The sequence below is a fragment of the Peterkaempfera bronchialis genome (genome assembly GCF_003258605.2).
In the GTDB taxonomy this organism is placed as follows: domain Bacteria; phylum Actinomycetota; class Actinomycetes; order Streptomycetales; family Streptomycetaceae; genus Peterkaempfera; species Peterkaempfera bronchialis.
Window position 1 is genome coordinate 3,239,198 of the sequence record NZ_CP031264.1, and the last position, 461,373, is coordinate 3,700,570.

The following is a 461,373-nucleotide window of genomic DNA, read 5'->3' on the forward strand; positions in this document are numbered from 1 at the left end:
GAGCCGGTCGTACTGCCGCAGGGTCTGCGGGTGCAGCCCGGAGAGCTGGGCGGCGACCGAGATGACATAGACCGGGGTGTCCTCGGTGAGCCCAAAGGGGATCTTGGCCGCAGGGCCGCCCGGTCCGCCGGTGCCCGCGCTGCGGGACGGGCGGGGGCCGCCGGGGAGGCCGTCGCCCACGCCCGGGCCGATGCCGCCGGTGCCTCTCGGGTCCATCAGGTCACGCTCCCTCCGCCGCCTTGAAGAGCGCGGCACGCGGGTCGTCCGAGGCGGTGGCCTCGCGGTACTGCTCAAGCGCCGCCAGGGCCTCGGCGTCCAACTGGTGCGGCACCACGACCTCCACGGTGACCAGCAGGTCGCCGCGGGTGCCGTCCTTGCGGGTGGCGCCCTTGCCACGGGCCCGCAGGGTCCGCCCGTTGGCGGTCCCGGCGGGAAGCTTCAGCTTGACGGGCGGGCCGCCGAGCGTCGGTACCTCGATGGTGCCGCCCAGCGCCGCTTCGGGGAAGGTGACCGGCACGGTCACCGTCAGATTGTCGCCCTTGCGCCCGAAGACCGGGTGGGGGTGGACATTGACGGTGATGTAGAGGTCACCGGGCTGGCCGCCGCGCTCGCCCTGGGCGCCCTTGCCCTTGAGCCGGATCCGCTGCCCGTCCTGCACCCCGGCGGGGATGCGGACCTGCATGGTCCGGGCCGAGGTGGCCCGACCGCTGCCGTGGCAGACCTCGCAGGGGTCGTCCACGATCAGCCCGCGCCCCTTGCAGTCGCGGCACGGGTCGGAGAGCGCGAACGCGCCCTGGCCCCGGCTGACATGGCCGGACCCGACACAGGTCGGGCAGACCCTGGGCGTGGTCCCGGCCCGGGCGCCGGTGCCGGAGCACGGCTTGCAGGGCGCCTGGCTGGTCATCCGGATCGGCACGGTGACACCGTCGACGGCCTCGTCGAAGTCCAGGGTGACCTCGGACTCCACATCGGCGCCACGGCGCGGCGCCTGCCGGCCGCCACGGTTGAAGAGGCCCCCGAAGACATCGCCGATCCCGCCGCCGAAGCCACCGGAGCCGGAGCCCGAACCACCGCCCTGCGGACCGTTGAAGAGGTCGCCCAGGTCAAAGCCGAAACCGGCCCCGCCCGCCCCGCCGGCGCCGCCGCGGAACCCGCCGGCGAAGAGGCTGCGCGCCTCGTCGTACTCCTTGCGCCGTGCCGGGTCGGACAGCACGTCATTGGCTTCGGAGATCTCCTTGAAGCGCTCCTCGGCCTTGGCGTCGCCCTTGTTGGCGTCGGGGTGGAACTCCCGCGCCAGCTTTCGGTACGCCTTCTTGATCTCTGCCGTGGAGGCGTCCTTGGGCACGCCGAGGACCTTGTAGTAGTCCTTCTCCACGTAGTCCTTGGTGCTCAACGGAAACTCCTCCTCCCGGCGGTGCTCTCAGTCGTCACGTCGCTGCGGAACCGCACACCGGGCGTCCCGGTGTACGGCTCCGCAGCGCACGCATCGTCAGCTCTCCTCGGCACCGTCGCCCTTGGCGTCCTCCGCGTCGGGGGCGGCGGTGGACTGCGTACCCGGCTGCGGCTCCGCCACGGCCACCATCGCCGGGCGGATGATCCGCTCGCCGATGCGGTACCCCGGCTGGAGGATCTGCACACAGGTCGTCTCGGTGACGTCCGACGAGTAGCTGTGCATCAGCGCCTCGTGCACGGTCGGGTCGAAGGACTCACCCTCCTTGCCGAACTGCTGCAACCCCAGCTTGGCGACCACGGTCTCCAGCGACTCGGCGACCTGCTTGAAGCCGCCCACCAGCTCGCCGTGCTCGCGGGCCCGGCCGATGTCGTCCAGTACCGGGATCAGGCTCTCCAGGACATTGGAGACGGCGATCTCGCGCACCGTCATCCGGTCCCGCTCGACCCGCTTGCGGTAGTTCTGGTACTCGGCCTGCAACCGCTGGAGGTCGGCGGTCCGCTCGGTCAGCTGCCGGCGGGCCGAGGCCAGCTCGGCGGCCGTACCGCTGCCCTTGCCCTGCTCTGCTCCGGCGTCGGCCTCTGCGGCGGGGGCCTCCGGCGCCGCCTTCTCAGCGGCGCCGGCTGCCTTGGCTGCCTCGGAGGCGTCGCCGGGCTCCGATCCGAAGCCCTGCGTGTCCTCCGTGGTCACGCCGCACCCCCCTCACGCCTCTCGTCGTCGACGATCTCGGCGTCCACCACATCGTCCTCGGCCCTGGCCTCGCCGGCCCCGGCGGCGCCCGCCGCACCGGCCGCGGCGTCCGCACCGGCGTTGGCGTAGAGCGCCTGGCCGAGCTTCTGCGCGGTGGTGGAGACCTTCTCGGTGGCCTCGCGGATCGCTGCGGTGTCCTCGCCCTTCAGCGTCTCCTTGAGGTCGGTGACGGCGCTCTCGACCTCGGACTTGACGTCGGCCGGCACCTTATCCTCGTTGTCCTTGAGGAACTTCTCGGTGGTGTAGACCAGCTGCTCGGCCTGGTTGCGGACCTCGGCGGCCTCGCGGCGCTTGTGGTCCTCGTCCGCGTACTGCTCGGCCTCGCGCATCATGCGCTCGATGTCGTCCTTGGGCAGCGCGGAGCCGCCGGTGACGGTCATCTTCTGCTCCTTGCCGGTGCCGAGGTCCTTCGCCGCCACGTGCATGATGCCGTTGGCGTCGATGTCGAAGGTGACCTCGATCTGCGGGACGCCACGGGGCGCCGGGGGCAGGCCGGTCAGCTCGAACATGCCGAGCTTCTTGTTGTACGCCGCGATCTCGCGCTCGCCCTGGTAGACCTGGATCTGCACCGACGGCTGGTTGTCCTCGGCCGTGGTGAAGATCTCGGACCGCTTGGTCGGGATCGTGGTGTTGCGCTCGATCAGCTTGGTCATGATGCCGCCCTTGGTCTCGATGCCCAGGGACAGCGGGGTGACGTCCAGCAGCAGGACGTCCTTGACCTCGCCCTTGAGGACACCGGCCTGGAGCGCGGCGCCGACGGCGACGACCTCGTCCGGGTTGACGCCCTTGTTGGGGTCCTGGCCGCCGGTCAGCTGGCGGACCAGGTCGGCGACGGCCGGCATCCGGGTGGAGCCGCCGACCAGCACCACGTGGTCGATCTCGCCGAGCTGGATGCCGGCGTCCTTGATCACGTTGTGGAACGGGGTCTTGCAGCGCTCGATCAGGTCGGCGGTCAGCTGCTGGAACTGGGCCCGGGTGAGCTTCTCGTCCAGGTGCAGCGGGCCCTCGGCGGAGGCCGTGATGTAGGGCAGGTTGATCGAGGTCTCGGTGGACGAGGAGAGCTCGATCTTGGCCTTCTCGGCCGCCTCGCGCAGGCGCTGGAGCGCCATCTTGTCCTTGGAGAGGTCCACGCCGTGGCCGGCCTGGAACGCCTTCACCAGGTGGTCGACGACGCGCTGGTCCCAGTCGTCGCCGCCGAGCTGGTTGTCACCGTTGGTGGCCTTGACCTCGACCACGCCGTCGCCGATCTCCAGCAGCGACACGTCGAAGGTGCCACCGCCGAGGTCGAAGACCAGGATGGTCTGGTCGTCCTTCTCCAGGCCGTAGGCGAGGGCGGCGGCGGTCGGCTCGTTGACGATGCGCAGGACGTTGAGGCCCGCGATCTCACCGGCCTCCTTGGTGGCCTGCCGCTCGGAGTCGTTGAAGTACGCCGGGACGGTGATGACGGCGTCGGTGACCTTCTCGCCCAGGTACGCCTCGGCATCCCGCTTGAGCTTCTGCAGGATGAAGGCGCTGATCTGCTGGGGGTTGAAGTCCTTGCCGTCGATGTTCACCTTCCAGCCGGTGCCCATGTGACGCTTGACCGACCGAATGGTGCGGTCCACGTTGGTGACCGCCTGGCGCTTGGCGACCTCGCCGACCAGCACCTCGCCGTTCTTGGCGAAGGCGACGACGGACGGCGTGGTCCGGGCGCCCTCGGCGTTGGTGATGACGGTGGGCTCACCGCCTTCGAGGACGCTGACGACGGAGTTCGTCGTACCGAGGTCGATGCCGACCGCGCGAGCCATCGCTTAATACCTCCACCGGAAGTTGAGCTGAACAGACTCAAGCGTGCCTCACCCGTCGACAGGTGTCAACAGACGTGAGCCGGTCCGGCTCAACTTTTCTGCCGGAGGGGGGAGCGAGTGGCGCGATTGCGGCACGCGAGTGAGTGTTGCCTTAGTGACAGCGGCCATAGCCACTGGATCTTCTGAACGAGTCGCGGCGCACAGTAGTGTCCGACCCAACCCCGTCCTCTAAGTTACTCATGGGTACACTCCGAGGGCGGGGAGCCCTCTTTTCCCGTACACGCCCGCACCACCCACCCCCACCGCCGGAGGAGACGGAGCAGCCGATGCAGCTCGCAGCGATCGTCATCTCGCTGGTCACCAGCGTGATCGGCATCGCGCTCGCCGCCCGCGCGGCCGCGTACATCTACAAGGTCGTCACGGTCGGACAGCCCGACGACACCCGTACCGGCAACCCGGCGCAGCGCACCAAGACCGTGGTCAAGGAGTTCCTCGGCCACACCCGGATGAACCGGTGGGGCGTCGTCGGCGTCGCGCACTGGTTTGTGGCCGTCGGCTTCTTCTCCCTGGTGCTCACCCTGGTGAACGCCTTCGGACAGCTCTTCGACGCCGCATGGGTCCTGCCCGTGATCGGCCACTGGGCACCGTTCGAGGTCTTCACCGAGCTGATCGGCACCCTCACCACCCTCGGCATCCTGGTGCTGATGGCGATCCGGCTGCTGAGCCTGCCCTCCCGGGCCGGCCGCAAGTCCCGCTTCGCTGGCTCCATCGCCTGGCAGGCCTTCTACGTCGAGTACACCATCCTCGGCATCGGCCTCTGCATCATGGTCCTGCGCGGTCTGGAGGGCGCGCTCGCCGGGGTGGGCTCCTACCAGGCGTCCTATCTGATCAGCTACCCGCTGGTGCGGGCCTTCGGCGGCCTCTCCCACGGCACGCTGGCCAACCTGGTCTACCTGGTCGCCATGCTGAAGATCTGCATCTCCTTCGCATGGGCGATCACCATCGGCGTCAACCCCTCGATGGGGGTGGCCTGGCACCGCTTCCTGGCGTTCTTCAACATCTACTTCAAGCGCGAGGAGGACGGCGACGTCGCCCTCGGCGAGCTGCGCCCGATGACCAGCGGCGGCAAGCCGATCGACTTCGAGGACCCCGCCGACGACGCGATCTTCGGCGTCTCCCAGGTGGAGCACTTCTCCTGGAAGGGCATCCTCGACTTCTCCACCTGCACCGAGTGCGGGCGCTGCCAGTCGCAGTGCCCCGCCTGGAACACCGGCAAGCCGCTCTCCCCCAAGCTGCTGATCATGAACCTGCGGGAGCACGCCTACGCCAAGGCCCCCTATCTGCTGGCCGGTGGCGGCAAGGACATGGAGGGCGTGGAGCAGGCCACCGCCGAGCAGCTGGCCAACGTCCCCGCCGCCGCCCTCGCCGAGGCCGAGCGCCCGCTGGTCGGCACCGCCGAGGACGGCCCGGGCGGTCTCGGCGGCGTCATCGACCCGGATGTGCTGTGGTCCTGCACCACCTGCGGCGCCTGTGTGGAGCAGTGCCCGGTGGACATCGAGCACATCGACCACATCGTCGACATGCGCCGCTACCAGGTGATGATCGAGTCCTCGTTCCCGACCGAGGCCGGGACGATGCTGAAGAACCTGGAGAACAAGGGCAACCCCTGGGGCATGGCCACCAAGGCCCGCCTGGCCTGGGTGAAGGAGCTGAAGAAGGAGACCGGCATCGAGGTCCCCGTCATCGGCGAGGACATCGACCCGGCCGAGGTCGAGTACCTGTACTGGGTGGGCTGCGCCGGTGCCCTGGAGGACCGCGCCAAGAAGACCACCAAGGCGTTCGCGGAGCTGCTGCACACCGCCGGCGTATCGTTCGCGATCCTCGGCAAGGAGGAGTCCTGCACCGGTGACTCCGCCCGCCGCCTGGGCAACGAGTTCCTCTTCCAGATGCTCGGCGCGCAGAACGTCGAGACCCTGAACACCGCGCTGGAGGACGCCCCGACCAAGCGGATCGTGGCCACCTGCCCACACTGCTTCAACACCATCGCCAATGAGTACCCGCAGCTGGGCGGCCACTTCGAGGTCATCCACCACACCCAGCTGCTCCAGCACCTCATCGACGAGGGCAGGCTCGTCCCGGTCAACCCGGTCGAGGGCCTGATCACCTACCACGACCCCTGCTACCTGGGCCGCCACAACAAGGTCTACACACCGCCCCGCGAGATCATCGGCAAGGTGCCCGGCCTGCGCAACGAGGAGATGCACCGCCACAAGGAGCGGGGCTTCTGCTGCGGCGCCGGCGGGGCGCGGATGTGGATGGAGGAGCGCATCGGCAAGCGGATCAACACCGAGCGCGTGGACGAGGCGCTCTCCCTCGACCCGGACATCGTCTCCACCGCCTGCCCGTTCTGCCTGGTGATGCTCTCCGACTCGGTCAACGGCAGGAAGAACGAGGGCGCGGCCAAGGAGCACCTGCGGGTGGTCGACGTCGCCCAGCTGCTGCTGGACTCGGTGAAGGCGCTGCCCGAGCCGGAGCCCGCTCCGGAGCCCGAGCCGACGCCGACGCCGACCCCGGCCCCGGCCCCGGCGCTGGTGGGCGCGGACGGCACCAAGCCCGCGCCTCCGACCGCCAAGCCCGCCGACGCGCCTCCGACCGCCAAGCCTGACGCCGAGGCCGCCAAGCCCGCCGAGCCCGCCGCCAAGGCAGCCGAGAAGCCCGCCGAGGACTCCCCCGAGTCCTGACAGCCACCCCGTACCCGCAAGGAGACGGCCGGTCCCGGGAATCCCCCGGCACCGGCCGTCTCCTTTCTGTTCCTCCGCCGCTCCTTCTGTTCCCCGCTGCTCCTCCGCCGACATGTGTCACAAATGCGCTGCAATGGCCGGTCCCGCCCCGCTCCCCCGTAGGCTCCACCGCGTCACCGGGTACCGTCGATGCGTGGCTGGCAACGGATACGACAACGGTCGCGGCGGCACCCCCCAGCACGGCTGGGGCCCCGCCCCGCAGCAGTACGGGGGCGCACCGGCCGCCCCGCCCGCAGGCGCCTTCGGCAGCTACCGGGGCGCACAGCCGCCCGGGCAGGACCCGCGCGGCGGCCACCCCGGCCCGTACACCGGCCACCCGACCGGCGAGCCCGAGTACTTCGGCGACCCCCGGCAGGGCCCCGCCCCCGCCGACCCGTACGGCCCGGACGCCGCGCACCTCCCGTACGACGACCACCCCGGCCACACCCGCGCCTTCACCGTCCCCGCCCCCTACGGCGAGCCTGGCGAGGACCATGTCACCGTCTACCGGGCCGGCGGCCAGGTCGGCCCGCACGCCGCCGGGCCTCGGCTGCACTGGCGGGAACTGCTCACCGGGATGTACCTCAACCCCTCGCGCACCTTCGACCGGATGCGCGACCACCAGGTGTGGCTGCCCGCCCTCACCGTCTCGCTGGTCTACGGCCTGCTCGCGGTCCTGGGCTTCGGCGACACCCGTAGCGAGATCCTGGGCTCCACCTTCGGCGTGGCGCTCACGGCGCTCGTCGCCGCCGCCATCGGCTTCACCCTGGCCGGTGCCACCCTCGGCGCTGTCACCCACGCCCTCGCCCGCCAACTGGGCGGCGACGGCCAGTGGCAGCCCACCGTGGGCCTCTCCGTGCTGGTCGCCTGGACCACCGACGCGCCCCGGCTGCTCTTCGCCCTCTTCCTGCCCGCCGACGGCGCCTTCGTCCAGGTGCTGGGCTGGGCCAGCTGGCTGCTCTGCGCCGGACTGATGACCACCATGGTCCGCCGCGTCCACGACCTGCCCTGGGGCAAGGCCGCCGGCGCCGCCGCCCTCCAGTTGATCGCCCTGCTGATCCTGATCAAGCTGCCCACCCTGAGCTGACCCGCTCCGCGACCGGACGGCCGATGCGGGAGGATGGACGGCGGCCCACCAGGCCCGCACCCCCTCAGCAACACCTCCACCACCCCTCCGGAGAACCCGCATGCCCCTCCCCACCGCCTCCACCCAGGTCAGCTTCCCGGCCGGCTCGGTGCAGGGCCGCTCGGCGGTCGTCGCCGTCCACGACCTGGGCGACGGCCGGTACGGCATCGCCACCGAGGCCACGCCGTTCCACCCGCTCGACCACACCTGGCCCGACCAGCCCGCCGACACCGGCACGCTCACCGTGGCCGGCGCCGAGCTGCCCGTGGTGGACTGCCTGACCGGCGCCGTGGGACCGGATGCGGACGCCCTCGCGGTGGGCGCCGACATCCCGGTACGGCGCGGCGAGGACGGCTGGGCCTGGCTGGTGCTGCATGTGGTGGAGTCGCAGCCGCTGCCGGACGGCGGCACCCTGGGCGACCTGCTCGGGGCGGAGGCCGAGCTGCGCGTCGACGCGGAACGCCGCGCCGCGCTCTCCGCCGCCCACACCGGCTGCCATCTGCTGGCCCTGGCCCTCAACGCCGCCCTGGCACCCCGCTGGCGCAAGGACCCCGGCCGCAGCGACGCCTTCGGCCACCCGGACTTCGACAGCCTCGCGATGTCCTCCTCGCGGATGGACACCGCCGCCAGCACCGACGTCTACCGCCTCGGCAAGTCACTGCGGAAGAAGGGCTTCACCGCCGACGCCACCGACGGGCTCCCCGCCCTCGCCGAGGCGCTGCCCGCCCTCACCCAGTCGGTCAATGAGCAGCTCGCCGCCTGGATCGAGGCCGACGCCGCCGTACGCATCGAGGTCCCCGGCCCGGAACTCACCGCCCGCCGCCGCTGGGCCTGCGACCTGCCCGCCGGTACCGCCGCCATCTTCTGCGGCGGCACCCATCTGCACCACCTCGGCGAACTCGCCGCCCTCAGCACCGAACTGCGGCTCTCCGAGGACGGCAGCGAGCTGACGGCGGTCACCACGCCGAAGCGGCGCTGACGCCCGGCGCCTTCACAGAGATCACGACTTCACAACCGAATCCTGCATATCCGTACACAGGTCTTACACAGAGCGTGTGCGAGTCGGTAGCGTGCCGGAATTCCCAGACCCGGCACCACGTGCAAGGACGTGTTTCCATGACCACTCCGACGCCGCCGGCCGCATCGGCCGACGACACCCCCCGCAACCGCCGCCGCCGGGGCAGGAAGCCCCTCGTCGCGGTCGCCACCGTGGTGGTGGCGACCGCGGCGTGGTTCGGCGTCCGCTACGCCCTCGCCGACGAACCCGTCCACGCGGCGGTCGGCGACTGCGTCCATATCACCGGAGGCCAAGCCGATCCCGAGGTGTCCCTGGTGCCGTGCGCCGAATCCACCGCCGACTACACCGTGGTCCGGGTCGTGAAGAACACGGTCGAGACCGGCGCCTGCAACAACCTCTCGGACACCGCCCTCGTCCAGCGGCGGGGCAGCGACACCTCTGTGCTCTGCCTCAACGAGCACGCCAGGAAGTGACCCGCCGGGCGGCGGCCGACCCCCGTCCGGCCGCCCGCCCCGCCGGACTCAGAGCGGCGTGCGGTGGAAGTTCAGGTACGAGCGCGACGGCGTCGGCCCCCGCTGCCCCTGGTACCGCGACCCATAGCGCTCCGACCCGTACGCGTGCTCGGCCGGCGAGGTCAGCCGGAACATGCACAGCTGGCCGATCTTCATCCCCGGGTAGAGCTTGATCGGCAGCGTCGCCACATTGGACAGCTCCAGCGTGACGTGCCCGCTGAACCCCGGGTCGATGAACCCTGCCGTCGAGTGCGTCAGCAGCCCCAGCCGCCCCAGGCTCGACTTCCCCTCCAGCCGGGAGGCGATGTCGTCCGGCAGCGTGACCACCTCGTACGTGGACGCCAGCACAAACTCACCCGGATGCAGGATGAACGCGTCATCCCCCTCCGGCTCGACCAGCCGGGTCAGGTCCGGCTGCTCCACGGAGGGGTCGATGTGCGGGTAGCGGTGGTTCTCGAAGACCCGGAAGAAGCGGTCCAGCCGGACGTCGATGCTGGACGGCTGGACCATCGCCGGGTCGTACGGGTCGATGACCACGCGGCCCTTGTCGATCTCGGCCCTGATGTCCTTGTCTGAGAGCAGCACGCATCGAGGTTACGTGCAGCAGCGGGCCCCGGCCCAATCCGGCCGGGACCCGCCCGCGACTCCTCAGTCCTTCACCCCGGCCTCAGGCCAGGAACTCCGGCGCCTCCAACCGCATCGCCCGCGCCAACTGGCTGCCCGACAACGCCCCCACATCGGCCGGCACCGAACTGCGCAACCGCCCGCACTGCGGACACCGGATCAACCGCCCCGGGCCCAACCGCCCGGGACCGAGGTTCTGCATCGGGAACGTACTGGTGCTGAACAGGTGCCCTTCGGCACAACGGACGACGGTGCGCTGCTCCATCGATCCCCTTCCCCATCGGACGAGCCCACTGCGGACCCCTCGGCCCGCCGTGCCTCACAGCAGCGTCACATTAGGGGACGTATCGGACACACAACACAGAGACGCGCCGCCCACAGCAGCCCCAGGGATTCGCGGCCCCCACAGTACGCCCGCACCCCCCACCCCCGCACCGCCCCGACAACCGTGCACTTACCACCGGTGATGGGGTACAGTGACGGAGCAATGAGCCACCACCTGATGGCGGCTCAGGCGGGTGTAGTTTAATGGTAGAACATGAGCTTCCCAAGCTCAGAGCGCGAGTTCGATTCTCGTCACCCGCTCCAGAAGAAAAGGCCCAGGCCAGGGAATGAATCCCCAGCCCGGGCCTTTCTGTTTTCCGGATCGTTTCGTGTGGCAGCGACCGAACGAATTTCCCTCTGCGTCGCTAGGAGGGGGCGGAGGCGCTGGATCCGCTGCCATACCGGCTGCCTCCTCCGCTGCGGCCAGCAACCAGCGCCGGACGGACACAGCTTGGCGCTATCGTGGCACCAGCAGTCGTCCGACAGGGAGAGCCGTGCGATGACCGCCGCCCACGACTACAGCGACCTCTACGAGATCATCGAGCACCTCGAGCCCGAACAGGTCGAGGAGCTGCGGCGCCATGCACTTCGCCTGGTGAAGACACCCCCTGCCAGCCGGTTCCAGATCTTGAAGTCCTTCGATGGTCCAGCCACCGACCTGGGAGCGCGAGCCAAGGAGATCATCCGCGACGAGTTCGGCGGGGACGATGCTGATCGTTGACACAGGCCCGCTGGTCGCCCTCCTCAACCGCAACGACCCCGACCATCAGCGCTGCGCCGAGCTGCTGGAGTCGCACGACGGCGAACTGTTGATCACCCCGTACGTCCTCACCGAGGCATGCTACCTCGTGGCCAAGTACGTCGGCCCCGACGCCGAGATCAACCTCGTTGAGGCCGTGGCAGGCGGCGATCTGGCACAGGTCGAGATGGACCAGGAGGATCTGGCCCGGATGTCCGAGCTGATGCGTCAGTATCGAGGTTTTCCGCTGGGCATCACCGATGCATCCGTGATCGCACTGGCCGAACAGTGCAAGGCAACCAGCGTCGCCACTCTCGACCACCGCCACTTCCGGGCCGTCACGCCACGGCATGTCCCTGCGCTGACACTGCTGCCGTAGTGAGCGGATGGGCTCCGTGCCTGCACGGGCGGTCGCTCACGGGCATCGGCGGTGCATCGGAGGCGCCGAAGCCTGCGGATCGTACGGAGCACAGGCGCAGGTCACCTACCAAGACATCGAGGAACGGCCTCGGGCTTCCCAAGCTCAGAGCGCGAGCTCGATTCTCGTCACCCGCTCCACAGAAAAAGGCCCAGGCCCGGGAATGAATCCCCAGCCCGGGCCTTTCGCAATTCAGCCGTAAGGCCCGTTGCGTGCCCGGCGCCGACCAGGCCAGCGGAGCGCCCTTCGCGCCAACGAAGACCACGCCGCGAGCTGGAGAACCTTCGTCTCCTGCGGCGAGGGCACCCGAACCTTGATCTCCTCCTCGAAGTGGTCCAGACGATGCCCCATCTCCTTCAGCCGGGCGTAGATCCCGACCGGTCCGGGTTCAGCTGAGCGATCCGCGTGTCCCGGGCGATGTCCAGCGGCAGCCCGAGGCCCGCCGACCGCGCCCCGAAGGCGGGATGGACTTGCGACTCCGCCCCAAACCCCGGCCCTCCCTCGGAGGGGATCGCCCAGACACACGGGTGCACCACCATCGCGGTGAACGGTGGGAAAACGCGGGCCAGGCCCCTCCCCGGCCGACCACCCAAAGGCGCACCCGGGTTCTCCGGGGCCGGCAAAGCTGCCCGACCGAGGAGGGACCCGCGCAGGTCGGTTGCCTGAGCCGCGACCATCTGGACAGCCTGACGCGGACTACCTGGCCAATTGCGTCGGGGCTGTCCAAGGTTTGGTGACACACCTGTACAAGACGCACTCCGTTCTTCCCGTGCCCGCTGCGTGCCCGCTCCGGCGGGACGCAGCGGGGACTCACGGGGAACAGCGGCGCCGACCGTACTCCGGCCCAGGTCAGGGACTGCGCTGGTCAGCAGCCGCGCGCAGACGGCACCTTCCAAACTGGTGCTGCCCAGCAGCGGCGTTTGCGGGGGGGTCGTCGGCCGATGCGGCTGGCGGCGTCGATAGTTCAGCGGACGCCGGCCGATATCCTGCCCGCAACCCTCTCGGCTGCGACCGGCATCGTGTTTCTGCTCCTCGGAGGGCGGGGCAGGCGGGTGGGCTCCCCCCATGCCTATGTCGGCAGGCAACTGAGTGCCTAACTGTGTGACAACGACCCCAGACACCGAGGGACATCCACGGACTTCGACGGACCGTCCACGCAGGTAATCGTGGCTCTACTCCCAGGCCAACTCTTTGCCCAGGTTGCTTCGGGATGAAGAGGTTGCGTGCCATATGCCTGCCGCAGAGGGTTCTCTAGCAGGATCCAGTGCTTCTCAGCTATCGGTTTCCTTACTCGGAAACCTCCACGTCGGTCACTTTGGCGCTGACCTTGGTTGTGGAGCTGGCGGTCGACAGGGTCGACGGCCGGTATGTCAGGTGCGTGCTGTTTGTCAGCTCCATCGTCTCGATGATCGGTCCACTCCCGTCGCCGTGGATTTCGTAGGTGATGGAGACGGTCTTCTCCGGGTCCAGCGACAGCAGACCCAGGTAGCTCAGGTTGGGCTCTACCGTGATGCTGCATCCAGCCGACCCGAAGCACTGCCTGTGTGTGGTCTTCAGACGCAGGGAGAAATCGTCGCTACCCGGCGTCTCGTTGTAGGTCTCCTGGGGTGTCTCCTCAGGCGTCTCCTCGGGCGTCTCCTCGGCCACCTCTTCGGTCGCGGGGGATGTGGAGGCGGCTGCTCGCGACTTGGCCTCCGTCACGGGCTGGTCCGGTCCGGAAACCAGTGCAGCGGTCACTGCGGCAGTGGCGCCGATGACGGCCACGAGGCCGACAGCTGCCACAATCGCAGTCCGCTTACGTGTGGATCTGGGTGGCCACGGTGGCACCGGGGGTGCAGGGGGTACCGGTGCGGGGTTCGCGCCCGTCGTCTCATCCATTGGCATTCTCCTCGATTCCGAAGGTGCGGTCCGATTCCGGCAGTCAACCGGAATCTGGCCCTCCCTCAGGCAGGCTTGCTCTAGTTGTGACCTACGTACAGGCTGTCTGCCTTGCCCCAGTAGCAGCCGCCGCTCCGCGTACTTGCGGATCCGGTTGCGCCAGCCACACAGGACCGGGAGCGCTCGCTGCATCCCTCATCGAACTTCCGCGTCGATCGGCAGGCCAGTGGCCAGCGAGGCGCCCTGCGAGCACTGCCCGTAGTTCCAGGCGTGGGTCATGGCCTTGGTCCGGCTGCGCCGCTCCTTGCGCTTCAGGACGTCGCGGCAGTCGTTGGAGGTGATCGTCCCTGGCCCGTGCGAGGCCGCCAGAGGTCGACCAACGGCGACCGACAGTGACAGACACGCCACTGCCGCCAGCCAGCGACGAGACTTCAAGTCAGACACCCTTGATCACGTGGGTTTCCGTCCAGGACTACGCCAGCCACCCGGCTACCCCCAGCAGTGGCGGCCGGACCGGATGCGCACCAGCCAGGGTGGGGAACTGCGGTCATCAGCGGGTACGGCGGGAGGGCGAGCAGATGGTCGCCGGAGACTGTTGTTGCTGGCCAGTGAGCTGCTCGGCACGCCCCGGCGAAAGGGCTTCGGCGGACAGGTCGATGACGGTGAACTCGCGCAGGTGCATGACCAGTTGGCTGGCGCGCAGCCAGGGCAAGCGGGGGTCGCCGAAGCGCAGGAGGGCGATGTCGACGGGTTCGGGCACGGTGGGGCCGGGCCGGTGGAGGAGGCCGCGCACGCCCCACAGGGTGAAGGTGCTGACGCGCACAGCGGTGTATGCGCGGCGCAGGTGCGGGCATGCCTCGGTCGAACGCCGCGCGCACGGCATGCACACTGGGGGATGAGCCGTACGTTCGTCCCCGCGCCACAGACTGGGGTCGTCCGAGTCCGCGTCGATCAGCCACAGCACCCCCTCGGCGTTACAGTCCGCAGGTCCGGCGCAGATCTGGCACAGCAGCCCACCCATCGCCATCCGGTGCCGCAGTGCGTGCACCTTCCCGAACTCCGGCTGCCCCTTGCCCGGCTCCGAACGCGTCCGGGTCCAGAGCACCCCGTGCTCGTCGCGGTCGTACAACCGCTCATCGGCGTACCCGATCCCCCGTCCCCTGCGCCGCCACACCATCGGCATCGGCGCTTCCCGCTCCCCACTCCACCGGGTGATGTACAGCACCGCCCCACTTCGGCCGGCCAACCCTTTACCGAGCCGTCCCGCACGCTTGGTTGGGCGCGGCAATACCTCACGGCGTCTCATCGATACGTAGGGGGTTGCCGCCTCGGTACGGATGCCGCAGTCCCGCGTCACATCAGGCATGGCCGTGCTCGTCTCTTCCCTGCCGGACGGGTCGTCCGCCCGGGCGTGTCACGAGACGCTAGGAGCGCAACCGCACCGCGGTGTTCACAGCGGTGAACCGCGGGCGCAGCCCCCACCGGAAAACGGGTCGGCGGCCACCTGAGCGCGATGGCGGGAGTCTCAGCTCTGGACACCCATCCGATGGGCCAGTGCCCGCAGTTCGCGGGCGGTGCGGGAGGGCAGTGGGCGGTCCACGAGGGCGGAGACCGTCTCACGGACCATCGGGTTGGCGTGGATGCGTTGGGGTGCGGTCCGCTCGGCGGCCAACAGCTCGGTGACCGCGTCGGGACCCCGCCCTCGCAGGTGGGCCAGCGAGCGTCCGAGGTCGGCGTGGAAGGCGGCTGCCCGCCCGGGAGCATCGAGGACCGGCGGGCGCACACCGCCGGAGGCGGCAACGGCGTGCCCGTAGCGGCCGAGGTCGGTGTTCAGGCTCACATAGTGGATGCCGACATTCGTCGGCCCGAAATTCAGGTGCCATGCCTTCGTTTCGCCGGTGCGGTCGGCCAGGGTCGCCGCCTCGGCCAGGTGCTCGTTGACCTCGCGGGTGCGATGGGCCCCGGAGCGGCGGACATCCTGGGTGAGGCAGGCCGCCCGGATCAGGTGCAGCTCGCCCAGGAGCGCGTACGCCACGGGGTCCCCGAGGTGGCGTTCGACCTCGTCGGCGGCCTGTTCCGCGCGGGCCAGGGCGAGGTCGGGGCTGCCGGCGGACATCAGCACATGGGCGTGGAAGAAGCCAGAGAGGGCGGTACGCAGCGGATTGTCCAGTTCAGCGGTCGCCTCGGCGGCGCGCGTGACGGCGATGAACGCCAGGTCCGGATAGCCGAGGTACTTCAGCAGCATCGTGCACGCCGGGTGGTAGGCGTCGGCGAGCAGTCGCAGCAACTCCGGCCGCCCGGACGGAGGAGCATGCTCGACCGCAACGTGCAACTCGCCCAGCAGAGTGGGCAGCTTGCGCGCGAGGGTGCCGTAATCGCAGCCGTGGTAGAGCCGATTGGCCTCCGCGACGCGGGCGTTGAGCGCCATGGCCGGGCCCGACGGCGGCGCCTGGTCCGGCGGCTGGCCCAGGTGCATGCCCATCAGCGCCAGCCGGATCGCCGGAACGGCCTCGTGCGCGGACTCGGTGGCGGAATCGTTCGGGGCGAATGGGCGTCCGGTCAGCTCTGTCGGGGCGATCCGGAGCGCGTCAGCCAAAGCGGTGATGTGTCCCGTACGGTCCAAGTGCCGCTGGCCGTTCTCGACCATCGACAGGAAGCCGATCGACAGCCCGGACAGGCCGGCCAATGTGCGCAGCGACATCCCGCGTTGGCGCCGGGCCGACCGCAGCCGTTGCCCGGTGTGGTGGGGCAGGTCTTCACTCATCGCGATGTCATCCGTTGTCCCTGGACCGCTCGGCCTCAGCGTAAGCGCCCGGTGACGATGCGTCGACGCATCCTCGGCATCAGCAGCGGATCACGGGATCCCGGCCCTCTGAGCGGTCTCCCTGAGCCGTCCGGCGATCTCGGTATCCGTGATCCGGGCGGGCAGCGCTGCCAGCAACTCCCGGGCGAAGGGGTCGAGCAGGAACCGCAACGGTGCGGTCGCCTCGGCCTGCTCCAGATGTCCGGCGGCTTCATCCGTACGACCGGTGCGGGCGGCCGTCGCAGCGAGACGGACGAGCAGCGCTGTACGGGCAGCAGGCGTCAGCCGCTGCGGTTCGGCGGCCGTGGCGCAATCGGCCGCCGCGCCGAAGTCGCCGGCTTCCACTGCCACGGCTACACGAGCGGCAGCCACCATGGCGTGCTCATCGCCGTTGCGAGCCCGCTCAGCCACGGCATCCAGGAGAGAGGCGGCCCGCCCGGGGCGGCCAGCCATCGCATGAGCGAATGCCTTCAGCAACGGCAGTGGGGCTTCCTCGGCCTGTTTCGCGCGGACCAAGGCGTCTTCCGGCAGGCCCAGTTCAAGCAGTAGGCGCACCTCCTCTGCCCGTACCGCTCCGGTCTCGGCCCCTCCGGCACGCGCCGCCCGGTGAAGCAGCAGCCAGGCCAGGTCGCGGTAGCCGAGCCGCCGCAGCAGGCCGGCCGCCATGGCATGCCCGCGCGAGTGAAGGTCAGCTGCCTGGTCCTCGATCAGCGTGGGTACGACCAGGGCGAGACCGTGCTCGTCACCGGCGGCTTCGGCTGCCTCAGCCAGCGTGACGAACTCCTCCAGCTCGCGCCGTGGCCCGGTGGCGTTGTCCGGGCCCGGCTGGTCGGCAGCCAGTGCCCGTCTCACTCGATGGGCGACCGCCCGTAGGTCCGCGTGCGCGGCATTCAGCGGCGAATACGGCTGACCGGTCAACTCACCGACATCCAGCCGGAGGGCGGACGCCAACGCGGCCAGGGGCCGGCGCCGGTCGACCCACTCCCGACCCGTCTCGACGGCCGACACCCACGAGGTCTCCAGCCCGGCTCGTTCGGACAACGCCCGCTGGCTCAGCCCCCGGCGTACCCGCCAAGTCGCCAGCGCCCTCCCGATCGGTCCGGCAGCCGGGGGATCGTACTCCCGTTGCCGTTCACCTCTCACCAAGCCTGCTCGCCTCCCCTCGGCGCCGTCCCCGCGATGACCTCCGGACACAGAGAGCCGTCCTCGCTCGCCGTGGTTTCAGCGCGCGCCTCCCCTTCCCGCGACACAGTAATCACCCCTGACCGCCCGGGCGAACCGCCTCTGACCTCGTCGCTTCCCGTCTGCCCGGCTGTCGCGCCCACTCGCTCCAGCGAGCGTCACACATCGGAAGCCGACGACTGGTTCTCCGGCTCCGGTGACCACTGATGAAGGGTTCACCACCGTGAACGCTCCACCGCGACGGGACGCCTACGTTCTGTCCGCTCACCGCACTGCCTGGACAGGCGAGCCGAGTCGTGAATCCTCTGATCAGTCCGGCAGTAGCCGCCGAGGTCGTTCGCCATCCGCCCCGGGCTGCCCCCCAGGCTCGAAGAACGCGGCCCTGCCGCTCCCGGACGTAGCGGCCTCTCTACCTGGCGGACAGGCAAGCGGGCCAGCCGGCCGGGACCGACATCGGCGCCGCCGGACTGAGGCAGACAGCACCAGTCTCCTGGGGACTGGCAGTCCGGCACATGCTTGTGGATCGCCGGCCGTGCTCCGGTGATGGGCTTCCCGCTAGCCTGATGGCATGTCGCAGGCGGGCAGGTTCCGATGGCGCACTCGGCTGCGTGCGCACCTCCCCTGGTATCTGCTTGATCGAGGCGTAGCCGCCAAGGGCGCCACTGACTGTGGTGCCCACGAGTGGTACAACCACGATGAAATCGTCGCCCGCTGCTACCACTGCGAGGCAGGCGAAGTTCCCTACGACAGCGTCCGGCTCGGGTAGAACGGCCATAGACCCGACTCGTCCGCCCAGCGCCGCCGCACCAGATGCGCACCGGAACAGGCGGTCGACCACGGGTGGCCATGCGGTGGTGACCAAGCTGCTCTCCGTCTGACACGCCAGTGGCAGCCTCGCGGGTTGGCTCGGCTGCGGAGGAGTACGCAAGCGCTGCGCTACACGCCGACCCAGGCGGCGAAGCTCGACAGCGTGTCCGTACGCCGAGGCTCGGCCCGGACCAGTGCCGAGACCGTCTCCCGCACCGATGGGTGATAGCGCGCCTGCTGTGGTGCGACCCGCTGGGCCTTCCTGAGCTCCTCCAGGGACTCGGCCGGCCGGTTCATCCACTGGTAGGCGCGGGCCATGTCGATGTGGTGGTGGCCGATCCTGCTGGGCAGCCATCCGGTGGGGAAGCGCAGTCCCTCGGCCGCCTCCACCGCTTTTCCGTACTCGCCCGCCTCCACCTGGGTCATCACGCGATGTACCTGGACGTTGGTCGGCCCGAAGCCAAACCAGAACGTCTCCCAGCTGCCCTCGCCGATCGCCTTGGCCAGCCGCTCGGCCTCGTCCAGGTGGGCCTGCATCGCGTCGCGGTCGCCGGTGCGGGCCGCGATCACCGAGGCGCCCAGGTGGAGTTGGCCGCGGGCCACCAGCGCCCCCGGGGTGACCGCGTCGCTGCCGCCGAGATGCCGGACGCCCTTGTCGTTGAGCCTCCGGCAGGCCGCGTAGTCGCCGTTGCGCAGGTAGGCGGTGATCCTCAGGTACTCCCGCGCCGCCCGCAGCCCGGGCTCACGGTCCCCCGCCCGCTGCGCCGCCCAGTCCATCCGGGCCAGCGCCTGCGCGGACAGGCCCGTCATGCCCTGCGAGATGCCAAAGGAGTGCCCCAGCCGGTAGCCCTCCGCAAGCAGCCCCCACGCCTCGACCTGCTCCGAGCCCGTGCAGAGATGAGCGGCGGCGTGCAGTTCGGCCAAGAGCGCCGGCAGCCCCGAAGCCACGACCCGGTACTGGGCAGCCTGCGCCTTGCGGTTCGCCTCCCGGACAGCAGCCCGCAGCGCCGGCAGCGGCCGAGGCCGAACAGACTCGTCCGGTGGCAGGTCGTACAGGTCCAGCGCAGCCTCGATGGGCTCCGCCAGGTCGTGCAGCTGATCGCGCTCCATGGCGCCCAGGTAGGGCTGCCCCGTCAACGCGGGAGCATCCACCCCCAGCGCCCGCGCACACGCCGCGATGAAGGCCGGCGACGCCGGTTTCGCACCCGACTCCACCTTGGTCAGCAGGCTGGCGGACACATGCGCCCGATCAGCAAGGGCGCGCTGGCTCAAGTGGTGGGTCCGCCGCAGAGCCGCAATCCGTGCGCCCGTGCCAATGTCCGTCTCCTTGGACATCCCTGGCTCCGTTCCGCTGCCGTCCTGTCAGGACGGTACCCACGATCGACGACCGAAAAGACCCGAACCCGGCGGTGATCCCCCGAGAGCGGGCGCTTGCCACCGCATCGGCCCGGCGCCCCTTCGCAGGGGGGCCGGGCCGTTGGAGGCCGGTCCGTTGGGCGGCGGGGCTCAGCGCGGCGGCAGGATCGCGTACGCAGCGGCCGGGGTGGACTCCGTGCCGTCGGCGTATACGGCGGTCACCCGGTAGAAGTGGGTGGTGCCGGTGACGGCGAGGGGGTCGGTCCAGGCGGTTGCGTCCTCCGGCAGGGCCTCGGCGGTGATGCGCTCGTACTGGGCGGCGTCGGGGTTCCAGCGGTGGACGTGGTAGCCCGTCGCCCCCGCGACCGCGTTCCACCCGAGGTTCACGCCGTCGCCGAACTCCGCGGCGGTGGCGGTGAGGCGGAGTGGGGAGCCTGGAGGAGTCGGGACCGTGGGCGTCAGGTCGAGCTCGGTGACGTCGACGTAGGGCATCAGGTGCCGCGGGTTCAGGTACAGGGTGTACAGGGAGTTGTTCGAGGTGTCGACGGCGTCCACGGTATAGGTGTAGGTCTCCCCGTCCGGGAGTCCTACGTCCACGAAGCGGGTGGTGTTCGCGTCGACACTGCCGACGCTGCAGCCGCACTCAGGCTCCGGCTCCCGGTGGACGACGTATGCCGCGACGTCCGACGCAGGGCTCGGCTGCCACTCCAGCACCACCCCGTACGGCGTGGGCGTGACTGTCAGTCCGGAGACCGGGAGCGGCGGCGTTCTGTCGTGGTACATGACCCTGGCCGAGGACGGTGACGGCGCGGACTCCCGGCCGAGCGGGTCGACGGTCGTGACGACGTAGCTGTAGTCCGTGCCCACGACCGGGGTGAAGTCGGTGCACGAGTACTGGCGGAGGTCGTCCGGCAGGTGCTCGACGCGTCTCGCCTCGCAGCTGACAGGCGTCGTCGCGGGATCCTGCCTGTTGTCGGCGTACTCCTCGCGGTAGAGGCGGAACTCGTCCGGCGCGTTCGGGGCCACGCTCCAGGTAAGGGTGATTCCTCCGTTGTCCTCCGGGTTGACCTTGATGTCCCGCATATACGGCATGGCCAGCGCACGTTCGTGGGAGAACACCTCCGAGACGGAGGTGTTCCCGGCCGGATCGGTGGCGCTGACCTTGTAGTAGGAGGTCTCGCCGAACGGCGCCGTGCTGTCCGCCCAGCCGTTGCCGGCGAAGGCGGACAGCAGCATGAACGGCCCCGTGGGCGAGGCTGCACGGAAGACCGAGTACCTGGCCCCGCCTTCGCTCTCGTCCCAGCCCAGCGAGACACCCTGCAGGGGGTTGTCGGACAGCACCCTGGGGCGCGGGGTGGGGGGAGGGGTCTTGTCCACGGTGGCGACCAGCCGGGCGGCGCTGCCCGCCGACTCGTTGCCGGCCTTGTCGACGGCCCTGATCTGGTAGTAGCAGGACTGCCCGGTGGGGGCCAGGTACGTACTGAACGAGGTTCCGGTGAGCTTGGGTGCACCGGTGATCTCGTACCAGGTACTCGAATCCGGCACCCGCCGGTAGACGCGGTAGCCGGCGAGATCCAGCTCCGCGTTCTTCGCCCAGGTGAGCTTCGCGGTGGCGGTGGACGCGCTGTACGAGGCCGCCAGGCCGGACGGCGCGAGCGGCTTGGTCCTGTCCACGGAGGCCGAAGTCCGCGGCGCGTACGTGAACTTCACGTTCGCGCTGCCCTTGAAGGCCGCGTAGTCGACGCGGATGGTGTGCCGGCCCTTGGGGATCGTCAGGTTGAGCTTCCTGGTCTGGGTGGTGGAGACGTCTTTCCAGAGGTTGATCCTGCGGGTGCCGTCAAGGTAGACCCGGACGCCGTCGCGTGCGGCGACCGTGAAGGTGAAGGGTCCCCCGGAGCCGAAGTCGCGGGTAAGGGTCCAGCGGACACCGAAGTAGTCCTTCGGCAGGCCGGCGGGGGCGCCGGTGCCGTAGTTCTCGTTGATCGCGGTGTCGCAGACGGTGCGCTTCGGGGTGCCTGAGAACTTGGTGTTGGCGTAGTAGGTCGCCTTCCACACCCCGACGGCGCAGGTGGTGGCCGCATGGGCGGTGGAGGCGGGCAGTGCGAGGCCGGCGGACGCCGTGGTGAGCGCGAGCGCGGCGGCTCGGCCGCGTATAGACATGGTCAAAGATCCCTCCCGGATGAGAAAAATCCTGGCAGGAAGTAAACGCGTCTGCCAAGCGGTGCCGGGTGTCTGTGATCATGCCGTGCCCCGTCGCAGCCACCAGCCCGGGGCCCCGCGTCCGCACCGGCCTGCCCATCCACCGGCCGACGTCCGGCACGATCCGCCGCCTCGCCCCCTGTGGGAAGGGATTTACGGGACGGCCGAATCGGACGCCGCACCGGCCACGCTCCTGCCCCGAAGATCGAATACCGGGAATGACGAGAACCCGGTTTTGTCTTGAATGTAACTTTGTGCTGTGCATGACGGTGTGGAAGAGTCCATCCACGCCAGCCGACCAGGGGGAACCGCATTCAAGGGGGCACTGTGGCCGGGCGCTCGTTCCGCGAACACCGTGGGCCGCCGCTCCACCGCCCCGCCCCGCACATGGCACGTCGGCATTCCGTTCACCCCCCTGGCCTGGATCCGGCCTCGGCCACCTGACCGGAGGCGCATCGCCACGCGGTTGCCGCTCCAGCCCGGAGGACTCTCTACGCGCGTCACCTGCGCGGATATCGATCGGGATCAGCTCTCTCGGAACGATCAGACCGGTGCCACAGAATTCGGAGACCTGCTGTGCTCAGTCAGCTCTATTCCGCGTCACCCGAAATCGCCCCCGCAACGGGCACGGAAGGCCCACGCTATTGCGTGCTGGGACCGGTGACGATGGTCCGGGACGGCCGGCCGTGCACCCCCAGCGCCCTCAAGCAGCGGGCTCTGCTGGCCCTGCTCCTGCTGTCCGCCAACGTTCCCGTCCCGGCCCACCGGCTGATCGAGGGCCTGTGGGGGTCGCGCCCCCCGCAGGCCGCCGCCGCGACCCTCCAGGTGTACGTCTCCTGCCTGCGCCGGGCCCTGGACCCCGCGCACGGCGCCGCCAACCGCGACCCACGGCACCACCCGCTGCTGCGCACCGAGGCCACCGGCTACCGGATGCGGGTGGCGCCGGGCGAACTGGACCTCGACCGGTTCCGCACCCTCACCGCGACCGGCCGCCGCCACTTGGCCGAAGGACGATGTCAGCAGGCCGGAGAGGCCCTCGGCGAGGCGCTGGCGCTGTGGCGCGGGCGCCCCTTTGCCGACCTGGAGCATTCCGGCCTGCTCGGCTCCTATGGAGTACGTCTGGAGGAGGAACGCCTCTCGGCGCTCGGCGACCACATGGATGTCGTCCTGTGCCGGGGCAGGAGCCATGAAGTCGTCGATGTCATCGGCGAACTCCGCGAGTTATGCGCCGCCCACCCACTGCGGGAGTCGTTCCACGAGACGCTGATCCGGGCGCTGTGCCGAGTCGGCCGCCGCGCCGAGGCGCTCACCGCCTACACCCGGGTGCGCGGCATGCTGATCGCGGAGCTCGGCATCGAACCCGGCCCCGGGCTCAAGGCGGCCCAACTCGTCGCCCTGGAAGCGCGTGAGCCCTACGGGATCGGACATCTCCGATGTCGGTGACGGACCGGTGGCGCGGCGGGGTCACCACACCACCGTCACCTGGTTCCGTTCCCCCCGCCGCCCCGGTGCCGGCCGCCCCGGTGGCGGCCGTTCCGACGGCGCTGTCCTGGCCGTCCGGCGCCGCCAGCCGCCAGCCGAACCGCCGCCGGTAGTAGACCAGGGGGTCGCGGTCCTCCGTGTCCCCCACGCAGCGCATGACCTCGCCGACCACCACGGCATGGTCGCCATGGTGGAAAACCGCTGTGGACACACACCGCAGATACGATCGCACCTCCGTCAGCCTCGGTACCGGACCGTCCCAACTCCACGGCGTACCAGCGAACTTGTCCGCACCCCGGCGGGCGAAGAGCTCGGCCGCCGGGGTGTCCGCGCCGCTCAGCAGGTGGATGCCGAAGGCCGCGCCGACCGCCAGTGCCGGGCAGGCACGGGCGGACTCGGCGACGGCCACCAGCACGGAGGGCGGCGCCACGCTGTAGGAGCAGACCGAGGAGACCAGCAGCCCGCACGGCGCACCGTCAGCCTGCCGGGCGGTGAGGACAGCCACTCCCGACGCGAGCCGGGCCATGCTCTCGGTGAAGGCCGCGGTCAGCGCCGCGTCCGCTCCGGGCGGCACCGCCTACACCCCGGCTCGCTCGGCCCGCAGGCACGAGGCGTGGTGGACGGCGGCGTCCTCGTCGTCGGTCTCCGCGAGCACTGCCGCGAAGTCGCTCGCGGCCTCGGCGAAACGGCCCGCCGCCTCGTGGACCAGACCCCGGTTGTACCGGATGGCCGTCGAGCCGCCGAGTGCGATCGCCCGGTCGAAGTCGGCCACCGCCGTCTCCAGATCGCCCGCGCCAAAGGCTATTTCGGCCTTGACCGCCCAGGCTTCCGCGAGGTCCGGGTCGCTTTCCAGGGCCGCACCGAGCGCGTCGAGCGCGGGTCCGGCCTCGCCCTGCTCGGCCAGCAGCCGACCCTTGAGGGAGAGCAGCGGGGCATTGCCGGGGTCCAGTTCGAGGCCCGCCGCCACATCGCGCAGCGCCGACTGCGGATCGCCGAGTTCGGCGTGCACCCCCGCCCGGTTCAGCAGCGCGTCCACATTGCCGGGGTCGAGGACCAGCGTGCGGTCGAACTCGGCGAGCGCGCCTTCGATGTCGCCGAGCTCCAGCCGGGCGTCACCGCAGTTGTAGTGCGCCTCGGGGAAGGGCGGTTCCAGGGTCAGCGCGTGCTCGTAATCCGCCAGCGCCTCCTCGGTTCGGCCCATGCGGCGCAGGATGTTGCCCCGGTTGAAGTAGTGGTCGGAGAAGTCGTCGTCGATGTCCATGACGACCGCGTAGTCCGCCAGCGCGTCCTCCAGCCGGCCGCTCATCGCGTTGACCTGGGCACGGTTGTAGCGCAGACCCACCCGGTGCCAGCTGCGCTCGCCGAGCCCGAGTTCCTTGTCCAGCCGCTCGATGCCCTCGTCGAGCAGCCGGAGTGCCTCGTCCATGCCGCCGGTGCGGGTGGCGACGAGGGCGAGCCCATTGCGGTTGAAGACGGAGAAGAACGTACGCTCCTGCGGGTCCTCCAGCACCGAGGCGATGGCAATCGCCTGGTTGATCCAGGCCCTGGCCTGGTCCGGGTCCCGCTTCTCCGGGGCGAAGTGGCGGGCGTAGAGCATGCCGGTCTCATAGGCGAGTTTCATATGCACGGCCGGGTCGATGCTGGTCCGCCGGGCGGCGTCCTGGAGTACCGCGGATTCGTCCGCCCGGCCGGCCGCCGCGAGCGACACCGCGGTGTCCCGGGTGAACTCCCACCAGAAATCGGGCTGCTGCTCCGCGTCGACGAGGAGCAGCCCGCGTCGGCCGTACTCCACGGCGGTCCCGTACAGGCCCAGGTACTTGCAGCGGGTCTGCGCCCAGCGCAGCGCCTCGACGCCGGCCGTGTTGCGGGTACTGCCGCGTTCCAGGTGGTAGGGCAGGGAGCCCAGCCGCAGGGAGGGCTCGGACTCGGCGGCCGTGGCCAGAGCGGCGGCGCGTGCGTCGTGCAGCGCGGCACGGCGTGCCGGGTCCAGGGCCTCGTAGGCGGCGACCGTCGCCGGGTCGTCGGTGACGCCGTCGGACTCGACGTAGGCGAGGGCGAGCTCGTCTGCGGCGGCCTGGGGCTCGGCGGGCCGGTCCTCGGCGGGCGCCGGCGGGAGGTCGGGCGCCGTGATCCGCTGGGTATGCGCAAGCAGGGCCTGGGGCAGGGACTCGGAGGTCGGGCCCGGCCGCTCGGGCGGGGTGTCGGGTCCGGTGGTGACCACGACGGTCAGCAGCCGCGCGGGCATCCGCCGCAGCAGGACGGCCAGGAACTCCTGGTCGGTGGCGTCGGCGTGTTCGACGTCGTTCACGACCAGGGTGCGCGGGGTGTCGCCGAGGCCGCCGAGGTAGCTTTCGAGGAAGTCGACCAGGCCGTGGGAGACGCGCAGCGAGTGCAGTCGCGCGGGGTACCGGCTGACCGCGACCGGCCCCTTGGCGCTCGCCTCCAGGGGGCGGAGGATCGCCGGGACCAGGCCGGCCAGTTCGGGGGTCGTCTCCTGGAGTTCGATGCGGTGCCGCTGCGCGAGGTCCGGGTTCCGCCGCAGCGCCTCCGGGCCGATCAGGCGCAGGAGGGTGCCGACGGCCGTGTAGGGCCCGCGCAGGTGGTGGTGCGCGCTGACTGCCGCGAGCAGCGGTGGCAGCGCAAGACCGGCGCGCAGCTGGTCGCGGTCGGCCCGCAGCGGCGCCTGTATCCAGTAGTGGCTGCTCATGAGTCTGCCTTTCGAGCGAGGGAGTGCCTGTGCCTCGGGTGCCACGGGTGCCACGGGTGCCTCGGGACTCGGGACTCGGGACCCGTTAGGTGGTGACGTGCGTGAACTGGGCGCGGCGGCGCGCGCGGTCCCTGAGGGCGATCCACAGCGGAAGCAGCGTCTGCGTGAGCAGCAGGATCAGGAAGGCCACCGAGTCCAGCAGCCGCAGGCTGCTCGCCTCGCCCGAGGTGAAGCGGGCCACCGAGCTCAGGAACATGTGGACGAAGACAGGCAGCAGGGCGAAGAGCGTGGTGCTGAGGCTGATCGTGTAGCCGACCAGCACCAGCCAGGAGTACCAGCGGGCCGCCTTGAGGTCCACGGGGTGCGCCGTGCTGAGGTCGACGACCCTGTCGCGCCGGCCCAGGAGCCGGTTGGCATGGTTGCGCAGGGTCCGCAGAGCGACGCTGTGCAGGTCGACGCTGCCGAGCACGGTGGTGATCAGTACGTAGATGTCGGTGCGCAGGTAGAAGAAGAACTGCCAGAGCAGCCGGGTGAAGGTGGCGAAGGCGACGCCCAGGCAGACCCGTCCGGCCAGCGACGGGTGGTTGCCCGCCCCGCCGAGGAGGTCGGCAAGGACCACCAGCGCGCAGAGCACCAGGACGTCGGCCAGCATGCCGGCGAGAATCGGCAGGTACCGCTTACGCCGGGGGACCGCCACCAGCCCGTCGAGCGCGGTCTCGACCACCAGGAAATAGAAGCGGTAGGACATCGACACCCGTGAGCGGATGCCGAGTCGGCGGCCGGCCAGCGCATGGAAGATCTCGTGCAGGGCGATCAGCGGAGTGACCGCGACCAGCAGGGTCAGGTTGACCAAGGAGTAGTAGGAGCTGAAGACCAGGTCGTGGGAGCGCGGCAGCAGGCTGGGTGAACGCACCGTCAGCACCACCGCCGTCAGCATCAGCGCCGCGTAGCAGAACCACGCGTACGGCGAGAACATCGCCCGGCCCAGCCGCTGCCACCGCAGCGGGGCCGTCTCGGTCGGCGCCTCGTCCTCGGTCCTGGTGAAGCCCAGTTCCTCCAGCGCCGCCAGGACGTCCTCGACGTCGGCGCTCTCGCCGTAGGTGTCACGGTAGCGGCGGGCGGCCTCGTCGGCGGTCGCGCCGGCTTCGAGCCAGCGGACGAGCTGAGCACCGTCCGGCGGGAAGATCGCATACGAGTCGATGTCCGCCCGGCCGATCGTCACCCCGTCGCCGTCTTCGAGATAGACCAGCGGGTGGAAGAGGATCGGCTTCCCCGTGCTCTGGCTGGCGGTCTGTTCCGGCACCGCTCGACCTCCCTTCTCCGTGACCGTCCGCTGGACCGGTCTGCCACTGCCCACCCGCAGGGCCGGGGTGCCGCCGTCCGGCAGCGTTGTGCAGGACGGCGGCGTGCCCTCAGGCCTGGATCACGCGGTCGGGTACGTGTGGCAGCCCGCAGTCGTGAGACGGACGGGACCGGCCTTGCGGATCACGATCTTCTTCATCGCTGACCTCCTTGAGTGGGGATTCGGAACGTGCTCCATCACCTTCGGCGGCCCCTCCAGAACCTCACCAAAGTCCCGCCAAACCGCGCCCGTCCGCGTTCTCAGCGACCACAGGGGGGGCGCCGAGGCTATGGCGTGCTGCCCGGCGAAGTGGCTTCGGTCGGCAGGTCGATGACGGTGAACTCGCGCAGGCGCAAGACCAGTTGGCCGACGCACGCCCAGGGCAGGCAGGCGACGTCGACTGGTTCGGGTGCGGAGAGGCCGGGCTCGTAACGGGCACCGCGTACATCCCCCATGGCGCGGAGCCGCTGACACTAGCCGACCTACGCACTGCCCGGCCCGGCTCGTTGATCGTGATCAGCGGCAACTTCTTCAAGGGCACCGGTAGTCCTCTGACAGGCCCTGTTGCTCGCCCACTACGGTGTGCTCGCCCCGGGTGCCGGACATGCGCTGGTGGCCTCGACCGAACAGGGCTCGGGACAGCGGGACCTGCTGCACGACGACGCGCGCACCGTGCGTTTCGGCACAGGCGTCCAGCAGCTCGGAGTGGGTCTGAAGGTCGTGTATCCAAGATTGGTCGGGCGGCACACCGTAGCGGCCGCCGACCCCGAACTCGGCCCCGCCCTTGGCCGGCAACCTGCTCGCTGACCCCCGGCGGCGTGGTCGGGGGCTTCGGCGAAATCGCCTCAGTGCCCGTCCGACTCGCAGATGACTCTTGCCGACTTCGCCGGAACCAGACGGACCTGGTCGGCCCGAAGTTTCAGCGGTACTTCGGCGGCGCGGTCCCAGAGGACTGCCATATCGTCGGCGACGCCGAAGGAGAGATAAGGCCTGGCGGGCTGAAGATGGGGGCCCTCACCGGAAAGTTTGGCCAGGGGGACGACAGGCTCGACACAGGTCCACTGGGGCTGGACACCGAAATACGGGGATGGGGTGTCACCGCGCTTCGCGGCTGCGGTCGTGCGGTCGACTGCGGTCTGGGCCGAGTGTAGGGCGAGGACAGCCGCGCCGCCGAGGAGGAGAATCAGAAGGAAGACGTAGAGGAGGACGTTGAAACCGTCGCCGGGGGCGGCGTAGGAGTGGTGGCGGTGGCGGGCGTAGCCCCACCAAGCCGGGACGGCCATGACGATGCTCAACAGCATCAACAGCTTGAGAGCAGCGGCCAATTGCCAGATGGCGGGGACGTCAAGGTCGTCAGGGGACAGGTCGAAGCCATCCGCGTACAAGGCGTGCAGGACAGAGCCCGCGCTGAGGAGTGAGGAGACGACCAGCGTCACGACGAGTGGGACGGCCCAGGCCACCCACTCACCCCAGTTCCATTGCCGCACCAGAAGCCGCAGACCACCCAGGACAGCAACCAGCGCGGCCGAGACAAGGACCTGCATACGGGTCCAGCCTTGCCCGCCGACATCGTGCGGCAAGCCGATGGCCAGGGCGGCGAAGGACACCGTGGCGACGGCGGCGATCCCCGCACCCTTCAAGCGGTTGTTCCGGTGGAGTCTGGTGCCGGACCACAGGGTGGCACTCAGGCTGAGCAGGACGACCACAGACCAGAACCACCAGGCGAACCCGTGGCGCCCGGATGCGAACACCAGCGAGGCTGCGGTCACCAGGGCCCAGAGCACCGCCCAGAAGAGCCGCCGCTCGCCCTCCTCCTCCGGCCAAGAGTGGGCCGCGTCGCGCCAGCGGCCATCGAGCGGGCGCACGGCGACCGGTGCCGTACGGACGTAGCCCGCGGTGGCGTCGATACGTGCCAGGCGCAGCGCCTGCGTCGGACTGCCGATCACCTTCACGCCTGTGTCGTACCGCCCCAATCGGACGGCGTAAGAATCGAGGAGGCGGCGCCAACGCGAGGCCGGCCACAGAGTGCGGTGGGTGGTGCTGAAGACCCGCCAGTGCGTGGGGAACTCTCGGTCGCGCAGGATCGGGTCGGCGCGGCGGACGTATGCCTCAAGCCGGGCCTTGCGCATCGCCTTGTGCACGCGATGCGAGGCGCCGCGATCACAGTTGCGCGCCGCACCGAAAAGTCGTACCTCCACCTCGTAGACCCGCGAAGCAGGATCTGGATCCAGTACGCCTCTCGTCGGACCCGTACCGCACGCATGATGGCTGCGGATCAACCACCTGTGCGTGTCGAAGCGCCGCTCAGCCTCCTCCCAGTCGTGCGGTCCGCCGCGGACCTCGACGAGCACCAGCACCCGCTGGTCGTACCGCTCCTGCGCCATGCGTACCTCCCCTGCCTCCCCCGCCTCCCCGCGTATGCGTCCACCACCGGGAACAGATGCGGGTTCGTGCAGGCTACTTCCGTGGGACGAACGCGGGCCCTGGCTGCGGACAGGCGGGCCACCCTTGCACTGTAAGACGAATCGTCTTACAGTTGCTTCATGGCTGACACCATCACGATCCGTAGCGATTCGGAGACCGAGCACGCTCTAGCGGTCCTGACCAACGACGGCAGTTCACGTTCGGCCGCCATCCGCCAGGCCGTACTGGAGACCGCGATGCGCAGGGAACGCGCTGCGGCCATGCGGCGTGCCGTCCTGCGGATGCCGCTCGGTGAACCGGACGGCATCGACATCGGCGCCGAGATCTCCCGTGATCGCGGGGAAGAGCGCTGATGATCTACCTGGACTCGGCTGCCGTCGTCAAACTTGTACACGCCGAGCCCGAGTCGCAGGCGCTGCGCGCCTGGCTGGACGAACGGGCGGACACCGGCTGGACGAGTTCGGCACTGGTCGAGATCGAGTCGTTCCGAGCCCTGGCCCGCCACGCACCGGAAGCCGTCGCACGGCTCCATCCGGTCCTCGACCTGATCGACCTGGTGGACCTGGATGCCAGTGTCCGGATCCTGGCCCAAACCGTGAGACCGGCAGCGGTCCGAAGCCTGGACGCCATCCACCTCGGGACGGCCCTGCGCATCCGTTCGCGGCTCACCTCGTTCGTCACCTACGACAAGCGCCTGGCCGACGCCGCTCAAGCCGCAGGGCTGACCGTCGACATGCCGGTGTGACACTCGCCGCCCATCCGGCCGCGAGCCGCCGCGCAGGCAGGTCGGCCAAGCCTCAGGGGCCTGCCGCCTCGTCGGGTGACTCGGCGTGGCCGAGGGCCAGCACGCTGCGGAGTTCGTCGCGGCCCGCCACCCCGGTCTTGCGGTAGACCCGGTACAGGTGGTTGTCGACGGTACGCACGGTGATGCCGAGCTGCCCCGCGATCTCCCGGCTGCTCGCCCCGGCGGCGGCAAGGCGGGCAATGTCGCGTTCGCGGTCGGTCAGCCCGGGCGTCCAGCAGGCGAGGACCGCAGGTGTCATGACGCCCTCGCACTCCCGGGTGAGCTGGTGGCAGCGGTCGGCGGCACGCTGGGCCGGCGCCGTACTCCCCCGCCGCGACCACAGCCGCGCCGCGTGCGCGGCGGCCTCGGCGGCGTGCAGGCGCATGCCGGCGGTCTCGAATGCGGTGCAGACCCGCTCTGCGGCGTCGGCGTCGCGGGCGGCGACCGCAGCGGCGTGTTCGGCATAGATCCTGATGTGCGGGGCGTCGGTGACGGTGACGAGTTCCGCGAGCCGGTCGGCGACGGGCGGGCACTGGCCGAGGCGTACGGGAAGGTGCAGCAGCTCCGCCTCCCAGAGCAGGGTCCGCTGGTGCCGGGCGTCCTCGGCCACCCGCAGCGCGAGCCGCGCGGCGTCGCGGAGGCGCCCCTGAGCGGCCAGAATCCACGGCTGGGCCAGTTGGAAGGTAACGATGTGGAAGCACCGGTAGGACTCCACGCGGGCCAGATGCGCCCGGTCGAGCAACATCCGCGCCTTGGCCGCGTCGCCGGTCTGGGCCTCCACGACGGCCCACTCGCCGAGCAGCAGCGCCTGCTGGCCCCAGGTGGCGTCGTCCCGCAGTGTGGAGACCGCCTCCCGCATGTGCCGCTGGGCCGACCGCAGCCATCCCCGGCGGGCGGCGATCCTGCCGAGGTAGAACTGCCAGCCCCCCTGGCTGCCCACCCACGCCCGCTCCCGCGCCTGCCGGTACTGGGCGGCGGCGGTGGCGGCGGCCTCGTCCAGCCGCCCCGCGAACGACTGGATGGTGGCCAGCCAGCTCATCAGGGCGGCGCCCAGCAGCGGCATATCGTCCTCGTCCGGCGGACCCGGCAGACCTGGCGGACCCGGCGGACCCGGCGGACCCGGCAGCACCGATTCGAGGATCGCCAGGGCGGCCTCCGTCCGCCCGTGGCAGAAGTGCTCCACGCACTCGGCGTAGCGCAGCCGCACCGTCGTCCGGGGGTCCGCCGGCACCTGCCGCCGCGCGAGGGCGGCGGCCTGCGCATACGCGGGCCAGTCGGCCTGCACCGCGAGCAGGACGGCCCGCACAGCCGCCAGCTCCGCCCGGGCGGCCTGGTCGGGCATGGCCTGTTCGGTACGGCGCAGCAGGTCCACGGCGTCGGCGGGTTGGTCGAGGGTCAGGTACAGGTTGGCTGCCCGCAGTTGCACCGAGCGCAGCTGATCGCGCTCGGGCAGGACGGTCCCGGGCAGGCCGCTGTGCACCTGCTCGGCCTCGATGCCCTGCCCGGTGTGACCGAGCGCGACGGCCAGCGCGCGCCGGGCCGCCGGGCCGCCGCCGGCCTCGCACGCCGCCTGGGCCAGCCGCGCGGCGAGGGTGAAGTCCAGCGTGGCGATGGCACGCTCGGCGGCGGAGAGCAGAAAGCGCGGATCGGTGCGGTCACCGGATTCCAGCCGCCAGTCGGCAACCCGCGCCAAGTCGTCGCGTCGGCGCAGTCCGGTGCGTTCGACCGCTTCGGCCAGGTCGCGGCAGTGGCGCCGCCGCCGGTGGGGTGGCATCGCCCGGCGCAGCACCTCCCCGTAGAGGGGGTGGGCCAGCCGGACCTGTGCGCGCCGGCCGTCCTGCTCGCCGACGACGAGGTCGCGGTGGTCGAGTTCGTCCAGGACGACGGGGCCGGTGAGCCGTTCCAGGACCAGGGCACCGAGCGGTTCCCCCAGCGCGAGCAGTTCGGCGGCACGCCGCACCGCCGGGGAGAGCCGCCCGATGCGCTGCTCCACCAGGTCGGCCAGGTGCGTACTGAGCCGGAACGCCCCCTGCCAGCGCCAGACCTCCGCGACGACCGCCAGCGCCCCGGAGGCGAGGCCCGCTTCGACCAGTTGCTGCAACCAGAGCACATTGCCGTCGCTGCCCTGCCACAGCCGGTGCGCGGTCGAGGTCTCCACCTGGCCGCGCAGCGCCCGTTCCAGCAGTCGGCCCACGGAGTCCGGGGCCAGCGGCGGCAGGTCGACCCTGGCTGCGTAGCCTCCGCGCAGCAGGGCCTCGACCGCGTCCGGCAACGGCACGCCGGAGCGCGCGGTGAGGACGATCCGGGCACCGCCGCGTACGGCCATGTGCAGCAGCAGTGCGGCTGAGCCGTCGTCGAGCAGGTGCGCGTCGTCCACGAAGAGGACCTGTTGCGCATCGCCCTGTGCGCCGCCGCCGGTGAGGAGCGCGTCGCCGAGGACGCGCAGCAGATTGGGGCGGCCCCCGGTGGTGGGCAGCGTCGCGGGCAGCAGGTGGGCGAGTGCGCCGAAGGGGATCCGGGCGGCGCTCTCGGTGGCCGACGCCGTCAGCACCCGTCCCCCGGAGGCGGGTGGGGTGGACAGCAGTTCGCGGGCCAGCCGGGTCTTGCCGACCCCGGCGGGGCCGGAGATCAGCAGGGCGGGCCGGGCCGGGTCCACCAGCAGCGCCGCCAGCTCGGCCAAGGTTCCATCCCGGCCGGTGAACGGCCAGGAGCCGGGCGGCGGACCCGCCTCGCCTCCGCACCCCGCCGGTGGCGCGGCACTCCCTTCCTGCTCATGCATGGGCAGCCATCCCCCCAGATCAGCCACGCCCCCGGACCCCAGACCGGTGCCTGAGTATCGCAGTACTCACGACATGGCGCCATCACGCGGATACCTTTCTCACGGATTCCGTATGCGGCGCTTTTGGGAGGAGGCGCTAATTCCTCTTGCTGAATGCCGGAATCACCGCGATAACCGTTGACTCTTGCGCTGTTCCCCAGGCGCCGTGGCCGGTTTCGCCGGGCCGCGCGGACCGGTCCAACCAAGGAGGGCGTATGCGAGGCGGAAGAAGCATTGCGGAGAGGGCCGGTTCCCGGCCACTGCGGCGCGCGGCGGCCGTACTGATCGCCGCGGTGGCGCTGCTCACCGGGTTACTGGTGGCGGGCCCGTCGGCCTCGGCAGCCGACCTGCCGTACGGGCCGTACACATGCGCGGCGGGCTATGTGTGGCGGGAGGCGTACACGGGCGACCAAATCTGTGTGACGTCGGCGATCCGCACCCAGACCGCGACGGAGAACACGCTGGGCCCGTCGCGCAGGGAGCCCAACGGCGGTGCGTACGGCCCGGACACCTGCAAGCAGGGCTACGTCTGGCGCGCGACGCGGCCCTCGGACCACGTCTGCGTGCCCCCGGCCAGCCGCGACCAGGCCTACAGCGACAACGCCAGCGCCCCCTACCGCCTGGTCGACCCGGGGGCGACGCCGCGCGGCGGAGTGTCCGTCACCACCTCGTACATCTACTCGACCGGCGGCTACCTGTACGCCACCGGCAGCGGGCTGACGCCCAACGGCACGGTGCGGTTCTACGCGGTGCGGATCAACACGACCGGCCCGCTCTCGCTGAATTCACTCACGGCCGACGCCAGTGGCCGCCTGACGGACTGGCAGCCCGTCGCGTTCCTCGCGTGCCGCACCGGGCTGACCGAACCCGCCATCATCGTGGTCCTGGACCAGGGGACGGGCCTGGTCACCACCGCCGGCACCACGGATGCCTTCCGGCACTGCGGCTGAGCGGGTACACCCGGCGCGCGCCGGGGCCGGGCACGGCACCGTCGGGGGCGTGCCCGGCCCCGGCCCGGTTCCGGCGCGCGCCGCCCGTTGCCGACCGCCGGGCGGTCCCGCGACCGGCCATGCCCGGGCAAGCGCCGGGCTGCGACGTCCGAGGTGACGCGGCGTAGCTCTGCCGGGCCCGCCCACCAGCACGCGGCCTGTTGCCTGCCGCGACGGGCACAGGGCCAAAGAACCCCAGCGCGAGACCACCCCCGCAAGCCGGCAAGCACCTTTGAGTGTCTTGCGCAGGAAGCGCGCGGTGGGACCATCCCCGCAGGCGCGGGGAGCACGGCGCCGAGTACGGCGTAGCCGTCGCGGCGGAGGGGACCATCCCCGCAGGCGTGGGGAGCACTCGGCGGGGGCGAGCCGCAGCGGGAAGGTGGTGGGGCCATCCCCGCAGGCGCGGGGAGCACAGATCGACCCGCAGGACCGGGTAGCGAGTCTCGGGGCCATCCCCGCAGGCGCGGGGAGCACCAGGACCGGGCCCCGCGCGTGGACCACTGGTGGGGGCCATCCCCGCAGGCGCGGGGAGCACACTGATTGACCTGCGGGTTTGAGGCCCTTGGGCGCTCATTTCGATGACTTCTAAAGAAACCGTCATAAGACGTGAACTACCGTTAATGTGCATAAATCGGTCAAGTCTTAGACGGCAATTATGCGAACCCACACCCACAAACCCATCGAGGGTCCAGCAGACACGGGACGACACTGAGCGCGCAGGCCCGCCAGCCAGCGCCCAAGTATGTTGCGCCCATGCCAGCCATCGACGTTCTCATCCGCTACACCGACCCCTGCTTCCGGTGCCTCCTCGCTGCAAGACTCGCCAGGGAACTCCACGGGTACACCCTCGTCGATCTCGCCGCCGGACCCGCCAGCAGCGGGGTCTTCCGGTGAAGGGGCCACCCTTCTTCTCCCGTCCCGTTGTTGCTCAGGGTCCCGCAGGAGCGCCGGGGGCACAGCGCAGGGTGCCCCGCCCCCCGTCGGGCGTGATGGCGTTGCGCTGCCTCTGCCGCGCCTGGGGTGCGGGGGAGGCAGCGCGGTCGGAGTGCACTACCGGCTGCCGAAACGCCGGCGCTTGGAGGCGTTGCTCCAGCCGCGGGGAGGGGCGGAAGAGGCGGCGGGGGGCTTGTCGTGGGGGCGGCGGATGAGGGTGAGGCCTTCGTGGTCGACGGGGTGCCACTTGTGGTCGTGGGTCTCGAAGGCGTAGCCCTGTTCGGTGTTGGTGGTGTAGGTGAGGAGGGCGCGGCCCTGGTCGGCGTACTGCTTGACCTCGGACCAGAGGGCGTCGCGGATGCGGGCGGACGGGCTGCCGATGAAGACGCCCGGGGAGATCTCCAGGAGCCAGCGGGTGAGGAAGCCGCGCAGGCCGACGGGGCAGTGGGTGAGGACGATGACGGTCACCAGATGACCTCGTCCGCGTAGTTGCGGCCCGAGGCGACTTCCATGCCTCGGTCGGACTGGAGCATCACGCGATCCGGGTACTCGGTCGCGCCGTCCTCGGTGGGCGCCTCCGGGAGCAGCAAGGACTTGATGTCGGCCACGCAGCGGTCCAGGAGCTTTGTACCGTTGATCACGTCACGCAGCGCGCGGCGGGTACGGGGGCCGATGTCCTCGTCGCCTTCGGCGGCGACGTCGAAGGCGAGCGGGATGCCGATGTCGGTCTTGTAGAAGTCGGCCACGTCCATGGCGAAGGACAGTTCGTGGCCCGAGTGGACGAAACCGAGTCCCGGCGTGCAGCCGAGGGCGGCGATCACGGCCTGCGCGATGCCGTACATGCACTGGCCGGCGGCGGTGATGGCCTGGTTGGGCGGGTCGCCGGCGGTGAAGTCGCCGGGGGTGAACTTCCGTCCGTGCCAGGGGACTCCCGTGCGGGCGGCCTGGGCGCGGTAGCAGTCCCTGACGTGGGTGCCTTCGTGGCCGAGGAGTTGCTGCCGGGTGAGTCCGGAGGGGTCCTCGTCGGGGAAGCGGAGGCGGTACATGGCGCGGGCGACGTCGAGTCGGCTGTTGCGGTTCGCCCACTTCACGGCCTGCGCTTCGACCAGGGCGGAGGAGCGGCTGAGGGAGCGGCCTCCGGCGTAGTAGCGCACCCCGTGTTCGCCGACCCAGACGACCCCCGCGCCGCACTCGCCGAGCACGCTCATCGCCTGGTGGGTGATGCGGGTGCCGGGGCCGAGCAGCAGGGTGCCGATGGTGGCGGAGGGGATGTGCGTGGTGCCCTCCGCGTCTTCGGCGGTGATGGCGTTGGCATCCCGGTGGACGGTGCACCGCTCCAGGTAGACGAAGGAGAGGCGGTCTCCGACGCGGGTGAGCTGGCGCGGCGAGGACGCGGGGCGCCGGCCGACGGTGGTCATGGACCCACCGCCACCGGCGCTACCGCCACCGGCGCAAGGGTCATCAGACCGCAGCCGTATGCCTTCCCCTTGCCTAGCCCGGCGGTGAGCGTACGACGGAGCGCGTCGGGGTCGGTGACCCGCAGTCGTCCGTCGTAGGTGACCCGGGTCAGCTTCACGCCCAGGCGCTTGCCGCTGGAGCTGTCGGTCTTGCGGAAGGCCAGCTCGCGTTGGGAGTGCACAAGGAGCTCGTATCCCGCGCTTTCCAGGTCGCCGGGCTGGGCTGCGGGCCGGTCGAGGACGGCGAAGCCGCCGTGTTCCTGGCGTGCGAGCAGCCAGTCCGCCTGGTGGCGGGGGGTGATGTGCGCCGTGCGCTTGGTGGATTCGTCCGGGGTGCGGCGGATGCTGTGAACGGGGTTGGCACTCAGCCGGAACGCCCATGTCTCGCCGACCGCGAGCTTGGCGAGGAAGGGTCCATAGGGCGCGGTCTGCCAGCGGCCCGTTTCAGGCCAACCGGCCTGCTCGACGAGGTGGGTGAGGTCGGGCCGCTCCGGGCTGACGATAAACAGCAGCACCTCGCCGTCTGCGGTGTTGTCGATGCGCCACAGCACCCGCGGGCCCTGGCCGGAGTGGGCGACCCGTTCCGCGAATGCCGCCATGACCGCAGCGTGCAGTGCCTGCGGTGAGGTGAGCAGGCGGCGCGCTCCCATTCGCGCGGTGTTGATCCGGAAGCGGGTCAGGTACATCAGTCGCCTTCCTGCACATGCATGGTCGTCCTCCACATCAGGCGTCACCCAGCGCAAGCATCGGGTCATGGTCCTGGACCGGTGGGCGGGGACGCTTCTCGGCGAGGGGGTTGGGCACGGTGACGCGGTGCGAGTGGACGCTGCGCAGTCCGTACCGGCGGTGCCCGGAGTCGAAGCTCAGCGGCTGGTCGCGCAGGGTGTCGCCGGGACCCTCGCCGGCCGGGAGTTCCTTGACCACTTCCAGTTCGACGCGTCTCTCCTTGCGCCGGCGAAGTTGCACCCGGTCGGACGCCTGCCACGGCTCCGTCCGCAGTGCGCCCAGAAGGTCCGTCTCCCGGTGTGTGTTCAGGTCGACCGGGCGCGAGGGCGGGCAGCAGCGCCGACCCAGGAACGGCAGGTAGTGCGGGGTCCGCACGGCCGCGTGCAGGTCGGCGATCAGGGCCTCGTCGCCCTCCACGGCGGCCACGAACACGGCGTCGGCGAGGTAGAAGCGTTCCGAGACGGGCATGGCCTTGCCCGTGTCACCGTGGTGTGCGGTCTGGAAGTCCCGTAGGCGCGTGCCGGGCTGGTCGATGCGGACGCCGAATGCCAGCGCGGCGAGGTCGGAGACATCTGCGACGCGGTCCCGGCCCTGGGCGGCGGCGAGCAGACCGAGCACGCCGCTCTTGGTCGGTACCCGTTCCGTCGTGCGCCGGGCGAAGCGGCCCGCCGAACCCCAGGACTGCAAAGGGCCGGCGAGGCGCAGGGTCAGCACGCTCATGCCTTGCCGTTCAGCCTTTCGGTCACCGCGTCGCCGACGGAGTCGAGCAGTCCGCTCAGGGTCACCTCGGTGCCGAGCGCTCCGAGTCGTTCGGTGGCGGCGCCGACGCGTAGCACCCAGGCGGGATCCGCGGTGACCTCGTAGGCCCTCTCGATGTCGGAGACGTGGGCGACCAGTTGCTCGCTGGCTCCGTACAGATGACCGCCGACATCCTGCTTGGGCAGAACGGGCTCCTCGAACGCGGCGACAAAGCTGATCGGCCGGGCGGAGCGCAGAGTGACCACCACCGCCTCGGGGAGGGTGTGGTTGCCGAAGGTATTGACCTTGCCGGTCGGCATGGAGGAGATGAAGCCGTGCAGGAAGGCGCGGACCGCTCTGCGCACCGGTTCGGTCTTCGGCTCGTCCTCGCGCAGCCCGACGCCGAGGTTGTCGCGCAGCCGGTCGACATCGAGTGCCGCGTACCGGTAGAGGGTGGCGGAGTTGAAGTCGACGGTGCCGATCATGCCGGCGCCGGTCTCCTCCTCCTTTTCATTGCGGTCGTCCACGGCGGTGTAGTAGTCGGACTCGTTCTCGACCTGGTGGACGCTGATGGCGTGGGCGACCTGGGCGGCGGCGTCGACATTGATGTCGGCGGAGTCGGCGACCATCCGGCCGAAGAGAGCGACGTCCACGGAGTGCCGACTGTCGGCGATCTCCTTGGCACGCGCCTTGTTCTCCTTGTCCTTCAGGAACGCCTTGATGTCCTCGGCTCCGTCGATCGCGAGGGCGGCGAGTCCGTCGAGCTGGCGTGCGCTGAGGAACATCAGGTAGGAGGACTCCGGCGGCGGTTCCGGCTCGCCCTTCTTCTTGGCGCTCTCCGCCTTGCGCTTGGGCACCTCGATCTTCGATCCGGTGGCCGCCGCGATGGTCTCGGCCGCCAGCGCGAGGGCCTCGTCGCCGCTCAACGACGGTTCCTGCGCCGTGATCCGCTCGGCCAGCACCTCAGCGACCCGCCTGGTCCGGACGCCGAGGTCGGCCGGGTCAAGCAGATCCTGGAACGCTCGCCGGGTCGCCCGCTTCCACGCCTGGCTGGAGACCCGGGCACGCCGGACTCCGCCGTACACCGCGGTCTTCGGGCTGCCGGTGTCGTCGCGGTTCAGGTTGCTGGGCGGCACGGTCTGGAGGACGTGCACATCGATGATGGTGCGGCTCACGGGGTGTCGTCCTCCGGGGTCGTGCCGTCGGTGTCATCGGGTCGGTCTGTGGCGTCCGGAGTGGCGGTGTCGGCCGTCCGGTGCGCGAACTGGTAGGAGCGGCCCCAGGAGCGGCGGATGCGCTGCGGACCGCCGGGCTGCTGCCAGCCGTACAACTGGTCGGCGAGCAGCCCGTAGTCGAGCGGGATGTCGTCGCGGCGCAGCAGCAGCACGAGATCCCTCAGCCGTCCGGCCAGGACAGCGGGCGTGGTGGCCGTTCCGGCACGCACAAAACGCTTGCGGGTCGGCTCATCGATCTCCGTCCCCGGATGCAACCGGCGTACGGCGGTGCCGAGTTCGAGTCCGTGGCGGCGGTGCATGCGGGCCGTGTGGTGGGCCTGCTGGTGCAGTGCCCAGAGGGTGACGGCGGCGTGGGCCGCCTCGTCCGCCCAGCGCAGCGCCTCCTCGGTCAGCGCGCCGCTCTCGTGCGCCGCGTAGAGCGGTTCGGTGCCGGTGAGGCCCCACAGGTCGGGGGTCGCACCCGCAGACCGGCCGACTCCGCGCCGCAGGCGCGCGAGGGTGGCGACGGCGTCGCTGCGGTCGTCGAGGTAGCCGCGCTGGAGACGGCTGATGTGCTTGTCGACGGTGCTTCCGATCAGGCTGAGCGGCGCCCGGCGGACGGCGGGGACGGGAGCGGGGGCAGCGGGGACGGGAGGGCTGGTCGTCATGCCTCCACCTCCACGGGTGTGGTCAGGAGCTTGTTCAGGCGGAGGCGGAAGCGCCGGTCGGCGGCGGCGTCGTTCAGCCACTCGGAGCCGCCACGGCCCGAGACCACCCGGCCCTCCCAGGCGGAGAGCCCTGCATCGTTCAGCAAGGAGGTCCCGAGATCACCGATGAGGGTCCGCAGCCGACGCTTCCACCGATCGCGCTGGAGGACGGGGTCGGTCCCGGGTACGAGGTCGCACAGCCAGCGCCGGAATGGCGTGTCCAAGGCGGCGAACCCGAGGTCGCGGGCGGCGCTTTTGCGGGGCTCCTCCTCGGCCCCCGCCGCCCGGGCGAGGTCGGCGGCGAGGTCTCCGAGCACATTGACCGCGGACTCGCCGTCGCCGAGCGCGTCGATGGCAGCCTGCCCGTAGCGCGGGTCTCCCTCATGGAGCAGCACCACGGGCATCAGCACGCCATCGTCGATCACCTCGTCGATCACCGACTGCTGCGTCCCGTACCGGGCGCCGATGGTCCGGGCCCGGATGAGGTGGTGCGACGGGAGCGCGCCCTCGACGATCAGTCGGGCCAGCCATTCGAGCACCCGGGGGCGCAGGTAGTCCCGGCCCTCCTGGCGCTGTTCAGCGCCCTGGTCGCGTCCGGCGAGCAGACCGCGCAGACCGCGCCAGGCCGACTGCGCGGGATCGTGTTCACGGGGAAGGTAGGCCAGCTGGAGACCGTGCTTCTTCTCCTGGGCCGGGCTGCGACGCCAGCCGGTCATCGGCTCCTGGAGGTGCAGGTTGAGGGGTGCGAGCGGGTCGCCGTACGCGAGGACGACACCGTGCACCCCTTCCGCGTCGTGGTGCAGTCGCACGCGCCGGGACTGCCAGGTGTACAGGTCCCTCAGCCCGTATGGGCGCTTGTCCAGGTCGGTGGCCTTGGCCGGGCCGTGGGGCCGTGCGGCGCGCCAGGCCGGCCGGTCGTCGCGGCCTCGAAGGTCCAGCGTGGTGGTGTCGCGGGCGACAAGGTTGAGCAGCAGGGTCTCGTGCAGGGTGTCCGCCTCGACCATCACGCCGCCGAGGTTCCCCGCCCAGCCGACGCCCTGTGGGTAGCCCTTGCCGGACTTCACCCGGGGATCGCCCACCGCACCGGACTTGATGCCCGACGGGTCATACGCCTGCGCGTGCACCAGCCAGCGGGCCGCCTCGGCGAACGACAGGCGGTCCACGCCGGGCATCCGCATCGTGAAGAACGGTTCGCCGTTGGGCACGTCGGCCACCAGCCGGTTGAGCGAGGCGACCTCGTCCTTCGCGGTGCGCAGGTCGGCGACCTGGAAGAAGGGAGTGGTCGGATGCAGCAGGTCGAACTTCTCCCGGTGCTCCCGCAGGTAGTCCGCCACCGGAGCGAACGGCGTGTCGCTCTCCCATAGCTCCGCCCAGGCGTCGATGTCCTCAGGGCCGTCGACAGCGTCGTACAGGACGGCCAGCAGGAGCCTCAGCAGAGCGAACTCCTGAGTCGGCAGATCACCGACCAGCCGACGAATGGTCCGGGCCTGGTCGAATACCTCAAGCAGCGACAGACTGCGCTCGGTGCCGTCAGAGAGTTGCGCCGGAAGCCAGGGGCGGTCGACCAGATTGAACGACGGCGGGCCGACGACGCGCGGCAGCGCCGTCCTTGCTGCGGGCATCCCGGTGTCCTCTGCGGAGTCGTCGCGGGCCACGAGCAGTCCCTCCTCGGGGTCGTACCGCAGATGCCAATCGGCGAGCCGGGTCCTACAGTCCTCGTCCAGCACGAGGATCAACTCCCCTGCCAGCCAGTGGCTCTCCTTCTCCTGCCAGGCGGGGAACCAGTTCCGCTCCAGTTCGCCGATCGCCTTCTCCAGAGGCTCCGGAAACGAGAAGTGGTAGGGCAGCCGCAGGCCGCTCGCGGCGGCGGCACGAGCGGCGCGCGGCGACGGCGCGGCGTCCGTGGGCAGGTCCAGCCCGCCTTGCCCGTCGCCGAGCCACGGCAGGGTGATCAGGCCACCGTCCGAGCGGCGCATCACCACCAGGACTTCCAGGCTTTCGCGGCTGTCGCGCACCTGGGCCCTGCCGGTCCGGCTGTCGTCGGCGTCACCCACGCCGGCGTCGATCCACCCGATCAACGGCCTGCCCGGCTTGAGGACATCGCCCAGCCGGAAGACGGCCGCCCGGCTTCGCTGTCCCTCGCGGTGCTTCTCGTCCTCGGCCAGCGCGGACTCGGTGGCCGTACCCCACTCCTTGGGGCATGGGTCTTCCGCGCCGTAAGCCTTGCCCACCAGTCCGCTGATGTCCTCGGGGAGGCGTACGGGCGTCCCCTGTCCCTGGTCGAAGTGGGGAGCCAGGACGGCGAGGGACCGTAGTAGCGGATACGCGCGGTAGATGGTCCGGGAGCCTCGGACCGGCGACGGTACGGGGCGGGCCTGCCAGTCGACCCCGGTGACCAGACACCGGGCGCTCCGCAGCCGGCGTGGGCGGTCGGCGCGCGGGTGGCGATGCAGTCGGCCCATGCGCTGGAGCAGCAGGTCCACCGGGCAGAGGTCGGTCACCAGCAGATCGAAGTCCACGTCGAGCGACTGCTCCACCACCTGGCTCGCCACCACGATGTGCGCCTGCCGCGGGCGAGCCGGAGAGGTACCGTCCTGGTCCGGTGGGCCGAAACGCGCCAGCAGGTCGGCGTCCTTCCGCGCTCGGTCCACGTCGACGAACCGGGCGTGGGCAACGGTCACCTGCTCGGCGCCGAACCGTGCTCGCAGGCAGGCGGCCGTCTCCATCACCCGGTCGACGGTGTTGCGCACGACCAGCGCACAGCCGCCCTCCGCCAGTTCCGCACCCAGGCGATCGGCGAGCAGGTCGTAGTCGTCGCCCAGCCGCTCCAACGCCACGTCGGCCCTGCGCCCGGAGGCGGCCGGCCTCGCCGCCAGCACGGCCGGTTGCCCGCTGCCAGGCGACACGGCCGTCAGCAGCGGATAGCCTTCGGCGGCCTCGATGTCCGCGACGACAGCCGCGCCTACGCTGGTGCCCGTGTACGCCTCGACCAGTTCGCGGCGCCGGGACGCGGGCAATGTCGCGGACAGCACCACCACGGGCACCCGGTAGGCCCCCAGCCATGACAGCACCTGATCCAGGTAACTGTTCATATAGGTGTCGTACGCGTGCACCTCGTCGATGACGACGACCTTGCCCGCCATGGCCAGGTGGCGCAGAGCGAGATGGCGGCTCTTGAGCCCGACCATCAGCAACTGGTCGATCGTCCCGACCGCGAACGACGCGAGCAGGCCCTTCTTCCGGCCCCGCAGCCATTGGTGGGCGATCAGGTCGGCGGGCGCGGCAGTGGTACCGACTTCGCGACCGTCCGCCTTGCAGCCGCTCCGGCGCGGGTCATCCTCCTGTCCGAACTGGTCCACGGCTGCGATCCGTTGGCGGCTTTTGCGCATCAGCAGTGCATAGTCCTTCTGCAACGCCGCCTTGGCGTGCGCCAGCAGGACCGATCGGTCACCCGCCGCGAGGGTGTCGGACGGCAGACGGTCCAGCCAGGCCAGGAGGCGCGGAAACATCGCATTGCTCGTGGCCATCGTCGGCAACGCGAAATAGCAGCCACCCGCACCGCTCCGAGCCGCGAAGATCTCCGCCACGGCCAGGGCCGCCTCGGTCTTCCCCTCGCCCATCGGCGCCTCGATGACCATCAGGCCGGGTTCCGGCATCTCCCTCGCCAGCCGGACCGCGTCCTCCTGGACCGGCCGCACCCGCGCACCCGGCGGGAGGTCGAAGCGCGAGGCGATCAACTCGGCTGCGGGCAGGGTCGGTTCGGCGGCAGTCCAGGGCGGCGGCAGGCGAAGCCCCGCCCATGCCGCCTTGACCCGCTCCTCGTCACTGCGCGGGTGAGCCTCCGGAAAGTAGGGGAAGAGATCGGGGTTGCTGGCGATCCAGTCCGAAACGATCACCAGCGCTGTCAGCAGCACCTGGACCGGTTGCGGCAGTTTCACCTTCCGCCAGTCCCCGAGCCGTCCCGCCACGTCGTAGGTCTCGGCGCAGGCGTCGAGCAGTTCCGTCTGCACCTGGTGCCACGTGGTCTCCGCCGCCCCCGGCGTCCGCAGCAATTCCGGGTGCACCATGAGGTCGTGGATCTGCGAGTGGTCGGGCGGCACGCCGTGATGCCCACCCGCGACGATGCCGAACTGGCCTACCGCACGCCCCGTCCAGCCATGCCGCTTGACCAGCCACTCCTGAAGGAGCAGCTGCCCCGCCAGCCCGTGGGGGGCCATCTTGCGGTCCTCGCCATACTGCCTCTGCGTACGCATGCGGAGCCCGGCCGCGATCATTGCGTCCGCCAACGAGTCCACCTGGCATGCAAATGCCGGTGTCGCTTTCCCGATGTCGTGCGTTCCCGCCAACCACACCGCCAGCCGCCGCGCGTCGTCCGCCCCGCCCGGAAGCACCTCGGCGACCATCTCCTTCACATTCCGAGGCAACCACCGATCCCACAGCAACCCCGCCACAGCCGCACTGTCGGCCAGATGCCGCCACAACGGCAACCACGTCTCCGTGGCGCGGTCATGCTTCGCCCAGACGGTCCGCGCAGCGCGGCTCAACCGCGCCCATCGGCCGTTGGTCTGGGGAGGTGTTTCCTCGTGCATGACGGCATTGAACACTCTGGGTCTGACAACGATGAGCGCTCCTGGCCCGAGCGATCGATTTTGACCATAATCGTTCTTCGCGTGATAGGTGACGCCCAATCACGAATTCAAATGACCAATACTGTCAGGCGCAATATGCCTCCGGCCGCCACGCGCGGCAGCCCGCCCTGGAGGCGGCATCGGGCCTGCCTCTGCCGGGTCACGAGCGGCAGGTTCCCTGCCGGAGTTCCCGACGTGGCATCCCTGCGGGTTCGAAAGCACTCGGAGACGCCCTTGGGGGGTGACGATCCAAACAGGCCCCATCCCCGCAGGCGCGGGGAGCACACCGTGATGTCGTTTCGGGTCTGCTGATCGTCGGGGCCATCCCCGCAGGCGCGGGGAGCACTTCGGGCAGCAGGCGGTCGAGACCACGAAGCAGGGGCCATCCCCGCAGGCGCGGGGAGCACAATCGGTTCTGGCAGTCGACGTAGACCTCAGCGGGGCCATCCCCGCAGGCGCGGGGAGCACCATCACGTCATGTGGACGAAGGGTCCCTGGGAGGGGCCATCCCCGCAGGCGCGGGGAGCACCCGCAAGGCAGACCTCCTGCCGATCCACCCTGGGGGCCATCCCCGCAGGCGCGGGGAGCACCCGTACACCAGGCCCCGCCTGGAGGCCTGGCCGGGGCCATCCCCGCAGGCGCGGGGAGCACTGCCTACACGGGATCGATCCAGGATGCGTGAGGGGGCCATCCCCGCAGGCGCGGGGAGCACCCCCAGCGCGGCCGCCTCAAGCAGGACTGCGAGGGGCCATCCCCGCAGGCGCGGGGAGCACCCACATCCCAGCCGTCGCGGGTCTGCGACAGGGGGGCCATCCCCGCAGGCGCGGGGAGCACTACGAGACCGGCAGCGTCGCCGGCCTGCACACGGGGCCATCCCCGCAGGCGCGGGGAGCACACGGCGGCGGCGTCGCCCACGACCGTGTCGAGGGGGCCATCCCCGCAGGCGCGGGGAGCACGTCGTCGCCGAGTCGACGCCGACCGGGGAGGCGGGGCCATCCCCGCAGGCGCGGGGAGCACACTAATTGACCTGCGCGTTTGGAGACCGAAGGTGCTGGTTTCGATGACTTCTGCAGATACGGACGTACGACGTGAATGCATCATTTCTGGAGCAATCCACTCGCATCTTCATCGAGATCCATGCGTCAACCATACGGTCGTACACCGAAATGCCAGCGGGATGCCCAGAAGCCGCCGCCGCACAGCATCACAGCGCACGTGCGCCCCGCACTGGGCTGGTTGAGGAAGCTGGCCGGGCACCGGCGCCGCGAACTCGCCGCCGTCCTGGCGCATCCGCCGCGACAGCGACCCGAGGCGTTGGTCAGCGGTCGCCGTCGTCCGGTCGGCGGGGGCGGATCATGGCAGTGCCAGGTTTTTGCCGTCCCCGGCAGCCGGGTTGACCATCAAGGTGACCTGCTGCTCGGGGCGCCTGGTGACCATTGCGTCGTGGATGCACCGGGCCGCGCCGGTGCCGCGCCATGGCGTGCGGACACCGATCTCCTTAAGGGCGAACGCGGGAGAAGAGACGCGCCCGGCCGGCACGGGCCTGGCCATCCGCGCCCACCAGCGGTCCTCCGGCCCGGCGGTATTGCCGTAGGCGTACCCCACCGGCGCACCCCCGTCGTACCCGACCACCACCCCAGGGTGGCCGTCGTGTGGTGACGCTCCGAGTGTCGTGGACGTACTGGTGCCAGGCCCGCGCGGGCGCGCTGCCGCCGCCCAAGCTGTCCAATGTCGTGCCGGCGGCCCGGGGGTGGGCCGACAGGCCGGCAGGAATGCCCATGGCCGTGGCGACCGCAGGTTCGAGATCACCCTGCCCCAGCTGTCCGCGTGCAAGGAGCGCACTGTCCCGGTGGCCGCACCCTGCCGGAGGTGGGTCAGCGGTACCGGACGGCGACGCCATGGTGGTGGGAGCAGGTGCCGCGGTGGTGTGCGCTGTACGAGAGGGTGCCGTCGTTGCACAGAGCGGTCGCGCCGCCGTGGCTGTCGACGGACCCTGACTCGCCACCGACCGCTGAGGAGGATCCGCCCGACGAGGAAGGCTGGTCTACGGGGACGCCTGCTCCGGTGAGCCGGTCGGTGCCGCGTGCCTGGACGGTGGTACCCCGGTTCAGCTCCCGAGCTCCGAAAAAGGTCCCAGCCCAAGAGTCGTTGCCTTGGCAAGGCTGAATCCGGCCAAGGGGAAATATCACTCGTTCAGGGTAATAAGTCAGTTCGGGCCGGTGGGGGCTGTGGGTGGCCGCGAAGAATTCGAGGCGTGACCCGATCTCCCGGTGCGGCGCTGCCTACCTATCCCGTGCTGCTGGGCGGTGTGCCCGAGCCCGGTGAGGGCTGGGTGCACTGGCCCAGGAGCAGCGCGATGCTGGACGAGACGTACGACGTGCTTGCGCTCAAGGCACGCCTCGACCACTGCCGGGCCGAGCCGGAGGATCACGCCGATCCGCGGTTGGTCGGGCGGGTGGCCCGGTCCACGGGGGCGCAGGCGATTGCGGCGCTGTCGTTGGCCCGCGAGGCGCAGCCTGCCTGGGCGCGGGTGCCGCTGGAGCGGCGGCTGGACTTCGTCCGCGCGTTCCACCGCCTGCTGCGGGACCGGGCGGAGGAGTTCATCGCGGTCCTGGTGTCCGAGGGGCATCCCGTACGGGTGGCCGGCTGGGCGCTGTCGGCGGCGCTGAACCTGACGCATCCGGAGACGGTGGACCATGCGCGGGCGGCCATGGTGTGGGAGGGCAGGCAGGCGGGTCGGCGGGTGCGGCTGGTGCGCAAGCCGGACGGCGTGGTGTGCCTCGACCCGGCGCGCAACGCCCCCGTGCTCACCGCCCTGGCCGGGGTCCCGACCCTGGCGGCGGGGAACGCGCTGATCGTCAACGCCCCGCCGTCGGTTCCGCTGAGCGTCGCGTACCTCTTCCATGAGTTGGTCGCCCCGCTGCTGGCGGAGTACGGGGCCCCGCCCGGCATGCTCAGCGTGCTCTGCGCGCCGGCGCGGCCGGTGCTGCGGACCTGGCTGGCCTCGCCCGACTGCGACGACATCTTCTTCTTCGGCGGCTCCAACCAGGGCGCCGAGCTCACCCGGTCCTGCCTGGAGCACGGCAAGAAGCCCATCATGGAACTGGCCGGGAACGACGCCCTGGTGGTGTGGCGGGACGCGGATCTGCCGCAGGCGGCCGACGCGGCGCTGGAGCGGTACCAGGGGTCGGGGCAGCTCTGCCTCGCGCCGAAGTTCGCGCTGGTCCACCCGGCGGTGGCCGAGGAGTTCACCGAGCTGGTGCGCAGCCGGGTGGCGGCGCTGCGGGTGGGGCCGCCCGAGGACCCCGAGGTCGTACTCACCCCCGTGGTCAAGCGCTCCCAGTGCAAGGACGTGCTGGACGATGCCGTGGCCAGGGGCGCCGAGCTGCTCTGCGGGGGCGAGTTGGTCGACGTACGGGGCAGGCCGTCGCTCCGGGGGCCGTTCATCAGACCGGTGCTGCTGCGCGTACGGGGGCTGCGGGAGGCGGCGGCGATGCGGGCGGTCGCCGAGGAGACGTTCTTCCCGCTGATGTGCGTGATCGTGCCTGAGAGCGCACCGGCCGCTGAGTCGGCACCGGCTGCTGAGTCGGCGGCGGCCGACCGTCACCTGCTGGAGTCCGTGATCTCCTTCGTCAATGCGAACCGGTACGGACTGCGCAACTCCCTGTGGGCGCACGACCCGTACGTCATCGACCGGTTCACCGACGAGGTGACCAACGGCGGCGTGCTGAAGGTCAACGACAGCCACATCGGCACCCTGCCCGTCCTCCCCATCATCGGCGGTACGGGGCTCTCCGGCGGGGTGTTCGGCGAGGCCAACATCCCCTTCCTGCGCACCACCCGGCTCCAGGGGATCAGCATCGGCAGCGGCGAGGCGGCGCACTTCGACCACCTCGCCGCTGCCGGGTTCCACCACGACCAGAGCAGTGCTCGCACATGAGAGAGGCATGGCCCATGACCACGCTTTCCGGCACCCCCCTGCTGCACCACAAGATCGATGTCTGCTTCGGGCACTTCGACACCGACGACAACGGCTCGATCGACCGCGAGGACCTGCTCACCCTCGGCTCCCAGCTGCTGACCAGGTTCGGCGAGCCCGCCACCTCCCCCAAGGGCACCGCGCTGATGGACGGGATGGCGCGCTTCTGGGATGCCCTCTCGGCCGTCGCCGACCTGGACGGGGACGGGAAGCTCTCGCCCGAGGAGTACCGCGCGAGCATGACCGGCGCGTTCATCACCTCCGCCGAGGGCTTCGACGCATCGTTCCGGCCCCTGGCCGAGGCGGTCTGCGCGCTGCTCGACACCGACGGGGACGGTGAGGTGGACGAGCAGGAGTTCCAGGCATGGCAGGAGGTGTTCCGTACCGAGCCCGCGGACCGGGCCGCCGCGTTCCGGAGGCTGGACACCAACGGCAACGGCAAGCTCAGCGTCGATGAGCTCCTCGCCGCCATCCGCCAGTACTACATCAGCCCGGAGGCCGACGCGGCGGGCAACTGGCTCTACGGCCCCCTGGCCTGAGGCACGGAGCCACGGAACACGGAACCGGCGGCGTGCTGCGTCGCCGGTTCGCCGGTTCGCCGGTTCGCCGGTTCGCCGTGTCGGTGCGGACGGTTGAGGTGGTGTCGGCATCGGCGGGGCGCGCGCGGCGGTGACCTGACATCATCGGGGTGGTTCGGTGCTGGGCAGAGCATGCCGCAGACGATGGAGGAGCCCCATGCCGCTGACCTCGGAGCCACTGCGGAAGCTGGGGTTTCTGACGATCGGGCTGTTCGACCAGGTCGATCCCCGGCGGGGGCACGAGTCGACGCTGGAGATCATCGCACTGGGCGAGCGGCTGGGCTTCGACAGTGCGTGGGTGCGGCACCGTCATATGCAGTACGGCATCTCCTCCCCCATCGCCGTGCTGGCGGCGGCCTCACAGCGCACCAGCCGTATCGAGCTGGGCACGGCGGTCATTCCGCTGGGCTGGGAGAATCCGCTGCGGCTGGCCGAGGACCTGGCGACGGTCGACATCCTGTCCGGGGGCCGGCTGAACCCCGGGGTCAGCGTCGGCCCGCCGACCCACTACGACCAGGTCAAAGACGCGCTCTACCCCGACACCGCCGACCTGGAGGACTTCGGCTATGCACGGGTGGAGCGGCTGCTGCACTTCGTACGCGGCGAACCCGCCAGCGACTTCAGCGGGATCGAGGGCTTCGAGGTCTACTCCGACCGCGTCCAGCCGCACGCTCCCGGCCTGGGCCGCCGCATGTGGTACGGCGGCGCGAGCCTGCGGTCGGCGCGGTGGGCCGGTGAGCACGGGATGAACCTGCTGACCAGCAGCGTCGTCAAGGCGGAGGAGTCCGAGGACTTCGCCGAGATCCAGCTCTCGCACATCCGGACGTTCCGTGCCCACCACCCCGACGGCGCCCGCGCCCGCGTGTCGCAGGGACTCGTCGTCATTCCGACCGACACCGCTTCGCCGGAGCAGCGCGCCAAGTACGAGGAGTACGCCCGGAAGCGGACACCCCGGACCGCCACGCCGCAGGGGCCCGCCCGCATGATGTTCGCGCCCGATCTCGTCGGGCCCGCCGCCGAGATCGCCGAACGGCTCTACGCGGACGCCGCCTTCCGGGAGGTCGACGAGGTCGCGTTCGCGCTGCCCTTCACCTTCGACCACGAGGACTACGTCCAGATCCTCACCGACATCAGCACCGAACTCGGCCCGGCCCTCGGCTGGCAGCCTGCTCGCTGACTCCCGGCGGCGTGGTGGCGGGGACGGACGAGAGTGGGGTCCGCCGCCACCACGCCGCCCAGGCGGCCTTCGGCTAGTTGGAGAAGTACAGGTACTTCCAGGGGCCGTACGTCGTCGAGTTCAGGGAGTCGCCGGACGACCCCTTGACGTACACCGACCGCATCCGCGCCCTGATCCCGGATACTCCCGGCGCCTCCAGGCGTATGGCCGACTTTCCGTTGCCGGCGAGCAGGAAGTACTCCGAGCCGGCGGAGTACCACTTTCCGCCCGAGTAGACCTGCAGGTCGAAGCGCTGCTCACGGCCCTTGTAGTAGGTCATGGTCGTCGTGAGCACCGGGTCGGTCTTCTTGTGGAACCAGTAGTACGACGTGGAACCGATCTTGCCCGTCTTGTAGTGCTTGGTGACGGCGGTGGAGATCCTGACCTTCGCGTACGCCGTGGACTTCACCGTCTTGGGCGCGGTGCGGGCGTCCCCCTTGAAGACCGCGGCGACGACCGTGTTCCGCGTCATGTCGACCGTCACGGAGATGTTGCCCTTGGAGTTGACCTTCGCGGTCTTCAGCAGCTTGTTGGGCTTGTCGCCGCCGTAGGGGTCCGCCCATATCTCGACCGTGCGGTTCTTGTACGTCGTGCCCAGGTGCGCGGTGAAGGAGACGTGCTTGCCGTAGTCGTAGACCTTGCGGTTGTTGTTCAGGGTCAGCGTCGGCGCCGTACGGGAGACCGCCACCTTGTCGGACGCACTGACGGCCGTGTGCTGGGTGTCGCCCGCGTAGGCGACCTTGTAGGTGACCGTGCCACCGGCCGGCGGGGTGTCGGTGAAGGTGTACGAACCGTCCGCCTTCACGGTGACGGCGGGCAGCGCCTTGCCGTTGGGGCTCTCCAGGTCGGTACGGGTGACCTTCAGCTTGACGCCGTTCGGCAGCGGTACCGTCGCCGACAGCTTCCCGGTCACGGTGAGCCGCTTGCCGCGTGTCGCGGTCGACGGGGCGTTCACCGTCAGGCTCGGGACGTTCAGCGTCGGGCCGGTGAGTGCCTTGAGGGTGTAGCCGCTGCCCGTCCCCGCCAGTGCGAAGATCCGTGAGGAGTCCGGAGCCCACGTCAGTGCGGCCGTGCCCGACGCGCCCATTGCATAGGTGCGGACCGGCTTGGTGGCACCCGGACGGTAGACCGCCACATTGGTGCCTGAGACCTGGGCGACCAGTCCGCTCGGGGAGATGTCGGCCTGCTGCCCGGAGGGGTAGGCGCCGGCGGCGGTGAAGTCCCCGTCCGCGTAGGCGTCCCGCTGTGTGCCGTTGACCAGCACCTGCGAGGTGCCGGGCACGAGGTCGATGTCCCGGATGCCGCTGTTCAGCGTGTAGTCGCCGTGGTGCCAGGCGGTCAACTGCGGCGTCGTGCCGGAGACGTCGACGACAGCCATCGAGTCCGAGGAGAGGCCGCTCTGGGCGACAGCCAGCAGGCCGGGCTCGGACGGGTCGGTGTCGAGGAGTGCCGGGCCCCAGAGCCCGGGAGACGACTCCGGGAACAGCCCGAGCGTCACCACGTCGGCACCGCTCGCCGGGTCCGCCTCCGGGTCGACCGAGCCCAGGTCACCGTCCCACTGGTCGCCGTACGTGAACCAGACCTTGCCACCCGCGAAGGCGACGTGGCGCGGGCCCGTGTCGGTGGCGACGCGGTAGCGGGCCTTCACATGGAGGGTTGCCGCGTCGAGCGCCACGATCTCGTGACTGCCCTCCGCAGCCGCGTACAGGGTGGCGCCGTCGTCGGACAGCGCCAGACCGGCGACCCTGCTGATGCCGCTCACCGAGCCGACGAGGGCGCCGGTGTAGTCGGCTGCCAGGATCTTCCCAGCCGAGTGGTCGCCGACGAAGACCCTGTGCAGGGCGCCGTCCGCGACGATGCCGCCCGGCGAGGCGACTGCGGCGGAGGCGGCCGAGGCGGATCCGGCTGCGGTGACGGTCAGCGCCGCCGAGCTGAAGAGGACCGCGAGCGCTGTCGCGGTCGAGATGCTGCGCGTGCGCACAGTGTTGATACCCCCACAAGGAAACCCGGCGGAGCACCGGGAGTTGAGAGCACCGCACAACGCCCGGACACTGACCGCCGACATGCGGTGACGCACGGGGCGCGGATGCTTTCGGGCAGCGTAAGGCATGGCCGTGACAATGAGGAGGGGGGTTTCCGGCACCGGGACCGACAGGGTCACGTCCATCCCCGCAGGCGCGGGGAGCACTCGCGGTACTGGTCGCTGATGAAGCCTGGGACGTGTACCTCACGACCGGACGCCCAACCAGGCGGCCCCGCTGGGGTTGACATTCGAAGTCGTGGGAGCGTTCCCGTCCTACGCCGACGCGGCCTGGCAGCACTCGGCCCCGTCACCCTGGAACTGGGTGGCGGGGGCTTGGGGCGCTCAGCCCTTGATCTCTTCCATAAGCATTCTGAGAGTCAATGAATGCTTTTCTGGTGGCAGTTTTTCGAGGGCAGCCTGCGCATATGCGATTCCTCCGGGACCGTCTCCCGCCCGGGCCATCATCAGACCTCTATGCATCTCCAAATGAGTAGCAAATCGCGGCAATGCATCTGGCAGTTCCGCAAAGGCTGATTCCTGCGCTTCTTGCGCTTTCCTCTCGTCTCCCAGTCGAGCAAAGAGAAGGCTGCGAAAGACGTTCATGCGCCAATTTGGCACCGCGTAGTCAGAGGTTTGTTGGTGGGATCCAACGAGATCGAAGATCCTGCGACCTTCTTCGGCTAGTTCGAGGGCTTTCCCTCGATCCCCTCCGATCGCGGCCACATGCGCACGCCCCATGACGGCGTTGAGTAGGCCGAGGCTCGGCGCCTTTGAAATCTCCTGCGCCTGCTTGGCTAGCAGGTTAGCAACAGGGAGGGATGCACCTTCATAGCCAAGCGCGATGGCGGCCCTACCTCGCACCCAAACACGAGACTCTTCGTCTCCTGAACGGTCGGCAGCCTCAACGGCCATCCGGTACCAAACCAGCGCCTTAGACCCGTCGGAGCCCGGGAACGTCTTCGCATACAGGGTCATAAGCCTCGCTGCGACAGCCCACAGTCTAGGTTCTTCTAGCTGCTGCTGGATGACCACCAGTTCACCGGCAAGGCTTCGCTGAATATCAGCCGCCCCCATGGACATGTAATCGGCACCGTAGGATGTCAGCTTTTCTTCCCATGCATCCGGGGCGGGGCCAAGGCGCCCTAGACGTGCAGCGAATCCGGCCTCAATTAGGTCCGAGGCCACGATGGGGGCTATGGCCAAGGCTGCAACATCCGTAAAGAAGGTCCGACGTTTCAATTCGTTCTCCAGGAGTGCAAGGGGTACCTCCAGAACTGCGGCGAGATGCCGAAGCCAGAAAGATCCTGGCCGAACCCGGTCGCATTCCCAACGAGAAACGTACTCCCGCGTCATGGCATACCCCGGGGCTGACTTCGACAGCTCGGAAGCTAACCGAGACTGGGACCAACTATGCGCCGTGCGAAGCTCCTTGATCAACCGTCCGAGTGTCATGACTACATGATGCCCCTAGACATGCCACTGGTGAGGGGGCTCTCCCCCAAGTGATCCTTGGAGGGTCCGCCCCCAACAGTGGAGACCTCACCATGGCGACCACCACCGACGTCCCGTACTTCGATGACTTGCGCCCGGACAAGGAGCAAGACGACCAGGAGCATGCCACTGCCCCGGCCGACACCACATCTCACCCGGTCCCGGAGGTAGGCGCCCTGGTGCTCGACACCGGAGCCGGCAAGGTAGGCGAGTACCAGGGCGCCGCGAATGGTGGTTGGCTGCTGCGTCCGCCGGGCGGTGGTAGCTGGTGGCACGCCGACCCGGCCAAGGTGGAGCCCGCCGGAGTGAGTGAGCAACTGCGGGCCAGGGCTGCCGAGGCCAACGCCCAAAGCCGCAGGCACGGGGGGCTGGTGACCCGCGCCCAGGTGACCGAGCAGCCGTGGCTCATGGTGAAGGGCAAGACGGCCCGACGGGGCGGGGCATGTCGACGCTGACCGCCTACCGCACCGAAGTCACCGGGGAGGGGCAGCCGTATGGCGGGTACGACCGGATGGTCAGTGTCGTCCTTGGCCGGCACGCCGCAGCAAACCGCCGCTTGGCGCTGCGCTGACTGCGCGGCCAGGCCCTCCGCATCGCGGACGGGCTGGACCCCGACCCCGGCGGGACCGTCGGCGCCTGCGTGACCCGGATGCCGGACGGACTCCCCGACGTACCGCAGCAGTTACGGGACTGGCGTGCCGACGACGACCGCCAGGCCGCCGCACTGGCCCAGCTTGCCCGGGGCGACCCGGTCAAGATCTACGCCGCCGACCACACCGGGCGCTACTGCCTCGCCGCATGGCCCGTGGCTCTCCGGATCTCCCTTTCCGACCTACTGACCGTCCGCGCGACGGTGTAGCACCACTGGCCCCCGCCCTGGCTACCAACAGCCCCGCTACCCCCAAGCGGACTGGGAGCGAACGTGACTGTTCAGACTGACTACACCTCCGGCACGAAGCTGGACGATCTGCGAAGTGCGCTCGACGAGCTGAAGCGGCGCGGACTCTGGGAGACTCTGCCGGAGCACGACCAGGCCGCCGTCAACTGGGCCATGGCATCCGGGCGCTGTATCGGCGGAGTCGCGCCCCCTGTGCTCACCGCCGGGCAAGCACAGCGCATGAGCTGCGAAATCCCCACCCTGTGTGCCGAGGTGGCGCACTTCGCCTCGCGGTGCGACCCGACCCGCGCCGGTCTTTGGCCTGAGGCGTCCCCCGAACGGTCCCGCCACGCTGCCGAAGCCGTGGAACTGCTGCGCCGGTACAGCGGTCTTCCCCTCGTGTGGCGGGCCGAGGTGCTGCGTCAGGTCGAGCCCTCGCGGGAGCGGGTGCACTCCTGGTTCGGGCCCGCCCCCCTGCTACCGGTGCGGGTGGCAGTCCCGTTCACGGTGGCACTTGGCGACGCGGCAGAGCGGGCCGAGCGGGGCGCGGAACCGCCGGGGCCTGACCCTCACGACGGGCAGGAGGTAAGGGCCGCCGCCGTGAACGTCCGCCGGCTCGCCGACCTTCCCGCTGGATGGCAGATCGAGGCTGTGCGCAGAGTTGCTGCCGGGGTCAGGCCCCTGTTGGCGGTCTCCGACGCAGCGATGGTGATCAATATCGTGCAGGCGTACGGCGTACGACTCGCGTGGAAACGCATAGCCGGAGCCCTCACACTTCCGCTCCGGCAGGGTGGGGAAGCGAATCCTCACTGGACGGCCGGGGCGGCCCACCACCGAACCAAGAGAAGGGTCGAAATGTCACAGTGCCCGGCCAGCAGAGACGCGGAGCCCAACAAGCCGCCCCCGCCCCCGCCGACACCCATCCGGCCCCACCCGTGCGGCAGAACCACGTTGTGTGGGCTCGCCTCCTGCACGTGCTACTAGGCACCCCGAACCTCTGCGCTGGCCAGTTGGACCGGTCCGCGAAGGTCGGATCGGAAAGGGCCGTCGGCCAGGCAGGCTGACTGGTACCGCCCAAGCGGCATCCCTACGAACCGCGCGACGGTGCCAGCCCTGGACACCCACCCCGGCCAGCACATCGCCCGGGTGGGAGCAGGTGCACGACGGCGCGGAGAACGCATCTCCGAACAAATGCGATCTGAAAGGAGTACAAACATGTCCATCTACGACATGCCTGCCGAGGGAGCCGAGGTCACCGTCATGTGCGGTGGCAACCTCGGTGGCGAGAACGAGTCCTGCGCGGCCATCGCGTCCATCCCCGGCACGGGCGAGGCGTTCATCCTGCGGGACACCAAGCCCGAGGGGGCCGGACGCGAGTTGAGGTTCACGGCCTCCGAGATGGACGCCCTGGCCCTCGGATGGACGGCCCGGCGCGGTCTGACCGCCTGATCATCCCGGCGGCGCTCTAATCTGTGCGCCACCTGGATATGCAAGGCGGGCCGCCCCAGGTCTAGTGGGGCGGCCCGCCCCCACTGTATAAGAAGGACCGGATGGGCTGGCAAGGGCACTGGCACGGATACGGGTGGGTCGGATCTGGCGAGGAGTACCGCAAAGAGTTCCTGCGACGGCCCGGCCCTCCGGGCGATCCGAGCACCGCAGCATTCATGACCTCGCGCTTGCCGCCGATGATGACGGGCCATTGGCTATTGAAGCGGGCGCAAACGGCATCCGACCAAACCTGGGGGGACGTTGATGAGGCAATTGCCTGGCTTCGGGCACGGTACGAGGATAACCCGCCTTACCTTCGCGAATCCGGCGGACGCGCCGGCCTCCCATTGGTGGCCAAAATTGAGTATGCGCGTGTGACATTGCCTCTTGGCGTAGATGTCGTATGGGGGTACTGGACCCATTCACAGTCCATGGCGCATTACGCTGTCATCTGCTGCCCAAGCCGACACCATGACATCCCATGCCCAATGCCACCGTCCTGATTCCAAGGAGATTGCGCATGTCACTGCGGTTACTCCTGCCTAAAAATAAGTCCGCGTTGCTCGACTCTTGGCCGCGTGAGCCGCGCGTCTACCACCGAGGTGTCACCGAACTGGATCGTGCGGTGCCGCTCTCGCTGATGGATGAGTACGTTAGCTTCGACCTGCTGTCCCCGCAGTACGTAGCTGCTGTCAAGGACGGACAGGCTGTGCACCCCGGACGATTCTCGCGAGACGGGAAGATGATTCCGGGCAAGCTTCAGGGGCTGGCGGGCCAGGGCTACACCCTCAACCTCCGTGAAATCCAGCGCACCATTCCCTATCTTGCGGGAGTGTCCCGGGATATCCAGAGCGAAACCGGCTGCGCAAACTACGCTGCGGCGATCATCACTCCACCGGGAAAACAGGGCCTCCGGCACCATTGGGACCAATGGACCGGGGTAATCACTCAGCTTGCAGGACGCAAGCGCTGGCCGCTATGGAGGCCAGTGGTTGAGTACCCGATGGGTGCTTACATGTCCTCGCCGGAAGTGTGGACGCCAGAGCTAACAGAGAGATTTGCCACGACGCCGCCGGATGTCGAATTCGAGCTGTCTCCCGGAGATACTTTGGTTGTGCCCCGAGGCTGGGTTCACAACCCGTACTCGGTAAGCGACGACCGGAGCTACCACCTAACTTTTGCGCTTCACGAGCGAACGCGCCTTTGGGTGGCAGAGAAGCTTATCGGTCTAGCCATCAAGGATGCGCACTTCCGAGCTGAAGTTCCCCCGTCAGCATTCGCACGAGAGACGGAAGCCGAGATCCGAAAGGTACGGTCTCTTGTAATTTGCTTCCTGCGCCAAGCCGATACCGCCACCGCCGCAGAATTGATCAGGAAAGCGGCGGAGACCGAAAATGCCTAACGCCCCCTACTTCGAAGTCACCGCATTACCGGCGGAGAGATGCCCCCGCCGGGGCAGACCCATTAGGCTGCGCCCGAGCCCCGGCCACCACCTCACACGGATTGCCTTCCAAGGCGGCCGGGGCTTACGCACGTCACGGCGCCGACGACTCCCCAGGCTGCTGCGGAGGCTCGCCGGCGGACCGATCCGCGACGTACGTCCCGCGCTGCGGCACTGTGTAGACGTAGCCACTCCGAGGCCCACTCGTAGGGGAAGACGCCGGGACCATCCCCGCAGGCGCGGGGAGCACTCCTTGCGCTGCCCCAGCCGGGGCGGGGTGAACGGGCCATCCCCGCAGGCGCGGGGAGAACACACGGCCCGAAGGGGTGGAGGTGGGGGGATGGGACCATCCCCGCGGGCGCGGGGAGCACCAGGCGGAACTGCCCGAGGAGTTGGAGATCACGGGACCATCCCCGCAGGCGCGGGGAGCACAGCTCCTGGCGGAGCGAGGTGGGGAGAGCGTCGGGACCATCCCCGCAGGCGCGGGGAGCACGTGTGGCGACAGGGGGTGGCAGGCGGTGTGGTGGGACCATCCCCGCAGGCGCGGGGAGCACTAGTCGCTGTAGCAGTCCCCTGGCGCGGGCGCGGGACCATCCCCGCAGGCGCGGGGAGCACCCGACGCAGCCGTGAAGAAATCCAGTGCCGGCGGGACCATCCCCGCAGGCGCGGGGAGCACCCCAGGGCCGTGTTCAGCGCCGAGCGCGTCAGGGGACCATCCCCGCAGGCGCGGGGAGCACGTGCCGACGGCCGGGGGCTGCTGCGCCGTCGCAGGACCATCCCCGCAGGCGCGGGGAGCACACCTGCAAGAACGGCCTGATCGCATCGTGATCGGGACCATCCCCGCAGGCGCGGGGAGCACTCGGTGGTGCGGCGGGGCAGCAGCGGCCAGACGGGACCATCCCCGCAGGCGCGGGGAGCACCCTGTACGAGGGAACCGTCGAGGTCTGATCCGGGGACCATCCCCGCAGGCGCGGGGAGCACGCACCGACGTACCCGTACCGCTCGGTGATGTAGGGACCATCCCCGCAGGCGCGGGGAGCACTTCAGGCGCCGGGCCATCACCGCGCCGTCCGAGGGACCATCCCCGCAGGCGCGGGGAGCACAGAATGCTGTGGCCACCACGCGCGGTCTGTCACGGACCATCCCCGCAGGCGCGGGGAGCACAGTGTCTTCGCGGCCGGGCAGCTCGCCCGCCAGGGACCATCCCCGCAGGCGCGGGGAGCACGCCCGCGAAGGGCCGGACGGGGGCTTTCGCGCGGGACCATCCCCGCAGGCGCGGGGAGCACCGGTACTCCGTGCGAGGCCGTACTGCTGGACCAGGGACCATCCCCGCAGGCGCGGGGAGCACCGTTGCCGGTGGGCTTCAACGGCCCGGTCGTCGGGACCATCCCCGCAGGCGCGGGGAGCACTCGACGGCGGGCTGGGGGGTGTAGCAGACGGCGGGACCATCCCCGCAGGCGCGGGGAGCACACTAATTGACCTGCAGGTTTGCAGGCCGGAGGTGCTGATTTCAATCACTTCTACAGATACCGGCATGAGACGCGAACAGGGCATTACGGGAGGAATCCGCTCACATCTTCTTCGAGATCCATGCGCCAACCATACGGCCGCACAGCCGAGGCCCAGAAGCCCTGTAACAGCGGCCCGAAGCGGCGAAGAACGCCAGGGTCGGGGCTTCGACCCACCCGGCGGACAGGGTCTGGCCGTGCGCGTTCGCCGACGGCCCTCCGGCCCGACAAGTTGCCGTAGGCGTACCCCACGGCTCGCCGTCGTCGTATCCGAGCACCACCTCGAATCCCAGCTCGCCACCATGCCGGTCCACCCGGTCCGCGAAGGTGGCCACCGCATGGTTCAGCAGGCGCAGCAGCGGAGTCCGCACGTCGGCGTACCGGTCGATCAAGGACTGCCGTACCGACGACAGGCTGCGTAAGTGGCGCCAGGTCCAGGGCGACCGTCACGTGGTGCCGTGGACGTTTTTGCGAGAAAGAAGTCTTTGCGATGGCGTCCGGGATGGGCCGAGGGCTCGGACAGGCCCACCGCCCGGACGGTCAGCGGGGTTCGTCGATGACGGGGTTCTCCAGCGTTCCGATCTTCTCGATCTCGATGCGAACGGTGTCGCCCGCCTTGAGGTATTTGCCGGGCCGGTGCCAGGCGATGCCGCTCGGAGTGCCGGTGGACAGTACGTCGCCGACCTCCAGAGTGAACGCGCTGGAGAGGTAGGCAACCTGCTCGTACACGTTGAACAGCATGTCCGCCGTATGTCCGTCCTGGCGCAACTCGCCACTGACGTACGTACGCAGACGCAGATCGAGCGGGTCGCCGATCTCGTCCGGGGTGACGATCCACGGACCGATCGCGCCGTGGGTGTCGAAGGACTTGCTCACCACCATGCCCGGCTCAAGCGCCTGCCAGTCGCGCACGCTTACGTCGTTGACGATGGTGAACCCCGCGACGACGTCCAGCACCGCGCGCTTCTCGTTCGGGACGTTCTTGCAGCGCTTACCGATCACCACGGCGAGTTCGCCCTCGTAGTCGACCTCATCCGGGGCAATCGCCGGGATCCAGATCGGGTCGCCGGGCCCGATGATGCTGGTCTGCTGCTTGTTGAACCATGCCTGGCGGCTCGGCCGCTCCATGTGGGTCTCTTCAAGATGCGCGGCGTAGTTGTAACCGATGGCCAGAAACTTGGGCGGCCTGGGCACCGGCGAGCACAGCTTTACCTCCGATAGCGGCAGCCTCGCTGCTGAGCCAGACGAGGCCCACACCTTCCTCGGATCGCGCTCCAGCAGTTCGATCACCGTCGCCCTCGACGGATCGGCTGCCGTCAGGTCCACTACTTCGTCGCCATCGATGAAACCGACGTGCTGCCCGGTACCGGTATCGAACGTCGCGAGTTTCATCGGTCACCTTTCGTAGCACCAGCCGGTCGACCAGCCGCTACCGCTCAGAGATATACCGCTGCCGATTACGACACGGATCTCAACCCCCGGCAACTCGGAGGCGGCCGGACTCCGCACTCGCCGGGGCTACGGTCAGCCGCCCACCAAGCGGGCGACATCCGTGTTCAATCCCGTCGAACGTCATGGCGCAGCGCCCCTGTCGCAGACACTGCACCCGTGCCTGCCGAAAACCTCATCCGCCCTGGTGGGGCCGGTGTTAGGGACATGAGGGGTCTGGGCTCGGGCGTTCGGAATAGGCCTCTCGCGCGGCTGGTGACTGCCCCGGCACGGGGATCCGGTCGTGCTGCTGCGACAGACTCACCTGACCGTGACGAACGCGTTCGCCCCTGCTGCTGTGCCTGCTGCCGATGACGACCGGGGCAGGGATGCGGAGAGATCCTTGCAGATACCGAGATAAGGCGTGAATAGGCTATTCCGGAAGCAATCTGCTCACATCTCCCTGAAGATCCATACGCCAACCTTACGGCCGCACACCCGGGAGCCCGGAATTCCTGCACAGCGGCGCACGTGCACCCATGACGAACCGGCTGGGGAAGCCGCTCGGCCCGCGCCGGATCGGTGCCAGAAGGCGGCGGGGGGGGCGGGACTTCGACCCACCCGGCGGACAGGGGCTGGCCGTGCGCGTTCACCGGCGGCCCTCCGGCCCGGCGGTGTTGCCGTAGGCGTACCCGAGCACCGCCTCGAATCCCGGCTCGCCACCATGCCGGTCCACCCGATCCGCGAGGGTGGCCACCGCGCCATACCTGCGCCAGCAATGGTCGCGCCTACGTACGGCTCGCCCTTCCGCCACGGGACCCGACCGGAGCACCCCGTAGGTCTGGTCCGACAATCCGCTGGGAGAGGCTGAACACGGAGCGCAGCCCCGCCACGAGGTTCACCTGATCCATTAGCGTGCGTACTCCAGCATGCTTGCCCTGTGGCTGCTACGACGCGTATCACCGTCACCCTGCCCACCGAACAGGTGGCAGAGATCAAGAAGCTGACAGACAACGTCTCCGGCTACGTGGCCGAGGCGGTCGCCCGCCAGATCAGACACCAACTGCTCGGCGATGACCTCCGGCGCCGACGACATGGCCAAGCTCTGCGGCAACGGCGTACGGCTGATCAGCCTCTGACCACTCCCGCGAGCAACCGCCCCCTTCGCGTACGCCTCAGACGGTGGCGCCCTCCCGGGCGGACACGGGGAGCACAGGTGCGGGGCTGCGGTAGGGGTCGAGTTGAGGGGACCATCCCCCGCAGGCACGGGGAGCACATGGTCGCCTGGGCGACCGCCGTAACGGTGGTGGGACCATCCCCGCAGGCGCGGGGAGCACTCCCGGACCAGCGGTCCGCTACCGCCCGTGTTTGGACCGTCCCCGCAGGCGCGGGGAGCACACACCAGTGTGAATCAGGAGCCATCAGCACCAGGGGCCATCCCCGCAGGCGCGGGGAGCAGCGGTGGCTCCTCGTACTCGTCCCTCGCATCGAAGGGGTCATCCCCGCAGGCGCGGGGAGCGGCGCTACATGGCGCTGCTCGAAGGGTTCCCACAGGGGTCATCCCCGCAGGCGCGGGGAGCGGTCTGTGTCGAGGGCGATGCTGGTGGGCGTGTTGGGGTCATCCCCGCAGGCGCGGGGAGCGGTGGTGATCTCGCCGTCTCCGATTTTCGTGCGGGGGGTCATCCCCGCAGGCGCGGGGAGCGGCAGTTCTCGTGTCAACATGATTGGCCCATTGAGGGGTCATCCCCGCAGGCGCGGGGAGCGGCCCGCCTTCAGGGCACGGGCGGTGTAATCCGTGGGGTCATCCCCGCAGGCGCGGGGAGCGGTCGGGCCAGCAGACGAAGCGGCCCACCATCACCGGGGTCATCCCCGCAGGCGCGGGGAGCGGGGATACGTGCCCGCGAGCCGGTCCCGGGCTTCGGGGTCATCCCCGCAGGCGCGGGGAGCGGGCCACCCAGCGGAGGAAACCATTGATGTGCCGGGGGTCATCCCCGCAGGCGCGGGGAGCGGGTGAGCGGGTGCCCGCAGCCGCCGCACGTCTCGGGGTCATCCCCGCAGGCGCGGGGAGCGGCCTGGACTCGACCAGACCAGCCGCGAGCTGCTGGGGTCATCCCCGCAGGCGCGGGGAGCGGGGAGCCGACTAGGCGCCAGGGGGCCTTCACCGGGGGTCATCCCCGCAGGCGCGGGGAGCGGTCGTCCCACGCCCGGGGGAGCGGTCTGAACGTGGGGTCATCCCCGCAGGCGCGGGGAGCAGCCTTTCGGCAACTTGAAGTACGGCTTCGTGCTGGGGTCATCCCCGCAGGCGCGGGGAGCAGATCCGGGCCCACCCCGTGTACGAGCACCAGTCGGGGTCATCCCCGCAGGCGCGGGGAGCAGCAGCTGAACGCCGCGAACGGCACCAGCGCCGAGGGGTCATCCCCGCAGGCGCGGGGAGCAGATGTCCATCCACTGGCTGTTGTTCGCCGAGTAGGGGTCATCCCCGCAGGCGCGGGGAGCAGGGGGAGTGCTCCCGCAGGGCAAGGCGCAGGGCGGGGTCATCCCCGCAGGCGCGGGGAGCAGGCAGCCGCACCGCCGCCCGGCGGCGGTCTCCAGGGGTCATCCCCGCAGGCGCGGGGAGCAGCCCCGGCGCCGCGACAGGAAGGCCGGCCACGAGGGGTCATCCCCGCAGGCGCGGGGAGCAGGCTTGGTGACCTGCGGGTTTATGAGCTGGAGGGGCGGGTTTTGATTACTTCTGCGGAAACCGGCATATAGGGCGGGAAGGGCATTTCGGCATCCCCCTGTGTTCCGTGCACGGGCCGTCAGGCGGCGGCGCACAGTGACGGCAGCCTAGCCGAGGGCGGAGCACTCGACGGCGCCGCCGATTCGTATCCCCCAGGATGGCGAACGGCTCTGTGGGTGCGCCACTGTCACGCCATGAGAAGCCGTGGTCGTGGTGTGGCCTATCGCTGGGCGCAGGTGTTTCACGTGGAACGGGGCGGCCGGTTCGTCGGGGAGCGCGCCTCCGCGACTCCCCCGCGGTTGTGGTGGCGTGCTCCCCGGCGGACCGGCTCTGGTTGCACACAGGGACGTTAGCCGGGGTGGCGCGGTGGGGCGAGGTTCTGGGCGCACAGTGCGGGGGCGTCCGGGTTTCTCGTTGCACAGCGGGTTCAGAGGGCGCCCGATGCGCTCATCGCCAGCCATAGCTCGTACTTGGCGCTCGGCGCGTGCAGCAGTGAGCGGCCGAGTCTCTCCTCTGCCCTGAGCAGCCGCTTGCGTGCGCCGGGAAGGGAGATGCCGAGGTCGGCCGCCGTCTCGGGGAGCCGGGCGTCGGCGCGGAGCCAGGCGCGCACCGTGTCGGTGGCGGATCCGAGTGGGCTGAGTTGGACATGTGCCCAGGTCTGGGCGGCGGGGGCGGCGAGCAGGGTGGGCAGGTCGGCGGGGCGGCCGGTGGGGCGCGGGTAGCCGGTGTGCAGCCGCAGTGCCAGCCAGGCGGCCGACTGGGCGGCCAGGCTCGCGGGCAGGTCCAAGGCCAGGAGCGCCTTGATCAGCCGCAGGCGGGCGGCGAGCGTGTTGCGGTGGATCTTCAGGTGGCGGCTCGCCCCCGTGCCGAAGGCCAGCCAGGAGCCGAGGGTTGCGAGCAGTTCCTCCGCCCCGGGGTCGGTCCGGCGCGCGGGCTGGTACGAGAGGCATGGCCCGAGCAACTCCCCGGCCCAGTAGGCTCCTTCGGGTCCCAGCAGTGGGGCGAGGCCGATGTTGCGGCTGAACCGTGCCCAGCGGTCCGGTACGCCACGCGCCACCGCCAGCGCGTGGAAGGCCTGCTCATAGCCGAGCGGGGTCTCCCGCAGCGCCACCTCGTCGCTGGCGCCGACCCGGCACTCCGGTACCTGCTCGACGATGGCCTGCTCCCATGGGCGGGTACCGGCCGGGGCGAGCGCGATGAGGTGGTTGAACCGCACCGGGCACGGGACGATCCATGCCTGGCCGCCCATGGACCGGGCCAGCCGCTCCGCTATCGCGGGCCGCCGCCGCTTCGGGCACTCCACGATGTACACCCGCACCGGGCTGGGCAGCCGGGCGCCCATCGCCCCCGCGATCCGGTGGGCCACGGCCACGCCGCCGCCCATCAGCAGATGCAGCACCGCCTCGCGGCTGCGCGCCTCCGTCAACTCCGTCCGGCGCCGCAGCCGTTCCGCCTCTTCCGACTGCCGGCACAGCCCGAGGATGCGTGCGGCGTCGGCGAGCAGTGTGCCGTGCCGGTGGCTCTCGCAGCCGTCGAGCACCAGATAGGGCTCCCTCCCGAGCGCCACCAGGTGCACGATCCGCGCCCCGGGACCGCCGACCACGCCCGAGGGCATCCCGCGCCGGTACGACTCCCGTACTGCGGCCAGTGCTTCGTCCGACGGCCGGTGCGGTGAGGATGCGAGCACCGAGCCGTCCCCCGCCACCAGCGCCACCGCCCCACCGGTGCGCCGCCCCAACCACTCCAGGACGGCTTGGACCGCTCCGCGCCTGCCCGCCAACCGCACGAGCGCCAGAGCGTCCTCGGCCCGTGTCGGGCCGGGTGGGGACTCCTTGGTCATCCGACGGATCCCCCCACCAGTGCACCTCTCATGGATGGAACCGTAGCCGCCCTCAAAGACAGTGAGCTGACGTCCGGTCGGGCGGTGGGCGTGCTCCGTAATCAGGGGCCTTGTGTGGTACCCCTGTGCGATCATCACGTCATCCCACCCACGCCAGCAACGGCCCGCCGCCATGGGGGCTTGGCGCACACATGTCACCCGACCGGTCCGAGGGAACGGAATGCCTCACCATCCCTGTACGGCTGCGAGAAGCGCGTCGTACACCGCACTGATACTCATACTCTCGGTCCTGCTCTCGTTGCTGCTGCCGACAGGCGCGGCACGGGCGGCGTCGGCCGCGACCACAGCCGCAGCCACCACCGCCGACACCTGCGCTGCGCTGCCCCTCGCCCCCTTCGGCGACCCGGGCTCCGCAGTCGGCAGGCCGACCATCCCCGCCGGGGAGTCCGCCTGCTTCACCTTCACCGCCGACGCACCCGGCCTGCACCGCGTACTGCTGAACGACCAGCACAACGGGACCTACGCCCAGGTTCTCGACGGTGAGAGCCAGCTCTCCTGCTACGACACCGAGTGGGGCCTCCAGGGCTGGTGCAGGCTGCCCCGCGCGGGCGTCTTCACCCTCAAGGTCGTGAACCGCGGGTGGGAGTCGGAGGACGCCGCCGTCGCGGTCTTCCCGCTCGCCGCCACCGCCGGCTGCGAGCCGGAGATCGGCACCTCCTGGGACGGCGCCCGGGTGTCCGGTTCCGCGTCCGGCCCGGTGGCGATCGACTGCCATCCCTTCACGGGCAAGGCCGGTGAGCGGATCACCGTCGCCATCGCCACCGCCAGGTACGGCGATGCGGAGTCCTGGATCACCGATGGGACCGGCGCCCGGATCTGCCCGCGCTTCAAGGAGGACGACAACGACGGCTGTGTGCTGCCCGGCACCGGCCCCTTCCGGGTGCTCACCCGGGTCAGCTGGATCGAGGGCGGCTTCCCCGGCGCGTACACCCTGACGGTCCGCCGGCTGTCCGACCCGGTCGGCTGCGCGAGCGTCCCGGTGAACGGGTACGGCTCCGCGCCCACCACGGTGGACCCGGCCACCGGCTGCAAGACCTTCACCATCCCGGCCGCCGGACACTACGACGTGTACGAGGTGCAGTCCGGCTCGCGCTCGCCGCTCGCCGTGTACGACCGGGCCGGGACGACGGTCTGCCGGACATGGGCGTCCTGCGCGCTGCCCGCCGCCGGTGACTACACCGTGTTCACCGACCACGCGACCCTCATCCTCGACCGCGCCGCCACCACCGGCTGCGAGCCGGTCCAACTCGGCACCTACCAGGGTTCCTTCGCGGCGGCGGGCGAGATCGACTGCCTGACCCTGCCGCTCCCCGCCGGTGCCCGGATGGCCGCGCTGACCGCCTTGAGCGGCTCCGCACCGCGCCCCGCCGTCACGGTCGTGGATGCCGAGGGCGCCGGGCAGTGCGACGGTGGCGACCTCTCCTCGGGCACCTGCGCGCTCACCGGCAAGGCTCCGTTCCGCGCGCTGGTCTCCACCGAGGACCAGAACCCGGCGACCGGCAGCTACCGGATCGCCCTGCACCGCACGGACGGGGCGGGCAACTGCCCGTCGATCCCGGCGGGCGACTTCACCAGCGCGACCGCGTCGGCCCGGTTCAGCACCGGCGGCGGCGTCTTCTCGCACTGCCTGAGCATCCCGGCCGACGCCCACAGCGCGGTGGAGAACCTCCAGCTCCAGACCGTCGCCGGCACCTCGGCCGCCAGCATCTCGGTCCTGGACCCGGGCGGCGAGCAGGTCTGCCGCATCGTGGCCTCGCTCTCCACCTGGACCACCTGCGACCTCGCCCCGGGTGTCACGCACACCGTGCTGGTCACCGGACGCGACACCCCCGCCACCTACACCCTGACCCGCCGCGACGTCACCGCGACCGCGAAGGGCTGCACCGCGAACCCGGCGACCCCGGTGGGCGGCCCCTCCACGGGCGGCACTCCGGGCGCACCGGGCACGCTGCTCTGCCGCCAGGTGACCACCGGCAGTGCCAAGGACGTCCTGCACCTCGCCGTCCGCGACCCGCTCGACACCGCGTACACCCTGGTCTACGGCGCCGACGGCAACGTCCCCTGCGGCTACCGCAGCGGGCCCTGTGCGGCCACCGGATCCACCCGGTACCAGGTCCTCATCACGGTGCCGGCGAACCAGAAGGCCTCGGCCACGTACCGCTTCGACGCGCTGCGCATCGGCACGGCGGCGGGCCCGGCGCCCGAGTGCGTCAAGGTCCCGAACGTCAGCTACGGGTACGGACCGATCACCGGGACCCTGAACGAGCAGCACACCGCCGTCTGCGCGGCGCTGCCCACCGCGTACAACGACCGCTTCGACATGGTGATCAGCGGCACTGCGGGGGGCGGCGAGACCACCGTGCCCGCGCTGTACGGCAGCAGCCTGGCCAACGGCTGCATGCTCTCCATCCCCACCGGCTACCAGTGCGCGATCCGCGAGCCGCGCACCACGGAGGTCACCCCGAGCATCCTGGTCCTCAGCCTGCCCGAAGGGGCCTCGGAGAGCTCCTTCAGCGCGGAGCTCGTCTGCTGGTCCGTCCGCTGCGGCACCGAGGCGGTCACCGTCACCTCGGTGAGCCCGACCGGCGGCACGACGGGCGGCAAGGCCACCGTCAAGGTGACGGGAACCGCGCTGCACCAGGACGACCGGGTGGAGATCGGCGGGTTCGGCAGGACGGTGGAGTCGACCACCACCTCGGTCTCGGCCGACCGGAAGACCCTGACGGCCGTCCTGGACCTGACCGGGGTTCCGGTGGGCAACTGGTACCTCAGCGTCGTCACCCACAACGCGTGGGAGTACAGGTTCGGCAGCTTCACCGTCACCGCCGCCGCGCTGGAGAACACCGCCGCTCCGCAGATCACCGGCACCGCCAAGGTGGGCGCCAAGGTCACTGCCTCCACGGGCAGTTGGACTCCGGCGGCGACGTCGTACTCGTACCAGTGGAAGGCCGACGGCGCAGCGGTCAAGGGCGCCACCGCCGCCGGCTACACCGTGCCGGCCTCGCTGCTCGGCAAGAAGCTCACCGTCACCGTCACCGCCCACCGCGCCGACAGCCCGAACGCGGCGGCCACCTCGGCGGCCGTCACCGTCGCCAAGGGCGCGGCTCCCAAGGCCGGCACCGCCCCGAGGATCAGCGGCACCGCGAAGGTGGGCGCCAAGGTCACCGCCGTCAGCGGCAGTTGGTCTCCGGCGGCGACGTCGTACTCCTACCAGTGGAAGGCCGACGGCAAGGCGGTCAAGGGCGCCACCGCCGCCGGCTACACCATCCCCGCCGCGCTGCTCGGCAAGAAGCTCACCGTCACCGTCACCGCCCACCGCACCGGCCACGCCGACGGCACCGCGACCACCGGCGCGGTCAAGGTCGCCAAGGGCAGCGCCCCGAAGGCCGTCAAGCAGCCCGCCATCTCGGGTACGGCCAAGGTGGGCCGCACCCTCAAGGCCGCCCACGGCAGTTGGACGCCCAGCCCCTCGTCGTACACCTACCAGTGGTACGCGAACGGCAAGGCCATCACGGGGGCGACCAAGTCCTCGCTGGTCCTCAAGGCCGCCCAGCGCGGCAAGCGGATCACCGTGAAGGTGACCGCCCGGCGGACCGGTCACGCCAACGGCGCGGCCACCAGCAAGGCGACCTCGGCGGTCGCCCGCTGAGCAGAGGTCGCTGACAGCCGTTCGAGTGCGGCCCCGCCGGAGGTCCGGCGGGGCCGCACTCGTCTCGTCTCGGGTCGGGTCGGGTCAGGTGCGGGCGGGCGGGATGTTGTAGTTGAGGCGGAAGAGGTTGCCGGGGTCCCAGGCCGCCTTGAGTGCGGCCAGCCGCCGGTAGTCGGCCGGGTGGTAGGCGGTGCGGACGGTGTCGGGGGTGGCGTCGTCGATGCCGAAGAAGTTGACGAAGGCCCCGCCGGTGCTCCAGGGGCGCAGCTTGTCGTGCAGCCCGCCGTGGGCGTAGCGGATCTCCTCCAGGCGGTCCGGTTCCAGGATGTGGGTGGAGAAGAGCATGTAGGCGGCGTCGCGCCCGCCGACGGCGTTGGGGACGGCGGGTGGACGGGAGTAGGCGCCGCCCTGGTGGCGGATCTCCAGGATGATCGGGGCGTCGGCCTGGGGTCCGGCCAGGTCGAGGAGGGTGTCGACGGCGGCCGGGTCGAGTGCGCGCAGGGCGGTGTTGCGGTCGTAGGCGGCCACCGGGAGGGGCGGTTCATGGTGGATGGTGCCGACCTCCCGGTACGGCAGCAGGCGCACGGTGTCCATCAGCAGGGGGCCCAGCTCGCGCAGCGGTCGTACCCAGCGCCGGCCCTGCTCTTCCGGGCCGCTCCAGGCGATCCGGAGGTGGGCCACATACCGGCCGCGCAGCGGCTCGGGAAGCACGGGCAGGTCGGGGTAGCGGATCAGCTGGAGGGACGAGGACATCTCCTCCGGGACGGTACGGGTCCACTCGGCGTAGCCGTGCAGGACGTCGTCGGCGGCCTCGCCGGGGAAGTACAGCCCGCCGCCGAGCAGGGTGGCCACCGGGACCAGGTCGATCTCCATGGAGACGGCCACGCCGAAGTTGTCCTTGCCGCCGCGCAGGGCCCAGAAGAGGTCGGGTTCCCGGTCGGCGGTGGCTTGGCGGAGCTGCCCGTCGGCGGTGACCACGTCGAGTCGGCGGACGTGGTCGGCGGCGAAGCCGTAGCGGCGGCCGAGCAGGCCGATGCCGCCACCGAGGGTGTAGCCGACCGCGCCGACGTCGGGGTTGGAGCCGCTGAGCGGGGCGAGGCCGTAGGGGGCGGTCTCGGCGAGAACCTCGTGCCAGCGCACCCCGGCGGCGATTCTGGCCGTGCGGGCCTCGGGGTCGACCTGGACGCCCTTCATCCGGCGGGTGCTGATGACCAGCTGGCCGTGGGTGTCTGCCGAGATGCCGTGCCCGGTCGCCTGGACGGCGACGGCCAGGCCGGCGGCGGAGGCGTACCGGATGGCGGCGGCCACGTCCGCCGGGCCGGTGGCACCGACCACCAGGGCGGGGCGGTGGTGGTCGGCGAGTGCGAGGTTGTAGCCCGTCCGCTCGGCGTCATAGCCGTCGTCGTCGGGCCGGAAGACCGGCCCCGATATCCCGATCATGTCGAGGAGGCTAGCTGCGCGGGGGCTGGGCGGTCTGCCTGGTTGTGCACGCTCTGTCAGGTCGGCGGGGGGCCGGGGCAGGGCAGGGCGAGGCAGGGTGGGCGCAGGGTAAGGCGAGGCCAGGCGGGGCCTTGGCGGTCTGCCTGGTTGCCGCGCTCTGTCAGGTCGGCAGGGGCCGGGGCGAGGCCGGGCGGGCGCAGGGCGGCGCAGGGCGCGGCGCGGGCGCAGGGCGGCGCCGGGCCTGGGCGGTCTGCCTGGTGGCCCGCGCTCTGTGAGGGCGGTGGGGGTCAGCGGTTGGTGGTGGAGGGGCGGGTCAGGACTTCGAGGCGGTGGCCGTTGGGGTCGTCGAAGTAGACGCCGTGCCCGCCGTGCCAGTCGTTGACCTGGCTGGGCCGGCGGTGGAACGGGTCGGCCCAGTACGGCAGTTCCTGCTGCCGGATCCGTCCGAGGATCTCGTCGAACTCGCTCTCCTCGACCAGGAAGGCGTAGTGCTGCGAGGCGATCGGCTCCGACACCTCCAGGACGTCGAGGGTGACGCCGTTGCTCAACGGGACGGCCAGGAAGGGCTCGGAGGGCACCGGCTCGGACAGGCCCAGGATGCCGGTCAGAAAGTCGGCGGACTCCTGGCGGTTTCGCGCCGACAGGATGGTGTGGTTCAGCTGGACGGCCATGACGCTCTTCCTCTCGATGGGTTCCGCGTTCTGGTCGGCATGGTTGACTGCGCTGCGTGACCGGCCGTAGAACTTTCAGCCGCGTGCAGTCAAGCCTGATGTACACTACACGATGTAGTGTAGTCCAAGGAGGAGACCATGGCCGCCCCCGCCGCCCCCACAGCCACCGCCGGCCCCGCCCCGCTGCGCCGCGGCATGCCGGAGAAGCGCCAGGCCATCGTCCGTGCGGCGCGCACGGTCTTCGGCCGTGAGGGGTTCACCAGGTCCAGCGTCGATGTGATCGCCGCCGAGGCCGGAGTCTCCAAGCGCACCATCTACAACCACTTCGCCGACAAGGAGCAGCTCTTCCAGTGGGTGATCCTGGAGGGGGCCACCGAGGTCGCCACCACCCACGCGGCCATCGCGGACCGCCACTTCCGCAAGACCGTCGATCTCCAGGACGACCTGACGGACTTCGCCCTCGAACGGGTCGCCGGGCTCACCGCCTTCGCGGACCACTGGGCGCTGGTGCGGACGATCGAGGCGGAGGCGCCGCGCATCCGGCCCGCCGTACTGGACGCCTGGCAGGAGGCGGGGCCCCGCGAGACCCACCGCGAACTGACCAGGCGGATGCGCGACTTCGCCGACCGTGGGCTGCTGGGGATCGAGGACGCCGAGCTGGCCGCCGACCACTTCAACCTGCTGACCTTCATCAGCGTCACCCAGCCGTCCTTCTACGGGGCGATCCCGCTGGAGGAGGCCCGCATCACCGAGATCATCACCGGCGGCGTCCGGGCCTTCCTGCGCCTCTACCGCCCGACCGCCGGCTGACCGCCGGCCGATCGCAAGCCCAGGGGGGAGGTCCCATGGCGCTGACCATGGTCGACATCGGGCCCGACCAGCCGGAGATGGTCCGGGACGTGGCTCCGCTGATCCGTGCGCTGCGGCCCGCGCTCGGCCCGGACGCCTTCGCCGAGTTCGCCGCCGAGGCCCACCGGCAGGGCCTGGTCTTCACCGCCGTGTACGACGGGGACGGGCGCTGCCTGGCGGTGGCCGGGCACCGGGTGCTGGCGACCAGCCGTGGCCGGCTGCTCTTCGTCGACGACCTGGTCACCGCTCCGGAGGCGCGTTCAGGCGGCGTCGGCGCACGGCTCTTCGCCGAGCTGGAGCAGCGGGCCCGCCGGGCGGGCTGCGTACGGATCGAGCTGGACTCCGGGACCGCCAACCATGGCGCGCACCGCTTCTACCACCTGCGCCGGATGGCCGTCACCGCCTTCCACTTCGGCCTGGACATCTAGCACCCGCCGCCGTCGGACCGGGTCGGCGGCGGACTTGACGGACCACTTCCGCGACCTTTGACCGCCCCTGCCGCCGCTGGCCAGGATTTCGGCCATGGGCGAAAACACACTCGACGGAACGCCGCTTTTCCAGGTCCGCGCCGAGGTCCGGATTTCCGCCTCGCCGACGGCGGTCTACGACGTTGTCAGCGATCTCACTCGCAGTGGTGAGTGGAGCCCGGAATGCCTCGGCGGCGCCTGGGTCTCCGGGGAGCCCGGGGCGGTCGGCGCGGTCTTCCGAGGCAGGAATCTGCGCGGCGAGGACGTGGTCTCCTGGGCCCCCGTCGTGCGCGGCACCTGGTACACCCACTCCGAGGTGGTCGCGGCCGAGCCCGGCCGTACCTTCCGCTGGGCGATGCACGACAGCTCCGGGCGGCGGCAGGAGAGCGTCTGGGCCTTCGACATCGAGGCCGACGGCGAGGGCAGTGTGCTGGTGCACCACTTCCGTATGGACGGCCCCACCGAGGGAATTCGCGGAATCACCGCCGACATGGACGACGCGGCGAAGGCGCGGTTCTTCACGGAATGGGGCGCCAAGGTGGAGCAGGACCTCGGAGCAACTCTCGAACGCATCAAGATCGTCATCGAAAAGAATTGATCACTTCCTGCGGATGAGAAGGCGGAAAGGTGATTCTTCAGCGCATTGCCAACCGGGGTATCCGGCTCGGCACGCTCTTCGAGCGGGCGGCGGCCAAGCACGGCGCCAATGTCCTGATCCTCGACCACGACCTCGACATCGCCCCGGAGCTGGGACGGCGGGCGACCGTCGCGGAGATCGCGGACCTGATCGACGACTTCGCCTCCCGGCTCTGGGCGGCCAAGGTCCGCCCCGGTCAGCGGGTGGTGGTCTACAAGTCGGACGGGTTCGACATCACGCTGCTGGCCTGCGCGGCGGCACGGATCGGCGCCGTTCCGGTGCTGCTCTCCCCCCAGCTGGACGGCGAGACGGTGGCCGAACTGGTCCGCCGCACCGACGAACCGTTCCTGATCACCGACCAGCGGAAGCTGGAGACGGTGCTGCCGCCCGCCGTCTTCGAGCTGGCCGACCGGGTGCTGCTCACCTCGGGCAGCCACCCGGGCGCCACCGAGCTGCGCACCCTGGCCGGCACACCCCGGGTCGCCCCGGTCACCATGCCGCCGGACCACCCGACCCTGATCACCCACACCTCCGGCACCACCGGCACACCCAAGCTGGCCGTGCACACCGGCCGCACCCTGCAAGCCCGCTACCGCCCGCAGGCGACGGTGGTCGCCCCGCTGATCCGCAGGCGCGAGACCATCGCGATGCATGTCTCCTTCGTCCACTCCCGGCTGATCACCGCGCTGGCCATCTCGCTCTTCCGGGGGTTCCCGATCCTCGTCCTGGCCGACGCGGACCCCGAGCATGTCGCCGACCTCTTCGCCCGGCTGCGCCCCGGCATCCTGGAGGCCCACCCCAACTCCTTCAAGGAGTGGGAAGAGCTGGCCCAGGACCCGCGCCGACCGCTGGCCAACGTCAAGCTGTTCAGCAGCACCTTCGACGCCATCCACCCGCGCACCGTGCAGACCATGCTGAACGCCTCGCGCCGCAGGGCGCCGGTCTTCGGGCAGCTGTACGGACAGAGCGAGGTCGGGCCCGCCGTGGTCCGGACCTTCTCCCGGCGGCGCGGGCCGGACGCCGACGGACGCTGCGTCGGCATGCCCTTCCCGGGCTTCACCGACGTCCGGGTGGTCAGCCGGAACGGCAAGGAGCCGTCCGAGGCCGACCCGGGCTTCATCGAGGTGCGCAGCGACGGCCGGATCGCCACCTACCTGGGTGAGCAGGCCCGGTACGACAAGCAGGTGGACGACGGCTGGTGGCGGATGGGCGACGTCGGCTACCGCACCAAGTGGGGCTGTGTGCACCTGCTGGACCGCGAGGTCGACCTGATCGAGGGGTTCGGCTCGACGCTCGCCGCCGAGGACACCCTCTTCGCCAAGCTGGACGACCTCGCCGAGGTGGTCATCATCCCGGGCCCGGACGGCAGGGCGGTGCCGGTCGTCTGCACCAAGGACGACAAGCCGCTCGACCGGGCGGCCTGGAACGCCGCCGCGGCGAGCCTGCCGCCGATGGCCGAGCCCGTCCAGTGGCGGCTGGCCGACCTGCCGCAGACCGCCACCACCAAGATCAAGCGGCTTGAGCTGGCCGGCCTGCTGGCGGCCGACGCCCAGGCCGCGTGACCACCCGGGGGAGCAGCAGGATGTCCAAGGCAGTCATCGTCGGGGGCGGTATCGGCGGCCTGGCCGCCGCCCTCGCCCTCTCCAGGCAGGGCCACCGGGCAGTCGTCCTGGAACGTGCCCCCGAGTTCGCCGAAATCGGGGCCGGCATCCAGATCGCCCCGAACGGCATCCATGCGCTGGACCGGCTCGGCCTCGGCCGGGCGGTCCGTGCATCGGCGGTCCACATGGCCGAGTTGAGGTTCATGGACGGGGTGACCGGCGACCATGTGGTGAGTCTGCCGCTCACCGAGGAGTACCAGCGGCGGTTCGGCAACCCGTATGTCGTGGTGCACCGCGCCGAGCTGCACACCCTGCTGCTCGAAGCCTGCCTGGCGAGCGACGCCGTCGAGCTGCGCGGCAGCAGCGCGGTGGTCGGCTATGAGCAGGACGGCCGGACCGCGACGGTGCTGCTGGAGAGCGGCGAGCGGATCACCGGTGACGGCGTGATCGGCGCCGACGGGATCCACTCCGCGATCCGGCAGCAGCTGGTCGGCGACGGCCCGCCGCGGATCTCCGGGATCACCGTCTACCGCGCGGTCATCCCGATGGAGCAGGTGCCCGAGGAACTGCGCTGGAGCACCTCGGTGACCTGGTGGGCCGGTCCGCACTGCCACTTCGTGCACTATCCGATCGCCGGCGGCAAGTACCTCAACCTGGCGGCCAGCAGCGACAACGGGGCCACCGAGGCGACTGCGGGCGTGCCGGTCTCCGAGGAGTTCGTACGCCGGGAGTTCGGCGCCCTCGGCCCGTCCGCCCACCGGCTGCTGGAGCTGGGCGAGGGCTGGAAGTCCTGGGTGCTGGTCGACCGCGATCCGGTGGACGACTGGACCGACGGCCGGGTCACCCTGCTGGGCGACGCGGCGCACCCGATGCTGCACTACGCGGCGCAGGGCGCCTGCCAGGCCCTGGAGGACGCGGTACTGCTGGGCGAGCTGCTCGACTGCTCGGCGGACGAGTTCCCCCAGCGGTTCGAGAAGTACAACGCCGAGCGCCGCCTTCGCACCGCCCGCGTGCAGCTCGCCGCCCGGGAGAGCATCCGGCTCTGGCACCCGGCCGGCCAGGACGCGGTGGCCCGCAACGCGCTGCTCTCCTCGCTCTCGGCCCGCGAACTCCACGACCAGGTGGCGTGGATGCACGGGGTCCGGGAGTTCGGGCAGCAGCAGGAGGCGGACCGTCAGCACCACATCCGGAGCACTGTCGAGAAGGGGAAGCGCATATGACCGGCCGTCCGCTCCAGGTCTGCATCATCGGTGCGGGCCCCCGGGGGCTGTCCATCCTGGAGCGCCTCTGCGCCAACGCGCGGCGGATGGCGAAGCGGGACCCGGTGACCGTGCATGTGGTCGACCCGTCGGCGCCGGGCGCCGGCCGGGTCTGGCGCACCGGCCAGTCCCGCCATCTGCTGATGAACACCGTGGCGTCGCAGATCACCGTCTACACGGATGAGAGCGTCCAGGTCGAGGGCCCGATCGAGCCCGGCCCGACGCTGTACGAGTGGGCCAAGTCGCTGGTCGGCTCGGAGCAGGCCGGCGACCACGACGACGAGACCGTCGCGGAGGCCCGGGACCTCGGCCCCAACACCTACCCGACCCGCGCCTTCTACGGCCACTACCTGCACGACAGCTTCCTGCGGGTGGTGGCGGGAGCGCCCCGCCATGTCACGGTCGAGGTGCACCGCTCACGGGCGGTCGCGATGGCCGACACCCATGGCATCCCCGGCGGCCCGCAGGGCATCCGGCTGGAGGACGGCACCCGGCTGAACCGGCTGGACGCCATCGTGATGGCGCAGGGCCACGTCCCCGGCCGGCTGACGCCGCGCGAGGCGAAGACGGCCAGCCTGGCCCGCATCCACCACCTCAGCTATGTCACCCCGGCCAACCCGGCCGACCTGCACATCGGGGCGATGCCCGGCCAGAATGTGCTGCTGCGCGGGCTGGGGCTGAACTTCTTCGACCACATGGCGCTCTTCACGCTGGGCCGGGGCGGCACCTTCGTCCGCGAGGGCGGGCGCCTGGTGTACCAGCCCTCGGACCAGGAGCCGCGCCTCTTCGCCACCTCGCGGCGCGGCATCCCGTACCACGCACGCGGCGAGAACGAGAAGGGCGCCTATGGGCGCCACCACCCCAGGCTGCTCACCCCCGAGCTGATCTCCGGGCTGCGCAGGCGGTCCGAGAGCGGCGGCCAGGTGCGGTTCGCCACCGACCTGTGGCCGCTGATCGCCCGGGAGGTGGAGAGCGTCTACTACGGCACGCTGCTCGACTCCCGGGGCCGTGGCGGCGAGCGCGAGGAGTTCACCGCCCGCTATCTGACGGCCGAGCATCCCGAGGCGGTGCTGGACGGGTACGCCGTCCCCGAGGCGGACCGCTGGGACTGGGAGCGGCTCTCCCGCCCGTACGCCGGGCTGGAGTTCGCCGACCGCGCGGCCTTCCGGTCCTGGCTGCTGGACTACCTGGCCCGCGATGTCGCGGAGGCGAAGGCCGGCAATGTCAGCGGCCCGCTCAAGGCCGCCCTGGATGTGCTGCGCGACCTGCGCAACGAGATCCGGCAGGTGGTGGACCACGGCGGGCTGGACGGCGACTCCCACCGGGACGACCTGGAGGGCTGGTACACACCGCTCAACGCCTTCCTCTCCATCGGCCCGCCGGTCGAGCGCATCGAGCAGATGATCGCCCTGATCGAGGCCGGGGTGCTGGAACTGGTCGGACCCGAGACCGACATCCGCATCGACACCGTCTCCCCGGCCTTCGTGGCGCACTCGAAGGTCGTGCCGGGGGCGCCGATCCGGGCGAGCATGCTGGTCGAGGCCCGGCTGCCCGAGCCCGATCTGCGGCGCACCTCCGACCCCCTGCTGCGGCATCTGCTGGAGACCGAGCAGTGCACCACGTACCGCATCTCCACCACCTCCGGGGCGGGCTATGAGACCGGCGGGCTGGCCGTCACCGAGCGCCCGTACCGGCTGCTGGACGCGCGCGGGCGGGCGCACCCGCGCCGCTTCGCCTACGGCGTCCCCACCGAGTCGGTGCACTGGGTGACCGCCGCCGGCATCCGCCCGGGCGTGGACTCGGTGACCCTCGGCGACTCCGACGCCATCGTCCGCGCCGTGCTGTCGCTGCCTCCGGTCGCCGAGGTGCCGGCCGAGGTGCGTCCGCTGCCGGCCGAGACCGACCTGCGGGGCGTGGTGGTGTGACCGGGCAGCCGCTCCCGGAGGCCGACTCCGGTCTGCTCTCGCCGGTGCGGGCCGGTACCCCCGTCGAGGAGGCGGTCGGCGACCGGGCCTGGCTCCAGGCGATGCTGGACGCCGAGGCGGCGCTCACCCGGGCCCAGTCCAGGCTGGGCACGGTACCCGGCCGGGCCGCCGAGGTCATCACCTCGGCGGCCCGGGCCGACCGCTTCGACCTGCGGGGCCTGGCCCTGGCCGCGCGGGAGACGGCCAACCCGGTGGTGGGCCTGGTCCAGGCGCTCACCCGCGCCGTGGCGGCCGACGACCCGGCCGCGGCGGAGTACGTCCACCGGGGTTCGACCAGCCAGGACATCTTCGACACCGGCGCGATGCTGGTGTCGGCCAGGGCCCTGCGCCTCGTCCGGGCCGATCTGGCCCGGACGGCGCAGGCCCTGGCCGTACTGGCCGAGGAGCACCGGGACACCGTCATGGCGGGCCGCACCCTGGCCCTCCAGGCCGTCCCCACCACCTTCGGGCTGAAGGCGGCCGGCTGGCGGCAGCTGGTGCTGGACGCCGACCGGCGGCTGGCGGCACTGGTCGAGGGCGGCCTGCCGGTCGCCCTCGGCGGCGCCGCCGGGACCCTCGCCGGGTACCTGGAGTACGCCCGGCTGGACGGCGGGGACCCGAAGCCGGACCCGGGCGCCTATGTCGACCGGCTCGTCGCCGCCTTCGCCGAGGAGACCGGACTGGCCCGGCCCGTCCTGCCATGGCATGCGCTGCGCACCCCCGTCGCGGACCTCGCGGCGGCGCTGGCCCTCACCGCCGGGGCGCTGGGCAAGATCGCGGTGGATGTGCAGTCGCTGACCAGGACGGAGGTCGGCGAGGTCGCCGAACCGACCGCCGCCGGGCGGGGCAGCTCCTCCGCCATGCCGCACAAGCGCAACCCGGTGCTGGCGACGCTGCTGCGGAGCGCGGCGCTCCAGGTGCCGGTGCTGGCCGCCGGGCTGACGCAGTGCATGCTCGCCGAGGACGAGCGGTCGGCCGGGGCCTGGCACGCCGAGTGGCTGCTGCTGCGGGAGTGCCTGCGGCTGGTCGGCGGCGCCGCGCACACCGCCGTGGAGCTGGCCGAAGGGCTTCAGGTCCGGCCGGACCGGATGCGGGCCAACCTCGAACTCACCGGCAGCCAGGTGGTCTCGGAGCGGATCGCGGCCGTGCTCGCGCCCCGGCTGGGGAAGGCGGCGGCCAAGGAGCTGCTGAGCGGCGCGTCCGGCGAGGCGGAGCGCGGCGGGCGGCCGCTGGCCGAGGTCCTCGCCGACGAACCCGCACTGACCGGGCACCTCTCCGCTGCGGAGGCGGCCGAGCTGTGCGACCCGGCCGCCTACACCGGCGCCGCGGGGGCACTGGTGGACCGGGCGCTGCACGGCTGACCCGTACGACGGTTGCAAGGACGCCTGGCGGCGACCACCGCCGGGCGTCCTTGCCGTGTTCCGGGCCCGGCTCGGGGGCTTCCCGGCTCGCAGCGGCCACAGCTCGGGACTCCGTGAGGCCGGCGAAGCTGCGGCGGTGAGCGGCCCGGTAAAGCCGGGCGGCTGGGGAGGCAGGGGCCAGGAGCCTGGGAACCGGGCGGCTGGGGAGGCCGCGCAGCCACCAGGCGCGAGGCCAGGAACCCGGGCAGCCGAGCGGCTGGAGAGACCGGGTCAAGAGCCTGGGAACCGGGCGGCTGGGGACCCGGGCAAGCCACGAGGCAGCGGGCCAAGAGTTCGGGCAGCCGGGCGGCTCGGGGGCCCGGGAGACAGGTGGCTGGAGGCGGCCAAGAACCCCGGGGGGCCGGCGGCGCGGGAGGCAGAGAGCCAAGACCCGGGAAGCCCCTGCCGGGAAGCCGGGCAAGCCAGGAACCGGGGAGCCCTGGAGCCGGGCCACCCGCGCGAGGCAGCGGGTCAAGGCCCCTGGCAGACGGGCAGCGCAGGGGCCCGGGGCGGGTGGCTGGGGGCCGGGCCACTCCCGAGACGGGCGGCCAAAGGCCCGGGGAGACCGCCTTGGGGAACCCGGCGGCGCGGGAGGCAGAGAGCCAAGACCGGGAGGCCTCCGTCGGGAAGCCGGGCAAGCCAGGGACCGGGGAGCCCCGGAGCCGGGCCACCCGGGAGGCGGGCGGCCAATGACCCGGGGCCCTCGGTGGGGAGCCCGGCGGCGCGGGGGGCGGAGAGCAAAGCCCGGGAAGCCGGGGAGCGCGGGGCCCGGGGACGGGTAGCTGGAGCCGGGCCACTCCCGAGGCGGGTGGCCAGAAGCCCGGGGAGGCCGGCGGCGCGGGAGGTAAGGGGGCGAAGGGCTGGGGGTGGGCAGGTGGAGGCCCCGGCGGGGGAGCGCCGGGGGCCTTGGGGGCGGGGTCAGTCGCGGATGACGGTCTTGGTCCGCATCAGGAACTCGCCGAGGTAGCCGTCGTGGGGGACGCCCGGGCGGATCCAGTAGGTGGGGTGGTCGCCCCGGTAGACATTGCTGATGGTGGGCTCGTCCAGCAGGCGGTCGACCAGCGCGTCGTCCTCGGTGAGTACGGTGAGCACCAGGCTGTTCCGCAGCGGGGCGGTCCCGGCGTCGGGGCTCCAGGGGCCCACCCAGACGCAGGGGAAGGGCAGTTCGATGGCGGCCTGGTCCGCGTCGGCCCGGTCCAGCTGGTGCACTGCGGGCCGCAGCACCGCACTGCCGTCGCCCAGTTCCTCGACCACGCCGTCCCCGCCGAGCCAGGCCCGGGTGCCGGCCGCGCGGTTCAGCAGGAACCGCTCGATCGCGCGGGCCGACTCGGTCGGCTGCACCGCGAGCACGGCCTTCTCGTCCTCGGGCGGCAGGCTGGGGATCGCCGCCAGCCGCTCGGCGATGGCCTCGGCCAGCGGGCCCGGGTCGCCGTCGACCAGCACGGTGGTGGCGTTGATGCAGGCGACGCCGCCCTGGTGGCTGATCGAGTCGACGATGGTGTCCAGGTGGTCGCGCCAGTCGGTGTCACCGGTGATCAGGATCTTGGAGCGGCCGGGGCCCTGCGGCAGCACGGTGGAGCCGGCGTACTTGCGGACCACCTCGTCGCCGCCGTAGACCAGCCCGAGGTCGGCGCCGCGCAGGATCTCGTCGGCGGCCTCGTGGTCGGTCGGCAGCAGCACCACCTGGTCCGCGCCGAACCCGGCCGCCCGCAGGGCGGTGATCAGGCGGTGCGGGGTGAACGGTTCACGGCGCGAGGGGCGGACCGCGACCCGGTACCCGAGGGCCAGGGCCTCCAGCCAGAGCGAGTGCGGGCCGGGGTGGTTGCCCGCCGCGTGGACGGCGAAGACGCTGCCCCGGCGGGTCCAGACCGCGCTGCCGTGCAGGGTCGCCCGGTCCCGCCAGTCGCTGACGGCCCCGGCCGGCTGCGCCTGGTAGGCGGCGAAGCCGGACTTCTCGGCCGAGTCCACGATCGCGCGGGTGGCGTCCCGGACGACGGAGATCGGCACGCCGGAGACCCGGGCGACGGTGTGCTCGTACTCCTCGAAGGTGAGTCCGCCGATGGTCTCCTCGGTGAAGATCCGGGCGGCTCGGGCCAGTGCCGCGATCCGCTCGGCGGCGGCCATGCCCGGGGCCCGGTGCAGGGCTGCCATCGCGCGGGTCACAAAGAGCTTGGGCACCAGGCCGAGTTCGGCCACCGGTGCCCCGGTGACATCGGTGACGGTGAGCCGTCTGCGGGCCCGGAAGGTGCCGTTGGGGCCGAGTGCGTCCAGGGCGATCAGCTCGCCGGCCATCAGTAGACCCCTTCGATCACGGTCTCGTTGTCGAATGTCTGGACCGGGGCGATGTCGGCGACCGAGTCGCCGAGCTGTCCGGGCAGCGGGGCGATCCGGGTCGCGTAGTCGCGCTCCAGGTTGTTCGGCATCAGCAGGCTCTTGCTGACGTGGTGCATCACCACCTGGCCGCGCTCACCGAAGGCCACCGTCGCGCCGGTCGCGGGGTCGATGACGCCGAAGCTCATATAGGGCGAGTACGGGTCGTAGACGCAGGGGTCGTCGTCGGTGAGGCCGTGCCGCTCGCTGGCGTTGCCGAGGATCATGGTGGAGCCGTAGCCGCTGTAGAGCACGGCGTCCGGGAAGACCTCGGTGCGGTAGAGGTGGCGGGTGTCCGGGTCCATCTGGGTGCCGACCCAGTTGATCGCCCGGACCTTCTCGTTGACCAGCTTGGCCAGGTCGTCGCGGCGGGCGATCCGCTCCAGCACCGGCGGGGTGCACATCAGCACGCCGATGTCCTGGGTCTCCAGCAGATATCCGACCTGGTCGACGATGTGCTCGGCGTATGCGCCGGCCTCGGCGCCCTTGCCGTCGGCGATGAGCTTCTTCACCCAGCGCGGGTCGAGGTCGACGGTGAAGGAGAGGCCGCCCCGGTAGGCGGTCTGCTGCTTGATCACATCGCCGACCATGTGCGGCCCGTTCGGGGCCACGATCAGCCAGTTGGCACCCTGCGGCACGCCGTGGCCGTCCAGTTGGGCGCTGGACCAGCCGAGCAGCTTGTCCAGCCAGTCGCGCAGCAGCACGATCCGCTTGGGTGCGCCGGTGGTGCCGCCGCTCTCGTAGACGCCGACCACTCCGGGGCGGGGGCCGTAGCCGCGCGGGATCAGGTCCTCGGCCCGCACCGAGCGCAGTTCGCTCGCGACATTGGGGAAGCGGGTGAGGTCGTCGTGGGTGCGGATGTCGGTGAGCGGGTCGAAGCCGAGGCTCGGGGCGCGCTCCAGCCAGAACGGGGAGCCGGTCTCGGGCGAGAAGTGCCACCTCATGGCGGCGCGGAGGAACTCTTCGGGGTCGGGCTGGACGTCGAAGGGCAGGTCCAGGACCGGGTCGGCGGCAGACGGCACAACGTTCCTTCCGGTGGGACCGCGTGGCACGGTCGGGTGGTCTAACGGTCGGTACCTGACGGGTTGTCGATCACATAGCGCCAGCGCCCGTCGGCTCCCCGGCGGGCCACATCGGTCGCCGACCCCGTGATGCGGACCGGTCCGTGCGGGCCGTCGCCCTCGATGAGGTAGTCGCCGATGAGCAGGGCGAGGTCGCCGCTCACATAGCTGTGGCGCAGGGTCAGCCGGATCGGCACGCCGAGCCGGAGGAATTCGGCGTTGGCCAGGCGGCGGTCGTCGCCGGTGACGGCCTCGCCGGGCCGGGTGACGAAGACGGCGTCCGGTTCGAAGAGCCGGTCCACGGCGGCGGGGTCACCGGAGTTGAACGCCTCGGCGAAGACCAGGGGCAGCCGGGCGGGGTCGGTGGGGGCGGTGGTCATGGCGGCCGGCCGCTCAGCCGGTCTGGACGCCGGCCGTGGCACCGGCCGCCGTGGGCTCGCTCGGCAGCCGGTCGAGGCTGAAGCCGAAGTGGGTCTTGTACGCGGCCAGCACGGCGGAGTCGTCGGCGAACTCCTCGGAGCCGCGCTCCCGACCGGCCACGGTGGAGAGCCGGTTGCCCTTCAGCGTGATCCGGCCGTCCTCGGTCCGCAGCGAGCAGAAGACGTCCTGGAGGAAGGGGGATTCGGGCGAGGTCCGGTACCACCAGAGGGTCGGCCCGAAGTCCTCCAGCCGGACGGGGCGGTCGTCCAGGCGGTACAGCGGCCTGCCGTCGAGCAGGACGTCGATGGAGCCGTCCTCGGCGTCCAGCAGCTGGTACTCGCCGTCCGGGTCCTGCTGGACCTCGCGGGAGTCCAGCCGCAGCGGGTGGCGGCTGTTGCGGCCGAAGCCGACGTCGACCAGCCAGTCCCGGCCGTCCAGGGTGACCCTGAGCGCCAGGTGGCAGAGGGCCGCGCCGAGTTGGCCACCCGGTCGGTGGACCCGTCCGGGGAGGATCGCGGTCCGGAAGCCGAGCGCCTCCAGCAGGAACGAGAAGGCGGGGTTGACCTCGTAGCAGCCGCCGCCTCGGTGCTGCCGGACGATCTTGTCCAGCACCCGCTCGTCCATGTGGACCGGCTCCCCGAGGTGGTAGCCGAGGTTCTCGAACGGAACGGAGAGCACATGGCGCTCCTGGAGCTGCCGCAGCGCGTCCAGGTCGGCCCGTTCGGGCCGCTGTGCGCCGATCCGGCTCAGATATGCGTCCACCAGGGTGTCGTCCAGCACCACGGTCTCCTTGTCGGTAGGGCTGTCGGTCGGGCTGTCGGTCGGACTGCCGGTCGGGCTGTCGGTCGGGCTGTCGGTCGGACTGCCGGTCGGGCTGTCGGTCGGAAGAGGGGAATCGGCAGGATCGGTCACCAGCGCAGCAGCGCCAGCCCCATCGCCATGCCGCCGCCGAATCCGGCGAGCAGGACGAGGTCGCCGGGGTGGAGTTCGCCCGACCGGGCGGCCCGGTCGAGGGTGACGGCCACCGAGGCGGAGCCCGTGTTGCCGAATTCCTCGAATGTGGTGCAGGTGCGCTCGAAGGGGATTTCCAGGAGGCGGGCCAGGTCCTCCAGCATCCGCCCGTTGGCCTGGTGCGGCACAAAGCGGTCGATGTCGGCCGGGGTGACCCCGGTGTCGGCCAGGAAGTCCCGCACGGCGGGCGGCACCTGCTCGCTGACGAAGTCGCGGACCCCTCGGCCGTTCATCCGGAAGTGGTGCAGCCCCTCGTCGATGGTCTCCGCCGTGGCGGGCAGCCGGCTGCCGCCGGCCGGGACCTCGATCAGTTCGCGGTCCGCGCCGAAGCTGGCCAGCCGCCCGGCGATCAGCCCCCGGTCCGGGGCGGGGGCCGGGCCGAGCACCACGGCGCCGGCCCCGTCCCCGAACAGGATGGCGGTCTTGCGGTCGGCCGGGTTGAGGATGCGGGAGTACACATCGGCGCCGATGACCAAGGCGTAGCTGGAGTCCGAGTCGCGCAGGATCCGCTCGGCGGTGGTCAGTGCGAAGACGAAGCCGCTGCACACCGCGTTGACGTCGAAGGCGGCGGTCCCCGGCAGGGTGCCGAGCTCGTCGGCGACCACACAGGCCGTCGGGGGCTGCGGGGAGTCCGGGGTGGAGGTCGCGACCACCACCAGCGCCAGGTCCGAGGCGCGGATACCGGCGCTCTCCAGGGCCGCGCGGCCCGCGATGACCGCCAGGTCGCTGGTGGCCTCGTCCGGCTTCGCCCGCCGGCGGTTCTGAATTCCGGTCTTCGCGTGAATCCATTCACCGGAGACCCCGGCCGGCTCGCCGACCTCGGAATTGGTCACCACGTGAGCCGGAAGGTACGAGCCGGTTCCCACGATACCGATCACGGAATGCGACCGGCCTTTCCCGGGAATTCCCGTCGTGATCATCCTTTTCCCCTCGCTCTCCTCGGCTTCTTCCACTGATTCATCGTGCCCCGGTGGGAATCGGCGGGGCAAAGCCCCCGGGCCGACCTTGTCAGGTAGTCCGAGCCGCGCCCTTATCGGCGCCGCGCCCTCAGTGCGGCGCGAGATTCCCCAGATAGCCCCGGACATTGCGCCGGGTCTCCCCGACGCTGTCGCCGCCGAACTTCTCGGCCACCGCGTCCGCGAGCACCAGCGCGACCATCGCCTCGGCGACGATCCCGGCGGCCGGCACCGCGCACACATCGGAGCGCTGGTGGTGCGCCCGGGCGGCCTCACCGGTCGCCACATCCACCGTCCGCAGGGCCCTGGGCACGGTCGCGATCGGCTTCATCGCGGCCCGTACCCGCAGTGGCTCGCCGGTGGAGAGACCGCCCTCCGTGCCGCCGGAGCGGCCGGAGGCGCGTCTGATGCCCCCGGGGGACGGCAGGATCTCGTCGTGCGCCGACGAGCCGGGTGTCCGGGCCAGCGCGAAGCCGTCGCCGACCTCCACGCCCTTGATCGCCTGAATGCCCATCAGCGCCGCCGCCAGCCGGGCGTCCAGGCGGCGGTCCCAGTGCACATGGGAGCCCAGGCCGGGCGGCAGCCCATAGGCCAGCACCTCGACCACGCCGCCCAGGGTGTCGCCGTCCGACCGGGCCCGGTCGATCTCCTGGACCATCGCCCGGGAGGCGTCCGGGTCCAGGCAGCGCACCGGGTCACCGTCCAGCCGCGTCTCGTCGGCGGGTACCGCCAGGACCCCCTCCGGGGCCCTGGCGGTACCGAGTTCGACGACATGCGAGACGACTTCGATCCGCGCCGTCTCCCGCAGGTAGGAGCGGGCCACCGCGCCCAGGGCGACCCGGGCGGCGGTCTCCCGCGCACTGGCCCGCTCCAGTACCGGGCGGGCCTCGTCGAAGCCGTACTTCTGCATCCCGGCCAGGTCCGCATGGCCCGGGCGGGGCCTGGTGAGCGGGGCGCTCCGGCCGAGGCCGGACAGCGCCTCGGGATCGACCGGGTCGGCCGACATGACCTGCTCCCACTTGGGCCACTCGGTGTTCCCCACCGTGATCGCCACCGGTGAGCCGAGGGTCAGGCCGTGCCGGACGCCGCCCAGCAGGTCCACCTGGTCCTGCTCGAAGGCCATCCGGGCGCCCCGGCCGTAGCCGAGCCGGCGCCGGGCCAGCGCCTCGGCCACCATCGCGGTGGTCACCGGCACCCCGGCCGGCAGCCCCTCCAGCGTCGCGACCAGGGCCGGGCCGTGCGACTCCCCTGCGGTCAGCCAGCGCAGCCTGCTCACGTCCGCTCCACCAGGTCCCGGTCGGCCGACAGCGCCGAGCCGAGCCGGGCCAGCGAGGGGAAGCGGTGGATGCCCTCGGTGGTGGCCTCGACCTCGAAGGAGAGCCGTTCGGTGGGCGGGAAGCCGATCAGCTCGGCGGCCCGGGTGGGCAGCGGCCGGCCGGCCGCCTCGGCGGACTCCCACAGCTGCACCGCGCCCCAGCGGTTGCGCTCCCGGTCGGCGATCCAGACCTTCAGCAGCAGGCCGTGGAACCCGGCCCAGCCGTCGACCGCCTCGTCCCGCAGGAACTCCCGCAGCGAGTCGACGGTCTGCGCCGATCCGTCCAGGTCCCACCAGGCGATGACGGCCCTCATCGGGCCGCCACCGCCCCCGCGTCGGTCCGGGCAGCCAGCACCCCTTCGGCCAGCGCCTCTTCGGCCAGCACCCCTTCGGCCAGCACCCCGGCGATCAGGTCGCCGACGATGCGCACCCCGTCCTGGGTGAGCACCGACTCGGCGTGGAACTGCATCGTGGCGAAGTGCGGGCCGCGCAGCGCGTGCACCTCACCGGTCCCGGCGTCCCGGCTGACCTCCACCGGGCCCACCCCCGGGCACTCGAACCCGTCCGCCAGGCTGCGCGCGGCAAAGGTGTTGTAGAAGCCGACCCGCTCCCGTGCGCCGAAGAGGTCCACCTCCCGCTGCACGCCCTGGTTGGGCACCTCCCGGCGGACCAGCTCCAGGCCGAGCGCCAGGCTGAGCACCTGGTGGCTCAGGCAGACCGCCAGGAACGGCCGCCGCTCCTCCAGCAGCCGCCGCAGCGCGGACCGCAGATGGGCGATCTTGGGGTGCCCGGTCTCCCTCGGGTCGCCCGGGCCCGGCCCCATCACCACCAGGTCATAGCCGTCGAAGCGGTACGGCTCGTCGAAGCGGCGCACCGTCACCTCCAGCCCGAGCGACCTGAGCTGGTGGCCGATCATCGAGGTGAAGGTGTCCTCCGCGTCCACCACCAGCACCCGGCGGCCCAGCAGCCCCGGCCGGCTGTGGTCGCGCTCCGCGTCCTGCGCCAGCCAGAAGTCGGCGATGGAGCTGTTGCGCTGCTCCAGGGCGTCCCGGACGCTCGGGTGCGAGCCGAACTGCGGCTGGCCGTCGGCCTCCAGCGCGGCGATCAGCCCGGCCGCCTTGGCCCGGGTCTCGGCCACCTCGGAGGCCGGGTCGGAGTGGCGTACCAGGGTGGCGCCGACGCCGATCCGGACCCGTCCGGCGGCGTTGATGTCCGCCGTGCGGATCAGGATGGCCGAGTCCAGCGAGCGGCCACCCGACCGGTCCCGGCCGATCAGGGCCGCGACGCCGCTGTAGTAGCCGCGTCCCTCGGGCTCGTACCGGGCGATCACCCGGGCCGCGCTCTCCAGCGGGCTTCCGGTGACGGTCGGCGCGAACATCGTCTCGCGCAGGATCTCGCGCGGGTCGTGGCTGGTGCGGCCCTCGATGAAGTACTCGGTGTGCGCGAGCCTGGCCATCTCCCTGAGGTACGGGCCGACCACCCGGCCGCCCGTCTCGCAGATCCGGGCCATCATCTTGAGTTCCTCGTCCACGACCATGTACAGCTCGTCGGCCTCCTTGCGGTCGGCGAGGAAGTCCATCACCTCCGGCAGGCTCGGACCCGAGGCCGGGTAGCGGTAGGTGCCGCTGATCGGGTTCATCACGGCGGTGCCGCCGTGCACGCTGATGTGCCGCTCCGGGGTGGCGCCGACGAAGGTGCGGTCGCCGGTGTGCACCACGAACGTCCAGTACGCGCCCGACTCCCGCTCCAGCAGCCGCCGGAACAGGGCCAGCGCACCGGCCGGCGTGTAGTCGGTGATGTCGGCGACAAAGGAGCGCTTGATGACGAAGTTGGCCCCGGCGCCCTCGCCGATCTCGTCGGCGATCACCCTGCGCACCGTCTCGGCATAGGCGGCGTCGTCCACGTCGAAGTGGCGGCCGGAGAGCTCGATCGGCACATCGGGGATCCGGGCCGACACCTCGGCGAGCGGCATCACGGCCTGTTCGGTGACGGTCAGCGCGATCAGCGGTTCGCCGTCGTCGGCGCAGCTGAAGCCGCGCTCGGCGATCTGCCGGTACGGCATCAGCACCAGCATCTCGTGGCCGGGGCCGCCGTCCGGCCGACCGGGGTGGTCCTCGGGCAGCGGGATCGCGGCCAGCGTCCCCGGTGTGGAGACCTCGCCGATCAGCACGTCCAGCAGGCCCGCGCCGGTGGCCTCCGGGCGGTGCAGCAGGGCGAAGGCCGGCGGCTGCTCGGCGAGTATCCGGTCCAGCGGGTCCTTGGTGGTCACGCCGCCACCCCCTTGGCGGTCAGCACCACGGCGCAGCGCTGCGCCGCGTACTCCAGGGCCATCCGGTGGTACTGCTCGGAGAAGTCGGCGACGGCGTCGGCGACCAGGAAGGTCTGGATGTCGTTGGTGAACGCCTCGACCGCCGTCATCAGCACGCCGACGTGGGCGTACACGCCGCAGAGGACCAGCTGGTCCCGGCCGGTCCGGCGCATCCGGTCCAGCAGGTCGGTGCGGAAGAAGGCGCTGTAGCGCCACTTGGTGAGCAGCCAGTCGTCCGGGCCGGGGGCCAGCGGGTCGACGATCCGCCGGTCGTCCGGGTCGACCCGCATGCCGGGGCCCCAGAAGTCCATCAGCAGGCCGCGTTCCTCGGCGGACATGCCGCCGGGCTGCGCGGTGTACGCGACGGGGACGCCCTGGGCCACGGCCCACTCGCGCAGCAGTACGGCGTTGCGGACCAGTTCGCCGCCGTCGCCCTCGTCGCCGCCGAGCGGCTTGAGGAAGTAGCGCTGCATGTCGTGGACGAGCAGCACCGCGCGGGCCGGGTCGACCGTCCAGGGGGCGATGCTGTCGGGCAGCTCGCCGGCGGTGGGCATCGGGTAGGGGGCGATGGTGGGTATGCCTGCCATGGGGCGTCTCTCCTGGTTCTCCTGGCTGTTGTGGATCTCCTGGCTGTTCCGGTTCGACTGGCTGTTCCGGTTCGACTGGCTGTTCTGGTTCGGCCGGCTGCTAGGCACCGAGTCCGGCACCTCCGTCCACGGTGAGGTCGTGCAGGGTGATGTGACCGGCCTCCTCCGAGAGCAGGAAGACGACGGCGTTGGCGATGTCCGAGGGCTCGGCCAGCTTGCCGAGCGGGATGCCGACCCGGTACGCCGACGGGCGGCCCTCGATGGTGCCCCGGCGTCCGCTGTCGTCCTGCCACATGGAGCTGAGCATCCGGGTGTCGGTCGAGCCGGGGGCCACCAGGTTGCAGCGGATGCCGTACCGCGCGACCTCCAGGCCCAGGCTCTTGGTGAAGAGCGTCGCGGCGGCCTTTGACGCGGCGTACGCGGCCATGTCGGTGCGGGGGGTGACGGCGGCGTTGGACGCCACGGTGACGATCGCGCCGCCGCCGCGGGTCACCATCCGGTTGACCACCGCCCGGGAGACGTGGAAGACGCCGTCGACATTGACCGCGAAGGTCGCCCGCCAGTCCTCGTCGGTGAAGTCGCGCACCTCGCCGAGGCGGAGCACCCCGGCCGCGTTGACCAGGTAGTCCAGCGGGCCGAGGCGCTGTTCCGCCGCCTCGACCGCCGCCTCCACGGAGTCGCTGTCGGTCACATCGGCGGGAACGGCCTCGGCGCGGATGCCGTCCGCGACCAGCTTGCCGACGACCTCGGCGAGCCGGTCGGCGTCCCGGTCCACCGCCGCCACCAGGACTCCGCGTTCGCCCAGCGCCCGGACGACGGCGGCGCCGATGCCGCCGGCCGCCCCGGTGACCAGGGCCACCTTGTTCTCCATATGTCGGACCTCCCTACATGCCGGTTCCGGTCGCGAACCGGCGGCAGTTGGTGGGGGATGTCAACGACCACCGGTCAGCCGCGCCAGGCCGAGACCACGGAGATGGCCTGGCCCGGGTTGAGCCTCGGGTCGCAGAAACTCGTGTATGTGTCGCCGACCCGCGCGAGGCCCGACGCGTCGGGTGCGCACTCGGTGACGTCGTCCGGGGTGGTCTCCAGGTGGAGGCCGCCGGCCGTGCCGCCCGCGGTCCGCACGGCGTGCTGGAAGTCCTCGACCTCCCGGACGACGGTCTCCACCAGGCGGGTCTTGAGGCCGTCGGGGGCGGTCACGGTGTTGCCGTGCATCGGGTCGGTGAGCCAGATGACCGGGTGGCCGGAGGCGCGGACCCTGCGGACCAGCGCGGGCAGCCGGTCGGCCGCGAACGCGGCGCCCATCCGGGCGATCAGGGTGAGGCGGCCCGGCTCGCGGTCGGGGTCGAGCAGTTCGCAGAGCCGCAGCAGCTCGTCCGGCGCCATGGAGGGGCCGACCTTGCAGGCGATCGGGTTGGCGACCTGGGAGAGCAGCGCCACATGGGCGCCGTCGAGCTGCCGGGTCCGCTCGCCGATCCAGGGCAGGTGGGTGGAGGCGAGCAGCAGTCCGCCCTCCTCGTCGCGGCGCAGCATGGGGATCTCGTAGTCGAGCAGCAGGGCCTCATGGCTGGTCCACACCGGTGGGCAGATCCCGGACCGGCGGCTCGGGTCGAGCCAGCCGAGGTGGCCCATGGCCTGCCGGGCGGCGTCGTAGCCGGCCAGCAGGCGGCGCGGGTCGGGGATGCGGCGGGCCGGGTCCGGCTCCGGGCTGTTGACCATGTGCCCACGGAAGACCGGGAGTTCGACGCCGCCGCAGTGCTCGGTGGGGTTGGATCTGGGTTTGCCGAACTGGCCGGCCATCCGGCCGATCCGGACCACCGGCCGGCGAGTGACGATCTTCATCACGCCCGCGAGTGCGTCCAGCAGCCCGGCCTTGCGGGCGACATGGCCGCCGCCGCACTCGGCGGGGTCCTCGGCGCAGTCGCCGGCCTGCACCACATGTGCCTCGCCGTCGGCGACCTGGGCCAGCAGTGAGCGCAGTCTGCGGACGTCATGGGCGGCCACGAGTGCCGGGCGGACGGCCAGTTCGTCCTTGACGGCCTGGAGTTCGGTCCGGTCCGGCCAGTCGGGCTGTTGCAGGGCGGGGCGGGCATCGTTCAGTTCCGCGTCCAACTGCTGGAGTTCGGCGGGGAACCGGATGTTGAGCAGGGCGTTGTCCACTATGTCTCCATGGGGTGAATACGCGGTGCGGGGCCCGACCTGCGGTCCGCTCAGCCGGCCTTCAGGGCCCGGGCGAGCGCTGCGACCCGGACGACCCGGCGGGCCTGGTACTCCACGGCGGCCAGGTTCTCCTCGTGCACCCGGCCCGGCTGGTTCCGGGAGACCGCGCTGGTGCCGTACGGGTTGCCGTTCTCGGGTCGGAAGAGCACCGGGTCGGTCGAACCGTTGGCGATGATGAGCGAGCCCCAGTGGCAGAAGGCGTTGTGCAGCGCCAGGATCGTGGTCTCGTGGCCGCCGTGCGGTGCGGAGCCCGAGGTGAAGGCGGAGACCGCCTTGTCGGCCAGACCGCCGGAGATGGAGAGCGGGGCGGTGGTGTCGATGAACCGGGAGACCGCGGCGGCCGGCAGGCCGAACCGGACCGGGGAGCCGATCAGGATGCCGTCCGCCCAGTCCAGGTCGTCCAGGGACGCCTCGGGGAGGTCCCGGGTGCCGGCCCGGTGGGCGGCTGCGGCGTCCTCGGTGCCGGGGACGTGGGTCTCCTCGGCGGGGTCGGCGATCCGGCGCAACCGCACCTCGGCCCCGGCCTTCTCGGCGGCGGTCGCCGCGGCCTCGGCCAGCCTGTGCACATTCCCGGTCGACGAGTAATAGATGACGGCTATGTTGGTCATGGCCATGAACTCCTACGGGTGGCTGCTCGTTCAGCAGATCCTGTGGCGTTCGCGGCGAGGCGGCCAACGGCCCGCGCGGCACTTCGTCAGGTGACCGTCATGTCCTCGGGAACTCCATCAGGTATGCACACCGCTATGCCAGGGAGGACCGGAACCGGCCCGACCTGGGATCGACCTGACATGGATGCCGCCTGCCTGCGCTCCGTGCACAAATTGCTCCTTATCCTCGTGCTCCGAGCGCCATATCCCGGCTGCTGCATAGGTGAGGAGCAGTGATCCCGCTGTGAAGGATGTGAAGGAAACGTCGATCGGACCGGCCACCCCGGGAGACCTGCGGCCCCTGGTCGCGGAGGGTGTCTCCCCCTGGCTGGACGGCATCCACCGAGACCTGATCACCTCCGGGAGCCTGGCGCGGCTGATCGAGGAGACCGGGCTGCGCGGCGCGACCTCCAACCCCGCCGTGCTGGCCGGCTGGCTCCGCCATGACTCCGCCTACCTGGACCAGCTGACCAGGCTGGCCGCCCACGAGGTGTCGGTGGAAGGCGCGGTGTGGGCGGCCTCCGTCCACGATCTGCGGCTGGCCTGCGACGCGCTGCACCCGGTCTTCGAGGAGACCCACGGCTATGACGGCCTGGTCTCCATGGACATGGACCCGAGGATGGCGCACGACCCGGCGGCCACCACCGCCGAGGCGGTCGAGCTGGCCCGCGCGGTGGACCGGCCCAACATGCTGGTGAAGATCCCGGCGACGGCGGAGGGCCTGGTAGCGATCCGGGACTGCATCGGGCTCGGCATCGGCGTGCACGCCACCGGGGTCTTCTCCGTCCAGCGCTACGGGCAGGTCGCGGACGCCTACTTCGCGGGGCTGGAACGCGCCCTGGCGGCCGGCCGGCAGCTCTCCGCGATCCCCTCGGTGGCCTCCCTCCCGGTGGACCGCGCCGACGACGAGATCGACAGCAGGCTGGGAGCGGTGGGCAGCGAGGACGCCCTGGCGCTGCGCGGGCAGGCCGCCCTGGCCACCGCCCGGCTGATGTACCGGGTGTACGAGGAGCGGCTGGGCAGCGCCCGCTGGCGGGCCCTGCGGGCCTCCGGTGCCCGTCCGCAGCGGCTGATGTGGACGGACTCCACCCTGGAGAGCCCGCCGCTGGCGCGGACCCGCTATGTCGAGGTGCTGATCTCTTGGGGCACCGTGCACGCGATGACGCAGCCCATCGTGGAGGAGGCGGCCCGGTACCTCCGGCTGCGCGGCGACACGCTGATGGGGCAGCACGAGGCGGCCCAGGGTGTGCTCGACAAGCTGGGCCGCCTCGGCATCTCGTACGACGCCGTGGTGCGCAAGCTGGAGTCCACCAGCGTGACGAGCCTGGTGGACTCCTGGCTGCGGCTGCTGGAGGCGGTCGGCGCGCAGTTGCGCGCCGCAGCCGTCAACCCGTCGCCAGCACGGCCTCGTCCTGGTGGCCCGGCGACACCCGGTACACCGGCCCATGCGGAGTCCGCCGACTCCTGACCGGGAACCCGGCGCCGGTGGCCGGGAACTCATCGCCGGCGGCCGGGAACTCGCCGCCGGTCAGCGCCGCCAGCGGTGCGGCCTTGACGACCGTCTCCTGGTACTCCGCCTCCGCGTCCGAGAGCGCGATGACCGCCCCGCCGACCCCGTAGCGGACCCGCCCCGGGGTCACCACGGCCGTGCGGATCACCACGCTGAGATCGGCCGCCCCGGTGAGTGAGAAGTAGCCGATGGCACCGGAGTAGACCCCGCGCGGGCCGCCTTCGAGGCGGTCCAGGATCTGCATGGTGCGGCGCTTGGGCGCCCCGGTCATCGAGCCGGGCGGGAAGGCCGCCCGGACGCAGTCGACCGGGGACCGGTCGTCCCGCAGGGTGGCCCGAACGGTGCTCACCAGCTGGTGGGCCTGGGCGTAGGTCTCGACCCGGAAGATCTCCTCGGCGTCGACCGACCCCACCCTGGCGCACCGTCCGAGGTCATTGCGGACCAGGTCGACGATCATCAGGTTCTCGGCCCGGTCCTTCTCGCTGGCCGCCAGGTCGGCGGCCAGCTCCCGGTCCTGCTGCGGGGTGTCCCCGCGCGGCCGGGTCCCCTTGATCGGCCGTGACTCGGCCCGGCCGTCCCGGTCGATCCGCAGGAACCGCTCCGGGGAGGTGCTGAGCACCGAGGTCCGGCCGAACTGGAGCAGGGCGGCGAACGGCGCCGGGCTGATCCTGCGCAGATACCGGTAGCCCTCCCAGGGGTCGAGCCGTCCGCGCAGCTCCAGCATGTTGGTGAGGCAGATCTCGTAGGTCTCCCCGGCGGCGATCTCCTGCCGGCACTCGGCTATCAGGTCCAGATAGGCCGCGTGGTCGTGGCGGAGGGAGACCGGGCCGAGCGGTGGCGGTGGCGCGGCGAGTCCGAGGCTGCTGCCGACCGCGTCGGCGAGCTGCCCGGCGGCCGTCTCCAGCCAGGTCCGGGCGTCGCTCTCGTCGCCCTCCTCGGCGAGCGCGAGCAGATGGCTGGTGCCGGTGGCGTGGTCGAGCACCAGAGCGCGCCCGCTGAAGACCATGACCGCGTCGGGCTGGTCGGAGCGGTGCGCCCGGTCACCGCCGCACTCCGCCTTGAGCTCGTAGCCGAGGTAGCCGACCCAGCCGAGCGCGAAGTCGAAGGGCAGGTCGGGCACCTCGGCGGCGGTCTCCGCCAGGTCGCGGTCCAGCCAGTCCAGGAACGCCCCCTGCACCACCTCGGTGGAGGCCGCGTCGCGGACCACCACGGTGCCGCTCCAGGCGTCCGCCGTGGCCACCCGGCCCAGCGGCCCCGAGGCGTCACCCATGATCGAGAACCGGCCCTGGGACTCGTCCGGGCGGCTGCTGTCCAGCCAGTAGGCGTGCGGGCCGCCCCGGAAGAGCCGGTCATAGGCGACCTCGTCCTCCCACCGGGTGGCCAGCGTCCGGGTGAGCACCCGCAGCCGGCGCCGGGGCAGGAAGCGGCGGTCCGGCTCGGGCAGCGGGCGGCGCGCTCCGCGCGGGGCCCTCCCGACCGTACGGGCGTGCTCCTGGGAGAGGTCGCGGAAGTTCTCCAGCAGCCGGTGCCCGTAGCTGCCGCCGATCGACTCGGGGTGGAACTGCACGCCCCAGAGCGGGCGTTCCCGGTGGCGCAGGCCCATCACGATGCCGTCCCTGGTCCAGGCGGTGCCCTCCAGCTCCGGCGACAGCCGGTCGACGGCCAGCGAGTGGTACCGGACCACCTCGAACGGCGACGGCAGGCCCGCGAAGAGGTCGCCGCCGGAGTGGAGCACGGCGGAGACCCGGCCGTGGTACGGCTCCGGGGCTCGGGAGACCCGGCCGCCGTGCAGCGCCGCGATCCCCTGGTGGCCCAGGCACACCCCCAGCGTCGGCACCTCGCCGTGTTGCAGGATCTCCCGGCAGAGGCCGAAGTCGGCGCTCCGCCCGGGGTCCCCGGGCCCGGGTGAGAGGACCACATTGTCGAAGGCGTCGAGGTGGCGGTGGTCCCAGGACGGATCGTCGTTCACGACGACCTCGGGCTCCTCGCCATTCACCTCGGCCAGGTAGTGGAACAGGTTGTAGGTGAACGAGTCGTAGTTGTCGACCAGCAGCGTACGCACCGTCTTCCCACCCTCCTCAGCGCTGCCGACGGCCCTGCTCGGGCACCGTCTCGGTCTCGGTCCGTATCCCCGGGACGTGCGGCCGCTGCGGCCGCTGCGCCACCTCGATCAGCATGTGCTGCACCTCGTGCTCGCCCTCCTGGACCGGCAGCACCCGCAGCATCCGCAGCGCCCGGCCGCACTCGCCGGCGATCCGCAGCAGGCTGACCAGGTCGCCCCGGCTGGAGAAGTGCAGCAGCACCGACCCGTTCGGGGCCAGCCGGCCCGGCGCCTCGGCCAGGAAGCGCCGGTGCGCCTGGTAGCCGGCGTCCACATAGGCCCGCTCGTGGATGTCCTGGTAGTCGTAGCCCTCGGGCGCCATCACATAGTTGGAGCTCCAGAAGACGGTGTCGAACCGCTCCTCGGGGTCGAGCCCCGCGAACAGGTCGCCCTGCACCGTACGGACCCGGTCGGCCACACCGTGCCGCGCCGCGTTGAGGGCCGCGTTCTCCGCCGCCGTCCGGCTGATGTCCGAGGCGACCACCCGCTCGCAGCCGGCCAGCGCGGCGGCCACGGCGATGATGCCGGTGCCGCAGCCGATCTCCAGGACCGAGCCCCGCGCCGAGGGCGAGGGCCCGGCCAGCCCGAGCAGGTCCAGGGCGACCGCTGTCGACGGGGAGTCCGACGGAGCGAACACTCCCGGCAGCAGATCCCACTCGCGCTCCAGCATCGTGAACGTCGACGCCCCCGCCCGGCGCATCCGCGAGAGGCGGCTCCGCTCAAGCGAGCGCCTGTAGTCCATGACGTCCAGCATCATTTGGTCTCCCCACAGCTCACCGGCTGTTCGCCGCCCGCCGTCTGCTTGCGGTGCACAACCCTCACCAAAGCGCGGGCGTAGCGGAAGGTGATGCGGCAACACACCGGGTGACGAGCAGGGGTGGCCAGGACACCGGTGGGCTCAGCACCACCCCTTGACCGAGGCTTGACGAACGTATCCCTCGGCGCATAGCGTCCGATGACAGGGCGTCACTCAGTGCTGCGGCTCCGGGGGGAGACATGATGACGCGCGGGCCGGCGGACACGGTTGCATTCAACGTCCTGGAACTCCTGGCCAGCGAGGCGCCGGTCGCCCAGTTCGAGGAACTGGTGGAGGGGGCCCGTCGGCGCTGCACCTCCAGCGAGGACCTGGAGACGCTGCAACGGCTCAAGCAGCTCGGCCTGAGCATCCGCACCCAGTCCAAGCGCCGCAAGCAGCGCGAGGCCGGCCTCTCCGCACTGGTGGACACCGCCCGTGACCTGGCCATGCCGTACGACCTGGACACCCTGCTCAAGGTCATCACCCGGCGGGCCCGGCTGCTGCTCGGCGTCGACATGTCCTACATCAGCTTCCCCGACGACGAGCACGGCTATATCTACATCCGCACCTCCGACGGGCACACCTCGACGCTCAGCGTGGGGCTCCGGCTGCCCGACGGCTCGGGCCTCGGCAGCAGTGTGCTGGCCAGCCCCGCCCCCTTCTGGACCGCCGACTACCTGGTGGACGAGCGGATCCCGCACAGCCCGGTGATCGACGAAGTGGTCCGGGCGGAGGGGCTGCACGCCATCATGGGCGTACCGCTCAGCCACCGCACCCGGCCGTTCGGCGTGCTCTATGTCGCCGACCGGAACGTCCGCCACTTCACCACCGACGAGATCGCCCTGATGAGCTCGCTCGGCGACCTCGCCGGAGTCGCCATCGAGAAGGCCCGGCTGCTCGACCAGTCCACCGCGACCGTCTCCGCCCTGGAGCTCCAGAGCTCCAGAACCGAGGCCGGCCTCCAGGAAGTACGCGAACTCAGCGACATCCACCATCTGCTGATCTCCCTTGCGCTCAGCGGCGGCGACCCGCACGCGCTGGGCCGCGAGGCCAGCCGGCAGCTCGACGCCGGGGTGCGGGTGTACGCCTTCGACGGCACCCTGCTCGCCACCGCCGGCGAACTGCCCCGGCCGGACGAGGACACGGTGGTCTCGGCCACCATGGACGCCCATGCGGCGCACAGCCCGATCCGGCTGCCCGGCGGCCTGTGGGCGGCCCCCATCTCGGCGGGCACCGCCAACCTCGGCACCCTGCTGCTCCGCCCCGCCCTCCCCCAGTCGGACCGCGGCGAGCAGATCTCCCGGCTGGTCGCCCAGGCGATGGCGGTCCCGCTGCTGCTGGAGAGCAACCGCGCCGCCACGGCCGTCGGCCATGTCCGCGACGAGCTGCTGGACGAGTTACTGAGCAACCAGCAGCGACCCCCGCAGCAGCTGGCATTACGGGCACGCCGGCTCGGCATCGACCTGAGCACCCCGCATGTCCTGGTGATCGCCAGACCCGAGGGTGAGGCCCGGGGCAAGGTCGCCACCTGGGCGTCCCTGTACGCCCACCGGATGGGCGGCCTCAAGCGGGTGGACAACGGCCGGGCCGTGCTGCTGCTCCCCGGCACCGACCCCGGAGCGGCCGCCCGCGCGGTCTCCGAGGAGCTCACCTCCCTGCTCGGCCACCCGGTGACGGTCAGCGCCGCAGGACCGGCCTCGGACCCGACCTCGGTCTTCCACAGCTACCACGAGGCACTGCGCTACCTGGACGCGATGACCTCGCTCGGCGCCGTCGGCCGCTCCGCCTCGGCCCGCGAACTGGGCTTCATCGGCGTCCTGCTGGCCGACAACCACGATGTCGAGGGGTTCATCGACTCCACCATCGGCCCGGTGCTCGACTACGACCAGCAGCGGCTCACCGAACTCGCCCGCACCCTGGACGCCTACTTCGAGACCGGCAACAGCCCCACCTATGCCTCGCAGAAGCTGCATGTGCACCCCAACACGGTGGCCCGCCGACTGGAGCGGATCAGCGAACTGCTGGGCCCCGAGTGGCAGAAGCCCGAGCGGGCCTTCGAGATCCAACTGGCGCTGAAGCTCTCCCGGATCCGCCGGATCCTGCTGGACCGCACCCCGCGCTCGGCCGAGGACGGAACGGCCGACCACGGCGGCTGAGCGGTCAGGACGCGCGGCCCAGCCGCCCGTCCACCCCGCCCCCGCTCAGCGCGGCCACCGCGTGCGCGGCCGAGGCCAGCGTGATGTGGCGGTGCCACCCGCTGAACGACCGCCCGGCGAAGTCCCGGATACCCACCCGGTCGGCGATCCGGGCGCAGTCCAGGTCGACGCGGTCGATCAGCCGCCCCAACCGGAGCAGCGCCGCCGGCTGGACGTCCACCAGATCGGTCAGCCACAGCTCGGTGGTGCGCTGCCGACCCGGCACGCTCACGCCCAGCAGCAGCCACTCCCCGCCGCGCACCCCCGCGACCGCCCTGGCCGACTGCGCCGGCACCCGGACCCGGACCGCCGCCACCAGGCTGGTGCGCACCCCGCCGCCGGTGTGGGCGGACCACACCACCGGACGCCGCAGATCCCGGGCGGCCGCCATCAGCTGGTACGCCGGGGCCGGCTCGGCCATCCGGCCGTGCGCCACCGGTCCGGCCAGGGCGAGCGGCAGCGACCCGCTGATCCTGGCCAGCAGCGGCACCCGCCCCGCCCGCAGCCTGCGGATGGTGCGCAGGGCGTCGGTGTCGCGCGCGTCCAGCACCACCGGCCGGTTCGGCAGGCCCCAGCGGGCCGGCAGGCCGAGGACCACCTCGACCGCGCAGTCTCCCAGGGTCTCCGCGTCGGCCTCGTCCGGGATCAGCGCCTGGCTGCGCCGCGGTTCGTCGTCGAGCCAGGTCTCCGGGAGGTGCAGCCGCCAGTTGACCGGGCAGCTCAGCTCCTCCGAGGCGGCCCACACCCCCACCGCCTGCTGGGCGTTGAGCACCTGCCCGAGTGCCGGGATGAAGCGGCGGTCCACCCCGACGGAGTGGTCCCCGGCCTTGGGGATCACCATCGGGCGGACCACCCATGCCTGCGGCGGGGCGATCCGGGCGAGGTGCTGGGCGAGGGCCTGCCGGACCGGATTCCAGTCCCAGGTGGAGCTGGTGATGAAGTGGTGCAGGCTCTGCTCCGCCGCCTGCCCGCCGACCACCGTGGCGATGTTCCGTATCGACTTGCGGCCCTGCGCCTCCAGCAGGCCGCGCACATACTGCGCGCCCTTGTGCCGTTGGTCGCTGCGGGGCAGCGACGCGAAGAGCACGGAGCAGAACTCCGGGAGCAGGACGTCGTGGGAGGCGTGGTCGAAGGCCGGTGTGCGACTCTCTTCCAGGGCATCCCCGGTGTGCAGGGCCAGGCCGCTCATGGAAACCCCTCAGCTGGACGGATGGCTGGTGCTCGCCGTCTCTCAAGCTAGGTATCCGGGCCCGTCCCGCTAAGGTGCACAGCTCACCTGCCTGACCCCGGCGATGGTGGCCGCACCACCATCGCGACCCCGGGGCGGGCCGGGATCGCGCCGGTCGGCGCGGTCCGCGGTGGTCCGCACACCATGAGGCTCCCGTGGGTGGGCGGCGGACCGAGGTCCGCCGCCCACCCACGGGAGCCCGTCCGCCAGGACCCGCCGGTCAGGGGGTGAAGGCCGCCGCGTGGTCCGCCACCCACTCGGCGAAGGTGCGGGCCGGGCGTCCGGTGATCCGCTCCACGGTGTCGGAGAGATGGGTCGGGATGCCGTCGGAGTGGGCCCAGTAGCCGACCACCGCGTCCATCACCCAGACCGGCACGATCGGTGCCAGCGCCTCCCTGGCCTCGGCCTCGGTCAGCTCCTCGAACTCCAGCGGTCGGCCGATCACCTCGGAGATGATCTCCAGCTGGCGGCGCTGCGTCACCGACTCGGGCCCGCTGAGGAAGTACGCCCGGTTCTCGTGGCCGGGCCCGGTGAGCGCGGCGACCGCGACGGCGGCGATGTCCTTCTCGTGGATCACGTCGCTGTGCGACTCGGGGTAGGGGAAGCGCACCCTGCCCTCGGCCCGGATGGACTCCGGCCAGCCCCACATCAGGATGTTGGTGGCGAAGTTGTGCGGTCGCAGGAAGGTGTAGGGGATCCCGGAGGCGACGATCGCTTCCTCGACGGCCTGGTGCATCTCGGTGATCGGCTTCTGCTCGGGGAAGGCGTCCACCACGGTCTGCGAGGAGAGCAGCACGATCTGGCGGACGCCGGCGGCCCGGGCCGCGTCCAGGAAGTCCGCGATGCCCTGCGGCACGGCGTAGAGGAAGACCTTGGCGACGCCGTCCAGTGCGGCCTTCAGCGTCTCCGGCTGGAGCAGGTCCGTCCGCACCACCTCCACCGAGTCGGGCAGCGAGAGCTTCTCGGGGTTGCGGGCACCGGCCCGGACCGCTGCCCCGGCGTCGAGGAGCTGCTCGACCACGGAGGCGCCGACCTGACCGCCCGCGCCGATGACCAGGACCTTGTCCAGGACCTTGTCCAGGGGCTTGTTCACGGGCTTGTTCACGGGGATCTCCTTGGGTGGCGTTCTGCTGGTGGGGTGCTGGGCGGGGTTCTGCGTGAGGTGTGCCGGGGTTCAGCCGAGTCGGCTGCGGCGGCGCGGCTTGGAGAAGCGCCGCGTGATCGGTGCCTCGACCAGGGCGTACAACGCCCAGGAGAGCAGCACGCTGACGGCGGCCGCGCCGATCAGCAGACCGATGGTGGCGGGAACGGAGAACATCCTGGCGCCCAACAGCTCGCGGAGGTAGGCCAGCACGATGAAGTGCAGCAAGTAGAAGGCGAAGGAGATCTCGCCGAGCCAGGTCATCGCCCGGTTGCGGAAGAGGGTGAACCGGTTCTCGTTGTCCGCGAGGGCGGCGGCGGCGATCAGCAGCACGACCGGGACGATGGTGGCGGCACGCTGGCCGTAGAGGTACGGCACATAGCGGGTGAGGGCGTAGCCGGCGACCAGCAGCAGGCTCGACCAGACCATGCCGATGTTGCGCCAGCGGCCGTTCCGCACCGCGAGGGCGGCCAGGATGCCGAGGGCGAAGTCCATCATGCGGACCGGCGGCAGCACATAGGCGAACCAGTACTGCACCACCGAGCTGGCGTCACCGCCGGGGATGCCGGGGGTGTCGGGCAGCAGTGCGTAGGCGGCGAGCGGGGTGGCGACGATGCCGGCGACCACTCCGCCGATCCAGTACTTCAGGTGCTGCGGGCGGATGCGCCGGCAGGCGCCGTACAGCAGCGGGAAGGCCAGGTAGAAGACGGCCTCCGCACCGAGCGACCAGCTCGGCGGGTCCACGCTGAAGTAGGTGTTGAAGTCGGGTATCCACGACTGGACCATCAGCAGGTTGGCGAGCGCGGTGCGCATCGGGGTGTAGGCGCCAGCGAAGACCACCATCGCCAGGACCCAGGCGATCACGTAGTTCGGGTAGATCTTGACGAATCTCCGCCGCCAGAAGTGCGTCGCGGTGTCGCCCTTTCTCGCCGACCAGGCGAGGACGAAGCCGCTGAGGACGAAGAAGAAGGTGACCCCGAGCCCGCCCGCCTGGCCGGCGAGCCTGGTGAAGCCCGTCTCGGCGCCGTCGTCGGCGAGCAGCCGCAGCGAGGGGATCGGCAGGGCGGCGTGGTAGAGGAACACCGCCAGTGCGGCCGGGAACCGCAGGCCGGTCAGCGAGGGCAGCCGATGGGTGAAGGAACGCTTCGGCGGCGCTGTGTCGGCGGTGCCGACCGGGTCGGCGAGAAGTTGGTCAGTGGCCACGGGAAACCGTCCTTGCGGGTGGGGTGCCTGAGGTGTCCGGGTTTGGTGGGTGCTGTCCCGGCGATGAGTAAACTACACGGTGCAGTCGACTAACTGCACTGGCCGGTGTAGCATCTATGTCAGGTCGGCCCACGCCGAAAGCCCTTCGGGCCCAGGGGAGTTGACGAACGATGAGCCGACCGGGCCGCGAGCCCCGCTTCCTCCAGGAGGATCTGTGGTCATGCGCGCAGCCTTCATCGAGCAGCTGGGTCCACCGCAGAACATCCGCTACGGCCAGGTGCCCTCACCGGCTCCGGGTCCGACCGACGTCCTGGTGGACGTCACCGCGGTCTCGGTCAACCCGGTGGACACCTTCGTCCGCTCGGGCGTATTCCGGACCCCGGTCCCCTTCCCCTTTGTGATCGGCCGCGATCTGGTCGGCCGGGTCGCGGCGGCCGGCCCCGGCGCCCCGGGCTTCTCCGTCGGCGACCGGGTCTGGTGCAACAGCCTCGGCCACGGCGGCCGGCAGGGCGCCGCAGCCGAACGGGCCGTGGTCCCGGCGGACCGGCTGTACCACCTGCCGCCGGGGGTGGACGAGGCCGAGGCGGTCGCTGTGGTGCACCCCGCCGCCACCGCCTATCTCGCCCTGGTCACCCACGGCCGGGTGCGCGCCGGCGACAACGTCCTGGTCGGCGGCGCCGCCGGCAACGTCGGCAGTGCGCTGGTGGTGCTGGCCGCCCAGGCCGGGGCACGCGTGATCGCCACGGCGAGCGCCCAGGACGCCGAGTACTGCCGCTCCCTGGGGGCGGCGGAGGTCGTCGACTACCGCGACCCCGAGCCGGACCGGCGGATCAGAGACCTCTGCCCCGACGGCGTCGATGTCCACCTCGACACCTCAGGGCGGAACGACCTCGGCACCGCCGTGGCCCTCCTCGCCCCGCGCGGCCGCATCGTGCTGCTGGCCGGGGCCAGGTCACGCCCGGTGCTGCCCGCCGGGCAGCTCTATATGAAGGACGGCTCGATCACCGGGTTCGCCATCTCGCACGCCACCGCCGCCGAACTCGCCGAGGCCGCCACCACCGTCAACCGGCTGCTGGCCGCGAAGCTGCTCCGCCCGCGGTCCCTGCGGCAGCTCCCGCTCGGCGCTGCGGCGGAGACCCACCACCGCCTGGAACAGGGCGAGTTGAACGGCAAACGGATCGTCCTGCGCACCGACCTGTGACACCCGTCCGCCCCTCACCATCGAAAGGCATCCCATGTCTCCGTCAGCCGCAGGCGCCGACCAGGCGTCCCGGCAGCGCCGCTCGGGCCTGACCCTGGCCCTGCTGGCGTTCGCCCAACTGATCGTCTCCATCGACTACAACATCGTCTATGTGGCGCTCCCCGAGATCGGCAGCGGCCTCGGCTTCTCCGCGCAGAACCTCCAGTGGGTGGTCAGCGCCTACGCGGTCGCATTCGGCGGCTTCCTGCTCTTCGGCGGCCGGGCCTCCGACCTCTTCGGCCGCCGCCGGATGTTCGTCCTGGGCCTGCTGCTGTACGCGGCCTCCTCGCTGATCGGCGGCCTGGCCACCGCCTCCGGCCTGCTGATCGCGGCGCGCGCCCTCCAGGGCCTCGGCGGCGCCTTCCTCTTCCCCGCCACCCTGGCGCTGGTCGTCACCAGCTTCGCGGAGGGCCGCGAACGCAACCGGGCGCTCTCCGTCTGGGCGGCCGCCGGCGCCAGCGGCATGGTCATCGGCTCGCTGCTCGGCGGCGTGCTGACCCAGGCATTCGGCTGGGAAGCGGTCTTCTTCGTCAATGTCCCGCTGGCCGGCGGCGCCGCGATCCTCGCCTTCTCGCTGATCGCCCCGGACGGCCCTCGCGGCCAGGGCCGCGCCTTCGACCTGCCGGGCGCGCTGACCGCCACCCTGGGCGCGACCCTGGTGGTCTTCACCCTGGTCCAGGCCCCGGCCTCCGGCTGGACCTCGCCGCTCATCCTCACCAGCGCCGTCGCCGGCCTCGCCCTGGTGGCCGCCTTCCTGGTGATCGAGTCCCGCAGCAGCGACCCGCTGATGCCGCTCCGGCTCTTCCGGAACCGCAATCTGGGCACCGGCGTGGTCACCACCTTCCTCTTCATGGCGACCTTCGGCACCCTGCTCTACTTCCTGACCGTCTACTTCCAGAATGTGCACGGCTACAGCGCCCTGGGCACCGGCGTGGCCTTCCTGATCCCGATGGCCTGCGGCTTCCTCGGCTCCATGCTCGGCGGTCGGCTGGCCACCCGGTTCGGCATCCGCTCCACCCTGATCGGCAGCTTCGTCCTGGGCGCGGCCGGCACCGCCGCCATGGCGCTCTCCATGTCGCCCGAGGGCTCGTACGCCGCGCTGCTCCCCGGCCTGATCGTGCTCAGCGTCTGCCAGGGCGTCATCTTCACCACCATGTTCGCCGCCGCCTCCACCGGCGTCGCCCCCTACGACCAGGGCATCGCCTCCGGCATCGTCTCCACCGGCCAGCAGGTCGGCAGCGCGGTCGGCCTGGCCGTCCTGGTCGCCATCGCCAACGCCGGCACCAGCGGCCGCACCGGCGAGGCGCTGCGGATCGCCACCACCCACGGGCTGCGCACCGCCGTCCTGGTCGCCACCGCGGGCATCGTGCTGCTGATCCTGGTGGCGCTCAACTTCGCGCGCACCCCGAAGCAGGCCGAGGCCGCCGCCGCCGAAGAGCCCGTCCTCGCCGCGCACTCCTGACCTCTTATCAGCACAACTCTGGTGGTCGGTAGACGACTTGACAGGTTATCGGCCGCTACGGGCCGTACCGTCCGGCCGCTGGGTTCAATGAAGAACGACACCAGATCGCACCGGCACATCCCCATGAAGGAGCACATCCACATGCCTACCGTCTCTGCTGGCAACGCCCGCGTGCACTACCGCGAGGACGGCTCCGGCCCGGGCCTGGTCTTTGTGCATGGCACCGGCTTCGGTTCCGAGGGCACCTGGGGCCACCTGGTCGAGCACTTCACCGACCGCCGTACCGTGATCCTTCCGGACTTCGCGGGCTGCGGCGAGACCCAGGACGACGGCGGTGAGCTGACCGCCGAGCTGCTCGCCGAGCAGATCGCCGGTGTGATCGAGGAGGCCGGCAACGGGCCGGTCGACCTGGTCGGCTTCTCGCTCGGCTCCGTGGTCGCGGCCACCGTCGCGGCCACCCGCCCCGACCTGGTCCGCCGACTGGTGCTGACGGCCGGCTGGTCCCACCCGCACGACGAGTACCTGCGCAACCACATGACCACCTGGCGCGGCACCAAGGGCGACGCGGACGCCTTCGGCCGCTTCGGCACGCTCACCGCCTTCAGCCGGACCTTCCTCAACACCCTGGGCAGCGAGCAGGTCGAGGGCATCATCAAGGGCAACCAGCCCACCGAGGGCGCCCTCCGCCACATCGACCTCAATCTGCGCGTCGACATCCGCGAGCTGCTGCCGAAGATCCAGGCCCCGACCCTGGTGATCGGGTGCACCCAGGACGCCACCATCCCGGTCGAGCTCGTCCGCGAGCTGCACGCCGGGATCGAGGGCAGCAGCTACGCCGAGCTCGACAGCGGCCATGTGGTCGTCTTCGAGAAGCCCGCCGAATTCGTCCAGCTGGTCCAGGAGTTCATCCACCAGGACTGAGCCGCCGCCTGCGCTGGCACCCGCCGCCCCCATCCGGGAGAACCCCCGTCTCCCGCGTGGGGGCGGCTGCCTTCGCCCGCCCGGTCACGGCACGGCGGGGCCTGCTTCGGCGCCGTCCGCGGGGGTGGCTTCGGGGTCGGCTTCGGAGGTGGCTTCGGGGTCGGCTTCAGAAGTGGCGAGGAGGGAGGTCAGCAGGGCCCCGAGGTTGCGGGTGAACTCGTCGTGCCGGGTGGCGGCGTCGGGGATATGCGGCACGCAGCGGGCGAGGGCGGGGAGCCGTACCGGGTCGGCGGAGGCGAAGGCCCGCTGGCGCTGGTTGGGCTCGCGGGGCGGCGCCAGGGGGTGCTGGTCGAACAGTTCGCCCAGCACCAGTTGCCAGCAGGTACGGAAGGCGGCCAGGGCCGACCGGGGGGCCAGTCCGGCGGCCAGGAAGTCGGCAAGGCAGGCGTCGTTGAAGGCGAGCGCCCGCTCGGCGACCATCTCGCCCCGGATCAGGATGTGCAGCACCCAGACGTGGTCGGCCATATAGGCGTGGGCGTCCAGGAGGCGCCGGAGCAGCCGCGCGCGGGGGGTGCCGCCGGGCACCTCCACGGGCAGTCCGGCGGCGATCTGCTCCAGGATCGCCAGCAGCAGGGCATCGCGGTCGGTGACATGGCGGTAGAGCGAGGTCGGCGCGGTGCCGAGTTCGGCGGCGACGGCGCGCATGGTGAGGGCGTCCAGGCCGTCCCGTTCGATCACCCGCCGCCCGGCGGCGACGACGCCGCCGGTGGTGAGGCCGGGCCGGGGGCGGCCGCGCAGGCGGCCTCGGCCGGGCTCGACGGGTCCCGTGCGCTCGAACATGACCCCATGGTCTCAGAACCCCCTTGCCGAGCCCCCTCTCCGCGCGGTTAAGTTAGGCATACCTAACGCGAACTATGTACGCATCGGGAGGCCGCCTTGAACAACGCCGCACACCCCGCCCCGGGCCGGACCGCCGCCGCCGCGCCCGTACCGGCCGAGCAGCCGCCCCCGCGCCGGGGGGTGATCCTGGCCACCGCCTCCCTCTGCCAGCTGCTGGTGGTGCTCGACGCCGCCGTGGTGAATGTCGCCCTGCCGTCGATCAGCCAGGCCCTGGACTTCTCCTCCAGCGCCCTGCCCTGGGTGATCAACGCCTACATCCTGGTCTTCGGCGGCCTGCTGCTGCTCGGCGGCCGGATCGCCGACCTGGTGGGCCACCGCCGCGCGATGGTCGCCGGTCTGGTGCTGTTCGCCGTCGCCTCGGTGCTCGGCGGCTTCGCCCAGGACCCAGGGCAGCTGATCGCGGCCCGCGCCGGGCAGGGCCTGGCGGCGGCGGTGCTCGCCCCGATCAGCCTGACGGTCATCATGGTGACCTTCCCCGAAGGACCCGCCCGGGCCAGGGCGGTCGGCATCTGGGCCATGGTGGCCGCCTCCGGCAGCGCCCTCGGCGTCCTGCTCGGCGGGCTGCTGACCGAACTGCTCGACTGGCGCTGGGTGCTCTTCGTCAACGTCCCGATCATCGCGGTGGTGCTCCCCCTGGCACTGCGCTCGGTCCGCGACCACCGGGTGGAGCGCACCGGGCGGCTGGACGTCACCGGCGCGGTGCTCGGCACGGCGGCGATGAGCGTCCTGGTGTACGGGACGGTGGAGACCGGCAACCACCCGTGGGGTTCGGCCCGCACCCTGGCCACCCTGGGGATCGCGGTGCTGCTGGGCATCGCGTTCCTGGTCCGGGAGCGGCGCTGCGCCCAGCCCATTGTGCGGCTGGGCCTCTTCCGGGCCCGCCCGGTGTGGATCTCCAATGTGATCGCGCTGCTCATCGGCGCCGCGATGGTGGTCGGCTTCTACTTCGCGTCGCTCTTCCTCCAGCAGGTGCTGCACTACGGCCCGCTCGCGGCCGGCGCCGCGTTCCTGCCGTTCTGCGCGGGGACCGTGGTCGGCAGCCTGGGGAGCGCCCGGCTCGCCGCCCGGCTGGGCAACCGGGCGGTGCTCACCACCGGACTGCTGCTGGGCGCCGTCGGCATGGCCCTGTTCGGACAGCTCGGCGTGGACTCGACCTTCGTCGGCGGGTTCCTGGCCCCGTGTGTGATCGCCAGCGTCGGCATCGGCCTCTGCATGGTGGCCAACACCTCGATGGGCACCACCGGGGCGCACCACCATGAGGCCGGGCTGGTCAGCGGGCTGCTGAACGCGAGCCGGCAGTGCGGCGGCAGCATCGGCCTGGCTGCCCTCTCCACCGTCGCCGTCGCCGCCACCCGCCACTCCGGCAGCCTCGACACCCTCCAGGCGCTCACCGACGGCTATGACCGGGCGTTCCTGGTCACCGCTGCGCTGCTGCTGCTGGCCGCGGTCGTCGCCGCGCTGTCGATCCCGGGCGGCCGACCCGCCCCGGCCGGGGCCCCCGCCGTGGAGAGCTGACGGGCGGGCGGGGCGGCGGGCGGGGACGGCAGGCGGGGCGGCGCGCAGGGTCGGCGGCGAGGCAGGATGGGCCGCATGCGGATCGAGTTGGCGAGCGAGGCCGGCACGGCGGGGCGGCCCAACGAGGACTTCGTGCTGGTCGCGCCGGAGGCGTTTGTGGTGCTGGACGGGGTGACGCCCGGGCCGCGCGACCCGGGCTGCCGCCACGGGGTGGTCTGGTACGTACGGCAGTTGGGGGCCCGGCTGCTGGACGAGGTGACCGCCCCGCCCGGCCGCCCGCTCGCCGACTGCCTGGCGGCGGCGATCGACGGCACGGCCAAGGCCCACGGCGGCGGCTGCGACCTGACCGCCCCGGCGACGCCGCAGGCCACGGTCGCGGTCGGCCGGGTGGCGGGCGGGCGCTTCGAGTACCTGGTGCTGGCCGACTGCACGGTGGTGCTGGACGGGCCGGACTTCCCGCGCGGGCCGGTGGCGATCACCGACGACCGGGTGGAGCGGGCGGCTCAGGACCTGCGGCGGGCGGCCTCGGCGCTGCCGGAGGGGTCGGCGGAGCGGGCTGCGGCCCGGGAGCGGTACGCCGCCGCCGTCGAAGGGCTGCGCAACCGGCCGGGCGGCTTCTGGACGGCCGCCGCCGACCCTGCGGTGGCGGCCGAGGCGGTGACCGGTTCCGCTGCGGTGGCGGGGCTGCGCGCGGTGGCGGCGATGAGCGACGGCGCCGGCCGCTATGTGGATCTGCTGGGGCTGGGCGACTGGTCCGACGCGATGCGGCTGCTGGCGGCGGACGGCCCGGCGGAACTGCTCGGCCGGGTGCGGGCGGCCGAGGCGGCCGACCCGGAGCGCCGCCGCTGGCGGCGCGGCAAGGTGTCGGACGACGCCACGGTCGTCTGGGCGGAGTTCGGGTCCAGCCGGGCCGGCGCCCGGCGGGCGGAGGGCAGCGGACCGGACGCGATCGGGTGAGCGTGTGCCACACCCCTGTCGGTGAGGGCGCGGGGGCGGCCACACTGGCCGGGTGCACGTGGAATTGGCGGGGGAACCGCAGCAACCGGGGCGGCAGAGTGAGGACTTCGCGGCGGCGACGCCCGAGGCGCTGGTGCTGCTCGACGGGTCGAGCTCACCGGCGGGTCTGGAGTCCGGCTGCCGGCACGGTACGGCGTGGTACGTCCGGCGGTTGGGGGTGCATCTGCTGGCCAGGCTGACCGACCGGGCGGACCGTACGGCCGCGCAGTGCCTGGCCGACGCCATCGCCGAGACGGCGGCCCTGCACGGCGCCCGCTGCGACCTGTCCCATCCCAACACCCCGGCGGCCATGGTGGTGGCGGCCCGGCAGCGCGGCGCCGCCCTGGAGTACGCGGTGCTGGGCGACTCGCTGCTGGTGCTCGACCGGGAGGACGGCGAGCCCCGGGTGGTGGGCGACAACCAGCCCTTCCCGGCGGGCGAGGCGCTGCGGCGGCAGGTGTGGGCGACGGCGCCCGGCTCGCCGGAGCGGGCGGCGCTGCACATGCAGTACGCGCTGGCGGTGCGGGCGGTCCGCAACAGCGGGCGCGGCCCATGGGTCGCCGCCGCCCTGCCCCGGGCGGCCGAGCACGCCGAGACGGGCACCGTCCCCCTCACCGGACTGCGCGGCGTGGCCGCCCTGTCCGACGGAGCGAGCCGCTATGTCCAGCGCTACGGGCTGGGCACCTGGGCAGAGGCGATGGCCCTGCTGGCAGACTCCGGCCCAGCCGAACTGCTCGCCCGGGTCCGCGCCGTGGAGTCCTCCGACCCCCAATGCCAACGCTGGCCCCGCGGCAAGCCCCACGACGACGCCACAGCCCTCTACGCCCGCCCCACCTGACCCGAGGGGAGCACCAGGCATGCGCCGGCAGCTCGGCGACTACCTCGCCGGCACCTACCCCTACCTCGGCTGAGCAGCCGACGCCGCGGAGAGCGGGAACCGGGCCCTGCCCCAGAGGTCAGGGGCAGGGCCCGGACCGCCGGCGCACCCGGTCGGCGCTCAGGACGTGGGGATGGTGCCGAGGCGGCCGGCCTGGAAGTCCTCCATGGCCTGCTGGAGTTCGTGGTGGCTGTTCATCACGAACGGGCCGTACCAGGCGACCGGCTCCCGGATCGGTTCGCCGCCGAGCAGGACCACCTCGAAGTTGGCGCTGCGCGAGTCCTGGACCTCGTCCGCACGGATGGTGAGCGAGTCGCCGTCCCCGAAGAGGACGGCCTGTCCCATCCGGAACGGGCGCCGCTCGGCGCCGGCCGAGCCGCTGCCCGCCAGGCCGTAGGCCAGGGCGTTGAAGTCGGACCGCCAGGGCAGGGTGATCTGGGCGCCGGGGTTCACCGACACATGGATCATGGTGATCGGCGTGTGGGTGACGCCGGGGCCCTGGTGGCCGCCGACCTCGCCGGCGATCAGCCGGACGAGCGCGCCGCCGTCCTCCGAGCCGAGCAGCTTCACGCTCCACGCCCTCGTCGGCAGCAGCTGACGGGAAGCGGCCGGTCCGCGTCGGCACACAGGCGGCCGAGCCGCAGGTGAACGCGGGCAACCTGCTGGCCGAGTACATCGCCAGCTGCCCCGCGCCGGTGCCCGCCAAGGTGAAGGGCCACCTCGCCAAGGTCATCAAGGAACTGCTCGACACGGGCACGCACCCCGGCCACGTCCGGGCCGGGCTGGCCCTGTGGGGCGAGAAGGCGCTGAGCCCCAGTCTGCTGCCGAGCATGGTCCACCAGGCGATCAATGCCCGGCCCGCCCACACCGCACGCGCCGGGCACACCGCCGCCCGCTCGCCCCACCAGCCGTTCACCAACCCGGCCGACGCCCGCGCCTACTACGAGGGGGACCTGTGACCAGCCTGCCCGGCGCCCGCCGTGCCGCCGACCGTGACCCCCAGCCCGCCTCGGGAGCCCTCCTGCGGTGCCAGCAGGTCCTGGCCAAGCGGGGCATTGACCCCGACCAGCCGCTCGCGGACACCGAGCCGCTGCCCACCGCGCTGGAGATCGCCGATCGCCGCATCCCGCCCCGCTACCGCCTCGCCGAAGCCGACCATCCCGACGTCGCCACCTGGGTCCAGCAGGTCACCCGGGCCTGCCGACCCGGCCCCGGCGGCACCCCCGGCATCGCCCAGGGCCCCTCGCTCCTGATCGCCGGACCCACCGGCTCCGGCAAGACCCACCAGGCGTACGGCGCGATCCGCAGCCTGCTCGAGGCCGGTGTACGGCTGCGGTGGGCGAAGATCACCGCCACCGAGCTGTACGCCGCCCAGCGACCCCGCCAAGGTGTCGACACCGAGCGGGAGATGCGCGAGCTGATGACCTGCCCGCTGCTGTTCCTCGACGACCTCGGCGCCGCCAAGGCGTCCGAGTGGACGGAGGAGCTGACCCTGCGGCTGGTCAACCACCGCTACGAGTACATGCTCCCGACGCTCTTCACCACCAACCTGCCCCTCGGCGAGATCAAGTCCGCCCTCGGCGACCGAACCGCCTCCCGCCTCGCGGAGATGTGCGAGCGCGCCATCCTCACGGGCGCCGACCGCCGCCGGAGAACCGCCGCCTGACCGGCCACCAGGACCGCCCCTGACACCGCTGCCCGCGCACCCTCACCGTCGCGCGAGTCCAGCCGGGGAGCGTCCTCCGCACACCTTCACCCGCCGTCGCCTCGCCGCTTCGCCCTGCCTGCGCGCGGCCAGGCCACCCCTGGAGCACCACACGTGACCACCATCGCGATACCCCCTGCCCACACGCCTCCCGTCCGGGCCACGATCTACGACCGGCTCGCTGTCGCTCTGCTCGGCGTCCTCGGCTTCGTCCTGTCCTACGACGCCCTGCGACAGATGGCCGCCGCGACCCACGTCCGAGGACCGCTGACCTACCTGTTCCCGATCACCATCGACGGCTTCATCGCCTACGGCGTGCGCGCCCTGCTCGTGCTGCGCGCCGCCCGCTGGCCCGCCCGCGCCTACGTTTGGACCCTTTTCGCCGGGGCCACCGCCACCAGCGTCTGGGCGAACGCCCTGCACGCCATTCGCCTCAACCAGCTTCCTGCTGGCGGAAGCGGGCTCAGGCTCAGCAACACCGTCGTCGGCGTCCTGTCCACCCTCGCCCCGCTCGCCCTCGCCGGCGCCGTCCACCTCTACATCCTCGTCGCCCGCCACGGTGGGCAGAGCGCGTCACCGAGTCCTGCGCCTTCCGCCGATGCGGTGGCATCCGACCACGACGCCGACCCCCGGCCGGAACAGGCGGAGGACCGCAGCGACGACAACGCGCTGTTAACGCTATTGTCCGCCGCTGGCCTTCTGCCCGACGAGTGGAGCGGCGCACTCCCCGGTCCCCAGTCGGCAGAAGCTGCTGACCAGCCCATCGGCACCGGGGACGCCCCGGCCGACGAGCCGACCGAACCCGCCGAGCCGTCCGACGAAACCCGTGCCGGGAACCCCGGCGCCACCGCGCAGGACAAGCCGATCGGCCGCCCGCCGGGGGCGCCCATGGAGAGGCTGGTGGAGGTCGGCCTCCAGGCCGCCATCGCCCATGGCCGACTCACCCGCGCGATCGTCGAGCAGGCCGTTCGGGAGGCTGGCCTCCCGCTCGGCAGTACCCGCTTCACGGAGCTGATGAAACAGCTCCGCCTCGCGTGGGACGGCGAGCAGGGTCGTCAGGACCCTGAGGCCGACTGACCGCCCGCGTGTCCGGCCGACCTGCACAGGTCGGCCGGACACCGCCTTCTGCCGACTCGCAGCCGCAGTCGGCAGAAGTCCACTACCCACCGGTCCCCGCACCCGGCAGAACTCGCCCGCGCCGGGGACTGCCGTTCCGCGCGCTGGTCCACGTCCGGAAGGTTCTGCTCGACGCGCCGCCCATCCCGCGAAGTCCAGCGCGACCAAACCGGCACCCGCCCGGAAACTACCCACCCCCAGCACCACCATGACCCCGCACCGCACGCCACCACCGGGGAGCCCACCCGTGAACACCACCCGCCAGACCCTCAACGACCAGCCCGGAGGTCCCGTAAGCTTCATGGACCGCAACGGAGTTGACCACACCTCCACCCGAAGCGGAGCAAGCGAGTGCGTACGAGGCCCCTACGGGGCCACGCACGCGGACGTCCCCGCCCAGGAGGGCGTGGACGAGCCGGTGCTGCCGAGGGCGGCAGCACCGGAGCTTCACCGCGAGGGCGTGGCGAAGGAGGAGAAGCCCGCCAGCTCGCCGTCCGATCCCATCGCCGACGTGTTGCCGCTCACCGTCGTCGTCAGTCCTTCCGCGACCGCCGCCAGCCGCAAGCAGCGCACCGTGAAGCGTCGCCGCCGCGATCCCGAGAATCCCCTGACGACGGAGGTCGGTTTCCGCTGCACTGAAGAGACGAAGACGCGCATCGAGCAGCTGGCCGCCGCAGCCGAACTGAACGTTGCCGCTTACCTGGAGCGCAAAGCGCTGGCCGAGGACTTCGTCGGCATCACCACCCGTGACGAGCGTCTGGAGCGGGCCATCACGGCACTCGACGCGGCACGCGGCCAGCTGGCGCCGGTCGGCAACAACGCCAACCAGATCGCCTACCGGCTCAACGTAGGCGCCGGCATCGAGCCGGGCCCGGCGGGGGCCGTCCTCGACAGGGCCCTGGCCCTGGTCGCCGAGGTCCGGGCAGCCGTCGCGGAGGTCGACGCGTCGGCCATGCACCTGGCGAAGGCGAAGCGCCGATGATCAGCAAGCCCATACGCGGGTCCAAGACGCACGGCGCGCTCAAGTACCTCTGCGGTCCCGGCAAGGCCAACGAGCACACCGACCCGCACATCGTCGCGTCCTGGGGCGGCTTCGCCCCCGACCCCAGCCGCGACCCACGCGACCCAGATGCCACCCTGGTTCAGCTCCGCGACGCGCTCGACCTGCACGTCGTCCGCTACGGCAAGCCGGTCACCCAGCACGTCTACCACCGGCCCGTTCGCGCGGACCCGACCGACCGCATCCTCAGCGACGAGAAGTGGGGCACCATCGCCCGCCGGATTGTGGCCGCCGCCGGCATCGCACCGGACGGCGACCCGAACGGCTGCCGCTGGATCGCCGTGCGCCACGCCGACAACCACATCCACATCCACATCCTCGCGACCGTCGTCCGGGCGGACCTCACGCAGGCCCGCCTGCGCGGCGACCAGTACCGCGTCGAGACCGAACTCACCAAGATCGAGAGTCAGTACGGGCTGCGCGACCTCTCCGAGACCCGCACCCGCGAGTACCGGGATGCGATCCCCAGGCGCGCCAAGGGCAAGGAGCTGTACAAGGCCCAGCGCCTCGGCCAGGAGGGCACCGACCGCGACCGCCTGCGCACCGCCGTACGCCAGGCCCTGGCCGGGCCGCGGACGAGGAGGAGTTCACCGCCCGACTCACCGCGAAGGGCGTGCTCCTCGCCGTGCGCCGCGCGCCCTCCGGCGACGTGACCGGCTACAAGTTCGCCCTCCCCACCGGCGACGAGAGCGGACCGATCTGGTTCTCCGGCAGCAAGCTCGCCTCCGACCTCACCCAGCCGAAAATCCAGGCACGCTTCGCCCTCGGCGTCGACGAACCCGCCTTCCCCACGCCCGACCCCCGAACCTGGCCCGCTGACAGCCGCCACCGGGCCAGCACCACCATCGAACGCGCCTACCTGGCCTTCGACGACGACCAGGACGCCGCCCGCGCGGAGGCTGTGATCCGGGGCGGCCTCGAAGTGCTCGACACGCTCGCCGCCACCAGCACGACCCTCAGCAGGAAGGAACTCCACCAGGCCGCACGGGCACTGGAATACACCCGCACCGCCCACACCCGCGCCGCCGGTGCCGACCTGCGCGCGATGCGCTCCGCCGCCAGCGAACTCCTCCACGCCGGGCCCTCCACCGGCCGGGGCAAGGACGGCACGGCCGCCGCCACAATGCTGACCAGCCTCGTTCTGCTCGCCATCGTGATCGCCAAGTGGCACGCCTCCCAAGGCCACCGTCACCAGGCCGACGCCGCCCGCACGGCGGCCGACCACCTTCGCGCCGCCTACACCCGGCACGCGGCCAAGCCGATCGCCCACCTCACCTCGAAGGCCGACTCCTCCCGAAGCCCGACCACGACCGGCAGGCCGACGCCGTCCGCCGCACGCTGCCCGCCGACCAGGCCACCCGGCTCCTCGCCGAGGAGAACTGGGCAGCCCTCGCCGCCACCCTCGCCCAGGCCGAGGCCGCCGGCCACGACCCGACCACCCTGCTCAACAATGCTGCCGGGCGCCGCGAACTCGCCACCGCCGACTCACCCGCCGCCGTCCTCACCTGGCGGATCCGCCGCGACGCCAACCTCCCTACCCCCGCACCGGCCGCAACCCCCGACGAACTGCGCACCAGGGCAGCCCGCGCCCGCACGACCAGCCGCACCACCGGCGCACCGGCTACCCCGGTCATCACACCGCCGACGCCGGTCGCCCCCGACCAGGTGCGCCGGACGCGCTGACCAACCTGGTGGGCGGGTGCGGAGCGTCCGCCCCCCGGCCCCCACCTACCAATCCCGCCCAGCACGGACGTCACCCGTCAACCGCCGCCGAAGGCAGGACCCAGCCAACGAAGCAGACCGCCGAGAGGAAATCCGGCGTGGCCGGAGCGCCACAACTACCCTGCAGCAAGGTGACGGTGTCGATTCGATGTCCGTCTCGCGGGGAGGGATCCATTCCGGCAGCGCACGTCGTATGGTCCCTTGCTGCCCCGCTGCCACCCCGAAGGGACCGCATGACCGACTACGACCACGACTTCTACAACCCCGCCCCCGAACCCGCGCGTGCCGTCATCCGCGCTGTCCCATACCCCGCCGAGCTCAACCCGCGCGGCATCACCATCACCTGCACCGGCTGCGGCGCCCGCCGCGACTGGCTCCTCCTCGCCGACCACGACCAGATCTTCGTCCGGTGCCGCTGCGCCCACGAATGGCGCGAGCCCGATCTCACCCGGGCCGACTTCGACCGGCACTACGTCGAACCCGAGCACGAATGGGACGACTTCGACACCGCCATGAGAGCCCTCGCCTTCGACGGCCTCCTCGCCGGAACGACCTGGAACCTGGACTGAGGTCCACGCCGCACCCGCCGCTGTTCACCTCCGACGCCTGTCGCGTCATGCCCGGACGACCGAGGACAGCAGGGCACACAGGCGGCGCTTCGACTACCGACGGAGGTCGACCCGGATGACGGCGCGCCGACCGTTGGTGCGCCACGGCGTCCCGGCGCCGTCGAGCTGAGCGACGACGCCACGAGGTGGGCGCCCGGGGCATCGACGGCGATCGAACGCGCCCACCCTCCGAGGTTCACGAACCGGCTGAGATGCCGAACCGTGCGCGAGTCCCAAAGGTGCACGGAGCCGTCGCCGCCGCTGACCACAATGACCGCCACAGAACCCCCACAGGAGCCCGCCTACGCGGCGGGCTCCCGCACCAGTAGCAAATGCTGCGCTGGTGAGAGCGATCAGGCCGCAGCAGTGAGTTCCCGCGCCCGTTCGGCGAAGTCGACCACGAGACGGTGACCGCCGAACGGCTCCATGCGGCGCTGGAGGTCCTGGACAGCTTCGATGGCGCGGGAGGACTGCACCTGCTTGGTGAGCGAGAGAGTCCGCACACCGGCAGCGTGCGCGGCTTCAAGGTCATTGCGCTGCAGGTGCGAGACGGCCAGTGCGGCCTGGGACATCGCGCCGCGCCGCGCACGCTTCTGCTGCCGGGCGTGGTCGATGGAGAGGCGGGCGTGCTCGGCCGCGTGGTCGGGCTGGTCGAGGTCACGGAAGGTGTTGGCGTGCTCGCCGTGGAGGTAGGCGGCGTCGATGAACTTCGCCCACTCGGGCTCCTGGTCCGGCTGGACCCGCTCGAAGGCGTCCTCGGAGCGGATGATCGCCTGAGCGGCGCCGACCTTGTCGCCGAGCTTGGCCAGGGCCCGAGCCTCCAGCGCCCAGAGATCGGCCAGGCATGCGGGCGAGGAGACCCCGGAGAGTCCGGCTCGACCGGCCTGGGCGAGTCGGCGGCCCTCGTCAGGGTGGCCGAGGAGGGTGGCCTGGTCGGCCATGCCAGCCAGCACGTGGCCGCCGAGCGCGGGGTTGTGCGATTCCTCGGCGAGGCGGAGGGATTGGATCAGGTAACGCTGGGCGGTGCCATGTTCGCCGTTATCGTAGGCCATCCATCCGAGAAGGTAGGTCTGCTCGGCGGCGGCCTCGCACAGTGCCCGCCGAACCTGCTCGGTGTAGGTCCGACGGAGCAGGGGGTAGACGTGGGCGTTCATGTACTGGGCGAGCGCCAGTCGGCCTGAGCCGCCGCCCTGGAAGATGTCCATCTGCTGGAAGGCGCCGAACATGTTCCGGACAGCCGTCACGTCTTCCAGCCGTACCTGCGGTCCAGGAGTCGGGGATTGATCCAGCGTGCTCAACAGCCAGTCACGCGAGGGCCCGACGCCGGCGACAGCGGCGAACGGGGCCATGGCCAGGAACTTGCGACGGTCCACGTCAGCTCTCCCCAGCTTGGTGACGGCTTCCACGGTAGCCGCGTACGAGGAGTTGTACACCAGTGAGCGATCGGCGGACGGGGCGTCGGCGAGGCCGAGATCGTAGGTGGTGACCCGGTAGCCGAGTTCGGCGGAGAACACGTCGGCCAGGATGTCCGGCACCGGCTGGCGTGGGATCTCGCCTCCCAGCCAGCGACGGACGCTCGTCGTGTCCGGCGCGATGTGGGCCTGGCCCCACTCCTTCGCCTTCGCACGAACTCGCCTGCTCAACTCGCCTCGGCTGATGCCGGACTGCTCCAGCAACTGCTCGAGTTTGGTGTTCACCGGTTTCATCGCCGTGGCCCCCAGCACGATCGGTAGCGGAAGTGACACCCTTCGACACCCCCACCGACATTACTCCCGATTACTCAACAGCGGTTACCTGGTTGCCCGAAGTGATCTGCACCGCTTGAGGAGTACTCAGCCATGAGGACCGAGAGCACAGCAACTGATGTAACGTCACTCGGTCCTCCGGATGGCTGCCTCAACGCCGGGGAGCCGAGCGACCCGCCCGAAGTCGCGAGGCCGACCGAGACGAGGTGGTACTGCATGGGCCTCCCCCTCATCCGACCCGAGCACATGGAACCGGTACGCGAGATCGTCCGCGCGCACCTGCGGCTATGGCGCAAAGCCGAGTTGAGCTTCATCGCCGAGCCCGGCGTCACGGAGTTGCTGACCAACGTCTACAAACATACCCGCGGTGACTGCGAGCTCCTCCTGTCGGAGACGGACACCGGCGTCTTCGTCGGGGTCAGCGACTGCGACGTGACCCTTCCGGTGATCCGAGAGCCGGCCGACGACGAAGTCGGCGGACGAGGGCTGTTCCTGCTCGCGGCCATGGCGGATGAGTTCGGCACCAAGCCGTGCAGAACAGGCAAGCAGGTCTGGTTCCGGCTCGGCCCCGAGGCATCAAGGCCCTACGAGGAGGAGAGCGCCGCATGACGTCGGCACCCACCCTGCCTGTCGCGCAGCCTGGAGGCCTCGGCATGACCCGCCCAGGCGTGCTCTACCGGTGTACCTCGTACTTCGACGTGCATGGCACCGAGCTGGCCCAGCTCTTCGACTGGGAGGTACTACCGAACGCGGAGGCCGCGTACAAGCACCTGCGGCGAGCCGCTGCCGGCGTCAGCCAAGCACTGAGTCGAAGCACGGATGCAGAGCTACGGAGGTGGCTGGGCGACCACACCGTCCTTCCCTCTGTGATCAAGGCGATCGACGACGGCGGTGGCTACGAACTGGAGCTGTACGGCACCGGAGTCCGCATGGCGCTCGCGGTTCATCGTGTCACCCTCCTGCCCCTGCTGAGTCGACGTCACCTCATCTGCCCGGCACTCATTCTGCGTGGTCGACGGCTCTGGGTCGACAGCCGCGACAGCGCTGGCTAACCCGACGACCCCGCGTGTAGCGCCCCGCCGTAGAGCTTGGTCCTGACGCCCGCGCGCACTCGACGCTGCCTTCAAGGCTCCGCCGCTGGGTCAGCGACGTGCCTGTGCGCGTCCGAAACACCCCTAATAACCCACAATCAGCCGATTCGAATGGAGACCCCGTGCCCGAGTCCGTGGTGAAGCCCAGCCTGCCGGACCCGCCGTCCGGCCACCGATACCTCGACTTCTTGGGCGGCCCCAGCCGTCTCGTCCACGAGGACACCTGCCGGGGCTGCTTCATGAACCTCGCGGAACGAGAGCTACCCGACATCCTCGCCCCCGTGTACGACGACGGCGTCATCACCGTCAGGCAGGACGCGGAGTGGGCGGTGCCGGGCTTCATGGTCGTCGGTGTCCGTCCGCACATCGGCGCTCTCGACGAGATGGAGCTGCCGCTGGTGGAACGGCTCGGGTGGGTCACGCACTTCGTCCGGCGAGCCATGCGTGAGCGGCTGGGCCTGGCGGCGGTGCAGATGTACCAGGAGGAGAAGCTCGACCGCCCGCACTTCCACGTGTGGATGCTCCCGCTATGGCCGGACACCATGGCCGCTCACGGCATCAACCCGCGGATCTACGAGTCCAACATCGCGCGCTACCTCACCCTGTTCGCCCACGACTCCCACGAGACGGAGATCCGCCGCTGCGCGGAGGAGGTGCGCAGCTTCCTCACCGAGGTGCCCGAGCTCGGCGCTTACACCCGTGCCTGAAGCCGAGCGAACCTCGCCGATGGCCGAATGACCGGCCGTTCCGGGCTACGCCCCTCGTTCCGAACTGCCGCAGGCGGCCCGCTGCAACGGCGGGCCGCCGTATCGAGAGGAGCTTGAACGGATGCGCATCGCACATGTGGCCCCCTTATGGGAGAGCGTCCCTCCCCGTGGCTACGGGGCCGTCGAGTCGCTGGTCGCGGACCTCACCGCGGCCCAGGTCCTCGACGGGCACGACGTCACCGTCTTCGCCTCTGGCGACTCCAAGGTGGCCGGCAACCTCCACAGCATCGGTACGACGGCTCTGCACGCGGACCCGAGCGTCCGCGAGCCCGAGGTCTACCGCATGCTCCAGCTCCAGGAGGTCCGCGACCGCGCCTCCGAGTTCGACGTCATCCACTCGCACGTCCACTCCAACACCGGGTGTCTGGCGATCCCGACGCTCCAGGGACTGCGCACCCCGGTGGTCCACACCGTGCACTGCTTCTTCAACGAGGACAACGCGCCGCTCTTCCGCCGGTTCGCCGCCGAGCGCTATGTGGCGATCAGCGGCGACCAACGCTCCCACCTGCCGGAACTCAACTACCTCGGCACGGTCCACCACGGCATCGACGTGGAAGCCTTCCCCTTCGGCACCGAAGCGGCCGACTCGTGGCCGTACCTGGTGTTCCTCGGCCGGATCCGACCCGAGAAGGGCGTCCACGTCGCCATCGAGGCGGCGCGCCGTGCGGGACTGCGACTGAAGATCGCCGGCCGGATCAAGCCCGGCGACCGGGCGTACTTCGAGCAGCAGGTCCAGCCGCATGTGGATGGCGACCAGGTGTCCTTCCTGGGTGAGCTCGACTTCCGGCGGAAGACCGCACTCCTTGCCGGCGCCGCAGCCACACTGATGACCTCGCTCATCCCGGAGCCGTTCGGTCTTGTGCCGATCGAGTCGATGGCCTGCGGCACGCCTGTGATCTCCCTGCGCACCGGAGCCGCCCCCGAACTCATCCGGGACGGCCTCACCGGCTTCCTCGCCGAGAACGCCCAGGAGATAGCCGACTCGATCCGCCGCCTGCCGACGATCGACCGCGCCAGCTGTCGCGCGCACGTGGCCTCGGAGTTCTCGATCCGCCGGATGGCGGACGGCTACCAAGCCGCCTACCGGATGGCCATGCAGGGCTGATCCGCTCGGCGTCGCACTGCTCAACTCCCGACCCCGCTACCGCCAGTGAGGCATCATGCGCAGTGTCATCCTCAGCGCGGGCAAGAGCTGCTTCGTGGCCTGCCCCGGCTGCTACAACTACTTCGGCCGCACGATCGCCGAGACGCCCCAAGTGCTCAGGTTCGCGGCCGGCTTACGCGACCGGTTCGGCATCGAGAAGATCACCGTCGGAGGCGGCGACCCGCTCACCCGTCCGGACATCGTCACGTTGCTCACGAGCCTCCACGACCTGGGCCTCCGCATCCACCTGGACACCGTCGGCACCGCCTTCCTCGGCACGGCCCGGATCCGTTTCATGGGCACGGGTGCCGTCGACCAGGTCGCGGCCGACGAGGTGGCCGCTGTAAGCGACCTGATCGGCATCCCGCTCGACGGCAGCACCGACGCCGTGCAGCAACAGTTCCGCCGACACGCGACCGTCGCCTCCCAGCTGGCGGTCTTATCCCTCCTGGACAAGGTCGGAGCCCGGATCTGCGTCAACACCGTCGTCCACTCCGGCAACACCGGTGACATCGCGCCGCTTGCCGGGCTGCTCGGCGGATTCGTCGGCATCGTGGAGTGGCAGCTCTTCCAGTTCATGCCGATCGGGCCCTTGGGGCATCGGAACCGCGAGCGCTACCTCATCAGCGAAGGCGACTTCCAGCACGCCGTTGCCGTTGCCCGGGACAACGCGCCCGGACATGTCAGGATCGCCGCCAAGAGCGCTGGTGGCCGCAAGCATCGCTACCTACTGATCGACTCGGCTGGCCTCGTGTGGACACCGGAGCAGTCGCAGGCCGCCGTCTGGCACAGCGAGGACGCCAACGACCGCCGGCACCTGATCGGCAACGTCAGCGACGCCGACATTCTCGACCGCCTGGCCGTGCTGAAGAACGCTGACGAGGAGGTACCGGCATGACGGTCGCCGACCTGCTCGTCGTCGTCGCCCATCCCGACGACGAGACCCTGCACTGCGGCGGACTGCTTCACCGGACCGCCCTTCGCCGCGGTACGACGGTCACCGTCACCCTGACCCGCGGAGGCGCGGGCAGGACCCTCGGCATGTGCACCGAAGAGGACCTGCCCACCGTTCGCGAGCAGGAGCTGCGTCGCGCCGCCGAGGCGCTCGGGGTCACGTGCGCCGAGGTCCACGACCTGCCCGACGGCGGCCTCAGCGACCACGAGGCGACCGGGACAACCCTCGTCCTGGAGGCACTCCGCCGCTGGAAGCCCCATCGAGTGGTGGTCTTCCCGCCCAACGGGATGAATGGTCATCCCGACCACCGCGCCGCACACCGGATCGCCCTCGCCGCGCTCGACCGCTACGAGGCCAGCCCGGATGTGCTCCTGGTGACCAGCACGATCCGGTACACCGAACCGGCAAGACCCGGCTTCCTGGACCCCCGCCAGGTCGAGGCGATGCGACTGTCGGCCACCCTGCGGATGCAGGTGGGCGATGCTCTGGAAGCAAAGCTGCGCGCCATGGGCCACTACGAGACCCAGGCGCGCAGCGTCGCGAAGATCCTTCGCTGCTACCCGGAGACACTTCTCACCGAGGCGTTCCACCGGGTGTCCGGCTGACGAGCCGACGGCTCACACAGCGGCAGTCAGCAGCTTACGAACGTGCTCCACCGCCTCGGCCACCGGCACGGACTGGGTCTCTCCGGTGGCCCGGGTGGTGGCCTCGACCGTGCCGTCGGCCAGACCGCGGGCGCCGACCGTGATCCGGTAGGGGATGCCGATCAGCTCGACGTCGCGGAACTTAACCCCCGGCCGCTCGTCGCGGTCGTCCAGAAGCACGTCGACCCGCTCGCTCTGCAGCTGCCGGTACAGGCCCTCGGCGGCCTCGGTCACCTTCTCGTCGCTGGTGCCGAGCATGACGACGGCCACCTCGAAGGGGGCGACCGAGACGGGCCAGACGATGCCCTTGTCGTCGTGGTGCGTCTCCACGATGGAGGCGAGGGCGCGCTCCACGCCGATCCCGTAGCTGCCCATGATCGGGACGACGCGCTCGCCGTCCCGGCCGAGCACGGTCACGCCCAGGGTTTCGGTGTACTTGCGGCCGAGCTTGAAGATGTGGCCCACCTCGATCGTGACCACCACCTCCAGCGGTGTACCGCACTGGGGGCAGGGCTCGCCGGCGGTCACCTCTCGCAGGTCCGCCCACCGCTCCACCGCGATGTCCCGCTCGATGGACACTCCGCGCAGGTGGACGCCGTCGGTGTTGGCTCCGGTGGTCATGTCGGTTCGGCCGCGCAGGGCCTCGTCCGCGAGGATGGGCAGCTCGGCGATGCCGACCGCGCCGAGGCTGCCGGGGGAGGCGCCGAGCGCCGCCTGGATCTCCTCCGCGGTCGCGGGCCGCACCGCCTTGGCGGCGAGGGTGTCGATGAGCTTCTGCTCAACCAGGTTGTGGTCACCGCGGACCAGGATCAGGGTGAGCTGGTCGTCGACCACGTAGACCAGCGTCTTGATCTGCCGCTCGGCCGGTACGTCGTGCTGGAGGGACAGCTCCTCGATGGTGCGCGCGTTCGGGGTGTCGAGCCGCTCCGGGGCGTCCAGGCCAGGGCCGTCCACCACGGCGGGCAGGGCGGAGGTGGCCTTCTCGGTGTTCGCCGCGTAGTCGCAGCCGGGGCAGCGGACCACCAGGTCCTCGCCGGCGTTCGAGGGGCTCATGAACTCCACCGACGCGCTGCCGCCCATGCTGCCGCTGGACGCCTGCACCGGGATCGCGGGCAGCCCCAGACGGGCGAAGATCCGCTCGTAGGCGGCCTTGTGCAGGCCGAAGGAGCGGTCGAGGCCACCGGCCTCAATGTCGAAGCTGTACGAGTCCTTCATCGTGAACTCGCGCACCCGCAGCAGGCCGCTCTTCGGGCGGGCCTCGTCGCGGAACTTGGTCTGGAACTGGTACCACATCTGCGGCAGGTCCCGGTACGACTTCAGCTCCTGCGACAGGACGGTGAAGATCTCCTCGTGCGTCATGCCGAGCGCCAGGTCCGCGCCCTTGCGGTCCTTGAGCCGGAACATCTCCTCGCCCATCACCTCCCAGCGGCCACTGCGCTGCCAGATTTCGGCCGGGTGCAGGGCGGGCAGGATGAACTCCTGGGCGCCGATCGCGGTCATCTCCTCGCGGATGATGTCCACGATCTTGGCGCGGACGCGCACGGCCAGCGGCAGCAGGGAGTAGTGGCCGGCCATGAGCTGCCGGACGAACCCTCCTCTCACCAGCAGGCGGTGGCTCACCGCATCCGCGTCCGCCGGGTCCTCCCGGAGAGTGGGCACGTACAGCTGGGACCAACGCATGGGACCGGAGACCGTCCTCTCGGTGAAACTGCGGAGTGTCGCGGCGGCGCTCACGCCGACATCACGACGGGGAACGCATTCTAGTGGCGGAGCCCCGCCCGAATCGCTCCGTTTTGAGAAGACCAGGTCAGAGGCCACATGCAGAGGGGCGTCCCTGATGACACGGACGGAGGCAGATGGCCGACACACCGGATGAGACGCCCTGCAGCGATCAATCCGTCGACGCCATCCGCCGCTACTACGACACCCTCGGCGAAGGAGAGCACGACCGGCTCACCAAAGACGTCGCAGGTCGGGTGTCCTTCGAGATCCACCGCCGGTTCCTGGACCGCTATCTGAAGCAGAAGCAGCGCATCCTGGAGATCGGCGCCGGCCCAGGTCGCTTCACAACGGTGCTCGCCGAACACGGCGCCCGCGTGGTAGTCACCGACATCTCCCCGGTCCAACTCCGCCTGAACGAAGCCCACGTCACCGCCGCCGGATACGAGCACGCCGTCGAAGCGCGCCATACCCTCGACGTCCGCGACACCAGCCGCTTCCCGGACGCCGCATTCGACTTGGTCCTCGCCTACGGAGGACCGCTCTCGTACGCCTTCGACCAAGAGCGCAAAGCCCTCACCGGCCTCCTCCGCATCGTGAAGCCCGACGGCGTCATGGTCGCCTCGGTGATGTCCCTGTGGGGAAGCTGGCGAGCCCGCTTCCCCGACGCCACCCAACTCGCGATCCGCCACGGCACCGACGTCACAGACGCCGTCATCCGCACCGGCGACCTACGCCATGTACCCGGCATGGCCCACGTCTGCCGCATGTTCACGTGGGAGCAGCTCACCGCCCTCGTCACCGAATGCGGCGGCGAGATCCTCGCGGGATCGGCGAGCAACTGGGCGAGCCTCGAAGACCCAGACGTCCTGGCGGGTACCGAGGAGTCGCCGCAGCTCTGGGAGCGATTCCTCGCCTACGAGACCGCTGCCTGCGCCAGCCTCGGCGCCCGCGACGGTGGCACCCACATCCTGTTCGCAGCCAGCCAGCGCGCTCCGATGTGACTGCCCTGGTCACCCCCGACCCGTCCAGCTGTGACAAGCGCTCTGACCGCACCGCTCAGTACCGGCAGTCGCAACTCCGTGGGTGCCGCCGCCGTACCTCGGCTTCCCCAATATCCTTGCTCCGACATCCGACGGGCCCGGAGAGGATCACTGAGCGACCATGCCGAAAGAGGCCATGGAGCCCAAACCGTTCCTCGCGGGCGTCCAGGAGTTCGCCACGCTCTACGGCGTGAAGCCGGACATGCCTGCGAAGTGGGTCCACCGCGGCGTCCTCGACTACTCCCAGGCAATCATCGTCTCCGGCTCTCCGTACTGGCCGCTGGGCTTCGTATGTCGATTCGGACAGACGACGCCCCGTCCGAAGTCCCTCGACCCGACAGCGCTGGCGCGGCTGAAGGAGACTCAGTCCCCCGGGCGGATGACCTTCGAGGCATCCGAGGTTCCGCCGCTGGCCGGACATGGGGAGATCATGGCGCTGTTCGGGCTGACCAAGCAACCAATCGTCACCATGGCAGCCCAACGGGGTCGGCTGCCCATCCCGGACTACAGCCTTTCTGGTTCGCCCCTGTGGTTGCTCGAGAGGGTCGTTGAAGCGGCGCCTCGTCTCCGTGAGGGCGCCCGCCAGATCGACTGGACGATCGATGAGGAGGTCCTTGCCGCGCTGCGCGGGCGCTGCTGGGAGGGCTCGGTGATCAAACCTCGAGGGGTTCGAGCGTCACGTGGGGTGAAGCAACCTCACCCCTGACGCTCTCGATCCGACCGTAATCCCCGCGGTGAGCCAATGCGGCAGCTCGACAACGGGTGAGAACGGATCCGGCCACCACCAGCCTGGTGACACTTGCTTCGCTGCGCGAGGTTGTGACGCCGCGCCACTCGTGCAAGTCAACCCTTGCGTTGGGGAAGGTGCTTGCCAACGCTTCACTTGAGAGTAGAATCTCAACAGCCGAGTGAGAGTAGAAAATCACTAGCGGGGACTGATGCGGTGTTGCCTGCCCCCGCCCGCCCCTGTCGCCCAATCGCTTGGACTGCCCGTTCATGGATCCAAAGACCCCAGCCCAACTCAGGCTTCGCTCTCCCCTCCCGCCAGAGCTCGCGCATCTGGAGCGGGACCCGCGCGGCTATCCCGTCACCTACGTCACAATGCTGACGCCTAGTGGCGCACCGGACTTCACGCAGGTCGACGGCGAGCGCCGGCTGGAGTGCATCCGCGACAACCTCTGCGGCTTGTGTGGAAACCCGCTCTCCTATTGGCGGGCGGTCATTGGCGGCCCCAAGGTTATGAGGGAACGGCGCACGCTCGACCCGCCGATGCACCTGGAGTGCGCGCGGTTCGCAGCAACTAGCCCTGCAGGCGGGTGCCCCTTCCTCCTGCACCTTGGGACTGCCCGATACGCCAGAAGTACAGATCCAACCGAATCGCCCCGTCCGAAGCGCATGTACCTCGCGACTACGCGCTCGCACGCCCTGGTTCGAGCTGGTTCGGATGTCCTCGCCTTCTGTGCGCCGTACAAGAGCGCCTGGGAGATCCGGCATGGTCACCTCGAACCCCGTTCACCCGACCGGATTTGAACGGCCGTGCGCCAAGCACGACCGCGGTGGGCGGTCAGCTCTGACCGCACCGGAACGACAACCCCGCTTCCACCCGACTCAGTCGGGCCCTCCACCATCTGTGGCTGCCAGTCCTCCTCGCTCTTCCAGCCCTGACGCAGGGCGAAAGGGCTAGAAGAGCGAGGAGGTTAGCAGCTGTCGGTCCGACTCCACCCGGCAGATGACGGCCAGAGACCGAGGCGACCAAAAGTGGCTTCCACAAGGACGGTTGGGGATGTTACTCGTTGGCGCCGTCTTCTTCATTGCCGGATGATTCCCCAAACTCCAGCTCCGGCTGGACCGCCCGGCGCGGCTGGTTGGTCCGCCAAGCCTCGAACTCCTCGTCGGTCACCCCGAACCAGTTACGGAGCGCCTTCTTGAGGGCGTTAGTAGCCGCCTTCTCGGCCTGCTCGGCGCGCTCGGTCCGATTGAGCGTCGGCTGGCTGAGCTCCAGGGCCTTGCCCTGCTGCTTGATGCACAGGTCCAGGTAGAGGCGTCGAGCCTGGCCCAGCCCCGCGTCGAAGGCCTCCCGGTCGGTCAGCCACGGGGAAAGGTGCTGCCACACCGAGGGGACGGTGAGGGCCTGCATCCAGAAGTACCGGAAATACACCGCGTTGGGGGTGTCCATGTTGGTGATCTGGTTGAGCGGGTTGCTGCTGTCCTTGCTGAAGGCGAACCTGCGATCGCGGGCTCGGCCGCGGTCAATCTGGAAGAACTCGTTCCATGCCTTGGCCAGGGCTTCCGCGAAGGCGGGGAGGTCCTTGAGGTCCGCGCCACCGGGCTGGTTTTTGCGCATCTCCCAGAGGGATCCGAGGCTCATGACCATACCGAGCTGGCACGCGTGCGTGTTGAAGACGCCGTAGGCGAGCTTGCAGCGCCTTACCACCTCGGGCCGGGTGGATCCGAGGTACTCGTGGGCGCGGTACTTGTCGAACTCGCTCTCCTGTTCCCTCAGGGCTTCCCAGGCCCGGATCACGTCCGACTTCGGCGGCTTCGGTCCGTCCTCGGAACGGTTGGTCTGGTAGCTGTCGTAGCTGTCGCGGAGGGTCCAGTAGATCCCGACACCGCCGAACAAGGCGTCGTGGGCGAGCGAGGCGTGCGTGCTCGTGGTGTGCCAGCTCTCCTTGAAGCTCGTGAGGCTGGCCGCATGCGCCGCGTAGGGTGCGGTCCGGGACAGGAGGGTCAGGATCGCTTGTCCCCAGGTGTCCATGAACCTGTTGGTCAGTGCCTCTGAGCGGCCGAGCGGGAACTTGGCGTCCCCGATCTCGTCCAGCGTGTAGGGGTATCCGGCGTCGTCGACGTAGTCCGGCAGGAGGCTGACGAGGTCCAGCTGGGCGCGCATGAAGCGGTCGCGCTCCTCCGTCTTCTCCCTGCCTCCGAACGGTTGGGCGAGGTTGGTCAGGTACTTGGGCGGGCCGAAGATGCAGCGGTTGACCGCCATCTTGAGCAGGTGGATGTTCGTCATCACCGACCATCGTGCGGGCCGACTGGTGTTGACCTCGGGGTTGTCGTACTCCACGGCGTAGAGCGGCAGGTAGTCGTCGCTACGACCGCGCAGTGCGCTCAGCATGCTGCGGGTGAGGACATTGGACAGCTCGCCGTCGGAGAGCAGGATGATCCGCGACTCGCTCGGCGGACGGGCCTCCTTGTTGACATCGACGAACAGCTTGCGTGCCGCCTCGTGCGGCCGCGCAGACTCGCCGGTCTCGTCCGGGAACCAGCAGACGGTCACCGGAACCTCGATCTTCGCCAGGTCTACCTCGGAGACCTGGTGCTCGCTGAGCAGGTGCTCGACCTGGTGCTCGTAGAAGGGCCGGAACTGTGCGCCGCTGCCGTGCCAAGTGCGGGAGAGGGTGCGCTCGATGGCCAACAGCGCCATCGCCCGGTGCTGACCGTCGAGGACGACGAGGCTCGACTCCGACTCGTTCCACCAGAGCTTCCCCAGGTTCGCCCCGTGCAGCTCGCCGTCGGAGTCCAGGAGGCGGTGAACCCGGAAGGCGTTGCCGGCCCGTTCTTCCTGCCAGGGCGCTTCATCGTGGTCCACAGGGCGAGGCGCATCCAGTGCTGGGAAGGCTGTCGGCCGCTTCTTCTGGAACGGCAGGAGCACAGCGACGATCGGGGGGAAGAAGGCCGGGCCGGTGGATTTCTGCTTGAGCAGGTACGGGATCAGGTTGATCGCCACCCGGTGGTCGTCCAGGTCGCGTTGCAGGAGCTGGTTGAAGTCCAGGTCGCCGGCATCCATGACCTCGCGGACCGGTGCCAGGCTCCTCGTGAGCTGCCGCTCCGGCGCGTCCGCGTCACCGCCGAGCCGGGCCTTGGTCATGATGTAGTCGACCCGGCCAGCGGGGGTGTCGAAGCTCCCCCACGTGCCCTGCACGTAGTCCCGGAATGTGATCTTGGAACCCGATCCAAACATCCTTGCGTTGCCTCTCTGAGTACGGTCGTGCCGCCTGGCGGCGAGGGTTGCTGCATGGGTGGTCGCGCACCGGTCGGCCCGGGGGCCTGGAGAGCATCACAAGGGGCTCGTGGGGCCGCGGTCGGCGGCGCACGTGGCGGTGCGGTGGTTGCCGTGGCAGTGCACTTCGTCAAGTGCACTGCCACGGTGGCTCACTGGTCCTTGAACTCCTCCCGCAGCAGGGCCTCGGTGTACATGCCCCAGTAGGTGCGGAGGTCGTCGAAGCGCTCGGGGTCCTCGTACATGCCCTCAGCCCTCGCGTAGCCCATGAACAGCAGGTCGATGGCGGCTTCCGCGCGGCGGGCCAGATCGGAGATCTCCTCCGGTTCCATGCCTTGCGCGCCCTCGTCGGCGACCTTCTTGAGGGGCGCGTACACCTTGTCGAAGAAGGCGTGACGGTGATTGAGCTTGACCACGGACTTCCCGTTGAGGTGGTGGATCACCAGGAACTCCTTGCCCGGCCACTGGGCGTCCAGGAGCGTGATGGGCCTGGACTTGATCTGCTCGCGCAGCTTCTCGATCTTCGCGGCGTCGGCGTTGGCGTCCAGACCCATGTCGGCAGCGGCCTGCTGGACCACCTTCTCCTCGAGCTCCGGGGTCGCTCCGCGGCCGGCGAGACCGCTGGGGAGGGCCGGGACGACCTTGGAGGCGGTGTCCATGCTGGAGCTGTGCTCACCGTTCGCGAAGCGCTGCTGGGTCTCGGTCTCCTTCCAGAGCGAGCGGACCTGCCGGAGCGCCTGCTTCACGGGCGGCTTGAGCCATTCACGGACCTGGTGCCGCAGCTTGTCCACGGGCTCCGCGCCGCGCTTGACGTTGCGGACCTGGAAGTACTCGTCCAGCTCGGCGGGGAAGCTCACCTCAACGGCGACGTAGCGAAGGACCTTGTCACCGCGTCCGCCTTCCAGCAGGCGCGGGATGATGTCGTAGTAGATCTCGCGGCCGTTGCGAAGGATGCTGATCTTGGCGGTGTTGTCGGCGTTGATGTGGAAGTCGCTGATGTCCTGGCCCCTGAAGTCCACCTCACCGCCGGCGCCCTGCCAGGGGCGGAACTCCTTGGGCACGATGGCGACGGAGACGTGGACCTTGTGGCCGTCCACCTCCAGATCGGTCTCCTCGATGAGTTCGCCGCGCGGGTCCAGCGGCTTGTAGCGGGAGATGATCCTGGGGTTGTCCCGCAGGAAGAGCGGGTCGTGGAGCGTCGTGACCTTCCCGTCCAGCTCGAACACCCGGCCGGTGTCGATGTAGGTCCGGTAGGCGCGGGCGATGAACTTCCGGAGCTCGGAGATCTTCTGGTCGAGGGAGGTGCCGTAGGTGCCTCCGCTGGCGAGCCGGTCGATCTTCCCGAACACCACGACGGTGCCGGAGGCGAAGGGGCGGTCGTCACGCCCGACCATGAGCTTGGCGGCGTCGGACGGCCATTCCTCGGTCTCGGTGGTGGTGATGAAGTGCTGTTTGCCGTCCCGGATCTCCTCGAGGTCGATGTAGCTGTGGTAGATCTTCGGGTTGCCGGTCCGCTTGCTGTAGATGTCGATGCGCTCGCCCAGGCTGAGGCCTGCGAGCTTGAGGCCGACACCGAAACGTCCCAGTCCCTGCCGCTGCCCGTAGCGGGTGCTGTAACCCATCGAGAGCACGTGGTGCATCTGAGTGGGGTCGATGCCGATGCCGTTGTCGGCAATGAGGATGCTGTCGATCGTCTTCTTGCCGCGGCCGAACACCGGCATGACGCGCATCAAGGTGGCCTCAGCCTCGATGGAGTTGTCCAGAGGCTCACCGATGGCGGCGGTCAGGTCGAAGCCGGCGTCGCGCATGGAGTCCAGTGCGCGGTCCACCTGGATGAGCTCGGCGCGGTGGTCGTCCGGGGAGAGGAACAGTGGCGTGGTCGTCATCGTGGGTCCTTAGCTCGCGTCGGTGGCCAGGTGTTCAGGGCGTCCCGAGGACTGGAGGTGGAGGCGGGTCTGCCGAGGCAGGCAGAACGCGCAGGGGGTGGGGTGGAAGTCGGGCCGGTCAGGGTGGATGCGGTTGGACACCTCGGGTGCCAAGAGGTGGAAGAGGGCGCACTCAACGTCGTAGGCGCTGACTGCGGTGGGGTGCACGTCGTAGGTGAAGTAGTCGCCGTGCCTGTCGGTGCAGTGGCGAAGGAGTCGGCGGCGTACATCGGTGTCGCTCCGGCCGACATAAGTGGGGCTGCCGCCTGCGGTGTACAACACGTAAGTGCCGATCAGACGGGGTGGTATGAGGGCGCGTACGAGCCAAGGACGCAGCCGTAGGGGCCTGGGTGTCACGCAGTTTCCCCCGCAACCTGCCAGAGAGCCCTGGCGTGGCGGCGCGCCCGGCTGATCCGCTCACGCATGCGGGGCAGCGCCACGCCGTGACGGCGGGCCATGGACGCGGCATCGTGTCCACGGGCGAGCTCGTCGAGAAGAATGCGCTCGCCATCGGCGAGGTTAGGCTCCGACCAGAGCCACGCGAGGATCTCCACGACCGGGTAGCGGGCGTCGGTGTGACCACCATCCATGCGTTCCGGGTCGAGCGGGACGCTGGGGGCGATGGCCCGGCGGCGCTCCAACGCTTCGTAGGCGTGCCCCATGGCGGACCTCATGCGGTACTGCGCGGGGCTGGTGTCCTCCGTCGGGTTGCGCAGGAGTTCGTCCAGGGCACGGTCGATGCGGTCGAGCTGGTAGGTGTCGCGACTGGCTAAGGCCTGCTTCTGCAGAGCCTTGACCGCCCCGGCGACGGGGTGGCTGATCATCGTTCGCTCCGGTGTCTGGTGGTGGGCCCCATGCGGTGGCACACGTCCGAAAGGTGAAGCGGGGTTATGAAGTTGTCGCTGCAGCGTACTGGATGGGAGTGACGGGCGAGGGCGCTTCACTGAACTTCGGGAGATCCGTCGGCCTGTTGCGTCCTCACACAACACAGGTCGGGTGGGGAGCAACATTGTTGCGCGGGACACGGAAGGTTTTTGACGGCTAGTTGGGGAGTTGACTCGCCCGGATGCTAGCTGTGGCCAACATCAGGTGGCGTCCAAAGTCGAGACGGAGCTGCGTACGGGAGCCATGACGGTCTAACAACTGCTGATTGTTGCGAGAGGCGGGGGTGGGGTCGGGCGCAACGACGCTAGCCACCAGGCCTTTCACCTCCACAGAAGCGGTCGAACTGCCCTACTGAGGCCGGTCGATCGATCATGATGGTGCACGGGCGCTTACCGCATGTTGAAGATCCAGCCCCAGGAGGGAGCGACCATCGCATGACCGACGACTTCTCGCTCACTGATATGCGCCCGCGCAGCTGGCTCGACGCGTTCCCATGGTTGAAAGGCGCTGCAGAACCCGGTGTCGACGCATGGTGGAACGAGGCCATCGACGATGCCGACGCGGTCATGCGTCGGCGTCGGCTGGCGCAGGTATCCGAGCTGGCGATGGCACGTCTCACCCGTTGGACGATCGAGCAGATCTTCCCTGGGCTGACCCCCGACGTCGACCTGTACCAGCTGCAGCTGCCGGCCCGTGCGGTCAACGCGCTTGTCCAGCACCACTGCTCTCGGGCCGGCGATCTGTCGGGTATCACGCTCGACGGAATACTCGGCTGGCGGCAGGTCGGCGTCGGCACGGTCGACGCTATCCTGCAAGGGCTGGCAGACGCATCAACCACAGTCGCAACGCCTACAGTGATGACGGGCTATCAGGCCAACCGCTCTGCGCCGCAGCCGCAGATTGAGCAGGTCCGGCTGCCGAGATGGACGTCGACGTCGATGGACGACCTCTCCCAGATCGCGACCTGGTACGCCACTATCGGCCTCCCCAGTCAGCCCTTGCTCGGTACGCCGCTGGCCCCCGGAGTTCCCGATGAGGTTCTCAAAGCCCGTCAGCGACTCGAAGCGCTCAGGGCCGAAGACATCCTGGTCACCGACGAACGCGCCCTGGACGTGGCAGGGCTCTTCGACGAAGCCCTTCGACTCCTCGACCATCGCGCCGCTCAGATCTTGTCTGCCCGCCTCTTCGCCGACAATCCGATCACCCTGGACGAGATTGGCAAGAACCTCGGCGTGACTCGGGAGCGGGTGCGCCAGATCGAAGGCAAGGCGCGCGGCGCGGTGATCGGCTTCCTGAGCGACGGCGGCCCGCTCGAGCTCGTTGCCGAGACCGTCCGCAGTCTGATCCGCACCATCCGACCGCTCGACGACCTGGTCACCCTCATCCCTGCGCTAGGCAAGACAGTCGACGCGGTTGGTCAGCCCGCCTGGCGCGTCTTGGACCGCCTCGATGACGCGTACGAGATCGCTGACGGGTGGTGCGTTGCGCCCACCATGACGGCCGCGAGAACGATCACACAGACGTTCTTGCAGGAGCGAGCTGACAAGTATGGCGTCGTCCGCCTCGACAGCCTCGACCTGATCGAGACCAGCCAGCCGGAGCGCCTGCCGGAGCTAACGGCGTCTTGGTTGACGCACTGCGGCTACATCATCGATGGCGATTTCGTCTTCACCCAGACTCAGTCGGTCGGCGACTACGGTGCGGCGGTCCTATCCGTCGCCGGGGCACCGCTCAGCGCCCAAGAGATCGTAGATCGTTTCATCGTCGAGCGCAGCGCTGGATCGCTCCGCAACGCCATGAGCCAGGACGATCGCTTTGAGCGAGTCGACCGTGACCGCTGGGCGCTGTCGGAGTGGGGCATGGACGCCTACGCCGGAGTTCGCTCGCTCATCCGGGAACAGGTGGCGCGCGGCGGAGGACATGTCAGCCTGAATGACCTCATCGAGCACATCACGGGCGAGTACAGCGTCACGGCCAGCAGTGTGGTCGCCTACGCCAGCTCGCCGCCGTTCGAGAACCGGGACGGCGTCGTCCGCCTGGCGGGCGCTGATCGGGAGATCCGAAAGTCGCCGGAGCGGACCCGGCGTCTGTTCCGCCACGAGGGTGCCTGGGCGTACCGCGTGCGCATTACCAAGGACCACCTCCGCGGGAGTGGCTTCATCGCGCCGATGGCGATCGTCAGCATCGTTGGGCTTCAATTCGGCCAGACCCGCCAGCTGCAGTCGCCGCTCGGCTCGCAGGCCGTCAGCTGGACCGGCACCCAGCCGTCGTTCGGAACGATCCGCCGATTCCTTATGGACAGCGATATCGCCGCTGACACTGACGCCTTCGTGATCATCCGAGATGACGGGAGCTTCGCTTTCGAGCCTGCCCGCGAGCTGACTGGCGACGCCCTCACAGACGCGCTGAGCTTGATTGGTGCGCCTAGCACGCTCGGCATCGCCGAGGTCCGGGACGCACTGACCAAGGCGATCGGGCTCCCGCAGGGTTCCCCGGTGACCAGCGTCATCGGCGGCTACAGGGAGCGCGGCGACAGCGACATCGCCGACCTGCTTGTCAGCGTCCGTGACATCCTGGAGACGGGCCACCACGTCGAGCGCATCGCGCCGACCGTGGACGTCGACGAGATTTTGGATCTGCTGTGACCTCGCCTACATCCAGTCTTCGCTCGCTTGCCCTGAGTGATCGCTACCGCAGCGACCAGGAAGACGTCGTCGCGAACTTCTACGTGCCGGCATTCTCTGTAGCGACGGCTTACAGTCGGGCCGTTGGCTACTTCACCTCGACAAGCCTTGCCTTGTTCGCCCGCGGCATCGAGGCTTTCGCCGAGCGCGGCGGCACCATGCGGCTGGTTGCCTCCCCTCATCTCAACGAGGACGACATCATCGACATCGAGCGCGGCTACGACGTCCGCGCGGTGATCGAGCGAGCGACACTGCGCGAGCTCGATGTCGAGCAGCGCGAGACGGTCCTGGACGGCCTTGGCCTCCTCGGGCGCCTGATCGCGGAGGGTCGTCTGGACATCAAGCTGGCCTTCGTCGAGCAGGAAGGACGCATCGGCATCTACCACGAGAAGATCGGGGTCTTCCGTGACGCCGTTGGTGACATGGTCGGCTTCACCGGGAGCAGTAACGAGACATACGGCGGCCTGATGGCGAACTTCGAGTCAGTCGAGGTGTACCGGGGCTGGGTGGCAGGCGACGGTGCCCGGGCACTGCGTCTCGAGGCGGACTTCCAGGCTCTGTGGTCCAACCAGACGCCGCATCTCAGCGTCGAGCGTTTCCCAGATGTCGCTCGCAATCGCCTCATCGAGCTGGGGGCCAACCGACCGCAGGCTTCCCTGCCCGGGCGCGACAATGCGCTCACACCCCCGCCGATCGTCACGACGGGACGAGCACAGCTGACCATCCCCGAGCGGCTGACCGTCCGCCCCTACCAGCGGGAGGCGATCGAGTCGTGGCTGACGCACCGGGGTCGCGGGATCCTGAAGATGGCAACCGGCACTGGTAAGACTAAGACGGCCATGATCGCCGCGACTCAACTGGCCAACGTCCTGCGCCAGCGTGAGGAGCCGCTGATCGTCCTGGTCCTGGCACCGCTGCAGCACCTCGTTGACCAGTGGCTCACTGAGGTTGAATCGTTCGGCGTCCGTCCGGTTGCTGTCTACGAATCCAGTCAGAAGTGGCTGCCGATCGTCGAGGACCAGCTCAACGAAGCCCGTATGGGCCAGCGCTCCGTCGTAGCGATCGTCGCGACGAACTCGTCGTTCGCCGGCGATAAGTTTCAATCGGTGCTCTCTCGGATCTCCCAGCCGCTCTTGATTATTGCCGACGAGGCTCACAACCTTGGCTCTTCGACCTATCGCTCGGCACTACCGCCCAACGCGACCTACCGCCTGGCGCTGTCGGCGACTCCGGAGCGTTGGTTCGACGACGAGGGCACCGACGCGTTGATCGATTACTTCGGTCCGGTCGTCTTCGAGTTGGGGCTTGGCGCGGCTATCGAGCTGGGCGCACTCTGCCGTTATCTCTACGTGCCGCTCCTGGTCGAGCTGAATGACGATGAGACCAACTTGTATGTTGATCTGACCAGCCAAATTGCCAAGCGGCTCTCGGCTGGCGATAGCCTCGAGGACGCGGATCCCGACTCCCCGATGGGCTTCCTCCTGCGGCAGCGGGCGGGCGTCCTCGGGCATGCCGAGGGCAAACTCGCGCAGCTACGGTCAGACGTCAGGGTCCGCGCCGACTCGTGGTTCCAGCTCGTCTACTGCGCCGAGGGACGGCGCCCGACCGAGCCGGGCGACCCGCCGGGAGCGAACCAGCTTCAGGACGTGATGAACCTGGTCGGCAACCAGTTGCAGCTGTCAGCGCACTCCTATGTTTCGGAGACACCGCGTGCGGAGCGCAAGGTTTTGCTCCGGCGCTTCGGTACCGGTGACGATCTACGAGTGCTCGTCGCTATGCGCTGCCTCGACGAGGGGGTCGATATCCCGGATGCCCGCGTCGGCTACCTGCTGGCCAGCAGCAGCAATCCGCGGCAGTTCATTCAGCGCCGTGGGCGCCTGCTACGCCGGGCGGACGGCAAGGAACAGGCTGAGATCCTCGACTACCTGGCGGTTCCGCAAGCGGGCACGCCGATCAACTTCGATGTCGAGCGAGCTCTGCTGAAACGTGAGCTCGAAAGGGCCAATGAGTTTGGCAAGTTGTCGAAGAACTACGAGATGACGCTCGAGGTGCTGCGACCGCTCAAGGAGCGCTACCAGCTGATGGACATGTAGGCGGAGGGCATGGCACAGACCAGGGCGAGGAAGGACATGAAGTGACCAGTGAGGGTCGCACAGAGAAGCACGTGCTCGAGGAGCTCAGTGACGAGGAACGGGCGCTGCTCAAGCGCGTTCTCCAGATCGAGCGGGCGAAGCTACACCTGCGCGCGTACGATCCGACGGATGATCTGATCGCCGCGGTGAAGGAGATCATCCCGTGAGGCTGCAGTCAATCACGCTGACCAACTTTCGCCAGTTCCAAGGCGTCCAGACTTTCGATCTCAGCTCGGATTCAATCAAGCCGGTCTCCCTGTTGTTCGGGGCGAATGGCGCCGGCAAGACGACCTTCCTGAACGCCTTTACCTGGGCGCTATACGGAACGATGTCCGACGACGTCGAGTATCAGGAACGCATGGTGACAGACAGCGTGTGGCGGGCCCTTGCGATCGGGGACCCTGTAGAGGTCGCCGTCGAGGTGCGGTTCGACCACGAGGGACAGACCTACCGCGTGCTTCGCCGCGCGAGCCTCCGCAAGGAATCAGACCAGCAGTCGGCACCCTCACCTGAAGTCCAGCTCTGGACGACTGCGGCTGACGGCTCGTCGGAGATCGTGGGCGCCCCGCAGGAGAAGATCTACAGCATCCTGCCGCAGGGCGTCAGTCGGTTCTTCTTCTTCAACGGTGAGCGCATTGAGAAGCTGGTCAAGAAGGGTGCCTACGCGGAGGTTCAGCAGGACATCAAGGTGCTACTGGACCTCGAGCAGGTCGAGCGTGCGCTAGTGCACCTGCCCAAGGTCGACCGACGCCTGACCCAGGACCTCAAGAAGCACGGCGGCGACAAGGCCAGTGAGATCCAGACCGCCATAGACGTGCTCCGTGAGCGTGAGACGACCGCCCGGGACGAACTGAAGGTACTCGAAGGAGACCTTGCGGTCCTGGCCGAGGAGCGGGATAGCGTCACCGATTTGCTGCGTCAGCACGCTGCCGCAGCCCCAATCCAGGCACAGCGCGATGCCGTCACCAAGGAACTCGGCGAGGCTCGGGCCGCGCGCGACACGGCGATGGCCGAACGGGCAAGCTTGGTTGCGACGCGCGGCTTCCTGGCATTCACGGAGGCGCTCGGCGAGAAGACCCAGGCGATGGCCGACGGCCTCTACCAGAAGGGCGCCTTGCCGGCGCCGCTCAAGCGGGAGTTCGTCGACCAGCTCCTTAACGAGGGCGCCTGTATCTGCGGTACGCCACTGGTCGAGCACACTGCTCCGTGGGATCACGTTAAGGACTGGCGCCAACGGGCCGGACTGCAGGCGGTCGAGACGGCCTGGCAGCAGCTCAGCGGGCAGATCGCTCCGCTCTCCTCCGCACGCGATGATCTTCGCGACGGTCTCGCGCAGATCATGAAACGCATTGGCACCGAGCGCGATCGGGTCGCCAGCCTCGAGGAAAGCAAGTCCGAACTCGATGGCAAGCTGCGCGACAGCCGCCTGGAGGATGTCCAAGCGCTTGAGGCGAAACGCATGGACCTCGACAGCCGCATCGGCGTCAAACAGCAGCTGATCGGATCGGTCAAGAGCGAGCTCGAGCGCATCGCAAGAGATATCGCGCAGAAGACAAAGGAGCGTAGCCGTGCCGAGGTCACCGACGAGCTCGCGGCAAAGGCCCGGGCACGCTCCGACCTGGTGCAATCGGTACGGCGTGCACTCGAGGAGATCCTGGCGATCCGCGAGGAAGACATGCGCCAGCGCTTGGACACCGAGTTGAAGAGCGTGTTTCGGAGCATCACACACCAAAATCATGTCCCCACCCTGAGCAAGGGCTTCGAACTGACGCTTCACAAGGATGTCAACGGTGTTGAACTACCGGTCCCGAAGTCGACCGGTGAGAACCAGATCCTGAGCCTCAGCTTCGTGGCCGCGGTATCGAAGCTTGCCCGCGAGATCCGAAAGGAGCGCCGGGCAGAGGGCCACTCCGCGAAGGACGCCGGTGCATACCCCATCGTGATGGACGCTGCGTTCGGCTCGCTAGATCAGGACTATCAGCAGGCTGTGTCGCGTGCGCTCGCTCAGATGGCCCCGCAGCTAGTGGTCCTGGTAAGCAAGAGCCAGGGGCTCGGGAAGGTCGTAACTGAGCTCATGCCCTACGTCAGCCACCTTGGCGTCATCGAGGCACATACCACCGAGCAGGGGAAAGAACCCGAGGACATCGAGCTCGAAGGTATGTCGTACCCCTATATCCGGGTAGCTCCAACCGACCACTCTGACCTGAAGGTGATCAAGTGACGACCGCGCTGGCCGATGTCCGCGTCCGCCGTCCGCAGCAACATGAGGCCCTCATGATCGAGCTGCAGAACGACGCAGGCTTCGCCACCTTCCGCGACATCCTGCTCTTCGCGGCTTCAGTCGGGTTCCGCTACGGCCGCCGAGCTCCGTTCACCGCGGTCTCCGGTGATCCCATTCGCTATGAGACGCTGACCGCGCCGGCCTTCAGCGAGGCCCTGATTAACATGATCGCAGCCAACGTGGTGGCAGGTGATCCAGAGATCATGGATGGGGCGCGCATCGAGGAGCGGATCAAGATTTTCGAGGACCACGCCAACGGCGGACTCGAGTACATCCAGGAACAACTCAACGTGCGACATCAGCCAGCTGCACTCGTCGTCATCGACCTGGTAGCCGAAACCCTCAGCGAAAGTGGTGGGGCCAAACCGGTGTCTGTCGACGAGTTGCTGAACGGCATCACATGGGGATAGTCGCCGTCTGAACGGAGCCGAGGCCCAGGGCATCGTCTCTCGCAGCAACCGCGGGCCGACGTGCCAAGGGCTTGCCTCCGTAAGGTGGTAAGCCGGCCCTTGGCACGTGATGGCCTACTCCGCGGTGAGGGCGACGAGATCCTGGATAGAGCGCAGGTCTTGGCGTCCGGCGAGGAGGCCGATGCCGCGGTGCAGGTGGATTAGCAGCGTCTTGCTCACGGCGGCGTCGGTGGGCTCCTCCCCGTCGGCTGCGCACCGCTGCTTGAGTAGGGACAGGTAGATGTCCCCGTGCGGCCCGGCGAACGTCTTCCACGCGATCTCCACGTTGGAGTCCGTGATGATGTCCCGGACGAGCGGGGGGGAGGGGTCACGCAGGGAAAGCGCTAGCGCCCACCGGCACAGCTCGTTCCACTGGGTCAGCCCTGTGTGGCGCTTGAGCCAGGCCAGTTGGTCCTTGGCGGCCTGGGAGAGCCGGATGGTGATCTCAGACGGCATGCAGGGCTCCCTCGGTCCACCAGTAGCCCTCCGCGACGCGGGTGGTGAAGGTGGTGTCGTCGTGCACGAGAACGTAACTGTGAGCGATGGAGGGCTTGAGCCGCCGCAGGAGGTGCTCGTCGATCTCCTCATCCGTGGACAACAGGAGAACCTGCCGCCCAGCATTCGGGAAGTACCGGTCCACGAGGTGCTCGCGGTGCCGACTATCCAGACGCCCCAATGGGGTGTCGATGACGGTGGGCAGGCGGTTGCCAGCTACCTTCGCCAGTCCCCACAGCAGGGAGATCGCAAGGAGCTGCCGTTCACCCGCGCTGAGTCGGGCGGGATCGATGGGCTCCTCGTCACGGTTGGTCAGCGCGAGCGTGAACTTGTCGGTGTCGATCCTCAGGTCCTTGACCAGCCCGCTCTTGCGCATCAAGGTCTGGAAGCTCCGCAGGACCGCTACTTCCAGGCTGCTGATGTGCTTCCTCAACAGGGCCGAGCCGAACTTCTCCAGGGTGGCTCGGGCCTTCTCGGCGTAGGTGACGACGCGCTGGAGCTCTTCCTCGCGGATGAACGTCCGGGCCCGCTTGTCCCGTGCACGTTGGAGATCCGCTTCAAGACGCTCGTGGCGACCCCGGGCCTCCTCCACTAGTTCTGTGGCGTGCTCGACGGCAGCGCGGGCGACGATCACATTTTCCGCAGCCTTCTGGCGGGCGTCGATGAGGGCCTTGATCTGCTGCTCGTCAGGAACCGCCGCCAGCTGACGATCGGCCTGCTCCAGCTCGTGCACCGTCTTTTGGGCGGCTGCCAGGAGTTCACATGCACGCGTCTCGTCTGCTCGCAGCACCTCATCCAGCGCGGACAGCTTCTGTGCGAGGCTACGGGGTAGGTCGAGGTCAACCGTCAGCTCAGCGGCTGATGCGCGCTTCTTCCTATCAGCGGTCAGTTTCTTCTTCAGCGCGGTGCGCACCGCGCCGGGCACGCTGTCGGGCAGTTGGTCGATCAACCATGCATCGCGAGATTCGAGAGTTCCCACGACTTGCCGCGCCTCGTGCGCCTGGTGCTCGCGCACCGACTGCTCGCTCAGTGTGGTGAGCTGATCTCGTACCAGCAGCAGCGGTAGCGCCCCTTCTGCGAGGCCGCGCAGAGCCTTCTGCGTGCCAGCCAGACGGTCCACAGTGTCCTTCTTGGTGGCTTCCAGCCCGAGTCGCTCTTCGAAGAGCCGTCCGCCGGCGCGTTCGAAGTCCCGCTCTATCTTCTCGAGACTTGCCTTCGCGCTGTCATGGAGCGAGGTGACCTGCGCCAGGTCCTGACTCCGGTCCGACATCTCCTGGGCAGCGACCTGTGACCTGGCCTTCAGGTCCTGGATCTGATCGAGGACCCCCTGGTCCTCCTGAGACAGCCGCTGCCGGCGCTGGAGGGCGAGCAGATCGGTCCGCAGCTGCTCGACAGCCCTCACGCCCAGGAGGGACTGGACGGCCGCTTCAATGACGTCCGCGGCCCGCTCGGGGTCGGCGAGCTGCTCGACCTTCTCGCCGTCGAAGAAGAAGAGCGAAGCGACCTCGAGGGGCAGGATCTCCTCGACGTGCTCGGCCCAGTTCTCGCTGATCGTGGCGTCGTACCCACCGTCGACGGTGACGGCGAGGTTCTCCCGCGCGTTCTTGCCGCTGACGGCCCAGGTCCGCGCTACTTCGTACGTGCGGAGGCGTCCTTCCACGGTGATCGAGAACTCCAGCCGCAGCTCAGCACCGCGGGCGGGGTCAGCCGAGCGGTTGATGCTCTCGCGCAGGTACGTGTCGTACGAGCGGTTGCCGCGTCCACTGCACCGGGCGCGAGGTCCGTACAGGACGAGCTGGATCGCATCGAGCAGGGTGGTCTTCCCGCAGCCGTTCAGGCCACCGATCAACACGATCGGACGCTTGGGCTTGACCCTGAGGTCCAGGTGCTGTCGGCCCTGGTAGGCGCCGAAGTCGTGGAGGGTGAGCTTATGCAGGTGCATCTGTGATGGTCTCTTCGTTCAGCGCCAGCTGGGTCGGGTCACTCTCGCGCAGTTCCTTCAGCCTCTTCGCGAACTGCAGCGCGTCGTCCGCGTCCTCGTAGTAGCCCTTCTTGATGGCCTTCTCCAGGGACTCGAACAGGCCGGCCCGTCGGGTCATGGTCCGGTACTGTCGCTCGATCGCGAGGAGCTCGCGGGTCATCGAGAAGTGGATCGGGTCGTCTTCGCAGGCTTCCTTGAGCAGTCCGATCTCCTCCGCCCCCAGGACGAGCTGCTCGTCCAGCGGCAGCCCCGGGAACTTCTCGCCGGTCGCCTCCTCGTAGATGCCAGGCAGCGAGTCCTCGACCTCGTGCTTCTCGAACACCCAGAGCCGGCGGATCTCGTGCAGCTCGGCCATCGAGATCAGTTCGATGCCGCGGACGTGCTCCGGAGCTTTCTTGCGGACCTGCGTCTGGGCGCCGAGGAGCTTGCGCAGCCAGTCCTCGCGCGCGGACTGCTTGTAGGGCCCGGGAATGGTCCGGTCGCCGTCACCGAGCAGCTGGACGTTGCCGTTCATCCGACGGAAGTCCCGCGTCTGGCTCTCGTTGTTGACGTCGTCGAGCTCGTTGCGGAGCTTAAGCAGGGGCCGCATCCACTGCTTCTCGTCGTCGTTGCGGATCATGGCGGTCATCGACTTGTCCTGCTCCACCAGCGTGCACGTCCAGCATCCGAACCGGCTGTCTCCGCACGAGGGTGTGCTGTCGTCGACGACCAGCGGGCACTCGGAGTCATCCGACGCGCCCTGGTACATCGTCAGCAGCTCCTTGTTCTTGTGCCCCCACGGATTGGGGTACTGCATCAAGAACGCCCAGACCTCCTCGGTCGACCACGCCTCGATCGGGCTGTAGACCAGGGAGTTGGGGAGGTTGCCGTTCGGGGAGAGACGGTCTCGGACCCGCCGCTTCTCGTGCCGAGCCATCGCCCGAGCCCGCGCCTGGCTCTCCGTCTTGCGGATGCCCAGTACGAGGATGGCCTCCCCGTGCCGGCGCACGACGCGACGGATGAAACTGTTCGAAGGCTTGATCTTCAGCCGCTCCGTGCACCACCTGAACTTCGGCCGGGGCGCCGGGTAACCCTTGCCGATCAGGCTGACCCAGAAGGTGTCCTTGATCTCCGGCGTGAGCTTGTGCGACTCGATGGGGAGCTGCTGTTCCTGCGCCGCCGTGCGCATGGTGTCCAGCGACTGACCGACCCATGCCGCGACGACGGGGTTCTCGACCAGGGTGTCCGTGCTGATCACGTGAACCGGCTTGGCACGCTGATCAGCCGGCAGGCCCTTCAGCGCGAGCCACACCAGTTGGAGGACGGCGGTGGAGTCCTTGCCGCCGCTGTACCCGATCACCCAGGGGACGTCGTCGGCGACGTAGAGCTCGCGGATCTCGTCCGTCAGTTCAGCGACGACCTCCGCCAGGGGCCTGTCCTGGAACGCCGCCGCCTTCGGGGTGGTCATGAATCTCCTCGCAGGTAGGCGTCTTCGACACGCTGTTCCTCGGCGCTCAGGTCGAGCTTCAGGTGCTGACGCAGATAGTTCACGGTCAATGTCAGGTTTTGGTGGCTCTTGGACACCCGCCCGGCCACGAGTGCCCGCCCCTCCCAGTCGGTGTTGGCGCGCGACCAGTCCACCGAGGACAGGCGTTTGAGCGCTGGGGTCCAGGTCCGTGGTGTCAGCGACTTGCGCAACAGGGAGTTGCCCACCCGTCCGAGCGCATGCAGTGCGATGCCGTGGCTGTGCAGATAGTCGCGACGGACGTCCGACGCCGTTAGTTCCCGGTGCCGCACCAACTTCCACTCCGGGATCACCCCGTCCACCGCGGCCCAGTACGCCTCAGCCAACTCTCGGGACTGGTCCTTGGTGATCTCCAGGCCCTGCAGCAGCGACTGGGTGGCGTAGTACACCGAGCTCAAGGTGAAGAGCTTGCGCGAGCGCTGGGACAGCGTGCTCGACTCCATCTCCACGTGTCCCTTGAACACCGGCGCCCGCATCGCCAGTAGTCGCGCGGTGGTCGCCAGGTCGTCGCGGTGGTCGTACAGCACCCCGATCGAACGCGGTGGGCGTACTGCGTGCCGGTTCAGGTCAGCGAACATCTGCTGACAGCGAGCGAGGCCTGCGTCGTGGAAGAACACCACGGCGATGGTCTCCTCGCCGAGTTCGGGGTTCTCCTTCAGCGCTTGCTCGATCGCGGCACGCCGGTGCTGGCCGTCGTTGATCAGGAACCGGGCGGCCATCGAGATCCGGATCTGTCCGGCGCGCATACCGACGCCGCTGTCCGCGATGCCCTCGAAGCGGATGTCCCCGTCGACGGAGGCGGTCAACGCACTGAAGACGTAGTCCGTGGGGTTGTCGACGATGTAGCGGGTCAGAGCCGGCAAGCGCCCCTTGTTCAAGATCCGTTGAGCGCGCACCTCGGGCGCGAGCTCGTCCTCGTCGAAGAGGAAGATCTTCGGGATGAGCCGCAGCGGACACATGGACACGTAGAACTCGCGCCCCGCCTGGATGCCGCGGATGGCCGGGAAAACGTACTCGAAACCGGCAGACGTGGCCGGCTCGGCAGACTGAGAAGCGACAGAAGATCCCACCCGCTCACGCTATCGTACGTCAGGTAAATGACGTACACGACGTGCGAAATAACGCTCGAAGGTGGTTTGGTTCGATGGTGACGTACCTCGACGCGGCGGCGACGACGCCCGTGGACCAGCGAGTGGCCGATGTCGTCCTGCACTGGATGACCGCGGAGTTCGGCAACGCAGGCAGCCGTCACGAGTACGGCACACGGGCCAAGCGCGCAGTCGAACGGGCGCGTGAGTACCTGGCGGGCACGGTGGGAGCCGAACCAGATGAACTGATCTTCACCAGCGGTGCCACGGAGAGCAACAACATCGCCCTGCTGGGGCTCGCGCCCCACGGCGAGCGGACCGGGCGGCGACACATCATCACCTCCGCCATCGAGCACAAGGCGGTCCTGGAGCCGCTGGAACACCTGGCCGGACGCGGGTTCGAGGTGGACTTCATCAAGCCTGGCCCCTCTGGCAGGGTCGAGGTGGAGGCGGTCATGGAGCGGCTGCGTCCGGACACCCTCCTCGTGTCACTGATGCACGTGAATAACGAGACCGGGGTGATCCAGCCCGTTGCCGACCTCGCGCGCGAACTGCGGACCACGGCGACGTACCTGCATGTCGACGCGGCCCAGGGATACGGCAAGATCCCGGACGATCTGGTTGCCCCGATCGACATGATCAGCATCAGTGGACACAAGATCGGCGCCCCTAAGGGCGTGGGAGCTCTCGTCACCCGCCGACGGGAGGACCTCGACGACGAGCGGCCCCCTCTCGAGCCGATCATGTTCGGCGGTGGGCAGGAGCGGAAGCTGCGTCCTGGCACCCTGCCCGTTCCCCTGATCATGGGTCTGGCGGAGGCTTCACGGATCTTCGAGGACGAGCGAGCACAGTGGCAGGCCGGGGCGGAGGAGGTGCGCTCTCGGCTTCTCGAGGGACTGGCCGGTGTGCGTTTTCACGTCAACGGTGCCCAGGAGCACGTCGTTCCGCACATCCTCAACCTCTCCTTCGAGGAGGTCGACTCCGAGGCGTTCCTCGTCACGCTCAAGGACCTGGTTGCGGTCGCGACCGGGTCCGCTTGCACGAGCGCCTCGTACACCCCCAGCCACGTGCTCACCGCCATGGGTCTGCCCGACAACGTGGCCTCCAACGGACTGCGGTTCTCGTGGTTCCCCGCGCAGGTCGACGGCCTGGACGTCGCCGAGCTCGCCCGCGGCGTCGAGAAGCTGCGCCGCCGGGGCTGAGCGTCACGGTCGGGCCCGGACGAGCCGGTGCCCGCGCAGCACCCATCCGCATCGTGTGAGTTCCTTCTCCCAGCCGTTCTCGGTCCCGATCAGGTGTGGGTGCGCGTACAAGCCAGCCCGGGCCTCGGAGTCGGTCAGGCGCCGGTACTTGGCCGCGTCCGGGTCGTCGGGGTGGAGGAACTCGTGCTTGCGGTGCAGTAGCGGTCGGTTGTCGCGCTCACCATATGAGTGGTGGGAGGTCTCGAAGGTCCCCAGATCCACCTGGTAGGACGTCAGCAGGCGTGGATGCGGATCGCTGTCGAAGTCGGGGTAGTCCAGCCAACTGACAGCGCGGCCCCTGTGGCAGAGCTTGGCAACCGTCCAGGCCTGCGGCCTGCCAGCGGCGATCGATGCGCAGTGCTCGTACAGCCGCAGCACCGTGGGCATCTGCTCCACTGCTCGCCGATGGACGTAAAGCGCAGTCGGGGTCAGCTTCCCGACTGCGGAGGCGTTCATTGCTCCGCGGACGTAGGTGTCGTCCCGCAGCTTGAGCAGCAGCCGGTCAGCTCGCCGGCACGCCTCTTTGTACGACGAGAAGAACGCTCGGATGTCCAGTTGTACGGTCAGGGGCAGGCTGGTGAAAGGGCCTCGACCGTTGAAGAGTTCGACTGCCAGGAACAGCAGGGTGTTGAGGGTGGTGCGCTTGGAACCGTCCTCCACCCTGGCGGGGTCGGCTGACTCCCGGACGAGCCGGTGGACCTCGGAGGCGCGCAGGTGCCCCAACTGCTGGGCCATCGGCAGGGGCATCTCCTCCAGCCGCGGTGCACGCCCGCGCCGTTCGACGTGGTCGACCAGCGAGGCGATCGCGGAGGTCGTGTCGTCCGAGGACAGCCACTGGTCGTCGGTGATGATCCGCCGTGCGAGGTAGTTCAGCCGCGCAGTGTCGTCCTTGAAGGCGTAGATGATCCCCGGCGAGGCCGAGACGGCCCTGACGCCCGTGACCTCCTCCACGTAGCTCCGCAACTCGCCGGCACCGTACAGGTGCTGGAAGGTCTGGCGCCAAGTCAGAAGCCCGTCACCGAACTCCTCGCCGGTTACCTTCGCTCGTTCCCAGGTCAGGCGTGCCGAGACGATCAGCACGGTGCACGCCAGCTCCCAGGCCTGCTGAAGGGTCCACTTGCGCTCGTCGGGGTCTTCGATGACATTCAAGACGTAGGTCAGGAGTACGACCGGGGAGGGTTCGAGGTGGCCGTCGGGCTGGTAGAACGGATCCCAACCGACGGCCTCGCACCCCATGCGTCGGAGCGCCTGCACGTCCTCTCCACGCCCGCACCCGTAGTCGAGCACCGTCAGGCCTGGCAAGACCTGCTTGTCCAAGACCGCTTGGCGAGCTGGAACCGACAGGCCGCCTCCGCGGCTGATTGCAGTCAGCCGGCGGTCACTTCCCCAGCGCTCTCGGACCACTAAGCCACGACCTCACACGGTTGGTCGACGAAGAACCGAACCCACGCAGCAAGCCCGGAGGAGAGAGCGCCTCCCCAGAGGTTCTCGGTACGTCGTGGCCTAGCTGAGTGGCCGAAATCAGCGGTCTGCCAGGGCGGTTCCACCCCACGATAGCCTGCGGTGGGGCGGTGCTGGCTTCGTTAGCCTGTCAAGACGCTCGTTGGAGTGGAACTACGTCGAGCACCAGCTCCACGGCCACATCGCGCTGATCACTGATGCGGAGAAGCGGACGGTGCGCCAACCGCGACGTGGACCAGCGCTGGCGGCGTCAATAGCATCCGCCAACCTCCGTCCGCCCGGACTTCGACGTAGCCGTCCGCCACCGCCGGGGCCGACGTACGGTGCGGCCTGTGAAGTCCTCACTGGCTCCAACCGAGATCCAGGCCGAACTGCTGCGCTGGGTCGCCGCCAACCCCGGTGGCGAGATCGAGTCGCGCAAGTCGAACACCTTGTGGGCTCTCGAGCAGCGGAAGCTCGTCGAGCGGAAGTTCTCCATCACGAAGCAGGGCTACCAAGTCCAAACCGCAGCCGTCACCGAGCAGGGCAAGTACTACCTGAAGCACGGACGGCACCCGGAGGAGGTCGAACGCGAGGCCCAGCGCAACGCCCGTGACCCGGAAACGGCGAAGGATGCCCCGGTCGACGGGGCTGAGCTGATTCGCCCAGCTCGAGGCCGCCGGCGGGAACATCACCGTCCCGGACCCAGGCGTCGCGGCCCGAGGCCGGTGGACCAGAGTATTCTACCACGCGGTAAACAACGACCTCCTGCCACCAGGGCACAAGCTGAGGCTCACCGGTCGCGAGAAGGGGGACCTCAAGCTGCGGCTCCTCGACCCCGCGAAGGAGCCTCCACCGCCCCCGCCGGTGCCAGTCGTCGAGGTGCCTACCGATCTCGCGCATGCACACCCCCTGATCACAGCTACGCGCAAGGCCCTGGGCCGACGCCAGACGGGGACGGCCGACACTCGTGGACAGCAGGGGGTCGTGCCGATCCGTGTCTCCATGCCGCTCGTGGACCGGGCCTTGCGGATCATGCAAGGCCTCCTCGCCGAGGCCGAGCTGCGGGGCTACACAGTGGAGGCCCGCGCGGTTGAGGCACTCCGGAGACGGGACGAGCCAAGGACCGCGGTCGTGATCATCATGCAGGGGCACGCGTTTCCTCTGGAGATCTGCGAACGCACCACCAAGCAACCGCATGAGCCGACGGCCAGAGAGCTGCGCGACGCCGAGCGCGAGCCGGCGTGGATGCGCAAGCGCATCCCGAAGTACGACCATGTGCCCGACGGACGGCTCATGATCGACGCTCCTGGTCATGACCAGACCTACGGATACCGCCAGTACGACTGCTCGGACGGGACGCGCTGGACCATCGAATCGCGCCTGGGCTACCTCCTCGCAGCCATCGAGGAGCGGGCTGAACGGGCCGAAGAGAAGCGGATCCAGGCCGAGCAGGCAGAGCAGCTACGGAAACAGCGCTGGCTCGAAGCCGTTGACGAAGCTCACCAGAGGCTGATCCGCGACCACAGGATCAAGGCGCTCGAACAGCAACTGGAAACCCGGCGGACGGCCAACGAGATCCGCGCCCTCTGCGCCTCGGTACGCGAGAGCGTCACCGATACCCCCAGCGACGCGACCATCGAGTGGCTTCGCTGGGCGGAGGCGCACGCCGACTCCATCGACCCGGTGATCGCTGGCGTGGCCCTTCCGCCCGACCCGCCACCCAGCCGACAGAATCTTGCGCCCTACCTCGGCTCACAGAACGCCCACGCCTATCCCTGGCCGTTCCCGAACCACTGATCCGTCCACGCACCGGTTGACGCCAACCCTGACCCCAACCGTCCCGAACGATGGCGCCCGACGGCGGCCTTCCACGGACGGCAGAATCGCCCAAACCAGGGCATCTCACCGCCCCGGCTTGGCCTGAAAAGCGGAAGGTCCCCGGTTCGACGTCAACCCTAGCGACGGCTGAGGCCGCCCGACAGGACCAGGGACTCCGGCGGGTCCCGATGAGGAGGAGGCTCGAGCCGGCCCTCGTCCACTGGGTGTCGCCGTCGGCGATGGTGCCACCGCCGCCGTGCGAGTCCTGGTGGATGAAGGTGCCGTCGATGATGTAAGTGACCGTCTCGAAGCCGCGGTGCGGATGCCAAGTGGGCCCTTGGGCTATATCAGGGCTGTCGCCACAGCAAGCTGCGCGGCGAGGATCCTGAGCTTCGGGAGGTAGCCCTCGATGTCGTCGATCACCTGACGGAGGTCGGCGGCGCTGAGGTCCGTCCAATCGTCGAGATGCATTCCGCAGGTGGGTACACCGTCGTAGGTCGCCAGGAACGCACTGAGATAGGCCCTGTCTCGGCCAGTGTTGCGGGAGCCGCCGACGGCGAGGGTGATCTCCGCACCCTCGCAGTCGTGGTGCGGTGCGGCACCCTTCAGACACCAGGAATGAGTACCACAGTCGTCGATGCGCAGGCGGTCGGTGTCGGTCTGCGCGGCGCTGGCCGCAGCTAGGCGGTCGACCTCCTCGTCGATGCGGTTGGCCTGGTCACGCAACTGTGCGCCAAAGCTACGGGCCTCGTCCTGATTCATCTCCAGGTCGGCGTGGTGGCCCCATGCCTCAATGATCGGTGCGCAGCCCTCCTCGGCGAGCCACGTGCGGCGGACCGTGAGGATCGGAGTCTCGGCAGGACCGTAGACAGTGTGCTCGGGGCCGTGGTGGTCGAACTGATTGCACAGAGGCACCTGGGTGCTCCGGGCGAAGTGATCTGTGACGCAGCCGGGCAGCTTGGTACACGACTGCGTGGCTGTCGGCGCTGGCGTCGGGTTGGATGCCACACGCGACGAGGCTGCGGGCTGCAGGGGAAAGTAGCTGGGGGAGGCATTGTCCGGCATGACACTCCGTAGGTCGTGGGAATCGACGTACCCGTGACCTTTCCAGTGACCGTGGGATGTCTGGAGCTAAGTTGAGAAACCGTGCTGACGCACGTCGCCGAACGGATACGTTGGTCGGGCTGTGAGCTCGCACCGGCTGTGAATTCGAGGAACCATCCCCGGAGTCGCCCGCCAGTTCGTCTCGGCGTGAGTCGGCAGGAATGACCGCGACGTGGTTGCCTCAGCTCGTTATGGTGGGGTACGACGGCAGCATGCTTCGTTGGTCACCACTCAATGAGCGTCAGCTCTCGCTTCTGACCCGCATCGGCGGGGACGGGAGCCCGGTCACCTCGGACGAGTCTGAACTCGCCCATAGCGCCCGAGCTCTGAAGGAGCGCGGGCTCATCAGCATGCCGAAGGCTGTGGGGGTGAAATGGCGAGCTGAGATCAACGATGCTGGCCGCTTCTACCTGGAGCATGGGTACCACCCGGACCGCCCGACCCCGAAGCCAAAGACCGTGGTCCGGTCCCCTGCCGACCCGGCACCACAGAGCCGGCCCGCAGAGACTGGCCAGCTGGGCGACAAGGCCGGCACTCGAGCGCCAGCGGTTCGGCAGCAGCCGAAGGAGTCCAGGGCCGTGAGCGGTCCGGCGTTGATCGAGCAGGTTCGGCAGGCGGGGCGCTTCCTGACGATTCCTGATCCGGCGCCGGAGGAGCGGGCGAGGCTGCGGCGGGCGTTTGACGCGGCTCGTAAGTGTGCGCCGGAGGGATACCAGCTGAAGTACAGCGGGAGGGAGAAGGGCGACTTCTACCTTGGCCTGCTGCGGGACAACGGGTTGGACGAGACCGAGTGGAACCGGATCCGCCTTCAGCGCAGCCGGGTCATCACCGATGTGGACGCCGTACTCGCAGCGCTGGAGGCGGACCCCAGCGCCTTCGAGGTCTCCGATGACGTGCTGCCCCGGGTGTTGTCGATCACCCGTCTGATCGCTGACGAGGCGGTGCTGCGGCGTGGTGACGTGGCGGTGTCCAAGAAGCGGAAGCAGCCGCGTCCTTTGCTCTCCGTCCACGGCAGGACCTGGGAGTTGAGCTTCAAGGAGCGGCAGAAGCAGGTCAAGTTCGTTCCCCAAGCCCAGGGGCGGCGCAAGACGTACGACTGGCAGCGGGTGACTCCCGCCTATCGGTCGGAGCCGTCCGGCGAACTGGAGCTTCAGGTCATCGAGCAGCACTCCGGCTACGGCTACGGCAGTGGCTGGAAGAAGGACTATGCCGACACGGCGAAGCGGTCGTTGGAGGAGCAGATCGGCACGCTCTTTCGGGCGCTGAAGGCGCATGCTGAGGAGCAGGAGCGCCTCCAGCTGGAGCGCCAGGCCGAGCAGCGCCGCCTGCGGGAGGAGCGGGAGAGGGCGGAGGCCGAGCGGCAGCGCCTGGCTGCTGAGGAGAAGGCACGTCGGCAGCGGGACTGGGAGGGGGCGGTCTCCGAGGCGAGCCTCAAGGCCGTCGAAGCCTCGCGCCTGGAGCGGTTCGGGTCAGCTCTGGACCGCTGGCGGGGCGCCCGGGAGATCAGGGAGTTCTGCGCGGCGCTGGACGAGGCCGCGAGCCGGGCCGACGATGCGAAGGAGGCCCAGCGGTTCCGGGAGTGGTCCGCGTGGGGCAGGGCCGAGGCTGATCGAATCGACCCGACGGCTCTTGGCAGTGGGCTCGGCAATGAAGCCTTCGAAACCGTGCCCACGGCTGACGCGCTCCGGCCCTTCCTCAACGGGTGGAGTCCTCACCGGCCGGAGAAGGAGGCACCACCGGCCGAGCCTGCTCAGCCACGTCAGCAGGCCGATCCGTGGCGCGATATCAGCGCCTCACCTCGGGACCAAGGCTGGAGACACGGACCCCAAGGTCGCGCTCAATGGTGGAGGCGATGACGCCGTGTCCGCGGTCGCGCAGGGCTTTCAGGGCCCGCTCGACGATGGCGCCGAGCCGCTCTACCTCGGCGCGCAGTGCGAGCAGCTCGTCGAAGCGCTCCACCTGCTCCTGACCGCACCATTCGCGGACCGTCCGAAGGAGGTCGTCCTCCGCCTGTAGCTTCCGGTCGTCGCGGCGGTGCCACGACTGCCATGACGGATGCGCGCGCTCCTGGTCGAGGACCTCCTGCCGCCGCTCGACCTCGGGGAGGATCTCCTCGGCCAGGACCGCCGCGGCCCGCCGCGCGATCCGTTCGGTGACCGGCCAACCGGCCAGGAACAACCCGGCCCGGTTCTGGTGAACCATCGGGTCGGCGCGCAGTTCGGCGGCATCGAGGCCGAGCCGGTCGGCGGTGGCATCGGGAGCGGTGAGCTCCAGTACGCCGGCATCGGCCACACTGGTGCGCAGTCGCAGCTGGCTCTTGGGACGGACGAAGCCCAGGACCATCCGGGCCGTCTCGAACTCCGCGGTCTTCCGCACCTGCCGGGACGCCTCGGCCAGCGCCAGTTCAGCAACGTCGTCGGTCTGGAAGACCGCGACGTCGTCCCACAGTGCAACCAGGGACGCCGGAGCGACCCAGTCCTGAAGGCCGGCGTCCTCGCCTTCGAGGAACCGGACGTGCACCTGGGAGGAACGGCGCGGGCCACCCACCCTGACGATCTCCACCCGGCGGAGCGCACTGCCGAGCAACTTGGGCTGGGCTCGGTACGCCCAGTTCTCGCCGATCTCCATCCTGCTATTGAGCCAGGTCAGGCTGGAGCCTCGCTACCACTTCCCGACAGTTCGCCGTAGCAGGGGGCGCGTTGCAGCGGGAAGCGGCGGACCGGGTACCGGGTCCGCCGCTCGCCGACGCGGTGGCTCAGTTGGCGCCTGCTGGGATGGTTCCCAGGCGGCCGGCCTGGAAGTCCTCCATGGCCTGCTGGAGTTCGCGGTGGCTGTTCATCACGAACGGGCCGTAGTGGGCTACCGGCTCGCGGATCGGCTGGCCGCCGAGGAGGACCACCTCGAAGTTGGCGCTGCGGGAGTCCTGCTTCTCGTCCGCCCGGATGGTGAGGGAGTCGCCCTCGCCGAAGACCACGGCCTGCCCCATGTGGAACGGGTGCCGCTCCGGGCCGGCCGAGCCGCTGCCGGCGAGGCCGTAGGCCAGGCCGTTGAAGTCGGTCCGCCAGGGCAGCGTGACCTCGGCGCTGGGGTTCACGGACACGTGGATCATCGTGATCGGCGTGTGGGTGGCGCCCGGGCCCTGGTGGCCCGCGATGTCACCGGCGATGAGCCGGATGAGGGCGCCGCCGTCCGCCGAGCCGAGCAGTTTCACGCTGCCGCCGCGGATGTCCTGGTACTTCGGCGCGATCATCTTGTCCGCGGCGGGCAGGTTCACCCACAGCTGGAGGCCGTGGAACAGGCCGCCGGACATGACCAGGGACTCCGGCGGGGTCTCGATGTGCAGCAGGCCGGAGCCGGCGGTCATCCACTGGGTGTCGCCGTCGGTGATCACGCCGCCGCCGCCGTGCGAGTCCTGGTGTATGAACGTGCCGTCGATGATGTAGGTGACCGTCTCGAAGCCGCGGTGCGGATGCCAAGGGGTCCCTTTCGGCTCGCCAGCCGCATAGTCGACCTCGCCCATCTGGTCCATCATGATGAACGGGTCGAGGAACTTCTGGTTGATCTTGGCGAAGGCGCGGCGGACCGGGAAGCCCTCGCCTTCGAAGCCGCTGAGGGCGGTCGACACGGCGAGCACGGGGCGCGGCTGGGAGCCCTCGGCGGGGGCTGCGACGCGCGGCAGAACGAGCGGGTTTTCGACGGTGACGGCGGGCATGTCGACCTCCTCGGTCGGGTCCTTCTCAGATGTGCGGTCCTGCTTTCGCAGGTCAGGCCCTATGGGTTGACTGGTCCCCCAACTGGGCTAATCCTTGGGCTCGCCGGGGGCGTACTCCACCTCACCCATCTGGTCCATCATGATGAAGGGGTCCAGGTGGCGGGTGTGGATCCCGGCGAAGGCGCGGCGCACCGGGAAGCCCTCGCCCTCGTAGCCCTCGGGCGCGGTGGCGACCTGGCGGACCTTGCGGGGGCGGGCGGTGGTGGGGTCGGGGGTCTCGATCCTGGGCAGGACGAGCGGGTTCTCGACGGTGACGGCGGGCATGGCGGCCTCCTCGGGGTCCGTGGCCTGATGCCACTGTAGTTCAACGGTCAACTACAAGCGAGTTGAAAGTTGGACTATTCCCCGAGGGATACCGGATCGGTGGGAGTCGCCCCCGGTCAGCCGTACATGCGGCGCATGGTGAAGTCGACCATCTGCTCCACCGCCTTGGCGTCGAACACCATCCGGTGCTCGCCCTCCATGTCCAGCGCGAAGCCATAGCCGGTGGGCAGCAGGTCCAGCACCTCGGCACCGGTCACCGTGAAGTACTTGGACTCCTTGCCGGCGTAGCGGCGCAGCTCCTTGAGCGAGCTGAACATCGGGATCACCGGGGTCGGGGTGTTGTGCAACGCCAGGAAGCCGGGCCGCTCGCCGCGCGGGCAGTACACCTTGGAGGTGATGAAGATGGCCTGGAAGTCCTCCACCGTGAGCCCGCCGCTGGTGAAGGCGCGGACGGCGTCCGCGAGCGAGGGCGGCGAGGGCTCGGGGTAGAGCGGCGGCTGCTGGGGAGGCTGCTCGCCGTACCCGGCGTGCGGCGGCTGGGGGCCGGGCATGCCGCCCATCCCGGGCTGCGGCCCCGCCTGCTGGTAGGAGCCTCCCGGGTAGCCGGGGCCGGCCCCGGTCGCGGTCTGGTCGTAGCCGTACACGGGGACAGGCTATCGGCCCGGCGGGGCCCGGTGGGGCGCCTGTTCGGCAAAGCGGCGGCGGCGCCGTGCGGCACGGGGGCAGAGTGGGACGTGACGTCCCTCATGGACCCCGAGGGTTGAATATGTTACCGCCGGGTAGCATCATGGGACTACTGACGGGTAGGGGGACGCCTCCGCACGGGCGCGCTGAAGACCCCCGGCACCGACCTACGCGATGACCGGAGAAGGCCATGGGTCACTACAAGTCCAACCTCCGCGATGTGGAGTTCAACCTCTTCGAGGTGCTCGGCCGCGACCGCGTCTACGGCAGCGCGCCGTTCGCCGACATGGACGTCGAGACCGCCAAGAGCATCCTGGACGAGATCGCCCGCCTGGCCGAGAACGACCTCGCCGCCTCCTTCGCCGACGCGGACCGCAACCCGCCGGTCTTCGACCCGGAGACCGGCACCGCGCCGGTCCCGGAGACCTTCCGGAAGAGCTACCAGACCTTCATGGACGCCGAGTGGTGGCGCCTGGGCATCCCGGAGGAGCTCGGCGGCTCCCCGACGCCGCGCTCGCTGCTCTGGGCCTATGCCGAGCTGGTGCTGGGCTCCAACCCCGCCATCTGGATGTACTCCTCCGGCCCGGCCTTCGCCGGCGTGGTCTTCGACGAGGGCACCGAGGAGCAGAAGAAGGTCGCCCGGCACATGGTCGAGCGCCAGTGGGGCGCCACCATGGTCCTCACCGAGCCCGACGCCGGCTCCGATGTGGGCGCCGGCCGCACCAAGGCGGTGAAGCAGCAGGACGGCTCCTGGCACATCGAGGGCGTCAAGCGCTTCATCACCTCGGGCGAGCACGACATGTCGGAGAACATCGTCCACCTGGTGCTGGCCCGCCCCGAGGGCGGCAAGCCGGGCACCAAGGGCCTCGGCCTGTATGTCGTGCCCAAGTACGACTTCGACCTGGAGACCGGCGAGCTGGGCGAGCGCAACGGCGTCTACGCCACCAATGTCGAGCACAAGATGGGCCTCAAGGCGTCCAACACCTGCGAGCTGACCTTCGGCGCCCCCCGGAACGGCAAGGCGCACCCGGCCAGGGGCTGGCTGCTCGGCGAGACCGTCGACGGCATCCGCCAGATGTTCAAGATCATCGAGTTTGCCCGGATGATGGTCGGCACCAAGGCCATCGCCACCCTCTCCACCGGCTACCTCAATGCGCTGGAGTACGCCAAGGAGCGCGTGCAGGGCCCGGACCTGGCCGACTTCCTGGACAAGACCGCGCCCCGGGTCACCATCACCCACCACCCCGACGTCCGCCGCTCGCTGCTGACCCAGAAGGCCTACGCCGAGGGCATGCGCGCACTGGTCCTCTTCACCGCCTCCGTGCAGGACGACATCGAGGCCGCCCGACTGCGCGGCGAGACCGCCGAGGCGGCCGAGCGCCTCAACGACCTGCTGCTGCCGATCGTCAAGGGCTACGGCTCGGAGAAGTCCTACGAGCAGCTGGCCCAGTCGCTCCAGATCTTCGGCGGCTCCGGGTACCTCCAGGAGTACCCGGTGGAGCAGTACATCCGGGACGCCAAGATCGACACCCTCTACGAGGGCACCACCGCCATCCAGGGCCAGGACTTCTTCTTCCGGAAGATCGTCAAGGACGGCGGCCAGGCGCTCACCGCGCTCTCCGAGCAGATCCAGAAGTTCCTGGCCGCCGGCGAGGGCGGCGAGGAGCTGGCCGTCGAGCGCGAGGCGCTGGCCAAGGCGTCCGGCGACCTGGAGGCGATCGTCGGCAAGATGCTGGCCGACCTCTCCTCGGTCGAGCAGGACGTCAGGAACATCTACAAGGTCGGCCAGAACACCACCCGCCTGCTGCTCGCCTCCGGCGATGTGGTGATCGGCTGGCTGCTGCTCCGGCAGGCCGCCGTGGCGCTGGCCAAGCTGCCCACCGCCACGCGGCAGGACGTCGCCTTCTACCAGGGCAAGGTCGCCGCGGCCCGCTTCTACGCCCGCACCGTGCTGCCCACGGTCGCCCCGCAGCGCCTGATCGCCGAGAACATCGACAACTCGATCATGGATCTGCCGGAGGACGCCTTCTAGCGGCTCCCGTCGGGGCAGTGCATGGCGGCCGTCGGTGACGGCCGCCATGCGCTGTGGGTGCCGGGCTACCAGCCGACGGCGACCAGCAGGTACTGCGGGTCGCCGTGCGAGATGAACGAGGACTGCCCGGCGTAGTCGTCGTACGGGAAGCCGTACGCCAGCTTGTTGATGGCGTGGTCGTGCCAGAACTTGGCGTAGTAGTTGGCCGGGGCGGACGTGTAGTACCGGGTGGGGTCCGACCACTGCGACTGCGGCAGCGTGGCGACATGCCGGTTGAGCGCCGCGCAGGTCCCCGGGCTCTCGGAGAGGGTGCCCGCGCAGCCGAAGACGTCCGAGGTGGGAGCGTTGACCCCGACCGAGTTGGCGTAGGCGGTGAAGTAGTTGGCGTTCACACCGCCGGTCCGGAAGCTCGGGTCGCTGCCGGGCGCGATGATCCGGTACGGGGCCTGGGTCTGCGCCAGCACCTTGAACTGGTCCGGCACCTCGTTGGCGAACTTCTGGAAGGTGGCCGACCGGTCCTCGGCGAAGGTCTGCTGGTCCTCGCCCACCGAGACGTCGTACCCGTCCTTGGCGTGCAGCCGCATCGCCAGCTTCAGGCCGAAGGCGTCCACCCGCGTGGTGTTGCCGTTGAAGACATTGGGGCCGACGGTGAACTCGATGAAGTCGTAGTACTGGCTGTTCGGGGAGCCGAGGTAGAAGTACATCCGTCCGGCGGAGTTGACCGGCATGTCGAAGTACGGCTGCTCGGCGATCGAGTGGGCCTGCCCGTTGTAGCTCCAGTAGACCTGGCTGTCGGGGTACTTGCCGTTCGTCCGGTTGAGGATCTTGAGCATCACGACGTTCTTCGCGGCCGGGATGCTGCCGGTGTCACCCCAGAACGAGCCCGGGTCCGAGGGCCCCGAGGAGGTCGGGGTGGGAGAGGGGCTGCCGGTGCCCGACCCGGTCGTGCGCACCTGGAACTCCCAGAGCGAGTAGCCGAAGGCGGTGGCCCTGGCCGTGCCGTACATCCGCACATAGCGGCCGGTACCGCTGACATTGAGGGTCTGGGTGCCGCCGCTGCCGGTGGTGGTGGAGTAGACGGTGGTCCAACCCCCCAGCGGGAGGTCCGACACCTGGATCTGGAACGCGGTCGCATACGCCGCCTCCCAGGCCAGCCCGACCTGGCAGATCTGCTGCGAGGTGCCCAGGTCCACCTGGAGCCACTGCGGATCGCTGAAGGCACTGGACCAGCGGGTGCCGGGGTCACCGTCGACCGCCGCCGACGCGGGGCTCGCGGCGTTCTCGGTGGAGGACGCGGTGACCGGGCGGTTCAGCGCCGCATTGGCGGTGCCGCAACCGCCGCCGCCGGTGAAGGAGCCGTAGACCTGGAACTCCCAGAGCGAGTAGCCGTAGCCGGTGGCCCTGGCGGTGCCGTACATCCGCACATAGCGGCCGGTACCGCTGACATTGAGGGTCTGGGTGCCGCCGGTACCGGTGGTGGTGGAGTAGACGGTGGTCCAACCCCCCGCGCCGGTGTCCGACACCTGGATCTGGAACGCGGTCGCATACGCCGCCTCCCAGACCAGTCCGACCTGGCTGATCGAGGCGCCGGCGCCGAGGTCCACCTGGAGCCACTGCGGATCACTGGCCGCACTGGACCAGCGGGTGCCGGGGTTACCGTCGACGGCGGCGCTCGCCGGGGTCCCGGCGTTCTCGGTGGACGAGGCGGTGGCGGGCCTGCCCTGGGAGAGCAGGGTGCCGGCCGCCCGGGCCGGCGACTGCGTCACCACGAGCACCAGGCCCGCCAGCAGCGCGGTCACCAGCGCGATGACATGGAACGAGTGGCGCCTGACGCGCCCTGGCCATCGGTGCACCAGCAAGGAAGCATTGCCTGACATGGCGTCTCCTGAACCGGTTGGGGGATCCGGATGGGGCCCGGAATCTCCTGCGAGAGAGCGCTCTCTTTGACATGTTGTCTACAACCTGCTCCCCTCGGCGTCAATAAGTCGCCCAGGAATCGCCGCCCGGACGACCGGGTGGACCTCGGTCCGCCGGACCCGTCCGCACGGAGGCGGCCCCTATGCTCGGAAGCGGGAAGCCGTGGCCGAAGCCCGTCGCGTGCCGCCCCGCGAACCCTCGAACCCTCGCCTCAGGAGCACCATGTCGACCGCCGGAACGGTCTTCTTCGACCGCAGCCACACCGACGACCTGATCACCTACCTGTCCGCCAGCCCCTCGCCGTACCACGCGGTGGCCTCCGCCGCCGAGCGGCTGGAGAAGGCCGGTTTCCGGCAGGTGGCGGAGACGGAGGCGTGGGACGGCCGGTCCGGCGGCCGGTTCGTGGTGCGCGGCGGCGCGCTCATCGCCTGGTACGTACCCGAGGGCGCGGGCCCGGAGACCCCCTTCCGGGTGGTCGGCGCCCACACCGACTCCCCCAACCTGCGGGTCAAACCGGCCCCCGACACGGGCGCCGAGGGGTGGCGCCAGATCGCCGTGGAGATCTACGGCGGGGTGCCGCTCAACACCTGGCTCGACCGCGACCTCGGGCTCTCCGGCCGGCTGGCGCTGCGCGACGGCTCCACCGTGCTGGTCCGGCTGGACGAGGCGCTGCTGCGGGTGCCGCAGCTCGCCATCCACCTGGACCGCCAGGTCAACGACGGCATGAAGCTGGACCGGCAGCGCCACCTCACCCCGGTCTGGGGCATCGGCCCGGTCGACGAGGGGTCCCTGATCGAGTACGTGGCCGACCGTGCCGAGGTCGCCGCCGCCGAGGTCACCGGGTGGGACCTGATGGTGCACGATGTGCAGCCGCCCTCCTACCTGGGCCGGGACCGGGAGCTGCTGGCCGCGCCCCGGCTGGACAACCTGCTCTCGGTGCACGCGGGCACCGCCGCGCTGGCGGCGGTGGCCTCGGCCGGGGGCGGCGGCTCAGCCATCCCGGTACTGGCCGCCTTCGACCACGAGGAGACCGGCAGCGAGTCGGACACCGGTGCGCAGGGGCCGCTGCTGGGCAACGTCCTGGAGCGGTCGGTGTTCGCCCGGGGCGGCTCCATGGAGGACCGGGCCCGGGCCCTGGCCGGCACCGTCTGCCTCTCCGCCGACATGGGCCACGCCGTACACCCCAACTACGGCGAGCGGCACGAGCCGGGCCACCACCCGATGCCCAACGGCGGCCCGATCCTCAAGGTCAACGTCAACCAGCGGTACTCCACCGACGGCGTCGGCCGGGCGGTCTTCGCCGCCGCCTGCGAGCGGGCGGGCGTGCCCTGGCAGACCTTTGTCTCCAACAACGCCATGCCCTGCGGCACCACCATCGGCCCGATCACCGCCGCCCGTCTGGGCATCACCACCGTGGACTGCGGCGTCGCCGCGCTCTCCATGCACTCCTCGCGCGAACTGTGCGGCGCCGACGACCCGTTCCTGCTGGCGTCCGCGCTGAAGGGGTTCCTGGAGGGCTGACCGGGCGTCTGCCGACGGGCGGGGTGCGGGCGTTGGCCCGCACCCCGCCCATCGCGTCTCGCGCCGTCGCGTGTCGCGCCGTCGTGTCGCGCCGTCATGTCGCGCCGTCGCGTCCCGGGCCCGGGGCGGCATGGAGCCCCCGCCGCCGGGTAGCCGCCCACCAACGGCCCGCTACCACAGGGCAGCCCCGGCCGCCGCCCGGCCGACACGCCCGGCGGCGCCACTCAACCCCCTTGGGAGGAACCCCTCATGGGCCTCGGTGGATGCGTGATCCTGATCGCCCTCGGCGCCATCCTCACCTTTGCGACCGACTGGCATGTCAACGGTGTCAACCTCGACATCGTCGGCGTGATCCTGATCGTGGTCGGCCTGCTCGGCCTGATCACCTTCAGCAGCGTCCTGCGGCGCCCCCGGCGGGGCTTCGGCCCGGGGATCGGGGCCGACGAGGTCGTCGAGGAGCGCCACCACTACTACGACGACCCCCGGCTCTGAGCCTCGGCTCGTGCTCTCGGCCGCCCGGTCCGGTACACAACCTCACTGGCCGGGCGCGGCGCCCCGAGCCGGAGCGTCAGGGCGCCGCCCGGTCCGCCGCCGCCCGGTCCGCTGCCGCCCGGTCCGCCGCCGCCCGCCCAGGTCGCACGCAGGCACGCCGGTGGTCGGCCGGGACGGCCGCGACCTTCAGGCGTCCGCCGCCGGGTCGTCCATACCCGCGAGGACCAGCGGCAGGCGGGCGGCACCGCCCGGGACCAGCCGGACCGGGACGCCCCAGTCCTGCTGGTGCACATGGCAGGCGGGGTACTCGACGGCCGGGTCGTCATCGCAGGAGGCGGCCATGGCGGAGACATGCAGAACGCCCTCGGTCGGGCCGTCGGCCGCCAGCACGACCTCCCGGGAGAGCGCGCTGTCCGCGCCCTCACCGGAGGCGAGCAGCTCCGGCGGAGTGGCGCTGACCAGCAGCCGGGTGGAGGGGCCGTAGCGCTCGTCCAGCTTCTGGCCCGCCGGGGCGGAGAAGACCACATCGATCCGGAAGGGGCCGGGTGCCACCTCGGTGGCGGGGCGCTGGGTGCGGTGCGCGGTGCCCTCCACCCGGACCGCCTCCTCGGGGAGGCGCAGCCGGGTGAGCCGGTGCCGGGCGGACTCCACCACCACGATGTCGTCGCCGACGAGCACCGCGCCGGAGGGTTCGCGCAGGTCGGTGGCGAGGGTGGTGACCTCTCCGGCGGCGACCTCCCCGGTCGGCGGGGCGTAGCGGCGCAGTGCGTGGTTGTAGGTGTCGCTGACCGCGACCGAGCCGTCGGGGAGGACGGTGACGCCCAGCGGGTGCTGGAGCAGTGCCTGGTCGGCGGGGCCGTCGCGGTGGCCGAAGTCGAAGAGGCCGGTGCCGACGGCGGTGTGCACGGTGAGGTCGGCGGCGTCGATCCAGCGCAGCGCGGAGGTCTCGGAGTCGGCCACCCAGAGTCGGCTGCCGTCGGCGGCGGCGGCGAGCCCGGAGGGCTGGGCGAACCACGCCTCGGCGGCGGGGCCGTCGACCAGGCCCTCGTTGGTGGTGCCGGCGGCGACCTCGACGGTGCCGGTGGCCGGGTCGTACGCCCAGAGCTGGTGCACTCCGGCCATGGCGATCCAGACGCGGTCGGCGAACCAGGCGACGTCCCACGGGGAGGAGAGGTCGACCTCGCGGGCCGGGCCGGAGACGGCGGAGCCCTGCCACCACTGGCGGCCGGTGCCGGCCAGGGTGGTCACCTCGCCGTCGGCGAGGCGGACGCCGCGCAGCGCGTGGTTGACGGTGTCGGCGACGACCAGGTCGCAGCCGAGTGCGGCGGCGGTGTCCGGCGGGAGCAGCGCCAGACCCTGCGGTTCGCTGAACCGGGCCTGGTCGGCGGGGCCGTCCAGCAGGCCGCGTCGGCCGTCGCCGATGCGGCGCCGTACGGTCTCGCCGTCGTCGGCCAGCTCCACCAGGGAGTGGTGTCCGGAGTCGGCGACCAGGTAGCCGCCGTCCGGCAGCCGTACGGCCTTGCCGGGGAAGGCGAGCGCACCGGCCTCGGGCTCCGGCGGCACATAGGGGCTGTCGCCCCGGTGCAGGGTGCCCTTGGCGGCGTGTTCGGCCTCCAACTCCTCGACCAGCTTCTCGATGGCGTGGGCGTGTCCCTCGCCGGCGTGCTGGGCGACGACATAGCCCTCCGGGTCGATCACCACCAGGGTGGGCCAGGCGCGCACCGCGTACTGCTTCCAGGTGGCCAGTTCGGGGTCGTCCAGCACGGGGTGGTGCACCTCGTAGCGGGCGACGGCGTCGACCACGGCCTGGTGGTCGGCCTCGTGGACGAACTTGGGCGAGTGCACGCCGACGATCACCACGGTGTCGCGGTGGCGCTCCTCCAGTTCCCGCAGTTCATCGAGGACATGCAGGCAGTTGATGCAGCAGAACGTCCAGAAGTCCGCGATGACGATCTTGCCGCGGAGGTCCGCGAGGGTGAGGTCCTTGCCGCCGGTGTTCAGCCAGCCGCCTGCGCCGACCAGCTCGGGGGCGCGTACACGTGCACGAGAAGCCATACCCCCATCAAACCCCACCGGCCCCGTCCGCATTCCGGGACGGGGGCGGTGGAGGTGCGGCAACGTCCGTACCGGGGTGGGGCGAGTGGTCCGGGGGCTCAGGCCCGGCATCGGTACCCTGGAGCGCATGTCTACTGCCCCGGTTCGCGTTCGTTTCGCCCCGTCCCCGACCGGCATGTTCCATGTCGGTGGTGCACGGTCCGCTCTCTACAACTGGGCGGTGGCGCGACAGTCCGGTGGCACGTTCGTCCTGCGCATCGAGGACACCGACGCGGCCCGGAACAAGCCTGAGTGGACCGACGGCATCATCAGCGCGCTTGCGGCGATCGGTATCCACGGCGAGGACCCGGCCTTCGAGGGACCGTACTTCCAGTCGCACAACGCCGACCGGCACCGGGAAGCGGCGCAGCAGCTCTTCGCGGCCGGCCGGGCGTACTACTGCGACTGCACCCGGGAGCAGCTGAAGGAGCGCACCGGGTCGGAGCAGCTCGGGTACGACGGGTTCTGCCGGGACCGGGGGCTGGCCTTCGAGGAGGGGCGGGCGCTGCGGTTCCGGACGCCGGACGAGGGCGAGACCGTCGTGGTCGACCTCATTCGCGGGGAGCCGGCGTTCCCGAACAGCGCGATCGAGGACTTTGTGATCGCCCGGGGGGACGGGTCGCCGGTCTTTCTGATCGCCAACGTGGTGGATGACCTGGATGAGGGCATCACGCAGGTCATCCGTGGTGAGGAGCACCTGTCGAACACGCCGAAGCAGCAGTTGCTGTGGGAGGCGCTCGGAGCCAAGCCGCCCGTGTGGGCGCATCTGCCGGTGATTGTGAATGACAAGCGGCAGAAGCTGTCCAAGCGCCGCGACAAGGTGGCGCTGGAGGACTACCTCGCCGAGGGCTTCCTGCCCGAGGCGATGGTGAACTACCTGATGCTCCTGGGCTGGGGCCCGGGCGACGACCGGGAGATCATGCCGTACGAGGAACTGGAGCGGCTCTTCCGGATCGAGGACGTCAACACGGCTCCCGCCTTCTTCGACGTGAAGAAGCTGACGGCGTTCAACGGCGAGTACATCCGCGCGCTCTCGCCGGAGCAGTTCGCCGCCGCCTGCGCGCCGTGGCTCGTCGCCCCGTATGCGCCGTGGGCCCCGGAGGCGTTCGACAAGGACGTCTTCGAGGTGGCGGCCCCGCTGGCCCAGACCCGACTGGCGCTGCTGCCGGAGATCACCGGCTACGTGGACTTCCTGTTCCTCTACGAGCCGGTCGAGGACGAGGCGTCGTGGAACAAGGCGATGAAGGCAGGCGCCGCCGACATCCTCTCCAACGCCCGTGCTGAGCTGGCCGCCGTCGCGGACTGGAAGGCGGACGACCTGAAGGCCGTGCTTCTCGCCATCGGTGAGAAGCACGGGCTGAAGCTGGGCAAGGCCCAGGCGCCCATCCGGGTCGCGGTCACCGGCCGGACAATCGGACTCCCTCTGTTCGAGTCCATGGAACTGCTCGGCCGCAACCGCGTGCTGGCCCGCCTGGACGCGGCAGCCAAGAAGCTGGCCGCGCAGGCGTAGCCGCTGCTCAGGCGACCTTCGCGAGAAGGGCGCCCCAGGCGTTGCCGAAGTGGTCCAGGTCGAACCGGGCCAGGGCTTCGTACGCCGCCTCGGCCTCGGTGTGGCCTGCCGCCGCGCGTTCCTGGACCTGTGCCGGAAGACGGCGGAGGTCCGGGGCCGGCTGTCCGGTCAGTGCGGCGAGGTCACCCAGGCCGGCCACCGGGCGGATCAGGCAGGGTAGGCCGAGCAGCAGGGCCTCGGCCGCACAGCGGCTCCATCCTTCCCGCATCCGGGGGAGGAAGACGCCGACGTCACAGGCGCGCAGCAGACGCAGATACCGCTCCCGCTCGACGTCGTAGTGCGCACTGTCGAGGCCGATGGTGTTGCTGCCGCTGGTGATCACCCGCAGCCCGGGGGCGCCGGACAGGGCTGCCGAGACCTCCTCGGTCCCCTTCCAGTGCACAGCCTTGCCCGCGTAGACGCCGATCACGTCAGGAGTCAGGCCGAACTCGGCGCGGCACTCGGCCCGGTCGTAGCCGCGTGCCTGCTCGATCTCGGTCATGTCGAAGGCGTTGTAGATCACCCGTACGCTGCGAACGCCCCGGGCGCGGAGCTGGTCGGCCCAGTACGGGGCAACGCACACGACGGCGGCGCACTCTGGCAGCACGCGGAACAGCCGCTCCCAGAGCATGGCCTCGACGGGGGCGGAGTCATGTTGGAGCGGCTCGTAGTGGTGCAGGAGGAACACCGTGCGGGCGCGCATCTCGGGCGTGAACAGCAGCAGGCTCAGGTCGTCCCATACGAACGTGCCGGTGCTGCCCTGCAGGGCCCGTATGGAGGGGGCCAGGCGGGCGAGGTGGCGGAGCTTGCGCCAGCGGCGGACTCGGTAAGTCCGCTTGTGGTCCGGGACGGTGCGCCATTCCACGTCGTCGGCCGTCACCTCGTGGAGCATCCGTAGGTAGACCCGGCCGCCGGTCCGGCCGACCGGCTCCATCGAGTAGACGACCCGTTTCACGGACGTACCTCCTGTATGTGGTGGGCGTACTCGGCGTGCAGTCGCGCGTGCATGGCTTCCAGATGGGGGCCGAGGTTGCGGGCGGCGTCGGCGAGGGGGAGGTGGAAATCGCCCAGGGTCCGGAGGAACCGTCGGCGCCGGTCGAGGTTCGAGGACGCGGTGAGGTCGCGCAGGTTGTGCAGGCGGTCGGCGAGCCGGACCAGGAGGTCCTCGGGCGGGAGCGCGGCCTGCTTCGTGCGCCAGCGGGTCTCGTCGCCGACGGACTTCGTGCGCTGTTCGAGGCGGTGGTCGGCCGTCATGGCACGCAGGCGGGCGGTGAACGGGCCGCCGAGGTGGTGGACGAGCAGTGCTCCCGACTCGGGCGCTACCTCCACGGCGTCATGGAGGAGGGCGAGGAGGAGGGTCTCGGGGCGTCGGACGCCGATCTCCGCTCGCAAGAGCCTTACGACGGCCAGCGGGTGCTCCAGGTATGGGGTGCCCTGGTCGCGGGTGTGGCCGTCGTAGACCGTGAGAGCGAGGCCGGCGGCCACGCGGGCGCGGGACTGCTCGTCCGGGCTCCATGCGGCGGCACCGAGCACGGTCAGGACGTGGTCGAGATCGATGAGGTCCATCCGCCTCACCTCGCACGAAGGGACGCGGCACGAGGGCCGGGGACGTGGTCGGCGAGCAGCAGGGTGTCTCCGACGGCGAGGGCGTCGAGGCGCAGGTCCACCGCCGCTGCCACGGCTTGCTCGGCGGTCCGCAGGATCGGGGCGCCTTTGCGGTTGAGGGATGTGTTCAGCAGCAGTGGCAGTCCGGTGAGGTCGCGGAACTGCTCAAGGAGGTCTCGCAGGCCCTGGTGGTCGGCGGCGACGGACTGGACGCGGGCGGTGCCGTCGTGGTGGGTGACCGCCGCGATGCGGTCGGCTCGGCACCGCCGGACGGTGGCGACACGGTTCATGAAGGGGTCGCCCGACGACATGAACCACTCCGTGGCGTGCTCGGTGAGGACGGCCGGTGCGAACGGGCGGTACGCGGCTCGCTTCTTGATCGCGTTGAGTCGGTCCCGCGTGGCGGTGTGACCGGGGTGGGCGAGGATCGAGCGATGGCCGAGGGCACGCGGCCCGAATTCGAGCTGTCCCTGCACCCAGCCGACGATGCGATGCTCGGCGAGCAGTGCCGCCACTGTGGGGGCCAGTCCGCTCCCGAGCTGGGACAAGGCGCGATAGCCGGACGGCACCGTTGTCGTCGGCAGCACGCCCGGACCGGGGCCCCAGGCAGCGTCGGTCGGCACCGGTACGCGCTCCTGCCCGAGTTGGTAGTGCCAGCCGTAGAGCGCGGCGCCCACGGCTGTACCGGCGTCGTGCGGGGCTGGCGCGACGAAGAGGGTGTCGAATCCGCTGTCGGCGGCCAGCCGACCGTTGAGGTGGAGATCGCCGAAGGCCGCGAGCGCCATCATGCTGCCCTCGGGCTCGTCGCCGGGTGGGATCACCCGCCGGGCGAGGTTCCGGTAGAAGTGCCCGGGGGAGGAGTGGACGCGCCGGGGCCCCACCGGGCCCGGCACGACGGCCGGCATGCCCTGGTAGAGGCGGTCGATGCGATCAGGCCACAGGTCGTACCCCGTGATGCGCTCCCGGCCCGGGCCGAAGTCGGCGCCCAGTGAGGAGCCACCGGCGTCGATGACGAGGCCCCCGGCGCGCTCGTGCCCGGAGAGCAGGTAGCCGGAGAGCACGTGGGCCGTGTGGTGGGAGAGGAGGCGGAGGCGTTCGCCGAGCGGGGCGGGCAGGAGAGCGGCGAGTTCTTCCCGCTCCTCGGCCAGCCACCAGCCGGCTGCGGGGTTGGGACGCATGGAGGCGGCCCATACGGCGTCCACGTCCTCCGGCTCGATGCCGGCTGCCTCCAGGCACCACTGGAGCGCGCGGGTCGGAGCGGTGAGCGTGCCCTTGCGGGTGCTGGGGTGGTTGTGCTTGTCGCCGCTCGCTGCCGCGGCCTGTCTCGAATGTTCTCCCGAGACGGCCGTTGTGGTCCCGCTGGTCCGGTGACTCCGGCGTTCACCTGCCCTGGCGTCTCGACGCAGCAGTACGAGGAGACGTGACCGTGCAACTCCTGGCCCAGTCGGTTCGCGGCTATCCGTCGCTCTCCGAGCTGACCGCCTGATCCGGTAGGCGTCGGGCCGCCGGGCGGTCCGGGCGGTCAGCCGAGCCGGTGCCGCAGCCAGGCCAGTCCGTGGGCGCTGAGGATGTCCCACTGCCGACCGGGCTGTTCGGCGCTCCGGAGTGTCCACAGCCCGGCCAGTGTCGCGCCGAAGGCCGTCACCGCCCACGGGGATGCCTCCCGCCAGAGCGGCAGCCGGGCGGCCCACTGCTCGGCCTCCGCCGGGGTGTGGCCTGCGCCGATCAGCCGGACCACCAGGTAGGCGGTGTCGACCCAGGGAGCGCCGGGTGCGGGGAAGGCCCAGTCGATGACACGGGCGGTTCCGCCCGAGATCAGGATGTTGGAGCCGGTCAGGTCGGTGTGCGCGAGCGTTCTGCCGTCGACCAGGCCCGGCGCTTCCCGCTCTGCCGTGACCAGTGCATCGAGGCGGACTGCCGTCCACGGCCCGAGCCGGTCCGGGTGCCGCTCGCGAACTGTCTGCCAGTAGTCCTGGCCGGACCAGCGTTCCGCCAGGGTGAAGCCGCGCAGGGGCGGAGCGGGGGTCAGAGCGTCGGCGAGTTGTCCGAGCGTGCGGGTGATCAGGGGCAGGTCCCCCGACCCCGGTGAGAGGTCGGCGTGGCGGCCGGGGATGTGTTCGAACCCGAGCGCCAGCCAGCCGACGGCCTCGACCGACCAGTGCAGCGCGGCGGCGGTGTTCGGCAGCGCAGGGCTGACGGCTGCTTCCCGGCGATGCATCCACGCCCGGGGGTTGTCCGTACGGATGGCCTTGCAGAACACCGGCCCGGTGGCGGTGTCCAGCGTGGCGGCGTAGTCCGAGACGGTGCCCGCCGTCGGCGGTACGGCCTTGGTCACATGGCCGGTGCGCAGTTGGATGCTCGCGCGGAGGTCGGCCGGAAGGTCGTCCCAGGCGTAGGCCATGAGTTGCGCCGTCCTTGAGTCGGGCCCGCCCGCTCCGAGCCGGAGGGGGCGGGCGTGGGCGGTGGGGTCAGTTGCTGTTGTGGCAGCCCTGGTGACACTGCGAGCAGTTGCCGCTTCCACTGGTGTCGCTGCCGTCACCGCCGCTGCCTTCGGAGCAGTTGGCGGGCATGCCCCGCAGCTCGGTGTCCACGGTGTACCCGCCGGCTTCGACAGTCCAACCCCAGTGCCTGACCGAGCTGAGCAAGCGCGTTCGACGCGTTGTGGCGGCGCTGGTCATCCTCGCGTTTGTAGCTCATGAGCTTCGTTGCTGCCCTCGGTGCAAGCAAGGCACTCGTTGATGCGACGCAGGGCTCGCTCTGCATCGTGTCGCGTACCTGCATTGTTCGCAACGAAGGCGCGGCTGACCGCAGTCCGGCCGGACCGCCTGCTTATGTGGGCCCCAACCGGCGATTCGAGGCCCACAGGCGTATGTGCAGGGTCGATGGGCGCCGAAGCGACCGCTGTGCGGCTGCTTTGCGGCAGGCGTCCGAGGCAGGAGCGAAGCCGTCAGAACGCGAGGGCGTGCCGGTAGACGATGCGCAGCCGGGTACGGAGGGTGCTGTCGCTGATGGTCCGCAGGGCGGTTTCGTGGTCGCCGGTGACGACGCGGAGCTGGGCTCGCTGCCGGTCGAGGTAGGCGGTGAGGAAGGTATGGGTCTCGCCGGTGGTGGTGGGCAGCACGGCGGCGACGTAGAGCGTGACCAGGGAGAACGACCAGCAGCCGTGGATGAATCCGTAGGCGGGCCGGTGAGTCTTCTTCCATGGAGAGTAGAAGGTCCGGGTGTTGTCGATCTCGCAGCCGGTGGCAGTGAGCGCGTCGTTGAGCCAGTTGTGGCCGGCTTCATGGATGAGGTCGCGGGCGACCATGACGGTGTTGTCGGGGACGTAGTCGAGGAAGACGGTGCCGGGCATGCGGCTGATGGTCCAGCTGCGCAGGGGGCTGCCGAGGGGTTTGCCGGTGAGCAGGCAGACGATCGGGGCGTGGGCGTCTACCAGGTCGCCGAAACCTTGGTCGGCGGCGAGGGTGGCCGATTCCAGGGTGAGCTTGTGCAGGTGCCCGGGGGCGGCCTGGGTGGTGGGGCCGAGGACGTAGTACGGGGTGTCGGAGACGTACGAGGTGAGCAGTTGCTCCTCCGCCGGCACGACGGTGAGCGGCCCGGCGGCCGGAGTGAGCTCGGTAGCTGCGGCGTCGGGGTGCTCGCTGTACCAGACGAAGGTGTCGGGGTCGCCCACGCGAGCGGCGTGTTCGGCGCCTTCGAGGACGTGGTGCGCGAGTGCGTAGCCGGTGGCGGGGGCGTGCGTGGTCGGGGTGATGAGGCGGCCGGCGCCCCGGCCGAGGGCCTGGTGGATGCGCTCGGTCTTGGTCCGGTGGAGGTCGTGGATCGCGGGCATGCGGAAGACGGTGGTGAGGTCCATCGCGGTCTCCTTGCGGGGGCTGGGTGGGGCCAGGACCTGGGTGGCCCTGGCCCCGGGGTGTCTAGCGAGCCAGGCACCCAGGTGTTCCGGTCATGCGTGGGCGGTCGGCTCGGTCGGCCAGTCGTCGGCGCCCTCCCGGGAGGAGTGCATGGTGAAGCGGACGGACCCGTCGTCGTCCCGGAGCTCGTCGACGGCGTCGAGGAAGTCCTTGGCCCAGGTGTCGTTCTTCACAGCGGATGCCCTTTCTGTGCAGGTCGGCTGGGGTGTGATGGAGTTCTGCGGGTCGGCGGTGATCGCTCCCGTGGTGTCGCGGTGTTCACGCCGTGGCCTGTGGAAGTTCGGGGTGGGTGTCGGCCGGGAGTGGGCAGGCACAGCAAGTGCCCTCGTTGGGGGCGTCGGCTTCGAGGGCGCCCAGGAGCAACGCGGTGGCGGCGTCCAGGATGGCGAAGTACGCGCTGTCCGCCGTTCCGGAGGTGGGGAGCAGGCGCAGGTCGAGGACCGGGTAGGTACGACCGGTGGTCTCGCAGGTCAGGTTGTTCCGGGCGACCAGGAGGCGGACGGCCGCCGGCATGGCGGCGGCGCAGCGGTTGGCGGCACGGCACAGGGCGACTGCGGTGGCGGCGTACTCGGTGGGGGTGCGGGGGAGGAGGCCGACGTCCCGCGGCTGGTTGTTTCGGGCGGGGTCGTCGTACTGGTGGCCTTCACAGCTGTCGTACGTAACGAGGTGCCAGCGGCTGGTGAGGTGGTCGACGAGCGGTTTGACGCCGGGCTCGATCGCGGCGGCCCACTGAGGGTGGGCGGGGTCGAGGTCGTCGGCGAGCTGGGTGCCGGGCAGGCCGGTGGTGTTGATGTTGCCGAACTCGCTGGTGTGCAGCTCGGCCGGGCGGCGGGGGGCCGTGGGGTTGTCCCAGGTGGTGAGGAACGCCTGGACGTCGCGCATCCGGTTGACGGGGGTGGGGCGCCAGCGGGCGGTTCGGCACCAGGCGCCGCCTGGGTGTTCGGGGTCGGCGAGGAGCGCTGCGGTGCCGTCGATCAGCCGCATCCGGTAGTCGCAGTACGCGTCGTGCTGGCCGGTGAGGTTCATGCGCCAGCGGGTGGCGATGCAGCCGCCGCCGCAGGTGGTGCGGTAGTCGCAGGTCATGCACGCCCGCATGAGGTCCTTGCCCTGGCCGAGGAGGTTGGAGTTGCGCTGTGCGGCGGTGATCTCGGCCCGGCCTGTGGTGGGCTGTAGGACGGTGAGTTGGGCCTGGGGCCAGGGGAGTTCATCGCAGCTGCCCATGCGTCCGTCGGGGTAGAGGGTGAACACGTGGTCGCACTTCATGTCCGAGAAGTGGCAGAACGACACCCCGAGGCCGCGCAGCCGACGGATGGTGGGCACAGCCGGGGAGAGCTTGAGGCGGCGGAACAGCCCGCTGGTCATCCAGTGCTGGGTGACGCCGAGCACGAACTCTGCGTACTGGTCGGGGGTGATCGCCCACGCCGGGCCGTCGAGGCCGGTGAGGACGGCTTGCTGGAGGGCACGGCTGGCCGGACGGCGGCGACCGGTGTACGCGGTGGGCCGGGTGATGGTGGCGTCGAAGCACGGTACGAAGCTGACGGAGGTGACGGCCTTGAACACGGCCAGGTGGTCCAGGACCTCGGCGTGGCGCCCGAGGACCGCAGGGGTGACGGTGGTGATGATCCCGCACGTTCGGCCGCACTCAGCCAGGAGGTCCAGTGCCCTGACGGCAGCGGGGTAGGTGGGTTTGCCCTGGTAGTCGACGCGCCACCGGTTCCCCTCGGGGTCGCCATCCAGGGAGATGCCGATCTCCAGACCGGGGTACAGGGTGTCGAACAGGTCGAGCCACTCGGCATCGAGCTGGACGCCGTTGGTCTGTAGGGACAGGCGCTTGACCTGCGGCATGGCCGCGAGGGTGCGCAGCAGGTGGGCAATGTGGTCCTTACCGGCGGTGAGCGGTTCGCCGCCGTGGAGTTCGATGGCGAGCGGCCGGGTGCCGAAGAGCTTCGGGAGGAGGTCGACCTGGTCGGCGCTGATCCGCGCGCCACCGGGTCCCTCCTTGCGCTTCTCGTAGCAGTGCAGGCAGTCGATGTCGCAGGTCTCGCCGCGGACCTTGAGGATCACCGAGACGGCGTCGGCCTCGGATGTCTCCAGCGACCGGTACAGGTGGTCGATCTGCTCGTTCGGAGTGGTGGGGTGCATCTGGTGCCTCCCAAGGAGGAGCGGGCTCCGGGCCCGGTCAAGGGCGAAGCGCCTTCTGCCACGCGGCCAGCCGGCCGGGGGTGAGGCGGATGGTGAGGTCGGCGAACTTCAGTCGCCAGCCGTCGCTGTAGCGCTGGGGGATCCATCCGAGGTCCAACCAGTGGTCCGGCACCTGGCCGTCCGGCTCGGCAGTATCCGGCCACACGGTCAGCAGCGCGGCCAGCAGCCGGCTGCGGGCCTGACTGAATGCCTGGTGAACCGGGACCACGCCCGGCAGCGGGGTCTCGGCAAGGACGGGGGTCCACTTGTCGCCGAGCAGCGGATGGCCGCCAGCCACGTTCTCTGCCTGTTGGACGGCAATGTGCAGCTGCCGCACCACCAGGTCCATGGCGTTGTTCAGGTTGGCCTGGAATAAGCCGTCCAGATCCTCGACCAGACTGATCGCGTGCTGGACCCGGTCTGCCAGCGCCCACCTGCGGTAGACATCCCGCTCAGTGGCGGTGAGAACCGGCTGCTCCATGCCGTCCATGGCACGGGCGGTACGCAGCACGGTCAGCGCGGACAAGCGGCGTCGGACGGTACGGAACAGGTCGACGTCGTCGGCGAGGATATGGAATCGCCGCAGGTAGCCCCGCAGTTCGTCGGCCTCGGTGGCGGCCAGGGCCTCCAGATCGACCCGGATGCCGTCGATAATGCGGGACTGAAGCACCGGCTCCGGGCCTTCGGCGAACAGCACCCGCAGGTCGACATCACTGCGGGCATGGGCGAATCCGCAGGCGACGGGCCCCACCATCCACACCGGCGAGCCCGGAAACTCCCTGGCCAGCTGCTTGGCGACCACACGGGCTGCCTTCAGCCTCTGCTCCACCCACGGGTTCACGCCGCTCCCTTGCCGTGCAGGACCCTGCGAGCGGTCTCGGTGACCCAGATGTCCAGGTGCTCGCGGACGTCGCTTCGCTGTGCTCCGATGTGCGGGGTGGCGAGCAGGTTCAGCGGCTTCGGGCCAGTGGTGAACAGATGCGCGTCGGCGGGTTCGACCGGGTCGGCGGCGAGACCGGACAGGCGGCCGTCGGCGAGGGCGCCAAGGCATGCCGTGGTGTCGATGGTGGTCAGGCGTCCGGCGATGATCAGCAGCGGCTGGCGCCTTGCTGCCGAGCGGAGGAAGTCGGCCCCGAACGTGGCGGTGTTCTCCGCGATAGCGGGCAATGCGATGATATGGGCGTCTGCCCAGCCGGGCAGCGCGGGCGCGGGCAGCTGGCGCAGCCCGGTGATGCTCGGCCGGGCGGCGAAGGCGACCTCGGCAACCAACGGCGTGATGGCGGCAGCGGCTGCCCGGCCGACCGGTCCGGCACCCCAGATGGCCACGTTCATCGACGCGACCGGACGACCCATGCAGGCCATCTTGAGGTGGTCGCCCAGGCCCAGAGCGTGCGCGCCGAGCGGGACGCGCCGAGCCAGGGCGAGCAGCGCCATCAGGCACCACTCGGCGACCGCCGGAGCGGATGCCTCCGGGTGGCGGTGCAGGCCGATCCCCCGATCGGCGAGGAGGTCGGTGTCGATGCCGTCCAGCCCGGAGCCGGCCCGGATGGCGTGGCGCAGCAATGGCATGGCGGCCAGCTGTTCCTCACCGAGAGAGATGCCGGAGCGGAGGACGATCAGCTCCGCGCGGCGCGCGGGCCCGACAACGTCGCTGAGGCAGGTGAACTCGTAGACGTCGTGTGTGGTCAGGTGTCGGACGAGGTCGTTCGGGTTGGCCGCACCGCGAGCGACGAGGATCGTGGGGGCGCTCATTGGGCACGGTCCACGAGGGCATCGCGGGTGTCCGTGAGGGCGGCGAGGATGGCGGGGGCGACCTGGGGGATGAGGGTCTTGGTGGTGAGCTGGTCCAGCGGCACCCATTCGAAGCCGAGTTGGATGGGGTCGCGCGGGTCGGAGAACCTGGGTGCGGTGCGGCCATCGGTGATCTCGGCGAGGAAGTTGTGCTGGGTCTTGTGCTGCGGCCCGAGGTTCTTGCCGAACTGGCCGGGCACGTACTCCATGACGAACATCGACCGCACGGTCCGCACCGCAAGGCCGGTCTCCTGCCGAACCTTGCGGACGACGGCGTCGCGCAGCGACTCTCCCTCGATCGCCTTACCTCCGGGTAGGTTGTAGTGGAAACAGCCGCCGTCGGCGCTGTCGTCGTAGGACAGGAGCAGGACCTTCCCGCCGTGGATGATCGCTGCCTTCACCGACACGCTGATGCTGGGCAGATCGCTCAAGGTATGTGTCTCCGTACTGGGCTGTCGGGGCGGAAGGGATGTCACAGGCAGGCGCGGGCGTCGGGGGCGGCGACGCGCATCAGGTCCTGGACGCCGGCCAACTGGTCGGCTCGGAAGGCACCCGTGGCGCGAAAGGCACCGGCCGCACCCCGCATCGCGGCCAGTGCGGCGCGGGACAGCTGGTTCGCGTAGATCGCCAGGCGGAACCCGGCCTCCCCGAGGAGTCGCCGGTCAAGGTGGGGGAACGCGGTGGGAACGGTGACCAGCGGCACGCCGCCCCACCGGCGGGCGGCCTCCAGAGCCTCACGGCCGCTGATGTCCTTGCTGTGCGGCAACACGGCGTCCGCCCCGGCTGCCTCGTACAACTCTGCCCGGGCCAGCGCGTCGTCCATGCTGCCGCCGCAGATCAGCGTCTCGGTGCGGGCGATCAGCAGCAGCTCCGGGGCGGCGGCCCGCAGCTCTTTGATCTGCTCGCACACCGCTGCGGTGTCCGCCAACCCCTGGGCGCGATGCTCGGAGAACGAGTTGCACTTGGGATAGCGGCTGTCCTCCAGGCAGACGGCTGCCGCCCCGGCCGTCAGGAGGTCGAACCCGTACCTCGCGGCCGACGGCCCGGTGCCGGCGGCGTTGTCCACGTCCACGATCACCGGCAGGTCGGTGACACGGCGCAGCGAGGTGACGACATCCGCCAGGTCCCGGGAGCCGAGCAGGTTCTCGTCCGGGAGCCCGCAGGCGGCCGACACCTCCAGGCCCGACACCCACAGCGCATCGAATCCGGCCTCGGCGGCGACCCGGGCCGCCATGGCGTTCACCGCCCCGATCGCCTGAACGGGAAGCCGGGAGCTGGTGGCGTCGCCGAGGGCCGCGCGTAGGCGCCCGGCCGGAGATATCGGGGATACGGCCGTAGTCATCGGATGCTCCCTTCCGGATCGGGGGTGAGGCCGCGTTCCAGCAGTGCCCTCCAGGCGTCCGCAAGTACGTCGGCCCTGGGCTGCGCGGCATCGATGCGCACGGTCGGGCCGATCTTCGGGAACGCGACCGGATTGCCGGTGATCGCCTGGTAGGTGGCGCGCACGCTGGTCTGCACGTCCACCACGTCCCAGTCGTCTCTGACCGCGTCCCCTGCTCCTCGGGAGGCGGCGCGCTGCATGGAGGTGCTGGTGGCCGCCTCCAGAATGAGCGTCAGGTCGGGGACCAGGTCGATCGCCCCGGCCAGTTCGGCATAGGTGTCCGCCGGGGCCTGGCCATGCTTGACCTGGAAGAACGCGAGTTCCGACAGCAGCCATCGGTCCGCGATCACCGGGCGAAGCGGCAGCGACGGCGCGATCAGGCGCTCGACGGTGGCCTGCTTGTCGGCGCGCAGAGCCGCGAGGTAGCGGTCCCGGTTGGCCTCGGTGGGCGCGTACTTGCCGTCCACCAGGTCTGCGGCCACCTCGGGATCGAGCCAGTTCGTGGTGAGCACCGACAGCGGCGTCACCCCGTACAGGTTGTCGAAGAGCCGGAACAGCCCCTTGCGCAGCGTCGTCTTGCCACTGCCGTCCAGGCCCTCGATCACGACGAACGGAAATGTGTCCATCCCTACTCCACCTGCCCCGCTCCGGTGCCCGACTGGTACTTGGTGAACTGGCCTCGCCATGGCACCGAGGTGGTGACCAGGTCGGTGAGCCGCATCCCACCGATCTCGCCGAGCAGCCCCGGGAGTGACGGCTCCAGCACCACCGTTTCGGCGACGGCCCGGCAGTAGGCGGCGCGCAGCCCCGGGTTGCCCCCTCCCCCGGCGTGCAGGGCCGCGCGCAGGACTCGCATCGCCGTACCGAGGGCAACAGCGCGGGCGGCAGCCTGGAGCATCGCCAGGGAGGCGGTGCGACCGCTCTCGTGGTGGATGACGGCGAACACTCCGACCCACCAGGCACTGGCCCCGGCCGCGCCGTGCACGGCGGCTTCGGTGCCGCTGTCGAGCCCCTCGGCCAACTCCCGGGCCACCTCGTCCACCGCGAGGGTGAGCGGCCCGGCGGCGGTCAGGTCGTGGCCGAGCCGCTGCGGCACCTCGATCCACGGCCGCAGACCGGCGGCGCGGATCAGGATGTCGTCGTGCGGCACGAGGAGGACCGGCCGGGACACCATGTCGGCGGGGTCCAACTCGACGGGCAGCCTGAGTTGTTCGGCCGGGAGCGCTGCGGCCTTCCGCCACTGCTCCAGGTGCAGGTGCACCCGCTGCACATGCAGGCCGTCGGCGAGGGCCTGCCAGCTGTCCCGTACGGTGGTCGGCCGGAGTGTTCCGGGTGGGCTCACGCTGGGGGTGGTTCCTTCCATGCAGTACTCCTTGGGTGGGCGCGTCGAAGCGATGAATCGTAGTCATACAGTGACGGAGAGCGACGACATGTGCCGTCGGCGGCCGGTCGGTGGATCGAGTTGATCGGGCGCTGTGTGGGTCAGGGGACGGGAAGGTCGGCGTGCACGGACTTGCCCCGGGGGTCGAGCATGGCGCCCCACCGGCCGCCGGTGAGGTGGTGGACCAGGGCGAGCCCGCGGTGACACTCCTCGTCCACTCCGGCCTCCATCAGCACCGGCAGTTCACGGGAACCGTCTCGCACGAAGACGCGGACGTATCCCCTGGCAGGACGCCGGATGGCCACCTGCATGAACGTCAGGCCGCCGGTCTTGAGGGCGTTGGACACCAGCTCCGAGACAATGAGCTCAGCGGGGTCGACCATGTCGTCCAGGCCCCACTCCTCAAGCTTCTCCCGAACAAGTCGGCGGGCCATCCGTGCCGACTCCGGGCGGTACGGAAGAGATGCCGTCGCGGGGCGCGGCGGACAGACCCGAGCGGCGAGGGCGATCTCGGTCGCTGTCACGCCAGCCCCCGGCACTGCCTGCGCCACCGGCCGCCCTCCAGGCACCGCAGGACCGTGGCACGCTGCAAGGCCCGCTCGAAGCCATTCACGAAGACCTCGGCGCCGTCCGACTGCTTGCTCCAAGCATCCCCAGGCGCACCGGCGGGGCATATCCGGATCAGGCGGTCGTCCGGGTCCAGCGAGGCCAGCTGCATGGGGAGTCCGGCAGTGGCATCGGCCGGCACCCGGCGGCGCAGCTGGTCTGCAGAGGATCGGCGCACGGAGACCTCCGGAGTCCGATGGTGGAGGCGGCGGTCCCCCGGCATCGAGGGACGCATCAAAGGCCGCAGCTGATGCCCCATCAATCGGGGCGCTCCAACACCGTGGCGCTTTTTCGCTGAATCTGCAACGGAATCGGCACTGAATCACCCACGGAAGGAGAAGTGGCACATGCCGCCGCAAGCGCATGGCCTGGCACTGCCAGCATGTGACGTGCGACACTGCGCGAATCGGTACGGATGGTAAGCGCATGCACTCGGGAGGTAAGCACGTGGCAGCACGGCCAAGGCCGACGGCGCGGCGGATCGAGCTGGGGCACGAGCTTCGGCAGCTGCGTCAGCAGGTCGGCCTCACTCTCGAAGACGCCGTCAAGGGGCTGTCGTTCAGCGAGACGAAACTCCAGCGGGTCGAAACCGGCTTGCAGGACCTCCGCAATGCCGGAGACCTGCGGAAGCTCCTCGCCAGGTACGGCGTCACCGATGACGACGCGGTTGATCAGCTGGTAGAGATCCAGCGGACCGCCTCGCGCCAGGACTGGTGGATGCCGTACACCATGGCGACGATGGCTCCCGCGATGCCGCGCTTCCTCGGCGTCGAGTCCGTGGCTCAGGCCATCCGGGCATACCACCCGACTTGCGTGCTCGGCTTGCTGCAAACCGAACGGTACGCACTGGCCCTACATGAGATCGCCAAGCCGATCGAAGAGACCACCACCGAGTTCATCCAGAAGAGCGTGGCGCTGCGCATGAAGCGCAAAGAGCGCCTGGTGACCCCTCATGATCCCGTCAAGTTGTGGGCGATCCTGTATGAGCCGGCGCTCCGATACGTGGTCGGCGACCCAGACCTCATGCGCGAGCAGTACGAGGAGATCGTCCGGCTTGCGAAGCTCGACAACGTGACCGTGCAGATCCTGCCCCAGTCCGTTCGCGGCTACCTGTCGCTCTCCGATTTCACCTACCTGGACCTCGGCGACACACTGCCCATGACAGTCCAGGTAGACAATGCTGGGGCCGGTATGTCCATCACGGACAAGTCCCGCGAGGTCGGCCGGTTCACTCGGATGTTCGAGGCACTGTCCCGCTCGGCTCTCCCGTCCGAGGCGACACCGGAGTTCCTACAACAACTCACCCGAGAGATCACCTCATGACCCATCACCTCCCTGCCGCCGAACTCGCCGATGTAGCCGTCTGGTTCAAGTCGTCGTACAGCGGCTCCGGCAACAACTGCGTCGATGTCGCCGACCTGACCGCCACCTCCTTTGAGGCCATGGCCATCCGCGACTCGAAGGACCCCGACGGTCCGGCCTTGCTCCTCGCCCCTGAGGCGTTCGCCAGTCTCGTGGCATTCGCCAAGAAGTCCACCGTTTGATCAGCAAAGGGCCGCTCTCCCTCGTCCGAAGCAGGGGGAGGCGGCCCTTCCGCTGTACTGGTGTCCCATGCCCTCCGGAGTGTCCACAGCCCGGCCAGTGTCGCGCCGAAGGCCGTCACCGCCCACGGGGATGCCTCCCGCCAGAGCGGCAGCCGGGCGGCCCACTGCTCGGCCTCCGCCGGGGTGTGGCCTGCGCCGATCAGCCGGACCACCAGGTAGGCGGTGTCGACCCAGGGAGCGCCGGGTGCGGGAAAGGCCCAGTCGATGACACGGGCGGTTCCGCCCGAGATCAGGATGTTGGAGCCGGTCAGGTCGGTGTGCGCGAGCGTCCTGCCGTCGACCAGGCCACGGCGCTTCCCGCTCTGCCGTCCTGGCCGCCCCAGCGTTCCGCCAGGGTGAAGCCGCGCGCGGAGGTCGGCCGGGAGGTCAGGCCATGAGCTGTGCCGTCCTTGTCTGGGCCGGAGGAGGCGGGCGTGGGCGGTGCCGGTCAGTTGCTGTTGTGGCAGCCCTGGTGACACTGCGAGCAGTTGCCGCTTTCACTGGTTGGCGGCGACAGTCACGCCATGGGTCGAGCCGACGGCTCAGGACGGCTACTCGACCTGATCGGTACAGCGTGCCGCCGGAGGCGTGAGGGGTGCCGTCCGGGCGGGGGTGGCGAACCGGGGGGTGGCGGGGAGGCGTCCAAGGTGGTGGGAGCTGTTCGGGACGGCGGAGGGAAGTGTGGGATGAAGTACCTGGTGCGGGAGCGGATCTTCGGGATCGGTGATGACTTCTGGGTCACGACCGAGGGGGGCGAGAAGGCGTTCCTGGTGGATGGGAAGGCGCTGCGGCTGCGGGAGACGTTCGAGCTGCGGGATGCCTCCGGGCGGGTGGTCGCGGTGATCCGGAAGAAGGTGCTGAGTGTGCGCGACGCGATGAAGGTCGAGGACGCGCACGGGGAGACCGTGGCGACGGTGAAGAAGAAGCTCTTCACGCCGTTCCGCGACTCCTATCGGGCGGAGCTGGCGGACGGCGGTGAGCTGGAGATCCACGGCGACTTCCTCGACAAGGAGTACGACATCGAGGGGGGCGGCGAGCGGCTGGCGCGGATCTCGCGGAAGTGGTTCCGGATCCGGGACACCTATGCGGTGGATGTGGCCGAGGGGGCGGACCCGGCGCTGCTGCTGTCGGTGGCGGTCTGTGTGGACCGGCTGGCGGCGGAGCACGAGGAGGAGCAGCGGGAGAAGCACGGGAGGCATGGCGAGCACGGGGAGCACGGGGAGCGGGAGGACTGACCGCCGGCGTGGCCTCGGGCCCTCCCGGTGGAGGGCCCGAGGCCACGGGCGGGACGGGCGGCGGCGCCGGTCAGCGGGCGCGTCTGGCGAGGGCGCGGACGAAGGCGGTGGCGTCGATGGTGCCGAGGCCGCTGGCGAGGTCGTAGCCCTTGGCGGCGGCGTAGCCCTTGACTCCGGCGAAGGAGTTGTTGCCGCGCACCACGTCGATCAGGCCGTTGCGGCGCGGGAAGCGCTTGGCCATGGCGTAGAGGTCGTCGTTGATCCGGCCGAGGCGGTGGTGGGCCTTCTGGGCGGCGAGGGCGACGATCCCGGCGAGGATCGGGGTGGCCTCGCTGGTGCCGCCGGTGATGCCCCAGCCCTCCTGGCCGGGGATGAACGAGGAGTAGACCCAGGCGCCGCCGTTGACGGCGGCGCTCAGGCTGACGTCGGGGGTGCCCCGGTGGTTGCCGACCACGGCGGCGACCCCGCGCTGGAAGCCGGGGCGGGCGAAGATGCCGGAGACGCCGCCGCCGGCGGCGCCGAAGCCGTCGTTCCAGACCCGGTCGGACTTCAGCCGCCTGCCGGAGTTGTTGAGGGTGAGCTGGGTGCCGCCGACGGAGGTGACCAGCGGGTCGGAGGACGGCCAGGTGACCACCCGGTGCTTGTAGAGGCGGGCGCCGTCCAGCATGTAGTCGGTGGCGCCGGAGTCGCCGGAGGCGGCGAGCAGGGTGACGTTCCTGGCGGCGGCGGCCTTGAAGGCGTAGCGGAGGTTCAGCAGCGCGGAGTGGTCGCCCTTGGCGTAGCCGGGGAAGGTGTTCTCGGTGGCGCCGAAGCTCATCGAGATGACGTCGCCGATGCCCTTCTTGATGAGGTCGTTCTCGGCGTCCATCATCTCGGGGAAGCCGGTCAGGCCCTCGGTCTCGGCGACAGCGGTCTCCACCAGCACGATCTTGGCGTCGGGGGCCACGGCGTGGGCGTACTGCACATCGAGGTTGGTCTCGCCGGCCCAGCCGACGTGGTTCTCGATGTTGGGGTCGAACTTCGGCACCTTGCCCCACTTGACGATCTGCACCGTGGTGCTGGGCAGGCCGAAGGTCTTGGAGAAGACGTCCAGGTCGTGCTGGACGGTGGGGGAGCCGAAGGAGTCCACGATGACGATGGTCCGGCCCTTGCCGGTGATGCCGGAGCGGTAGAGCGGGTTGAGGTTGTACGCCTTGCGGTACTGGAGCGGCGAATAGCACCGGAGGTTGTACTTCTTCAGACACGCGGTCGTGGAGATCGGCTTGCTCACCGCATGGACCAGCGCGCGCCCGGCGGAGGCGGGGTGCGGCGCGGTGGTCCCGGCACCTGCCGGGTGGCCGCCGGCGGTCGCGACGGTGGCATCGCCGGTTCCGGCGGCGGTGAGGACGGCGGCGGTGGCCGCGGCGAGGGCGGCGACCGCCCTGGGGGCGCGGTGAGCAGGCTGGTGGCCCATGGTGCTCCTTTGGCGGGGACGCCATAGGCGTCCTTGTCTGCTGGTCCGGGGAGAGCAGATCCGATCGGAGGGCGTCGACCCATGGTGTTGACGGTCTCTTTGACCTCGCAAGTCGAGTGATCACGCGCTGTGCGTGTACGGTCACCGGAAATGCCGACCCGGAGGGGACCGCTGACCAGGCGTCCGGGCTGCGAGGAGAGTGCTGCGCCGGGGACCGTACGGGTGATCGGCCGCGCATGGGCGAGGCCCCGGCGGCGGCTGCCGTCGGGGCCTCGGGCGGACAAACAGCGAAGGAACGGCGGCGTCAGCGCCGTACGGGAGCGGGGATGCCGAGCAGGCGGTCGCGGAGCACCGGGAAGTCGGCGCGTGCCTTGGCGACGGCCGCCGGGTCGATCTCCACGGTGAGGACCTCCTCGCCGGTCCCGGCTTCGGCCACCACCTCGCCCCAGGGGTCGACCACCAGGCTGCGGCCGGCCTGCTCAACCCCGCCGTGGGTGCCCGCCGTGTTGCAGGCCAGCACATACGCCTGCTCCTCCAGCGCGCGGGCGCGGGCCAGCAGTGTCCAGTGCGCGGCGCGGCGGGCGGGCCAGGCGGCGGGGATGGTGAGGATCTCGGCGCCGGCGTCCAGCAGCGCCCGGAAGAGCTCCGGGAAGCGCAGGTCGTAGCAGGTGGCCAGGCCCAGGGTGCCGTGCTCGGTGGGGGCGGTGACGATCTCCTGCCCGGCTCCCATGGCGACCGCCTCGCCGCTGTCGAAGCCGAAGCGGTGGATCTTGCGATAGGTGCGGCGCAGCTCGCCGGCCGGGTCGAAGAGCAGTGAGGTGTTGTACATCGGCCCGTCGGGGTCGCGCTCCACGATGGAGCCGGCGTGCAGCCAGACCCCGGCGGCGCGGGCGGCGGCGGACATCGCCTCGGCGGTGGGGCCGTCCAGCGGTTCGGCGCCGGAGGACCAGGCCCCGTACGCGAAGCCGCCCAGCGGCCACAGCTCGGGCAGGACCACCAGGTCGTCCCCGGTGCGGCCGCGAACCAGGGCGGAGGCGCGGGCACGCCGCTCGTCCGGGGATTCCGTGTCGGAGACGGAGAGCTGGATCAGAGAAGCGCGCACAGTACCACCGTCCACTCCAAGAGTCCTACGATCATCACTCGAAAGCACTGACCCGGTGACACGGGGAAGCGTAACGTGCCGATAGCGCATGTGCCCGTGAGCGAAGCCGGCGCCGGGCCCGGCGCGCAGACGCACCGGAGCGATCAAGGGGTCGAGAAGATACGTGGCCGACAACCAGACCGTCCAGGCGTACATCGACGCATGGACGCACTCCATCGAGTCGATCTCCGAACTGGTCGCGCCACTGGCCGAGGGCCAGTGGAACCGCGCCACCGAATGCCCCGGCTGGTCGGTGCGGGACGTCGTCTCGCACGTCATCGGCATGGAGCTGGAGCTGCTGGGCGATCCCCGCCCAATCCACTCACTGCCGCGCGACCTGCGCCATGTGACCAGCGAGTTCACCCGGTACTGCGAGGTCCAGGTGGACACCCGGCGCTGCCACACCGCGCCGGAGATGACCGCCGAGCTGGAGTACACCATCATCCGCCGGGCGCGGGGGCTGCGCACCGCCAAGACCAAGCCGGACGACGAGGTGCGCTGGCCGATGGGCCCGTACACCCGTCAGCTGCCCTACCACCAGGTGCTGCGCCAGCGGGCGTTCGACGTCTGGGTGCATGAGCAGGACCTGCGGCGGGCGCTGGGGCTGCCCGGACATCTGGACTCCCCCGGGGCGCTGATCGCCCGGGACGTCCTGGTCGAGGGCCTGGCCAAGGCGGTCGCCAAGCAGGCCGGGGCGCCCGCCGGTTCCACGGTGGTGGTGGATGTGCACGGGGCGGTCGAGTTCATCCGCACCGTACGGGTGGACAGCGCCGGTCGCGGCACCGTGGAGGAGCGGGTGCCGGTCGCCCCCGCCGTGCAGCTGGCCACCGACTGGGAGACCTACGCCCGGCTGGCCTGCGGGCGGATCCGGCCCGAGAGTGCCGAGGTGAAGATCGAGGGCGACGAGGCACTGGGGCGGCGGATCCTGGAGAACTTCTCCGTCACCCCGTGACGGCTCCCGGCCTCTGGGGCGGCGTCGCCGCAGAGGCCGGGTGGTCTGCCGTCGCACCCGGGCGAGCCGTCACCCCTCCCGCGCCGCCGGGATGTACGCGGTCACCGGTGGGGCCGAGGCACGCTCGGCCTCCCGCCGCGCGGCGGCCGGGAGCAGCCGCGCGATCATGGCCAGCCCCAGCAGCATCGGCCCGTAGAGCCAGCAGAACGCCCAGCGGTAGGAGTCGGCGGTGTGGACGCCTCCGGAGCTGACCGCGTCCAGCAGCACGCCGATGCCCAGCAGGGTCACCGCCGTGGCCACGAAGCCGCCCACATTGACGATGCCGGAGGCGGTGCCCAGCCGCTCCACCGGGTTGGCCGGGCGCGCGTAGTCGAACCCGACCAGGGACGCCGAGCCATTGCTGCCCATGAAGGTGATCAGGGTGACCAGCAGCCACATCGGCGGATGCCCGCCCGGCCAGGCCAGCGCCACGGCCCAGAGCGCGCCGGTGCCCAGCACCACGGTCAGCACGATCGGGGTACGGGCGCCCGGTCGGCGCGAGACCAGCTGGCCGAAGAGCAGCCCGCAGGCCATGCTGCTGACCACCAGCAGGGTGAGCAGGCCCGCCGCCGTACCGCGCGACAGCTGCTGACCCTCCACCAGGTACGGCATCCCCCAGAGCAGGCCGAAGGCATTGGCCGGGAACTGGGTGGTGAAGTGCACCCACATGCCCAGCCGGGTGCCGGGCTCCCGCCAGGCGGCGCGGATCTGCGGCACCACCGGCACCCGGACCCGGGGGGTGCGGCGGGCCGACGGGTCGGCGGCGGTACGGGCCCGGCCGCGCGGCCGGAACGGCGAACCGCTCTCGGGGCTGTCCCGCAGCAGCGTCGCCACCAGGGCGAGGACGGCGATGCCCAGCAGGGCGGTGGCGGTGAAGGTGGCGGTCCAGCCCCGGCTGTGCAGCAGCTGGGCCAGCACGGCGGTGGAGACCAGGTTGCCGCTGAGTCCGACCAGGCCGGTGATCTGGGCGATCAGCGGATTGCGGCGCGCGGGGAACCAGCGGGCGGCCAGCCGCAGCACGCTCACAAAGGTCATCGCGTCGCCGCAGCCCAGCACCGCGCGGGAGACCAGCGCCGGGGCGAAGCCGGTGGACTGGGCGAAGCCGAGCTGACCGAGCGTCAGCAGCACCACGCCGAAGGTGAGTACCCGCCGTGGCCCGAGCCGGTCCACCAGCAGCCCCACCGGTATCTGCATCGCGGCATAGACCAGCACCTGGAGGATGGAGAAGGCGGACAGCGCGGACGCGCCCACCCCGAACCGGTCGGCCGCGTCCAGCCCGGCCACGCCCAGGCTGGTGCGGTGGACCACGGCGAGCGCATAGACGCAGGCGCCGATCCCCCAGGCCAGCCAGGCGGCGCGGCCACCCGGCGGCTCGCCCGCCGGGGCCGTGGCGCAGCGGGCGGGCCGCCGCACGGGGTCGGACTCCGGCGGTGCGGCCGCCTCGGCGGGGCCGGGCACGCTCGCGGTCACGGCGGTCTGCTCCTCTTCTGTACGTGTCCGTACCTGCTGTGCGGGGGCTGGTTCCGGGGCTCGGGGCTTGACCGATGTCACGGGGCGGCGGAGCTTCGCAGCAGGACGTCCAGGCGTTCCACATGACGGGAGACCAGGCGCTCGGCGGCCTCCCCGTCGCCCTCCCGCAGGGCGTCCAGGATGTCGGCGTGGTCGGAGAGGTTCAGCCGGACCCGCTCCGGCCGGGCCCGCATCACCTGCACCCCCATCCGCAGCTGGCGGTCGCGCAGCTGGTCGTAGAGGTGCTCCAGGATGCGGTTCCCGGCGGCGGCGACGATGGTGTGGTGGAAGGCGCGGTCGACCGCCGACGCCCCTTGCAGGTCGCCCGCCTCGACCAGGGCCCGCTGCTCCGCCAGCAGGTCGGCGAGGCGGCCCAGCAGCTCCGGGGAGGCCGGCAGCACCTTGCGTACGGCATATCGCTCGACCAGCAGCCGGGTCTCCACCACATCGGCGATCTCCTGCGCCGACACCGGCAGCACCAGGGCGCCCTTCTTGGGATAGAGCTTCAGCAGCCCCTCGGCCTCCAGCCGCAGCAGGGCCTCGCGGACGGGGGTGCGGGAGACGCCGACCGCCTCGGCGATCTCCCCTTCGACCAGCAGGGTGCCACCAGCGAAGGTCCGGTCGAGCACGGACTGCTTGACATAGCCGTAGACGCGGTCGGCTGCGGGAGGGGCTTTGGGATGCATGATGCATCCATCATAGATGCAACAGCTTCCCCGGTCTGCGTCACCTCAGGACGGTCCAGCGCACGGTTCTGGTCATCCAGCGGTCGCGGAACTCCTCGTCACGCACCCGGTCGGTGGTGTCCCGCACCGTCGCGGTGACCGTCACCGGCCGCCCGCCGGGCAGCCCCGGCCCCCGCAGCCCCAGCCCTGCCAGGTCCAGCTGCGCCAGGTCCAGCCAGGTGCCGTCCGCCGACCCGGGCCGCACCGGGTGCCCGTCCACCTGCCAGCTGATCCGCAGCTGCCGGTCGCCGACCAGCGGCACCGGCCGCACCCGCAGCAGGGGACGCCCGGAGACCTCCCCGGCGGCCGGCCTGACCCCGTCCAGCGGATCGACCCGCCGGTACAGCGCCTCGATGATCGCCTCCTGCGACGGCGGGTTGTAGTCGCCGCCGAGCGTCCGCATCACCGAGTCCCGGGTCGGCCGGAAGAGCCCGTTGCCTCCTCGGTACGCCCCCACCACACCTCCGTCCGGGGACGCCGCGCCCAGCCAGCGCCACCACTTGGTGCGGCCGCGCCGCATGGCCTCCTCGTCATCGGTGGAGAGGTTGGGGTAGCCCGCGTCGGCCGGGGCGCTGTCGTACTCGTCCCCCAGGTCGCCCAGGGTGTGGCCCATCTCGTGCTGGATGATCCGACTCGCTTCGGGGCTGCCGCCCGACAGCGTGGTGACCCCCGCGCCGCCCGCACCCCCGTAGCGGGTGGAGTTGGCAATCGCGATCACATAGTGCGGGCCGGGCACCGGCCCGGCCAGCCGCTCGGCCTCGTCCTCGTCCACACAGAGCAGCCGGGCGGTGCCGTCGCACCAGAAGTGCATCCGCAGCGGCGAGGGCACCGCCCGCGTGGCCGCCCGCTGCTCGCGGATGCCCGGCACCGGCGAGACGACCTCCACCCGCCTTATGTTGAAGAAGCGCTGGTAGGTGCGGAACGGCTCGATCTGCATCAGCGCCCGCCACGCCTGGTCGGACTCCTCCCGGAACAGCCCCAGCTGGCCCGCCGTGTAGCCGTCGCCCAGCAGCACCAGGGTGATCCGGTTCCGGGGATCGCCGGTGCGCCGTATGTCGACGCCGGGCCCGCCGCCCTCCCCCTGGTCGCCCTCGCCGCCCCGGGTCGGCGGCGGCACCAGCCGCCCGGACCCCGGCTCCGGGGACCGCACCGCCGCACCGAACGGCCGCAGCGGCTCCGCACCGATCAGCAGCACCGGCAGCGCCACCACCGCCAGCAGGGCCAGCACGGCCCTGGCACGGCCCTGCCGTCCTGCGCTGCCGGGCATGGGAAACCTCGCTGGCCGGGGGTGATCGACCCGCGAAGTCGTACCCGCCCCGCCGCTCCCGGCCGCCCGCCACGCCGCAAGGTCACCGGAAGAGAGCAAGGGCCCCGCGCACGGGGAAGGGCCCCCGCCGTTGCCGGCGGAGGCCCTTCTCGGTCAAGCCCAGGCCCGGTTCAGCCCAGGCCCGGTTCAGCCCAGTCTCGGTTCAGCCCAGTCCCGGTCAGCCCCAGGTGATGAGGCGCTTGGGGCGTTCCAGGATCGCGGCCGTGTCGGCCAGGACCCTGGAGCCCAGCTCGCCGTCGACCAGGCGGTGGTCGAAGGAGAGGGCCAGCGTGGTGACCTGGCGGGGGACAACCTTGCCCTTGTGGACCCAGGGCAGCTCCCGGACCTGTCCGACGGCGAGGATGGCGGCCTCGCCGGGGTTGAGGATGGGGGTGCCGGTGTCGACGCCGAAGACGCCGACATTGGTGATGGTGACCGTGCCGCCCTGCATGTCGGCGGGCGGGGTCCGGCCCTCGCGGGCGGTCTCCACCAGGGACTGGAGGGCGGCGGCCAGCTCGGTGAGCGTCTTGGCGCCGGCGTCCTTGATGTTGGGCACCAGCAGGCCGCGCGGGGTGGCCGCCGCGATGCCCAGGTTGACCTGCGCCTTGTAGACGATCTCCTGGTTGGGCTCGTCCCAGGCGGCGTTGACCTCCGGGTGGCGCCGGATGGCGATCAGCAGCGCCTTGGCGACCAGCAGCAGCGGGGAGACCCGGACCGGGCCGAGTTCGCCGGACTCCTTGAGCTTGCGCACCAGCTTCATGGTGCGGGTCACGTCGACCTGGACGAACTCGGTGACATGCGGGGCGGTGAAGGCCGAGGCCACCATCGCCTGCGCGGTCGCCCGGCGGACGCCCTTGACCGGGACCCGGCGGTCGCCGGCGGCCTGGGCGGGCGCCGGCAGCTCGACCGGGGCGGCAGCCGGGACCTCGGCCTGCTGCGGGGGGGCCACGGCGGCGTGGATGTCGTCCCGGGTGATGGTGCCGTTGGGGCCGGAGGGGGTGACGGCGCGCAGATCGACGCCGAGGTCCTTGGCCAGCTTGCGGACCGGCGGCTTGGCCAGCGGCCGGGCCGTCTGCTCCGGGGCGGGCACCGCAACCGGCACCGCGGCCGGAACCGCGACCGGCACTGCGACCGGAACCGAGACCCGGGCCGGAGCGGGGGCCGGAGCCACAGCGGCGGCGGGCGCGGCGGCGGCAGCGGCGACCGGGGCGGTCGGCGCCTTGCGGGGGCGGCGGCGGGCGGTGGCGGTACGCGGGCCGTAGCCCACCAGCACCTCGCGCCGCTCCGGCTCCTCCTCCGCTGCGGGCTCGGCCGCCGCCGGGGCGGCCTCGGGCGCGGCGGCCGGAGCGGCGGGCGCGGCCCCGCCGGCGGTGGCCACCGCGATGATCGCGGTGCCCACGTCGACGGTGGTGCCCTCCTCGAAGAAGAGCCGCTGCACCACGCCGTCATAGGGGATCGGCAGCTCCACGGCGGCCTTGGCGGTCTCGACCTCGCAGACGACCTGGCCGTCGGTGACGGTGTCGCCGGGCTGGACGTACCACTTGAGGATCTCGGCCTCGGTGAGGCCCTCGCCCACGTCCGGCATCCGGAACTCGCGGACCTGCTGCACATCGGTGGTGGTCATCGGTCTCCTCCGGCTCAGAAGGCCATGGCGCGGTCGACGGCGTCGAGCACGCGGTCCAGGTCCGGCAGGAAGGTCTCCTCCACCCGCGACGGCGGGTACGGCGCGAAGTAGCCGCCGACGCGCAGCACGGGCGCCTCCAGGGAGTAGAAGCAGCGCTCGGTGATCCGCGCGGCCAGCTCGGCGCCCATGCCCAGGAAGACCGGTGCCTCGTGGACCACCACGGCGCGGCCGGTGCGCTGCACCGAGGCGGCGAGGGTGTCGAAGTCGACCGGGGAGAGCGAGCGCAGGTCCACGACCTCCAGGCTACGGCCGTCCTCCTCGGCCGCCGCGGCGGCGTCCAGGCAGACCTTGACCATCGGCCCGTAGGCGATCAGCGTGGCGTCCCGGCCGGGGCGGACCACCCGGGCCTCGTGCAGCCGGGACGGGGCACCGGCGGCGTTCGGGTCCAGCTCGGCCTTGTCCCAGTAGCGACGCTTGGGCTCCAGGAAGACCACCGGGTCGTCGCAGGCGATGGACTGCCGCAGCATCCAGTAGGCGTCGACCGGGTTGGAGGGGGTGACCACCTTGAGGCCCGCGGTGTGGGCGAAGTACGCCTCGTGGGACTCGCTGTGGTGCTCGACCGCGCCGATGCCGCCCGCGTACGGGATGCGGATGGTGATCGGCAGCTTGACGTGGCCGAGCGCCCGGGCGTGCATCTTGGCCAGCTGGGAGACGATCTGGTCGAAGGCCGGGTAGACGAAGCCGTCGAACTGGATCTCCACGACCGGCCGGTAGCCGCGCAGCGCGAGGCCGATGGCGGTGCCGACGATGCCGGACTCGGCGAGCGGGGTGTCGATCACCCGGTCCTCGCCGAAGTCCTTGTGGAGGCCGTCGGTGACCCGGAAGACACCGCCGAGCTTGCCGACGTCCTCGCCCATGACCAGCGTCCTGGGGTTGGCCTCCAGCTCCTTGCGCAGGGCCTCGCCCAGCGCCTTGACCATGGTGAAGCTGCTCATCAGCGGGCCTCCCCGCCCTCGAAGGAGGCCGCGTACGCCTCGTACTGGGCACGCTCCTCGTCGACCAGCGCGTGGCCGTCGGCGTAGACATTCTCGAAGATCGCCGAGGGGGACGGGTCCGGCATGGTCCGTACGCCCTCGCGGACCCGGCGGGCCAGCTGCTCGCTCTCCGCCTCGACGGAGTCCAGGAAGTCCTGGTCGGCCCAGCCCTGGCGGGCCAGGTGCGCCTTGACCCGCTCGATGGGGTCCTTGAGCTTCCAGGACTCCAGCTCCTCGGCCAGCCGGTAGCGGCTGGGGTCGTCGGAGGTGGTGTGGGCGCCCATGCGGTAGGTGAACGCCTCGATGAGCACCGGTCCGTTGCCGCTGCGGGCGTGGTCCAGCGCCCAGCGGGTGACCGCGAGGCAGGCCAGCACGTCGTTGCCGTCGACGCGGATGCCGGGGAAGCCGAAGCCGGAGGCGCGGCGGTAGAGGGGGACCCGGGTCTGCTTCTCGGTGGGCTCGGAGATCGCCCACTGGTTGTTCTGGCAGAAGAAGACCACGGGGGCGTTGTAGACCGAGGCGAAGGTGAACGCCTCGTTGACGTCGCCCTGGCTGGAGGCGCCGTCGCCGAAGTAGGCGATCACCGCGTCGTCCGCGCCGTCCTTGGTGATGCCCATGGCGTAGCCGGTCGCGTGCAGCGCCTGCGAGCCGATCACGATGGTGTAGAGGTGGAAGTTCTTCTCGTTGGGGTCCCAGCCGCCGTGGTTCACGCCGCGGAACATGCCCAGCAGGTTGAGCGGGTCCACGCCCTTGCACCAGGCGACGCCGTGCTCGCGGTAGGTGGGGAAGGCGTAGTCGCCGGGCCGCATGGCCCGTCCGGAGCCGACCTGGGCGGCCTCCTGGCCGAGCAGCGAGGCCCAGAGGCCCAGCTCGCCCTGGCGTTGCAGGGCGGTGGCCTCCGCGTCGAAGCGGCGCACCAGGACGAGGTCGCGGTAGATCGCGCGCAGCTCCTCCGGTGTGGTCTCCAGGGAGAAGCCGGGGTGCTCGATCCGCTCGCCCTCAGGGGTCAGCAGCTGGACGAGCTCGGGCTCCGGCGGCGACGCGATGGGGCCGGAGCGGGAGGGCCCCCGCTTCCTGCGGGTTCCGGGGGCCTTCTTGGGCACTCCCGCCGTGCTGTCGACGGTCACGTTCACTCCTCGGTCTGTCCGGCCTCCGGGGTCGCCGGCAACCGGTCCGACATCCTCCCGTTCGGCCGCCTCCTTCGGCGGGCCTCCTCGCAGGTTCCGCGCGGGGTGTGCGCGCAAGTGCGAAGCGGGTGGCGGTCTGCGCCCCCGGGGGCGACCCGCAGAGAACGTTACCCAGCGGAAGCGTGAAGTGCGCTTGAGCTTGGACGTCCTAGTTGTTCTGCGGTGCCCGTCGGTGCACGAGCGCACGGTATCCGGCGCCACCGGGTCGGCGTAAGGGGTCCAGCGAGGAACTTCGGCCGTTCTGCCGCACGGTCGGGAGGAGCGGGGCAAGGCGAAGTGGACATGCCATTGAGGCCGGGCCATGCCCTACCGGCCGGTACCGGAAGCCGGCAGGGGATGGTGACGTTTCATCAGGCTGCGCCGCCACATCCGTCACAGCAGTACCATCAGTCACGTGATCAACGGTCAGAACATTGACCGCCGCAACCGGACGGGCCGCATTCCCCGGCCCGCCCCGCCCGCCGACGACGCCGCCGGGGCCCTGCTGCGGCGCTACGACGCCGGCGAGCCGATAGGGGTCTCCCCCGTGGCGGAAGGTCTGCTCAACCACGGCTACCGGGTCCTGACCACCGCCGGCACCTACTTCCTCAAGTGCTACATCGACGGCACCACCGCGGCCCCGGCCGCCATCGCCGCCCAGCACCGGGCCACCGCCGCCCTGCACGCCCTCGGCCTGCCCACCGCACCCCCGGTGGCCGCCCGGGACGGCCGTACGGTGGCGGCGTTCGCCGGACGCCGCTACGCCCTCTTCCCCTGGATCGAGGGCGGACACCGGGCCGGCCATGAACTCAGCCAGGACCAGTGCGCCGAGCTGGGCACCCTGCTCGGCCTGGTCCACCTGGCCCTCGCCCGGGTCCACCCGCCGGTGCTCCAGCCCCTGGTGCAGCCGACCGCCGACCCGGTACAGACCGAGGAGCTGATCGAGGAGCTGCTGGCGCTGGCCGCCGCGCACCGCCCGCACGACGACCTGGACGAGCTGGCCCGGCAGCGCCTGCTGGAGCGGCGCGGCCTGCTCGCCGCGTACGGGCACCGCCGGCCGCGCCCCGAGGCGGCCCCGCCGACCGGCTGGGTGCACGGCGACTTCCACCCGCTGAACCTGCTCTACCGGGGCCCGGACCCGGTGGCCATCCTCGACTGGGACCGGCTGGGCCTCAAGCCCCGCGCCGAGGAGGCCGTACGCGGCGCCACGCTCTTCTTCCACCACCCGCTGACCGGGGCGCTGGACCTGGTCCGGGTGCGGCGCTTCTCCCAGGCGTACCGGGCGGCGGGTGCGGCCACCGCCGAGGAGATGGCCGCCGCGGTGCACCGGGTGTGGTGGGAACGGCTGAACGACTTCTGGATGCTCCAGTGGCGCTACCAGCGCGGCGACCACCGGGCCGACCCGCTCTTCCCGGCGGCGGCGGCGCAGATCGTCTGGTGGTGCGAGGAGTACGAGCAGGTGCTGGACGCGTACACCAACTGACGTACACCACTGACGTACACCAACTGCGCCGACCGAGGCGGGGTCGCACCGGGTGGGGACGGCCGGACACCGGCCCGGCAGGGGTCGGCCCCCGGCCCGGCGGGTGCCGGGGCGGGGGCCGGAGGGTGGAGCCTCAGGACGTGGTGCCGTCGCCCCCGTTCTCGCCGCCCCCGGCGACGACGCCGCCGGGGGCGGGCTGGCTCGGGTTGCCGCTGGCCGGGCCGCCGTCGGAGCCACCGTCGCCGCCGCCGTCGGTGGTGCCACCGGTCGCCCCGCCGCCCGGCTCGGTGGGAGCCGTCGACGGCTCGGTGGTGGCGGGCGGCTTGGAGGTGGGCGGCTGCGAGGTGGGCGGCTGCGACGTCGGCGGCTCGGACGTCGGCGACTCCGAGACGGACGGCTGGGGATTGGGTACGCCCCCGCCGGTGCCGTACGGCGTCTCGCCGCTCCCGCTCGGAAGCTCCGGGTCGTCGCTCGGCGTCGAGGAGTCGCCGGGCACGCTCTCACCCGTCACCGAGGGCGACGGCGAGCCGGTGTCCGGGGGCGTGGCGCCCTTGGTGCCGCCGTGCGAGCTGAGTATGGCGGCGACCACCGCCACCGCAGCCGCCGCAGCCAGCGCCAGCGCCATCAGCGGCCCGCGCCGACGGGGCGGCGGCTCATCGCCGCCACCGCCGGGTCCGCCCGCTCCCGGGCCGCCGCCGTATCCGCCCCCGGGGTGTCATACGGCTGGTACGCGGGGCCCAGCGCCGTCCGGGCGGTGCCCATCGGCGGGGTACCGGCGGGGTTGAACTGCTCGGTCATCGCGTCGGAGCCGGTCGGCGGGGTGCCGCCGGGGTGACCGGACCCTGCGGCCGCCAGTCCGGCGGCTGCGGCGGCGGCAGCGGCGGAACCCGCCGTGTAGCCGGTGCCGGGGTCGCCGTGCATCTGCCGCAGCACCTGCTGGACATGGGCGCGGAACTCGTCGGCGGTCTGGAAGCGGTCGTCCGGGTCCTTGGCAAGCGACCGCAGAACCAGCCCGTCCAGCTGCGGCGGCACCCGGTGGTTGGCCTGCGACGGCGGCACCGGGTTGTCCTGCACATGCTGGTACACCACGGAGAGCGGGGTGTCACCGGTGAACGGCGGCCGCAGGGTGAGCAGCTCATAGAGCATGCACCCGGTGGCGTACAGGTCGGAGCGGTGGTCGACGGCCTTGCCGAGCGCCTGCTCCGGGGAGAGGTACTGCGGCGTGCCCATCACCATGCCGGTCTGGGTCATGGTGCTGGCGGCGCCGGTGAGCGCCCGGGCGATGCCGAAGTCCATCACCTTCACCGCGCCGGCGGTGGTGATGATGACATTGGCGGGCTTGATGTCACGGTGCACGATGCCGTGCCGGTGGCTGTAGCCCAGCGCCTCCAGCACCCCCGCGATGATGATCAGCGCCTGGTCGACCGGCGGCGCCTCCTCGTCCACCAGCAGGTCGCGGACGGTGCGGCCCTCCACCAGCTCCATGACGATGTACGGCATGGAGTCGCCGCTGGGCAGCGCCTCCTCGCCGGTGTCGTACACCGCCACCACCGCGTGGTGGTTGAGCGAGGCCACCGAGTGCGCCTCGCGCGTGAACCGCAGCCGGGCCACGTCGTCCTGCGCCAGCTCGGTACGGAGCAGCTTCACCGCGACCGTGCGGCCGAGCCGCAGGTCCTGCGCGCCGAAGACCTCCGCCATACCGCCCCGGCCGAGCCGCCGGGTGAGGTGGTAGCGCCCCTCGCCGACGGTTCCGAAGTCGCCGTCGGTGCCCTGGCCCGGGGTGCCGGGGGCACCGAAGCCGGAGCGGCCCGGCCCACCGGTGCCGTGCCCGGCAGCGGGTGTGTGGGGAGTGTCCGACATGCCGGCCGCCGTACGGCCGCCGTGGGACACGGCGTCCTGCTCTTCCGGGGCGGCATACGGTGGCTGCGCACGGGTGGTGTCGCGGCCGTCGCCGTCTCCCGTGTGCGGGGTCTCTGCCATCACTCCTCGCCGTCCGTCGTCGGCCTGAATTCGATCACGCTCTCGTCTCAGTCTCGGGTCCGCCGGGGCCGGCAGCCGGGTCGGTCCCTCCTGCCCGTACCGGGCGGGGAGGGCGGATTCCTGCTGTGCACGCTACCGCCTTCGCGAAGCGTCTGTGACGGCTGAACCCCTCGTGGGGCGCCTACCCGGACACCACAGGGCGCGCGCTCACGCGCCGGGCGCGTGGCCGGGCGTGTGCGCCCCGGTCCGCAGTCGGACGATCGCCTCCGGACCGCCCGGCGGCGCCGGGAACCGCATCCCCGTGTAGCCGTAGTCGGTGGTCGTGGAGGAGGTGCCGTCCTCGACATCGGTGACCACGATCGCCACGATAATGCCGATCAGGACCAGCACCCCCACGATCACCCCGATCACCACCATCGCCGTCCCGCAGCCGTTGCCGCTCGGCTGCGGGGGCCGAGGCGCGAACGGGACGGGCGGGGCGAACGCCCCCGGCGGCGGCGTGGGCATCCCCATCCGGGCGGGCTGCCCCGGCTGCATGGGCTGCATGGGCCGCAGCTGCTGCATCGGTGGCATCTTCTGCATGGGCTGCATGGGCTGCATCGGTGGCATCTGCTGCGGCATCGGAGCCTGCATCGGACCGGGCATCGGCGCGGCTGCCTGCGGCCGGAACCCCGGGGGAGGCGTCTGCACCGGCCGCTGCTGCGGGGACCCGTACGGCGGGGGCGGTGTCTGCGGGGTCGGTGTCTGCGGGGTCGGAGTGTGCGGCAGCGGTGTGTGCGGCAGCGGGGCGTGCGGCGGCGGGGCGTGCGGCGGCGGGGTGCCGTGGCCGAAGGGCGGCGCCGGGGACGGCTGGTACGGCTGCCGCACCTGGTCCGGCGTCGGCGTCCGCAGCTCCCCCGTCACCTGCGGGAAGACCGCCGACGAGAGCGGCCCGCCCGGCCCCTGGCCATGCGCGGCACTGGGACCGCCGCCGATCACCAGCGGCGTCGTCCCGCCCTGCTCACCGGAGGCCGCCCGCCGCACCTCGTCGCGCATCGCCTCGGCGGTGGGGAAGCGGTGCGCCGGGTCCTTGCGCAGTGCCCGGGCCACCAGGGCGTCCACCGCCGGGGTGACCGCCCGGTTGACGCTGGACGGCGCCGGCGGCTGCTCCTGCACATGCTTGTACGCGATGGAGAAGGCGGTGTCGCCGTCGAACGGCAGCCGCCCGGTGATCAGCTCGAAGAGCATGCACCCCACCGAGTAGAGGTCGGCCCGGGCGTCCACACTCCGGCCCAGCGCCTGCTCGGGGGAGAGGTACTGCGGGGTGCCCACCACCATGCCGGTCTGGGTCATCGAGGTCACCCCGGACTGCAGGGCGCGCGCGATGCCGAAGTCCATCACCTTGATGTCGCCCTTGGGCGTCACCATCACATTGGCCGGCTTGATGTCGCGGTGCACCAACCCGTGCTCATGCGAGACGACCAGTGCGGCGAGCACATCCGCTGTGACCTTCAGCGCACGGTCGGCGGGCATCGCGCCATGCCGCTCGATCTCCTGGCGCAGCACGCTGCTGAGCGAGGTGCCCTCGATGTACTCCATGACGATGTACGGCACCGTGACACCGTCGGTGTCGGCGTCCTCGCCGCTGTCGTACACCGCGACGATATTGGCGTGGCTCAGCCGGGCCACGGCCTGCGCCTCGCGGCGGAACCGCTCGCGGAAGGAGGACTCCCGGCCCAGGTCGGTGTGGAGTGTCTTCACCGCCACCGGGCGGTCCAGCACCGTGTCGTGCGCGAGGTGGACGGCGGCCATACCGCCCTGGCCCAGCAGCTGCCGCAGGACGTACCTGCCGTGGCCCACCGCCCGCAGGCCGACGTGCGCACCGTCCGTGGTGCCGTCCTCGCCCATCGTCCTCAACATCCCCCTCGCCTGCCGCGCCGCCGCTGTACTGCCGCTGCGTACGCGTGGTGTCCGGACCGGCCGAAGGGCACCGCGGCCCTCGGCAGGGGCCAGGCTATCGGCACGCTCCGACGTCCGTACCGGGGCGTGCGATCGTACTGCGCACGCCCCGGTACACGAGCCCGGTGCCGAACCGGTTCCGGGCGTACCCCCGCACCCCGGGGTCCGGAGGTTCTGGAGGTTCTAGAGGTTCTAGAGGTAGGGACCGGACCGCATGCCCCGGCCGGGCTCGCCCGGCTCCTCGCCGAGCTGGCCGCCGGCCCCGGGCGGCAGCGCCCGGCGCATCTGCTCCAGCTGGGCCCTGGCCGCCATCTGCTGGGCGAACAGCGCCGTCTGGATGCCGTGGAACAGCCCCTCCAGCCATCCCACCAGCTGGGCCTGCGCGATACGCAGCTCGGCCTCACTGGGGATGGTGTCGTCGGTGAAGGGCAGCGAGAGCCGCTCCAACTCCTCGACCAGCTCGGGCGCCAGACCCTGCTCCAGCTCCTTGATGGAGCTGGCGTGGATGTCCTTGAGGCGGACCCGGCTCGCCTCGTCCAGAGGCGCCGCGCGCACCTCCTCCAGCAGCTGCTTGATCATGCTGCCGATCCGCATCACCTTCGCCGGCTGCTCCACCATCTCGGTGACCGGCAGCTCACGCGGCTCCTCCCCCTCACCGCCGCCGGAGAGGCCACGGCCCATCCCGGAGGCACCGCCGACGGCCAGGCCGTCCGGGCCGACGATCAGGACGTGAGGGCCGTCTTCCGGCCGTTCGTTCATCGGCGTGTTCATGGGCGCCATTCTTCCTCACGGGAATCCTCGGGGGGCGCCTGCCCCTGGGGAAGCCGCTCAGCGGCGGCGCAGTCGGAAGCCCACCAGCGCCACCCCGAACCCGATCATGGTCATCCCCATACCGAGCGGCAGGTAGGTGCCCGCTGCCACCGAGGAGAACGGCGGAGCGGTGGCGCCGATCCCGGTCGCCTCGGCCTCCCCGCCGTCGCCCTCCTCCGCGTCGGCGGGCCCGGTCCCGGTCTGCCCCGCGCCGACCGGACCGACCGGACCGGCCGAACCGGCCGGGGCGGGCCGGGCGGCGGCCGCCGGGCCCCGGGACCGGCCGACGGCCGGCGGGGCGACCGCCGGCTGCCGGGCCGCCGGGGGCGGGCGCAGCACGCTGTGCCGTGGCCGGGGCAGGGCGGAGGGGTCCTCGGAAGGGCTGCCGGACGCAGTGCCGGACGGGCTGGCGAAGGGGCTGCCGAAGGGGCTGTCGGAGGCCGGCGGCCGGGCGGGCACGGCGGAGCCGGGTACGGGACCGGCGCCGTCACCGCCGTCGGCGCGGGCGGCGGGCGGAGCGGACTCCGGCCCTGCGGGCAGCTCCGCCGGCTCCCCGGTCGCCTGTGCGGGGACACCGCCTCGGTCCGGCCCTGAGGGCCCGACGGTCGGCAGGGGCGCTGCGGGCGACACGGGCGATGCGGAGGCGCCGGGCCGGTGCGGGACCAGGGTCGGCAGGGCGGCGGCCCACCCCGGGGTCCGGCCGCCCACGGCCGCTCCGGCCACTCCGGCCGCTCCGGCCGAAGCAGCCGAGGCGCCCGGACCGGAGCCGACATACGCCGGGGGCCGTTCACCGGGCCGGTCGCCCTCGGCGGCCACCGCCGAGGGCGACATCAGCGCGGCGGCGGCGAGGCCGCCGCAGACCGCCAGCAGTACCGAGGGCGGCACTCTCGTCCCCCGTGGCCGGCGGCCCGGACGGGACTGGAGCGGTATCCGAAGCGGTATCCGCAGCGGTATGGCGCGACGGGGCCGCCACCGCAGCCCGGCGGACGGCGAGGTGCGCGGGGAGGCAGGGCGGGGCGGGTACGGACATGCGGTCACTGGCGGGCGTCCTTCCGACGGCCGCCCCTCGCAAGCGGCGGCACCGGGCAAGGCCGGCGGCGCCCAGGACCTCGGCGCCGCTACCGTCCGACCTGCACAGCGTGGTCGAACGGTTCCTCTCCAGAGTCGCACAAGTGAACATATCGGTCATATCGATCACCCTCGGACCCCGCCCCGGCCGATACGACCCGGCTCAGACCGTCAGCAGGATCTTGCCGATATGCGCACTGCTCTCCATCAGCCGGTGCGCCTCGGGCGCCTGGGCCATCGGCAGCGCCCGGTCGATCACCGGACGGACCCGGCCCGACTCGATCAGCGGCCAGACGTGCTCGCGCACCGAGGCCACGATCGCCGTCTTCTCGTCCAGCGGCCTGGCCCGCAGGCTGGTCGCGGCGATTGCGGCCCGCTTGGTCAGCAGCTTGCCCAGGTTCAGCTCCGCCTTGGCGCCGCCCTGCATACCGATCACGACCAGTCGGCCGTTGACCGCCAGCGTGTCCAGGTTCCGCTCCAGGTACTTCGCCCCGATCACATCCAGGATCACATCGGCGTTCCGCCCGTCGGTCGCCGCCGCGACCTCCGCGACGAAGTCCTGCTCGCGGTAGTTGACCAGGATGTCCGCGCCCAGCGCCCGGCAGGCGGCCAGCTTCTCCGCGCTGCCGGCCGTCACGGCCACCTTGGCGCCGACCGCCTTGGCCAGCTGGATCGCCATCGTCCCGATGCCGCTCGACCCGCCGTGCACCAGCAGCGTCTCCCCCGGCCGAAGGTGCGCGACCTGGAACACATTGGACCAGACCGTCGAAACGACCTCGGGCAGAGCCGCCGCCTCGGCCGGGTCCAGGCCCTTGGGCACCGGCAGCAGCTGCCCGACCGGTACGGCGACCTTCTCCGCGTACCCGCCACCGGCCAGCAGCGCGCACACCTCGTCGCCCACCGCCCACCCGGCCGCACCCGGCCCGAGGGCCGCGATCCGTCCGGAGCACTCCAGCCCCGGGTACCGGGACGCGCCGGGCGGCGGGTCGTAGAAGCCCTGCCGCTGGAGGACGTCGGCCCGGTTCACCGCGCTCGCCGCCACCTCGACCAGGACTTCGCCCTCGCCGGGCACCGGATCGGGCACCTCCGCCCACACCAGCGCGTCGGGACCACCGGGCTCGGGAATCGTGATCGCTCGCATGGCAAGGACGCTACCCAGGACGGCGCGGCCTGCCCCTCCCAGGCAGCGGAGATGCGGCGCGGATACCGCCATCGGGTGGGCCGCTGCGGGCGGGAAAGCGGTGTCCGGAATCATGGAGGGTGTGCCTACTGAACGGGCGGCCGCCACCCGAGCGGCCCAAGACGACGCCAGAGAGAACCTCGTGCACGGCACCGGGGCTGGAGGTAGGCGGCGATGACCGCGCGCAAGCCGCCGCCTGAGGGCAGGCTGGCTCTGGTACTCCGATCGCTGCGCCGCCGCACGCTGGACGAGGCCGTCCAGGACGCGGAGGCGGGGCGGGGCATCTCGATGCCGACCGCGGCCGTCTCCCTCCCGGCCCGCCAGGTGCTCAGGCGGCTGCTGATGGCGCTGCTGGTCCTGGCGCTGACCACCCTGATCGTGTGGCTGGACCGCGCCGGCTACCACGACAGCGCCGACGAGAGCATGAACCTGCTGGACTCGGCCTACTACGCCACCGTCACCCTCTCCACCACCGGCTACGGCGACATCACCCCGGTCAGCGCCTCCGCCCGGCTGGTCAACATCCTGGTGATCACCCCGCTGCGGGTGCTCTTTCTGATCATCCTGGTCGGCACCACGCTTGAGGTGCTGACCGAGCGCACCCGCCAGCAGCTGCGGGTCCATCGTTGGAGGTCCGGTATGCGCGATCACACCGTCGTCGTCGGCTACGGGACCAAGGGCCGCAGCGCCGTCCAGACCCTGCTGGGCCAGGGCTGCTCCACATCCGATGTCGTGGTGGTCGACCCGCAGGAGCGGGCCGTGCAGGCAGCGAACAACGACGGGCTGGTGGGCATCCTGGGCGACGCCTCCCGCTCGCAGATCCTGCTCCGGGCCGAGATCCAACGGGCCGCCCGGGTGATCGTGGCGACCCAGCGCGACGACACCGCCGTCCTGGTGACGCTCACCGCACGGCAGCTCAACAAGCGGGCCACCATCGTGGTGGCGATCCGCGAGGACGAGAATGTGCCGCTGCTCCGGCAGAGCGGCGCCGATGTCGTGGTGACCAGTTCCAGTTCGGCGGGCCGGCTGCTCGGCATGTCGATGATGAGCCCCCGGGTGGGTGCGGTCCTGGAGGACCTGCTGACCTACGGCAATGGGCTGGATGTGGTGGAACGCCCGGTCACCAGGGCCGAGTCGGGGAAGTCACCGCGCGAGTGCGCGGACCTCGTGGTGGCGGTGGTGCGCGGCAGCAGGCTGCTGAACTTCAGCGACCCGGAGGCCGCGACCCTGCAACTCACCGACCGGGTCGTCACCATCAAGCACGCCAAGGGAGGCAACGGAGGCAGCTGACCGGCGCTGCGCTGCTCGCCCTGCTCCCTGGGGTCAACGGCCCGGTACCGCCAGCAGTTCGACGGGTACGGCCGCCGGGAGGCCGCCGGGCGGGACCACCGCCAGCGCGTCGGCGAGTGCCAGGCCACGCAGCATCGCGGGCCCGTCGAAGGCCAGCGGGTGCGCGCCCTGCTCGGTGAGCCGGACGGGCAGCAGCCGGGTGTCGCGCGGGTGTCCCGGCAGTTCGGCGGCGGTCGGCACCCGGCGGGGCGACCCGTCGGCGTGTCCGCCGAGGGCGCGCAGCAGGGGCACGGCCAGGGTGGCGGCCCCGGCCACGGCGGCCAGCGGGTTGCCGGGCAGGCCCACCACCCGGCGGGCGGGGGTGCCGGGGGCGGGGGCGGGTTCGAGTTCGAGTTCGGCGAGCAGCATGGGGTGGCCGGGACGTACCGCGACCGAGTCCACCAGCAGCCGGGCGCCGACCTCGGTGAGCGCCTGGTGCAGGAAGTCCACCGGTCCGGCGGCGGTGCCGCCGGTGGTGACCACCACGTCGGCCGGGGAGTGCCGAAGGGCGTCGCGGAGCAGCCCGAGGTCGTCCTTCACCATGCGGCGGCCGATCACCCGGGCTCCGCAGGCGTCCAGCCAGGGCAGCAGCAGCGGGCCGAGCGCGTCGCGGACCAGGCCGTCGCGCGGCGGTCCGGCCTCCAGCAGCTCATCGCCGAGCAGCAGCAGTTCCACGGTCGGGCGGCGGTGCACGGTGAGCCGGTCGTAGCCGGTCGCGGCGGCCAGGCCGAGCACGGACGGGGTCACCGAGGTACCGGCCGGCAGCAGTGGTTCGCCGTGGCGGCACTCCTGGCCGCGCGGGCGCACATCGCGGCCGGGTGCGGCGGGGTGGGGGGCGCGGTCGTGCAGGAGCGCGCCGCCCTCGCCGTCCTCGCGCCGCTCCACCGCGCCGTGCTCCCGGCGCAGTACGGCGGTTGCGCCGGGCGGGAGTTGGGCGCCGGTGGCGATCCGTACGGCGGTGCCGTCGGCCAGCGGGCCGGTGGGACTCTGACCGGCCAGCAGGCGGCCGTGCAGCCGCCAGGGGCCGGGGCCCGCGACGGCCCAGCCGTCCATGGCGGAGGTGTCGAAGGGCGGCAGGTCGGTGCGGGCGACCAGGGGCTGGGCGAGGGCGTGGCCGAGGGCGTCGCACAGGTCCAGGTCGAGGGTGGGCAGCGGGTGGCCGCCGGACCGCCGGGCGGTGCGGCGGGCCTGCGCCCACGGCAGGTCGGGGGCGGGCCGCTGCCGCGCCCCCGGGTCGGGCGCGGCCGGGGGCGCGTCCCAGTCGAAGGGGGCGCCGGAGTCACGGGGGGCGTCGGTGCCACGGGGGGTGCCGCTCACGGGTACCGGCCCTTTCATCCGGGGCCGTCGCCGTCGTGGTGCTCGGCGGCCCACCGCTCGGCCAGCGCCGCCGCCCGGCGGCTGGCGGCGGCGACCGCCTCGCTGCCGCCTCCGGCGCGGGCGGCGGCATAGCCGACCAGAAAGGCGGTCAGCGGCGCGGCGGGACGGGCCACGCCGTGCGCCACGACCTTGGTCATGTCGAGCAGTTCGCGGATGTCGACGTCGAGGTCGACGCCCAGTTCGGTCTTGGCTTCGTTGATCCAGTCATCCAGCACGTCGCCCATGTAACCGGATTCCCCGGCGGGCGGCATCCGCCGCCCCGCCCGAGTCGCCGGGCAAGGACCCGCAGGGGCCGGCAGGGACCGGCTCAGCGGGTCCGCCGCTGAGCCGCCGCCAGCTGCTCCCAGGTGTCGCAGTCGTAGGAGACGCCGTCCGGGTCGGCGAGCCGGACGGTGTCCAGCGCCCCGACCAGCCGCCGCAGCGGCAGCCCGTCGGCCCGGCCGCCGTGCTCCGCCGTCAGGGCGGCCAGCGCGGCGCGCAGCGGCGCCGCCCGGTAGGCGGCGGCGAGCGGCTGGTCGCGGCCGTCCGCGTCGACCAGTACGGCGGCGTCGGCGTCCCCCGCCGCGAGGGCGTCGGCCAGGCGCCGCACCGTCTCCCCGTCGAGGAACGGCAGGTCGGCGGCGAGCAGCAGCACCACCGGCGCGGTGGTGTGCGGCAGCCCGGCGGCGACCGCCGCCACCGGTCCGCCGCCCGGGGGGTCCTCCCTGGCCCAGCGCACCGGGCGGCCGGGGGTCTCCCGGGCGGGGCCGACGACCACGGTGCGGCGTGCCCCGGAGCAGGCGGCCAGCACCCGGTCCAGCAGGGTGGCCTCCCCCACCCGCAGACCCGGTTTGTCGGCCCCGCCCAACCGCCGGGCGGCGCCGCCCGCCAGGACCACCGCGTCGTACCCGTTCCCGTCGCCACCGCGCTGCTGCTCCATGGCCCGAGTGTGACTCGTCCGCCGAGGCCGGGTGCCGCCGCCTTCCCGCTGTCCGCGCCGCCCGCTGTCCGCTGACCGCCGGCCGCTGTCCGCGCGGACCGCTATCCGCGCGCCCCGCCCGGGTGCCAGGGCTCGACCCCGGTCACCACCTGCGTGCCCTTCAGCGCCGACTCCTCGACGGCGAGGGCGATCAGGTGGTCCTGACACCCCTGCGCCAGCGGGTAGGGCGCCGGGCCCTCGTCCCGGGCCCACGCCCCGGTCGCGGTCATCAGGGACGCGATGGCGATCTCCTCGTCCATGAGCCGCAGGCCGAGGAAGGGGTTGCGGTAGACGACCTCGCCGTCGAAGGCGATGTGCTCGGTGTCGTAGCCGTCGAGGTTGAGGTCGTGTCCGAGCTGTGAGCGCAGCAGCGCGGACTTCAGGATCGTGCGTTCCCCGGCCAGTCGGACCACGGTGTCGTCGGCCAGCTCGCCGTGACTGCCGCGGATGACGATCCGTCGTAGCCGCAGCTGGTTGTGCCACTGGTTGTCGGTGAAGTCGTACAGGCCCGAGGCCCCGCCGCCGAAGTCCAGGGTGGCGAGCGTCGTGGCCGCGTCCTTGGGGGTCGGGTCGCCGGTCCAGCCGTCCCGGGTCAGCGGGTCGACCAGCGGGGCGACCAACCGCGAGGCGGAGACGGTCACCGGATCGAAGCCGACCCCCAGCAGCCCCCGCATCATCGACACCGCGTGGTACATGTGCGTCGAGGAGACCTGCACGCTGGTGGGCCGTCCGAGCACGCCGCGTTCGACGAGCGCCCGGCGGGCGGCGTGGCCCGGCATCAGCAGGTACTGCTCGGCGACCTGCACCAGGTCGCTGCCGCCCACCCGGGCCCAGAGGCGGCGCAGCCCGTCGGCGTCCGGTGCGGGCGGGGTCTCGCTGAGCACCCGGACACCGGACTCGGCCAGGGTGGCGACCACCTCCGGGTTGACCGGCCAGGGCACGCTGCTGATGACGAAGTCGGGGCGCTGCTTGCCAACCAGTTCCTCCGGAGAGAGGTAGGCGGGCACCTTCCACCGCCGGCTGATGTCGTCGGCGGTCTCGGCCCGCCGGACCGCCGCTCCCACCAGAGTCAGACGGTCCGGGAGCAGGCTCGCCAGGCGGACGAAGAACTCCGCTCGCCAGCCGCTGCCGACAACGCCGAAAGTCACAGCTGTGGTCATGGTGGTTGGTCTCAGACTTCCGCTCGCGGGATAGGGGCAAGGCCGTCCTACCCGCGCACAGCCGTTCGGCAACGTACGCCGAAACGTACGCCGAGTCGTACCGCGTGCCGCGCACCGCAGAATAAGATGCACTTGCAATTATTTCCCGCGCTGCTTACGGTCGTCCCACAACCGATTCAGCCGTCGCGAGCCCAGCGAGGACACCCATGAGCGCTCTCTTCGAGCCCCTCACCCTGCGCAGCCTCACCATCCCCAACCGGGTGTGGATGGCTCCCATGTGCCAGTACTCCGCCTCCCCCGAGGGGGCCGACACCGGCGTCCCGGGCGACTGGCACTTCCAGCACCTGGCCTCGCGCGCGGCCGGCGGCGCGGGGCTGATCCTGGTCGAGGCCACCGCCGTCCTCCCCGAGGGCCGCATCAGCACCCATGACCTCGGCCTCTGGAACGAGCGGCAGCAGCAGGGCTTCGCCCGGATCACCGCCTTCCTGGAGCAGCACGGCACCGTCCCCGGCATCCAGCTCGCCCACGCCGGACGGAAGGCCGGCGACGGACAGCCCTGGACCACCGACGGCGTCCTCGCCCCCGAGGACGGCGGCTGGCAGGCCGTCGCACCCAGCGCGGTGGCCTTCGGCGACCGGCCCGTACCCCACGAGCTGGACACCGACGAGATCCAGCGCATCGTCCAGGCCTTCGCCGACGCCGCCCGCCGCGCGCTCGCCGCCGGCTTCAAGGTGGTCGAGGTGCACGGCGCCCACGGCTACCTGGTCCACTCCTTCCTCTCCCCGTACGCCAACCACCGCACCGACTCCTACGGCGGCACCCCGCAGAACCGGATGCGCTTCGCCCTGGAGGTCGTCGAGGCGGTACGCGCCGTCTGGCCCGACGAACTGCCCCTCTTCTTCCGCACCTCGGCCACCGACTGGCTGTCCGGCGACACCGACGACCAGCGGGAGGGCTGGACCGGCGAGGACACCGTCCTGCTGGCCAAGGAGCTCCAGGCCCGAGGCGTCGACCTGCTCGACGTCTCCACCGGCGGCATCGCACCCGACGCCCGCATCCCGGTCGCGCCCGGCTTCCAGGTGCCCTTCGCCGAGACCGTCCGCAGCCTGACCGGACTGCCCACCGGAGCGGTCGGCCTGATCACCGAGCCCGAGCAGGCCCAGGAGATCGTGGCCTCCGGCCGGGCCGACGCCGTCCTGCTCGGCCGGGAGCTGCTGCGCAATCCGACCTGGCCTCAGCAGGCCGCCCACCGGCTGGGAGCCACCGTGCCCCGACCCGAGCAGTACGCCCGCGCCCACTGACCCACCGCATCCGGCGACCCGAGCCCGGTCAGCTCGCCAGCCGCAGGTGCTGGCCCGGCTGGATCATGTCCGGGTTGCTGCCCAGGATGTCCCGGTTCATGTCGTACAGGGCGTGCCATCCACCGTGGACGTGGGACTGCTGGGCGATGGAGGAGAGCGAGTCGCCCGAGTGCACCGTCCAGTAGGCGCTTCCCGGGGCGGGCACCTTCACCGGCATCAGCGCCAGCACCGACAGCGGCGGCTGTCCCTGCATGGCCGAGATGTGCGGGGCCCGATGCGGCAGCCGGGTGGCCGTGGTGTGCAGCGTTGGCCGGGCCTCTCCCCGGGAGGCCCGTCCGCACACCGGCCATGGGGTGAGCCCGCGCGCCTCGACGATCCGCTCACCGACCGCGATCTGCTCCTCGCGGGTCGCCAGGTCGGCGCGCGGCGCGAAGTGGCGGCCGCCGTAGTTCTCCCAGGTGCCCTGGGTCATCTGCAGACCGCCGTAGTAGCCGTTGCCGCTGTTGATGTCCCAGCGGCCGCCGCTCTCGCAGCCGGCGATCCGATGCCAGTCGGCGCGGTCACTCGACGCGGGAGCGGCGGCTGCTGCCGGCGCCCCGGCCCGCACCCCGGCTGCCGCCGCGGCGGCCTGGCTGACCAGTCCCATGGCGGTGAAGACCGCCAGCAGGATCGCCAGCACGGCGATGGCGGCACGCATCGGAGAGAACGACGGCATCGGATGACTCCTTCGGTTCTGCGCTGCGGACGACGGCGTGGAGCGACGCCTGTCCTTCTCCAGGGAGCACGCTTACGAGCCGAAAGTCCGACATACGACGGCCGATCAGACGCTGAACGGTCCAGCAGATTCCCTCTCAGGGGTGACCGGTCGGTGACCGGCCGTCAGTCGGACTCTGTGAAAAACACCTCACCGCCACCGTTCGGCAGTGAGAAGGCGAGCAGCCGCAGCCCCTCCCGCTCCACCGCCTCCCGGTCGGCGGCGGACAGCGGCTCGAAGAGTTCCACCCGCAGCCTCGGCACCGCCCCGCGATCCCCGGCGATCCGCCAGATTCCCCGCACCAGGCCGTCGGTGAGGACCGCGCCCCGCACCAGGCCGTTGCTGGTGCACACCCGCTTCCGGTAGGCGTCCGGCAGCACCCGGGTGCGGTCCGCATGCGAGAGCAGCAGATTGTCGAACTCCGCCAGCAGCCGTACCGGGACCGGCGTTTCCGGGTCCGGACGCGGCGCGTCGGGCAGGTCGTAGAGGATCGCGCCGCTCTCGTCCCGGAAGACGCACAGCCGGGGCCGCAGCCGCTCCAGCACCTCCCGAAGCCGCGTCAGCCCCGACCACGTCTGCACATCCCGGACGGTCGCCGGACCGAACGCCGCCAGGTAGCGCAGCACCATCGCATCCACAGGCGGCTCGGCCACCAGGGGCAACCCCAGCCAGGCCGCCGCCGTGGTGTGCGCGGCCGGGCCGCTCGCACCCCACACCCCGCGCGGCGGCACCTGCACCAGCGGCAGCAGGCACCGTACGGTCATCGCCAGCGCCGAAGGGTCGCACCCCGGCCAGCGCTCCGCCAGCAGCGCGCCCAGCCCCTGGAACGTCAGCGGACGCTCCTCCACCAGCTCCCGACCCGCCTCGGCTAGCGCCCCCAGGTCCACACCGGCGAGCTGCCCGCCCCACTGGGTCCGGGCGGTGCGCTCCAACTGCCGTTGCAGCACCGGGCGCAGCGCCAGGCAGTCCGCTGCGGTGACCAGGTGGATGGTGCCGCGCATCAGTGCGATCCGGACCACCGAGCGGTCCTCCACCAGCCGCGACAGCTCCTCCGGCCGGAAGCCCTCCACCCGGTTCCACAGCCCGACATAGGGCGGCTTGGGGTCCTGCGCCTGGAGCCCCACCAGCCGCTCCACCACCTCTGCGGCGGACAGTTTATGACGTCTCGTCAGCAACTGCCGCTCCAGCAGCGCGCGGTTCAGCGCCCGCCGCCCCAGGACGGCTCCGGTACTCGTCTCGGCCATGGCGCCACGCTAACCACCCATGCGGACGAGATCTGTCCTCCTTCCGGGACTCGTCGCGGCACACGGCCCCACCGATCCGGACGTGGCCTGTACCGCCGCCTGACCGCCCGGGGCGAAGGTCAACTCCTCACGGCCGGAAGGTCTTTCGCAGGAGCTCGCTGAACTCGGCGGGGTGCGTGGTCAGGCCGGTGTGCCCGCCTGGAAAGTGCCGGAGTTCCATGCCGAGACGCTCGGCCAGGAAAGCGGCCGGACGGTAGGGCAGCTCGCCGCGTGAGTCCTGACCGCAGGCGAGCACAAGGCGGTCCGACAGCGCCTCCAGCCGGTGGATGTCCGGGGCGTAGGACATAAAGCCGGGCACGATGCGCCCGACGAAGTACGGCAGGTCGGCCATCGTCTGCTCGGCCCGCGCCGCTGCGTGCGGCGGAAGCCTGATCTCGGCCTTCGGCTCGGTGGTGTCGCCGTCCTTCTTCAGGCCCGCAGCGAAGACGGCCATCGCCGGCATAAGCCCCTGGGTGCGGAACGTCGTCTGCACGCGCGCGATGAGCGCGCGGTGTTCGGAGGCGTCCGGCAGGACCTCCACTACCGGCGGCTCGTGCGCCACGACGCGTTCCACGCATTCGGGATGGGCGGTGAGCAGGTGCAGGGCGGTGATCGCGCCCGAGCTGGCGCCGAACACCCGGGCGGGCTCACCGGGCGACAGCAGCTCCAGCACCCGGAACGCGTCATCGGCGTGCTCGGCCACTCGCTGTTCGGCCTCGGGGTCGTCCAGCGTGCTGCGGGACATGCCGCGCGGGTCGTAGGTCGCGACGGTGTATTCGGTGGCCAGGTCGTCGGCGATGCCGTCGAAGGACGCCGCACCGCCCGTCCCTCCGGGGATCAGCAGCAGCAGCGGACCCTGGCCGCGTACTTCATAGTGCAGGGTCGCGCCGTGCACCTGCAGGCTGCCGATGGTCGGACCGGTCATGCGGGGTCTCCCTCCCGGGACGGGGGCCAGTGCTCCAGCAGGACGTGCAGGGCGTCGAGGGCGCGGACCCAGGACTGCTGCGGCGCACGCTCGTACGCGAAACCGCCCGCGGCCTCCAGGGCGACGAACCCGTGGAATGTGCTGCGCAGCAACCGGACCGCGTCGGTCAGGTCGGGCTCGGGCAGTCCGTAGCCGCGCAGCATGCCGTAGGTCAGCTCGACCGCGCGTCGTGGCCCGGGGGCTGTCGCGACCAGCTCAGGGTCGATCCGGATCGGGGTCTGCGTCGCCATATAGCGGCCCGGATGCTGGTGGGCGTACTCCCGCCAGGCGTTCGCAAACGCGACCAGCGCGTCCTTGCCTGCCCGCCCTGCGGTCGCCTCCGCGATGCGGATCGTCTTCTCGTCCGCCGCCAGCAGCGCGATGCGTCCGCGCAGATCCTCCAGGCTGCGGACGTGCGTGTAGAGGCTCGCATCCTTCACGCCGAGCCGCCGCGCCACCTGCGACATGGTCACCTGGTCCAGCCCGACCTCGTCCGCCAGCTCGGCGCCCGCGACCGTCACCCGCTCCGCCGTCAGCCCGGCCCGTGCCATACGCCCTCCCCAAGACCCTAGGTTGACTAGTTATAGCCTAGGACCCCTAGGAACGACAACGCGGATGACTGGATGAGGGTCCGGCCGGGTCTTGCTGGTTCTTCTCGGCGGCCGTCGTGGGCTTTGCCGCCGCCTGGTGGCAGGGTTGCTCCACGCTCGGCGTGGTGGCGCTCACGTCGCGGGGAACGCCTGACGTGGAGGCGGGTCAGGCGTCGATGGCCGCCTGTGAAACCGACGGCAGCTCCACCCACCGATCTCACCGAGTCTTCTCCGGCCCGCCCAGCGAGCGAAGGTGTTGCCGGTGACCTACCGGTTCACTCGTCCTCGTCCTCGTCCTCGTCGTCGAAGTCGCCGGGCGGGATCGTCCATCGCATCACCGTCCGGCCCGCCTCATCGGCTTCGAGGGTGACCGGATAGACCTGGCCCGCCTCTCGTTCGCCACGGTGCCTGATGGAGTGATCGCCTTGGTCCCAGCCGATGCCGAGCACCTGGCAGCCGCCGACCTCGATCGCGCCGATATGGAGCGGATGGTGCCACCCGGCCCGCCGGAAGCGGTAGAAGTCGGTGTGCTTGTCGAGTGAGACGGCAACGCCCTTGCCCTGGAGGCCGCCGCGCCAGGCGGTGAGCTCGGCGGCGAGTGAGGCTGCCTCGGCCACGGGCAGGTCGAGCCACCCATGCGGTCCGTCGTCGCCGTACTGCGGTGCGATCCGCTCGCCGCCGAACTGCGCGTGAGCGTCGTCCACATATCGGCCCCAGTAGGTGACATCGGCGAGCCCATTGGCCGGCTCGCTCTCCAAGCCCGTCCACGCGTCCAGGCCCGAGGCGTCACCGACCACCATGCCGCATCGGTCGACGGGCAGGTCCCCGAGCCGGACCGGCATCGACCGGTCCGCAGTCTCCGGCCATGGCACGCCGAGGCCGATCTCCAGGATCGCGATCGTCGGCTCCTCGTCGAACGGTGACGGGGAGGTGCTCGCCCGCACCGTCAGCGGCCGGTCGTCGGCGGCAGGAACCGCAACCGCCTCGCACAGCCACTCACCAAAGTGGCCTCCTCCCGACGCCGCCGTCGTCCTGGCGCGCTCGGAGAGGGGTTGCCCCAGTTCCCGCCAATAGTCGATCCACCCGGCCATACCGAGCACCAGCACACCAGACGGCGCGGTGACGGATCCCAGGTCGACGAAGGTCTCAGGCATGCGCCGACTGTTGTCCTCTCCAGTGAGACGCAGACCACCGGGCCCGTCTCATCGAACTCGTCGTAACCTGCCGAATCGGCCGGACGGCTCACCCGTCCCCAGCGCCTGATCGGCCGGGAGCGGTTCTTCGTCCTGGCCCATGGGGACAGAACGAGGACACGTTCGTGGCCCCTCAGTCGAGACAGAACTCGTTGCCCTCGATGTCCTGCATGACGATGCATGAGTCGTTGCCGTCGTGCAGCAGTCGCACCCGTACTGCGCCGAGCGGGACCAGGCGTGCGCACTCGGCCTCGAGTGCGGCAAGGCGCTCTTCACCCACGAGTCCGGTGCCGACCCGCACATCAAGATGCAGCCGATTCTTGACGACCTTGCCTTCGGGAACGCGCTGGAAGAACAGTCGCGGGCCCACACCTGAGGGATCAATGCATGCGAACCATGAACCCCGATCCTCAGGCGGCACTGAGCGATCGAAATCGTCCCACGTGGCAAACCCCTTCGGTGGCGGCGATACGACGTACCCCAACACCTCGCACCAGAAACGAGCGACGCGCTCGGGTTCTGCGCAGTCGAAGGTGACTTGGAACTGCTTGACCGACGCCATCGGCCCACCATAGTGGCGCGTGCTGTTCACCGACACGGCGGTGTAGGGTCCGTCGGCTGGTGAGCAATCACAGCTGCGCGCCCAGCAGTGGTACCGGCAGTGAGCAAGAGGGTGGGCAGTCATCCATTGCGTGATCACGAGCAGTGGAGGCCGGCGGGCTGGGTCCGCGCCGGACACCCACGGGCGGAAGGCTAGGCCATGCGGAAACTGATCTACGGCATGAACCTGACCCTGGACGGCTACATCGCCACGGCCGGCGACGACATCGGCTGGAGCGGACCGCCGAGCCACGAGCTGTTCCAGTGGTGGCTCGCCCACGAGCAGGCGAGTGGCCTGTCGCTGTACGGGCGCAAGCTATGGGAGACGATGAGCTCCTACTGGCCGACCGGCGACCAGCAGCCCAACGCCACCCCGGCGGAGATCGAGTTCGCGCGGAACTGGCGGGACACGCCGAAGGTGGTGTTCTCCTCGACGATCGACAAGGTCGACTGGAACACCCGCCTGGTCACCGGCGACGCGATCGCCGAGATCACCCGGCTCAAGGCCGAGGACGGCGGCCCAATGAACATCGGCGGCGCGACGCTTGCCGGGGCGGCCATGCGCGCCGGGCTGATCGACGAGTATGTGATCGCCGCCCATCCGGTCCTGGTGGGCAGCGGCACGCCGTTTTTCACCGCGCTGGACAGCTGGGTGAACCTGAACCTGGTGGAGACGCGGACGTTTCCCGGCGGCGTGGTCCTGACCAGGTACGAGACGAGGCGCTGAGCAGCTTCCCGCTGTCTCACGGCTTGGATGGGTGTTTCCTCTCACCGTTGTGGCATCCCCTCAGCCGGGATCGTCCGGGCGGCTGCGGCGACGCGTTTCCCGACCCTGCACGGCAGTGTAGGGAAACAGCGTTGCTGAGCATGCTGACCAAGGGAGATACCGCCGCCGAGTGATCGACCACGTTGCCCCTCTGCGGCTTGTTGGGCAATTTTCATGCCAGCTTCCTCTGGGACGGGCGTTCGATGAGGGCGATCGCCTCACGGATGTCATCAGCAAACCTCGTTCCAGCTGGAGTAGGCCTGGTGGTTCTGCCCCTATTTGTGCGGTTGAAGAGCCATGCCTCTGCAACTCGTTCGAGTTCTGCCATGAAGACGGCAACACGGCAGGCGCTAATGGACAGCGCTCGGGCGGCTGCCGTGATGGTGCTGGTCGGCAGTTCAATGATGAGAAGGAAGCGCTGCGCCCGGAGTTCTGCCCCGTAGCCAGCGAACGAGTTCCAGAGGACAGGCGGGAAGTCTGCCGGGCCTCCGAACTTGGCGAGTGGGTGGTCCCGAGCCGACCTGCGCGACGGAATGCCTGCTTCGGCGGCCCGGCCCCGAATCGTGCATGTACTCACCCCGATGGACGCCGCGATGGCCTTGTAGGTGCGCTGCTTGACCTCGTACTCGTGACGAAGCCAGTCGGGGTCGATATGGATTGTTCGCTGGCCGCCGGAGGCGAGTGCTGGCGAGAGCCCTCGCTCGCCGAGGAGACGGCGGACAAAGGTTCGGTTGTAGCCGAGAACGGCACCGATCCTCCTGTTGCTTAGGCCTTGTCCGACCAGCTCTTGTAGTTCCTTTGTCGTGGGTGTCTGGGCCCGGGGAATTTTCGGCCAGCGTTGTGTCGGGGCAGTCTCGGGCGGCAGCGGATGACGTTCCGCGAAGGCCCGAACGTGCTCGACGCTGACCTGCAGTTGCTCGGCGATCGCCTTGACTCCAGCTCTGCTCTGGACGGCAGGCCAGAGCTGGTCAGCCGGAATGCTGTCCAGGTCAGGTCCTGGCGACTGGGAGTGCGGGATGACGAACCATTCCGGCAGTGGTTCCCATCGGACTGGCTCACTAATGCCGGCTTTGTGGAGCAATCCGGTGGCCTGCCAGTCGAGGTGCTTGCTCAGGTCCGCTTGGAGGCGGAGGCCCGTCCGTTCGTAAACGTGGACGGGTGCGCCTGTGAGGTTCATCGGCGGGGCAAGGAAGCGGGGATGCGTGCCGGTCAGACGTTCGATCAACCTGACTCGCAGTAGACGTTGTTCGGGCTGGCCGGGGCGGGGTCTGCCGATGCTGTCGTAGAAGTGGCGGAGTGCCGGCCAGTCCACATCTGCTTGGAGGAAAAGCTTGCGGCGGCGCCTGTAGTCGATCGGACTTCATTCCTGGTCGAGGTGCCCGGCGAGTTGGGTGATCGCGGACAGCACGTACTCCAGATGCCCCGAGGACTGCAGTTTGCTGGTCATGGCGCGGTAGTCGAGCCCGAGCCCGGAGGGGGCGTGTTCGAACAGGAGACGCCGGGTTTCGGCTTGGACCTCCTGCCCGCTCTCCCCAACGGCCAGGAGCATCCGACTCAGGGCAGCCCGAAAGCAGAGCGGTAGGTCGTAGTAGAGCCCAGGTGGTGTGAGCCGCAGGGCGGGGCCGCGCCAGAAGGAGCTGGGCACGTTTCGTGAGCGTTCGAGCGCGGTGCCGCGGGCTGGGGCACTGGGGCGCTTACCGGCGGTCCGGTAGCGGATACGGTCGTGCACCTGCAGGGTGGGGGCAAGCTCTGCGAGGAGAGCTCCTTGCAGAGCAGGGGGTCGCCCGGTCCCAGCGGTCGAGAATCTTGGCAGCCGCCGGGACTGTCCCACTTCGTCGTGTCTGCGTTGTTGTCAGAAGCCAGCGCGTGGTTCTCGGATCCAGCCGATCAGGTCCCTTACGGAGCATGTGCACCGCGACCGCCATCCCGAATGCCATCTGCTTCGGGTTACGCACATGCGGTCCTCCCCGGGACTGCTCTCCTCCCAGGGTCCGAGGGTCGGGCACTCCCAATTCGTCGAGCAAATTGTCGGCGTGGGGCGGGAGGTCACTGCTGAGGTGGAGGGCGGATAGAGCGACGCGCGCGCTGGCGTGCAGGTGCTGGAGGTTGCCCAACGCTCGTGCGAGCTCATCGGGTTCGCTGTTGTCATGGGACTGGAGGATGTCCGAGATCAGAACGTTGACCTGATTCTGCGCCGCGACGATCTGGCCCTCCGGGGGGAGCTTGGACACCCCGGCACCTCGAAGATCACCGAGACAGCGCGAGTCGCCGGATGAGGAAGGCGTCCGCTCTTGCGCGTGTTTGAGCGACCTGCAGAACCCCGGGGTCGGGCGGGTCCGCAGGCTCCAGCCGTCCCGGGCAGGCTGCTGGCATTTGGGGCAGTGCTCAACGAGTAGGGCCAAGTGTTCAGTGCAGGCGAAGGACCACGGCAGACGCCAGGGCAGTGAGGGCTTTCCAATCTCACGCTGATGTGGCGAGCTGCAGGGCCAGGACGGCCTTGACGATGTTGGTGATGCGGGTGGTGCTGCAGCGAAGCTTGCGCAGGAGGCGCCAGGTCTTGAGGGTGGCCATGGCCTGCTCGCCGACCGCGCGGATCTTCGCGTGAGCGCGGTTGACGGCCTTCTGACCTGCGGAAAGCTTGTCCCACCGGCCTCGGTAGGGGACGCGAACGGCCGGGCCTGCGCCCTGGTAGGCCTTGTCCGCCCAGCACGGGATGCTCGCGGTGTTGAGCGCGTCGAGGATGCCGTGGGTGCGGGCAGCCTTGATGTCGTGTACCGCGCCGGGCAGGGCCGGTGACACCCAGATCACCTTCCCGAAGGCGTCGGTGAGGACCTGGACGTTCACGCCGTGGCGCTTGTGCTTGCCGGAGTAGAAGGGCCGGTCGGCGGCGACGCGGTCGATGGGCGGCAGGGTGCCGTCCAGGATCACGAACGCCTTGGTCGCGGCGACGGCTACCGCCTCCTCCAGGGTGGGCGCGAGCTCGGCCAGGACCTCGACGGCCTCGGTGACGTAGCGGTGGGCGGTGGCCAGTCCGACGCCGAACCCGGCAGCGAGTTGCGTGAAGGTGTGGCCGCAGCGCAGGTGGGCCAGGCCCATCAGCGCCTGCCGGCCGCAGGTCAGCCGCCGCCACCGGGTCCCGATCCGGCGGCGTCGGGCGGCCAGTTCCCTTCCCAGCAGCCGCAGCGCGGAAGTGGACAGATCCAGCCCAGACGGGTAGACAAGCACACGAAGCTCCTGGCGGAGAAGGTTGATCTTGGTCGACAACCCATCTACTAGGAGCTTCGTCGCGTTGTCACCACAACGGTCTTGCCTCGCACCGAGGTTGGAAAAGGATCATGCGCACCAACAGTCCCCCGATGGTCGCACCGCCCCCTGCCCCGGCAAGAACCTCCTTAAGGAGTGTCTCCGCCACGTAGCCGTCCCGACGCTGGCAGGCCAGGAATCGGAGATTGGCCAGGTAGACCGGATCCTCACCGCTCCAGATCTCATGGTCCCAGCCATGTTCCTCGATCAGCTTCGCCGGCCAGGCCAGAGCTTCGGCGATCTCCGGCTTGGCCAGCTGGGAAGCGGGCTTGACGTTCACGACCACGGCCGACCGGTCGGCCCGGACTAGGCCGTGTCTGACAAATGGTCTCTGCCAAGCTGAGGTGTCCGAAGCTGATGGAGGGGTCATGGGGATCGAGCTTGAGCTTCACTCGGAGCGGCCTGCGCGAAAGGGGTCGTCCCGAGCCACACTGCTGCGGGGGTCTTACCAGCACGGTGAAGCGTTGGCGCGGGCGCTGAGCAGGCTTGATCGCCACGGCTCAGGCAAGCTCGGCTGGGTAGATCCGTACGGCGACACATTGTTCAACGAGCAAGAGGCTCAGGTTGCCAGCGAGGAGGCTGCCGCCCTCGTAGAGGGGTGTGACGACGAGGAGCAAATGGCAGCTCTCCTCGACCTCGCCGAGCTTCTTGAAGCCTGTGCGACAGCGCCGGGCAGCTACTTGTGGTTCATGGGTGACTAGCCATAGTTGATCATTGATCTTGTGGCTGGTCGTGGTGAGTTGACGGATTCGGCGTGGGAGCGGATAGCTCCGTTGTTGCCGGTGCTGGATGGTCGGGGGCGGCCCTGGCGGGATCATCGGCAGGTGATCGATGGGGTGCTGTGGCGCTTGCGGACGGGAGCTCCGTGGCGGGATCTGCCGGAGCGGTATGGGCCGTGGCAGACGGTTTACGAGCGGTTCGCCCGGTGGGAGTCCGACGGCACGTGGGTCCGGTTGCTGGAGCACGTTCAGGTCCGTGACGATGCGGTCGGCCGTGTGGAGTGGACGGTTTCGGTGGACTCCACCGTCAACCGGGCTCACCAGCATGCCGCCGGCGCCCGGAAAAAGGGGGTTCTGGATCACTTTTGGTGCCAGTGCCACGGAGGGTCACCGGCCCGCGATCATGAACGGTCGTGACCCACGACCTGCTCCAGGACCTCTGGCTCCACCAGACCACCGACGTCGCGGTCAGCGCCGTCACAATCCACGCCAACCGCATCACCGTCCACGCCACCACGACCAGGGCGGGAGCGGAGTGTCCGTCGTGCGGAACATCCTCGGGCCGCGTCCACAGCAGCTACGTGCGGAGGCTCAACGACAGCGCTGCGGGCCAGCGCCGGGTCGTGGTCGAGTTACGGGTCCGCCGGTTCCGATGCCGTCAACCAGCGTGCGAGCGCGCGACGTTCGTCGAGCAGGTCGAGGGCGTCACCTTTCGATATGGACGGCGAAGCCAACAGCTCCAGGCCGCGTTGCAGCGGCTCGGGCTGATGCTCGCCGGCCGGGCCGGCTCCCGCCTGGCCGAAGCGTTCGCCGTCCCGGTCAGCCGCTCCACGCTCCTTCGCCTGATACGCGCTCTGCCTGAAGAAGCCCCGCCGGCACCGCGAGTGCTGGGGATCGACGAGTTCGCCCTGCGCAAGGGCCACGTCTACGCGACCATCCTGGTCGACATCGAGACGCGCCGACCGGTCGACCTGCTACCCGACCGCACAGTCGAGACCGTTCGCTCATGGCTGGCCGCCCACCCAGGAGTGAAGGTCATCTGCCGCGACCGCTCCGCCCTCTACGCCGAGGCCGCGCGGCTCGGCGCCCCGGACGCAATCCACGTCGCCGACCGCTTCCACCTCTGGCAGAACCTCGCCGACGCCGTCGAGAAGACCGTGCTCCAGCACCGCGCCCTGCTGCCCGAACCCCCGCCACCCACCGGTCCCACCCAGCCCGTGACCCTGCCGGCCACCGCGGCCGAGCCCCGCCGGACCGGACGCCTGTCGGACCGCGTCCGCGAACAGCACGCGGCCGTCCACGCACTGATCCGCGAGGGCGTCAGCCTGCGTGCCATCGGCCGACGGCTGGGCCTGGCCCGCGGCACCGTCCGCCGTCTGGCCCATGCTTCGGACCCGGACGAGCTGCTGATCGGCCGCTGGACCGGACGCACCAGCATCCTCGACCCCTACAAGCCCTACGTCAACGAGCGGTACGCCGAGGGCCTCACCGTCGCTCGACGGCTGTTCGAGGAGATCCGGCAGCGCGGATTCCCGGGCCAGGAGCAGATCGTCCGCGTCTACGTGCGGCAGCTGCGGGAGGCATTCCCGCACCAGGATCCGCCTCGCCGCAAGCCCTCCGTCCGGGACGTGACCGGGTGGATCACCCGCCACCCCGAGAAGCTGGCCGCCGACGACGCCCTGCAGCTCAAGGAGATCCTCGCGCGCGTCCCAGCGCTCGCCCGCACCGCCGAGCACGTCAGGGCATTCGCCGAGCTGATGAACGACCGCCGCGGCCACCAGCTCAAAGACTGGATCGCCCGCGTCCAACAGGACCAGGTCCCTGCGCTGCAGAGCTTCGCCACCGGCCTCCTGCAGGACCTCGACGCCGTCATCGCCGGGCTGACCCTGCGCTACAGCTCCGGCGCGGTCGAGGGCCACAACAACAAGATCAAGATGATCAAGCGCCAGATGTTCGGCCGCGCCAACTTCGACCTGCTGCGCAAACGCATCCTGCATGCGGCATGAGTCTGGTCGTGGTGGCGTGGACGGTGATGCGGTTGGCGTGGATTGTGACGGCGCTGACCGCGACGTCGGTGGTCTGGTGGAGCCAGAGGTCCTGGAGCAGGTCGTGGGTCACGACCGTTCATGATCGCGGGCCCGGTGACCCTCCGTGGCACTGGCACCAAAAGTGATCCAGAACCAAAAAGGGGACCCGGACGGGGACAAACTGGAAGATCCGCAACGCTCGGCGACACGGCAGGCCCTCGGCCGGTCCCGCGGCGGACTGACCACGAAGGTCCGTCTGGCGGTGGACGGTCGTGGTCTGCCCCTGTCGTTGGTCGTGACGGCCGGGAACGTGAACGACTCCACGATGTTCGACGCGGTGCTGGACGCCATCAAGGTGCCCCGCGCCACGGTCGGCAGGCCGCGACGCCGTCCCGACCGGGTGCTGGCCGACAAGGCGTATTCCTCTCGGGCCATCCGGGCAGGCCTGCGGCGACGCGGCATCCGGGCCACCATCCCCGAATGCTCGGACCAGGTGGCCAACCGCAAGCGGCGCGGCACCCGCGGCGGCCGACCACCGGCCTTCGACAAAGAGCAGTACAAGGGCCGCAACGTGGTCGAGCGCTGCTCAACCGTCTCAAGCAGTTCCGCGCGATCGCGACCCGCTTCGACAAGCTCGCCGTCCGCTACCAGTCGGGACTGCACCTGGCTTCGCTCATCTTGTGGCTCCGCGACACCACGGCATGATCATTTGTCAGACACGGCCTAGCATGTAGTCCGGAACATGCCGTCGAGCCCGGCCTGCCACCCGAGCCCGGATCCGAAACGGCTGGGCCGCGATCGCGACCACCTGCGGATCGAAGTCGGCCATCATCAGCCGTGCCAACTCCAGGCGGCTCTCGTAGAGGACGTGAGCCCCCATTGTGGCGCACCAGTAGTTGCCGGAATGATGCTTTTGCCCGTGGCGATTGCGGAATGTGCGCCACGGCTTCGCTCGCATTACCTGGGCCGAGCGCAGCTGCCCCATCGGCCTCTCAACAGTGCTGTCGTCCAACGCCCGTAGCGATACCAGAGCAGCCACGTCCTCATCACGTAGCGCTGGCAACCGCCGAGCCGAAGCACTGCCCGACCTCATCGTGTGAACACCCACAGCTCCCCCTATCCATGGAGGCTCCGGTAGCTTCCGTAGGAGGAGAACTGCGACAAAATGCCTGGCCACATGCACTGGGTGGGCCCAGTCCATCAAGTTGAGTGGCGACAGGCCGCTGGAGTTTGAACGAGCTGGAGCTGGGTCAACCGCTCGGGGCGGGGAGTGTTGACCTCCCCGCCCCGGCCAGTATCAACGCTTCGGCAGAGCCAGCAGGTTGTTCGTCCAGACCCCGTCAGCGTAGGTCTGCAGGAACTTCACCCCATGGGCTGACGTCCGCACGAAGACCTGGGCCCGGTTGCCCCGGCCGTCGTCGGTGTAGGCCGTGCCGACCTTGTCCTCGATCCACTTCACCAGCACAGCTCGCTCGCTGAACCCGGTGGACCCGTCGGCCGGGTTCTTCCACCACAGCAGGGCGATGTGCTCGTGCTCCTCGTCACCCGACATACGGCGGGCCGTGAACTGAATTTCCACTTGCCTTTTCTCCTCACTTGTGGCCGCTTGGCGGCCTACCGATGAGGGCCGTACGCTCTGTGTGTATCCACGGGTTGCGTAGCGGCCCTCGACTGGGGCGAGCACGCCAATGCTCGCCCCAGTACGTTTTTGTGGCCCTTCATCCACCAGGTACGGACTCTCTTCCCTGGTCGCAGGGCTCGGGCTGATCGTCCTCGGGGTCTGGGGGCAGCGCTACGTTCGGCTTCAGCCCGAGGATCACAGTGGTCGGATCCGAGGATGGGCGGTCCGTCGACGCAAGGCTCACCCTCGTAGAGGCGAACCAACGCGGCACGAGACCCGCATCCGCATCCTCAATGGTTCGGGCGACTGCGAAGCCGACGGTGCTGGTCGCGTCACCCATAAGGATCTTGTCGCCGTTCTTCTTGACGATCACTATGTCGTTCCGGCACTTCGAGCAGCAGCAGGACATGACATCGATCACGAGTCGCGCAACGTACAGCGCCCCCTCGGTGGAACTCACATGCTGACGTGCGACGTACTCCAGTTCAGCTAGATCAAGTTCGCGATGGGATCTAGCCCGGACAAGGAACTTCCAAACGGGGAGAAGCTCTCTCAATGCCTCAATGGGCACGCCGCCATCTCTCGCTCTGAGGATCCATGTGAGCAAGTCAATGACGATGGAGGGGTAGGCGCCAGCTCGAGTACCGACGCGCACGGAACGCGGCAGCAGCCGCTCGCTGACATAGAAGGTCAATTGGCGATCACTGACCGGGTAGCCCTCCGCTCGCACTCGGGCTATGAGCTCAGACTTCGTGACCAGATCGGGCTCGCCGTCCTGCAACTGCAGGTACTCAAGGAAGCCGTTCTCTTCGATCGCCATTAATTCACCTCCACTGTCAGTGACTACAGTAGCACTGTAGTACCAGCTCTGCTAGCGATTACGGCTCTGGCGTCGGGATAAATTGCTCAACCACGGTAAATTGCTGACACATTGCTGAACTAACAGGCAAAAAGCTCATGTAAAACGGCTCCCTACAGGCAGGTCGTCAGCTGTTGGCCATGTCCACAAAGCGTGAGTAGTGGCCCTGGAAGGCGACGGTGATGGTTGCGGTGGGGCCGTTTCGGTGCTTGGCGACGATCAGGTCGGCTTCGCCCGCTCGGGGTGACTCCTTTTCGTAGGCGTCCTCGCGGTGCAGCAGGATGACCATGTCGGCGTCCTGCTCGATGGAGTTGTGCAGCACCACGCCGTTGGCGATGAAGTTGTGGGTGCCCAGCACGGTGGCGTCGTAGACGGGCTGCTCGCCGATGCTCTCGATCGAGACGATCGGGTCCCACCTCACGTCGCTGGTGGCGAGCAGTTCCAGTTCGGCGTCGCGCAGGATCTCGGCCACCTGCGAGAGCCGGGTGCCGGTCGCCAGGGCCGGCTCTGCGATGGCCTCCCGCACCCGCTCCCGGACCTGCGGGGGAACGGTGTCCGAGGTGGTGGCGGCCCTCGCCGACTCCAGGCAGCGCAGCGCCGCGTCGACCGACTCGGCAGCGGCGCCGCGCACGCCGATCTGCCGGAGGAACGCACGCTGGTCGTCGGCACCTGAGATGTCGACCGACCATTCCGGACGGCCCTGGGCGCCGCCGTCTCGCCGCAGTCCCGCTCGCAGGTCCAGCCGGAGCAGCAGGTGCTGAAGGTCGCGGGCCAGCCGCTCGGACGGGGTCGTGTACTGGATGCGGACAGCACCGTTCTCGGTGACGGCCATCGAGCCGCCCGTGGACCAGAGGTGGCGGAGGAAGAGCCGCACCTGGCCGTCCGGCAGCGTGAAGACCTCCGAGGGCAGGGTGGCGGCCTCCGAGGCCAAGCCTTCGCTCCCGGGCAGGTGCGCCAGCATCACCACCTCGGGCTCCGGCCAGGCAGCGGTACGCAGCGGTGCGTCGATCCTGCGGGGAACCGCCACCCGGGCACCGGCCGACAGCTCACCGAGCGGCTGCCAGCCGTCATGGGTGAGGAACGGGTGGTTGGCCGTGGCCTCGACCTCGCGGCCCGACGCCAGCCGCACCCGGAATGCCTCCTTCACCCCGCTGGGGAAGGCATGGGTGAGGGTCCGTGCGACGAGCCGCAGCTGCCCGTCCACCGACCAGACCGGCACCTCCCGCGCTCCGCTCTCCATCAGCTCCGCGATGGTGACCTCGGCGCCCGTGTCCGCCCGCAGCAGGCGGGTGGTGGCCGTGACACACCCCGACTCACGTAGGTCCGACACCATCGGCCGCTTGTCGGTCCGCTGCTCAGGGCCTCGGTTCAGCTGGGAGAGCGCGATGACCGGGACCTCCAGCTCCTTGGCGAGCAGCTTGAGGTTTCGGGACATCTCGGAGACCTCCTGCTGGCGGCTCTCGGCCCGGCGCGAACCGCCGGCCTGCATCAGCTGGAGGTAGTCGATGACCACCATGCGCAGGTCGTTGCGCTGCTTGAGGCGGCGGCACTTGGCGCGGATCTCCATCATGGAGAGGTTCGGCGAGTCGTCGATGTAGAGCGGCGCCGCGCTGACGTCGGGCATCCGGCGGGCGAGCCGGGTCCAGTCGTCGTCGGTCATATTGCCCGAGCGCATGTGGTGCAGGGCGACCCGGGCCTCCGCCGAGAGCAGGCGCATGGCGATCTCGTTGCGGCCCATCTCCAGCGAGAAGATGACGCTGGGCATGCCATTCTTGATCGAGCAGGCGCGGGCGAAGTCCAGGGCCAGGGTCGAGTTGTGGACGACGATGTCGTTGGCGACGAAGTTGTGGGTGCCGTCCACGGTGAGGTCGTAGACCTCGGCCTCGCCGTCGGGCACGACGGACTCCACCCGGTCCCACTGGACGTCGGAGTCGGCGATGTCCTTGAGCACCTGGGAGTCCAGCGCCTTGCCGATCTCCATCAGGCGGTGGCGGCTGAGCTGCTGACCCACGTGCCAGTTGTGGTTGCGCGGGCGGCCGGTGCGGGCGCTGACCTCGGCCCAGCTCAGCTCGCCCTTCTCCGCCTTGATCAGCTCCCAGACCTCCCCGGGGATCAGGTCGAGATTGGGCTGCGCCATCCGTTCGCCGAAGCTCCCGAGGACGGCGGCCAGCTGCCGCTCCTTGGAGTGGATGCCGACCCGGGCCGCGAAGGTGCGGATCTGGTCGATGTCGTGGATGAGCACCTGGAAGGCGGGGCGGCGCTCGCCGTTGCAGGCGACCGTGCGGCGGACGACCTTGGCCACGATGTCCAGGCGCAGCAGCAGGTGGGCGACGTCGCGGGCCAGCCGCTCGCTGACCGAGCAGTACCCGACCTGCGGCTGGTTGCCGGGCTTGGAGACGCAGGCCCAGCCGTCGGTGGCGTAGAGGCGGGACAGGAAGTGCCCGATCTGCCGCGCGGGGAGCTGGAAGAACACCTCGGGCACGAACTTGTCGCGGGCCCCCACGCCCTTGAGGCCCCACTCGTCCAGCTTCCCGGCTAGCAGGTTCCAACCGCGCCCCTGCCCCAGGAAGGCCAACTCGGTCGGGTGAATGTGCGGCTCGTCCTCCGGCTGTTCGCACTGCATCTTCAGGGGTGTGCAGGGCCTGCGATCATGCTGGCGGACGTCCAGCCCGAGTGCTTCGCCCATGCGGCGCGCATCCGCGACGATGACTTGGCTCATCGCACGCAGGGTGGGGCTCGTCCTGCTCTCGGCCAGGCAGCCGTCCCCCAGCAGATAGCCGGTCAGGCCCACCAGGTCGTCCGGCAGGTAGGACCCGCCACGGGTCGGCAGGGTACGGGCCACCGCAATGCGGTCTCCCGGCTCCAGTTGCTCCAGAGGTCGCCACCCGCGCAGGGTGAGCAGCGGATGGTTGGGGGTGGCCGAGAGCGACCGGCCCAACTGCGTGGTGAGCCGAAACACGGCTCGCCGACCGTTGGGAACGAAGTCGGACGGCTCGACGGGGCGCAGCCTCCAGTCCGAGCCGAGGGTGTGGACCTTGAGCGACTCCCCTTCGCGACCCCGACGGACGAACTCCTCGATCGGAATGCGACGGCCGGTGGAAGCTTCAACGAGCAATGTCTTCCCAGTAATGCATTTACCCATCGCGGGCCTCGCGGCGACGACGATCATCTGGCCGGGGTGGAGGCCGTTGGTGAGGGAGTCCAGGTCGGTGAAGCCGGTGGGGACGCCGGACATCTGGCCGCTGCGGGAGCCGATCGCCTCGATCTCGTCGAGGGCGCCCTCCATGATGTCGGCGAGCGGGGCGTAGTCCTCGCTGGTGCGCTGCTCGGTGACGGCGTAGATCTCGGCCTGGGCGGCGTTGACGATCTCGTCGACGTCACCCTCGGCGGCGTAGCCCATACCGGCGATCCGGGTACCGGCCTCGACCAGGCGGCGCAGGACGGCGCGCTCATGGACGATCTCGGCGTAGTACTCGGCGTTGGCGGCGGTGGGGACGGAGTTGACCAGGGTGTGCAGATAGGCGGGGCCGCCGGCGCGGGTGATCTCGCCGCGCTTGGTGAGCTCGCCGGCGACCGTGATGGGGTCGGCGGGCTCGCCCCGGGCGTAGAGGTCCAGGATGGCGCCGTGGATCAGCTCATGGGCCGGTCGGTAGTAGTCGGCGGGCTTGAGGACCTCCACGACATCGGCGATGGCGTCCTTGGAGAGCAGCATGCCGCCGAGGACGGACTGCTCGGCGGCGAGGTCCTGCGGGGGGACGCGCTCGAAGGCGTCCCCGCCGCGGCTGCCGCCGCTGTCGCCGTCCCGATCGCGGTCACGGTCGCGGTCGCCGCGCCACTCGGGGTTGCGACCGCCGTCGCGGCGGTTGCGGGGGACGGGCAGCCGGTCGCCGGGGCCGTCGGGGAAGGAGTCGCCGGGGGCCGGCCAGTCGTCGTCCGGGGGCGGGGGGGTGTCGTGGTCGTCGTACTGGGGGCCGGTCACGCATCTTCCCCGTTCAGCGAGTGGGGTGAGAGGGGCGCGGGGCGGGCGGGGAGCGCAGTCGTAGGATCCATGCGGCTGCCTCCCTCTGCGCGCGGGTCGCGCCTTCTCTTTCTTACGGCACCCCACTGACAGGAAGGACGCCCGGAGGCGGGTGCGGCAGCCGGGCGAACGACCACGCTAAGGGTGCGGTGGCCTCCGCACCAAGACGGTTATCCACAGGGGGGTGTGGATGACGGGCGTACAACTGTGGAGAACGCCCGGCAACCTGTGCACAGCCTGGGGGAAACCCCTGTGGATAACCACACGATCTGCCCAGCGTCAACGTGTTGACCTGCGATTACTCCATCCACCGACTGTGTAGACGAATTTCTTTTCCGCCCGGCCGGAGATCGCCACAAAGGGTGCAGGGACCGCTACCGCACGGGGTTGCGAGTAACAGCCCAACCAGCCCTTAGACTCTTACCTGTGGATGACTACCGAAGCACCCCCCGGCGCCATGACCGAGAGATCCTGGCGCTCGCCGTTCCCGCCTTCGGAGCACTGGTCGCCGAACCGCTCTTTCTGATGGCCGACTCGGCCATTGTGGGCCATCTGGGCACCGCGCAACTGGCCGGCCTCGGCGTCGCCGCGACCCTGCTGGCCACCCTCACCGGGGTCTTCGTCTTCCTCGCCTACGCCACCACCGCCGCCGTCGCCCGCCGGATCGGCGCCGGCGACCGCAGGGCGGCGATCCAGCAGGGCATCGACGGCATCTGGCTGGCCCTGCTGCTCTCCGCCGCGCTGGTCGCGCTGACGGTGCCGCTGGCGCCTCAGTTGGTCGGACTGTTCGGCGCCTCGGACTCGGCCACCCCCCATGCCGTCACCTATCTGCGGATCAGCGCGCTCGGCATCCCGGCCATGCTGACCGTGCTGGCCGCCACCGGAGTGCTGCGGGGACTCCAGGACACCCGCACCCCGCTGGTCGTCGCCGTCGCCGGCTTCTCCGCCAACCTGCTGCTCAATGTGGGCCTGGTGTACGGCGCCGGACTGGGCGTGGCCGGCTCGGCCTGGGGCACGGTGCTGGCGCAGTGCGGGATGGCGGCCGCCTACCTCCTGGTGGTGCTGCGGGGCGCCCGCCGCCACCACGCGGCGCTCCGTCCGGACCTGGCCGGTATCCGCGCCTGTGCCCGGGCGGGCGGGCCGCTGCTGGTGCGGACGATGAGCCTGCGCGCGGTCCTGGTGATCGCCACGGCGGTGGCCGCCCGGCTGGGCGACGAGCAGGTGGCGGCGCATCAGGTGGCGATGACGCTGTGGAGCTTCCTGGCGTTCGCGCTGGATGCGATCGCCATCGCAGGGCAGGCCATCATCGGCCGATACCTCGGGGCAGGCGATGTCGAGGGGACCAGGGCGGCCACCCGGCGGATGGTCCGGTGGGGTGTCGGCGCCGGGGTGGTGCTGGGGCTGCTGGTGGTGCTGGGCCGCCCGCTGTATGTCCCGCTCTTCACCCCGGACGCGGCGGTGCAGGACCGGCTGACCGTGGTGCTGCTGATCGTGGCGCTGACCCAGCCGGTGTCCGGGGTGGTCTTCGTCCTGGACGGGGTGCTGATGGGTGCGGGCGACGGTCCGTACCTGGCCTGGGCGATGCTGGCCACGCTGGTGGTCTTCGCCCCGGTCGCGCTGCTGCTCCCGGCGGCGGGCGGCGGTCTGGTGGCGCTCTGGTGGGGCATGGCGCTCTTCATGCTGGTGCGGTTGGGGATGCTGGGGTGGCGGGCGCGTACCGGGGCCTGGCTGGTGACCGGCGCCGTACGGCCGTAGGCGGCACCGGGCGGTCAGCCCTGGCGCGCGGGGATGCGGGCGGATCGTTCCGGCTGCCGCACCGGGTGCCCGGCCCGGAAGGCGGCGAGCACCCGGCGCCCCTCGCCGCCGAGCCGGGCAGCGAGCTGCGGGCCGGTGCGGGGGGCGTCGATCAGGGCGTCCAGCGGGTGGACTCCGACGCCGTGCTCGGCCAGGGCGTACCAGGTGCGGACCAGCGCGCGGCCGTGGGCGATCAGGCCCTCGGGGGTGGTGGCGGCGGGGCCGTGGCGGCCGGTGGCGTCGCCGACCAGGATCAGCACGCTGCCGTCGTAGCCGAGCGGGGAGCGGCGGGCGGCGGCGAGCAGTCGGGGGAGGCCGAGTGCCCGCAGCAGCGGGTGGAGCGGCGGGGAGACGGCGGCGGCGAGGGCGGCGGCCCGGGGGCGGGTGAGGCCCAGGGCGCGGTCGGTGAGGCCGTCCAGGGTGTAGCGAGGGTGGCGGGAGGTGGGCCGTAGCCAGGTGCGGAGTTCGGCGACGGCGGGGGGTGTGCCGAGCAGCCAGCGGTCGGCGCGGCGGCCGAGTGCGGCCAGCTCTCGGGTGTGGAGGTGGACGAGCCGTGCCGAGGGCAGGTCGGCGAGCTGGTCGCGGGCGGCGGAGAGTTCGGTTCCGGTGAGCGGTCCGGGCCGGTGCGGGCCACGGGCGGTGCGCCGGGTCTCGACGGTGGCGGTGGTGAACGGGGTGGGGTAGGGGGTGTCGGCGGGGAGCAGTCGGGCGGCGCGGCAGTCGGTCTCGTCGAAGTCGGTGCGGGCGTGGACGGCGAGTCCGGCGTCGGCGGCGACGATCAGGCAGGTCTCCAGGAAGGCGCCGAGGGAGAGGAAGAGGTCGCGGCGGGTGGGGTCGGTGTGCGGCAGGGTGCGGGCGGGGTCCCAGTGCAGGGTGATCCGGTCGCGTTCATAGGCCAGGCGCCAGGGCTGGGTGTTGTAGCGGCTGGGGGCGCGGCGGCAGTGGTCCTCCAGGGTGCGGAGGATCTCGGTCCAGGCGGTGGCGGGGGTGGCAGCGCCGGGGCCGCCCGGTGCCGGGTCGGGGGTGGGTCGGCGGGCTGCCCGGTGGGGGGCGGTCATCGCATCCTCCGCTGGTCGCTGTGTTCGACGGGGTGACCCGAAGGGGTTGTACCCACTCGGACAGGGGGTGCGGTGCGGGTACGCGCCACTGTCTCTGCGGGTTCGACCGTGGCCATGGTGGCGGGCGGGGGCGGGTGCGGGATGGGGGCGTCTGCTCAGCCCGGTACTCATCCGTGTGCGCACGGTTGAGTAGCCGGGGGTGGAACCGGATGCGGAAAGCCCGAGGGCCGGGGCTCCGTACGGAGTCCCGGCCCTCGGTACTGCGTGGTGCGTGCTGCGTGGTGCGTGCTGCGTGGTGCCTCGGTCAGGCGGCCACGACCGCCACGTCGAGCTTGGCCTCGACGTCGGTGTGGAGCTTGACGGTGATGCGGTGGGAGCCCACGGTCTTGATCGGCGAGGCGATCGTGACGGTGCGCTTGTCCACCGACGGGCCGCCGGCGGCCTTGACGGCGTCGACGACGTCGGCCTGGGTCACCGAGCCGAACAGGCGACCGGAGTCGCCGGAACGGACGGCCAGCTTGACCTGGAGGCCCTCCAGCTGACCCTTGACCTCGTTGGCGTGCTCCAGCGACTGGATGGCGCGGACCTTGCGGGCGCGACGGATGGCGTCGACATCCTTCTGGCCGCCCTTGGTCCAGCGGATGGCAAAGCCGCGCGGGACCAGGTAGTTGCGGGCGTAGCCGTCCTTGACCTCGACGATCTCGCCGGCGACACCGAGGCCGGGGACCTCGTTGGTGAGGATGATCTTCATGCTTCGGTCACCCTCTCTCAGCGAGCAGTCGAGGTGTAGGGCAGCAGCGCCATCTCACGGCTGTTCTTGACAGCGGTGGCGACGTCGCGCTGGTGCTGGGTGCAGTTGCCGGTGACCCGGCGGGCACGGATCTTGCCGCGGTCGGAGATGAACTTCCGCAGCAGGTTCGTGTCCTTGTAGTCCACGTAGTTGATCTTGTCCTTGCAGAACACGCAAACCTTCTTCTTGGGCTTGCGCGCAGGCGGCTTCGCCATCATGTACTCCATCGGTCTTCACGATCCGGGTGGCCGCAGCCACCCGGGTCGCACGAAATCTCGTCCGCTTGACGCAGGATCTCCGAGCGGGAGCTCCTTAGAACGGGGGCTCTTCCGAGAAGCCGCCACCGGCCGGGGCACCCCAGCCGCCACCGCCGCCGCCCTGCTGTCCGCCGCCCGCCGGGGCGCTGGAGGCCCAGGGGTCGTCGGACGGGCCGCCGGAGGGCTGGCCGCCGCCGGAGTTGCCACCCCAGCCGCCACCGCCGCCCTGCTGACCGCCGCCGCCGCCGAAGCCGCCGCCCTGGCCGCCGGACCGGTTGGCCCGGGTGACCTTGGCGGTGGCCGAGCGCAGGCTCGGGCCGACCTCGTCGACCTCGACCTCGAAGACGGTCCGCTTCTCGCCCTCGCGGGTCTCGTACGACCGCTGACGCAGACGGCCCTGCACGATCACGCGCATGCCGCGCTGGAGCGACTCGGCCACGTTCTCCGCCGGCTGACGCCAGACGTTGCACGTGAGGAAGAGACTCTCGCCGTCCTTCCACTCGTTGGTCTGGCGGTCGAAGGTGCGGGGGGTGGACGCGATGCGGAACTTCGCGACCGCCGCACCGGACGGGGTGAAGCGCAGCTCGGGATCGTCGACGAGGTTGCCGACGAGGGTGATGACGGTCTCGCCTGCCATGGTGGTGGTGTACCTCTCGGGAGGAGACGTTCCGTTCCCAGTGCTCCCGATCCGCTCTGCCGTCGGCTGGGCCGTCGGCTCGGCGGCGGGGGAGTCCTGCGATGCTCACCGCATGTTTCACGTGAAACACGCGGCGTGAGCTACCTGGTGCCCCGAGGGGCTCCGGGCAGGCTCAGTGGGTGTCCGGGCGCAGGACCTTGGTCCGGAGAACCTGCTCGCTCAGGTTGAGCTGCCGGTCGAGCTCCTTGACGACCGCAGGCTCAGCCTTGAGGTCGACGACCGAGTAGATGCCCTCGGACTGCTTGTTGATCTCGTACGACAGGCGACGACGGCCCCAGGTGTCGACCTTCTCCACATTGCCGCCGCCGGTGCGGACGACATTGAGGAAGTTCTCGATCAGGGGGGAGACAGCGCGCTCCTCGACCGACGGGTCGAGGATGACCATCAGCTCGTAGTGACGCATATGGAACCCACCTCCTCTGGACTCAGCGGCCACGGTCTCTCCGTGGCAGGAGGGTTGTAGCGTCGGCGCCGGTTATCAAGGACGAACCCACCGTAGTGGGGACCACTGACAATCGGGTTCGTCCCATCGATGCACCGGTGCAGACCTCACAGCCTACCCGCACCCGAACGAGGACTTGTCATCCGTGCCGGGATCCCTTCAATCTGGACTCATCGGATGCGTGCCGCACCGCCGTGTGCGACGCTGCCCGAGAGTGCGTGACCGGACAGTGCGCGAAAGTGCGCGATCCTCCTCAAGGAGGTAGTTCCCATGGCACACGCTGTGCGCCGGATGTCGACGTTCACCCTCAACACCGACGGCCGCCCCCATCCGGTGGAGAACTCCCTCACCGCGTTGACCGTGGTCTTCGGACTGCTCGCCTTCATCTCCTCCTTCTTCCACGGCCTGCATCTGCTGACCTCCTGGAGCGGCCTCGCGGGCATCGTCACAGGCGCCTGGGGCCAATATGTCTCGGCGACCACCGCAGAGCGGTTCCTGCTGGTCATCTTCCTGGCAGCGAGCGCGGTCGGCTTCGGCATCGGCCTCGCCCACGGCGGCCTCTTCGGCGGTCTCTGGTAGCCGCAGGCGACCGGAGGCAGCCGGAGGCGACCGGCAGCGGCGGCTAGCGCGTATCCGCACTCGGGAGCGGATGCGCGCGGACGGCCGGGCGTTAGGCTCTCGGCCCGACAGCCGCTGCCGAGGAGGAGCGCCCGAGCATGAGCCTGCGCCTGCGAACGATCAGCCGTGAGGAGCACCTCGCCTTCGTCAGGGGCCTGCCCTCCATCAGCCACATGCAGGTCCCCGCCTGGGGCGATGTCAAGGCGGAGTGGCGCTCGGAGTCCCTGGGCTGGATCGACGCACAGGACCGGGTGGTGGGCGCCGGGCTGGTCCTGTACCGGCAGTTGCCCAAGATCAAGCGCTATCTCGCGTACCTCCCCGAAGGCCCCGCCATCGACTGGTTCGACCCCGACCTGGAGCGGTGGCTGCAACCGATGCTCGCCCACCTCAAGGCCCAGGGCGCCTTCTCGGTGAAGATGGGCCCGCCCATCGTCATCCGCCGCTGGGACGCCGCCGCCATCAAGGAGGCGATATCCGCCGGCCACGCCAGGCGGCTGCGGGATGTGGAGGCCGGCTGGTATGAGCCGCGCGCCTTCGAGGTGGCCGACCGGCTGCGCCGGGCCGGCTGGTTGCAGGGCGAGGACGGCGGCGCCGGCTTCGGCGACGTCCAGCCCCGCTATGTCTTCCAGGTGCCGCTCGCCAACCGCTCGCTGGACGACGTCCAGCGGGGCTTCAACCAGCTGTGGCGCCGCAACATCAAGCGCGCCGAGAAGTCGGGCGTCGAGGTCGTCCAGGGCGGCTACGACGACCTGCCGGTCTTCCACCAGCTCTATGTGGTCACCGCCGAGCGGGACCGCTTCATCCCCCGCCCGCTCTCCTACTTCCAGCGGATGTGGCAGGCGCTGAACGCCGAGGACCCCAACCGGATGCGGCTCTACCTCGCCTACCACGAGGGCGAGGCGCTGGCCGCCACCACCATGCTCACCGTCGGCGAGCACGTCTGGTACTCCTACGGCGCCTCCGCCGACCACAAGCGCGAGGTCCGGCCCTCCAACGCCGTCCAGTGGCGGATGATGCGGGACGCGTACGCCCTCGGCGCGACCGTCTACGACCTGCGCGGCATCAGCGACACGCTGGACGAGAACAACCACCTCTTCGGTCTGATCCAGTTCAAGTTGGGAACCGGTGGCCAGGCCGCCGAGTACCTGGGGGAGTGGGACTTCCCGCTCAACAAGATGCTCCACAAGGCGCTGGACCTGTACATGTCCCGCCGCTGACCCCCACCCCGATCCGGCGCAGCCCCGATCCGGCGCACCCCCGATCCACCGCACCGCTCCCCCACCGTGAGGCCCCGAACCCATGGCACTCTCCCTGTACGTCGACACCGACCGCTGGCGTGCCCACCAGCGGTCCGTACTCACCGCCTTCCCCGGCACCGTCCCGGTGGCCAAGGGCAACGGCTACGGCCTCCGCAACCGGCGCCTGGCCGAGGAGGCCACGCTGCTCGGCGCCGGGATGCTCGCCGTCGGCACGGTCCAGGAGGCGGCCGCCGCCCAGCAGTGGTTCGAGGGCGACCTGCTGGTCCTCACCCCGTACCGGATCAGCGAGGACGGCGCGGCGCTCTCCGACCGGGTGGTGCGCACCGTCTCCACCGTGGACGGCGCCCAGGCCCTGGCGGGCGGCCGGATCGTGGTGGAGTGCATGACCTCGCTGCGCCGGCACGGCGTCCGCGAGGAGGACCTGGTGAAGCTGCGCGCGGCGATCGGGGACGCCCCGGTGGAGGGGTTCGCCGTCCATCTGCCGCTGGAGCGCCCCGACGGCTCCGACCCGGTGGACGAGGTGTCCCGCTGGGTGGAGCGGCTCCAGGCGGCCGCGCTGCCGGTGGAGACCATGTTCGTCAGCCACCTGGACACCGACGCCCTCTCCCGGCTGGGGCGGCTCCACCCCGGCACGGACTTCCGGTCCCGCATCGGCACCCGGCTCTGGCTGGGCGACGAGGACGCCCTGGAGTGCCGCGCGACCGTCCTGGACGTCACCGGGATCGCCCGTGGGGAGCGCTACGGGTACCGGCAGCAGAAGGCCGCCGGCGACGGCCGTCTGCTGGTGGTCACCGGCGGCACCGCGCACGGCGTGGGCCTGGAGGCGCCCAAGTACGTCCATGGGCTGCTGCCCCGCGCCAAGGGCATCGCCCGGGCGGGGCTGGCCAGCGTCAACCGCACCCTCTCGCCATTCACCTGGACGGGTCGGCAGCTCTGGTTCGCCGAGCCGCCGCATATGCAGGTCAGCATCCTCCACCTGCCCGCCGAGATCGCGCCGCCCGCTGTGGGCGAGGAGCTCCGGGCCGTCCTGCGGCACACCACGACCCACTTCGACCGGATCGTGGACCACTGAGCCCGGATCGTGGACCACTGAGCGGTCCGCCCGGGCCGGTGCCGGTCAGGACGCGGGCTTCTCCAAGGCGACCGGGGCGGGCCAGCCGTCGTCCGGGTCGGCCGCCGCACCGGCGGCATAGCCGGCCTGCTCCCTGACCCAGCGGGCCTGCCCCACGACGAAACGATCCGCCGCGCCGTCCAGGACGCCGCCTGACGGGTCGTCGCTACCGTCCCAGCGCACCGGGTCCCGGTCGGGCTGGAGGATGTCGCGGACCACCATCCCGCACAGGTAGAGGGTGCCGAAGAGGTGCACCAGGATCACCAGGTGGTACCAGTCCTGCGGGATGCCGTGCTGCTTGGCATCGGAGATGAAGGCCAGGTACATCCACACCCCGAGGAAGTACACCACCTCGCACGCCTGCCAGATCAGGAAGTCCCGCCAGCGGGGCCGGGCCAGGGCGGCGAGCGGGATCAGCCAGAGCACATACTGCGGCGAGTACACCTTGTTGGTGAGCACAAACGCGGCGACCACCAGGAAGGCCAGCTGGGCGAAGCGCGGCCGGTGCGGCGCCGACAGGGCGAGCCAGCCGATGCCGAGGCAGCAGAGGACCAGCAGCACGGCGATGGCGAGGTTGAGCGCACCGATGCCGAGCGACTCCCCGCGCTGCTGCTCGATGATCAGCCAGAAGGAGCCGAAGTCCTCCTTGCGGGTCTGGCTGAAGCCGTAGAAGGTCTTCCAGCCGTCCCAGTTCCACAGCATCACCGGGATGTCGACCGCCAGCCAGGCCGCCGCGGTGCCCGCCAGCGCCTGCCCGAACTCCCGCATCCGGCCGCCGCGCAGGCAGAGCACCAGCAGCGGGCCGAGCAGCAGCACCGGGTACAGCTTGGCCGCGGTCGCCAGTCCGATCAGCACACCGGCCGCGACCGGTCGGCGGTTCGCCCAGTAGGCCATGCCCACGGCCGTCAGGGCGACGGCCAGCAGGTCCCAGTTGATGGTGGCGTTGAGCGCGAGCGCCGGAGCGAGGGCGAAGAGCAGCGCGTCCCAGGGGCGGCGGCGGTGGGTGCGCATCACCGCGATGACCGCCACCACCGCGCAGACCAGCAGCATCCCGGCGTTGACCATCCAGAACCACTGCTCGCGGTCCGGCACCAGGGTGCCGGACCGGGGCGTCAGCCAGGTGGCGACCTGCATGAAGAGCCCGGTGAGCACCGGGTACTCCAGGTACTGCATATGGGGGTCGCGGCTGCCGTCCGCGCCCGCCGGGATCATGTCCCGGTACGGGATCAGCCCGTCGGCGAAGCCGCGCCCCGAGAACAGGTGCGGGATGTCGCTGTAGCAGGCGTGGGTGTACTGCGTGGTGGTGCCGAAGAACCAGCCGCTGCTGTAGCAGGGCGCCTTCTGCGCCAGGCCCAGGACGAAGACGGCGATCACGGCGAGCGCGAGGACCCGGCCGGGGGTCCACCAGGAGGCGCCGAGCAGTGCCCGGCGGCCGGGCGGGCCGCCCAGCAGCTCGCTGCCGGCGGCGGCCACCGGGTCCTCGTCGGCGGGGACGACCACGGTGTCGGCCGGCGGCTCGGGGTGCTCGGTCCCGGCGATCTCGTCATGCGCGCTCGACGTCATGGGCGCCATACTGCCGCACGATTCCTGGGTACGCGGTAGCTGCCCGCACTGCGATCCGGGGACCCTGCCTTCGTGCCGCGCTATGTCCGGAAATGCCGCGGCCACGGCGGGCAGGCCCGCCGTGGCCGCGTACGGTGCCCCGAAGGGGCCGGGTCGTCCGGCTATCCGCCGCTGTCCGCAGCACCGGTGGTGCCGCCGAGCCAGCCGCCTCCGGTGCCACCGCCGACGCCACCGGGTCGGCCGCCCCCGCCCCCCTCGGGGGCGCTGGGGGTGGTCTCGGGGGAGTCGACCGGGGTGGGACTGGTGCCGCCGGGGCCGTTTCCGTTGCCGTTGCCGCCGCCGAGCACTCCGCCGGTGTTCCAGCCGCCGGCGCCGTTGCCGTTGCCGCCGCCGTCGGGGAAGCCGTCCGAGTTGCCCGGGTCAGGCATCGTGGGGGCGGACGGGGGCCTCCTGGACGGGGTGTCGGACGGCGGGGCCGAGGGCGGCTCCGAGGAGGCGCTGGCGCTCGGCGACGGGGAGGCGGTGCTGGGAGCACCCGAGGCGTCGAGCTTGACGGCGTCGAGGTCGCCCGGCGTCGGGAAGGGCTGCTCCTGGGTGCCCTGGAGCGCGGCCGTCATGTACTCGGTCCAGATCTCGGTGGGGTACTTGCCACCGTGCACCGAGTCGCTGATGTTGCCGGTGCCCAGGCCGTACATCTGCTGGAGGCCCTTCTTGCTGCCGGGCTTCTCCCGCCACATGGCGACTGCGGTCGACAGCTGCGGGGTGTAGCCGACGAACCAGGCCGACTTGTTCTCGTCGGTGGTGCCGGTCTTGCCCGCCGCGACCCGGCCGAGGGCCTTGGCGGCGGCGCCGGTGCCGCCGTCCTTCCAGATGACGTCCTTGAGCACGTCGGTCACGGTGTCGGCGACGGCCGCGTCCATGGCCCGGTTGCTCTCCGGCTGGCCGAACCCCTTCAGCTTGGTGCCCTCGTGCGTCACGCTGACCACCGAGTAGGGGTCCACCTCGGTGCCGCTGGCGGCGAAGGTGGCGTAGGCGTTGGCCATCCGGATGGCGCTCGGGGTGGAGGTGCCGATCGAGAAGGAGGCGTTGAGCGAGGCCAGGCTCTCCTTGCGGAGGCCGACCGCCTGCGACATCTCGCTGACCTTCTTCAGCCCGACGTCCTCACCGAGCTGCACAAACGGGGTGTTGACGGAGTAGAGCATCGCCGTGCGGAGGCTGATGTAGCCCCATGCCTTGGGCGACTCGTTGGTCTGGAGCAGGACCGATCCGTCCTGCTGGGTCACGTAGTTGCCGTCGAGCTGCCGGATCCTGATCTTGTCATTGCCGTTGTAGCGGCTGTCCGGGGTGATCCGGGTCGGCTTGCCCTGGGAGTCCAGCTTGGTCTGCACTCCGTACTCCATGGCGGAGGCCAGCACGATCGGCTTCATGGTGGAGCCGATCGGGATGCCGGTGGAGTCGGCGTTGTTGGTGAAGTGCTTGAGGTAGTCCGGGCCGCCGTAGAGAGCGACGATCTTGCCGGTCCCGGGCTCCACCGAGGCGGCGCCGACCTGGACGTCGGAGTCGGTCTTGGGGCGCTTCTTGGCGTCGAAGTTGGCCTTCGAGACCTTCTTGACGGCCGCTTCCAGCTCGGCGACCTTCTTCTTGTCGAAGGTGGTGCGGATGGTGTAGCCGCCCCGGTCGAGGTCCTTCTGCTCGATGCCCTTGCTCTTCACGAACCGCTGGGCGGTGTCGACCAGGTAGCCCTTCTGGCCGCCGAGGTTGGAGGCCCCCTGCTCCTTGACCGGCTCGGGGAAGGTGGTGCACTTGTCCCGGTCGGCCTGGGAGAGGTGGTTGAACCGGACCATGTTGTCGAGGATGTCGCCCCAGCGCGCGACGGCGCGAGCGTGGTTGGCGGCGTTCAGCGACGGGTCGTAGTAGCCGGCGCCCTTGAGCAGACCGGCCAGCATCGCGGCATGGCAGGCGTCCAGGTCCTTGGCGTTCATGTTGTAGTACGCCTTGGCCGCCGCCTGCACTCCATAGCTGCCCCGGCCGAACCAGCTGGTGTTGAGGTAGCCCTCAAGGATCTCTTCCTTGGACTTCTCCTTGTCCACCCGCAGGGTGACAAAGAGCTCCTTGACCTTGCGGGAGAGCGTCTGGTCCTGGCTCAGGAAGGCGTTCTTGACGTACTGCTGGGTGATGGTGGAGCCACCCTGGGTCTCACCGCCCTGGGCCATGTTGAGCACGGCGCGGGCGATGCCCTTGGGGTCGATGCCGTGGTCGGTCTTGAAGCTGGCGTTCTCCGCCGAGATCGCGGCCCACTGCATCTCCGTGCTGATGTGGTCCAGGTGCACGATCTGCCGGTTGGTCTCACCGGTGGTGGCCAGGGTGGTGCCGTCGGACCACTGGTAGATGTTGTTCTGCTGCTGCACGGCCTTGTTGAGGTCCGGCAGCGTGGTCTGCGAGTACGCCACCCCGACGGCTGCCACCGAGCCGCCGAAGAAGATCAGGAAGACGCTGAGCATCTGCTTCCACGAGGGCAGCCAGCGGCGCACGCCGCTCTTGCCCCAGCGCGGGTAGTCGATGAAGCGCTTCTTCGGCGGGGTGCGCCCGGCTCTGCCGGACGGACCGGTGGTGCCGTTGGCAGCCCGGCCGCCGCCGCGCTTGGCGGCCTTGCGCATCTCGGCACGGGTCATCCGCGGCTGCTGCGCGGTGTGCTGCTGACCGCCGGGGCGCGCGGTGGCGCGGCGCCGACTGCCGGGGGCGCCCGCGCCAGGTCCGCCCGCGCCGGGTGCGCCGGCGGGGTTTCCGTTGTACGGGGGGCGGCCGCCGGGGGGCTGCCGTTCGCCCCCGGGCTGTGCGCCGCGGCGTCCAGGGGCGTTGCCGCCGTCCTGCGGCGGTTTGCGCCGGTGTTCGCTCATGCTCCAGCTACTCCTCGGCCAGGCGCTCGGGCCTGAAGGCGGTAGTCCACATCCACTCCCCGCAGGCGGCCGAAGCACCCACGGGATTCCCCCGAATCACCTGCCGTCCGGATCTGACGTGCCCGGCACGGCGGAGTGCACCGGTGACAACTACGTCCCGGACTCCATTTCGGTTCCCGTTTCCCCTGTGCACAGGCGACAGCGTACGCAGGCGGCGAAGCCTTCCAAACGGGCATCAACTATCAATCCAGGCAAAGCGCCCGCAGATCATTACTCCCCCGTTGCCCGGGCGCCCCGATGGGCGCCCCGTGCACACCTTGTGATCACTTTCATCCGCACCCCCCTTGCCCCGGCGAACCCATCGTCCTATCGTGCTCGATATATCGAGTCGATACATCGGCGCGGCATATCGCGCCGATGCATCCGACTCTCGGCACTGGGCCCCGGAAGGAGGCGAGGCGGAGATGAGCAGGCGCTCCGGCATCCTGGAGTTCGCCGTACTCGGCCTGCTGCACGACGCCCCCATGCACGGCTATGAGCTCCGCAAGCGGCTCAACGTCCTGCTGGGCTCCTTCCGTGCCTTCTCGTACGGAACGCTCTACCCCTGCCTGAAGAGCCTGGTTGCCCAGGGCTTCCTGGTGGAGGACAACCCGGACGAGCAGTACGTGCCCGCCACCGCCCTCAACGGCAAGCGGTCGAAGATCGTCTACCGGCTGACCCCGGAGGGGAAGCAGCGCTTCGAGGAGCTGCTCTCCGACTCCGGCCCCGACGCCTGGGAGGACGAGCACTTCGGCGTCCACTTCGCGTTCTTCGGCCGTACCGACAAGGCCGTCCGGATGCGCGTCCTCGAAGGGCGCCGCAGCCGGCTGGAGGAGCGTCTGGAGCGGATGCGCACGTCACTCGCCCGCACCCGCGAGCGGCTGGACGACTACACCCTCGAACTACAGCGGCACGGCCTGGAGTCGGTGGAGCGGGAGGTCCGGTGGCTCAACGAGCTCATCGAGACCGAACGCGCCAACCGGACCGGCCGGGGCAGCCCCGAGCTGCCGCCCGACCGGCCGGAGCACTGACACCGCGCCGACCGCCGCCGAGGTCGACGCGGGCACGGCAGGCAGGACTGCCGACAGGAGGACGGGCCCGTACAGCCCCCCGGCACCGGACCGTCCGTCGAAGCAACCAAGCTGAGGGCCGCCACTAGGCGGTGGCCCTCTTGAGAACACACACAGGGAGCAACCGGAATGGGTTCGGTTCGCGTAGCCATCGTGGGCGTGGGCAACTGCGCCGCGTCGCTGGTGCAGGGCGTGGAGTACTACAAGGACGCCGACCCGGCCTCCAAGGTCCCCGGCCTGATGCACGTCCAGTTCGGCGAGTACCACGTCCGTGACGTCGAGTTCGTCGCCGCCTTCGACGTGGACGCCAAGAAGGTCGGCCAGGACCTGGCCCACGCCATCGTCGCCAGCGAGAACAACACCATCAAGATCTGCGACGTGCCGCCGACCGGCATCACCGTGCAGCGCGGCCACACGCTGGACGGCCTCGGCAAGTACTACCGCGAGACCATCGAGGAGTCCGCCGAGGAGCCGGTGGACGTCGTCCAGGTCCTCAAGGAGCAGCAGGTCGACGTCCTCGTCTGCTACCTGCCCGTGGGCTCCGAGGCCGCGGCGAAGTTCTACGCCCAGTGCGCCATCGACGCCAAGGTCGCCTTCGTCAACGCCCTCCCGGTCTTCATCGCCGGCACCAAGGAGTGGGCGGACAAGTTCACCGAGGCCGGTGTCCCGATCGTCGGTGACGACATCAAGTCGCAGGTCGGCGCCACCATCACGCACCGCGTGATGGCCAAGCTGTTCGAGGACCGGGGTGTGCTCCTGGAGCGCACCATGCAGCTGAACGTCGGCGGCAACATGGACTTCAAGAACATGCTGGAGCGCGACCGCCTGGAGTCCAAGAAGATCTCCAAGACCCAGGCCGTCACCTCGCAGGTCAGGGACCGCGACCTGGGCGCCAACAACGTCCACATCGGCCCCTCCGACTACGTCGCCTGGCTGGACGACCGCAAGTGGGCGTACGTCCGCCTGGAGGGCCGTGCGTTCGGCGACGTCCCGCTGAACCTGGAGTACAAGCTGGAGGTCTGGGACTCCCCGAACTCGGCCGGTGTGATCATCGACGCCCTGCGCGCCGCGAAGATCGCCAAGGACCGGGGCATCGGCGGCCCCATCCTCTCCGCCTCCTCGTACTTCATGAAGTCCCCGCCGGTGCAGTACTTCGACGACGAGGCCCGCGACAACGTGGAGAAGTTCATCCGCGGCGAGGTCGAGCGCTGAGCGCACCGAGGCGCTCGGCCCGGCGCTGAGCTCCGGAATCGGCTGACGAGGGGTTCCCATCCGTGCGGGTCACGGCAGGGAGCCCCTCGTCCGTTTCCCGGCGCGCGCCGGGCGTGCAACCCTTGGGAGGTGGCGATCACCGACGGGCCCGCCTCCGTGCCCACCCCCGAGCAGGCCGGGGAACCCGCCGACCGGCCGCTGTCCTCCCACCGCTCACGGCTGGTCGCGCTCCTCCGGCTGCGCGACTTCCGGAAGCTGCTGGCCGTACGGCTGCTCTCGCAGCTGTCGGACGGCGTCTTCCAGGTGTCGCTGGCTTCCTATGTGATCTTCTCCCCCGAGCGGCAGGCCACCCCCGGCGCCATCGCCTCCGCGCTGGCGGTGATGCTGCTGCCGTTCTCCCTGGTGGGACCGTTCACCGGGGTGCTGCTGGACCGGTGGCGGCGCCGGCAGGTGCTCTTCCTCGGCAATCTGGCGCGGTCTGTGCTGGTCCTGGGCACCGCCGCGCTGGTGGTGGCCGAGGTACCGGACTGGCTCTACTTCTGCGCGGCGCTGCTGGTGACCGCGGTCAACCGGTTCATCCTGGCGGGCCTGTCGGCGGCGCTGCCCCGGGTGGTCGACGACCAGCTGCTGGTCACCGCGAACTCGGTCTCCCCCACCCTGGGCACCGTGGTGGCCACGGCGGGCGGCGGAGCCGCCTTCCTGGTCAACCTGGTCCTCCCGCGCGGCACCGCCTCGGACACCGTGCTGGTGCTGCTCTCCGCCGTGCTGTACCTGAGCGCCTCGCTGGCGGCCCGGCGGATGCCGCCTGACCTGCTGGGCCCCGAGCACCGCCCGGACCGGCCGCCGCTGCGGCAGGCCGTCGGCGAGACGGCGCGCGGCCTGGCGGACGGCGTGCGGCACCTGGTGCACGACTGCCGCCCCGCCGCACATGCGCTGGCCGCCGTGACGGTGACCCGGTTCTGCTACGGCGTCCTCATCGTCATGGTGCTGATGCTCAGCCGCTACACCTTCAACGACCCGTCCGACAACGCCGCCGGCATGGCCACCCTGGGGATCGCGGTGGGCGTCTCCGGCATCGGCTTCTTCCTGGCCGCAGTGGTCAGCCCATGGCTGACCCGGCGGCTGGGCGTCGCCGGCTGGATGGTCTGCTGCCTGGTCGCGGCTGCCCTGTTCGTCCCGGGGCTGGGCCTCTTCTTCTCGCCGCTGCCGACCCTCGCGGCCGCGCTGCTGCTGGGGTTGATCACCCAGGGCGCGAAGATCTGCACCGACACCATCGTGCAGAGCGCCGTGGAGGACGACTACCGGGGCCGCGTCTTCGCCCTCTACGACGTGCTCTTCAATGTGGCGTTCGTGGCCGCTGCGGCGCTCACCGCACTGGTGCTGCCGCTCTCCGGGCAGTCGGTGCCGGTGGTGGTCGGCGTCGCGGTGCTGTACGGGCTGACCGCCGTCGGCTATGCGCGTGCGGTCCGCCGCAGGCCGCCCCCTCGGCAGCACAGCGAGCACGCCCCCGCTGCCTGAGCCCGGTGCGGCCCCGCCCGCCGGCGGGACCGCACCCGTCATCTGCGGTCGGTCTGCGGTCAGGAGTGCTGCTGCTGCGCCCACCACTCCCGCAGGGCGGCGACGGCCGCCTCCTGCTCCAGGGGGCCGTGCTCCAGGCGCAGCTCCAGCAGGTGCTTGTACGCCTGGCCGACCTCGCGGCCCGGACCGATCCCCAGGATCTCCATGATCTGGTTGCCGTCCAGGTCCGGCCGGATGGCGTCCAGCTGCTCCTGCGCCCGCAGCCGCTCGATCCGCTCCTCCAGCGTGTCGTAGGACCGGGAGAGGGCGGCGGCCTTCTTGCGGTTGCGGGTGGTGCAGTCGGAGCGGGTCAGCCGGTGCAGCCGGTCCAGCAGCGGCCCGGCGTCGCGGACATAGCGGCGCACCGCGGAGTCGGTCCACTCGCCGGTGCCGTAGCCGTGGAAGCGCAGATGCAGCTCCACCAGCCGCGAGACGTCATCGGTGAGCTCCTTGGAGTACTTGAGCTCCCGCATCCGCTTGCGGGTCATCTTGGCGCCGACCACCTCGTGGTGGTGGAAGGAGACCTTGCCGTCGGACTCGAAGCGCCTGGTCCGGGGCTTGCCGATGTCATGCAGCAGGGCGGCCAGCCGCAGCACCAGGTCGGGCCCGTCCGTCTCCAGGGCGATGGCCTGCTCCAGCACGGTCAGGGTGTGCTCGTAGACGTCCTTGTGCCGAAGGTGCTCGTCGCGCTCCAGCCGCAGCGCGGGCAGTTCCGGCAGCACCCGCTCGGCCAGCCCGGTGTCCACCAGCAGGCGCAGTCCCTTGCGCGGGTGGGCGGCCAGGATCAGCTTGTTGATCTCCGCCTGGACGCGCTCGGCGGAGACGATGGTGATCCGCTCCGCCATCGCGGTCATGGCGGCGACGACGTCCGGGGCGACCTCGAAGTCCAGCTGGGCGGCGAACCGGGCGGCGCGCAGCATCCGCAGCGGGTCGTCGGAGAAGGACTCCTCCGGGGTGCCCGGGGTGCGCAGTACGCGGGCGGCGAGGTCCTCCAGACCGTGGTGCGGGTCGATGAAGACCTGGTCCGGCAGGTCCAGCGCCATGGCGTTGACCGTGAAGTCGCGGCGGACCAGGTCCTCCTCGATGGTCTCGCCGTAGGTCACCTCGGGCTTGCGGGAGGTGCGGTCGTACGCCTCGGACCGGTAGGTGGTGATCTCGATCTGGAAGCTGCCCTCCGGGGCGTCCTTGCGGGCGCCCACGGTGCCGAAGGCGATGCCGACATCCCAGACCGCGTCCGCCCAGCCCTTCACCAGCTTCAGCACCTGCTGCGGGCGGGCGTCCGTGGTGAAGTCCAGGTCGTTGCCGAGTCGGCCGAGCAGCGCATCGCGTACCGAACCGCCGACCAGGGCCAACCGGAAGCCCGCGTCGGCGAAGCGGCGGGCGAGGTCGACGGCGACCGGGGCGACCCGGAGCAGCTCCTGGACACCGCCCTCCTGGGCCTCGGTGAGGGCGCCGGGAGCGGGTGCGGCAGCCGGTGCGGCGGGCGCGGGATCGATGGGAGTGTTGACGTTAGGCACGACTGACAAGGGTACGTGCCCGCGACCGCGCGTCGCCGCCCGTTTCCCCGGCCGCCGGGCCGCCGCAGGCCGCATCACCGGCTGCAGCGGAGCGTCGTTACCATGCCAGGGCGCGGCAACCGCGCGACACCCTGTAGAACACGTACGGCACGAGAACACATACGGCACGACATCGGCGACACCGACCAGAACGGCGAGGGCGAGGCGCGTGGGCGAGGCAGCACGGTACGCGGGGGGGCCGGGCTGCGGCCTGCGGCCGGGCGGTGCGGCCGGGCGGTACCGCCGGGCAGCCGCCCTGGCAGGCGCCTGTGCGCTGGCACTGCTCGGCGGGTTCGCGGTCGCCCCGGTCGCGCAGGCGGGTCCGGCGCAGGGGGCCGCCTCCGCGAAGGTACCGGCGGCCGGGGCTGTCACGGCGGCCTCCGCCGGGAAGACCCGCCTCCCGGGGGCCAGCAAGCCGTCCACCGAGTACCCGGTGGCGCTCTCCATCGACTCGGTCAGCCCCTCGTACCTGTCCGGGGGCAGCTCCAGGATCACCGTCAGCGGGACGGTGACCAACGGCGGCCGGAAGGCCGTGCACGACGCCCATCTGGGGCTGCGCACCGGCAGCGGGTCGCCGCTCCATCGGAGTGACATCGCCGCCGTCGCCCAGCGCACCGACCCGGTCTCCGGCGACGGCCAGGAGGTGCCCGGGATCGGTTCCCCGCTCGCCGACCTGGCCCCGGGCGCGAGCCGCCCGTTCGCCGTCACCGCCAAGGCATCGCAGTTGCAGCTCTCCACGAGCGGGGTCTACGAGCTGGCGGTCGACGTCAAGGGCAGCGCCGGCGAGGACCCCACCGAGGTGACCCTGGGCATCGCCCGCACCTTCCTGCCGTACTACCCCGACCCCAGAGAGACCAAGAAGACGCAGATCGCCACGGTGTGGCCGGTCACCCACACCCCGCAGCTGGTTCCGCAGAACCTCCCGGACACCGCGCAGACCCCGGTGCTGAGCAGCGACGACCTGGCGACCGAGCTGGCCCGGGGCGGTCGGCTCAATGAGCTGGTGGCCGCCGGTGGCAGCCTCTCCAAGGTGACCTGGGCGGTCGACGGGGACCTGCTGGACACCGCGTACGCCATGTCGTCGGACTACCGGGTCCAGCAGGACGGCACCCAGGGCGATTCGGCCGGCCGCAGCAACACCGACCCGGGCAGCGGCAGCGACCAGGCGACCGCCTGGCTGGACCTGCTGCGGGACGCGGTGAAGGGCGACGAGGTGGTCGCGCTGCCGTACGGCGACCCTGACCTGGCCTCGATCGCACACAACGGCAGCGGCATCGCGGGCCTGAAGACGGCGCTCCAGCGGGCCTCCTCCGCCGGTGACGTGACCACCGACTTCCGGCTCCGGACGGACGCCCGCAGCGATGTCGCCTGGCCCTACCAGGGCCACATCGACCCGCAGGTGGTGGGCACGGCCCGCACCGCCGGCTCCACCGTCGTCCTGGTCAACGGCTCCGACATGCCGACCCCGGACTCCGTGTGGCACACCGTGAACGCGGTCCGGCCGATCGGCAAGGGGGTGAAGGCGCTGGTCTCCGACGCCGTCGTCTCCGACATCTTCGCCGGCGACCTGCGCACCCCGGCGGCCCGGGAACTGGCGGTCCAGCGGTTCCTCGCCGAGACGCTGACCATCACCCTGGAGCAGCCCAACCAGCAGCGCAGCATCCTGGTGATGCCGCCGCGCAACCTCTCGGCCGACGCCGCCGCCACCCTGGCCGAGGCCATGGCCAAGGCCACCCAGGGGCGGTGGGCCGACCAGGCCACCCTCGGCACGGTGGCGAAGGCCCCGGTCGACCCGGACGCCAACGCCAAGATCCCGTCCACCGCCAAGTACCCCAAGGCGGCACGTGCCGGCCAGCTCAGCCGGCAGGCGCTGGCCGGGGCCATGGGCATCCAGGGCAAGCTGGATGTGCTGATGCAGATCCTCACCCAGCCGGAACACGTCCGGGAGCCGTTCAATGCGGCGATACTGCGGTCGATGTCCACGGCCTGGCGGACGGACCGGCCCGGCGGCCGCCTCTACCGGGACGGGGTCCAGGGCTACCTGGAGTCGCTCTCCTCCGCCGTGCGGCTGGTGGAGAAGCGGTCCACCACCCTCTCCGGCGACTCGGGCGTGATCCAGGTCAGCGTCGAGAACGGCCTCTCCCAGCCGATCGAGAACCTGGAGGTGCGGCTGTACGCGGGGTCGCCGACGCGCCTCACCGTCTACCGCCCCACCCCCGAGCGGCTGGCCATCGGGGGCGAGCTGAAGAAGTCGATCCGATTCCCCGCCAAGGCATCGGTCAACGGCACGGTCCGGATGACCGCCCAGCTGTGGACCACCGGCGACAACCCCCGGTCGTACGGCTCCCCGGTCACCTTCGACCTCCAGGTGACCGATGTGACCAACGGCGTGATCTGGGTGATCGTCGGAGGCATGCTGCTGGTGCTGCTGGCCGGGGTGCGGTTCTACTTCCAGCGCAAGAAGCGGAGCGCGGACGACCCGGATCCGGACCCGGAGGCCGAGGTCTCGCCGGAGGGCGACCCCGAGGGAACCACGGCCCGGCCCGGTACCGTCGATGAGGGCAATCCTCCGCAGGAGGGCCCGGCAGGCGGCGTCGAAGGCCCGGATCGCACGGCCCGCGATGAGAAAGTGGGACCCTGATCCCCGCCCCCACCAGTACATGACCAGCGAAGAGGTGGCATGAGCGCGCCGCGCGACGACAGAGCACAGGGCCGCGTCCCCCCGGGCCGGCCCGGCGCCGCCGCCCCCGGCCAGGCCCCGGACCCGTACCTCCAGGACACCTACGCCCAGGAGCCGTACGGGCACGGTACCTACGGGCAGGATCCCCACGGGTCGGACCCCTACGGGTCGGACCCCTACGGCCGGTCCGGCTACGGCCAGGAGCCGTACGACCAGGCCGCGCAGGACCAGCCGACGTATGGGCAGGCGCCGTACGGGCAGCCCGCCTATGCGCCGGACCCCTACCAGCAGCAGCCTCCGTACGGCGGGCAGCCGCAGTCCCCCTGGGACAGCGAGACCACCGAGTACGTCGGCATGGACGGGCTGCTCGCCGGCGGGCCCGCCCAGGGCCGCCAGGAGCCCGCCGGCGAGGAGTACCCCGCCGGCTGGTTCCGCGAGGCCGAGGACGGCTCCGCCGTACCCGGCAGCGGCACCGTCCCGCTGATCGCCGTGGAGCCGCCGCTGGAGGAGGAGGCCGAGGAGGCCCTGAGCGCGGCGGCGCCCAAGAAGGGCGGCAAGGTCTCCGGGCTGCTCAGCTCCAGCGCCGTGATGGCGGCGGGCACTCTTGTTTCACGTGGAACAGGCTTCCTGCGGACCATGGTGATCGCCGCGGCCATCGGCGTGAGCACCATGGGCAGCTCCTACACTGCGGCCAACACGCTTCCCACCCTGCTGTACATCCTGGTCGGCGGCGGTGCGCTCAACGCGGTCTTCGTCCCGCAGCTGGTGCGCTCCATGAAGAACGACGAGGACGGCGGCAACGCCTACGCCAACCGCCTGCTCACCCTGGTGATGGTCGCCATGGCCGGGGTGGTCTTCGTCACCGTCCTCGGCGCCCCGCTGCTGGTGCGGATGGTCTCCGAGTCGGTGATGCAGGACCCGGCGTCCGCCGACACCACGGTCGCCCTGGCCCGCTACTGCCTGCCCTGCATCTTCTTCATGGGCGTGCACGTCGTGATGGGGCAGATCCTCAACGCCCGGGGGCGCTTCGGCGCCATGATGTGGACCCCGGTCCTCAACAACATCGTGGTGATCTTCACCTTCGGGATGTACCTCTGGGCGTTCGGCACCTTCGGCCACACCGGCGTCAAGCCCCAGACCATCTCACCCGAGGGCGTCCGGCTGCTCGGCGTCGGCACCCTGCTGGGCCTGGTCGTGCAGTCCCTCGCGATGGTCCCCTATCTGCGCAGCGCGGGCTTCCGCTTCCGGCCGCGCTTCGACTGGCGCGGCCACGGCCTCGGCCACGCCGCCCGGCTGGCCCGGTGGACCTTCCTGTTCGTACTCGTCAACCAGGCCGGCTTCCTGGTCGTCACCCAGCTCGCCACCGCCGCCGAGAGCGTGGCGGCCAAGCACGGCTTCGAAGGCGTCGGCCTCGCGGCCTTCTCCAACGCACAGCTGATCTGGCAGCTCCCGCAGGCCGTGATCACCGTCTCGGTCATGAGCGCGGTGCTACCGCGCATCTCCCGGGCAGCCTCCGACAACGACGCGGGCGCCGTCCGCGACGACATCTCCTACGGCCTGCGCACCTCTGCGGTCGCCGTCGTCCCCGCCGCCTTCCTCTTCCTGGCGCTGGGGCCGTGGATCGGGTCCGTGCTCTACGGGATCGGCGGGCACACCGGCGGCCGCCAGGTCGGCTACATGCTGTCCGCCTTCGCCCTCGGCCTCATCCCGTACTCGGTGCAGTATGTGCTGCTGCGGGGCTTCTACGCCTACGAGGACACCCGCACCCCGTTCACCAACACGGTGTGGGTGGCGGCCACCAATGCCGTCGCCTCCGCGCTCTGCTACGTGCTGCTGCCCAGCCAGTGGGCGGTCACCGGCATGGCCGCCGTCTACGGACTGGCGTATGTGGTCGGTGTGGTCGTGGCGGTGCCGAAGCTCAAGCGGCGGCTGGGGGAGCTCGACGGCAAGCGCATCGGGCGGACCTACAGCAGGCTGATGCTCTCCTGTGTGCCGTCCGCGGCCATCGGCGTCGGCGTCGCCCTTGCCGTCTCCCACGCGGTCTCCGGCTGGTTCGGCGACCTGGCCACGCTGGCCGTGGCCGCCGTGGCCCAGCTGCTCGCCTTCGTGGTCATCGCCCGGCAGCTGCGGGTCGAGGAGGTCAACGCCATGGTCGGCATGGTGCGGGGCCGCCTCGGCCACTGACTCGGCACGGATGAGGGCCCTCGGACCGGGTAGACGGTTCGGGGGCCCTTTGCGCACCGAGGGTCCGTACCGGGATGATCTCCTCCTACCCGGAAGCACCCGGGCCGGAGCCTTTCCGGTCGCGTCGGGGCAACGTTCCCGCCCTCCCACCAGTCGTACTCGGACAGGGAGACTGGGCACAATTGTCCTTCGACGGTTCAGTTCTCATCCGGGGCGATGCAAGGGGAGGCAGGACGACGGTGGCGGATCGCACCAGGGCCGCCGTCGACGTGGTGGCCGAGGAGGGCGCGGGTGGGACCGCAGCCGTTCCCGGCACCTCGGACGACGGACGCACGGCCCCCGGCAGTCGGCATCAGGAGTCCGACCGATCGGGCGAACGGGAAGCGGTGAAATCCGGCGAGGCCGACACGGCCGATGCCGCCCAGGAGGGTGCCTCCCTGGAGGACGTTCCCCTGGAGGACGCCCAGGACGACGACGCCAAGGACGACAACGCCAAGGACGACGACGCTCAGGACGCCGGGGAGACCACCCCTGGCTCCGATCAGGAGGCCGCCTCCGCCACGGAGGCGCCCGCCGAGAAGGCGAACCCGGAGAAGACGGTCCCGGAGAAGGCTGCGGTCGACGCGGTGCCGACGCTGCGCCCGGCACCCGTACGGCACAGCGGCGACAAGGTCGCCGACCGGTACCGGCTGGAGGAGTGCATCTCCCAGGCAGGTGTCTTCACCAGCTGGCGTGCCGTCGACGAGACGCTGCGCCGCGCCGTGGGCATCCATCTGCTGGCCTCCGGGCACGAGCGGTCCCGCGCCGTGCTCGCCGCCGCCCGCTCCGCCGCGCTGCTCGGCGACCCCCGGTTCGTCCAGGTCCTCGACGCGGTGACCGACGGCGACCTGGTCTACATCGTCCGCGAGTGGCTGCCCGACGCCACCGACCTGGCCAGCCTGCTCGCCGCCGGGCCGATGGAGCCCTACGACGCCTATCAGATGGTCCGCCAGGTCACCGACGCGATTGTCCTCGCGCACCGCCGTGGGCAGTCGCATCTGCGCCTCACCCCCAAGTCCGTGCTGCGCACCGACGGCGGCCAGTACCGGATCAACGGGATCGCCGTGGACGCCGCCCTGCACGGTCTCAGCGACGACGAGGCGGAGCGCGACGACACCCGGGCCATCGCCGCCCTGCTGTACGCCGCCCTGGCCCACCGCTGGCCCTACCCCGAGGACAAGTACGACCTCCAGGGCATGCCCCGGCAGCTCGGCTGCGTGCCGCCGGACCAGGTCCGGGCGGGTGTGCATCGCGGCCTCTCGGAGATCGCCGTACGGGCCCTCTGCGACGAGCCCCCGCGCCATCTGGAGGCCATAACCACACCGGAGGAGCTGGCCAAGGCCATCGCCCTGCTGCCGAAGGTCCGGCAGCCGGAGCCCGAGCCGGTGGCAGCCGTCTACCCGCCCGCGTACCCCAAGGCCACGGGGCCCGCACGGTCTCCCTTCCCGCCACCGGCCGCCGTGCCTCCGCACGCCCCGGCACCCGCACCCGCCGTCTCCCGGCCGCAGGCGCGACCCGGCCGGGGCGCCCGAGCCGCCAAGTGGGGTGCCTCCGTGGTGCTGCTGGCCGCTCTGGGGGTCGGCAGCTGGGTCCTGGCCAGCAATCTCCGCAGCCAGGGCGACAACGGCAGCACCACCCAGGGCCAGTCGGCCGGGGTCGACGACGACAAGCCGACCCCCTCCAAGGCCCCGGCCAAGCCGCTGACGATCGTGGGCGCCGCCGAGTTCTCCCCACATGCGGACCCCATGTCCGGGGACAAGGTCCAGTACTCCTATGACGGCGATCCGAACACCGCCTGGATCACCAAGCAGTTCCATGGCTTCCCCAACTTCGGCAACCTCGACTACCGGGCCGACGGCGCCGGCATCGTGGTCGACCTCGGCAGCGTGAAGTCCGTCTCCGCAGTCAAGACCACCCTGTATGTCGCCGGACAGCAGGTGGATGTCCGCGCGGCGGCGGAGAACGCGGCATCGCCCCGGACACTCGCCGACTTCCCCCGCACGCTCCAGGGCGGCACCAACGCCGGGAAGCAGCTGGACGTGGACCTCTCGGCCCCGGTCCGGACACGCTATGTCCTGATCCACATCACCTCGCTTCCACCGGAGTCCCCGGGCCTCTACCGGGGCGGCATCTCCGAGATCCAGGTGCTCGGCTGAGCGCAGCCCAAGCTGACGAATCCCGAGACACCTGGCAAGGTATGAGCGCGGTCGACGACTGGGGGAGGTGCTGATGGCAGGCTGGACACCGCCTGTGGACAGCACCTCCTCCCCGGTCCCCGACAGCGCAGTCACCGGCGGCGCAGCCCCTGACAGTGCAGTGCCGGACAGCGCAGCCGCCGATAGGGACGTCCCCGACACAGAGCTCATCGCCCGCCATGTGGCCGGCGACCGCAGCGCCTTCGAGGAGCTGGTGCGGCGCCACCGGGACCGTCTCTGGGCCGTGGCGCTGCGTACCCTCGGCGACCGCGAGGAGGCCGCCGACGCCCTCCAGGACGCCCTGATCTCCGCCTTCCGGTCCGCCCATACCTTCCAGGGGCGATCCGCCGTCACCACCTGGCTGCACCGCATCGTGGTCAACGCCTGCCTGGACCGCGCCCGCCGCGCGGCCACCCGACGCACCACGCCGCTGGAGGACGACCGGCAGGGAGCGGACGCACTGCTCGGCACGGACGAGGCGGCCGACGCCCCGGTGGTCCGCAGCGAGCTGCGCCGCGAACTCGCCCTCGCCCTGGCCGCGCTGCCCCCCGAGCAGCGCAGCGCGCTCGTCCTGGTCGATATGCAGGGCTACCCGGTGGCCGAGGCCGCCGACATGCTGGGGGTGCCCACCGGGACCGTCAAGAGCCGCTGCGCCCGAGGCCGGGCCCGGCTGCTGCCGATGGTCAAGCATCTCCGCAGTACCCCGGACGAGCCGACGGAGGCTGTTTCACGTGAAACACCCGCTCGTGTTCCACGTGAAACAGCGCCCCCGGCCGATGCACCGGGCAGGGACACCCGGTCCCGCAGCGGAAGAAGGAACCTCCCGGACGGCGGGACCGTCCCAGGGAGGAGCACGAATCTCCCGACCGGAGACGACGTGACCGCAGGAGGAGGTGCAGCACCGGCATGACGCCTACCACCCCGGGCACCGGCCCGACCGAACCACCGCTCCGCAGCAGCGCCGACAACACCTCCGGCCCCGCAGACCACCCCGCCGTCGAGGAGATCTCCGACTTCACCGAGGACCTGCTGGCACCGGAGGCCGCCGCCGCGGTCCGTACCCATCTGGCCGACTGTCCGGAGTGCGCCGACACCCGGGACGCCCTGCTGGAGATCCGCTCCCTGCTGGGCCGCCCCGAGAGCCTCCGCATGCCGGCCGACATCGCCGAACGCATCGACGCCGCCCTCGCGGCCGAGGCGCTGCTCTCCTCGGCCACCCCCCAGGGCGAGCCCCGACCCGCTGCCCCGCCGACCGCCGCCGACCGCGCCTCTGACGCCGCCGACCCCGCACGCCCGGCTCCATCCACGTCGGCCGAGCACACCGGAGACTCCGCCCCGCCACATCCGGCCAAGGACCGCGCCCGACCCGGGGGCAGCCCCGGACCAGCCGGGGGCCCCGGCCGTCGCCGGGGCCCCCGGCGCCGCCGTACCGCCCGGGCGCTGCTCACCGCCGCCGCACTGGTCGCAGCCGTCGGTCTGGGCAGCGTCCTGCTGCAACAGCTGCCCGTCGGGACCACGGAAGCGGGGTCGTCCCACAGGGCCGACCGCGCGGCGGGTCAGGCCGCCCCGTCCGCCGCCGAGGGATCCGGCAGCCTGGCTCACGGGTACCGTGCGACCATCGCACCCGGCCTCAGGGGGAGCGGCACCGAGTACACCGAGCAGGACCTCGGCCCGCAGATCATGCAGTTGGTGAGCGACCGCATCGAGCAGCCAGGCCCGCTCGCCACCGCCAGGCCCGGCGCCACGGCAAAGCCGCCCGGCGAGCCTCACCTCGCCACCAAGGGAAGCGGCAGCAGCGCGTACACCCCTGGGGTGGCAACCCCGCCGCTACCCGGCTGCGTGCTGAAGGCCACCGGCCGCGGTGGCGACGAGCCCGTCGCCACCGACCTGGGCACCTTCCAGGGCACCCCGGTCGGTGTCGTCGTCTACCCCATCGGCCAGACCGGCGACATCCTTGAGGTCTTCCTCATCGACTCGACCTGCGAGCGGACCGCGCCCTCCGCACCCGGTGCGGTCAAGCTGCACCGCACCGTCCCCAAGCCATGACCCGGGTCGCGGAGTCACGGCCGGGAGGCCGGGACTGGGGCGCGCCCGGTGGCGTGTCCGCGCCGGGAATGCGAGAGGATGGTGGACCGTTGTCCCCGGCGGCGGAGCAGACCGCCCTCCCGCAGACCTCGCGGGCCGCGATGCGAACCAGGAGATGCAGTGAGCGACGTCCGTAACGTGATCATCATCGGCTCCGGCCCGGCCGGCTACACGGCCGCCCTGTACACCGCCCGTGCATCCCTGAAGCCGCTGGTCTTCGAGGGCGCGGTCTCCGCCGGCGGCGCACTGATGAACACCACCGAGGTCGAGAACTTCCCGGGCTTCCGCGACGGCATCATGGGGCCCGACCTGATGGACGGTATGCGCGCGCAGGCCGAGCGGTTCGGCGCCGAGCTGGTGCCCGACGACATCGTGGCCGTGGATCTCACCGGCGACATCAAGACCGTCACCGACTCGGCGGGCACCGTCCACCGTGCCAAGGCCGTCATCGTCGCCACCGGCTCCCAGCACCGCAAGCTGGGCCTGCCCCGGGAGGACGAGCTCTCCGGGCGTGGCGTCTCCTGGTGCGCCACCTGCGACGGCTTCTTCTTCAAGGACCAGGACATCGCGGTGGTCGGCGGCGGTGACACCGCCCTGGAGGAGGCCACCTTCCTCTCCCGGTTCGCCAAGTCGGTCACCCTGGTCCACCGCCGTGACACGCTGCGCGCCTCCAAGGCCATGCAGCAGCGTGCCTTCGCCGACGAGAAGATCAGCTTCGCCTGGAACAGCACCGTCGAGGCCATCCACGGCGACCCCAAGCTCTCCGGGCTCACCCTGCGCGACACCGTGACCGGCGAGACCCGTGAGCTCCCGGTCACCGGCCTCTTCATCGCCATCGGCCACGACCCGCGCACCGAGCTCTTCAAGGGCCAGCTGGAGCTGGACGGCGAGGGCTACCTCACGGTGGACGCCCCCAGCACGCGCACCAATCTGACGGGCGTCTTCGCCGCCGGCGACGTGGTCGACCACACCTACCGCCAGGCCATCACCGCCGCCGGCACCGGCTGCTCGGCCGCCCTGGACGCCGAGCGCTACCTGGCCGCGCTCGCGGACAGCGCCCCGGAGCAGACCCGCGAGCCCGAGCAGGCCGCAGCCGCCCTCTGACCGCGTCAGCACCGTTTCACGTGGAACAGCAGGCATGGAGACCCCGAAACAGATCGGGCGCACCCCTTGTTGTTGCAGATACGGGTTGTTCCACCTGCACGTTGTTCCACGTGAAACCCCCAGAGCCACCCCCTCACCGCGCACCCCGACACACCCCTAGGAGTTCCTGTGGCCGGCGCCACCATCACCGTGACGGACGACACCTTCGACAGCGAGGTCCTGAAGAGCGACAAGCCCGTCCTTGTCGACTTCTGGGCCGCCTGGTGCGGCCCGTGCCGCCAGATCGCCCCGGCGCTTGAGGAGATCGCCGCCGAGTACGGTGACCAGATCACCGTGGCCAAGCTGGACATCGACGCCAACCCGACGGTGCCCGCCAAGTACGGCGTCCTCTCCATCCCGACCCTCAACGTCTACCAGGGCGGCGAGGTCGTGAAGACCATCGTCGGCGCCAAGCCCAAGGCCCTGCTTCTCAAGGACCTCGCGCCGTTCATCTCCGCGTGACCCGGTCCCGCCCAGCACACGGGTGAGGCGGCCGTCCCCGGCAGGGGGCGGCCGCCTCAGTCGTCTGCGCCCACGCGCTCCCTACAGCGGCCGCAGCGCGGGCTCCTTGCGGGCGGCTCCGAGAAGCCGCTCCAGGGCCACCTCCACATCGCCCTTCCAGGAGATGGCGGAACGGACCTCCAGCCGCAGCCTTGGATACCGGTGGTGCGGCCGGACCGTCTTGAAGCCCACCGCCAGCAGATGATCGGCGGGCAGCACGCACCCGGGCGTCTCCCAGCGGGCGTCCCCGAACGCCTCGACCGCCTTGAAACCGCGCCGCACCAGGTCCTTGGCCACCGTCTGCACCAGCACCCGCCCCAGTCCCTGCCCCTGGTACCCGGGCAGCACCCGCGCGGTGATCAGCTGCACCGCGTCGGGGGAGACGGGGCTGGTGGGGAAGGCCAGCGAGCGCGGCACATAGGCAGGCGGCGCATACATCACAAAGCCCGCCGGGGCGTCGTCGACATAGACCACACGTCCACAGGACCCCCAGTCCAGCAGCACCCCGGAGATCCAGGACTCCTTCTCCAGCTCCGGCTTGCCGCCCTGTACGGCCGCCTCCCCGCTCACCGGGTCCAGCTCCCAGAAGACGCAGGAGCGGCAGGTCACCGGCAGGTCCGAGAGGTTGTCGAGCGTGAGCGGAGCGATCCTGCGTCCCATGTCTCACACCTTCACGCGGGCACCTGGCGGGATGCAAGCAGCAACTGCCGCATGGATCGCATCCTAGCCAGCAGCAGTGCCCCCGACGGCTGGACACGACGGGGCACGAAGGACGAGGCACGCGGTGGCCGGACGCGGAAGAGGGCCGGCGCCGGTTTCACGTGGAACACCGTCCACGTCATACCCGGCCCGGCCCTCTTCCGGCGGTCGGCTACTCCTCCTCGGCGTCCTGGCCGTCCCCGTGCAGCGAGTTCTCGCCGGGAGCCAGACTGTCCAGGATGCGGTTCAGGTCCTCCACCGAGGCGAACTCCACCACGATCTTGCCCTTGCCGATCTTCCCGTTGCGCTGCCCGACCTCGACCTTCACCCGGGTCTCAAAGCGGTCCGAGAGGCGGGTGGCCAGGTCACCGAAGGCCGGGGAGATCCGGCCTCCGGGGCGGGCACCGGTGCGCTTCCTGCCCTGCCCCATGGTGCGCACCATCTCCTCGACGGTACGCACCGAGAGCCCCTCGGCATTGATCCGGGCGGCCAGCTTCTCCTGCGCCTCCAGGTCGTCCAGCTGCATCAGCGCCCGGGCATGCCCGGCGGAGATCACGCCCGCCGCCAGCCTCCGCTGGACCGCAGGCGACGACTTGAGCAACCGCAGCGTGTTGGAGACCTGCGGCCGGGAGCGGCCGATCCGGTCCGCCAGCTCCTCATGGGTGCAGCCGAAGTCCTGGAGCAGCTGGTCGTAGGCGGCGGCCTCCTCCAGCGGGTTGAGCTCCGCCCGGTGGAGGTTCTCCAGCAGCGCGTCCAGCAGCAGCTTCTCGTCCTCGGTGGCCCGGACGATGGCGGGGATGGACTCCAGGCCGGCCTCCCGTGAGGCCCGCCAGCGCCGCTCACCCATGATGAGCTCATAGCGCTCCGCCCCGGTCTGCCGCACCACGACCGGTTGCAGCAGGCCCACCTCCTTGATGGAGGTGACCAGTTCCTGGAGCTTCTCCTCGTCGAAGACCTCGCGCGGCTGCCTCGGGTTGGGCGTGATGGCATCCAGCGGAAGTTCGGCGAAGCGCGCTCCCGGCACCGGAGCCGGCTCGGCAGCCGCCTCGGGGACCGGCTCGGCCTCCGGGGCGGACGGCGCCGTGCCCGCGCTGCGGGAGACCTCGGCGGCGGCCTTCGCCGCCACCGTCCCGCGATCGGCGGGCAGCACGGGCACCGCCGTGGGCGATGCGGCTCCAGGGGAGATCAGCGTCCGCCCGTTCGGCAGGGCGTGCCCCGCCGGGGTCTGCGGCCGCTCCGTGTCGGTCCCGCTCGCCGCAGGCGGGATCAGCGCTCCCAGTCCTCGGCCCAGACCCCTGCGACCACCACTCACCGGTTCCCCTCCATCGTGCTCTGCTGCTCCACCGGACCGGCCTGCACGCCGACTCCGTAGTCGTGATGGCGCGGCCCCGCAGCGCCGGACCCGGTCGGCGCGGCTCCACGGAGCGCCAGCTCCCGGGCCGCCTCCAGATAGGAGAGGGCTCCGCTGGACCCCGGGTCATAGGTGAGGACCGTCTGCCCGTAGCTGGGTGCCTCCGAGATCCGCACCGAGCGCGGGATCGCCGTACGCAGCACTTCCTTGCTGAAGTGGCTGCGGACCTCTTCGGCCACCTGCGCGGCCAGCCGGGTCCGGGCGTCGTACATGGTGAGCAGGATGGTGGAGACATGGAGCTGCGGGTTGAGGTGGGCCCGCACCAGTTCGACATTGCGCAGCAGCTGGCCCAGCCCCTCCAGCGCGTAGTACTCGCACTGGATGGGGATCAGCACCTCGCGACCGGCCACCAGGGCGTTGACCGTCAGCAGGCCGAGCGAGGGCGGGCAGTCGATGAGCACATAGTCCAGGGGCTGCTCATAGGCTTCGATGGCGCGTTGCAGCCGGCTCTCCCGGGCCACCAGGGAGACCAGTTCGATCTCCGCACCGGCCAGGTCGATGGTGGCGGGCACGCAGAAGAGGCCCTCCACGTCGACCACCGGCTGCACCACATCGGCCAGCGGCTTGCCCTCCACCAGTACGTCGTAGATCGACGGAACCTCGGCGTGGTGGTCGACGCCGAGCGCGGTGGACGCATTGCCCTGCGGGTCGAGGTCGACCACCAGGACCCGGCAGCCGTGGAACGCCAGCGAGGCGGCCATATTGACCGTGGTGGTCGTCTTGCCGACGCCGCCCTTCTGATTGGCGACCACGATCACCCGGGTCTGCGCGGGTCGGGGCAGCCCTTCCCCGGTACGGCCCAGCGTCTCCACGGCGAGTTGCGCAGCACGCCCGATGGGGGTGTCCACCATGGGCCCGGCATCCACCGGTACGGGAGTCTCGGAGTCCTGCATGCGCGCCAGTGTTTCACGTGAAACATCGGGATCGGCACCGGGTCGGGGCTCGGCTCGCGGCCCCGGCAGCGGGTCGGGTCGGCGGCCCGTCCACAGCGCGGCTGCGGTGGCCGCATCCATGGAGTCGGTCATGGGCTGGGCGCCCTGGGTGTTGGACGACAAGGATCGGCTCCCCTCTCCGGGCCGGTCGCCGCCGCCCGCCCGGCCACGGACGGCAGGGTGGGCGGAGTCGGCGCGGTGCGCGGCGGAAACTGAGGTCTTCGAGGCATCATTGCGCAGCTGTGGCTGCCTGGGTGTGGGATGCGGCTCTTCCGCCCCCTCCGCAGCCGGATCTTCACCCGGAGAGGTGTCGGCGGGCGCCGCCAAAGCAGGCGTTGAGACCGCAGCCCTGCTGCGGCTCAGGATTCCTGGAAGCAGGGAACGACGTTTCACGTGAAACACAATGCCCGTTTTGTCGCATATCTGATGCCGCGACACTCCGAACGGCCATGACCGGCAGAGACGGCGCCACGGACAGCCGCAGAGACGGAAGGGCGGCAGCCGCTCCTGCGGCCACCGCCCCTCGCACCTCGATCCGACCCGTTCGGGCCAACCGTCAACGGCGTCGCCGTCCCCCGCCGGCGCCACGGCCCCCTGCGGTGCCGCGCCCACCGCCGGCCACCCGCCCGGCACGGGCCGCCTTCGCCCGCCGGGCGGCGGCCCGGACCCCGCCGGGGCTCTCCCCCACCTGGACCCGGACCACATGGGTCGGGGTCTCCACCGTCCCCGCTCCGGCCTGCACCACCGACCACTCCACCGCACCGAGCTTGGTCAGCGCCGCGCGCGCCTCGGCCAACTCCTGCTCCGCGGTGTCACCCTTCAGCGCCAGCATCTCCCCATAGGGACGCAGCAGCGGCAGCCCCCAGCCGGCCAGCCGGTCCAGCGGAGCCACCGCCCGCGCGGTCACCACATCCATGGAGAGCTTGCCGATCATCTCCTCGGCCCGGCCCCGCACCACGGTGACATTGGTGAGACCCAGCTCCTTGACGGCCTCCTCCAGGAAGGTGGTCCGGCGCAGCAGCGGCTCCAGCAGCGTCACCGAGAGGTCCGGCCGGGCGAGCGCCACCGGGATTCCGGGCAGACCCGCACCAGAACCCACATCGCAGAGCGAGACCCCCTCCGGTACGACCTCCGCCAGTACCGCGCAGTTGAGCAGATGCCGCTCCCACAGCCGGGGCACCTCGCGTGGCCCGATCAGACCGCGCCGGACCCCGGCCGTGGCCAGCAGTTCGGCATAGCGCACCGCCGCCTCGAAGCGGACTCCGAAGACCGCCCGTGCGGCGGACGGCGCCTCCGGCAGTTCTTCCTCGGCCCCCTCGGCAGGCGTCCCTGTCTCCATCCCAGCCTCTTCCCTCACCGTGCCCACCGACTCACCATGCCTGTTTCACGTGAAACATCCTTCTGTCCACGCGGTCACACGGCACGACGGCCCCGTCCGCGCGAGGCGGACGGGGCCGTCACCGTGCACGTCATGTCCAGTGTCGGGCAGCCGCCTCAGACGGGCAGCACGACCACGCACCGCTGCGGCTCCTCGCCCTCCGACTCGCTGCGCAGCCCTGCCGCCGCCACCGCGTCATGGACCACCTTGCGCTCGAAGGGGGTCATCGGCGACAGCTTCACCGGCTCACCGGTCTCCTTGGCCTGCTGCGCCGCCTTGCCGCCCAGCTCCGCCAGTTCCGCTCGCCGACGGGCCCGGAAACCCGCGACATCCAGCATCAGCCGGCTGCGCTCACCGGTCTCCCGGTGCACGGCCAGCCGCGTCAGCTCCTGAAGTGCCTCCAGCACCTCGCCGTCCTGGCCGACCAGCCGCTGAAGGCCGCGCTGCGCACCCGTGCCCTCGCCCACGATCGACACCGAGGCACGGTCGCCTTCGACGTCCATGTCGATGTCACCGTCGAGGTCCGCGATGTCCAGCAGACCTTCCAGGTAGTCCGCCGCGATCTCGCCCTCCTGCTCCAGCTGGGCGATCAGGTCGTTCTTGGACGAGGTGGCGGGCGCGGGGGCGTCCGCAGCGGCGGAGGTGGTGCCTTCCGTCACGGAGGGACTCCTTAGGAGAAGAGGGGAACGAAGATCTGGGGGAGCCGGGTCAGGACTTCTTCTTCGGCCGCTGACCGGCCGGCTGCGGCGTCCGCTTGCCCTGCTGCCCGGTGCGCTTGCCGCCGGCCGCCGATGCCTTGACGTCGTCGGCCTTCCCCGCATCGGCCGCACCGCTGCCGGTCCCACCGCCGGTGGACGTGCTGCCGGTGGAGGGCCGACCCGTCGGCGACTGCTGCCGCTGGGCCTTGGTCTGCCGCTTGGGCTGCTGGCGGACCACCGGTGCGGTCTCCTCGGGCTCGGCCGCCTCCGCCTTGCCACCCTTGACCAGGGAGGTCAGACCGCCCTTGACCGGAGTGCCGTCGGCGCTGAGCTTGCCCGCCTTCCGCAGCCGCTCCTGGCGCTCCTTCCACGCCGTGGAGCCGGGGGTCGGGTTGCGGCGGATGACGAAGAGCTGCTGGCCCATGGTCCAGACGTTGGTGGTCAGCCAGTAGACCAGGACGCCGACCGGGAAGTTGATGCCGAAGACCGCGAACATCACGGGGAAGACGTACATCAGCATCTTCTGCTGCTGCATGAACGGCGTCTTGACCGTGAGGTCGACGTTCTTGGTCATCAGCTGGCGCTGGGTGATGAACTGCGACAGCGACATCAGCACGATCATGGTGATCGTGACGACCCGGACATCGGTGAGCGAGGCGCCCAGGGCGGTGATCTTGTCCGCCGAGTCGGTGAACTTGACCGACAGCGGGGCACCGAAGATGTGCGCCTTCTGGGCGCTCGCCAGCAGGTCGCTGTTGATCACGCCGACCGTCTGGCCCTTGGCGATGTGGTTCAGCACCTGGTAGAGCGAGATGAAGAACGGCGACTGCACCAGGATCGGGAGACAGCTCGAGAAGGGGTTGGTACCCGCCTCCTTGTAGAGCTTCATCATCTCTTCGGACTGGCGCTGTCGATCGTTCTTGTAGCGCTCCTGGATGGCCTTCATCTTCGGCTGGATCGCCTGCATGGCCCGGGTCGCGTTGATCTGCTTCACAAAGAGCGGGATCAGGCAGACCCGGATGACGATCACGAGCGAAACGATGGAGAGACCCCATGCCCACCCTGTGTCCGCCCCGAAGACATGGCTGTACAGCGCGTGGAACTGGACGATGATCCAGGACACCGCCGTGTAGAGAGGACTCAGGATCGCGTCCACGAATCAGGCTCCTTGGGCATTTGGCGTGGGCGCCGGGTTCTCGACCGGGCCGGAAGTCTGGGGGGCCGGGCCCTGGGGGCCCGGACTCGCGAAGCGGGCGCGCAGCCACTGGTGCCACACGGGCCGCTTGCGCGGCGGTACATGGTCCACGCCTCCGGGGGACCAAGGGTTGCAGCGCAGGATGCGCCAGGCGGTGAGGCCGGTGCCCTTCACCGCGCCATGCACCCGGATCGCCTCGTAGCCGTAGTGGGAACAGGAGGGGTAGTACCGGCACACAGGGCCGAGCAGCGGGCTGATGGTCCACTGGTAGATCCGGATCAGCCCCATCAGCAGGTACTTCATCGCCCTGCTCCCGTCGGCCCGATGGCGGTGGTCTCCGTCCTGAGCAGCCGCTTCAGGGCTGCGTCCAAGTCGCGCTCCAGGTCCGCGTAGTTCGCCGCCCCCGCCGGGGGCAACGCGCGTACCACTATCAGGCTACCTGCGGGCAGCAGCGCCATACGCTCCCGGACAAGGTGACGCAGGCGACGCTTGACAAGGTTCCGCACGACCGCCGGGCCGACGGCCTTGCTCACGACGAAACCCGCACGCGCCGGGGGAGCAGTCTCCCCCGGCGAGTGCGGGCCGAAGTCGTTCCGTCCGCCGCCGTCCGCACCTGCCGCCTCGGCACCCCGACTGAGGTGCACGACGAGCAGGGGCTTGCCGGCGCGGCGTCCACGTTTCACCGCGGTCGCGAAGTCCTGGCGCCGCCTCAGCCGATTCTCGGTGGGCAGCACAACATGACCCTGAGCAGCGGATCAGGCGGACAGACGCGTGCGGCCCTTGCCGCGGCGGCTGGCAAGGATGGCGCGACCGGCACGGGTGCGCATCCGCAGCCGGAAACCGTGGGTCTTCGCGCGGCGGCGGTTGTTCGGCTGGAAGGTGCGCTTGCTCACTCGGGGGCTCCAGGGATCAATCGTAGGGTGGCGGGGCGTCACTTGGCCGTCACCGTGCGTCCGCGCGATCCCCTGTGCTACTTCGGGAAGCGAAGCGATCCACGGCGCCTATGCTGCGCGCCTGGTTGGTGCGGTTGACCCGCGGGCATGCGGCAGCGGCCATCGACAACTCGACCTGGTTACGGTACGCGGACGGGGGACCACGGGTCAAACCGGGTGATGGCGTGCCGCCCGGCCATGCGTCCGGCCAGCGTCCGACCATGGGGTGCGGTCGGCTCTGCGGTGGGCTCCGCAGCGGGCTCCACGGTCGGCCCCGGCCCGGCTGTGCACAGGCTGTGGACAACGACTTGAACCTAGGCGTCGCCGCTGATTACCGTTGCAGAACCTGTCTGCATTCCCCACTCACCGACAACCCACACCTCCGCCCGTCCCGCCCGTCCCGCATCCCTGTCACCCTGTCTCAAGGGCCCCCGACCGAAGACCACCCTCAGCGGTGGGACGAGAAAGCGTGCACCAGTGGCTGATGTCAACAGCGATCTCGCACCCGCCTGGGCGAAGGTCGTCGAGCGGCTGGGCGGCGATGCGAGCATCGGGGAGAGCGAGAAGATGTGGCTGCGCCGGACGCAGCCGATGTGGATGATGCACGACACCGCGCTGCTGGCGGCACCCAACGAGCGGGCCAAGCAGGTCCTGGAGGGCCGGCTGCTGCCGCTGCTGAGCGAGATCCTCGGCGGCGAGTTCGGCCATCCCGTCCGGATCGCCGTGATGGTCGACGCCAACGCGGTACCGCCGCCGCCCCCCGCCCCGGCCGCCGCGCCCGTGGAGCCCGAGCCGCCCCGTCAGGAGTACCGGGAGGACCGCGAGTACCGGTCCGGCGGCGAGGGCGGCTGGAGCGGCTGGCCGCCCGGCGGACCGCGCGGCGGCTACGACCAGGCGTACGAGCAGCGCCGCTACGAGGGCGGCGGCTACGAGCAGCGCCCCGGACCCTATGACCAGCGCCCCGGCTGGTCCGAGCAGGGCAGCGGCTGGACCGCCTATCCGCCGGACCGCCGCGGATACGAGGGCGACTACCGGGACGGCGGGGCCGGCCATGAGCGGGGCCGCGACTGGCCTCCGCATCCGGACCGCTCCGGCACCCCGGCCGAGGGGTTCCGGCAGCTGCCGTCCGAGCCGGCCCGTGACACCCGTGACACCCGGGGCACCCAGGGCGACCTGCTGGGCGGCGAGTACGGCGAGCCGGCCCACCCGGGCGGCCGTGGTCCGGGGCCCGGCGAGGGCGACGGGCGACCGCAGCCCGCGCTGCTGCCGGAGCGGTCGGCCGACGGCGGGGCCGGAGGGCCTGTGCTGCCTGCCACGGGCCCCTCCGGTGCTCCACTGCCCAAGGGACCGGGCCACCCCGCGCCGCCCGGCGCGGGCGGCGCTCCGCGCAAGGACGAGCCGGCCGCCCGGCTCAACCCCAAGTACCTCTTCGACACCTTCGTCATCGGGGCCAGCAACCGGTTCGCCCACGCGGCTGCGGTCGCGGTGGCCGAGGCGCCCGCCAAGGCGTACAACCCGCTGTTCATCTACGGGGAGTCCGGGCTCGGCAAGACGCATCTGCTGCACGCCATCGGGCACTACTCGCGGAGCCTCTACCCGGGCACCCGGGTGCGCTACGTGAGCTCGGAGGAGTTCACCAACGAGTTCATCAACTCCATCCGCGACGGCAAGGCGGACGCCTTCCGCAAGCGCTACCGCGACATGGACATCCTGCTGGTCGACGACATCCAGTTCCTGGCGAGCAAGGAGTCGACGCAGGAGGAGTTCTTCCACACCTTCAACACCCTGCACAACGCCAACAAGCAGATCGTGCTCTCCTCCGACCGGCCGCCCAAGCAGCTGGTCACCCTGGAGGACCGGCTCCGCAACCGCTTCGAGTGGGGTCTGATCACCGACGTCCAGCCGCCCGAGCTGGAGACCCGGATCGCGATCCTGCGCAAGAAGGCCATCCAGGAGCAGCTGAACGCGCCGCCGGAGGTGCTGGAGTTCATCGCCTCCCGGATCTCGCGGAACATCCGCGAGCTGGAGGGCGCGCTGATCCGGGTGACCGCCTTCGCCAGCCTCAACCGGGCGCCGGTGGACCTGGAGCTCACCGGGATCGTGCTGAAGGACCTCATCCCCGGCGGTGAGGAGGCGGGTCCGGAGATCACGGCCAAGACCATCATGGAACAGACCGCCGCCTACTTCGGGCTCGGCGTGGAGGACCTCTGCGGCTCCTCCCGGAGCCGGGTGCTGGTCACCGCCCGGCAGATCGCCATGTACCTCTGCCGCGAGCTCACCGACCTCTCGCTGCCGAAGATCGGCGCCCAGTTCGGCGGCCGGGACCACACCACGGTGATGCACGCCGACCGCAAGATCCGGTCCCTGATGGCCGAGCGGCGGTCCATCTACAACCAGGTCACGGAGCTGACCAACCGCATCAAGAGCTGACCCGGCAGCCGGGACACACCCGGGACCGCCGGCCTGCGCGACCGCGCAGAAGCCCGCAGGAGGGGCGCAGGGAGAGGTCTCCCTGCGCCCCTCCGCCCGTTCTGCGGCTCCGCCGCGCCTCGCACAGACGCGCAGCAATTCGAACAGCCCGGGGCCGGATCGCGGAACTCCACAGGATGCGGCATTTTCCGCCGTCCACACCCTGGGGAGCGCCGAGTTATCCAGATCCTGTCCACAGCTGCCGCCGCAGTACGCTCGTCCCCCCAGCTCATGCCCCTGTGGACTTGTGGGCCACCGTTGTCCACAGGGTGTGGACAGTTGAGGGAGCGTCAACACGGCTCCAAGGTTGTCCACCGGCCATCCCCAGGGAGAGGGTGGTTGTCCCCAGGTTGTCCACAGCAACGTCCACAGTTCGACAAGCAAAACGCCGCTTTCACTAGTCCGTGTGAAAGCGGTCACACACGAGGGCAGGTGTGGCCGGTGGGAAACCTGGGTAAAACCTGGGGATAGTCCTGGGGAGAACCTGGGGGCAGCTGTGGATGGCCTGTGGGTAAACCTTGGCTGTCCACAGGAGGGCCTGGTTCATCCACTGGTTCACCCACAGGCCCGGTGGATAAAAAAGCCGGGCTGAGCTGCGCAAATGACGTTATCCACGGAATCCACAGCCCCTACTACTACGACTACCTAGAGATCCCCCGGTGCTTCGTCTAACAGGGGGCGGGGCGTCGATCTGTGGATGACCGCAATGCGACACCTGTTCACCCCGGCTTCGCCCCGTCTGCCACGGGTGTCGGTGGAGTACGTCAGACTGTTCTCCGGCAACAGGAGCGAGCCGACCCGCCACGGAGCCCACCGGGGTCCACAGGGTGGGGACGGGCGGCCCGCGGACAGCAGGAGCTCAGGAGGCGGTGACCGGTGAAGTTCCGGGTGGAGCGAGATGTCCTCGCGGAGGCGGTGGCCTGGGCTGCCCGCAGCCTCCCGGCACGGCCGCCGGTGCCGGTCCTCGCCGGGCTGCTGCTGACGGCCGAGGAGGGCAGGCTGAGCCTGTCCGGTTTCGACTACGAGGTCTCGGCCCGGGTCTCGGTGGAGGCCGACACCGAGGAGGCCGGTACCGTCCTGGTCTCCGGTCGGCTGCTGGCCGACATCTCCCGGTCGCTGCCCAACCGGCCGGTGGAGATCTCCACCGACGGTGTGCGGGTGACCGTGGTCTGCGGCTCCTCCCGCTTCACCCTGCCGACCCTCCCGGTGGACGAGTACCCGGCGCTGCCGCAGATGCCCACCGCCACCGGCACCGTCTCCGGCGAGATCTTCGCCGCCGCCGTCGCCCAGGTCGCGGTGGCCGCCGGGCGTGACGACACCCTGCCGGTGCTCACCGGCGTCCGGGTCGAGATCGAGGACGACCGGATCACCCTGGCCGCCACCGACCGCTACCGGTTCGCCGTCCGCGAGCTGCTGTGGAAGCCGGAGCAGCCGGGCCTCTCCGCCGTCGCCCTGGTCCCCGCCAAGACCCTGCTGGACACCGCGAAGTCCCTGAACAGCGGCGACACCGTCGCCATCGCCCTGGCATCCGCCGGCAGCGGCGGCGGCGAGGGCCTGATCGGCTTCGAGGGTGCCGGTCGGCGGACCACCACCCGGCTGCTGGAGGGCGAGTTCCCGAAGTTCCGCAGCCTCTTCCCGACCGAGTTCAACGCGGTGGCCACCATCGTGACCGCGCCCTTCGTGGAGGCCGTCAAGCGTGTCTCCCTGGTCGCCGAGCGCAACACCCCGGTCCGGCTGAGCTTCGAGCAGGGTGTGCTGACCCTGGAGGCCGGTTCCGGCGACGACGCCCAGGCCACCGAGCGGCTCGACGCCGACCTGGAGGGCGACGACATCTCGATCGCCTTCAACCCGGCCTACCTGCTCGAAGGGCTGTCGGCCATCGACGCCCCGGTGGCCCAGCTGAGCTTCACCACCTCCACCAAGCCCGCGCTGCTGAGCGGCCGCCCGTCGGTCGACGCCGAGGCCGACGAGGCCTACAAGTACCTGATCATGCCGGTGCGGCTCTCCGGCTGACCGAGGCCGCCGCGGCCATCCCCGTCCCCCGGTGCATCCGCAACCGGGGGACGGGCCGTCGGGCCTGGAAGCCGCCCCACCGGGCAGAAGCTCCCCCAGCGGCCCGTGCCCGCCGGGGCCCGAACTCTCCCCCGGCGTAGGCTCAAAGGTGCGGCAAAGGGGCCGTCATCAGGCACCTCGAACGACGTAAGGACTTGTCATGGAGCTCGGTCTCATCGGTCTCGGCAAGATGGGCGGGAACATGCGCGAGCGCATCCGCCGCGCCGGTCACACGGTCATCGGGTACGACCGCAACCCCGACCTCGCCGATGTCCACTCCCTCCAGGAGCTGGTGGACAAGCTCCAGGCCCCCCGGGTGGTCTGGCTGATGGTGCCGGCCGGCGCCCCGACCCAGCAGACCGTCGACCAGCTCGCCGAGGTGCTGTCGCCCGGCGATGTGGTGGTCGACGGCGGCAACTCGCGCTGGACCGACGACGTCACCCACGCCAAGGAGCTCGCCGCCAAGGGCATCGGCTTTGTCGACGCCGGCGTCTCCGGCGGCGTCTGGGGCCTGGAGAACGGCTACGCCCTGATGGTCGGCGGCGAGGCCGAGCACGTGGACCGGGTGAAGCCGGTCTTCGACGCCCTCAAGCCGGCCGGTGAGTACGGCTATGTGCACGCCGGCAAGGTCGGCGCCGGCCACTTCGCCAAGATGGTCCACAACGGCATCGAGTACGCCCTGATGCAGGCGTACGCCGAGGGCTGGGAGCTGCTTGAGGCCGCCGAGGTGACCACCGATGTACGTGCGATCTTCAGCAGCTGGAAGGAGGGCACGGTCATCCGCTCCTGGCTGCTCGACCTGGCCGTCCGCGCCATGGACGAGGACGCGCACCTGGAGCACCTGCGCGGCTACGCCGAGGACTCCGGCGAGGGCCGCTGGACCGTCGAGGCGGCCATCGACCACGCCGTGCCGCTGCCCGCCATCACCGCCTCCCTCTTCGCCCGGTTCTCCTCCCGCCAGGAGGACTCCCCGCAGATGAAGATGATCGCGGCGCTGCGCAACCAGTTCGGCGGCCACGCCATCACCGCCGTCAGCGACCAGAAGGGCGCCGACGCCCCCGGCGCCGACGTGGACCCGCCGTCCGTCTCCTGACCGGCCCACCACCCCCACCGGAGAGGAAGTCAGCGCGGGCGCAGGCCCCCGCGCGCTACGCACACCATGCATGTCGCGCATCTGTCGCTCGCCGACTTCCGCTCCTACGCCCGGGTCGAGGTGCCCCTGGACCCGGGCGTCACCGCCTTTGTGGGCCCCAACGGCCAGGGCAAGACCAACCTGGTGGAGGCGGTCGGCTACCTCGCCACCCTGGGCAGCCACCGGGTGGCCGTCGACGCCCCCCTGGTCCGGCTGGGCGCCGACCGCGCCATCGTCCGGGGCAGCGTGGTGCGGGAGGACCGGCCCACCCTGATCGAGCTGGAGATCAACCCCGGCAAGGCCAACCGGGCCCGGATCAACCGCTCCTCCAACGTCCGCCCGCGCGATGTGCTGGGCCTGCTGCGTACGGTGCTCTTCGCCCCGGAGGACCTGGCCCTGGTCAAGGGCGACCCGGGGGAGCGGCGCCGCTTCCTGGACGAGCTGCTGACCGCCCGCACCCCCCGGCTGGCCGGGGTCCGGCAGGACTATGAACGGGTCCTCAAGCAGCGCAACGCCCTGCTCCGGACCGCGGCCCTGGCCCGCCGGGCGGGCGGCGGCCGGGCGGATCTGTCCACCCTGGATGTCTGGGACGGCCATCTGGCGCGTACCGGCGCCGAGTTGACCGCCTTCCGGGTGCAGCTGGTGGCCGCGTTGCAGCCGCTGGTGGAGAAGGCGTACGAGCAGCTGGCCCCGGGCGGCGGCCCGACCGCGCTGGAGTACCGCAGCTCGGTGGAGGGCCCGGTGCCCGCCTCCCGCGAGGAGGCGTACGAGGCGCTGGCGGCCGGGCTGGCGGCGGCCCGCAAGCAGGAGGTCGAACGCGGGGTCACCCTGGTCGGCCCGCACCGGGACGACCTGCTGCTGGGGCTGGGCCCGCTGCCCGCCAAGGGGTACGCCAGCCATGGCGAGTCCTGGTCGTATGCGCTGGCCCTGCGGCTGGCCTCGTATGAGCTGCTGCGCGCCGACGGCGGCGAACCCGTGCTGGTGCTGGACGACGTCTTCGCCGAGCTGGACGGCAGACGCCGGGAGCGGCTGGCCGAGCTGGTCGCGCCGGGCGAGCAGGTGCTGGTGACGGCGGCGGTGGCGGAGGACGTTCCGCAGGCCCTGGCGGGCGCCCGGTTCGCGGTGGCCGACGGCGAGGTGCGGCGGATCGCCCAGGGGTGACGGCGGCCCCGGGCAGTCCCGTTTGCCCGCCCGGCCGCTTAGGCTGGACCACTTCACTGTCCACAGGCTGGGGAAGGAGTCGACTCCCGTGACCGATGCGCAGAGCGAGCGCGAGCCTGCCCTTCCCGGACCGGCCCTTCCCGGACCGGCCCTCCCCGAATCGGGCCCCGCCGGACCGGCCCTGTCCGGCATCGACCTCGCCCGGGTCGCCCTGCGCGCCGCCAAGGAGCAGGCCCGGGAGCGCGGCGAGCAGGTCCGGCAGAAGAAGGAGTCCCGGCGCCGGGGGCTGCGCAGCGGCGCCCGCGCCGACGGCCGCGATCCGGTGCCGCTGGGCGCCGCGATGCGGCAGCTGATCACCGAGCGCGGCTGGGAGGCCCCGGCCGCGGTGGGCGGGGTGATGGGCCGCTGGCCGCAGATCGTGGGCGCGGAGATCGCCGCCCACTGCACCCCCGAGCACTATGCCGAGGACGCCTGCGAGCTGAGGGTGCGCTGCGACTCCACGGCCTGGGCCACCCAGCTGCGGCTGCTGGCCCCGCAGCTGGTCGCCCGGCTCAATGCCGAGCTGGGGCATGGCGCGGTGAAGCTGATCAAGGTGCAGGGTCCGGCCGGTCCCGCCCGCAGCTACGGGCGGCTGCGCGCACCCGGGAGCAGGGGTCCGGGGGACACCTGGGGCTGAGGCGTCCGGTGGACCCGTCGGGCCGTGTTGCGGAGCCGCTGGGTGCCCATTTGAACGCAGTTGGCCCCCCGCCTGAGTATCGGGACATGTGCGGAGGGGATTCAGCGCGGCACATCAGCGCTCAGGGGCTGGCAAACGCCCGTCTCTGTCGGCGGTACCGGTAGACTGGAGGCAATACACCGCCGCTTGCGGTTCTGAGACGAACGCCGTGGCCGCGTCACGCCTGCCCACCGGGTGGGGATGCGGCCCGCGCTGTGCCAGAGAGGGCGCTTCGTGGCCGATTCCGGCAACCCCAACCCGACCCCTGAGACCTCCGACACCACCCCCGGCAACGGGACGTCGTACGACGCCAGCGCGATCACGGTCCTCGAAGGGCTCGAAGCCGTCCGCAAGCGCCCCGGCATGTACATCGGCTCCACCGGTGAGCGCGGCCTGCACCACCTCGTCTACGAGGTCGTCGACAACTCGGTCGACGAGGCGCTGGCCGGCTACGCGGACTCCATCGATGTGACCATCCTCCACGACGGCGCGGTCCGCGTGATCGACAACGGCCGGGGCATCCCGGTCGACGTGGAGAAGTCGACCGGCAAGTCGGCCGTGGAGGTCGTGCTGACCGTGCTGCACGCGGGCGGCAAGTTCGGCGGCGGCGGCTACGCCGTCTCCGGCGGTCTGCACGGCGTGGGCGTCTCGGTGGTGAACGCCCTGTCCAGCCGGCTCTCGGTCGAGGTCAGGAAGGACGGCCACCGCTGGACCCAGGAGTACAAGCTCGGCGCCCCCACCGCCCCGCTGGCGCGGAACGAGGCGACGGCGGAGACCGGCACCTCGGTCACCTTCTGGGCCGACCCGGACATCTTCGAGACCACCGAGTACTCCTTCGAGACGCTCTCCCGGCGGTTCCAGGAGATGGCGTTCCTCAACCGGGGGCTGACCATCCGCCTCACCGACGAGCGCCCCGAGCACTCCGACGAGGAGGACAAGCCGCGCACCGTCACGTACCACTACGACGGCGGCATCTCGGACTTCGTCCGCTACCTCAACTCCCGCAAGGGCGAGCTGGTCCACCCGACCGTCATCGACTTCGAGGCCGAGGACCGGGACCGGATGATCTCGGTCGAGGTCGCGATGCAGTGGAACAGCTCCTACACCGAGGGCGTCTACTCCTTCGCGAACACCATCCACACCCATGAGGGCGGCACCCACGAGGAGGGCTTCCGCGCGGCGCTGACCGGCCTGGTCAACCGCTATGCGCGGGAGAAGAAGCTGCTCCGCGAGAAGGACGACAACCTCACCGGCGAGGACATCCGCGAGGGTCTCACCGCGATCATCTCGGTGAAGCTGGGCGAGCCGCAGTTCGAGGGCCAGACCAAGACCAAGCTGGGCAACACCGAGGCCAAGACCTTTGTGCAGAAGGTCGTCCACGAGCACCTCAACGACTGGCTGGACCGCAACCCCACCGAGGCGTCGGACATCATCCGCAAGTCCATCCAGGCGGCCACCGCCCGGATGGCGGCCCGCAAGGCGCGCGACCTCACCCGCCGCAAGGGCCTGCTGGAGAGCGCCTCGCTGCCGGGCAAGCTCTCGGACTGCCAGAGCAAGGACCCCTCCGAGTGCGAGATCTTCATCGTCGAGGGTGACTCCGCCGGCGGCTCGGCCAAGTCCGGCCGCGACCCGCGGGTGCAGGCGATCCTGCCGATCCGGGGCAAGATCCTCAACGTGGAGAAGGCCCGGATCGACAAGGTCCTCCAGAACACCGAGGTCCAGGCGCTGATCTCGGCCTTCGGCTGCGGCATCCACGAGGACTTCGACATCACGCGGCTGCGGTATCACAAGATCGTGCTGATGGCCGACGCCGACGTCGACGGCCAGCACATCCGCACCCTGCTGCTCACCCTGCTCTTCCGCTTTATGCGGCCGCTGGTCGAGGCGGGGCACGTCTACCTGGCGCAGCCCCCGCTGTTCAAGATCAAGTGGGGGCGGGAGGACTTCGACTACGTCTACTCCGACCGCGAGCGCGACGCGGTGATCCAGGCCGGTCTCCAGGCCGGCCGCCGGCTGCCCAAGGACGACGCCATCCAGCGCTTCAAGGGTCTCGGCGAGATGAACGCCGAGGAGCTGCGGATCACCACCATGGACCAGGAGCACCGGGTGCTGCTGCAGGTCACCCTGGAGGACGCGGCCCGCGCCGACGACCTGTTCTCGATCCTGATGGGCGAGGACGTCGAGGCCCGCCGCACCTTCATCCAGCGCAACGCCAAGGACGTCCGCTTCCTCGACGTCTGACCCCGCCCGGTCGGATGCCAGGACAGCAGCGCGCGAAAGGAAACTGACCAGCAGTGGTCGACGACAACCGTCCCGACGGCGAGCAGCCGGACCCCTCCGAGACCATCCCCGCCCCCGACACCTTTGTGGGCGGCGCCCTGCGGATCGAGCCGGTCGAGCTCGAGACGGAGATGCAGCGCTCCTACCTCGACTACGCGATGAGCGTCATCGTGAGCCGGGCGCTGCCGGAGGTCCGCGACGGCCTCAAGCCCGTGCACCGCCGGGTGCTCTACGCCATGTACGACGGCGGGTACCGGCCCGAGAAGGGCTACTACAAGTGCGCCCGCGTCGTCGGCGACGTCATGGGCAACTACCACCCGCACGGCGATGCCTCCATCTACGACACCCTGGTGCGCCTCGCCCAGTCGTGGTCGATGCGGATGCCGCTGGTGGACGGCAACGGCAACTTCGGCTCCCCGGGCAACGACCCGGCCGCCGCCATGCGGTACACCGAGTGCCGGATGGCGCCGCTGGCGATGGAGATGATGCGCGACATCGACGAGGACACCGTCGATTTCGCCGCCAACTACGACGGCCGCTCGCAGGAGCCGACCGCCCTGCCGTCGCGCATCCCCAACCTGCTGGTCAACGGCGCCACCGGGATCGCGGTGGGCATGGCCACCAACATCCCGCCGCACAATCTGCGCGAGGTCGCCTCCGGCGTCCAGTGGTACCTGGACAACCCGGAGGCATCGAACGAGGAACTGCTGGAGGCCCTGATCCAGCGGATCAAGGCCCCCGACTTCCCCACCGGCGCGCTGATCGTCGGCCGCCGGGGCATCGAGGATGCGTACCGCACCGGCCGAGGCTCCATCACCATGCGGGCGGTGGTCGAGGTCGAGGAGATCCAGGGCCGCCAGTGCCTGGTGATCACCGAGCTGCCGTACCAGGTGAACCCGGACAACCTGGCGCTGAAGATCGCCGACCTGGTCAAGGACGGCAGGGTCGCCGGCATCGCCGACGTCCGCGACGAGTCCTCCTCGCGCACCGGCCAGCGGCTGGTCATCGTCCTCAAGCGGGACGCGGTCGCCAAGGTCGTGCTCAACAACCTCTACAAGCACACCGACCTCCAGACCAACTTCGGCGCCAATATGCTGGCGCTGGTCGACGGTGTGCCGAGGACCTTGTCGCTGGACGGCTTCATCCGGCACTGGGTCAACCACCAGATCGACGTCATCGTGCGCCGTACCCGCTTCCGGCTGCGCAAGGCCGAGGAGCGGGCGCACATCCTGCGCGGCCTGCTGAAGGCGCTCAACGCGATCGACGAGGTCATCGCCACCATCCGCCGCTCGCACACGGTGGAGGAGTCCCGCAGCGGCCTGATGCGGCTGCTGGAGATCGACGAGATCCAGGCCAACGCGATCCTGGAGATGCAGCTGCGCCGTCTCGCCGCGCTGGAGCACCAGCGGATCACGGACGAGTACAACGAGCTGATGGCCAAGATCGAGGAGTACAACCGGATCCTGGCCTCGCCGACCCGGCAGCGCGGCATCGTCTCCGAGGAACTGGCCGCGATCGTCGAGAAGTACGGCGACGACCGCCGCAGCCAGCTGATCCCGTTCGACGGCGACATGTCCATCGAGGACCTGATCGCCGAAGAGGACATCGTCGTCACCATCACCCGTGGCGGCTATGTCAAGCGCACCCGCACCGACCTCTACCGCTCGCAGAAGCGCGGCGGCAAGGGGGTGCGCGGCGCCCAGCTGAAGCAGGACGACATCGTCGACCACTTCTTTGTGACGACGACCCACAACTGGATCCTCTTCTTCACCAACAAGGGCCGGGTCTACCGGGCCAAGGGCTATGAGCTGCCGGACGCCGGCCGCGACGCCCGGGGTCAGCATGTGGCCAATGTGCTGGCCTTCCAGCCGGACGAGCAGATCGCCCAGGTGATGGCGGTCCGCACCTACGAGGACGCCCCGTACCTGGTGCTCGCCACCCGTGAGGGCCTGGTGAAGAAGTCCCCGCTGAAGGACTACGACTCACCCCGGTCCGGCGGTCTGATCGCGATCAACCTCCGCACCGACGAGGAGGGCCGCGACGACGAGCTGATCGGCGCCGAGCTGGTGTCGGCCGACGACGACCTGCTGCTGGTCAGCAAGAAGGCGCAGGCCATCCGGTTCACCGCGACGGACGAGGCGCTGCGGCCGATGAGCCGGGCCACCTCGGGCGTCAAGGGCATGTCCTTCCGCGAGAGCGACGAGCTCCTGTCGCTGAACGTGGTCCGCCCGGGTACCTTCGTGTTCACGGCCACGGACGGCGGGTACGCCAAGCGGACCCCGGTGGACGAGTACCGCGTCCAGGGCCGTGGCGGTCTGGGCATCAAGGCTGCCAAGATCGTCGAGGACCGGGGCTCGCTGGTCGGCGCCCTGGTGGTCGAGGAGACGGACGAGATCATGGCCATCACGCTCTCCGGTGGCGTGATCCGCACTCGAGTTTCGGGCGTTCGTGAAACCGGACGTGACACGATGGGCGTCCAACTGATCAACCTCGGAAAGCGCGACGCGGTGGTGGGCATCGCCCGCAACGCGGAGGCCGAGGAGGAGGACCAGGACGAGACCGGCGACGGCATCCCTTCCGACGACGGCACCGAGCCGGTCGGCGGGGGCACCGGAGCCGGAGCAGTCGGCAATGAGGGAGCCAGCGGAGACGAGACGACGGCGGACGGCACCACCGACCAGTCCTGAGCCTCGCTTCCCAGCCGACACGGCCGGACGGGCGTTCGCGGCATCGCCGCGTACACCGTCCGGCCGGTCGGCTGACCGCCGGGCAGTGCGCCCGGCGTGGAACCATTTGGACTGACCAGGACGGAGACAGCCGGCCTGGAGGGGAACTGCGGGAGGACCAGGGTGAGTGGAGCCACGGGCGCTGCGGGCGGCGGAGCCGCCGGGGGCCGGCAGGGGTCCGCGCAGGCCAGAAGTCAGGGCGGACACCAGGCGGCCCCCGGCCCGGGTCATCGGGGCCCGGCCGAGCAGCCTGCCGCCTCGACCTCGCTGATGCCTCCGATGGCTGACGCCGGACCGGGTGGCCCTGCCGCCGCCCAGGGGCAGGGCGGCGGGTCCGGCTACGGCTACCCGCAGGCCCCGCAGACGCCGCCGGCGCCTGCGGGCGGTGCGGGCCCGGCGCAGCCCGGCGCCGCGGCCGCCGGCTACTCGCAGCCCACGACATACACCAAGGGCCAGCCCACCCCCGCCCGGGGAACCCGCACCGGCGGCACCACCGCCCGCCGCCCGGGAGGCAGCCCCGCCGCCGCAGGCGCGGCGGCCCGCACCCGCAAGGCGCGACTGCGGGTGACCAAGGTGGACCCCTGGTCGGTGATGAAGGTGAGCTTCCTGCTCTCCATCGCCCTCGGGGTGGTCACCATCGTGGCCGCCTGCGTGCTGTGGATGGTGCTCGACGGGATCGGGGTCTTCGACTCGGTCGGCGGCACCCTCAAGGACGTCACCGGCTCCGACACCAGTCAGGGCTTCGACCTCCAGTCCTACCTGAGCTTCGGTAAGACCTTCCTGTTCAGCACGATCATCGCGGTGATCGACATCGTGCTGCTGACCGCACTCGCCACCCTGGGCGCCTTCATCTACAACACCGCCGCCGGTTTCTCCGGCGGCATCGAGGTGACCCTCGCCGAGGAGGAGTGACCTCTCCTCATCGCCTGCGGGCCCGGACCGGCACCCTCCGGTCCGGGCCCGCTGCGTGCTGCCGTCTGAGCTGCGCTTTGCACGATCGGCGGCCGGGCGGCACGCCCGGATACGGATTTGGGCGTTCGGCCTCGATCCGCTAATCTTTCAGTGCAGCGCGGGGCTATAGCTCAGACGGTTAGAGCGCTTCCCTGATAAGGAAGAGGCCACAGGTTCAAGTCCTGTTAGCCCCACCCGCAAGGCCCAGGGCCGGATACCGCAAGGTGTCCGGCCCTGAGTCGTTTTCAGCGCAGGGGTTCTTTTCCGTGCAGGACAGGGTCGGCCGCTCCGGGCCTCGTGGCGTCAGGGTGGTGTCCGGGGTGGGGGGTTGGCGGTCGGAGGCCGGTAGGGCACAAGTGTGTATCATCGGCCGCACGGCGGTTGCCACCATGGCCGCCTGTTCGCACTCGCACACGCGGACCCCGCTGGGCCGGCCGCATCCATGGACGGCCGGGAGAGCCCGGCGGAGCCCCCAGACGTTAAGAAGGACGAGGTCGCGCGGTGAAGAAGCTCCTCCTGATCGCCCTGGCCGCCGTCGGCGGTTACTTTGTGTACCGCCAGGTTCAGGCCGACCGCGCCGAGCAGGACCTGTGGACCGAGGCCACCGACCCGGTCCCGGCCGGTGCGGGCGCCCGCTGAGACGGAACACGCTCCAGGACTCCTCGGGGAACCCCGGCCCTGCGGCCGGGGTTTCTTCGTCGGTGTGACCGGGATCGCACGGGGCGCGTTGTTTCACGTGAAACAGCGGTCGGGCCGGGCTTCGGGGGAGGCAGGTGCGATACCTGCTCAAGATTGGCCCCGGGACCAGGTACCCTGGTGCGCGGCGGATCTTCCGGGACCGCCGAGGGGCCTTAGCTCAGTTGGTAGAGCGCCGTCTTTGCATGGCGGATGTCAGGGGTTCGACTCCCCTAGGCTCCACAGTTCCACAGCTTCCACCCGAGCCCCGGTCTGCCCGCGCAGGCCGGGGCTCGGCCGTACCCGAAGGGTTCCGGATGGCCGGGCTGGTCGTACTGCTCCTTGTCGCGGTGGTCGTGCTCGGCGCCGCGCACTGGTACCTCTGGCGCCGCCTGGTACGCGATGTGACCGGCTCGCGGCGGCTGCGGCGGGTCGGTGCGGCGGTGGCCGTGGTGCTGGCGCTGCTGGTACCGGTCACGCTGGTCGGTACCCGGCAGCTCGGCCCGGTGCACTCCGGGTGGCTGGCCTGGCCGGGCTTCCTCTGGATGGCGCTGCTCTTCTATCTGTTCCTGGCACTGGCGGTGCTGGAGCTGCCGCGCCTGGCCGCGCTGCGGATCGCGGGGCGTACGACCCGGGCGACCCGGGCGACCTGGGTGGATGCGGCGGTGCCGGTGGGCGGCGGCATAGCCCAGGCTGAGAGTCCCGCCGAGGGCCAGCCGGAGTCGCCGCCGGTCGGCCGCCGTCTGGTGATCGCCCGGGGGGCCGCGCTCGCCGCGACCGCCGCCGCTGCGGGGACGGTCGGCTACGGGCTGTACCGGGGTCTCGGCGCACCGGAGGTGAAGACCGTCCAGGTCGGGCTGAAGCGGCTGGACCCGAGGCTGGCTGGCTTCCGGATCACCATGGCCAGCGACATCCACCTCGGCCCGATCCTCGGCCGCGCCCACACCGAGCGGATCGTCCGCCTGATCAACGCCACCTCGCCGGACCTGGTGGCCGTGGTCGGCGACCTGGCGGACGGCAGCGCCGCCGAGCTGGGTCCGGCGGCCGAGCCGCTGGCCCGACTGGTCTCCCGGCACGGGACCTTCTTCGTCACCGGCAACCACGACTACTTCTCCGGGGCGGACGCCTGGATCGAGGAGCTGGCCGACTTCGGGGTGCGTACCCTGCGCAACCAGCACCTGGAGATCGCCCATGGGGCGGCCGCCTTCGACCTGGCCGGGGTCAACGACGTCACCGGCTCCTCGTACCACGACGGGCCGGACTTCACCGCCGCGCTGCGCGACCGGGACCCGGACCGCGCCGTGGTGCTGCTGGCCCACCAGCCGGTGCAGGTGCACGACGCCGTCGCCCATGGCGTGGACCTCCAGCTGTCGGGGCACACCCACGGCGGCCAGCTGGCGCCGTTCAACTACGCGGTGCGGCTCCAGCAGCCCGTGGTGGCGGGCCTGGCCCGCTTTGCGGGCAGCGGCGGCAGCCCGGACACCCAGCTCTATGTCTCACGCGGTGCGGGCGCCTGGGGGCCGCCGGTCCGGGTGGGTGCCCCGCCGGACATCACGGTGATCGAACTCCATCCGGCCTGAACGGCGCACGGCTGCCGCGCAGCCGGGTAGCAGTCCCGGTATGGACGACCGACCGCAGCCGCCGCGCTGCCTGGTCACCGGCGCCACCGGATACATCGGCGGCCGTCTGGTGCCCGAACTGCTCTCCGCCGGACATCCGGTGCGCTGCCTGGCCCGTACCCCCTCGAAGCTGCGCGACCAGCCCTGGTCCGGGCAGGTGGAGGCGGTACGGGGCGACGTCACCGACCCGAAGTCGCTGCGCGGCGCCCTGGACGGTGTGGATGTCGCCTACTACCTGGTGCACGCCCTGGGTACCGGCCGCTCCTTCGAGGAGACCGACCGCCGGGCGGCCGGTGCCTTTGCCGAGGCGGCCCGCGCCGCCGGGGTGCGGAGGATCGTCTACCTGGGCGGGCTGACCCCCGTCGGCGTCCCCGAGCAGCGGCTCTCCCCGCATCTGCGCTCCAGGACCGAGGTCGGCCGGATCCTGCTGGACTCCGGGGTGCCCACGGCGGTACTGCGCGCCGCGGTGATCCTGGGATCCGGGTCCGCCTCCTTCGAGATGCTGCGCTATCTCACCGAGCGGCTGCCCGTGATGGTCACCCCCAGCTGGGTGTCCACCCGCATCCAGCCGGTGGCGGTCCGCGATGTGCTGCGCCTGCTGGTGGCCGCCGCCGCACTGCCGCCGGAGGTCAACCGCACCTTCGACATCGGCGGCCCCGAGGTGCTGACGTACCGGGAGATGATGTCCCGGTACGCGGCCGTCGCCCGGCTGCCGCGGCGGCTGATCCTGCCGGTGCCGGTGCTGACCCCGAGACTGTCCAGCCACTGGGTCGGACTGGTCACTCCGGTGCCGAACTCCATCGCCCGCCCGCTGGTGGAGTCGCTGCGCCACGAGGTGGTCTGCACCGAGCACGACATCGCCCGGTATGTGCCCGATCCGCCGGGCGGCCTGGTCGGCTTCGACCAAGCGGTGGAGCTGGCCCTGAAGCGGGTCCGGGAGGCGGATGTGGCCACCCGCTGGTCATCGGCCTCGGTGCCCGGTGCCCCCAGCGACCCGCTGCCCACCGACCCGGACTGGGCGGGCGGCAGCCTCTACCGGGACGAGCGCGAGCTGGCGGTCGACGCCCCGCCGGAGGCGCTGTGGAGGGTCATCGAGGGGATCGGCGGGGAGAACGGCTGGTACTCCTTCCCGCTCGCCTGGGCGGTACGGGGCCTGCTGGACCGGCTGGTCGGCGGGGTGGGACTGCGCCGTGGGCGGCGTGATCCGCACCGGTTGCGGGTCGGCGACTCACTGGACTTCTGGCGGGTGGAGGAGGTGCGGCCGGGCCGGCTGCTGCGGCTGCGGGCGGAGATGCGGCTGCCGGGCCTGGCCTGGCTGGAACTGGCCGTCGAGCCGGATGGCCGGGGCGGTGCCCGCTACCGGCAGCGGGCGCTGTTCCACCCGCACGGCCTCGCCGGGCACGCCTACTGGTGGAGTGTGGCGCCGTTCCACACGGTGGTCTTCGGCGGCATGGCCCGCAGGATCGCCCGGCGGGCCGCAGCAGAGCCGGAGCCGGAGCGCGGAGTGCCCGCCTGAGTGGGCGGCGGCCAGCGGTCCCGAGCGGCCCGGAGGACGGCGTACAGGGCGGTGGGGGGAGCCGACCTGTGCGGCCGACTCCCCCCACCGCCCTGCGTCCCGCCGTCCGGCCCGGGCGGCGCTCGGTCAAGGCTTCTTCTTGCCCTTCCCGTCGTGCTTGGTCTCGTCCTGACCGGCCTCGGTCTCGGAGGCGGGCGGCCCCGAGCCGTCGACGGTGTTGCCCTGGGTGGCGGCCTCGGCGGCCACGATGCCGGTCGCGGAGACCGAGCGGACCTGGTCGGAGGCCCAGCCGGGCTCCTCCAGGGGCGGTTCGACCAGCCACTCCGGGCTGCTCTGCCCACGCCACCACTTCCAGGCCGCCGCACCGCCGCCCACCAGCACGCCGACCACCAGCAGCCGCCGTGCCACCCGGCCGCACCGCTCACGCCGGGCCTTCCTGCGGACCAGCTTCTCGATGTCGGCGGCCGTCACCTGGCCGCGCAGCGCGGCCAGCGCGGCGGCGCCCCGGGACTGGGCCTCCTGGGTGACCGGCACGGCCGCGTTCCTGGCCTCCTCGACCAGGGTGGCGACGGCGGGGGCGGTGGTCGCCCGGGCCTGCCGACCGGCGGCGAGGGCGGCGTCCCGGGCGTTCAGTGCCGTCTCCCGGGTCAGCTGGGCAGCCCAGGCGGCGGCCTCCTCGATCTGCGGCGGCACGCCGGCCCTGGCCTGTCCGACGCGCGGCGCCAGATGCTGCGCATAGGTGCTGCGGGCCGCGCAGCGGGCCTGGGCGGCGGCCTGGGCCGCGGCCGCCTCCACCTTGGGCGCCAGCGCCTCGACCCGGGGCGCCAGCCTCCGGCGGGCCTCCTCCGCGTACTGCGCAGCGGTGCCCTTGGCCGTGGCCGCGTACGGCGCCAGGGTGTCCCGGGTCTTTCCGGCAGCATCACGCGCTGCGTCCAAGCGGGTCACGAGATCCTCCTCCTCGGTGGCATTCGGTAATCGCCTCTCCACCTCGTCAGAGATCATGCCTGCCGGGACATCCACCGGCATGCCGGAATAGGCCGTATGCGGCGGCCTCCGGACCGGGTGTGGCAGGCTGTTCCGGCCGGTGCGAGGTGCTTGCCGCTCCCTCCTCTTCCGGGACGTGCGAGGATTCTTCTGTCAGTGACGTACGTAGGAAGGCACATCGTGGCCGAGGAACTGTTCGCCACCCTGAAGACCAACCGCGGCGACATCGTGATCAAGCTCTTTCCGAACCACGCCCCCAAGACGGTGGCGAACTTCGTCGAGCTGGCCGAAGGCAGCCGCAAGTGGACCGACCCGCGCAACGGGCAGGAGACCACGGAGCCGCTGTACAACGGCACGGTGTTCCACCGCGTCATCTCGGGCTTCATGATCCAGGGCGGTGACCCGCTGGGCACCGGCACCGGCGGCCCTGGCTACAGCTTTGCCGACGAGTTCCACCCGGAGCTCTCGTTCGACCGCCCGTACCTGCTCGCGATGGCCAACGCCGGGCCGGGCACCAACGGGTCGCAGTTCTTTGTGACGGTCGCGCCGACCGCATGGCTGACCCGCAAGCACACCATCTTCGGCGAGGTCGCCGATGAGGCCAGCAAGCGGGTGGTGGACGCCGTCGCCACCGTGCCGACCCGTCCGGGCGACCGCCCGCTGGACGACGTGGTGATCGAGTCCGTGGAGATCACCCGCCGCTGAGCGGCGCCGATCGCACGGTGCCGGTCGCATGGCATCACACCCGGTCCCCGGCGGTGCGCTGGCACCGCCGGGGCCGGGTGCCCTCCGGCGTCCCGTACGCCGGGAAACCGCCGGACCACCCGTTACGGAACGCGGCACCACTGAGGAGGTAGCCCCGATGCTTCCCGACGAAGGCCGTCGTCCCGACGCGCGGCCCCAGGGATCACCGCCGCCACGACCCACGGTGCCGCCCCCACCGGCCGTGCCCCCGCAGGCGGCGGCCGTGCCGCCGCAGCCCGCCGCCGCCCCGCAGGTGCCGGGGCTGCCCCGGTGCTACCGCCACCCGGACCATGAGACCGGCATCGGCTGCACCCGCTGCGGGCGGCCGATCTGCCCGCTCTGCATGGTCAGCGCCTCGGTGGGGTTCCAGTGCCCGGAGTGCGTGCGCGGCGGCCACCAGGGCGTACGGGAGGCCCGGACCCGGTTCGGCGGCCGTCCCGTCGACGACCCGGCGCTGGTCACCAGGATCCTGATCGGCCTCAATGTGGCGGTCTTCGCCCTGGTGCACCTGGTCGGCTTCTCGCTTGTCGTCCGACTGGGGCTGGTGGGCAGGGGCTGGGACCAGGGGCAGGAGATCGGTGTCGCGGCCGGGCCGGGCCAGTGGTACCGGCTGCTCACCGCGGTCTTCCTGCACTGGGACTGGTGGCACATCGGGCTCAATATGCTCTCGCTGTGGTGGATCGGACCGCAGCTGGAGCAGGTGCTGGGGCGGCTGCGCTATACGGCGCTCTACCTGGTGTCGGGGCTGGTCGGCAGCGCCCTGTCCTTCATGGTGGCCGGGGCGGGCGGCTTCTCGCTGGGCGCCTCGGGGGCGATCTTCGGACTGCTCGGCGCCACGGTGGTGCTGCACCGGGTGAACGGCTATCCGCTGGGCCCGATCGTGGCCCTGGTGGGCTTCAACCTGATCCTGACCTTCTCCATGACCGGCATCGACTGGCGGGCCCATGTGGGAGGTCTGGTCGCCGGCGGCCTGACGGCGCTGGGGATGGTGCGGGCGCCCGCGTCCCGGCGGGGCCTGGTGCAGAGCGTGTCGGTGGGCGCCATGGTGCTGGTGGCCCTGGGCCTGGTGGTGCTGGGGACAGCCGCGATCAACGGCTGACCGCACCCCCGGATCCCCAGCGATCCCCAGTGTTATCCACAGCAGTCGCTCTACCCGCGTCCACCTGCGTGTTCATCGTCAATCGGCCGTACGGGGGGGTGTATGGACTGTCAAGTTATCCACAGACAGTCTGAACTTTTCCCCCGCTGTGGATAACTGTGTGGACAAGCTGAATGTAGGACCGCGCCGAGAGACGCGGAACGGCAGCCGCAGACGCGACCGCCGTGTCAGCGCAAGCGATGGGGAAGCAGTCTACTTCCACTGCGTGGAGACGCCGAAACCCCCGGCGATGAAGCCGAAGCCCACCAGGATGTTCCAGTTCCCCCAGGACTTCACCGGCCAGTCGGCGCTCGTCACGTAGTAGACGACGATCCAGGCCAGCCCCACCAGGAACAGTGCCAGCATCAGCGGGGCGACCCAGTGGTGCCCCGAATCCAGCTTGACCGTCGCGGCGCCGGACGGCGGCGGGGTGTAGTCGGACTTCTTGCGGAGACGAGACTTCGGCACGAGGGACTCTCCTGTCGATGCGCTGCATGACCGCGCAGGATGCTGACGGCGACCGGGGCTGCGTCATGCTCTCCTGTGCACTCCGCACATGCCACCGGCGTCAGTTAGCGTAGTGGCTCGCCGGGTCGGAAGGAGATAAGGGTACGGTGCCAGAATCCGCGAATCCCCGTTCTCCGGCCCCTCGCCGCCCTCCGGCCGCCCGAATTGTCGGCCGTGTCCTGACCTGCGCGGTCTTCGCGCTCGCCGGACTGCTCTTCTGCGTCAGCGCCCTCACCGCCCGTGGCACCAACCTCCGCACCGACGACTCCCTGCTGCGGCTGACCGATGTCATAAGGGAGAAGAGCGAGCAGAACCAGCAGACCCAGCACCAGGTCTCCGGGCTCCAGCAGCGGGTCGACGCCCTCGCCGAGCAGCAAGGCCAGAACCCGGACGACATCAGGCGCCTGGACGCCCTTGAGAAGACCGCCGGCCTGGACCCGCTCAAGGGCACCGGCCTCACCGTCACCCTCAACGACGCCCCGCCCGGCGCCACCGCCCGCATCCCCGGGGTCCCCGACCCGGGCCCCAACGACCTGGTCATCCACCAGCAGGACATCCAGGCCGTGGTCAACGCCCTGTGGCGGGGCGGCGCCAAGGGCGTGCAGGTGATGGACCAGCGGCTGATCGCCACCAGCGCGGTGCGCTGCGTGGGCAACACCCTCATCCTCCAGGGCCGGGTCTACTCCCCGCCCTATGTGGTGCGCGCGGTCGGCGACACCAGTACGATGCGGGCCGCCGTCGGCGCCGACCCGTACATCAGCAACTACCTCCAGTACGTCAACGCCTACGGCCTGGGCTGGAAGGTCGACCAGAGCCGGTCGATGACCCTCCCCGGCTACAACGGAACCGTCGATCTCCGGTACGCCCGGGCGACGCCATAGTCGCGCTCCGGCCCCGGGGTGCCCCGCCTGCCCGTAGGCTTGGCCCGCAGGGACGGGAAGGAGCGGAATGTACGGCTGGATCTGGCGGCAACTGCCGGGCAACGTCCTGGTGAAGTCGATCGTCTCGCTGCTGCTGGTGCTGGGGATCGTCTACCTTCTCTTCCAGTACGTCTTCCCCTGGGCCGAACCGCTGCTCCCCTTCGGCGAGGTCACCGTGAACGACGGCGGCCCCGCGGCCGTACAACCCAGCGACAGCCCCAGCCCCGCCCCCCGCAGCAGCGAGACAGCCCTTAACGGCGCGGCAGCGCCCTCCGCCGTGGTCGGAACCCTCTCCCACCGCGTCCTGAACCCCGGAGCACCGCAGGCATGACCGCACGGATCCTGGTCGTCGACAACTACGACAGCTTCGTCTTCAACCTGGTGCAGTACCTCTACCAGCTCGGCGCCACCTGCGAGGTGGTCCGCAACGACGAGGTGACCGTCGACCACGCCGTACCGCGCGACGGCGACAGCGGCTTCGACGGGGTCCTGCTCTCCCCCGGGCCGGGCACCCCCGAGGAGGCCGGGGTCTGCATCGCGATGGTGCACCACTGCGCCGCCGTCGGACTGCCCGTCTTCGGCGTCTGCCTCGGCCTGCAGTCGATCGCGGTCGCCTACGGCGCGGTGGTCGGCCGCGCCCCCGAGCTGCTGCACGGCAAGACGTCCCAGGTGCTGCACGAGGGCGCCGGTGTCTTCGCCGGCCTCCCCTCGCCGTTCACCGCCACCCGCTACCACTCGCTCGCCGTCGAGCAGCAGACCGTGCCGGCCGTGCTGGAGGCCACCTCCTGGACCGAGAGCGGCGTCGTCATGGGTCTGCGGCACCGCGACGCGGCCGTGGAGGGCGTGCAGTTCCACCCCGAGTCGGTCCTGACCGAGCACGGCCACCGCATGCTGGCCAACTGGCTGGCGCAGTGCGGGGACGCGGGCGCTGTCGACCGCTCAGCCGGGCTGGCGCCGGTGATCGGCCGAGGCTGACCGACGTGACCGCCGTCCGGCCGGAGAGCCGGAGTGCTCACCAGGAGCCCGAGGAGGCGCCGCCCCAGGGCGGCCCACGCTCCGACGAGACCATCACGCTGCGCGCCGACGAGACCATCCGGCTACGTGCCGACGAGACCATCCGGCTGCGCGCCGTCGCCACACCCCCCGGGGACTTCGCGCCGGGCGGTGACGACACCGTCCAGTTGCGGCTCCCGCCCGCCCCGCCGCCGGAGCCACCCGGCGGGGGCCGCGCCGAACGCCGCAGGGCGGCCCGTGAGCAGGCTCGCGGCCGGGGAGGCGGACCACCGGTCGGCCGGAGGCGGCGCAGGCCGCAGCGGGCCGCCACGGGCGCCGCGCGGGCCGTCAGACGAAGGAGCCGATCGGCGTCAAGCTGGTCCGTGCCACCGGCGAACTCTGCGTCACCTTCGGTGTCCTGCTGCTGCTCTTCGTCTCCTACCAGCTGTGGTGGACCAACGTCCGGGCCCACCAGGCGGCCGACGGCGCCGCCAACCGCCTGGAGCGGCAGTGGGACGACGGCAACTCCGGCGGCACCCGCGACCCCGACGACCCCCGCGACCCGGGCACCTTCGCCCCCGGCGAGGGGTTCGCCATCATCTGGATCCCCAAGCTCGACGTGAAGGCGCCCATAGCCGAGGGCACCGACAAGCACTCGGTGCTGGACAAGGGCATGGTCGGGCACTACACGGGCGCCCTGAAGACCGCGATGCCCTGGGACAAGACCGGCAACTTCGGGCTCGCCGCGCACCGCAACACCCACGGCGAACCGTTCCGCTACATCAACCAGCTGGCGGTGGGCGACAAGGTCGTGGTCGAGACGGCGCAGGCGTACTACACCTATGCGATCACCAGCGCGCTGCCGCAGACCCCGCCGTCGAACGTCAGCGTCATCCAACCGGTGCCGGTGGGTTCCGGATTCACCCGTCCGGGGAGGTACATCACGCTCACCACCTGCACCCCGGAGTTCTACTCCACGTACCGGCTGATCGTCTGGGGCAAAATGGTGGAGGAACGGCCGAGGAGCAAGGGCAAACCCGACGCTCTGGTCGGCTCGTAGGCGCGCGGAGGGGCATTGGCTGGACACCGTGGCAGGGGCCGGGGCGTAGCCGCGACGGCAGCGTCCTTCGTCGGCGAGCTGCTGATCACCTTCGGCGTGCTGCTGGGCCTCTTCGTGGCCTACTCACTCTGGTGGACCAACGTCCTGGCGGACCGCCAGGCCGACTCCGCGGCACACCATCTGCGCGAGGAGTGGACCCAGAAGCCCGCCGGCGGGGGCGACTCCAAGGCCGCCCCGCACCCGCGCAGCTTCGCCGCCGGCGACTCGGTCGGCTTTCTGCACATCCCCGCGATGGGCAAGGACTTCACGGTGCTGATCCGGATGGGCACCGACCCGGAGATCCTCAACGAGGCCGTGGCCGGCGTCTACCAGGAGCCCTACGCCGCCGCGATGCCCTGGGCCAAGGCCGGAAACTTCGCGCTCGCCGCGCACCGCGACGGCCATGGCGCCAAGTTCCACAACCTCGACAAGGTGCACCAGGGCGACTCCGTCGTCGTGGAGACCGCCGACACCTGGTACATCTACCGCGTCGACAGCACCCTGCCGCAGACCTCCAAGTACAACACCGGCGTGGTCGCCCCGATCCCCGAGGGGTCCGGCTACACCCGCCCCGGCCGGTACATCACCCTCACCACCTGCACGCCCGTCTACACCTCGCGCTACCGGATGGCCGTCTGGGGCACCCTGGTCCGCACTGCCCCCGTCGACGCCCAGCGCACCCTCCCGCCCGAGCTGCGCTGACCCCTCCCCGGGTGGGGCGGCGGCGCGTGGGTGATGACGCGCGCCCCGGATGGGCCACCATGCGCTGGGCCGGGCTCGTGACCTCGCGCCGCCGTGCGGCGTTGAGGAGTTCGAGTAGTACCCACCAGCCTGATCAGGGGGATCCCCATGACCCACGAAGCCGTCATCCTCGAATCGCGCACCATGCGCGACAGCCTCACCGAATGGACCCAAGCCCTCGACCGCGTCAAGGCCCTCCAGTTGCTGCCCGACGGTATGCATCTCACCACCCGTCTGGTGGCCGACTACTTCGAGGTGGGGGAGGAGGCCGTCAAGAGCATCGTCAAGCGGCACCGGGAGGAGTTGCGCAGTAACGGCTACCAGCTGTTGCAGGGCGATGAGCTGCATCGATACCTAAGGTCCAACATGGACCCTAGCCCTCTCCCGGGTCGCGGCCTGGCGCTCTTCCCCCGGCGGGCCGTGCTCAATGTGGCGATGCTGCTGCGCGACAGCGACGTGGCCCGGCAGGTCCGGTCCCAGCTGTTGGACCTGGCCGACGCGGCCCGGCCGTCGGCCGCGCTGGACGCGTATGTGGCGGAGCTCGCCCGCCGGGTCGCGGAGGAGGTCGTCCTGCGGCGCCTCCAGCCGCACGCCCGGGTGGTGGGTGCGATGAGCTGCCGGCTCGCGGATGTGGACACCGCACTCCGGGAGGTCCGTGGCCGGATGGACTCGCTCTGCACGCTCTGGGCACACCGTTCGGTCCAGGACCGCTCGCGTGGGCGGCGCTGCCGGTGAACGACGACGGAGGGCTGTGGATAAGTTATCCACAGCCCTCCGGTCGGGGGTCAGGGGCGGTCAGCCGCCGTTTCCGCCGAAGAACCCGGGGCCGCCTTCACCGCCGTTGTCACCGCCGCCGGGCTGCGTGACGAGGTTGACGGTGGAACCGGGATCGACCGGACTTCCGGGCCCGGGGTCACTGGAGGCCACCGTGGCATTGCTGTCCTGCGGCCCGTTGACCACCCTGCCCTGGAGGCCCCGCTGGGCGAGGGTGTCCAGCGCCTCCTGGAGCTTCATGCTCGCCACCACCGGCACCTGCACCTGCGAGGGCTGCTTGCCGACCACCAGGGTGATGGACGCACCCTTGGGCTGCGGGCCGACGGCCGACTGGCTGATCACCTTGCCGGCCATGTCCGCGTTCTCCTGCTCCTGCACCTGGACGTCGAAGCCCGCGTTCTTCAGGGTCTGCTCGGCGGTGTTGCGGTCCTGGCCGGTGAAGTCCTGGGCGTCGACCTTCTCCGGGGCCTTGCCGATGGTGATGTTGACCTTGGAGTTCTTGTCCGCCTTGGCCCCGTCCTTGGGCTGCTGGCTGATGACATTGCCCTGGTCGCCCTGGTTGTCGGTCTCCTTCTCGCTGACCTTGCCGAGTTGGAAGCCCTCCTCCTTGAGCCGCTGCTCCGCGGCCTTGGCGGTCAGCCCGCCGAGGTCGGGGACCTCGCCCTGCTCGGGGCCGGAGGAGAGGTGGACGGTGATGGTGCTGCCCGCTGCCAGGGTGGTGTCGGCGGCCTGGTCCTGGCGGCAGATGCTGCCCTTGGGCGCGGTGTCCACGGGGCAGGGGACCTTGTCGCCTTCCACCAGCTTGAAGTTGCCGCCGCTGTTGAGCAGCAGCTTCTCGGCCTCCGTGACGGAATGGCCGACCAGGCTGGGCACCCGGACGTCGTCGGCCTTGCCGTCGCCGTTGAAGAGCGCCTTGGCCACCAGGAAGGAGCCCACCAGGACCAGCACCGCCGCGATGGCGAGCACGATCCACGAGGTGTTGCTCTTCTTCTGCTGGTTGCGGCGGTTGCCGGCGCGGCCGCCGTAGCCGCCGTCGTCCCCGTAGTCGCCGGTGCCGGTGACCGGAGGCAGCACCGTGGTGCCGGCCAGGCTGGGGTTCTGCTGGGGGAGCGCGGTGGTGGGTGCGCCGCCGTACGGGTCGGCGCCATAGCCGTTGTCGTAGCCGCCCATGCCGTAGGCGCCGACCTGCTGGGCGGCGGCGACGGGGAGGCCGTCGAGGAACCGCTCGATGTCGTCGCGCATCTCGTCGGCGCTCTGGTACCGGTAGTCGCGGTCCTTGGCGAGCGCCTTCAGCACGATGGCGTCGACCTCGGGCCGTACCTCCGGGTCGTAGACCGACGGCGGCTGCGGCTCCTCCCGGACGTGCTGGTACGCCACCGCGACCGGCGAGTCGCCGACGAACGGCGGGCGCAGCGCCAGCAGCTCGTAGATGAGGCAGCCGGTGGAGTACAGGTCGGAGCGGGCGTCCACCTGCTCGCCCTTGGCCTGCTCGGGCGAGAGGTACTGGGCCGTGCCGATGACCGCGGCGGTCTGGGTCATGGTCATGCCCTGGTCGCCCATGGCCCGGGCGATGCCGAAGTCCATGACCTTGACGGTGCCGTTGCGCGTCAGCATGACGTTGGCCGGCTTGATGTCGCGGTGCACGATCCCGTTGCGGTGGGAGTACTCCAGCGCCTGGAGGATGCCGATGGTCATCTCCAGGGCGCGCTCCGGCAGCAGCCGGCGGCCGGAGTGCAGCAGCTCGCGCAGGGTGGAGCCGTCGACGTACTCCATCACGATGTAGGGGATGGAGACGCCGTCCATGTAGTCCTCGCCGGTGTCGTACACGGCGACGATGGACGGGTGGTTCAGCGACGCGGCCGACTGGGCCTCGCGGCGGAACCGGGCCTGGAACGACGGGTCACGGGCCATGTCGGCCCGCAGCGTCTTCACGGCGACGGTGCGGCCGAGCCGGATGTCGTGGCCGAGGTACACCTCGGCCATGCCGCCGCGACCCAGCACGGCGCCCAGCTCGTACCGGCCGCCGAGGCGACGCGGCTCTTCCATAGCTCCCAGCCCTCTCCCTCACCCGGTGCATGAGGATGTGACGTGAGGCCCCGCGATCCGGCCCGCTGCGCCCTGTGCGGGCGCAGAGCCGATCCGCAGACAGACCGCTGCTTGCGGATACGCTACCGGTCCCGGCGGCGTTGGCCTGCCGTGAGCACCACCCGATACCAGACCGGTATCAGCTGTGCATCGGCTGTTTCCGTCTCCGCAGGTCCACCATTTACGCAGGTCGACCCGGGAGTGCCGGGCCGCCGCCGGGTGGTCTGCGGGGGCCGGGTGAGGAATGCGTCACTTGCCGACGATGGCTTGCATGATTGCCTTGGCGACCGGTGCGGCGAGCTTGCCGCCGGCGATGCCCGGGCGGTAGGTGCCGGCGTCGCTCTCCACCACCACGGCGACGGCGACCTTGGGAGTGTCGCCGGTCTTGGCGTAGGAGATGAACCAGGCGTACGGCAGCTCCTTGTTGTCCTCGCCGTGCTGGGCGGTGCCAGTCTTGCCGCCGACCGTGACGCCGGGGATCTGCGCTGCCGTGCCGGTGCCGTGCGGGCTCTGCACCACGCCCTGCATCAGGGTCTGGAGCTTCTGCGCCGTCTCGGGGCTGAAGGCCCGGCTCATCTCCTTGGGCTTGGTCTGGGAGATGGTGGTGAGGTCGGGGGCCTGCTCCTTGTCGACCATGTACGGCTGCATCAGCGAGCCGTTGTTGGCGACGGCGGCGGCGACCATGGCCATCTGGAGCGGGGTGACCCGGGTGTTGTGCTGGCCGATGGCGTCCAGCGCGGTGCCGGGGCGGTCGGAGTCCCGGGGGAAGACGCTCTCGGCGGCCCGGACCGGGGTGTCCACCTTCGGGTTGTTGAAGCCCAGCTTCTCGGCCTGGTCGGCGAGCTTGTCCTTGCCCACCGTGTCGCCGATCTTGGCGAAGACGGTGTTGCAGGAGTACTCCATGGCGATCTGCACGGTCGCGTTGGCGCAGGGCTCGTTCTCGGACTCGTTGACCAGCCTGGTGTGCGTGTTCGGCAGGTAGTAGTCCTGCGGCGTGTCCGTCCGGTCGTCGGGGCTCTTGTAGACCCCGCTCTCGAACATCGCCGCCGCCGTCACGATCTTGAAGGTGGAGCCGGGCGGGTAGGTCTCCTTGAGCGCCCGGTTGAGCATCGGCTTGTCGGGGTCGTTCAGGTACTTGGTGTACGCCTCGGTGTCCTGGCCGGCGAACTTGCCGGGGTCGTAGGACGGGGTGGACACCAGGGCCAGGATGGCGCCGGTGGTCGGGTCGATGGCGACCGCGGCACCCTTCTTGCCCTTGAGGGCGTCATACGCGGCCTTCTGGGCCTTGTAGTCGATGGTGGTGATGACATTGCCGCCCTGCTTGGGCTTGCCGGTCAGCATGTCCAGGGTGTTGCGGAAGAACAGCCGGTCGTCGTTGCCGGAGAGGAAGTCGTCCTCCAGGGCCTCGATCTGGTTGTTCTCCAGGGTCTGCGAGGAGTAGCCGGTGACCGGCGCGTACAGCTCGCCGTTGGTCCACTCCTGCTTGTACTTGAACCGCAGGCCGTTGACGAAGACGGACTTGGTCATCGGCTTGCCGTTGGCGAGGAAGACATTCCCCCGCGGGTGCGCGTAGCGGTCGTAGAGCACGCGCTTGTTGTTGGTGTCGGTGGCGAGCGCCTGCGCCTTGACCCCTTGCAGCCAGTTGGCGCGGACCATCAGGGCCAGGACGAGCAGCATGCAGAAGATGGAAACCCGTCGGATGGGCTTGTTCATGCGATGGGTCCCCTCCTCGCGGCGTGAATCATGGGTTCACGCTCGCACTATCTGTGTAGCTTCCGCGTCAGGATTGGACACGGGTTCCGGGGCGGGTCGCCGGGCGGTGTCGCTGATCTTGAGCAGCAGCGCGACCAGGCCCCAGTTGGCGACCACGGAGGAGCCGCCCTGGGCCATGAACGGCATGGTCATACCGGTGAGCGGGATCAGGCCGGTGACGCCGCCGGCCACCACGAAGACCTGGATGGCGAAGGCCGACGAGAGCCCGACCGCCAGCAGCTTGCCGAACGGGTCGCGGGCGGCGACGGCGGTCCGCAGCCCGCGCTGCACCAGCAGACCGTAGAGCAGGAAGATCGCCATGATGCCGGCCAGCCCCAGCTCCTCGCCGAACGAGCCGAGGATGAAGTCGCTCTTGGCGGCGAACTGGATCAGCCAGGACCGTCCCTGGCCGAGGCCGGTGCCCATCACCCCGCCGGAGCCGAAGGCGAACAGCGACTGGCCGATCTGCTCGGTGGCCCCGCTCGGGGGGTTCGGCGCAAAGGCGGCCATGGGGTCCAGCCAGGCGTCGACGCGGGTCTTGACGTGCGGCTCGAAGCTGGCCACCACCACCGCGCCGCCGGCCGACATCAGCAGGCCGAAGACGATCCAGCTGGTGCGCTCGGTGGCGACGTAGAGCATCACCACGAAGAGGCCGAAGAAGAGCAGCGACGAGCCCAGGTCGGTCTCGAAGACCAGGATCAGGATGCTGACGACCCAGACCACGATGATCGGCCCCAGGTCGCGGCCGCGCGGCAGGTAGAGGCCCATGAAGCGGCGGCTGGCCAGCGCCAGGGCGTCCCGCTTGACCATCAGGTAGCCGGCGAAGAAGACGGTGAGGATGATCTTCGCGAACTCGCCGGGCTGGATGGAGAAGCCGCCGATGTGGATCCAGATCTTGGCGCCGAAGTCGGATGCCTGCTCGGGGAAGAAGGCCGGTGCGGCCAGCAGCACCAGGGCCACCATCATCGAGATGTAGGTGTAGCGCTGGAGGATGCGGTGGTCCTTGAGGAGCACCAGCACCCCGAGGAAGAACGCCACGCCCAGCCCGGACCACATCAGCTGGTTGGGCGCTGCCGCAAAGTTCTGCGGCAGCAGCGGGCCGGACTTGTCCAGCCGCCAGATCATCACCAGGCCGAGCCCGTTGAGCAGGGTGGCGATGGGCAGCATCAGCGGGTCCGCGTACGGGGCGAACTTGCGCATCACCAGGTGGGCGACCAGGGCGAGGCCGCCCATGCCGCAGCCGTACGCCACCATGCCGGCCGGCAGTGAGCCGTCCATGGCGAGCCCGACGTTCGCATAGGCGAAGACCGGGATCAGCACGGCGAAGAGCAGCAGGAGCAGCTCGGTGTTCCTGCGGTTGGGCGCTCCCTGCGGCGTGATGGTGGTGGTGTTGCTGCTGGTGTTGGATGATCCGAGACTGCTCACGGCGCCGGCCGCTCCCCTACGGCTACTGAGTGCACGACTTCGCCAGTTCCTGCTCCTGGGCGGTCAGGGTCGGCTTGGCACTGCCTGACGACGGTCCCGAGGCGGGCCGTGGACTTCCGCTGGCGGTGGCGGCGGGATGCGCCGCCGGCCTCTGCACATACGCGGCGGATGTGGTGGTGGTTCCGGTGGCGCTGGGCTCCGGGGTCGTGCTGGGCAGGGGGGCGGGGCTCGCCTCGGCGGACGGGACGGCGCCCTGGGCCACCTTCCGGCAGACGGCCGCCTGGTCGCCGAGCTTCTGCACCTTGGCCAGGGCGGCGTCCACGTTGTCCACCGCGATGGTGCTGTTCACCTGGTCCTGCTGGAGCTGCGACAGGTACTTGAGTTCGATCGCCGGGTAGTCCTTGTAGACCTGGGAGAGGTCGAGTCCGGCGAAGTTCTGGTTGAGGCCGCGGAAGACCGCGACATGGTCCCCCTTGGCGCCGACGTAGAACTGCTTCTGGGTCCAGCGCCAGCCGACGTACCCGCCGCCGCCCACCAGGCCCAGCGCGACGACCAGGATCAGTGACCGCTTGAACCACTTGGCGCCCTTGCCGCGCTTGCGGCGGTCCGGCTTCTCCAGGTCGTAGCCGCCGTAGCCCTCGGCGGGGCCGAACTCGCCGAACCCGTCCGGGTCGCCGTCGTCGCCCTGCTGCGGGGCGGGGCGGCCGAGCCCGGCCGCCCGCCCGGCGGGGGTGTGCAGCATGTGCTCGGTCATGGTCGGCGGGCCGTCCGCGACCGCGCCGACGACCACCGGGGTGTCGCTGACCTGCCCGGCCATGGTGTCGCTGTCGCCGACGTCCAGGACGTCGGCGACAATGCAGGTGATGTTGTCCGGGCCGCCGCCGCGCAGCGCGAGCTGGATCAGCTCCTGCACGGTCTGCTGCGGGGAGTAGTAGCTTCCCAGGGTCTCTTCGAGGGTCTGGTGGCTGACCACGCCGGAGAGGCCGTCGGAGCAGATCAGATAGCGGTCGCCGGCCCGCACCTCGCGGATCGACAGATCGGGCTCGGCCTGGCCCCGGCCGTCGAGCGCGCGCATCAGCAGCGACCGCTGCGGGTGGGCGCCGGCCTCCTCCTCGGTGATCCGGCCCTCGTCGATCAGCCGCTGCACCCAGGTGTGGTCCTGGGTGATCTGGCTGAGGGTGCCGTCGCGCAGCAGATAGGCCCGGGAGTCGCCGATGTGGACCATGCCCATGCGCTGGCCGGTCCAGAGCATGGCGGTGAGGGTGCACCCCATGCCCTCCAGCTGGGGGTCCTCCTCGACCATCAGCCGCAGCCGGTCGTTGGCCTGCTGGACGGAGTCTCCGAGCAGCGAGAGCAGGTCGGCGCCGGGGATGTCGTCGTCCAGCTTGACCAGGGTGGCGAGCACTTCGGCGGAGGCGACCTCACCGGCGGCCTGGCCGCCCATGCCGTCGGCCACGGCGAGCAGCCGTGGCCCGGCGTAGCCGGAGTCCTCGTTGTGCTCCCGGATCATTCCGGTGTGCGATCCGGCGGCGAAGCGCAGCACGAGGGTCATGCGGCGTGCGCCTCCCCTGCCTCGTCACTCGCGGTGGACGTGGTCCGATGCCTCATGCGCTACTACTTCCGCAGCTCGATGACGGTCCTGCCGATACGGATGGGCATCCCCGGCTGCAGCGGCGTGGGGGCGGTGAGCCGCTGCCGGTCCAGGTAGGTGCCGTTGGTGGAGCCCAGGTCCTCGACGATCCACTGCCCGCTCTGGTCGGGGTAGATCCTGGCATGCCGCGAGGACGCGTAGTCGTCGTCGAGCACGATGGTGGAGTCGTGGGCCCGGCCGAGGGTGATGGTCTGGCCCTGGAGGGCGACCGTCGTCCCCGCGAGCGATCCCTGCACCACGACCAGCTGGGTGGGCGCTCCCCGGCGCTGCCGGGTGTCGCGCCGACCGCCCTGCTGCTGCTGTTGCGGCTGCGCCGCCCGGGCGCCCTGCTGCTGCCGGGCGCCCTGTGCGGAGCCGGGGGCGGCGGCGGGCCGTCGGGCGGCGCGCTGGGTCACCTTGGTGCCGAAGAGGTCGCTGCGGATCACCTGGACCGCGACGATCACAAACAGCCACAGTACGGCGAGGAAGCCCAACCGCATGACCGTGAGGGTCAGCTCTGACATGTGTGCCCCGCTCTACCCTTCGGCTTGCCGGTAGACGATGGTGGTGCTGCCCACGACGATCCGCGAGCCGTCGCGGAGCGTAGCGCGCTGGGTGTGCTGTCCGTCCACCACGATGCCGTTGGTCGAGCCGAGGTCCAGGACCATCGAGGGCGAACCGGGACGGATCTCCGCGTGCTTGCGGGAGACGCCCGGGTCGTCGATGCGGATGTCGGCCTCGGTGGAGCGGCCGAGCACGGTCGCGGCGCCGGTGAGCTGGTGGCGGGCGCCGTTGATCTCGATCCAGCGCCGGGTGCCGGCGCCGCCGCCGGTGCCGGGCAGCTGGCGGACGTTGCCGCCGGGGGCGTGCGGAGGCATGGCGGGAGGGGGCGGTGCGCCGTAGCCTCCGCCGGCTTCCGGGCCGGGGGAGCCCCACGAGGGTTGCTGCTGCTGCCACGGGGCGGCGGCCGGTGGCGCCGGCGGCCGTCCGTACCCGCCGGGCTGCTGGTAGCCCTGGGTGCTGACGCCGCCCGGCTGCTGCGGGGGCAGCTGCTGCTGGGACTCGCTGCCGGCCAGGGTGCGGCTGCGGACGCGGTACAGGCCGGTGTCGAGGTCGTCGGCCTTCTCCAGGTGGACCTGGAGCGGGCCCATGAAGCTGTAGCGCTGGGCGTCGGCGTACTCGCGGACCATGCCGGCGAGCTCCTGGCCGAGCTGGCCCGCGTACGGGCTGAGCCGCTCGTGGTCGTGCGGGCTGAGCTCGACGATGAAGTCATTGGGCACCACGGTGCGGTCGCGGTTCCAGATGGTGGCGTTGTTGTCGCACTCGCGCTGCAATGCGCCGGCGATCTCCACCGGCTGCACCTCGGACTTGAACACCTTGGCGAAGGTGCCGTTCACGAGACCCTCGAGTCGCTGCTCGAACTTCTTCAGGACTCCCACGGGGCACCCCCTCTCTCAGGGTTCACATCGTCCGTCTGTACTGCGTACTTGCCTACTGATCGTATCCACGTCGCGGGCATCTGTGCGGTTCCCCGGCAGCGCTGCGCCGACGGGTGTGCTTGCGCACACCCCACCGGCAGGATGCCACTGCGGCGAGGTCCGCCGACGGCCGGAGGCCCTCCATCCGTCCGGCTTCATCCGTTTGTCGTGCCGGGCCGGTGCGGCTCGGCGTGCGGTTCCCGTGCAGTGATGTTAGAGGCGCCGCCGGGTGCTGTCTCCGGTTGCCCCGACCACCTACCCGCTCGGCGGACCCGGCACGCGGGGAGCGTGGCGTGGGTGCGGAGGGGGTGCGGGCAATGGATTCGAAGGCGGCCCCGGCGACGTGCTAATGTCTTCCACGTCGGAAGGAGCGCCCGAGAGGGAATCGGACCGGTCGCCGAAGCGGAGAACAATCCGGTTTGGAACCACCGAGGAACGTTCGGTAGCATCGAAGACATCACCCAGGCGCGGGTGGCGGAATAGGCAGACGCGCTGGATTCAGGTTCCAGTGCCCGAAAGGGCGTGGGGGTTCAACTCCCCCCTCGCGCACAGTGGAAGGCCCCGCAGGTCAGTCGACCTGCGGGGCCTTCACCGTATTGCACCCTCGGTTCGTGGGCGGATCAGGGCCGGGCGGTCTCGGCGAGCATCGGCAGCGCTGCCCGGACCAGGAAGCCGCCGCCCGGCAGCGGACCGACCAGCAGGGTGCCGCCGAGCAGCTGGGCCCGCTCCCGCAGGCCCACCAGACCGTGGCCGCCACCGGGCAGCTTCGGTGAGTCGGCGGCGCCGTCCGGCGGCCCATTGCGCACCTCCACCCGCAGCAGGTCCCCCTCGGCCCGCACCCGCACCGCGACCTCGGCGCCCGGGGCGTGCTTGCGGACATTGGTCAGCGCCTCCTGGACGGTCCGGTACGCGGCCCGCTCGACCGCTTCCGGCCAGGTCCGGCCGCCCCACTCCAGCTCGGAGCGGGCGTCGAGACCGCTGCCGTCGATCAGCCGGGGCAGGTCGGCGAGGGTGGGCTGCGGGGTGAGGTCCTGGGTGGAGCCGCCGGCCGCGCGCAGGACGCCGACCATGTGGCGCAGCTCGTCCAGGGTGCGCACCGCCAGCTCGCGGATGGTGCGGGCGGAGTCCCCGGTGGCCGGGTCGGCGGCGCTGACCTGGAGGGCGCCCGCCTGGATGCTGATCAGGCTGACCTGGTGGGAGACCACGTCGTGCATCTCCCGGGCCAGCCTGGCCCGCTCGGTCGCCAGCACCCGGTCGGCCAGCAGCCGCTCCTCGCGGCGGTGGCCTCGGGTCAGCTCGTCCAGCCGTACCGCCAGCTCCTCGCGGGTGCGTACCAGCAGGCCCATCGCGGCGGGGCCGCCGGCCAGCATCAGGCACTCGATCGCATAGAGGGCGGTGGACCGGTCCAGGGAGATCGGCCAGGAGTCGGCGAGCGGCCAGTGGAAGAACTCCACCAGGGCGAAGAGCGACGCGCAGGCCACGGTGACCGGCGTCGAGCGGCGGCGGGCGGCGACCGTGTACACCGCCGTCATCGGGGCGATCCAGATGTAGCTCAGAAAGGTGCCGGGCAGGGTGAGCAGCAGCACCGGGACCGGCCACCGGTTGCGGGCGAGCAGGGCCAGTGTGGCGAGGATCGAGGCGCCGGTCTGGAGGCTGCGGGAGAGGTCGTCGACCAGGGCGGCGTCCAGCAGCGACAGCAGCACCGGAACGGCGGTCGCCGACCGGCGGACCCACGGCCGGCGGGAGAGCCGCCCCGGCGGGGCCGTGTCGTCACCGCTCACGGCGCGGTGCTCCCCTGGCTGTGGACCAGCCCCGCCCGATGGGCGATCACCGCCGCCTGCACCCGGTTGGTGGCGCCGAGCTTCCCCAGGATGGCGCTGATGTGGTCCTTGACCGTGCCGGTGCCGAGGAAGAGCCGGTCGGCGATCTCGGCGTTGGAGAGCCCCTCGCCCAGCAGCGCCAGCACATCCAGCTCCCGGGTGGTCATGCAGCGCACCTGGGCGACCGCCTCGGCGTCCGGTTCGCCGCCGCCGACATAGCCGCCGATCACGGTGGCGGTGACCGCCGGGGAGAGGATGTTGCCGCCGCCGGCCAGCACCCGCACCGCGTGCACCAGCTGGTCGGGGGCGGTGTCCTTGAGCAGGAAGCCCGCAGCGCCGGCCCGCAGCGCGGTGCCGATGTACTCGTCGGTGTCGAAGGTGGTGAGCATCGACACGGCGGGCGGGTCCGGGAGTGCCCGCAGCCGCCGCAGCACGGTGAGGCCGTCCAGGTCCGGCATCCGGATGTCCAGCAGCACCACCTGGGGGCGGTGGGCGCGTACCGACTGCTCCGCGCCGGTGCCGGAGCAGGTGTCGACCACCTCGATGTCCGGGGCTGAGCCGACGATCAGTCCGAGGCCGGAGCGGACCAGGACCTCGTCGTCCACGATCACGACGCTGATCGGCACGGTGCCTCCTTGGGAGGGTTCGGTCGTGGAATCGGTCGAAGGGTCGAAGCGCCGAAGAATCGGCGGGCGCGGGCGCGAGGCCGGCCCCTCACGAGGGTAGGAGGAGAGCGTGCCGACCGCTGCTCCCGCCTTCGGCGGACCCGCCCCCGCCGAACGGCGGGGGCGCGAATCGCCGCCCGGGGTCACGTCCGCCGGGCGATGCGGCGGCCACCATGGAAGGTAGCGCGTGTCGTACCCCTGACCTCGCGGCCCGGCTGGTCCCGGGGTCGCTCCGCCGTGATCCGGCGGAGGCGGGCCCCGGCAGGTTCCCGGCCTGGCCGGGTTCCCGGCTCCGGTGGACTCCCGATCTCGGCGGGCCCCGGCATTGGGTGGCAGCCCACCGGCCGGGACCGGCGGCGTCGCGGAGGCGGCCGGATGCGCTCCGCAAGCCGATCGTTGGGATTGCAGCCGTGTCCACAGTGAAGCCCCACCCGGGGCCCGGCAGTCACCGGGCGCCGGAGCGCGGCCCCGCGCCGCGCCCGTCGCCGATGGCGTGGCTGCGGCCACGGGCCGCTGCGGCCACGGTGTGGTATCTGCGGCTGCTGGCGCTGCTCAACCTGGTGGCGGTCGTCTCGGTGCCGTTCCGCAACGAGGTGCGCCGGCACAACGCCGGTCCGTACTTCACGCCCTATCTGGCGACGGCCGGTCTGGTCTCGGTGGCGCTGGCGCTCTTCCTGGCCGTGGTGATGCGGCGGCGCAAGCGGGCCGGCTGGATCTTCAACATGCTGCTGGCCGGGCCGCTGCTGGTGCTGTACGCGCTGGCGATGACCAGGGAGGAGTTCCGCCACCACGGCTTCAACTGGTTCTCCCTCGGCCTGACCGCCCTCTTCGTGCTGGCACTGCTGGTGGGGCGCCGGGAGTTCCGTGCCAAGGGCGACCGCTCCAACCCGGGCCTGGCGCTGGCCGTGCTCTTCGGCGGCCTGGTGGTGTCCGGTGTGGTGGGCACCCTGCTGGTCACCGCGACCAACACGGCGGCCGGTGCCTCGCTGGGGGACCGGGTGGCCTACACCCTGCTGCGGGTGATCACCCTGGTGCCGTCCGCCGACGAGCTCCACACGGTGGTCACCCCGCGCTGGGTGGACGCGGTGATCAATGTGATGGCCGCGCTGGCCTTCGTACTGGTGCTGTACGCCTGCTTCCGCGCCCCGCGCGGCCGGGAACTGCTCACCGACGAGGACGAGAAGCGGCTCCGCGAACTGCTGGACCGCCACGGCGAACGGGACTCGCTCGGCTACTTCGCGCTCCGCCGCGACAAGGCGGTGGTCTGGTCGCCCAGCGGCAAGGCGGCGGTCGCCTACCGGGTGGTCGGCGGGGTCACGCTGGCCTCCGGCGACCCCATCGGCGACCCGGAGGCGTGGCCGGGAGCCATCGAGCAGTGGTTGCGGGAGGCGCGCGACCATGCTTGGGTGCCGGCCGTGATGGGGGCGAGCGAGGAGGCGGGCACCGTCTACGCCCGGCATGGGCTGGACGCCCTGGAGCTGGGCGACGAGGCCATCGTGGAGCGGTGCGACTTCACCCTGGAGGGCCGCGCCATGCGGGGGGTGCGGCAGGCCCACAACCGCATCCGGCGGACCGGCTGCACGGTGCGCATCCGGCGTCATGAGGCCATTCCCGAGGGGGAGATGGCCGCCCTGCTGGAGCGGGCCGACCGCTGGCGGGACAGCGAGACCGAGCGGGGTTTCTCGATGGCGCTGGGCCGGCTCGGCGACCCCGCCGACGGCCGCTGCGTGATGGTGGAGTGCCATGACGGTGCGGGTGAGCTGCGGGCGCTGCTGAGCTTTGTCCCCTGGGGGCCGCACGGCCTCTCGCTGGACCTGATGCGGCGTGATCGCGAGGCCGACAACGGACTGATGGAGTTCATGGTGATCGAGCTGCTCCAGCGGGCGGACGAGGTCGGCGTGGAGCGGGTCTCGCTGAACTTCGCGATGTTCCGGGCGGTCTTCGAACGCGGCGCGAGGCTGGGGGCCGGGCCGGTGCTGCGGCTCTGGCGCTCGGTGCTGGGCTTCTTCTCCCGCTGGTGGCAGATCGAGTCGCTGTACCGGGCCAACGCCAAGTACCGGCCGATCTGGGAGCCCCGCTATCTGCTCTTCGAGAAGAGCAGCGAGATCCCGCGGATCGGCCTGGCCAGCGCCCGCGCGGAGGGGTTCCTGACCGCGCCCAGCCTGCCCTCGCTGTTCCGCCGCCGCCACCGAGCGCGGTGATGGACCCTCCGCCGGGGGGCGGAGGGGCCGTCACCCTTCAGGGTCGTCCCCGGCGTATCCACCCAGAGGATGACCGGGAGCTGGGTAGCGAGGGTGAGGGAAATCGCGCCGATGAGCCCTAGCGTGGACCGAAAGCAGACTCGGACCTTCGGGAAGGTGTCCGTGAACCTGACAACCCGCACGGGGGGCGTGCAGCGGAGAACCCCGGCCCCGTATCTACGCCGGGCCGCCGCTGCCGAGTGGGAGGCGCTGTGGTCCACGGTGTGCGGCCGCCTCGCCGGGAAGCGGCTCGGCGCGGTGCCGCTGGCACTCACCGCCACCTCCCTGGTGCTCCTCTTCGACCTGGTGCAGCAGCTGCCCGGCGGCGTGGGCCTGGTGGAACGCGTCGGCGTGGTGCGCGGCTCCCAGCCGCTGGAACTCTCCCTGCTGCGCACCCCGCTGTCGCTCTTCGTCCCGGCGCTCGACCTGCCGGTCTGGGGTGCGCTGGCCCAGGTGCTGGTCGTCTTCGGCATCGCCGAGATCGTGCTCGGCCGGCGGCAGACCCTCTGCATCGCCTACGCCGGAACGCTGGCCGGAACCCTCTACGCCCGGCTGGCGGTGGACCTCGGCCCGGACAGCCTGTTCGGCCTGCCGGCCTCCGCCGCCCTGGTCCGCGACTCCGGGCCGTCGGCCGCCGTGGTGGCGCTGGCCATCTGCACGGCCTGGCGGGCGCGGGCCTGGTGCACCGGCGCCGCGGTGGCGGTGGTGATGGCCGCCGAGGCTGCCATGCTGCCCAATCTGGCAGGTCTTGAGCATCTGGCGGCGGTGGCCACGGCGGTGCTCACCGCAGCCGTGGGCGAGCTGTTCGGCGGCTACTGGCCCCGGGTGCTGGCCCTGGTCCGGGCCTCGGCCGACACCGCCCGTCCGACGGCCGGTGCCCTGACGCCGTGAGCGCGGCGGACACCGGCTAGGGCAGCAGGTCGAGTTCGGCCCAGACCCGCTTGCCGTCGCCGGGCAGCGACTCGCAGCCCCAGCGGTCGGTGGTGGCCGAGACCAGCAGCAGGCCCCGGCCGTGCTCCTCCTCCGCGTCGGCGCGGCGGAGCCGGGGACGGGTGCGCCCGGGGTCGTGTACCGAGAGCCGCAGCACCCGGGGGGCGCCGGGGGCGGGCGGCGGCAGCAGGGAGACCGACAGGGTGACCGAGGAGGCGATCAGCTCCTCGGCCGTGCCATGGGTGATCGCGTTGGTCACCAGTTCGCTGAGGACCAGGACGGCGCCGGCTGCGGTGTCCTCGTCCGGGTCGATGCGCCAGGCGGTGAGCAGCCGCCGGAGGGTGCCCCTGGCGAGCGGTACCGACTCGGGGCGGGCCGCGAGCGCCATCACCATCCGGCGCTGCTGCGGGACGGGCGGCGGGGTCGGCGCGGCATGCGTGCGGGGTGGCCCGGGGCGGTGCACGGGGGCTCGTTCGGCGGTCGCCCGGGAACCGACCCTGGGGGGATGCACGGCGCGTTCTCCTTCTGCTCCGGTGCCGCAGGCCGATGCGGGTCCGGAAAGCGGAGACGGGCAGACGGTGTGCGACGGGACGCTGATGGCGCGCATGGCGCGACAGTCCTGATCGTGACGGGTGGACGGGGGTGATGGGAAGCCATCGCGCAGGCTTTTCTGTCCCGGTGTGCCCGGTGTGCGCATCGGGTGACTCCGGTGTCGCGGCGGGTTACCGGTGGGCGGCGGGGGCGGGTCAGTCGGCGGCGTTGTAGCGCCGGAGGTAGCCCGCCAGCCGCTCCAGGTCGTCGTCGGCCCAGTCGGTCAGGCGGTCTTCATAGGAGGCCTGGCGCTGCTCGTACGCCTCCTGGAGCAGGCGCAGGCCCTGCTCGGAGGGCCGCAGGATCTGCCCCCGGTGGTCGCCGGGGTCGGCGTCGCGGACGATCAGGCCCAGCCGCTCCAGGGCGGCGGTCTGCCGGCTGACGGTGGACTTGTCGAGCATGAAGTGTGCGGCCAGGTCGGTGGCCCGGCAGCCGCCGCTCTCCACCATGTGGTCGAGCATGCTGTAGGTGACCAGCGAGAGCTGCGGGTGGAGCTGGGCGGCCCGGGTGCGGGCGCGGCGGGCGAAGGCGGTCAGTTCGCGCTGGATGGTGTCGATCGTCACGTCGCGGGACGGCATGGGGGCCACTCCTTCCTCTTTGTTGCATGATACAACTTCCCGGCGGCGGGCAGGGACGGCGGCGGGCAGGGACGGCGGCGGGCAGGGACGGCGGCGGGCAGGGACGGCGGCGGGCAGGGACGGCGGCGGGCAGGGACGGCGGCGGGCAGGGACGGCGGCGGGCAGGGACGGCGGCGGGGAGCGGCGGCGGCGGGGAGCGGCGGCTGCTCCCCGCCGGGGGCTCGCTGCTCAGGGCGGTGCGGCAGCGGAAGCTCGAACCAGACGACCTTGCCCACCGCCTTGCGGGCCGTGCCCCAGCGCGACGACAGCTGGCTGACCAGGCTCAGCCCGCGCCCGTCCTCGTCCAGGTGGCCGGACGGCTCCAGCGACGGCAGGTTGTGGTCGTCGTCGCTCACCTCCACCAGCAGCTTGTCCACCTGGATCAGCTGCAACTGGACGCTGTCCCGGGCCACCCGCAGCGCATTGGTGACCAGCTCGCTCACCAGCAGCTGCGCGGTGTCGCTGAGCCCGTCCAGCCGCCAGGCCGCCAACTGGTCGCGGACCAGCGCCCGGGCGCGGGCCACCTCGGTGGAGTCCAGCCGCAGCCGCCAGGTGACCACGTCCTGCGGCGCCACCCCGTCGAAGCGGGCCACCAGCAGCGCCACATCGTCCTTGCGGTCGTCGGAGTGCAGCCGCGCCAGGACGGTGTCGCATGCCTCCTCGGGGGTGCGCCGGGGGTCGATCAGATTGCCGCACAGCGCGGCCAGCCCGTCCCCTATGTCGCCGCCGCGCACCTCGACCAGGCCGTCGGTGCAGAGCACCAGCATCGAGCCGTCCTCGACCTTGATCTCCGTGGCGACGAACGGCACCCCGCCGACCCCGATCGGCGCCCCCTCCGGGAGGTCCAGCAGCTCGCTGCGCCCGTCCGGGTGCACCAGCACCGGCGGCACATGCCCGGCGTTGGCCAGCGTGCAGGTGCGGCTGATCGGGTCGTACACCGCGTAGAGGCAGGTCGCCAGGTGGTCGTCGCCCAGCCGGTGGGCGAGGTTGTCCAGGTGGCGCAGCAGCTGACCTGGCGGCAGGTCCAGCGCGGCCAGCGTCTGCACGGCGGTACGGAAGCGGCCCATCGCCGCCGCCGAGTGCAGGCCGTGGCCCATCACATCGCCGACCACCAGGGCGACCCGGCTGCCCGGCAGCTGCACCGCGTCGAACCAGTCGCCGCCCACCTGGGCCCGCCGGTTGCCCGGCATATAGCGGTGGGCGACCAGCACCCCGGGGATGCGCGGCGGCCGGGTCGGGATCATGCTGCGCTGGAGGGTGGTGGCGACCTTGGACTCGGCGCGGTGCAGCCGCGCGTTGTCCAGCGAGAGGGCCGCCCGCGCGGCCAGCTCCCGCAGGGTCGCCGCGTCGCCCTCGTCGAAGGAGGCCCGGTCGGGCAGTCGCAGCAGCTTGAGGATGCCCAGTACGGTGCCGCGAGCGGCCAGCGGCAGCACCAGCATGGAGCAACCGGAGACCAGTGGCACCAGGCCCGGGCTGCCCAGCGCCGCCGCGTAGTCCTCGGCCAGTTCGGAGTCGACCACCGGCACCAGTACCGGCTGGTTGGACTGCAGGGCCAGGCCCGGCGGGATGCTGCGCGGCATCACCTGCAGGCTGCCCTCGGTCAGCACATGGTCCCAGCGGCCCGCCACGTCGCTGTGGGCCACCGCCACCCGCCGCAGCATGGTGCGGTCGTCGGGTCGCTCGTCGGGCAGCTCGGCGTCGGCGATCAGCCCGTCCAGCAGGTCCACGCAGGCGAAGTCGGTGACCCGGGGGACCAGCACCCGGCAGAGCTCCCGGGCCGTGGTGTCCAGGTCCAGCGTGGTGCCGACCTTGCCGCCGGCCTCGTTCAGCAGCGCGAACTGCTCGCCGCCCGGACCGGTGTTCAGCAGCGGCAGCAGATGCGCCGGACCTCGGGTCGCCCCGGTGGACGAGGCGGTGAGCACGGACGCCGCAGCCTCCAGGGCCCCGGCGAGGCCGGCGCCGCGCGGGCTCGGCAGCGGATTCGAGGGCACCACCATGCGCAGCCCGATGGTGCCGCCGGCCTGCGGCGGCGCCGGGGTCACCCTGCCGTCCTGCGGCAGGGTGTGCATCGCGCGGGTGACGCGCTGCTGGGCCGTGGGGTAGCGGCGGCCCACCCCGGCCGCGACCCGCGACCCGGTCGCCTCCGGCGGCTCGTACGGCAGCACCGGAAGCGCCGCCGCGCCGTCCACCCGCAGGGCCGGTACGCCTGCGGCCCGGATCTGCCGCAGCAGCCGCTCGCGGCGCTCCTCGCCGGTGCGCGGCAGCACGGCCGCCAGCCGGGTGGCGATGCCCGGGGCGAGGTGGCCGCCCGGCTCGCACAGCGCGGCGGCGATCCGCAGCGGGCCGCCCACCGGGGGCACGGCGGCGTACGGCAGCAGCCGCGACCCCAGGGCCAGCCTGGGGCCGCCGCGCAGCGGGCGGGCGTCGGCGGCCAGCACCAGCAGGCTGCGGCCGGCCGGCTCCACCATCCGGTAGGCCCACCAGAGCACATCGCGGACGCGGTCCTCGCGGTCGGTCACCGGCATCGAGCCGACCCAGCAGCCCGCGGTGGCCGTGCGGTCGTCCAGCAGGTCCAGCGCATCGATGTCGCGGCCCGGGGCGGTCGCTCCGGGCCGGGTCTCGTGGACCGGCAGCAGACCGGCGGCGGAGCGGCCGAAGACGGCGTCCGAGCGGTGGCCGAAGAGTTCCTCGGCGGGCCGGTTCCAGTAGGCGATGCAGCCGTCCGGATCGATCACCAGGGAGGCCAGCCTGACCAGCGCCACCACCCCGGTCGGCGTGGACGGACGTACCTCCGGCACGGTGCCTTCTTCCACCATGGGGTCAGTCTGCTCCCACCTGGTCGTCCAACCCTCCTCGGGTCCCGGGCTCGGCCGCGCCGCCGGCCCCGCCCGCGCGGATCCCAGGCAAGCACGAACCCCGGTGCCACTGCCTGTGATTCGGCAAGATTGACGCCGCACCGTTGTGCACCGGACCCCGTGCGCCGCCGTACACGCCCTGGTGGGGCCCTGCCGGACGGCTGTGTAGGGTGAGGACCCTTCCGGGCGGACGAGTGGAGCAGCGAGGCGAGCAGGTGAGCGCGGAGAGCCTGGGGCATGGACCCCTCCTGCCGGACGCCGGGCAGGACGGGTGGACCGACCCCGAGCAGCAGGCCCTGGAGCTCAAGGTGGCCGCCGTCGAGGCGGCGCTGGTCGATCTGGAGATCGAGGTCGAGACCCTCCGGGTGGAGATCGACAACTTCGCCCTGCTGCACCATCAGCGGCTCGGGCCGATGTATGTGCACCTGGACGAGCTGGAGGCGCTGATCGCCGAGGCCGTCGCCGCCCGCACCGGTGCCCCCGACGACATCCGCCGCGCCTATGAGGCCCGGGGCGCGGTCGTTCCGCTGCCCGACCTCGACGGGTTCCCCGGCGGTCCCGCCCCCTCCCCTGGGTCCGCCGCCGATGGCGAGCCCGCCGGGGAGGGCGAACCCGCCGCGCAGCCCGAGGCACCCCGCCGGGTGCGGCCCGGCAAGGAGGCCCAGCGGCTCTACCGCGACCTCGCCCGCCGCGCCCACCCCGACCTCACCACCGACCCGGCCGAGCAGCAGCGGCGCAGCGCCTTCATCGCCCGGGTCAACGACGCCTATGCGCACGGCGACGAGAGTGCGCTGCACCTGCTGGCCACCGAGTGGGCGGCCGGGCCGGACGCGGTCCCCGCCGCCGAGACCGCCGACCGCACCGAGTGGCTGCGGCAGCGCCTGGCCTGGCTGATCGCCCGGATCGAGCACCTCGCCGAGCAGCAGGTGAGGCTGGAGTCCAGCCCGATGGGCCGGCTGCTGAAGCTCGCCCCCGAGGACCCGGACCGGCTGCTGGAGGAGATCGCCGAGCAGCTGCTGGCCCAGGCCGCCCGGCAGCAGGCCGAACTGGACCGGCTGCTCGGCTCCCCCGGCTGACGGCCTCCGGCTGGTGGCTTCCTGCTGATGGCTTCTGGTCGGCGGTTTCTGGTCGGCGGTTTCTGGGGCCGGCTTCCGGCGGACGGCCCACGGGTGGCGGCCGGCGGGTGACAATGGCCGGGAATGCCCAGCCGGCCCCCGGGCCGGTCGACCCTCAGGAGAGAACCCGACCATGTTCCACACCCAGGTGCCCACCGTGGACGCCGCCTCCGTACCGGCCGACGCCGCGCTGCTCGATGTGCGTGAGCAGGACGAGTGGGACGCCGGACATGTCGAGGGCGCGCTGCACATCCCCATCGGCGAGGTGGTCGCCCGGCTCGCGGAGCTGCCCGACGACCGGCTCTATGTGATGTGCCGGGTCGGCGGCCGGTCCGCGCAGGTGGTGCAGTACCTGGTCGCCCAGGGTCGGGACGCGGTCAACATCGACGGCGGCATGTATGCCTGGGAGGCCGCCGGGCGTCCCATGACCGGTGGCGGGGACGGTCAGCCGTATGTCCTCTGAGCTGGACCGCTGAGCCGTACCGGGCCGGTAAAAGCGCTCGCGCGGCGCACCGCACCTGCGTCAGCATTCCCTCGGACGAGTGACGGCCGGGGTGGGGAGCACGGTATGGCGGAGACAGCGGCAAGTGCGGGGACTGCGGGGACGGAGGGGACTGCGGTGGAGCTGCGGCCCATCGGCCCGGAGGAGGCCGCAGACCTGCGGGCCGGGGGCACCGGCGGCATCCCCTGGGTCGCCGACGGCCCGTTCGAGGGCACCCGGGACGCCGCCGGGATGCTGCTCAGCGCCGCCGAGGCCGGGCTGTACCGGCCCGCCTGGGGCCTGTACGCCATCGTCCGCCGCGCCGACGGCGCCGCCGTGGGCGGGATCGGCTTCCATGGCGCACCGGGCGACGGACGGGTCGAGATCGGCTATGACCTGGCGACGTCGGCCCGGGGCAACGGCCATGCCACCGAGGCGGTGCGGCTGATCACCGCCCAGGCGCTGGCCGACCGCGCGGCGGTCACGGTGGTCGAGGCCGCCGTCGAGCCCGCCAACCTCCCGTCGCAGCGGGTTCTGGAGCGGGCCGGCTTCCGACGGGTGGGCCAGGATGCGGAGGGGCTGCTGCGCTACGAGCGGAGGGCATGACAAAACCGCCCGTACCGCCCGGCTATCGCTTTTGCCCTGTCGCAGCGCCCTTCACCTCGGTACCGTGCGGTGTCGCGAGGTGAAAGGGCGAGGTGTCGGGGAGCGTGATGGAGCAGCCCAGCGGTGGCGAGGCGTCCGAGCAGTCGGCGGCCTCCGTACCCGACGAACCAGCGGTGCAGGACGATCCTGCGGCCCCCTCGGCGACCACCCCGGAGGACCCGGCGTCGGACGACCCCGCGTCGGAGGATCCTGCGTCTGAGGATCCTGCGTCGGAGGATCCCGCGTCCCCGGTGGGCCGCACCTGGTCCACCCCGGCGCAGGCCGCGCTCTCGCTCGGTGCCGTCGTGCTGCTGGTCGTTGGCGCCTGGCATCTGGCCATGGTCTTCCTGCATGTCGCTCCGGCCAGCTCCGTCACGCAGAAGTACCAGACGCAGGTCGATGCCTGGGTCTACCCCGAGTTCGAGCAGAACTGGAAGCTCTTCGCGCCCAACCCGCTCCAGCAGAACATCACCGTCGACGCCCGGGTGAAGACCCTCGGCGCCGACGGCAGCCAGCACACCGGATCATGGGTCGGCCTCACCGCGCAGGACATCGCCGACATCCGCCACAACCCGCTCCCCAGCCATGTCGAGCAGAATCTGCTCCGCCGCGCCTGGGACGTGTACAGCAGCTCCCACAATGAGCAGGGCGACAACACCGGCGGGCAGCGCGGCGACCTGCTCCAGCAGTACATCAAGCGGATCGCGTTGCAGCGCCTCGGCCGCGACTGGCACGGAGAGCAGGTCGTCGAGGTGCAGCTGCGCACCGGTACCGACAGCGTCGCACCACCGCCCTGGTCCACCGAGACGTGGCCCCTCGGTGCCGCCTACCGGGAGCTGCCATGGTGGCCGGTGACCGACCAGGACTACGCGGGACTCTGAGATGGACACCGAAACCGGACCCGACACGGCCGCCCCCTCGGTCACCCTGCCCGCCCCCCGGGCCGCCGAGCCCGAGCCGCCCGAGCGGGGCGAACCTGGCGAGCCGGGCGAGCGGGAGCAGTCCCGCCCACAGCCCGGCGACCGCTTCGCCGCCGCCTTCGACGCCTTCACCAGCCGCGTCTTCGGACCTCATCAGGCCGCAGTGGTGCGGATCGGCTTCGGCCTGACCTTCACCCTCTTCCTGCTCCGTGAGTGGCCCGACCGGCGGGTCCTCTACGGCGACCGCTCACCCTGGTCCATGGACCTGGCCCGGCAGCTGCTTGCGGAGAACCACGCCTTCACCGTGCTGCCCTGGTCCACCGGCCGCTGGTGGTTCGAACTCGTCTACCACCTCGCCCTGATCGCCGCCGTGGCCGTGGTGCTGGGCTGGCGCACCCGGGCCATGACGGTCCTCTTTGTGCTCGGCGTGCTCTCCATCCAGAACCGCAATGTCTTCGTCGGCGACGGCGGTGACAACGTCATCCACCTGATGGCGCTCTACCTGGTCTTCACCCGCTGCGGCCGGGTCTGGTCGCTGGACGCCCGGCGTGCCCGGCGGGGCGGCGGCGACGGCTGGGCCGGGGTGGCCCTCTGGGCCGTGCTGGGGGTGGCGCTGCTCTGGGTGCAGCTCTCCGGGTTCTCCGGCGACTCGCTCGCCATGACCTCCCCCGACATCTGGATCCACCTGGGCTGGGGCACCGTCCTCTGGGCGATCTGGGCCTTCCAGGGCCTCTGGTGGGTGGTCAACCGCCGTCTGCCCGGCCACGAGCTGCGGGCCCTGCTGGACGCGGGCGCCACCATGCTGCACAACTGCGGCATGCTGGTGATCGCGGTGCAGGTGTGCCTCATCTACTCCACGGCCGGCTGGTACAAGATCCAGGGCTCCCGGTGGCAGGACGGCACCGCCCTGTACTACCCGCTCCACCTGGACTACTTCACCCCCTGGCCGTGGCTGGCCGGGCTGCTCGCCGGGAACATGATCGCGGTCTTCCTGATCTCGTACGGCACCGTCGCCGTCCAGGTGGCCTTCCCCTTCACCCTGGTCAACCGGCGCGTCAAGAACGTCCTGCTGGGCCTGATGATGGCCGAGCACGCCGGCATCGCCGTCACCCTCGGCCTGCCCATCTTCTCCCTGGCCATGATCTCGGCCGACGCCCTCTTCCTGCCGACCACCTTCCTGGTCTGGGCAGGGGGGCGGCTTGCCGGTGGCATGCGCCGGGCATATGCACCCGAGCGCTCTGCCGAAAGCGCTACCTCGTCCCCGTGACTTCGTTGGCCAGGACATCCGTCCGAGAGAACTGGGGCGTACTCAGGCGAGTCGAGCCAGCAAGCTCGTCGATCCCAAGGACACCCGCACCGTGGACATGCGCGCCGTATGCCTTACTTCCAATAAGGCATACGGCATCCCCGCAGGTGAGAAAGGGTTCGTACGTGGAATCCAACCCTCAACCTCGTCAGCGAGTCTGGGCTGTACACGTTGGGCATGCGGCCCGACAAGCCCAATGCCAAGCCCCTTCCAGGAGTGGGTGACCCGCGAGCTGCTGCCCTCGATCCGGCGTGGTGACGCCGATGTGGCCGACCAGCAGGCACGGATGGCCGAGACCCTGACGGAGGCCATCGGCCGGCAGGTGTCGGTCCTCGGCGAACTGGTGCAGGTCGGAAACCCTACGGCGCGGCCCCGTAAGGACCCGACTACCCTCGTGGCGTGAACAGCAGCCCCCCTACCGCCCTGTCCGGCGAGCCGCACGACGGTGAGCAGTACGACGACGGCTTCGGGCGGGAGGTGGGGGTCGGGCCGCATCCGCTGCCGTGGCCGAAGGGGGACCGGTACGACCCGGAGCTGCTGGCGCACGGGGACCGCCGCAATGTGGTGGACCGCTACCGGTACTGGACCCGGGAGGCGGTGGTCGCCGACCTGGACACGCGGCGGCACCCCTTCCATGTCGCGGTGGAGAACTGGTCCCATGACTTCAACATCGGCTCGGTGGTGAGGACGGCCAACGCCTTCCTCACCGAGCAGGTGCACATCGTGGGCCGCCGCCGCTGGAACCGGCGTGGCGCCATGGTCACCGACCGCTACCAGCATGTCCGCCACCATGCGGATGTGGCCTCGCTGGCGTCCTTCGCCGATGAGCGCGAGCTGCCGATCATCGGCATCGACAACCTGCCCGGCGCGGTGCCCCTGGAGACCGCCGAGCTGCCGCGCCGCTGTGTGCTGCTCTTCGGGCAGGAGGGGCCGGGGCTGACCGAGGAGGCGTGGAAGCACGCGTCGCTGGTCTGCTCCATCGCACAGTTCGGCTCGACCCGGTCGATCAACGCGGGTGCCGCCGCCGCGATTGCCATGCATGCCTGGATCCGCGCCCACGCCGAGATACCAGGGGGCTGAACGGTGGGCGCGGCCCGCCCCGCCTCGGGGTGGGGCGGGCCGCGCGGGCCGGGTCAGCGGTGGCGGCGGACCTCCACGGTGCGGAACCGGTTGGCCACGAATGCGGCGTCGCAGTACGCGGAGTTGGCCGCCGGGTTGGCGCCGGTGCCGTGCAGGTCGGAGAAGGCGGCGGTCTGGTTGGCGTAGACGCCGCCGGTGAGGTTGAGGGAGAGCGAGACGCCCGCGTCCAGGCAGGCGTCCACCAGCGCCTGCTCGACCACCGCCGAGGTGGTCCAGGCGGCGGCCGTCATGGCGCCCTGCTCCCGTACGCTGCGGCGCAGCAGCTCCACGGCGTCCGCCGCCGAGTCCACCGCCACCGCGAAGGAGACCGGCCCGAAGCACTCGCTGAGGAACGCGGCGGCGTCGTCCGGCTTGGCGGCGTCGGCCTTCACCAGCGCCGGGGTGCGCACCAGCGCGTCGGGGAAGTCGGGGGCGGCCACGGTGCGCGGCGCCAGGGCGAGTTCGCCGTAGCCGCCGTCGGCGGCCCGCTCGACGCGCTGCGCCACGCCGGGGTTGACCACCGCGCCGAGGATCGACGCCGCGCGGGCGTCGTCGCCGAGCAACTTGCCGATCGCCGCCGCCAGGTCGGCGACCACCTCGTCGAAGGACTTGGCGCCCTGGTCGGTGGCGATGCCGCCGCGCGGGATCAGCAGGTTCTGCGGGGTGGTGCACATCTGCCCGCTGTACAGGGAGAGCGAGAAGGCGAGGTTGCCGAGCATCCCGGCGTAGTCGTCGGTGGACTCCACCACGGCGGTGTTGACGCCGGCCTTCTCGGTGTAGACCTGCGCCTGGGTGGCGTTGGCCTCCAGCCACTCGCCGAAGGCGCTGGAGCCGGTGTAGTCGATGATCCGTACCTCGGGGCGGAGGGCCAGCACCTTGGCCAGGCCCTCGTCGGGGCGCTCGGCGGCGAGCAGGACCACGTCGGGGTCGAAGCCCGCCTCGGCCAGCACCTGGCGGGCGATCCGCACGGTGAGGGCGAGCGGCAGCACCGCGCGCGGGTGCGGCTTGACGATCACCGGGTTGCCGGTGGCCAGCGAGGCGAAGAGGCCGGGGTAGCCGTTCCAGGTGGGGAAGGTGTTGCAGCCCACCAGCAGGGCGACGCCGCGCGGCACGGCGGTGAAGGTCTTCTCCATCACCAGCGGGTCGCGCTTGCCCTGCGGCTTGGTCCAGCCGGCCTGCCGGGGCAGCCGGGTCTGCTCGGCGTACGCGTATGCCACCGCCTCCAGGCCACGGTCCTGGGCGTGCGGGCCGCCGGCCTGGAAGGCCATGCCGTACGCCTGGCCGGTGGTGTGCATCACGGCCTGGGCGAACTCGTGGGAGCGGGCGTTGATCCGGCCCAGGATCTCCAGGCAGACCGCCGCCCGGGCGAGCGGTCCGGCGGCGGCCCAGCCGGGCATCGCCGCCTGCGCGGCGCGGACCAGCGCGTCCGGGTCCCCGTGCGGGTAGCGGATGGACAGCTCCGGCCCGTACGGCGACACCTCGCCGCCGGTCTCACCGTCGGTGCCGGGCTGCTCAAGGCCGAAGGGCTTGCCCAGCAGCGCCTCGAAGGCGGCCTTGCCGTCGGCGGCCGCACTCTCGCCGTACGCCTTGGGGAACTCGGGGTAGGGCGACCAGTAGTCCCGGGCGGTGATCGCGGCCAGCGCCCTGTCGAGGGTCTCCCGGTGCCGTTCGACCAGCTCGGCGACGGCCGGAGTGGTCGGTTCCGGGCCTCGGTCCGCTGCTGCCATGGTGTGCGCTCCTCTGGATGGAGGGTGGGGGCGGAGCTGCTCCCTCCTCGCCTGCTCCGTGGGGCGTGGGTGAGGAAGGGATCTGCCTCAGGGTAACCGAATGATCGGTCGGCTCAAGAGGGGGTGACCCGGCGGGTCCCCCCGGATCACGCCTCCCGCCGGGTGGGGCCTTGCCTGCCCGGTGGATACTCGTCTCCATGGTCGCCAACACGCCGCCCCCCGCCGCCCGTACTCGCGGCGCCGAGCCACCGGCCGCCGGCCGCCGCGACAGCTACACCGTGGAGTCGCTGCTCGCGGTGACCGTCGAGGTCTTCAACGCCCGTGGCTACGACGGCACTTCGATGGAGGACCTCTCGCGGGCGGCCGGGATCTCCAAGTCCTCGATCTACCACCACGTCCGTGGCAAGGAGGAGCTGCTGCGGCTGGCCGTGGGCCGGGCGCTGGACGGCCTCTTCGCCATCCTGGACGAGCCTCGGGCGGTCGAGGGCCGCCCGGTGGAGCGGCTGGAACATGTGGTGCGCCGTACGGCGGAGGTGCTGCTGGCGGAGCTGCCGTATGTGACCCTGCTGCTGCGGGTGCGCGGCAACACCGCAGCCGAGCAGTGGGCCCTGGGGCGCCGCCGCGACTTCGACCACCGGGTCGCGGAGCTGGTGCGGGCCGCCGCCGCCGACGGCGACCTGCGCGGCGACGTGGAGCCGAGGCTGGCGACCCGGCTGCTCTTCGGCATGATCAACTCCATTGTGGAGTGGTACCACCCGGACGCCGAGGCGGACGGCGGTACGGAGGCGGCCGAGCGGATCGTCGAGGCCGTGGTCCGGCTGGCCTTCGGCGGGCTGCGGCGCACCTCCTGACCGCCCGCTCCGGCGGCGCGCGTCAGTCCGGCGGCGCGCGTCAGTCCGGCAGGGCGGGGGCTTGGTCGGTCTCGTCGAAGACCAGCAGCGTCTGGGTGCCCAGGACCGCAGGCAGGCTCTGGATGCGGCCCAGCACCAGCTCCCGCAGCGCCCGGTTGTCCACCGTGTGCACCAGCAGCAGCACGTCGAACTCGCCGCTCACCAGCGCGATGTGCTCCACGCCCGGGAGCGTCAGCAGCTGCTCGCGCACCGTCCGCCAGGAGTTCTGCACGATCTTGAGCGTCACATAGGCGGAGGCCCCGTGGCCGGCCCGCTCATGGTCGACCCGGGCCGTGAAGCCCCGGATCACCCCGTCCTCCATCATCCGGGCGATCCGGGCGTAGGCGTTTGCCCGGGAGACATGGACCCGCTCGGCGACCGACCGGATGGAGGCCCGGCCGTCCTGCTGGAGCAGCCGCAGGATGGCCCGGTCGATCCGGTCCAGCGACCGGCTGCCGCCCCCCGCCCCGGCGCCGTTGCCGCCGCTTCCGCCGTTTCCGGGCAGCCCGGAGGCGGCCCGGTCGGCCTGCGCCCCGGGCGGTGCTGCCGGCGGAGTTCCCGCCGGTGCTCCCGCAGCTGTCTCCGTACGCGAAGCGGCGCCGGAAGCGCCCCGGCGCTCCGGGGTGGCGCCGTCGGCTTCGGCCATCTGTTCAGCGGGCATGTCCCACTGCCCTCCCGATGTGGACGTCCTGGCCCCAGTCGAACCCGCGCACGGCAGTTTGTCCACCACTTGTGCAGCTCTGTGGCCAAAATGCATTCACGACCGAACAATCGGTAGGGAGAGCCGAGTGAGCCGCGCCACCTGCGGCAGCTGTCGCCTCCGGCACCACCGATGCCGCTCGTACGACCTCCCCCACCCTCATGGAGGTGCCCCAGATGACCGTCCTGGACCAGCAGCCGGGTGCAGCCGGCCCCGGCCCGGCCCACCACGTGCCGCCTCCGTGGCAACCCGGTGCACGGGCCCCGCGCACCGACCCCGCGCCGCTGCTCCCCGACCCCGCCCCGGTACGGGTGCTGGGCACCCCGGCGGCCGCCTCGCTCGACCCGGCGCTGCTCCGCGACCTCTACCGCCGACTGGTCGCCGGCCGCCGCTACAACCAGCAGGCCACCACCCTCACCAAGCAGGGCCGGCTCGCCGTCTACCCGGCCTCCACCGGCCAGGAGGCATGCCAGGTCGCCGCCGCCGCAGTGCTCCGCGAGGACGACTGGCTCTTCCCCAGCTACCGCGACACCCTCGCCGTGGTCTCCCGGGGCGTGGACCCGCTGGAGGTGCTCACCCTGCTGCGCGGCGACGCCCACAGCGGCTGGGACCCGATACGGTGGCGCACCGCCCCGCTCTCCACCCCGCTCGCCACCCAGGCTCCGCACGCCGTCGGCCTGGCCCACGCCGCCCGGCTGCGCGGCGACTCCGCCGCCGCCCTGGTGCTGGTCGGCGACGGCGGCACCAGCGAGGGCGACTTCCATGAGGCGCTCAACTTCGCCGCCGTGCTGAACGCCCCGGTGGTCTTCCTGGTCCAGAACAACGGCTACGCCATCTCCGTGCCGCTGGCCAAGCAGTCCGCCGCGCCCAGCCTCGCCCACAAGGCCGTCGGCTACGGCATGGCCGGCCGACTGGTCGACGGCAATGACGCCGCCGCCGTGCACACCGTCCTCGCCGAGGCCGTCGAGCACGCCCGCTCCGGCCGTGGCCCGGTGCTGGTCGAGGCCGTCACCTACCGGCTGGACCCGCACACCAACGCCGACGACGCCGGCCGCTACCGCAGCGAGCCCGAGGTGGCCGCCTGGCGCGAGCACGACCCCGTCCTGCTGATGGAGCGCCACCTGCGCGGCGCCGGACTGCTGGACGACGACGCCGTACGCGAAGCCGCCGACGCAGCCGAGCAGTTGGCCGCGCGGATGCGCGAGGAGTTCCACGCCGAGCCGGAACTGGACCCGATGAGCCTCTTCACCCACGTCTACGCCGAACCCACCCCGCAGCTGCGCGAACAGGCCGCTCAGCTCGCCGCCGAACTCGACGCGGAGGCGGCGGCCCGATGACCACCGCGACCGCCCCGGCCGCCGCCGGGACCACGGCCACCATGGCGCAGGCGTTCAACACCGCGCTCCGCCACGCCCTGCGCGACGACCCGGCCGTGCACGTCCTCGGGGAGGACGTCGGCACCCTCGGCGGGGTCTTCCGGATCACCGACGGCCTGGCCGCCGAGTTCGGCGACGACCGCTGCACCGACACCCCGCTGGCCGAGGCCGGCATCCTCGGCACCGCCGTCGGCATGGCCATGTACGGGCTGCGGCCCGTGGTGGAGATGCAGTTCGACGCCTTCGCCTACCCGGCCTTCGAGCAGCTGGTCTCGCATGTCGCCAAGATGCGCAACCGCACCGCCGGCCGACTGCCGCTGCCGATCACCATCCGCATCCCCTACGGCGGCGGCATCGGCGGCGTGGAGCACCACAGCGACTCCTCCGAGGCGTACTACGCCCACACCCCCGGCCTGCATGTGGTCACCCCCGCCACCGTCGAGGACGCCTATGGGCTGCTGCGGGCCGCCATAGCCTCCGACGACCCGGTGGTCGTCCTGGAACCCAAGCGCCTCTACTGGTCCAAGGCCGCCTGGACGCCGGACGCCCCCACCCCGGTCGCCCCGCTGGGCCGCGCCGTGCTGCGGCGGCCCCTCCGGTCGCCCGGGGCCGGCCGATCGGCCGTGCTGGTCACCTACGGCCCGTCGCTGCCCGTCTGCCTGGAGGCCGCCGAGGCCGCCGCCGCCGAGGGCTGGGACGTCGGCGTACTGGACCTGCGCACCCTGGTCCCGTTCGACGACCGGACGGTCTGCGAGGTGGTGCGCGGCATCGGCCGGGCCGTGGTGGTCCATGAGGCGTCCGGCTTCGCCGGGGTCGGCGCGGAGATCGCCGCCCGGATCACCGAGCGCTGCTTCCACCACCTGGAGGCGCCGGTGCTGCGCGTCACCGGGTTCGACATCCCCTATCCGCCGCCGATGCTGGAGCGCCACCACCTGCCCGGGGTGGACCGCATCCTGGACGCGGTGGCCCGCCTGCAGTGGGAGGACTGAGCCCGATGCCCGTGGTACGCGAGTTCACCCTGCCCGACCTGGGCGAGGGGCTGACCGGTGCCGAGATCATCCGCTGGCTGGTGGAGGTCGGCGAGGTCATCGCCGTGGACCAGCCGGTGGTCGAGGTGGAGACCGCCAAAGCCTCCGTCGAGGTGCCGTGCCCGTACGGGGGCGTGGTCACCGCCCGCTTCGGCGAACCCGGTGAGGAGCTGCCCGTCGGCGCCCCGCTGGTCACCGTGGCCGTGGCCGGGTCCGAGGGGTCCGGGCCGGAGGAGGGCGGGTCCGAGGGGTCGGGCAATGTGCTGGTCGGCTATGGCACCGCCGACGGCCGCTCCGGCGCACCGAGGCGCCGCCGGGTGCGCCCGGGGGCCGCGGCGCCCGCAGCCGCGCCCCCGGCATCCGCAGTGTCCGCCGCGCCCGTGATGCCTGCGGCGCCCGTGGCGGTCGCAGCTCCGCCCGCCCGCAGCGGGCCGGTGCCGGTGATCTCCCCGCTGGTGCGCCGCGCCGCCCGTGAGCATGGCATCGACCTGGCCGCGCTCACCGGAAGCGGCCCGGACGGGCTGATCCTGCGCGCCGATGTGGCCCGCGCGGTGGCCGCCGCTGTTTCACGTGAAACGGCCCCGGCCGCCCCGGCCGCCCCGGCCGACCGCTCCGACCAGGGCGATGCCGAGGTGGTGCCGCTGCGCGGCCTGCGCCGCGCGGTCGCCGAGAAGCTGGCCCGCAGCCGCCGCGAGATCCCGGACGCCACCTGCTGGGTGGACGCCGACGCCACCGGGCTGCTGGAACTCAAGGACCGGCTGGCCTCCGGCGCCGGACCGCGCATCGGCCTGCTGCCGCTGCTCGCCCGGATCTGCACCGCCGCGCTGGCCCGCCACCCCGAGCTCAACGCCGGCGTGATCACCGACCCGGACGGCACCCCCACCGCGATCCGCCGCCACCGGGCCGTCCACCTGGGCTTCGCCGCGCAGACCGAACGCGGCCTGGTGGTGCCGGTGGTCCATGACGCCCACCGGCTGACCACCGAGCAACTGGCCGCCGAGATGGCCCGGCTCACCGAGGCCGCCCGGTCCGGCACCCTCACCCCGGCAGACCTCACCGGAGGCACCTTCACCCTCAACAACTACGGCGTCTTCGGCGTGGACGGCTCCACCCCGATCCTCAACCACCCGGAGGCAGCGATGCTCGGCGTGGGCCGGATCGCCGCCAAGCCGTGGGTGCACGGCGGCGAGCTCGCCGTGCGGCAGGTGACCCAGCTCTCCTTCACCTTCGACCACCGGGTCTGCGACGGCGGTACGGCCGGCGGTTTCCTGCGGTTTGTCGCGGACTGCGTCGAGCACCCGGGAGAGCTGCTGCGCCACCTCTGAAATCCACTGCCCTCTCCGGCTGGCGTTGACGTCGGCGTCAAGGTCTACCGTCGAAGCGACGGCGCAGCCGGAGAGGAGCGGGCCATGCGGATCGGGGAGCTGGCGGAGCGGGCCGGGACATCCACCCGCACGTTGCGGTACTACGAGTCGCGGGGGCTGCTCAGCGCACGGCGCGCGGTCAACGGGTACCGCGAGTACGACGAGGACGACCTGCGGCTGGTGCGGGAGATCCGCGGCCTGCTGGACTTCGGCTTCGGCCTGGAGGAGACCCGGCCGTTTGTGGAGTGCCTGCGTGCGGGCCATGACGCGGGCGACGCCTGCCCGGCGTCGCTGGAGGTCTACCGCCGCAAGCTGGTCGAGCTGGACGCCTGCATCGCCCGGTTGCAGGACGTCCGCGACCGGCTGCGCCACCAGCTGGCCGTGGCCGACTCGGCCCACGCGGCCCCCGAGCCCCGGTGCGAGCTGGCCTCGTACCCCGGCGACTGAACCGATCCGGATGGACGAGGGGAGTAGGACATGGCCCAGCAGATCACGGCCCAGCAGGTCACGGCAGAGCAGGATGTGGTGCGGCACGAGGGGGAGGTCCGTACGGTGACGGACGCGGACTTCGCCGCCGAGGTGCTGGCGGCCGAGCGGCCGGTGCTGGTGGAGTTCACCGCCGCCTGGTGCGGGCCGTGCCGGATGCTGGCGCCGGTGCTGGCCGAGATCGCCCGCGAGGAGGCGGGTCGGCTGCGGGTGGCGGTACTGGATGTGGACGCCAACCCGGAGACCACGGCGACATACGGGGTGCTGTCGATGCCCACGCTGATGGTGTTCCGTGGCGGTGAGCCGGTGCGGTCGCTGGTGGGGGCCAGGCCCAAGCGGCGGCTGCTCCAGGAGATCGCCGATGTGGTCTGAGACCGCGCGCCAGGATAGCGCGCGAGCTGCTCGTACGCCGTAATATTCGCGCTATTTGTCCGATGAGCTTCGCAGGCATGTAAGGCTACGCACGGCTGGAATTCTCCCCGGTTCTCTTCCGGGTGCTTTCCGAATTCAGCCGATCAGAAGTGATCAGATTCGAAGAATTGTTTCTGCATTTCGGAGTCGAGGCCGACCATGGAAGCTCTGACGACCGAGCCCGACCAGCGGCAGGATGGGGCGAGGCACCGGGGGACCGCTGCCCCGGTGCTGGTGCGTGCCGGGGTGGGATCCACCGCGCCCGCAGCGGTACCGGGGATGAGCGCGCCCCCGGCCAGGGAATCGGTGACCGTCGTCGAGGTGCTGCCGACCCTGGCCGCGCCGCCCGCCCCGCCGGTGCCCTCGCCCCCGCCGCCCGCGCCCATCGCCCTACCAGCCGTCCCACCTGCGGAGGCGGCGTCGGCACCGGCTCTCGCCGCGCCCGTCCTGGTCTACCCCAGGCGGCCCGACCGCCCGCCCATCGAGCCGATGATCACCCACGCCCCCCACCTCAACTGGGCCGGTCCCGGCGATCACTGGAGCCGCGCCTGGGGCACCCCGGGCCTGGCCGCCACCGAGTCCGCCACGGCCCTGATGCCCGCACTCCGTACCGCGTCCGTCCCCATGCAGAGCCCCGGCGGCTTCCTCGCCGACCCCCCCACCCCCCGCGACCTGGACCTGGTCCGCTCCTCCCTCGCCACCCTCGAACCCGTCGCCGAGCGCGCCACCGCCCACTTCTACGCGCTGCTCTTCCTCCACCACCCCGAGCTGCGGTCGCTCTTCCCCGCCGCCATGGACGTGCAGCGCGACCGTCTCTTCCGCGCCCTGCTCGCCGCCGCCCGCCGGGCCGACGACCCGGCGGCGCTCACCCGGCAGCTGCACCCCCTCGGCCGCAGCCACCGCCGGTACGGGGTCGCCGCCGCGCACTACCCCCCGTTCGGCGAATGCCTGCTGGCCGCGCTCTCCCGGTACTGCGGACACCGCTGGGACGCCGAGACCGAGACCGCCTGGCGGCGGGTCTACGGCCTGATCTCCCGCACCATGGCCGAGGGCGCCGAGGAGGTCGCGGCCACCCCCTCCTGGTGGCATGGCGAGATCGTCGGCCATGAGCAGCGCACCCGCGAGATCGCCGTGGTCACCGTCCGTCCCGACCAGCCCTACCCCTACCTCGCCGGCCAGTACACCGCCGTGGAGACGCCCTGGTGGCCCCGGGTGTGGCGGCACTACTCCCTCGCCTGCGCACCCCGCTCCGACGGGCTGCTCACCTTCCATGTCAAGGCCGTCCCGGCCGGCTGGGTCAGCAACGCCCTGGTGCGCCGGGCCCGCCCCGGCGATGTGCTGCGGCTCGGCCCGCCCGAGGGCTCCATGGTGGTCGACCACCAGAGCGACGGCAGCCTGCTCTGCCTGGGCGGCGGCACCGGAATCGCCCCGATCCGGGCCCTGGTGGAGGAGGTCGCCGAACGCGGCGCCGGGGACCGCGAGGTCAAGGTCTTCTACGGGGCACGCCGCAACGAGGAGCTGTACGAGCTCCAGGCCATGCTCCGCCTCTCCCAGCGGCACCCGTGGCTCTCCGTGCACCCGGTGATCTCCGACCAGCGGACCCTGGGCCTGGCCGGGACGCTCCCCGACGTGGTGCAGCGCTACGGCCCCTGGGACGGGCACCACGCCTACCTCAGCGGTCCGCCGGCCATGGTGCGGCGCAGCGTGGACGCGCTGCTGCGGTCCGGCGTGCCCGGCGAGCACATCCGCCATGACCTGGGCGGGAGCCTCGCCGCAGGCTGAGACTCCCTGCCCAGGCCCCCGTCCCAGGGCCAGGCCAGGTCAGATCAGGTCAGGCCAGGCCAGGCCAGATCAGGTCAGGTCAGGCCAGGTCGGAGGCGAGCAGCGCCCGTACGCCCTCGATATTGGCCGCCAGATAGGCCCGCAGCGAGGGCGGCACCACATTGACCGAGGTGACGCCCTCCCGGGTGAAGGGCAGCCGGACGATCTCATACTCACCGGCCGGCTGCTCCACCTCCGGGCCATGCCGCCGCGCCGGGTCCATGGAGTCCAGCCGGCAGACGAAGAAGTGCTGCACCTTGACGCCGTGCGGATGGGCGAGGGTGCCGTCGTCATGGTGGTGGTGCGCCACCGTGTCCACGAAGGCGGGCACCACATCGGCCACCTTGCCGCCGATCTCCTCGTCGACCTCCCGGCGCAGCGCGTCCACCACGCTGGCGTCGTCGGGCTCCACACCCCCGCCCGGGGTGACCCAGTACGGGGTGCACCCCGGGCGGGTGCGCTTGATGAGGACGATCGAGGCGGGACCGTGCGGCTCCGCCGGGTCGAGGTCGAGCAGGATGGCGCGGGCGGTGCGCTTCACCACAGGGCGGTGGGCTGCGGAGCCCATGGTCACCTCCGGGCGGCCCCGGCAGTGCGGGGCGGGTCGAGCACGATCGGGTCCGGCATACGGTGCGGACGTATGGTGCGGACCGGGCAGCCGGGGCGGCTGTTCCGGGGATTCTGCCGCGCACCGGAGGCGGCGAAACCCTTACGGCTGCCCGTACCGCTCAGTCGTCGTCGAGGGCGAGGCTGAGCCCCCAGGACACAATGCTGATGATCAGCGCGCCCAGCAGCGCGGCCCAGAACCCCTGCACATGGAAGTCCAGCTCCAACTGGTCGGAGGTCCACGAGGTCAGCCAGAGCATCAGGGCGTTGATCACAAAGGTGAACAGCCCCAGGGTGAGGATGAACAGCGGCAGCGACAGCAGCTTCACCAGCGGCTTGATCAGCCAGTTGACCACTCCGAAGACCAGGGCGACCAGCACCACGGTGAGGATCTTGTGCCTGGTCGAGTCGCCGGACAGGGTGATCCCGTCGACGATCCAGGCGGCGACCCAGATGGCCGCGGCGTTGATCAGTGTCTTGACGACGAAACTCTTCATAGCGGCGATGGTCGCAGGAGCGGTCCCGCTCCGGAAGCTCCCGGTCCCCCCTCTGGTGTTGAATGCCCAGCGAGCCGACCGGCGGCGAGAGGAGCCACACCCCATGAAGATCTTCCGGCTGGACGACCTGGACGCGGAGCGGGCCGCCAACGAGGGCGCCTATCTGCGCTTCCTCAAGGAGCGCCATATGTCGGCCGGCCTCTATGCGCTCTCCCCGGGCGACACCGACACCCAGCAGCCGCACGCCCAGGACGAGATCTACTTCGTGGTCAGCGGACGCGCCTACCTCACCGTCGGCGACGAGACCGCCACCGTCGCCCGGGGCTGCGTCGTCCATGTCCCTGCCGGGGTGCCGCACCGCTTCCACCACATCACCGAGGAGTTGCGGGTGCTGGTGGTCTTCTCCCCGCCCGAGGGCTGAGCCGGGCCACCCGAGGGCCGAGCCGGACGCCCGGGTAGGGTCGGCACCTACGTCACCAGGGAGGATGGCCCCGACATGGCAGCCGAGCAGCAGTCCCCACCGTTCACCCGGCAGCTCTGGGCGGCCGCCGAGCCGGTGTACGAGGCCATCCTCGGGCACCCCTTCATCGGCGGCCTCACCGATGGGACGCTGCCCCGCCAGGCGTTCCGCCACTTTGTGGTGCAGGACTCCCACTACCTGCGCGACTACGCCCGGGCGCTGGCCGTCTGCGCCGCCAAGGCCCCCACCGAGCAGGACGTCCGGGCCTTCGCCGACGACGCGGTCGGCGCCATCGCCGCCGAGCAGGAGATGCACGGGGAGTTCATGGCGGCCCTCGGCTCCGACGCCGATCAGGCCGCCGCCGAACCCGTGCTGCCCACCACCCGCGCCTACACCAGCTATCTGCTGGCCACCGTCTACGGCGGCTCCTTCGCCGAGGCCCTGGCCGCAGTGCTGCCCTGCTACTGGATCTACGCCCGGGTCGGCGAGCGGCTGCTCGCCTCCTCCTCCCCCGACCCGCTGTACGCCCGCTGGATCGCCACCTACGGCGACGAGGCGTTCCAGACGGTGGTGCGGCGGGTGCTCGACCTCACCGACCGGATCGGCGAGGAGCTCTCGGAAGCAGAGCGGCGGCGTGCGACCGAGCACTTCACCACCACCAGCCGCTATGAATGGATGTTCTGGGACGCCGCCTGGCGTGGTGAGACCTGGCCGGTCTGAGGGCCTGCCCGGACGGCCGGGTCAGGGGAATGTCCGGGTCTTCTCCGGGCCGACGGCCCTCGTTTCCCCTTCGGACCGCCCGTACGATCGAAGAAGTCCACAGCGGACGGGACACGGCGTCGCGAGAGCCGGTCCGAGGGGAGAGAAGGAACGGACATGGCTGAGTTCTGGAAGTCGCTGCCCTCCTGGGTGCGCAACATCGTGGTCCCGATCGTGGTGCTGGTCGTGGCGTGGAATGTGCTGTGGGCCGTCCTCGGCCTGGTCGGCGCCGTCATCGCCTTCGCCTTCAAGGCGCTGATCGTCGTCGGTATCGCCGCCGCCGTGGTGATCCTGGTCAAGAAGGCCGCCAAGAGTTAGCGGCCCCCCGACGCCGGGCGTGCCCGCACACCGCGACGGTGTGCGGGCACGCCGATGTCCGGACACCACCCGGTCAGCCCCGCCCGGCGCCGTCCCCGGGCTGGGCCCCGCCTTCCGCGTCGCCGTCGGCCTCGACCAGGATCGGGACCGACTCGGGCACCGCACGGTCCGCCACGCCCTGCGGCGCAGCCGCCCCGTTCACGGTGGAGAGCAGCTGCCGGGCCAGCCCCAGCCCCGTACCGCCCATGGTGAGCGCCTTCGCGAACAGCTCCGACACCCCGTCCGCGCCGTTCAGCACCACCATGTGGTCCACACCGCCGAACGCCTCGGCGGCGGCCGTCACGATGTCCGGCCAGTTCTCCGCCAACTGCTGCGCCACCACCGCCTCGGGGTTCTCCGCCAGCGCCGCCGCCCGCGCCTTGATCGCCTCCGCCTCGGCCAGGCCCTTGGCCTTCGACGCCTCCGCCTCGGCCAGACCGCGTGCCCGGGAGGCCGCCGCCTCCGCCTCACCCGTCGCCCGGGTCGCCTCCGCCGCCGCCAGCCCGCGTGCCCGGGTGGCCTCCGCCTCCGCTGCCGCCGCCGTCTTCACCCGGGTCGCCTCGGCGACCGCCGCCAGCTCGGTCTCCTGCGCCTGCGCCTGCGCCGAGGAGATCCGCGCATCGCGCTCCGCCTCGGCCAGGGTGCGGGTCTGGTACGCCTGCGCGTCGGCCGGCTTGCGTACATCCGCCTGGAGCTGCTGCTCCCGGCGCTGCGCCTCCAGCTCCGCCACCCGGGTCTCCTGGACCACGACCTCCTGCCGCGCCGCCGCGTCCGCCAGCGGCCCCGCCTGGTGGGCCAGGGCCGCCGCCTTGTCCATCTCCGCCTGGTACCCGGCCTGCTGGATCTGGCTGTTGCGGGTGGCCTCCGCCTTGCGCGCCGCCGCCTCCTGCTCGGCCTCGGTCGCCAGCCGGTCGGCGGCGGCCTGCGCGATGCGCGCATCCCGCTGCACCGCTGCGGCATGCGGCGCGGCGAGGTTCTTGATGTACCCGGTCGGGTCCAGGATCTCCTGGATCTGAAGCGAGTCGATGATCAGGCCGAGCTTCTCCATCTCCACACCGGACGCCGCCCGGGTCTCCCCGGTCAGCCGCTCCCGGTCGCGGATCATGTCCTCGACCGTCAGCCCGCCCACGATCGACCGCAGATGGCCCGCGAAGACGTTGTGCACCCGGGCGCTCATCTGCTTCTGCTGGTCAAGGAAGCGGCGGGCGGCATTGGCGATCGACACCATGTCGTCGCCCACCTTGAAGATGACCACGCCCTTCACCCGCACCGGGATGCCCTGGCCGGTCACGCACTCCACGTCCAGGGCCGCCTCGTTGAGGTCGAGCGAGAGCTTCCGCACCGCCTGCACGCCGGGCATCACCAGCGTCCCCCGGCCGGTGACGATCCGGAAGCCCAACCCCTCGCCCAGGCCCTCGTGCTTGGAACCGGAGATCACCAGGGCCTCATTGGGCTCGGCGACCCGCCACATCATCTTGAAGATCAGGAACAGCACCAGCAGAGCGGCCACCACCACCGCCGCCACGACGCCGACGACCATCGGCGCATCCCCCCTTCGGGCCGCCCGGGGATCCCCGGCTGCACGGTCCGCAGCCACCGGCGGAACAGAGCGGCGACAGATGAGTCTGCGCCCCTCCCGGCCGCTTGGGAAGACGCGGGCCCGAAAGTCGGACGATACGTCAGCCGGTCATCCGTAGGCCCGGGCCACATAGACGGTGCGCGGCGGCTGGTACTCCACCACGACCACCGGGGTGCCCACCGCGATCCGCTCCTCGGGGTCGGCCGGAAACGCCAGGAACGCCTCGGCGCCGCCCCGCACCGCGACCATCACCTCACCGACCAGCCCCGGACCCACCGCACCGGTCACCCGGCCCTGACGTCCCACCATGCGCGTCACCACCCCTTCCGACGAGGGTACGGCCCGCGGCCCGGCCCGCAGCCCTGCCCGCAGCCCGGCTCAGCGTCGGCGGTGCCCGACAGGCCCGGTCGGTGTCCCGGTCGGTGTCCCCGTCGGTGCCCCGTCGGGCGCGGCGGTGGCCGGGGCCGGTACGGCGGCCGGCGTGGGGAGCCCGCCCCTCGCCCGCCGCGACCTGCCCACCGGCCCCACCCGGTCGCGGGAGGCCACCAGCGCCGCCAGCGCCGTGGTCACCGGGACGGAGGCCACCAGCCCGATCGAGCCCACCAGGGTCCGCACGATCTCCTCGGCGACGATCTCGCTGGTCGCCACCGAGCCCACGTCCCGCTGGGAGATGGAGAAGAGCAGCAGCAGCGGCAGCGCCGCGCCCGCGTACGCCATCACCAGGGTGTTGACCGTGGACGCGATGTGGTCGCGGCCGATCCGTATGCCCGCCCGGTAGAGCTGCCGGGCACCCAGCCCGGGATTGGCCGCCCGCAACTCCCACACCGCCGAGGTCTGGGTCACCGTCACATCGTCCAGTACACCCAACGAACCGATGATCACACCGGCCAGCAGCACGCCGTCCAGCCGGATCCCCGGATAGAGCGAATGCACCAGCGCCGTCTCGTCCGAGGTGTTGCCGGTCAGCTTGGTCAGCCCTATGAAGACCTCCCCCAACACCCCGATCAGCGCCAGCGAGGAGAGGGTGCCGATCACCGCCACCGAGGTACGGGCCGACAGCCCATGGCAGAGATACAGCGCCACCAGCATGATCGCGCTGCCGCCGACCACCGCCACCAGCAGCGGATTCTGCCCGTGCAGGACCGCCGGCAGGATGAAGAGCGTCAGGATCGCAAAGCTCACCACCAGCGCCACCAGCGCCGTCAGCCCCCGCAGCCGGCCCACCGCCACCACCGCCAGCGCGAACACCGCCGCCAGCGCCGCCATCGGCACCGCCCGGTCGGCGTCGGCGATGGCGTACCGCAGCTCCGGCGGCGCACCCGGCGAGTCCGTGAGGATCACCTTGTCGCCCGCCGACCAGCGGCCGGTCCCGTCCGGGTTGAGGGTCTGCCGGACCGTCCGCCCCGCCTCCGGCCCGCTGGTCAGCCGCACCGAGACCTTGGTGCAGACCGCCGTGCCCGCGTCCCCCTGGCATGGCGCCTGCGCCGTGGCCACCACCGTGCCGTGCACCGTCTTCTGGTCGAACCCGATCCCCGACGCGCCCCCGCTGTGCGGCGGCACCCCGCCCGGCCAGAGCACCACCAGCCCGGCCACCACCGCCACCGCGAACGGCACCAGCACCGCCGCGATCACCCGCCGCAGCCGCGCCGACGCCGGGGCGGCCGGTCCATGGTGGTGCGCATGGCTGTGGCCGTGTCCGTGTCCGTGGCCGTGGCTGGGGGAGGTGGCGTGGCTATGGGCGAGGGCGGGGTCGTCGCCGTCGCCGGGCTGCTGCTGGTCGTGTCCTGCTGCCACGGGAGAGTCCTTCCGGGGGTGGGGCGAGACAAGGGAACCATGCCGATGCGTTCTGGCGGTACGCGCCACGGCCCCGTTACGGTTGGACCATCTGATGCAGACGCGGGAGCTCGGAGCACCGGGCTGAGAGGGCACTGACCGCTGTGCCGACCGCAGAACCTGACCGGGTAATGCCGGCGTAGGGAGTAGTAGGTCTGATGACCACGCACCGAGCACAGCAGGAGACGTCTGCCCGCAGCGGGTACCCCACCCCCGCCTGGCACAAGGCGTACCGCACCGGATCCCGCCCCGACCTCCGGGTCCCCTACCGGGAGGTGCACCTCACCGACGGGCGCACCGTGCCGCTGTACGACACCTCCGGCCCGTACACCGACCCCGCATACGAGACCGATGTGCGGCGCGGCCTGCCCGCACTGCGCGACCCGTGGATCCGGCAGCGCGGTGACACCGAGGAGTACGAGGGCCGCACGCCCCGACCCGAGGACGACGGCCTGCGGCACACGGCGCCGCGCGGCGGCCTCCGCAACCTGGACGCGGTCTTCCCCGGCCGCCCCCGCCGCCCGCTGCGCGCCCGGAACGGCGCCGCCGTCACCCAACTCGGCTACGCCAGGCGGGGACTGGTCACCCCGGAGATGGAGTTCGCGGCCCTGCGGGAGGGCCTGGACCCGGAGTTCGTCCGCGACGAGGTCGCCCGGGGCCGGGCCGTCATCCCGGTCAACGTCAACCACCCCGAGGTCGAACCGGCGGTCATCGGCACCAACTTCCTGGTGAAGATCAACGCCAATATCGGCAACTCCGCCGTCACCTCCTCCATCGAGGAGGAGGTGGAGAAGATGACCTGGGCCACCCGCTGGGGCGCCGACACCGTCATGGATCTCTCCACCGGCCGCAACATCCACACCACCCGCGAGTGGATCCTGCGCAACTCCCCCGTCCCGATCGGCACCGTGCCCATCTACCAGGCCCTGGAGAAGGTCGACGGCCGCGCGGAGGAACTCGGCTGGGACGTCTACCGCGACACCGTCATCGAGCAGTGCGAGCAGGGCGTCGACTATATGACCGTGCACGCCGGCGTGCTGCTGCGGTACGTCCCCCTCACCGCCCGCCGCAAGACCGGCATCGTCTCCCGGGGCGGCTCCATCATGGCCGCCTGGTGCCTCGCCCACCACCAGGAGAACTTCCTCTACACCCACTTCGAGGAACTCTGCGACATCCTCCGCGCCTATGACGTCACCTACTCGCTCGGCGACGGCCTGCGCCCGGGCTCCATCGCTGACGCCAACGACGAGGCCCAGTTCGCCGAACTGCGAACCCTCGGCGAACTCGGCCGGATCGCCCGCGACCGGGACGTCCAGGTGATGATCGAGGGCCCGGGGCACGTCCCCATGCACCGGATCCGCGAGAACATGGACCTCCAGAAGGAGATCTGCGACGAGGCGCCCTTCTACACCCTCGGCCCGCTGACCACCGATGTCGCCCCGGGCTATGACCACATCACCTCCGGCATCGGCGCCGCCATGATCGCCTGGTGGGGCACGGCCATGCTCTGCTACGTCACCCCCAAGGAGCACCTGGGCCTTCCCGACCGCGACGACGTCAAGACCGGCGTCATCACCTACAAGATCGCCGCCCACGCCGCCGACCTGGCCAAGGGCCACCCCGGTGCCCAGGCGTGGGACGACGCCCTCTCCGACGCCCGCTTCGAATTCCGCTGGGAAGACCAGTTCAACCTGGCCCTCGACCCCGAGACCGCCCGCGCCTTCCACGACGAGACCCTCCCCGCCGAGCCCGCCAAGACCGCCCACTTCTGCTCCATGTGCGGCCCCAAATTCTGTTCGATGAAGATCTCCCAGGACATCCGCGCCGCCCACGGCGACGGCCGGACCGCCGCCATCACCGCCGCCGAAGCCGAGGCCGAGGCGGAGGCCGAGGCGGAGGCGGAGGCGGGTATGCGGGCCAAGTCCGACGAGTTCGCCGCCCACGGCAACCGCCTCTACCTTCCGCTGGCCGACTGATCCGCAGTGCCTGCGACACGGGCCTTCCCCCGAGCTGACGGGGGAGGGCGCGTGTGAAGGTCAAGCAGGTCTCAGAGGATTCCCCGGTCGACGTCCTGGGCGACCAGTTGGCGCATGATGGCGACTCCGTCGGGGAGGACCACCGGCTGGAAGTGGTAGGCGCAGCTCCAGCATCGCCGCGAGCCGTCGATGCGGCGGACCCGGAAGAGCGACTGGAGGCGGACGTCGGCCAGGGTGTGCCCGGCGTTGGGGGCGGGGACGAGGGCGATCAGACCGGCGTCCCGGGCCACGGTGAGCAGCGTCTCCCGGCTGATCCCCGGACGGTCGAACTCCGCGCTGAAGGCGTCGGCCAGCTCTCCGAAGGAGAGGGCGTCCCGGGGGATGTGCGGGTGCCAGATCGGCTGGTCCAGGGGGTGCCGGGGAGGCGGTACGGCTGCGTGGGCGGCGGTGACTTCGCGGACGGTCTCGGTGAAGGTGTCGCGCATCTCGGCGACGGCCTCGCGGAAGGCGTCCCGGGTCTCCGCCAGGGTCTCCCGGAAGGAGAGCGTGGCCTCCCTGGTGGCCTCGCGGGCGGCGGCCACCGCGGCTTCGGTCGCGACCTGGGACACCTCCCGGAGGAAGGCGTGCATGTCCACGGGGAGGTCGGAGGCGGGGCGCTCGTCCACCGCGTACCGGCCGGTACGGCGGATGGTGGGCAGCACCTCATGGACCACCCAGCGCTTGAACGCCTTGGCCTCCGGTTTGCGGGAACGGAGGATCAGGGAGTAGAGGCCGGGCTCGTTGATGATGGAAACCTGCTGGTCACCGCCGGGGGTCGTCATAGTGTGACGCCCCTTTTCGTCGTCGTCCAGGCCGGCCAGAGCGCGATGGGTCTGCGAGATGTCGAGGGCGCCGCAGACATCCGAGGCCACCCACCAGGGATCACCGTCGATGATGACGACACGGACCTCGCCGCCCTGGAAGTCCAGCCGGACGAGTTCGCTGCTGTGCGTGTGAGGTGTCATATCCGGCCCAACGACTCGGCCGTCCGGGGGATATCGCTCGCACTCCTTTGCGCCCCCGTGGAATCAATGCGGCTCAGGGGCGCGGCTGATCCGGGCCGTCGTAGTTGGGGCTGGTGAAGTCGGGCGAGGAGTAGCCGGGGCCGGAGTAGCCGGGGCCGGAGTAGTCGGGGGAGGAGAAGGAGGCGGGGCGGGAGCCGTGGTCGCGGCGGGGGGTGGGCTCGGGGCCGGGGCTGGTGAAGCCGGGGGAGGTGTAGCCGAGGTCGGGGCGGCGGACCAGGCTGACGCCGCCTCCGGCGGCGGCCACGGCCCGTTCGGTGGGCTCGGCGGCGGTGGCGGCGGGGAGGGCGGCGAGGAGGAAGGGCAGGATGCCCCGGTCGCGCAGTGCGGCCTTCCAGGTGTCCTTGGCGGTGGCCAGCTCGGCGTAGATCTCGGGGTCCTGGCCGTCCGGTGGGGCGGAGCCGTCCCGCAGGGCTGTGAGCAGCAGCCCGATGATGCCGCCGACCAGGGCGACGGCTCCGACGGCGAGCGAGACCCAGCCGGCGGTGACCAGGGAGTGGGCGAACTCCAGGTGCGGTTCGGTGGCGCGCAGGCCGTAGCCGAGCAGCAGCAGGATCAGGGCGGCGGCCCAGGCCAGGATGGGTGCCAGCACGATCATCACGGGCACGGCGCCGGCGCTGAGGCCGCCGGTGGTGCCGGGGTTGCTGCCCTGTCGGCCGTCTTGCAGGGGTGCGGACTCGCGGACCCGGTCGTGCAGGGCGGTGTAGTAGCCGTACTCACCGGCGGCCTCGGCGGCGATGACGCCGATGGCGGCCAGGGCTCGGGTGCGCAGCTGCTCGGCGTTGAGCCCGGCGCCGGGCGCTTGCAGTGCCCGGCGGACGGCGTCGGCGCGCAGTGCCTCGTCCAGGGCCCGCTCGAAATCCGGGCGGTCTTCGGGTCGCAGGTGCGGAGCGGTGTTCATAAAGGCCCCCGATTGCTCCGGCAGAGAGAGGTGGGTGGTCCTTCCGTCCCGGCGTCTGCGGTGGGGAACGGCCGTTGTGCGGAAGGGGCCCGCGACGGATGTCTCGATGGTAGGGGTGCGGGCTGACACGGTAACAGCCCGTTTGAGGAAGTTCAGAGATTCCGGGATGGAGTCGGCGGTCAGCTCAGCGGAAGGCGGGCGACGAGCAGCCGGCCCTCCATGGTGACGCCGCCGTCCATGGCGACGGCGAGGTCGTCGGCGTACACATGGGGGCCGGTGATCTGGCTGGGGGCGTGGCCGTCCTCGCTGTGGACGTCGCCGGTGAGGTACGGGATGGGGCTGTGGCCGTGGACGACGCGGTGGCCGCCATAGGCGCCCAGCAGTTCGCCGACCGCGGCCGGCCCGGCCTCGCCGCGGAAGGAGAACCGCCGGGTGAAGCGGCGGAAGCAGTCCCACCAGGCGTCGGCGTCGTCGGAGGCGAGGAGCTCATGGACGGTGTCGTTGACCTCGTCGATGGAGGCGCCGTACTCCAGGTAGGCGGTGGTGTCGGAGTGCAGCAGCAGGTGGTCGTCCTCGACCACGGCGGCGGGCAGCCGGGAGAGCCAGCTGATGTGGTGCGGCTCCAGGCGGTCCATGTCGTGCTGCTGGCCGCCGTTGAGCCGCCAGGCCGCGAGGAAGGAGGCGGTGCCGGCGGTGGACTGCACGGGCTCGTCGCCCCAGCGGTGGGCGCCGAGCAGCAGCAGTTCGTGATTGCCCATCAGGGCGCGGCAGTAGCCGCCGGCGGCTGCGGCCTCGGCGGCCAGCTGCATCACCAGGTCGATGACGCCGATGCCGTCGGGGCCCCGGTCGGTGAAGTCGCCGAGGAACCAGATCCGGGAGCGGCCGGCCGACCAGTGGCCGTCGGTGTCGACCAGGCCCTGCTGGTGGAGCGCGGCGCGCAGTTCGTCCAGGTATCCGTGGACGTCGCCGACGACATAGAGCGGGCCGACGGGGGCGTCGGTCGGGACCGGCTCGGGGGCCGTGCCGGGTGCGGCGGAGGGGTCGGCGGGGACGGGGGCGCCGAGGTCCAGGGTGGGGGGGTCGGCGGGCGCGAAGGCCGGGCCGTCCGCGCCGAAGGCGGCCAGGGTGCGCGGGTCCTGGTCGTCGCCGGGGGTCTGGCCGGTGTCCTCGAACCAGCCCCGGACGGACGGTGGAGCAGGCTCCTCGGGGTGCGCGGGCTCCTCGGGATGCCGGGGAGCGCCGGGGTGCCCGCTGCTCTCCGTGCCGTCGTACCCGGGGTCGGACCACGGCTGCTGCGGACCGCCGTGGACGCCGCCCTCGTACGCGTACGACACGGGGTCGAGGGCCATGCGGGCTCGGGGGCCTGTCTCCGGCAGCTCAGGCCCGGGGAAGCGGTCCTCGGGTGTCATCCGCCCATCATAGGAAGACGGGTCTCCCGGCGTCCGCACCTGGGCCGTATCCGATGCGGTCGGCTTGCGGTGGCGGCCCGTCGGGTGTCCCGGTTTGTCCGGTGCGGGCGGGTGGCAGGGGGACGTGCCGGGCGTGGCTCAGCCCTCGTCCGGTGTGCGGGGCGGGCTGACCGTGGTGCGCGGGCTGCGGCGCTGCGAGGAGGCGCGCACGATCAGTTCGGTGGGCATCAGCCGCCCGGGCGGCGGTTCGGCGCCGGGGGCGAGGCGTCGCCCGGGGGTCTCGCCGACCCCTTCGATGGCGTCGATCAGCAGGTTGACCACGGTGGTGCCGATGTTCCGGGGTTTGAGGGAGAGCGTGGTGATGGGGGGTTCGGTGGTGGCGTACACATCGCTTTCGCTGCAGCAGACCAGCAGCAGGTCCTCCGGTACGCGCAGTCCATAGCGGCGGGCGGCGGCCAGCAGGTCGGTGCCGTTGGGGTCGAAGAGGCCGTAGACGGCGTCGGGCCGGTCGGGGCGGGCCAGCAGCCGGTCGGCGGCGACGGCGCCGGCGGCGGGGTCGTGCGCGGGGTAGGTCTCGTGGACGGGCTCCTGGCCGACCCGGGCGCACCAGGAGAGGTACGCCTCGGTGCTGAGCCGGGTGTAGGTGTCGGTGCTGGTGCCGGTGAGCAGTCCGATGCGGCGGGCGCCGGCGCCGGAGAGGTGGTCGAGGATGCCGAGCACGGCGGCTTCGTGGTCGTTGTCCACCCAGGCGGTGACGGGGCAGTTGCCGGGCTTGCCGTCGCTGACCACGGGGACGCCCTGGCGGTGGAGTTCGGCGACCACCGGGTCGTGGTCGGCGGGGTCGATGACCACGGTGCCGTCCAGGGCGACATTGCCCCAGACATCGTGCCGGGAGGAGGCGGGCAGCACCACCAGGGCGTAGCCGCGGTTGAGCGCCGCCGAGGTGGCGGCGCGGGCCATCTCGGCGAAGTAGGCGAACTCGGTGAAGGTGAAGGGCTCCTCGCCGTAGGTGGTCACGGTGAGACCGAGCAGGCCGGACCGGCCGGTGCGCAGCGTGCGGGCCGCCGCTGACGGGCGGTAGCCCAGCCGTTCGGCGACCTCGCGCACCCGGCTGCGGGTCTCGTCGGGGAGGCGGCCCTTGCCGTTGAGGGCGTCGGAGACGGTGGTGATCGAGACTCCGGCCGCGGCGGCAACGTCCCGGATGCCGGCCCGCTCCAGCCTCCTCGGGCTGGTGGGCCGACGGCCGCTCTGGTTGGCTGCTGCTGTCATGGCGGACCGATCGTATGGCGCATGGCGACTGTCCGTGAGCGGTTGGTCACATCCGTCCGGAGATACGTTTCTCCATGACCGTCAGGGCCTTCCTCCTTGGAAGGCGGCCTTCAAAAGGCGGGTTTCCTCTGACATGTGCCATCGCGGGCAGGGCGGGTGGAGGGTCCTCGATCGCGGGCCGTCCGTATATCTCACCTGCACGGGTGAATTCCGAACACGCGGCTCGTAAGGTGTTCCCGACCGTACGGTCGGGTGTGAACGAGCAAGTGAACGAGCAAGTGGAGGAGACCACGGTGAGCGGCACGGCTGCACAGGGGCCCCGGCTTCGGCGGGCGCTGGAGGGCATTCCCACCTACAAGCCGGGACGCCCGGCCTCCGGTGCGGACGGCGCTCCGGCCTACAAGCTCTCCTCCAACGAGAACCCCTACGACCCGCTGCCCGGCGTCCTGGAGGCGGTGGTGGAGACGGCCGGCCGCTTCAACCGCTACCCCGACATGGCCTGCTCCGGCCTCACCGCCGAGCTGGCCGAGCGGTTCGGCGTGCCGCCGGAGCACATCGCGACCGGCACCGGCTCGGTGGGCGTCGCCCAGCAGCTGATCCAGTCGACGGCCGGGCCCGGCGACGAGGTGGTGTACGCCTGGCGGTCCTTCGAGGCGTACCCGATCATCACGCGGATCAGCGGCGCCACGGCGGTCCAGGTGCCGCTGACCCCCGGCGAGGTGCACGACCTGGACGCCATGGCCGACGCCATCACCGAGCGGACCCGGCTGGTCTTCGTCTGCAACCCCAACAACCCGACCGGCACCGTGGTGCGCCGCGCCGAGCTGGAGCGGTTCCTGGACCGGGTGCCGGGCGACGTGCTGGTGGTGCTGGACGAGGCGTACCGGGAGTTCATCCGGGACGCCGAGGTGCCGGACGGCGTCGACCTCTACCGCGACCGGCCGAACGTCTGCGTGCTGCGCACCTTCTCCAAGGCGTACGGGCTGGCCGGGCTGCGGGTCGGGTTCGCCATCGCCCATGAGCCGGTGGCCGCCGCGCTGCGCAAGACGGCGGTGCCGTTCGGCGTCAGCCAGCTCGCCCAGGACGCGGCGGTGGCCTCGCTGCGGGCCGAGGAGGCGCTGCTGGTCCGGGTGGACGCGCTGGTGCAGGAGCGGGCCCGGGTCGCGGAGGCGCTGGCCGGGCAGGGCTGGACGGTGCCGGAGTCGCAGGCCAACTTCGTCTGGCTGCGGCTCGGCGAGCGCACCCTGGACTTCGCCGCCGCGTGCGAGGCCGCCGGGGTCGTGGTGCGGCCGTTCGCCGGCGAGGGGGTCCGGGTGACCATCGGTGAGACCGAGGCCAATGACATCTTCCTGCGCACCGCCGAGGCGTTCCGCAAGGAGCTCTGACCGGACCGGCCGGGGGCGCGCACCTCGCCCCCGGCCGGAGGGGCGGGCCCTCAGGCGCTGGGGGAGGCGCTGGGGGCCGGGGCCGCGCCTGCCGAGGGCAGCAGCGGGCGGCAGGTCTTGAGGGCGGCGGCGGTCCTGGGGTCGGCGGTGGAGAGGCCCGCCAGCGGGTTGGTGCCGCCGGACGCCACGGTGACGCCCTTGTCCTTCATGCAGTCGGCGAACGCCCTGAGCGCGGAACTCTCCGCACTGCCATTGCTCCCGCCACCGTTCCCGCCGCCGCCGCTCCGCCCGCCGCCGAAGGACGGCCGCTTGGACTCGCAGGCCGCCGCCGCCTTCTGGTACGCCGGGTCGGCGGTGTTGCCCATCCCGAAGCCCCCACCCCGCATCCCGCCCGACATTCCGCTGGGCCAGGCGCTGGGACGTCCGCTCGGCCAGCCGCTCGGGCGCCCACTGGGCCAGCCGCTGGGACGGTCGCTGGGGTTCCACCCCTCCGGTCGGCCGCTGCGGTGCGGCATGCCGGACGGGGCTCCGCTGGGCCGGGCCGGCGGGGTGTAGCCGTTCTGCTCCAGGCACTGGAGGTAGGCGGCGAACTCACCGCCCGGGCCGCCGGCGTCCGCGCGGGCTGTACCGGCCGTGCCGGAGCCGCCGGAGCCGCCGGAACTGCCGGAGGCGCAGCCTGCCACCAGCAGCGTCCCGCAGATCAGGGCGGCGGCCCCGGCGACTGCCCTGCCGCGTCGGCGCGGCGGGCGGGCTGGTCCGGGCGCGACCGTGGGGGTACCGGACATACCAGCGGCTCCTCAGAGGTTGACGGGCTCCGGCGGGCGTCCGGCAGCAGCGCGAGCGACCAACCTGTGGCAATCAACCGCACAGCCATGAGGGCGGGCCGGGCGAACCCTGTGAGTTTCCTGGGCGCGGGACCGGAGCGAGGCCCTTCGGCCGCCCGAGGCGCGGCCGTTCCGTCCGGCGGTGGGCGATATGCGGTGGTCTGCACTCCCAGCCGACTCCCAGGTCGCTCCCAGGCTTCCGCTAAAGGTGCAGTGCACGCTGGGCCGCCATGAAGGTGCTCCCTCGGCGGCGCAGGGCCGTCCTGTTGAACTCCCTGCTCGGTGTCGTCCTGCTGGCCGGCGGCGGCCTGGCGTACGCCACGGTGAACGCCGACGCGACCCCGACGACGCGCACCGGGCAGACCCGTACCGCCACCGTGGCCAAGGGCGTGGTGCTCGCCACCGTCTCCGGCTCGGGCACGCTGGCGTCCCCCACCGACGCCGGGGTGGACTTCACCACGGGCGGCACCCTCACCTCGGTGAAGGTGGCGGTCGGCGACACGGTGAAGAAGGGCCAGGTGCTGGCCGAAGTGTCGGACACCGACGCCCAGGCCAAGGTGGATGCCGCCCAGGCGGCGCTGAACAGCGCGGAGGCCGCGCTGACCAAGGCGCAGGCGGGCGAGACCGTCACCACCACCGTCCCCGGCACGGGCACGGGCACGGGCACGGGCACGGGCACCGGCTCCGGCACCGGTGGTGGCCGGGGCGGCGGCGGTGCTGCGGGCGGTGAGTCGACCGCGCCGGTCACCACGACCACCACCAAGGTCGACGCCTCGGCGGTGGCCCAGGCCGAACAGCAGGTCACCGAGGCGCAGAACAGCCTCAGCGACGCCAAGACCGCGCTGGCCGGCACGGTGCTCAAGGCCCCGGTGTCCGGCACGGTCGCCTCGGTCGGCGGCAAGGTCGGCGACACCGTCTCCGGTACCGGCTCCTCCTCGGGGTCGGGACAGGGCGGCTCCGCCGGTTCCACCGGCTCGTCGTCCTCGTCCTCGTCCGGCACCCTCTCCGGCTTTGTGGTCATCACCAACCCCTCCGGTATGCAGGTCGACGCCTCCTTCTCGGAGGCCGACGCGCTCAAGGTCAAGAAGGGCCAGGCCGCAACGGTCACCCTCAACGCCCAGCCGGACACCGAACTCAAGGCCAAGGTGCTCTCCATCAGCTCGCTGCCGACCAGCAGCGGCAGCGGCACCGGCTCCGGCAGCGCGGTGCAGTACGCCGCCACGCTCAGGATCACCAGTCCCACCGGCAGCCTGCGCACCGGTATGAGCGCCACCATCTCGGTGGTCACCGGTGAGGCCGACAACGCCCTGTACATCCCCACCAACGCGGTGTCCGGCACCGGGACCACCCGCACGGCGACCGTGGTCAAGGACGACGGCTCCACCGAGAGCCGCAAGGTGGAGGTCGGCATCGAGGGCGACTCGACCGTGCAGGTCACCTCGGGGCTCTCGGCCGGTGAGAAGGTGGCGCTGACCTCCACCACCGCCTCCGGCGGCAATGGCTTCCCCGGCGGTGCCTTCCCCGGGGTGGCGGGTGGCTTCGCCGGAACCGGCGGCGGCTTCTCCCGGGGCGGCTTCGGCGGCGGCCAGGTCCGCACGGGCGGGGGTGGCCGGTGAGCCCCAGGCTGACGGTCGGCCGAGGACGCGGCCGGGCCGCCCGCCCCGCCGCGCCCGGCCTGCCGTCCGGCCTGCCGTCCGCCCGGCCGACGGGCGTGCCGTCCGGCCCGGTACCGGTGATCTCGGTCCGCAGGGTCCGCAAGTCGTACGGCTCGGGCGAGGCCACCGTGCATGCGCTGCGCGGCCCCGACGACCCGGCCGGCGGCGAGCCGCTGGGCGTCAGCCTGGACGTCCGGCAGGGCGACTTCGTCGCCGTGATGGGCAGCTCCGGCTCCGGCAAATCGACCCTGATGAACATCCTGGGCTGCCTGGACGTGCCCACCACCGGCCGCTATCTGCTGGACGGCATCGACGTCGGGCACCTGGACGAGCACCAGCTCTCCCTGGTGCGCAACCGCAAGATCGGCTTCATCTTCCAGTCCTTCAACCTGGTGCCCCGCACCACCGCGCTGGCCCAGGTGGAGCTGCCGCTCGCCTATGCCGGGGTGCGTGCCGCCGAGCGGCGCCGCCGCGCGGTGGCGGCGCTCACCATGGTCGGCCTCGAAGACCGCCTGGACCACCGGCCCAATGAGCTCTCCGGCGGCCAGCAGCAGCGGGTGGCGGTGGCACGGGCGCTGGTCACCGCCCCGGCGATGCTGCTCGCGGACGAGCCCACCGGCAACCTGGACAGCCGTTCCACCGAGGAGGTGCTGGCCATCGTCGACCGGCTGAACGCGGCGGGCCGCACCGTGGTCCTGATCACCCATGAGGACGAGGTGGCCCGGCACGCCAAGCGGGTGCTGCGGCTGGTGGACGGGCGGATCGTCTCCGACGTCCGGCAGGCGCCGGTGGAGGGCCCGCCGCCGGTCCTGGCCGACCATGCGGCCGCCCGGCCCTCGGCGATCGGAGGCGGACGGTGATCGCCTGGCAGATCCTGCGGTTCGCCGTCGGCGGGCTGGCGGCCAACAAGGTGCGCTCCGCGCTGACCATGCTCGGGGTGCTGATCGGCGTCGCGGCGGTGATCCTGCTGCTGGCGGTGGGCAACGGCTCCTCGGAGGCGGTGAAGAACTCCATCACCTCGCTGGGCACCAATGCGCTCACCGTCTCCTCCTCCGGCGGCGGCTTCGGCGCCGCGCGCTCCACCGGCGCCACCAAGGAACTGACCCTCAAGGACGCCAAGGCGCTGGCCACCTCCGAGGACGCCCCCGACATCAAGTCGGTCGCCCCGGTGGTCACCGGCTCCGGCACGGCCGTCTACGAGGGCACCGAATACACCGTCAACTCGCTCGTCGGCACCTACCCCGCCTACTTCGAGACCACCAACAGCAAGGTCGCCCAGGGCGACTACTTCTCCAACGACGATGTGCTCAACTCCCGCAAGGTGGCCGTGATCGGCTCCACCACGGCGGAGGAGCTGTTCGGCACCGCCGACCCGGTGGGCAAGAGCGTGGTCATCGGCGGCACCCCGTTCACCGTGCGCGGTGTGCTGGCGGAGAAGGGCAGCACCGGCATCAGCGACTCCGACGATGTGGTGATCGCCCCGCTGCCCACCGTGCAGAACGCCTTCACCGGCTTCGGCGCGCTCAACCAGATCCTGGTCCAGGCGACCTCCGCCGACACCACCACCGCCGCCCAGAGCGAGATCACCCAGGTGCTGATGGGCACCCATGGCATCAAGGACTCCAGCAACCTGGACTTCCGGGTGAGCAGCCAGGAGTCGCTGCTCTCCGCCCGGCAGAGCACCAGCGAGACCTTCACCGTGCTGCTCGGCGCGGTGGCCGCCATCTCGCTGCTGGTGGGCGGCATCGGGATCACCAACATCATGCTGGTGACCGTCACCGAGCGGACCCGGGAGATCGGCATCCGCAAGGCGATCGGTGCGCCCAAGGGCGTGATCCTCGGCCAGTTCCTCGCCGAGTCGACGCTGCTGTCGGTCCTGGGGGCCGCCCTCGGGGTGCTGGTCGGCGTGGTCGGCTCGCACTTCACCGTGGTCGGCATCAAACCGGTGGTCATCCCGGAGTCCGTGGTCGGCGCCTTCGCCATCGCGGTCGCCATCGGGCTCTTCTTCGGCAGCTACCCCGCCAACCGCGCCGCCTCGCTGCGGCCGATCGAGGCCCTGCGTCATGAGTAGGCAGCGCGCCATGAGCAGGCACAAGGAGATGACAGACATGGGCGCACACCGGGCAGACCTGGTCAAGGCGGAGCCGGCCGAGGTTCCGGAGACGGTGCCGCCGCCCGCCGCCACGCCGGAGGACATCCTGGCCACGCCGCCCGACACCCGCGACATCAGCGCCGAGTTGGCCGCCCCGCCGCGCCGCAGGCTGCCCTGGCTCACCCTCTGCCTGAGCGGCGGCATCGTGGCGGCTGCGGCCTTCTCCGGCGGCGTCTGGTACGAGCGCGACCACGGCGGCGCGGGGTCCAGGCTGCCCGCCGCCGCATCCGGCTTCGGCCAGCGCGGCACCACCGGCGGGTCGGGGCAGCAGGGCGCCCGGCAGGGGCAGGAGGGGCTGCCGGGCGGGGCCACGGGCGCCGGGTCCGCCGGCAGCCTGACCACCGGGACCGTGAAGGTGGTCGACGGCAGCAACCTCTACCTCACCGATGCGCAGGGCAACACGGTCAAGATCACCACAGGTGGCTCGACCAAGGTGAAGCTCAGCAAGGACGGCAAGGTGTCCGACCTCCAGCCCGGCGACACCGTGGTGGTGCAGGGCACCAAGGACGACTCCGGCAATGTCGCCGCGACCCAGGTGACCGAGGGGGGCGCGACCGCCGGGGGATTCGGCGGGTTCGGAGGGTTCGGGGGCTTCGGCGGCAACCGGCAGTCCGCCGGGGGCAGCGGCGGCTGACCGGCCCGCCCTCATCGGGCTCTCATCTTGGCGCTGTACGGTCCTGGCGCCTGTGTCCACCCGACGGTCCCGGCACGTGAAGGGACATGCACACCATGGACGGAACGGAACCCTCCGCCGAGGCCAGCCTGCTGGTCGTCGACGACGAGCCCAACATCCGCGAACTGCTCGCCGCCTCGCTGCGGTTCGCCGGTTTCCGGGTGGCCTCGGCCGCCAGCGGGGAGCAGGCGCTCGCCGCCGTCGCGGCCGAGCGGCCCGACCTGGTGGTGCTGGATGTGATGCTGCCCGACATGGACGGCTTCGCCGTCGTCCGGCGGCTGCGCGAGGAGTCCCGCCGCCGACCGTCCGGCTCCGGCCGGGCGGTCGGCGGCGCGGACGCCCGGGACCATCTGCCGGTGCTCTTCCTCACCGCCAAGGACGGCACCGGCGACAAGGTGATCGGGCTCTCGGTGGGCGACGACTATGTCACCAAGCCGTTCAGCCTGGAGGAGCTGATCGCCCGCATCCGCGCCATCCTGCGCCGCACCGGCGGCCGGGCCGACGACGGCCGACTGGTCGTCGCCGACCTGGAACTGGACCCGGTCGGCCACCAGGTGGTGCGCGGCGGCCGGCCGGTCTCCCTGTCGCCCACCGAGTTCAAGCTGCTGCACTACCTGATGGCCAACGCGGGCCGGGTGGTCTCCAAGATGCAGATCCTGGACCATGTGTGGGCGTATGACTTCGGCGGCGACCTCTCCATCGTCGAGTCCTATATCTCCTATCTGCGGCGCAAGCTCGACCTCGGCGCCGGGGACGCGCCGCGGCTGATCCACACCGTGCGGGGCATCGGCTATGTGCTGCGCCGCCCGCCGCAGCCCCGGGGCTGACCGGCCGTGCGTCGCCCCCGGCTGCCGCTGGCGCTGCCGCTGCGGCTGCCGCTGCTGTCGCTGCGCTCCAGGCTGCTGGCACTGACCCTGGTGCTGGTCGCCGTCGGACTCGTGGTCAGCGACACGGTGGTGGTCGGGACGGTCCGGGTCCAGCTCGTGGACCGCGTCGACCAGCAGCTGCACCGCTTCGGCGAACCCCTCTCCCGGCGGGTGGCCGAGCCCGTCCCGCAGACGCCCGCCGGGTGGCCGCCGGTCCGGGCCGCCGCGCGGCTGCCCAGCCAGTACGCGGTGCAGTTCCTGCGGGTCGACGGCACCGCCGAGCAGACCCTGCGGCAGCCGGTGGCCGAGGGCGACCCCGGACCCCGGCTGCCGGCCCTCACCGCGCGTACCCTCGCCGACCGGCTGGGCACCGCCTTCGACGTCCCCGGCGAGCAGGGCTCCGGCCGCTGGCGGGCGCTGCTGCTGCCGGTACGGGACGGCTCCCCCGGCGCCCCGGCGGCGGTGGTGGTCGCCGCCCCGCTGGCCGAGGTGGACGCGACGGCGGGCAAGTTGACCACCGCCTTCCTGCTGATCGGCGGCTCGGTGCTGCTGCTGATCGCGGTCGCGGGCTGGTTCGCGGTACGGGCGGGGCTGCGGCCGCTGCGCCGGATCGAGCAGGACGCGGCACTGATCGCCGCCGGTGACCTCGCCCGCCGGATGCCGCAGGCGTCGCCGCGTACCGAGGTCGGCCGACTCTCCGCCGCGCTCAACGGCATGCTCACCCAGATCGAGGCGGCCTTCGCGGCGCGCGCCGAGTCGGAGGCGCGGATGCGGCGCTTTGTCGCCGACGCCTCCCATGAGCTGCGCACCCCGCTGGCCGGGATCCGCGGCTTCGCCGAGCTGTACCGGATGGGCGCGCTCTCCACCGAGTCCGAGGTGCAGCGGACCATGGCGCGGATCGAGAGCGAGGCGGTCCGGATGGGCGGCCTGGTCGAGGACCTGCTGACGCTCGCCCGGCTGGATGAGCAGCGCCCGCTGGAGCGCGCCCCCATGGATCTGCGCAGCCTGGCCGCCGACGCGCTGCACGACCTCACCGCGCTGGACCCGGACCGCACGGTGTCGCTCACCGGGCCGGGCGGCGACGGCGCCCCGGGTCCGGCGGTGGTGCTGGGCGACGAGGCGCGGCTGCGCCAGGTGGTGGCCAACCTGGTGGGCAATGCGGTGGCGCATACGCCCGCCGGTACGCCGGTGCGGATCGGGGTGGGCACGGTGGACGGCGGGGGAGTGCTGGAGGTGGCGGATCGCGGGCCGGGCCTGACGGACGAGCAGGCGGCCCGGGTCTTCGAGCGCTTCTACCGGGTGGACGCCTCCCGCAGTCGGCAGCGGGGCGGCGGCGCGGGGTTGGGGCTGGCCATCGCCGGTGCGCTGGTGGCGGCGCACGGGGGGCGGGTGGAGCTGGTCACCGCTCCGGGGGCGGGGGCCCTCTTCCGGGTCCGCATCCCGGCGGCGGAGGGCCGTTCGGCCCTGCCCGGGTAGGGCCGGAAGGGCCCCTTCGGCGCCGGGTGACCGACCTCACGCCCTCCAAGGCGGCTTCCCGGCAGAGTCCGGTCACTCATATGGGTCATAATTCCGGTGTGCTTGTGAACGTGTTCACGTTCACAAGCGGACAAGGCTCGGCAGGTAGGAGTGACCCGTGGACCTAGCGCTGGCTCCCGAGACGATCGCCCGGTGGCAGTTCGGCGTCACCACCGTCTACCACTTTCTCTTCGTCCCCCTCACGATCAGTCTGGCCGCCATCACCGCAGGTCTGGAGACCGCGTGGGTGCGCACCGGCAAGGAGAAGTACTTCCACGCCACCAGGTTCTGGGGGAAGCTCTTCCTGATCAACATCGCGATGGGCGTGGTCACCGGCATCGTGCAGGAGTTCCAGTTCGGTATGAACTGGTCGGACTACTCCCGCTTCGTCGGTGATGTCTTCGGCGCCCCGCTGGCGATGGAGGCGCTGATCGCCTTCTTCTTCGAGTCCACCTTCATCGGGCTGTGGATCTTCGGCTGGGACCGGCTGCCCAAGAAGCTGCACTGCGCCACCATCTGGATGGTCGCCCTCGGCACCGTGCTGTCCGCGTACTTCATCCTCGCCGCCAACTCCTGGATGCAGCACCCCGTCGGGTACCGGATCGACCCGGCCACCGGCAAGGCGCAGCTCACCGACATCGGCGCGGTGCTCTTCCAGAACACCGCCCTGGCCCAGTTCGCCCACACCCTCACGGCGGCCTTCCTCACCGGCGGCGCCTTTGTGGTCGGTATCGCCTCCTTCCACCTCTGGCGCACCAAGCGCAGGCAGGGCGCGGGCAAGCCGGTCGACTCCAGGACGACGCTGGCGATGCGCACCTCGCTGCGGGTCGGCCTGGTCGTCGCGGTGGTCGCCGGGCTGGGCACCGCGCTCAGCGGCGACACCCTGGGCAAGGTGATGTTCGAGCAGCAGCCGATGAAGATGGCCTCCGCCGAGGCGCTGTGGGACAGCCAGGCGCCCGCCCCGTTCTCGGTCTTCGCGGTCGGCGACGTGGCCAAGGGCCACAACACGGTGGCGGTGGAGATCCCCGGACTGCTCTCCTTCCTGGCGCACAGCGACTTCCGCTCCGAGGTGCCCGGCATCAACAACCTGGCCGCCGCCGAGGCCGCCCGGTACGGCGGGGACGCCCAGGACTACCTGCCCAATGTGCCGGTCACCTACTGGGGCTTCCGCTGGATGATCGGGTTCGGCATGACCTCGTTCGCCTGTGCGCTGGCCGGGCTCTGGCTCACCCGCAGCCGCCGCTGGGTGGCCCCGGAGATGCGCACCGCCCCCGACGAGGTGCCCCGCCTGATGCTCACCCGCACCCGGGAGCTGGGCCCGTTCCTCACCCGGTGGGGCTGGCGGATCGGCATCCTCACCATGGGCTTCCCGCTGATCGCCAACTCCTGGGGGTGGATCTTCACCGAGATGGGCCGTCAGCCCTGGGTGGTCTTCGGCCTGATGCGCACCGCCGACGCGGTCTCCCCCGGGGTCTCCACCGCCGAGCAGCTCACCACCCTGATCGGCTTCACCCTGCTCTATGCCGCGCTGGCCGTGGTCGAGGTGAAGCTGCTGGTGAAGTACGCCAAGGCCGGACCGGTCAGCTCCGAGCGACCGCCGGAGAAGGACCCCACCCTGCGCGGCCCCTCGGGCGGCGACGGCGCCGCCGAAGACGCCGACAAGCCCCTCGCCTTCGCCTACTGACGGCCCGTCGCAGGAATCAGGAGACAGCGGACCATGCACCTCCACGACGTCTGGTTCATCCTCATCGCCGTCCTGTGGATCGGCTACTTCTTCCTCGAAGGGTTCGACTTCGGGATCGGCGTCCTCACCAGGCTGCTGGCGCGTGACGAGCGCGAGCGCCGGGTGCTCATCAACACCATCGGCCCGGTCTGGGACGGCAACGAGGTGTGGCTGCTCACCGCCGGCGGTGCCACCTTCGCCGCCTTCCCGGACTGGTACGCCACCCTCTTCTCCGGCTTCTACCTGCCGCTCTTCGCCATCCTGGTCTGCCTGATCATCCGGGGCGTGGCCTTCGAGTACCGTGCCAAGCGCGACGACGAGCGGTGGAAGCGGGCCTGGGAGCAGGCCATCTTCTGGACCTCGCTGCTGCCCGCCTTCCTCTGGGGCGTGGCCTTCGCCAACATCGTGCACGGCGTCGACATCGACCGCGACAAGGAGTACGTCGGCGGCGTCCTCGACCTGCTGAACCCGCACGCCCTGCTCGGCGGACTGCTGACGCTGACGCTCTTCACCTTCCACGGGGCCGTCTTCGCCGCCCTGAAGACCCTCGGCGACATCCGGCAGCGGGCCCGCGCCCTCGCCCAGCGGCTCGGCCTGGCCACCGCCGTGCTCGCCGCCGCGTTCCTCGGCTGGACCCAGGCCGACACCGGCAACGTCCGCAGCCTGGTCGCCCTGGTGGTGGCCGTCGCCGCGCTGCTCGGCGCACTGGCCCTCAACCGGGCGGGCCGCGAGGGCTGGGCGTTCATCTGCTCCGGCGCCGTGGTGGTGGCCGCCGTGGCCATGCTCTTCCTGGCGCTCTACCCGGACGTGATGCCCTCCACCCTGGACCCGGCCTGGAGCCTCACCGTCTCCAACGCCGCCTCCTCCGCGTACACCCTGAAGATCATGACCTGGGTGGCCGCGATCTTCACCCCGCTGGTGCTGCTCTACCAGAGCTGGACGTACTGGGTGTTCCGGAAGCGGATCGGCGTCCAGCACATCCCCGCCCCTGCCCACGCCCCTGCCCCAGTCGACCACGAGCCTGCCCCCGTCGACCCCGAAACCGCCCCGGCCCCGGCCGACCAGCCGTGAAGCCCGTCGACCCCCGGTTGCTCCGGTACGCCCGCGCCACCCGCGCCTTCCTCGCCTCCTCCGTGCTGCTCGGCGCGGTGGGCGCGGGCCTGGTGATCGCCCAGGCCGGACTGATCGCCGAGATCGTGGTCCGCGCCTTCCAGCAGCACGCCGGACCCGGCGACCTGCGCACCCCCCTGCTGCTGCTCGCCGCCACCGCCGCCGGACGGGCCGCCGTCGCCTGGCTCACCGAGCTGGCCGCGCACCGGGCCTGCGCCTCCGTCAAGTCCGAACTGCGGCTGAAGCTGCTCGACCACGCCACCCGGCTCGACCCGGCCGGCCGCTCCGGCACCCGGCGCACCGGCGAGCTGACCGCCCTGGCCACCCGGGGCGTGGACGCCCTGGACGACTACTTCTCCCGCTACCTCCCGCAACTGGCGCTCGCCGTCGTCGTCCCCGCCCTGGTGCTGCTGCGCATCCTCGGCGCCGACTGGATGTCCGCCGCCCTGATCGCGGGCACCCTGCCCCTGATCCCCCTTTTTATGGTGCTGATCGGCCTTGCCACACAGAGCCGGATGGACCGCCAGTGGCAGACCCTCGCCCGGCTCTCCCACCACTTCCTGGACGTCGTCGCCGGTCTGCCCACCCTCAAGGTCTTCGGCCGCGCCAAGGCGCAGGCCAAGGCCATCGCCGAGGTCACCGACGACTACCGCCGGGCCACCATGCGCACCCTGCGGATCGCCTTCATCTCCTCCTTCGCGCTGGAACTGCTCTCCACCCTCTCCGTCGCCCTGGTCGCCGTCTCCATCGGCTTCCGCCTGGTCGACGGCTCGCTGGACCTGGAGACCGGCCTGCTGGTGCTGATCCTCGCGCCGGAGGCATACCTCCCCATCCGCCAGGTCGGCACCCACTACCACGCCAGCGTCGAGGGCCTGACCGCCGCCGGTCAGGTCTTCGCCGTACTGGAGACCCCCCTCCCCCCGGCCGGACGCACCCCCGCGCCCGACCTCGCCGGGGCGGCCGTCACCGCCACCGGACTCACCGTCACCCACCCCGGACGCCGCATCCCGGCACTGCGCGGCGCCGACCTCTCCCTCGCCCCCGGCGAGACCCTCGCGCTCACCGGGCCCAGCGGCGCCGGCAAGTCCACCCTGCTCTCCGTGCTGCTCGGCTTCACCCGCCCCGACTCCGGCACCGTCCACATCACCGCCGCCGACGGCACCCGCCATGACCTCGCCGACCTCGACCCCGCCGACTGGCGGCGGCAGATCGCCTGGGTCCCCCAGCATCCGTACCTGTTCGCCGGCACCGTGGCCGACAACGTCCGCCTCGGCCGCCCCGAGGCCACCGACGCCGACGTCCGCTCCGCCCTGCACGCCGCCCACGCCCTCAACTTCACCGACAGGCTGCCACACGGCACTGACACCGCCCTCGGCGAAGGCGGCGCCGGCCTCTCCGCCGGGCAGCTCCGGCGGATCGCCCTGGCCCGCGCCTTCCTCGCCACCGACCGCCCGCTGGTGCTGCTGGACGAGCCCACCGCGAGCCTGGACGGGGAGAGCGAGGCCGCCGTCGTGGACGCCGTCCGCGCCCTGGCCGCCGACCCGCGCCGCACCGTCCTGCTGGTCGCCCACCGTCCCGCGCTGCTGGCCGCCGCCGACCGCCAAGTCCGGCTGCCCGCCCCGGACACAGCGGACTCGGCCGACCCGGCCGACCCGGGCACGCCCTCCACGCCCCCGGCCACTCCCGGCAGCCCGCCGCCGCTACCACCGCCGGAACCCCCGACCCCCAGACCCCCGCCCCGGGCGCCGGGCAGGCGGGCCGCTCCTCGCTGCGCCGCATCACCACCCTGGCCCGCGCCGCCACCCCCCGGGGCCGCCTCGCGCTGGCCGCGCTGCTCGGCAGCCTCGCCCTCGGCAGCGCCGTCGCCCTGCTGGCCACCTCCGGGTGGCTGATCTCCCGCGCCTCCCAGCAGCCGCCCATCCTCCACCTGATGGTGGCCGTCACCGCCGTCCGTGCCTTCGGCATCGGCCGCAGCGTCTTCCGCTACGCCGAGCGGCTGCTCTCCCACGACACCGTGCTGCGCGCCCTCGGCGGCCTGCGCACCGCCATCCACGCCCGGCTGGAACGGCTCGCCCCCGCCGCCCTGCACTCCGCCGCCGGATTCCGCCGGGGCGACCTGCTCTCCCGGCTGGTCTCCGACGTCGACGCCGTCCAGGACTGGTTCCTGCGCTGGCGGCTGCCGGCCGCCGCCGCCGTCACCGTCTCCGCCGCCGCCTGCCTCGGCCTGGCCGCGCTGCTGCCCGCCGCCGGCGCCGTGCTCGCCACCGGGCTGCTGCTGGCCGGCGCCGCCGTACCCGCCCTCTCCGGCACCCTGGCCCGCCGTACCGAACGCCGCACCGCACCCGCACGCGGCACCCTCGCCACCGGCGTCGTCGACCTGCTCACCGGCACCGCCGAACTCACCGCCTCCGGCGCCCTCCCCCGCAGGCTGGCCGCCGTCCGCGCCGCCGACGCCGACCTCACCCGCCTCGCCGCCCGCTCCGCCGCCACCGCCGGCCTCGGCTCCGGCCTGACCGCGCTGATCACCGGACTCACCGTGACCGCCGCCGCCGTCGTCGGCGTCCAGGGCGTCGCCGCCGGAACCCTGTCCGGCGTCTGCCTCGCCGTCGTGGTGCTCACCCCGCTCGCCGCCTTCGAGGCCGTCGCCGGGATGCCCGCCGCCGCCCAGTTCCGCCAGCGCGGCAAGGCCGCCGCCGCCCGGCTGACGGAGGTGCTGGACACCCCCGACCCGGTGCAGGAGCCCGAGCACCCCGCCCCGCTGCCCGCCACGCCCCTCCCGGTCACCGTCCGGGGCCTGCACGCCCGCTGGCCGGGACAGCGCACCGACGCCCTCGCCGGAGTGGACCTCGACCTCGCCGCCGGACGCCGCATCGCCGTGGTCGGCCCCTCCGGATCCGGCAAGTCCACCCTGGCCGCCGCCCTGCTGCGGTTCCTGGACCCCACCGCCGGGACCATCACCCTCGGCAGCGGTCCACAGGCTGTGGACAGCCGCCGGGCCGACGGCGACGGCATCCGCCGGGTGATCGGCCTCTGCGCCCAGGACGCCCATGTCTTCGACAGCTCGCTGCGGGAGAACCTGCGGCTGGCCCGCCCCACCGCCGACGACGCCGAGCTGCGCCGCGCGCTGGCCGCCGCCCGCCTGCTGACCTGGGTGGACTCCCTGCCGGACGGCCTGGACACCATGGTCGGCGAGCATGGCTCCCGGCTCTCCGGCGGCCAGCGGCAGCGGCTCGCCCTGGCCCGGGCGCTGCTGGCCGACTTCCCCGTACTGATCCTCGACGAGCCCGCCGAACACCTGGACCTGCCCACCGCCGACGCCCTCACCGCCGACCTGCTGGACGTCACCGCCGGCCGCACCACCCTGCTCATCACCCACCGGCTGGCCGGGCTGGCCGAAGCCGACGTGGACGAGGTGCTGGTGCTGGACGGCGGCCGGGTCGCGCAGCGGGGCCGCTGGGCCGAGCTGGTGGAGCAGGACGGCCCGCTGCGCGCACTCTGGGAGCGCGAGCAGCAGGCCGACCGGCTGCCGGTGGCGGTGTGACTCAGCCCCCGGCGAACCCGTTGCCCGTCCCTCGCAGCAGCTCCTCCACCACCAGCGCCACCCCATCCTCGTCATTGCCGGCGGTGTGGCGCCTGGTCGCCGCCAGCACCTCCGGATGGGCGTTGGCCACCGCGTAGGCGGTGCCCGCCCAGGCCAGCATCGGCAGGTCGTTCGGCATGTCGCCGAAGGCCACCACCTCCTCGGCCGACACCCCGCGCTCCTTGCACCAGCGGGCCAGGGTGCTGGCCTTGGACACCCCGGTGGCGCTGATCTCCAGCAGCGCGATCGGGCTGGAGCGGGTGAACTCCGCCAGCTCCCCCGCCGCCTCCCGGCCCCGCAGCAGGAAGACATCCGGGTCGAGTTCCGGGTGCCTGGCCAGGATCTTGAAGATCGACCGTGCCTCGGGTGCGGTCAGCAGCTCCTCCGCCGGGGCGATTCGGCCCACCGACTCCGCGTCCCACAGCAGCGCCGGATAGTCCGGCTCGTGCGAGAAGCCGGTCGGGTACTCAAAGGCGAACGAGGTGCCCGGCATCCCGCTCCGCAGCCGCTCCACCACCGCCAGCGCGTCCGCCGCCCGCAGCGGATGGCTCTCCAGCAGCGCCTGCCGCCGCACGTCGTACACCGCGCCGCCGTTGGAGCAGATCGCCACCCCATGGCCGCCGATGTGCCCGCTCACCGACTCCATCCAGCGCGGCGGCCGTCCGGTGACGAAGACGACATGCAGCCCGGCCTCCTCCGCCGCCGCCAGCGCGGCCTGCGTCCGGGGGGAGAGGGTGCCGTCGCTGCGCAGCAGCGTGCCGTCCAGGTCGGTGGCGACGATCCGCAGCCGGCGGGTGTGGCCCGGCCCGGCGGCATCGATGCCCTGGACGCCCTGCCGGTCTGGGGTGGGGGAGGTCGTAGTCACCGCTCCATCCTCGCCCACCGCCCCCGCCCGGGCCGCCTCCCGATCCCACCTGCGCCGGGCGGGCGATGCCCGGCATAGGGGCACCGGCATGCGTCTGAGCACTGTGATACTGCCGATCCACCGCTGGAACCAGGGCGGCCGGGAGGTGTGGCGGCGGGCCGAGGAGCTGGGGTTCCACGCCGCGTACACCTATGACCACCTGTCGTGGCGGACCTTCCGGGACGAGCCGTGGTTCGGGGCGGTGCCGACGCTGACCGCCGCCGCGGCGGTCACCGAGCGGATCCGGCTGGGGACCATGGTGACCCCGGTCAAGCCTCGTTCATGCATCACGGCCTGACCTGCGGATACCCCTGCGTGGACCGTGCCTGTGCGTGCAGATCTCAGATCGCCTCGACCGCGATGCGCGGATGGCACAGTCGTCGCAGGTCGTCCACGTCGCTGGTCACGACGGTCACATCGCCGTGTTCTGCGTGTGCTGTGGCGGCCACCATTGCGTCAATGGCGTACGTGTCACCGTGAAGCCCCTCCGCGGTCAGGAGCTTGCTCGCGGAGCGGGCGGTCTCTTCTGTGATCGGTCGCACCTTGGTGAGAGAGACCGCGAAGTCGAACGCCGCCTGGACGATCTCGGGATCGCGCGCTTCGACGAGGGTTGCCGCACTGGTCACGATCAGCAGATCGAGGGTGCGGGCGACATCCAACCACACCGCCATGTCGCGGTGCCGCCTCGACAGCTTGGACAGGGCTTCGCTGTCCAGGACGAGAGTGCCGCTCACGCAGCGTCCGCCGGCGAGGCGTCCCCACGGTGCGCAGTGTGGTGCGCCCGGATTCTCTCAGCGCGCGCCGCCACCTCGGCCTGGTCGACGGGACCGTGCTCGGCCTCGTACTCCGCGATGAACTCGTCCACAGCCTCACGCTGGAGCTGACGCTGCACGGCCTCCTCGATGTACGAGGAAACGCCCTGCTTGCCCGCGCGCGAGCGAATCGCTTCCAGGGTCTCGGCGCGCAGCGAAACGCTGGTGACACGAGTCTTGCCGGGGCGGGGAGCATCCATGATGCCTAGTGTAGTACATGATGTGTGAACGCTGCACTGCCTGCGATGACGGCGCGGGTAGTCGTCGTAGCAGCCGCAGACGTAGCGACTGCAGGTGCCGCGCGCTTCAGGGCCGCCCTGCACTCTGCGATGGCCGCCGGGCGGCGTGCTCACGCCGCTGCCTGAGCCGACGCATGACCAGTGTGTCCGGCTAGGGTCGGGCCCATGCGTCTGAGCACTGTGATACTGCCGATCCACCGCTGGAACCAGGGCGGCCGGGAGGTCTGGCGGCGGGCCGAGGAGCTGGGGTTCCACGCCGCGTACACCTATGACCACCTGTCGTGGCGGACCTTCCGGGACGAGCCGTGGTTCGGGGCGGTCCCTACGCTGACGGCCGCGGCGGCGGTCACCGAGCGGATCCGGCTGGGGACCATGGTGACCTCGCCCAACTTCCGCCACCCGGTGACCCTGGCCAAGGACCTGATGTCGGTCGACGACATCTCGGGCGGGCGGCTGACGGTGGGGATCGGGGCCGGCGGGACCGGGTTCGATGCGACGGCGCTGGGGCAGGAGGCGTGGACGGCCAGGGAGCGGGCGGACCGGTTCGGGGAGTTTGTGTCGCTGCTGGACCGGCTGCTCAGGGACGAGGTGACCACGGCGGAGGGCCGGTTCTACTCGGCGCACGAGGCCCGGATGGTGCCGGGCTGTGTGCAGCGGCCCCGGCTTCCGCTCCATGTGGCGGCGACCGGACCGCGCGGGCTGCGGCTGGCCGCCGAGTACGGGCAGGGCTGGATCTCCTACGGCGACCCGCGAGGGCCGGGCGACCTTCCGGCGGAGGAGTGCCCCGGAGTGATCGCCGGGCAGCTCGCCCGGCTGGCCGACGCCTGTGCGGCGGTGGGCCGGGATCCGGGCGGGCTGGAGAAGGTGCTGCTCCAGGGGTCCACCCGGGAGCGGCCGCTGGACTCGCTGGATGCCTTTGTCGATTACGCGGGCCGCTACCGGGAGCTGGGCATCACGGAGATCGTCATCCACTGGCCGGTCCCCGGGTCGATCTTCGAAGCCGATCCGGCCGTCTTCGAGCGCATCGCCACGGAGGGTCTCGCGCAGCTCGGCTGAGCGCGGTCCGGGTGCATTCCGGGTGGGTAACGAATCGCGCTCCCGTATTCGAGCAGTTGTGGACACCTCAGACATAAGCGCGTTGTCGGTGTCCGAACCGATGGACATAATCGCAGCTCAACCGCGTTCGAGGGTCGGCTGGGCGGGACAGCCGGACCGGCCTGGACGGGTACAGATCCCCACCATCCGGGAGTGAGCCGTGCACCCGCCCGAGCCGGAGGCGGCGGCGACGCCGCCCGCTGACGCACCGTCCGCAGCGCCGTCGCCCCCGCAGCCCGCCGCCGGGCCGCGCCGGCTGCCTCGGGTGCTGACGGTCGCGCTGGCCGCCGCCGGGCTGCTGGCCGTCACCGCGGCGAGCGCTGCGGTGACGGTGGCGGTGGGGCGTCCCGAGCGGCCCGGCCCGACGACGCTGGCCGCCCCGGCGGCTGCCCCCTCCGCGAGCCCGTCCGACGCCGCGAGCCCGGCGGCGTCGGCGAGCCCGGCGGTGCCGGACTCCGCACCGCCGCCCTCGCCGACCGCGAGTCCCACACCGCGCTCGACGGTCACCGGCCGGGTGGCGGACGGGGTGCACTCCGGCGATCTGCGCTTCTTCCTGCTGCCGGTGCCGAAGGGCGCCGAGGTGTACGGGCAGCCGGACGGGACCACGCTCTCGCTCGCAGCGGTCGCCAAGGGGTTCGACAACGCCGGTGAGACCCGGCGCATCCTGCGCGACTACGACTTCCGCAGCGCCGCCTACCGCTCCTACCGGGCCGAGGACGGCTCCGCCGAGGTGACCTCCCGGCTGATCCGCTTCGGCAGCTCCGTAAGGGCGAAGTGGTTCGTCCAGGGGATGTCGATGGGCGGCACCGCCTTCACTGTTCCCGGGGTCGACGGAGCCCGGGGCTTCCTCTTCAAGCCCGAGGAAGAGGGGGAGACCGGCCAACTCATCGGCCACTTCCACCAGGGCGATGTGGAGGTCGAGATCACCGTCGCGGTCAAGGGCAACCCGGACAAGGCGCTGCTCGCCGACCTGATGAAGCGCCAGCAGAAGCGGCTGAGCACCGGCCGCTGAGCCGCTGAGCCGCTGAGCCGCTGAGCCGCTGCGGCGCCCCCCGTACCCGACGACGACCCCCCGTGGAGCACCCCTTGACCACCGACGGCGCGGAGCAGCGCCCTCCCGGCCCGGCACCGGAGTTCGACCCCTGGCAGCCCTTCACCCCCGGCGAGCGAGCCGCACTGCCGCCCGCCCTCCCCGCTCCCGGCACCGAATCCGGGCCCGCCCCCGCAGCCCCCGCCGCCGGCGGACCGCGCTGCTGCTCTCCGCCGCCCTGCTGCTCGGCGTCCTCGGCGGCGGCGGGGTCGGCTACGCCGTCCAGGCGGGCCGCCCGCCCACCCCGCTGCCGCCGCTCGCGGCAGCCACGCCCAGCTACCCGGCCCGGCCGCTGGACGCAGAGGCCGCCGCCGCCCAGGAGCCCGACCCGCTGCCCCTCGACGGCGACCTGCGCAAGCTGCTGGTCAAGAAGCCCAAGGGTGCCAAGGAGTGGGACTTCCTGCCCGGCAAGGACGGCTGGATGCCGGCCGACCAGATGGCGCTGATGTGGGGCGAGTCGGCCACCGCCTTCACCACGCTGCTCGGCGAAGGCTTCCGCCGGGCCGCCATGACCAGCTGGCTGGAGGGCGACACCGACTTCCGGGTCCGCCTCATCCAGTACGGGCCCGCCGACACCCGCTCGGCCGTGGCGGCGGTGCAGGACGCCGCCGACTGCGGCCACTTCACCGATGACCCCTGCACCTCGCGCGCCATCCCGGGGACGGTCGACGGCGTCGCCTATGTCACCCGGCGGAGCGAGACGTACCACGAGTCCAAGAAGCACTTCTACCGGGGACTCGCCGTGGCCCGCCGAGGGAATGTGGAGATGCGCATCGACGTCCACTCCCCGCGGAAGGTGGACCTCGACCGGGTCCTCGACCTCGCCAAGCGCCAGTGGGAGCGGCTGTGACCGACCAGCAGAACCCGGCCGGCCAGGACCCGGCACGGACCCAGTCCGCCCAGCCCGCCCAGTCCGCCCAGCCCGCCCGGCGCCGCACCGCGCTGCGGTCGCTGGCCGCCGTCCTGGCCGCCGCCGCCGTGGGCGTCGGCATCGGCGAGGTACTGCTGCACACCCGCTACCAGGACGAGGCACCCGCCGCCGCCCCCGTAGCGGCCGGACCCGCGCCGACCGCCCCCGCACCCTCGGCCTCGCCGTCGCCCTCCTGGGGAGCTGGTGGGCTTCGGCTCGGACGCGGAGGCGCATGAGCTCTATTCCGTCCTGTTGCTGGAGAAGCTGACGGCGGTACCGGACGCGACCAGCACGGCGACGGACCTCAGCCTCCCCCACTGGGTCAACGCCAACCCGGTGGCCGGGCGCAAGCAGGTCGGCGGGGAGCGCCGGGACGTGGCCCGGGCCGTGCTGCTGGAGGCCGGCGACCTGGTCGGCGCCGTTCTGATGACCAATTCGAAGGGCGTGCCGGACGCCGCATTCCGTCAGGTCGTGTCCGACCAGGGAGCGCTGCTCGGCTGAGCCCCGCCGACGCGGCCGGGGGCCTACCCCTAGGGGTAGGCCCCCGGCGCGTACGCCTCAGGGATCAGGGTGCACTCAGCTTCCGAGGGCATGCCGCACCCACCCCGCACCCGCTAGGTTTCTCAGCGTGTCGTCAGTTATCACCACGGACAGCCTCACCAAGAGGTTCCCCCGGGTCACCGCCCTCGACCGGCTCACCGTCGATGTCCAGCCAGGCGTCGTCGGCCTGGTCGGATCCAACGGCGCGGGCAAGTCCACGCTGATCAAGATCCTGCTCGGGCTGGCCCCCGCCACCTCCGGCACCGCCCGGGTCCTGGGCCTGGACGTCGCCACCGAGGGGCCCGCCATCCGCGAGCGGGTGGGCTATATGCCGGAGCACGACTGCCTGCCGCCGGATGTGTCGGCCACCGAGTTCGTCGTCCATATGGCGCGGATGTCGGGGCTGCCCGCCGCCGCCGCCCGCGAGCGCACCGCCGACACGCTGCGCCACGTGGGTCTGTACGAGGAGCGCTACCGCCCCATCGGCGGCTACTCCACGGGCATGAAGCAGCGGGTCAAGCTCGCCCAGGCGCTGGTCCACGACCCGCAGCTGGTGCTGCTGGACGAGCCCACCAACGGCCTGGACCCGGTCGGCCGCGACGACATGCTGGGCCTGATCCGCCGGATCCACAGCGACTTCGGCATCTCCGTGCTGGTCACCTCGCACCTGCTGGGCGAGCTGGAGCGGACCTGCGACCACCTGGTGGTCATCGACGGCGGGCAACTGCTGCGCTCCTCCTCCACCGCCTCCTTCACCGAGGCCACCCAGGTGCTGGCCATCGAGGTCACCGACGACGAGGAGCACCCCGGGACCGACTCCGACGCCGCCGTGCGCGACCGCCTCACCGCCGCCGGCCTCACCGTGCGGTCCGACGGCGCGGGCACCGGCGGCACGGGGTCCGGCGGGAGCGAACTCGGCGGCCGGATCATGCTGGTGGAGATCGAGGACGACGACACCTACGACACCGTCATCAGCACCGTCGCCGACCTCGGCCTCGGCCTGGTCCGCATGGAGCAGCGCCGCCACCGGGTCGTGGAGATCTTCAACGACGCCCCGGACGCCCCCGACGCCCCGGCTGCCCCTGACGCCCCTGGCACTGCGACCGCGCCGGCCGCCCTGGCCGCCGCCACCTCCAGCCCCGACCCGCAGGAAGGGGGGCCCGCAGATGCCGGTGCCGCCTGAGGCCGCAGCCGCACCCCCCAGGTCCGGGGTGATCCACAACATCGGCTACCGCAACTACACCGGCCCCCGGCTGGGCCGTGGCTACGCCACCCGCTCCCTCCTGGTGCACAGCCTCCGCGGCGCCTACGGCCTCGGCCGCTCGGCGAAGTCCAAGGTGCTGCCGATGGTGCTGCTCGCGGCGATGTGCCTGCCCGCCCTGATCCTGGTCGCACTGGCGGTCTCCCTGGACCGGGACGAGCTGCCGGTGGACCCCGCCGCCTATGTCTCCAACACCAGCACCCTGCTCGGCCTCTTCCTCGCCGCCCAGGCACCGGTGGCGCTCTCCCGCGACCTGCGGTTCATGACCGTGCCGCTCTACTTCTCCCGGCCGCTCACCCGCACCGACTACGTACGGGCCAAGTTCGGCGCGATGACCGCAGCCCTGCTGGTCCTGACCGCCCTGCCGGTCGTCATCCTCTACGCGGGCGCGCTGCTGGCCGGCATGGACGTCGGCCACAACACCGCGCAGGCCCTCTACGGCCTGGGCACCGCACTGCTCTACTCCGTGCTGTACGCGGCCATCGGCCTGCTGGTCGCCGCCACCACCCCGCGACGCGGCTTCGGCGTCGCGGCGATCATCGGCGTACTGATCGTCTCCACCAGCGTGGCCGGGATCGCCTGGGCGCTCTTCCACAGCAGCGGCCACGCGGCCGCCGCCAACTGGGCCGGGCTGCTCTCCCCGTCCACCCTGGTCGACTCGCTCTCCACCTGGCTCTTCCGGCTGCCGCACAGCGCCGGGCCGAGCTGGCCGCCGTCCACCGGCGCGGGTGTCGTCTTCCTCGCCGAGTTCGCCGTGATCACCGCCGCCGCGTATGCGCTGCTGCTGCGCCGCTACCGGAAGTTCTGACAGGGAGTCAGCCAGACCATGGCCACCATCAGCATCGACGGCGTCTCCCGCTGGTTCGGCAACGTCGTCGCCGTCAACGACATCTCCGTACGGATCGGGCCCGGCGTCACCGGCCTGCTCGGCCCCAACGGCGCCGGCAAGTCCACCCTCATCCATATGATGAGCGGCTTCCTGGCGCCCTCCGCCGGGACCGTCACCCTGGACGGACAGCCCATCTGGCGCAACCAGCAGACCTACCGGCAGATCGGCCTGGTCCCCGAGCGGGAGTCGATGTACGACTTCCTCACCGGCTGGCAGTTCGTGCTGGCCAACGCCGAACTGCACGGCCTCCCCGACCCCGGCGCCGCCGCCGCCCGGGCCCTGGCCACCGTGGAGATGGAGTACGCCCAGGACCGGAAGACCGGCACCTACTCCAAGGGCATGAAGCAGCGGGTCAAGATGGCCTCCGCCCTGGTCCACGACCCGGCGGTACTCCTCCTCGACGAGCCGTTCAACGGCATGGACCCCCGCCAGCGCCTCCACCTGATGGAACTGCTGCGCCGCTTCGGCGCCGAGGGCCGCACCGTGCTCTTCTCCTCCCACATCCTGGAGGAGGTCGAGCAGCTCGCCCGCCATATCGAGGTGGTCGTCGCCGGCCGCCACGCCGCCTCCGGCGACTTCCGCCGCATCCGCCGGCTGATGACCGACCGCCCGCACCGCTACCTGGTCCGCTCCAGCGACGACCGGGCCCTGGCCGCCGCCCTGATCGCCGACGCCTCCACCAGCGGCATCGAACTCGACCGCCAGGAGAACGCGTTGCGTATCCAGGCCGTCGACTTCCACCGCTTCGCCCGGCTGCTGCCGCGCGTCGCCAAGGAGGCCGGCATCCGGCTGTACACCGTCTCCCCGGCCGACGAGTCGCTGGAGAGCGTCTTCTCCTACCTCGTCGCCTCCTGACCTCCGTCGCCTCCCGACCGACCCCCACCCGCCCAGGGAAAGGCCCACCACCGTGAACCCGACCGTCGCCAGGCTGACCGTACGCGGCCTGCTGGGGCGCCGCCGCGGCGTCCTGCTGCTGGTCGTCCCCGCGCTGCTGCTGCTCCTCGCGGTGCTGGTGCGGGTCGCCAACGGGAAGGACCAGGACATCGCCGTCCAGGTCCTCGGCACCCTCGCCCTCGGCACCCTGGTCCCGCTGCTCGGCCTGATCGCCGGCACCGGCGCCATCTCCTCCGAGATCGACGACGGCTCCATCGTCTATCTGCTGGCCAAGCCGCAGCCCCGCTGGAAGATCATCGTCACCAAGCTGGTGGTCGCCGTCGGCTGCACCACCGCCTTCGCGGCTCTGCCCACCTTCCTGGCCGGGCTGATCCTCTACGGCACCACCGACGGGCTGGCCATCGGCTACGGTCTGGGCGCGCTGGTGGCCGGTGCGGCCTACAGCGCGGTCTTCCTGCTGCTCGGCGTGGCCACCAGGCACGCCGTGGTGGTCGGCCTGATGTACTCCCTCATCTGGGAGAGCCTGGTCGGCAACTTCGTGCACGGCGCCCGCACCCTCTCCGTCCAGCAGTGGGGCCTCTCGCTCGCCAAGGCGGTCGCCGAGCCCGGCGTGATCACCGCCGATGTCTCGCTCTCGGTCGCCGTCCCGCTGCTGCTGCTGGTCACCCTGGCCGCCACCGCCTTCGCCTCGGTACGGCTGGCCGGGCTCACCCTGGCCGGCGAGGAGTAACCCCGGCCGAATCCAGGGTCCACGTCGACCGGAATATATTCGCTTGCCCCTGCTCTGCTGCCGTGGTAGAAACTCGCGGAAGTCTTCACATCTGGGGGGTAGGATGAAGAAATACTTTTCGGTCATTCCGGCGGTGCTGGCCCTGGCCTTTGCCGGATCGACGGTGGCACAGGCGGAGATAACGGATCCATCGGCGGCGCCGGGGGTTCGCATGCTGACGCTCAACTCCTGCGGCATCACCTGTGCGTACCCCACGCTCTCCACCACCAATGCGAATTCCGCAGCGGGCGACTGGGCGACCAACACCGCCCATGCAATGGACAACTGGGATGCCGACGCGGTGATGCTCACCGAGGTCTGCTACGGCCAGTACGCGGCCCTGAAGACCAGGATGGCGTCGCCGCGCACCGGCTCCTACACGGACAACGACACCTATGACGCGGAGTGGTACACGCCCGGTGGGCGGGAGTCGGCCGGGTGCGGCCGCTGGGGGACCGACCACCGGTTCGGGCTCGCCGTGCTGGTGAAGGGCGGGTCGGACGCCATCACCGAAAGGCTGACGAAGTACCTCACCCTGGACCCGGCCGATTCCAACCAGAACAACCACCGGGGGATACTCTGCGCCAAAGCGAAGATTGACGGCAAGAACGCCATGACATGCGTGACCCACCCCAGCCAGGTATCCGTCGCGGGCCGGACCAAGCAGATCCAGGAGGCGCTGGCCGCCGTGCAGAGCTGGGCCGGTACGACGCCGGTCATCCTCGGCGGCGATTTCAATGCGCAGCCCCTCGACCAGGAAATGGGATTGCTGTACTCGTCGGCCCACCCCGGCGGCACCGGCCAGTTCTCGGAGGTCGACGAGACCGACCAGCGGTACTTCGCCGCCTCCTGCGCCGGGAAGTCCATCTGCCGTTCCGGAGAGGACACCTTCGGGTCGACCGCGGCGAACTCCAAGAAGATCGACTACATTTTCGCCACCACCGCCCACTTCAAGGACTTCTACGGCGACGCCGCCCAGCGGGACATCGTGAACTGGTCCGACCACAGTCTGCTGCGCGGGGCAGCCGCCTGGCGCTAGGCGGCGCCGAGCCAGTACCGCTAGCCGAGCACCCGGTCGCGGCCGGCGCCGAAGCCGGCCAGCGCGGCCACCGCGCAGAGCAGCAGCATCAGCGCCAGCGGCACCGTCCAGCCGCCGGTCGCCTGGTGCAGCGCGCCCGCCGCCACCGGGCCGGACGCGGCCACCAGATAGCCGACGGTCTGCGTCATGCCCGAGAGCTGCGCGGCCACCGCCGAGCCGCCCGCCCGCAGCACGATGAAGGAGAGGCCCAGGCCCAGCGAACCGCCCTGCGCCACCCCCAGCAGCAGCGCGCACACCCATGCCCATGCCCCGGCGCCGGGTGCCACCAGCAGTCCGGCGATGCCGAGCGCATTGAGCGTCACCATGGCCACCGCCAAGCCCCGCTGACGGCGCATCCGCCCCGCCAGCAGCGGCACCGCGAACGCCCCGGCCACCTGCACCAGGTTGCTGAAGGCGAAGACCAGGCCCGCCGTGCCCCGGTCCATGCCGTGGTCGGCCAGGATCGTCGGCATCCAGGCCACCAGCGAGTAGACCAGCAGCGACGAGATGCCCATGAAGACGCTGATCTGCCAGGCCGTCACGGAGCGCCACACCCGTACCACCGGGGCGGCGCCCGCCACCGGGGAACCGGCCGCCGCCCCGGCCCGGCCGCGCAGCAGCTGCGGCAGCCAGCCGACCGCCGCGACCAGCGCCAGCACCGACCAGAAGCCCAGCGAGAAGCGCCAGCCGCCGCCCAGCGCCCGCTCCAGCGGCACCGAGACCGCCGCCGCCAGCGTGGCGCCGACCAGCATCGCGGTGGAGTACACCCCCGTCATCGCCGCCGCCCGGTCCGGGAACTCCCGCTTGATCAGGCTGGGCATCGCCACATTGAGCACGGAGATCGCCACCCCGATCACCACACAGCCCGCGTAGAGCGCCGCCACCGTCGGCAGCACCCGCAGCAGCACCCCGCCCGCCAGCAGCAGCACCGCGCCCAGCACCACCCGCTCCACGCCATGCCGCCGCACCAGTCGCGGCGTCAACGGCGCCCCGACGCCCTGGAAGAGCACCGGCACGGCCGTGATCAGACCGCTGGCGGTGGCCGACAGCCCCAGGCTGCGCTGCACCTCGGCGACCATCGGGGAGACCGCCGCCAGGCAGGCCCGCATATTCAGGGCCACCAGCACGATGCCGGCCAGCAGCAGCCCGGGGTGGACCAGCCGGTCCCGCAGGGCCGCCCGGTCGGCCCTCGCCCGCCTCTGCGGCGCCGGACCGGTCAGCGGCGGGGACTGGGGGGAGTCGGTGACGGGCATGGGCGGGCGGCACTCCTCTCGGTGCGTGTACGGCGCATCAGGGCGCGCGGCAGCGCGGCACCCCGGCGGGGACACGGAAGGACGAACGGAAACAGGAAAGGGGACAGGAAAGCGAACAGGACGCGGGACGGGCCTGCTACTTGCGGGCCGCGTTCTCGGCCAGCAACTGCTCCACGGCGGCCGTCGGCTCCGCGAGCAGGGCCCGGCAGGCGGCCTCGGCCCGCTCAGGGTCGCCGCTCTCGATGGCGTCCACCATGGCGGCATGGGTGTCCACGGCCACCTCGGGCATCTCATGGTCGCCGAAGGCCGCCTGCATGGCCTCGCGCACGGAAGCACCGAAGTAGCGGTACACCTCGGCGAGCGCCGGGTTGTGCGCGGCGTCCACCACGGCGGTGTGGAACTCCAGGTCGTGCTCGACGGTCGCCCCGCGCCCCGCCCGCTCCGGATGCGCCGCCAGCACCGCGGCCTCCGCCGCCAGCGCGGCCCGCATCCGGGCCAGGTCCTCGGGGGTGTGCCGTACGGCTGCCAGCCGGGCGGCCTCCACCTCCAGCGAGCGCCGCACCTCCAGCACATCGCGTACGCCCGAACGCTGCACCCCGCGCAGCACCGACGCCGGGTCGCTGGTGGAGCGGACGAAGGTGCCCTCGCCCTGCCGGGAGACCAGCATGCCGGCGTGCACCAGCACCCGGACCGCCTCGCGCACCGTGTTCCGGCCCACCTGCAACCGCTCGGCCAGCTCATGCTCGGTCGGGATGCGGTCACCGACCTGCCAGGCACCGGAGGCCAACTGCTCCCGCAGCTGTTCGATGGCGGCGTCGACCAGCGAGCGGCGTCCGGCCGCGTGCAGGGTCCCTCCGGTCATGCGCCGCCCACCTCCAGCCGTGCTTCAGTCATCCTGCTGCCCGGTCATCCTACAACTCGCCGACCACGACCCCGCCGGGGGTGTGGCCGGAGGGCGTTCAAGGGTCAGCGCCACGCCGTCTTCGTCGGCTGCCCGATCAACTCGCCCCACCGTTCCCCCGCCGGAGGTGTGACCAGAAGGGAGGTCCGGGCTACGGGTGTGGCCGGAGGGCGTTCCAGGGTCAGCGCCACGCCGTCCTCGTCGGCCGCCCGATCAACCTGCAACTCGCTCCACCGTTCTCCCGCCGGGGGTGTGACCGGAGGGGGGCCGGGCTACGGGTGTGGCCGGAGGGCGTTGCAGGACCAGCGCCACGCCGTCTTCGTCGGCTGCCCGGTCATCCTGCGACCCGCCCCACTGTTCCCCTGCCGGGGGTGTGGCTGGAGGGGGGCCGGGCTACGGGTGCGGCCGGAGGGCGTTCCAGGGCCGGGTCACGCTGTCCTCGTTGGTCGCCCGGTCATCCTGCAACCCGCCTCACCGTTCCCCCGCCGGGGGTGTGACCGGAGGGAGGCCCGGGCTACGGGTGGGGGAAGAGGCGTTCCAGGACCAGGGCCACGCCGTCCTCGTCATTGGAGGCGGTGACCTCGTGGGCCACCGCCTTCAACTGCTCATGGGCGTTGGCCATGGCGACCCCACGGCGGGCCCAGCCGAACATCGGCACATCGTTGGGCATGTCGCCGAAGGCGAGGGTGTCCTCGGCCGTGACGCCCAGCCGGCGGGCGGCGATGGAGAGCCCGGTCGCCTTGGTCAGGCCCAGCGGCAGGATCTCCACGATGCCCTCGCCCGCCATCACCACGCCGACCAGGTCACCCGCCACCCTGCGGGCGGCGGTGGCCAGCTCGTCGTCGGTCATGCCGGGGTGCTGGATGTACAGCTTGTTGATGGGCGCCCGCCAGAGCCCGCCGGTGCCGTCCAGCCGGACCATCGGCAGGTCCGCGATGGTCAGCTCGAAGCCCGGACCGGCCAGCATGGCGCCGTCCAGCCCGTCCTGGTGTGCGGCGACCGTGAGCGTGCCGACCTCGGCCTCCACCTTGGCCAGCGCCATCGCGGCCAGCTGCCGGTCCAGGGTGACGGAGGTGAGCAGCCGGTGCGCGCCCGCGTCGTACACCTGCGCGCCCTGCCCGCACACCGCGAGCCCGGTGTAGCCGATGGCGTCGAAGACCGGGCGGGTCACCGAGGCCGGACGGCCGGTCACCACGATGTGCACCGCACCGGCGGCGGTCGCCGCCGCCAGCGCGGCCACGGTGCGGGCGGAGACCGTCTCACCGCTGGTCAGCAGTGTGCCGTCCAGGTCGGTGGCGATCAGCCGGTAGGCGGGGGCGGTGGTGGGCGCGGTGGTGGTCACGTGCCGACCGGCTCCAGCAGCTCCCGCCCGCCGAGGAACGGCCGCAGCGCCTTGGGGACCGCCACCGAGCCGTCGGCCTGCTGGTGGTTCTCCAGGATCGCGACGATGGTGCGCGGTACGGCGACCAGGGTGCCGTTGAGCGTGGCCAGCGGGCGCACCCCGCCCTCCCCGCGCATCCGGATGGAGAGCCGGCGCGACTGGTACTCGGTGGTGTTGGAGGTCGAGGTGACCTCGCGGTACTTGCCCTGGGTGGGGATCCACGCCTCGATGTCGAACTTGCGGGCGGCGGAGGCGCCCAGGTCGCCGGAGGCGACGTCGATCACCCGGTAGGGCAGCTCCAGGGCGTTGAGGAAGTCCTTCTCCCACTGGAGCAGGCGGCGGTGCTCGGCCTCCGCCTCCTCCGGCGTGGTGTAGACGAACATCTCCACCTTGTCGAACTGGTGCACCCGGATGATGCCCCGGGTGTCCTTGCCGTAGGTGCCGGCCTCGCGGCGGAAGCAGGGCGAGAAGCCCGCGTAGCGCAGCGGCAGCCGGTCGGCGTCGATGATCTCGTCCATGTGGTAGCCGGCCAGCGCCACCTCGGACGTGCCGACCAGGTAGAAGTCGTCCTGCTCCAGCCGGAAGACGTTCTCGGCGGCCTGGCCGAGGAAGCCGGTGCCCTCCATGGCGCGGGGCTTGACCAGCGCGGGGGTGATCATCGGGCTGAAGCCGGCCTCGACGGCCTGGGCGACGGCCATGTTCACCAGGGCCAGCTCCAGCAGGGCGCCGACGCCGGTGAGGTAGTAGAAGCGCGCACCGGAGACCTTGGCGGCCCGCTCGGTGTCGATCGCGCCCAGCAGCCGGCCGAGCTCCACGTGGTCGCGCGCCTCGAAGCCCTCGGCGGCGAAGTCGCGCGGGGTGCCGATCTCCTCAAGGGTGACGAAGTCCTCCTCGCCGCCGACCGGGGCCTCCGGGTCGATGAGGTTGGCGAGGGAGGCGAGCAGCCGGTCGGCTTCCTCCTTGGCCTCGTTCTGCGCGGCGTCGGCGGCCTTGACCTCGGCGGAGAGCACGGAGGCGCGCTTCAGCAGCTCGGCCTTCTCCTCGCCCTGGGCCTTGGGGATCTGCTTGCCGAGGGTCTTCTGCTCATTGCGCAGTTCGTCGAAGCGACTGCCTGAGGACCTGCGCCGCTCGTCGGCGGCGAGCAGGGCGTCGACAAGGTCGACATCCTCACCACGGGCACGCTGCGAGGCGCGCACTCGGTCGGGGTCCTCACGGAGCAGGCGAAGGTCAATCACAGGGGGAAGCCTACCGGGGCCGCCCCCCTGACCCGCCAACTCTTTCGCTGCGGTGATCCAAGGGGGCGAAGATCGAATGAGATCGATCAAGCACGATTCTTTACCTGGATAGAGCGCGTTTGTCGCTTTCCGTCCATTTTTCTGAGATCATCCCCGCTGGGGATAACCAGGGAATGCCTGTGGATAACCGGGTGTGCACAACCCTCGGCGCCGATTCGTCCACAGCCTGTGCAGTGGATCTGTGGATTCCCGCCCGTGACCGCTTCCGGCGCCCCAAATCCGTTGAAACTCCCCCATGAGCAGGAAATCGAGCACCCGACCGCGTGATGCGGGCCCCCTGCCATGACAAGATTCCGACATGTCCGACTACCCCAGGAGTCGACCTTCCATGGCGGTTTGTCGACTCATCCCCAGGGCTGTGGATAACTTGCTTCCTGTGGATGTCCGGCTGCGCCCCAGGTGGCGGGCCTGATGGCCGTCCCCTGGATGGCCGAAAAGTCGACTGATGGACACCGATCAGACCCGATCAGGCAGGTTCTGTCCCGATCGGAGTGACGGCCGTTACAGCTCCCCGCGCCCGTCCATGCACCGCGACAGCCAGTCCGCAGCCGAGGTGAAGTCCTCGTCCGAGGTGCCCGGTCGCAGCTGCGGCCGCACCTCGTCCGCCCTCGGATACGAGCCCAGGAACCGCACCTTGGGGCAGAACCGCTTCAGCCCCATCAGCGCCTCGCCCACCCGGCGGTCCGCGATGTGCCCCTCGCAGTCGATCGAGAAGCAGTAGTTCCCCAGGCCCTGGCCGGTCGGACGGGACTCGATCCGCATCAGGTTCACCCCGCGCGCCGCGAACTCCTGAAGCAGCTCCAGCAGTGCACCCGGGTGGTCGTCGCCCAGCCAGACCACCGCCGACGTCTTGTCCGCCCCGGTCGGGGAGGACGTCCGCCCCGGCCGGCCGACCAGCACAAACCGGGTGGTCGCCGACCGGCCGCCGTGGATGTCGGTGACCAGCGGCTCCAGCCCGTACAGCCGCGCCGCGAACTCCCCCGCGAACGCCCCGTCGAACCGCCCCTCCTGCACCTGCCGGGCGCCGTCCGCATTGGACGCCGCCGACTCCCACTGCGCGTCCGGCAGATGGGCCTCCAGCCACTTGCGGACCTGCGGCTGCGCCACCGGGTGCCCGGTGACCGTCTTCACATCCGCCAGCTGCGTCCCCGGCCGCACCAGCAGCGCAAAGGCGATCGGCAGCAGCACCTCGCGGTAGATCATCAGCGGGGAGCCGGTGGCCAGCTCGTCCAGCGTGGCGGTCACCCCGCCCTCCACCGAGTTCTCGATCGCCACCAGGGCGCCCGCCGCCTCGCCGCGCCGCACCGCGTCCAGCACGGCGGGCACCGAGACCATCGGCACCAGCTCGCGGGTCGCCGCCTCGGGCAGCGAGCGCAGGGCCGCCTCGGTGAAGGTGCCCTCGGGCCCGAGATAGGTGTAGCGGGTGGCCGACATTCCGCCTCCGTGCGGTGCGCTGCTGGGGCGTCCGCAGACAGACGCCCGTTTCGCCACCTTAACCAGTCCGCCGGTCGGGGCGCGGCACGTTCCGCCCCCTGGAACCCCTCACGACTCCAGCAGCGCCTGGCCCACATAGCCGCCCGGCGCCGCACCGCCCGGCACCGCGTACAGCCCGCTCGCCTCGTGCCGCAGGAACCGGGAGAGGCTGTCCGCCCCCGCCAGCTTGCGCTGCACCGGGACGAAGCCGGTCAGCGGATCGGCTTGGAAGGCGATGAAGAGCAGCCCCGCGTCCGGGGAGCCGTCCGGCAGAAAGCCGTCGTGGTACGAGAACCCGCGCCGCAGCATGGTCGCGCCGCCGTTGGCGGTCGGCGCCGCCACCCGGATGTGGGCGTCCGCCGGGACGGCCAGGGTGCCGTCCGGGTTGCGCTTCTCCAGGTCGACCGCGGTGGTCTCGGCGCCGCCGGAGAGCGGGGCGCCGTCCGACTTGCGACGGCCGATCACCCGCTCCTGGCGGTCCACCGGCAGGTTCTCCCAGTTGTCCAGCAGCATCCGGATCCGGCGGACCACCGCATACGACCCGCCGGCCATCCAGGCTGGATCCGCCTCCTTCGCCGCCACAAAGACCTTGGACGCGAACGAGGCGTCCGACGGCCGGGGGTTGTTGGTGCCGTCCACCTGGCCCATCAGATTGCGGGTGGTCACCGGCCGGGCGGTCGCCCCCGGGGAGCGGCTGAAGCCGGACATCTGCCAGCGGACCGCCGCCACCCCGGCCGCCTGCTGCTGGAGCACCCGCAGCGCATGGAAGGCGACCAGCGCGTCGTCCGCACAGATCTGCACCCACAGGTCGCCGTCGCTGCGGGACCGGTCGATGGCGTCGTCGGGGAAGTCCGGCAGCGGGTCCAGCGCCTCCGGGCGGGCGGCGGTCAGCCCTATCCGCTCGAACAGCGAGGCACCGAAGCCGAAGGTCACGGTGAGCGAGCACGGTCCGGCGTCCAGCGCGATCTGGTTCTCGTGGTCGGCCGCCGGCCGCCCCTCCGCCAGCCGCGCCGCCGAGTCCGACCAGCGCCGCATCAGCGCCGCCAGCTGCGCCCGCTTCACCCCGGCGGCGAGGTCGAAGGCGGCCAGGTGCACCCGGGCCTGCTGGCTCTGCACGATGCCCGCCTGGTGGGCGCCGTGGAACGGCACCGCCGCCGCCCCCAGCGACGTCGCCGCCGGGCCGCCCGAGCGGCCGTCCGCCGCCGCCGCATAGCCGAAGGCGCCGCCCGCCGCCCCGACCGCCAACCCGGCGGCCCCGGCCGCGCCGAGCAGCCCGCGCCGGGTGAGGGCCGGCCGCGACGACCCCGCCGCGCCGTCCTGCCCGGTCACCGTGGGCTGCTGCTGTCCGCCGTCCCGCACTGCCGTCCCGTCCACGACTGGCCTGTCCATGTTCCGCACTGCCTTGTTCCGCACTGCCTTGTTCCGCACTGCCTTGTCCCGCACTGCCCTGCCTGCGCTCCGCGCGCTCCGAGCCGCCTTGCCCACGCTCCGCTCACCCGATCCGTACCGGCGCGGTCTGCGTGACCTCGTCGATGTCGGACGACCGCACGGTCAGCGAGAGCTGCCAGTCGCCGGCCATGGGCAGCTGCGCCTCGGCCGACCAGTGCCCGGTGTCCACCTTCTGCAGGGTGGCCTTGAGCGGTCCCAGGTTCTTCGCCGGCAGGTCGAAGGCGATCCGCAGCTCCGGTACGTCCACCGGGGCGCCGGTGGAGTCGGTGAGCAGCACATGCATCTCGTTCCGGCCGGTCCGGGCCGGGTCCAGGGAGATGGCTGCGGTGCCCTTGGCCCCCGGGCCGCTGCCCCCGGTGTCATACGAGACCGCCAGGCTCACCGGCTGGGCGGGGGCGGGCGCGGGCGCGGTGACGCCGGGCGCCGCCGAGGTCTGGGCGTTGCGCCCGGGGGCGGAGTTGGTCAGCAGCGTGGTGACGGCCAGCACGGCCACCGCCACCGCCGCCTCCGCCAGTACCGAGCGCCGCAGCCGTGGGCGCTCGTTGCCCGCCGCCCGCTCCCGGGCCAGCGAGTCGGCGCTGGCCCGGCGCTCGGCCGCCGCCGCGCGCAGCGCCCGCTGCCGCTTCAGCTGGGCCTGCCGCTTGGGGTCCTTGGGCAGGTCGCCGGGGTCGGTGGTGGCCGACTGCTCCGACCGGTCCGGTACGACCGCCGCCGCCACCTCAGCCTTGGACTCGGCCCCGGCCCGGGGTGCGGCGGCCAGCAGCCGAGCCGTCCAGGCCCGCGAGAACCACGCGATGCCGAGCATCACCCCCACGAAGCCGACCTTGATCAGCAGCAGCCGCCCATAGCCGGTGTCGACCAGGGCGCTCCATGAGCCCAGCCCACGCCAGGACTGGTACACGCCCGTCGCCACCAGCACCGCCACACAGCAGAACGCCGTCCGGGAGAAGACGCCCACCGCAGCCGCCCCGACCCCGCCCCGCTCGCGCGGGATTCCCAGCCCGACCAGCAGGGTGACCAGCCCGCCCAGCCAGACGGCCATCGCCACCAGGTGCAGGATGTCCAGCGGCAGCGCCAGCCCCGCCTGGATGCCCACCGCCGCGTGGTCGGCGCCCGCCCAGGTGGCCGCCAGCGCCAGGGCGAGCAGCAGGCCCGCCGCGCCCAGACCGAGCCGGATGTCGCGCTCCGGCCGGGCGGCGGCCCGCCGCTCCAACCGGCGCAGCTCCGCCTCCTCCGGGTCAGCCGGGTCCGCCTGCTTCTCGGCCGAGGGGGCCTCCCGCCGGGCCTCGCCGTCCTGCCCCAACTGCCCCACCAGCAGCGACAGAAAGACCCCGGCCGCCGCCAGCAGCAGCAGCCGCGCCGCGAGCGCGGTGCCGAGCCGCTCGTCCAGCGTGGCGCGGACCAGCGTCAGGTCGAAGGCGTCCGCCAACCCGCTGCCCTTCTCATACGGGCCGCGCAGCAGCACCACCGCCACCGTGGAGAGCAGCAGCCCGCCCCAGCCGGTCATCAGCAGCCGCTGCACCGGCCGCGCGGAGACCCCGCGCGGCCAGCACAGCAGCAGAAAGGCGGCGGAGCCGACGAGCAGCGCAAAGGCGCCGTACGCCACCGCGCGGGCGGTGCCGTAGAGGGCGCCGACGGCGGTGCTGCCCCCGCCCTGCCGGGAGACCCCGGCGGGCACCGCCGTCTCGGACTTGGTGCCGATGGAGAAGGTGAAGGCGCCGGAGACCGGGTGCGAGTCCTCCGAGACCGCCCGCCAGGAGACGGTGTAGGTGCCCTGGGCCAGTCCGCCGCGCAGCTGCACGGCGGCGGTGGAGCCCTTGCCGTCGACATGTCCCGGGGGTCCCTGCTCGACCTGCTTGCCGGCCGGGTCGTACACCTGGAGGGAGTCGTCGGACAGCGTGACGCCCTCGCTGAAGGTCAGCACGATCCGGCTGGGGGCGGTGGCCACCACCGCGTCCTGCCCGGGGTCGGTGGAGATCAGCGCGGCGTGTGCGGAGGCGGTGCCCGCGCCGCCGAGCAGCAGCGCGAGTACGGCGCCCAGCACCACCAGCAGCGCTGCGGCGGACCGTCGGCGGCTGTGCGGCAGGCCGGTGGCGGGGGAGGCCTGGCGGGAGGTCATCGGTCCGGTCCCTTCGGTCAGCTGCCCGAGGCGGTGCCGGCGCCGGGCGGCCGGTACGTCAGGGGCTTGATGGGCACGCGCACCGCGATGGTCCCGGACCCGGCGAAGGTGAGTTCCAGTTCCACGGTGTCGCCGACTGCGGGCCTGCGGTCCAGACCCGTGATCATCAGGTGGTTGCCGCCCCGGGAGAAGGCGGCGGTGCCGTGCGCGGGCACCTCCAGGTCCTTCAGCGGCTCCATGGAACCGGCGGTGGACCGGTGCATGGTGACCGTGCGGGCGTCCGGGCTGGCCACCTTGACCAGCCGGTCGGCCGTGCCGCCGGCGTTGCTCAGGGTGAGGTAGCCGGCGGCCATCGACGGCGCGGCGGGGAGCGGGATGTACGGGTCGCTGACGCTGATCCTCGCGGGGCCCTCCCCGGTGGCCAGCCGGGCGGAGAGCCGGTCGGTGCCGCCCGGCGAGCCGCAGCCCGCCAGGGTCGCCGCCACGGTCAGCACGGCCGCGCCGACGGCGGCGGTGCGGGGCCGGATCACGGCCGCACCCCCTTGGCGAGCAGCGGCAGGTCGTGGGCGAAGACGTCGACCGAACTCTGGCTCAGATAGAGCACATGGGCCTTGTCGTCGGAGGGGAGGAAGGCCAGCACCTGGGCGCCATGGCTGGAGGTGACCGTGCCGTCCTTGTTGACCACCGGGTCCTCGACCAGGATGCCCAGCGGTTTGGCGGCCTGCTTCACCTTCGCCAGGTCGCCGGTGAGGCCGATGAAGTGCTTGTCGAAGGCGTCGAGCCAGCTCCGGAGCCGCTTCGGGGTGTCGCGCTGGGGGTCGGTGGAGACAAAGACGACCTCCACCTTGTCCCGTTCGGCGGCGGGCAGCCTCTTCATGGCGACGGCGACATCGCCCATGGTGGTGGGGCAGACGTCCGGGCAGCTGGTGTAGCCGAAGAAGAGCAGCATCGGCTTGCCTGCGGTCTGCTGCCGCAGCGAGAACGGCTTGCCGTCGGTGTCGGTGAGGACGAGGTCGGGCTTGGCGAAGGGCCTGGACAGGGCGGTGCCCTGGTACGGGGAGTGGTTCGACTCCTTGACGGCGACGGTCTGTCGGCCGGTGGTGTCCTTGTCCGGGCCGCCGCAGGCGGTGAGCGCCAGGGCGGCGGCGAGCGCCGGCGCGGTCGCGGCCGCGATGCGGCGGCCACGGCCCGGCAGCGTGGTGCGGATCATGTGCTGGGTGTCCGATCGGTGTGGTTCGGGAGGGTCCGCGGGTCGGCCCGCAGCACTGCTGCGGGCCGACCGGCCGACGGCCGGGCGGACGGGTGCGGCGGGCACCCGTCCGCCCGCGCCGCCGCATGGATCAGGAGGCGGAGCCGCCCCTGCGGCGCAGGCCGAGGACGCCCAGACCGGCGCCGACCACGCCCACGACGATGCCCACCACGCCCAGGGTGCGGGCGGTGGAGTCGGAGGAGGAGGCAGCGGCGGCCGTCTCGGTCGTACCGGTCTTCGCGTCATCGGCCGGAGCGGACGGGTCGGCCGGGGCCGACGGGGCGGTCGACGCGGGCGTGCCGTGGCCGTCGTCGTCGCCGTCCTCGGCGGCCTTGGTGAGGGTCAGCGTCGGCGCGGGGTGCTCCGGCTCCGCCTCGCCGTCCTTGGCCACGTCGATCCAGCGGACGATCTCGCCGCTGTCGTACGTCTGGAGCGCCTTGAAGGTCATCGAGTCCGTGTCGGCGGGCAGCGGGCCCAGCGAGACATTGAACTCCTGGAACTGGCCGGGAGCGATCTTGGTGCCCTTGTCGGCAGTCCAGGTGATCTTGCTGACGGCCTCGGTGATGTCGCCGCCGTGCGCCTTCAGCGGCTTGTCGAGCTTGCTCTTCTGGACCGCGACGGTCCAGCCGGGCAGCGGCTGGGTGGAGACGGACGCCACCGGGTGGTCCATGGGCAGGTTGACCTCGACCTTGGTGGTCGAGGCGTTGTCCCGCTCATTGGGCACCCGGAAGGCGACCTTGGTGTAGCTGCCCTGCACGGCCTCCCGCGGATTCACGGTGACATGCGCGGAGGCGATGCCTGCCGCGGCCAGCACAAAGGTGGCGGCGGCGGCCAGAACGGTCGCGGAGCGGCGGGCGAGGGTGCTGCGGTTCATCGTCGGAACTCTCCGTCCGGAGGTGGTACGCGCAGGCCACGACGGGTGGCCCCGGCACGTACCGGGGTGGTCTGGATCGGCATACGCACATCGCGACCGATCGGACGGGTCTCCACACCCGGGCACGCCGCAGCGCGGCGCCACCGGGCGGCCGATCAGATCGCGAACGCCGCCACCGGCGGACCACGCCGGACCACGGAGTGCCGCAGGGCTGCCGGTACCGGCAGCCGCCAACCGCCGCGCTCCGCCCCGTACGCCCGCAGCGGGCGCACCGGGGACTCGCCCAGCAGCCCGCGCAGCAGCATCCCGGCGACCGCCAGGACGGTGCGCAGCGGAGCCGCGTACGCCTGCATCACGGAGGCCGTCAGCCGCACCAGGCGCCACAGCGCGGCCTCGCCGCACCGCAGCCACCAGCCCGCCGCCACGGCGGCGGCCAGGTGCCCGGCCAGCATCAGCGGCGACATCCCGAGCATGGCCGCGTGCCACCACGGCAGCGGCGGCGCGGCGTACGCGGACGGGTCCAGGCCCGCCCGGGACACCAGCTGCTCCGGGGTCATCCCGGCCGGCAGCACCAGCATGCCGCCGACGTACTGCCCGTTGCAGAGCAGTCGGCCCGCAACCGCGGCGACGCCCGAGGGGCCGCCGCCGCCCATGCCGGCGTGCGCCATGGGCGCACCCCCGGCGCTCTGGGCCGAGTGGAAGAGCAGGTGCAGCGCCAGCTGCCCGGCGGCCAGCCCGCCGGATATCGCGGCCATCGACCGCTCCCGCCCGCCGAACAGCGCGGCCAGCGCGCAGACCAGGACGAATCCGGCGACCAGCGCCCTCGCCGGTACCGCACCGCCCGAGGCGGCGGCATGTCCGGCCGCCGCGACCAGGGTGCAGACGGCGGCGAAGGGGACGGCCCGGAGCATGCGCAGATCCCAGGCGGCGGCGTGCACCTGGTGCGGTGCCGTGGCGACCCGGGGGTGGTCTGCTGCGCGGAGGACGGGCATGGCCGGGCCATCATCTCACCGGCCGCCCTCGAGCCGAGGGCCGGGTGGTGGAATCCGGCCGCCGCATCCCGCCCTGTGAGACCGTCCGCTCATAACATCCTCCGAACGGGGTGGTACATCCTCCGAACGGGCGGTCTCGCCAGGCGGAGAAGATTGGCCGTACGGCCCGTCGGCAATACCTACCCCTATGGGGAGTCGCAGCCAGGGCCAGGAGGAATCCGTCGTGGACATCTGGTGGACGCTGCACCTCAAGCGCGAGCCCGCCAGCGTTCCGCTGGCCCGGCGCATCCTGCTGGGCACCATGGAGAGCGCGGGCGTGGACGCCCAGATCGCCCATGAGATCGGTATCGCCCTCACCGAGGCATGCGCCAACGCGGTCGAGCACGCCGCCGGCGGCCAACCCGACGAGGGCTTCCAGGTCACCGCCTCCATCGACGGCGACCGGCTGCGGATCGAGGTCATGGACTGGGGCCCCGGCCTCCCCCCGGCCGAGGCCGCCGCGCGGCGGCCCACCCTCTCCGTCCCGCTGCTGGCGCCGTCCACCGGAGCCTCCGCACCCCGCGCCCAGCGCCGCCCCTCCGCCGTGCCGGTGACACCGGTCCACAAGGCGCCCGCCCGCCCGGCCCCGCGCTGCCAGGGCAAGCACGGGCGCACCACCGTGATCAGCAGGGCTGCGGTGATGGCCTCGCTCAGCCCCGCCGCCTCGGCCCGCCGGCTGCGCGGCGCCGAACACCCCGGGCCGTATGACACCCACGTCCTCGACGCCGGGTTCGCGGTGACCGCCGGTCTGCCCGGACTGCCGCTGGACATCGGCACCGAGCTGCCCGACCCCACCGCCGAGAGCGGCCGGGGCCTCTTTCTGATCCGCGCGCTGGCCGACCACGTCCAGTTTCGCAACCACCCGCGCCGGGGGACCATCGTCAGCTTCGACAAGGTCCTGAAGTGGCGGGAGAACGCGCTGCTGCGCGCCGTCTCCTGACCGGCCCGGGCGGTGCCCTGGCAGGATCTCCGGCTGTGACGCCATCACCCCTGCCGCCGCCCGGCTCGTCGCCCGACCCGCCGCCCGACCTGCCGTTCGACGCCGTGCTGTGCGACCTCGACGGCGTCCTGCGGCTCTGGGACCCGGACGGGATGGCGGCGCTCGACCGGGCCCGCAGCCTCCCGGCCGGGACGCTCGCCGCAGCCGCCTTCCACCCCGACCGGCTGCTCCCGGCCGTCACCGGGCAGGTCACCGACGAGCAGTGGCGGGCCGCCGTCGCCGCCGACCTCGCCGAGGTCTGCGGCTCACCGGCCGAGGCGACCGCCCTGTGCACCGAGTGGACCGAGGTGCCCGCAGCCGTCGACCACCAGGTGCTCGCACTGCTCGGCGCGGTACGGCGGCGGCTGCCCGTCGCCCTGGTCACCAACGCCACCACCCGGCTGGAGGCCGACCTGGACGCCCTCGGCCTGACCGGCGCCGTGGACGCCGTGGTGAACAGCTCACGCGTCGGCGTGGCCAAGCCCGACCCCGCCATCTACCGGATCGCCGCCGAACGGGTCGGCGTCCCGCCCGCCCGCTGCCTCTTCGTGGACGACACCGACCGCAACGTCCTGGCCGCCCGCGCCCTCGGCATGACCGGGCTGCACTACCGGCACATCGGCGAACTGCGGGACGTCCTCGGCCCGCTGATCGACCCCGAGCCGGTACGGGAGGCGGCCGGATGACGGACCGCTGGGGCACCCACCCGATCGAGCTGCGCCCCACCACCGTGGTCAAGCGGTTCCGGGCGGAGGACGCCCGCGCCCGCCTTGAGCGCGAGTGGCGCCCCCTGAACCTGCTGGCGGGTGTACGTCAACCTGTGCGCCCCCGGAACCCGCCTGGCCGCCGACCCTGCCGGGTTGAGCCGGGGCGTCAGCCCCACCGCCGCCCGGCGGGTGTACGTCAACCTGTGCGCGCCCCGGAACTCGCCTGCCCGACGAGCCTGCCAGGTTGAGCCGGGGCGCCAGCCCCACCGCCGCCGAGCCGCAGCCACTCCCCGCCGGCCCAAGTCGACCCACACCACCCCCGGAACCCACCCGGCCGTCGGCCCTGCCGACGATATGACGGCACGTCAGCCACCCAGCAGCAGCGCCTCCTTCTCCGGCGCCAGCCCCACCGCCGCCCGGCCCGGACGCAGCCGGGGCTGTCCGCCCAGCCGCAGCCACTCCCAGGTGTCGGCCACCGTCTCGGTGACGGGGCGGCAGCGCAGCCCGGCGGACGCCGCCTTGGAGACATCGCTCCGGTGCAGCGCGTCGTGCGACTCGCCCGGCGGCAGCCAGACCGGCAGCTCCGTCCAGGGCTCGATCCCGGCGGCGAGCACGGCATCCGGGGCGATCCAGCGCAGCTCCGCATCGGAGCCGGTGACCCGCACACAGGTCTCCAGCAGCTCACCCATGGTGGTGTGCCCGGAAGGGCTCACCATGTCGTACGGGCCGCCCAGGCCCCGGGCGGCGGCGTCCAGCGTCCATCCGGCGAGGTCCCGGGCGTCCACGTACTGGAGCGGCAGATCGCGCGGGCCGGGCGCGGCCACCAGTCCGCCGCGCGCGATCCGGCCCAGCCACCAGGGCAGCCGCCCGATGTTCTCGTACGGGCCGAGGATCAGCCCGGCCCGCACCAGCAGCGCCCGCTCCCCGAAGGCCGCCACCGCCGCCAGCTCGCCACCCCGCTTGTCCTGCGCATACTCCACCTCACCGGCGTCCGGCGAGGCGTCGACCAGCGGCCCGTCCTCGGTCAGCCCGGCCGCCTGCGGCCAGCTGTACACCGACCGGGAGGAGACATATGCGTAGCTCCCGGCCCGCCCGGCCAGCAGCCGCGCCGCGTCCCGCACCGCCGACGGTGCCCCGGACCAGGTGTCCACCACCACGTCCCAGGTGCCCCGCTCCAGCGCCGCCAGGCCGCCCTCACCTGCCGCCGCCCGGTCGCCGCGCAGCGCCTCGACCCCGTCCGGCACCCCATGGCGCCCCCGGTTGAAGACGGTCACCTGCCACCCTCGGGCCAGCGCCTCCTCGGTGACCGCCCGTCCGACGAACTCCGTACCACCCAGCACCAGAAGTCTCATGCCGCAGACTCTGCCCGCCCCGCCCCGCCGCCGGAACCAGGTCACGCCCTCGGCGGAATCGCCCGAAGCTGAATCCCGGGAATCCCGGGAATCCCGTCCGACGGACCTGTCGTCGGTTCGGCGGTGCGCAGGCGGCCGTCGCGGACCTCCGCGAGGTGGTCGACGGCGGCGAGGTGGGACGGGTCGTGGGTGACCAGGACGGTGGCGGTGGCCCGCTGGTGGGTGAGGGCGGTGAGCAGGCCGAGGACGGCGGCGCCGCGCTCGTGGTCCAGGGCGCTGGTGGGCTCGTCGACCAGCAGCACGGCCGGGTCGTTCATCAGGGCGCGGGCGATGTTGACCCGCTGGCGCTGCCCGCCGGAGAGCTGGAGAGGCCGGCGGTCGGCCTGGTCGGCCAGGCCGACCGCGTCCAGCAGCTCCATCGCCCGGGCCCGGGCGCTGCGCGGCGACCGGCCGTCCAGGTGCGCCATCACCTGGAGCTGCTCGGCGGCGGTCAGCGAGGGCAGCAGATGCGGCTGCTGGAAGACCGTGCCGACGGTGCGGCGCCGCAACGCGGTGAGGGCGGCGCGGTCCATTCCGGTGGTGTCGGTACCCGCGATGACCACCCGCCCGGAGTCGGGGGTGACCAGGGTGGCGGCCACCGCCAGCAGGCTGGACTTGCCGGAGCCGGACGGGCCGACCACGGCGGTGACGGTCCCGGCGGGCACCCGGAGGGTGACCCGGTCCAGCGCGGTCAGCCGGGAGGCGCCGTCCGGGTAGCTGAGCGTGATGTCGGTCAGGTCGAGGCTCATCGGGCGCTCCCCAGGGCGGTCAGCGGGTCGACGGAGGTGATGCGGCGGACGGCGAGCGCGGCGCCGACCGCGCCCAGCGCGACCATCACCGCGCCCGGGACCAGCACGGTGGCCGGGTCCAGGACAAACGGCACGAGGCCGCCGACCAGCGCCCCGACCCCGGCGGCGAGCGCGCTGCCCGCGCCGGTGCCGAGGAGCAGCAGCACCACGGCCTGGCCCAGCGCGTCCCGCAGCAGATACCCGGTGGAGGCACCCAGCGCCTTGAGCACGGCCACGTCGCCGCTGCGCTGGATCGTCCACACGGTGAAGAACGCGCCGATCACCAGCGCCGAGATGGCGAAGAGGAAGCCCCGCATCAGCTGGAGCGAGCCGTTCTCCGAGGTGTAGGAGCCGATCGCGGAGAGCGCGTCGGCACGGCTGACGGTGCGGGTGCCCAGCTCCCGGTCGGCGGTGGCCAGAGCGGTGCCGGGACGGGTGGTCAGGGCGACCACGGTGGCGCCGGGGCTGCCGGACAGCCGCTGCCAGTCCGCCAGCCCGGTCCAGGCCACCGGGGTGTGGCTGTACGAGGCGTCGCCCGCGACGGCGGCCACCCTGAACCGGAGCCCGCCCAGCTGTACGGCGGACCCGGCCGCCGCCCCCAGCTCCTCGGCGGCGCCCCGGGAGAGTACGGCGGCGCCCGCCGCGAGCCGGTCGCCCTCCGGGGCCAGCCGGGACCCCGGCAGTACGCCGAAGGCCGACAGCGCGGCGGTACGGCCGCCCGCCGCCCGGGCCCGGACGGTGGCGATGCCCAGCGGCGCGGCGGAGTCCACGCCGGGCACCTCGGCCCACCGCTGCCAGGTCCGCTCGTCCACTGCGGAGTCGCTGAAGGAGACCCCCTTGCCGTCCAGCGGCGCCGAGAACGCCAACCGGTCGGCGGGCAGCCCGGTGATCGCGGAGGTGTTCTCCCGGCCCAACCCGGCGGTGAGGCCGGAGAGCAGCCCCACCAGCACGGTGATCAGTACGACGACGGTCCCCATCAGGGCGAACCGCCCCTTGGCGAACCGCAGGTCCCTCCAGGCGACGTACACGGCCGTCGGCCCTCCTCACAAGACGGTGCCGGGCACGGCTGCCCGGCGGCCGGGTCCACCGTCGCCGTACCGGGGGCGGCCGGGCATCGCACCGGGGAGCGGTTCCGCGGAGCCGCGAGGCGGACCCCGACCTCCACCTTTTGATCGATGCCGCCCGGCCCGTCCCCGCCTAGCCTGGAAGGGCCGTGAACCCGCACCCCCTCACCCCCGTCCTGCGCATCCTGAGCGGCTGCCTCCATCTGCTGGTGGCCGCGCTGCTCACGCTGGCCGCCGTCCGCGCCGCCACCGCAGGCGCCCCGCACGCCGGCGCGGTGGTGGCCGCGCTGCTCACGCTGGCCGCCGTCCGCGCCGCCACCGCAGGCGCCCCGCACGCCGGCGCGGTGGTGGCCGCCGCCGCCGCGCTGGCCGCCGTGTACGCCGCCGGACCGGCGCTGCCCGCAGTACGCCGCTCACCGGGCGCCGCCGCCGGGTGGCTGGCCGCGCTGGCCGCCGTCTGGCTGGTGCTGCTGGCGCTGACCCCGGACGGTGTCTGGCTGGCCTTCCCACTCTTCTTCGTCCAACTGCACCTGCTGCCGCTGCGCCGGGGTCTGGCCGCCGTCGCCGCCACCACCGCCGCCGCCGTCGCGGGCTTCGCGTGGCACCAGGGGTCGCTGGCCGCAGCCGGTGTCATCGGGCCGGTGCTGGGCGCGGCCGTCGCGGTCGCGACCGTTCTGGGCTACCAGGCGCTGTACCGGGAGAGCGAGCAGCGCCGCCGGCTGATCGAGGAACTCACCGCCACCCGCAGCGACCTGGCCGCCGCCGAGCACACCGCCGGGGTGCTGGCCGAGCGGGAGCGGCTGGCCCGCGAGATCCACGACACCCTCGCCCAGGGCCTCTCCTCCATCCAACTGCTGCTGCGGGCCGCCGAACGCACCCTGCCGGACCGCCCGGACGCCGCACTCGGCCATGTCCGCCGCGCCCGGCAGGCCGCCGTGGACAACCTCGCCGAGGCCCGCCGGTTCGTCCGCGACTGGACCCCGCCCGATCTGGAGGCCGGGTCGCTGCCCGCCGCCCTGGAGCGGCTCTGCGCCACCACCGCCGCCGCCTCCGGCCTCACCGTGCACTGCCACGTCTCCGGTGCCCCCGCCGAACTGCCCGCCGCCCACGAGGTGGCGCTGCTGCGGATCGCCCAGTCGGCCCTGGCCAACACCGTGCAGCACTCCGGCGCCCGCCGGGCCGAGCTGACCCTCAGCTACATGGAGACCGAGGTGGCCCTGGACGTGGTCGACGACGGCAGCGGATTCGACCCCGGCGCCGTCGCGGCGCCCGGCGGCGCACCCGGTGAGCGGCCCGGCAGCGGGCCCGGCGGCTTCGGCCTGGCCGCCATGCGAGCCCGCGCCCGCGCCCTGCACGGCACCCTCGCCGTGGAGTCGGCCCACGGGCAGGGCACTGCGGTCGCCGCCACCCTTCCCTGCCCGCCTGCCACCGGACGGACCCCCGCATGAGCGCCCCCGACCGCATCCGGCTGCTGCTCGCCGACGACCACCCGGTGGTACGGGCCGGGCTGCGCGCCGTCCTGGAGACCGAGCCCGGCTTCGAGGTCGTCGCCGAGGCGGCCACCGCCGAGCAGGCCGTGGCCCGCGCCGCGCAGCCCGGGGTGGACGTGGTGCTGATGGACCTCCAGTTCGGCGCGGGCATGCACGGCTCCGCCGCCACCGCCGCCATCACCGCCCGGCCGGACGCCCCCCGGGTGCTGGTGCTCACCACCTACGACACCGACGCCGACATCCTCGCCGCGATCGAGGCGGGCGCCACCGGCTATCTGCTCAAGGACACCCCGCCCGAGGAGTTGGCCGCCGCGGTGCGGACCGCCGCCGCCGGCAAGTCCACGCTGGCCCCGGCCGTCGCGCTGCGCCTGATGGACCGGATGCGCGCCCCGGCGGAGGCGCTGAGCCGCCGGGAGACCGAGGTGCTGCAACTGGTCGCCGACGGGCTGTCCAACCAGCAGATCAGTAGGCGGCTGTTCCTCAGCCAGGCGACCGTCAAGTCCCATCTGGCGCACATCTACACCAAGTTGGCCGTGGACTCCCGTACCGCAGCGGTGGCCGCCGCCATCGCGCGTGGGCTCATCCGGCGGTAGCCGAGGCCGGTCGCCGGTCCGGGGCCGCCGGCCAGGTCTCGACCGGGGTGCACCAGGGCAGGCCGTCGACCGTACGGCCGGTGCAGAAGCGGGCCAGCACCTCGGTGAACTCCGCCATCCGCTCCAGATGCACCAGGTGGTCCGCCTCCCGGACGGTGGTGAACCGGGCGCCGGGCAGGCAGGCCGCCACCTCGCGGCCCATCCGGGGCGTGGTGAGGATGTCGTGCTCCCCGGTGAGGACCAGCACCGGCAGCTCCGGCAGCGGCTCCGGCCGGTACCACTCATGGCGCACCAGGCGGAGGTTGTGCTCCAGCCACATGGCCAGCTCACGCGGCCCCTGGGCGACGAACTGCTGGTACAGGAACCGCGCCATGGCCGCCTGCTTGCGGACCGGGGCCGCGCCGGGCGGCGCCACGAACCAGGCCGCCAGCTCCCGGGCGAGGTCGGCGACCCGGCCCTCCTCCAGCATCCGGGACCAGCGCGGCACGCTGTCCCCGTAGTGGTCCCGGGGCTCGACCTTGGTCATCCCGGCCAGCACCAGCCGCCGCAGCATCCCCGGGTAGTGCTGTGCGAAGCGGAGCCCGACCGCCCCGCCGAAGCACGCCCCGACCAGGTTCACCTCCGCCATCCCCAGCTCGGCCAGCATGTGCCGCACGGCCGCCGCGAGGAAGTCGATGCCGTACCGGGCGGGCAGGAAGTCGGCGGTGCCGTAGCCCGGCAGGTCCACCGTGACCACCGTGCAGAGCGGCGTCAGCCAACGCTCGTGCCGTACCCAGGAGTTGCGGTCCTGGGCGGAGCCGCCCAGCAGCACCATCGGCACCGTCACCGGGGCTTCCTGGCGGACGATCCGGCAGGTGTAGCCGAACCCGGCGAAGGAGAGGTCCCGCTCCTCGGCGCTGCTCTGCGGCGCCGTGGCGGCGGGCGGCACCGGGCGGGGGATGCCGCGCCGCGTGGCGCTGGCGGAAACGACGGACATGGCGGGCTCCCCGGATCGCGGTCGGACGCCGAACCCACCATCCGTAGCACCGGTCCGGGCCACACCCCGGCGCCGCCACCCGTTCGAGGGCGAGCCGCATCACCCGTACGCCGCAAACCGGCTCTCCCGCAACGTGAGGCCGGAGCCCGGACGGGCGAGGGGGAGGCCGCCCTTCCGGGCGGCCTCCCCCTGGGGCGGGGCGGGGTCAGCCCGCCAGGCCCCGCATCCACTGCTCGACCTCGTCGGCGCGGCGCGGCAGCCCGGCCGAGAGGTTGCGGTTGCCGTCGGCGGTGACCAGGATGTCGTCCTCGATCCGCACCCCGATGCCCCGGTACTCCTCCGGCACCGTCAGGTCGTCGGCCTGGAAGTAGAGCCCCGGCTCGACGGTGAGCACCATGCCGGGCTCCAGCACCGCGTCGACATAGGACTCGGTCCGCGCCTGGGCGCAGTCGTGCACATCCAGGCCGAGCATGTGACCGGTGCCGTGCAGCGTCCAGCGGCGCTGCAACCCCAGCTCCAGCACCTTCTCCACGGCCAGGTCGAGAAGGCCCCACTCCACCAGCCGCTCGGCGAGCACCCGCTGCGCGGCCTCGTGGAAGTCGCGGTAGCGGGCACCCGGCCGGACCGCCGCGATCCCGGCCTCCTGGGCGTCGTACACCGCGTCGTAGATGCGGCGCTGGAGCGCGGTGAAGGTGCCGTCGATCGGCAGGGTGCGGGTGACGTCGGCGGTGTACAGGGTGTGCGTCTCCACGCCCGCGTCCAGCAGCAGCAGCTCGCCCGGCCGCACCTCGCCGTCGTTGCGCACCCAGTGCAGGGTGGTGGCGTGCGGGCCGGCCGCGCAGATGGAGCCGTAGCCGACGTCATTGCCCTCGACCCGGGCACGCCGCCAGAAGGTGCCCTCGATCCACCGCTCGGAGGTGGCGACGGCCTGCGCCAACTCGCGTACCACATCGGTGAAGCCGCGCACGGTGGAGTCGCAGGCGGCCTGGAGCTGCCCGACCTCCCAGTCGTCCTTGACCAGCCGCAGCTCGCTGAGGAAGACCTTGAGCTCGTCGTCCCGCTGCTCGGCGGCGCTGAGGGTGTCGGGGTCGGTGCGCTGCTCGGAGCGGTCGGCCTCCAGCTCGCCGAGCGCGGCCTCCAGGGCGGCGTCGTAGTGCCGCACGATGCGGGTCGGCGCCGGGTTGGCGGCGACTGCGGCGGCGAGCTCCTCGGCGGCCTTGCGGACGTCGCGGCACTCCAGGCCGAGCAGCCGCTCGGCCTCGCCGAGGCTGTGCCGGCGGCCGACCCAGAGCTCGCCCTGGCCGTCCAGCCAGAACTCGCCGTTCTCCCGGTCGGAGCGGGGCAGCAGGTAGGCGGTGGCGTCATGGCCGCCGTCCGCACGCGGTTCCAGCACCAGGACCGCGTCCTGCGTCTGGTCGCCGGTGAGGTGGACGTACTCGCTGGACGGGCGGAACGGGAAGTCGCAGTCGTTGGAGCGGACCCGGAGGTTGCCCGCCGGGACGACCAGCCGCTCGCCGGGGAACCGCGCGGAGAGCGCGGCCCGCCGCTCGGCGGCGTACGGGGCCTGCTCGATCGGCTGGAGGTCGTGCAGCTCGGTGTCGCCCCAGCCGCTCTTCATCAGCTCGGCCAGTTCCTCGGAGACCTCCGGGTAGAGGCCGTTCTTGCGTCCCTTGATCGGCTGCTCGCCCTCGTCGGGTGCGGCCGACTCCGGGTTCTCCGCCGCCGCCGGGGTGCGGTCCTGGGTCACGTGCGTCGCCTCCTTGCGTCGTCGACCGCCCGGGTGCGCCTGCCGGGTGTCGGACGTGCGGTCGGACGGTCCTCCCCATCGTAGGCGGGCGGTCCGAGCGGGTGTTCGGGCGGCGCCCTCGGCGCGGCTCGCTCAGCCGAAGCGGACGGCGAGCAGTACCAGGTCGTCCACGGCCTCTGCCGCCTCACCGAACGGGCGGTCCGGGCAGGTGGCCAGCAGATGGGCGCAGAGCCGGTCCGGGTCCTGCCGGGCGTCGCGGGGGGCGCCTGCGGCGGCGGCGCGCAGCCTGGCCTGCCCGGCGTCCAGGCCGCCGGCGCCGCACCGCCGGGCCAGTCCCTCGGTGTAGAGCACCAGGACGTCGCCCGGTTCGGCGTGCAGTTCCACCCCGGGCGCCTCCCAGCAGCCGAGCATGCCGAGCGGCGCGGAGAGCGAGGTCTCCACAAAGCCCGCCCCGCGCTCGGTGACCAGCAGCGGCGGGCACTGCCCGGCGCCGGCCAGCGAGATCCGGCGCTCGGCGGGTTCGACATAGGCGTACAGCGCGGTGGCGGAGCGGGCCGGCTCGGTCGACTTCAGCAGCAGCTCCAGGTCGCCCAGGACGGCCACCGGGTCCTCGCCCTCCAGTACCGCGTAGGCGCGCAGGGCGGCCCGCAGGCGCCCCATCGCGGTGGCGGCGCCGGTGCCGCCGCCGCAGACGCTGCCGACGGTGAGCGCCAGCGCGCCCTCGGGCAGGGCCAGCGCGTCGTACCAGTCGCTGCCCGCCGAGCGGTCCAGCCCGGCGGGGACGAAGCGGGCGGCCAGCCGCACCCCCGGGACGCGCGGCAGCCGGTCGGGCAGCAGGCCGTGCCGCAGCGCGTCGCAGCTGCGGCGCAGCCGCTCCAGCTCCAGTTCCCTGGCGACCACCGGCGCGGCGAAGGCGCAGTAGAGGCGGGCCAGGTGCTGCTGGCGGTCCGAGGGCTCGGCGGGCTCGTCGTAGAACCAGACGGCCGCCCCGATCGGCCCGTCGTCGGCGGTGGCCAGCGGCAGCGCGCAGGAGGCGCCGATGCCGAGTTGGGCGGCGACGGCCCGGTAGCGGGGGTCCAGGCCGGGGTCGCGGGCCAGGTCGGTGTGGAGCAGCTGCGCGGGGCGGCCCTCGTGGGCGAGCAGTCCGGCGTAGGGGCCGGTGTCCCGGGGGACGGTCTCCAGCGCGCCCCGGCAGGAGCGGTCCAGGCCCAGACCGACGGCGTCGCCGTGCGAGGCGTCGAGCACCAGCATGCCGCGCCGGGCGCCGAGCAGCGCGGCGCCCGCGTCCAGCACGGTGCGCAGTACGGCGTCCAGGCTGCGGGTGGCCGCGAGCTGCTCGGTGTGCTCATGCAGGCCCGCGAAGTCGGAGAGCCAGGCGGCCAGTCGGTCCTGCACGGCGGTGACCTGCTCCACCGAGATACCGGGGGACGGCAGGTCCACGGTCTGCACCGGGTCGTCCTGGCGGGGGGAGACCTGCTCCGGATAGGCGTGCTCGGGGGAGGCGGTGGGCCGCCTGCCGGTGCCGGCGCCGATGGGGGAGGGATGCGTTTCGGTCATGCCATCCGCCCTTCCGGAGGCTGCCCGGCGTGGCGGGTGAACCCCCATGAGATGCCATAAGGCAAGGAATGACCCCACTTCTACACAGACCGGTCGGGGCCTGTCCAGAACTGCACCCCCGTCTGGCCCCAGGTGTCCTAGCCAGGAATCTTGGCTGAAAAACATTGCCGCGCTTGATTGTTCGGGCTGTTGCGGAGGGACCCGCGCAGGCCGGGGGCGTGCGCGCCCGCAGGGGGCGCGCAGGGCGCTCGGGGTCCCTGGGGCTGCTGTGACGCGCGGGTCCGGAGGGACGGAAATCGGCCACTTGGCCGGTCTCGGAGGGCCCGGCTCCGAACCGTCGGCGTGCGGAATGCGATACCGGAGAGGCGCATCGGAGGCGCCGGACGGCGCACGGCGCACAGGGAGAGGCGGTGGCTGAGCGGATGGCCGCAGTCGGCACCACCGGGGGGCTGCTCCCGCTCCGACCCGGGACCGTACGATGGTGTCAGGACGATGGTGCCGGGCCCGGACGACCGGGATCGGCTCACCCGTACGGTGGAACCAACGCTCTCCGCGCGGCGTCAATCCGGACGCCGGGGGAGTCTCGTCCAGGGCAGGCCCGCACGACCACCGTTTCGCACAGCTCCAGGCACACACCCTGCTGCGTCGAAAACCCGGGATCATGCCCCGGGCGGCAGACGGCGAAACCCCTGCGGGGGCCACGGCGCGCAAACGCCACCATCCGCCACCCCCCGCCACGTACCGCAGTCGGCGGCCCCCGTGGTGCGCTTACCGTGGCGCCGCGTCATGTCGCCCCGTTTGTCACTGTCCGATCCTCAACGGTCATGGAAAGGAACGAGCGCTCATGCGCGAGATCCTCGGAAGGCGACGGAGGAACAGATCGGCACTGCTGGCCGCGGCACTGACCTGCGCGGAGCAGTGGAGATGGCCGGTGGTCCCGGGCGCCGGGCTGCAGCCGCGCCCGTTCCGCGACCGCTTCGGTGACCGCACCGAGGACGGCGGCGACGGCGGCAGCCGCCGCACCGACCGCCGACGGTCGGCCCGCGCCTGTGTCTGTCCCCGCTCCGACTGTGCGGTCCCCGGAGCCCACCCCTGCGATCCGCCGCTGCTCGCGGCCACCACCGACCCGCGGATGGTCCGCTGGTGGTGGACCCAGCGGCCGGACGCCCCGATCGTCATCGCCACCGGCGGCGCCGTCGCCGCGGTCAGCCTCCCGGCCGCCTCGGGGGCCCGGGTGCTGGCCTACTTCGACGCGCTGCGGGTCCGCACCGGACCGGTGGTCGCCTCCGCCACCCGCCATGTGCTGCTGGTCCAGCCGTACAGCTTCGACGAGTTGGGCGAGCTGCTGATCCAGCAGGAGTGGGTGCCCACCTCGCTGCGCTATCACGGTCCCGGCGGGTATGTGGTGCTGCCGCCGTCGTCCACCGGTGGCGGGGGCGTGCACTGGGAGCGTCCGCCGGTGACCGGTCCCGGGGCGCCGGGCGGGGCGCCATGGCTGCCCAGGGTGGCGGATCTGCTGGGGGCGCTGGTCGCGGCGAGCGCCGCGACGCCGGACGGGAGCCGGCTGGCGTTCTGAACCGGGTCCGATTTGCGAACGGGCCCCTGGGTTCCGAAGAGCCCGGAACGTGAAGTGCCCGGCCGCTGGCGACGGGGGATGCACCAGCGACCGGGCTGTTTAAACGGTAACAAGGATCGGTCGATCCGCAAATTCCCCCGAGCGAAGTCGACCTCCGAATTCCGGTCTGGCGACCGAAATGTGACGCGACTCACGCGATTCGAGGGCGGAGTGCGCCCACGAAGGGTCAGAGCGTGATCTGGCGGTTCACCAGACCGGCCCGCACCCGGCGCTCCTCCGGCGTCAGCGCGGCGGGCTCGGCGAGCACCCGCGCCAGCCGCTCCGCGAACGCCGCAGCGGGCTTCTCGCAGTCCGCAGCCGACATCTCGCGGGGCAGGTCCCAGACCGGGACGGTCAGCCCATGCGCCCGGAACGAGCCCACCAGCCGGGTGGACTCGCCCAGGGACGCCTCGCCCGAACCGGCGAGCCGGGCCAGCGCGTCCAGCAGCTCCTCCTCGGGGTGCGTCATCACCCAGCGCAGATGGTTCTTCTCCGGGGCGCTGCACCAGTAGGCCGACTCCACGCCGTGCAGCCGCTCGGTGGGGATGATCGCGGCGTTCGCCCGCTCCAGCGAGGCGGCCACCTCGCCGGTGGCCGACTCCGCGTCCTCCAGCCAGAAGTCGAAGCCGCTGTGGACCGTGAGCTCCAGCGGCGACGACAGGTCCAGCAGGTCCTGGAGTCGCGGACCGCCCGGCGCCGGACGGCGCGGCGGCACCGGGTTGCCGGGCTCGGTCGCCAGCGCCTGCTCCAGGGCATCGGCCAGGTCCCGGCTGACATCGCCGGAGGAGGACTGGGTCTGAAGGCCCAGCAGGATCGCGCCGTCCGCGCGGCGCAGCGCCGGCCAGGCCATCGGCAGCACCGTGGCCAGCGTCACCGACGGCGCCTCGCCGCCGACCACGTCGTCCCGCAGCTTCAGCGGGGCGGTGGCGGCAGGCACCAGCTCGCGCAGCGCCACCCAGTCGGCCTCGCCCGACAGCCCCTCGAACGGGCGCTGCACCAGCTGCTGCACGGCGTGTGCGGCCTCCCGGCCGTGGCATGCCTTGTACCGGCGGCCGGACCCGCAGGGGCAGGGCTCGCGGGCGCCGACGACCGGGATCGACCCGGGGTCGGCGGCGGTCGCCTGCGACGTGGCGGCGGACGGCTTGCGCTGGGATGCCTTCTTGGCGGCCTGCTTGGCCATGGTGCGGGTCTCCCCAATGCGGTGACGCGATCGGCTGTGCTTTCCGCCGGGAAGCGTAACCGGGAGTGGCGGGGCCGAGGCCGCTACGCCGCTGCGGCGCGTCCGGGAGTGACCCGGCTGCGGGCCGGGCGGACCCTCAGCCGGGGTGTCGGGCGGGCCCTCGGCCGGGGTGTCGGGCGGGCCCTCGGCCGGGGTGTCGGGCGGGCCCTCGGCCGGGGTGTCGGGCGGGCCCTCAGGCGGGTCATCGGGCAGGTCGTCACGGCGTGCGTCGGGTGCGCTCGGCGGCCGGGGCGGCGGGCCGGTCCACCGCTGCGGCCACCGGTCTCACGGCCGGTCCGCCATGGCGGGCGTGACGGGCCCGTACGCGGAGCACCGCCCAGACCGTCACCTCGCCCGGGGCGTCGCGCACCCCCCAGTCCACCGCCAGCCTGCCGACGATGGAGAGTCCACGGCCGCCACGGGAGGTAAGCGAGGGGCGGGCGCTGCGCGGCCTGGTGACCGCCCCGCCGTCGGTGACCTCAAGGGTCAGCAGCCCGTCGTCGTGCACCCGCCAGCAGACCAGCACGCCGCCGGTCTCGGCGGAGCCCGCCGCAGCCCGGTCCAGGTCGAGCAGCGGGGCCAGCGGGCGGGCGTGGCGACAGGCGTTGCTGAGCAGTTCCGAGAGGATCAGTACCGCGTCGTCCACCACCGGGTCCGGAACCGCGCGGGCGCAGAGTTCCCGGCGCAGGCGTCGCCGCGCGGTACCGACACACGCTGGGCCATGGGGCAATGCCATGGACGACGAAGTCGGCACATCGTGCGCCATCACGAACGCCACCCCCGAGACCTCCTTCACCGCATGCCACCGCATGCCGAGAAGTGAATGCCCACGGAGAATGGGCCGGAAACAGGCTTGGCGCGATCGCCCAAAGCCGGAAGAAGACATACAAGGCGGTATCGACAACCGGTAATGTGATGATTACGTGCTGTCGCGAAAGAGGAATGGACACATCCGTGCAGCCGGGTTCCGGAAGCGACCGAAACGGTCAGCGGCCCAGTTGGTCCAGCACCTCGCGGGGCCGGTTGGTGATGATGGCGTCCACGCCCAGCCGCAGGCACAGCTCCACATCCGCCGGATCGTCCACCGTCCACACATGGACCCGGTGCCCCGCCCGGTGCAGTCGCGCCACAAAGCCCGGGTTGGCCCGCACCAGCTCGATCCCGGGCCCGGCGATCTCCACCCCGCGCGGCAGCGAGCCGTCCCGGAAGCGCAGCGGCAGCCGCTCCATCAGGAAGACCGTCGGAATGCTCGGCGCCGCCTCCCGCACCCGGCGCAGCGACAGCTGCGAGAAGCTCATGATCCGCACCGGCCCCGGCCCTGCCCCGTCCGGCTGCCGGGGGTCCTGCCCGACCAGCCCGAAGCGGTGCAGCATCCGCAGCAGCTCCGCCTCCACCCGGCCCGCATAGCGGGTGGGGTGCTTGGTCTCGATGGCCAGCTCGACCCGGCGACCGGCGTCGGCGACCAGTTCCAGCAGCCGCTCCAGGGTCAGCACCGAGGACCGCTCCGGATCGGGGAGCCGCCCGCCCGGCACCGGCAGCTCCGGGTCGCGGTCCGGCGCCTCGGGCTCCTCCGGCGGCAGCGCCTCCTCCCGCCAGGAGCCGAAGTCCAGCTCCGCCAGCTGGGCCAGCTCCAGCGTGGAGACCACCCCTCGGCCGTTGGAGGTGCGGTCCACCCGGCGGTCGTGCACACAGACCAGATGCCCGTCGGCGGTCAGCCGCACATCGCACTCCAGGGCGTCCGCGCCCTCCTCGATCGCCCGGCGGTAGGCCGCCAGGGTGTGCTCGGGTACGGCACCGGAGGAGCCTCGATGGGCGACGACGCGGACGGCGGTGCGGTTGGGCACGGCCAGCAGGGGCACGGGCGGGGCGGGTGTCGCTGTCGTCACCCGCCCCACCTTACGGGCGGTGCCGCCGCGCCCCGCAGGGCGGCGGCGACATCCGGGTGAACGTTGTCCTACGGCCGGGCGGCGGCGTCCGCCTGCCCGGCGTCCCCGACCCTCTCGGCGCCCTCGGTCTGCCCGGCACCGCCCCGGGTCAGCGGCGTCAGCGCCCAGGTCGCCAGGGCGGAGACGGCAAAGGCGAAGAGCGAGGCGGAGGTCCACTCCTGCGGGGTGAAGTGCACCCAGTCGTGCACCCGCTCCCAGAGCCCCGACCACCAGCCGCCGATGTCGGAGGGCGCCAGGAACTGGTACGTGACAAAGCCCAGCAGCCACGGCAGCAGCATCAGCGGCCGGCCCGGCGCCGAGTCCGACAGGTCCCACCCGCCGCGTCGGCCACGGCCCAGGTAGTAGTCGACCGCCAGCACGGCCAGCAGCGGGACGAAGACCGAACCGATCAGCCCCAGGAAGCCGTAGTACCAGCTGCTGAACTCCTTCACCGGCAGCGCCAGCGCCGTCACCAGTGCCCCGATGCCGACGGTCAGCACCCGCCGGTCCACCCTGGGGAAGAGGTTGTGCACGGACATCGCGGTCGAGTACACGTTGGCGAAGGACTGGTCCACCTCGCGTACCACCAGCACGGCGAAGAACGCCCAGCCGGCGGTGACCCCGAGGAAGGTGTCGAAGATCCGGCTCTCGTCCCCGCCGACCTGGAGCAGCGCCATCAACCCCAGCACGTAGCACCACACCTGGGCCACCGTGTAGCCGGAGAAGGTGCCCCAGAAGGAGGCGCGCGGCGTCCGCGAGTGCCGGGTGTAGTCGGCGGCCAGCGGGACGAACGAGATCGACACCGCCAGGACGTAGTCGGTGGCACCCAGGAAGCCGTGCCAGTTGCCCGCCGCCGGGTCCGGCACGCCCTGCCGGACCAGCTGCACCGTGAAGTACACCATCGACGCGCCCACCGCGACCGCCACATAGCGGCGCAGCAGGCCGATCACGCCCAGCGGCCTGATGGTCAGCGCGGTGGTCACCGCGCCCGCCAGCACCACGAACAGCCAGTGCCACTCCCGGCTGTGCGTCATCGCCTCGGCGCCCATCGCGATCACCGTGAGCTCGTACACGCCCCAGCCGACGCACTGCACGATGTTGAGCACCGTCGGCACATACGACAGCCTGGTGCCGAAGAGGCCGCGCAGCACCGCCATCGCGGGTGCGCCGGTGCGGGCGCCGATCACGGCGGCGACCGCGAGCATCGCCGTACCGACCGCCGTGCCGACCAGGACGGCGGTCACCGAGGCGGCGAAGGACAGCTGCGCCCGTCCGGTGCCCAGCACCGTCGCCGCGCTGCTGAAGCCGATCAGGCTGACGCCGAGGTTGGCCCAGAACGCCGCCTGGTCGCGGAAGCCCAGCGGACGGGGCGGTGCGGTGTCCAGCACCAGCGGCGCCTCACCGCTGTCGCCGCCGCCGTCGCCGGCGCCGTGGCCGTCGGTGGCGGACATGGGCGTGGACGTGGAGGTGGATGATGAAGCCGTCAAGGCCGATGCTCCCTACGCCGGCATTACCCGGTCAGGTTCCGGCGGTCGGCGCCCCCTCGGCCCGCTGTTGCGGCCGACCGGCGCCCTCTCAGCCTGGTCTGGGTCCAAGCTCCCGCGTGTCAGTTCGAGGAGTCATCGTAGGCGTACCGGGTGGCGAGGCCAAGGCCGGGGCCTGCGAACATCTGCACGGCTTAAGGAACCCATCATCCGCACGGGTGTGCTGCTTACGGCGCTCAGACGGGCGATGGGAAATGCTGGGTTACCAAGGTCCTGTCATCCATGGAGGTCGTCCGTGAGCAGCGAGCACGAGAGTGGGTTCACCGGGCCGCAGGGGGCGCAGCCCACCGGCGGCCACGACGCGGTGGGTCCGGCTCCCGACCGTACGGCGCAGCAGCCCGCCGTGCCGTCGGACGGTGTGCCGCCCGCCTCCCCGGCGGGTCAGCCGTCCACGGCCGTTCCGCCGCCGCCGTCGTCCTACCCGCCGCCGCAGCCCCCAGCGCCCGGCCACTCCGCCGACTACGCTGCCGGCCCCTCCGCCGACTACGCGGCCTACCCGCCGCCGCCCGCGCACAGCGCGCCGTTCGGCTCCGGCGGGACCGACGCCGACCGCTCCGCCTGGCCGCCGCCCGGCGGCCACCCCTTCGGCGCCGGCCACCCCGTCGGCGGCTGGACCGGCCCCGACCACCCGGGCGGCTCCTCCACCGACGGCCGGGGCCCGCGCCGGAAGCAGGGCGGACTGGTCGCCCTGGTCGCCGCCGTGGCCATCGCCGCCGGCGGCATCGGCGGCGGCATCGGAGCCTGGGCCTCCGGCGGCTCCGACTCCAGCTCCACCGCGAGCAGCACCACCGTCTCCTCCACCGTGGACAAGGCCGCCCTCAACCGCGCCCCCACCAGCGTCGCCGGCATCGCCGCCAAGGCCCTGCCCAGCACCGTCACCATCAAGGCCGAGGGGTCCCAGGAGTCCGGCACCGGCACCGGCTTCGTCTACGACACCGAGGGCCACATCCTCACCAACAACCACGTGGTCGCCCCCGCCGCCGACGGCGGCAAGCTGACCGTCAAGTTCTCCGACGGCTCCAGCTACGCCGCCTCCGTGGTCGGCCGCGCCGAGGGCTACGACGTCGCCGTGGTCAAGCTGGACAACCCGCCCAAGGACAAGCTCAGCCCGCTCCCCCTCGGCGACTCCGACAAGGTCGCCGTCGGCGACGCCACCATCGCCATCGGCGCCCCCTTCGGCCTGGAGGGCACCGTCACCACCGGCATCGTCAGCGCCAAGGACCGCCCCGTCGCCTCCGGCGACTCCACCGGCGCCCAGGCTTCCTACATGAACGCCCTGCAGACCGACGCCTCCATCAACCCCGGCAACTCCGGCGGCCCGCTGCTCAACGCCGGCGGCCAGGTCATCGGCATCAACTCGGCCATCCAGTCCACCAGCGGTGGCGGCGGCGGCAACCCCTTCGGCCAGACCGAGCAGGCCGGCAGCATCGGCCTCGGCTTCGCCATCCCCATCAACCAGGCCAAGTGGGTCGCCGACACCCTCATCAGGACCGGCCAGCCCGTCTACGCCATCCTCGGCGTGCTCCGCAACGACAACTACAACGGCGACGGCGCCCAGATCATGCCGTCCCCCGTCCAGGGCACCCCCGCCGTCACCCCCGACGGCCCCGCCGACAAGGCCGGCCTCAAGCCCGGCGACGTCATCACCAAGCTCGACGGCGTGCCCATCGACAGCGGACCGACCCTGGTCAGCGAGATCTGGTCGCACCGGCCCGGCGAGCACGTCCAGGTCGTCTACACCCGCAACGGCGAGACCCACACCACCACCGTCACCCTCGGCGAGCGCAAGGGCGACTCCAAGTAGCCCACCCGCGCGCCGCCCCCCGGCCCGCACCCCCACCCCTCCCGAACCCGTTAGGCTGACCTCCGCCAGGAGGGCTGCCCGAGTGGCCTAAGGGAACAGTCTTGAAAACTGTCGCCAGGGGTGACCCTGGCCGAGGGTTCGAATCCCTCGCCCTCCGCTCCACCCGCACCAACCGGCCCCTGACCAGCACCAACGGTCAGGGGCCGCCGGCTTTCCCGGTAGCCGCTGTCGTCCGCCTCATCGGGCATGGATCGGGCACGCTCTTTGCCTGGTTGTCCGGCATCACTCACCGGCCGCGACCAGGTGACGTCGGGCGCGGACTGCCCGGTTGCCGATCGCATTCCGGGTCAGGTGCGGCTGACGGATACTCCGCCGATCTCGGCTGCCGCCCGCAGGACCAGGTCGACGGGCTCTCCGAGCCGGTCGACCGGTACCAAGGGGACCGCCTGCAATTGCGGCGACCTGGCCACCAGCCAGAGACCGAGGTGGGACTGGCTGAGCCCCCAGGGGCCACGGCAGCGCTCCACGGTCAGTTCGGCCGTGTCCGTCCAGGGTCGGAAGGTCAACGGCCGGGTCAGGAGATGGATGCCCCGTCCGTCGAGGACCAGGCCGTCGACCCGGGCGCGTACCCGACGGATGCCCCAGACGGACAAGGCCGTCCCTGCCATGAGCGGAGCGACGCCGAAGAACACCAAGGTGCCCCAGCCTCCGTCCTCGTGGGATCTCAGCAGGATGGAGACGAACATGATGACGAGGAGCACACCCCAGGTGCCGAGCAGCAGCCCGACGGACAGGGCGACACCCAGCCGGAGTCGCTCACCGGAGTCGTGGCCCACCACATCGAAGCTCCGCTTCCCGGATGGCCACGGTGGCGCGGTTGCCGGTGTCGGGGCCGGAGATGCGAGTGCGGTCGGACGGTCCTCCCCCGATCCGACCTGAGCCTGTGCCGTCCGTACCGTCCGTACCGTCCGTGCCGACCCTGCGTATCCGGCGGCGGTGCGTATGAGCGCGGTAGCCGCCTCGCGGTGCTCGTCGATCACAGTACGAAGTGGAACGGTCAGCCAGTCGGAGTCGGCACTGTCAGGTCCGGCGGCGAGCCGCCGCAGGATCTCCGTGGGAGTGGGCCTGGACGACGGGTCCTTCGCGAGACACGCCCCCACGACGCCGCGCAGGTCTGCGGGGAGGGCTCCCAGATTCGGCTCCCCATGCACGACGCGGTAGAGCATGGCCTCCGCAGGACCCTCGCCGAACGGGGCGGCGCCCGCAGCTCGGCACAGCACGACGCCCAGGGCGAAGACGTCGACGGACAAGGTGACATCCGCTCCGGTCAGCTGCTCGGGGGCGAGGAAGCCGGGCGTTCCCACCTGATAGCCGGTCAGGGTGACCTGCGTCCGGTCCAGCGCGCGGGCGATACCGAAGTCGATGACACGCGGACCGTCCTCGGCGAGCAGGATGTTGCTCGGTTTGAGATCGCGGTGCACGACGCCCACCGCGTGGATGGCGGCCAAGGCCTCCGCGAGCCCGGCCCCCAGCGCGTACAGGGCCGCCTCCGGCAGCGGACCGTGCCGATCGATCACCTGGTCCAGAGAGGGTGCCGCAATGTACTCGGTGACCAGCCACGGCCGGTCGGCGGAAGCGTCGGCATCCACGACGGCCGCCGTGTGGAAGCCGCTCACCCGCCGCGCGGCATCGACCTCCTGCCCGAACCGTCGCCGGAACCCGGGGTCGGCACCCAGCTCCCGGCGGATCACCTTCACGGCCACCGCGCGCCCAGCCAGGGTCCTGCCGAGGTAGACCGTGCCCATCCCGCCCTGCCCCAGCCTGGCGACCAACCGATAGCGCCCGCCGCCCACCTCTGATGGATCGTCCGGCCCCAGCCCGACCGCCATCGCCCCGCCCCCCTCGGTGAAGCCGAACCGTCCGCACCGGCACACGCCCATCCTCGCGCACGCACCCGCCCTGCAGGGAGCCCTCGAACCCGGCGGCGGTAGGCAGCCCGGCTCCGAACCGCCTTGCCCTCGGCGCCGGGCCCGAAGCGTGCTCATGCGCAGGGCCGCGCACCCCGCTGCAAGCCCACGCTCGTCGACCCCTACGGATCACGAGACAGATGCACGGTGGAGCCGGGTTTCCCCTCCAACGATCGCTACACAGCGCTACCGCCGAATACGGTGCGGATCCGATCGTTTTACAGTCCCGTCCAGGGCCGTGACCGGGGTGCACACCAGTCGACGGCCGCCTGAATCCTGTCCGGTTCGCGACTTGCTTCAGGTGCGCTCAGCGTTCGGGATGCGCCAGAGCGGGGGTTGGTGGAGTTGGGGGTGGGTGGTGGTGAGGTGGTGGCGGAGGGCGGCGCGGTGGGGGCCGGGGGTGCGGAGGGCTTCGGCGATGCGGCGGAGGGTGGCGTAGTGGGTGCCTCGGGTGCGGGCTTCGGTGTGGAAGCGGTCGAGTTGGTCGGGGATCGCGGCTGGGTCGAAGGGGGGTGGCGGGTGCTGGGTGAGTCGGGTGGCTTTGGTGCGTTCGTGGTCGATCTCGGAGAAGCCGTAGAGGTTGCGGCTGAGCTGTTCGGCTTGGGCGAGGGCGTTGGTGGCGAGCAGGGCGGCGGCGAGGTGGTTGGTGTGGAGGGCGGTGTCTGCGTCGAGCGTGTGGACGGCGGCGCTGTGGGCGGTGAGGTGGACGGGTAGGCCGGCGTCACGGACTTCGCAGGTGCCGTGGATGCCTCGGGTGGCGGCGACGAGGAGGGCGGTGGCCTCGGAGGGGTGCCAGTCGAGGATGGCGGCGGCGGTGGCGGTGTGTTCGGCGGCGGGGGTGCGGGGGCCGGGGAGCGGGTCGACGGCGAGGCGGTCCCAGGCGTAGGTGAGGATCACGGCCGGGTGGTGGGGTCCGTGAAGGGCGGCGTGGACGATCGCGGCGGCGATGGCGTCGCCGCCGCCTCCGGCAGCGATGAGAAGTCCGGTCACGCGAAGAGGCCAGGGCTGTGGGTGGCGGGCTGTTCGGCCGTCGGGGGTGGGCATGTGCGGGCAGGCTGGTGGCGTCAGCCCGGGCGGCTGTGGATGGCTTGACGGGCTGCCTGCCAGGCGTCCTCGAAGTCGGCGGCGGACAGGGGCTGCGGGTTGTGCCCCTCCCACTCGGGTACGGGGGGTTCGGCTGTGAGGCCGTAGACCGCTTCGTACTCGGGTAGCCGGCCGGTGTCCCGGGCTGTCAGCCATGCGACGAGTGAGGCTGCGGCGATCGGTGCACGCTCGGGTCCCCGGAGCTCGATCTGCCGGGTGACGTACCCGTCGTCGCCGATCTCGAAGAGGTACCGGATGTCCTCCTCGTCCCAGGAGCAGCGCATCCACTCCGTCACGTCCGGGGGCTCCTCGGTCAGGCGTCGAAGTCGTATTCGAGGATGTACGAGGCTGCGTCCAGGGTCATTTCGTTCACCTCGACGGGGCGGCCGTCGTCGGTGAAGGCGGTGCGGCAGACCAGGATGACCGGGGTGCCGGCGGGGAGCTTCAGGTCGTCGGCTTCGGTGGAGGTGGGCATGCGGGAGCGGATCTCCTCGCGGAAGTGGACGGGTTTGGCGCCGAGTTCGGCGAGGCGGGCGTAGGTGCCGCCGGGGCCGGTGTCCTCGCGGGTGATCGGGGATCCCGCGACCAGGTCGGCGGGCAGGTAGGAGGTGGAGAGCAGGACCGGTTTGCCGTCCAGGACGAAGCGGCGGGTGCGGACGCACACGGTGTCGTCGGGATCGAGGCCGAGGATGGCGGCGACGGGCGCGGGGGCGGGTTGGTGAGTGACGGTCACGTGGTCCACGAGGAGTTCGCGGCTGTCGATGTCGGCGGACCAGATGGACTGCCCGGCGCCCCAGCGGTCCGCCGCCAGCCGCTGGATGCCCCTGCGCCGGACCGGGCGGAAGTCGCGGACGAAGACGCCCGCGCCCTTGCGGGCCTCGGCGATGCCCTCGCTCTGGAGCACGCCGAGCGCCTGGCGGGCCGTCATACGGGCGACGCCATAGGTGTCCATCAGGTCGTTCTCGCCCGGGAGCCGATCTCCGGGGCGGTACTCGCCCGAGTGGACGGACGCCTTGAGCGCCTCGGCGATCCGCTGGTACTTCGGCTGCTTGGCGCTGCCTCCGCCGACCATGCTGGTGGGCTCCCCTCTCCTCTCTAGACATCCTAGGGGTGCCGTCCTGGGCCGTGGACGCGCAGGCGGTCGGCGGTCGCCGCTGCACTCCTTCGGGTGATGCCCCTCGGAGAAGACCGCCATCTCTAGAGATGTCCGGTTCACTCGTGGTGTCCAGAGATGTGGGGAGGAGCGCGCGATGGCGCAAGCCGCGGAGCACCGGGACCCGGGCGCGGATCCGCTGCGGATCGGGGAACTGCGGCTTGAGCCGCTGCCCTCGTCCGTACCCCAGGCCCGGCGCTGGTTCGACCGGCTGGCCGAGGGGCTGGACTGGGTGGGCGGGCGGGACGAGTGCCGGCTGCTGCTGTGCGAGCTGGTCACAAACGCGATCGTGTACGCATGCGTGCGCGGGCCCTGGTGCGTGCGGGTGGTGTGGTGGCGCAGCGGCAGGGCGCTCCGGGTGGAGGTCCACGACCCGGATGCGGCGTCGCCCGCGCTCATGCGGCGGGCCCGGGCGGAGGAGACCGGCGGGCGCGGGCTGTATCTGGTGGACGCGTTCGCCGACGACTGGGGCGTCGCCTACCCGGAGGGAGCGGGCAAGTGCGTCTGGTTCCGGCTGGACCGGGTCTTCGCGGGCCTGGTCGGCGGTGATGGCCGGTGAGCGGGGCGGCGCTCGGGCGGCATTCGGAGGCCCGGGTGGTGGGCCTGGTCGGCGGCTGCGGTGGTGCGGGGCAGGGGGGCTCCCCGCCCGGTCGGGAGTACCTAGACTGGCCCTTTGCGGGATGAGGGCGGCAGGCCCCCGGGCGGACAGGAGAGCGGCAGTGGCGACAGGCGGCGGCGGCGACTTCGTGGACCCGCCTGCCGAGGTGCTGGCCGAGGCCGCGGCGGCCTTCGGCCTGCTGGCCTCGCCCGCCCGGCTGCACATCGTCTGGGCGCTGGCGCAGGGCGAGAGCGATGTGAGCGGGCTCGCGGAGCGGGTGGGCGGTGCGCTGCCGGCCGTGAGCCAGCATCTGGCGAAGCTGAAGCTGGCCGGGCTGGTCCGCTCGCGGCGGGAGGGGCGGCGGGTGGTGTACCTGGTGGACCACCCGGACGTGGTGACCATGGTCCGCTGGCTGGTGGGCCAGCTGACCGAGCGAGCCGAGCAGACCGAGTACACCAGGCACACCAAGCGCACCGAGCGAGCCGAGCACGGGGTGGCACCGGGACGCATCCGTGGCCTGGGCGCCTGAGAGCGTCGCGGGATCCGGCGCCCCCGCCGCCTCGGAGGCGCCGGGGATACGGGCGGCGGGCGGCGACGCCGGGCCGTCGGAGGGCGACCTGGTCCGCGACCTGGCCGGGCTCACCGCGCTGGAGGTGCTGCGGCGGCTGGGGAGCGGACCGCGCGGCCTGTCGGAGTCGCAGGCCGAGGAGCGGCTGCTCCGGTACGGCGAGAACGTGGTGGCCGCACGACGCCCCGCCAGCTGGCCGTGGCTCCTGGCACACAGCCTGCGCGACCCGTTCACGGCGGTGCTGCTCTGCCTGGGCCTGGTGTCGGCCGCCGTCGCCGCCTGGGCCACCGCCTGTGTGATCGCGATCCTGGTCGGGGTGAGCTGTGTGCTGCGGGCCGGTGGCGAGCACCGGGCCGACCGGTCCACGGCCGCGCTCCGCGAACTGGTCGCCACCACCGCGACCGTGCAGCGCCGGGCCGCCGACGGGACCTCGGCGCCGCCGTCCCGGGAGATCCCCGTCGACCAGCTGGTGCCGGGCGATGTGATCCGGCTGGGGCCGGGCGACATGGTCCCGGCCGATCTGCGGCTGCTGCGCGCCTCCGGCCTGACGGTGCATCAGTCGGCGCTCACCGGGGAGTCCGCGCCGGTCGCCAAACACCCCGTCGACCTGCCGGGCGACCCGGGCACCGCCCTGTTCGAGCAGCCGCATCTCTGCTTCCAGGGCAGCAGCGTGGCGTCCGGCAGCGGTACGGCGGTGGTCGTCGCGACCGGCGCGGACACCCGGTTCGCCGGGACCTGGCGCGGGCCGGTACGGCGGCGTCGCGACACCGCGTTCGACCGCTCGGTCAACGGGGTCTCCTGGACCCTCATCCGCTTTATGCTGCTCACCCCGCCGCTGGTGCTGATGGCCAACGCCGCGCTGCGCGGGCGCGGACTGGAGACGCTGCCCTTCGCCGTGGCGGTGGCGGTCGCCCTGACGCCCGAGATGCTGCCGGTGATCGTCACCACGGCGCTGGCCAGGGGCGCGGCCGTACTGGCACGCGGCAGCGACGTGATCGTCAGGCGGCTGCCCGCGCTGCACGACCTCGGCGCGATCGACGTCCTCTGTACGGACAAGACCGGCACCCTCACCCAGGACCGGCCGGTTCTCGACTGCTCCCTGGACGCGGACGGCCGTCCCGACCCCGAGGTGCTGCGCTGGGCGGCCGTCAACAGCCTGTGGACGCTCCACCTCGCCGACCTCCCGGCGCCGGACGCCCTGGACGAGGCGATCCTGGACGCCGCCGAGGCCGACGGCGACGAGCTGCCGCTCTGCGACGGCGTCGCCGCGCTGCCCTTCGACCCGATCCGCCGCACCTCCTGCGCGGTGGTGCACCGACCGGGCCGTACGGGCCTGCACACCCTGGTCGTCAAGGGGGCGGTGGAGGACGTCCTGGACCGGTGCGCCCGGGTGCGGACCGGCGGCCGGGACACCGAGGTGGACCTGGACGACGACACCCGGGAGCAGCTGCGCCGCCGCGCCGAGGACCGGGCCGAGGACGGCCTGCGGCTGCTCGGCGTGGCCCTCGCCGAACGCCCCGCCCGCCTAGGCGCGTACACCCCCGCCGATGAGCGCGGCCTCACCTTCCTCGGCTTTGTCGCGCTGCGGGACGAACTCGCCCCCACCGCCGCCGACGCGCTGGCCGTCCTCGCCCGCCGGGGCGTCGCCGTCAAGGTGCTCACCGGCGACCACCCGGGCACCGCCGCCCGGGTCTGCCGCGACCTGGGCCTCGACCCCGGCACCGTGGTCACCGCCGCCCGGATCGACGGCCTGGGCCAGGCGGACCTGGCCGAACTCGCCGAGACCGGTACGGTCTTCGCCCGCTGCACCCCCGAGCACAAGGCCCGGATCGTCGGCGCGCTGCGCGCCCGGGGCCACACCACCGGGTTCCTCGGCGACGGCGTCAACGACCTGCCCGCGCTGCACGCCTCCGACGTGGGGATCTGCCCGCGCGACGCCGTCGATGTGACCCGGGAGACGGCCGATGTGGTGCTGGCGGCCAAGGACCTCACCGCCATCGACCACGCGATCGTCGCGGGGCGCCGCAGCAGCGGCAATATCGCCTCCTATCTGCGCATCGCCCTCTCCTCCAACCTCGGCAATGTCATCTCGATGCTCGCCGCCGGGCTGCTGCTGCCGTTCCTGCCCATGCTCCCGGTGCAGGTCCTGGTGCAGAACCTGTGCTTCGACGCCGCCCAGCTCGCCTTTGCCTTCGACCGGCCCCGTCCCGCCGCGCTGCACCGGCCGTCGGAGCTGCGACCGCGCAACCTGCTCCGCTTCATCACCCGGTTCGGCCTGATCAACGCCACCGCCGACCTGGCCACCTTCGCGGTGCTGGCGCTCGCCGTGCGCGGGTCCGACCTGACAAGCGGTCAGGCCGCTTTCCACTCCGGGTGGTTCACCGAGAACCTGCTCACCCAGGCGCTGGTGATGCTCATCCTGCGCACCGGGCGTCGGGCGGCCGAGGGGCGCACCCCCGGCCCGATCCGGCTGGCCACCACCGCGCTGGCCGCCATCGGCCTGCTGCTGCCGCTCTCCCCGCTCGCACCGGCGCTGGGCATGACCGCCCTGCCGCCCGTGTACTACCTGCTGCTCACCGTCGTGCTGGCGCTGTACGGGGTGGGGCTGACGGTGGCCAAGGCGCGCTATGAGCGGCAGCACGCGGAGCAGCCGGAGGACAGCCGCTGAGCCCTCCGCCGGGCGGCCGGGCGGGCGGTGGCGGCCGGTGACCGGGCGGCCTCACCCGTACGAGAGGTTGGAGCACGGGTCGTCGTCCGCCGACCGCGCCTTCCCGGCGACCTCGGACGGCAGGGCCGTCGGCACGGCCGAGGACAGGGCCGTGGGCGCGGAGGCGCCCGGGGACGGGACGGTGGCCGCGTAGTCCAGGCCGAGGGTGACGCTGATGCCGGGGGCCGTGGCGGAGCGCAGCTGCGCGCCGGGGAAGACGCGGGCGAGGGTCGCGGCCTGGTCCTGCCCGCCGGGGCCGTACTCGATCACGGTGGAGGTGTGGTCCTGGAGGGGCGCCGTCGCGGTGCGGGTGACGGTGAAGTCGTCGCCCCGCAGTATGTCCGCCGCGTGGGCCGCCAGCCCGGTGACGGTGGTGCCGTTGTAGACGGCGACGCTGATGCCCGCGCCGGAGACGGGCCCGGTGGCGGACGGCGACGCGGACGCGCTGCCCGCGCCCTCGCCGCGCGCGTCCTTGCCGTCGAGGGTGCGGTCGGCCCTGATCGCCGCCCACAGGGCGTCGGCGTCCGGGTGGACGATCGCGACCCGGGCGCCCTGGTAGCGCCAGGGGAGGGTGATGAACTTGGTGTTGTGCAGGTCGACGTTCTTCAGCGACATCGCGAAGGAGATCAGCTTCTCGGCCGAGCCCAGCCCCGGGTCGACGGTCAGGGACCTGGTCGCCGCGTCGGCGAGCGGCAGCAGCGTGGTCGGGCTGAGGCCCTCGTCCTTCACCTTCTTGATCAGACTGGAGACGAACGCCTGCTGGCGCTGGATGCGGCCGATGTCGGAGCCGTCGCCGATGCCGTGCCGGATGCGTACGTAGTCCAGCGCCTTCCGGCCGGAGACGGTCTGCGGCCCCTTGGCGAAGATGAGGCCGCCGCGGGAGCCCCGGTTGGGGTTGAGATCGCCCTGGTAGACGTCCTTGGGCACACAGACCCGTATGCCGCCGATCACCGAGGTCATCGTGGAGAAGCCCTCGAAGTCGACGACCACGGTGTGGTCGACGCGCAGTCCGCTCAGCTGCTCCACGGTGTTCTGGACGCACGCCGGGTTGCCCTGGGCGGTCAGCCCCACCGAGAAGGCCGAGTTGAACATGGCGTTGGTCTGCGGCTGGGTCCAGGTGCCGTCGGGCAGGCGGCACGGCGGTATGTCGACCAGGGTGTCGCGCGGTATCGAGACGGCGACGGCGTGCCGGTGGTCGGCGTAGACATGCAGCAGGAACGCGGTGTCCGAGCGGCCCACGTCACCGCTGCCGCCGCCCAGCTTGGCGTTGTCGCCCGAGCGTGAGTCCGAGCCGATGACCAGGACGTTCTGGCCGCTGAGGGCGGCCGGTGGCCGGCTGGCGGAGATGCCGTCGGCGTCAAAGGTGCTGATGTTGCCGTTCAGCCGGAGGTAGCCCCAGCCCACGCCTGCGGTGAGCAGCACGATCAGCGGCACGGATATCAGGGCGGCGACCCGCAGGCGGCTGCGCTTGCGCCGTCGGCCCCGGGCGGTCCGGCCGCCTGCGCCGCGCTCCGGTGCCGCCTTGTGGCTGCCTGTCATGGGTGCCCCTCCGCCCCTGGGTTATACAGTTGCGCAATATAGCAACTTTGATGGGAGAGGTGAGTCGGCGATGCTGCGCAATGGTCTGGAGCCCTGGCACCTGCTGATCGTGGTGGTCGTGATCGTCCTGCTGTTCGGATCCAAGAAGCTGCCGGACGCGGCCCGTGCGCTGGGCACGTCGCTGCGCATCCTCAAGAGCGAGGCCCGGGCCATGAAGGAGGACGGCGGGCACCCGGCCGAGCCGGAGGTGCCGCGTCCGGTCGAGGCCGCGGCGGAGGCGGCCCCGGCCCCGGCCCCGGCCCACCCGGCTCCCCATGAGGAGCCGACCGCGTCGCGGCCGTAGCGGCGCTGCCGCGTAGGGCGGCTCAGGTCGCCTCGGGGTCGAAGGGCGGCGGCCCGCCCCGGGCGGCCGGGCCGCGCTCCGCCGGCCGGTCCGGAGGGTGCAGCGGGTCCAGCGGGTCCGGCGGGTCGAGCGGGTGCAGCGGATCGAGGAGGTCGCGGAGGTCGCGGAACTCCTTGAGCCCCAGGTCGTCGCCGCCCTGCAACTGCTTGCGGACGATGTTCCGGGGGTGCAGGTCCTCGAACTCGAAGTCCTGGAACTCCGGCCCCAGCCCGGAGCGGATGTCCTCCTTCGCACTGTCGGAGAACTCCCGGATCCTGCGCAGCAGCTCCATGGCCTGCTGGATGACGGCCGGCAGCTTGTCCGGACCGAACAGCACCACCGCGAGGGTCAGCAGTGCGACCAGCTTCACCGGACCCATGTCGAAGAACACCGCACCACTCCCGTCCACGTCCGAGAGGGACACTTTATCGATTGCGTAACTGAGAAACCTACGGCCTCCACCCTCCCGCCGCCGGGACCCGCGGAAGAGGCGCGCACGGCCGCAGAGGAGAACAATGGACCGCAGTCGGCCCTCAGGTGGTTCCTGACTATGCGCGGAGACGAGTCGAGTACCGCTGACAGCGCCCGCCGGGAGCAGGCGGGCGGCGGGCCGTCGCGGCCGGGCGGGCTGCTGGGGGTGCCGCTGGCGACCGCGCTGGTCGACAGCGAGGGCCGGATCCTGCACTGGAGCGACGACGCCGAAGTCCTGCTCGGCTACCCGGCGGACGAGGCCGTCGGCCGGTATGCGGCGGACCTGCTGGTGGGCGAGGAGCAGCGGTCCGGGGGGCTGGAGCTGTTCACCCGGATCCTCGGGCGCGACGGCTGGTCCGGGGTCTTCCCGGCCCGGCACCGGGACGGCCACCAGGTGGAGCTGGAGTTCCGCACCCACCCGGTGACCGGCCCCAACCGGCGCCTCATGGTGCTGGCGGTGGCCACGGACGTCAGGGCGATGCGGCGGGTCGAGGCGGACCTCGCGGTGCTGGACGCCTTCTTCGCGCAGTCCCCGATCGGCCTGGCGGTGTACGACACCGATCTGCGGGTGGTCCGGATCAACGGCGCGCTGGCCCGGATGAACGGCCTGCCGCCGGAGCAGCACCTCGGCCGCCGGGTCAGCGAGCTGCTGCCGGGGATCGACGCCTCGGAGATCGAGGCCGCGATGCGGAGCGTGCTGGAGACGGGCGAGCCCGTGGTGGACGCCCGCTCCTACGGCCGGACGCCCGCCGACCCGGAGGTCGACCACAGCTGGTCGGGCTCGTACTTCCGGCTGGCCGACCCGACCGGCCGGATCCTCGGGGTCTGCTGCTCGGTGATCGATGTGACCGGGCGGTACGAGGCCGACGCCAGGGCGGTACGGGCCCGGGACCGGCTGGCGCTGCTGGTGGAGGCGACCGCGGGCATCGGCACCACCCTGGACCTGCGGGAGACCGCCCGCGAGCTGGCGGCGGCGATGGTGCCGCAACTCGCCGACATCAGCGCGGTCTTCGTCCTGGAGCACCGGGTGGCGGGCCAGGGCGTGGGACCGGACCAGGTACCGGGCACGGAGGCGGACGCGGACGCGGCGCCGGACGCCGAGCCGGAGCCGGTACGCCGGCTCGCCTTCACCGCCGCCGACCCCGACTTCCCGCTGGGGGAGCTGCCGCCCGACCGGGTCGGCCGCATCCCGCCCGGCTCGCCGTACGCGGAGGCCCTGGCGACCGGCCGCACGGTGGATGTCGCCTGGCCGACCGGTGACCGGCTCACCGCGATCAGCACCCCCCGCCTGCGCGAGTACCTGGACCGCTCGACCTGGACGGCGCGGGTGACCCCGCTGGTGGCCCGCGACCGGGTGCTCGGCCTGGTCGTCTACGCCCGGCGCGGCGGCCGGGAGCCGTTCGAGGACGAGGACATCACGCTCGCCGACGAGCTGGCCGCCCGCGCGGCCGTCTCCATCGACAACGCCTGGCTGTACACCCGCGAACACCGCACGGCGGAGGCCCGGCAGCAGGCCCTCCAGGAGGCCAACGCCGCCACCGAGCGGCTGCAACTGATCAATGAGGCGGGCACCCGGATCGGCTCCACGCTCGACCTGGCCAGGACGGCCCGGGAACTCGCGGACCTGGCGGTGCCCCGGCTGGCCGACGTCGCCGCCGTGTCGGTCCGCGAGTCGGTGGTGCACGGGGACGAGCCGCCCGCTCCCGACCCGGACTGGCGGGTCCGGCTGCGCACCCTGGCCGTCGGCGGCACCCCCGGACGGCCGATGACCGAGCAGGGCGTCGACGCGGAGGGCGAGGCGCGGGTCTGGGACGCCGCCACCCTGCACGCCCAGTGCCTGGCCTCCGGCAGACCGCTGCTGATCCCCGAGGTGCGGCTGGAGGACCTGCCGCACATCGCCGGCGTCCCGTCCCGGGTGGAGGTCTTCCGCGCGGAGGGCCTGCACTCGTACATGGTGGTGCCGATGCGGGCCCGGGGCCTGGTGCTCGGCGGCGCCGAGTTCGTCCGGCTGCGGGACACCCCCGAGCCGTTCAGCGCCGAGGACCTGGCGCTGGCCGTGGAGATCACCGCCAGGGCCGCCATCTCGGTCGACAACGCCCGGCTCTACACCAGCCAGCTGGAGGCCGTCCGGCTGCGGCAGCAGGCGCTGGAGGAGGCCCAGACCGCCCAGGCCCGACTGGCCCTGGTCAACGAGGCGAGCAGCCGCATCGGGACCACGCTGGACCTCCAGCGCACCGCCGAGGAACTGGTCGAGGTGGTGGTGCCGCGCTTCGCCGACCTGGCCACCGTGGACCTGCTGGACCCGGTGCTGCGCGGCGAGGAGCCCACCTCGGTGCCGTCCGACACCTCGGTGCTGCTGCGCGCCGTCGCGGTCGGGCGGACGGCCGGGCCGTGGGCCTCCCCGCTGACCGACCCGGTGGGGGAGACCTCCGCCTTCGGGGCGTCCCAGTTCTACGCCCAGAGCCTGCACAGCGGCCGGTCGGTGCTGGTCCCGGAGGTGGACGAGGAGTCGCTGCGGCGGATTGTGGGAGGGCCGGACCGGGTGGCGCCCGCCCTGGAGGTCGGGATCAGCTCGTACCTGGTGGTGCCGCTGCTCGCCCGTGGAGCGGTGCTGGGCGGCGCCGAGTTCGTCCGGCTGCGGGGCGCGGAGCCGTTCGGCACCGAGGACGTGGCGCTCGCCGAGGAGCTGGTCGGCCGGGCCGCCGTCTGCATCGACAACGCCCGGCTGTACCGGCGCGAGCGCTCCACCGCGCTGACCCTCCAGCGCAGCCTGCTGCCGCAGGAGGTGTACCCGACGCTGGGCCTGGAGATCGCCCACCGCTATCTGCCGAGCAGCCTGGTCAGCGAGGTCGGCGGCGACTGGTTCGACGTGGTGCCGCTCTCCTGCGCCAGGGTCGCCCTGGTGGTGGGCGATGTGATGGGGCATGGCATCCGGGCGGCGGCGACGATGGGGCAGATCCGTACCGTCGCGCGGACCCTCGCCACCCTGGACATGCCGCCGGAGCAGGTGCTGACCCGCCTGGACGAGACCGCCTCGGCGATCGGCGAGGGGCAGTTCGCGACCTGCGTCTGCGCCGTGTACGACCCGCTGGACCGGCTCTGCACGGTCGCCAGCGCCGGTCATCTGCCCCCCGTGGTGGTCGGGCCGGACGGCAACGTCAAGCTGATCGACATACCGCCGGGGGTGCCGCTGGGGGTCGGCGGCGCGGTCTTCGAGAGCGTCGACTTCACCCTTCCGGAGCACGGCGTCCTGGCCCTCTACACCGACGGCCTGGTGGAGCGGCGCGGCGAGGACATCGACCAGGGCATCGGCCTGCTCTGCCGGACCCTCGGCGCCCGCCGGGGCACCCTGGAGCAGACCTGTGACGCGGTGCTCGCCGCCCTGGTGAGCTCCGGCACCGAGGACGACATCGCCATGATCGTCGCCCGGGCGGTCCCCGTCCCCGAGGACCGGATCGCCGTCCTGCCACTGCACCAGGACCGCACCACGCCCAGCGACGCCCGCCGGTTCACCCGGCAGACCCTCGCCGCCTGGGGCCTCACCGCTCTCTCCGACTACGCCCAGCTGCTGGTCAGCGAACTGGTCACCAACGCGGTGCTGCACGCCGGGGCGCCCAAGCAGCTGCGGCTGATCCGCGACCGGATGTTCACCCTGGAGGTGGCCGACATCGGGCACCAGCCGCCCCGGCTGCGCCGCAGCTCCGCGGACGACGAGGGCGGCCGGGGCATGCGGCTGGTCAATGAGCTGGCGCACCGCTGGGGCAGCCGCACCACCCGGGTGGGCAAGGTGGTCTGGGCCGAGCTGGACCTGCCGCTGGGCACCTGAGGCCCGGGACCCGCCGCTGGGCACCCGATGCGGGCGCCCGGCGTACCCGCAGGCATGAAGGCGGCAGGCGGGGGCAAGCGCGGAGCCAGGAGGTAGATGACAATGGTTCCTTTGCTGCTCGTCCTGCTGCTGGCGATACTCCTCTTCGGTATCGGCTTCGCCGTGAAGGTGCTCTGGTGGGTCGCCATCGCCGTTCTGGTCGTCTGGGCGCTGGGATTCCTCTTCCGTGGCGCGGACGCGTCCGGAGGCCGGGGTCGCTGGTACCGCTGGTAGGCCGGGAACGACACCCGGCACCGTGCGAGGGGCCCCGCCGATCCGGCGGGGCCCCTCGCGGCGTCCCGGCGTGCGGTGTCCCGGGCGACCGGCGCTCAGCCTGCGGTGGCCAGCGCGTACAGCCGGTCCAGCCGGGTGCGGGTCTGCTTGTCCAGCGGCGTGTAGGTGATCAGCCGGGTGCCCAGCCGGGGGTAGAGCCACAGATGGGTGAAGTCGAAGTGGAGCAGGCCGACCTGCGGGTTGAGGAAGCGTTTGGTGCCGTTCGCCGACGGCATGGAGACCTCATGCCGCTCCCAGGCCGCAGCGAACTCCGGTGAGGCCGCCCGCAGCCGCTTCACCAGCGCCTTCCAGGCCGGCTCGGCGACATGGTCGGCCATCGAGGCGCGGAACCGGGCGACCATCGACGCCAGCGACTCATCCCGGTCCACCAGCCCCTGCCGCCACGCCGGGTGGGTGAACGCCAGCCACATGAGATTGCGGTCCTCGAAGGGGAACGCGTCCAGGTCGTCGACCAGGCGGGCGAAGGTCCGGTTGTGGGTCAGGATGTCGTACCGGCCGTTGATCACGGCGGCCGGCAGCGGCTCCAGCCGCTCCAGCATCTCCCGCAGCGCGGGTGTGATGGAGGCGCAGTCCTTGCCCGGTGACGGGTCGCCGACTCCGGCGAGCACAAAGAGGTGGCTGCGCTCATTGGGGTCCAGCAGCAGGGTGCGCGCGATGGCGTCCAGCACCTGCGCCGACACCTGGATGTCGCGTGCCTGCTCCAACCACGTGTACCAGGTGACACCGACGGCGGAGAGCTGGGCGACCTCCTCGCGCCGCAGCCCGGGGGTGCGGCGGCGGCCCCCGGACGGCAGGCCGACCTGCTCGGGCGAGATCCGCTCCCGGCGGCTGCGCAGGAAGGAGGCCAGCTCCCGGCGCCGCACCTCGTCGGGGGGACGCGGGTCGGCGGGGGGTCGGCCGTTCCGGATGGCGGCGATGGTCATACTGCCAGGATGCGGCAGGCCGCATCCCTGTGCCAGGTACTACTTATACCTGGATAACCACACTCTGGTACCCGTCTCGGCACTGCCGGACCGTAGAGCCTGTGCGTGAAACGACCGAGCGAACCGCTGTCCCTGCCGCCACCGACTCGATCCCCTCCCGGGCCACCGTGCTGCCGCGTCCGATCCGCGTCGGCGCCCCCCGGCCCGGGCCCGACCCCGCCCCCGGGCCCGAAGCCGAGACCCCGCCGCAGCTCGGCCCGCTGGGCCTGGTCACCGTGCTGCTCGGCGCCTTTCTGCCGATGCTCGACTTCTTCATCGTGAACGTCGCCCTCCCCACCATCGACCGCGACCTGGCCGCCGGACCGGCGATGCTGGAGATGGTGGTCGCGGGCTATGGCATCGCCTACGCGGTGCTGCTGGTCCTCGGCGGCCGGCTGGGCGACACCTTCGGCCGCCGCAGGCTCTTCGCCGCCGGAGCGGTCGCCTTCGCCGTGACCTCGGCGGCCTGCGGCCTGGCGCCCACGGCGGGCACGCTGGTGGCAGCCAGGGTTGCCCAGGGCGCTGCCGCCGCGCTGATGCTGCCTCAGGTGCTCGCCACCATCCAGGCCACCACCACCGGCCGCCGCCGCGCCACCGCGCTGGGCCGCTATGGCGCGGTCGCCGGCATCTCGGTGGTCATCGGCCAGGTGCTGGGCGGGGTGCTGGTCTCCGCCGACCTCTTCGGCACCGGTTGGCGCTCCATCTTCCTGGTCAATGTGCCGGTGGCGCTGGTCGCGGCGGTGCTGGCGCTGCGCGCGGTACCGGAGAGCCGCTCCGCGCACCCCGCACCGGTGGACGCCGCCGGTACCGTGCTGCTCGCGGTCTCGCTGCTGACCCTGCTGGTGCCGCTGATGGAGGGCCGGGCGGTCGGCTGGCCGCTCTGGACCTGGCTGCTGCTGGCCGCCTTCCCGTTCGCGGTGGCCGCCTTCGCCGTGGTGGAGCGGCGGGCGGAGCGGGCCGGGCGGGTGCCGCTGGTGCCGCCGTCGCTGCTGGCGGTGCCGGGGATGCGGCGCGGGCTGGCGATGGGGCTGCCGTTCTTCGTCGGCTTCGGCGGGTTCATGTTCACCGTCGCGGTCGCCCTCCAGCAGGGGCTGCGGCTGGGCCCGGTGGCGGCGGGGATGGCGCTGGTGCCGATGGCGGTGGGCTTCTTCGCCGCCTCGCTGACCGGGCCGCGGCTGGTCGGCCGGTACGGGAGCCGGACGATCACGGCGGGCGCCCTGGTGCAGGCGGTCGGCCTGGCGGTGCTGGCCCTCACCTTCCTGCGCGCCGGGTCGGACCTGGGCCCGCTGGACCTGCTGCCGGGCACCGCGCTCGCCGGGGTGGGGCAGGGGCTGGTGATGACGCCGCTCTTCCGGGTGGTGCTGGCGGATGTGCCGGTGGAGCGGGCCGGGGTGGGCAGCGGGGTGCTGGTCACCACCCAGCAGGCGAGTCTGGCGCTGGGCGTCGCCACCCTGGGCACGCTCTTCCTCGCGCTGTCGCCGGACACCGTGCTGGGGGTGCCGGACGCCGTCGCGGTGGTGCTGCTGGTGCAGCTGGCCGGTACGGCGGCGGTGGTGCTGCTCAGCCGGCGGCTGCCGCGCGCGGTGCGGTGAACCGGACCAACCGGACCACCCCGACCACCCTTTCGGGCGACCTCGGATGGCGGAGCCGTCACGGCACGGACCGGCCCTCGTTGGAGGTTTGGGATTCAGATGTCACACCAAAGAGGTAAATACTCCATCCGGGCTGGAACTTTGTCGATTTGTTGCGGAATTCTGGGCATCGGCGTCGCAGCCTGCGGACCACGTCTGGCCACGTGATCCGCACCGCACGTTCCACGTCCAGCCTCTGGAGGACCACATGGCTCGTAACCGGATCGCCCGCCTGACCGGCCTGCTGGCAGCCGCCCCGCTCGCGGCGGCCCTGCTGCTCGCCGGGGCCGGTGCCGCGCAGGCCGACAACGGCGCCCTCTCCGACCACCACTCCAACGGCTCCGTCGTCACCGACACCGGCAGCGGCAACGTCTTCGGCCCGCTCGACGGCAACTACAACTGGGCGCAGCAGACGGCGACCGGCTCGGGCGCCTCCAACCAGAACAACACCCTGGGTGTGAAGGGCAACTCCGGCCTGGTCTACGCGGCGCAGACCAACCTCAACATCAACTTCTACAGGCACCTCGGCTGACGGTCGGCCACCGGCAGCGGAAAGGGTCACCGCACGCCGGTCCTGTGGGGCGGCGCCATCTCGGCGCCGCCCCGCAGGCGTGTCCAAGGTCAGGACTCAGGCCGGGCCGCGCCCGGTGAGGGTGGAGCCGGCGCTGGCGGCCACCACACAGGCGATGCCGAGCGCCTGCGTCAGACCGAGCAGCTGACTCAGCACCACCATGCCGACCACCGCACTGACCGCCGGCTCCAGGCTGGCGACCACGCTGAAGACCCGCTGCGGCAGGCGCCGCAGGGCGGTCATCTCCAGCGCGTACGGGATCACCGGGAAGAGCATCGCCACCCCGGCGGCCCACAGCAGCAGGAGCCAGGGGTGCGGGTCGGCGGCCAGCCCGTGCCACGCCGGGGCCAGGCCGAACGGTGCGATCACCAGCGCGCCGACGGTGATGGAGACCGCCAGGCCCTCGAAGCCCTTGAAGGCCGCGCCCACCCGGTGGGTGAGCAGGATGTAGAGCGCGAGGCAGACCGCGGCGCCGAAGGCGCAGGCCAGGCCCACCGGGTCCAGCCCGGAGTGGCCACCGCCGCCGGGTCCGCTGCCGTGGCCACCGGCCAGGGTGAGCAGGACCACCCCGCCGCCGGCCAGCAGCGCCCAGAGCACATGGCCGAGCCGCCGGGCGAAGACCAGCGCCACCGCCAGCGGGCCCAGGAACTCGATGGTCGCGGCGGTACCCATCGGCAGCCGGTCCACCGCGCCCGCGAAGAGCAGCGTCATCCCGGCCGAGGCGATCCCCAGCAGCACGGCGGACGCCAGATCGCGGCGGGACCGGCCGCGCAGCCGGGGCCGGGTGGCGGCGAGCAGCACCGCAGCGGCGAAGAGCAGCCGCAGAAAGGTGGTCCCGGTCACCCCGAGCGGGCCGAAGAGCGGGGTGGAGAAGGCGATGCCCGACTGCACCGCGGCCATGGCGAGCAGACAGAAAAGCGGCGCCGGGATCGAGTCCAGGCGCCGCAGCAGGGTGGGGGTCCGCCGCCCCGGTGGGCGGTGGGCCGGACCGGCCGTGGGGCCGGGGTCCGCGGCGCCGGCCGAGCCTCGTCGCCAGCCGCCGCGCTCGCCTGCGGGCTCGCCCTTGGGGGAGGGCGGCACGGCAAGGGCCTCGGCGGGAACGCCGGGCAGGACGTGCTCGGTGGCGGGGGAGGACATGGCCATCAGTGTGGCGTAAGGAGCGTATGTGCCGCAAACTCGTTACCCCGGTGTGGCGATAAGCCGAAAATCCCCGCAAAGCGAACAGGATGGAGCGTGCGCCTTCCCCGACCAGCCGCCATCCTGGCCGCCATCCTCGTCCTGCTCGTCCCACCCGTCGGGATGTTCGCCGCAGCGCAGCCCGCCAGCGCCGACGAACTCCCCGTCAACCTCTTCACCGGACGCGGCTTCGACGCCTGCGCCGCCCCCTCCCTCACCACCATGCGCCGCTGGGCCCGGCACTCCCCCTACGGCGCCGCCGGCATCTACTTCGGAGGCATCAACCGGGCCTGCGCCCAGCCCCGCCTCACCCCCGACTGGGTCGCCTCCGTCGACCGCATGGGCTGGCGGCTGCTCCCGCTCTACGCCGGCCTCCAGGCCCCGTGCCGCAAGGGCGGCCACCGCCTGCGCCGCATCGACCCGGCACAGGCCCGCGACCAGGGCCGCGACCAGGCCGCCGACGCGGTGAGCCGCGCCGACGCCCTGGGCCTGGACCAGGGCAGCGCCCTCTACCTGGACATGGAGAACTACCCGCGCGGCAATGCCCGCTGCACCCGCGCCGTGCTCGACTTCGTCGTCGGCTGGACCGTCGAGATCCAGGACAGCGGCTACTGGGCCGGCTTCTACAGCAGCGCCGACTCCGGCATCGCCGACCTCGCCGCCGCCCGCCGCGCCGGCCTGGGGCCGCTCCCCGACGCCCTCTGGTACGCGCACTGGAACGGCCGGGCCCGCACCAGCAAGGCCAAGCACCTCTCCCCCCAGGCATGGTCGGACCACCAGCGGGTCCACCAGTACCGAGGCAACGTCCGGGAGAGCTACGGCGGAGCCGCCCTCACCGTGGACCGCAACGCCGTCGACTCGGCGGTCGCCGTGGTCCGCTACTGAAGGCCGCAGTGCGGGCACGACTGCTGACATCGGGCCACTCCGCCGACAGAATCGGGCCATGACCCCGGCTACCGGCGGGTAGACGGCAGCCGGGTCGCAGCAGCCGCCCGGTCAAGGAGGACCCGAGTGCTCAGCACCATGCAGGACGTACCGCTCACCGTCGCCCGCATCCTGACCCATGGATCGACCGTCCACAGCGGCTCCACCGCCGCCACCTGGAACGGTACCGCAGCGGACCGCCGCAGCTACGCCGAGGTCGGCGCCCGCGCCGCGCAGCTCGCCCACGCCCTCCGCGACGAACTCGGCGTCACCGGCGACCAGCGGGTCGCCACCCTGATGTGGAACAACACCGGCCATCTGGAGGCGTACCTCGCCATCCCGGCCATGGGCGCCGTGCTGCACACCCTCAACCTGCGGCTCCCCGCCCACCAGCTGGCGTACATCATCAACCACGCCGCCGACCAGGTGATCCTGGTCGACTCCACCCTGCTGCCGCTGCTCGCCCCCGTCCTCCCGCACCTCGCGCCCACCCTCAGGCACATCGTGGTGGCCGGCCCGGGCGACCGGTCCCCGCTGGACGGCTTCCCCGGCACCGTGCACGGCTACGAGGAGCTGATCGCCGACCGGCCCACCGCCTACCCGTGGGCCGCCGACCTGGACGAGCGCACCGCCGCCGCCCTCTGCTACACCTCCGGCACCACCGGCGACCCCAAGGGCGTCGTCTACAGCCACCGCTCGATCTATCTGCACTGCCTCCAGGTCATCGCCGCCGACAGCTTCGGCATCACCGCCCGCGACACCGCGCTGCCGGTGGTCCCCATGTTCCACGTCAACGCCTGGGGCATCCCGCACGCCGCCTTTATGTCCGGTACCCACCTGCTGCTGCCCGACCGCTTCCTCCAGCCCGAGCCGCTGGCCCGGATGATCGCCGCCGAGCGGCCCACCGTCGGCGCCGCCGTCCCCACCATCTGGGCCGGGCTGCTGGACGAGCTGGACCACCGCCCGTACGACACCTCCTCGCTGCGGATGGTCGTCATCGGCGGCTCCGCCTGCCCGCCGTCGCTGATGCGGGCCTTCGAGGAGCGGCACGACATCCGGGTGGTGCACGCCTGGGGCATGACCGAGACCTCGCCGCTGGGCTCCTTCGGCACCGTCCCCGGCGGCCTGACGCCCGACCAGGAGTGGCCGTACCGGATCACCCAGGGCCGCTTCCCGGCCTCGGTGGAGGCCCGGCTGACCGGTCCCGACGGCTCCCGGATGGAGCACGACGGCGCCTCGGCGGGCGAGCTGGAGGTCCGAGGGCCGTGGATCGCCGGGGCCTACTACGGCGGCGCGGGCCAGGACCCGGTACGGCCCGACGACAAGTTCAGCGAGGACGGCTGGCTGCGCACCGGCGATGTCGGCACCATCACCCCCGACGGCTACCTCACCCTCACCGACCGGGCCAAGGACGTCATCAAGTCCGGCGGCGAGTGGATCTCCTCGGTCGAGCTGGAGGGCTTTCTGATGGCCCACCCGGATGTGGTGGAGGCGGCCGTGGTCGCCGTGCCCGACGAGAGGTGGGGTGAGCGCCCGCTCGCCACGGTGGTGCTGCGGGAGGGCGCCACGGCGGACTTCGCCGAGCTGCGCGACTTCCTGGGGGAGCACGTCGCCAAGTGGCAGCTGCCGGAGCGGTGGACGCTGATTCCGGAGGTGCCCAAGACCTCGGTCGGGAAGTTCGACAAGAAGGTCATCCGCAAGCGCCACGCGGACGGGGAGTTGGACGTCACCACGCTCTGACCGCGTCCTCCGAGGCGCCCGGCGGCGGGGCCGGAGGGGTGTCCTCCGGCCCCGCCCGTGCTCAGGTGGCGTCGGCGGTCGGCGGACCGATCTTGCTCAGCAGGTCCACGATCCGCCCCTGCACATCGGCGCTGGTCGACCGCTCGGCCAGGAAGAGGACCGTCTCCCCGGTCCGCAGCCGGGGCAGCTCCTGCGGGTCGATGTCCCCCGAGGTGTAGATCACCATCGGGGTGCGGTGCAGCCGGTCGTTGGCGCGCAGCCAGTCCACGATCCCCACCCGGCGGCGCCGGACCAGCATCAGGTCCATCACCACCAGGTTGGGCTGCACACTGCTCGCCCTGGAGACCGCGTCGCTCTCCGACGCCGCGTGCTCCACATGCATGCCGCGCCGCTCCAGGCTGGAGGAGAAGGCGGTGGCGATGTCGGAGTCGGCCTCCACCAGCAGCACCCGGGGGGCATGGCTCTCGCTGTCGCGCGGCGACAGCGCCCGCAGCAGCACCGCCGGGTCCGCGCCGTACGCGGCCTCCCGGGTGGCCTGCCCCAGCCCGGCCGTCACCAGCACCGGGACATGCGCATTGACGGCGGCGGTGCGCAGCGACTGGAGGGCGGTCCGGGTGATCGGCCCGGTCAGCGGGTCCACGAAGAGCGCCGCCGGGTACGCGGGGACCTGCGCGTCCACCTCCTCCCGGGAGCGGACGATCACCGGGCGGTAGCCGCGCTCCTTCAGGGCCTCCTTGGTGGACGGGTCGGGCTCCGGCCAGACCAGCAGCCGGCGCGGGCCGCCGTCCGGGGAGGGGACGCCCGCAGCGGGCTGGTCCTCCGGCCCGGCCTCCGGGGCCACGGCGGCCCCGGCCGTCTCCAGACCGGCGCCGTCAGTGTCATCGGTACCGGACAGCGGCGGCACCGCGATCGGCTGCGGCGGGGTGTGCGCGGGGACGTCCGGGGCGGCCGGCAGGGCCATGGGTGCGGCCTCCAGCGCCCGGGGCGCATCGGCGGGCTGCCCGGGCTCGCCGGGAGCGACCAGGTCGAGCACCGGACCGGCCACCACGCCGTTGGCCTGGAGGGCGGCCACCGGGCGGGCCGGGTCGCCCGGCCCCTGCGGATAGCCGCCGGGGAAGGCGCCGGGCCCGGTCACAAACGGGTCCACCGACTCGGACCGGGCCGGCTCCAGGGCCGCCGGACCGCTGCCCGTCGGAACCGGAGCCGGGGCAGCGCCGGGGTCGCCCTGCGGTGCGGCGGGCCCGGCCGCCTCCAGCGCGGCCGGTCCGGCCGGCACCGGGGCCCGGACGTCGTCGCCGGGGGGCACCGCCAGCCGCCGCCGACGCCCGGTGGGCGGCGGGACGGGCGCGGCGGGCTGCGGCGCGGCGGCCGCTGCCGGCGGCAGGGCGTTCTCCAGGCCGGGGTAGGCCGGGGCGGCGGGGAAGGGCATGCCGTTCGCCGGGGTGCCCGGCCCCGGACCCGCGGGGTCCGCGCCCGGCGGCACGGCCTCGGCGGGCGTCTCGCGCGGCGGTACGGGCTCCATGGCGAAGGCGGTGGACTGCGGCGGAACGGCCGGGCCCGGCCGCGCGTCCGCAGCGGCCGGGGGAAGCGCGTTCCGTACGCTGTGCGGCGCGGGGTCGCCCGGGTAGGACTCGGCCCCCTCGGCGGCCGGGAGCGCCCGCCGCCGCCGCTGGCCGCCGCCCTGCCGGCCGCTGCCCTCCGACGCGGGTTCCGCGCCCGGCTGCGGCTCGTCCTGCGGGGTCCGCTGCCGTGGCGGACGCGGGCCGCCGTCGCCCTCCGGCGCGGCTCCCGACGGACCGGGGCCGAGCGCTATCGGGGCGCGCGGGGCCTGCTGCTCCTTGCCTCCCCGACGGCCGGCGTTTGCCTGCTCGGGCGCCTCGGGTGACTCGGGCGCCTTGGGTGCCTCGGACTCCTCGGGGCGGCGGGCCACCGGCGGGGCGGGGATGCCGTCCGGCAGCTCCGGCAGGACGGCGGTGTCCGACTCCTTGGGGGCGTCGCGGCGCCCGGCCGCACCCGCCCGCTCGGCGGCGGCCCGGGCGGCGACAGGGTCCAGCGGCAGCTCCACCACATAGGTGGTGCCCTTGCCGTCCGGCAGCCGGTGCGACTGGAGGACACCGCCGTGCCGCTCGACCATGCCGCGCGCGATCGGCAGGTGCACCGGGCTGCCACCGTCGCCGGGGCCGCGCACCTCGATCCGGGCCACGTCGCCGCGCTGCGCGGCCGCCATCACCACCACGGGCACGTCGCTGCCGGCCGGCGGCAGCGCGGGCGTGGCGCCGTACGGTGCGGGCCGGGGCGCCTGGTCGGCGGGGTCCAGCGACAGGGGGACCCCGCTGACGTCGGTGACCAGGTGGGCCAGCGCCTGGGCCAGCCGCGCGGCGTCGGCGACCACCTCGACCGAGGCCACATGGAGGGAGACCCGCACCCGGTCGGCGCCGACCAGCTCACCGGCCGCCTTCACGGCCCGCTGAACGATCTTCTCCACGTCCACCGGCTTGCGGTCCAGCGCTTCCTTGCCGCTCTCCACCGCGCTCTCGAAGCGCTGGTACGACAGCACCCCGTCGACCAGCCGGGAGAAGCGCGCGCACTCGTCGGCCAGCCGCCGCAGCGTCCAGTTGGCCTCCGGCCAGAGCTGGCCGGCCGGGTCGGCGGCGAGCCCGTCGATCCGCTGCCGCAGCTGGTCCAGCGAGCCGCGCAGCTCCTGCTCCAGTACGGCGGTGAGATGGCGGCCCCGGGCGGCCAGCGCCAGCTCCTTGGTCCGGTCGGTGAAGGTCATCACGGCGCCGACCAGCTGATCGCCGTCGCGCACCGGGGCGGTGGTGAGGTCCACCGTGACCGGGCGGCCGTCCTTGCGCCACAGCACGGTGCCGCGCACCCGGTGCTTGCGGCCGGAGGAGAGGGTGTCGGCGAGCGGGGACTCCTCGGCCGCCAGCGCGGTGCCGTCCGCCCGCGAGTGCTGGACCAGCGGGTGCAGCTCGCGGCCGCCCAGCTCGCTGGCCCGGAAGCCCAGGATGTGCGCGGCGGCCGGGTTGATCAGCACCACGCGGCCTTCGAGGTCCACCCCGACGATGCCCTCGGCGGCGGCGCGCAGGATCATCTCGGTCTGCTTGTGCTGGCGGCGCAGCTCCGCCTCGACGTCGAGCCGGTCGGAGAGGTCGCGGACCAGGATGAGCAGCAGTTCGCGGGCGCTGCCCTCGGAGCCGCCGCCGTAGCCGGGGGCGGCCCAGCCGGAGCTGCTGCGGAACGGGTCGTAGGGGGTGAGGGGGGAGGGGGAGTACGGGGACCCCTCGTCCTCGAAGTCGTTGCTGGAGACCTCGACGGGGAAGGTGGTGCCGTCGGTGCGGCGGGCGGTCATCCGCACAGGGCCGTCGGCGCTGTCGGGATCGCTGGGCGCGGGGCGCATCGATCCGGGGATGCGGCTGGGATCGAACTCGGGAAGCAGACCGAGTACGCCCATGCCGACCAGTGAGGTCCCCGGCGCCTGAAGGCTCTCCACGGCAGCGGTGTTGGCGTCCACGACGGTGCCGTTGCTGTTCACGAGCAGCAGCGCGTCCGGAAGCGCGTCGAGTATCGCTGCGAGGCGAGCAGCGCCTCGGGTCGGCCTGCTGCTCACGTCGAGGGGTCCTCCTCTGGCTGAACTCGTGCTGTGCTGCGGTGCCCTCCACCGCCCCCCCAGGCCATGCCATCCAGAACTATCCCATTGTTTTTGCGGTTCCGACGACCCGCCTAGTAACGTTGACGGCGGTTGGTCGCAGCCGGGTAGGCTGTGGCATCATCCATGCACGTGGTGCGCGGCACACTTGTGGTGACGCGAGCCCGCGCGGGGAGGCTTCGCCTAGTCTGGTCTATGGCGCCGCACTGCTAATGCGGTTTGGGCCTTAAAGCCCATCCGGGGTTCAAATCCCCGAGCCTCCGCACTTCGGGACAGCCCCGCCGACTCCGGTCGGCGGGGCTGTCCCCGTTGGGGCGGCCAGGGTTCGTTCGCCGTGGGCGAACGGGGATGGCGGCGGCGCCACGGGCGATATCCGATTTCACCCCCGGGCAGCGGTCATGTAATGTTGTCCCCGCAACACCGCAGGAGGTCGCAAGATCACCTGAGGGCGCTCGTAGCTCAACGGATAGAGCATTTGACTACGGATCAAAAGGTTGCAGGTTCGAATCCTGCCGAGCGCACAGCATCGACGGAGGCCCCGGGCAGACGCCCGGGGCCTCCGCCCTTTCCTCCGCCACTCGGCGACAGCGCGGGAGTAGCGGCAGTAGCGGCTAGTGACGGCCGTGGCGGCCGGTCGCTGGTCGGAGCGGCCTTCCGGATCGGGTAGGCTTGTGCTCGCAACACCGCAGGAGGTCGTAAGACCGCCTGAGGGCGCTCGTAGCTCAACGGATAGAGCATTTGACTACGGATCAAAAGGTTGCAGGTTCGAATCCTGCCGAGCGCACAGCACCGATGGAGGCCCCGGGCAGACGCCCGGGGCCTCCATCGTTTATGCGTGTCCCAGATCCGTCCGGTTGATCCAGGGGACGTCCCGCCGCGTCAGGAACCAGTCCGCCGGGGTCAGCGGCCGAGGCTCGCCGGGCGCCGGTACCGGGTCGTGCCGGATGCGGTCCGGTGGTGCGTCCCGGGAGAGGAGCAGCGGCACCAGCGAGGGCACCAGGTCGGGCGGCCCGGAGAGGTGCACGTCGTACCCCTCCCAGCTGCCGCGCTCCGCCAGGCCGTCGCGCATCAGCCGCGCCGCCTCCTCCCGTCCGGCGCCGTCCGCCGGAGCGGCGAGGACGACCTCCAGCCAGGGGTGGCGCTCGACCAGCTCCCGGACCCGGTCGAGGTCGTAGAGGTCGGCGTCGGAGCGCGCGCCCACGAAGGCCAGGGTCGGCCGGGGGGACTGCGCGACCTGCTCCAGCAGCGCCCTGGCCTGCGCCCACCCGGTCCCGCCGACGACCAGCAGCAGCGGGCGGCGGGAGTCCGGGTCGAGTACGGCGTCGCCCAGCGGCGGGCCCAGCCGCAGCCACTCGCCGGTGCCCACCTGGTCCACCAGGGCCCCGCTGAGCTGCCCACGGGGGATCCGCCGGACGTGGAGGTCCACCGTGCCGTCGGCCCGTGGTGCATTGGCGATCGTGTACGGCCGCCAGATCCGGGACGACCGGGGGCTGCACACGGTGAGGTACTGGCCGGCCGTGAAGGGGTACGGCCGGTCGGGGGCCAGGGTCAGCACCACCACGTCCGGGGCGGCGCGGCGGCGGGCGGCGACGCGGGCGTTCCACCAGGCGGGTTCGCCGGGGTCGACCGCGCGGGCGGCGTCGATCATCGCCTGCGAGATCACCGAGTACGCCTCCGACCAGGTCTTCTCGACCTCGGGCGTCCAGGCGCTGCCGGAGAAGTGGCGCAGTGCGGCGATCAGGCTGGCACCCACCGCCGGGTAGTGGCCTTCCAGCGCCTCGAACTTGCGGTGGTCGCGTCCGAGGGCGCCGAGGTAGGCGGTGAGCTGTTCGGGGTTCTCCAGCCGCAGCACCAGTTGGGTGAGGGCGGCGAAGAGCCGGTCGCGCTGGTCCGCCATGTCGTCGGGGAAGAGCGCGCGTACGCCCGGGTTATGGGTGAACAGATGGGCGTAGAAGTACTTGGCCACGTGGTCGGCGCGGCGTTCCACGACGGCGAAGCTGTCGCGGAGGACCGCAGGGTCGAAGGCCACGGGCGGCGGCCTCAGACGGCCGGGGTCGGTTCGCCGGCTGCGGCGTCGATCATGGTGCTGCTGACCACCTCGTAGACGGCGGCCCAGGAAGCCTCCGTCTCGGGGGTCCAGGCGTCGCCGGCGAAGTGCCGCAGGGTGGCGATCAGGCTGGCTCCGACGGCCGGGTAGTGCTCGGGGAGGGCGCCGTAGCCGGCGTGCCGGCGGCCGAGCTTGCGGACCATGTCCACCAGGGTCGGGGTGTCCTCCAGATGGGAGACCAGGGCTCCGAGGGCGGCCCAGAGGCGGTCCCGCTGCTCGTCCAGGTGGTCCGCGAAGAGCCCTCGTACCCCGGGGTGGTGGGTGAAGAGATGGTCATAGAACCAGGCCGTCACCTCTGTCCCATGGGGCTGGACGGCCGAAAAACTGCTTTTGATGAGTATGGGATTCACTGTCACGGGCCCCGACTGTAGCGACGCGGTGACTCTGTGAACAGATTGTGCTGATGAACAGTCAGAAATAGCTCTGTACAGTCAAATTCAGACAGTCGCTGACCGGTCACAGGTTGAACGGTGGACGAAGCCCTGAGGACCCTCCGCAGCGGGCTGCACGGCGGCGCCCCGATCCGGGAGGATGGCCGTCGGCCCGGGCCGCCCGGCCCCGGCCGACCCCTTGGAATGGAGCAGCCAGTGAAGGGTTTCCGCAGTTTCCTGCTGCGCGGCAATGTGGTCGACCTGGCGGTCGGCATCGTCATCGGCGCGGCGTTCACCGCCGTGGTCAACGGCTTTGTCACCGCTTTTCTCACCCCGCTGATGGGCCTGGCCACCGGCACCGTGGGCGACTACAGCAAGAAGACCTTCACGGTGGCGGGCACCGAGTTCCCCTTCGGCGCCTTCCTCAACGCGGTGATCAGCTTTGTCCTGGTCGCGGCGGTCATCTACTTCCTGGTGGTGCTGCCGTTCGGCAAGCTGAGCGCCCGCTTCATGCCGCGCCAGGACCTGGAAGCCCCCAAGGCCGACTGCCCCGAGTGCCTCAGCTCCATCCCGGCCGCCGCCACCCGCTGCGCCTTCTGCACCGCCGAGGTCGGCAGGCGGCCCGTGCCGGGGCAGGTGCACACGGGCGCCTGACCGGTCGGCGGCCGGTCGGTCGGCGGCTGACCGGTCGGTGCCTGGGTGGTCGGTGCCGGGGCCGTAGCGGCGGGGCGGCTCACCCGGGCCGCTCCACCAGCGCGGGATGCCGGGGGTCGTCCGCGCGGACGACGACATCGGCGCTGCCGGTCGGCTCGGCCTCGGCGTCGTAGCGGGCGTACGCCGGGAGCGTCCAGTGCTCCTCGGGCGGGGTGCGGCGGACGAGTGCGCCCGGCGTGAGCGCCAGATGCACGGTCAGCTCGAAGGGCAGCCACCGGCCCAGCAGCAGCGCGCCGTCGAGCAGCAGCACCCCGCCCGGCGGCAGCTCGGTGTAGGGGGCGCGGGTGGCCCGGTCGGACGCGGCGTCGCGGAGCGAGGGCAGCACCCGGCCGCTGCCGCCCGGGTCCAGCGGGGCGAGGACCTCGCGCAGCAGACCGCCGCTGTCCAGCCAGCCGTCGTAGTAGGAGTCGGGGTCCTGGCGGCCGTACTCCAGGCGGAGCGAGGCGGGCCGCAGGAAGTCCCCGGCCGAGACGCGCAGTACGGGGCGGCCACGGAGCCGCAGCGGCTCGCAGAGTGCGTCGGCGAGCGCGCCGGGGCAGGCTGCCGGGGCGCCGTCCACGGCGACCCGCAGCCAGGGGGTGCCGGGCAGGGCGGCGATGCGGTCGGCCAGTTCATCGGCCAGCCGCTCGGGGGTGATGGGGCGTACGGAAGGGGTCACCACGCCTTCATCCTGCCCGCCCGGACGGCCGAACGGCCCGCCGCCCTCTCACCCGACTCCGCGACACGGGTCAACCAATATGCCGGATTTGGTGTGTTATATGCCTAGCCTGGAGAGGGAACCGGCCCCACAGACCCCGAGGACCGTTCATGGACGTGATCCCCCGCAGCCTCCAACGTTCCGTCCCCAGGACGCAGCCCGAGGAGCAGCCGCCGACCGGCACGGCCGAACCGCTGGACGGTCCGCCCGCCGCAGACGCGGTCGCAGCGCCCGCAGCCGAGACCCCCGCCGCCGCTTCCCCCGCGGCGCCCGACACCACGACCCCGTATGTCCGCCGGCCGCCCCGGTCCGGCCCCGACCTGCGGGAGCAGCTGCCGAAGGTGATGCTCCCCGGCTGGGCCGCGCTGCTCCTCATGCTGGCCTCCGCCGTCGGCGCGGAGATGCTGCTGGGCCGGGCCGCCATGCTGCCGTGGTGGCTACCCGGCCCGGAGGCGGCGTTCCCGGCCGAGCGGATCACCGCCGCCCGCCTCGCCGTGCTGCCGGTCTGCATCGGCCTCTTCGCCCTCGCCGGGCTGATGGCCAACTCGGGCGGCGAGGCCCGGGTGCTGGCCTGCTGGGGCAACTACCGGGGCACGGTGCGCAAGGCCGGTCTGGTCTGGGTGAACCCGATGCTGCGCCGCCGCCGGGTCGATGTCCGGATCCGCCACTGGCGCAGTGACCCGGTGGACGCGGCGGACCGCGACGGTGCCCCGATCCGGGTCTCGCTGCTGGTCGTCTGGCGGGTCCGGGACACCGCCCGGGCGGTGCTCTCGGTGCTCGACCACGAGGACTACCTGCGCGAGCAGGTCCACGCGGTACTCAGCCGCACGGCGGCCACCCTGCCCTGCGACCGCTTCGACGGGCCCGGCCTCTCGCTGCGGGACGGCCAGTGGTTCGGCGACGAGCTGACCAGGGCGCTGGCCGCCGAGGCCGCCCCGGTCGGCCTTGAGGTGTACTCGGTGCAGCCGCTCTCCCTGGAGTACGGCCCGGAGGTCGCGGACAGCATGCGCCGCCGCCGGGTCGCCGACCTGGACGCGGACCTGCGCACCGTGATCGTCGACGATGCCGTGGAGGCGGCCAAGCTGGCCGTCCGCCGGCTGGAGCACGCCACCGGGCAGGAGCTGGACCGCCATGCCCGCAACGCCCTGATGGAGCGGCTGCTGGTGGCCTTTGTCGCCCCGGCCGGGGTTCCCGGGGCGCCGACCAGGCGGGACGGCCGGGAGGGTCGGCGCCGCTGACCGAGGGCCCGGCCGCGCCCTTGCGGGGGCGGTCGGGCCGGAGCGTGCGAACCGGGGCGTGCGGGCCGGGCCTCGGTCGGGTCCGTCCAGGGCCGCCTCAGCGGCCGTCTCAGTCGGAGGCGGCCGTCAGCGTGGCCAGCTCCTCGGGGGTGAGCGCAAGGTCGGCGACGGCCAGCAGCGCCGGCAGCTGCTCGACCGTACGGGCGCTGGCGATCGGCGCCGCCACGGTCGGCTGGGCCGCCAGCCAGGCGAGCGCCACCGTGGCGACCTCCACGCCGTGCGCGGCGGCGACGGCGTCCAGCGCCTCCAGGACCCGGGGGCCGCGCGGGTCCTCCAGGTACTTGGCGGCGCTGGCCGCCCGCTGGCTCTCCACGGCGGTGCCCTGCGGACGGTACTTGCCGGTGAGGAAGCCGGAGGCGAGCGCGAAGTAGGGCACCGCCGAGAGGCCGTGCCGGGCCGCGGCCGCCGCCAGCGGGCCCTCATAGGTGGAGCGGGAGACCAGGTTGTAGTGCGGCTGGAGGGCCACGTACTTCACCAGCCCCTCCCGGTCGGAGGCGTCCAGCGCCTCCTCCAGCCGCTCGCTGGTGATGTTGGAGGCGGCGATGTGGCGGACCTTGCCCTCGCGGACCAACTCGTCCAGCGCGCCCAGGAACTCCTCGACCGGCACCCCGGGGTCGTCGTAGTGGGTGTAGTAGAGGTCGATGTGGTCGGTCTGGAGGCGACGCAGCGAGTCCTCCGCCGCCGCCTTGACGTTGTCGGCCCGCAGCCCCTTGCGGTCGGGGTGGGAGCCGACCTTGGTGGCCACCACGATCCGGTCGCGGTTCCCCCGGGACTTGAGCCATCTGCCGATGATGGTCTCCGACTCACCGCCGGAGTTCCCGTCGACCCAGGCCGAGTAGGCGTCGGCGGTGTCGATGAAGTTGCCGCCGCCGGCGGCGTAGGCGTCGAGGACGGCGAAGGACTGCTGCTCGTCCGCCGTCCAGCCGAAGACGTTGCCGCCCAGGGAGAGGGGGAAGACGGAGAGGTCGGAGTTGCCGATGGTCACATTGCGCTTGTCAGCCATGCCAAGATCCAACGCGTCTCCGGCCCGGGTTGTTTCACGCCGCGCCGTCGGCGGCGAGCTGTTCACCGGGTCGCCACGGAATCGGCCGCGACCCTTGCGGGGGACCGGGGTCCCACGGCGGGCGCGGGTTCGTTAGAGTCCTCTGCCATGGCCGACAACGACATCGACCCCGCCGCCTCCACCCAGATGTTCCGGGCTTTCGTCGAGACCCCGGAACCGCAGACCCCCGCCGCCGCCAGCGGCGGCAGCCGCACCGGCCTGATCACCGCAGTGGTGATCGTCGCCGTGGTGGTTGTGGCCGCGGTGGCCTGGCTCGCCCTCAAGTAGCCCGCAAACAGCCCGGTCCCGTCGGGACCCCGGCACCGCTACGGCGCCCGCTTCGGTGGAGCGCCCATTCCGCTGTGCGCCGCCGCGCAGCCGGCCGCCGGCCACCGCACGGTGGCCGACGGCCGCTCTATCGGCATGCCCGGCGGCTGTTTCACGTGAAACAACCGCCGAACACCAGTGCGTAAGCCCAGAGCAGCCCCACCCAGGCCGGAGGACGTCCGTGACCGAGCGCCAGCAGCTCCCAGCCGACGCCGCCACCGGAGCACGGACCGCCCCGGTGACCGTCGGCGAGCAGCCGGCGGCCGCCCGCAGCCTCGGCCTGAGCGGCGCCCTCAACGCACGCGACCTCGGCGGCTACCGCACTGCCGACGGGCGCACCCTGCGCCACGGCACGGCGCTCCGCAGTGACGCCCTGCACCGCCTCTCCGCCCAGGACCTCGACACCCTCCGCACCCTCGGCCTGCGCCAGATCGTCGACCTGCGCGGCCTCGCGGAGGTACGGGAGAACGGCCCCGACCGGATCCCCGGCCTGCCGGTCGCCGAGATCGACGCCGCCGAGCACTCCGCCACCCCGATGACCGTCACCCCGGACACACCGGACGGCGTCACCCTGCACCACCTGCCGGTCCACTCGGACGCCTTCGACATCCATGTCGCGCTGCGCGAGGCCCTGGCCGGCCGCGACTCCACCTCCCAGCGGGCGCTGCTCGGCAATGGCGGCGGCGAGGCGATCATGACCGGCCTCTACCGCTGGTTCGTCACCGACGCGGGCGCCCGGGACCGCTTCGCCCGCGTCCTGCGGCTGCTGGCCAGGCCCGGCGGCACACCGCTGCTCTTCCACTGCACGGCCGGCAAGGACCGCACCGGCTGGACGGCGGCCCTGCTGCTCACCGCCCTCGGCGTCGACCGGGACACCGTCTTCGACGACTACCTGCTCACCAATGAGCGCCACGCCGCCCTGGTCGACCGCCTGATGGACGGCTTCGGCACCCGGGGGATCATGGCGGAGCCGGAGCTGATCCTGCCGGTCTACCGCGCCGAGCCGGCCTATCTGGCGGCGGCGTTCGCCGAGGTGGAGTCCGGCTGGCCGTCCTTGGACGCCTTCCTCACCGACGGCCTGGGCCTGGACGACTCCGTACGGCGGGGCCTGCGGGCCAATCTGCTGGCGGACTGACCCGGGGCCCCGCCTCGGCTACTCCTCCGAGGTCAGACCCTCCCGCAGCTGCGCCAGCGTCCTGGTGAGCAGCCGGGAGACATGCATCTGCGAGATGCCGATCTCCTCGCCGATCTGGGACTGGGTCATATTGGCGAAGAAGCGCAGCATGATGATCCGCCGCTCGCGGGCGGGCAGCCGGGCCAGCAGCGGCTTGAGCGACTCCCGGTACTCCACGCCCTCCAGCGCCACGTCCTCGTACCCCAGCCGCTCGGCGAGCGGGCCGTCGCCGTCCTCCTCGGTCGGGGTGGAGTCCAGTGAGGAGGCGGTGTAGGCGTTGCCCACCGCGAGGCCCTCCACCACCTCCTCCTCGCTGACGCCCAGGCACTGGGCCAGCTCGGCGACGGTGGGCGAGCGGTCCAGCTTCTGCGCCAGCTCGTCGCCGGCCCGGGTGAGGGCCAGCCGCAGCTCCTGGAGGCGGCGCGGCACCCGCACCGACCAACTGGTGTCCCGGAAGAAGCGCTTGATCTCACCGACCACGGTCGGCATCGCGAAGGTGGGGAACTCCACCCCCCGCTCCGGGTCGAAGCGGTCGATCGCCTTGATCAGGCCGATGGTGCCGACCTGAACGATGTCCTCCATCGGCTCATTGCGGCTGCGGAAGCGGGCAGCCGCGTACCGCACCAGCGGCAGGTTGAGCTCGATCAGGGTGTCCCGCACATAGAGGCTCTCCGGGCAGCCGGGCGGGAGCTCGGCGAGCCGCAGGAAGAGCGAGCGCGACAGCGTACGGGTGTCGAGGCTCTCCCCGACGACGGGGACCGCCTCGACGGCAGCCGTGCCGTGGATCTCAGCGCTGCGCAGATCAACCGACATGCACCCACCCCCTCCTGACTGACCAACGGAGCCCACCGATCGGTGGTTCCCCGGCTACGTCCACTGGGATACCGGAACACGGTCTCCGGCAAACCCGGCACTGCAAGGTGTCACGCGATGGTAACGCGCAGCAATCCGGCGTTTGCCGCGAGATATGTCCCGCTCCGAGAGGCAATACCCTTTCAGGACTCCCAGGCGTTGCTGCTGCGCAGCCGGGCGAAGATGCGGGCCAGCAGCCGGGAGACATGCATCTGGGACATCCCCAGTTCGCTGCTGATCTGGGACTGCGTCAGGTTGCCGAAGAAGCGCAGCATGATGATCCGCCGCTCCCGCTCCGGCAGCTGGACCAGCAGGTGGCGCACCATGTCGCGGTGTTCCACATCGGTCAGCGCGGCGTCCTCGTAGCCCAGCCGGTCGAGCAGCGCCAGGCCGCCCTCGCTCTCCTGGGCGGCCTCCAGCGAGGCGGCGTTGTAGGCGCGGCCGGCGTCCAGGCAGTCGCGCACATCCTCCTCCGGGATGCGCAGCCGGGCGGCGATCTCCGGGATGCGCGGGGTGCGGCCATGGGCGACGGTGAGCTCCTCCATGGCGCCGCTGACCTGCACCCACAGCTCCTGGAGCCGACGCGGCACATGCATGGTGCGGACATTGTCCCGGAAGTACCGCTTGATCTCGCCCAGGATGGTCGGCAGCGCATACGTCGGGAACTGGACCCCGCGGGTGGAGTCGAATCGGTCGATGGCGTTGATCAGGCCGATGGTGCCGACCTGGATCACGTCCTCCATCGGCTCGCTGCGGCCCCGGAAGCGGGCGGCGGCGTACCGCACCAGTGGGACGTTGACCTCGATCAGCGCGGCGCGGACCCGGGCGTGCTCCGACGTCCCCGGCTCCAGCTCGGCCATCCGCTCGAAGAGCACACGGGTCAGCGCCCGGACGTCCAGCGGTGACCGGCCCCCGGGCACGGGCGCTCCCGCCACCCGGACGCCGGGCCCGGCGTCCTGCTCGGCGCCGGTGTCCGGCGCGCTGCCCTGTGCCCGCACGGACCCGCCACCCCTTCGTGCCACCTGGTGATGGGGTCGACTCGGTGTCTCTCCCTATCCGGCAAAAACCGGTCATAGCATCACAAGACGGTTGCAGGTCGGGCAAGCACCGCTCTTACGCGTGTTGGTGGATTGTGGGCGGCGGATCGCGTACCCGGCACGCCCGGTGGGCGTGCCGGGGCGGTCAGACCTCGATGTCGGCAATCACCCAGGTGGCGAACTCGCTCCACTGCGCGGCCGCCGCCTGATGCGCCGGATGGCTGAGGTACGCCTTCAGGGCGTCGCGGTCGTCGACCAGGCTGTTGATCGCGAAGTCGTACGCGATGTCGCGCGTGGTGGTGTTCCACCCGCACTCCCACTCGCGCAGCTCCGGGATCAGCGCGCCGAGCTCCTCGAACGCCTTGGCGCCGGCCGCGACCCGCTCGTCGCCCTCCCGGTCGACGCCGTCATTGAGCTTGAACAGGACCAGATGCCGGATCACGATGCCGCTCCTCGCGGACGGGGACTGGGTGGTCCCCGCCACGGTAACCGGCGGACGGCCCGATCAGTTGATCAGCCCCGTCATAAACGTGCCCACCGACTTCGCGGCACTGGAGATCCCCTCGAAGCCCACCTGCACCAGGTCGGCCGCGCGCGAGGGCGAGTTGATGATCGTGTACAGCACGAAGATGAGCAGGAGATACATGCCGATCTTCTTTGCCTGAGCCATGAACCTGACCTGCCTCCCTGCCGCGGCCCCGCACTCCGGGGCGACCCGCTCCGTCGGCAGCTCCGGTGGTCCCGGGAGGGGCCGCCGCCGGGCGGCTGCCGCGCTCCCCGGAACGACTTGCAAGCACGCAGCCTATCCACCCGATGGCCCAGCGGGGACCGGTCGGCGCACCCGTCCGTCGGCGGGCCGCCCGGCACGGTCCGCCGCCCCCTGCGCCCGAAAGGACCAAACTCCCCGGTTTGGATGGCTTTGCCGGGGTGCCGTACGCCCGCTCATGGCGCACGATGGAGACGTACCGGGGGTCTGGCAGGAACCCGCCGGTACCGGATCCGGAGCCCCCGCTGTGGGACCGGGCGCCGCGGCTTCCCCCCGACGCGGCACCGGTTGTGGGACTCCGTCCCGGGGGAGCGGCCTGTCCCCCCGAGGCCGCTCCCCTCCATCGCACCGCATCCCTCACGGACCCGTGATTCCCCGCCCCGCCGCAGGTCGCACCCGGTCCCCACCGCCCGCCGAAGCACACCGGCGCACCGCCTCCCCCTCCCCGCGCCCCGGTGCGCCCCACGCATACGCCGAGGGCCCCACCGGATCACTCCGGCGGGGCCCTCGGCATTCACAAGCGGTAGCGGTGGGATTCGAACCCACGGTGGAGTTGCCCCCACACACGCTTTCGAGGCGTGCTCCTTTGGCCGCTCGGACACGCTACCGGGGAAGACTCTACCGGACGGGCCGGGCGGCCACGAAATCGTTTGGACGGGGCTGTGCGGCTCAGCCGGGGTCGGTGCGGTGGGTGTCGAAGAAGGCGGTGAGGGCGGCGCCGCAGTCGTCGGCGAGGACGCCCCAGACCACCTCGGGGCGGTGGTTCAGCCGGCGGTCCCGGATGACGTCCCAGAGGGAGCCGGCGGCGCCCGCCTTCTCGTCCACCGCGCCGTAGACCACCCGGTCGAGCCGGGAGAGCACGATGGCGCCGGCGCACATGGTGCACGGCTCCAGGGTGACCACCAGGGTGCAGCCGGTCAGCCGCCACTCGCCGACCGCCCGGGCCGCCTCCCGGATCGCCACCACCTCGGCGTGGGCGGTCGGGTCGCCGACCGCCTCGCGCGCGTTGTGCCCGCGTCCGATCACCGACCCGTCGGGGCCCAGGACCACCGCGCCGACCGGCACATCGCCGGTGGCCGGGGCCAGTGCGGCTTCGGCGAGCGCCTGCCGCATGGGGCCGGACCAGCGGTCGCGCACCGGGTCGGGGCGTACGGGAGCCGGGAGGGGCGTGGTCTGCATGCCACCAGTGTCGGGCACCGGCGGCCCGGGCCGGGGCCCGGGCCGCCCGCAGCCGCCGCTACCGCACTGCCTCCAGCACCTCGCCGCAGCCCAGCGAGTCGGCGATCTCGGTGAGGGCGTCGCCGGGGACGGCCCCCTCGCCGCTCATCGCCAGCAACTGCCTGGCCGACACCCCGTACTCGGTGAGCACCTCGATGTCGCCCAGCGGCCCGGCGGGTACGCCGTCGGCACCGACGGCCGGGCCGTCGTCGTCGTCATCGTCGTCATCGGAGGCGGAGCCGCCGGACGCGTCGTCGTCCAGCTCCGCCACCAGGTTGTCGAGGTCGTCGAGCTCGTCACCCGGGGTGCGGCCCACCAGTTCGTCGGTGAGCACGATCTCCCCGTAGGCGCTGCGGGCGGCTGCGGCACCGTCGGACACAAAGATCCGCGGGTCCTCCTCGCCGTCCACCCGGACGACGGCGAACCACGCGTCCTCCTGCTCGATGAAGACCAGCACCGTCTCCTCGTCGTCGGAAGCCTCGCGCGCCAGGTCGGCCAGGTCGGCGAGGGTTTCGACGTCGTCGAGCTCGGTCTCGCTCACGCTCCACCCATCCTCGGTGCGAGCGAGCACTGCAGCGAAGTACGCCACCAGGACACTCCCATGGTCTCGGCTGTCGGAGAGCCGGGGCGGGTGGACGGCCCAGCGAGAGCGCCCCCGCTCCAGGGGGAGTCCGCCTCGTGGACGCCCCAATCGGAATCGTGACAGAAACCCTGCCACTGCGGGGGGTGTTCCGCAGCGCGTCTTCGCTGGTCGTGTCGGAGCCTGCCGAGGGTTGGGGACGGCCGGCGGCGGTCAGAAGCGGAAGGTCCTCATGCGTACCGCCTCGCGCATCCGGCGCTCCTTTGTCCGGCGCGGATGCACCCGGGCACGCAGTTCCCGGGCCTCCGCCAGTTCGCGCAGGAAGGCCGCCCTGCGCCGCCGCCGCTCCGCCTCGGATTCCTTGCGGCGCCCGGCCGCCGGGCCCTCGGAGGGAGTCTCGGGGCCCTCCTCGCCGGGCGTGTCCGGGGGTGTCTCCACGGCCTCGGCCGCCGCCCTGGCCCGGGCTGCGGCGTCGCCGCGCTGCCGCCGGACGCGGTCCCGTTCGGACCGGCTCTGCTCAGCCATGCGATCCCCTGCGATCCGCGCGCATTGCCTGCCCGCTGTGCTGTTCGGGTGGCTCGGCGGGGGTGGCCCGGCCGTGGCTCCCCGGTCCGTTCATACGGTCAGGCTTTCCCCGTCCGGCGGTATTGATACCGCCGAAGGAGTGCCGGGGCGGGCAGGCCCGGCGAGGTCCACCTCGGAGTCGTACGGGTGTCCGGGCTCGGTTACTGTCTCATCATGCGGATCCATGTCCTCGACCACCCGCTGGTCGCCCACAAGCTCTCGACGCTGCGTGACGAGCGCACCGACTCGCCCACCTTCCGCCGGCTCGCCGACGAGCTGGTCACCCTTCTCGCGTACGAGGCGACCCGGGACGTCCGCACCGACGAGGTGGAGATCACCACCCCGGTCGCGGTCACCATCGGCACCCGGCTCAGCTACCCCCGGCCGCTGGTGGTGCCGATCCTGCGGGCCGGCCTGGGGATGCTGGACGGCATGACCCGGCTGCTGCCGACCGCCGAGGTGGGGTTCCTGGGCATGATCCGCAATGAGGAGACCCTGGAGGCGTCCACCTACGCGACCCGGATGCCGGACGACCTCTCCGGCCGTCAGGTGTACGTACTGGACCCGATGCTGGCCACCGGCGGCACCCTGGTCGCCGCGATCCGGATGCTGATCGAGCGCGGCGCCGACGATGTGACCGCGATCTGCCTGCTGGCCGCGCCGGAGGGCGTCGCGGTGATGGAGAAGGAGCTGGCCGGGCTGCCGGTGACGGTGGTGACCGCCTCCGTGGACGACCACCTCAATGAGCAGGGCTATATCGTGCCCGGTCTGGGCGACGCCGGTGACCGCCTCTACGGCACCGCGGGCTGACCCCGGCGCCGACCTTGCTTCGCTGATCGGCCGGCGCCCCGGGACGGGGGCGCCGGCCGATGCCGTGCGGGGGGAGGGGGAGCGGGCTGCCGGTCAGCAGCGGCCTGACGGCTTCGGCGCCGGCTTGGTCGCCGCGACCAGGGCCTGCTCGGCCTGGGCGGGGGTGCGCAGCGCGGTGAAGCCATTGCCGATGACGAGGTCCACCGAGGCGTCCTTGCGGGCGTCCGGTGCGGACTTGGCGCCCGCGATATGGGTGCCCAGCAGCAGCATCGCCGCATTGCCGGACGGGCCGCCGATCAGCCGGGCGGACTCCTTGACCTTCTTGTCCAGCGCGGCCGAGGCGTTCCCCACCTTGCCGATCTTGAAGCCGCGTTTCTTCAACTCCTCGGCCGTGCGGCCGGCCAGACCGGACTTCACGGTGGCGTTGTAGACGTTCACCGTGACCTGCTGCGGCTTGGGTACGGCGCTCGGCACCGGTGTCGCGCTGTCGGCGGCCGGCCGCGCCGATCCGGAGGCGGAGGCTGAGGGGGCGGCGCAGGCCCCTGCGGCGAGCTGCTTGCCCTTGCCGCCGAAGATGTCGGTGAGCTGTACCGTGCCCCAGCTGATCACGCCCAGCGCCAGCACCGTCGACACCAGGGCGACGATCCGCCGGCGGCGCTTGTTGGGCGGTACCAGTCGGGGATAGCTGTTACCGGTGACCCGGTACTGCTTCCCCTTCATGCCGGGGGGAGTCAACATGCTCACCGTGTGTCGCCCCCTCGCGCCGGGACAGGCAGGTTGATACGGCCGCGGGCATCGCAGAAGCCGTGGTCATCAGCGTAATGCGGACCGTGCGCGAGCGTACTAAATGATCATCATCTGGAGTACGGGGGTACCCGAAAGGATGTACAAAGCGAGACCGGATGCACGTGGGCCCCGGGTCACTCCAGTTCGAGGACGCGCGCGTGCAGCACCTGACGCTGTTGCAGCGCGGCGCGTACGGCGCGGTGCAGCCCGTCCTCCAGGTAGAGGTCGCCGCGCCACTTCACCACATGCGCGAAGAGGTCACCGTAGAAGGTGGAGTCCTCGGCGAGCAGGGTCTCCAGGTCGAGCTGGCCCTTGGTGGTCACCAACTGGTCCAGCCGCACCGGGCGTGGGGCGACGTCCGCCCACTGGCGGGTGCTGTTCCGGCCGTGATCCGGGTACGGCCGCCCGTTGCCGATGCGCTTGAAGATCACACGGAAAGCCTACCGTCCCTTCGGGCGACGGCGCAGCAAGGAGGCCCAGCTCGGCCCTTTTACCGCCCTCACCTGGGCGGATTCCCCCGGTTGCCCGGAGTGGTGCGGGCCGACCCGGCTTCACCGGGCGTCCGGTGCGGGCCGTTTGGGCCGGGATTGCCCCTGCCTGCCGTGCCACCCCGGACCGTCGTGGGCGGCGTCAGCCGCGCAGCGCGGCGCCGATCCGGTCCAGCGAGGAGAGCCGCATCAGGCCGTAGTGGTAGAACTCGACCTCCGGCACACCGAGTCCGCGCAGGGTCTCCACCTTGGCCGCCAGATTGGCCGCGCCGTCGCAGTCCTCGGCCATCGGGCGGAGGATCACGGCCATCTGGTGCGGTCGCACCCCGTGCAGGGCGAAGGCGGCGACCTTCTCGCGCACCGCCTCGGGGGTGGTCGCGTAGCCCAGCGTCTCGATCTGCGGGACCGCCGTGGCGAGGGCCGGCAGGTCGATGCCGGAGAGCCAGCCGGTGCCGGGGCCGCCGCCGTCCATGAAGCTGAGCCGCATGCCCAGGCCGTCCGCGACCTCGGCCGCCTCGGCGGCCAGCGAGGTGACGGTGGCGGCCGAGGCGTCCACGTACGCGGCCACGGCCCCGTCGGCCAGGTGGTCCAGGCCGCCCGGCTCGGCGGCGGCGCGCTCGTCCGCGAGGCGGCGGCGCACCTCGTCCCGTACCGCCGTGCGGGCCTCGTCGGCGGGCACGCCCGCCGCGCGGGCGGCGGCGCGGCAGTGGTCGCAGAAGCAGAGCCCGAGCAGGGCCTCGGCGACGGGGCCAAGCTGCTCGAAGTAGCGCTCGTGGTGGTAGCCGTGCCGCAGCCCGTGGAAGTGCAGCGACTCCGCGCGGACGGCGTCCACGCCGTACCGGCCGAGTTCGCCGACCAGGGTGCGGACATAGGCGCGGACCTCGGGGTGGGCGGGGCAGAGCTCGGTGAGGTGGCGGTCGCCGAAGGCGTTGGCGGGGGCGCAGTCGGGGTGCTGGAAGCCGAGCCGGTCGTTGTGCAGGAAGACGGTCCAGGCGTGCAGGCGCAGACCGCGCCGCCGGGCCTCCTCGGCGGCCTCCGCGAAGGGGTCACGGTCGCCGATCGCGGTGGACGGGGCGGGGGCCAGCCGGCGGTCGCGCCAGGCGGCGGGGTCGGGGCGGAAGTAGGCCGCGCCGGGCTCCAGATAGCGGACCACCCGGCGGGGATTGTGCGGGAAGACGTCCCGGGCCGCGTGGTAGACGGAGGCAAGGGTGACCCCGTCCACGCCGGCCCGGTCGGCCAGGGTGCCGAAGAAGCGGTCCGGGCCCTCGTCGAGCAGGTCGGTGGCGAAGGCGAGGACGGACGACTGCACGGTGCGGCTCCGGCGGGGGCGGTGGGGCAGTGGCGGCTCCACGCTAGCGAGCGAGGCCGGATTGGTCTATACCTTCCCGGGGGAGCGGGGGGAGCGGGGGGAGCGGGGGGAGCGGGGGAGCGGGGGAAGCGGGGGAAGCGGGGGAAGCGGGGGAAGCGGGGGAAGCGGGGGAAGCGGGGGAAGCGGGGGAAGCGGGGGAAGCGGGGGAAGCGGGGGAAGCGGGGGAAGCGGGGGAAGCGGGGGAAGCGGGGGAAGCGAGCGAGGCCGGATTGGTCTATACCTTCCCGGGGGGAGCGGGGGAGCGGGGGGAGCGGGGGAAGCGGGGGAAGCGGGGGAAGCGGGGGAAGCGGGGGAAGCGGGGGAAGCGGGGGAAGCGGGGAAACCGGGGAAACCGGTGGTGGCCGGGCGGGGGTGTCAGTGGGTGTGGGTAGCGTCCCCCCTTGAGGGACGGCCGATGGCGGGGAGGCACTGCGATGAGGTTCCGGATTGGGCGCGGGGCGTTTGCGGAGGCGGTGGCCTGGGCCGCCCGCGCCCTGCCTGCCAGGTCGCCGCTGCCGGTGCTGAACGGGCTGCTGCTGGAGGCGGCGGACGGCCGGCTGACCGTCTCCGGGTACGACCATGAGGTCTCCGCCCGGGTCGCGGCCGAGGCCGACACCGCCGGGGCCGGACGGGTGCTGGTGGCGGGGCGCAGGCTGCTGGACGTCTGCCGGGTGCTGCCGGAGGGGCCGGTGGAGTGCGTACGGGAGGCGGCGCGGCTGGCGGTCGCCTGCGGCGGCACCCGCTTCGGCCTGGCGGCGCTGCCGCTGGACGACTACCCGGCGCTGCCGCCCATGCCGGAGTACTGCGGGGAGCTGGACGGGGCCGAGTTCGCCGCCGCCGTGGCCCAGGTCGCGGTGGCCGCCGGACGCGACGACACCCTGCCGGTCCTCACCGGGGTCCGGCTGGCCCTCGACGGCGACACCCTGACGCTGGCCGCCACCAACCGCTACCACTTCGCGGTCCGCACCCTGCGGTGGCGTCCGCAGACCTCGCCGGGCGCCGCCGAGGCGGTGGTCTCCGCACGGCGGCTGCTGGACGCCGCACGCGCCCTGGCCGACGCCGGGACGGTACGGGTGGCGCTGGGCGGCGGCGCGCTGGGCTTCGAGGGCGGCGGCGCGTCCACCACGATGCGGCTGCTCGACGGCGTGCTGCCTCGGCACGCCAAGCTCTTCACCCTGGACCAGCCGGCCGTCGCGGTGGCCGAGCGGCGCCCGCTGATCGAGGCGGTGAAGCGGATGGCGGTGGTGACCGACCGGCACAGCCCGGTGCGGCTGGCCTTCACCGCCGACTCGGTGCTGCTGGAGGCCGGTGCCGGGGATGACGACATCGCCTCCCAGCGGCTGCCCGCCGCCCTGGACGGCGCCCTGGGCGGCGCGGGCATGGCGGTCTCCTTCAACCCCGCCTACCTGGCAGACGCCCTCGGTGCGCTGGACGCCCCCTTTGTCCAGTTCTCCCTGCTCGGGCCGGGGCAGCGGGCCCTGCTGGCCGGTCGGCGGGCGCAGGACGGCCCGGCGGACCCGGCCCACCGGCACCTGCTGATGTCCCTCAAGACCTCCGGCTGAGCCCCGGTGCGGCGTACCCGCCGGTCCGTCCCGCCGTCAGAGCAACCCCAGGTCGTCGAGCTCCTTGTGCAGGTCGGCCCGGGGGTGGCCGACCGCAGGCCGGTCGGCGCGTACGGGGAGCGGGTCGGCCACGGCCGCCGTACGCGCCGGCGCCGTAGCCACCGCCGCCGCCGCCCGGGGGGTCCGCGACCGGTCGCGGAAGACCCACGCGCCGACCAGTCCGCCGACCAGCCCGCCCAGATGCCCCAGCCAGCTCACCCCGGGGGTGCCCGGCACCGCCACCACCAGCAGATAGGCGAAGGAGGCCGCCATGACCACGCCGATCAGCGTGTCGATCAGATGCCGGTCGAAGACCCCGCGCAGCACCACATAGCCGAAGTAGCCGAAGATCAGCCCGCTGGCCCCGACCGTCACCACATCGCCGCGCTCGAAGATCCAGACGGCGGCCCCGCTGGTCAGCGCCACCAGCAGGGTCAGCCCGAGGAACCGCTTCACCCCTCGGTAGGCGGCCAGGAAGCCGAAGATGAACAGGGGGCCCGAGTTGCCCTCCAGATGCGCCCAGTTCACATGGAGAAAGGGCGCGGTGAAGAGGTCGCCGAGCCGCGCCGGGTTCTGCGCGACGATGCCGAAGTCCGCGTCCAGCCGGTAGCCGTCCAGCCAGTTGACCAGCTGCACCGCCCACACCACCGCGAGGAAGGCGAACATCACAAAGAACGCCCGCCTCGCCTCGGCGACCATCACCTCGGCGCTGCCGCCGCCTCTCGGTGAGCTGTCCATCCCCTGCATCTCTCCCCCTTGCCTTCCCTGCCGTGCTTTGAAGCGTAAGGGCGGCGGGCGTCGGAGGTCGACGGGCCCGCTCCTGTCGCGATCACCAGGAGGGGTCTGGCTTCATGGAGACGAGGAGGTGGTCGGGTGGCCGCATCGGGCCGGCTGAGCACCGGTATCCCGCGCCGGGCCGTGCTCTGGGTGACCGGCGCACTGGCACTGCCGACGGTGGGCGGCTCGGTGGCGCACCCGCCCGGCGGCGGCCCGGCGCCGCTGCCGTCGGGACCCGGCGCGACCCCCTTCGCCCACCGCCCCGCCGGCGCCGCCACCACCCTCCAGATCGTCGCCCACCCCGACGACGACCTGTACTTCATGAACCCCGACATCCAGCAGTCGATCGCCGACGGCGCCCAGGTGGTCACCGTGTACGTCACCGCAGGCGACGCCTCCGGTGCCAACCGGGTCCCCGGCCGCCCCCGGCCCCGCCGCGACCAGCACGCCTACTCCGCCGCCCGGCACCAGGGGCTCCGCCAGGCCTATGCGCTGATGGCCGGTGCCCGGCTCTTCGCCCCCTGGCAGCGCTCGGTGCTGACCCTGCCGGACGGCCACCGCGCCGAGGTGGACCAGCTCGCCGACCAGCCCGGAGTGACCCTGGTCTTCCTCAACCTCGCCATGTACTCCGACCCCATGACCCCGCACAGCATCACCCTGCGGGACCTCTGGCACCGCCCCGGCACCGTCGTACGGACCAGGGTCGCCACCGGGTCGCCGGTCACCACCCCGCAGACGTACACCCGGGACGAGCTGATCGGGACCCTGGTACTGGTCCTCGACCACTACCGGCCGGCCCTGGTGCGCACCATGGACCCCGACCCCGACGAGCAGGTCCACGACGCCACCCACGCCCGCGCCGCCGACCAGCCCGGCTACTCCGACCACGCCGACCACACCGCGGCCGGCCTCTTCACCTGGGCCGCACTGGCCCGCTGGGGCGCCGACGGCGGCCTGGCCACCGGCTACCGGGGCTACTACAACCACCGGTGGCCGTCCGGGCTCTCCCCGCAGGCGCGGGCCGCCAAGCGGACCTGGCTCGACGCCTACGGCGGCGACCCCGGCTGGACCTGCGGCGATCCCTCGGGGTGCGGCGACTACGAGGTGGGGCACGGCGGCTCCGACGTCAACCGCTGGCCGTGGTCCACCACCTACCGCTGGGCCGGGCCCCAGCCCTGGGCCGCCTTCGACACCGACGGCCGCCTCACCGTCTTCGCCGTGCGCGGCTGCCGCCTGGTGATGTGGCGGGAGGAGGCGCCCGGCAGCGGGCGCTTCCCGCCCCCCGCCGACCTGGGCGGCGCCCCGCTGGCCCCGTCGGTCGGCGCCGTGCTCCAGCCGGACGGCTGCTGGCTGGTCTTCGCCGAGCGCTTCTCCGGGCTCGACGCCGACAACGACGGCGACACCCGGGAGACCGTGCTGCTGGAGCAGCGGGCGCCGGACGGCCCGTTCCACGCCTGGCGCGGCCTGGGCAACCCCCGGCCGCAGCCGGTGCGGGGCCGCCGCACCGGCCCGCCCACGGCGGTACGCACCCCGGACGGCCGGGTGCACCTGCTGGTCCGCAACGCCGACAAGGGCCTCTCCACCCGGGTGCGGTCCCCGGGCGGCAGCTGGGGCGGCTGGACCGAACTCGGCGGTGCCGAGGTGCAGGAGGGGTTGGCCGCCGTGGTCGACCCCGGCGGGCTGCTCCAGCTCTTCGCGGCGGGCCGCGACGGGGTGCACCACTGGGCCCAGCAGTCGCCCGGCGGCCCGGTACGGGCATCCGGCCCCACCGGGCTGCCCGCCCCCGGCACCCCGCCCGCCGCCGCGCTCGCGCCCGACGGCACGGTCCGGGTCGCCTACCGGCTGCCGCTCACCGCCGAATTCGCCGTCTACGCCTGGGACGGCGGCCCCGCCCGGCGCGAGGACCCCGGCCTCAGCCCCGGCGGCCATGGCCCGGTCGCCCTGGTCCCGGCCGCCGACGGACTGCTGCTCGCCGCCCGGAACCGCGGCGGCGGTCTCGGCGCGGCGCTGCTGCGGCCCGGCACCGAGACCGCCGCCCGCTGGCAGTCGCTCGGCGGCGTCCTGGCCTCGCACCCGGCGGCGGCCACCGACCCGTGGGGGCGCTCCGTACTGGTCTGCTTCGGCCTTGACGGGCGGCTGCGTATCTCCCGCGCCGCCGGCCCCCGAGCCGACCGCTTCGGCCGGTGGGAGCCGGTCGAGCGGTGACCCCCAGGCGGCGCGGGCACGGCCGACCGCTGCCTTCCGGAAGGTGTCGCCGCGCACCGGTCGCACCGGTCGCGCCGGTCGCGCCGGTCGCACCGGTCGCACCGGTCGCCTCCGGAATCCAGGCAGTGTAGACATGGGGGTATGGCCCGGCTATGGGGCCGATCCAGGGCCCAGTCGGCCCCGACGTCCGCCGGTCGGCGCCCCCGGAGTCGGCCTGCGGAGGAGCCCGATCGGCAGCCTGATCGGCAGGGTGGCCGACCGCCGTGGAGACGGCGTCTGCGGCCGCTGCTCAGTGTGCGCAGCGCCGCCGGGCAGGTTTTTGTGCTCCAGGTGGTGATCGTGCTGCTGCTGGTGGTCGTCGGGGCGGTGGCCCTGGTGCTGCAGAGCCGCGCCGACGCCGCGCAGGACGCCCGGGACCGGTCGGTGGCCGTCGCCCAGACATTCGCCAGCGCGCCCGGGGTCGCCCAGGGGCTGCGCAGCCGCGACCCGACGGCGGCACTCCAGCCGAGCGCCGAGATGGCCCGCAAGCTCGCGGGCGTCGACTTTGTGACCGTCGCCAGCACCCAGGGCATCCGCTACACCCACCCGGTCCACAGCAGGATCGGCCAGCGGCTGATCGGCACCATCGGCCCGGCGCTGAGGGGCCACACCGTCGTCCAGACCGTCAATGGCGCGCTCGGTCGGCTGGTGCAGGCGGTGGTACCGGTCCGGGACGGCCGGGGCAGGGTCATCGGCCTGGTGGTGGCCGGGATCACCGTCAAGAACATCCGCAGCCCGGTGGACCGGCAGCTGCCGCTGCTGATCGGCTCCGCCGCCGCCGCGCTGGCCCTGGCCACCGCCGGTACGGCGCTGATCAGCAGCCGGCTGCGGCGGCAGACCCATGGCCTGGGCCCAGCCGAGATGACCCGGATGTACGAGCATCACGACGCGGTGCTGCACGCCGTCCGGGAAGGCGTGCTGATCGTCGGCGGCGACGGCCGGCTGCTGCTCGCCAACGACGAGGCGCGCAGGCTGCTCGACCTGCCCCCCGACGCCGAGGGCCGCCAGGTCACCGACCTCGGCCTTGAGCCCCGTACGGCGGAACTGCTGGCCTCCGGGCGGGTCGCCACCGACGAGGTGATACCCGCCGGGGACCGGCTGCTGGCGGTGAACAACCGGCCCACCGACCGCAACGGCGGACCGCCCGGCAGCGTCGCGACCCTCCGAGACTCCACCGAGCTGCGCGCGCTCTCCGGCCGGGCCGAGGGCGCACGGGAGCGGCTGCGGCTGCTCTACGACGCCAGCGTGGACATCGGCACCACCCTCGATGTGGTGCGCACCGCCGAGGAGCTGGCCCGGGTGGCCGTCCCGCGCTTCGCCGACCTGGTCAATGTCGACCTGGTCGAGGCGGTGCTGTCCGGGGAGGAGCCCCGGGGCGGGACCAGACCCGAGATGCGCCGGGTCGCCGTGCACAGCGCCAGCGGCGAGAACCCCCTCTATCTGATCGGCGACGTGATCCGGTACATCCCCGAGTCGCCGCAGGCCGCCGCCTTCGCCAGCGGCAGGGCGGTGCTCGAACCCGACCTGCGCGACTGCGCCGGGTGGCGGGCCCAGCACCCCGCGAACACCGACGCGGCCCTCGCCGCCGGGCTGCACTCCCTGATCACGGCCCCGCTGCTGGCCCGGGGGGTGCTGCTGGGCAGTGTGCACTTCTACCGCTGGGAGCGGCCCGGGCCCTTCGAGGAGGACGACCTCTCGCTGGCCGAGGAGCTGGCCGCCCGCGCGGCGGTCTGCATCGACAACGCCCGCCGCTACACCCGGGAGCACGCGGTCGCCGTCACCCTGCAACGCAGCCTGCTCCCGCGCAGCCTCCCCGAGCAGAACGCCCTCGATGTCGCCTACCGCTATCTGCCCGCGCACGCGGGGGTGGGCGGCGACTGGTTCGACGTCATCCCGCTGCCGGGCGCCCGGGTCGCCCTGGTCGTGGGCGATGTCGTCGGCCATGGGCTGCACGCCGCCGCCACCATGGGCCGGCTGCGTACGGCCGTCCACAACTTCTCCGCTCTCGACCTGCCGCCCGACGAACTCCTCGGCCACCTCGATGAACTGGTCGCCCGCATCGACCAGGACGAGCGGTCCGGCGAGGGCGACACCGCCGTCACCGGAGCCAGCTGCCTCTATGCGATCTACGACCCGGTCTCCGGCGGCTGCACCCTCGCCCGGGCCGGGCACCCGCTGCCCGCGCTCGTCCGCCCCGACGGCACGGTGAGCTTCCCCGAGCTGCCGCCCGGGCCGCCGCTGGGCCTCGGCGGCATGCCCTTCGAGACGGCGGAGCTGTACCTCCCCGAGGGCAGCCGGCTGGTCCTCTACACCGACGGCCTGGTGGAGACCCGCAGCCGGGACATCGACATCGGCCTGGACCTGCTGCGCGGCACGCTGGCCCGGACCGCCGAGCGGACGCCCGAGGAGATCTGCACCGCCGTACTGGACGCGCTGCTCCCCGAGGACCCCGGCGACGACATCGCGCTGCTGGTCGCCCGCACCCGCACCCTGCCGGCCGACCGGGTCGCCGACTGGGAGGTGCCGTCCGACCCGGCCGCCGTGGCCCGGGTGCGCGCCGCCGTCACCGAGAAGCTGGCCGAGTGGGGCCTGGACGAGGTCGCCTTCACCACGGAACTGGTCCTCAGCGAGCTGATCACCAACGCCATCCGGCACGCCACCGGGCCGATCCGGGTCCGGCTGATCCGGGACCGCAGCCTGATCTGCGAGGTCGCCGACACCAGCAGCACCTCCCCGCATCTGCGCTACGCCGCGACCACCGACGAGGGTGGCCGGGGGATCTTCCTGGTCGCCCAGTTCGCCGAGCGCTGGGGCACCCGGTACACCGCCGACGGCAAGGTCATCTGGGCCGAGCAGCCGCTCTCCGGGCCGGGGTGAGAGCCGGTCGACGGCGGCTCGGCGGTTCGGTGACCCGAGGTCCGGCGGGGGGCTCAGCGGCGGGGGAGGATCAGCGGCGGGGGAGGATCAGCGGCCCGCCCGTCCTCGGGTGCGGGAACACCTCCACCGGATGCCGGTACACCTCGCCCAGCAGCTCCTCGGTGAGGACCTCGGCGGGTGCGCCGTCGGCCGCGACCCGCCCGCCCGCGAAGACCGCGACCCGGTCGGCGTGCGCGGCGGCGAGGCCCAGGTCGTGCAGGACCACCACCACGGCCCGGCCCTCGTCGGCCTGCTCCCGGCAGATGCGCAGCACCAGCTCCTGGTGGTGCAGGTCCAGCGCGGCGGTCGGCTCGTCGAGCAGGACCAGCGGGGCGTGCTGGGCCAGGACCCGGGCCAGTGCCGCCCGGGCGCGTTCACCGCCGGAGAGGGCGGGGAAGGGCCGCTCGGCGAAGGCGGCGACCTCGGTGGCGGCCATCGCCCGGGCCACCGCCGCGTCGTCCTGCTCGGCGGTGGCGTTGCCCGTCCAGGGCATCCGGCCCATCCGTACCACCTCCGCCACCGTGAACGGGAAGGCCAGCGGCGCCGACTGGGGCAGCACCGCCCGGCGCAGCGCCAGTTCGGGCGCGCTCCAGGCGGTGACGGCCGCGCCGCCGACCAGGACCTCGCCGAAGTCGGCCGGGAGGTCCCCGGCCAGCGCCGCCAGCAGGGTGGACTTGCCGGCGCCGTTCGGCCCGACCAGTGCCACCACCTCGCCCGCGTGCACGGCGAGGTCCACGCCGTCCAGGACGGTCCGCCGCCCGAGCCGCACCCTCAGGTCGCGGGCTTCGGCGAGCGCGGTCCCCGGCGCGACCGGGGTCGGCGGGACGGGTCGGCGCGAGGCGAGGAGCCCGCGCAGCCCGGCTCTGGTGGTCTCACGGTCCGTCATGCCCAGCCTCCCTGGCGGTTGCGGGTCCGGCGCAGCAGCCAGAAGAAGAAGGGGCTGCCGACCAGCGCGGTGAGTACGCCCAGCGGCAGTTCGGCGGGGGCCGCCATGGTGCGGGCCGCCAGGTCGGCGGTGACCAGCACCAGTGCGCCGCCGAGCGCGCTGCCGGGCACCAGGAAGCGGTGCCCGGGCCCGGCGGCCATCCGCAGCAGGTGCGGGACGACCAGTCCGACGAAGGAGATGATCCCGGCGACCGCGACGGCGGCGGCGGTGAGCAGCGCGACCACCAGGATCAGCACCAGCCGCAGCCGCTCCACGTCCACGCCCAGGTGGCGGGCCTGGCGTTCGCCGAGGGCGAGCAGGTCCAGCCGTCGGGAGAAGAACGGGGCGACGGCCAGCCCGACCGCTGCGCAGGGCAGTACCGCCAGCACCTTGGGCCAGGTCGCCTGGGCGAGGGAGCCCAGCTGCCAGAAGGCGATCTGGGAGACCTGGGCGTTGTCGGCGAGGAAGACGAAGAGGCCGATCAGGGCGCCGGAGAAGGCGTTGACGGCGATTCCGGTGAGTACCAGGGTGACGACCTCGGTCCGGCCGCCGGACCGCGACAGGGTGTAGACGACGGCGACGGTGGCCAGCCCGGCGACGAAGGCGCAGGCGGTGATCGTCCAGTTGCCGAGGAAGGAGAGCCCCAGGGCGATGGACCCGACGGCACCGGCCGCCGCGCCCGAGGAGATGCCGACCACACCGGGTTCGGCGAGCGGGTTGCCGAAGACGCCCTGCATCAGCCCCCCGGCGCAGCCCAGTGAGGCCCCGACCAGCAGCGCCAGCACCACCCGGGGGGCGCGGACCTGCCAGAGCACCGACTCGGCGACCCGGTCCAGCGAGTCGCCGCCGAGGCCCAGCCGGTGCACGGCGGAGGAGAGGACGTCACCAGCCGGGATGTCGTACGCGCCGATCCCGGCGGAGAGGACGCACATCACCAGCAGCGCCGCGGTCATGGCGGTGGCGAGTACGGCGACCCGACGGGCGCGGGCGGTGGCCGGCGCGGACTCGGGGGGCTCCGGCAGCCGGTCGGTGGCGGGCTTGGACGCGGTGGTGGCCATGGTGCGGCTCATCCCCCGACCTGGCGGTGGATGCCGTCGACCAGCTGCCGCAGGACCTCGTCGGTGCGCGGGCCGAAGTTCAGCAGTACGCCGTCGTCGATCGCGACCACCCGGTGGTCCAGGCCGGCCGGGGTCTGTGCGACGCCCGGCACCTTCTCCAGCCCGTCCAGGCCGCCCACCGACTCCAGGCCCTTGGTCATCACCAGGATGACGTCGGGGGCCGCTTTGACCAGGGCCTCGCTGGTGATCGGGGTGAAGTCCTTGTGCAGCCCGGACGCCTTCCCGGCGTCCACCGAGCCGGCCGCCTCGATGAGCGAGTCGGCGCCCGAGCCCGGGCCGCCGAGCAGGTACACCGAGGCGGTGCCGCGCAGATAGAGGAAGGCCACCCGGGGCTTCCGGCCGTCCGTCGCCGGGACGGTCCGCTGGACGGCGGAGATCCGGTCGGCGGTGCGCTGGCGCAGTTCGGCGCCCGCGCCGGGGACGCCGAGCGCGGCGGCCACCGCCGTGATCCGGGGGCCGATGTCGTCGATCCGCACCGCCGGGTCGAGGACGAGCAGCGGGATGCCCGCGTCGCGGATCTGCTGCACCGCGTCGGCCGGGCCGGTGGAGGTGTCGGCGAGGACGAGCGTCGGGTGCAGGGAGAGCACGCCCTCCGCCGACACATCGTGGGCGCGGGTGATCACCGGCAGGTCCTTGGCCTGCTCGAAGGTGGCGGTGATGTCCCGGGCGACGACATTGCGGCCGAGCCCCAGGCTGAACACGATCTCCGAGAGCGCTCCGGTGAGCGGCACGATCCGGTCGGCGCTTTCCACGGTGACCTGGCGTCCGTCGGCCGACCGGACGGTGGCGGGCAGCTGCGGGGTGGGGACCGAGGCCAGCGGCTCGGCGCGGTCGGCGGCGGCTGCGGACGGCTGCCCGGCGGCCGTGCCGGCGGTCTTCCCGGTCGATGCGCCGTCCTTGCCGCCGCCGCCGCAGCCGGCCAGGACCGGTAGCAGCACGAGGGTGAGTGCGAGGAACAGCGCGCGGGCCTGCCGTGCGGTGGGGGAGGGGCCCGCGATGCGCGGGCGTGGCGAATATCCGTCAGACGACCGCCGAGTCTCCACTGGCCACCCTGCCTTCTCCTGTCTCGCGGCGACCCGGTGTTCGAGTCGCCTGATGTAGGCATTAGGTTAGCCTTACCTGTCCTTGAACAACCTGGAGGGGTCCTGTGCCGTCGTATCGTCGCGCCCGTGTGCTCGCGGCCGCCCTGCTGGGCGCACTGCTCGCCGTCTCACTCCCCGTCTCCTCGGCCCATGCGGCCGACCGCACCGTGGCCGGCGGGCGGCTCGACTGGGGAATCAAGTCGTCCTTCCAGAGCTATGTCACCGGGCCTGTCGCGCACGGCAGTTGGAGCCTGATCGGCGGCGCGGCGACGGTCGGTGGGAGCCAGTTCCGGTTCCACTCCGCGCGGGGTTCGTACGACGCGGAGACCGGCGCGTTCAGCGCGGCGTTCTCCGGCGGGGTGCGCTTCGTCGGGCACCGCCAGGCCGACGGGACCAACCAGCTGGACCTCACCATCAGCCGCCCCACCATCCGCATCTCCGGCGGCCGGGGCACCCTCTACGCCGACATGGCGAGCAAGTCCAAGGCCACCGGGCGGATGAGCAGCGCGAGCCAGGTCCCGATGGCCTCGCTCTCCTTGGGCGGCGTCGACATGCGCGGCGGCGGTACCGTCGTCGCGCTGCGCGGCGTCCCGGTCACCCTCACCTCCCAGGGCGCCACCGCCTTCGCCGGCTACTACACGGCGGGCACCCCGCTGGACGCGCTCTCCCTCTCGGTGGACGTGGCGGCGCCCGCCGCCCAGGGCGGAGCCGCTTCCCCGTCCGCGTCCGCGTCCGCGTCGGCCAAGGCCAAGGCCAAGCCCACCGCGTCCGCGTCCGCGTCCGCGAAGACGGCCGGCGCGGTGACCACCGCCGCCGTGGACTGGGGTGTGCGCCGCACCTTCCGCGAGTACGTCACCGGCGATATCGCCAAGGGCCGCTGGGAGTTGGCGGACGGCGCCCAGGACGGCGGCGCGCTCTTCCGCTTCGGCGCGGGCAAGGGCAGCTACGACCGGCAGAAGGGCACCCTGGACGTGGCCTTCTCCGGCTCCGCCCGCTTCCTCGGCATGGAGCAGGACGGCCGCTACGGACTCGATCTGACCCTCGGTCGGATCCGGGTCGCGGTGGCCGGCGGCAAGGGCACGCTCTACTCCGGCCACACCCCGCTGGTCACCTTTGACGCCCCCGTGGCGGCCCTCAAGCCCAAGGGCGGCCTGATCGCCCTCACCGAGGTGGAGACCACGCTCACCGCCGAGGGCGCCAAGACCTTCAACGGCCTCTACACGGCCGGCACCGCGATGGACCCGCTGACCCTCTCCGTCGCCCTGGACGCCTCCGCCGCACTGCCCGCGCTGCCCGACCTCGGCAGCGGGGCGGAGCTGACCCCCTCCGCCGAGCCCTCCGCGACCGCGAGCGCGGAGCCCACCGCGAGCCCCGCTCCGCAGCAGGCCGCCGCGACCGGCTCCTCCTCCGGCTTCCCCGTCCTTCCCGTCTCCATCGGCGCGGCCGTCCTGGCCGCCGCCGCAGCAGCCGGTGCCGTCGTCCTGCGCAACCGCCGCCGGTCCTCGGCGGACTCCGCGTCCGACGCCGGACCGCAGCACACCCCCTGACCACGGCGGGACCGCCCAGTCCCGCCCTCCCGAGCCCCCGGCTCCCCCTCATGGCACCGCCATACCCCGCTACCCCCGAGGAGATCCCCCACCATGCGCGAGATCCACACCCGCCCCCGACCGCGACCCCGCACGGCCCGCCGCAGCCTCGCCCTGGCAGCCGCCACCGTCACCGCCGTGACCGCGGCGGGCGCGACCGTACTGACCCTGCCGGCGTTCGCCGCCGAGGGTGCGCCCCCGGCCACCATCGCGCTGAGCAGCGGCACCCTCGACTGGGGCTTCAAGGAGTCGTTCCGCTCGTATGTCGTCAGAGTCGCGGCCGGCAGCATAGAGCCCGGCCGTGGCGCCACCACCAACGCGAACGGCACCTTCCACTTCACCGGGCGCGACGGCAGCTACACCATGGCCGACCACGGCGTGGCGATGGACTTCGGCGGCAGCGTCCGCTTCCTCTCCACGGCGCACGGCTTCGACATCACGATCGCCGACCTCAAGGTCAGGACCAGCGGTACGGCCGGCACCATCACCGCCGACGTCACCAGCGGCGGGACCACCGCCGACGATGTGGACCTGGCCTCGATCGACCTGTCGGCGGCCACCCGGGGCACCGGTGACGACGGTGCGATGACCTTCAAGGGGATCGCCGCGGTGCTGACCGCCGACGGCGCCAAGGCGTTCAACGGCATGTACAAGGCGGGCGACGCGCTCGACCCGGCCGACCTGTCCGTCAAGACCGCCCCGGCGCCGACCGGCAAGCCCACCGACACCCCCAGCGGGACCCCCTCCGGCGAGCCCACCGACACGCCGAGCGGCACCCCGACCGGCGAGCCCACGGACACCCCGTCCGGCGAGCCCACCGGCACCCCGACCGGTACTCCGACCGGCACCCCGACCGGCACCCCGACCGGCACCCCGACCGGCACCCCGACCGGCACTCCGACCGGCGAGCCCACCACCACGCCCACCTCGACCCCCTCCTCCTCCGCCCCGGCCACCGACGGGACCGTGGTGGACGGCAACCTCGACTGGGGCGTCAAGCAGTCCTTCCGCACCTATGTCACCGGCGCGGCGGGCGGCAAGGTCGAGCTCGGCGGCGGGGCGGTCGCCAGCGGCGATGCCTACCGCTTCACCAAGGGCCACGGCCACTACACCGCCGCCACCGGCACGCTTGACGCGGCCTTCAACGGCACCGTGCGCTTCCTCGGGCACAAGGAGAGCGGCAGCTACGCCCTGGACCTGAAGTTCAGCGACCTCAAGGTGGCCGTCAAGGGCACCAGCGGGACGCTCACCGCCGACATCTCCAGCAAGGACCGCGCCACCGGCGAGGTCGTCGAGTACAACGACATCGCCGTCGCCAAGCTCGGCTCGGTCAGCACCAAGGCCGCCCAGGGCGTCGTCACCTTCACGGCGGCCAGCGCCTCGCTGACCGCCGAGGGTGCGCCGGCGTTCGGCGGCTTCTACCACCCGGGTGACGCCCTCGACCCGGTCACCGTCGCCGTCACCCTGGACGACGACGCGACGCTGCCCACCGGCGGCTCCGGCACCACGGGCGGCTCCGGCTCCACCGGCGGCTCCGGCACCGGCGGTTCGACCGGCTCGGGCACGGGCGGCTCCACCGGCGGTTCCACGGTGGGCGGTTCCACCGTGGGCGGGGGCGACGGGGCGCTGGCCGCGACCGGCTCCGGCTCCACGCTGCCGCTGCTCGGCACCGCCGGCGCGCTGCTCGCCGCGGGTGCGGCCACCTTCGTGGTGAGCCGTCGCCGCAAGGTCTGACACCCCCACGCACAACGGCCCGGCCGGTACCCCGAGAGGGTGCCGGCCGGGCCCGTGCCGGACGGTCAGGCGCTGAGCGGGAAGACCCCGCCGAGGTCGGCGAAGACGGCGCTGTTCAGCGCGAAGGCGTTGCGGCACTCCTCGACCACCCGCTGCTGCTCCAGCTCGTCCACCGCCAGCCCGTCCAGCAGCACGCGGTACTCGCGCTTGAAGGCGGCCGGGTTCTCGATCGCCTCGAAGACATAGAACCGGACGCCGTCCCCCTTGCGCTCGAAGCCCCAGGTCTTCTCCGCTATGCCACGGATCACCTGACCACCCGACAGGTCGCCCAGGTAGCGGGTGTAGTGGTGCGCGACATAGCCGGCCGGCCACTCCGCCGCCACCTCGGCGATCCGGGCGGCGTACCGGGCGGTGGCGGGCAGGGCCTCGGCCCGGTCCCGCCAGCCGTCGCCCAGCAGGTGCTGCAGGTCGCGCTCCAACTCGGCGACGCGCATCAGCTCCGGTCGTATGAACGGACCGGCGACCGGATCGTCCACCAGCGTCCGGGCCGCGTCCTCCAGCGCCCGGTAGATGAACCACAGCTGCTCGGTGTAGCGGGTGTAGGCATCCACCCCGAACCGCCCACCCAGCAGGTTGCTCATAAACGCCGAGTTCTCAGCCTCGGTGTGCTGGTCGTGGCTCGCCGTGCGGATGACGGTCGAGAAGGGGGACAGCGACAAGGGGACCTCCTGGTTCGGACCTGCGGCAACGTGGTCATGCTTTCAACTTAGGTATACCTAAGTCAATGGTTTGCCGACAAGCTGTCGGTAAATATCCCAGGACGCCTCCCTGACCGCCAGTCGGGGCCGGCGCCGGGCAGGGGGCAGCACCGCCGGGGCATGGGAGCCGGGCGGGCAGGGGGGTGGGTGGATCGGGGTGGCGGCGCTCCGTCAGCCCGGTACGCCGGGGGCGCGTCGGCGCAGACCGTCCATCAGCAGGTCGAGCAGCCGCCCGGCCTGGGCGCGCTGCGCGGGTTCGCCGGCCGCGAGGGAGACGCCGGTGAGGCCGGCGAGTACATCCTCGGGCGCGATGTCGGACCGTACCGTCCCGGCGGCTTCACCGGCGTGCAGCAGGGTGCTGATCGCGGCCATCAGCAGATCGCGGCTCTGGGCGAAGGGGTTGCCGCCGGAGGCGATCACGGCGCGCAGTGCGTCGGCCATGCCCCGCTTGGTCGTCATGTAGTCCACGAAGCGGTCCATCCAGGTGCGCAGCGCCGCCTCGGGGGGCAGGGAGCGCAGCAGGTCCGCCGCCGCGTCGTGCAGCCGCGCCAGTTCGCTGCGGTACACCGCCTCGACCAGCGCCTCGCGGGTGGGGAAGTGCCGGTAGAGCGTGCCGATGCCGACGCCCGCGTCCTTGGCGATGGCCCCGAGGGTCGCCTCCGTCCCCTCGTGGGCGAACGCGCGGACGGCGGCGTCGAGCAGCCGGTCACGGTTGCGCTGCGCGTCGGCGCGCAGCGGTCGGGGGTCGGTGGCCGGCACGGGCTGCTCCTTCTCCTTGTCGCCCGCCTGAGGCGTCGCTTGCTAAACGGAGGAGCCTCCGCTTATCGTGAAACCGGAGGTTCCTCCGGTTCTGATTCTACCGGCCCGGCCTCCCGACCAGCCTTGCCCTGTGCCCGATGGGAATGATCATGACTGCCTCCGACCCCGCAACCCCCCGCGTCACCACTCCCTTCACCGCCGCATCCACCGCCGCCGAGGTCGTGGACGGCATCGATCTCACCGGCCGCCGCGCCCTGGTGACCGGCGGGGCGTCCGGCATCGGCGTCGAGACCGCCCGGGCGCTCGCCGGCGCGGGCGCCGAGGTGACCCTGGCGGTCCGCAACCCCGAAGCCGGGCGGCGCACCGCCGAGGAGATCACCGCGACCACCGGGAACAAGCAGGTCCTGGTCGCCCCGCTGGACCTCGCCGACCAGAGCTCGGTGGCCTCGTTCACCGACGCCTGGGACGGTCCGCTGCACCTCCTGGTCAACAACGCCGGCCTGATGGCCTCGCCCGAGATGCGCACGCCCGAGGGGTGGGAGATGCAGTTCGCCACCAACCACCTCGGCCACTTCGCCCTCACCACCGGACTCCACCGGGCACTCGCCGCCGCCGGCGGCGCCCGCGTGGTCGCGGTCAGCTCCAGCGCCCACCTCCAGTCGCCGGTCGTCTTCGAGGACATCCACTTCCGGGAGCGCGCCTATGAACCGTGGGCGGCGTACGGGCAGTCCAAGACGGCCAATGTGCTCTTCGCCGTGGAGGCGACCCGGCGCTGGGCGGACGACGGCATCACCGCCAACGCCCTGATGCCGGGCGCGATCCGGACCAACCTCCAGCGCTATGTCACCCCGGAGGAACTCGACCGGATGCGCGCCCGCACCGGTTCCGCCACCGCCGTCGTCTGGAAGACCCCCGAGCAGGGCGCGGCCACCTCCGTACTGCTCGCCACCTCCCCGCTGCTCGCTGGCGTCGGCGGCCGGTACTTCGAGGACTGCAACGAGGCCGGGCCCCACGAGCCGGGCACCCGCAGGGGCGTCGCGGCGTATGCGCTCGACCCCGAGGCGGCCGTGCGGCTCTGGCGCGTCTCCGTCGAGACGCTCGCCGGGTAACCGCGCCGGGCCCGCCGTCCGCCGCCCGCCGCCCGGGCTCCCGGGCTCCCACGCGCCCGGGCTCCCGGGTGGTCGGGCTGCTGGGCGGTCGGGCCGCTGGGCTCCCGGCTGAGCCAATCCGGGTGAGGAATGCCGGTCACCGGCGTTGCGCACGCCCGGCGGTGGGACGCAGAGGTGGTCCCGTGCAGCCGCACCACCGTTCCGAGGCCGCACCGCTGCCGCCACTCGATGGGAGCCCGATCGCATGAGCCGTGTCACCGCGTCCATCACCGCCGTTGTCCTGGCAGCGGCTCCGGCCCTCTTCTTCTCCGCCCCCGCACCCGCCTCGGCCGCCGTGACGGTACAGCAGGTCAGGGCGTCCGACCTGGGCCCGGGAAGGCCCTGGATCCGCCTGGAGGACGACCCCAGCAACGTCGGCAAGACCCCCGGCATCGAACGGGTCGCACCCTTCGCGGACCCCGTGCGGTTCAACGGCAGCCTGCACCTCGCGGTGGGCCCCGGCGAGCAGTCCCAGGCCGCGCACTACTTCAGCCAGAAGATCCCGCTCGGCACCATCGCGGCCACCCGGCTGTCGTACGACTCCTTTGTGGACAGCGCCAAGTCCACCGCCACCGGCACCGCCGCCAACCTCCAGCTGCCGATGACCTGCCAGGGCGCCTTCACGACCATCAGCTTCCAGCCCCAGCTCGCCACCGACAGCCAGGGCCGCTCGGGCGTGGTGCCGGACACCTGGCAGAACTTCGTCTCCAGCGGCTCATCCCTCTGGCGCACCTCCCGGGCGGTACCCACCGTCCCGTCCCTGCCGGCCGGTGCCGACGCACCGCTGAGCGCCTATGTCGCCGCCTGCACCGCCCCCGGCGACGGGGTGCTCGGGGTGATCGGGAACGTCGGCAGGCTCGGCGACCCGACCGCCACCCTCGACACCTATGTGGACAACCTCACGGTGCACGGCGTCGTCTACGACTTCGCCGTCCAGCCCCTCGCCCAAGGGCACATCGGCCTGGCCAACACCACGCCCGGCAGGCCCTGCCGCTCGGCGAACGGCACCATCGTCTTCACCGACCCGACGACCGGTCCGTTCTACCGCTCCGTCGGCACCCGGCTGGTCTTCTCCCAGGGCCGGAGGCTCCGCCCCGGTGACCTCACCGTGACCGCGAACGGCCGGCCCGTCACGCTCACCCCCGGCCCGGACAACACCCTCACGGCCGTGCTGGCCCCCGCCCCCGCCCGGGACCTCGCACCGGGGGGCACCTACCTCACCCCGTTCACGGTCTCGTTCGCGCACGGCGTGTACTCGGAGGGCGGCCAGGGCGGCGCCCTGATCGTCACCGCCGAACTGCTGGCGCGCGGCTATGTACCCCTCCAGGAGACCGGGGTCCTGGCCCGCACCCGACTGCGCGGCTAGCAGCGAAGCGGCGGGCGGGCGCGTCTCCCTGAGACGCGCCCGCCCGCCTCTCTACCTCACCCTCGCCGCCTCACCCCTCGCCGGCCGGCGCGGCCAGCTCGGCTGCCGCGCTGGCCAGCAGCATGTCCAGGGCCACCGGGTAGGCGCTGTCGTTCATCCGGCCGACCAGCAGCCCGGCGGTGGCCGCGATATGCGGATGGGTCCGCGCCGGAAGCCGTGCATAGGTGGCCCGCCACACCTCCTCGTCAGCCCTCCGGGCCGGTGCGGGCAGCGCCAGGGACGCCGCGTCCAGAGCGGCGAAGGCCAGGCTCTGGTCGATGAAGGCGTGGTAGATCCGGGCCGCCGCCGGGTCCGGGAAGCCCGCGCGCCGCAGGGTGCCGAGGATCGCCTCGTCCGCCGCGACCTCATGGGCCCGGCCGGTGACCCGGTTGGCCGTCAGTACGGCGGCCTGCGGATGGGCCAGGTACGCGGTGTGGATGCGCAGCCCGAGGCCGCGCAGGTCGGCCTGCCAGTCGCCGGTGGCCGTCCAGTCCCGCATCGCCCGGCTGATCAGCTCGTCGGCGATGGCCAGCGTCAGGTCGTCCATGCCCCGGAAGTAGCGGTAGACGCTACTGGCGTCCGCCCCCAGCGCCCTGCCCAGCCGCCGCGCGGTCAGCCCGGCGGCGCCGTGCTCGCGCAGCATCCGCAGGGCGGTCTCCACGATCAGCCCGTGCGACAGCACCGTCCCCTGCTTGGTGCGCCGCCGCCGCTGCCGGGCGGCCTCCGGCACCACCGTCTTGGCCATGCCGTACTCCTTCCGCGTCGTCCACGCTTCCGAGCTTATGCCAACGCCATTGACGTTGACCGGGGCGCCGACGTCTCATCGGTCCGACCCCAAGTACCGGAGAGCCCCGAAAGAGAGTGGATTCCGTCATGCGAGTTCTGCTGGTGGGAGCGGGCGGCGTCGGCACCGCCATCACCCGGATCGCCGCCCGGCGGTCCTTCCTGGACCACCTGGTCGTGGCCGACTACGACCTGTCCCGCGCCGAAGCGGCCGTCGCCGCCCTGGGAGACCGCAAGGACCGGTTCAGCGCGGCCAGGGTCGACGCCTCCGACGAGGCCGCCGTCGTGGCCCTGCTGACCGAGCACCGCTGCGACGTCCTGCTCAATGCCACCGACCCGCGCTTTGTGATGCCGCTCTTCCAGGCGGCCCTGGCCGCCGGCGTGCACTACCTGGACATGGCGATGTCCCTGTCCCACCCCCACCCCGAGCGGCCGTACGAGGTCTGCGGCGTCAAGCTCGGGGACGACCAGTTCGCGCGCGCCGACGCCTGGGCGGAGGCCGGGAAGCTCGCTCTGGTCGGCATGGGCGTGGAGCCCGGCCTCTCCGATGTCTTCGCCCGCTACGCGGCGGACGAGCTCTTTGACGAGATCGAGGAGGTCGGCATCCGCGACGGCGCCAACCTCACCGTGGAGGGCTATGACTTCGCGCCCTCCTTCAGCATCTGGACCACCATCGAGGAGTGCCTCAACCCTCCCGTGGTCTACGAGGCCGACCGGGGCTGGTACACCACCGAGCCCTTCAGCGAGCCCGAGGTCTTCGACTTCCCCGAGGGCATCGGTCCCGTGGAGTGCGTGAACGTCGAGCACGAGGAGGTGCTCCTGGTGCCCCGGTGGGTGGACGCCAAGCGGGTCACCTTCAAGTACGGGCTCGGCGACGACTTCATCGGCAAGCTGAAGACCCTGCATGCGCTGGGCCTGGACCGCACCGCCCCGGTCACCGTGGCGACCGACCTCGGCCCGGCCCGGGTCTCCCCCCGCGACGTGGTCGCGGCAGCGCTGCCCGACCCGGCCACGCTCGGCGAGCGCATGCACGGCAAGACCTGCGCCGGTACCTGGGTCAAGGGCACCAAGGACGGCCGGCCGCGCGAGGTCTACCTGTACCACGTCGTCGACAACCAGTGGTCGATGCGGGAGTACGGCTCTCAGGCCGTGGTCTGGCAGACCGCCATCAACCCGGTGGCCGCCCTGGAACTGCTGGCCGCAGGGGCCTGGACCGGCAAGGGCGTCCTCGGCCCGGAGGCATTCCCGCCCCGGCCCTTCCTCGATCTGCTGGTCGAGTACGGCTCCCCCTGGGGCCTGCGCGAGCAGTAGCCGTCCGGCGGGCGGCAGGGGGCCCGAACGGCCGGTGCCGGATCGTTTCAGCGGCCTCGTTCGAGTGAGGCGCCACATCCCGGGGTGCGGGCACGGGAAGAGACAGGCCGCCCGAAACGGTCCACAGCAGAAAGAAACCCCATGCGCCTTCGCAACACCCTGGCCGCCGCCACCGGAGCCTTCGCGCTCGTGCTGACCCTGCCCACCTCGGCCAGCGCGGCCACCGGAGAGCTCACCTATGTGTTCATCGACTCCCACGGCGTCCGGCAGACGGGCGTGCTGATCGACCCGCCGAGCCGGGAGTGCATCACCATCCCGGAGGCGGCCGACGAGGCGCGGCTGCCCGCACACTCACCGGTCAACTCCACCGACGCGACCGCCACGGTCTTCTCCGGCATCGGCTGCCAGGGCGACTACTTCACCCTCCGCCCCCAGGGCGGCCGGGCCTCCGAGCGGCTGAAGGTGCGCTCGGTGGTCTTCTCCTGAACCACCCCCAACCCCCAGCGCCGCCCCGGTAGATGTCCCCCCAGGGACCCCACCGGGGCGGCGTTCGTCCGTGAAGCCCTGGAAGGCGCCGCCCGGCCCGGCGCGGGGCCGCCCCGACTCCGTAGCATGGGGCGTGATCGAGGGGGAAGGCGGCGGCATGGGCTCGGAGAACGCCTCGCTGGGGAGTCGTCTTGTCGCGGCGCGCGACCGCGCCTTTGTGGGGCGGGCAGCCGAGCTGGCGCTGTTCCGGTCCGCACTCTCCGACGCCGCTGTCCCCGTGTCCTATCTGCACGGCCCCGGCGGGATCGGCAAGTCCACACTGCTGCGGCAGTTCGCCGGCGAGGCCCGCCAGGCGGGTCGGACCGTCGTCGAGGTGGACGGCCGTACGGTCAACCCGACCCCGGAGGACTTCGCCCAGGCCGCAGCGGATGCCCTCCGCGATCCGCGTGCGGTACTGCTGATCGACACCTTCGAACGCTGCCAGGGGCTCGAAGGCTGGCTGTGGGAGCGCTTCCTCCCCCGCCTCCCGCTCGGCGCGGTCGCGGTGGTCGCCGGACGGGTGGCCCCCGATCCGCGCTGGGTCGCCGACTCCGGCTGGACCGGCCAGCTCCAGGTCATCGCCCTGCGCAACCTGCCCCCGGGGGACGCCACCGCCTTCCTGCGGGCGCGCGGCGTACCGACCCGGGCGCACAACCGGCTGCTCTCCTTCACCGGCGGCAACCCGCTGGCGCTGGCCCTCGCCGCCGCAGTGGCCGTCAGGGGCGGTGGGGAGGAGCGGGAGTGGTCGCCGGACCAGGACGTGATCGCGACCCTGCTGCCGCAGCTCGTCGGTGATCCCCCGACCCCCCTGCACCGCAAGGCGCTGGAGGTGTGCGCCCACGCCTATGTCACCTCAGAGGCCCTGATGCGCGCCATGGTCGGCGAACGGGCCGCTTCCGAACTGTTCGGGTGGCTGCGCACCCAGCCGTTCATCGAATCGACCGCGTCCGGCCTGTTTCCGCATGACGTGGTGCGCGAGGCGCTGGATGCCGATCTGCGCTGGCGCGATCCGGAAGGGTTCGCCGCCATGCACAAGCAGATGCACCAGTATCTGTTCGAACGGGTACGGGCTGCTCCTGCCGCGCGCATGCTGCAAGCGGTCGGCGAGATGCTCTACATGTATCGGACCGACGGCCATATGCCGGAGTTCCATGTGTGGGACGCCCTGGGCATCGTCCAGGACACGCCCTGCGCGCCCGCCGACGTGACGCGCGTGGCGGAGCTGGTCGAGGAGGCCGAGGGCGCCGAGTCCGCCGCGATCGTCCGGTTCTGGCTCGACCGGCAGCCGGAGGCGTTCCGGGTCTACCGCTCCACGCGGACCGGCAGGATCGAGGCGTTCACGGCGGTGTTGTGGCTGAGCGAACGGGACGGTCCGGTCGGCGAGGACGTCGACCCGGTGCTGGCCGCCGCCTGGGCCCATGTCCGCCGCTACGGGCCGCTGCGCTCCGGGGAACGGCTGGCCGTGGCCCGCTTCACGGTCCACCCGCCGCTCTACCAGCGGCCCTCGGCGCCCACAACGCTGGCCCAGTGGCGCATGATGGGCGAGATCTACCGGGCCGAACGCCTCTCCTGGCACTTCGTCGTGATGCGCGACGACGGATTCTGGGACGCCCACCTCATGCACTTCGACATGCTGCCCACGCACATCCGGCCAGAGGTCGGCGACCATCGCTACATCCTCTACGGCCACGACTGGCGGGCCGAACCGGTCATCGAGTGGCTGGCCGCGAAGACCGACTCGATGCTGGCGGGCGGCGGCCCGGACTCCGACGGCGCCGCTGCCGCCTCCGCCGCTGCCGCCTCCGCCTCCGCCGCGAAGAGGACTCGCCGGGGCGAGCTCGTGGTTCTGTCCCGACCGGAGTTCGACGCCGCCGTGCGGGACGCCCTCCGTACCCTGCGGCATCAGGAGCTGCTGGCCCGCAACCCCCTCCAGCGCAGCCGCGTGGTGGTCGAGAGCGGCCGGAGCCTCGGCGACGTCCTGCTCGGAGCCATCGACGCGCTGCTGGACGAGCGCGACGGCGGCAGACGCCACCGCGCGATCACGGCGACCTACGTCAAGCCCACGTCCACCCAGGAGGCAGCGGCTGCGCGGCTGGGGCTGCCCTTCAGCACATACCGCCGGCATCTGAAGACGGCCGTCGAGCGGGTCAGCGATCTCCTGTGGCACCAGGAGCTGAGCGGGGCAGCGATCCTCATCGGCCCCGAGTGACACGACCGGGGCGGCACACCCCCCGCCCCCCGGGTGAGCGCCGGTGAGCGCCGGTGAGCGCCGGTGAGCAGTAGTGAGCAGTAGTGAGCACCGAACTGGGCTGGGCCCGGCCGAGCGGGCGGCCCAGTGTGGAGGCTGCCGTCGCAAGTGGCGGACCAGGGGAGGCCCGTTCGGGCGGTGCCCTGGTTGGTTCGGACCACCGGAAGCCCGTGATGAGCGCTCACCCACCCATCGGGAACGCCCGCCGTAGCGGTGTCGTCCTGGCCGTGCTGACGGCCTCGCAGTTCCTGGTCTCGCTCAACACCTCGATCGTGAACGTCGCCCTGCCCGCGATCGGTGCCGATCTGCACCTGTCGCAGACCTCGCTCAGCTGGATCGTCAACGCCTACCTGATCGCCTTCGGGGCGCTGCTGCCGGTGGGTGGGCGGCTGGCGGACCTGTTCGGCAGCCGCCGGACCTTCGCCGCCGGGCTCGCACTCTTCGCGGTCGGTTCCGTGGCGGCGAGCATCCCTTCCGGGGCCGCGCTGCTCGTCTCGGGCCGGGCGGTCCAGGGGGCCGGTGCGGCGGTGCTGTCACCGGCGGCGCTGGCCCTCGTGCTGTCGCTCTCCCCGGTGGGCCCGGTGCGGAACAGGGCGCTCGGCGTCTGGGGCGCGGTCTCGGCGGCCGGAGGCGCGGCCGGAGTGCTGGTCAGCGGGTTGCTGACCAGCCTGATCGGCTGGTGGGCGATCTTCGCGGTGAGCGCGGTGACCGCGATTCCGCTGCTGCTCCTGGTCCCGGCCCTGGTACCGGCCCCGGCCCCGGCCCCCGGCAGCCGGCGGCAGAACGGCAGGCTGGACCTGCCGGGGGCGCTGACCATCACCGCCGGGCTGGTGCTGCTGGTGTACGGGCTCGGCAGGACCGACTGGTCGAAGCCGCCGACGCTGCTGCTGCCGGCCGCCGGACTGGTACTGCTGTTCCTGCTCGCGCCGATCGAGCGACGGGCCGGCGACCCGCTGGTGCCGCCCGTACTGATGCGCAATCGGTCCCTGGTGGCGGGCAATGCGTTGATGCTGCTGCTCGGCATGGTCTGGATCGCCACCTTCTTCTTCCTGCCCCTGTACCAGCAGCGGGTCCTCGGCTACTCGCCGCTGATCGCCGGGGTCACCCAACTCCCGCTGGCCGCAGCGCTGATGACGTCCTCGACGGTGGCCGGGCGGGTCAGGGGCACCCTCGTCCCCGGTCTGCTGCTGCTCGCCGCCGGACTGGCCTGGCTGTCCCGGGTCCCGGTGGGCGGCCACTTCGCCACCGACCTCCTCGGCCCGAGCCTGCTGATCGGCACCGGGCTGGGCCTCGCCTTCGTCCCGCTGACCGCGCTCGGCGTGGCAGGCGTGAGCGCGCGGTACGCCGGCGTGGCCGGCGGCCTGATCAACACCACCCGGCAGGTCGGCGGAGCCCTGGGCCTCGCGATCCTCACCGCCGTCGCCGCCCAGGCCACCCACGGCGGTACGCCCTCCCCGCACACCCTCGCCCACGGCTACCGCGAAGCCCTGCTCGGGGCGGCCGGGATCGCGCTGCTGAGCGCCGGCTGCGCCTGGATCCACACCGCGCGATCCCTGGCAGCAGAAGCCCGACCCGCCGTCGCCGACTGAGCCACCCGCCGCATCAACCCCGCCGCACAAACCGCCGTATCAACCCCGCCGCATCAAGGAGAGAAGCGCACCATGTCCAAGCCGTATCTGACCGGCCACTACACCCCGCAGGTCGACGAGACCACCGCATACGACCTCCGGGTCGAAGGCGCCCTGCCGCCCGAGCTGTCCGGCCGACTGCTGCGCAACGGCCACAACCCCAAGCCCGGTGTCACCCCCACCCACTGGTTCAAGGGCAGCGGTATGGTCCACGGGATCCGGCTGCGCGCCGGCCGCGCCGAGTGGTACCGCAACCGCTGGGTGCACACCCCCGCCCTCGACGGCGCCCCGTACCTGACCGAGCACGGACCCGACCTGACGGCCAGCACCGCCGGCACCCACATCATCGAGCACGCCGGTCGCCTGCTCGCCCTGTGCGAGTCCAACCTCCCCTTTGAGCTGACGGCCGATCTGGAGACCGTCGGCGCCTATGACTTCGACGGCAAGCTCACCGAGGTCATGACCGCCCACCCCAAGCAGGACCCGGTCACCGGCGAACTGCACTTCTTCAGCTCGTCCCCCTTCCCGCCCTTCCTGACCTACCATGTCGCCTCCACCAAGGGCGAGCTGCTTCTCAGCGAGCAGGTGCCCGGCGCCACCGCCTCCCTCAAGCACGACTTTGCGATCACCCAGGGCCATGTCGTCTTCATCGAGGGCACCGTGACCTTCGACCCCACCGAGACCTCCGGCATCCCGTATGCCTGGAAGGACGGGCAACCGGCCCGGATCGGCGTGATGCCGCGCGGCCGGGGCGGTGCCGCCGCGATCCGCTGGTACGACATCGAGCCCGGCTCCATGCTGCACGCCGCCAATGCGTACGAGGACGTCGAGGGCCGGATCGTGCTGGAGGGTCCGGCGGTCGACAGGCGCGGCTTCCAGACCTCCTGGAACTGGTGGGTGGGCGCACCCGGGCGCGGCAGCGAGCCCAACTCCCGCTCCTTCGAGCGGCAGTGGGTGATCGACCCGAGGACCGGGACGGTCTCCGAGCGGAACACCGACGACCTGGTCGTGGAGTTCCCCACCATCAACGAGGACCTGCTCGGCCGGGAACACCGCTACCAGTACGCGGTCTGCTTCCCCGACGACCGCGGCATGGGCAACTACGGCGTCGTCAAGTACGACCGCCGCACCGGCGGCCGGCAGGTCCGCCTGGTCGGCGACGGCCGACTGCCCAGCGAGGCGGTCTACGTCCCTGCCCAGGGCGCCGGTTCGGAGGACGAGGGCTATCTGCTCACCGTTGTCAGCGACCTGCACGCCGATGCCTCGCAGGTGCTCGTGCTGGACGCCTCCGACCTTGGGGCTGTCCCGGTCGCCACGATCCACCTGCCGCGCCGCGTCACTGCGGGCATCCACGGCTCCTGGGTCCCCGACCAGGACTGACCGCACCGCCGACCACCGCCGACCACCGCCGACCACCGCGAACCGATCCGACCGAGGAGACACCGTGAAGGACATCGACCGCACCGCCCCCGTTGTCGTCGAACTGGAGACGCAGGTCCATGCCACCCCCGCAACCCTGTGGCGGTTGCACACCGACGTCGACAACTGGCCGACCTGGAACCCGGGCATCGACAAGGCCGCGCTCCGGGGCGACTTCGCCGAGGGCAGCCGCTTCGACTGGGAGACCTCCGGGCTGAGCATCGGCTCGACCATCGCCGAGGTCGTACCGCTGCGGCGCACCGTGTGGGGCGGCCCCGCACACGGCATCGAGGGCATCCACGTCTGGACGTTCAGCCCCACCGAGGACGGCACCCGGGTCATCTCCCAGGAGTCCTGGTCGGGTCCGCCCATCGAGGCGAACCCGGACGGTATGCGCGCCGCTCTGGAGGCATCCATCCACGCCTGGCTCGACGCCCTCAAGGCCGCCGCCGAACAGGTCTGACCGAACCCGAGGGCTCCTCCCCGACGACCTCCCGCTCCCGGCGTATCCGGCCTTTCCTGGACAACCGGTGAGCCTGTGCGCTCAGCGGTAAGCGGCGAGGAAGGTCCGGACGCCGGCGGCGGCGTGGTGGTCGAGATCGGTCCGGGTGTGCTGGAGGCTGCCGTCTCCTGGCTCAAAGCCGAGCACGGGCTGGGGCACGGCCACGCCAACGCCCTTGTCGCGCACACCCTCGCCGAGGGCCGCAGCGAGTGAACCGTCCTGGTCCGCCTCGAACCGGTGCGGCGACGGGTTTCACCAGGCGGCCGCCGCTCGCGACGGCCGACGGCGTTGGTAACGCGCAGGTCAGGACGGTGTGTCCGCAGCGCGCATGGAGACGACCGCGTCCGCGACGGTACTCCGGTACAGGCCCAGCTTCGGCTTGAGTACCAGAGCACCGGAGCCGAGGGGGAAGTTGAGCGTTTCGGCGTTGGCCATGTGGTTGCCGTCGGCCAGGACGTTCAGCTCGTCGAGTCCCCTGGCGGTGCCGGTGGTCGCGCCGCTGGGGTCGAGGTCGATGACCGCATAGGCGGTCCGCCCGGCGTACAACGGGTAGGCGGGCGCACCCCCCAGACCGCTCGGGACCAGCGGCTTCACGGCCCGGCTGCGGTCCGCAGAGCGCGAGTTGTCCAGGTAGACCAGCGGGTAGTGGCTCAGGCCGCAGGAGCGCGCGCCGACGTTGCGAACCTCGATCACCCGTTGGGTAGGCGCCGAGCCCCGGCGGACAACGTGCACCGACAGCTGCCGACTGGAGCACGGGTGCGTATAGGCGTAGCTGTCGCTGTCGCCGCTCGAACCTCTCCTGCCGGCCGGCGCCGAAGCGGACAGAGCGGAGACCGGCACGGCGGTACCCGAGCGGGCGGGCGGGACGGGCGCCTGCTGCGCCGGTGCCGCTCCGCCCACCGCAGCGGTGGAGCCGGGCTGACAGGCGGTGAGCGCGAGGGCGCCGAGCAGGACGGCGGCGGTGGACGACAGAGCGGACTTCACGGACATGGTGGTCAGCCTTCGCTGGGATCGATTCGGATGCCGCAACCCTGCGCCGCATCTCGTCCCGGATGCCAGAGAATCGCCACAGTCGGAGATGCTGGAACGATTTCACCCACCTGTCGTACTGGGAGCCGTCGCCGTGATCGCCGCCGTACTTCCGCTGGTGCTGCCCACCGGTAGCGGCGCCGACGACACGCGGGCCTCCGCACCCCTCACGCAGCAGCCGACGGGTCCGTCCGCTTCCGCAGCGGCCTCCGGCCCGGCCCGTGCCCGGCCAGGTGGGAAGCAACCGGGCCGCCGCCGTCTCCGACTTCCCCTTCCGGGTCTCCGCCGACGACCCGCAGGTCCTCGACGTGGACGCCCACACCGCAGACCGCGACGTCAGCTGGTACCTGAAGCTCGTCTGGAGCTGCGGTGACCGCCAGGGCGCCCTCCGCGTCGACGACCACGGCAGGCCCTTCCGCACGGCCGGTCTGAAGGGCGACCCCACCTACTTCTACGACGGCACCGCCTGGTCACCCGCGCCACCGCAGAGCTGAAGCCCTGCGGGGCGGCACCGTACGCCGACCGAAGGAGCTCACGCGGCGCCGCCCGGGCGACCGACGGCGGCGGGTCTCTGTCTGCCGGGTGAGGCAGTAGCGGCGCAGTAGGCGTCGGGCTCCGTGGCGGTTCGGACCAGCAGGGTGAGCGCATCCCCGTCCGGAGTGCCGGCGGCGGCGGTGGCGACGACGATGCGCTGACCGGGGGCGAGCGGCACCGACAGGGTCTGCTGGGCAACGGTCAGCCGGCCCACGAGCGGGTGACGCATGGCGTGGACCGCGACATCGCAGTCACGAACCCGGTGGTCGGCCCAGAGGGCAGCGAACTCCGGGCTGCGGATCGTCAACTCGCCGATCAGCGCGGCCAGCAGCGGGTCGTCGGGGTGCTCGCCGGCCATGAGGCGCAGGTTCCCGACAACGGCTCGGGCCTTGGTCGGCCAGTCGGCGTACAGGTCGCGGGTGTGCGCGTCGAGGAAGACCAGCCGGGCCATGTTGGGCCGGCCGACCGCGTCCTCGGGGGCCCGGGCTTCGGTCGCGGCAACCAGAACGCGTTCGAGGACAGCGTCGCGCCCGTGCACGCCGCCGGACAGCTCCGGCTGTGGGACGGCGAGCGCCATCGGATCGACGGCAATCCCACCCTTGTGCTCGCCGCCGGGCACACGCCCGGATCCGCCGTCGTGTCCCTGGAATCGAAGGGCGAATCGGCGGTCTTCGCCGGTGACCTGCTCCACAGCCCGCTCCAAGTCTCGCATCCCGAGATGGACAGTTGCTTCTGCGAGGACCCCGCCGCCGCGCGCGCCGGCCGGGAACGGCTGCTACAGCAGGAACCGACCGCCGTGCGCTCCTCCTGCCGGCCCACTTCGGCACCTCGGGCGCCGCCCGTGTCGGCCGTGACGGTGACCGCTTCACCATCACCGGGTGGGCCGCCTTCTCCAGCGGCACGGCTGCATGACCCGACCGCGCACCAGCCCCGACGACAACGACACCCCGTCAAGGACCAGGACCATGAACCGAGTCATCCGAGCCGCCGTCACCGCGATGCTCACCGCGACCGCCCTGACCTCTGCGTCCGCGCTCACTGCGGGGACCGCCCAGGCCCAGTCGGCCCGCTCCGCCACCAGCACGGCCGTGCCGTCGCTGGTCCACCCGGAGATCCTGGCCCACTTCGGCCTCGCCGAGGGCCAGATGCCGGAGAACATCGTCCTCGACGAGCACGGTGCCGTCGACCTCACCTTTGCCGGCAGCCGCCAGGTCGCCCGGGTCGACGCGGCCGACCGTACCCGCATCCTGGCAACCCTGCCCGCCCCT

392 protein-coding genes, 9 tRNA genes, 12 pseudogenes, 4 CRISPR repeat arrays and 1 riboswitch (2 of these 418 only partly in view) are annotated in these 461,373 nt (G+C 71.8%); of the genes and pseudogenes, 193 read left to right on the forward strand and 220 right to left on the reverse strand.

The annotated features are described in order from the left end of the window. The 4 genes from C7M71_RS14385 to dnaK form a co-directional block, all read right to left on the reverse strand. Positions 1-216: the 5' end (the start) of a heat shock protein transcriptional repressor HspR gene (locus C7M71_RS14385; protein ID WP_229758720.1), read on the reverse strand. It extends 333 nt beyond the left edge of the window; the window shows 216 of its 549 coding nt (coding positions 1-216); its start codon is at positions 214-216; its stop codon lies beyond the left edge, outside the window. A 4-nt stretch (positions 217-220) separates the two neighbouring features. Continuing rightward, positions 221-1,393, reverse strand: coding sequence for a molecular chaperone DnaJ (gene dnaJ, locus C7M71_RS14390; RefSeq protein ID WP_111489836.1), 1,173 nt, complete (start codon positions 1,391-1,393; stop codon positions 221-223). 96 nt (positions 1,394-1,489) lie between these two features. Beyond that, complete coding sequence (grpE, locus tag C7M71_RS14395; RefSeq protein ID WP_111489835.1) at positions 1,490-2,140, reverse strand: nucleotide exchange factor GrpE; 651 nt, start codon at positions 2,138-2,140, stop codon at positions 1,490-1,492. Next, on the reverse strand, positions 2,137-3,987 hold the full coding sequence (gene dnaK / locus C7M71_RS14400; RefSeq protein ID WP_111489834.1) for a molecular chaperone DnaK: 1,851 nt from the start codon (positions 3,985-3,987) through the stop codon (positions 2,137-2,139). The genes grpE and dnaK overlap by 4 nt, the downstream gene beginning before the upstream one ends. 326 nt (positions 3,988-4,313) lie before the next feature. On the opposite strand from dnaK, the gene C7M71_RS14405 reads away from it, so the two are divergent. From C7M71_RS14405 to C7M71_RS14420, 4 genes are all read left to right on the forward strand, one after another. Further along, on the forward strand, positions 4,314-6,728 hold the full coding sequence (locus C7M71_RS14405; protein WP_229758721.1) for a (Fe-S)-binding protein: 2,415 nt from the start codon (positions 4,314-4,316) through the stop codon (positions 6,726-6,728). Positions 6,729-6,921: 193 nt separating this feature from the next. Continuing rightward, on the forward strand, positions 6,922-7,854 hold the full coding sequence (locus C7M71_RS14410; protein WP_229758722.1) for a Yip1 family protein: 933 nt from the start codon (positions 6,922-6,924) through the stop codon (positions 7,852-7,854). 100 nt (positions 7,855-7,954) lie between these two features. After that, a complete protein-coding gene (locus C7M71_RS14415; RefSeq protein ID WP_111489832.1) occupies positions 7,955-8,872 on the forward strand; it encodes an alanyl-tRNA editing protein in 918 nt (305 codons plus the stop codon). A 137-nt stretch (positions 8,873-9,009) separates the two neighbouring features. Continuing rightward, positions 9,010-9,384, forward strand: a complete 375-nt coding sequence (locus C7M71_RS14420; protein WP_111489831.1) for an LppU/SCO3897 family protein — start codon at positions 9,010-9,012, stop codon at positions 9,382-9,384. A gap of 48 nt (positions 9,385-9,432) precedes the next feature. Here the strand turns inward: C7M71_RS14420 and dcd are convergent, their stop codons facing one another. Together dcd and C7M71_RS14430 are read right to left on the reverse strand one after the other, a co-directional pair. Then, entirely contained in the window at positions 9,433-10,008 is a 576-nt protein-coding gene (dcd, locus tag C7M71_RS14425; protein WP_111489830.1) for a dCTP deaminase, read from the reverse strand. A gap of 82 nt (positions 10,009-10,090) precedes the next feature. Next, a complete protein-coding gene (locus C7M71_RS14430; protein ID WP_111489829.1) occupies positions 10,091-10,312 on the reverse strand; it encodes a hypothetical protein in 222 nt (73 codons plus the stop codon). A 249-nt stretch (positions 10,313-10,561) separates the two neighbouring features. Between C7M71_RS14430 and C7M71_RS14435 the strand changes: the two genes are divergently transcribed. From C7M71_RS14435 to C7M71_RS14445, 3 genes are all read left to right on the forward strand, one after another. Next, positions 10,562-10,635, forward strand: a tRNA-Gly gene (locus C7M71_RS14435). 235 nt (positions 10,636-10,870) lie between these two features. Beyond that, the gene (locus tag C7M71_RS14440; protein ID WP_111489828.1) at positions 10,871-11,092 is read left to right on the forward strand and encodes a hypothetical protein; all 222 of its coding nucleotides are present in this window, start codon (positions 10,871-10,873) and stop codon (positions 11,090-11,092) included. Then, complete coding sequence (locus C7M71_RS14445; RefSeq protein WP_111489827.1) at positions 11,079-11,489, forward strand: type II toxin-antitoxin system VapC family toxin; 411 nt, start codon at positions 11,079-11,081, stop codon at positions 11,487-11,489. The genes C7M71_RS14440 and C7M71_RS14445 overlap by 14 nt, the downstream gene beginning before the upstream one ends. 303 nt (positions 11,490-11,792) lie before the next feature. Here C7M71_RS14445 and C7M71_RS31775 read toward each other — a convergent pair. The 8 genes and pseudogenes from C7M71_RS31775 to C7M71_RS14480 form a co-directional block, all read right to left on the reverse strand. Continuing rightward, positions 11,793-11,959, reverse strand: a pseudogene (locus C7M71_RS31775) (GntR family transcriptional regulator); the annotation flags it as partial. Between the two features lie 856 nt (positions 11,960-12,815). Then, the gene (locus C7M71_RS14455; protein ID WP_114914372.1) at positions 12,816-13,310 is read right to left on the reverse strand and encodes a hypothetical protein; all 495 of its coding nucleotides are present in this window, start codon (positions 13,308-13,310) and stop codon (positions 12,816-12,818) included. 291 nt (positions 13,311-13,601) lie between these two features. Further along, complete coding sequence (locus C7M71_RS30660; protein ID WP_162824244.1) at positions 13,602-13,841, reverse strand: hypothetical protein; 240 nt, start codon at positions 13,839-13,841, stop codon at positions 13,602-13,604. Positions 13,842-13,956: 115 nt separating this feature from the next. Further along, positions 13,957-14,631 (reverse strand): hypothetical protein, encoded by a 675-nt coding sequence (locus C7M71_RS14460; RefSeq protein ID WP_175607687.1) that lies wholly within the window; start codon positions 14,629-14,631, stop codon positions 13,957-13,959. A gap of 300 nt (positions 14,632-14,931) precedes the next feature. Next, complete coding sequence (locus C7M71_RS14465; protein ID WP_111489825.1) at positions 14,932-16,170, reverse strand: helix-turn-helix domain-containing protein; 1,239 nt, start codon at positions 16,168-16,170, stop codon at positions 14,932-14,934. A gap of 90 nt (positions 16,171-16,260) precedes the next feature. Continuing rightward, the gene (locus tag C7M71_RS14470) at positions 16,261-17,403 is read right to left on the reverse strand and encodes a helix-turn-helix domain-containing protein (protein ID WP_407675900.1); all 1,143 of its coding nucleotides are present in this window, start codon (positions 17,401-17,403) and stop codon (positions 16,261-16,263) included. 924 nt (positions 17,404-18,327) lie between these two features. Beyond that, positions 18,328-19,533 carry a helix-turn-helix domain-containing protein gene (locus tag C7M71_RS14475; RefSeq protein WP_111489824.1) on the reverse strand — a complete coding sequence of 402 codons (1,206 nt, stop codon included), beginning with the start codon at positions 19,531-19,533 and terminating at the stop codon, positions 18,328-18,330. 171 nt (positions 19,534-19,704) lie between these two features. Beyond that, positions 19,705-21,714 carry a PA14 domain-containing protein gene (locus C7M71_RS14480; RefSeq protein WP_111489823.1) on the reverse strand — a complete coding sequence of 670 codons (2,010 nt, stop codon included), beginning with the start codon at positions 21,712-21,714 and terminating at the stop codon, positions 19,705-19,707. Positions 21,715-22,419: 705 nt separating this feature from the next. Between C7M71_RS14480 and C7M71_RS14485 the strand changes: the two genes are divergently transcribed. Beyond that, complete coding sequence (locus C7M71_RS14485) at positions 22,420-23,196, forward strand: AfsR/SARP family transcriptional regulator (RefSeq protein ID WP_229759122.1); 777 nt, start codon at positions 22,420-22,422, stop codon at positions 23,194-23,196. Here the strand turns inward: C7M71_RS14485 and C7M71_RS14490 are convergent. The 4 genes from C7M71_RS14490 to C7M71_RS14510 all read right to left on the reverse strand — a co-directional run bounded on the left by C7M71_RS14490 (position 23,126) and on the right by C7M71_RS14510 (position 29,668). After that, positions 23,126-23,809 (reverse strand): flavin reductase family protein, encoded by a 684-nt coding sequence (locus tag C7M71_RS14490; RefSeq protein ID WP_111489821.1) that lies wholly within the window; start codon positions 23,807-23,809, stop codon positions 23,126-23,128. The genes C7M71_RS14485 and C7M71_RS14490 overlap by 71 nt on opposite strands. A gap of 3 nt (positions 23,810-23,812) precedes the next feature. Next, the gene (locus tag C7M71_RS14495; RefSeq protein ID WP_111489820.1) at positions 23,813-25,942 is read right to left on the reverse strand and encodes a tetratricopeptide repeat protein; all 2,130 of its coding nucleotides are present in this window, start codon (positions 25,940-25,942) and stop codon (positions 23,813-23,815) included. A gap of 85 nt (positions 25,943-26,027) precedes the next feature. After that, entirely contained in the window at positions 26,028-27,245 is a 1,218-nt protein-coding gene (locus C7M71_RS14500) for a hypothetical protein (protein ID WP_111489819.1), read from the reverse strand. Positions 27,246-28,129: 884 nt separating this feature from the next. Continuing rightward, the gene (locus C7M71_RS14510) at positions 28,130-29,668 is read right to left on the reverse strand and encodes a hypothetical protein (protein ID WP_111489817.1); all 1,539 of its coding nucleotides are present in this window, start codon (positions 29,666-29,668) and stop codon (positions 28,130-28,132) included. A gap of 159 nt (positions 29,669-29,827) precedes the next feature. On the opposite strand from C7M71_RS14510, the gene C7M71_RS14515 reads away from it, so the two are divergent. Both C7M71_RS14515 and C7M71_RS14520 read left to right on the forward strand, forming a co-directional pair. Then, positions 29,828-30,061, forward strand: coding sequence for a hypothetical protein (locus C7M71_RS14515; RefSeq protein ID WP_111489816.1), 234 nt, complete (start codon positions 29,828-29,830; stop codon positions 30,059-30,061). Continuing rightward, positions 30,061-30,453 (forward strand): type II toxin-antitoxin system VapC family toxin, encoded by a 393-nt coding sequence (locus C7M71_RS14520; RefSeq protein WP_111489815.1) that lies wholly within the window; start codon positions 30,061-30,063, stop codon positions 30,451-30,453. The genes C7M71_RS14515 and C7M71_RS14520 overlap by 1 nt, the downstream gene beginning before the upstream one ends. Positions 30,454-30,505: 52 nt before the next feature. Here the strand turns inward: C7M71_RS14520 and C7M71_RS14525 are convergent, their stop codons facing one another. Beyond that, positions 30,506-33,271 (reverse strand): AAA family ATPase, encoded by a 2,766-nt coding sequence (locus tag C7M71_RS14525; protein WP_111489814.1) that lies wholly within the window; start codon positions 33,269-33,271, stop codon positions 30,506-30,508. 254 nt (positions 33,272-33,525) lie between these two features. Between C7M71_RS14525 and C7M71_RS14530 the strand changes: the two genes are divergently transcribed. Continuing rightward, positions 33,526-34,260, forward strand: coding sequence for a hypothetical protein (locus tag C7M71_RS14530; protein ID WP_111489813.1), 735 nt, complete (start codon positions 33,526-33,528; stop codon positions 34,258-34,260). Between the two features lie 300 nt (positions 34,261-34,560). Continuing rightward, positions 34,561-34,834: direct repeats of the CRISPR family, unit length 29 nt; unit sequence GGGGCCATCCCCGCAGGCGCGGGGAGCAC. Positions 34,835-35,052: 218 nt separating this feature from the next. Continuing rightward, positions 35,053-35,193 carry a hypothetical protein gene (locus tag C7M71_RS30665; RefSeq protein ID WP_162824248.1) on the forward strand — a complete coding sequence of 47 codons (141 nt, stop codon included), beginning with the start codon at positions 35,053-35,055 and terminating at the stop codon, positions 35,191-35,193. Between the two features lie 156 nt (positions 35,194-35,349). Here C7M71_RS30665 and cas2e read toward each other — a convergent pair whose 3' ends face one another. From cas2e to C7M71_RS32615, 9 genes are all read right to left on the reverse strand, one after another. Next, positions 35,350-35,700, reverse strand: a complete 351-nt coding sequence (gene cas2e, locus C7M71_RS14535; RefSeq protein WP_111490095.1) for a type I-E CRISPR-associated endoribonuclease Cas2e — start codon at positions 35,698-35,700, stop codon at positions 35,350-35,352. After that, complete coding sequence (cas1e, locus tag C7M71_RS14540; protein ID WP_111490094.1) at positions 35,697-36,650, reverse strand: type I-E CRISPR-associated endonuclease Cas1e; 954 nt, start codon at positions 36,648-36,650, stop codon at positions 35,697-35,699. The genes cas2e and cas1e overlap by 4 nt, the downstream gene beginning before the upstream one ends. After that, positions 36,647-37,375 (reverse strand): type I-E CRISPR-associated protein Cas6/Cse3/CasE, encoded by a 729-nt coding sequence (gene cas6e, locus C7M71_RS14545; protein ID WP_111490093.1) that lies wholly within the window; start codon positions 37,373-37,375, stop codon positions 36,647-36,649. The genes cas1e and cas6e overlap by 4 nt, the downstream gene beginning before the upstream one ends. A 37-nt stretch (positions 37,376-37,412) precedes the next feature. Next, a complete protein-coding gene (gene cas5e, locus C7M71_RS14550) occupies positions 37,413-38,135 on the reverse strand; it encodes a type I-E CRISPR-associated protein Cas5/CasD (RefSeq protein WP_111490092.1) in 723 nt (240 codons plus the stop codon). Further along, positions 38,132-39,328, reverse strand: coding sequence for a type I-E CRISPR-associated protein Cas7/Cse4/CasC (gene cas7e, locus C7M71_RS14555; protein WP_111490091.1), 1,197 nt, complete (start codon positions 39,326-39,328; stop codon positions 38,132-38,134). The genes cas5e and cas7e overlap by 4 nt, the downstream gene beginning before the upstream one ends. Continuing rightward, a complete protein-coding gene (casB, locus tag C7M71_RS14560) occupies positions 39,325-40,035 on the reverse strand; it encodes a type I-E CRISPR-associated protein Cse2/CasB (protein WP_111490090.1) in 711 nt (236 codons plus the stop codon). The genes cas7e and casB overlap by 4 nt, the downstream gene beginning before the upstream one ends. Next, positions 40,032-44,663: a type I-E CRISPR-associated protein Cse1/CasA gene (gene casA / locus C7M71_RS14565; RefSeq protein ID WP_111490098.1), complete on the reverse strand. Its 4,632-nt coding sequence runs from the start codon at positions 44,661-44,663 to the stop codon at positions 40,032-40,034. The genes casB and casA overlap by 4 nt, the downstream gene beginning before the upstream one ends. Positions 44,664-44,958: 295 nt before the next feature. Further along, positions 44,959-45,719: direct repeats of the CRISPR family, unit length 29 nt; unit sequence GGGGCCATCCCCGCAGGCGCGGGGAGCAC. Between the two features lie 336 nt (positions 45,720-46,055). Next, the gene (locus C7M71_RS14570; RefSeq protein ID WP_162824249.1) at positions 46,056-46,334 is read right to left on the reverse strand and encodes a hypothetical protein; all 279 of its coding nucleotides are present in this window, start codon (positions 46,332-46,334) and stop codon (positions 46,056-46,058) included. Between the two features lie 242 nt (positions 46,335-46,576). Beyond that, a complete protein-coding gene (locus C7M71_RS32615; protein WP_265737656.1) occupies positions 46,577-46,891 on the reverse strand; it encodes a DUF3761 domain-containing protein in 315 nt (104 codons plus the stop codon). Between the two features lie 65 nt (positions 46,892-46,956). Here C7M71_RS32615 and C7M71_RS14580 point away from each other — a divergent pair, with 65 nt between their 5' ends. From C7M71_RS14580 to C7M71_RS14590, 3 genes are all read left to right on the forward strand, one after another. Continuing rightward, positions 46,957-48,642 (forward strand): aldehyde dehydrogenase family protein, encoded by a 1,686-nt coding sequence (locus C7M71_RS14580; protein WP_229758723.1) that lies wholly within the window; start codon positions 46,957-46,959, stop codon positions 48,640-48,642. Positions 48,643-48,656: 14 nt separating this feature from the next. After that, a complete protein-coding gene (locus C7M71_RS14585; RefSeq protein ID WP_111490088.1) occupies positions 48,657-49,220 on the forward strand; it encodes an EF-hand domain-containing protein in 564 nt (187 codons plus the stop codon). Positions 49,221-49,416: 196 nt separating this feature from the next. After that, entirely contained in the window at positions 49,417-50,436 is a 1,020-nt protein-coding gene (locus C7M71_RS14590; protein WP_111490087.1) for an LLM class flavin-dependent oxidoreductase, read from the forward strand. Between the two features lie 73 nt (positions 50,437-50,509). Here C7M71_RS14590 and C7M71_RS14595 read toward each other — a convergent pair whose 3' ends face one another. Together C7M71_RS14595 and C7M71_RS14600 are read right to left on the reverse strand one after the other, a co-directional pair. After that, entirely contained in the window at positions 50,510-52,456 is a 1,947-nt protein-coding gene (locus tag C7M71_RS14595) for a YncE family protein (protein WP_111490086.1), read from the reverse strand. A gap of 384 nt (positions 52,457-52,840) precedes the next feature. Continuing rightward, positions 52,841-53,950 carry a helix-turn-helix domain-containing protein gene (locus C7M71_RS14600; protein WP_111490085.1) on the reverse strand — a complete coding sequence of 370 codons (1,110 nt, stop codon included), beginning with the start codon at positions 53,948-53,950 and terminating at the stop codon, positions 52,841-52,843. Positions 53,951-54,042: 92 nt separating this feature from the next. Here C7M71_RS14600 and C7M71_RS32895 point away from each other — a divergent pair, with 92 nt between their 5' ends. From C7M71_RS32895 to C7M71_RS14630, 5 genes are all read left to right on the forward strand, one after another. Further along, positions 54,043-54,444 carry a hypothetical protein gene (locus C7M71_RS32895; protein WP_322975163.1) on the forward strand — a complete coding sequence of 134 codons (402 nt, stop codon included), beginning with the start codon at positions 54,043-54,045 and terminating at the stop codon, positions 54,442-54,444. Further along, a complete protein-coding gene (locus C7M71_RS32620; protein WP_265737657.1) occupies positions 54,432-54,560 on the forward strand; it encodes a hypothetical protein in 129 nt (42 codons plus the stop codon). The genes C7M71_RS32895 and C7M71_RS32620 overlap by 13 nt, the downstream gene beginning before the upstream one ends. A 69-nt stretch (positions 54,561-54,629) precedes the next feature. Then, positions 54,630-54,848 carry a hypothetical protein gene (locus C7M71_RS14610; protein WP_111490084.1) on the forward strand — a complete coding sequence of 73 codons (219 nt, stop codon included), beginning with the start codon at positions 54,630-54,632 and terminating at the stop codon, positions 54,846-54,848. 1,233 nt (positions 54,849-56,081) lie between these two features. Further along, the gene (locus C7M71_RS14620) at positions 56,082-56,315 is read left to right on the forward strand and encodes a DUF397 domain-containing protein (RefSeq protein WP_111490082.1); all 234 of its coding nucleotides are present in this window, start codon (positions 56,082-56,084) and stop codon (positions 56,313-56,315) included. A gap of 520 nt (positions 56,316-56,835) precedes the next feature. Then, positions 56,836-57,756, forward strand: a complete 921-nt coding sequence (locus tag C7M71_RS14630) for a JmjC domain-containing protein (protein ID WP_111490080.1) — start codon at positions 56,836-56,838, stop codon at positions 57,754-57,756. Positions 57,757-58,016: 260 nt separating this feature from the next. Then, a CRISPR array of direct repeats spans positions 58,017-59,265; the repeat unit is 29 nt; unit sequence GGGACCATCCCCGCAGGCGCGGGGAGCAC. Positions 59,266-59,365: 100 nt separating this feature from the next. Here the strand turns inward: C7M71_RS14630 and C7M71_RS14635 are convergent. The 3 genes from C7M71_RS14635 to C7M71_RS14645 all read right to left on the reverse strand — a co-directional run bounded on the left by C7M71_RS14635 (position 59,366) and on the right by C7M71_RS14645 (position 65,290). Further along, the gene (locus C7M71_RS14635; RefSeq protein WP_111490079.1) at positions 59,366-59,695 is read right to left on the reverse strand and encodes a hypothetical protein; all 330 of its coding nucleotides are present in this window, start codon (positions 59,693-59,695) and stop codon (positions 59,366-59,368) included. A 148-nt stretch (positions 59,696-59,843) separates the two neighbouring features. Further along, a complete protein-coding gene (locus C7M71_RS14640) occupies positions 59,844-60,695 on the reverse strand; it encodes a fumarylacetoacetate hydrolase family protein (protein ID WP_111490078.1) in 852 nt (283 codons plus the stop codon). Positions 60,696-62,161: 1,466 nt separating this feature from the next. Next, a CRISPR array of direct repeats spans positions 62,162-63,412; the repeat unit is 29 nt; unit sequence GGGGTCATCCCCGCAGGCGCGGGGAGCGG. 465 nt (positions 63,413-63,877) lie between these two features. Next, positions 63,878-65,290 (reverse strand): helix-turn-helix domain-containing protein, encoded by a 1,413-nt coding sequence (locus C7M71_RS14645; RefSeq protein ID WP_111490076.1) that lies wholly within the window; start codon positions 65,288-65,290, stop codon positions 63,878-63,880. Between the two features lie 220 nt (positions 65,291-65,510). Between C7M71_RS14645 and C7M71_RS14650 the strand changes: the two genes are divergently transcribed. Further along, positions 65,511-68,999 carry a hypothetical protein gene (locus tag C7M71_RS14650; protein ID WP_111490075.1) on the forward strand — a complete coding sequence of 1,163 codons (3,489 nt, stop codon included), beginning with the start codon at positions 65,511-65,513 and terminating at the stop codon, positions 68,997-68,999. Positions 69,000-69,083: 84 nt separating this feature from the next. On the opposite strand, the gene C7M71_RS14655 is transcribed toward C7M71_RS14650, so the two are convergent. Then, complete coding sequence (locus C7M71_RS14655) at positions 69,084-70,439, reverse strand: FAD-binding oxidoreductase (RefSeq protein WP_111490074.1); 1,356 nt, start codon at positions 70,437-70,439, stop codon at positions 69,084-69,086. A 287-nt stretch (positions 70,440-70,726) separates the two neighbouring features. Next, positions 70,727-71,110, reverse strand: a complete 384-nt coding sequence (locus C7M71_RS14660) for a VOC family protein (RefSeq protein ID WP_114914373.1) — start codon at positions 71,108-71,110, stop codon at positions 70,727-70,729. Positions 71,111-71,248: 138 nt separating this feature from the next. Between C7M71_RS14660 and C7M71_RS14665 the strand changes: the two genes are divergently transcribed. The 7 genes from C7M71_RS14665 (at position 71,249) to pcaB (ending at position 79,248) form a co-directional block, all read left to right on the forward strand. Further along, positions 71,249-71,920, forward strand: coding sequence for a TetR/AcrR family transcriptional regulator (locus C7M71_RS14665; RefSeq protein ID WP_229758724.1), 672 nt, complete (start codon positions 71,249-71,251; stop codon positions 71,918-71,920). Positions 71,921-71,955: 35 nt separating this feature from the next. Next, complete coding sequence (locus C7M71_RS14670; RefSeq protein ID WP_229758725.1) at positions 71,956-72,387, forward strand: GNAT family N-acetyltransferase; 432 nt, start codon at positions 71,956-71,958, stop codon at positions 72,385-72,387. 94 nt (positions 72,388-72,481) lie between these two features. Then, positions 72,482-73,024, forward strand: coding sequence for an SRPBCC family protein (locus tag C7M71_RS14675; RefSeq protein ID WP_111488768.1), 543 nt, complete (start codon positions 72,482-72,484; stop codon positions 73,022-73,024). 29 nt (positions 73,025-73,053) lie between these two features. Next, on the forward strand, positions 73,054-74,625 hold the full coding sequence (locus C7M71_RS14680) for a class I adenylate-forming enzyme family protein (protein WP_111488766.1): 1,572 nt from the start codon (positions 73,054-73,056) through the stop codon (positions 74,623-74,625). Positions 74,626-74,645: 20 nt separating this feature from the next. Then, a complete protein-coding gene (locus C7M71_RS14685; RefSeq protein WP_111488764.1) occupies positions 74,646-75,884 on the forward strand; it encodes a 3-hydroxybenzoate 6-monooxygenase in 1,239 nt (412 codons plus the stop codon). Beyond that, complete coding sequence (locus C7M71_RS14690; protein ID WP_229758726.1) at positions 75,881-77,848, forward strand: FAD/NAD(P)-binding protein; 1,968 nt, start codon at positions 75,881-75,883, stop codon at positions 77,846-77,848. The genes C7M71_RS14685 and C7M71_RS14690 overlap by 4 nt, the downstream gene beginning before the upstream one ends. Next, on the forward strand, positions 77,845-79,248 hold the full coding sequence (gene pcaB / locus C7M71_RS14695) for a 3-carboxy-cis,cis-muconate cycloisomerase (protein ID WP_229758727.1): 1,404 nt from the start codon (positions 77,845-77,847) through the stop codon (positions 79,246-79,248). The genes C7M71_RS14690 and pcaB overlap by 4 nt, the downstream gene beginning before the upstream one ends. A gap of 957 nt (positions 79,249-80,205) precedes the next feature. Here the strand turns inward: pcaB and C7M71_RS14700 are convergent. The 12 genes from C7M71_RS14700 to C7M71_RS14755 form a co-directional block, all read right to left on the reverse strand. After that, positions 80,206-81,579 carry an aldehyde dehydrogenase family protein gene (locus tag C7M71_RS14700; RefSeq protein WP_111488760.1) on the reverse strand — a complete coding sequence of 458 codons (1,374 nt, stop codon included), beginning with the start codon at positions 81,577-81,579 and terminating at the stop codon, positions 80,206-80,208. After that, positions 81,579-82,679, reverse strand: coding sequence for a phenylacetate--CoA ligase family protein (locus C7M71_RS14705; protein ID WP_162824250.1), 1,101 nt, complete (start codon positions 82,677-82,679; stop codon positions 81,579-81,581). Before C7M71_RS14705 ends, C7M71_RS14700 begins: the two co-directional genes overlap by 1 nt. 41 nt (positions 82,680-82,720) lie before the next feature. Then, entirely contained in the window at positions 82,721-83,098 is a 378-nt protein-coding gene (locus C7M71_RS14710; RefSeq protein WP_111488758.1) for a YybH family protein, read from the reverse strand. Positions 83,099-83,111: 13 nt separating this feature from the next. Further along, positions 83,112-83,918, reverse strand: coding sequence for an arylamine N-acetyltransferase family protein (locus C7M71_RS14715; protein ID WP_407675901.1), 807 nt, complete (start codon positions 83,916-83,918; stop codon positions 83,112-83,114). A gap of 128 nt (positions 83,919-84,046) precedes the next feature. Next, positions 84,047-85,069, reverse strand: coding sequence for a 3-oxoacyl-ACP synthase III family protein (locus C7M71_RS14720; protein ID WP_111488754.1), 1,023 nt, complete (start codon positions 85,067-85,069; stop codon positions 84,047-84,049). Positions 85,070-85,196: 127 nt separating this feature from the next. Next, positions 85,197-86,381: a chorismate synthase gene (gene aroC, locus C7M71_RS14725; RefSeq protein ID WP_111488752.1), complete on the reverse strand. Its 1,185-nt coding sequence runs from the start codon at positions 86,379-86,381 to the stop codon at positions 85,197-85,199. Beyond that, a complete protein-coding gene (locus C7M71_RS14730) occupies positions 86,378-86,734 on the reverse strand; it encodes a hypothetical protein (protein ID WP_111488750.1) in 357 nt (118 codons plus the stop codon). Before C7M71_RS14730 ends, aroC begins: the two co-directional genes overlap by 4 nt. Next, complete coding sequence (locus C7M71_RS14735) at positions 86,731-88,689, reverse strand: anthranilate synthase family protein (RefSeq protein ID WP_175607688.1); 1,959 nt, start codon at positions 88,687-88,689, stop codon at positions 86,731-86,733. Before C7M71_RS14735 ends, C7M71_RS14730 begins: the two co-directional genes overlap by 4 nt. Beyond that, positions 88,686-89,315: an isochorismatase family protein gene (locus tag C7M71_RS14740; protein ID WP_111488792.1), complete on the reverse strand. Its 630-nt coding sequence runs from the start codon at positions 89,313-89,315 to the stop codon at positions 88,686-88,688. Before C7M71_RS14740 ends, C7M71_RS14735 begins: the two co-directional genes overlap by 4 nt. Before the next feature lie 100 nt (positions 89,316-89,415). Then, complete coding sequence (locus C7M71_RS14745) at positions 89,416-90,186, reverse strand: 2,3-dihydro-2,3-dihydroxybenzoate dehydrogenase (RefSeq protein ID WP_111488748.1); 771 nt, start codon at positions 90,184-90,186, stop codon at positions 89,416-89,418. Between the two features lie 74 nt (positions 90,187-90,260). Next, positions 90,261-91,475, reverse strand: a complete 1,215-nt coding sequence (locus C7M71_RS14750) for a 3-deoxy-7-phosphoheptulonate synthase (protein ID WP_407675902.1) — start codon at positions 91,473-91,475, stop codon at positions 90,261-90,263. Between the two features lie 50 nt (positions 91,476-91,525). Then, positions 91,526-92,143, reverse strand: a complete 618-nt coding sequence (locus tag C7M71_RS14755; RefSeq protein ID WP_111488746.1) for a flavodoxin family protein — start codon at positions 92,141-92,143, stop codon at positions 91,526-91,528. Positions 92,144-92,426: 283 nt separating this feature from the next. On the opposite strand from C7M71_RS14755, the gene tal reads away from it, so the two are divergent. After that, entirely contained in the window at positions 92,427-93,650 is a 1,224-nt protein-coding gene (gene tal, locus C7M71_RS14760) for a transaldolase (RefSeq protein ID WP_162824251.1), read from the forward strand. On the opposite strand, the gene pabB is transcribed toward tal, so the two are convergent. Beyond that, a complete protein-coding gene (pabB, locus tag C7M71_RS14765) occupies positions 93,568-95,754 on the reverse strand; it encodes an aminodeoxychorismate synthase component I (protein ID WP_111488742.1) in 2,187 nt (728 codons plus the stop codon). The genes tal and pabB overlap by 83 nt on opposite strands. 16 nt (positions 95,755-95,770) lie before the next feature. After that, positions 95,771-96,535, reverse strand: coding sequence for a methyltransferase domain-containing protein (locus tag C7M71_RS14770; protein WP_229758728.1), 765 nt, complete (start codon positions 96,533-96,535; stop codon positions 95,771-95,773). A gap of 257 nt (positions 96,536-96,792) precedes the next feature. Between C7M71_RS14770 and C7M71_RS14775 the strand changes: the two genes are divergently transcribed. After that, positions 96,793-98,745, forward strand: a complete 1,953-nt coding sequence (locus C7M71_RS14775; RefSeq protein ID WP_229758729.1) for a helix-turn-helix domain-containing protein — start codon at positions 96,793-96,795, stop codon at positions 98,743-98,745. A gap of 4 nt (positions 98,746-98,749) precedes the next feature. Here C7M71_RS14775 and C7M71_RS14780 read toward each other — a convergent pair whose 3' ends face one another. The 3 genes from C7M71_RS14780 to C7M71_RS14790 all read right to left on the reverse strand — a co-directional run bounded on the left by C7M71_RS14780 (position 98,750) and on the right by C7M71_RS14790 (position 102,356). Next, the gene (locus C7M71_RS14780) at positions 98,750-99,973 is read right to left on the reverse strand and encodes an IS701 family transposase (RefSeq protein ID WP_111488738.1); all 1,224 of its coding nucleotides are present in this window, start codon (positions 99,971-99,973) and stop codon (positions 98,750-98,752) included. 259 nt (positions 99,974-100,232) lie between these two features. Beyond that, positions 100,233-101,117, reverse strand: coding sequence for an NAD(P)H-binding protein (locus C7M71_RS14785; RefSeq protein ID WP_229758730.1), 885 nt, complete (start codon positions 101,115-101,117; stop codon positions 100,233-100,235). A 69-nt stretch (positions 101,118-101,186) separates the two neighbouring features. Then, positions 101,187-102,356, reverse strand: coding sequence for an acyltransferase family protein (locus C7M71_RS14790; protein WP_111488736.1), 1,170 nt, complete (start codon positions 102,354-102,356; stop codon positions 101,187-101,189). Positions 102,357-102,576: 220 nt separating this feature from the next. Between C7M71_RS14790 and C7M71_RS14795 the strand changes: the two genes are divergently transcribed. The 3 genes from C7M71_RS14795 (at position 102,577) to C7M71_RS14805 (ending at position 105,979) form a co-directional block, all read left to right on the forward strand. Beyond that, positions 102,577-103,557, forward strand: coding sequence for an NADPH:quinone reductase (locus C7M71_RS14795; protein WP_111488784.1), 981 nt, complete (start codon positions 102,577-102,579; stop codon positions 103,555-103,557). A 34-nt stretch (positions 103,558-103,591) separates the two neighbouring features. Beyond that, entirely contained in the window at positions 103,592-105,058 is a 1,467-nt protein-coding gene (locus C7M71_RS14800) for an MFS transporter (protein WP_111488734.1), read from the forward strand. 141 nt (positions 105,059-105,199) lie between these two features. Continuing rightward, on the forward strand, positions 105,200-105,979 hold the full coding sequence (locus C7M71_RS14805; RefSeq protein ID WP_111488732.1) for an alpha/beta fold hydrolase: 780 nt from the start codon (positions 105,200-105,202) through the stop codon (positions 105,977-105,979). Positions 105,980-106,063: 84 nt separating this feature from the next. On the opposite strand, the gene C7M71_RS14810 is transcribed toward C7M71_RS14805, so the two are convergent. Next, complete coding sequence (locus C7M71_RS14810) at positions 106,064-106,819, reverse strand: TetR/AcrR family transcriptional regulator (RefSeq protein ID WP_111488730.1); 756 nt, start codon at positions 106,817-106,819, stop codon at positions 106,064-106,066. A gap of 96 nt (positions 106,820-106,915) precedes the next feature. On the opposite strand from C7M71_RS14810, the gene C7M71_RS14815 reads away from it, so the two are divergent. The 3 genes from C7M71_RS14815 (at position 106,916) to C7M71_RS14825 (ending at position 110,228) form a co-directional block, all read left to right on the forward strand. Beyond that, positions 106,916-108,394, forward strand: a complete 1,479-nt coding sequence (locus tag C7M71_RS14815; protein ID WP_111488728.1) for an MFS transporter — start codon at positions 106,916-106,918, stop codon at positions 108,392-108,394. A gap of 75 nt (positions 108,395-108,469) precedes the next feature. After that, a complete protein-coding gene (locus C7M71_RS14820; RefSeq protein ID WP_111488726.1) occupies positions 108,470-109,351 on the forward strand; it encodes a hypothetical protein in 882 nt (293 codons plus the stop codon). A gap of 52 nt (positions 109,352-109,403) precedes the next feature. Next, entirely contained in the window at positions 109,404-110,228 is an 825-nt protein-coding gene (locus C7M71_RS14825; protein WP_111488724.1) for a protein phosphatase 2C domain-containing protein, read from the forward strand. Between the two features lie 159 nt (positions 110,229-110,387). Here the strand turns inward: C7M71_RS14825 and C7M71_RS14830 are convergent. After that, positions 110,388-110,840, reverse strand: a pseudogene (locus tag C7M71_RS14830) (pirin family protein); the annotation flags it as partial. A 71-nt stretch (positions 110,841-110,911) separates the two neighbouring features. On the opposite strand from C7M71_RS14830, the gene C7M71_RS14835 reads away from it, so the two are divergent. From C7M71_RS14835 to C7M71_RS14860, 7 genes are all read left to right on the forward strand, one after another. Continuing rightward, on the forward strand, positions 110,912-111,226 hold the full coding sequence (locus tag C7M71_RS14835; protein ID WP_111488722.1) for a hypothetical protein: 315 nt from the start codon (positions 110,912-110,914) through the stop codon (positions 111,224-111,226). Positions 111,227-111,231: 5 nt separating this feature from the next. Continuing rightward, a complete protein-coding gene (locus tag C7M71_RS14840; RefSeq protein WP_407675983.1) occupies positions 111,232-111,933 on the forward strand; it encodes an ATP-binding protein in 702 nt (233 codons plus the stop codon). A 153-nt stretch (positions 111,934-112,086) separates the two neighbouring features. Then, the gene (locus C7M71_RS14845; RefSeq protein ID WP_229758731.1) at positions 112,087-113,049 is read left to right on the forward strand and encodes a DUF2637 domain-containing protein; all 963 of its coding nucleotides are present in this window, start codon (positions 112,087-112,089) and stop codon (positions 113,047-113,049) included. 445 nt (positions 113,050-113,494) lie between these two features. After that, on the forward strand, positions 113,495-114,070 hold the full coding sequence (locus tag C7M71_RS14850; protein ID WP_114914374.1) for a plasmid mobilization protein: 576 nt from the start codon (positions 113,495-113,497) through the stop codon (positions 114,068-114,070). Next, positions 114,067-114,801 carry a relaxase/mobilization nuclease domain-containing protein gene (locus C7M71_RS31780; RefSeq protein ID WP_229758732.1) on the forward strand — a complete coding sequence of 245 codons (735 nt, stop codon included), beginning with the start codon at positions 114,067-114,069 and terminating at the stop codon, positions 114,799-114,801. The genes C7M71_RS14850 and C7M71_RS31780 overlap by 4 nt, the downstream gene beginning before the upstream one ends. A gap of 511 nt (positions 114,802-115,312) precedes the next feature. Next, positions 115,313-115,831, forward strand: a complete 519-nt coding sequence (locus tag C7M71_RS31785) for a hypothetical protein (protein WP_229758733.1) — start codon at positions 115,313-115,315, stop codon at positions 115,829-115,831. 272 nt (positions 115,832-116,103) lie between these two features. Beyond that, the gene (locus tag C7M71_RS14860) at positions 116,104-116,439 is read left to right on the forward strand and encodes a hypothetical protein (RefSeq protein WP_111488716.1); all 336 of its coding nucleotides are present in this window, start codon (positions 116,104-116,106) and stop codon (positions 116,437-116,439) included. Between the two features lie 392 nt (positions 116,440-116,831). On the opposite strand, the gene C7M71_RS14865 is transcribed toward C7M71_RS14860, so the two are convergent. Further along, positions 116,832-118,184: a transcriptional regulator gene (locus C7M71_RS14865; RefSeq protein ID WP_111488780.1), complete on the reverse strand. Its 1,353-nt coding sequence runs from the start codon at positions 118,182-118,184 to the stop codon at positions 116,832-116,834. A gap of 132 nt (positions 118,185-118,316) precedes the next feature. Here C7M71_RS14865 and C7M71_RS14870 point away from each other — a divergent pair, with 132 nt between their 5' ends. The 6 genes from C7M71_RS14870 to C7M71_RS14895 all read left to right on the forward strand — a co-directional run bounded on the left by C7M71_RS14870 (position 118,317) and on the right by C7M71_RS14895 (position 122,785). Next, entirely contained in the window at positions 118,317-118,832 is a 516-nt protein-coding gene (locus tag C7M71_RS14870) for an ATP-binding protein (protein ID WP_111488714.1), read from the forward strand. Beyond that, positions 118,829-119,275: a hypothetical protein gene (locus C7M71_RS14875; RefSeq protein ID WP_111488712.1), complete on the forward strand. Its 447-nt coding sequence runs from the start codon at positions 118,829-118,831 to the stop codon at positions 119,273-119,275. Before C7M71_RS14870 ends, C7M71_RS14875 begins: the two co-directional genes overlap by 4 nt. Positions 119,276-119,436: 161 nt before the next feature. Beyond that, the gene (locus C7M71_RS14880) at positions 119,437-120,021 is read left to right on the forward strand and encodes a hypothetical protein (RefSeq protein ID WP_111488710.1); all 585 of its coding nucleotides are present in this window, start codon (positions 119,437-119,439) and stop codon (positions 120,019-120,021) included. A 121-nt stretch (positions 120,022-120,142) separates the two neighbouring features. Further along, positions 120,143-121,186 (forward strand): glycosyltransferase family 4 protein, encoded by a 1,044-nt coding sequence (locus tag C7M71_RS14885; protein ID WP_111488708.1) that lies wholly within the window; start codon positions 120,143-120,145, stop codon positions 121,184-121,186. A 55-nt stretch (positions 121,187-121,241) separates the two neighbouring features. Beyond that, positions 121,242-122,123 carry a radical SAM protein gene (locus C7M71_RS14890; protein ID WP_111488706.1) on the forward strand — a complete coding sequence of 294 codons (882 nt, stop codon included), beginning with the start codon at positions 121,242-121,244 and terminating at the stop codon, positions 122,121-122,123. Continuing rightward, entirely contained in the window at positions 122,120-122,785 is a 666-nt protein-coding gene (locus C7M71_RS14895; RefSeq protein ID WP_111488704.1) for a PIG-L deacetylase family protein, read from the forward strand. The genes C7M71_RS14890 and C7M71_RS14895 overlap by 4 nt, the downstream gene beginning before the upstream one ends. A gap of 12 nt (positions 122,786-122,797) precedes the next feature. On the opposite strand, the gene C7M71_RS14900 is transcribed toward C7M71_RS14895, so the two are convergent. Next, positions 122,798-124,504, reverse strand: coding sequence for a proline--tRNA ligase (locus tag C7M71_RS14900; protein WP_111488702.1), 1,707 nt, complete (start codon positions 124,502-124,504; stop codon positions 122,798-122,800). 176 nt (positions 124,505-124,680) lie between these two features. Between C7M71_RS14900 and C7M71_RS14905 the strand changes: the two genes are divergently transcribed. Continuing rightward, entirely contained in the window at positions 124,681-125,547 is an 867-nt protein-coding gene (locus C7M71_RS14905; protein ID WP_111488700.1) for a class I SAM-dependent methyltransferase, read from the forward strand. Positions 125,548-125,707: 160 nt separating this feature from the next. Then, positions 125,708-126,292 (forward strand): hypothetical protein, encoded by a 585-nt coding sequence (locus C7M71_RS14910; protein WP_111488698.1) that lies wholly within the window; start codon positions 125,708-125,710, stop codon positions 126,290-126,292. 1,080 nt (positions 126,293-127,372) lie between these two features. Here C7M71_RS14910 and C7M71_RS14915 read toward each other — a convergent pair. The 4 genes from C7M71_RS14915 to C7M71_RS14930 all read right to left on the reverse strand — a co-directional run bounded on the left by C7M71_RS14915 (position 127,373) and on the right by C7M71_RS14930 (position 132,338). Further along, positions 127,373-129,457 (reverse strand): ParB N-terminal domain-containing protein, encoded by a 2,085-nt coding sequence (locus tag C7M71_RS14915; protein WP_229758734.1) that lies wholly within the window; start codon positions 129,455-129,457, stop codon positions 127,373-127,375. 284 nt (positions 129,458-129,741) lie between these two features. After that, positions 129,742-131,475, reverse strand: coding sequence for an ATP-binding protein (locus C7M71_RS14920; RefSeq protein WP_111488694.1), 1,734 nt, complete (start codon positions 131,473-131,475; stop codon positions 129,742-129,744). A 9-nt stretch (positions 131,476-131,484) separates the two neighbouring features. Continuing rightward, complete coding sequence (locus C7M71_RS14925; protein WP_229758735.1) at positions 131,485-131,796, reverse strand: GIY-YIG nuclease family protein; 312 nt, start codon at positions 131,794-131,796, stop codon at positions 131,485-131,487. A 71-nt stretch (positions 131,797-131,867) separates the two neighbouring features. Further along, positions 131,868-132,338: a hypothetical protein gene (locus C7M71_RS14930; protein WP_111488690.1), complete on the reverse strand. Its 471-nt coding sequence runs from the start codon at positions 132,336-132,338 to the stop codon at positions 131,868-131,870. A 495-nt stretch (positions 132,339-132,833) separates the two neighbouring features. Here C7M71_RS14930 and C7M71_RS14935 point away from each other — a divergent pair, with 495 nt between their 5' ends. The 5 genes from C7M71_RS14935 to C7M71_RS14950 are packed head-to-tail and all read left to right on the forward strand — an operon-like array spanning position 132,834 to position 139,906. After that, on the forward strand, positions 132,834-135,044 hold the full coding sequence (locus tag C7M71_RS14935; RefSeq protein WP_162824252.1) for a sigma factor-like helix-turn-helix DNA-binding protein: 2,211 nt from the start codon (positions 132,834-132,836) through the stop codon (positions 135,042-135,044). Then, entirely contained in the window at positions 135,041-137,176 is a 2,136-nt protein-coding gene (locus tag C7M71_RS14940) for a DEAD/DEAH box helicase family protein (protein WP_111488686.1), read from the forward strand. Before C7M71_RS14935 ends, C7M71_RS14940 begins: the two co-directional genes overlap by 4 nt. Before the next feature lie 41 nt (positions 137,177-137,217). Next, entirely contained in the window at positions 137,218-137,382 is a 165-nt protein-coding gene (locus C7M71_RS30670; protein ID WP_162824253.1) for a hypothetical protein, read from the forward strand. Continuing rightward, a complete protein-coding gene (locus C7M71_RS14945) occupies positions 137,379-139,436 on the forward strand; it encodes an AAA family ATPase (RefSeq protein ID WP_111488684.1) in 2,058 nt (685 codons plus the stop codon). The genes C7M71_RS30670 and C7M71_RS14945 overlap by 4 nt, the downstream gene beginning before the upstream one ends. Beyond that, positions 139,433-139,906 (forward strand): hypothetical protein, encoded by a 474-nt coding sequence (locus C7M71_RS14950; protein ID WP_111488682.1) that lies wholly within the window; start codon positions 139,433-139,435, stop codon positions 139,904-139,906. The genes C7M71_RS14945 and C7M71_RS14950 overlap by 4 nt, the downstream gene beginning before the upstream one ends. 114 nt (positions 139,907-140,020) lie before the next feature. On the opposite strand, the gene dndE is transcribed toward C7M71_RS14950, so the two are convergent. From dndE to dndB, 4 genes are read right to left on the reverse strand one after another with little or no spacing between them, the layout of a single operon-like run. Next, a complete protein-coding gene (gene dndE, locus C7M71_RS14955) occupies positions 140,021-140,401 on the reverse strand; it encodes a DNA sulfur modification protein DndE (protein WP_111488680.1) in 381 nt (126 codons plus the stop codon). Continuing rightward, positions 140,391-142,382, reverse strand: a complete 1,992-nt coding sequence (gene dndD / locus C7M71_RS14960) for a DNA sulfur modification protein DndD (protein ID WP_111488678.1) — start codon at positions 142,380-142,382, stop codon at positions 140,391-140,393. The genes dndE and dndD overlap by 11 nt, the downstream gene beginning before the upstream one ends. Next, positions 142,369-143,868 (reverse strand): DNA phosphorothioation system sulfurtransferase DndC, encoded by a 1,500-nt coding sequence (dndC, locus tag C7M71_RS14965; RefSeq protein WP_111488676.1) that lies wholly within the window; start codon positions 143,866-143,868, stop codon positions 142,369-142,371. Before dndC ends, dndD begins: the two co-directional genes overlap by 14 nt. Beyond that, complete coding sequence (dndB, locus tag C7M71_RS14970) at positions 143,865-144,995, reverse strand: DNA sulfur modification protein DndB (protein ID WP_111488674.1); 1,131 nt, start codon at positions 144,993-144,995, stop codon at positions 143,865-143,867. The genes dndC and dndB overlap by 4 nt, the downstream gene beginning before the upstream one ends. A gap of 74 nt (positions 144,996-145,069) precedes the next feature. On the opposite strand from dndB, the gene dndA reads away from it, so the two are divergent. Further along, positions 145,070-146,215 carry a cysteine desulfurase DndA gene (gene dndA, locus C7M71_RS14975; RefSeq protein WP_111488672.1) on the forward strand — a complete coding sequence of 382 codons (1,146 nt, stop codon included), beginning with the start codon at positions 145,070-145,072 and terminating at the stop codon, positions 146,213-146,215. A 3-nt stretch (positions 146,216-146,218) separates the two neighbouring features. Here dndA and C7M71_RS14980 read toward each other — a convergent pair whose 3' ends face one another. Continuing rightward, positions 146,219-147,658, reverse strand: a complete 1,440-nt coding sequence (locus C7M71_RS14980; RefSeq protein WP_111488670.1) for a DNA phosphorothioation-associated putative methyltransferase — start codon at positions 147,656-147,658, stop codon at positions 146,219-146,221. A 398-nt stretch (positions 147,659-148,056) separates the two neighbouring features. Beyond that, on the reverse strand, positions 148,057-148,389 hold the full coding sequence (locus tag C7M71_RS14985) for a hypothetical protein (RefSeq protein WP_162824254.1): 333 nt from the start codon (positions 148,387-148,389) through the stop codon (positions 148,057-148,059). A gap of 439 nt (positions 148,390-148,828) precedes the next feature. Here C7M71_RS14985 and C7M71_RS14990 point away from each other — a divergent pair, with 439 nt between their 5' ends. Beyond that, on the forward strand, positions 148,829-149,494 hold the full coding sequence (locus C7M71_RS14990; protein ID WP_162824255.1) for a hypothetical protein: 666 nt from the start codon (positions 148,829-148,831) through the stop codon (positions 149,492-149,494). A 170-nt stretch (positions 149,495-149,664) separates the two neighbouring features. Here the strand turns inward: C7M71_RS14990 and C7M71_RS31790 are convergent. Both C7M71_RS31790 and C7M71_RS31795 read right to left on the reverse strand, forming a co-directional pair. Beyond that, a pseudogene (locus tag C7M71_RS31790) lies at positions 149,665-149,852 on the reverse strand (pirin family protein); the annotation flags it as partial. A gap of 5 nt (positions 149,853-149,857) precedes the next feature. Continuing rightward, entirely contained in the window at positions 149,858-150,580 is a 723-nt protein-coding gene (locus C7M71_RS31795; protein WP_229758736.1) for a hypothetical protein, read from the reverse strand. 617 nt (positions 150,581-151,197) lie between these two features. Here C7M71_RS31795 and C7M71_RS15000 point away from each other — a divergent pair. After that, positions 151,198-152,475, forward strand: a complete 1,278-nt coding sequence (locus tag C7M71_RS15000) for a hypothetical protein (protein ID WP_229758737.1) — start codon at positions 151,198-151,200, stop codon at positions 152,473-152,475. Here the strand turns inward: C7M71_RS15000 and C7M71_RS15005 are convergent. The 4 genes and pseudogenes from C7M71_RS15005 to C7M71_RS15020 form a co-directional block, all read right to left on the reverse strand. Further along, positions 152,405-153,247, reverse strand: a complete 843-nt coding sequence (locus C7M71_RS15005; RefSeq protein ID WP_111488664.1) for a PE-PGRS family protein — start codon at positions 153,245-153,247, stop codon at positions 152,405-152,407. The genes C7M71_RS15000 and C7M71_RS15005 overlap by 71 nt on opposite strands. A gap of 127 nt (positions 153,248-153,374) precedes the next feature. Continuing rightward, complete coding sequence (locus C7M71_RS15010) at positions 153,375-154,331, reverse strand: pirin family protein (protein WP_111488662.1); 957 nt, start codon at positions 154,329-154,331, stop codon at positions 153,375-153,377. Between the two features lie 93 nt (positions 154,332-154,424). Beyond that, a pseudogene (locus C7M71_RS15015) lies at positions 154,425-154,655 on the reverse strand (pirin family protein); the annotation flags it as partial. 116 nt (positions 154,656-154,771) lie between these two features. After that, positions 154,772-155,299 carry an SseB family protein gene (locus tag C7M71_RS15020; RefSeq protein ID WP_407675903.1) on the reverse strand — a complete coding sequence of 176 codons (528 nt, stop codon included), beginning with the start codon at positions 155,297-155,299 and terminating at the stop codon, positions 154,772-154,774. Between the two features lie 230 nt (positions 155,300-155,529). Between C7M71_RS15020 and C7M71_RS15025 the strand changes: the two genes are divergently transcribed. Next, positions 155,530-157,371: an acyl-CoA dehydrogenase gene (locus tag C7M71_RS15025; RefSeq protein WP_111488660.1), complete on the forward strand. Its 1,842-nt coding sequence runs from the start codon at positions 155,530-155,532 to the stop codon at positions 157,369-157,371. A gap of 65 nt (positions 157,372-157,436) precedes the next feature. On the opposite strand, the gene C7M71_RS32900 is transcribed toward C7M71_RS15025, so the two are convergent. Then, a complete protein-coding gene (locus tag C7M71_RS32900) occupies positions 157,437-159,248 on the reverse strand; it encodes a discoidin domain-containing protein (RefSeq protein WP_111488658.1) in 1,812 nt (603 codons plus the stop codon). Between the two features lie 262 nt (positions 159,249-159,510). Between C7M71_RS32900 and C7M71_RS15035 the strand changes: the two genes are divergently transcribed. Next, on the forward strand, positions 159,511-160,809 hold the full coding sequence (locus tag C7M71_RS15035) for a M18 family aminopeptidase (protein WP_111488656.1): 1,299 nt from the start codon (positions 159,511-159,513) through the stop codon (positions 160,807-160,809). 249 nt (positions 160,810-161,058) lie between these two features. Next, positions 161,059-161,301 carry a DUF6458 family protein gene (locus C7M71_RS15040; RefSeq protein WP_111488654.1) on the forward strand — a complete coding sequence of 81 codons (243 nt, stop codon included), beginning with the start codon at positions 161,059-161,061 and terminating at the stop codon, positions 161,299-161,301. Between the two features lie 186 nt (positions 161,302-161,487). Here C7M71_RS15040 and C7M71_RS15045 read toward each other — a convergent pair whose 3' ends face one another. Next, entirely contained in the window at positions 161,488-163,356 is a 1,869-nt protein-coding gene (locus C7M71_RS15045; protein ID WP_111488652.1) for an NHL domain-containing thioredoxin family protein, read from the reverse strand. Between the two features lie 175 nt (positions 163,357-163,531). Between C7M71_RS15045 and gltX the strand changes: the two genes are divergently transcribed. After that, positions 163,532-164,905 carry a glutamate--tRNA ligase gene (gene gltX / locus C7M71_RS15050; RefSeq protein ID WP_229759126.1) on the forward strand — a complete coding sequence of 458 codons (1,374 nt, stop codon included), beginning with the start codon at positions 163,532-163,534 and terminating at the stop codon, positions 164,903-164,905. 7 nt (positions 164,906-164,912) lie between these two features. Here the strand turns inward: gltX and C7M71_RS15055 are convergent, their stop codons facing one another. From C7M71_RS15055 to C7M71_RS15120, 16 genes are all read right to left on the reverse strand, one after another. Beyond that, entirely contained in the window at positions 164,913-165,899 is a 987-nt protein-coding gene (locus C7M71_RS15055; protein ID WP_111488650.1) for a glycosyltransferase, read from the reverse strand. Beyond that, positions 165,896-166,510 (reverse strand): HD domain-containing protein, encoded by a 615-nt coding sequence (locus C7M71_RS15060; protein WP_111488648.1) that lies wholly within the window; start codon positions 166,508-166,510, stop codon positions 165,896-165,898. The genes C7M71_RS15055 and C7M71_RS15060 overlap by 4 nt, the downstream gene beginning before the upstream one ends. Positions 166,511-166,515: 5 nt before the next feature. Then, entirely contained in the window at positions 166,516-167,751 is a 1,236-nt protein-coding gene (locus tag C7M71_RS15065; protein ID WP_229758738.1) for a carbamoyltransferase C-terminal domain-containing protein, read from the reverse strand. 320 nt (positions 167,752-168,071) lie between these two features. Beyond that, a complete protein-coding gene (locus tag C7M71_RS15070; RefSeq protein ID WP_111488646.1) occupies positions 168,072-168,950 on the reverse strand; it encodes a phosphotransferase family protein in 879 nt (292 codons plus the stop codon). A 67-nt stretch (positions 168,951-169,017) separates the two neighbouring features. Further along, complete coding sequence (locus C7M71_RS32625) at positions 169,018-169,140, reverse strand: hypothetical protein (RefSeq protein WP_265737658.1); 123 nt, start codon at positions 169,138-169,140, stop codon at positions 169,018-169,020. Between the two features lie 356 nt (positions 169,141-169,496). Then, on the reverse strand, positions 169,497-170,405 hold the full coding sequence (locus C7M71_RS15075) for an aKG-HExxH-type peptide beta-hydroxylase (protein WP_111488644.1): 909 nt from the start codon (positions 170,403-170,405) through the stop codon (positions 169,497-169,499). Between the two features lie 90 nt (positions 170,406-170,495). Continuing rightward, complete coding sequence (locus tag C7M71_RS30675; protein WP_162824256.1) at positions 170,496-170,636, reverse strand: hypothetical protein; 141 nt, start codon at positions 170,634-170,636, stop codon at positions 170,496-170,498. 85 nt (positions 170,637-170,721) lie between these two features. Then, the gene (locus tag C7M71_RS15080; protein WP_111488642.1) at positions 170,722-172,605 is read right to left on the reverse strand and encodes a radical SAM/SPASM domain-containing protein; all 1,884 of its coding nucleotides are present in this window, start codon (positions 172,603-172,605) and stop codon (positions 170,722-170,724) included. A gap of 37 nt (positions 172,606-172,642) precedes the next feature. After that, a complete protein-coding gene (locus C7M71_RS15085) occupies positions 172,643-173,485 on the reverse strand; it encodes a hypothetical protein (RefSeq protein ID WP_111488640.1) in 843 nt (280 codons plus the stop codon). Further along, complete coding sequence (locus tag C7M71_RS15090; protein WP_162824257.1) at positions 173,482-174,396, reverse strand: NAD(P)-dependent oxidoreductase; 915 nt, start codon at positions 174,394-174,396, stop codon at positions 173,482-173,484. The genes C7M71_RS15085 and C7M71_RS15090 overlap by 4 nt, the downstream gene beginning before the upstream one ends. Then, positions 174,393-174,866 (reverse strand): NUDIX domain-containing protein, encoded by a 474-nt coding sequence (locus C7M71_RS15095; RefSeq protein WP_111488636.1) that lies wholly within the window; start codon positions 174,864-174,866, stop codon positions 174,393-174,395. Before C7M71_RS15095 ends, C7M71_RS15090 begins: the two co-directional genes overlap by 4 nt. 41 nt (positions 174,867-174,907) lie before the next feature. Next, positions 174,908-175,777, reverse strand: coding sequence for an isocitrate lyase/phosphoenolpyruvate mutase family protein (locus tag C7M71_RS15100; RefSeq protein WP_111488634.1), 870 nt, complete (start codon positions 175,775-175,777; stop codon positions 174,908-174,910). Next, positions 175,774-176,442 (reverse strand): dTMP kinase, encoded by a 669-nt coding sequence (locus C7M71_RS15105; RefSeq protein ID WP_111488632.1) that lies wholly within the window; start codon positions 176,440-176,442, stop codon positions 175,774-175,776. The genes C7M71_RS15100 and C7M71_RS15105 overlap by 4 nt, the downstream gene beginning before the upstream one ends. Positions 176,443-176,444: 2 nt before the next feature. Beyond that, positions 176,445-177,179, reverse strand: coding sequence for a hypothetical protein (locus C7M71_RS15110; protein WP_111488630.1), 735 nt, complete (start codon positions 177,177-177,179; stop codon positions 176,445-176,447). Positions 177,180-177,298: 119 nt separating this feature from the next. Continuing rightward, positions 177,299-177,631, reverse strand: coding sequence for an ATP-binding protein (locus C7M71_RS15115; protein WP_111488628.1), 333 nt, complete (start codon positions 177,629-177,631; stop codon positions 177,299-177,301). Between the two features lie 86 nt (positions 177,632-177,717). Then, positions 177,718-177,981 (reverse strand): hypothetical protein, encoded by a 264-nt coding sequence (locus tag C7M71_RS15120; protein WP_162824258.1) that lies wholly within the window; start codon positions 177,979-177,981, stop codon positions 177,718-177,720. A 269-nt stretch (positions 177,982-178,250) separates the two neighbouring features. Between C7M71_RS15120 and C7M71_RS15125 the strand changes: the two genes are divergently transcribed. Further along, positions 178,251-179,126: a helix-turn-helix domain-containing protein gene (locus C7M71_RS15125; RefSeq protein ID WP_175607689.1), complete on the forward strand. Its 876-nt coding sequence runs from the start codon at positions 178,251-178,253 to the stop codon at positions 179,124-179,126. After that, the gene (locus tag C7M71_RS15130) at positions 179,123-179,347 is read left to right on the forward strand and encodes a DUF397 domain-containing protein (protein ID WP_111488622.1); all 225 of its coding nucleotides are present in this window, start codon (positions 179,123-179,125) and stop codon (positions 179,345-179,347) included. Before C7M71_RS15125 ends, C7M71_RS15130 begins: the two co-directional genes overlap by 4 nt. 134 nt (positions 179,348-179,481) lie before the next feature. Here the strand turns inward: C7M71_RS15130 and C7M71_RS33215 are convergent. Next, positions 179,482-179,865 (reverse strand): annotated as a pseudogene (locus C7M71_RS33215) (phosphotransferase); the annotation flags it as partial. Between the two features lie 207 nt (positions 179,866-180,072). On the opposite strand from C7M71_RS33215, the gene C7M71_RS15140 reads away from it, so the two are divergent. Continuing rightward, entirely contained in the window at positions 180,073-180,621 is a 549-nt protein-coding gene (locus C7M71_RS15140) for an LURP-one-related/scramblase family protein (RefSeq protein ID WP_111488620.1), read from the forward strand. A gap of 70 nt (positions 180,622-180,691) precedes the next feature. Here C7M71_RS15140 and C7M71_RS15145 read toward each other — a convergent pair whose 3' ends face one another. Together C7M71_RS15145 and C7M71_RS15150 are read right to left on the reverse strand one after the other, a co-directional pair. Next, positions 180,692-182,074 carry a S53 family peptidase gene (locus tag C7M71_RS15145; RefSeq protein ID WP_111488618.1) on the reverse strand — a complete coding sequence of 461 codons (1,383 nt, stop codon included), beginning with the start codon at positions 182,072-182,074 and terminating at the stop codon, positions 180,692-180,694. A gap of 304 nt (positions 182,075-182,378) precedes the next feature. Then, positions 182,379-183,176 (reverse strand): carbon-nitrogen family hydrolase, encoded by a 798-nt coding sequence (locus C7M71_RS15150; RefSeq protein WP_111488772.1) that lies wholly within the window; start codon positions 183,174-183,176, stop codon positions 182,379-182,381. A gap of 163 nt (positions 183,177-183,339) precedes the next feature. Between C7M71_RS15150 and C7M71_RS15155 the strand changes: the two genes are divergently transcribed. Next, positions 183,340-184,167, forward strand: coding sequence for a maleylpyruvate isomerase family mycothiol-dependent enzyme (locus tag C7M71_RS15155; RefSeq protein ID WP_111488616.1), 828 nt, complete (start codon positions 183,340-183,342; stop codon positions 184,165-184,167). A 69-nt stretch (positions 184,168-184,236) separates the two neighbouring features. Here the strand turns inward: C7M71_RS15155 and C7M71_RS15160 are convergent, their stop codons facing one another. From C7M71_RS15160 to pdhA (C7M71_RS15185), 6 genes are all read right to left on the reverse strand, one after another. Next, entirely contained in the window at positions 184,237-185,676 is a 1,440-nt protein-coding gene (locus C7M71_RS15160; protein ID WP_111488614.1) for an MFS transporter, read from the reverse strand. Positions 185,677-185,753: 77 nt separating this feature from the next. Further along, entirely contained in the window at positions 185,754-186,401 is a 648-nt protein-coding gene (locus tag C7M71_RS15165; protein ID WP_111488612.1) for a GntR family transcriptional regulator, read from the reverse strand. Between the two features lie 40 nt (positions 186,402-186,441). Next, positions 186,442-187,707, reverse strand: a complete 1,266-nt coding sequence (locus C7M71_RS15170) for a M64 family metallopeptidase (protein ID WP_111488610.1) — start codon at positions 187,705-187,707, stop codon at positions 186,442-186,444. 217 nt (positions 187,708-187,924) lie between these two features. After that, the gene (locus tag C7M71_RS15175; protein ID WP_114914376.1) at positions 187,925-189,370 is read right to left on the reverse strand and encodes a dihydrolipoamide acetyltransferase family protein; all 1,446 of its coding nucleotides are present in this window, start codon (positions 189,368-189,370) and stop codon (positions 187,925-187,927) included. A 14-nt stretch (positions 189,371-189,384) separates the two neighbouring features. Continuing rightward, the gene (locus C7M71_RS15180; RefSeq protein ID WP_111494946.1) at positions 189,385-190,365 is read right to left on the reverse strand and encodes an alpha-ketoacid dehydrogenase subunit beta; all 981 of its coding nucleotides are present in this window, start codon (positions 190,363-190,365) and stop codon (positions 189,385-189,387) included. Beyond that, complete coding sequence (gene pdhA, locus C7M71_RS15185; RefSeq protein ID WP_111494948.1) at positions 190,365-191,531, reverse strand: pyruvate dehydrogenase (acetyl-transferring) E1 component subunit alpha; 1,167 nt, start codon at positions 191,529-191,531, stop codon at positions 190,365-190,367. The genes C7M71_RS15180 and pdhA (C7M71_RS15185) overlap by 1 nt, the downstream gene beginning before the upstream one ends. Positions 191,532-191,985: 454 nt before the next feature. Between pdhA (C7M71_RS15185) and C7M71_RS15190 the strand changes: the two genes are divergently transcribed. Further along, positions 191,986-193,053, forward strand: a complete 1,068-nt coding sequence (locus tag C7M71_RS15190; RefSeq protein WP_407675904.1) for a phosphotransferase enzyme family protein — start codon at positions 191,986-191,988, stop codon at positions 193,051-193,053. Positions 193,054-193,186: 133 nt separating this feature from the next. Here the strand turns inward: C7M71_RS15190 and C7M71_RS15195 are convergent. The 5 genes and pseudogenes from C7M71_RS15195 to C7M71_RS15215 form a co-directional block, all read right to left on the reverse strand. Further along, positions 193,187-194,913: pseudogene (locus C7M71_RS15195) on the reverse strand (protein kinase domain-containing protein). Between the two features lie 327 nt (positions 194,914-195,240). Continuing rightward, positions 195,241-196,920, reverse strand: a complete 1,680-nt coding sequence (locus C7M71_RS15200) for a protein kinase domain-containing protein (protein ID WP_111494952.1) — start codon at positions 196,918-196,920, stop codon at positions 195,241-195,243. Between the two features lie 243 nt (positions 196,921-197,163). Then, positions 197,164-197,742, reverse strand: coding sequence for a bacterial proteasome activator family protein (locus C7M71_RS15205; RefSeq protein ID WP_111494954.1), 579 nt, complete (start codon positions 197,740-197,742; stop codon positions 197,164-197,166). A gap of 57 nt (positions 197,743-197,799) precedes the next feature. Then, entirely contained in the window at positions 197,800-198,666 is an 867-nt protein-coding gene (locus tag C7M71_RS15210; RefSeq protein WP_114914377.1) for a hypothetical protein, read from the reverse strand. A gap of 346 nt (positions 198,667-199,012) precedes the next feature. Next, positions 199,013-199,990, reverse strand: a complete 978-nt coding sequence (locus C7M71_RS15215) for an NAD(P)H-quinone oxidoreductase (RefSeq protein WP_111495168.1) — start codon at positions 199,988-199,990, stop codon at positions 199,013-199,015. A gap of 213 nt (positions 199,991-200,203) precedes the next feature. Between C7M71_RS15215 and C7M71_RS15220 the strand changes: the two genes are divergently transcribed. Then, entirely contained in the window at positions 200,204-201,319 is a 1,116-nt protein-coding gene (locus tag C7M71_RS15220) for a potassium channel family protein (protein ID WP_111495170.1), read from the forward strand. A gap of 33 nt (positions 201,320-201,352) precedes the next feature. Here the strand turns inward: C7M71_RS15220 and C7M71_RS15225 are convergent, their stop codons facing one another. The 3 genes and pseudogenes from C7M71_RS15225 to C7M71_RS15235 all read right to left on the reverse strand — a co-directional run bounded on the left by C7M71_RS15225 (position 201,353) and on the right by C7M71_RS15235 (position 204,853). Further along, a complete protein-coding gene (locus tag C7M71_RS15225; RefSeq protein WP_229758739.1) occupies positions 201,353-202,675 on the reverse strand; it encodes a molybdopterin molybdotransferase MoeA in 1,323 nt (440 codons plus the stop codon). A gap of 14 nt (positions 202,676-202,689) precedes the next feature. Then, positions 202,690-203,654, reverse strand: a pseudogene (locus C7M71_RS15230) (NTP transferase domain-containing protein). A 101-nt stretch (positions 203,655-203,755) separates the two neighbouring features. Then, the gene (locus C7M71_RS15235) at positions 203,756-204,853 is read right to left on the reverse strand and encodes a Gfo/Idh/MocA family protein (protein ID WP_111491231.1); all 1,098 of its coding nucleotides are present in this window, start codon (positions 204,851-204,853) and stop codon (positions 203,756-203,758) included. A gap of 206 nt (positions 204,854-205,059) precedes the next feature. Here C7M71_RS15235 and C7M71_RS15240 point away from each other — a divergent pair, with 206 nt between their 5' ends. Continuing rightward, positions 205,060-206,154 carry an NADH:flavin oxidoreductase/NADH oxidase gene (locus tag C7M71_RS15240; RefSeq protein ID WP_111491232.1) on the forward strand — a complete coding sequence of 365 codons (1,095 nt, stop codon included), beginning with the start codon at positions 205,060-205,062 and terminating at the stop codon, positions 206,152-206,154. A 28-nt stretch (positions 206,155-206,182) separates the two neighbouring features. On the opposite strand, the gene C7M71_RS32905 is transcribed toward C7M71_RS15240, so the two are convergent. The 6 genes from C7M71_RS32905 to C7M71_RS15270 all read right to left on the reverse strand — a co-directional run bounded on the left by C7M71_RS32905 (position 206,183) and on the right by C7M71_RS15270 (position 211,500). Then, positions 206,183-206,869: a LysM peptidoglycan-binding domain-containing protein gene (locus C7M71_RS32905; protein ID WP_111491233.1), complete on the reverse strand. Its 687-nt coding sequence runs from the start codon at positions 206,867-206,869 to the stop codon at positions 206,183-206,185. 164 nt (positions 206,870-207,033) lie between these two features. Further along, positions 207,034-208,152 (reverse strand): winged helix DNA-binding domain-containing protein, encoded by a 1,119-nt coding sequence (locus C7M71_RS15250; RefSeq protein WP_111491234.1) that lies wholly within the window; start codon positions 208,150-208,152, stop codon positions 207,034-207,036. Positions 208,153-208,279: 127 nt separating this feature from the next. Beyond that, on the reverse strand, positions 208,280-209,116 hold the full coding sequence (locus C7M71_RS15255) for an alpha/beta fold hydrolase (protein ID WP_111491235.1): 837 nt from the start codon (positions 209,114-209,116) through the stop codon (positions 208,280-208,282). Next, positions 209,113-209,706: a TetR/AcrR family transcriptional regulator gene (locus C7M71_RS15260; protein WP_111491236.1), complete on the reverse strand. Its 594-nt coding sequence runs from the start codon at positions 209,704-209,706 to the stop codon at positions 209,113-209,115. The genes C7M71_RS15255 and C7M71_RS15260 overlap by 4 nt, the downstream gene beginning before the upstream one ends. A gap of 314 nt (positions 209,707-210,020) precedes the next feature. Continuing rightward, positions 210,021-210,899, reverse strand: coding sequence for a hypothetical protein (locus C7M71_RS15265; protein WP_111491237.1), 879 nt, complete (start codon positions 210,897-210,899; stop codon positions 210,021-210,023). Positions 210,900-211,071: 172 nt separating this feature from the next. Beyond that, positions 211,072-211,500, reverse strand: coding sequence for a VOC family protein (locus tag C7M71_RS15270; protein ID WP_111491238.1), 429 nt, complete (start codon positions 211,498-211,500; stop codon positions 211,072-211,074). Between the two features lie 198 nt (positions 211,501-211,698). Between C7M71_RS15270 and C7M71_RS15275 the strand changes: the two genes are divergently transcribed. Continuing rightward, positions 211,699-212,265: a dihydrofolate reductase family protein gene (locus tag C7M71_RS15275; RefSeq protein WP_111491239.1), complete on the forward strand. Its 567-nt coding sequence runs from the start codon at positions 211,699-211,701 to the stop codon at positions 212,263-212,265. A 211-nt stretch (positions 212,266-212,476) separates the two neighbouring features. Here C7M71_RS15275 and C7M71_RS15280 read toward each other — a convergent pair whose 3' ends face one another. The 4 genes from C7M71_RS15280 to C7M71_RS15300 form a co-directional block, all read right to left on the reverse strand. After that, a complete protein-coding gene (locus C7M71_RS15280; protein WP_162824259.1) occupies positions 212,477-213,529 on the reverse strand; it encodes a LysR family transcriptional regulator in 1,053 nt (350 codons plus the stop codon). A gap of 135 nt (positions 213,530-213,664) precedes the next feature. Continuing rightward, positions 213,665-213,853: a hypothetical protein gene (locus C7M71_RS15285; protein WP_111491241.1), complete on the reverse strand. Its 189-nt coding sequence runs from the start codon at positions 213,851-213,853 to the stop codon at positions 213,665-213,667. Between the two features lie 911 nt (positions 213,854-214,764). After that, a complete protein-coding gene (locus tag C7M71_RS15295) occupies positions 214,765-215,529 on the reverse strand; it encodes a transposase family protein (protein WP_114914379.1) in 765 nt (254 codons plus the stop codon). Positions 215,530-215,596: 67 nt separating this feature from the next. Beyond that, positions 215,597-215,887, reverse strand: coding sequence for a hypothetical protein (locus C7M71_RS15300; RefSeq protein WP_162824260.1), 291 nt, complete (start codon positions 215,885-215,887; stop codon positions 215,597-215,599). 88 nt (positions 215,888-215,975) lie between these two features. Here C7M71_RS15300 and C7M71_RS15305 point away from each other — a divergent pair, with 88 nt between their 5' ends. From C7M71_RS15305 to C7M71_RS15320, 4 genes and pseudogenes are all read left to right on the forward strand, one after another. Continuing rightward, entirely contained in the window at positions 215,976-216,308 is a 333-nt protein-coding gene (locus C7M71_RS15305) for a hypothetical protein (RefSeq protein WP_111495595.1), read from the forward strand. 21 nt (positions 216,309-216,329) lie between these two features. Continuing rightward, positions 216,330-216,677: pseudogene (locus tag C7M71_RS15310) on the forward strand (IS5 family transposase); the annotation flags it as partial. A 62-nt stretch (positions 216,678-216,739) separates the two neighbouring features. Next, positions 216,740-218,332 carry an ISL3 family transposase gene (locus C7M71_RS15315; RefSeq protein ID WP_111495531.1) on the forward strand — a complete coding sequence of 531 codons (1,593 nt, stop codon included), beginning with the start codon at positions 216,740-216,742 and terminating at the stop codon, positions 218,330-218,332. Positions 218,333-218,507: 175 nt separating this feature from the next. Next, positions 218,508-219,080: pseudogene (locus tag C7M71_RS15320) on the forward strand (IS5 family transposase); the annotation flags it as partial. On the opposite strand, the gene C7M71_RS30680 reads toward C7M71_RS15320, so the two are convergent. From C7M71_RS30680 to dnaB, 4 genes are all read right to left on the reverse strand, one after another. Continuing rightward, on the reverse strand, positions 219,066-219,365 hold the full coding sequence (locus C7M71_RS30680) for a TnsA-like heteromeric transposase endonuclease subunit (protein WP_162824261.1): 300 nt from the start codon (positions 219,363-219,365) through the stop codon (positions 219,066-219,068). The pseudogene C7M71_RS15320 and the gene C7M71_RS30680 overlap by 15 nt on opposite strands. 285 nt (positions 219,366-219,650) lie before the next feature. Further along, positions 219,651-219,932: a DUF3892 domain-containing protein gene (locus C7M71_RS15330; protein ID WP_111491415.1), complete on the reverse strand. Its 282-nt coding sequence runs from the start codon at positions 219,930-219,932 to the stop codon at positions 219,651-219,653. A gap of 139 nt (positions 219,933-220,071) precedes the next feature. Beyond that, positions 220,072-220,794: a MerR family transcriptional regulator gene (locus C7M71_RS15335; protein WP_111491416.1), complete on the reverse strand. Its 723-nt coding sequence runs from the start codon at positions 220,792-220,794 to the stop codon at positions 220,072-220,074. 166 nt (positions 220,795-220,960) lie between these two features. After that, positions 220,961-224,812: a replicative DNA helicase gene (gene dnaB / locus C7M71_RS15340; RefSeq protein WP_111491417.1), complete on the reverse strand. Its 3,852-nt coding sequence runs from the start codon at positions 224,810-224,812 to the stop codon at positions 220,961-220,963. Between the two features lie 465 nt (positions 224,813-225,277). Between dnaB and C7M71_RS15345 the strand changes: the two genes are divergently transcribed. After that, entirely contained in the window at positions 225,278-226,606 is a 1,329-nt protein-coding gene (locus tag C7M71_RS15345; protein WP_229758740.1) for an MATE family efflux transporter, read from the forward strand. A 14-nt stretch (positions 226,607-226,620) separates the two neighbouring features. Here the strand turns inward: C7M71_RS15345 and C7M71_RS15350 are convergent, their stop codons facing one another. The 5 genes from C7M71_RS15350 to rpsF form a co-directional block, all read right to left on the reverse strand. Further along, complete coding sequence (locus C7M71_RS15350) at positions 226,621-227,703, reverse strand: nitroreductase family protein (protein ID WP_229759268.1); 1,083 nt, start codon at positions 227,701-227,703, stop codon at positions 226,621-226,623. A 304-nt stretch (positions 227,704-228,007) separates the two neighbouring features. Beyond that, positions 228,008-228,454 carry a 50S ribosomal protein L9 gene (gene rplI, locus C7M71_RS15355; protein ID WP_111491418.1) on the reverse strand — a complete coding sequence of 149 codons (447 nt, stop codon included), beginning with the start codon at positions 228,452-228,454 and terminating at the stop codon, positions 228,008-228,010. Between the two features lie 17 nt (positions 228,455-228,471). Continuing rightward, positions 228,472-228,708, reverse strand: coding sequence for a 30S ribosomal protein S18 (rpsR, locus tag C7M71_RS15360; RefSeq protein WP_055590023.1), 237 nt, complete (start codon positions 228,706-228,708; stop codon positions 228,472-228,474). 97 nt (positions 228,709-228,805) lie between these two features. Continuing rightward, positions 228,806-229,387 (reverse strand): single-stranded DNA-binding protein, encoded by a 582-nt coding sequence (locus tag C7M71_RS15365; RefSeq protein ID WP_111491420.1) that lies wholly within the window; start codon positions 229,385-229,387, stop codon positions 228,806-228,808. A gap of 172 nt (positions 229,388-229,559) precedes the next feature. Beyond that, a complete protein-coding gene (rpsF, locus tag C7M71_RS15370; protein ID WP_111491422.1) occupies positions 229,560-229,850 on the reverse strand; it encodes a 30S ribosomal protein S6 in 291 nt (96 codons plus the stop codon). Positions 229,851-230,159: 309 nt separating this feature from the next. Here rpsF and C7M71_RS15375 point away from each other — a divergent pair, with 309 nt between their 5' ends. The 3 genes from C7M71_RS15375 (at position 230,160) to C7M71_RS15385 (ending at position 232,838) form a co-directional block, all read left to right on the forward strand. Beyond that, positions 230,160-230,468, forward strand: a complete 309-nt coding sequence (locus C7M71_RS15375; RefSeq protein ID WP_111491424.1) for a hypothetical protein — start codon at positions 230,160-230,162, stop codon at positions 230,466-230,468. Positions 230,469-230,605: 137 nt separating this feature from the next. Further along, positions 230,606-231,724 (forward strand): lipid II:glycine glycyltransferase FemX, encoded by a 1,119-nt coding sequence (locus tag C7M71_RS15380; RefSeq protein WP_111491425.1) that lies wholly within the window; start codon positions 230,606-230,608, stop codon positions 231,722-231,724. Between the two features lie 82 nt (positions 231,725-231,806). After that, entirely contained in the window at positions 231,807-232,838 is a 1,032-nt protein-coding gene (locus C7M71_RS15385; RefSeq protein ID WP_111491427.1) for an alanine racemase, read from the forward strand. Positions 232,839-232,883: 45 nt separating this feature from the next. Here C7M71_RS15385 and C7M71_RS15390 read toward each other — a convergent pair whose 3' ends face one another. Both C7M71_RS15390 and C7M71_RS15395 read right to left on the reverse strand, forming a co-directional pair. Continuing rightward, positions 232,884-234,449, reverse strand: a complete 1,566-nt coding sequence (locus C7M71_RS15390) for a glycosyltransferase family 87 protein (protein WP_407675905.1) — start codon at positions 234,447-234,449, stop codon at positions 232,884-232,886. Between the two features lie 152 nt (positions 234,450-234,601). After that, a complete protein-coding gene (locus C7M71_RS15395; protein ID WP_114914380.1) occupies positions 234,602-237,337 on the reverse strand; it encodes a transglycosylase domain-containing protein in 2,736 nt (911 codons plus the stop codon). Between the two features lie 464 nt (positions 237,338-237,801). On the opposite strand from C7M71_RS15395, the gene C7M71_RS15400 reads away from it, so the two are divergent. The 3 genes from C7M71_RS15400 to C7M71_RS15410 all read left to right on the forward strand — a co-directional run bounded on the left by C7M71_RS15400 (position 237,802) and on the right by C7M71_RS15410 (position 241,176). Beyond that, on the forward strand, positions 237,802-238,407 hold the full coding sequence (locus C7M71_RS15400) for a PadR family transcriptional regulator (protein WP_111491272.1): 606 nt from the start codon (positions 237,802-237,804) through the stop codon (positions 238,405-238,407). A 168-nt stretch (positions 238,408-238,575) separates the two neighbouring features. Then, positions 238,576-239,658: an inositol-3-phosphate synthase gene (locus C7M71_RS15405; protein WP_111491273.1), complete on the forward strand. Its 1,083-nt coding sequence runs from the start codon at positions 238,576-238,578 to the stop codon at positions 239,656-239,658. Positions 239,659-239,856: 198 nt separating this feature from the next. After that, on the forward strand, positions 239,857-241,176 hold the full coding sequence (locus C7M71_RS15410; protein WP_111491283.1) for an MFS transporter: 1,320 nt from the start codon (positions 239,857-239,859) through the stop codon (positions 241,174-241,176). Positions 241,177-241,235: 59 nt separating this feature from the next. Here the strand turns inward: C7M71_RS15410 and C7M71_RS15415 are convergent, their stop codons facing one another. Beyond that, entirely contained in the window at positions 241,236-242,711 is a 1,476-nt protein-coding gene (locus C7M71_RS15415) for a CCA tRNA nucleotidyltransferase (RefSeq protein ID WP_456107178.1), read from the reverse strand. Positions 242,712-242,940: 229 nt separating this feature from the next. On the opposite strand from C7M71_RS15415, the gene C7M71_RS15420 reads away from it, so the two are divergent. The 7 genes from C7M71_RS15420 to trxA (C7M71_RS15450) all read left to right on the forward strand — a co-directional run bounded on the left by C7M71_RS15420 (position 242,941) and on the right by trxA (C7M71_RS15450) (position 253,559). Next, on the forward strand, positions 242,941-245,412 hold the full coding sequence (locus C7M71_RS15420; RefSeq protein ID WP_111491275.1) for a DUF6049 family protein: 2,472 nt from the start codon (positions 242,941-242,943) through the stop codon (positions 245,410-245,412). A gap of 39 nt (positions 245,413-245,451) precedes the next feature. Next, positions 245,452-247,635: a murein biosynthesis integral membrane protein MurJ gene (gene murJ / locus C7M71_RS15425; protein ID WP_111491276.1), complete on the forward strand. Its 2,184-nt coding sequence runs from the start codon at positions 245,452-245,454 to the stop codon at positions 247,633-247,635. Between the two features lie 239 nt (positions 247,636-247,874). Next, a complete protein-coding gene (locus C7M71_RS15430; RefSeq protein ID WP_229758741.1) occupies positions 247,875-249,830 on the forward strand; it encodes a protein kinase family protein in 1,956 nt (651 codons plus the stop codon). Positions 249,831-249,990: 160 nt separating this feature from the next. Beyond that, positions 249,991-250,779 (forward strand): RNA polymerase sigma factor SigM, encoded by a 789-nt coding sequence (gene sigM, locus C7M71_RS15435; RefSeq protein ID WP_407675984.1) that lies wholly within the window; start codon positions 249,991-249,993, stop codon positions 250,777-250,779. After that, on the forward strand, positions 250,776-251,915 hold the full coding sequence (locus tag C7M71_RS15440) for an anti-sigma factor family protein (protein ID WP_111491278.1): 1,140 nt from the start codon (positions 250,776-250,778) through the stop codon (positions 251,913-251,915). Before sigM ends, C7M71_RS15440 begins: the two co-directional genes overlap by 4 nt. Before the next feature lie 159 nt (positions 251,916-252,074). Further along, positions 252,075-253,058 carry a thioredoxin-disulfide reductase gene (gene trxB, locus C7M71_RS15445; RefSeq protein ID WP_111491279.1) on the forward strand — a complete coding sequence of 328 codons (984 nt, stop codon included), beginning with the start codon at positions 252,075-252,077 and terminating at the stop codon, positions 253,056-253,058. 168 nt (positions 253,059-253,226) lie between these two features. Then, positions 253,227-253,559 (forward strand): thioredoxin, encoded by a 333-nt coding sequence (trxA, locus tag C7M71_RS15450; protein ID WP_111491280.1) that lies wholly within the window; start codon positions 253,227-253,229, stop codon positions 253,557-253,559. 81 nt (positions 253,560-253,640) lie between these two features. On the opposite strand, the gene C7M71_RS15455 is transcribed toward trxA (C7M71_RS15450), so the two are convergent. From C7M71_RS15455 to rpmH, 9 genes are all read right to left on the reverse strand, one after another. Next, positions 253,641-254,258, reverse strand: coding sequence for a GNAT family N-acetyltransferase (locus tag C7M71_RS15455; protein ID WP_111491281.1), 618 nt, complete (start codon positions 254,256-254,258; stop codon positions 253,641-253,643). Positions 254,259-254,469: 211 nt separating this feature from the next. After that, a complete protein-coding gene (locus C7M71_RS15460; RefSeq protein ID WP_111491282.1) occupies positions 254,470-255,609 on the reverse strand; it encodes a ParB/RepB/Spo0J family partition protein in 1,140 nt (379 codons plus the stop codon). Further along, on the reverse strand, positions 255,606-256,559 hold the full coding sequence (locus tag C7M71_RS15465) for a ParA family protein (RefSeq protein ID WP_407675985.1): 954 nt from the start codon (positions 256,557-256,559) through the stop codon (positions 255,606-255,608). The genes C7M71_RS15460 and C7M71_RS15465 overlap by 4 nt, the downstream gene beginning before the upstream one ends. Positions 256,560-257,196: 637 nt before the next feature. Then, entirely contained in the window at positions 257,197-257,979 is a 783-nt protein-coding gene (rsmG, locus tag C7M71_RS15470; protein ID WP_114914381.1) for a 16S rRNA (guanine(527)-N(7))-methyltransferase RsmG, read from the reverse strand. Between the two features lie 155 nt (positions 257,980-258,134). Then, positions 258,135-258,677 carry a Jag family protein gene (locus C7M71_RS15475; RefSeq protein ID WP_111491888.1) on the reverse strand — a complete coding sequence of 181 codons (543 nt, stop codon included), beginning with the start codon at positions 258,675-258,677 and terminating at the stop codon, positions 258,135-258,137. A gap of 49 nt (positions 258,678-258,726) precedes the next feature. Further along, positions 258,727-259,872, reverse strand: coding sequence for a membrane protein insertase YidC (gene yidC / locus C7M71_RS15480; RefSeq protein ID WP_111491887.1), 1,146 nt, complete (start codon positions 259,870-259,872; stop codon positions 258,727-258,729). Between the two features lie 3 nt (positions 259,873-259,875). Then, a complete protein-coding gene (gene yidD / locus C7M71_RS15485; RefSeq protein WP_111491886.1) occupies positions 259,876-260,214 on the reverse strand; it encodes a membrane protein insertion efficiency factor YidD in 339 nt (112 codons plus the stop codon). Beyond that, a complete protein-coding gene (rnpA, locus tag C7M71_RS15490) occupies positions 260,211-260,645 on the reverse strand; it encodes a ribonuclease P protein component (protein ID WP_111491885.1) in 435 nt (144 codons plus the stop codon). Before rnpA ends, yidD begins: the two co-directional genes overlap by 4 nt. Before the next feature lie 21 nt (positions 260,646-260,666). After that, complete coding sequence (rpmH, locus tag C7M71_RS15495; RefSeq protein WP_030215407.1) at positions 260,667-260,804, reverse strand: 50S ribosomal protein L34; 138 nt, start codon at positions 260,802-260,804, stop codon at positions 260,667-260,669. A gap of 516 nt (positions 260,805-261,320) precedes the next feature. Between rpmH and dnaA the strand changes: the two genes are divergently transcribed. The 13 genes from dnaA to C7M71_RS15555 all read left to right on the forward strand — a co-directional run bounded on the left by dnaA (position 261,321) and on the right by C7M71_RS15555 (position 278,139). Further along, positions 261,321-263,273 (forward strand): chromosomal replication initiator protein DnaA, encoded by a 1,953-nt coding sequence (gene dnaA / locus C7M71_RS15500; protein ID WP_111491884.1) that lies wholly within the window; start codon positions 261,321-261,323, stop codon positions 263,271-263,273. A gap of 915 nt (positions 263,274-264,188) precedes the next feature. Next, positions 264,189-265,325 carry a DNA polymerase III subunit beta gene (gene dnaN, locus C7M71_RS15505; RefSeq protein ID WP_111491883.1) on the forward strand — a complete coding sequence of 379 codons (1,137 nt, stop codon included), beginning with the start codon at positions 264,189-264,191 and terminating at the stop codon, positions 265,323-265,325. 199 nt (positions 265,326-265,524) lie between these two features. Continuing rightward, entirely contained in the window at positions 265,525-266,457 is a 933-nt protein-coding gene (gene gnd, locus C7M71_RS15510) for a phosphogluconate dehydrogenase (NAD(+)-dependent, decarboxylating) (protein ID WP_111491882.1), read from the forward strand. A gap of 66 nt (positions 266,458-266,523) precedes the next feature. Next, positions 266,524-267,657, forward strand: coding sequence for a DNA replication/repair protein RecF (gene recF / locus C7M71_RS15515; RefSeq protein WP_111491881.1), 1,134 nt, complete (start codon positions 266,524-266,526; stop codon positions 267,655-267,657). Positions 267,658-267,838: 181 nt separating this feature from the next. After that, positions 267,839-268,333: a DUF721 domain-containing protein gene (locus tag C7M71_RS15520; RefSeq protein WP_111491890.1), complete on the forward strand. Its 495-nt coding sequence runs from the start codon at positions 267,839-267,841 to the stop codon at positions 268,331-268,333. Positions 268,334-268,573: 240 nt separating this feature from the next. Then, on the forward strand, positions 268,574-270,613 hold the full coding sequence (gene gyrB / locus C7M71_RS15525; protein ID WP_111491880.1) for a DNA topoisomerase (ATP-hydrolyzing) subunit B: 2,040 nt from the start codon (positions 268,574-268,576) through the stop codon (positions 270,611-270,613). A 53-nt stretch (positions 270,614-270,666) separates the two neighbouring features. Continuing rightward, a complete protein-coding gene (gene gyrA / locus C7M71_RS15530; RefSeq protein ID WP_111491879.1) occupies positions 270,667-273,339 on the forward strand; it encodes a DNA gyrase subunit A in 2,673 nt (890 codons plus the stop codon). Positions 273,340-273,657: 318 nt separating this feature from the next. Continuing rightward, complete coding sequence (locus C7M71_RS15535; protein ID WP_407675906.1) at positions 273,658-274,290, forward strand: DUF3566 domain-containing protein; 633 nt, start codon at positions 273,658-273,660, stop codon at positions 274,288-274,290. Between the two features lie 159 nt (positions 274,291-274,449). After that, positions 274,450-274,523: transfer RNA gene (locus C7M71_RS15540), tRNA-Ile, on the forward strand. Positions 274,524-274,830: 307 nt separating this feature from the next. Continuing rightward, positions 274,831-274,968, forward strand: coding sequence for a DLW-39 family protein (locus tag C7M71_RS31060; RefSeq protein WP_175607691.1), 138 nt, complete (start codon positions 274,831-274,833; stop codon positions 274,966-274,968). A gap of 206 nt (positions 274,969-275,174) precedes the next feature. Continuing rightward, positions 275,175-275,247, forward strand: a tRNA-Ala gene (locus C7M71_RS15545). 74 nt (positions 275,248-275,321) lie between these two features. After that, on the forward strand, positions 275,322-276,584 hold the full coding sequence (locus tag C7M71_RS15550) for a metallophosphoesterase (RefSeq protein ID WP_162824262.1): 1,263 nt from the start codon (positions 275,322-275,324) through the stop codon (positions 276,582-276,584). 40 nt (positions 276,585-276,624) lie between these two features. Beyond that, positions 276,625-278,139, forward strand: a complete 1,515-nt coding sequence (locus tag C7M71_RS15555; protein WP_111493060.1) for an SDR family oxidoreductase — start codon at positions 276,625-276,627, stop codon at positions 278,137-278,139. 126 nt (positions 278,140-278,265) lie between these two features. On the opposite strand, the gene C7M71_RS15560 is transcribed toward C7M71_RS15555, so the two are convergent. Then, complete coding sequence (locus C7M71_RS15560) at positions 278,266-279,084, reverse strand: DUF5324 family protein (protein ID WP_162824263.1); 819 nt, start codon at positions 279,082-279,084, stop codon at positions 278,266-278,268. Positions 279,085-279,303: 219 nt separating this feature from the next. Between C7M71_RS15560 and C7M71_RS15570 the strand changes: the two genes are divergently transcribed. Both C7M71_RS15570 and C7M71_RS15575 read left to right on the forward strand, forming a co-directional pair. Then, a complete protein-coding gene (locus C7M71_RS15570; protein WP_111493062.1) occupies positions 279,304-279,828 on the forward strand; it encodes a peptidylprolyl isomerase in 525 nt (174 codons plus the stop codon). 157 nt (positions 279,829-279,985) lie between these two features. Beyond that, positions 279,986-280,966 (forward strand): rhomboid family intramembrane serine protease, encoded by a 981-nt coding sequence (locus C7M71_RS15575; RefSeq protein WP_111493063.1) that lies wholly within the window; start codon positions 279,986-279,988, stop codon positions 280,964-280,966. Positions 280,967-281,218: 252 nt separating this feature from the next. Here C7M71_RS15575 and crgA read toward each other — a convergent pair whose 3' ends face one another. Continuing rightward, entirely contained in the window at positions 281,219-281,473 is a 255-nt protein-coding gene (gene crgA, locus C7M71_RS15580; protein ID WP_111493064.1) for a cell division protein CrgA, read from the reverse strand. 146 nt (positions 281,474-281,619) lie between these two features. Here crgA and C7M71_RS15585 point away from each other — a divergent pair, with 146 nt between their 5' ends. From C7M71_RS15585 to C7M71_RS15610, 6 genes are all read left to right on the forward strand, one after another. Then, positions 281,620-282,393 (forward strand): DUF881 domain-containing protein, encoded by a 774-nt coding sequence (locus C7M71_RS15585; RefSeq protein WP_111493065.1) that lies wholly within the window; start codon positions 281,620-281,622, stop codon positions 282,391-282,393. Between the two features lie 67 nt (positions 282,394-282,460). Beyond that, positions 282,461-282,763 (forward strand): hypothetical protein, encoded by a 303-nt coding sequence (locus C7M71_RS15590; protein WP_111493066.1) that lies wholly within the window; start codon positions 282,461-282,463, stop codon positions 282,761-282,763. Beyond that, positions 282,760-283,407 carry an aminodeoxychorismate/anthranilate synthase component II gene (locus tag C7M71_RS15595; protein WP_111493067.1) on the forward strand — a complete coding sequence of 216 codons (648 nt, stop codon included), beginning with the start codon at positions 282,760-282,762 and terminating at the stop codon, positions 283,405-283,407. The genes C7M71_RS15590 and C7M71_RS15595 overlap by 4 nt, the downstream gene beginning before the upstream one ends. A gap of 442 nt (positions 283,408-283,849) precedes the next feature. Further along, positions 283,850-284,485 (forward strand): class E sortase, encoded by a 636-nt coding sequence (locus tag C7M71_RS31820; RefSeq protein WP_229759132.1) that lies wholly within the window; start codon positions 283,850-283,852, stop codon positions 284,483-284,485. A gap of 15 nt (positions 284,486-284,500) precedes the next feature. After that, positions 284,501-285,226, forward strand: coding sequence for a class E sortase (locus C7M71_RS15605; protein ID WP_111491688.1), 726 nt, complete (start codon positions 284,501-284,503; stop codon positions 285,224-285,226). 147 nt (positions 285,227-285,373) lie between these two features. Then, positions 285,374-286,000, forward strand: coding sequence for a hypothetical protein (locus C7M71_RS15610; protein WP_111491689.1), 627 nt, complete (start codon positions 285,374-285,376; stop codon positions 285,998-286,000). A gap of 60 nt (positions 286,001-286,060) precedes the next feature. On the opposite strand, the gene pknB is transcribed toward C7M71_RS15610, so the two are convergent. From pknB to C7M71_RS15640, 6 genes are all read right to left on the reverse strand, one after another. Then, positions 286,061-288,085, reverse strand: a complete 2,025-nt coding sequence (pknB, locus tag C7M71_RS15615; protein WP_111491691.1) for a Stk1 family PASTA domain-containing Ser/Thr kinase — start codon at positions 288,083-288,085, stop codon at positions 286,061-286,063. A gap of 288 nt (positions 288,086-288,373) precedes the next feature. Beyond that, positions 288,374-289,837, reverse strand: a complete 1,464-nt coding sequence (locus C7M71_RS15620; protein ID WP_111491692.1) for a peptidoglycan D,D-transpeptidase FtsI family protein — start codon at positions 289,835-289,837, stop codon at positions 288,374-288,376. A gap of 36 nt (positions 289,838-289,873) precedes the next feature. Next, the gene (locus C7M71_RS15625; RefSeq protein WP_111491693.1) at positions 289,874-291,301 is read right to left on the reverse strand and encodes an FtsW/RodA/SpoVE family cell cycle protein; all 1,428 of its coding nucleotides are present in this window, start codon (positions 291,299-291,301) and stop codon (positions 289,874-289,876) included. A gap of 22 nt (positions 291,302-291,323) precedes the next feature. Beyond that, positions 291,324-292,853 carry a PP2C family protein-serine/threonine phosphatase gene (locus tag C7M71_RS15630; RefSeq protein WP_111491694.1) on the reverse strand — a complete coding sequence of 510 codons (1,530 nt, stop codon included), beginning with the start codon at positions 292,851-292,853 and terminating at the stop codon, positions 291,324-291,326. 62 nt (positions 292,854-292,915) lie between these two features. After that, entirely contained in the window at positions 292,916-293,455 is a 540-nt protein-coding gene (locus tag C7M71_RS15635) for an FHA domain-containing protein FhaB/FipA (RefSeq protein WP_111491695.1), read from the reverse strand. 12 nt (positions 293,456-293,467) lie between these two features. After that, entirely contained in the window at positions 293,468-294,370 is a 903-nt protein-coding gene (locus tag C7M71_RS15640; protein WP_111491696.1) for an FhaA domain-containing protein, read from the reverse strand. A 504-nt stretch (positions 294,371-294,874) separates the two neighbouring features. Between C7M71_RS15640 and C7M71_RS15645 the strand changes: the two genes are divergently transcribed. Next, a tRNA-Leu gene (locus tag C7M71_RS15645) sits at positions 294,875-294,958 on the forward strand. Positions 294,959-295,029: 71 nt separating this feature from the next. Here the strand turns inward: C7M71_RS15645 and C7M71_RS15650 are convergent. Then, complete coding sequence (locus tag C7M71_RS15650) at positions 295,030-296,190, reverse strand: sensor histidine kinase (protein WP_111491697.1); 1,161 nt, start codon at positions 296,188-296,190, stop codon at positions 295,030-295,032. Continuing rightward, positions 296,187-296,855, reverse strand: a complete 669-nt coding sequence (locus tag C7M71_RS15655; protein WP_229758744.1) for a response regulator — start codon at positions 296,853-296,855, stop codon at positions 296,187-296,189. The genes C7M71_RS15650 and C7M71_RS15655 overlap by 4 nt, the downstream gene beginning before the upstream one ends. Positions 296,856-297,382: 527 nt before the next feature. On the opposite strand from C7M71_RS15655, the gene C7M71_RS15660 reads away from it, so the two are divergent. After that, positions 297,383-299,095, forward strand: a complete 1,713-nt coding sequence (locus tag C7M71_RS15660) for a phosphatidylglycerol lysyltransferase domain-containing protein (RefSeq protein WP_111491698.1) — start codon at positions 297,383-297,385, stop codon at positions 299,093-299,095. Positions 299,096-299,257: 162 nt separating this feature from the next. Continuing rightward, positions 299,258-300,025, forward strand: a complete 768-nt coding sequence (locus C7M71_RS15665) for a hypothetical protein (protein ID WP_229758745.1) — start codon at positions 299,258-299,260, stop codon at positions 300,023-300,025. A gap of 16 nt (positions 300,026-300,041) precedes the next feature. On the opposite strand, the gene C7M71_RS15670 is transcribed toward C7M71_RS15665, so the two are convergent. The 3 genes from C7M71_RS15670 to C7M71_RS15680 form a co-directional block, all read right to left on the reverse strand. Continuing rightward, the gene (locus C7M71_RS15670; protein ID WP_162824264.1) at positions 300,042-300,575 is read right to left on the reverse strand and encodes an ATP-binding protein; all 534 of its coding nucleotides are present in this window, start codon (positions 300,573-300,575) and stop codon (positions 300,042-300,044) included. Positions 300,576-300,810: 235 nt separating this feature from the next. Then, positions 300,811-301,233 carry a MarR family winged helix-turn-helix transcriptional regulator gene (locus C7M71_RS15675; RefSeq protein ID WP_111491701.1) on the reverse strand — a complete coding sequence of 141 codons (423 nt, stop codon included), beginning with the start codon at positions 301,231-301,233 and terminating at the stop codon, positions 300,811-300,813. Beyond that, complete coding sequence (locus tag C7M71_RS15680) at positions 301,215-304,088, reverse strand: SpoIIE family protein phosphatase (RefSeq protein WP_114914383.1); 2,874 nt, start codon at positions 304,086-304,088, stop codon at positions 301,215-301,217. Before C7M71_RS15680 ends, C7M71_RS15675 begins: the two co-directional genes overlap by 19 nt. A 254-nt stretch (positions 304,089-304,342) precedes the next feature. On the opposite strand from C7M71_RS15680, the gene C7M71_RS15685 reads away from it, so the two are divergent. The 7 genes from C7M71_RS15685 to C7M71_RS15720 all read left to right on the forward strand — a co-directional run bounded on the left by C7M71_RS15685 (position 304,343) and on the right by C7M71_RS15720 (position 309,674). Then, a complete protein-coding gene (locus tag C7M71_RS15685; protein WP_229758746.1) occupies positions 304,343-305,203 on the forward strand; it encodes a hypothetical protein in 861 nt (286 codons plus the stop codon). Between the two features lie 172 nt (positions 305,204-305,375). Further along, the gene (locus tag C7M71_RS15690; protein ID WP_111492580.1) at positions 305,376-305,705 is read left to right on the forward strand and encodes a rhodanese-like domain-containing protein; all 330 of its coding nucleotides are present in this window, start codon (positions 305,376-305,378) and stop codon (positions 305,703-305,705) included. A 156-nt stretch (positions 305,706-305,861) separates the two neighbouring features. Then, entirely contained in the window at positions 305,862-306,329 is a 468-nt protein-coding gene (locus tag C7M71_RS15695) for a GNAT family N-acetyltransferase (protein WP_229758747.1), read from the forward strand. 107 nt (positions 306,330-306,436) lie between these two features. Next, positions 306,437-307,249: a DUF5819 family protein gene (locus C7M71_RS15705; protein ID WP_162824265.1), complete on the forward strand. Its 813-nt coding sequence runs from the start codon at positions 306,437-306,439 to the stop codon at positions 307,247-307,249. 1 nt (position 307,250) lies between these two features. After that, positions 307,251-308,555 (forward strand): HTTM domain-containing protein, encoded by a 1,305-nt coding sequence (locus tag C7M71_RS15710; RefSeq protein ID WP_111492584.1) that lies wholly within the window; start codon positions 307,251-307,253, stop codon positions 308,553-308,555. 259 nt (positions 308,556-308,814) lie between these two features. Beyond that, on the forward strand, positions 308,815-308,997 hold the full coding sequence (locus tag C7M71_RS15715; protein WP_111492585.1) for a hypothetical protein: 183 nt from the start codon (positions 308,815-308,817) through the stop codon (positions 308,995-308,997). After that, a complete protein-coding gene (locus C7M71_RS15720; RefSeq protein WP_229758748.1) occupies positions 308,994-309,674 on the forward strand; it encodes a TrmH family RNA methyltransferase in 681 nt (226 codons plus the stop codon). The genes C7M71_RS15715 and C7M71_RS15720 overlap by 4 nt, the downstream gene beginning before the upstream one ends. 53 nt (positions 309,675-309,727) lie before the next feature. On the opposite strand, the gene paaN is transcribed toward C7M71_RS15720, so the two are convergent. Continuing rightward, on the reverse strand, positions 309,728-311,440 hold the full coding sequence (gene paaN / locus C7M71_RS15725; RefSeq protein ID WP_111492586.1) for a phenylacetic acid degradation protein PaaN: 1,713 nt from the start codon (positions 311,438-311,440) through the stop codon (positions 309,728-309,730). Positions 311,441-311,637: 197 nt separating this feature from the next. Here paaN and C7M71_RS15730 point away from each other — a divergent pair, with 197 nt between their 5' ends. Continuing rightward, complete coding sequence (locus C7M71_RS15730; RefSeq protein ID WP_111492587.1) at positions 311,638-312,291, forward strand: TetR/AcrR family transcriptional regulator; 654 nt, start codon at positions 311,638-311,640, stop codon at positions 312,289-312,291. A gap of 40 nt (positions 312,292-312,331) precedes the next feature. Here the strand turns inward: C7M71_RS15730 and C7M71_RS15735 are convergent, their stop codons facing one another. Beyond that, the gene (locus tag C7M71_RS15735) at positions 312,332-312,991 is read right to left on the reverse strand and encodes an Lrp/AsnC family transcriptional regulator (protein WP_229758749.1); all 660 of its coding nucleotides are present in this window, start codon (positions 312,989-312,991) and stop codon (positions 312,332-312,334) included. A 215-nt stretch (positions 312,992-313,206) separates the two neighbouring features. Between C7M71_RS15735 and pdhA (C7M71_RS15740) the strand changes: the two genes are divergently transcribed. The 6 genes from pdhA (C7M71_RS15740) to C7M71_RS15765 all read left to right on the forward strand — a co-directional run bounded on the left by pdhA (C7M71_RS15740) (position 313,207) and on the right by C7M71_RS15765 (position 319,477). Next, positions 313,207-314,367 (forward strand): pyruvate dehydrogenase (acetyl-transferring) E1 component subunit alpha, encoded by a 1,161-nt coding sequence (gene pdhA / locus C7M71_RS15740; RefSeq protein WP_175607693.1) that lies wholly within the window; start codon positions 313,207-313,209, stop codon positions 314,365-314,367. Beyond that, a complete protein-coding gene (locus C7M71_RS15745) occupies positions 314,364-315,395 on the forward strand; it encodes an alpha-ketoacid dehydrogenase subunit beta (protein WP_111492589.1) in 1,032 nt (343 codons plus the stop codon). Before pdhA (C7M71_RS15740) ends, C7M71_RS15745 begins: the two co-directional genes overlap by 4 nt. A 5-nt stretch (positions 315,396-315,400) precedes the next feature. Beyond that, positions 315,401-316,759 (forward strand): dihydrolipoamide acetyltransferase family protein, encoded by a 1,359-nt coding sequence (locus C7M71_RS15750; protein WP_114914384.1) that lies wholly within the window; start codon positions 315,401-315,403, stop codon positions 316,757-316,759. An 84-nt stretch (positions 316,760-316,843) separates the two neighbouring features. Continuing rightward, the gene (locus C7M71_RS15755; RefSeq protein WP_111493577.1) at positions 316,844-317,245 is read left to right on the forward strand and encodes a MerR family transcriptional regulator; all 402 of its coding nucleotides are present in this window, start codon (positions 316,844-316,846) and stop codon (positions 317,243-317,245) included. Positions 317,246-317,275: 30 nt separating this feature from the next. After that, positions 317,276-317,656, forward strand: coding sequence for a thioredoxin (trxA, locus tag C7M71_RS15760; RefSeq protein WP_111493575.1), 381 nt, complete (start codon positions 317,276-317,278; stop codon positions 317,654-317,656). Positions 317,657-317,974: 318 nt separating this feature from the next. Then, positions 317,975-319,477: a globin domain-containing protein gene (locus C7M71_RS15765; protein WP_111493579.1), complete on the forward strand. Its 1,503-nt coding sequence runs from the start codon at positions 317,975-317,977 to the stop codon at positions 319,475-319,477. A 79-nt stretch (positions 319,478-319,556) separates the two neighbouring features. Here C7M71_RS15765 and C7M71_RS15770 read toward each other — a convergent pair whose 3' ends face one another. Further along, on the reverse strand, positions 319,557-320,084 hold the full coding sequence (locus C7M71_RS15770; RefSeq protein ID WP_111493573.1) for an NUDIX hydrolase: 528 nt from the start codon (positions 320,082-320,084) through the stop codon (positions 319,557-319,559). Between the two features lie 160 nt (positions 320,085-320,244). Further along, positions 320,245-320,619: a phage holin family protein gene (locus C7M71_RS15775; protein ID WP_111493571.1), complete on the reverse strand. Its 375-nt coding sequence runs from the start codon at positions 320,617-320,619 to the stop codon at positions 320,245-320,247. A 103-nt stretch (positions 320,620-320,722) separates the two neighbouring features. Between C7M71_RS15775 and C7M71_RS15780 the strand changes: the two genes are divergently transcribed. From C7M71_RS15780 to C7M71_RS15790, 3 genes are all read left to right on the forward strand, one after another. Next, entirely contained in the window at positions 320,723-321,040 is a 318-nt protein-coding gene (locus C7M71_RS15780; protein ID WP_111493569.1) for a cupin domain-containing protein, read from the forward strand. A 75-nt stretch (positions 321,041-321,115) separates the two neighbouring features. After that, a complete protein-coding gene (tenA, locus tag C7M71_RS15785) occupies positions 321,116-321,799 on the forward strand; it encodes a thiaminase II (RefSeq protein WP_111493567.1) in 684 nt (227 codons plus the stop codon). A 156-nt stretch (positions 321,800-321,955) separates the two neighbouring features. After that, a complete protein-coding gene (locus tag C7M71_RS15790) occupies positions 321,956-322,156 on the forward strand; it encodes a DUF5326 family protein (RefSeq protein ID WP_111493565.1) in 201 nt (66 codons plus the stop codon). A 73-nt stretch (positions 322,157-322,229) separates the two neighbouring features. Here the strand turns inward: C7M71_RS15790 and C7M71_RS15795 are convergent, their stop codons facing one another. From C7M71_RS15795 to C7M71_RS15805, 3 genes are all read right to left on the reverse strand, one after another. Then, the gene (locus C7M71_RS15795; RefSeq protein WP_111493563.1) at positions 322,230-323,735 is read right to left on the reverse strand and encodes an SPFH domain-containing protein; all 1,506 of its coding nucleotides are present in this window, start codon (positions 323,733-323,735) and stop codon (positions 322,230-322,232) included. Between the two features lie 147 nt (positions 323,736-323,882). After that, positions 323,883-324,083 carry a hypothetical protein gene (locus C7M71_RS15800; RefSeq protein ID WP_111493561.1) on the reverse strand — a complete coding sequence of 67 codons (201 nt, stop codon included), beginning with the start codon at positions 324,081-324,083 and terminating at the stop codon, positions 323,883-323,885. A gap of 69 nt (positions 324,084-324,152) precedes the next feature. Next, positions 324,153-325,568: a YibE/F family protein gene (locus C7M71_RS15805; protein WP_114914385.1), complete on the reverse strand. Its 1,416-nt coding sequence runs from the start codon at positions 325,566-325,568 to the stop codon at positions 324,153-324,155. 92 nt (positions 325,569-325,660) lie between these two features. Beyond that, a riboswitch (TPP riboswitch) is annotated at positions 325,661-325,770 on the forward strand. Here C7M71_RS15805 and thiC point away from each other — a divergent pair. Next, positions 325,766-327,583 carry a phosphomethylpyrimidine synthase ThiC gene (gene thiC, locus C7M71_RS15810; protein WP_111492624.1) on the forward strand — a complete coding sequence of 606 codons (1,818 nt, stop codon included), beginning with the start codon at positions 325,766-325,768 and terminating at the stop codon, positions 327,581-327,583. (Overlaps the previous riboswitch by 5 nt.) A 71-nt stretch (positions 327,584-327,654) precedes the next feature. On the opposite strand, the gene C7M71_RS33350 is transcribed toward thiC, so the two are convergent. The 4 genes from C7M71_RS33350 to C7M71_RS15830 all read right to left on the reverse strand — a co-directional run bounded on the left by C7M71_RS33350 (position 327,655) and on the right by C7M71_RS15830 (position 332,223). After that, complete coding sequence (locus tag C7M71_RS33350; RefSeq protein WP_229758750.1) at positions 327,655-328,587, reverse strand: BRO-N domain-containing protein; 933 nt, start codon at positions 328,585-328,587, stop codon at positions 327,655-327,657. 73 nt (positions 328,588-328,660) lie between these two features. Then, the gene (locus tag C7M71_RS15820) at positions 328,661-329,545 is read right to left on the reverse strand and encodes a hypothetical protein (protein WP_111492625.1); all 885 of its coding nucleotides are present in this window, start codon (positions 329,543-329,545) and stop codon (positions 328,661-328,663) included. A 179-nt stretch (positions 329,546-329,724) separates the two neighbouring features. Next, positions 329,725-330,954 (reverse strand): metallophosphoesterase, encoded by a 1,230-nt coding sequence (locus tag C7M71_RS15825; protein WP_229758751.1) that lies wholly within the window; start codon positions 330,952-330,954, stop codon positions 329,725-329,727. 138 nt (positions 330,955-331,092) lie between these two features. Then, positions 331,093-332,223 carry a LacI family DNA-binding transcriptional regulator gene (locus tag C7M71_RS15830; protein ID WP_111492627.1) on the reverse strand — a complete coding sequence of 377 codons (1,131 nt, stop codon included), beginning with the start codon at positions 332,221-332,223 and terminating at the stop codon, positions 331,093-331,095. A 293-nt stretch (positions 332,224-332,516) separates the two neighbouring features. Here C7M71_RS15830 and hisC point away from each other — a divergent pair, with 293 nt between their 5' ends. Beyond that, on the forward strand, positions 332,517-333,608 hold the full coding sequence (hisC, locus tag C7M71_RS15835; protein WP_111492630.1) for a histidinol-phosphate transaminase: 1,092 nt from the start codon (positions 332,517-332,519) through the stop codon (positions 333,606-333,608). Between the two features lie 50 nt (positions 333,609-333,658). Here the strand turns inward: hisC and C7M71_RS15840 are convergent, their stop codons facing one another. Beyond that, positions 333,659-334,393, reverse strand: a complete 735-nt coding sequence (locus C7M71_RS15840) for a hypothetical protein (protein ID WP_111492628.1) — start codon at positions 334,391-334,393, stop codon at positions 333,659-333,661. Positions 334,394-334,662: 269 nt separating this feature from the next. On the opposite strand from C7M71_RS15840, the gene C7M71_RS15845 reads away from it, so the two are divergent. The 9 genes and pseudogenes from C7M71_RS15845 to cydD all read left to right on the forward strand — a co-directional run bounded on the left by C7M71_RS15845 (position 334,663) and on the right by cydD (position 347,667). Further along, complete coding sequence (locus C7M71_RS15845; RefSeq protein WP_111492629.1) at positions 334,663-336,048, forward strand: efflux RND transporter periplasmic adaptor subunit; 1,386 nt, start codon at positions 334,663-334,665, stop codon at positions 336,046-336,048. Then, positions 336,045-336,947, forward strand: a complete 903-nt coding sequence (locus C7M71_RS15850) for an ABC transporter ATP-binding protein (protein ID WP_229758752.1) — start codon at positions 336,045-336,047, stop codon at positions 336,945-336,947. Before C7M71_RS15845 ends, C7M71_RS15850 begins: the two co-directional genes overlap by 4 nt. Next, on the forward strand, positions 336,944-338,158 hold the full coding sequence (locus C7M71_RS15855) for an ABC transporter permease (protein WP_111493132.1): 1,215 nt from the start codon (positions 336,944-336,946) through the stop codon (positions 338,156-338,158). Before C7M71_RS15850 ends, C7M71_RS15855 begins: the two co-directional genes overlap by 4 nt. 37 nt (positions 338,159-338,195) lie before the next feature. Beyond that, entirely contained in the window at positions 338,196-338,873 is a 678-nt protein-coding gene (locus C7M71_RS15860) for a hypothetical protein (RefSeq protein WP_175607694.1), read from the forward strand. A 95-nt stretch (positions 338,874-338,968) separates the two neighbouring features. Next, positions 338,969-339,739, forward strand: coding sequence for a response regulator transcription factor (locus C7M71_RS15865; protein ID WP_111493131.1), 771 nt, complete (start codon positions 338,969-338,971; stop codon positions 339,737-339,739). A 6-nt stretch (positions 339,740-339,745) separates the two neighbouring features. After that, positions 339,746-341,254: a sensor histidine kinase gene (locus tag C7M71_RS15870; protein ID WP_229758753.1), complete on the forward strand. Its 1,509-nt coding sequence runs from the start codon at positions 339,746-339,748 to the stop codon at positions 341,252-341,254. Between the two features lie 157 nt (positions 341,255-341,411). Continuing rightward, the gene (locus tag C7M71_RS15875) at positions 341,412-342,977 is read left to right on the forward strand and encodes a cytochrome ubiquinol oxidase subunit I (RefSeq protein ID WP_111493130.1); all 1,566 of its coding nucleotides are present in this window, start codon (positions 341,412-341,414) and stop codon (positions 342,975-342,977) included. A gap of 33 nt (positions 342,978-343,010) precedes the next feature. Beyond that, the gene (cydB, locus tag C7M71_RS15880; RefSeq protein ID WP_111493129.1) at positions 343,011-344,087 is read left to right on the forward strand and encodes a cytochrome d ubiquinol oxidase subunit II; all 1,077 of its coding nucleotides are present in this window, start codon (positions 343,011-343,013) and stop codon (positions 344,085-344,087) included. Continuing rightward, a pseudogene (cydD, locus tag C7M71_RS33225) lies at positions 344,084-347,667 on the forward strand (thiol reductant ABC exporter subunit CydD). The gene cydB and the pseudogene cydD overlap by 4 nt, the downstream one beginning before the upstream one ends. A 1-nt stretch (position 347,668) precedes the next feature. On the opposite strand, the gene C7M71_RS15890 reads toward cydD, so the two are convergent. After that, on the reverse strand, positions 347,669-348,571 hold the full coding sequence (locus tag C7M71_RS15890; protein WP_229758754.1) for an HAD family hydrolase: 903 nt from the start codon (positions 348,569-348,571) through the stop codon (positions 347,669-347,671). An 88-nt stretch (positions 348,572-348,659) separates the two neighbouring features. Here C7M71_RS15890 and C7M71_RS15895 point away from each other — a divergent pair. After that, positions 348,660-348,902, forward strand: a pseudogene (locus tag C7M71_RS15895) (LLM class flavin-dependent oxidoreductase); the annotation flags it as partial. A 49-nt stretch (positions 348,903-348,951) separates the two neighbouring features. Here C7M71_RS15895 and C7M71_RS15900 read toward each other — a convergent pair. Further along, positions 348,952-349,344, reverse strand: coding sequence for a type II toxin-antitoxin system VapC family toxin (locus C7M71_RS15900; RefSeq protein WP_111494832.1), 393 nt, complete (start codon positions 349,342-349,344; stop codon positions 348,952-348,954). Continuing rightward, positions 349,341-349,622, reverse strand: a complete 282-nt coding sequence (locus tag C7M71_RS15905) for a hypothetical protein (RefSeq protein WP_111494834.1) — start codon at positions 349,620-349,622, stop codon at positions 349,341-349,343. The genes C7M71_RS15900 and C7M71_RS15905 overlap by 4 nt, the downstream gene beginning before the upstream one ends. Positions 349,623-349,826: 204 nt before the next feature. Between C7M71_RS15905 and C7M71_RS15910 the strand changes: the two genes are divergently transcribed. The 10 genes from C7M71_RS15910 to C7M71_RS15960 all read left to right on the forward strand — a co-directional run bounded on the left by C7M71_RS15910 (position 349,827) and on the right by C7M71_RS15960 (position 358,148). Next, positions 349,827-350,717 carry an LLM class flavin-dependent oxidoreductase gene (locus C7M71_RS15910; protein WP_111494836.1) on the forward strand — a complete coding sequence of 297 codons (891 nt, stop codon included), beginning with the start codon at positions 349,827-349,829 and terminating at the stop codon, positions 350,715-350,717. A 199-nt stretch (positions 350,718-350,916) separates the two neighbouring features. After that, positions 350,917-351,768: a hypothetical protein gene (locus C7M71_RS30685; RefSeq protein WP_162824266.1), complete on the forward strand. Its 852-nt coding sequence runs from the start codon at positions 350,917-350,919 to the stop codon at positions 351,766-351,768. 499 nt (positions 351,769-352,267) lie between these two features. Further along, the gene (locus tag C7M71_RS15925; RefSeq protein ID WP_114914388.1) at positions 352,268-352,696 is read left to right on the forward strand and encodes a hypothetical protein; all 429 of its coding nucleotides are present in this window, start codon (positions 352,268-352,270) and stop codon (positions 352,694-352,696) included. Next, positions 352,693-352,992 (forward strand): hypothetical protein, encoded by a 300-nt coding sequence (locus C7M71_RS15930; protein ID WP_111492367.1) that lies wholly within the window; start codon positions 352,693-352,695, stop codon positions 352,990-352,992. The genes C7M71_RS15925 and C7M71_RS15930 overlap by 4 nt, the downstream gene beginning before the upstream one ends. A 16-nt stretch (positions 352,993-353,008) precedes the next feature. Continuing rightward, the gene (locus C7M71_RS15935) at positions 353,009-353,257 is read left to right on the forward strand and encodes a hypothetical protein (protein ID WP_162824267.1); all 249 of its coding nucleotides are present in this window, start codon (positions 353,009-353,011) and stop codon (positions 353,255-353,257) included. A gap of 127 nt (positions 353,258-353,384) precedes the next feature. Continuing rightward, positions 353,385-354,479, forward strand: a complete 1,095-nt coding sequence (locus C7M71_RS15940; RefSeq protein ID WP_111492365.1) for an ABC transporter ATP-binding protein — start codon at positions 353,385-353,387, stop codon at positions 354,477-354,479. Further along, positions 354,463-355,365, forward strand: coding sequence for an ABC transporter permease (locus C7M71_RS15945; RefSeq protein ID WP_111492364.1), 903 nt, complete (start codon positions 354,463-354,465; stop codon positions 355,363-355,365). The genes C7M71_RS15940 and C7M71_RS15945 overlap by 17 nt, the downstream gene beginning before the upstream one ends. An 18-nt stretch (positions 355,366-355,383) precedes the next feature. Continuing rightward, a complete protein-coding gene (locus C7M71_RS15950; RefSeq protein WP_111492363.1) occupies positions 355,384-356,301 on the forward strand; it encodes an ABC transporter ATP-binding protein in 918 nt (305 codons plus the stop codon). A 52-nt stretch (positions 356,302-356,353) separates the two neighbouring features. Beyond that, positions 356,354-357,070: an ABC transporter permease gene (locus tag C7M71_RS15955; RefSeq protein ID WP_111492362.1), complete on the forward strand. Its 717-nt coding sequence runs from the start codon at positions 356,354-356,356 to the stop codon at positions 357,068-357,070. A gap of 211 nt (positions 357,071-357,281) precedes the next feature. Beyond that, on the forward strand, positions 357,282-358,148 hold the full coding sequence (locus C7M71_RS15960) for an endonuclease/exonuclease/phosphatase family protein (RefSeq protein ID WP_162824268.1): 867 nt from the start codon (positions 357,282-357,284) through the stop codon (positions 358,146-358,148). 20 nt (positions 358,149-358,168) lie between these two features. Here C7M71_RS15960 and C7M71_RS15965 read toward each other — a convergent pair whose 3' ends face one another. From C7M71_RS15965 to C7M71_RS16015, 11 genes are all read right to left on the reverse strand, one after another. After that, positions 358,169-359,440: a CynX/NimT family MFS transporter gene (locus C7M71_RS15965; protein ID WP_111492360.1), complete on the reverse strand. Its 1,272-nt coding sequence runs from the start codon at positions 359,438-359,440 to the stop codon at positions 358,169-358,171. Positions 359,441-359,576: 136 nt separating this feature from the next. Continuing rightward, a complete protein-coding gene (locus tag C7M71_RS15970) occupies positions 359,577-360,302 on the reverse strand; it encodes a FadR/GntR family transcriptional regulator (RefSeq protein ID WP_111492359.1) in 726 nt (241 codons plus the stop codon). 553 nt (positions 360,303-360,855) lie between these two features. Further along, the gene (locus C7M71_RS15975) at positions 360,856-361,683 is read right to left on the reverse strand and encodes an HAD family hydrolase (protein WP_111492358.1); all 828 of its coding nucleotides are present in this window, start codon (positions 361,681-361,683) and stop codon (positions 360,856-360,858) included. Next, positions 361,680-362,957: a serine--tRNA ligase gene (serS, locus tag C7M71_RS15980; RefSeq protein ID WP_111492357.1), complete on the reverse strand. Its 1,278-nt coding sequence runs from the start codon at positions 362,955-362,957 to the stop codon at positions 361,680-361,682. The genes C7M71_RS15975 and serS overlap by 4 nt, the downstream gene beginning before the upstream one ends. 561 nt (positions 362,958-363,518) lie before the next feature. Beyond that, complete coding sequence (gene pheA, locus C7M71_RS15985) at positions 363,519-364,451, reverse strand: prephenate dehydratase (protein WP_111492356.1); 933 nt, start codon at positions 364,449-364,451, stop codon at positions 363,519-363,521. Between the two features lie 108 nt (positions 364,452-364,559). Beyond that, positions 364,560-365,879, reverse strand: a complete 1,320-nt coding sequence (gene efeB, locus C7M71_RS15990; RefSeq protein WP_114914700.1) for an iron uptake transporter deferrochelatase/peroxidase subunit — start codon at positions 365,877-365,879, stop codon at positions 364,560-364,562. Between the two features lie 103 nt (positions 365,880-365,982). Next, complete coding sequence (locus C7M71_RS15995; RefSeq protein ID WP_111493043.1) at positions 365,983-368,058, reverse strand: copper resistance protein CopC; 2,076 nt, start codon at positions 368,056-368,058, stop codon at positions 365,983-365,985. Between the two features lie 17 nt (positions 368,059-368,075). Beyond that, complete coding sequence (locus tag C7M71_RS16000; RefSeq protein WP_111493044.1) at positions 368,076-368,588, reverse strand: copper chaperone PCu(A)C; 513 nt, start codon at positions 368,586-368,588, stop codon at positions 368,076-368,078. Further along, positions 368,585-369,265: an SCO family protein gene (locus tag C7M71_RS16005; RefSeq protein WP_407675987.1), complete on the reverse strand. Its 681-nt coding sequence runs from the start codon at positions 369,263-369,265 to the stop codon at positions 368,585-368,587. The genes C7M71_RS16000 and C7M71_RS16005 overlap by 4 nt, the downstream gene beginning before the upstream one ends. Positions 369,266-369,398: 133 nt before the next feature. Beyond that, positions 369,399-370,181 (reverse strand): YcnI family copper-binding membrane protein, encoded by a 783-nt coding sequence (locus C7M71_RS16010; protein ID WP_111493046.1) that lies wholly within the window; start codon positions 370,179-370,181, stop codon positions 369,399-369,401. A 155-nt stretch (positions 370,182-370,336) separates the two neighbouring features. Continuing rightward, positions 370,337-371,173: a hypothetical protein gene (locus C7M71_RS16015; protein ID WP_229758755.1), complete on the reverse strand. Its 837-nt coding sequence runs from the start codon at positions 371,171-371,173 to the stop codon at positions 370,337-370,339. A 223-nt stretch (positions 371,174-371,396) separates the two neighbouring features. Here C7M71_RS16015 and C7M71_RS33355 point away from each other — a divergent pair. Then, positions 371,397-371,669 (forward strand): annotated as a pseudogene (locus tag C7M71_RS33355) (ATP-binding protein); the annotation flags it as partial. Between the two features lie 518 nt (positions 371,670-372,187). After that, entirely contained in the window at positions 372,188-372,877 is a 690-nt protein-coding gene (locus C7M71_RS16025) for an HAD family hydrolase (RefSeq protein ID WP_229758756.1), read from the forward strand. A 386-nt stretch (positions 372,878-373,263) separates the two neighbouring features. Here the strand turns inward: C7M71_RS16025 and C7M71_RS16030 are convergent, their stop codons facing one another. The 3 genes from C7M71_RS16030 to C7M71_RS16040 are packed head-to-tail and all read right to left on the reverse strand — an operon-like array spanning position 373,264 to position 376,105. Beyond that, positions 373,264-374,250: a Rossmann-fold NAD(P)-binding domain-containing protein gene (locus tag C7M71_RS16030; RefSeq protein ID WP_111493048.1), complete on the reverse strand. Its 987-nt coding sequence runs from the start codon at positions 374,248-374,250 to the stop codon at positions 373,264-373,266. Between the two features lie 41 nt (positions 374,251-374,291). Beyond that, the gene (locus C7M71_RS16035) at positions 374,292-375,038 is read right to left on the reverse strand and encodes an ABC transporter ATP-binding protein (RefSeq protein ID WP_111493049.1); all 747 of its coding nucleotides are present in this window, start codon (positions 375,036-375,038) and stop codon (positions 374,292-374,294) included. Beyond that, the gene (locus C7M71_RS16040; protein ID WP_114914389.1) at positions 375,035-376,105 is read right to left on the reverse strand and encodes an ABC transporter permease; all 1,071 of its coding nucleotides are present in this window, start codon (positions 376,103-376,105) and stop codon (positions 375,035-375,037) included. Before C7M71_RS16040 ends, C7M71_RS16035 begins: the two co-directional genes overlap by 4 nt. A gap of 185 nt (positions 376,106-376,290) precedes the next feature. Between C7M71_RS16040 and C7M71_RS16045 the strand changes: the two genes are divergently transcribed. Then, positions 376,291-377,589 carry a sensor histidine kinase gene (locus tag C7M71_RS16045; protein WP_114914390.1) on the forward strand — a complete coding sequence of 433 codons (1,299 nt, stop codon included), beginning with the start codon at positions 376,291-376,293 and terminating at the stop codon, positions 377,587-377,589. Next, on the forward strand, positions 377,586-378,224 hold the full coding sequence (locus C7M71_RS16050) for a response regulator (RefSeq protein ID WP_111492509.1): 639 nt from the start codon (positions 377,586-377,588) through the stop codon (positions 378,222-378,224). Before C7M71_RS16045 ends, C7M71_RS16050 begins: the two co-directional genes overlap by 4 nt. Here the strand turns inward: C7M71_RS16050 and C7M71_RS16055 are convergent. The 3 genes from C7M71_RS16055 to C7M71_RS16065 all read right to left on the reverse strand — a co-directional run bounded on the left by C7M71_RS16055 (position 378,211) and on the right by C7M71_RS16065 (position 382,504). After that, positions 378,211-379,200, reverse strand: coding sequence for an alpha/beta fold hydrolase (locus C7M71_RS16055; RefSeq protein ID WP_229758757.1), 990 nt, complete (start codon positions 379,198-379,200; stop codon positions 378,211-378,213). The two genes, C7M71_RS16050 and C7M71_RS16055, sit on opposite strands and share 14 nt — an antisense overlap. 205 nt (positions 379,201-379,405) lie before the next feature. Further along, positions 379,406-380,947 (reverse strand): aminopeptidase P family protein, encoded by a 1,542-nt coding sequence (locus tag C7M71_RS16060; protein ID WP_111492508.1) that lies wholly within the window; start codon positions 380,945-380,947, stop codon positions 379,406-379,408. Between the two features lie 132 nt (positions 380,948-381,079). Beyond that, positions 381,080-382,504, reverse strand: coding sequence for a PP2C family protein-serine/threonine phosphatase (locus tag C7M71_RS16065; RefSeq protein WP_229758758.1), 1,425 nt, complete (start codon positions 382,502-382,504; stop codon positions 381,080-381,082). 844 nt (positions 382,505-383,348) lie between these two features. Here C7M71_RS16065 and C7M71_RS16070 point away from each other — a divergent pair. Further along, the gene (locus tag C7M71_RS16070) at positions 383,349-384,080 is read left to right on the forward strand and encodes a bifunctional DNA primase/polymerase (RefSeq protein ID WP_111492506.1); all 732 of its coding nucleotides are present in this window, start codon (positions 383,349-383,351) and stop codon (positions 384,078-384,080) included. A 226-nt stretch (positions 384,081-384,306) separates the two neighbouring features. On the opposite strand, the gene C7M71_RS16075 is transcribed toward C7M71_RS16070, so the two are convergent. The 4 genes from C7M71_RS16075 to C7M71_RS16090 form a co-directional block, all read right to left on the reverse strand. Further along, positions 384,307-385,299: a DUF5926 family protein gene (locus C7M71_RS16075; RefSeq protein WP_111492505.1), complete on the reverse strand. Its 993-nt coding sequence runs from the start codon at positions 385,297-385,299 to the stop codon at positions 384,307-384,309. A 256-nt stretch (positions 385,300-385,555) separates the two neighbouring features. Next, on the reverse strand, positions 385,556-386,224 hold the full coding sequence (locus tag C7M71_RS16080) for an ATP-binding protein (RefSeq protein ID WP_407675907.1): 669 nt from the start codon (positions 386,222-386,224) through the stop codon (positions 385,556-385,558). Positions 386,225-386,324: 100 nt separating this feature from the next. Then, positions 386,325-387,224, reverse strand: a complete 900-nt coding sequence (locus C7M71_RS16085) for a glycerophosphodiester phosphodiesterase (protein ID WP_407675908.1) — start codon at positions 387,222-387,224, stop codon at positions 386,325-386,327. A gap of 68 nt (positions 387,225-387,292) precedes the next feature. After that, positions 387,293-388,714, reverse strand: coding sequence for a purine-cytosine permease family protein (locus C7M71_RS16090; RefSeq protein WP_111492504.1), 1,422 nt, complete (start codon positions 388,712-388,714; stop codon positions 387,293-387,295). A 328-nt stretch (positions 388,715-389,042) separates the two neighbouring features. On the opposite strand from C7M71_RS16090, the gene C7M71_RS16095 reads away from it, so the two are divergent. Both C7M71_RS16095 and C7M71_RS16100 read left to right on the forward strand, forming a co-directional pair. Continuing rightward, positions 389,043-390,611, forward strand: coding sequence for a S1C family serine protease (locus C7M71_RS16095; RefSeq protein WP_229758760.1), 1,569 nt, complete (start codon positions 389,043-389,045; stop codon positions 390,609-390,611). Positions 390,612-390,679: 68 nt separating this feature from the next. Further along, positions 390,680-390,768 (forward strand) — tRNA-Ser (locus C7M71_RS16100). 190 nt (positions 390,769-390,958) lie between these two features. On the opposite strand, the gene C7M71_RS16105 is transcribed toward C7M71_RS16100, so the two are convergent. The 4 genes from C7M71_RS16105 to C7M71_RS16120 all read right to left on the reverse strand — a co-directional run bounded on the left by C7M71_RS16105 (position 390,959) and on the right by C7M71_RS16120 (position 394,733). Next, a complete protein-coding gene (locus C7M71_RS16105; RefSeq protein WP_111490981.1) occupies positions 390,959-392,500 on the reverse strand; it encodes a serine/threonine-protein kinase in 1,542 nt (513 codons plus the stop codon). A gap of 375 nt (positions 392,501-392,875) precedes the next feature. Further along, the gene (locus C7M71_RS16110) at positions 392,876-393,568 is read right to left on the reverse strand and encodes a DUF1152 domain-containing protein (protein ID WP_229758761.1); all 693 of its coding nucleotides are present in this window, start codon (positions 393,566-393,568) and stop codon (positions 392,876-392,878) included. Positions 393,569-393,642: 74 nt separating this feature from the next. After that, entirely contained in the window at positions 393,643-393,957 is a 315-nt protein-coding gene (locus C7M71_RS16115) for a hypothetical protein (protein WP_111490978.1), read from the reverse strand. 17 nt (positions 393,958-393,974) lie between these two features. Next, entirely contained in the window at positions 393,975-394,733 is a 759-nt protein-coding gene (locus C7M71_RS16120) for a GntR family transcriptional regulator (protein WP_111490977.1), read from the reverse strand. A 178-nt stretch (positions 394,734-394,911) separates the two neighbouring features. Here C7M71_RS16120 and C7M71_RS16125 point away from each other — a divergent pair, with 178 nt between their 5' ends. The 3 genes from C7M71_RS16125 (at position 394,912) to mgtA (ending at position 398,648) form a co-directional block, all read left to right on the forward strand. Next, a complete protein-coding gene (locus tag C7M71_RS16125; protein ID WP_111490976.1) occupies positions 394,912-395,373 on the forward strand; it encodes an ATP-binding protein in 462 nt (153 codons plus the stop codon). Between the two features lie 160 nt (positions 395,374-395,533). Then, on the forward strand, positions 395,534-395,941 hold the full coding sequence (locus C7M71_RS16130; RefSeq protein WP_111490975.1) for an ArsR/SmtB family transcription factor: 408 nt from the start codon (positions 395,534-395,536) through the stop codon (positions 395,939-395,941). After that, positions 395,925-398,648, forward strand: a complete 2,724-nt coding sequence (mgtA, locus tag C7M71_RS16135; RefSeq protein WP_111490974.1) for a magnesium-translocating P-type ATPase — start codon at positions 395,925-395,927, stop codon at positions 398,646-398,648. Before C7M71_RS16130 ends, mgtA begins: the two co-directional genes overlap by 17 nt. A gap of 51 nt (positions 398,649-398,699) precedes the next feature. Here mgtA and C7M71_RS16140 read toward each other — a convergent pair whose 3' ends face one another. After that, positions 398,700-400,226 carry an LCP family protein gene (locus C7M71_RS16140; protein WP_111490973.1) on the reverse strand — a complete coding sequence of 509 codons (1,527 nt, stop codon included), beginning with the start codon at positions 400,224-400,226 and terminating at the stop codon, positions 398,700-398,702. Positions 400,227-400,296: 70 nt separating this feature from the next. On the opposite strand from C7M71_RS16140, the gene tatA reads away from it, so the two are divergent. After that, complete coding sequence (tatA, locus tag C7M71_RS16145; RefSeq protein ID WP_111490972.1) at positions 400,297-400,569, forward strand: Sec-independent protein translocase subunit TatA; 273 nt, start codon at positions 400,297-400,299, stop codon at positions 400,567-400,569. A 22-nt stretch (positions 400,570-400,591) separates the two neighbouring features. Here tatA and C7M71_RS16150 read toward each other — a convergent pair whose 3' ends face one another. Next, positions 400,592-400,999: a sec-independent translocase gene (locus C7M71_RS16150; protein ID WP_111490971.1), complete on the reverse strand. Its 408-nt coding sequence runs from the start codon at positions 400,997-400,999 to the stop codon at positions 400,592-400,594. Between the two features lie 159 nt (positions 401,000-401,158). Here C7M71_RS16150 and C7M71_RS16155 point away from each other — a divergent pair, with 159 nt between their 5' ends. Both C7M71_RS16155 and C7M71_RS16160 read left to right on the forward strand, forming a co-directional pair. After that, positions 401,159-404,905 (forward strand): SpoIIE family protein phosphatase, encoded by a 3,747-nt coding sequence (locus C7M71_RS16155; RefSeq protein WP_111490970.1) that lies wholly within the window; start codon positions 401,159-401,161, stop codon positions 404,903-404,905. Between the two features lie 102 nt (positions 404,906-405,007). Continuing rightward, positions 405,008-405,178, forward strand: a complete 171-nt coding sequence (locus C7M71_RS16160; RefSeq protein ID WP_111490969.1) for a hydrophobic protein — start codon at positions 405,008-405,010, stop codon at positions 405,176-405,178. Between the two features lie 95 nt (positions 405,179-405,273). Here the strand turns inward: C7M71_RS16160 and C7M71_RS16165 are convergent, their stop codons facing one another. Continuing rightward, positions 405,274-406,161, reverse strand: coding sequence for a helix-turn-helix transcriptional regulator (locus C7M71_RS16165; RefSeq protein ID WP_111490968.1), 888 nt, complete (start codon positions 406,159-406,161; stop codon positions 405,274-405,276). A gap of 167 nt (positions 406,162-406,328) precedes the next feature. Here C7M71_RS16165 and C7M71_RS16170 point away from each other — a divergent pair, with 167 nt between their 5' ends. Together C7M71_RS16170 and C7M71_RS16175 are read left to right on the forward strand one after the other, a co-directional pair. Beyond that, positions 406,329-407,792 carry an MFS transporter gene (locus C7M71_RS16170; protein WP_407675988.1) on the forward strand — a complete coding sequence of 488 codons (1,464 nt, stop codon included), beginning with the start codon at positions 406,329-406,331 and terminating at the stop codon, positions 407,790-407,792. Between the two features lie 247 nt (positions 407,793-408,039). After that, on the forward strand, positions 408,040-408,363 hold the full coding sequence (locus tag C7M71_RS16175; RefSeq protein ID WP_111490966.1) for a hypothetical protein: 324 nt from the start codon (positions 408,040-408,042) through the stop codon (positions 408,361-408,363). A gap of 96 nt (positions 408,364-408,459) precedes the next feature. Here the strand turns inward: C7M71_RS16175 and C7M71_RS16180 are convergent, their stop codons facing one another. After that, positions 408,460-409,539 (reverse strand): EamA family transporter, encoded by a 1,080-nt coding sequence (locus C7M71_RS16180; protein ID WP_114914392.1) that lies wholly within the window; start codon positions 409,537-409,539, stop codon positions 408,460-408,462. 96 nt (positions 409,540-409,635) lie between these two features. Here C7M71_RS16180 and C7M71_RS16185 point away from each other — a divergent pair, with 96 nt between their 5' ends. Next, positions 409,636-410,463: a DUF1906 domain-containing protein gene (locus C7M71_RS16185; RefSeq protein ID WP_265737660.1), complete on the forward strand. Its 828-nt coding sequence runs from the start codon at positions 409,636-409,638 to the stop codon at positions 410,461-410,463. Positions 410,464-410,589: 126 nt separating this feature from the next. Further along, the gene (locus tag C7M71_RS16190; protein ID WP_111490964.1) at positions 410,590-412,242 is read left to right on the forward strand and encodes a long-chain fatty acid--CoA ligase; all 1,653 of its coding nucleotides are present in this window, start codon (positions 410,590-410,592) and stop codon (positions 412,240-412,242) included. Between the two features lie 61 nt (positions 412,243-412,303). Here the strand turns inward: C7M71_RS16190 and C7M71_RS16195 are convergent, their stop codons facing one another. Further along, positions 412,304-415,855, reverse strand: coding sequence for a response regulator (locus C7M71_RS16195; RefSeq protein WP_114914393.1), 3,552 nt, complete (start codon positions 415,853-415,855; stop codon positions 412,304-412,306). Between the two features lie 211 nt (positions 415,856-416,066). On the opposite strand from C7M71_RS16195, the gene C7M71_RS16200 reads away from it, so the two are divergent. The 3 genes from C7M71_RS16200 (at position 416,067) to C7M71_RS16210 (ending at position 416,678) form a co-directional block, all read left to right on the forward strand. Continuing rightward, positions 416,067-416,157, forward strand: a tRNA-Ser gene (locus C7M71_RS16200). 185 nt (positions 416,158-416,342) lie between these two features. After that, a tRNA-Arg gene (locus C7M71_RS16205) sits at positions 416,343-416,415 on the forward strand. A 190-nt stretch (positions 416,416-416,605) separates the two neighbouring features. Beyond that, positions 416,606-416,678, forward strand: a tRNA-Arg gene (locus C7M71_RS16210). A gap of 45 nt (positions 416,679-416,723) precedes the next feature. Here the strand turns inward: C7M71_RS16210 and C7M71_RS16215 are convergent. After that, positions 416,724-417,923, reverse strand: coding sequence for a globin domain-containing protein (locus C7M71_RS16215; RefSeq protein ID WP_111491714.1), 1,200 nt, complete (start codon positions 417,921-417,923; stop codon positions 416,724-416,726). Between the two features lie 11 nt (positions 417,924-417,934). Then, on the reverse strand, positions 417,935-418,294 hold the full coding sequence (locus C7M71_RS16220) for a globin domain-containing protein (RefSeq protein ID WP_229758762.1): 360 nt from the start codon (positions 418,292-418,294) through the stop codon (positions 417,935-417,937). 282 nt (positions 418,295-418,576) lie between these two features. Between C7M71_RS16220 and mscL the strand changes: the two genes are divergently transcribed. Further along, positions 418,577-419,026 (forward strand): large conductance mechanosensitive channel protein MscL, encoded by a 450-nt coding sequence (mscL, locus tag C7M71_RS16225; protein WP_111491716.1) that lies wholly within the window; start codon positions 418,577-418,579, stop codon positions 419,024-419,026. Between the two features lie 79 nt (positions 419,027-419,105). Here mscL and C7M71_RS16230 read toward each other — a convergent pair whose 3' ends face one another. Further along, complete coding sequence (locus tag C7M71_RS16230) at positions 419,106-419,747, reverse strand: nucleoside/nucleotide kinase family protein (RefSeq protein WP_229758764.1); 642 nt, start codon at positions 419,745-419,747, stop codon at positions 419,106-419,108. A 146-nt stretch (positions 419,748-419,893) separates the two neighbouring features. On the opposite strand from C7M71_RS16230, the gene C7M71_RS31065 reads away from it, so the two are divergent. Further along, positions 419,894-421,021: an SPFH domain-containing protein gene (locus C7M71_RS31065; protein ID WP_111491717.1), complete on the forward strand. Its 1,128-nt coding sequence runs from the start codon at positions 419,894-419,896 to the stop codon at positions 421,019-421,021. 109 nt (positions 421,022-421,130) lie between these two features. Here C7M71_RS31065 and C7M71_RS16240 read toward each other — a convergent pair whose 3' ends face one another. Further along, positions 421,131-422,084 (reverse strand): aldo/keto reductase, encoded by a 954-nt coding sequence (locus C7M71_RS16240; protein ID WP_111491718.1) that lies wholly within the window; start codon positions 422,082-422,084, stop codon positions 421,131-421,133. 147 nt (positions 422,085-422,231) lie between these two features. Here C7M71_RS16240 and C7M71_RS16245 point away from each other — a divergent pair, with 147 nt between their 5' ends. Both C7M71_RS16245 and C7M71_RS16250 read left to right on the forward strand, forming a co-directional pair. Next, the gene (locus C7M71_RS16245) at positions 422,232-422,411 is read left to right on the forward strand and encodes a hypothetical protein (protein ID WP_111491719.1); all 180 of its coding nucleotides are present in this window, start codon (positions 422,232-422,234) and stop codon (positions 422,409-422,411) included. Positions 422,412-422,631: 220 nt separating this feature from the next. Then, positions 422,632-423,585, forward strand: coding sequence for a tyrosine-protein phosphatase (locus tag C7M71_RS16250; RefSeq protein WP_162824272.1), 954 nt, complete (start codon positions 422,632-422,634; stop codon positions 423,583-423,585). 18 nt (positions 423,586-423,603) lie between these two features. Here C7M71_RS16250 and C7M71_RS16255 read toward each other — a convergent pair whose 3' ends face one another. From C7M71_RS16255 to C7M71_RS16285, 8 genes are all read right to left on the reverse strand, one after another. Next, on the reverse strand, positions 423,604-424,437 hold the full coding sequence (locus C7M71_RS16255) for an RNA polymerase sigma factor SigF (protein ID WP_111491721.1): 834 nt from the start codon (positions 424,435-424,437) through the stop codon (positions 423,604-423,606). 182 nt (positions 424,438-424,619) lie between these two features. Continuing rightward, on the reverse strand, positions 424,620-425,474 hold the full coding sequence (locus tag C7M71_RS16260; RefSeq protein WP_229758765.1) for an RNA polymerase sigma factor SigF: 855 nt from the start codon (positions 425,472-425,474) through the stop codon (positions 424,620-424,622). A gap of 184 nt (positions 425,475-425,658) precedes the next feature. Next, positions 425,659-425,955 (reverse strand): Dabb family protein, encoded by a 297-nt coding sequence (locus C7M71_RS16265; RefSeq protein ID WP_111491722.1) that lies wholly within the window; start codon positions 425,953-425,955, stop codon positions 425,659-425,661. A gap of 63 nt (positions 425,956-426,018) precedes the next feature. Further along, positions 426,019-426,183, reverse strand: a complete 165-nt coding sequence (locus C7M71_RS31070) for a hypothetical protein (protein ID WP_169796997.1) — start codon at positions 426,181-426,183, stop codon at positions 426,019-426,021. Positions 426,184-426,800: 617 nt separating this feature from the next. Further along, a tRNA-Ser gene (locus C7M71_RS16270) sits at positions 426,801-426,887 on the reverse strand. 61 nt (positions 426,888-426,948) lie between these two features. After that, entirely contained in the window at positions 426,949-427,458 is a 510-nt protein-coding gene (gene tadA, locus C7M71_RS16275) for a tRNA adenosine(34) deaminase TadA (protein ID WP_111491723.1), read from the reverse strand. Between the two features lie 58 nt (positions 427,459-427,516). Beyond that, positions 427,517-428,086 carry a tRNA adenosine deaminase-associated protein gene (locus C7M71_RS16280; RefSeq protein WP_111491724.1) on the reverse strand — a complete coding sequence of 190 codons (570 nt, stop codon included), beginning with the start codon at positions 428,084-428,086 and terminating at the stop codon, positions 427,517-427,519. Positions 428,087-428,290: 204 nt separating this feature from the next. Beyond that, positions 428,291-428,515, reverse strand: a complete 225-nt coding sequence (locus tag C7M71_RS16285) for a hypothetical protein (RefSeq protein ID WP_111491729.1) — start codon at positions 428,513-428,515, stop codon at positions 428,291-428,293. A 300-nt stretch (positions 428,516-428,815) separates the two neighbouring features. Between C7M71_RS16285 and upp the strand changes: the two genes are divergently transcribed. Beyond that, entirely contained in the window at positions 428,816-429,451 is a 636-nt protein-coding gene (gene upp, locus C7M71_RS16290; RefSeq protein WP_111491730.1) for a uracil phosphoribosyltransferase, read from the forward strand. Between the two features lie 93 nt (positions 429,452-429,544). On the opposite strand, the gene C7M71_RS16295 is transcribed toward upp, so the two are convergent. The 3 genes from C7M71_RS16295 to C7M71_RS30690 all read right to left on the reverse strand — a co-directional run bounded on the left by C7M71_RS16295 (position 429,545) and on the right by C7M71_RS30690 (position 432,034). Beyond that, on the reverse strand, positions 429,545-430,171 hold the full coding sequence (locus C7M71_RS16295) for a LytR C-terminal domain-containing protein (RefSeq protein ID WP_229758767.1): 627 nt from the start codon (positions 430,169-430,171) through the stop codon (positions 429,545-429,547). Between the two features lie 200 nt (positions 430,172-430,371). Continuing rightward, the gene (locus C7M71_RS16300; protein ID WP_111491726.1) at positions 430,372-430,668 is read right to left on the reverse strand and encodes a type II toxin-antitoxin system VapB family antitoxin; all 297 of its coding nucleotides are present in this window, start codon (positions 430,666-430,668) and stop codon (positions 430,372-430,374) included. 199 nt (positions 430,669-430,867) lie between these two features. Continuing rightward, positions 430,868-432,034: a hypothetical protein gene (locus tag C7M71_RS30690; RefSeq protein ID WP_162824273.1), complete on the reverse strand. Its 1,167-nt coding sequence runs from the start codon at positions 432,032-432,034 to the stop codon at positions 430,868-430,870. A gap of 473 nt (positions 432,035-432,507) precedes the next feature. Between C7M71_RS30690 and dnaN (C7M71_RS16310) the strand changes: the two genes are divergently transcribed. Further along, on the forward strand, positions 432,508-433,635 hold the full coding sequence (gene dnaN, locus C7M71_RS16310) for a DNA polymerase III subunit beta (protein WP_111495455.1): 1,128 nt from the start codon (positions 432,508-432,510) through the stop codon (positions 433,633-433,635). A 36-nt stretch (positions 433,636-433,671) separates the two neighbouring features. Here dnaN (C7M71_RS16310) and C7M71_RS16315 read toward each other — a convergent pair whose 3' ends face one another. Then, on the reverse strand, positions 433,672-434,412 hold the full coding sequence (locus tag C7M71_RS16315; RefSeq protein ID WP_111495453.1) for a rhomboid family intramembrane serine protease: 741 nt from the start codon (positions 434,410-434,412) through the stop codon (positions 433,672-433,674). Between the two features lie 135 nt (positions 434,413-434,547). Between C7M71_RS16315 and C7M71_RS16320 the strand changes: the two genes are divergently transcribed. Continuing rightward, positions 434,548-436,656, forward strand: coding sequence for a PIG-L family deacetylase (locus C7M71_RS16320; protein WP_114914395.1), 2,109 nt, complete (start codon positions 434,548-434,550; stop codon positions 436,654-436,656). Positions 436,657-436,797: 141 nt separating this feature from the next. Then, the gene (locus C7M71_RS16330; protein WP_111493687.1) at positions 436,798-439,572 is read left to right on the forward strand and encodes a SpoIIE family protein phosphatase; all 2,775 of its coding nucleotides are present in this window, start codon (positions 436,798-436,800) and stop codon (positions 439,570-439,572) included. A gap of 70 nt (positions 439,573-439,642) precedes the next feature. Here C7M71_RS16330 and C7M71_RS16335 read toward each other — a convergent pair whose 3' ends face one another. Genes C7M71_RS16335 through C7M71_RS16345 form a run of 3 tightly spaced genes read right to left on the reverse strand, consistent with a single transcriptional unit; the run spans position 439,643 to position 442,652 of the window. Beyond that, positions 439,643-440,497, reverse strand: a complete 855-nt coding sequence (locus C7M71_RS16335; protein WP_111493689.1) for a heme ABC transporter ATP-binding protein — start codon at positions 440,495-440,497, stop codon at positions 439,643-439,645. Further along, positions 440,494-441,594 (reverse strand): FecCD family ABC transporter permease, encoded by a 1,101-nt coding sequence (locus C7M71_RS16340; RefSeq protein ID WP_111493691.1) that lies wholly within the window; start codon positions 441,592-441,594, stop codon positions 440,494-440,496. Before C7M71_RS16340 ends, C7M71_RS16335 begins: the two co-directional genes overlap by 4 nt. Positions 441,595-441,602: 8 nt before the next feature. Continuing rightward, positions 441,603-442,652 carry a heme/hemin ABC transporter substrate-binding protein gene (locus C7M71_RS16345; protein WP_111493695.1) on the reverse strand — a complete coding sequence of 350 codons (1,050 nt, stop codon included), beginning with the start codon at positions 442,650-442,652 and terminating at the stop codon, positions 441,603-441,605. Between the two features lie 149 nt (positions 442,653-442,801). Here C7M71_RS16345 and C7M71_RS16350 point away from each other — a divergent pair, with 149 nt between their 5' ends. Together C7M71_RS16350 and C7M71_RS16355 are read left to right on the forward strand one after the other, a co-directional pair. Beyond that, a complete protein-coding gene (locus C7M71_RS16350; RefSeq protein WP_111493693.1) occupies positions 442,802-444,283 on the forward strand; it encodes an HtaA domain-containing protein in 1,482 nt (493 codons plus the stop codon). 93 nt (positions 444,284-444,376) lie between these two features. After that, positions 444,377-446,056, forward strand: coding sequence for an HtaA domain-containing protein (locus tag C7M71_RS16355; protein ID WP_111489617.1), 1,680 nt, complete (start codon positions 444,377-444,379; stop codon positions 446,054-446,056). A gap of 65 nt (positions 446,057-446,121) precedes the next feature. Here the strand turns inward: C7M71_RS16355 and C7M71_RS16360 are convergent, their stop codons facing one another. Beyond that, positions 446,122-446,775, reverse strand: coding sequence for a biliverdin-producing heme oxygenase (locus C7M71_RS16360; RefSeq protein ID WP_229758768.1), 654 nt, complete (start codon positions 446,773-446,775; stop codon positions 446,122-446,124). Positions 446,776-446,985: 210 nt separating this feature from the next. Next, entirely contained in the window at positions 446,986-447,573 is a 588-nt protein-coding gene (locus C7M71_RS16365) for a TetR/AcrR family transcriptional regulator (protein ID WP_111489618.1), read from the reverse strand. Between the two features lie 149 nt (positions 447,574-447,722). On the opposite strand from C7M71_RS16365, the gene C7M71_RS16370 reads away from it, so the two are divergent. Both C7M71_RS16370 and C7M71_RS16375 read left to right on the forward strand, forming a co-directional pair. After that, positions 447,723-448,682, forward strand: a complete 960-nt coding sequence (locus tag C7M71_RS16370; RefSeq protein ID WP_111489647.1) for an SDR family NAD(P)-dependent oxidoreductase — start codon at positions 447,723-447,725, stop codon at positions 448,680-448,682. Between the two features lie 244 nt (positions 448,683-448,926). Next, positions 448,927-450,087 carry a hypothetical protein gene (locus tag C7M71_RS16375; RefSeq protein ID WP_111489619.1) on the forward strand — a complete coding sequence of 387 codons (1,161 nt, stop codon included), beginning with the start codon at positions 448,927-448,929 and terminating at the stop codon, positions 450,085-450,087. 70 nt (positions 450,088-450,157) lie between these two features. Here the strand turns inward: C7M71_RS16375 and C7M71_RS16380 are convergent, their stop codons facing one another. Then, complete coding sequence (locus C7M71_RS16380) at positions 450,158-450,871, reverse strand: TetR/AcrR family transcriptional regulator (protein ID WP_111489620.1); 714 nt, start codon at positions 450,869-450,871, stop codon at positions 450,158-450,160. Between the two features lie 128 nt (positions 450,872-450,999). Between C7M71_RS16380 and C7M71_RS16385 the strand changes: the two genes are divergently transcribed. From C7M71_RS16385 to C7M71_RS16420, 7 genes are all read left to right on the forward strand, one after another. Next, positions 451,000-452,220, forward strand: coding sequence for a saccharopine dehydrogenase family protein (locus C7M71_RS16385; protein ID WP_111489621.1), 1,221 nt, complete (start codon positions 451,000-451,002; stop codon positions 452,218-452,220). A gap of 141 nt (positions 452,221-452,361) precedes the next feature. Then, a complete protein-coding gene (locus C7M71_RS16390) occupies positions 452,362-452,706 on the forward strand; it encodes a hypothetical protein (RefSeq protein WP_111489622.1) in 345 nt (114 codons plus the stop codon). Positions 452,707-452,839: 133 nt separating this feature from the next. Further along, positions 452,840-454,954, forward strand: coding sequence for an AAA family ATPase (locus C7M71_RS16395; RefSeq protein WP_162824274.1), 2,115 nt, complete (start codon positions 452,840-452,842; stop codon positions 454,952-454,954). A gap of 212 nt (positions 454,955-455,166) precedes the next feature. After that, positions 455,167-456,582 carry an MFS transporter gene (locus tag C7M71_RS16400; RefSeq protein WP_111489624.1) on the forward strand — a complete coding sequence of 472 codons (1,416 nt, stop codon included), beginning with the start codon at positions 455,167-455,169 and terminating at the stop codon, positions 456,580-456,582. A gap of 72 nt (positions 456,583-456,654) precedes the next feature. Next, on the forward strand, positions 456,655-458,001 hold the full coding sequence (locus C7M71_RS16405; RefSeq protein ID WP_111489625.1) for a carotenoid oxygenase family protein: 1,347 nt from the start codon (positions 456,655-456,657) through the stop codon (positions 457,999-458,001). 64 nt (positions 458,002-458,065) lie between these two features. Then, complete coding sequence (locus C7M71_RS16410; RefSeq protein ID WP_162824275.1) at positions 458,066-458,503, forward strand: SRPBCC family protein; 438 nt, start codon at positions 458,066-458,068, stop codon at positions 458,501-458,503. A 123-nt stretch (positions 458,504-458,626) separates the two neighbouring features. Next, complete coding sequence (locus C7M71_RS16420; protein ID WP_229759136.1) at positions 458,627-458,755, forward strand: DUF4287 domain-containing protein; 129 nt, start codon at positions 458,627-458,629, stop codon at positions 458,753-458,755. Positions 458,756-458,845: 90 nt separating this feature from the next. On the opposite strand, the gene C7M71_RS16425 is transcribed toward C7M71_RS16420, so the two are convergent. After that, positions 458,846-459,532, reverse strand: coding sequence for a DUF4232 domain-containing protein (locus C7M71_RS16425; protein ID WP_111489627.1), 687 nt, complete (start codon positions 459,530-459,532; stop codon positions 458,846-458,848). A 260-nt stretch (positions 459,533-459,792) separates the two neighbouring features. On the opposite strand from C7M71_RS16425, the gene C7M71_RS16430 reads away from it, so the two are divergent. After that, positions 459,793-460,065 (forward strand): hypothetical protein, encoded by a 273-nt coding sequence (locus C7M71_RS16430; RefSeq protein ID WP_111489628.1) that lies wholly within the window; start codon positions 459,793-459,795, stop codon positions 460,063-460,065. A gap of 38 nt (positions 460,066-460,103) precedes the next feature. On the opposite strand, the gene C7M71_RS30700 is transcribed toward C7M71_RS16430, so the two are convergent. Beyond that, complete coding sequence (locus C7M71_RS30700; RefSeq protein WP_322975168.1) at positions 460,104-460,796, reverse strand: MmyB family transcriptional regulator; 693 nt, start codon at positions 460,794-460,796, stop codon at positions 460,104-460,106. Between C7M71_RS30700 and C7M71_RS32920 the strand changes: the two genes are divergently transcribed. Next, positions 460,707-461,373, forward strand: the 5' portion of a protein-coding gene (locus C7M71_RS32920; protein WP_322975221.1) for an MBL fold metallo-hydrolase. 488 nt of this gene lie beyond the right edge of the window; only the first 667 of its 1,155 coding nucleotides appear in the window; it begins with the start codon at positions 460,707-460,709; its stop codon lies beyond the right edge, outside the window. The two genes, C7M71_RS30700 and C7M71_RS32920, sit on opposite strands and share 90 nt — an antisense overlap.

Bases quoted from the DNA above. Each gene is read 5' to 3' on its own strand.
- C7M71_RS15200 (WP_111494952.1), bottom strand. From the start codon at position 196,920: ATGGGCGAGGACGGCACCACGGACGGTGCGCACGTCGGCCTGCGGGCG.
- C7M71_RS16355 (WP_111489617.1), top strand. From the start codon at position 444,377: ATGCGCGAGATCCACACCCGCCCCCGACCGCGACCCCGCACGGCCCGC.
- C7M71_RS14430 (WP_111489829.1), bottom strand. From the start codon at position 10,312: ATGGAGCAGCGCACCGTCGTCCGTTGTGCCGAAGGGCACCTGTTCAGC.
- C7M71_RS14620 (WP_111490082.1), top strand. From the start codon at position 56,082: ATGTCCATCTACGACATGCCTGCCGAGGGAGCCGAGGTCACCGTCATG.
- C7M71_RS14510 (WP_111489817.1), bottom strand. From the start codon at position 29,668: ATGGCGCAGGAGCGGTACGACCAGCGGGTGCTGGTGCTCGTCGAGGTC.
- C7M71_RS14935 (WP_162824252.1), top strand. From the start codon at position 132,834: ATGACCGACGACTTCTCGCTCACTGATATGCGCCCGCGCAGCTGGCTC.
- tenA (WP_111493567.1), top strand. From the start codon at position 321,116: ATGGCAGCCGAGCAGCAGTCCCCACCGTTCACCCGGCAGCTCTGGGCG.
- C7M71_RS16050 (WP_111492509.1), top strand. From the start codon at position 377,586: ATGAGCGCCCCCGACCGCATCCGGCTGCTGCTCGCCGACGACCACCCG.
- C7M71_RS15090 (WP_162824257.1), bottom strand. From the start codon at position 174,396: ATGAGCGCCCCCACGATCCTCGTCGCTCGCGGTGCGGCCAACCCGAAC.
- C7M71_RS15965 (WP_111492360.1), bottom strand. From the start codon at position 359,440: ATGCCCGTCACCGACTCCCCCCAGTCCCCGCCGCTGACCGGTCCGGCG.
- C7M71_RS31780 (WP_229758732.1), top strand. From the start codon at position 114,067: ATGATCAGCAAGCCCATACGCGGGTCCAAGACGCACGGCGCGCTCAAG.
- C7M71_RS14740 (WP_111488792.1), bottom strand. From the start codon at position 89,315: ATGGCAGGCATACCCACCATCGCCCCCTACCCGATGCCCACCGCCGGC.
- upp (WP_111491730.1), top strand. From the start codon at position 428,816: ATGCGGATCCATGTCCTCGACCACCCGCTGGTCGCCCACAAGCTCTCG.
- C7M71_RS15750 (WP_114914384.1), top strand. From the start codon at position 315,401: ATGCCCGTGGTACGCGAGTTCACCCTGCCCGACCTGGGCGAGGGGCTG.
- C7M71_RS14865 (WP_111488780.1), bottom strand. From the start codon at position 118,184: ATGAAACCGGTGAACACCAAACTCGAGCAGTTGCTGGAGCAGTCCGGC.
- gltX (WP_229759126.1), top strand. From the start codon at position 163,532: ATGTTCCATGTCGGTGGTGCACGGTCCGCTCTCTACAACTGGGCGGTG.
- C7M71_RS16010 (WP_111493046.1), bottom strand. From the start codon at position 370,181: ATGAACCGCAGCACCCTCGCCCGCCGCTCCGCGACCGTTCTGGCCGCC.
- C7M71_RS14415 (WP_111489832.1), top strand. From the start codon at position 7,955: ATGCCCCTCCCCACCGCCTCCACCCAGGTCAGCTTCCCGGCCGGCTCG.
- C7M71_RS14870 (WP_111488714.1), top strand. From the start codon at position 118,317: ATGAGGACCGAGAGCACAGCAACTGATGTAACGTCACTCGGTCCTCCG.
- C7M71_RS15335 (WP_111491416.1), bottom strand. From the start codon at position 220,794: ATGGCGATCGAAGAGAACGGCTTCCTTGAGTACCTGCAGTTGCAGGAC.
- C7M71_RS16425 (WP_111489627.1), bottom strand. From the start codon at position 459,532: ATGTCCGTGAAGTCCGCTCTGTCGTCCACCGCCGCCGTCCTGCTCGGC.
- C7M71_RS15235 (WP_111491231.1), bottom strand. From the start codon at position 204,853: ATGACCACAGCTGTGACTTTCGGCGTTGTCGGCAGCGGCTGGCGAGCG.
- C7M71_RS14405 (WP_229758721.1), top strand. From the start codon at position 4,314: ATGCAGCTCGCAGCGATCGTCATCTCGCTGGTCACCAGCGTGATCGGC.
- C7M71_RS30665 (WP_162824248.1), top strand. From the start codon at position 35,053: ATGCCAGCCATCGACGTTCTCATCCGCTACACCGACCCCTGCTTCCGG.
- C7M71_RS15775 (WP_111493571.1), bottom strand. From the start codon at position 320,619: ATGAAGAGTTTCGTCGTCAAGACACTGATCAACGCCGCGGCCATCTGG.
- C7M71_RS15440 (WP_111491278.1), top strand. From the start codon at position 250,776: ATGACGCCTACCACCCCGGGCACCGGCCCGACCGAACCACCGCTCCGC.
- C7M71_RS15825 (WP_229758751.1), bottom strand. From the start codon at position 330,954: ATGACACCCGAGGACCGCTTCCCCGGGCCTGAGCTGCCGGAGACAGGC.
- trxA (WP_111493575.1), top strand. From the start codon at position 317,276: ATGGCCCAGCAGATCACGGCCCAGCAGGTCACGGCAGAGCAGGATGTG.
- C7M71_RS15060 (WP_111488648.1), bottom strand. From the start codon at position 166,510: ATGGACCTCATCGATCTCGACCACGTCCTGACCGTGCTCGGTGCCGCC.
- C7M71_RS16065 (WP_229758758.1), bottom strand. From the start codon at position 382,504: ATGACCGAAACGCATCCCTCCCCCATCGGCGCCGGCACCGGCAGGCGG.
- C7M71_RS15255 (WP_111491235.1), bottom strand. From the start codon at position 209,116: ATGACCGGTCCGACCATCGGCAGCCTGCAGGTGCACGGCGCGACCCTG.
- C7M71_RS14890 (WP_111488706.1), top strand. From the start codon at position 121,242: ATGCGCAGTGTCATCCTCAGCGCGGGCAAGAGCTGCTTCGTGGCCTGC.
- C7M71_RS16240 (WP_111491718.1), bottom strand. From the start codon at position 422,084: ATGGCTGACAAGCGCAATGTGACCATCGGCAACTCCGACCTCTCCGTC.
- tatA (WP_111490972.1), top strand. From the start codon at position 400,297: ATGCTGCGCAATGGTCTGGAGCCCTGGCACCTGCTGATCGTGGTGGTC.
- C7M71_RS15130 (WP_111488622.1), top strand. From the start codon at position 179,123: ATGACCCATCACCTCCCTGCCGCCGAACTCGCCGATGTAGCCGTCTGG.
- C7M71_RS15180 (WP_111494946.1), bottom strand. From the start codon at position 190,365: ATGAGCAGCTTCACCATGGTCAAGGCGCTGGGCGAGGCCCTGCGCAAG.
- C7M71_RS15040 (WP_111488654.1), top strand. From the start codon at position 161,059: ATGGGCCTCGGTGGATGCGTGATCCTGATCGCCCTCGGCGCCATCCTC.
- C7M71_RS15100 (WP_111488634.1), bottom strand. From the start codon at position 175,777: ATGACTACGGCCGTATCCCCGATATCTCCGGCCGGGCGCCTACGCGCG.
- C7M71_RS15240 (WP_111491232.1), top strand. From the start codon at position 205,060: ATGAGCGCTCTCTTCGAGCCCCTCACCCTGCGCAGCCTCACCATCCCC.
- rpsF (WP_111491422.1), bottom strand. From the start codon at position 229,850: ATGCGTCACTACGAGCTGATGGTCATCCTCGACCCGTCGGTCGAGGAG.
- rplI (WP_111491418.1), bottom strand. From the start codon at position 228,454: ATGAAGATCATCCTCACCAACGAGGTCCCCGGCCTCGGTGTCGCCGGC.
- C7M71_RS14770 (WP_229758728.1), bottom strand. From the start codon at position 96,535: ATGGACTACAGGCGCTCGCTTGAGCGGAGCCGCCTCTCGCGGATGCGC.
- C7M71_RS33350 (WP_229758750.1), bottom strand. From the start codon at position 328,587: ATGACACCTCACACGCACAGCAGCGAACTCGTCCGGCTGGACTTCCAG.
- C7M71_RS14630 (WP_111490080.1), top strand. From the start codon at position 56,836: ATGCCCAATGCCACCGTCCTGATTCCAAGGAGATTGCGCATGTCACTG.
- C7M71_RS14930 (WP_111488690.1), bottom strand. From the start codon at position 132,338: ATGATCAGCCACCCCGTCGCCGGGGCGGTCAAGGCTCTGCAGAAGCAG.
- C7M71_RS15405 (WP_111491273.1), top strand. From the start codon at position 238,576: ATGGGTTCGGTTCGCGTAGCCATCGTGGGCGTGGGCAACTGCGCCGCG.
- C7M71_RS14810 (WP_111488730.1), bottom strand. From the start codon at position 106,819: ATGTTCGAGCGCACGGGACCCGTCGAGCCCGGCCGAGGCCGCCTGCGC.
- C7M71_RS14905 (WP_111488700.1), top strand. From the start codon at position 124,681: ATGGCCGACACACCGGATGAGACGCCCTGCAGCGATCAATCCGTCGAC.
- dndD (WP_111488678.1), bottom strand. From the start codon at position 142,382: ATGCACCTGCATAAGCTCACCCTCCACGACTTCGGCGCCTACCAGGGC.
- C7M71_RS15910 (WP_111494836.1), top strand. From the start codon at position 349,827: ATGCGTCTGAGCACTGTGATACTGCCGATCCACCGCTGGAACCAGGGC.
- C7M71_RS16165 (WP_111490968.1), bottom strand. From the start codon at position 406,161: ATGACCATCGCCGCCATCCGGAACGGCCGACCCCCCGCCGACCCGCGT.
- yidD (WP_111491886.1), bottom strand. From the start codon at position 260,214: ATGAAGTACCTGCTGATGGGGCTGATCCGGATCTACCAGTGGACCATC.
- cas1e (WP_111490094.1), bottom strand. From the start codon at position 36,650: ATGACCACCGTCGGCCGGCGCCCCGCGTCCTCGCCGCGCCAGCTCACC.
- gyrB (WP_111491880.1), top strand. From the start codon at position 268,574: ATGCGGCCCGCGCTGTGCCAGAGAGGGCGCTTCGTGGCCGATTCCGGC.
- C7M71_RS15865 (WP_111493131.1), top strand. From the start codon at position 338,969: ATGGACGGAACGGAACCCTCCGCCGAGGCCAGCCTGCTGGTCGTCGAC.
- C7M71_RS15465 (WP_407675985.1), bottom strand. From the start codon at position 256,559: ATGGTGGACACCCCCATCGGGCGTGCTGCGCAACTCGCCGTGGAGACG.
- C7M71_RS15730 (WP_111492587.1), top strand. From the start codon at position 311,638: ATGGTCGCCAACACGCCGCCCCCCGCCGCCCGTACTCGCGGCGCCGAG.
- C7M71_RS15790 (WP_111493565.1), top strand. From the start codon at position 321,956: ATGGCTGAGTTCTGGAAGTCGCTGCCCTCCTGGGTGCGCAACATCGTG.
- C7M71_RS15820 (WP_111492625.1), bottom strand. From the start codon at position 329,545: ATGAACACCGCTCCGCACCTGCGACCCGAAGACCGCCCGGATTTCGAG.
- C7M71_RS15260 (WP_111491236.1), bottom strand. From the start codon at position 209,706: ATGGCACGGGCCGGGCTGACGGCGGAGCGGGTGACGGTCGCGGGCGCC.
- C7M71_RS14585 (WP_111490088.1), top strand. From the start codon at position 48,657: ATGACCACGCTTTCCGGCACCCCCCTGCTGCACCACAAGATCGATGTC.
- C7M71_RS15350 (WP_229759268.1), bottom strand. From the start codon at position 227,703: ATGACCGCCCCCCACCGGGCAGCCCGCCGACCCACCCCCGACCCGGCA.
- C7M71_RS15635 (WP_111491695.1), bottom strand. From the start codon at position 293,455: ATGTCAGAGCTGACCCTCACGGTCATGCGGTTGGGCTTCCTCGCCGTA.
- C7M71_RS32905 (WP_111491233.1), bottom strand. From the start codon at position 206,869: ATGCCGTCGTTCTCTCCGATGCGTGCCGCCATCGCCGTGCTGGCGATC.
- C7M71_RS15005 (WP_111488664.1), bottom strand. From the start codon at position 153,247: ATGGAGATCGGCGAGAACTGGGCGTACCGAGCCCAGCCCAAGTTGCTC.
- C7M71_RS14910 (WP_111488698.1), top strand. From the start codon at position 125,708: ATGCCGAAAGAGGCCATGGAGCCCAAACCGTTCCTCGCGGGCGTCCAG.
- C7M71_RS15305 (WP_111495595.1), top strand. From the start codon at position 215,976: ATGGGGATCGAGCTTGAGCTTCACTCGGAGCGGCCTGCGCGAAAGGGG.
- C7M71_RS15620 (WP_111491692.1), bottom strand. From the start codon at position 289,837: ATGAACAAGCCCATCCGACGGGTTTCCATCTTCTGCATGCTGCTCGTC.
- C7M71_RS15010 (WP_111488662.1), bottom strand. From the start codon at position 154,331: ATGCCCGCCGTCACCGTCGAAAACCCGCTCGTTCTGCCGCGCGTCGCA.
- C7M71_RS16375 (WP_111489619.1), top strand. From the start codon at position 448,927: ATGAGCCGTGTCACCGCGTCCATCACCGCCGTTGTCCTGGCAGCGGCT.
- C7M71_RS16330 (WP_111493687.1), top strand. From the start codon at position 436,798: ATGGCCCGGCTATGGGGCCGATCCAGGGCCCAGTCGGCCCCGACGTCC.
- C7M71_RS14800 (WP_111488734.1), top strand. From the start codon at position 103,592: ATGTCTCCGTCAGCCGCAGGCGCCGACCAGGCGTCCCGGCAGCGCCGC.
- C7M71_RS15220 (WP_111495170.1), top strand. From the start codon at position 200,204: ATGACCGCGCGCAAGCCGCCGCCTGAGGGCAGGCTGGCTCTGGTACTC.
- C7M71_RS15675 (WP_111491701.1), bottom strand. From the start codon at position 301,233: ATGCCGTCCCGCGACGTGACGATCGACACCATCCAGCGCGAACTGACC.
- C7M71_RS16030 (WP_111493048.1), bottom strand. From the start codon at position 374,250: ATGAGACTTCTGGTGCTGGGTGGTACGGAGTTCGTCGGACGGGCGGTC.
- C7M71_RS14660 (WP_114914373.1), bottom strand. From the start codon at position 71,110: ATGGCCGTCCAGCTGAACCACACCATCCTGTCGGCGCGAAACCGCCAG.
- C7M71_RS15395 (WP_114914380.1), bottom strand. From the start codon at position 237,337: ATGAGCGAACACCGGCGCAAACCGCCGCAGGACGGCGGCAACGCCCCT.
- C7M71_RS14420 (WP_111489831.1), top strand. From the start codon at position 9,010: ATGACCACTCCGACGCCGCCGGCCGCATCGGCCGACGACACCCCCCGC.
- dndA (WP_111488672.1), top strand. From the start codon at position 145,070: ATGGTGACGTACCTCGACGCGGCGGCGACGACGCCCGTGGACCAGCGA.
- C7M71_RS15575 (WP_111493063.1), top strand. From the start codon at position 279,986: ATGCTTCCCGACGAAGGCCGTCGTCCCGACGCGCGGCCCCAGGGATCA.
- C7M71_RS14655 (WP_111490074.1), bottom strand. From the start codon at position 70,439: ATGATCGGGATATCGGGGCCGGTCTTCCGGCCCGACGACGACGGCTAT.
- C7M71_RS15175 (WP_114914376.1), bottom strand. From the start codon at position 189,370: ATGACCACCACCGATGTGCAGCAGGTCCGCGAGTTCCGGATGCCGGAC.
- C7M71_RS14745 (WP_111488748.1), bottom strand. From the start codon at position 90,186: ATGGAGAACAAGGTGGCCCTGGTCACCGGGGCGGCCGGCGGCATCGGC.
- C7M71_RS15285 (WP_111491241.1), bottom strand. From the start codon at position 213,853: ATGCTCCTGGCCGTTGGGGAGAGCGGGCAGGAGGTCCAAGCCGAAACC.
- C7M71_RS15205 (WP_111494954.1), bottom strand. From the start codon at position 197,742: ATGAACACGCCGATGAACGAACGGCCGGAAGACGGCCCTCACGTCCTG.
- C7M71_RS14775 (WP_229758729.1), top strand. From the start codon at position 96,793: ATGACGCGCGGGCCGGCGGACACGGTTGCATTCAACGTCCTGGAACTC.
- C7M71_RS15270 (WP_111491238.1), bottom strand. From the start codon at position 211,500: ATGGCGTCGGTCAAGCAGTTCCAAGTCACCTTCGACTGCGCAGAACCC.
- C7M71_RS15110 (WP_111488630.1), bottom strand. From the start codon at position 177,179: ATGGAAGGAACCACCCCCAGCGTGAGCCCACCCGGAACACTCCGGCCG.
- C7M71_RS15215 (WP_111495168.1), bottom strand. From the start codon at position 199,990: ATGCGAGCGATCACGATTCCCGAGCCCGGTGGTCCCGACGCGCTGGTG.
- C7M71_RS14530 (WP_111489813.1), top strand. From the start codon at position 33,526: ATGCGAGGCGGAAGAAGCATTGCGGAGAGGGCCGGTTCCCGGCCACTG.
- C7M71_RS14475 (WP_111489824.1), bottom strand. From the start codon at position 19,533: ATGTCCAAGGAGACGGACATTGGCACGGGCGCACGGATTGCGGCTCTG.
- casB (WP_111490090.1), bottom strand. From the start codon at position 40,035: ATGACGACCAGCCCTCCCGTCCCCGCTGCCCCCGCTCCCGTCCCCGCC.
- C7M71_RS16160 (WP_111490969.1), top strand. From the start codon at position 405,008: ATGGTTCCTTTGCTGCTCGTCCTGCTGCTGGCGATACTCCTCTTCGGT.
- C7M71_RS15385 (WP_111491427.1), top strand. From the start codon at position 231,807: ATGGCACTCTCCCTGTACGTCGACACCGACCGCTGGCGTGCCCACCAG.
- C7M71_RS31070 (WP_169796997.1), bottom strand. From the start codon at position 426,183: ATGGCTCAGGCAAAGAAGATCGGCATGTATCTCCTGCTCATCTTCGTG.
- C7M71_RS16370 (WP_111489647.1), top strand. From the start codon at position 447,723: ATGACTGCCTCCGACCCCGCAACCCCCCGCGTCACCACTCCCTTCACC.
- C7M71_RS16295 (WP_229758767.1), bottom strand. From the start codon at position 430,171: ATGAAGGGGAAGCAGTACCGGGTCACCGGTAACAGCTATCCCCGACTG.
- C7M71_RS14720 (WP_111488754.1), bottom strand. From the start codon at position 85,069: ATGATCACGACGGGAATTCCCGGGAAAGGCCGGTCGCATTCCGTGATC.
- C7M71_RS15145 (WP_111488618.1), bottom strand. From the start codon at position 182,074: ATGGGCCACCAGCCTGCTCACCGCGCCCCCAGGGCGGTCGCCGCCCTC.
- C7M71_RS15250 (WP_111491234.1), bottom strand. From the start codon at position 208,152: ATGGCCGAGACGAGTACCGGAGCCGTCCTGGGGCGGCGGGCGCTGAAC.
- C7M71_RS15375 (WP_111491424.1), top strand. From the start codon at position 230,160: ATGGCACACGCTGTGCGCCGGATGTCGACGTTCACCCTCAACACCGAC.
- C7M71_RS15660 (WP_111491698.1), top strand. From the start codon at position 297,383: ATGGCGTGGCTGCGGCCACGGGCCGCTGCGGCCACGGTGTGGTATCTG.
- C7M71_RS15840 (WP_111492628.1), bottom strand. From the start codon at position 334,393: ATGTCCGGTACCCCCACGGTCGCGCCCGGACCAGCCCGCCCGCCGCGC.
- C7M71_RS15080 (WP_111488642.1), bottom strand. From the start codon at position 172,605: ATGCACCCCACCACTCCGAACGAGCAGATCGACCACCTGTACCGGTCG.
- C7M71_RS15035 (WP_111488656.1), top strand. From the start codon at position 159,511: ATGTCGACCGCCGGAACGGTCTTCTTCGACCGCAGCCACACCGACGAC.
- C7M71_RS16055 (WP_229758757.1), bottom strand. From the start codon at position 379,200: ATGTCCGTCGTTTCCGCCAGCGCCACGCGGCGCGGCATCCCCCGCCCG.
- C7M71_RS15070 (WP_111488646.1), bottom strand. From the start codon at position 168,950: ATGGCCTACGCCTGGGACGACCTTCCGGCCGACCTCCGCGCGAGCATC.
- C7M71_RS15550 (WP_162824262.1), top strand. From the start codon at position 275,322: ATGGCCGGGCTGGTCGTACTGCTCCTTGTCGCGGTGGTCGTGCTCGGC.
- C7M71_RS15995 (WP_111493043.1), bottom strand. From the start codon at position 368,058: ATGACCTCCCGCCAGGCCTCCCCCGCCACCGGCCTGCCGCACAGCCGC.
- C7M71_RS15165 (WP_111488612.1), bottom strand. From the start codon at position 186,401: ATGCATCCCAAAGCCCCTCCCGCAGCCGACCGCGTCTACGGCTATGTC.
- C7M71_RS15555 (WP_111493060.1), top strand. From the start codon at position 276,625: ATGGACGACCGACCGCAGCCGCCGCGCTGCCTGGTCACCGGCGCCACC.
- C7M71_RS15770 (WP_111493573.1), bottom strand. From the start codon at position 320,084: ATGGGCTCCGCAGCCCACCGCCCTGTGGTGAAGCGCACCGCCCGCGCC.
- C7M71_RS15535 (WP_407675906.1), top strand. From the start codon at position 273,658: ATGGCTGACGCCGGACCGGGTGGCCCTGCCGCCGCCCAGGGGCAGGGC.
- C7M71_RS16075 (WP_111492505.1), bottom strand. From the start codon at position 385,299: ATGGCCAAGCAGGCCGCCAAGAAGGCATCCCAGCGCAAGCCGTCCGCC.
- C7M71_RS32895 (WP_322975163.1), top strand. From the start codon at position 54,043: ATGGCGACCACCACCGACGTCCCGTACTTCGATGACTTGCGCCCGGAC.
- C7M71_RS15610 (WP_111491689.1), top strand. From the start codon at position 285,374: ATGACCCACGAAGCCGTCATCCTCGAATCGCGCACCATGCGCGACAGC.
- C7M71_RS14445 (WP_111489827.1), top strand. From the start codon at position 11,079: ATGCTGATCGTTGACACAGGCCCGCTGGTCGCCCTCCTCAACCGCAAC.
- rpsR (WP_055590023.1), bottom strand. From the start codon at position 228,708: ATGGCGAAGCCGCCTGCGCGCAAGCCCAAGAAGAAGGTTTGCGTGTTC.
- C7M71_RS15105 (WP_111488632.1), bottom strand. From the start codon at position 176,442: ATGGACACATTTCCGTTCGTCGTGATCGAGGGCCTGGACGGCAGTGGC.
- C7M71_RS14690 (WP_229758726.1), top strand. From the start codon at position 75,881: ATGACCGGCCGTCCGCTCCAGGTCTGCATCATCGGTGCGGGCCCCCGG.
- C7M71_RS15745 (WP_111492589.1), top strand. From the start codon at position 314,364: ATGACCACCGCGACCGCCCCGGCCGCCGCCGGGACCACGGCCACCATG.
- C7M71_RS15045 (WP_111488652.1), bottom strand. From the start codon at position 163,356: ATGGCTTCTCGTGCACGTGTACGCGCCCCCGAGCTGGTCGGCGCAGGC.
- C7M71_RS16255 (WP_111491721.1), bottom strand. From the start codon at position 424,437: ATGTCGGTTGATCTGCGCAGCGCTGAGATCCACGGCACGGCTGCCGTC.
- pdhA (WP_175607693.1), top strand. From the start codon at position 313,207: ATGACCGTCCTGGACCAGCAGCCGGGTGCAGCCGGCCCCGGCCCGGCC.
- C7M71_RS16015 (WP_229758755.1), bottom strand. From the start codon at position 371,173: ATGCCCGTCCTCCGCGCAGCAGACCACCCCCGGGTCGCCACGGCACCG.
- C7M71_RS14590 (WP_111490087.1), top strand. From the start codon at position 49,417: ATGCCGCTGACCTCGGAGCCACTGCGGAAGCTGGGGTTTCTGACGATC.
- C7M71_RS15845 (WP_111492629.1), top strand. From the start codon at position 334,663: ATGAAGGTGCTCCCTCGGCGGCGCAGGGCCGTCCTGTTGAACTCCCTG.
- C7M71_RS15390 (WP_407675905.1), bottom strand. From the start codon at position 234,449: ATGGCGCCCATGACGTCGAGCGCGCATGACGAGATCGCCGGGACCGAG.
- C7M71_RS16155 (WP_111490970.1), top strand. From the start codon at position 401,159: ATGCGCGGAGACGAGTCGAGTACCGCTGACAGCGCCCGCCGGGAGCAG.
- C7M71_RS32900 (WP_111488658.1), bottom strand. From the start codon at position 159,248: ATGTCAGGCAATGCTTCCTTGCTGGTGCACCGATGGCCAGGGCGCGTC.
- C7M71_RS16105 (WP_111490981.1), bottom strand. From the start codon at position 392,500: ATGGCGGTCGGGCTGGGGCCGGACGATCCATCAGAGGTGGGCGGCGGG.
- C7M71_RS15780 (WP_111493569.1), top strand. From the start codon at position 320,723: ATGAAGATCTTCCGGCTGGACGACCTGGACGCGGAGCGGGCCGCCAAC.
- C7M71_RS15075 (WP_111488644.1), bottom strand. From the start codon at position 170,405: ATGGACCTCACCACCGTCTTCCGCATGCCCGCGATCCACGACCTCCAC.
- C7M71_RS14895 (WP_111488704.1), top strand. From the start codon at position 122,120: ATGACGGTCGCCGACCTGCTCGTCGTCGTCGCCCATCCCGACGACGAG.
- C7M71_RS16335 (WP_111493689.1), bottom strand. From the start codon at position 440,497: ATGACGGACCGTGAGACCACCAGAGCCGGGCTGCGCGGGCTCCTCGCC.
- dndE (WP_111488680.1), bottom strand. From the start codon at position 140,401: ATGCCGTCTGAGATCACCATCCGGCTCTCCCAGGCCGCCAAGGACCAA.
- C7M71_RS16175 (WP_111490966.1), top strand. From the start codon at position 408,040: ATGGCTCGTAACCGGATCGCCCGCCTGACCGGCCTGCTGGCAGCCGCC.
- C7M71_RS14710 (WP_111488758.1), bottom strand. From the start codon at position 83,098: ATGACCACCGCCCCCACCGACCCCGCCCGGCTGCCCCTGGTCTTCGCC.
- recF (WP_111491881.1), top strand. From the start codon at position 266,524: ATGCATGTCGCGCATCTGTCGCTCGCCGACTTCCGCTCCTACGCCCGG.
- cas6e (WP_111490093.1), bottom strand. From the start codon at position 37,375: ATGTACCTGACCCGCTTCCGGATCAACACCGCGCGAATGGGAGCGCGC.
- murJ (WP_111491276.1), top strand. From the start codon at position 245,452: ATGAGCGCGCCGCGCGACGACAGAGCACAGGGCCGCGTCCCCCCGGGC.
- C7M71_RS14780 (WP_111488738.1), bottom strand. From the start codon at position 99,973: ATGAGCGGCCTGGCCCTGCACACCGGGGATGCCCTGGAAGAGAGTCGC.
- C7M71_RS14665 (WP_229758724.1), top strand. From the start codon at position 71,249: ATGGCCGCCCCCGCCGCCCCCACAGCCACCGCCGGCCCCGCCCCGCTG.
- C7M71_RS14515 (WP_111489816.1), top strand. From the start codon at position 29,828: ATGGCTGACACCATCACGATCCGTAGCGATTCGGAGACCGAGCACGCT.
- C7M71_RS16120 (WP_111490977.1), bottom strand. From the start codon at position 394,733: ATGGTCGGCGGAGGCAGCGCCAAGCAGCCGAAGTACCAGCGGATCGCC.
- C7M71_RS15710 (WP_111492584.1), top strand. From the start codon at position 307,251: ATGGACACCGAAACCGGACCCGACACGGCCGCCCCCTCGGTCACCCTG.
- C7M71_RS16070 (WP_111492506.1), top strand. From the start codon at position 383,349: ATGCGCGAGATCCTCGGAAGGCGACGGAGGAACAGATCGGCACTGCTG.
- C7M71_RS15765 (WP_111493579.1), top strand. From the start codon at position 317,975: ATGAGCGCGCCCCCGGCCAGGGAATCGGTGACCGTCGTCGAGGTGCTG.
- C7M71_RS14885 (WP_111488708.1), top strand. From the start codon at position 120,143: ATGCGCATCGCACATGTGGCCCCCTTATGGGAGAGCGTCCCTCCCCGT.
- C7M71_RS16180 (WP_114914392.1), bottom strand. From the start codon at position 409,539: ATGTCCTCCCCCGCCACCGAGCACGTCCTGCCCGGCGTTCCCGCCGAG.
- C7M71_RS15755 (WP_111493577.1), top strand. From the start codon at position 316,844: ATGCGGATCGGGGAGCTGGCGGAGCGGGCCGGGACATCCACCCGCACG.
- C7M71_RS15630 (WP_111491694.1), bottom strand. From the start codon at position 292,853: ATGACCCTCGTGCTGCGCTTCGCCGCCGGATCGCACACCGGAATGATC.
- C7M71_RS15950 (WP_111492363.1), top strand. From the start codon at position 355,384: ATGGCCACCATCAGCATCGACGGCGTCTCCCGCTGGTTCGGCAACGTC.
- gnd (WP_111491882.1), top strand. From the start codon at position 265,525: ATGGAGCTCGGTCTCATCGGTCTCGGCAAGATGGGCGGGAACATGCGC.
- C7M71_RS16035 (WP_111493049.1), bottom strand. From the start codon at position 375,038: ATGAGCCTCGACCTGACCGACATCACGCTCAGCTACCCGGACGGCGCC.
- C7M71_RS15705 (WP_162824265.1), top strand. From the start codon at position 306,437: ATGGAGCAGCCCAGCGGTGGCGAGGCGTCCGAGCAGTCGGCGGCCTCC.
- C7M71_RS15860 (WP_175607694.1), top strand. From the start codon at position 338,196: ATGGGCGCACACCGGGCAGACCTGGTCAAGGCGGAGCCGGCCGAGGTT.
- C7M71_RS15265 (WP_111491237.1), bottom strand. From the start codon at position 210,899: ATGCCTGAGACCTTCGTCGACCTGGGATCCGTCACCGCGCCGTCTGGT.
- C7M71_RS16125 (WP_111490976.1), top strand. From the start codon at position 394,912: ATGGCGCAAGCCGCGGAGCACCGGGACCCGGGCGCGGATCCGCTGCGG.
- C7M71_RS16245 (WP_111491719.1), top strand. From the start codon at position 422,232: ATGGCCGACAACGACATCGACCCCGCCGCCTCCACCCAGATGTTCCGG.
- C7M71_RS14700 (WP_111488760.1), bottom strand. From the start codon at position 81,579: ATGGCCGGCGAGCTGATCGCCCTGGACGCACTCGGCCCCAACGGCACC.
- C7M71_RS16140 (WP_111490973.1), bottom strand. From the start codon at position 400,226: ATGACAGGCAGCCACAAGGCGGCACCGGAGCGCGGCGCAGGCGGCCGG.
- C7M71_RS16405 (WP_111489625.1), top strand. From the start codon at position 456,655: ATGTCCAAGCCGTATCTGACCGGCCACTACACCCCGCAGGTCGACGAG.
- mscL (WP_111491716.1), top strand. From the start codon at position 418,577: ATGGAGCAGCCAGTGAAGGGTTTCCGCAGTTTCCTGCTGCGCGGCAAT.
- C7M71_RS16090 (WP_111492504.1), bottom strand. From the start codon at position 388,714: ATGTCCGCCACCGACGGCCACGGCGCCGGCGACGGCGGCGGCGACAGC.
- C7M71_RS15170 (WP_111488610.1), bottom strand. From the start codon at position 187,707: ATGCCCGGCAGCGCAGGACGGCAGGGCCGTGCCAGGGCCGTGCTGGCC.
- C7M71_RS14645 (WP_111490076.1), bottom strand. From the start codon at position 65,290: ATGACCAAGGAGTCCCCACCCGGCCCGACACGGGCCGAGGACGCTCTG.
- C7M71_RS15800 (WP_111493561.1), bottom strand. From the start codon at position 324,083: ATGGTGGGACGTCAGGGCCGGGTGACCGGTGCGGTGGGTCCGGGGCTG.
- C7M71_RS14685 (WP_111488764.1), top strand. From the start codon at position 74,646: ATGTCCAAGGCAGTCATCGTCGGGGGCGGTATCGGCGGCCTGGCCGCC.
- dnaK (WP_111489834.1), bottom strand. From the start codon at position 3,987: ATGGCTCGCGCGGTCGGCATCGACCTCGGTACGACGAACTCCGTCGTC.
- paaN (WP_111492586.1), bottom strand. From the start codon at position 311,440: ATGGCAGCAGCGGACCGAGGCCCGGAACCGACCACTCCGGCCGTCGCC.
- C7M71_RS15945 (WP_111492364.1), top strand. From the start codon at position 354,463: ATGCCGGTGCCGCCTGAGGCCGCAGCCGCACCCCCCAGGTCCGGGGTG.
- C7M71_RS15690 (WP_111492580.1), top strand. From the start codon at position 305,376: ATGTTCCACACCCAGGTGCCCACCGTGGACGCCGCCTCCGTACCGGCC.
- C7M71_RS15680 (WP_114914383.1), bottom strand. From the start codon at position 304,088: ATGGTGGAAGAAGGCACCGTGCCGGAGGTACGTCCGTCCACGCCGACC.
- C7M71_RS31795 (WP_229758736.1), bottom strand. From the start codon at position 150,580: ATGCCGGACAATGCCTCCCCCAGCTACTTTCCCCTGCAGCCCGCAGCC.
- C7M71_RS14900 (WP_111488702.1), bottom strand. From the start codon at position 124,504: ATGCGTTGGTCCCAGCTGTACGTGCCCACTCTCCGGGAGGACCCGGCG.
- C7M71_RS14485 (WP_229759122.1), top strand. From the start codon at position 22,420: ATGGTCCGGGACGGCCGGCCGTGCACCCCCAGCGCCCTCAAGCAGCGG.
- C7M71_RS14805 (WP_111488732.1), top strand. From the start codon at position 105,200: ATGCCTACCGTCTCTGCTGGCAACGCCCGCGTGCACTACCGCGAGGAC.
- dndC (WP_111488676.1), bottom strand. From the start codon at position 143,868: ATGACCACCCCGAAGGCGGCGGCGTTCCAGGACAGGCCCCTGGCGGAG.
- thiC (WP_111492624.1), top strand. From the start codon at position 325,766: ATGACCACGCACCGAGCACAGCAGGAGACGTCTGCCCGCAGCGGGTAC.
- C7M71_RS15960 (WP_162824268.1), top strand. From the start codon at position 357,282: ATGCTGACGCTCAACTCCTGCGGCATCACCTGTGCGTACCCCACGCTC.
- dnaN (WP_111495455.1), top strand. From the start codon at position 432,508: ATGAGGTTCCGGATTGGGCGCGGGGCGTTTGCGGAGGCGGTGGCCTGG.
- C7M71_RS14600 (WP_111490085.1), bottom strand. From the start codon at position 53,950: ATGACACTCGGACGGTTGATCAAGGAGCTTCGCACGGCGCATAGTTGG.
- C7M71_RS15735 (WP_229758749.1), bottom strand. From the start codon at position 312,991: ATGCCCGCTGAACAGATGGCCGAAGCCGACGGCGCCACCCCGGAGCGC.
- C7M71_RS16380 (WP_111489620.1), bottom strand. From the start codon at position 450,871: ATGGCCAAGACGGTGGTGCCGGAGGCCGCCCGGCAGCGGCGGCGGCGC.
- C7M71_RS14465 (WP_111489825.1), bottom strand. From the start codon at position 16,170: ATGAGTGAAGACCTGCCCCACCACACCGGGCAACGGCTGCGGTCGGCC.
- C7M71_RS14920 (WP_111488694.1), bottom strand. From the start codon at position 131,475: ATGACGACCACGCCACTGTTCCTCTCCCCGGACGACCACCGCGCCGAG.
- C7M71_RS14640 (WP_111490078.1), bottom strand. From the start codon at position 60,695: ATGAAACTCGCGACGTTCGATACCGGTACCGGGCAGCACGTCGGTTTC.
- C7M71_RS16390 (WP_111489622.1), top strand. From the start codon at position 452,362: ATGCGCCTTCGCAACACCCTGGCCGCCGCCACCGGAGCCTTCGCGCTC.
- C7M71_RS14480 (WP_111489823.1), bottom strand. From the start codon at position 21,714: ATGTCTATACGCGGCCGAGCCGCCGCGCTCGCGCTCACCACGGCGTCC.
- C7M71_RS14525 (WP_111489814.1), bottom strand. From the start codon at position 33,271: ATGCATGAGCAGGAAGGGAGTGCCGCGCCACCGGCGGGGTGCGGAGGC.
- C7M71_RS14495 (WP_111489820.1), bottom strand. From the start codon at position 25,942: ATGAGCAGCCACTACTGGATACAGGCGCCGCTGCGGGCCGACCGCGAC.
- rsmG (WP_114914381.1), bottom strand. From the start codon at position 257,979: ATGGAGACAGGGACGCCTGCCGAGGGGGCCGAGGAAGAACTGCCGGAG.
- C7M71_RS14755 (WP_111488746.1), bottom strand. From the start codon at position 92,143: ATGACCAACATAGCCGTCATCTATTACTCGTCGACCGGGAATGTGCAC.
- C7M71_RS15025 (WP_111488660.1), top strand. From the start codon at position 155,530: ATGGGTCACTACAAGTCCAACCTCCGCGATGTGGAGTTCAACCTCTTC.
- cydB (WP_111493129.1), top strand. From the start codon at position 343,011: ATGCACCTCCACGACGTCTGGTTCATCCTCATCGCCGTCCTGTGGATC.
- pheA (WP_111492356.1), bottom strand. From the start codon at position 364,451: ATGTCGGCCACCCGCTACACCTATCTCGGGCCCGAGGGCACCTTCACC.
- C7M71_RS15925 (WP_114914388.1), top strand. From the start codon at position 352,268: ATGCCGGCCGACCAGATGGCGCTGATGTGGGGCGAGTCGGCCACCGCC.
- C7M71_RS15140 (WP_111488620.1), top strand. From the start codon at position 180,073: ATGAAGTACCTGGTGCGGGAGCGGATCTTCGGGATCGGTGATGACTTC.
- C7M71_RS16080 (WP_407675907.1), bottom strand. From the start codon at position 386,224: ATGTCTTCTTCCGGCTTTGGGCGATCGCGCCAAGCCTGTTTCCGGCCC.
- cas5e (WP_111490092.1), bottom strand. From the start codon at position 38,135: ATGAGCGTGCTGACCCTGCGCCTCGCCGGCCCTTTGCAGTCCTGGGGT.
- C7M71_RS15795 (WP_111493563.1), bottom strand. From the start codon at position 323,735: ATGGTCGTCGGCGTCGTGGCGGCGGTGGTGGTGGCCGCTCTGCTGGTG.
- C7M71_RS16385 (WP_111489621.1), top strand. From the start codon at position 451,000: ATGCGAGTTCTGCTGGTGGGAGCGGGCGGCGTCGGCACCGCCATCACC.
- C7M71_RS15970 (WP_111492359.1), bottom strand. From the start codon at position 360,302: ATGACCGGAGGGACCCTGCACGCGGCCGGACGCCGCTCGCTGGTCGAC.
- C7M71_RS31065 (WP_111491717.1), top strand. From the start codon at position 419,894: ATGGACGTGATCCCCCGCAGCCTCCAACGTTCCGTCCCCAGGACGCAG.
- C7M71_RS14915 (WP_229758734.1), bottom strand. From the start codon at position 129,457: ATGACCAAGGCCCGGCTCGGCGGTGACGCGGACGCGCCGGAGCGGCAG.
- C7M71_RS14820 (WP_111488726.1), top strand. From the start codon at position 108,470: ATGCGGATCGAGTTGGCGAGCGAGGCCGGCACGGCGGGGCGGCCCAAC.
- C7M71_RS14650 (WP_111490075.1), top strand. From the start codon at position 65,511: ATGCCTCACCATCCCTGTACGGCTGCGAGAAGCGCGTCGTACACCGCA.
- C7M71_RS14440 (WP_111489828.1), top strand. From the start codon at position 10,871: ATGACCGCCGCCCACGACTACAGCGACCTCTACGAGATCATCGAGCAC.
- pknB (WP_111491691.1), bottom strand. From the start codon at position 288,085: ATGGAAGAGCCGCGTCGCCTCGGCGGCCGGTACGAGCTGGGCGCCGTG.
- C7M71_RS15455 (WP_111491281.1), bottom strand. From the start codon at position 254,258: ATGGGACGCAGGATCGCTCCGCTCACGCTCGACAACCTCTCGGACCTG.
- C7M71_RS14670 (WP_229758725.1), top strand. From the start codon at position 71,956: ATGGCGCTGACCATGGTCGACATCGGGCCCGACCAGCCGGAGATGGTC.
- C7M71_RS15380 (WP_111491425.1), top strand. From the start codon at position 230,606: ATGAGCCTGCGCCTGCGAACGATCAGCCGTGAGGAGCACCTCGCCTTC.
- C7M71_RS15400 (WP_111491272.1), top strand. From the start codon at position 237,802: ATGAGCAGGCGCTCCGGCATCCTGGAGTTCGCCGTACTCGGCCTGCTG.
- C7M71_RS14875 (WP_111488712.1), top strand. From the start codon at position 118,829: ATGACGTCGGCACCCACCCTGCCTGTCGCGCAGCCTGGAGGCCTCGGC.
- C7M71_RS14860 (WP_111488716.1), top strand. From the start codon at position 116,104: ATGACCGACTACGACCACGACTTCTACAACCCCGCCCCCGAACCCGCG.
- C7M71_RS15115 (WP_111488628.1), bottom strand. From the start codon at position 177,631: ATGGCCCGCCGACTTGTTCGGGAGAAGCTTGAGGAGTGGGGCCTGGAC.
- C7M71_RS15275 (WP_111491239.1), top strand. From the start codon at position 211,699: ATGCGGAAACTGATCTACGGCATGAACCTGACCCTGGACGGCTACATC.
- efeB (WP_114914700.1), bottom strand. From the start codon at position 365,879: ATGGACAGGCCAGTCGTGGACGGGACGGCAGTGCGGGACGGCGGACAG.
- C7M71_RS16400 (WP_111489624.1), top strand. From the start codon at position 455,167: ATGAGCGCTCACCCACCCATCGGGAACGCCCGCCGTAGCGGTGTCGTC.
- C7M71_RS32620 (WP_265737657.1), top strand. From the start codon at position 54,432: ATGTCGACGCTGACCGCCTACCGCACCGAAGTCACCGGGGAGGGGCAG.
- C7M71_RS15590 (WP_111493066.1), top strand. From the start codon at position 282,461: ATGTACGGCTGGATCTGGCGGCAACTGCCGGGCAACGTCCTGGTGAAG.
- C7M71_RS15595 (WP_111493067.1), top strand. From the start codon at position 282,760: ATGACCGCACGGATCCTGGTCGTCGACAACTACGACAGCTTCGTCTTC.
- C7M71_RS14795 (WP_111488784.1), top strand. From the start codon at position 102,577: ATGCGCGCAGCCTTCATCGAGCAGCTGGGTCCACCGCAGAACATCCGC.
- C7M71_RS14730 (WP_111488750.1), bottom strand. From the start codon at position 86,734: ATGAGGGCCGTCATCGCCTGGTGGGACCTGGACGGATCGGCGCAGACC.
- C7M71_RS15905 (WP_111494834.1), bottom strand. From the start codon at position 349,622: ATGGATGCTCCCCGCCCCGGCAAGACTCGTGTCACCAGCGTTTCGCTG.
- C7M71_RS16340 (WP_111493691.1), bottom strand. From the start codon at position 441,594: ATGGCCACCACCGCGTCCAAGCCCGCCACCGACCGGCTGCCGGAGCCC.
- C7M71_RS14520 (WP_111489815.1), top strand. From the start codon at position 30,061: ATGATCTACCTGGACTCGGCTGCCGTCGTCAAACTTGTACACGCCGAG.
- tadA (WP_111491723.1), bottom strand. From the start codon at position 427,458: ATGCAGACCACGCCCCTCCCGGCTCCCGTACGCCCCGACCCGGTGCGC.
- casA (WP_111490098.1), bottom strand. From the start codon at position 44,663: ATGCACGAGGAAACACCTCCCCAGACCAACGGCCGATGGGCGCGGTTG.
- C7M71_RS15830 (WP_111492627.1), bottom strand. From the start codon at position 332,223: ATGACAGCAGCAGCCAACCAGAGCGGCCGTCGGCCCACCAGCCCGAGG.
- C7M71_RS16315 (WP_111495453.1), bottom strand. From the start codon at position 434,412: ATGGACAGCTCACCGAGAGGCGGCGGCAGCGCCGAGGTGATGGTCGCC.
- C7M71_RS15365 (WP_111491420.1), bottom strand. From the start codon at position 229,387: ATGGCAGGCGAGACCGTCATCACCCTCGTCGGCAACCTCGTCGACGAT.
- C7M71_RS14675 (WP_111488768.1), top strand. From the start codon at position 72,482: ATGGGCGAAAACACACTCGACGGAACGCCGCTTTTCCAGGTCCGCGCC.